At 43.1% G+C, this 461,373-nt stretch carries 368 protein-coding genes, 9 tRNA genes, 12 pseudogenes and 1 riboswitch (2 of these 390 cut by a window edge); of the genes and pseudogenes, 228 read left to right on the top strand and 161 right to left on the bottom strand.

The features are described 5' to 3' along the window. From QWZ07_RS04060 to QWZ07_RS04035, 6 genes are all read right to left on the bottom strand, one after another. A protein-coding gene (locus tag QWZ07_RS04060) for a vWA domain-containing protein (RefSeq protein ID WP_290253862.1) crosses the window boundary here: on the bottom strand, window positions 1–501 show its 5' portion. 492 nt of this gene lie to the left of the window's left edge; the window shows 501 of its 993 coding nt (coding positions 1–501); it begins with the start codon at window positions 499–501; the stop codon falls past the left edge of the window. After that, window positions 494–979: a DUF4381 domain-containing protein gene (locus tag QWZ07_RS04055; protein ID WP_192853484.1), complete on the bottom strand. Its 486-nt coding sequence runs from the start codon at window positions 977–979 to the stop codon at window positions 494–496. The genes QWZ07_RS04060 and QWZ07_RS04055 overlap by 8 nt, the downstream gene beginning before the upstream one ends. After that, window positions 976–1,902 carry a DUF58 domain-containing protein gene (locus tag QWZ07_RS04050; RefSeq protein ID WP_192853485.1) on the bottom strand — a complete coding sequence of 309 codons (927 nt, stop codon included), beginning with the start codon at window positions 1,900–1,902 and terminating at the stop codon, window positions 976–978. Before QWZ07_RS04050 ends, QWZ07_RS04055 begins: the two co-directional genes overlap by 4 nt. A 10-nt stretch (window positions 1,903–1,912) precedes the next feature. Continuing rightward, on the bottom strand, window positions 1,913–2,869 hold the full coding sequence (locus QWZ07_RS04045) for an AAA family ATPase (RefSeq protein WP_192853486.1): 957 nt from the start codon (window positions 2,867–2,869) through the stop codon (window positions 1,913–1,915). A gap of 164 nt (window positions 2,870–3,033) precedes the next feature. Then, on the bottom strand, window positions 3,034–3,738 hold the full coding sequence (locus QWZ07_RS04040; RefSeq protein ID WP_225998487.1) for a hypothetical protein: 705 nt from the start codon (window positions 3,736–3,738) through the stop codon (window positions 3,034–3,036). 96 nt (window positions 3,739–3,834) lie between these two features. Next, window positions 3,835–5,208, bottom strand: coding sequence for a hypothetical protein (locus QWZ07_RS04035; RefSeq protein ID WP_102362982.1), 1,374 nt, complete (start codon window positions 5,206–5,208; stop codon window positions 3,835–3,837). A 112-nt stretch (window positions 5,209–5,320) separates the two neighbouring features. On the opposite strand from QWZ07_RS04035, the gene QWZ07_RS04030 reads away from it, so the two are divergent. From QWZ07_RS04030 to QWZ07_RS04020, 3 genes are all read left to right on the top strand, one after another. Further along, a complete protein-coding gene (locus QWZ07_RS04030) occupies window positions 5,321–6,064 on the top strand; it encodes a Crp/Fnr family transcriptional regulator (RefSeq protein ID WP_192853488.1) in 744 nt (247 codons plus the stop codon). 240 nt (window positions 6,065–6,304) lie between these two features. Then, window positions 6,305–8,221 carry a methyl-accepting chemotaxis protein gene (locus QWZ07_RS04025; RefSeq protein ID WP_102313786.1) on the top strand — a complete coding sequence of 639 codons (1,917 nt, stop codon included), beginning with the start codon at window positions 6,305–6,307 and terminating at the stop codon, window positions 8,219–8,221. Between the two features lie 224 nt (window positions 8,222–8,445). Beyond that, entirely contained in the window at window positions 8,446–8,646 is a 201-nt protein-coding gene (locus QWZ07_RS04020; RefSeq protein ID WP_017091765.1) for a restriction endonuclease subunit S domain-containing protein, read from the top strand. A gap of 229 nt (window positions 8,647–8,875) precedes the next feature. Here QWZ07_RS04020 and malK read toward each other — a convergent pair whose 3' ends face one another. Then, window positions 8,876–9,988 carry a maltose/maltodextrin ABC transporter ATP-binding protein MalK gene (malK, locus tag QWZ07_RS04015; protein WP_017104895.1) on the bottom strand — a complete coding sequence of 371 codons (1,113 nt, stop codon included), beginning with the start codon at window positions 9,986–9,988 and terminating at the stop codon, window positions 8,876–8,878. A 664-nt stretch (window positions 9,989–10,652) separates the two neighbouring features. On the opposite strand from malK, the gene malE reads away from it, so the two are divergent. The 3 genes from malE (at window position 10,653) to malG (ending at window position 14,392) form a co-directional block, all read left to right on the top strand. Continuing rightward, a complete protein-coding gene (gene malE, locus QWZ07_RS04010) occupies window positions 10,653–11,837 on the top strand; it encodes a maltose/maltodextrin ABC transporter substrate-binding protein MalE (RefSeq protein WP_017104896.1) in 1,185 nt (394 codons plus the stop codon). An 81-nt stretch (window positions 11,838–11,918) separates the two neighbouring features. Then, window positions 11,919–13,490, top strand: a complete 1,572-nt coding sequence (gene malF / locus QWZ07_RS04005) for a maltose ABC transporter permease MalF (RefSeq protein WP_017108968.1) — start codon at window positions 11,919–11,921, stop codon at window positions 13,488–13,490. A gap of 11 nt (window positions 13,491–13,501) precedes the next feature. After that, a complete protein-coding gene (gene malG, locus QWZ07_RS04000) occupies window positions 13,502–14,392 on the top strand; it encodes a maltose ABC transporter permease MalG (RefSeq protein WP_010431447.1) in 891 nt (296 codons plus the stop codon). Window positions 14,393–15,080: 688 nt separating this feature from the next. Here the strand turns inward: malG and QWZ07_RS03995 are convergent. The 4 genes from QWZ07_RS03995 to QWZ07_RS03980 form a co-directional block, all read right to left on the bottom strand. Beyond that, the gene (locus tag QWZ07_RS03995) at window positions 15,081–15,326 is read right to left on the bottom strand and encodes a hypothetical protein (RefSeq protein ID WP_029223283.1); all 246 of its coding nucleotides are present in this window, start codon (window positions 15,324–15,326) and stop codon (window positions 15,081–15,083) included. A 300-nt stretch (window positions 15,327–15,626) separates the two neighbouring features. Then, complete coding sequence (locus tag QWZ07_RS03990; RefSeq protein ID WP_017104899.1) at window positions 15,627–16,130, bottom strand: acyl-CoA thioesterase; 504 nt, start codon at window positions 16,128–16,130, stop codon at window positions 15,627–15,629. Window positions 16,131–16,556: 426 nt separating this feature from the next. Further along, complete coding sequence (locus tag QWZ07_RS03985) at window positions 16,557–18,179, bottom strand: peptide ABC transporter substrate-binding protein (protein WP_192853489.1); 1,623 nt, start codon at window positions 18,177–18,179, stop codon at window positions 16,557–16,559. Window positions 18,180–18,390: 211 nt separating this feature from the next. Further along, entirely contained in the window at window positions 18,391–19,284 is an 894-nt protein-coding gene (locus QWZ07_RS03980; RefSeq protein ID WP_192853490.1) for a DMT family transporter, read from the bottom strand. Between the two features lie 98 nt (window positions 19,285–19,382). Between QWZ07_RS03980 and QWZ07_RS03975 the strand changes: the two genes are divergently transcribed. After that, window positions 19,383–20,171 (top strand): AraC family transcriptional regulator, encoded by a 789-nt coding sequence (locus QWZ07_RS03975; protein ID WP_017104902.1) that lies wholly within the window; start codon window positions 19,383–19,385, stop codon window positions 20,169–20,171. A gap of 252 nt (window positions 20,172–20,423) precedes the next feature. Then, the gene (locus QWZ07_RS03970; RefSeq protein ID WP_102280484.1) at window positions 20,424–21,218 is read left to right on the top strand and encodes an endonuclease I family protein; all 795 of its coding nucleotides are present in this window, start codon (window positions 20,424–20,426) and stop codon (window positions 21,216–21,218) included. A 178-nt stretch (window positions 21,219–21,396) separates the two neighbouring features. Here QWZ07_RS03970 and cyaB read toward each other — a convergent pair whose 3' ends face one another. From cyaB to QWZ07_RS03940, 6 genes are all read right to left on the bottom strand, one after another. After that, window positions 21,397–21,948, bottom strand: coding sequence for a class IV adenylate cyclase (cyaB, locus tag QWZ07_RS03965; RefSeq protein ID WP_102280486.1), 552 nt, complete (start codon window positions 21,946–21,948; stop codon window positions 21,397–21,399). 101 nt (window positions 21,949–22,049) lie between these two features. Then, window positions 22,050–23,183 (bottom strand): lipocalin-like domain-containing protein, encoded by a 1,134-nt coding sequence (locus tag QWZ07_RS03960; protein ID WP_192853491.1) that lies wholly within the window; start codon window positions 23,181–23,183, stop codon window positions 22,050–22,052. Beyond that, entirely contained in the window at window positions 23,183–25,723 is a 2,541-nt protein-coding gene (locus QWZ07_RS03955; protein WP_192853492.1) for an ABC transporter permease, read from the bottom strand. The genes QWZ07_RS03960 and QWZ07_RS03955 overlap by 1 nt, the downstream gene beginning before the upstream one ends. Continuing rightward, the gene (locus tag QWZ07_RS03950) at window positions 25,710–26,447 is read right to left on the bottom strand and encodes an ABC transporter ATP-binding protein (RefSeq protein WP_192853493.1); all 738 of its coding nucleotides are present in this window, start codon (window positions 26,445–26,447) and stop codon (window positions 25,710–25,712) included. The genes QWZ07_RS03955 and QWZ07_RS03950 overlap by 14 nt, the downstream gene beginning before the upstream one ends. 461 nt (window positions 26,448–26,908) lie before the next feature. Further along, complete coding sequence (locus QWZ07_RS03945) at window positions 26,909–28,528, bottom strand: MFS transporter (RefSeq protein WP_192853494.1); 1,620 nt, start codon at window positions 28,526–28,528, stop codon at window positions 26,909–26,911. A gap of 131 nt (window positions 28,529–28,659) precedes the next feature. Further along, on the bottom strand, window positions 28,660–29,472 hold the full coding sequence (locus QWZ07_RS03940) for a hypothetical protein (RefSeq protein WP_102280492.1): 813 nt from the start codon (window positions 29,470–29,472) through the stop codon (window positions 28,660–28,662). A gap of 236 nt (window positions 29,473–29,708) precedes the next feature. Between QWZ07_RS03940 and QWZ07_RS03935 the strand changes: the two genes are divergently transcribed. Next, entirely contained in the window at window positions 29,709–30,743 is a 1,035-nt protein-coding gene (locus tag QWZ07_RS03935; protein ID WP_102280494.1) for a linear amide C-N hydrolase, read from the top strand. Between the two features lie 82 nt (window positions 30,744–30,825). On the opposite strand, the gene QWZ07_RS03930 is transcribed toward QWZ07_RS03935, so the two are convergent. After that, window positions 30,826–31,731 (bottom strand): LysR family transcriptional regulator, encoded by a 906-nt coding sequence (locus QWZ07_RS03930; protein WP_065111458.1) that lies wholly within the window; start codon window positions 31,729–31,731, stop codon window positions 30,826–30,828. 148 nt (window positions 31,732–31,879) lie between these two features. Here QWZ07_RS03930 and QWZ07_RS03925 point away from each other — a divergent pair, with 148 nt between their 5' ends. Together QWZ07_RS03925 and QWZ07_RS03920 are read left to right on the top strand one after the other, a co-directional pair. After that, the gene (locus QWZ07_RS03925) at window positions 31,880–32,935 is read left to right on the top strand and encodes an MFS transporter (protein WP_225998488.1); all 1,056 of its coding nucleotides are present in this window, start codon (window positions 31,880–31,882) and stop codon (window positions 32,933–32,935) included. After that, window positions 32,878–33,552: an MFS transporter gene (locus QWZ07_RS03920; RefSeq protein ID WP_290254590.1), complete on the top strand. Its 675-nt coding sequence runs from the start codon at window positions 32,878–32,880 to the stop codon at window positions 33,550–33,552. Before QWZ07_RS03925 ends, QWZ07_RS03920 begins: the two co-directional genes overlap by 58 nt. Before the next feature lie 334 nt (window positions 33,553–33,886). Here QWZ07_RS03920 and QWZ07_RS03915 read toward each other — a convergent pair whose 3' ends face one another. From QWZ07_RS03915 to QWZ07_RS03880, 8 genes are all read right to left on the bottom strand, one after another. Next, window positions 33,887–34,876, bottom strand: coding sequence for a zinc-dependent alcohol dehydrogenase family protein (locus tag QWZ07_RS03915; protein WP_192853495.1), 990 nt, complete (start codon window positions 34,874–34,876; stop codon window positions 33,887–33,889). A gap of 20 nt (window positions 34,877–34,896) precedes the next feature. Continuing rightward, window positions 34,897–35,685, bottom strand: a complete 789-nt coding sequence (locus QWZ07_RS03910) for a phytanoyl-CoA dioxygenase family protein (RefSeq protein ID WP_192853496.1) — start codon at window positions 35,683–35,685, stop codon at window positions 34,897–34,899. A gap of 256 nt (window positions 35,686–35,941) precedes the next feature. Then, window positions 35,942–37,060, bottom strand: coding sequence for an HlyD family secretion protein (locus tag QWZ07_RS03905; protein WP_192853497.1), 1,119 nt, complete (start codon window positions 37,058–37,060; stop codon window positions 35,942–35,944). Then, window positions 37,060–37,368, bottom strand: a complete 309-nt coding sequence (locus QWZ07_RS03900) for a DUF3302 domain-containing protein (protein ID WP_102291407.1) — start codon at window positions 37,366–37,368, stop codon at window positions 37,060–37,062. The genes QWZ07_RS03905 and QWZ07_RS03900 overlap by 1 nt, the downstream gene beginning before the upstream one ends. Window positions 37,369–37,543: 175 nt before the next feature. Beyond that, entirely contained in the window at window positions 37,544–38,443 is a 900-nt protein-coding gene (locus tag QWZ07_RS03895) for a LysR family transcriptional regulator (RefSeq protein WP_017108982.1), read from the bottom strand. Between the two features lie 295 nt (window positions 38,444–38,738). After that, on the bottom strand, window positions 38,739–38,984 hold the full coding sequence (locus tag QWZ07_RS03890) for a hypothetical protein (RefSeq protein ID WP_192853498.1): 246 nt from the start codon (window positions 38,982–38,984) through the stop codon (window positions 38,739–38,741). 237 nt (window positions 38,985–39,221) lie between these two features. After that, window positions 39,222–40,103: a DMT family transporter gene (locus tag QWZ07_RS03885; RefSeq protein WP_192853499.1), complete on the bottom strand. Its 882-nt coding sequence runs from the start codon at window positions 40,101–40,103 to the stop codon at window positions 39,222–39,224. Window positions 40,104–40,245: 142 nt separating this feature from the next. Beyond that, window positions 40,246–41,577: an MFS transporter gene (locus QWZ07_RS03880; RefSeq protein ID WP_192853500.1), complete on the bottom strand. Its 1,332-nt coding sequence runs from the start codon at window positions 41,575–41,577 to the stop codon at window positions 40,246–40,248. Window positions 41,578–41,895: 318 nt separating this feature from the next. On the opposite strand from QWZ07_RS03880, the gene kduD reads away from it, so the two are divergent. Then, a complete protein-coding gene (kduD, locus tag QWZ07_RS03875) occupies window positions 41,896–42,657 on the top strand; it encodes a 2-dehydro-3-deoxy-D-gluconate 5-dehydrogenase KduD (RefSeq protein ID WP_192853501.1) in 762 nt (253 codons plus the stop codon). Between the two features lie 53 nt (window positions 42,658–42,710). Next, window positions 42,711–43,349, top strand: coding sequence for an RpiB/LacA/LacB family sugar-phosphate isomerase (locus QWZ07_RS03870; protein ID WP_192853502.1), 639 nt, complete (start codon window positions 42,711–42,713; stop codon window positions 43,347–43,349). A gap of 133 nt (window positions 43,350–43,482) precedes the next feature. Here the strand turns inward: QWZ07_RS03870 and QWZ07_RS03865 are convergent, their stop codons facing one another. Continuing rightward, window positions 43,483–44,994, bottom strand: coding sequence for a DUF1214 domain-containing protein (locus tag QWZ07_RS03865; RefSeq protein WP_192853503.1), 1,512 nt, complete (start codon window positions 44,992–44,994; stop codon window positions 43,483–43,485). A 106-nt stretch (window positions 44,995–45,100) separates the two neighbouring features. Beyond that, window positions 45,101–45,889 carry a hypothetical protein gene (locus QWZ07_RS03860; RefSeq protein ID WP_192853504.1) on the bottom strand — a complete coding sequence of 263 codons (789 nt, stop codon included), beginning with the start codon at window positions 45,887–45,889 and terminating at the stop codon, window positions 45,101–45,103. Between the two features lie 129 nt (window positions 45,890–46,018). Here QWZ07_RS03860 and QWZ07_RS03855 point away from each other — a divergent pair, with 129 nt between their 5' ends. Beyond that, window positions 46,019–46,945, top strand: a complete 927-nt coding sequence (locus tag QWZ07_RS03855; RefSeq protein WP_076666993.1) for a LysR family transcriptional regulator — start codon at window positions 46,019–46,021, stop codon at window positions 46,943–46,945. A gap of 42 nt (window positions 46,946–46,987) precedes the next feature. Here the strand turns inward: QWZ07_RS03855 and QWZ07_RS03850 are convergent, their stop codons facing one another. Further along, a complete protein-coding gene (locus QWZ07_RS03850; protein WP_192853505.1) occupies window positions 46,988–47,905 on the bottom strand; it encodes a LysR family transcriptional regulator in 918 nt (305 codons plus the stop codon). Between the two features lie 128 nt (window positions 47,906–48,033). Here QWZ07_RS03850 and QWZ07_RS03845 point away from each other — a divergent pair. Together QWZ07_RS03845 and QWZ07_RS03840 are read left to right on the top strand one after the other, a co-directional pair. After that, a pseudogene (locus QWZ07_RS03845) lies at window positions 48,034–48,372 on the top strand (DUF1254 domain-containing protein); the annotation flags it as partial. 438 nt (window positions 48,373–48,810) lie between these two features. Beyond that, the gene (locus QWZ07_RS03840) at window positions 48,811–49,086 is read left to right on the top strand and encodes a hypothetical protein (RefSeq protein WP_029223290.1); all 276 of its coding nucleotides are present in this window, start codon (window positions 48,811–48,813) and stop codon (window positions 49,084–49,086) included. Between the two features lie 93 nt (window positions 49,087–49,179). Here the strand turns inward: QWZ07_RS03840 and luxN are convergent, their stop codons facing one another. After that, complete coding sequence (gene luxN, locus QWZ07_RS03835) at window positions 49,180–51,816, bottom strand: quorum-sensing autoinducer 1 sensor kinase/phosphatase LuxN (RefSeq protein ID WP_192853507.1); 2,637 nt, start codon at window positions 51,814–51,816, stop codon at window positions 49,180–49,182. Continuing rightward, a complete protein-coding gene (locus QWZ07_RS03830; RefSeq protein WP_192853508.1) occupies window positions 51,809–53,062 on the bottom strand; it encodes an acyl-homoserine-lactone synthase in 1,254 nt (417 codons plus the stop codon). The genes luxN and QWZ07_RS03830 overlap by 8 nt, the downstream gene beginning before the upstream one ends. 439 nt (window positions 53,063–53,501) lie before the next feature. Between QWZ07_RS03830 and QWZ07_RS03825 the strand changes: the two genes are divergently transcribed. Both QWZ07_RS03825 and QWZ07_RS03820 read left to right on the top strand, forming a co-directional pair. After that, entirely contained in the window at window positions 53,502–55,961 is a 2,460-nt protein-coding gene (locus QWZ07_RS03825; protein WP_192853509.1) for a M9 family metallopeptidase, read from the top strand. Window positions 55,962–56,219: 258 nt separating this feature from the next. Beyond that, window positions 56,220–56,621, top strand: a complete 402-nt coding sequence (locus QWZ07_RS03820; protein ID WP_192853510.1) for a cystatin domain-containing protein — start codon at window positions 56,220–56,222, stop codon at window positions 56,619–56,621. Between the two features lie 131 nt (window positions 56,622–56,752). Here QWZ07_RS03820 and QWZ07_RS03815 read toward each other — a convergent pair whose 3' ends face one another. After that, entirely contained in the window at window positions 56,753–57,346 is a 594-nt protein-coding gene (locus QWZ07_RS03815; RefSeq protein WP_102328237.1) for a hypothetical protein, read from the bottom strand. A 221-nt stretch (window positions 57,347–57,567) separates the two neighbouring features. Beyond that, window positions 57,568–59,166, bottom strand: coding sequence for an isocitrate lyase (locus QWZ07_RS03810; RefSeq protein ID WP_192853511.1), 1,599 nt, complete (start codon window positions 59,164–59,166; stop codon window positions 57,568–57,570). 141 nt (window positions 59,167–59,307) lie between these two features. Here QWZ07_RS03810 and QWZ07_RS03805 point away from each other — a divergent pair, with 141 nt between their 5' ends. Together QWZ07_RS03805 and QWZ07_RS03800 are read left to right on the top strand one after the other, a co-directional pair. Then, on the top strand, window positions 59,308–60,261 hold the full coding sequence (locus QWZ07_RS03805; protein WP_009845781.1) for a LysR family transcriptional regulator: 954 nt from the start codon (window positions 59,308–59,310) through the stop codon (window positions 60,259–60,261). A 155-nt stretch (window positions 60,262–60,416) separates the two neighbouring features. Beyond that, a complete protein-coding gene (locus QWZ07_RS03800; RefSeq protein ID WP_192853512.1) occupies window positions 60,417–62,603 on the top strand; it encodes a malate synthase G in 2,187 nt (728 codons plus the stop codon). 160 nt (window positions 62,604–62,763) lie between these two features. Here the strand turns inward: QWZ07_RS03800 and QWZ07_RS03795 are convergent, their stop codons facing one another. Together QWZ07_RS03795 and QWZ07_RS03790 are read right to left on the bottom strand one after the other, a co-directional pair. After that, window positions 62,764–64,191, bottom strand: coding sequence for an NAD-dependent succinate-semialdehyde dehydrogenase (locus tag QWZ07_RS03795; RefSeq protein WP_192853513.1), 1,428 nt, complete (start codon window positions 64,189–64,191; stop codon window positions 62,764–62,766). A gap of 147 nt (window positions 64,192–64,338) precedes the next feature. Beyond that, window positions 64,339–65,121, bottom strand: coding sequence for an IclR family transcriptional regulator (locus tag QWZ07_RS03790; protein ID WP_016790487.1), 783 nt, complete (start codon window positions 65,119–65,121; stop codon window positions 64,339–64,341). 153 nt (window positions 65,122–65,274) lie between these two features. On the opposite strand from QWZ07_RS03790, the gene pta reads away from it, so the two are divergent. Both pta and QWZ07_RS03780 read left to right on the top strand, forming a co-directional pair. Continuing rightward, the gene (pta, locus tag QWZ07_RS03785) at window positions 65,275–66,348 is read left to right on the top strand and encodes a phosphate acetyltransferase (RefSeq protein WP_192853514.1); all 1,074 of its coding nucleotides are present in this window, start codon (window positions 65,275–65,277) and stop codon (window positions 66,346–66,348) included. Window positions 66,349–66,413: 65 nt separating this feature from the next. Then, on the top strand, window positions 66,414–67,181 hold the full coding sequence (locus QWZ07_RS03780) for a sulfite exporter TauE/SafE family protein (protein ID WP_065678121.1): 768 nt from the start codon (window positions 66,414–66,416) through the stop codon (window positions 67,179–67,181). 166 nt (window positions 67,182–67,347) lie between these two features. On the opposite strand, the gene QWZ07_RS03775 is transcribed toward QWZ07_RS03780, so the two are convergent. Further along, a complete protein-coding gene (locus QWZ07_RS03775; RefSeq protein ID WP_192853515.1) occupies window positions 67,348–69,066 on the bottom strand; it encodes a cobaltochelatase CobT-related protein in 1,719 nt (572 codons plus the stop codon). A 3-nt stretch (window positions 69,067–69,069) separates the two neighbouring features. Beyond that, window positions 69,070–70,053, bottom strand: a complete 984-nt coding sequence (locus QWZ07_RS03770) for an AAA family ATPase (protein ID WP_192853516.1) — start codon at window positions 70,051–70,053, stop codon at window positions 69,070–69,072. A gap of 262 nt (window positions 70,054–70,315) precedes the next feature. Here QWZ07_RS03770 and xsc point away from each other — a divergent pair, with 262 nt between their 5' ends. From xsc to QWZ07_RS03720, 10 genes are all read left to right on the top strand, one after another. Then, window positions 70,316–72,127, top strand: coding sequence for a sulfoacetaldehyde acetyltransferase (gene xsc / locus QWZ07_RS03765; RefSeq protein WP_004731917.1), 1,812 nt, complete (start codon window positions 70,316–70,318; stop codon window positions 72,125–72,127). A 354-nt stretch (window positions 72,128–72,481) separates the two neighbouring features. Further along, window positions 72,482–73,297, top strand: coding sequence for an FRG domain-containing protein (locus QWZ07_RS03760; RefSeq protein WP_016795930.1), 816 nt, complete (start codon window positions 72,482–72,484; stop codon window positions 73,295–73,297). A 263-nt stretch (window positions 73,298–73,560) separates the two neighbouring features. Further along, window positions 73,561–73,998, top strand: coding sequence for a nuclear transport factor 2 family protein (locus tag QWZ07_RS03755; protein WP_017064287.1), 438 nt, complete (start codon window positions 73,561–73,563; stop codon window positions 73,996–73,998). Between the two features lie 48 nt (window positions 73,999–74,046). After that, the gene (locus QWZ07_RS03750) at window positions 74,047–75,531 is read left to right on the top strand and encodes an NAD(P)/FAD-dependent oxidoreductase (RefSeq protein ID WP_192853517.1); all 1,485 of its coding nucleotides are present in this window, start codon (window positions 74,047–74,049) and stop codon (window positions 75,529–75,531) included. A gap of 117 nt (window positions 75,532–75,648) precedes the next feature. Beyond that, complete coding sequence (locus tag QWZ07_RS03745; protein ID WP_010431300.1) at window positions 75,649–76,650, top strand: TRAP transporter substrate-binding protein; 1,002 nt, start codon at window positions 75,649–75,651, stop codon at window positions 76,648–76,650. Window positions 76,651–76,813: 163 nt separating this feature from the next. Further along, complete coding sequence (locus QWZ07_RS03740; protein WP_009845769.1) at window positions 76,814–77,356, top strand: TRAP transporter small permease; 543 nt, start codon at window positions 76,814–76,816, stop codon at window positions 77,354–77,356. A gap of 37 nt (window positions 77,357–77,393) precedes the next feature. Beyond that, window positions 77,394–78,734, top strand: a complete 1,341-nt coding sequence (locus QWZ07_RS03735; protein ID WP_017109008.1) for a TRAP transporter large permease — start codon at window positions 77,394–77,396, stop codon at window positions 78,732–78,734. Window positions 78,735–78,745: 11 nt separating this feature from the next. Continuing rightward, window positions 78,746–79,666 carry a cache domain-containing protein gene (locus QWZ07_RS03730; protein ID WP_102371077.1) on the top strand — a complete coding sequence of 307 codons (921 nt, stop codon included), beginning with the start codon at window positions 78,746–78,748 and terminating at the stop codon, window positions 79,664–79,666. Window positions 79,667–79,901: 235 nt separating this feature from the next. Next, window positions 79,902–80,474 carry an aldolase/citrate lyase/malate synthase family protein gene (locus tag QWZ07_RS03725; protein ID WP_009845766.1) on the top strand — a complete coding sequence of 191 codons (573 nt, stop codon included), beginning with the start codon at window positions 79,902–79,904 and terminating at the stop codon, window positions 80,472–80,474. A gap of 495 nt (window positions 80,475–80,969) precedes the next feature. Then, window positions 80,970–82,577 carry a BCCT family transporter gene (locus QWZ07_RS03720; RefSeq protein WP_192853518.1) on the top strand — a complete coding sequence of 536 codons (1,608 nt, stop codon included), beginning with the start codon at window positions 80,970–80,972 and terminating at the stop codon, window positions 82,575–82,577. Between the two features lie 210 nt (window positions 82,578–82,787). Here QWZ07_RS03720 and QWZ07_RS03715 read toward each other — a convergent pair whose 3' ends face one another. Continuing rightward, the gene (locus tag QWZ07_RS03715) at window positions 82,788–83,714 is read right to left on the bottom strand and encodes a M14 family metallopeptidase (RefSeq protein ID WP_192853519.1); all 927 of its coding nucleotides are present in this window, start codon (window positions 83,712–83,714) and stop codon (window positions 82,788–82,790) included. 175 nt (window positions 83,715–83,889) lie between these two features. On the opposite strand from QWZ07_RS03715, the gene QWZ07_RS03710 reads away from it, so the two are divergent. Continuing rightward, the gene (locus QWZ07_RS03710) at window positions 83,890–84,795 is read left to right on the top strand and encodes a DUF808 domain-containing protein (protein WP_192853520.1); all 906 of its coding nucleotides are present in this window, start codon (window positions 83,890–83,892) and stop codon (window positions 84,793–84,795) included. Window positions 84,796–84,910: 115 nt separating this feature from the next. On the opposite strand, the gene pyrC is transcribed toward QWZ07_RS03710, so the two are convergent. The 4 genes from pyrC to QWZ07_RS03690 all read right to left on the bottom strand — a co-directional run bounded on the left by pyrC (window position 84,911) and on the right by QWZ07_RS03690 (window position 91,282). Next, window positions 84,911–85,939: a dihydroorotase gene (gene pyrC / locus QWZ07_RS03705; RefSeq protein ID WP_009845762.1), complete on the bottom strand. Its 1,029-nt coding sequence runs from the start codon at window positions 85,937–85,939 to the stop codon at window positions 84,911–84,913. A 192-nt stretch (window positions 85,940–86,131) separates the two neighbouring features. Next, window positions 86,132–86,290 carry a YqaE/Pmp3 family membrane protein gene (locus QWZ07_RS03700; protein WP_017059962.1) on the bottom strand — a complete coding sequence of 53 codons (159 nt, stop codon included), beginning with the start codon at window positions 86,288–86,290 and terminating at the stop codon, window positions 86,132–86,134. Window positions 86,291–86,648: 358 nt separating this feature from the next. Then, window positions 86,649–88,595: an adhesion domain-containing protein gene (locus tag QWZ07_RS03695; RefSeq protein WP_225998490.1), complete on the bottom strand. Its 1,947-nt coding sequence runs from the start codon at window positions 88,593–88,595 to the stop codon at window positions 86,649–86,651. Between the two features lie 710 nt (window positions 88,596–89,305). Further along, window positions 89,306–91,282: an adhesion domain-containing protein gene (locus QWZ07_RS03690; RefSeq protein WP_261891540.1), complete on the bottom strand. Its 1,977-nt coding sequence runs from the start codon at window positions 91,280–91,282 to the stop codon at window positions 89,306–89,308. An 823-nt stretch (window positions 91,283–92,105) separates the two neighbouring features. Here QWZ07_RS03690 and QWZ07_RS03685 point away from each other — a divergent pair. The 7 genes from QWZ07_RS03685 to QWZ07_RS03655 all read left to right on the top strand — a co-directional run bounded on the left by QWZ07_RS03685 (window position 92,106) and on the right by QWZ07_RS03655 (window position 99,388). After that, window positions 92,106–92,636, top strand: a complete 531-nt coding sequence (locus QWZ07_RS03685) for a hypothetical protein (RefSeq protein WP_192852751.1) — start codon at window positions 92,106–92,108, stop codon at window positions 92,634–92,636. 64 nt (window positions 92,637–92,700) lie between these two features. Continuing rightward, the gene (locus QWZ07_RS03680; RefSeq protein WP_225998404.1) at window positions 92,701–93,228 is read left to right on the top strand and encodes a hypothetical protein; all 528 of its coding nucleotides are present in this window, start codon (window positions 92,701–92,703) and stop codon (window positions 93,226–93,228) included. After that, complete coding sequence (locus QWZ07_RS03675) at window positions 93,228–96,029, top strand: CS1-pili formation C-terminal domain-containing protein (protein ID WP_192852753.1); 2,802 nt, start codon at window positions 93,228–93,230, stop codon at window positions 96,027–96,029. The genes QWZ07_RS03680 and QWZ07_RS03675 overlap by 1 nt, the downstream gene beginning before the upstream one ends. A 13-nt stretch (window positions 96,030–96,042) precedes the next feature. After that, the gene (locus QWZ07_RS03670; protein ID WP_225998405.1) at window positions 96,043–96,747 is read left to right on the top strand and encodes a hypothetical protein; all 705 of its coding nucleotides are present in this window, start codon (window positions 96,043–96,045) and stop codon (window positions 96,745–96,747) included. Continuing rightward, entirely contained in the window at window positions 96,704–97,831 is a 1,128-nt protein-coding gene (locus QWZ07_RS03665) for a hypothetical protein (RefSeq protein WP_192852755.1), read from the top strand. The genes QWZ07_RS03670 and QWZ07_RS03665 overlap by 44 nt, the downstream gene beginning before the upstream one ends. Continuing rightward, the gene (locus tag QWZ07_RS03660) at window positions 97,828–98,580 is read left to right on the top strand and encodes a LysM peptidoglycan-binding domain-containing protein (protein ID WP_192852756.1); all 753 of its coding nucleotides are present in this window, start codon (window positions 97,828–97,830) and stop codon (window positions 98,578–98,580) included. The genes QWZ07_RS03665 and QWZ07_RS03660 overlap by 4 nt, the downstream gene beginning before the upstream one ends. 544 nt (window positions 98,581–99,124) lie before the next feature. Then, the gene (locus QWZ07_RS03655) at window positions 99,125–99,388 is read left to right on the top strand and encodes a hypothetical protein (protein WP_192852757.1); all 264 of its coding nucleotides are present in this window, start codon (window positions 99,125–99,127) and stop codon (window positions 99,386–99,388) included. A gap of 262 nt (window positions 99,389–99,650) precedes the next feature. Here QWZ07_RS03655 and QWZ07_RS03650 read toward each other — a convergent pair whose 3' ends face one another. Further along, complete coding sequence (locus tag QWZ07_RS03650) at window positions 99,651–100,661, bottom strand: helix-turn-helix domain-containing protein (protein ID WP_192852758.1); 1,011 nt, start codon at window positions 100,659–100,661, stop codon at window positions 99,651–99,653. 96 nt (window positions 100,662–100,757) lie between these two features. After that, complete coding sequence (locus QWZ07_RS03645) at window positions 100,758–101,714, bottom strand: helix-turn-helix domain-containing protein (RefSeq protein ID WP_192852759.1); 957 nt, start codon at window positions 101,712–101,714, stop codon at window positions 100,758–100,760. Between the two features lie 304 nt (window positions 101,715–102,018). Here QWZ07_RS03645 and QWZ07_RS03640 point away from each other — a divergent pair, with 304 nt between their 5' ends. Then, complete coding sequence (locus tag QWZ07_RS03640; protein ID WP_192852760.1) at window positions 102,019–102,792, top strand: EAL domain-containing protein; 774 nt, start codon at window positions 102,019–102,021, stop codon at window positions 102,790–102,792. Between the two features lie 205 nt (window positions 102,793–102,997). Beyond that, window positions 102,998–104,869 (top strand): hybrid-cluster NAD(P)-dependent oxidoreductase, encoded by a 1,872-nt coding sequence (locus QWZ07_RS03635; protein ID WP_192852761.1) that lies wholly within the window; start codon window positions 102,998–103,000, stop codon window positions 104,867–104,869. Between the two features lie 108 nt (window positions 104,870–104,977). On the opposite strand, the gene nadE is transcribed toward QWZ07_RS03635, so the two are convergent. Further along, a complete protein-coding gene (gene nadE, locus QWZ07_RS03630) occupies window positions 104,978–105,808 on the bottom strand; it encodes an NAD(+) synthase (RefSeq protein WP_017105612.1) in 831 nt (276 codons plus the stop codon). Window positions 105,809–105,917: 109 nt separating this feature from the next. On the opposite strand from nadE, the gene QWZ07_RS03625 reads away from it, so the two are divergent. Next, window positions 105,918–106,439, top strand: a complete 522-nt coding sequence (locus QWZ07_RS03625) for a nicotinate-nicotinamide nucleotide adenylyltransferase (protein ID WP_192852762.1) — start codon at window positions 105,918–105,920, stop codon at window positions 106,437–106,439. 22 nt (window positions 106,440–106,461) lie between these two features. Then, window positions 106,462–106,950, top strand: coding sequence for a hypothetical protein (locus QWZ07_RS03620; protein ID WP_017109016.1), 489 nt, complete (start codon window positions 106,462–106,464; stop codon window positions 106,948–106,950). A 114-nt stretch (window positions 106,951–107,064) separates the two neighbouring features. On the opposite strand, the gene QWZ07_RS03615 is transcribed toward QWZ07_RS03620, so the two are convergent. Beyond that, the gene (locus QWZ07_RS03615) at window positions 107,065–107,691 is read right to left on the bottom strand and encodes an AraC family transcriptional regulator (protein ID WP_192852763.1); all 627 of its coding nucleotides are present in this window, start codon (window positions 107,689–107,691) and stop codon (window positions 107,065–107,067) included. Between the two features lie 175 nt (window positions 107,692–107,866). On the opposite strand from QWZ07_RS03615, the gene QWZ07_RS03610 reads away from it, so the two are divergent. Next, on the top strand, window positions 107,867–108,973 hold the full coding sequence (locus QWZ07_RS03610; RefSeq protein WP_065111429.1) for a 1-acyl-sn-glycerol-3-phosphate acyltransferase: 1,107 nt from the start codon (window positions 107,867–107,869) through the stop codon (window positions 108,971–108,973). Window positions 108,974–109,150: 177 nt separating this feature from the next. Here the strand turns inward: QWZ07_RS03610 and QWZ07_RS03605 are convergent, their stop codons facing one another. Next, window positions 109,151–109,750, bottom strand: coding sequence for a hypothetical protein (locus QWZ07_RS03605; RefSeq protein WP_102336580.1), 600 nt, complete (start codon window positions 109,748–109,750; stop codon window positions 109,151–109,153). Between the two features lie 101 nt (window positions 109,751–109,851). Between QWZ07_RS03605 and QWZ07_RS03600 the strand changes: the two genes are divergently transcribed. Beyond that, window positions 109,852–110,151, top strand: a complete 300-nt coding sequence (locus QWZ07_RS03600; protein ID WP_192852764.1) for a YnjH family protein — start codon at window positions 109,852–109,854, stop codon at window positions 110,149–110,151. Between the two features lie 39 nt (window positions 110,152–110,190). Here the strand turns inward: QWZ07_RS03600 and QWZ07_RS03595 are convergent, their stop codons facing one another. Then, window positions 110,191–110,490, bottom strand: a complete 300-nt coding sequence (locus tag QWZ07_RS03595) for a YfcZ/YiiS family protein (protein ID WP_192852765.1) — start codon at window positions 110,488–110,490, stop codon at window positions 110,191–110,193. Window positions 110,491–111,021: 531 nt separating this feature from the next. On the opposite strand from QWZ07_RS03595, the gene QWZ07_RS03590 reads away from it, so the two are divergent. Further along, window positions 111,022–111,483 carry a TetR/AcrR family transcriptional regulator gene (locus tag QWZ07_RS03590; RefSeq protein ID WP_017105619.1) on the top strand — a complete coding sequence of 154 codons (462 nt, stop codon included), beginning with the start codon at window positions 111,022–111,024 and terminating at the stop codon, window positions 111,481–111,483. Window positions 111,484–111,889: 406 nt separating this feature from the next. On the opposite strand, the gene QWZ07_RS03585 is transcribed toward QWZ07_RS03590, so the two are convergent. The 6 genes from QWZ07_RS03585 to QWZ07_RS03560 all read right to left on the bottom strand — a co-directional run bounded on the left by QWZ07_RS03585 (window position 111,890) and on the right by QWZ07_RS03560 (window position 116,797). Then, on the bottom strand, window positions 111,890–112,672 hold the full coding sequence (locus QWZ07_RS03585; RefSeq protein ID WP_065104524.1) for a heme ABC transporter ATP-binding protein: 783 nt from the start codon (window positions 112,670–112,672) through the stop codon (window positions 111,890–111,892). Then, window positions 112,672–113,709, bottom strand: a complete 1,038-nt coding sequence (locus QWZ07_RS03580; protein ID WP_192852766.1) for a FecCD family ABC transporter permease — start codon at window positions 113,707–113,709, stop codon at window positions 112,672–112,674. Before QWZ07_RS03580 ends, QWZ07_RS03585 begins: the two co-directional genes overlap by 1 nt. Before the next feature lie 125 nt (window positions 113,710–113,834). Further along, a complete protein-coding gene (locus QWZ07_RS03575) occupies window positions 113,835–114,725 on the bottom strand; it encodes a heme/hemin ABC transporter substrate-binding protein (protein WP_065111424.1) in 891 nt (296 codons plus the stop codon). Between the two features lie 148 nt (window positions 114,726–114,873). Beyond that, a complete protein-coding gene (locus tag QWZ07_RS03570; RefSeq protein WP_065104527.1) occupies window positions 114,874–115,287 on the bottom strand; it encodes an ExbD/TolR family protein in 414 nt (137 codons plus the stop codon). Beyond that, window positions 115,284–115,979 (bottom strand): MotA/TolQ/ExbB proton channel family protein, encoded by a 696-nt coding sequence (locus tag QWZ07_RS03565; protein ID WP_192852767.1) that lies wholly within the window; start codon window positions 115,977–115,979, stop codon window positions 115,284–115,286. The genes QWZ07_RS03570 and QWZ07_RS03565 overlap by 4 nt, the downstream gene beginning before the upstream one ends. A 2-nt stretch (window positions 115,980–115,981) precedes the next feature. Further along, window positions 115,982–116,797, bottom strand: coding sequence for an energy transducer TonB (locus QWZ07_RS03560; RefSeq protein ID WP_192852768.1), 816 nt, complete (start codon window positions 116,795–116,797; stop codon window positions 115,982–115,984). Between the two features lie 161 nt (window positions 116,798–116,958). Between QWZ07_RS03560 and hutW the strand changes: the two are divergent. From hutW to QWZ07_RS03540, 4 genes and pseudogenes are all read left to right on the top strand, one after another. Continuing rightward, a pseudogene (gene hutW / locus QWZ07_RS03555) lies at window positions 116,959–118,369 on the top strand (heme anaerobic degradation radical SAM methyltransferase ChuW/HutW). A 58-nt stretch (window positions 118,370–118,427) separates the two neighbouring features. Then, entirely contained in the window at window positions 118,428–118,949 is a 522-nt protein-coding gene (gene hutX, locus QWZ07_RS03550; RefSeq protein WP_029405101.1) for a heme utilization cystosolic carrier protein HutX, read from the top strand. Window positions 118,950–119,090: 141 nt separating this feature from the next. Then, complete coding sequence (gene hutZ, locus QWZ07_RS03545) at window positions 119,091–119,621, top strand: heme utilization protein HutZ (protein WP_192852769.1); 531 nt, start codon at window positions 119,091–119,093, stop codon at window positions 119,619–119,621. Window positions 119,622–119,734: 113 nt separating this feature from the next. Next, window positions 119,735–120,277: a cobalamin adenosyltransferase family protein gene (locus QWZ07_RS03540; protein ID WP_192852770.1), complete on the top strand. Its 543-nt coding sequence runs from the start codon at window positions 119,735–119,737 to the stop codon at window positions 120,275–120,277. A 156-nt stretch (window positions 120,278–120,433) separates the two neighbouring features. On the opposite strand, the gene QWZ07_RS03535 is transcribed toward QWZ07_RS03540, so the two are convergent. After that, window positions 120,434–121,348, bottom strand: a complete 915-nt coding sequence (locus QWZ07_RS03535) for a chemotaxis protein (RefSeq protein WP_132787748.1) — start codon at window positions 121,346–121,348, stop codon at window positions 120,434–120,436. A 170-nt stretch (window positions 121,349–121,518) separates the two neighbouring features. On the opposite strand from QWZ07_RS03535, the gene ppiC reads away from it, so the two are divergent. Both ppiC and QWZ07_RS03525 read left to right on the top strand, forming a co-directional pair. Next, window positions 121,519–121,842, top strand: coding sequence for a peptidylprolyl isomerase PpiC (gene ppiC, locus QWZ07_RS03530; protein WP_080585203.1), 324 nt, complete (start codon window positions 121,519–121,521; stop codon window positions 121,840–121,842). 283 nt (window positions 121,843–122,125) lie between these two features. Next, entirely contained in the window at window positions 122,126–123,511 is a 1,386-nt protein-coding gene (locus QWZ07_RS03525; protein WP_192852771.1) for an alpha-amylase family glycosyl hydrolase, read from the top strand. 138 nt (window positions 123,512–123,649) lie between these two features. On the opposite strand, the gene QWZ07_RS03520 is transcribed toward QWZ07_RS03525, so the two are convergent. From QWZ07_RS03520 to QWZ07_RS03505, 4 genes are all read right to left on the bottom strand, one after another. Continuing rightward, window positions 123,650–125,521 carry a methyl-accepting chemotaxis protein gene (locus QWZ07_RS03520; protein WP_099165764.1) on the bottom strand — a complete coding sequence of 624 codons (1,872 nt, stop codon included), beginning with the start codon at window positions 125,519–125,521 and terminating at the stop codon, window positions 123,650–123,652. Window positions 125,522–125,947: 426 nt separating this feature from the next. Next, window positions 125,948–127,318 (bottom strand): YjiH family protein, encoded by a 1,371-nt coding sequence (locus QWZ07_RS03515; protein WP_017105635.1) that lies wholly within the window; start codon window positions 127,316–127,318, stop codon window positions 125,948–125,950. Window positions 127,319–127,547: 229 nt separating this feature from the next. Further along, entirely contained in the window at window positions 127,548–128,222 is a 675-nt protein-coding gene (locus tag QWZ07_RS03510; RefSeq protein ID WP_029223295.1) for a YoaK family protein, read from the bottom strand. A gap of 150 nt (window positions 128,223–128,372) precedes the next feature. Beyond that, entirely contained in the window at window positions 128,373–128,855 is a 483-nt protein-coding gene (locus QWZ07_RS03505) for a GFA family protein (protein ID WP_017105637.1), read from the bottom strand. Between the two features lie 32 nt (window positions 128,856–128,887). On the opposite strand from QWZ07_RS03505, the gene QWZ07_RS03500 reads away from it, so the two are divergent. The 3 genes from QWZ07_RS03500 (at window position 128,888) to shyA (ending at window position 131,606) form a co-directional block, all read left to right on the top strand. Further along, window positions 128,888–129,541 carry a hypothetical protein gene (locus QWZ07_RS03500; RefSeq protein ID WP_192852772.1) on the top strand — a complete coding sequence of 218 codons (654 nt, stop codon included), beginning with the start codon at window positions 128,888–128,890 and terminating at the stop codon, window positions 129,539–129,541. A 127-nt stretch (window positions 129,542–129,668) separates the two neighbouring features. After that, window positions 129,669–129,968, top strand: coding sequence for an isoamylase early set domain-containing protein (locus QWZ07_RS03495; RefSeq protein ID WP_017105639.1), 300 nt, complete (start codon window positions 129,669–129,671; stop codon window positions 129,966–129,968). Window positions 129,969–130,313: 345 nt separating this feature from the next. Next, window positions 130,314–131,606, top strand: coding sequence for a peptidoglycan DD-endopeptidase ShyA (shyA, locus tag QWZ07_RS03490; protein WP_192852773.1), 1,293 nt, complete (start codon window positions 130,314–130,316; stop codon window positions 131,604–131,606). A gap of 233 nt (window positions 131,607–131,839) precedes the next feature. On the opposite strand, the gene QWZ07_RS03485 is transcribed toward shyA, so the two are convergent. Both QWZ07_RS03485 and QWZ07_RS03480 read right to left on the bottom strand, forming a co-directional pair. Further along, a complete protein-coding gene (locus QWZ07_RS03485) occupies window positions 131,840–133,708 on the bottom strand; it encodes a putative bifunctional diguanylate cyclase/phosphodiesterase (protein WP_102313844.1) in 1,869 nt (622 codons plus the stop codon). A gap of 175 nt (window positions 133,709–133,883) precedes the next feature. After that, window positions 133,884–134,780 (bottom strand): LysR family transcriptional regulator, encoded by an 897-nt coding sequence (locus QWZ07_RS03480; RefSeq protein ID WP_192852774.1) that lies wholly within the window; start codon window positions 134,778–134,780, stop codon window positions 133,884–133,886. A 108-nt stretch (window positions 134,781–134,888) separates the two neighbouring features. On the opposite strand from QWZ07_RS03480, the gene QWZ07_RS03475 reads away from it, so the two are divergent. The 3 genes from QWZ07_RS03475 to QWZ07_RS03465 all read left to right on the top strand — a co-directional run bounded on the left by QWZ07_RS03475 (window position 134,889) and on the right by QWZ07_RS03465 (window position 136,897). After that, complete coding sequence (locus QWZ07_RS03475) at window positions 134,889–136,094, top strand: multidrug effflux MFS transporter (protein ID WP_192852775.1); 1,206 nt, start codon at window positions 134,889–134,891, stop codon at window positions 136,092–136,094. A gap of 91 nt (window positions 136,095–136,185) precedes the next feature. Next, window positions 136,186–136,536 (top strand): hypothetical protein, encoded by a 351-nt coding sequence (locus tag QWZ07_RS03470; RefSeq protein ID WP_017105643.1) that lies wholly within the window; start codon window positions 136,186–136,188, stop codon window positions 136,534–136,536. Window positions 136,537–136,762: 226 nt separating this feature from the next. Further along, window positions 136,763–136,897, top strand: coding sequence for a hypothetical protein (locus tag QWZ07_RS03465; RefSeq protein ID WP_017109040.1), 135 nt, complete (start codon window positions 136,763–136,765; stop codon window positions 136,895–136,897). A gap of 170 nt (window positions 136,898–137,067) precedes the next feature. Here QWZ07_RS03465 and QWZ07_RS03460 read toward each other — a convergent pair whose 3' ends face one another. The 3 genes from QWZ07_RS03460 to QWZ07_RS03450 form a co-directional block, all read right to left on the bottom strand. Then, window positions 137,068–137,685, bottom strand: a complete 618-nt coding sequence (locus tag QWZ07_RS03460) for a glutaredoxin domain-containing protein (RefSeq protein ID WP_017109041.1) — start codon at window positions 137,683–137,685, stop codon at window positions 137,068–137,070. A gap of 69 nt (window positions 137,686–137,754) precedes the next feature. Next, window positions 137,755–138,645: a DMT family transporter gene (locus tag QWZ07_RS03455; protein ID WP_076666903.1), complete on the bottom strand. Its 891-nt coding sequence runs from the start codon at window positions 138,643–138,645 to the stop codon at window positions 137,755–137,757. 155 nt (window positions 138,646–138,800) lie between these two features. Further along, window positions 138,801–139,793, bottom strand: a complete 993-nt coding sequence (locus QWZ07_RS03450) for a porin (protein ID WP_065104546.1) — start codon at window positions 139,791–139,793, stop codon at window positions 138,801–138,803. A 376-nt stretch (window positions 139,794–140,169) separates the two neighbouring features. Between QWZ07_RS03450 and QWZ07_RS03445 the strand changes: the two genes are divergently transcribed. Then, complete coding sequence (locus tag QWZ07_RS03445) at window positions 140,170–141,189, top strand: succinylglutamate desuccinylase/aspartoacylase family protein (RefSeq protein ID WP_192852776.1); 1,020 nt, start codon at window positions 140,170–140,172, stop codon at window positions 141,187–141,189. 313 nt (window positions 141,190–141,502) lie between these two features. On the opposite strand, the gene QWZ07_RS03440 is transcribed toward QWZ07_RS03445, so the two are convergent. The 5 genes from QWZ07_RS03440 to QWZ07_RS03420 all read right to left on the bottom strand — a co-directional run bounded on the left by QWZ07_RS03440 (window position 141,503) and on the right by QWZ07_RS03420 (window position 146,316). Then, complete coding sequence (locus QWZ07_RS03440) at window positions 141,503–142,222, bottom strand: DsbA family protein (protein ID WP_192852777.1); 720 nt, start codon at window positions 142,220–142,222, stop codon at window positions 141,503–141,505. Between the two features lie 123 nt (window positions 142,223–142,345). Continuing rightward, complete coding sequence (locus tag QWZ07_RS03435; RefSeq protein ID WP_192852778.1) at window positions 142,346–142,915, bottom strand: protein disulfide oxidoreductase; 570 nt, start codon at window positions 142,913–142,915, stop codon at window positions 142,346–142,348. Window positions 142,916–142,918: 3 nt separating this feature from the next. Next, window positions 142,919–144,982, bottom strand: coding sequence for a protein-disulfide reductase DsbD family protein (locus tag QWZ07_RS03430; RefSeq protein ID WP_192852864.1), 2,064 nt, complete (start codon window positions 144,980–144,982; stop codon window positions 142,919–142,921). 95 nt (window positions 144,983–145,077) lie between these two features. Then, a complete protein-coding gene (locus QWZ07_RS03425) occupies window positions 145,078–145,554 on the bottom strand; it encodes a hypothetical protein (protein WP_133149071.1) in 477 nt (158 codons plus the stop codon). A gap of 513 nt (window positions 145,555–146,067) precedes the next feature. Continuing rightward, a complete protein-coding gene (locus QWZ07_RS03420; protein ID WP_017105653.1) occupies window positions 146,068–146,316 on the bottom strand; it encodes a hypothetical protein in 249 nt (82 codons plus the stop codon). 251 nt (window positions 146,317–146,567) lie between these two features. Here QWZ07_RS03420 and QWZ07_RS03415 point away from each other — a divergent pair, with 251 nt between their 5' ends. Together QWZ07_RS03415 and QWZ07_RS03410 are read left to right on the top strand one after the other, a co-directional pair. Continuing rightward, the gene (locus tag QWZ07_RS03415; protein ID WP_192852779.1) at window positions 146,568–148,172 is read left to right on the top strand and encodes a mechanosensitive ion channel family protein; all 1,605 of its coding nucleotides are present in this window, start codon (window positions 146,568–146,570) and stop codon (window positions 148,170–148,172) included. A 183-nt stretch (window positions 148,173–148,355) separates the two neighbouring features. After that, a complete protein-coding gene (locus tag QWZ07_RS03410) occupies window positions 148,356–149,189 on the top strand; it encodes a RecX family transcriptional regulator (protein WP_017109048.1) in 834 nt (277 codons plus the stop codon). A 129-nt stretch (window positions 149,190–149,318) separates the two neighbouring features. Here the strand turns inward: QWZ07_RS03410 and QWZ07_RS03405 are convergent, their stop codons facing one another. After that, window positions 149,319–150,113, bottom strand: a complete 795-nt coding sequence (locus QWZ07_RS03405; protein WP_192852780.1) for a response regulator transcription factor — start codon at window positions 150,111–150,113, stop codon at window positions 149,319–149,321. Window positions 150,114–150,372: 259 nt separating this feature from the next. Here QWZ07_RS03405 and QWZ07_RS03400 point away from each other — a divergent pair, with 259 nt between their 5' ends. The 3 genes from QWZ07_RS03400 (at window position 150,373) to QWZ07_RS03390 (ending at window position 152,946) form a co-directional block, all read left to right on the top strand. Then, on the top strand, window positions 150,373–151,290 hold the full coding sequence (locus QWZ07_RS03400) for a DUF3187 family protein (RefSeq protein ID WP_261891637.1): 918 nt from the start codon (window positions 150,373–150,375) through the stop codon (window positions 151,288–151,290). Between the two features lie 158 nt (window positions 151,291–151,448). After that, on the top strand, window positions 151,449–152,489 hold the full coding sequence (locus tag QWZ07_RS03395; RefSeq protein WP_029223301.1) for a porin family protein: 1,041 nt from the start codon (window positions 151,449–151,451) through the stop codon (window positions 152,487–152,489). Between the two features lie 145 nt (window positions 152,490–152,634). Next, the gene (locus tag QWZ07_RS03390) at window positions 152,635–152,946 is read left to right on the top strand and encodes a hypothetical protein (RefSeq protein ID WP_102299897.1); all 312 of its coding nucleotides are present in this window, start codon (window positions 152,635–152,637) and stop codon (window positions 152,944–152,946) included. Window positions 152,947–153,101: 155 nt separating this feature from the next. On the opposite strand, the gene QWZ07_RS03385 is transcribed toward QWZ07_RS03390, so the two are convergent. Beyond that, window positions 153,102–154,949 (bottom strand): M3 family metallopeptidase, encoded by a 1,848-nt coding sequence (locus QWZ07_RS03385; protein WP_192852781.1) that lies wholly within the window; start codon window positions 154,947–154,949, stop codon window positions 153,102–153,104. 254 nt (window positions 154,950–155,203) lie between these two features. On the opposite strand from QWZ07_RS03385, the gene QWZ07_RS03380 reads away from it, so the two are divergent. The 8 genes from QWZ07_RS03380 to QWZ07_RS03345 all read left to right on the top strand — a co-directional run bounded on the left by QWZ07_RS03380 (window position 155,204) and on the right by QWZ07_RS03345 (window position 172,745). Further along, window positions 155,204–164,374: a T1SS-143 repeat domain-containing protein gene (locus tag QWZ07_RS03380; protein ID WP_192852782.1), complete on the top strand. Its 9,171-nt coding sequence runs from the start codon at window positions 155,204–155,206 to the stop codon at window positions 164,372–164,374. A gap of 33 nt (window positions 164,375–164,407) precedes the next feature. Next, window positions 164,408–166,567, top strand: coding sequence for a type I secretion system permease/ATPase (locus QWZ07_RS03375; RefSeq protein ID WP_192852783.1), 2,160 nt, complete (start codon window positions 164,408–164,410; stop codon window positions 166,565–166,567). After that, window positions 166,560–167,885, top strand: coding sequence for an HlyD family type I secretion periplasmic adaptor subunit (locus tag QWZ07_RS03370; protein WP_065104558.1), 1,326 nt, complete (start codon window positions 166,560–166,562; stop codon window positions 167,883–167,885). Before QWZ07_RS03375 ends, QWZ07_RS03370 begins: the two co-directional genes overlap by 8 nt. A gap of 33 nt (window positions 167,886–167,918) precedes the next feature. Beyond that, the gene (locus QWZ07_RS03365; RefSeq protein WP_065678872.1) at window positions 167,919–169,232 is read left to right on the top strand and encodes a TolC family outer membrane protein; all 1,314 of its coding nucleotides are present in this window, start codon (window positions 167,919–167,921) and stop codon (window positions 169,230–169,232) included. Then, window positions 169,232–169,870, top strand: a complete 639-nt coding sequence (locus QWZ07_RS03360; RefSeq protein WP_065111395.1) for an OmpA family protein — start codon at window positions 169,232–169,234, stop codon at window positions 169,868–169,870. Before QWZ07_RS03365 ends, QWZ07_RS03360 begins: the two co-directional genes overlap by 1 nt. Continuing rightward, window positions 169,870–170,814 (top strand): PstS family phosphate ABC transporter substrate-binding protein, encoded by a 945-nt coding sequence (locus QWZ07_RS03355; protein WP_102351493.1) that lies wholly within the window; start codon window positions 169,870–169,872, stop codon window positions 170,812–170,814. Before QWZ07_RS03360 ends, QWZ07_RS03355 begins: the two co-directional genes overlap by 1 nt. Before the next feature lie 211 nt (window positions 170,815–171,025). Then, window positions 171,026–171,619 (top strand): hypothetical protein, encoded by a 594-nt coding sequence (locus QWZ07_RS03350; protein ID WP_192852784.1) that lies wholly within the window; start codon window positions 171,026–171,028, stop codon window positions 171,617–171,619. 217 nt (window positions 171,620–171,836) lie between these two features. Beyond that, window positions 171,837–172,745 (top strand): aldo/keto reductase, encoded by a 909-nt coding sequence (locus tag QWZ07_RS03345; RefSeq protein ID WP_192852785.1) that lies wholly within the window; start codon window positions 171,837–171,839, stop codon window positions 172,743–172,745. 113 nt (window positions 172,746–172,858) lie between these two features. Here QWZ07_RS03345 and QWZ07_RS03340 read toward each other — a convergent pair whose 3' ends face one another. Then, window positions 172,859–173,533: a prepilin-type N-terminal cleavage/methylation domain-containing protein gene (locus tag QWZ07_RS03340; RefSeq protein WP_102560530.1), complete on the bottom strand. Its 675-nt coding sequence runs from the start codon at window positions 173,531–173,533 to the stop codon at window positions 172,859–172,861. 190 nt (window positions 173,534–173,723) lie between these two features. On the opposite strand from QWZ07_RS03340, the gene dbpA reads away from it, so the two are divergent. Beyond that, window positions 173,724–175,103: an ATP-dependent RNA helicase DbpA gene (dbpA, locus tag QWZ07_RS03335; RefSeq protein ID WP_017109063.1), complete on the top strand. Its 1,380-nt coding sequence runs from the start codon at window positions 173,724–173,726 to the stop codon at window positions 175,101–175,103. 83 nt (window positions 175,104–175,186) lie between these two features. On the opposite strand, the gene QWZ07_RS03330 is transcribed toward dbpA, so the two are convergent. Further along, window positions 175,187–175,360 (bottom strand): hypothetical protein, encoded by a 174-nt coding sequence (locus tag QWZ07_RS03330; RefSeq protein WP_017107867.1) that lies wholly within the window; start codon window positions 175,358–175,360, stop codon window positions 175,187–175,189. Window positions 175,361–175,664: 304 nt separating this feature from the next. Here QWZ07_RS03330 and QWZ07_RS03325 point away from each other — a divergent pair, with 304 nt between their 5' ends. Continuing rightward, window positions 175,665–176,501: a DUF6279 family lipoprotein gene (locus QWZ07_RS03325; RefSeq protein WP_192852786.1), complete on the top strand. Its 837-nt coding sequence runs from the start codon at window positions 175,665–175,667 to the stop codon at window positions 176,499–176,501. A gap of 90 nt (window positions 176,502–176,591) precedes the next feature. On the opposite strand, the gene QWZ07_RS03320 is transcribed toward QWZ07_RS03325, so the two are convergent. The 3 genes from QWZ07_RS03320 to QWZ07_RS03310 form a co-directional block, all read right to left on the bottom strand. Then, complete coding sequence (locus QWZ07_RS03320) at window positions 176,592–177,215, bottom strand: 3'-5' exonuclease (RefSeq protein ID WP_192852787.1); 624 nt, start codon at window positions 177,213–177,215, stop codon at window positions 176,592–176,594. A 69-nt stretch (window positions 177,216–177,284) separates the two neighbouring features. Beyond that, window positions 177,285–177,689 (bottom strand): PPC domain-containing DNA-binding protein, encoded by a 405-nt coding sequence (locus QWZ07_RS03315; RefSeq protein WP_192852788.1) that lies wholly within the window; start codon window positions 177,687–177,689, stop codon window positions 177,285–177,287. A gap of 112 nt (window positions 177,690–177,801) precedes the next feature. Next, window positions 177,802–178,998 (bottom strand): DEAD/DEAH box helicase, encoded by a 1,197-nt coding sequence (locus QWZ07_RS03310; protein ID WP_017109066.1) that lies wholly within the window; start codon window positions 178,996–178,998, stop codon window positions 177,802–177,804. A 167-nt stretch (window positions 178,999–179,165) separates the two neighbouring features. Between QWZ07_RS03310 and bluB the strand changes: the two genes are divergently transcribed. Beyond that, window positions 179,166–179,834, top strand: coding sequence for a 5,6-dimethylbenzimidazole synthase (gene bluB / locus QWZ07_RS03305; RefSeq protein ID WP_192852789.1), 669 nt, complete (start codon window positions 179,166–179,168; stop codon window positions 179,832–179,834). A gap of 132 nt (window positions 179,835–179,966) precedes the next feature. Here bluB and QWZ07_RS03300 read toward each other — a convergent pair. Beyond that, window positions 179,967–181,599: pseudogene (locus QWZ07_RS03300) on the bottom strand (NAD(P)/FAD-dependent oxidoreductase). Window positions 181,600–181,857: 258 nt separating this feature from the next. Between QWZ07_RS03300 and fdxA the strand changes: the two are divergent. Next, window positions 181,858–182,181, top strand: a complete 324-nt coding sequence (fdxA, locus tag QWZ07_RS03295) for a ferredoxin FdxA (protein WP_050650887.1) — start codon at window positions 181,858–181,860, stop codon at window positions 182,179–182,181. Between the two features lie 271 nt (window positions 182,182–182,452). Here fdxA and QWZ07_RS03290 read toward each other — a convergent pair whose 3' ends face one another. The 3 genes from QWZ07_RS03290 to QWZ07_RS03280 form a co-directional block, all read right to left on the bottom strand. After that, on the bottom strand, window positions 182,453–183,187 hold the full coding sequence (locus tag QWZ07_RS03290) for an RNA methyltransferase (RefSeq protein WP_009844781.1): 735 nt from the start codon (window positions 183,185–183,187) through the stop codon (window positions 182,453–182,455). Between the two features lie 194 nt (window positions 183,188–183,381). Next, window positions 183,382–184,434, bottom strand: coding sequence for an aldo/keto reductase (locus tag QWZ07_RS03285; RefSeq protein ID WP_017099787.1), 1,053 nt, complete (start codon window positions 184,432–184,434; stop codon window positions 183,382–183,384). A gap of 348 nt (window positions 184,435–184,782) precedes the next feature. Beyond that, window positions 184,783–184,929, bottom strand: coding sequence for a hypothetical protein (locus QWZ07_RS03280; protein WP_004731758.1), 147 nt, complete (start codon window positions 184,927–184,929; stop codon window positions 184,783–184,785). 350 nt (window positions 184,930–185,279) lie between these two features. On the opposite strand from QWZ07_RS03280, the gene pepT reads away from it, so the two are divergent. From pepT to QWZ07_RS03265, 3 genes are all read left to right on the top strand, one after another. Then, window positions 185,280–186,512, top strand: coding sequence for a peptidase T (gene pepT, locus QWZ07_RS03275; protein ID WP_076674166.1), 1,233 nt, complete (start codon window positions 185,280–185,282; stop codon window positions 186,510–186,512). A 76-nt stretch (window positions 186,513–186,588) separates the two neighbouring features. Further along, entirely contained in the window at window positions 186,589–187,056 is a 468-nt protein-coding gene (locus tag QWZ07_RS03270; protein WP_076666855.1) for a DM13 domain-containing protein, read from the top strand. A 172-nt stretch (window positions 187,057–187,228) separates the two neighbouring features. Next, the gene (locus QWZ07_RS03265; protein WP_192852790.1) at window positions 187,229–188,071 is read left to right on the top strand and encodes a mechanosensitive ion channel family protein; all 843 of its coding nucleotides are present in this window, start codon (window positions 187,229–187,231) and stop codon (window positions 188,069–188,071) included. 155 nt (window positions 188,072–188,226) lie between these two features. Here the strand turns inward: QWZ07_RS03265 and QWZ07_RS03260 are convergent, their stop codons facing one another. Further along, window positions 188,227–188,670 (bottom strand): dCMP deaminase family protein, encoded by a 444-nt coding sequence (locus tag QWZ07_RS03260; RefSeq protein WP_004731749.1) that lies wholly within the window; start codon window positions 188,668–188,670, stop codon window positions 188,227–188,229. Between the two features lie 259 nt (window positions 188,671–188,929). Between QWZ07_RS03260 and QWZ07_RS03255 the strand changes: the two genes are divergently transcribed. The 3 genes from QWZ07_RS03255 to QWZ07_RS03245 all read left to right on the top strand — a co-directional run bounded on the left by QWZ07_RS03255 (window position 188,930) and on the right by QWZ07_RS03245 (window position 194,255). After that, window positions 188,930–190,066: an efflux RND transporter periplasmic adaptor subunit gene (locus tag QWZ07_RS03255; RefSeq protein WP_065111385.1), complete on the top strand. Its 1,137-nt coding sequence runs from the start codon at window positions 188,930–188,932 to the stop codon at window positions 190,064–190,066. A gap of 11 nt (window positions 190,067–190,077) precedes the next feature. Further along, a complete protein-coding gene (locus tag QWZ07_RS03250) occupies window positions 190,078–193,230 on the top strand; it encodes an efflux RND transporter permease subunit (protein WP_076666847.1) in 3,153 nt (1,050 codons plus the stop codon). A gap of 338 nt (window positions 193,231–193,568) precedes the next feature. Then, complete coding sequence (locus tag QWZ07_RS03245; RefSeq protein ID WP_029225994.1) at window positions 193,569–194,255, top strand: MaoC family dehydratase; 687 nt, start codon at window positions 193,569–193,571, stop codon at window positions 194,253–194,255. Window positions 194,256–194,410: 155 nt separating this feature from the next. Here the strand turns inward: QWZ07_RS03245 and QWZ07_RS03240 are convergent, their stop codons facing one another. After that, entirely contained in the window at window positions 194,411–195,226 is an 816-nt protein-coding gene (locus tag QWZ07_RS03240; protein ID WP_017109075.1) for a phosphate ABC transporter substrate-binding protein, read from the bottom strand. Between the two features lie 266 nt (window positions 195,227–195,492). Here QWZ07_RS03240 and QWZ07_RS03235 point away from each other — a divergent pair, with 266 nt between their 5' ends. After that, on the top strand, window positions 195,493–195,855 hold the full coding sequence (locus QWZ07_RS03235; protein ID WP_192852791.1) for a DUF3024 domain-containing protein: 363 nt from the start codon (window positions 195,493–195,495) through the stop codon (window positions 195,853–195,855). 97 nt (window positions 195,856–195,952) lie between these two features. On the opposite strand, the gene QWZ07_RS03230 is transcribed toward QWZ07_RS03235, so the two are convergent. Both QWZ07_RS03230 and rnb read right to left on the bottom strand, forming a co-directional pair. Then, window positions 195,953–196,783, bottom strand: a complete 831-nt coding sequence (locus QWZ07_RS03230; protein WP_065104577.1) for a helix-turn-helix domain-containing protein — start codon at window positions 196,781–196,783, stop codon at window positions 195,953–195,955. A gap of 118 nt (window positions 196,784–196,901) precedes the next feature. After that, window positions 196,902–198,908: an exoribonuclease II gene (rnb, locus tag QWZ07_RS03225; RefSeq protein WP_192852792.1), complete on the bottom strand. Its 2,007-nt coding sequence runs from the start codon at window positions 198,906–198,908 to the stop codon at window positions 196,902–196,904. Between the two features lie 392 nt (window positions 198,909–199,300). Here rnb and QWZ07_RS03220 point away from each other — a divergent pair, with 392 nt between their 5' ends. The 8 genes from QWZ07_RS03220 (at window position 199,301) to QWZ07_RS03185 (ending at window position 208,848) form a co-directional block, all read left to right on the top strand. Next, entirely contained in the window at window positions 199,301–201,295 is a 1,995-nt protein-coding gene (locus tag QWZ07_RS03220) for a DEAD/DEAH box helicase (RefSeq protein ID WP_032501012.1), read from the top strand. A gap of 764 nt (window positions 201,296–202,059) precedes the next feature. Continuing rightward, complete coding sequence (locus QWZ07_RS03215) at window positions 202,060–203,265, top strand: acetate/propionate family kinase (protein ID WP_122055303.1); 1,206 nt, start codon at window positions 202,060–202,062, stop codon at window positions 203,263–203,265. A 308-nt stretch (window positions 203,266–203,573) separates the two neighbouring features. Continuing rightward, a complete protein-coding gene (locus tag QWZ07_RS03210) occupies window positions 203,574–205,445 on the top strand; it encodes a recombinase family protein (RefSeq protein ID WP_192852793.1) in 1,872 nt (623 codons plus the stop codon). 205 nt (window positions 205,446–205,650) lie between these two features. Continuing rightward, window positions 205,651–205,854, top strand: a complete 204-nt coding sequence (locus tag QWZ07_RS03205; RefSeq protein WP_122055301.1) for an MbcA/ParS/Xre antitoxin family protein — start codon at window positions 205,651–205,653, stop codon at window positions 205,852–205,854. A 28-nt stretch (window positions 205,855–205,882) separates the two neighbouring features. Then, window positions 205,883–206,365: a hypothetical protein gene (locus QWZ07_RS03200; protein ID WP_122055300.1), complete on the top strand. Its 483-nt coding sequence runs from the start codon at window positions 205,883–205,885 to the stop codon at window positions 206,363–206,365. Window positions 206,366–206,569: 204 nt separating this feature from the next. Further along, on the top strand, window positions 206,570–207,232 hold the full coding sequence (locus QWZ07_RS03195) for a hypothetical protein (RefSeq protein WP_016784237.1): 663 nt from the start codon (window positions 206,570–206,572) through the stop codon (window positions 207,230–207,232). Next, a complete protein-coding gene (locus QWZ07_RS03190) occupies window positions 207,233–207,775 on the top strand; it encodes an ImmA/IrrE family metallo-endopeptidase (RefSeq protein ID WP_016784236.1) in 543 nt (180 codons plus the stop codon). It abuts the gene before it with no gap. Then, window positions 207,772–208,848 (top strand): beta family protein, encoded by a 1,077-nt coding sequence (locus QWZ07_RS03185; RefSeq protein WP_122055299.1) that lies wholly within the window; start codon window positions 207,772–207,774, stop codon window positions 208,846–208,848. The genes QWZ07_RS03190 and QWZ07_RS03185 overlap by 4 nt, the downstream gene beginning before the upstream one ends. Here QWZ07_RS03185 and QWZ07_RS03180 read toward each other — a convergent pair. After that, window positions 208,825–209,448, bottom strand: coding sequence for a sce7726 family protein (locus QWZ07_RS03180; RefSeq protein WP_122055298.1), 624 nt, complete (start codon window positions 209,446–209,448; stop codon window positions 208,825–208,827). The two genes, QWZ07_RS03185 and QWZ07_RS03180, sit on opposite strands and share 24 nt — an antisense overlap. Window positions 209,449–210,084: 636 nt before the next feature. On the opposite strand from QWZ07_RS03180, the gene QWZ07_RS03175 reads away from it, so the two are divergent. The 4 genes from QWZ07_RS03175 (at window position 210,085) to QWZ07_RS03160 (ending at window position 214,285) form a co-directional block, all read left to right on the top strand. Next, window positions 210,085–210,858: a site-specific integrase gene (locus QWZ07_RS03175; RefSeq protein ID WP_225998408.1), complete on the top strand. Its 774-nt coding sequence runs from the start codon at window positions 210,085–210,087 to the stop codon at window positions 210,856–210,858. Window positions 210,859–210,919: 61 nt separating this feature from the next. Then, window positions 210,920–211,759 (top strand): hypothetical protein, encoded by an 840-nt coding sequence (locus QWZ07_RS03170; protein ID WP_122055297.1) that lies wholly within the window; start codon window positions 210,920–210,922, stop codon window positions 211,757–211,759. Window positions 211,760–211,904: 145 nt separating this feature from the next. Then, window positions 211,905–212,492, top strand: a complete 588-nt coding sequence (locus tag QWZ07_RS03165) for a hypothetical protein (RefSeq protein WP_122055296.1) — start codon at window positions 211,905–211,907, stop codon at window positions 212,490–212,492. Next, window positions 212,483–214,285: a hypothetical protein gene (locus tag QWZ07_RS03160; RefSeq protein WP_192852794.1), complete on the top strand. Its 1,803-nt coding sequence runs from the start codon at window positions 212,483–212,485 to the stop codon at window positions 214,283–214,285. The genes QWZ07_RS03165 and QWZ07_RS03160 overlap by 10 nt, the downstream gene beginning before the upstream one ends. 219 nt (window positions 214,286–214,504) lie before the next feature. Here the strand turns inward: QWZ07_RS03160 and QWZ07_RS03155 are convergent, their stop codons facing one another. The 4 genes and pseudogenes from QWZ07_RS03155 to QWZ07_RS03140 form a co-directional block, all read right to left on the bottom strand. Next, window positions 214,505–215,371, bottom strand: coding sequence for an HNH endonuclease (locus QWZ07_RS03155; protein WP_122055294.1), 867 nt, complete (start codon window positions 215,369–215,371; stop codon window positions 214,505–214,507). Then, entirely contained in the window at window positions 215,368–216,975 is a 1,608-nt protein-coding gene (locus QWZ07_RS03150) for an AAA family ATPase (RefSeq protein ID WP_122055293.1), read from the bottom strand. The genes QWZ07_RS03155 and QWZ07_RS03150 overlap by 4 nt, the downstream gene beginning before the upstream one ends. 277 nt (window positions 216,976–217,252) lie before the next feature. Further along, window positions 217,253–217,918: a hypothetical protein gene (locus QWZ07_RS03145; RefSeq protein ID WP_122055292.1), complete on the bottom strand. Its 666-nt coding sequence runs from the start codon at window positions 217,916–217,918 to the stop codon at window positions 217,253–217,255. A gap of 239 nt (window positions 217,919–218,157) precedes the next feature. After that, window positions 218,158–219,031: pseudogene (locus QWZ07_RS03140) on the bottom strand (IS3 family transposase). A 424-nt stretch (window positions 219,032–219,455) separates the two neighbouring features. Here QWZ07_RS03140 and QWZ07_RS03135 point away from each other — a divergent pair. Beyond that, on the top strand, window positions 219,456–220,424 hold the full coding sequence (locus QWZ07_RS03135; RefSeq protein WP_122055291.1) for a P63C domain-containing protein: 969 nt from the start codon (window positions 219,456–219,458) through the stop codon (window positions 220,422–220,424). A 656-nt stretch (window positions 220,425–221,080) separates the two neighbouring features. On the opposite strand, the gene QWZ07_RS03130 is transcribed toward QWZ07_RS03135, so the two are convergent. Beyond that, window positions 221,081–221,296, bottom strand: coding sequence for an acetyltransferase (locus QWZ07_RS03130; protein ID WP_192852795.1), 216 nt, complete (start codon window positions 221,294–221,296; stop codon window positions 221,081–221,083). Between the two features lie 170 nt (window positions 221,297–221,466). Between QWZ07_RS03130 and QWZ07_RS03125 the strand changes: the two genes are divergently transcribed. Further along, window positions 221,467–222,516, top strand: a complete 1,050-nt coding sequence (locus tag QWZ07_RS03125) for a cysteine synthase A (RefSeq protein WP_192852796.1) — start codon at window positions 221,467–221,469, stop codon at window positions 222,514–222,516. A gap of 95 nt (window positions 222,517–222,611) precedes the next feature. Here QWZ07_RS03125 and QWZ07_RS03120 read toward each other — a convergent pair whose 3' ends face one another. After that, window positions 222,612–223,178: a helix-turn-helix domain-containing protein gene (locus tag QWZ07_RS03120; RefSeq protein WP_192852797.1), complete on the bottom strand. Its 567-nt coding sequence runs from the start codon at window positions 223,176–223,178 to the stop codon at window positions 222,612–222,614. 101 nt (window positions 223,179–223,279) lie between these two features. Between QWZ07_RS03120 and QWZ07_RS03115 the strand changes: the two genes are divergently transcribed. Together QWZ07_RS03115 and QWZ07_RS03110 are read left to right on the top strand one after the other, a co-directional pair. Further along, window positions 223,280–224,473, top strand: a complete 1,194-nt coding sequence (locus QWZ07_RS03115) for a benzoate/H(+) symporter BenE family transporter (RefSeq protein ID WP_192852798.1) — start codon at window positions 223,280–223,282, stop codon at window positions 224,471–224,473. 170 nt (window positions 224,474–224,643) lie between these two features. Continuing rightward, complete coding sequence (locus QWZ07_RS03110) at window positions 224,644–225,033, top strand: hypothetical protein (RefSeq protein WP_192852799.1); 390 nt, start codon at window positions 224,644–224,646, stop codon at window positions 225,031–225,033. Between the two features lie 156 nt (window positions 225,034–225,189). On the opposite strand, the gene QWZ07_RS03105 is transcribed toward QWZ07_RS03110, so the two are convergent. Further along, complete coding sequence (locus QWZ07_RS03105) at window positions 225,190–226,122, bottom strand: LysR family transcriptional regulator (protein WP_192852800.1); 933 nt, start codon at window positions 226,120–226,122, stop codon at window positions 225,190–225,192. 269 nt (window positions 226,123–226,391) lie between these two features. Between QWZ07_RS03105 and QWZ07_RS03100 the strand changes: the two genes are divergently transcribed. Then, window positions 226,392–227,159, top strand: a complete 768-nt coding sequence (locus QWZ07_RS03100; RefSeq protein ID WP_192852866.1) for a glycine betaine ABC transporter substrate-binding protein — start codon at window positions 226,392–226,394, stop codon at window positions 227,157–227,159. 156 nt (window positions 227,160–227,315) lie between these two features. Then, on the top strand, window positions 227,316–228,341 hold the full coding sequence (locus QWZ07_RS03095) for a zinc-binding alcohol dehydrogenase family protein (RefSeq protein WP_192852801.1): 1,026 nt from the start codon (window positions 227,316–227,318) through the stop codon (window positions 228,339–228,341). A 120-nt stretch (window positions 228,342–228,461) separates the two neighbouring features. On the opposite strand, the gene QWZ07_RS03090 is transcribed toward QWZ07_RS03095, so the two are convergent. Both QWZ07_RS03090 and QWZ07_RS03085 read right to left on the bottom strand, forming a co-directional pair. Next, window positions 228,462–229,040, bottom strand: coding sequence for a CIA30 family protein (locus QWZ07_RS03090; protein WP_390226520.1), 579 nt, complete (start codon window positions 229,038–229,040; stop codon window positions 228,462–228,464). Window positions 229,041–229,107: 67 nt separating this feature from the next. Further along, complete coding sequence (locus tag QWZ07_RS03085) at window positions 229,108–229,374, bottom strand: DUF3081 domain-containing protein (protein ID WP_192852803.1); 267 nt, start codon at window positions 229,372–229,374, stop codon at window positions 229,108–229,110. A gap of 378 nt (window positions 229,375–229,752) precedes the next feature. Here QWZ07_RS03085 and QWZ07_RS03080 point away from each other — a divergent pair, with 378 nt between their 5' ends. Continuing rightward, entirely contained in the window at window positions 229,753–230,169 is a 417-nt protein-coding gene (locus QWZ07_RS03080; protein WP_102363069.1) for a VOC family protein, read from the top strand. A 168-nt stretch (window positions 230,170–230,337) separates the two neighbouring features. On the opposite strand, the gene QWZ07_RS03075 is transcribed toward QWZ07_RS03080, so the two are convergent. Beyond that, entirely contained in the window at window positions 230,338–231,237 is a 900-nt protein-coding gene (locus tag QWZ07_RS03075; protein WP_192852804.1) for a DMT family transporter, read from the bottom strand. A gap of 267 nt (window positions 231,238–231,504) precedes the next feature. Between QWZ07_RS03075 and QWZ07_RS03070 the strand changes: the two genes are divergently transcribed. Next, window positions 231,505–232,905 (top strand): alpha-amylase family protein, encoded by a 1,401-nt coding sequence (locus tag QWZ07_RS03070; RefSeq protein WP_192852805.1) that lies wholly within the window; start codon window positions 231,505–231,507, stop codon window positions 232,903–232,905. 116 nt (window positions 232,906–233,021) lie between these two features. On the opposite strand, the gene QWZ07_RS03065 is transcribed toward QWZ07_RS03070, so the two are convergent. Further along, window positions 233,022–234,143, bottom strand: coding sequence for an FAD-dependent oxidoreductase (locus tag QWZ07_RS03065; protein ID WP_192852806.1), 1,122 nt, complete (start codon window positions 234,141–234,143; stop codon window positions 233,022–233,024). 133 nt (window positions 234,144–234,276) lie between these two features. Further along, the gene (locus QWZ07_RS03060; RefSeq protein ID WP_192852807.1) at window positions 234,277–235,248 is read right to left on the bottom strand and encodes a LysR family transcriptional regulator; all 972 of its coding nucleotides are present in this window, start codon (window positions 235,246–235,248) and stop codon (window positions 234,277–234,279) included. A gap of 100 nt (window positions 235,249–235,348) precedes the next feature. Here QWZ07_RS03060 and QWZ07_RS03055 point away from each other — a divergent pair, with 100 nt between their 5' ends. Then, complete coding sequence (locus QWZ07_RS03055) at window positions 235,349–236,707, top strand: MATE family efflux transporter (protein WP_192852808.1); 1,359 nt, start codon at window positions 235,349–235,351, stop codon at window positions 236,705–236,707. 186 nt (window positions 236,708–236,893) lie between these two features. Here QWZ07_RS03055 and QWZ07_RS03050 read toward each other — a convergent pair whose 3' ends face one another. After that, window positions 236,894–237,331: a Spy/CpxP family protein refolding chaperone gene (locus tag QWZ07_RS03050; protein WP_192852809.1), complete on the bottom strand. Its 438-nt coding sequence runs from the start codon at window positions 237,329–237,331 to the stop codon at window positions 236,894–236,896. A gap of 225 nt (window positions 237,332–237,556) precedes the next feature. On the opposite strand from QWZ07_RS03050, the gene QWZ07_RS03045 reads away from it, so the two are divergent. Next, window positions 237,557–237,802 (top strand): hypothetical protein, encoded by a 246-nt coding sequence (locus tag QWZ07_RS03045; protein ID WP_029223306.1) that lies wholly within the window; start codon window positions 237,557–237,559, stop codon window positions 237,800–237,802. Between the two features lie 18 nt (window positions 237,803–237,820). Here the strand turns inward: QWZ07_RS03045 and QWZ07_RS03040 are convergent, their stop codons facing one another. Beyond that, on the bottom strand, window positions 237,821–238,027 hold the full coding sequence (locus QWZ07_RS03040) for a hypothetical protein (RefSeq protein WP_290253677.1): 207 nt from the start codon (window positions 238,025–238,027) through the stop codon (window positions 237,821–237,823). A 102-nt stretch (window positions 238,028–238,129) separates the two neighbouring features. On the opposite strand from QWZ07_RS03040, the gene QWZ07_RS03035 reads away from it, so the two are divergent. The 4 genes from QWZ07_RS03035 (at window position 238,130) to QWZ07_RS03020 (ending at window position 243,658) form a co-directional block, all read left to right on the top strand. After that, a complete protein-coding gene (locus QWZ07_RS03035; protein WP_102536568.1) occupies window positions 238,130–239,134 on the top strand; it encodes a response regulator in 1,005 nt (334 codons plus the stop codon). 1 nt (window position 239,135) lies between these two features. Then, complete coding sequence (locus QWZ07_RS03030; RefSeq protein WP_004731659.1) at window positions 239,136–239,573, top strand: PAS domain-containing protein; 438 nt, start codon at window positions 239,136–239,138, stop codon at window positions 239,571–239,573. An 867-nt stretch (window positions 239,574–240,440) separates the two neighbouring features. Beyond that, the gene (locus QWZ07_RS03025; RefSeq protein WP_009844818.1) at window positions 240,441–241,484 is read left to right on the top strand and encodes a GMP reductase; all 1,044 of its coding nucleotides are present in this window, start codon (window positions 240,441–240,443) and stop codon (window positions 241,482–241,484) included. A gap of 494 nt (window positions 241,485–241,978) precedes the next feature. Continuing rightward, complete coding sequence (locus tag QWZ07_RS03020) at window positions 241,979–243,658, top strand: N-6 DNA methylase (RefSeq protein ID WP_192852810.1); 1,680 nt, start codon at window positions 241,979–241,981, stop codon at window positions 243,656–243,658. A gap of 32 nt (window positions 243,659–243,690) precedes the next feature. Here QWZ07_RS03020 and QWZ07_RS03015 read toward each other — a convergent pair whose 3' ends face one another. The 7 genes from QWZ07_RS03015 to QWZ07_RS02985 form a co-directional block, all read right to left on the bottom strand. Continuing rightward, on the bottom strand, window positions 243,691–244,449 hold the full coding sequence (locus QWZ07_RS03015) for a hypothetical protein (protein WP_192852811.1): 759 nt from the start codon (window positions 244,447–244,449) through the stop codon (window positions 243,691–243,693). Window position 244,450: 1 nt separating this feature from the next. Beyond that, complete coding sequence (locus QWZ07_RS03010) at window positions 244,451–245,464, bottom strand: response regulator transcription factor (RefSeq protein ID WP_192852812.1); 1,014 nt, start codon at window positions 245,462–245,464, stop codon at window positions 244,451–244,453. A gap of 1 nt (window position 245,465) precedes the next feature. Beyond that, complete coding sequence (locus QWZ07_RS03005) at window positions 245,466–247,916, bottom strand: sensor histidine kinase (protein WP_192852813.1); 2,451 nt, start codon at window positions 247,914–247,916, stop codon at window positions 245,466–245,468. A 3-nt stretch (window positions 247,917–247,919) separates the two neighbouring features. Further along, window positions 247,920–248,351 carry a hypothetical protein gene (locus QWZ07_RS03000; protein WP_192852814.1) on the bottom strand — a complete coding sequence of 144 codons (432 nt, stop codon included), beginning with the start codon at window positions 248,349–248,351 and terminating at the stop codon, window positions 247,920–247,922. Next, entirely contained in the window at window positions 248,345–248,719 is a 375-nt protein-coding gene (locus QWZ07_RS02995; RefSeq protein WP_192852815.1) for a hypothetical protein, read from the bottom strand. Before QWZ07_RS02995 ends, QWZ07_RS03000 begins: the two co-directional genes overlap by 7 nt. Then, a complete protein-coding gene (locus tag QWZ07_RS02990) occupies window positions 248,719–248,946 on the bottom strand; it encodes a S24/S26 family peptidase (RefSeq protein WP_192852816.1) in 228 nt (75 codons plus the stop codon). The genes QWZ07_RS02995 and QWZ07_RS02990 overlap by 1 nt, the downstream gene beginning before the upstream one ends. Window positions 248,947–249,210: 264 nt before the next feature. Continuing rightward, window positions 249,211–249,885: a glutathione S-transferase family protein gene (locus QWZ07_RS02985; protein ID WP_192852817.1), complete on the bottom strand. Its 675-nt coding sequence runs from the start codon at window positions 249,883–249,885 to the stop codon at window positions 249,211–249,213. A gap of 498 nt (window positions 249,886–250,383) precedes the next feature. Between QWZ07_RS02985 and QWZ07_RS02980 the strand changes: the two genes are divergently transcribed. The 10 genes from QWZ07_RS02980 to thiM all read left to right on the top strand — a co-directional run bounded on the left by QWZ07_RS02980 (window position 250,384) and on the right by thiM (window position 259,192). Beyond that, entirely contained in the window at window positions 250,384–251,481 is a 1,098-nt protein-coding gene (locus QWZ07_RS02980; RefSeq protein ID WP_192852818.1) for a YdcF family protein, read from the top strand. 130 nt (window positions 251,482–251,611) lie between these two features. Further along, on the top strand, window positions 251,612–251,863 hold the full coding sequence (locus tag QWZ07_RS02975) for a DUF2999 family protein (RefSeq protein WP_009844829.1): 252 nt from the start codon (window positions 251,612–251,614) through the stop codon (window positions 251,861–251,863). 246 nt (window positions 251,864–252,109) lie between these two features. Beyond that, entirely contained in the window at window positions 252,110–252,838 is a 729-nt protein-coding gene (locus tag QWZ07_RS02970) for a helix-turn-helix domain-containing protein (RefSeq protein ID WP_192852819.1), read from the top strand. 85 nt (window positions 252,839–252,923) lie between these two features. Beyond that, window positions 252,924–253,841: a DMT family transporter gene (locus QWZ07_RS02965; protein WP_192852820.1), complete on the top strand. Its 918-nt coding sequence runs from the start codon at window positions 252,924–252,926 to the stop codon at window positions 253,839–253,841. A 99-nt stretch (window positions 253,842–253,940) separates the two neighbouring features. Further along, a riboswitch (TPP riboswitch) is annotated at window positions 253,941–254,052 on the top strand. A gap of 96 nt (window positions 254,053–254,148) precedes the next feature. Beyond that, entirely contained in the window at window positions 254,149–255,057 is a 909-nt protein-coding gene (gene thiD / locus QWZ07_RS02960; RefSeq protein WP_192852821.1) for a bifunctional hydroxymethylpyrimidine kinase/phosphomethylpyrimidine kinase, read from the top strand. Beyond that, window positions 255,047–255,805: an ABC transporter ATP-binding protein gene (locus QWZ07_RS02955; protein WP_192852822.1), complete on the top strand. Its 759-nt coding sequence runs from the start codon at window positions 255,047–255,049 to the stop codon at window positions 255,803–255,805. Before thiD ends, QWZ07_RS02955 begins: the two co-directional genes overlap by 11 nt. Next, window positions 255,798–256,613, top strand: a complete 816-nt coding sequence (locus tag QWZ07_RS02950) for an ABC transporter permease (RefSeq protein WP_192852823.1) — start codon at window positions 255,798–255,800, stop codon at window positions 256,611–256,613. Before QWZ07_RS02955 ends, QWZ07_RS02950 begins: the two co-directional genes overlap by 8 nt. A gap of 118 nt (window positions 256,614–256,731) precedes the next feature. Further along, window positions 256,732–257,688 (top strand): ABC transporter substrate-binding protein, encoded by a 957-nt coding sequence (locus QWZ07_RS02945; RefSeq protein WP_017067315.1) that lies wholly within the window; start codon window positions 256,732–256,734, stop codon window positions 257,686–257,688. Window positions 257,689–257,696: 8 nt separating this feature from the next. After that, window positions 257,697–258,377 (top strand): thiaminase II, encoded by a 681-nt coding sequence (gene tenA / locus QWZ07_RS02940; protein WP_192852824.1) that lies wholly within the window; start codon window positions 257,697–257,699, stop codon window positions 258,375–258,377. A gap of 29 nt (window positions 258,378–258,406) precedes the next feature. After that, complete coding sequence (gene thiM / locus QWZ07_RS02935) at window positions 258,407–259,192, top strand: hydroxyethylthiazole kinase (RefSeq protein WP_192852825.1); 786 nt, start codon at window positions 258,407–258,409, stop codon at window positions 259,190–259,192. A 137-nt stretch (window positions 259,193–259,329) separates the two neighbouring features. Here thiM and QWZ07_RS02930 read toward each other — a convergent pair whose 3' ends face one another. After that, a complete protein-coding gene (locus QWZ07_RS02930) occupies window positions 259,330–261,273 on the bottom strand; it encodes a methyl-accepting chemotaxis protein (protein WP_192852826.1) in 1,944 nt (647 codons plus the stop codon). 260 nt (window positions 261,274–261,533) lie between these two features. Here QWZ07_RS02930 and thiE point away from each other — a divergent pair, with 260 nt between their 5' ends. Beyond that, a complete protein-coding gene (gene thiE, locus QWZ07_RS02925) occupies window positions 261,534–262,151 on the top strand; it encodes a thiamine phosphate synthase (RefSeq protein WP_192852827.1) in 618 nt (205 codons plus the stop codon). Window positions 262,152–262,279: 128 nt separating this feature from the next. Here thiE and QWZ07_RS02920 read toward each other — a convergent pair whose 3' ends face one another. Further along, window positions 262,280–262,624 (bottom strand): hypothetical protein, encoded by a 345-nt coding sequence (locus QWZ07_RS02920; RefSeq protein ID WP_009844840.1) that lies wholly within the window; start codon window positions 262,622–262,624, stop codon window positions 262,280–262,282. A 417-nt stretch (window positions 262,625–263,041) separates the two neighbouring features. Beyond that, complete coding sequence (locus QWZ07_RS02915; protein WP_099165706.1) at window positions 263,042–263,944, bottom strand: LysR family transcriptional regulator; 903 nt, start codon at window positions 263,942–263,944, stop codon at window positions 263,042–263,044. A gap of 138 nt (window positions 263,945–264,082) precedes the next feature. Here QWZ07_RS02915 and QWZ07_RS02910 point away from each other — a divergent pair, with 138 nt between their 5' ends. The 5 genes from QWZ07_RS02910 to QWZ07_RS02890 all read left to right on the top strand — a co-directional run bounded on the left by QWZ07_RS02910 (window position 264,083) and on the right by QWZ07_RS02890 (window position 269,379). Further along, the gene (locus tag QWZ07_RS02910; protein ID WP_017105132.1) at window positions 264,083–264,511 is read left to right on the top strand and encodes a PACE efflux transporter; all 429 of its coding nucleotides are present in this window, start codon (window positions 264,083–264,085) and stop codon (window positions 264,509–264,511) included. A 193-nt stretch (window positions 264,512–264,704) separates the two neighbouring features. Further along, window positions 264,705–265,727 (top strand): helix-turn-helix domain-containing protein, encoded by a 1,023-nt coding sequence (locus QWZ07_RS02905; protein ID WP_192852828.1) that lies wholly within the window; start codon window positions 264,705–264,707, stop codon window positions 265,725–265,727. Window positions 265,728–265,960: 233 nt separating this feature from the next. Beyond that, on the top strand, window positions 265,961–267,340 hold the full coding sequence (locus QWZ07_RS02900) for a metal-dependent hydrolase family protein (RefSeq protein ID WP_065104617.1): 1,380 nt from the start codon (window positions 265,961–265,963) through the stop codon (window positions 267,338–267,340). Window positions 267,341–267,394: 54 nt separating this feature from the next. Beyond that, entirely contained in the window at window positions 267,395–268,054 is a 660-nt protein-coding gene (locus QWZ07_RS02895; RefSeq protein ID WP_076666702.1) for a DUF3299 domain-containing protein, read from the top strand. A gap of 77 nt (window positions 268,055–268,131) precedes the next feature. Beyond that, a complete protein-coding gene (locus QWZ07_RS02890; protein WP_390226481.1) occupies window positions 268,132–269,379 on the top strand; it encodes a carbohydrate porin in 1,248 nt (415 codons plus the stop codon). Between the two features lie 108 nt (window positions 269,380–269,487). Here the strand turns inward: QWZ07_RS02890 and QWZ07_RS02885 are convergent, their stop codons facing one another. Next, on the bottom strand, window positions 269,488–269,955 hold the full coding sequence (locus tag QWZ07_RS02885) for a hypothetical protein (protein ID WP_192852829.1): 468 nt from the start codon (window positions 269,953–269,955) through the stop codon (window positions 269,488–269,490). 343 nt (window positions 269,956–270,298) lie between these two features. On the opposite strand from QWZ07_RS02885, the gene QWZ07_RS02880 reads away from it, so the two are divergent. Next, window positions 270,299–271,303: a Solitary outer membrane autotransporter beta-barrel domain gene (locus tag QWZ07_RS02880; RefSeq protein WP_102343964.1), complete on the top strand. Its 1,005-nt coding sequence runs from the start codon at window positions 270,299–270,301 to the stop codon at window positions 271,301–271,303. Window positions 271,304–271,421: 118 nt separating this feature from the next. Then, the gene (locus QWZ07_RS02875) at window positions 271,422–272,489 is read left to right on the top strand and encodes a sensor domain-containing diguanylate cyclase (RefSeq protein WP_192852830.1); all 1,068 of its coding nucleotides are present in this window, start codon (window positions 271,422–271,424) and stop codon (window positions 272,487–272,489) included. 36 nt (window positions 272,490–272,525) lie between these two features. Here the strand turns inward: QWZ07_RS02875 and QWZ07_RS02870 are convergent, their stop codons facing one another. Beyond that, window positions 272,526–273,521 carry a helix-turn-helix domain-containing protein gene (locus tag QWZ07_RS02870; protein WP_192852831.1) on the bottom strand — a complete coding sequence of 332 codons (996 nt, stop codon included), beginning with the start codon at window positions 273,519–273,521 and terminating at the stop codon, window positions 272,526–272,528. A gap of 159 nt (window positions 273,522–273,680) precedes the next feature. Here QWZ07_RS02870 and QWZ07_RS02865 point away from each other — a divergent pair, with 159 nt between their 5' ends. The 4 genes from QWZ07_RS02865 to QWZ07_RS02850 are packed head-to-tail and all read left to right on the top strand — an operon-like array spanning window position 273,681 to window position 277,595. Further along, window positions 273,681–274,802: an HlyD family secretion protein gene (locus QWZ07_RS02865; protein ID WP_017109123.1), complete on the top strand. Its 1,122-nt coding sequence runs from the start codon at window positions 273,681–273,683 to the stop codon at window positions 274,800–274,802. Continuing rightward, window positions 274,792–275,811, top strand: a complete 1,020-nt coding sequence (locus QWZ07_RS02860; protein WP_017109124.1) for a DUF2955 domain-containing protein — start codon at window positions 274,792–274,794, stop codon at window positions 275,809–275,811. Before QWZ07_RS02865 ends, QWZ07_RS02860 begins: the two co-directional genes overlap by 11 nt. A 23-nt stretch (window positions 275,812–275,834) precedes the next feature. After that, complete coding sequence (locus tag QWZ07_RS02855) at window positions 275,835–276,935, top strand: AI-2E family transporter (protein ID WP_076666694.1); 1,101 nt, start codon at window positions 275,835–275,837, stop codon at window positions 276,933–276,935. Further along, window positions 276,936–277,595 (top strand): potassium channel family protein, encoded by a 660-nt coding sequence (locus tag QWZ07_RS02850; RefSeq protein ID WP_017109126.1) that lies wholly within the window; start codon window positions 276,936–276,938, stop codon window positions 277,593–277,595. Between the two features lie 102 nt (window positions 277,596–277,697). Here QWZ07_RS02850 and QWZ07_RS02845 read toward each other — a convergent pair whose 3' ends face one another. Together QWZ07_RS02845 and QWZ07_RS02840 are read right to left on the bottom strand one after the other, a co-directional pair. Further along, the gene (locus tag QWZ07_RS02845; RefSeq protein ID WP_017109127.1) at window positions 277,698–278,237 is read right to left on the bottom strand and encodes a DUF3332 domain-containing protein; all 540 of its coding nucleotides are present in this window, start codon (window positions 278,235–278,237) and stop codon (window positions 277,698–277,700) included. Window positions 278,238–278,454: 217 nt separating this feature from the next. Further along, complete coding sequence (locus QWZ07_RS02840) at window positions 278,455–278,616, bottom strand: hypothetical protein (RefSeq protein ID WP_017109128.1); 162 nt, start codon at window positions 278,614–278,616, stop codon at window positions 278,455–278,457. A gap of 259 nt (window positions 278,617–278,875) precedes the next feature. On the opposite strand from QWZ07_RS02840, the gene QWZ07_RS02835 reads away from it, so the two are divergent. Continuing rightward, on the top strand, window positions 278,876–279,469 hold the full coding sequence (locus tag QWZ07_RS02835) for a hypothetical protein (protein ID WP_102300160.1): 594 nt from the start codon (window positions 278,876–278,878) through the stop codon (window positions 279,467–279,469). A gap of 240 nt (window positions 279,470–279,709) precedes the next feature. On the opposite strand, the gene QWZ07_RS02830 is transcribed toward QWZ07_RS02835, so the two are convergent. After that, on the bottom strand, window positions 279,710–279,919 hold the full coding sequence (locus QWZ07_RS02830) for a hypothetical protein (protein ID WP_004731601.1): 210 nt from the start codon (window positions 279,917–279,919) through the stop codon (window positions 279,710–279,712). Window positions 279,920–280,916: 997 nt separating this feature from the next. Here QWZ07_RS02830 and QWZ07_RS02825 point away from each other — a divergent pair. The 6 genes from QWZ07_RS02825 (at window position 280,917) to QWZ07_RS02800 (ending at window position 290,930) form a co-directional block, all read left to right on the top strand. Next, window positions 280,917–281,849 carry a siderophore ABC transporter substrate-binding protein gene (locus QWZ07_RS02825; protein ID WP_192852832.1) on the top strand — a complete coding sequence of 311 codons (933 nt, stop codon included), beginning with the start codon at window positions 280,917–280,919 and terminating at the stop codon, window positions 281,847–281,849. A 99-nt stretch (window positions 281,850–281,948) separates the two neighbouring features. Beyond that, on the top strand, window positions 281,949–282,902 hold the full coding sequence (locus QWZ07_RS02820) for an ABC transporter permease (protein ID WP_192852833.1): 954 nt from the start codon (window positions 281,949–281,951) through the stop codon (window positions 282,900–282,902). Beyond that, on the top strand, window positions 282,895–283,845 hold the full coding sequence (locus QWZ07_RS02815) for an iron chelate uptake ABC transporter family permease subunit (protein WP_065678809.1): 951 nt from the start codon (window positions 282,895–282,897) through the stop codon (window positions 283,843–283,845). The genes QWZ07_RS02820 and QWZ07_RS02815 overlap by 8 nt, the downstream gene beginning before the upstream one ends. Window positions 283,846–283,857: 12 nt before the next feature. Next, on the top strand, window positions 283,858–284,622 hold the full coding sequence (locus QWZ07_RS02810) for an iron ABC transporter ATP-binding protein (RefSeq protein ID WP_017105113.1): 765 nt from the start codon (window positions 283,858–283,860) through the stop codon (window positions 284,620–284,622). A gap of 319 nt (window positions 284,623–284,941) precedes the next feature. Then, window positions 284,942–285,967 carry a response regulator gene (locus QWZ07_RS02805; protein ID WP_192852834.1) on the top strand — a complete coding sequence of 342 codons (1,026 nt, stop codon included), beginning with the start codon at window positions 284,942–284,944 and terminating at the stop codon, window positions 285,965–285,967. Then, a complete protein-coding gene (locus QWZ07_RS02800) occupies window positions 285,960–290,930 on the top strand; it encodes a transporter substrate-binding domain-containing protein (RefSeq protein WP_192852835.1) in 4,971 nt (1,656 codons plus the stop codon). The genes QWZ07_RS02805 and QWZ07_RS02800 overlap by 8 nt, the downstream gene beginning before the upstream one ends. Window positions 290,931–291,024: 94 nt before the next feature. Here QWZ07_RS02800 and QWZ07_RS02795 read toward each other — a convergent pair whose 3' ends face one another. Continuing rightward, complete coding sequence (locus tag QWZ07_RS02795; RefSeq protein ID WP_192852836.1) at window positions 291,025–291,915, bottom strand: LysR family transcriptional regulator; 891 nt, start codon at window positions 291,913–291,915, stop codon at window positions 291,025–291,027. Window positions 291,916–292,212: 297 nt separating this feature from the next. On the opposite strand from QWZ07_RS02795, the gene QWZ07_RS02790 reads away from it, so the two are divergent. After that, window positions 292,213–293,388, top strand: a complete 1,176-nt coding sequence (locus tag QWZ07_RS02790) for an MFS transporter (protein ID WP_261891581.1) — start codon at window positions 292,213–292,215, stop codon at window positions 293,386–293,388. Between the two features lie 240 nt (window positions 293,389–293,628). Here the strand turns inward: QWZ07_RS02790 and QWZ07_RS02785 are convergent, their stop codons facing one another. Together QWZ07_RS02785 and QWZ07_RS02780 are read right to left on the bottom strand one after the other, a co-directional pair. Further along, window positions 293,629–296,385: an immune inhibitor A domain-containing protein gene (locus QWZ07_RS02785; protein ID WP_192852838.1), complete on the bottom strand. Its 2,757-nt coding sequence runs from the start codon at window positions 296,383–296,385 to the stop codon at window positions 293,629–293,631. 47 nt (window positions 296,386–296,432) lie between these two features. Beyond that, on the bottom strand, window positions 296,433–296,723 hold the full coding sequence (locus tag QWZ07_RS02780) for a hypothetical protein (protein ID WP_102382950.1): 291 nt from the start codon (window positions 296,721–296,723) through the stop codon (window positions 296,433–296,435). 514 nt (window positions 296,724–297,237) lie between these two features. On the opposite strand from QWZ07_RS02780, the pseudogene QWZ07_RS02775 reads away from it, so the two are divergent. Together QWZ07_RS02775 and QWZ07_RS02770 are read left to right on the top strand one after the other, a co-directional pair. Further along, window positions 297,238–297,363, top strand: a pseudogene (locus QWZ07_RS02775) (ArsR family transcriptional regulator); the annotation flags it as partial. Window positions 297,364–297,543: 180 nt separating this feature from the next. Further along, window positions 297,544–299,106: a methyl-accepting chemotaxis protein gene (locus QWZ07_RS02770; RefSeq protein ID WP_192852839.1), complete on the top strand. Its 1,563-nt coding sequence runs from the start codon at window positions 297,544–297,546 to the stop codon at window positions 299,104–299,106. 186 nt (window positions 299,107–299,292) lie between these two features. On the opposite strand, the gene tkt is transcribed toward QWZ07_RS02770, so the two are convergent. Next, window positions 299,293–301,284: a transketolase gene (tkt, locus tag QWZ07_RS02765; protein ID WP_065111331.1), complete on the bottom strand. Its 1,992-nt coding sequence runs from the start codon at window positions 301,282–301,284 to the stop codon at window positions 299,293–299,295. A gap of 86 nt (window positions 301,285–301,370) precedes the next feature. Then, window positions 301,371–302,321 carry a transaldolase gene (tal, locus tag QWZ07_RS02760; RefSeq protein ID WP_029223051.1) on the bottom strand — a complete coding sequence of 317 codons (951 nt, stop codon included), beginning with the start codon at window positions 302,319–302,321 and terminating at the stop codon, window positions 301,371–301,373. A 459-nt stretch (window positions 302,322–302,780) separates the two neighbouring features. Between tal and QWZ07_RS02755 the strand changes: the two genes are divergently transcribed. The 3 genes from QWZ07_RS02755 (at window position 302,781) to QWZ07_RS02745 (ending at window position 308,491) form a co-directional block, all read left to right on the top strand. Then, a complete protein-coding gene (locus QWZ07_RS02755) occupies window positions 302,781–303,773 on the top strand; it encodes a sugar-binding transcriptional regulator (RefSeq protein ID WP_017111821.1) in 993 nt (330 codons plus the stop codon). 271 nt (window positions 303,774–304,044) lie between these two features. Further along, window positions 304,045–307,062 carry a M6 family metalloprotease domain-containing protein gene (locus tag QWZ07_RS02750; RefSeq protein WP_192852840.1) on the top strand — a complete coding sequence of 1,006 codons (3,018 nt, stop codon included), beginning with the start codon at window positions 304,045–304,047 and terminating at the stop codon, window positions 307,060–307,062. A 544-nt stretch (window positions 307,063–307,606) separates the two neighbouring features. Next, a complete protein-coding gene (locus QWZ07_RS02745; RefSeq protein WP_102328320.1) occupies window positions 307,607–308,491 on the top strand; it encodes a LysR family transcriptional regulator in 885 nt (294 codons plus the stop codon). On the opposite strand, the gene QWZ07_RS02740 is transcribed toward QWZ07_RS02745, so the two are convergent. Further along, window positions 308,492–308,950: an A24 family peptidase gene (locus tag QWZ07_RS02740; protein WP_192852841.1), complete on the bottom strand. Its 459-nt coding sequence runs from the start codon at window positions 308,948–308,950 to the stop codon at window positions 308,492–308,494. A 208-nt stretch (window positions 308,951–309,158) separates the two neighbouring features. Here QWZ07_RS02740 and QWZ07_RS02735 point away from each other — a divergent pair, with 208 nt between their 5' ends. Genes QWZ07_RS02735 through QWZ07_RS02675 form a run of 13 tightly spaced genes read left to right on the top strand, consistent with a single transcriptional unit; the run spans window position 309,159 to window position 320,348 of the window. Beyond that, window positions 309,159–309,371 (top strand): Flp family type IVb pilin, encoded by a 213-nt coding sequence (locus tag QWZ07_RS02735; protein ID WP_065104638.1) that lies wholly within the window; start codon window positions 309,159–309,161, stop codon window positions 309,369–309,371. Window positions 309,372–309,425: 54 nt separating this feature from the next. Then, window positions 309,426–310,205 carry a pilus assembly protein CpaB gene (locus QWZ07_RS02730; RefSeq protein WP_102308504.1) on the top strand — a complete coding sequence of 260 codons (780 nt, stop codon included), beginning with the start codon at window positions 309,426–309,428 and terminating at the stop codon, window positions 310,203–310,205. 1 nt (window position 310,206) lies between these two features. After that, window positions 310,207–311,532 (top strand): type II and III secretion system protein family protein, encoded by a 1,326-nt coding sequence (locus tag QWZ07_RS02725; protein ID WP_192852842.1) that lies wholly within the window; start codon window positions 310,207–310,209, stop codon window positions 311,530–311,532. Then, complete coding sequence (locus QWZ07_RS02720) at window positions 311,532–311,993, top strand: ATPase (RefSeq protein ID WP_192852843.1); 462 nt, start codon at window positions 311,532–311,534, stop codon at window positions 311,991–311,993. Before QWZ07_RS02725 ends, QWZ07_RS02720 begins: the two co-directional genes overlap by 1 nt. Window positions 311,994–311,995: 2 nt before the next feature. Beyond that, window positions 311,996–313,189, top strand: coding sequence for a CpaE/TadZ family protein (locus QWZ07_RS02715; protein ID WP_192852844.1), 1,194 nt, complete (start codon window positions 311,996–311,998; stop codon window positions 313,187–313,189). Further along, complete coding sequence (locus QWZ07_RS02710) at window positions 313,186–314,451, top strand: TadA family conjugal transfer-associated ATPase (protein ID WP_009845561.1); 1,266 nt, start codon at window positions 313,186–313,188, stop codon at window positions 314,449–314,451. The genes QWZ07_RS02715 and QWZ07_RS02710 overlap by 4 nt, the downstream gene beginning before the upstream one ends. After that, window positions 314,448–315,362 (top strand): type II secretion system F family protein, encoded by a 915-nt coding sequence (locus QWZ07_RS02705; protein ID WP_065104643.1) that lies wholly within the window; start codon window positions 314,448–314,450, stop codon window positions 315,360–315,362. Before QWZ07_RS02710 ends, QWZ07_RS02705 begins: the two co-directional genes overlap by 4 nt. Continuing rightward, window positions 315,362–316,228, top strand: a complete 867-nt coding sequence (locus tag QWZ07_RS02700; protein ID WP_192852845.1) for a type II secretion system F family protein — start codon at window positions 315,362–315,364, stop codon at window positions 316,226–316,228. Before QWZ07_RS02705 ends, QWZ07_RS02700 begins: the two co-directional genes overlap by 1 nt. Then, a complete protein-coding gene (locus QWZ07_RS02695; RefSeq protein ID WP_081276277.1) occupies window positions 316,225–317,355 on the top strand; it encodes a tetratricopeptide repeat protein in 1,131 nt (376 codons plus the stop codon). The genes QWZ07_RS02700 and QWZ07_RS02695 overlap by 4 nt, the downstream gene beginning before the upstream one ends. Then, window positions 317,352–317,888: a TadE/TadG family type IV pilus assembly protein gene (locus tag QWZ07_RS02690; protein WP_017077520.1), complete on the top strand. Its 537-nt coding sequence runs from the start codon at window positions 317,352–317,354 to the stop codon at window positions 317,886–317,888. Before QWZ07_RS02695 ends, QWZ07_RS02690 begins: the two co-directional genes overlap by 4 nt. Further along, on the top strand, window positions 317,878–318,462 hold the full coding sequence (gene tadF / locus QWZ07_RS02685; RefSeq protein ID WP_192852846.1) for a tight adherence pilus pseudopilin TadF: 585 nt from the start codon (window positions 317,878–317,880) through the stop codon (window positions 318,460–318,462). The genes QWZ07_RS02690 and tadF overlap by 11 nt, the downstream gene beginning before the upstream one ends. Window position 318,463: 1 nt before the next feature. Next, window positions 318,464–319,780: a TadE/TadG family type IV pilus assembly protein gene (locus QWZ07_RS02680; protein WP_017111666.1), complete on the top strand. Its 1,317-nt coding sequence runs from the start codon at window positions 318,464–318,466 to the stop codon at window positions 319,778–319,780. Between the two features lies 1 nt (window position 319,781). Then, window positions 319,782–320,348: an OmpA family protein gene (locus tag QWZ07_RS02675; protein ID WP_102313871.1), complete on the top strand. Its 567-nt coding sequence runs from the start codon at window positions 319,782–319,784 to the stop codon at window positions 320,346–320,348. Between the two features lie 136 nt (window positions 320,349–320,484). Here QWZ07_RS02675 and QWZ07_RS02670 read toward each other — a convergent pair whose 3' ends face one another. The 7 genes from QWZ07_RS02670 to moeA all read right to left on the bottom strand — a co-directional run bounded on the left by QWZ07_RS02670 (window position 320,485) and on the right by moeA (window position 329,565). Continuing rightward, window positions 320,485–322,788: a putative bifunctional diguanylate cyclase/phosphodiesterase gene (locus QWZ07_RS02670; RefSeq protein ID WP_192852847.1), complete on the bottom strand. Its 2,304-nt coding sequence runs from the start codon at window positions 322,786–322,788 to the stop codon at window positions 320,485–320,487. Between the two features lie 384 nt (window positions 322,789–323,172). Next, window positions 323,173–324,021: a sulfurtransferase gene (locus tag QWZ07_RS02665; RefSeq protein ID WP_192852848.1), complete on the bottom strand. Its 849-nt coding sequence runs from the start codon at window positions 324,019–324,021 to the stop codon at window positions 323,173–323,175. A 35-nt stretch (window positions 324,022–324,056) separates the two neighbouring features. Continuing rightward, the gene (locus QWZ07_RS02660; protein ID WP_192852849.1) at window positions 324,057–324,371 is read right to left on the bottom strand and encodes a hypothetical protein; all 315 of its coding nucleotides are present in this window, start codon (window positions 324,369–324,371) and stop codon (window positions 324,057–324,059) included. Between the two features lie 184 nt (window positions 324,372–324,555). After that, window positions 324,556–325,164, bottom strand: coding sequence for a hypothetical protein (locus tag QWZ07_RS02655; protein ID WP_192852850.1), 609 nt, complete (start codon window positions 325,162–325,164; stop codon window positions 324,556–324,558). Between the two features lie 11 nt (window positions 325,165–325,175). After that, window positions 325,176–327,311, bottom strand: coding sequence for an LruC domain-containing protein (locus QWZ07_RS02650; protein ID WP_192852851.1), 2,136 nt, complete (start codon window positions 327,309–327,311; stop codon window positions 325,176–325,178). A gap of 256 nt (window positions 327,312–327,567) precedes the next feature. Beyond that, window positions 327,568–328,317, bottom strand: a complete 750-nt coding sequence (moeB, locus tag QWZ07_RS02645) for a molybdopterin-synthase adenylyltransferase MoeB (protein ID WP_192852852.1) — start codon at window positions 328,315–328,317, stop codon at window positions 327,568–327,570. A 12-nt stretch (window positions 328,318–328,329) separates the two neighbouring features. Next, a complete protein-coding gene (gene moeA / locus QWZ07_RS02640) occupies window positions 328,330–329,565 on the bottom strand; it encodes a molybdopterin molybdotransferase MoeA (protein WP_065111320.1) in 1,236 nt (411 codons plus the stop codon). A gap of 216 nt (window positions 329,566–329,781) precedes the next feature. On the opposite strand from moeA, the gene folE reads away from it, so the two are divergent. Then, entirely contained in the window at window positions 329,782–330,435 is a 654-nt protein-coding gene (gene folE / locus QWZ07_RS02635) for a GTP cyclohydrolase I FolE (protein ID WP_004731548.1), read from the top strand. Between the two features lie 65 nt (window positions 330,436–330,500). On the opposite strand, the gene QWZ07_RS02630 is transcribed toward folE, so the two are convergent. The 5 genes from QWZ07_RS02630 to QWZ07_RS02610 all read right to left on the bottom strand — a co-directional run bounded on the left by QWZ07_RS02630 (window position 330,501) and on the right by QWZ07_RS02610 (window position 335,508). After that, window positions 330,501–331,973, bottom strand: coding sequence for a C69 family dipeptidase (locus QWZ07_RS02630; protein ID WP_102313878.1), 1,473 nt, complete (start codon window positions 331,971–331,973; stop codon window positions 330,501–330,503). 508 nt (window positions 331,974–332,481) lie between these two features. Next, window positions 332,482–333,063 carry a hypothetical protein gene (locus QWZ07_RS02625; protein ID WP_192852853.1) on the bottom strand — a complete coding sequence of 194 codons (582 nt, stop codon included), beginning with the start codon at window positions 333,061–333,063 and terminating at the stop codon, window positions 332,482–332,484. Beyond that, window positions 333,056–333,595 carry a YaeQ family protein gene (locus QWZ07_RS02620; RefSeq protein WP_065104654.1) on the bottom strand — a complete coding sequence of 180 codons (540 nt, stop codon included), beginning with the start codon at window positions 333,593–333,595 and terminating at the stop codon, window positions 333,056–333,058. The genes QWZ07_RS02625 and QWZ07_RS02620 overlap by 8 nt, the downstream gene beginning before the upstream one ends. 117 nt (window positions 333,596–333,712) lie before the next feature. Then, window positions 333,713–333,922 carry a cold-shock protein gene (locus QWZ07_RS02615; RefSeq protein ID WP_010430417.1) on the bottom strand — a complete coding sequence of 70 codons (210 nt, stop codon included), beginning with the start codon at window positions 333,920–333,922 and terminating at the stop codon, window positions 333,713–333,715. Window positions 333,923–334,416: 494 nt separating this feature from the next. Beyond that, complete coding sequence (locus QWZ07_RS02610) at window positions 334,417–335,508, bottom strand: PQQ-dependent sugar dehydrogenase (RefSeq protein WP_192852854.1); 1,092 nt, start codon at window positions 335,506–335,508, stop codon at window positions 334,417–334,419. Window positions 335,509–335,822: 314 nt separating this feature from the next. Between QWZ07_RS02610 and QWZ07_RS02605 the strand changes: the two genes are divergently transcribed. Then, a complete protein-coding gene (locus tag QWZ07_RS02605) occupies window positions 335,823–337,016 on the top strand; it encodes a multidrug effflux MFS transporter (RefSeq protein WP_192852855.1) in 1,194 nt (397 codons plus the stop codon). 131 nt (window positions 337,017–337,147) lie between these two features. On the opposite strand, the gene QWZ07_RS02600 is transcribed toward QWZ07_RS02605, so the two are convergent. Both QWZ07_RS02600 and QWZ07_RS02595 read right to left on the bottom strand, forming a co-directional pair. Then, the gene (locus QWZ07_RS02600; protein ID WP_192852856.1) at window positions 337,148–337,933 is read right to left on the bottom strand and encodes an ABC transporter ATP-binding protein; all 786 of its coding nucleotides are present in this window, start codon (window positions 337,931–337,933) and stop codon (window positions 337,148–337,150) included. Window positions 337,934–338,009: 76 nt separating this feature from the next. After that, window positions 338,010–338,771 (bottom strand): siderophore ferric iron reductase, encoded by a 762-nt coding sequence (locus QWZ07_RS02595; protein WP_192852857.1) that lies wholly within the window; start codon window positions 338,769–338,771, stop codon window positions 338,010–338,012. A 219-nt stretch (window positions 338,772–338,990) separates the two neighbouring features. Between QWZ07_RS02595 and QWZ07_RS02590 the strand changes: the two genes are divergently transcribed. The 7 genes from QWZ07_RS02590 to QWZ07_RS02560 all read left to right on the top strand — a co-directional run bounded on the left by QWZ07_RS02590 (window position 338,991) and on the right by QWZ07_RS02560 (window position 348,264). Next, on the top strand, window positions 338,991–339,899 hold the full coding sequence (locus tag QWZ07_RS02590) for an AraC family transcriptional regulator (RefSeq protein WP_192852858.1): 909 nt from the start codon (window positions 338,991–338,993) through the stop codon (window positions 339,897–339,899). Window positions 339,900–340,105: 206 nt separating this feature from the next. Continuing rightward, complete coding sequence (locus QWZ07_RS02585; protein WP_099165627.1) at window positions 340,106–342,235, top strand: TonB-dependent siderophore receptor; 2,130 nt, start codon at window positions 340,106–340,108, stop codon at window positions 342,233–342,235. Window positions 342,236–342,325: 90 nt separating this feature from the next. Next, window positions 342,326–343,276: an iron-siderophore ABC transporter substrate-binding protein gene (locus QWZ07_RS02580; RefSeq protein ID WP_102297320.1), complete on the top strand. Its 951-nt coding sequence runs from the start codon at window positions 342,326–342,328 to the stop codon at window positions 343,274–343,276. A 2-nt stretch (window positions 343,277–343,278) separates the two neighbouring features. Next, window positions 343,279–345,273, top strand: coding sequence for a Fe(3+)-hydroxamate ABC transporter permease FhuB (gene fhuB / locus QWZ07_RS02575; RefSeq protein WP_192852859.1), 1,995 nt, complete (start codon window positions 343,279–343,281; stop codon window positions 345,271–345,273). Window positions 345,274–345,496: 223 nt separating this feature from the next. Continuing rightward, window positions 345,497–346,309 carry a crotonase/enoyl-CoA hydratase family protein gene (locus QWZ07_RS02570; RefSeq protein WP_192852860.1) on the top strand — a complete coding sequence of 271 codons (813 nt, stop codon included), beginning with the start codon at window positions 345,497–345,499 and terminating at the stop codon, window positions 346,307–346,309. Window positions 346,310–346,402: 93 nt separating this feature from the next. After that, window positions 346,403–347,575, top strand: a complete 1,173-nt coding sequence (locus tag QWZ07_RS02565; protein WP_192852861.1) for an OmpP1/FadL family transporter — start codon at window positions 346,403–346,405, stop codon at window positions 347,573–347,575. After that, entirely contained in the window at window positions 347,575–348,264 is a 690-nt protein-coding gene (locus tag QWZ07_RS02560; protein WP_102278773.1) for a hypothetical protein, read from the top strand. The genes QWZ07_RS02565 and QWZ07_RS02560 overlap by 1 nt, the downstream gene beginning before the upstream one ends. An 88-nt stretch (window positions 348,265–348,352) precedes the next feature. On the opposite strand, the gene QWZ07_RS02555 is transcribed toward QWZ07_RS02560, so the two are convergent. The 4 genes from QWZ07_RS02555 to QWZ07_RS02540 all read right to left on the bottom strand — a co-directional run bounded on the left by QWZ07_RS02555 (window position 348,353) and on the right by QWZ07_RS02540 (window position 353,716). Continuing rightward, window positions 348,353–349,966: a bifunctional aspartate transaminase/aspartate 4-decarboxylase gene (locus QWZ07_RS02555; protein ID WP_192852862.1), complete on the bottom strand. Its 1,614-nt coding sequence runs from the start codon at window positions 349,964–349,966 to the stop codon at window positions 348,353–348,355. Between the two features lie 172 nt (window positions 349,967–350,138). Continuing rightward, on the bottom strand, window positions 350,139–351,857 hold the full coding sequence (gene aspT, locus QWZ07_RS02550) for an aspartate-alanine antiporter (protein ID WP_192852863.1): 1,719 nt from the start codon (window positions 351,855–351,857) through the stop codon (window positions 350,139–350,141). 109 nt (window positions 351,858–351,966) lie between these two features. Further along, window positions 351,967–352,239, bottom strand: a complete 273-nt coding sequence (locus QWZ07_RS02545; RefSeq protein ID WP_065104678.1) for a hypothetical protein — start codon at window positions 352,237–352,239, stop codon at window positions 351,967–351,969. Between the two features lie 277 nt (window positions 352,240–352,516). Beyond that, window positions 352,517–353,716, bottom strand: a complete 1,200-nt coding sequence (locus QWZ07_RS02540) for an IS4 family transposase (protein WP_132982278.1) — start codon at window positions 353,714–353,716, stop codon at window positions 352,517–352,519. A 110-nt stretch (window positions 353,717–353,826) separates the two neighbouring features. On the opposite strand from QWZ07_RS02540, the pseudogene narQ reads away from it, so the two are divergent. Further along, window positions 353,827–355,293 (top strand): annotated as a pseudogene (gene narQ / locus QWZ07_RS02535) (nitrate/nitrite two-component system sensor histidine kinase NarQ); the annotation flags it as partial. Continuing rightward, window positions 355,280–355,912, top strand: a complete 633-nt coding sequence (locus QWZ07_RS02530; RefSeq protein WP_017105883.1) for a response regulator — start codon at window positions 355,280–355,282, stop codon at window positions 355,910–355,912. The pseudogene narQ and the gene QWZ07_RS02530, both read left to right, overlap by 14 nt. Window positions 355,913–356,095: 183 nt before the next feature. Here the strand turns inward: QWZ07_RS02530 and dcuC are convergent, their stop codons facing one another. The 3 genes from dcuC to QWZ07_RS02515 all read right to left on the bottom strand — a co-directional run bounded on the left by dcuC (window position 356,096) and on the right by QWZ07_RS02515 (window position 359,086). Beyond that, entirely contained in the window at window positions 356,096–357,463 is a 1,368-nt protein-coding gene (gene dcuC / locus QWZ07_RS02525; protein WP_192854574.1) for an anaerobic C4-dicarboxylate transporter DcuC, read from the bottom strand. Window positions 357,464–357,879: 416 nt separating this feature from the next. Continuing rightward, the gene (locus tag QWZ07_RS02520) at window positions 357,880–358,386 is read right to left on the bottom strand and encodes a hypothetical protein (protein ID WP_076666535.1); all 507 of its coding nucleotides are present in this window, start codon (window positions 358,384–358,386) and stop codon (window positions 357,880–357,882) included. After that, a complete protein-coding gene (locus QWZ07_RS02515; protein ID WP_192854576.1) occupies window positions 358,379–359,086 on the bottom strand; it encodes a winged helix-turn-helix domain-containing protein in 708 nt (235 codons plus the stop codon). The genes QWZ07_RS02520 and QWZ07_RS02515 overlap by 8 nt, the downstream gene beginning before the upstream one ends. Window positions 359,087–359,443: 357 nt before the next feature. On the opposite strand from QWZ07_RS02515, the gene QWZ07_RS02510 reads away from it, so the two are divergent. The 4 genes and pseudogenes from QWZ07_RS02510 (at window position 359,444) to QWZ07_RS02495 (ending at window position 367,464) form a co-directional block, all read left to right on the top strand. Further along, complete coding sequence (locus tag QWZ07_RS02510; protein WP_192854578.1) at window positions 359,444–361,696, top strand: Ig-like domain-containing protein; 2,253 nt, start codon at window positions 359,444–359,446, stop codon at window positions 361,694–361,696. After that, on the top strand, window positions 361,686–362,882 hold the full coding sequence (locus QWZ07_RS02505) for an outer membrane protein transport protein (RefSeq protein ID WP_192854579.1): 1,197 nt from the start codon (window positions 361,686–361,688) through the stop codon (window positions 362,880–362,882). Before QWZ07_RS02510 ends, QWZ07_RS02505 begins: the two co-directional genes overlap by 11 nt. Window positions 362,883–363,076: 194 nt before the next feature. Then, a pseudogene (locus QWZ07_RS02500) lies at window positions 363,077–364,400 on the top strand (efflux RND transporter periplasmic adaptor subunit). Next, the gene (locus QWZ07_RS02495; RefSeq protein WP_192854583.1) at window positions 364,387–367,464 is read left to right on the top strand and encodes an efflux RND transporter permease subunit; all 3,078 of its coding nucleotides are present in this window, start codon (window positions 364,387–364,389) and stop codon (window positions 367,462–367,464) included. Before QWZ07_RS02500 ends, QWZ07_RS02495 begins: the two are co-directional and overlap by 14 nt. Window positions 367,465–367,549: 85 nt before the next feature. On the opposite strand, the gene QWZ07_RS02490 is transcribed toward QWZ07_RS02495, so the two are convergent. Then, window positions 367,550–368,350 (bottom strand): DUF481 domain-containing protein, encoded by an 801-nt coding sequence (locus tag QWZ07_RS02490; RefSeq protein ID WP_029223360.1) that lies wholly within the window; start codon window positions 368,348–368,350, stop codon window positions 367,550–367,552. Between the two features lie 180 nt (window positions 368,351–368,530). Continuing rightward, window positions 368,531–369,427 carry a hypothetical protein gene (locus QWZ07_RS02485; RefSeq protein WP_192854585.1) on the bottom strand — a complete coding sequence of 299 codons (897 nt, stop codon included), beginning with the start codon at window positions 369,425–369,427 and terminating at the stop codon, window positions 368,531–368,533. A 417-nt stretch (window positions 369,428–369,844) separates the two neighbouring features. On the opposite strand from QWZ07_RS02485, the gene tnpA (QWZ07_RS02480) reads away from it, so the two are divergent. Beyond that, window positions 369,845–370,282 (top strand): IS200/IS605 family transposase, encoded by a 438-nt coding sequence (gene tnpA, locus QWZ07_RS02480; protein WP_192854767.1) that lies wholly within the window; start codon window positions 369,845–369,847, stop codon window positions 370,280–370,282. Window positions 370,283–370,308: 26 nt separating this feature from the next. Here tnpA (QWZ07_RS02480) and QWZ07_RS02475 read toward each other — a convergent pair whose 3' ends face one another. Further along, on the bottom strand, window positions 370,309–370,617 hold the full coding sequence (locus tag QWZ07_RS02475) for a putative quinol monooxygenase (protein WP_192854616.1): 309 nt from the start codon (window positions 370,615–370,617) through the stop codon (window positions 370,309–370,311). A gap of 218 nt (window positions 370,618–370,835) precedes the next feature. Next, window positions 370,836–371,978, bottom strand: coding sequence for an acyl-CoA desaturase (locus QWZ07_RS02470; protein WP_065104753.1), 1,143 nt, complete (start codon window positions 371,976–371,978; stop codon window positions 370,836–370,838). 167 nt (window positions 371,979–372,145) lie between these two features. Here QWZ07_RS02470 and QWZ07_RS02465 point away from each other — a divergent pair, with 167 nt between their 5' ends. Further along, window positions 372,146–372,691 carry a GNAT family N-acetyltransferase gene (locus tag QWZ07_RS02465; protein ID WP_017082115.1) on the top strand — a complete coding sequence of 182 codons (546 nt, stop codon included), beginning with the start codon at window positions 372,146–372,148 and terminating at the stop codon, window positions 372,689–372,691. Between the two features lie 120 nt (window positions 372,692–372,811). Here the strand turns inward: QWZ07_RS02465 and QWZ07_RS02460 are convergent, their stop codons facing one another. From QWZ07_RS02460 to QWZ07_RS02450, 3 genes are all read right to left on the bottom strand, one after another. Next, window positions 372,812–373,900, bottom strand: a complete 1,089-nt coding sequence (locus QWZ07_RS02460; protein ID WP_192854618.1) for a GGDEF domain-containing protein — start codon at window positions 373,898–373,900, stop codon at window positions 372,812–372,814. Window positions 373,901–374,085: 185 nt separating this feature from the next. Further along, window positions 374,086–375,021 (bottom strand): ribosome biogenesis GTPase YlqF, encoded by a 936-nt coding sequence (gene ylqF, locus QWZ07_RS02455; protein ID WP_192854620.1) that lies wholly within the window; start codon window positions 375,019–375,021, stop codon window positions 374,086–374,088. A gap of 309 nt (window positions 375,022–375,330) precedes the next feature. Next, window positions 375,331–376,290: a peptidoglycan DD-metalloendopeptidase family protein gene (locus tag QWZ07_RS02450; RefSeq protein WP_192854621.1), complete on the bottom strand. Its 960-nt coding sequence runs from the start codon at window positions 376,288–376,290 to the stop codon at window positions 375,331–375,333. Window positions 376,291–376,548: 258 nt separating this feature from the next. On the opposite strand from QWZ07_RS02450, the gene QWZ07_RS02445 reads away from it, so the two are divergent. The 4 genes from QWZ07_RS02445 (at window position 376,549) to QWZ07_RS02430 (ending at window position 398,958) form a co-directional block, all read left to right on the top strand. Beyond that, the gene (locus QWZ07_RS02445; RefSeq protein WP_290253556.1) at window positions 376,549–390,054 is read left to right on the top strand and encodes a tandem large repeat; all 13,506 of its coding nucleotides are present in this window, start codon (window positions 376,549–376,551) and stop codon (window positions 390,052–390,054) included. A gap of 1,080 nt (window positions 390,055–391,134) precedes the next feature. After that, window positions 391,135–392,832 (top strand): hypothetical protein, encoded by a 1,698-nt coding sequence (locus QWZ07_RS02440; protein WP_192853935.1) that lies wholly within the window; start codon window positions 391,135–391,137, stop codon window positions 392,830–392,832. A 64-nt stretch (window positions 392,833–392,896) separates the two neighbouring features. Continuing rightward, window positions 392,897–394,204 carry a TolB family protein gene (locus tag QWZ07_RS02435; protein WP_192853936.1) on the top strand — a complete coding sequence of 436 codons (1,308 nt, stop codon included), beginning with the start codon at window positions 392,897–392,899 and terminating at the stop codon, window positions 394,202–394,204. Next, entirely contained in the window at window positions 394,198–398,958 is a 4,761-nt protein-coding gene (locus QWZ07_RS02430) for an OmpA family protein (protein ID WP_225998535.1), read from the top strand. Before QWZ07_RS02435 ends, QWZ07_RS02430 begins: the two co-directional genes overlap by 7 nt. An 84-nt stretch (window positions 398,959–399,042) precedes the next feature. Here QWZ07_RS02430 and QWZ07_RS26460 read toward each other — a convergent pair. The 3 genes and pseudogenes from QWZ07_RS26460 to tssH form a co-directional block, all read right to left on the bottom strand. Further along, a pseudogene (locus tag QWZ07_RS26460) lies at window positions 399,043–399,207 on the bottom strand (helix-turn-helix domain-containing protein); the annotation flags it as partial. Window positions 399,208–399,287: 80 nt separating this feature from the next. Then, window positions 399,288–400,671 (bottom strand): annotated as a pseudogene (locus QWZ07_RS02425) (sigma-54-dependent Fis family transcriptional regulator); the annotation flags it as partial. After that, window positions 400,658–403,351 (bottom strand): type VI secretion system ATPase TssH, encoded by a 2,694-nt coding sequence (gene tssH, locus QWZ07_RS02420; protein ID WP_192853938.1) that lies wholly within the window; start codon window positions 403,349–403,351, stop codon window positions 400,658–400,660. The pseudogene QWZ07_RS02425 and the gene tssH, both read right to left, overlap by 14 nt. A 454-nt stretch (window positions 403,352–403,805) precedes the next feature. On the opposite strand from tssH, the gene QWZ07_RS02415 reads away from it, so the two are divergent. The 13 genes from QWZ07_RS02415 (at window position 403,806) to tssG (ending at window position 419,693) form a co-directional block, all read left to right on the top strand. Continuing rightward, entirely contained in the window at window positions 403,806–404,324 is a 519-nt protein-coding gene (locus QWZ07_RS02415) for an Hcp family type VI secretion system effector (protein ID WP_012600867.1), read from the top strand. Between the two features lie 75 nt (window positions 404,325–404,399). Beyond that, a complete protein-coding gene (locus QWZ07_RS02410; RefSeq protein ID WP_192853939.1) occupies window positions 404,400–406,478 on the top strand; it encodes a type VI secretion system Vgr family protein in 2,079 nt (692 codons plus the stop codon). Next, window positions 406,478–406,963, top strand: coding sequence for a hypothetical protein (locus tag QWZ07_RS02405; protein ID WP_065113073.1), 486 nt, complete (start codon window positions 406,478–406,480; stop codon window positions 406,961–406,963). Before QWZ07_RS02410 ends, QWZ07_RS02405 begins: the two co-directional genes overlap by 1 nt. Before the next feature lie 25 nt (window positions 406,964–406,988). Further along, window positions 406,989–408,308: a hypothetical protein gene (locus QWZ07_RS02400; protein WP_192853940.1), complete on the top strand. Its 1,320-nt coding sequence runs from the start codon at window positions 406,989–406,991 to the stop codon at window positions 408,306–408,308. Beyond that, window positions 408,289–409,281 (top strand): DUF2169 family type VI secretion system accessory protein, encoded by a 993-nt coding sequence (locus tag QWZ07_RS02395; protein ID WP_192853941.1) that lies wholly within the window; start codon window positions 408,289–408,291, stop codon window positions 409,279–409,281. Before QWZ07_RS02400 ends, QWZ07_RS02395 begins: the two co-directional genes overlap by 20 nt. After that, window positions 409,274–410,227, top strand: a complete 954-nt coding sequence (locus QWZ07_RS02390) for a hypothetical protein (protein ID WP_192853942.1) — start codon at window positions 409,274–409,276, stop codon at window positions 410,225–410,227. The genes QWZ07_RS02395 and QWZ07_RS02390 overlap by 8 nt, the downstream gene beginning before the upstream one ends. A 668-nt stretch (window positions 410,228–410,895) precedes the next feature. Beyond that, entirely contained in the window at window positions 410,896–412,887 is a 1,992-nt protein-coding gene (locus QWZ07_RS02385; RefSeq protein WP_192853943.1) for a serine/threonine protein kinase, read from the top strand. A 1-nt stretch (window position 412,888) separates the two neighbouring features. Continuing rightward, complete coding sequence (gene tssA, locus QWZ07_RS02380) at window positions 412,889–414,463, top strand: type VI secretion system protein TssA (RefSeq protein WP_192853944.1); 1,575 nt, start codon at window positions 412,889–412,891, stop codon at window positions 414,461–414,463. Between the two features lie 17 nt (window positions 414,464–414,480). Beyond that, window positions 414,481–414,987, top strand: coding sequence for a type VI secretion system contractile sheath small subunit (gene tssB, locus QWZ07_RS02375; protein WP_017064520.1), 507 nt, complete (start codon window positions 414,481–414,483; stop codon window positions 414,985–414,987). 8 nt (window positions 414,988–414,995) lie between these two features. Next, window positions 414,996–416,471, top strand: a complete 1,476-nt coding sequence (gene tssC / locus QWZ07_RS02370) for a type VI secretion system contractile sheath large subunit (protein WP_017062582.1) — start codon at window positions 414,996–414,998, stop codon at window positions 416,469–416,471. 60 nt (window positions 416,472–416,531) lie between these two features. Then, a complete protein-coding gene (gene tssE / locus QWZ07_RS02365) occupies window positions 416,532–416,942 on the top strand; it encodes a type VI secretion system baseplate subunit TssE (protein ID WP_017067543.1) in 411 nt (136 codons plus the stop codon). Between the two features lie 10 nt (window positions 416,943–416,952). Further along, window positions 416,953–418,701, top strand: coding sequence for a type VI secretion system baseplate subunit TssF (gene tssF, locus QWZ07_RS02360; RefSeq protein WP_192853945.1), 1,749 nt, complete (start codon window positions 416,953–416,955; stop codon window positions 418,699–418,701). Further along, complete coding sequence (gene tssG / locus QWZ07_RS02355; protein WP_192853946.1) at window positions 418,698–419,693, top strand: type VI secretion system baseplate subunit TssG; 996 nt, start codon at window positions 418,698–418,700, stop codon at window positions 419,691–419,693. Before tssF ends, tssG begins: the two co-directional genes overlap by 4 nt. Before the next feature lie 29 nt (window positions 419,694–419,722). On the opposite strand, the gene QWZ07_RS02350 is transcribed toward tssG, so the two are convergent. From QWZ07_RS02350 to QWZ07_RS02340, 3 genes are all read right to left on the bottom strand, one after another. After that, complete coding sequence (locus QWZ07_RS02350) at window positions 419,723–420,175, bottom strand: Lrp/AsnC family transcriptional regulator (protein ID WP_017062578.1); 453 nt, start codon at window positions 420,173–420,175, stop codon at window positions 419,723–419,725. A gap of 66 nt (window positions 420,176–420,241) precedes the next feature. After that, window positions 420,242–423,634, bottom strand: coding sequence for a type VI secretion system membrane subunit TssM (tssM, locus tag QWZ07_RS02345; protein ID WP_192853947.1), 3,393 nt, complete (start codon window positions 423,632–423,634; stop codon window positions 420,242–420,244). A 60-nt stretch (window positions 423,635–423,694) separates the two neighbouring features. Further along, the gene (locus tag QWZ07_RS02340; RefSeq protein ID WP_192853963.1) at window positions 423,695–425,005 is read right to left on the bottom strand and encodes a type VI secretion system ImpA family N-terminal domain-containing protein; all 1,311 of its coding nucleotides are present in this window, start codon (window positions 425,003–425,005) and stop codon (window positions 423,695–423,697) included. Window positions 425,006–425,682: 677 nt separating this feature from the next. Here QWZ07_RS02340 and QWZ07_RS02335 point away from each other — a divergent pair. The 10 genes and pseudogenes from QWZ07_RS02335 to QWZ07_RS02290 all read left to right on the top strand — a co-directional run. Then, entirely contained in the window at window positions 425,683–426,288 is a 606-nt protein-coding gene (locus QWZ07_RS02335) for a hypothetical protein (RefSeq protein ID WP_065104331.1), read from the top strand. A 9-nt stretch (window positions 426,289–426,297) separates the two neighbouring features. Next, a complete protein-coding gene (gene tagH / locus QWZ07_RS02330) occupies window positions 426,298–427,794 on the top strand; it encodes a type VI secretion system-associated FHA domain protein TagH (RefSeq protein WP_192853948.1) in 1,497 nt (498 codons plus the stop codon). Continuing rightward, on the top strand, window positions 427,787–428,287 hold the full coding sequence (gene tssJ, locus QWZ07_RS02325; RefSeq protein ID WP_192853949.1) for a type VI secretion system lipoprotein TssJ: 501 nt from the start codon (window positions 427,787–427,789) through the stop codon (window positions 428,285–428,287). Before tagH ends, tssJ begins: the two co-directional genes overlap by 8 nt. An 11-nt stretch (window positions 428,288–428,298) precedes the next feature. Next, entirely contained in the window at window positions 428,299–429,624 is a 1,326-nt protein-coding gene (gene tssK, locus QWZ07_RS02320; RefSeq protein WP_192853950.1) for a type VI secretion system baseplate subunit TssK, read from the top strand. Next, entirely contained in the window at window positions 429,621–430,412 is a 792-nt protein-coding gene (gene icmH, locus QWZ07_RS02315; protein WP_192853951.1) for a type IVB secretion system protein IcmH/DotU, read from the top strand. Before tssK ends, icmH begins: the two co-directional genes overlap by 4 nt. A gap of 148 nt (window positions 430,413–430,560) precedes the next feature. Beyond that, a complete protein-coding gene (locus QWZ07_RS02310) occupies window positions 430,561–432,048 on the top strand; it encodes a PAAR-like domain-containing protein (RefSeq protein ID WP_192853952.1) in 1,488 nt (495 codons plus the stop codon). A 14-nt stretch (window positions 432,049–432,062) separates the two neighbouring features. Next, window positions 432,063–432,869, top strand: coding sequence for an AHH domain-containing protein (locus QWZ07_RS02305; RefSeq protein ID WP_017066219.1), 807 nt, complete (start codon window positions 432,063–432,065; stop codon window positions 432,867–432,869). Next, window positions 432,866–433,435, top strand: a complete 570-nt coding sequence (locus QWZ07_RS02300) for a hypothetical protein (protein WP_192853953.1) — start codon at window positions 432,866–432,868, stop codon at window positions 433,433–433,435. Before QWZ07_RS02305 ends, QWZ07_RS02300 begins: the two co-directional genes overlap by 4 nt. Window positions 433,436–433,492: 57 nt before the next feature. Next, complete coding sequence (locus QWZ07_RS02295) at window positions 433,493–433,909, top strand: hypothetical protein (RefSeq protein WP_192853954.1); 417 nt, start codon at window positions 433,493–433,495, stop codon at window positions 433,907–433,909. A 61-nt stretch (window positions 433,910–433,970) separates the two neighbouring features. Then, window positions 433,971–434,453 (top strand): annotated as a pseudogene (locus QWZ07_RS02290) (DUF4150 domain-containing protein); the annotation flags it as partial. Between the two features lie 529 nt (window positions 434,454–434,982). On the opposite strand, the gene ltaE reads toward QWZ07_RS02290, so the two are convergent. Together ltaE and QWZ07_RS02280 are read right to left on the bottom strand one after the other, a co-directional pair. Continuing rightward, window positions 434,983–435,987, bottom strand: a complete 1,005-nt coding sequence (ltaE, locus tag QWZ07_RS02285; RefSeq protein WP_192853955.1) for a low-specificity L-threonine aldolase — start codon at window positions 435,985–435,987, stop codon at window positions 434,983–434,985. Between the two features lie 39 nt (window positions 435,988–436,026). After that, entirely contained in the window at window positions 436,027–436,542 is a 516-nt protein-coding gene (locus tag QWZ07_RS02280) for an NUDIX hydrolase (protein ID WP_192853956.1), read from the bottom strand. Between the two features lie 287 nt (window positions 436,543–436,829). Here QWZ07_RS02280 and QWZ07_RS02275 point away from each other — a divergent pair, with 287 nt between their 5' ends. The 7 genes from QWZ07_RS02275 to QWZ07_RS02245 all read left to right on the top strand — a co-directional run bounded on the left by QWZ07_RS02275 (window position 436,830) and on the right by QWZ07_RS02245 (window position 442,828). Beyond that, complete coding sequence (locus tag QWZ07_RS02275; protein ID WP_102278909.1) at window positions 436,830–438,485, top strand: ATPase RavA domain-containing protein; 1,656 nt, start codon at window positions 436,830–436,832, stop codon at window positions 438,483–438,485. An 11-nt stretch (window positions 438,486–438,496) separates the two neighbouring features. Next, complete coding sequence (gene viaA / locus QWZ07_RS02270; RefSeq protein WP_192853957.1) at window positions 438,497–439,942, top strand: ATPase RavA stimulator ViaA; 1,446 nt, start codon at window positions 438,497–438,499, stop codon at window positions 439,940–439,942. Window positions 439,943–440,139: 197 nt separating this feature from the next. Beyond that, window positions 440,140–440,213: transfer RNA gene (locus QWZ07_RS02265), tRNA-Cys, on the top strand. Between the two features lie 48 nt (window positions 440,214–440,261). Continuing rightward, window positions 440,262–440,337: transfer RNA gene (locus QWZ07_RS02260), tRNA-Gly, on the top strand. A gap of 80 nt (window positions 440,338–440,417) precedes the next feature. After that, window positions 440,418–440,504 (top strand) — tRNA-Leu (locus tag QWZ07_RS02255). 64 nt (window positions 440,505–440,568) lie between these two features. Next, window positions 440,569–440,642: transfer RNA gene (locus QWZ07_RS02250), tRNA-Cys, on the top strand. A gap of 296 nt (window positions 440,643–440,938) precedes the next feature. Further along, on the top strand, window positions 440,939–442,828 hold the full coding sequence (locus tag QWZ07_RS02245; protein ID WP_435433679.1) for a methyl-accepting chemotaxis protein: 1,890 nt from the start codon (window positions 440,939–440,941) through the stop codon (window positions 442,826–442,828). An 84-nt stretch (window positions 442,829–442,912) separates the two neighbouring features. Here the strand turns inward: QWZ07_RS02245 and QWZ07_RS02240 are convergent, their stop codons facing one another. Then, window positions 442,913–443,701 carry a lipase family protein gene (locus QWZ07_RS02240; RefSeq protein ID WP_192853959.1) on the bottom strand — a complete coding sequence of 263 codons (789 nt, stop codon included), beginning with the start codon at window positions 443,699–443,701 and terminating at the stop codon, window positions 442,913–442,915. A 349-nt stretch (window positions 443,702–444,050) separates the two neighbouring features. On the opposite strand from QWZ07_RS02240, the gene QWZ07_RS02235 reads away from it, so the two are divergent. The 9 genes and pseudogenes from QWZ07_RS02235 (at window position 444,051) to cobA (ending at window position 450,285) form a co-directional block, all read left to right on the top strand. Then, window positions 444,051–444,137, top strand: a tRNA-Leu gene (locus tag QWZ07_RS02235). 83 nt (window positions 444,138–444,220) lie between these two features. Then, window positions 444,221–444,294 (top strand) — tRNA-Cys (locus QWZ07_RS02230). A 48-nt stretch (window positions 444,295–444,342) separates the two neighbouring features. After that, window positions 444,343–444,418, top strand: a tRNA-Gly gene (locus QWZ07_RS02225). An 80-nt stretch (window positions 444,419–444,498) separates the two neighbouring features. Next, window positions 444,499–444,585: transfer RNA gene (locus tag QWZ07_RS02220), tRNA-Leu, on the top strand. Between the two features lie 64 nt (window positions 444,586–444,649). Next, window positions 444,650–444,723: transfer RNA gene (locus QWZ07_RS02215), tRNA-Cys, on the top strand. A gap of 670 nt (window positions 444,724–445,393) precedes the next feature. Beyond that, a complete protein-coding gene (nirB, locus tag QWZ07_RS02210) occupies window positions 445,394–447,952 on the top strand; it encodes a nitrite reductase large subunit NirB (RefSeq protein ID WP_076670776.1) in 2,559 nt (852 codons plus the stop codon). A 15-nt stretch (window positions 447,953–447,967) separates the two neighbouring features. Then, window positions 447,968–448,292, top strand: a pseudogene (gene nirD / locus QWZ07_RS02205) (nitrite reductase small subunit NirD). Window positions 448,293–448,415: 123 nt separating this feature from the next. Then, entirely contained in the window at window positions 448,416–449,231 is an 816-nt protein-coding gene (locus QWZ07_RS02200; protein ID WP_004731124.1) for a formate/nitrite transporter family protein, read from the top strand. Window positions 449,232–449,508: 277 nt separating this feature from the next. Continuing rightward, window positions 449,509–450,285: a uroporphyrinogen-III C-methyltransferase gene (gene cobA, locus QWZ07_RS02195; RefSeq protein WP_004731126.1), complete on the top strand. Its 777-nt coding sequence runs from the start codon at window positions 449,509–449,511 to the stop codon at window positions 450,283–450,285. 60 nt (window positions 450,286–450,345) lie between these two features. Here cobA and QWZ07_RS02190 read toward each other — a convergent pair whose 3' ends face one another. After that, a complete protein-coding gene (locus tag QWZ07_RS02190) occupies window positions 450,346–450,831 on the bottom strand; it encodes a DUF4174 domain-containing protein (RefSeq protein ID WP_261891621.1) in 486 nt (161 codons plus the stop codon). Next, complete coding sequence (locus QWZ07_RS02185; RefSeq protein ID WP_225998538.1) at window positions 450,804–450,965, bottom strand: hypothetical protein; 162 nt, start codon at window positions 450,963–450,965, stop codon at window positions 450,804–450,806. Before QWZ07_RS02185 ends, QWZ07_RS02190 begins: the two co-directional genes overlap by 28 nt. 123 nt (window positions 450,966–451,088) lie before the next feature. Between QWZ07_RS02185 and tnpA (QWZ07_RS02180) the strand changes: the two genes are divergently transcribed. The 4 genes from tnpA (QWZ07_RS02180) (at window position 451,089) to QWZ07_RS02165 (ending at window position 454,264) form a co-directional block, all read left to right on the top strand. Further along, entirely contained in the window at window positions 451,089–451,526 is a 438-nt protein-coding gene (gene tnpA / locus QWZ07_RS02180; protein WP_192854770.1) for an IS200/IS605 family transposase, read from the top strand. Window positions 451,527–451,662: 136 nt separating this feature from the next. Continuing rightward, on the top strand, window positions 451,663–452,136 hold the full coding sequence (locus QWZ07_RS02175) for a LabA-like NYN domain-containing protein (RefSeq protein ID WP_192854706.1): 474 nt from the start codon (window positions 451,663–451,665) through the stop codon (window positions 452,134–452,136). Window positions 452,137–452,216: 80 nt separating this feature from the next. Beyond that, window positions 452,217–452,882 (top strand): response regulator transcription factor, encoded by a 666-nt coding sequence (locus QWZ07_RS02170; RefSeq protein ID WP_017104767.1) that lies wholly within the window; start codon window positions 452,217–452,219, stop codon window positions 452,880–452,882. Beyond that, on the top strand, window positions 452,879–454,264 hold the full coding sequence (locus tag QWZ07_RS02165) for a sensor histidine kinase (RefSeq protein ID WP_192854704.1): 1,386 nt from the start codon (window positions 452,879–452,881) through the stop codon (window positions 454,262–454,264). The genes QWZ07_RS02170 and QWZ07_RS02165 overlap by 4 nt, the downstream gene beginning before the upstream one ends. Before the next feature lie 193 nt (window positions 454,265–454,457). On the opposite strand, the gene QWZ07_RS02160 is transcribed toward QWZ07_RS02165, so the two are convergent. Then, a complete protein-coding gene (locus QWZ07_RS02160; RefSeq protein WP_009845411.1) occupies window positions 454,458–455,762 on the bottom strand; it encodes a dicarboxylate/amino acid:cation symporter in 1,305 nt (434 codons plus the stop codon). A gap of 440 nt (window positions 455,763–456,202) precedes the next feature. Here QWZ07_RS02160 and tnpA (QWZ07_RS02155) point away from each other — a divergent pair, with 440 nt between their 5' ends. The 4 genes and pseudogenes from tnpA (QWZ07_RS02155) (at window position 456,203) to modC (ending at window position 459,036) form a co-directional block, all read left to right on the top strand. Further along, window positions 456,203–456,640: an IS200/IS605 family transposase gene (tnpA, locus tag QWZ07_RS02155; RefSeq protein ID WP_192854770.1), complete on the top strand. Its 438-nt coding sequence runs from the start codon at window positions 456,203–456,205 to the stop codon at window positions 456,638–456,640. Between the two features lie 54 nt (window positions 456,641–456,694). Then, window positions 456,695–457,234 (top strand): annotated as a pseudogene (gene modA / locus QWZ07_RS02150) (molybdate ABC transporter substrate-binding protein); the annotation flags it as partial. Further along, a complete protein-coding gene (modB, locus tag QWZ07_RS02145) occupies window positions 457,235–457,933 on the top strand; it encodes a molybdate ABC transporter permease subunit (RefSeq protein ID WP_192854521.1) in 699 nt (232 codons plus the stop codon). After that, entirely contained in the window at window positions 457,930–459,036 is a 1,107-nt protein-coding gene (modC, locus tag QWZ07_RS02140; protein WP_192854519.1) for a molybdenum ABC transporter ATP-binding protein ModC, read from the top strand. Before modB ends, modC begins: the two co-directional genes overlap by 4 nt. A gap of 399 nt (window positions 459,037–459,435) precedes the next feature. Here modC and QWZ07_RS02135 read toward each other — a convergent pair whose 3' ends face one another. Then, entirely contained in the window at window positions 459,436–459,873 is a 438-nt protein-coding gene (locus QWZ07_RS02135) for a DUF3069 domain-containing protein (protein ID WP_004731036.1), read from the bottom strand. 152 nt (window positions 459,874–460,025) lie between these two features. Here QWZ07_RS02135 and QWZ07_RS02130 point away from each other — a divergent pair, with 152 nt between their 5' ends. Both QWZ07_RS02130 and QWZ07_RS02125 read left to right on the top strand, forming a co-directional pair. Beyond that, window positions 460,026–460,976 (top strand): GGDEF domain-containing response regulator, encoded by a 951-nt coding sequence (locus tag QWZ07_RS02130; RefSeq protein WP_261891584.1) that lies wholly within the window; start codon window positions 460,026–460,028, stop codon window positions 460,974–460,976. A gap of 78 nt (window positions 460,977–461,054) precedes the next feature. Next, window positions 461,055–461,373: the start of a Solitary outer membrane autotransporter beta-barrel domain gene (locus tag QWZ07_RS02125; protein WP_029223372.1), read on the top strand. The gene runs 692 nt beyond the window's last position; the window shows 319 of its 1,011 coding nt (coding positions 1–319); it begins with the start codon at window positions 461,055–461,057; its stop codon lies beyond the right edge, outside the window.

The raw sequence follows: 461,373 nt of genomic DNA, 5'->3' as shown, positions 1-461,373 counted from the left end.
CTGATTGAGCTGTTGTGAAAGCGTGTCTCTATCTAACGTCAATGGCGTCTGCAAGTAGGCGTGATCAGCAAATAGTACGAGTCCGACTCGATCGCCTTTACGGCGCTCAATAAAGTCACTCAATACATGTTTCACCGCAGATAAGCGATCGATGTATTCGCCATTGAACTGCATGTCTTCTTGGCTCATTGAGTAGGAGAGGTCGACAACCAACATCAAATCACGGTGTTTCGGTTGAAACTCAACCGGTTCACCGTACCAAACTGGGCGTGCCATGGCAGTTACCAATAAAAGCCAGATGATGACCGACAACGCCTTGGGTAAGCGACTGCTCGGCGTTTTGGTATTGCTGTCCTCGGGCAGAAATGGAAGCCTTAGGGCATTGTTCGATTCCGCCTTAGGAGAGAACAAGTAAACGAGAACCGGCAGTGGCGCGAGGAAAAACATCCACCACCAAACGAATTCAATATTTAGTAAGCTCGTGTTTAAAAGATCAGTCATAACGACCTCGCTTTGGAGGAAGGGCTTTACGAAGCCAGGTTTCGCAGTCATTAACCAATTGCTGTTGAGCCTTTTTCTGTTCGTCGTTCATTAAGGCTGTATCTTGGTAGAGCGCTTGTTGCCATTGCGATTGCTTTGCGAAGAACAACGGCTTTGCCAATTGTGCATCTAAGAACGCCAACCAATCATCACCAGATAAGCCTGCCACTTTGTCGCGTGGGAAATAGCTTAGTGCTGCCTGACGAACGATGTCTTGAGCTGCACTCGGAGACAAAGCATTTGAAGATTGACTATTACGAAAGCAAGCAAGTGCTTCGTTCTTCGCGTATTGGTTCTTTTGTCTGCGTTTTACAATGAAAAACACTAAGGCGATCAGAACGATGGCCGTGATAATGACTGACCACCAACCCCATGCCAAAGGCCACCATGACGGTGCGCTTGGCGTAATAATCGGGCTCAGGTCGAGAGGTTGATTCATGACTGAACTCCTGATACTTGGCTCATTAACGATTGCGCACAAGACAATGAACTGTATGGGATCGCCAGAGAAAGGCTCATTTGCATCAGTTGTTGTTGCTTCTGATCAAATGCGTGACTGAGCTTTTCCTTTTCTTTGCTTGATGAAAAGTTAAACCATTGCGTTTTATTGCCGTCGGTGATCTGTTTTGAACCTTTGAAAGCAGTGACACCTTGCTCTAATGGATCGTAAAAATGAACTAAGCGAACTCGATTATGTCGACGTATTTGATTGATAAGTGAGTAATTACTTTCGTTATAACGAACAAAATCACTGAGCATAATGATATCGCTGCCTTTCGGGCAAAGCTGGTGAAGAGACTTCAGCCCATGCTCTAAGGTTGTGTCGCTGTGATTGTCTGGGTTGGTCAGCGCTGCGTTATTGATTTCTATGACTTTTTGCAAAATACGCAGTGGAGCATGGTTGCTAGCACTGGGTTTAATCTCAATGATCTCTTGGCCAGTATCTATCACTGCGCCAATACGGTCTTTTTGAGCGATGGTTAACCAGCAAAGTTGGCTGGCAAAGTGCGCGAGTTGAACTGATTTAAGCAACAAGGTTGAGCCGAAAATCATACTGCTTGACAGATCTAAGAACAAAATCACAGGCTGTTCTCTTTCTTCAGAAAACAGTTTGGTATGCGCCTTTCCGGTTCTAGCCGTGACGCGCCAATCAATGCTGCGGATATCGTCACCCGCCTGATATTGACGAACCTCAGAGAAATTCATCCCGCGACCTTTACGATTGCTCTCGTGTTGCCCGTTTAGTTGCGACCACAGGCTCTTGGCTGGAGGCAACCAGCGAACAGACTGCGCTTTGTATTGCAGCAGTTCGTCCAGATTTAACGTGACACCGTCACTATGGTTGGGTAATTGATTCTTCATGCGCTTATCCCTATGCGCTACCAACCAACGAGATAAGGTGTGCGATCACTTGGTTTGCAGTGACCCCTTCAGCTTGTGCGTGATAGCTGCGAAGTAGGCGGTGGCGCAATACAGGGAATGCCATCGCTTGAACATCTTGTGGAGTAACATAATCACGGCCAGCAAGCCAAGCGTGAGCGCGGGCACATCTGTCTAGGGCAATGGTTGCACGCGGGCTAACACCCATGTCTAACCATTGATCAAGCTGGTCGCTATATTGCTTAGGTTGGCGCGTCGCCATTACCAGTCTAATTATGTACTGCTCAATGGTGTCTGCCATGTGAATGTTGAGTACTTCTTGGCGAGCTTCGAAGATAGTTTGTTGAGAAATAGGCTCTGGTTGAACAGGTTGATTGCCTTGAGCTTCACCTCTGTTTAGGCGCAAAATCTCCAGCTCACTTTCCATGTCTGGATAAGCCACTTCTAAATGCAGCAAGAAACGGTCTAATTGAGCTTCTGGCAGCGGGTAAGTGCCTTCTTGCTCAATTGGGTTTTGCGTTGCCATTACCAAAAACAAATCGGGTAAGGCATAGGTTTTTCGTCCCGCCGTCACCTGCTTCTCAGCCATAGCTTCTAGCATTGCGGCTTGCACTTTCGCCGGAGCACGGTTGATCTCATCCGCCAGAATAAGCGAGTTAAAAATCGGACCAGATTGGAAGGTGAACTGTCCCGTTTCTGGACGGAAAATATCGGTACCAGTTAGGTCGGCAGGCAATAGGTCAGGGGTAAATTGAATACGGTGAAAATCTCCCTCGACACAGTCAGCCAGCGACTTTACTGCGCGGGTTTTTGCCAACCCCGGAGGCCCTTCAACAAGGATATGACCATCTGCCAGTAAGGCGATCATCAATTGTTTTACGAGCTCTTGCTGACCAATGATTTGAGACTCTAGGTAGTTTTGAAGGATTTCGAAGTTATTTTTATGCATTTTGGACTCTCTGGGGGCCATTTGATTCTTATTTTGAGTATTGGTCACTTATTAATAGGAAAAAGTTCCAGTACATCTACGTAATTTATTTTTCCAAAAATGGAATGATTTACAAGTGTTTAGCCAAAGTACAGTTAAGCCCAATGGTTTTACCATAGTCAGACTTAAAAGGCGTGCTTTAGTGTTAACCAAAAGTTGTCGTCTTCATCGGTATTTATCGCCATGCTCGTTTCCTTAGTAATGTTGTGGCCAACTTGAGTGACGAGCTCAAATAAACGAATTTTTCGTCCATTAACGCTGTAGGTATATTGAGGTACCAAGTTGACGAACCAGTCGTCGGCGACTTGCCAGCGAATAAAGGTATACAAAGTCACAATTGATGTATCTGGAAACAGCGTCTTTCGAACTTGCTTGTCGTCTGTCCACGTTTCGCCATATAGAAGGGCAGGGTTGATCCTAAGTTTGTCTGAGAGAGGGATTATTTGGATGGCACCAACAGAAGCTCGGTTAACTGGAATCGCATTGGCATTGTTGCGCTGCATATCGACAAACAACCCCGTCCCACTCTGTTTATAGATCGAAAAGTGGCGTAGATGTAGAGTTTCAAAATCGTCTTTAAATTGAATGAAGCTGTTGTGACCCAATGCACTGTCGGGGCTATTGAATCCAAATTGCGCGATGGCACCATATCCATTGGTTCCTGTTCGTATTCCCAGAAATGAGCTCAGCGCTGTTGGATCGTCTAGGTCTTCTATTTGTGCTTGCTCTTGCTCTGGTTTTCGTTCGGGTTCGAGTTCTTCTGTATGTGCTGCTTGTGATGTAAAAAGAAAAGAGATGATCGACAACAGGGGTAGTAGTTTGAGTAGCATGGCAACCTCAGAAAATTGATGGTATTTGGTCATAGATGGCAGGCGGGGAACCTGCCATTTCGTAGGTTTATTAATGGGTTATTCAGATGGAGAGTATTACCCCGAGCAAGGGATCATGAGCTCGAAGTTGTTGGTCGTGGTGTAGAAGGTTCTTGGGTAGTATTCCCCCATCACCGGGGCGATATCTTTATCTTGCTGGATGTTTTGTATGGCGTGGCTAAACTCTGGCGCTGCGAGCATGTGACGGATTTGAACAATCGATGCGTCTTCATCAATAATGCCATCACCATCGTCTGCCATTGGTAACCAACCGACACCACATTGGGCAAAAGCGTTACGTGGTCTGTCGGCAGCGCGGCTCACGGCGACAGTGTAATAGCCGTCCTTGTCCACCGGAATCGCTTCATCGTAAAGGCAGTCGTTGACTTTGGTTACAGCGAAGCCTTTGTTCGAGCAGACCGACCAGTAACGGAGGTCACCTTTGGTCATTTTTTTAACGCCATGGAAAGTTTTCGGCGTCACAGGAGCTTTCGCTCTAAGGACAAATACAGGGCCATGTTTGCGATTGACGACGGTTCTAATGTAGTTGTTATCAAGATTTGGGTAGAAGCCACCCGTGCTTCGTCTCGCTTCAGGATTGATTTTTCCTGTGTAAATACCTAACAAGCTTTCTCGGTCGAGCTGAATGTGCCAAGTCGATGGATTGGTTGCGGGGAAGCCTGCGGGCTTGTTGGGTTGTGTAACCAATTCACGATACTTCTCGACTGGGATTCCCAGGGCATTTAATTGAGCTTTTAACGGTTGCGCACTTTGCAGCGAATCACACGCTTGTTGTCCGCGAAGTTCCTCTCCTGAAGCAAGCGTGACGACTGGCTGCGGTAATGCTGTATTCCCAGTGCCATCACTGTTTTCGTCTTTTGCGTAGATGCGGTAGATGATCACCTGCTGATTAGCTGAAGATTTTGGCGCATGCAGTTCATCCATTTCAGCGCCATCACGTATTTGGCCTGCGGTGTAATCAGTTTTAGGTTGAGCGTTGAGAATATTGACTTGGTAGCTTCTAAGAACGCTGTCGCGCTGACTGCCTTCTCTGAAAGGGTTTACGCTGCTTTGGCTGGGTTTGATCATGTAGTCGGGTAAAGATTGTACCGGTCTTCCACGGTCATCATAGCTAATGAACGACATGTAGCGAGAATGTGGGAATTGTCCTTCTAATTTTAGCTTGGCACCATCAGGTACAGTAAAAGCTGCTCCCCAATATTTTACCGCAGCATCGGGATAGGCAACGTTGATGTATGGGTCTGCAGATACGGGACCATAACGGAAGAAACAGGTTCTTTCGCCGGGGATCCCCTCAAATTTATCGTTGGCTACTGAGACTGTACTCCAGCTAGCGCAGGTAATTAAAACTGTTGCTATCGAGCCTTTAAAGAGCCAACGGCTCAATGTGTTTACGCATGGCATTTGCATTCTTGAATCCTCATTTCACGACCTTGTGGTTTTTCCTAGCTTTTTTATTCGATTAATTGTTAGTCTGTATTTAACAATTAATTAACAAGCTATCAGGGGTTGGATGAGAACAATGTGTAAAATCTTACATTCTAGTTTCGTTCCTACGATGAGTAGTGAAGAACAACATTTGATGCTTGAGCTGGTGTTAAGACATGATCCCACGCTAAATCAGCTAGATCCGAAAGCCGTTGAAGAGATAGTCGGTGCTGCAAGAATTGAAGCCTATAAGGTTCCGACTTTGCTCAATTCCGCCTATACCGCTGTCGATACCATGCGCCTTGTGGTTAAGGGACATATCGAACTGATGAGTTACAGTGAAAGTGGTGATGAGGCGTGCATTGCCATGCTAGGTCCAAACAGCTGGTTGACGTGGATAGGCTGTTTTGATGAACAACCGACCAACCATAATTTTTACTCATCTTCTGATGCGATTGTCGTGGCTATTCCCGTCAAAAAAATGAGAGATATCGCTGACCGTTATCCAGAACTCTATAAAATTGCAATTCGTGAAATCAGCTTTCGATTCCGGCTCTTGATGGAGTGGACGACAGAATCTGTACTGCTTAAAAATGAATTTCGCGTTGCTAAGTTACTTTTATTAGTCAGTCGTTTAAATGGGATGCCGAACGAGTTAAACCCTATTTTGTATACACAAGATAAACTGGCACACCTGTCTCGTTGTACCCGTCAAACACTCAGCCGATCTCTCCAACAATTGGCGAAAGAAGGCATGATTGAAATAGGTTATCGCCGCATTGATATCATTAATGAGGAGAAACTTAATGCCTTTATATCTGAAGGGTTAGCGTGTTAAACATCATTAAATAACCCAAGCAAATGCCTGCGAGGCAGTAATATTGACCTCGATAATCTTTATCCCAAGAGAAAATGATTGAGTCGTTACATCATATTTGCAGTTTTTTGAGAGAAAAGTCTCTAGTTATATTGGTTTTGGCCGATACATAACTCAGATTGTGCATTGCTGATTGGAGTGCACTAAAAAGTCCTGTTCAGGGTACATAAATAAAGAGCGATTCTTTTTAAAGGTCCAAATATGTTGAAAACTAACTCTCTGAGTATTAAGCAAAAGGTTGTACTTGGAATTACTTTTGCGGTTCTGGCTTCTACGGTCATCGTAGGTGCGATGGCGCAACAACAAGCAAGAGATGTATTGAGCCATCGATTGGTTGATATCGAGCTTCCTGGAATGCTTGAGCGAATCAACGGTGAAATTGATCGTGAAGTCTCTCAGCTGTTGTTGGCAGCGGAGCAAATTGCTTCGAATGAATTCATTTCTGACGCTATCGATTCGACTGAACGTGATGCGGATATTGAGAATAAGCTAGTTAAACAACTGAATAACGTGCGTAACCAATACCAGTTAAACGATGCGTCGGTTGCCAACCGTGAAACAGCTTACTACTGGAACCAAGATGGTTTCTTACGTCAGCTTAACCAACAACAAGACGGTTGGTTTTTCGGTTTTACTCAGTCAGGCCAGCCAACTATGGTGAGCATGTTCCAAGAAGCCAACGGTGAAGTGAAGATGTTTGCCAACTACCAACAGCCTTCTGGTTTGGCGATGTCAGGTCTATCAAAATCGATGGATGACATGGTTAACCTGCTGAACGGTTTCAAGATTGAAAATACAGGCTTTGTATTTTTGACCGATAGCCAAGGTGATGTACAAATTCACCGTGAGCGCTCACGCAGTGATTCGTCACTTCAACAACTTTACGGCCCTCAAGCAAGCCAGCTGTTGAACAAGTCGGGTTTCAACCTAATTACCACCGAAAGCCAAGGACAAGAGCTATTCGTCGCGAGTCTTTATGTGTCGTCAATGGACTGGTTCGTTATTGGTGTGGTACCAACTGATGAAGTGTTTGCTGAGCTCGATGCGACGGCACAAAAGATGCTGATCATGACGGCTATCGTGGCTTTAGTCTTTATCTTAATGGGCGTAGTGCTAGCAAACAGTATCACTCAACCGATTAAACTTCTGGCTAAGCGATTTGGTGACCTTGGCGAAGGCGATGGCGACCTGGCGCAGCGTATTGAAGTCAAAGGCAACGATGAAATCGCACAGCTTTCAAAGGGCTTTAACGGATTCATTGAAAAGATTCACGAGTCGATGAAAGAAGTATGCTCAACAAGCCAAGCGCTTCAAGTGGCGGCAGAGAGTGTTTCTAACAAAGCACACATCACCCACGACAATAGCCAAGAGCAACGAGATCAAACCCTTCAAGTGGTGGCTGCGATTAATCAAATGGGTATGACCATCAGTGAGATTGCATCAAACGCGGCAACAGCAGCAGAAACAGCCACTCAAGCTTCGGGCAATACTGAAGTGGGCCGTTCTGTGGTAAACAAAGCAAAAGACGCGATCAGCCGTTTAGCGCAAGATATTGAAAGCACGGGTCAAGTGGTGGAGCAGCTTGCTTCAACAACGCAAGACATCGGCTCTATTCTGGGTGTTATCCGTGATATCTCTGAGCAAACTAACTTACTCGCACTGAACGCAGCGATTGAAGCAGCACGTGCCGGTGAACAAGGCCGAGGCTTTGCTGTGGTAGCCGATGAAGTTCGTAACCTTGCAAGCCGCACAGCAGATTCAACGGAAGAGATTCAGAAGATGATCAACCAACTGCAAAGCGATGCGAAAGATGCGGTAACGGCAATGAGTGCAGGTAAAGTGATTACACTTGAGGGCGTATCAGCATCGGATGAAGCGGTAGACGTACTGGGTGGTATTTCAGACCGTATCGTTGACATCACTGACCGTAACACACAAGTGGCAACCGCAACGGAAGAGCAATCAACCGTAGTTCACACCATTAACCAGAACATTGAAGAGATCAACGCTATCAACGAAGTGACGACAGGTACGGCCGAGCAACTTGCTGAAGCAAGCCAAGAGCTTCGCGACCTGTCTTCTCGCCTAGATAAGATGGTTGGCTCGTTTAAGCTGTAATCTCTTTAAGCTTTAAATCCTTTAAGCTGTAGCATGGCTTAGAAAGGGGCATTGATGAAGAGCTGGATTCATTTAATCGTGAATCCAGCTCTTTTTATTTACGGGCCTGTTTTCTTCTAACTGGCTTTAGCTTGATCTGGTTTCGGGCTTTGCACTTAATCGCTCTAGCATCACAGAGCGTAAATGAGTAAAATCTGATTAGGTTTAATATTTAGGTAAGTATCATGAGCGATTTTGAAAAAGAACTAGAGCAGATGACTCAAGAGATGGGCGATGAGCCAGAAGTACAACTGCCATCAATTGAAGAGCAAAAAGCGATCGTTGCTGAATTTAAGCGACTAGAAGCGGAAGGCAAACTAACACCAGAAGTGTTAGAAAAGCATTTTGGTCAGTTCAACAAAACTAGTGATACGCCAATCCACTAAGTTTCAGTAGAGCTAATCTATATCGTTAGATAGGGTGGCTTTTAGTACAAACAGATAAAGGTCTAGCATCCGCTAGGCCTTTTTTATTGCTGCGCGAAAAGCTAACTGAGCTGTGCGCAAAGTTAAACAATCAAAGTGAAAGTAGTTGGCGCCTTTAAACAAAAAAATCCCCCTTACTTGGTAAGAGGGATTCGATATGGGCAAGTTATATCTTAAAAAGGCGAACCGATTAGTCGGTGCCGTACTCTTTGTACAAGCGACGACATGCTCGACCATCGCTATGGAACAAGTGACAACGGTGCGCAGGAATACCAATCGCTAGCTTGTCACCAGACTCAATCGTCAACGTGTCTGGTTGACGGTAGATAACATCAGCATCAGCACTTTCGAGGTTTAGGTAAACCTGTGTTTCGTTACCTAGTTTCTCGACCATCATCACTTCAGCTTCAATCGTCGCGTCACCCGTGTCAGCAGACAACAAGTGCTCAGGACGAACACCCAGAGACATACGGTCACCAGCATTGACAGTGGTACCATCTACCGGGATCCAGAAAGTCATGCCATTTGAAAGTTGTACCAATACGCGCTCTGCTTCAGCTTGCTCGATGTGAACCGACATAAAGTTCATCTTCGGCGAGCCAATAAAGCCAGCAACGAAACGGTTCTGAGGGTAGTGGTAAAGATCAAGCGGCTTACCGACTTGAGATACGTAACCGCCATCAAGAACAACAATTTTATCGGCCATTGTCATCGCTTCCACTTGGTCGTGGGTAACGTAGATCATGGTGCAACCAAGTTGACGCTGTAGCTTAGTGATTTGCGAACGCATTTGAACACGCAAAGCAGCGTCAAGGTTAGATAGAGGCTCATCAAGTAGGAATACGTTTGGTTGAGAAACCAGAGTACGACCGATAGCAACACGTTGACGTTGACCACCAGATAGGGCTTTAGGCTGACGCTCAAGAAGGTGACCAAGCTGAAGGATTTCTGCAGCATGTTCAACACGCTTATCAATTTCAGCTTTGTTAGCGTTCGCTAGCTTCAGGCCGAAAGACATGTTGTCGTAAAGGTTAAGGTGAGGGTAAAGCGCGTAAGATTGGAATACCATACCTACGCCACGCTTTGAAGGCTCAACGTCATTCATGCGTTGGTCGCCAATGTACAAATCACCAGACGTAATGTCTTCTAGACCTGCGATACAGCGTAATAGCGTCGATTTACCACAACCTGATGGTCCAACGAATACTACGAACTCACCTTCGTTGATGTCTAAGGTTACGTCCTTAGAAATCTGTACATCACCATATGATTTATAAACGTTTTTTAACGTGACACTCGCCATCTAGCTAGTCCTCGATCGATCAAATTTTAAGTTTTACTGCTTATCATTATAAGAAATTTTTGGGTCAGCAGTAACTGTAGGAATTGGTAAGTATTGAATGAGTAAGAAAAAAGTGGGTGAGACTTGGATTCTTTAACCAAGCCCACCCGTCATAGCCAAACTGGTGCCTATTTCCCCCACATCCAGCTAAATCTCCCCCGTGATTCAATCACAGATTTAGCTCGATGCTTAATAAAGACAACAGCGGGCAGTGAAGCCAACTAAATGAACAATGCTTCAACGCATAACATTCGCTGGTAAAGGGTTCTTACTATCCACTCTTGGATGAATGCAGTTTCGGTGAATTGGCGCAATGGTACATCCTCCCAATGAAAATTTAACGAGGGGGAGTAGTAGGGGAGGAGTAGATAAATGGGGTTATTAATAATTGGCGATCCAGTTCAAATAAATCCACCCCATAACGGTGATGTTGATCACGATGAGTATGCATTTTGTGATTTTAGTCTCTAATCTGACCGGATGGCGATCACGAAATTAAGCCATAATAGCTAGGGCGTAGTGGCTAGGATGATGAGTTAGAGCCTATTTTCTCAGATCATAAGCCCTGAAAACTGGCTCGTCTTGGTAGATGTGCCCTACGTATAAATATAAAAAGGATATTCACATGAAAAACGCTCTAAGCGCTGTAGCTCTAGGAACATTAGTTGCTCTGGGTTCTTTTGGTGCAAATGCTGCTATCGAAGAAGGACAACTAACAATCTGGGTTGGTGGTGACAAAGCTTATGAAGGCATGGCTGAAGTAGGTAAACGCTTCGAAGAAGACACTGGTGTTAAAGTAACAGTCGCTTTCCCTGACAAACTAGAAGAGAAGTTCTCTCAAGTTGCAGCAGCTGGCGATGGCCCAGATATGATTTTCTACGCACACGACCGTTTTGGTGGTTTTGCGGAAGCCGGTCTTCTTGTTGATATCAAACCTTCTAAAGAAACTAAAGAAGGTATCGTAGACTTCGCATGGGACGCTGTTTCTTACGAAGGTAAAACAATCGCTTACCCAGTAGCGGTTGAGTCAGTTTCTCTTATCTACAACAAAGCACTTGTTCCTAACCCACCTAAGTCTTGGGAAGAAATCCCAGCACTTAACGCTGAGCTTCAAAAAGACGGCAAGAAAGCGATCATGTGGCCTCTACGTGGCGGCGCTTACTTCACATGGCCTCTACTTGCAGCTGACGGCGGTTACGCATTCAAACAAACTGCTGAAGGTTACGACATTAAAGATGCGGGCGTAGCGTCTGAAGGTGTTCAGAAGTCTCTAGGTTTCATCGAGAAAATGGTACAAGACAAAGTTATCTCTGCAGACATGGATTACTCAGTTGCTGAGTCTGAATTCGTTGCGGGTAACGTTGCAATGACAATCAACGGTCCTTGGGGCTGGGCAAACATCGAGAAAGCGGGCGTTGACTACGGCGTAACAACGCTACCTAAGTTCAACGGTAAAGCGTCTAAGCCTTTCGTTGGTGTATGGGCTGGTGGTATCAGCACTGCTTCTCCAAACCGCGACCTAGCTGTTGAGTTCATGGAAAACTACCTACTAACAGACGAAGGCATGAAGAGCCTGAATGACGACAAGCCACTAGGCGCTGTTGCTCTTAACTCTTTCCAACGTCAACTAGACAGCGACACTCGTATTGCAGCAACAATGGACAACGCGATGAACGGCGAAATCATGCCTAACATCCCTCAGTTCACAACGTTCTGGTACAGCATGGAAGAAGCGATCGGCAACGTAGTTGACGGCCGTCAAACAGTAGACCAAGCACTAAAAGCTGCTGAAGGTCGCATGACTAAGTAACAACCAAGCACTACCTTTTAAGGAGAGGGTAACCTCTCCTTACTTTTCTATTTTTTATCTATATCGCTAGCAGGTTCCTCTATGCAGTCAGTTCAAGGTACAGATGCTATCCCAGCACCATCAAGCCTTCCAGGCAGTAAAAGCGTCTTCATCAAATGGGGGTTGCTTGGTAGCGTTGGCTTAATTAACGGCTACGCTACAATTCTAATGTATTCACGCGGTGAGCTCGCTTTTGCGCTGCTTACTGTGATTTTAACGGCTTTGGCACTTTACATTTTTGGTAGTAAGAAAACTTACGCCCACCGTTATATTTACCCTGGTATTGCCGGAATGATCTTGTTCATTCTTTTCCCATTGGCTTATACCGTAGGGCTTGCGTTCACTAACTACAGCGCAAAAAACCAACTGTCTCTTGAGCGTACTCAAACGGTTCTTTTAGACCGTTCTTTTCAAAGCGGTGAGAGCTACCCATTTACTTTGTACAAGACTGATGACGGTCACCAGATCGTTGTTAAAGATGGCGACCAGCTTTTAGCAACAGACGTATTTTCTTTTGAAGATATGAGTGCAACAGAGATGGACCTATCTGCAATTGAGTCTGCACAAGGTGAGAAAGAGAAGATCAAAGCGATCATCCAAAACCGTGCAGCGATCAATGCGGTTGATTTCCATCTGCCTAACGGTGACGACATCCGCATGAGTGGCTTACGTAAGTTTGCTTCTGTTGCTCCGCTTTACACGCTTCAAGATGATGACGAAACGTTAATCAACAATGAAACGGGTGAAGTTCTCAAGCCAAACATGGAAGAGGGTTTCTATCAACCTGTCGATGCCAATGGTGAGTTTACTGGTAACACCATCTCTCCGGGCTTTGTGGTTAACATTGGCACACATAACTTTGAACGTGTTTGGAAAGATGATGGTATTAAAGAACCATTCATCAGCATCTTTATTTGGACGGTGATCTTCTCGGTATGTACCGTAGCGTTCACACTTGTTATCGGGCTTGTACTGGCAAATATCGTGCAATGGGAAGAGCTAAAAGGTCGTTCAATCTACCGTGTACTACTGATTCTGCCTTACGCAGTACCCGCGTTCATCTCGATTCTTATCTTTAAAGGTCTATTCAACCAGAGCTTTGGTGAGATCAACATGGTGCTTGAGAATATCTTCGGCTTAAGCCCGAACTGGTTCTCTGACCCAATTCTTGCGAAAACCATGGTGTTGATGGTTAACACGTGGCTAGGTTTCCCTTACATGATGATTCTATGTATGGGTCTGCTTAAAGCGATTCCTGATGATTTGTACGAAGCGTCAGCGATTGATGGTGCGAACTTCCTTGATAACTTCAAGCGTATTACATTCCCATTGATGATTAAGCCGCTTACACCGCTATTGATTGCAGCGTTTGCCTTTAACTTCAATAACTTTGTAATGATTCAACTATTGACGAACGGTGGCCCGAACATGATTGGCACCTCAGAGCCTGCGGGTTACACAGATTTGCTTGTAAGCTACACCTACCGAATCGCATTCGAAGGCGGCGGCGGTCAAGACTTTGGTCTAGCAAGTGCAATCGCAACGCTTATTTTCCTATTGGTTGGTGGACTTGCGTTACTAAACCTTCGTTTCACTAAACTGTCTCAAGATTAAGGAGCACGACAATGGCTATGGTACAAGGTAAAGGCCTTAAATACCGAGTATGGGCAACGCATGCAGTGTTGTGGTGCTTCTTGGCAATGATTATCTTCCCACTACTAATGATCATCGCGATCTCGTTCCGTGAAGGTAACTTCGCAACAGGTAGTTTGATTCCTGATAATCCATCACTGGAGCACTGGAAACTGGCTCTTGGTATGTCGGTAACGAATGCTGACGGCTCGGTGACACCACCTCCGTTTCCAGTACTGACTTGGTTATGGAACTCGATCAAAGTGGCGGGTGTTACATCGATTTTAATCGTGGCATTGTCAACGACATCGGCTTACGCATTTGCTCGTATGCGCTTCAAAGGTAAAGAAACTATTCTGAAAGCGATGATGATTTTCCAAATGTTCCCAGCGGTACTTGCTCTTGTGGCTATCTACGCGCTGTTCGACAAACTTGGTCAATACATTCCGTTCTTAGGCTTGAACACGCATGGCGGTCTGATCTTCTCGTACTTGGGCGGTATCGCACTGCACGTATGGACGATTAAAGGCTACTTTGAAACGATTGATAACTCATTGGAAGAAGCGGCTGCACTTGATGGTGCAACGCCTTGGCAAGCATTCAGACTGGTTCTACTGCCATTGTCTGTGCCAATTCTAGCGGTTGTGTTTATTCTTTCGTTCATCGCAACAGTGGGTGAAGTGCCTGTAGCGTCTATCCTGCTAACCGATGTGAACTCTTACACGCTAGCGGTAGGTATGCAGCAATACCTATACCCTCAGAACTACCTATGGGGTGACTTTGCGGCAGCGGCTGTACTTTCAGCACTTCCGATTACTATCGTGTTCTTACTTGCTCAACGTTGGTTAGTTGGCGGTTTGACGGCAGGTGGTGTAAAAGGATAAGCTGTACCCTATAAGAAAGACAAAGAGCGACCTTATAGGTCGCTCTGTATTGGCATTTTTATTACATCATTTGGTTTGGCCGCCGATCAGTAATAAAAATAACCCTCAGGTTACGCATAGCTGGCTATTAATCAGGTTCCTTACGCTATTAATGATTAGTGGTTTTTGTAACTCTAACCCAGGTATTTACTTGGGTTTTTTTATGCCTGCTACTTTTTGCTTTCTATTTGGTCTTTGTTTTATCTGTCAATTTTTGTGCTTATAGCTGCTTTAGCCATTAAAGCTTCGAATCATTTCTCTCCCGAATCTCACCTGTCTCATTTTTCTTACTTGAAGACATGAACGAGTCTCACAAATCAGACACTCAGTATAAAGGGCTGTTGGTCTATTGATATATTGCTAATAATCCAATGCGTGATACTTCAATGATTTGCGTGCAACAAATACAGAAGTTACAGAGAAAATGTATATAGAGGCAGTAGGTGGCTGTGAATTGCAGGGAGCTATATCCCTGACTTATGGAATGGGGTGGAGAAGTATTGAATGACTAACGGTTGATATCGGCCGCTGATTCAAGCTAGATGCAGATAGCTGTGATTAGTTAGGAAAATGATTCGCTAGGACTAATGATCAGTTAGGAACTATGATCAGTTAGGACCTATGAACGACTAGCGATGAACTATAAAAGCTAGAACTCTTTGCTTGAGGGAGCACAGCCCAAGTGTTGCAACAACACATAGATGCTTTCTTGATCGAGTGCGACACGGCGAAAGAGATCCGCAAACGTGTTGTCCCCGCCAAAACAAGTCTGGATATAGTGGTTAATTTCATTGCTATCGTAACCTTCTACGTACAATGTTCTGACCCATTGGTACTCAACTGCCTTGAGGTTGTTCAGTGTAGATTCGCTAAGTGTGGTGCGTGTGACGCTCAAGAGTAGCTCCGGGAAATTCAAATACATCCATTATGATTGGCGGTATTTAATCAGAGCTAAATGACGACTTTATTACAGTTCGAGCAAATCGCTCAACAACAGCAGGTTCATTTCAACCCTTGGCTGAGTATCACGCTATATAAGCCTTGTTGACATAAGTAGTATTGAGATAAGCAGTATTGGTTAAGACGCGGGTTTGTCTGTGAGAGTTTGTATAGGGGATCTGAGTTAGATAAACAAATGCCAAGCATGTGCTTGGCATCGTAATTAGGTTTTGTAGGTTAGGGCTAGCGATTGACCTTATTTAAGGTACTTCACGTGCGCTTCCATCTCTTCACCAATCTGCTTTCGCATGTTCATCAGGCGAATAGCCGAATCTCTTAATTCAATGTCTTCTGGCGTTTCTGGTACCCATTCTGGCACCTTAGTCGGGTTACCATTCTCATCAACAGCGACCATAATAACGATACAGTGAGTCGTTAGGCGGTTGTTGAGTTCTTTAGGGTCGCTAGCTTGAACGTCGATAGCGATGTGCATGGAAGATGAACCGGTATAGATGACCTTCGCGCTTACTTCAACAAGGTTGCCTACATGGATTGGCGCAACGAATCGAATACCACCTGCGTAAGCGGTAATACAATATTTACCACTCCATCCAGCAGAACAAGCATAAGCCGCTAAATCGACCCATTTCATTACTGCACCACCATGAACTTTACCACCAAAGTTCACATCCCCGGGTTCAGCTAAAAAACGCAGAGTAACGTCTCGTTTACCATCTTGTCGGCTATTGTTACTGCTCATCTATCTTCCTTCATTATTATTGTGCTGCATAACATGCTTGTTACTTGCTAATAACAATATACTTAAGATGACATAAATTAAAGTGGATAATCTCACGATCGAGACTATTTTTTCAAACGAGTGACAAACGGGTGAATATTGATGTTTAAAGGCGGTTGAGGCAAGTGGCAAACACGGATGAAGCAATCTTGTACACGTGGTTAGAAATTATTGATCAAGCAATTAGAAATATTGATCAGCGAGCTAGAAAGGTTGATAGCAAAAAAAACACCTAGCGCAGTGCTAGGTGTTTTCAAGCCGTTAGGTACTCATATCGGTACCTTTTTATGTTTGCCAACTAACCGCTGTTAATCTGGTTTAGTTAAAATGATTCTAGTGTTTTTACCACTAAAGTGGTAGTAAAATCTTTTGTTATTTAGCTCATTTTTACTCTTGAACAAAGTATAGATCCTTTGCGTAGATATTTCCTTTCGGATTATTGTTCGGGAAGCCTTTAAGTGTATTTCGCACTAATCGAGTGTGATTGTAGTGGTATAAAGGCATAACTGCTGCTGATTCGTTAAGAAGCGATTCAGCATGCTGATATAGAGCAAAACGTTTAGACTGATCTTCCGTTTTGCTCGCTTGCTGCAAGAGCTCATCGTAATCAGGGTTACAGTAACCACTCTCATTGGCCGTGTGCCCACAAGTGAAGGCTTCTAACAGAGCTGAAGGCTCTGGATAGTCCCCAAAGGCCCAAGAACGAGCAAGCTGATAATCTCCCGCTCCTTTAGCTGCGACATACGCTTTCCACTCCATGTTCTCTAGCTCTACCTTCACGCCAAGTGGTTTCCACATTGATGCAATTGCGATGGCGATCTTTTTGTGGTTTTCACTGGTGTTGTACGTGAGTGTAAATTTAAGAGGATTCTCTTGGTTGTATCCAGCTTCTTCTAATAGCTGCTTGGCCTTGGCTTGACGTTTTGAGCTATCTAGCGCTTCGAATAAAGACTTAGGAGCCGTGTAGTTCGGGATGTTATTAGGCGTCACGCTGTAGGCTTCAGGCTCTCCTTGTCCTGTCACTTTATCGACTAAAATCTCTCGGTTTACTGTCATGCTTAATGCTTGTCGAACTCTGACATCATCAAACGGAGCTTGACGCGTATTGAACGAATAAACATATGACCCTAACAAAGCCTGTGCCTTAATCTGTTCAGGGCTTTCTTTGACAAGCTTTTGGTAATACTCAAGTTGAACGCGATTCGTCATGTCAATCTCACCGGATTGATAACGAATCAGTTCAGCATTTTGAGATGATAAACCAAGGTAAGTGACCTTATTGATGACGGTTGAAGGGTTATCCCAGTAATTTGGGTTTCTGGTCACTTCTACGTATTCGTTAGGTACCCATTTACTCAGAGTATAAGCGCCGTTGGTTGCAATGTTCTCTGCGCGAGTCCACTGGTCGCCTTTCTCTTCAACCAACTTAGCGGGTAGAGGGAAGAAGGTTTTAATACTCATTAAACTCATGAAGTAGGGCGTAGGCTTTGAAAGCGCAATTTCAACCGTGTGTTCATCCAATGCTTTAATGCCCAGTTCCGACGGGTCTTTATCTCCTCCAAGAATCTCACTGGCGTTAACGATATTCGCCGTCGAGAAAACAAACCCTGTATTGTTACCCGTTTTAGGTGACACGGCACGTTGCCAGCCAAAGACAAAGTCTGATGCTGTCACTGGCTCGCCGTTTGACCATTGAAGACCTTCTTTCAACATAAACGTGACGGTTTTGCCGTCTTTGCTGAACGACCATTCTTTAGCTTGTCCTGGGATGATCTGCCCATCGCTGTTCTCGATCACAAAGCCTTCAAACATATCATTGACGATAATGTCACCGGGCATACCAGAATTAACAAAGTTTGGATCGAGAGTATTGGGCTCTGCACCATTGCCACGTACAAAATGTTGTTCTTTAGCTAATGGTGTATCAGTAGGAACTGTGGCAGCAAAGCTTGAGGCTGAGGATAGAGCAAGCAGTGACGATATGATCACTGGGATCCTTGGTTGAGTCATTGTAATTCCTTTTACAACTTAAACAGTACTCAATGCATTAAACATGAGTCAGCTCAAGGTTGCAACAACAGTAAGTGCGCATTAAAGGAATTTGAAAACGGTGTGAACAGAACAATTGAACAAAACAGGAAAACAACAATGCCTGCTGAGGGAGCAGGCATTGTAAGGAGAGGGTGATTCGCGAATTTTCGTTCGTCTAATCTAAGAAAAGCTAGCTTTGCTGAGGTAGAGCAGCCTCAAGCCTTGGTTTTCTTTTGATTTGAGCAAGAATGACACCCGAAATAACCATCACACCACCAATGATATGGAACTGATTAATCTCTTCGCCTAGCCAAGTGGAGGCTAATACAATCGCGATAACGGGCATCAAGTTCATAAACATCGCACTTGAATCTGCACCAATGGTGTCAATCGCTTTCACCCACATCCAAGGCGCCAAAATAGAAGCAGCAACCGCGGCATAAGCGATCAAAGGAAGAGCTTGCTGTGATGGCAGTAGTTGCTCGCTAGTTAACCAAAGAGGAGTCAACATCGCGACAGCAAATAACCCTTGAATATAAATCACGACCCAACTACTAATTGGCATTTTCCAGCGTTTGAGTAACACGCAGTAAGAAGCGTAAACACAGGCCGCGATTAACATATAACCATCGCCTTGGGTGAGGTTTTGATGGATGAAGAACAGAGGGTCGCCTTTACCGAGCATTAACGCCAACCCAGCCAGAGACAATACACCGCCCACAATACTCAGGCTAGAAATAGACTTGTTTAACAAAGGCACACTGAGGAACACACTGATGAGTGGAACCAAAGAAGTAATCAATGCCATGTTAGAAGCGGAGGTGGTTAAACCTGCGTAGTAACCCAATGATTGGTTTAGCACCATGCCCAAAAAACCAAGGAAAGCTAATTTGGACAAGTTCGGCTTAATGATTGGCCACTGTTTAATCACAGACCGAATGCAGAAAGGCGTCAAAATTAACATCGCAATAAACCAACGGTAAAAACTCATCGCACTTGGTTCTATCGTGCTCGCTGCTAGCTTGTTGACGATCGCATTTGCACCCCAGATACAGACTGTGAAAAATGGTAATAGATAATACATGTGAATTCCGTCGCAAATGACTTGATGCGGCTAGTTTGACAGGTCGTTATACTTACAGATATCTTTAAAAAGACATCAGACGCGATAGGAAGACAAGTTTGAAAAAACACTCAAGAAACCTTCACCCGTCCTTATCAATTGATAAGGCACCATCCAACGTATTTATGAATTTCGAAGCTTTCTTATCGAACACCGAAACTCGTATACACAGCCACCCTTGGGGGCAGGTTCAGTTGATCAGCGGTGGGATTCTTGAAATGGAAGCAGAAGGTATACGCTTTCTCGCGCCGCCACATCTCGCTATTTGGGTGCCAGCTGGGGTCATGCACTGCAGCTACAACCGTAAGCCATTGGATTATTGCTCACTGAACATTGCTCATGAGTTAACTCAGCATCTGCCTGAAAAAACCAGCCTCATTAAGATCACCCCAATCGTGTCTTCGATTATTGATGACTTTCGCCAACGCGATATTAACGTTGCACAAAGCGAACAAGATCAAAGGCTTGTTCGGGTGTTACTCGATCAACTTGCAGAGCGTCAAGTCGAGCATCACTTCTTACCTTCAACTGATAACAAGTATCTTGCCCCAATTCTTGCGGCGATAGAAGAGAACCCAACCGACGATATCTCGCTAAAGGATTGGGCAGAGAAAGTGCACGCAACCGAGCGTACTTTGTCGCGTCATTGCCAAAGTGAGTTAGGTATGAGCTTCACGGAATGGCGACTACGAGTTCGCTACTTGTACTCAATGGACCTATTAAGAAATGGGCAGTCGGTGAAAGAAGTGGCACTCACATTAGGTTACAACCAAGCCAGCCCCTTCATTAGTATGTTCAAGAAATATTCAGGCCAAACGCCAGAGCAATATAAGAATCGTTTGTTGTAATTAGTATATGGAGAGGCATCGGATTAGAAACGGGTGTCTGTCACGGCAAAACGTTAAGTCTTGCCAAACTAAAGTACCTAGAATCCATTGCGAGTTATTACCTATTAAGAGCTGGATATTGATCCCTTCAAGAATAAGGCGTTAGACCTCCCTTTTTATAAATAAAACGATTGCATATAAATTGTGTTTTGTAGAGCCTTAGGACACTCATCAATGATGAGTGATTAAAACAATAATAAGGATACTAAAACAATGAAAATGCGTTTAAATCTAAGCCTTTTCCTAATTTCTACCGCTCTTAGTCCAGTTGCGCTTGCAGATATTACATACCCTGACGGCTACTACCTTGAAGCTGAAGGACTCAACGGAAATGCGTTAAAAGACATGCTCGGTGTCATTGCTGCTCGTGGGCAAAAGCAATTATCGTATACCCAGGTATGGTCGGCATTAAAAGATACCAACGAAGACCCGAATAACTCGAATAACGTGATTCTGTATTACAGCGGCCGTTCACAATCTAAAGATTTTACGTCGTCGGGAAATAACGACAAAAATGCATGGAACCGTGAGCACCTTTGGCCTAAATCTTTTGGTTTTAAGCGTAAAGATCAGTGGGGCTATACAGACATTCATCACCTGCAACCCACCGACGCAGAGATTAACTCTATCCGCTCAAACAAAGACTTTGACTTTGGTGGTTCGCCATTGAGAAAGTCGCCGTTGAACAAAACCGATTATGACAGCTTTGAACCTAGAGATGCTGTAAAGGGTGATACTGCTCGTTCGATTTTCTACATGGCCGTACGTTATGAAGGTAACAACGCAAACATGCCTGATTTGTATCTGGTTGATGATGTTTCGAGTACGTCAGGCAAGCCTAAGGTTGGAAAGCTATGCACATTACTTCAATGGCATAACGCCGATCCAGTAGACAATTGGGAGCGTAACCGCCATGAAAAAGCCGTGCAGTGGCAAGGTAACCGTAACCCATTCGTTGATAACCCAAGCTGGGTAAATGATATTTATGGCAGCCGATGTAACGGTTGATTGGTCGCTTTGTCGTCTGAACAACGCTAAGCAGTAGGTATGCCTCTGTAATTCGTATTAAAAAGCCATCTTCGTGATGGCTTTTTTGATGTGAATCGGTCTTGGTTTTTAAGGCTATTTATGTACATTGTCTGCGGTATGAAGCTGAAAAATTAGCTATCGATGCTATAGCTTCTTGTTATGCACCTTTTTCGACGAACATTTGCTTGTACGATTTCGTTTGCAAGGCTGTGGATGTTAAGCCAAATTTATTAGCCAAAACTTCCAACTCAACTTTGTAGGCTGATAACGTAGATTCATCATCAGTCATTATTGCGAATTCGGCAAAATCACCGATACCCGGCAAGGAATCAACGGTAATATGAAAATCTCCAACAAAGTAGATACTCCGCGTTTTCTCCGCTTTTAGTACCACTTCAAATCCCATAGTTTCCAACATGCTCCGAGCTTTCGAGGCGTCAGTAATATTTGTCGCTTCACATCGGTCTGATTCGGGTCCTTTGACTATCCACAGCTTGATACCTGAAGGTTCCATCGTTCGAATACACACGCTTTTGTTCTCGGCATGCAAGGCTTTATCTGATAAATCAAAATACCAGTCACATTCAACATTATCTTCGAGCATAACTTCGTGAGGAATTAACCGTAAGACTTCGAGGAAGTCCGATCTCGAGTCAATCCGATACTTTAGCTCAACTTCGTATTTACCTTGGAAGTGATTGTGGTCCATAAGCTACTTCAACGTAAAAATGGAATTCTAACATAGGAGTAAATGGTAAAACTTGAATAGGCGCATAGTGCCGTATTAAGAAGGTGTTCGTGCCGGTATGCTTAATATCCCGTTAACTCCATATAGCCCGTACCAAAGTGTGTTCCTTCAATAACGACTGGCCCCTCCCAATAGGGTACCGACAGCGGCATTTTAGCATTTGGATTGAGTGCTGAGACAGTCAGTTCTATTTTTTGAGTTGGAATCGAAACTTGCCACTCTGTTGGATAGTCACGTCCATCGATTTCAGTTTGCCTAATAGCAGTTAAGCTGATGTCTTGCTGTGAAATCGCAACGCCAGAGCCATCCTGCTTCATTAACCTTGCGTGAGCATAACTGGCTTTGCCTGATGTTGAGTTGCGAAGCTGAAATACCACCAAACTGGTTTCATCACTCAGCCTTAGCGCAAACCAATCCCAGCCTTGTTGCGAGTCGAGTAAAAACTGCGAGCTCCATTCTCTGTCTATCCAACCTTTACCAGACACCTGATGTGTGATGCCATCAATAGTTACTTCGCCTGATACATCGATGAATGGTTGGCTGTAGTAATAGGAAGCCACTTTGCCATCGCCACTTTTGGTGCTGTAGCCTAGCTCGCCTTGCTTTTGATAAGGCGCGTTGCTGGTTAACTTAAGCGAGTAGCCAAACTGATCGGAATTAGCGTTCAAGGTTGCGGGGAATAGATCATCGCTTGAAGAGTTCCATTGCCAGTCATCAAGATAGACACGAAATGGGGAAGCGCTTACACCTGCCAGTTCTGCTTGGTCGCGTGACCACTTCTCATCAGCGTAGTGTTTGTCTTTAGTGGTGACAGCACTGTGCGCCATGTAAATCTGCTGGCTTTGCCACGTGGTTTTCTTAGTACCATTGCCACTGTCCTGTGGTGCAGCCGCGAAGCGGAATTGTGTCCACTGCACGCCTAACGCATTGCCGTCTTCATCAATTAAGTTTGCGGTTAAATACCACCACTCATGACGAAAATCAGGGTGTGCTTGATGGTCGGCAGGGAAAGTGATGTCGATACCTTTTACTACCGGAGAAAATTGCGTTTGATCGACTACCGTTTCATTCTCGGTTTGTGTTTCAGTACCGAGTATCGAACCCATATTTTGAGCGGTTTGTTGTGTGGATTCATCGCACCCTAAAAGGAGCAAGATGCCAAGTGTGAGAACGAAAGCTCTTGTTGGTTGAGTCATCACAACACCTCACTCTGTAAACTGGATACCACGGGTTTACTGACCAAACGCCACAGTGGAATTAAGGTCGCAATCACCGCCACTAGAATGGTGATGGCTGCGATGCTGAGTGCATCACTCCAATTCCATACATAATTTAAACTCCAACCAAAGGCGCGTAGGGTGACGATATCCGTCAACACATAACCGACCATAGCGCCGAGCGGTAAGGCGATAACCAGAGTGAAGGCGACCAGAACAACGATTTGCCCGACCACCATCGCCATCAATTTTCGCTGACTAACACCGAGCGCATACAACCTTGCAATAGCGGCTTTACGTGCATCGAGCAACATGAAACAGGCGCAGAACAACCCTATTACCGCGACCATTAAAGTAACGCCATTAAGCGCTCGAGTGATGGCAAAAGTTTGTGAGAAGATATCTAAAGCGATCGATTTGATCTGCGCTTGATCGTAAAGCTGACTTGGGTGCAGGTTCAGTTGCTGGCGCAGTTGTTCGTACACCACTTGTGGGTCGCCAGATACTTTGATTCCCAAGCTGGAGGGTAAGTCAGTAAATCCGCTTTCGAGCCATAGACTAGGCGCAAGTAACACTTCACCATTCGGTGAGCCGTAATCGTGGAAAATAGCCCCGACGATGAGTGTTTTGTCTTGGATCGCGTCGAGCTTGAGTTGGCTTCCAAGGGACAAGCCGAGCTTCACCGCAGTGGGTTCGCTGATCGCCACCAATTCACCTTGGTAAAAGCGTGACCAGAAGTCATCAACGTGAGATTGGAACACCATGGTTTGCTCAAGTGTGTCTTTGTCTTTGGTGCCGAGCAAAGTCGGTAAACCCTGCAAGTTATCATCGACGTAGTATTGCTTGTAGACGGTTTCAACATTATCAAACTGTTCTAACGCGCGCTCTACATTGGCGATTTCACCTTGGGCAGGGCTAACGTAAATATCGGCATGTAAGCGTTGTTCAAGCCATTGTTTCAAGGTGGATTCAAAGCTGCCGACTAAGGTATTCATTCCCATGTTAGCGGTAACCGCTAGAAGCAGCGCCATCATGGCAAGGGATAGGGGAGATATTAGCTCTCTCAGTTCTGCAAAAAGATATTGTATTAACCCTGACTTGGTGCGCTGTTCGCTCCAACTTGCTAACACGCTGAGCGTTTTGGGTAGATATAAAGGAATCGACACCACTAACACTCCAAGCCAAGCCATAGTGAAGCGATGATGTTCGCTGAGCCATAACCCTGCTAACGCGATAACCGTCAGAACTAACCCGATAGTAAACAACTGGTTTTCGTTTGAAGCCTCTGGCGCTTGGTAAAAACCACCATGAGAAGAGAGCGGTTGTCGAATACGCTGCTTAAAGTGTTGCCAACATGCGACTAACGTAGCCGCTAGCGTGAGTAATAAAGCCTGCACTAGCCATTGCCACTGCCATGTGCCGGGAAGCAGTGTTGTACCATAAAGTTGCTCAAGCGTTATCGCGACGGTTGGATGTAGCCAGTGGCTGAGTTGAATGCCGAGAATGAAACCAAGTGATGCGCCTAGTGTGACTAAAACCGTGAGCTCTATTAGCAGAGCTGAAAACACGATGATCGGCGCAACCCCAGCTTGCTGAATTTGTACTAACAGCCGATTTCGCTTGAGCAAACTGTACTTCACACCGTTGTAAGCGATGAACAGGCCAACCAAAAACGCCAACAAACTCATGGCGGTGAGATTGAGGTGAAAGCTATCGGTAATTGCACCGAGATCCGTACTTTGGTTGTTGGAAATCCATTGCCCCTGTTTGCCGATAAGGTTTTGCCACTTATCCTGAGTATTGCTGTTAGTGTCGCTCTTAGTGTCAAAAATAGCGATATAGCTCAGTTGTCCTTGCTTGTTAAGCAGCTGCTGAGCGAATCCAATGTCCATCAACATTCGGCTACCCAGTTGCCATTCATCAGGCAGTACCACAACTTGGGTGACTATTTCATCGAGAGTAAGTGTATCTACTTCGCCTAAACTTTGATGTTGCGATTCGCTCATCATCACTATGGGTTCACCCGCCAAGAGTTGCGGCAAAGGTAAGGCATTGTCGAACAGGGATATGTTTTGACTGTCTTCTGGCGTTCTATCGTTTTCGGCTAGCTTGTCGCTAGAATAGCGAGATCTTGAGGTGAGAGCTGCGATCAACTCACTGCCTTGTACCGACCAACGACGACCTTGTTCGTCTCTCACTCGCCCTTCAATCACGGGCAGCGCTGCGCTTAATCCATTTTTTCTTAGCTTAAAATAGAGCGATTCCGGCAAATAGTTTTGCCCTGCTGGTGGAATGATAAGGTTCTGCGCTTGAGCGCTAAGTTGCTCGGTCGATTCTGCATAACTGCGCTTGGCATTGAGGTTGATGGCTTGCACTGCGACAAACAAGGTGACCGCTAGCACAATGCCGATCAGAATCGCTGCGGCTTGCAAGGGCGATTGGCGATAGTGCGCCGTGAATAGGTTCAGGGTGAGCTTGGTGTGTGGAAGCCAAGTTTGAGCGAACTTAACTTGCTTCATTGGATTGCTCACAAGATTGGTGTTGATTCAGTTTTAGATCTACGTTCTTTAAACAACCATCATCTAACACCAATTTTGTCTGCATAAAGCTGGCGCATTCTGGGCTGTGCGTAACCAACAGCACGGCAGTGTTACCTTGTGTAGTGATTTCACTCAGCAGCTTCATAACCTCTATACCTGCTTTGTGGTCGAGGTTGCCTGTGGGTTCATCGGCAAGCAGTAGCTTAGGTTTATGGGCTAGCGCACGTGCGATTGCCACTCGTTGTTGTTGCCCGCCAGAGAGCGCTGATACATGCCTATCGAGCAATTCACTGATGCCTAACGCTTCCACTAAGTAATCACACCACTCGTCCCATTTTTGTTGATTTAAATGGAGAGGGAAGGCGATGTTCTGTTTTACGTTGAGTGGCGTTAGCAAGTTGAACTGTTGAAAGATAACGCCTAATTTTTGATGGCGGAATCGGCTCCATTGTGGATCTTTCCAATTTGATGTGTTCTCGCCATCGAGCCACAACTCTCCACCAGATAGTTCGCCACCGGATAGAGGTTCAAACCCCGCAATGATATTCAGCAGAGTACTCTTTCCACTGCCACTCGCCCCTGTCAAAGCCACGCTTGCCCCTGTAGCCAAAGCGAAGTCGACATTTTCCAGCACGTGATGGGTATCTTTGCCATCAACAAAGCTTTTGCTGGCATGTGTGAGTGTGACAATAGGGTTTTCCATTTCCTTTCCTTACAACCAAAACTAACCATCAAAAGGTGTCGTTACTTGTGGCAATTACCGAAGCGATAAGTTCTATGAAACTGTAGACAATAATTTAAAACATTAGAGCGATTTATATCGAATTATTAATAACTTGTACTTCGAAAAGAGGGAAATAGATCAGTGTGAGGAATAAGTCAGGTATTAATTAGAGATTTGAATCTATACAGAGGCCTTTGGGCTCCCGATATTCTACTTTTCCACAGCTAGGAAGGTGATTCTTTTGTTCTGATTAATCCTATTGTCATGTGGTAATTTGTAGCGTTGAACTTTTCATCGTCGGCTTCTCGGAATCTTAAGAAGTAGTTTGGCTATGGTTAATCTAAAGAGATCATCAGTGATCTTGAAATAAAAAGCGCCTGATGGAGTATATCAGGCGCTTGACGTTATGAGTTTCAACCTATGACTGGAACAACTGTTATTTATTCGGAGGGTTCAACGGTTTCTGGGCTCTTTCCCGGAACCATCAAAGCCATTCCTTGACTAAGCAAAATCAAAAAGACAAATGCACCTAAAGTTGAACGCATCGCATCTAAGCGACCAAATATAGCGATGGATGCAATGATTTTCTGTTCATCTTCATCGATTTGACGCTCTTCCAAGACATTGAGTACCGTTTGTTGATGGGTGAATGGAATGCTTTGCTCTTCAACAATCATTTGTTGTGTTACTACAGACAGTGAAGCATCTTCAAGGGTATTCATTTTAAATGAAGAAGAATGAGCAAACGTTAGAATCGTACCCATAACAGCGAGGCCCATTGCTTTGCCAAAGTTACGTGATGTAGCTTGAATACCACTTGATTGCTCTGCATCAGATTGAGCCACCGATGTGGTGATAATTAATGGGCTATGAGCTGCAAATATGCCGCACCCTAAGCCAAAGATGACGTTAGCATAGTAGATAAAGTAGCTGACGCCTCCAACTTGGTATGCCATTAGCATCATCACAACTCCAATGATGCATAACATATTGGCACACGTCATAATAAGTTTCGTTGATCGTCCGTATAACAGAATTGGAGTAAGGATTGACCCTGTGACCATGCCAAACGCATTAAGTCCGACAATAGTTCCAGATTGAAGGGCTGAAAACTCGTTACTGAATTGCAGGTAAGTGACAGTTATAAAAGCCATTGTTGGATACAAAGCATAGGTCATTGCACAGAAGAACATCCCAAACCAGACTCTTTTATTGCTACGTAAGCTGGCAGGAAAAAGCGTCCGTTCACCTCGCATATCTAGTGTAGATTCCCAATGGAAAAACCACTTAAAGGCTATGAGCCCTAACAGGAAAAGAAATGGAACTGGGGAATAGCCGAAGATATTTATATCTCCTTTTGCTTCAATAAACCCAAACCTTTCAATATTCAGCAATGCAATGATGGTAGAAAGCAGAGCAAGCGAGGCGATGACCATTCCTTTTGCATCAAATTTGAGGTTTCTGTCTCTTGTCCCTTTCTTTAATATAAATGAAGAACCAATAGCAATTAGTGAGAACAAAGCGATCAATGCGTAAACCGCTCTAAAGCTGTAAGTATCTAAGACCCCTCCTAAAATTATCGGAGATAGCATCCCCGTCAAGCCAATACTTCCAGAAATCACGCCAAAAGCAATCGCCTGCTGTTTTCCTTTGTAAAAAGCCGTGCAGTAGCCAAAAACCGCAGGTATCAATAAACTTCCCCCAATACCTGCCAGTATACGAGCACCATAAGTAAACTCATACGTAGTGGTAGCAAACGTAGCCCATAGTGAACTTAACACAAGGATGGACATACCAATCTGAATTTGACGCCGCCAGCCTATAATCAAGCCAAGCATTCCACCAGCAATCATAAATGTTGCGCCAATCATGGGATAAATAGTATTGGTAACTTGCAGTTGAGAAAGGGTGAAAGAGAGTTCGGTGACGAGGGAATCTGCGGACAGCATTAAGGTAACATTGTCTAAAACAATGATGGTTTGAGCAAGAATAAGAGTAATGAGCCCGAACCAATTCTTACGGGATTCAGTTAATGATGGTCTCACGATGTCTGCGTTCATAGAATACAATCTCAAATAGAAACACTTAACATCCAACTTGTTTCAGTATTTCTAACGGTACACCTACACGGTCTGTTCCTTACGTGTATGTAGAGCTATTGCGATAGCTACCTAATTACATGCATTAGCGATCAAAAGAAGTAATTGTACGTAAGTAGTAGTTCCGCTTGGTCGCTTTGATGCTCAAATGATTCCGTTGCGTCGTCAAAGTACTGGTTATACGTTATTTGAAGCCAGTGCTTTCTGTTTTGTGTAATAGGAGACTGAAGTGAATACTCAATCATTAAGCTATTTACTGTGCCCAAGTCTCCACCGAAATCTAGGCTCGTAAAGTAAGGATTGAATTGAAAGTTCGCACCGTTCTCGTTTAAATAGAAAGTATTCAAAACATTGGCTTGGACACCCCAACCGTTCTTATCTGCAAAACCTGGATAAGCATAACTATCATCATTTTGGGCGTAAACGGCCATAACGTATGGGAAGACTAACCAGTTATTAAGTGGTGTCACTGCTCTTGTTACTGCGCCAAGTGCAAACATACGTTCGGTAAGGTCATCTTGCATACCGCGTTCAATGTAATCGAAACTGACGCCCGCAACAGGGAATCTATCTGAATCAATGTGAGCAAGTTGAAAGTACCTCGTTCTAAATTCAGTGATTTCAAAATCTGTGTCACCATGGCCGTTAGAAATTACTTCGTCAGCTTTTAGCTCAGCTTTACCAAGGAAGTAGTGCCCATTGTTGTATTGACCTGATTGTTGTATCGCGACTTGAACGTGGTTTAAGTTCTCATGATTAACACCTTTCACCCCGTATGTGGCCTCGAACATATTTGAAACTTTAGAGTGGTCACCCGGGTCTGGTGATTCTGGGCTTAAGCTCTCGTCACTGTAAGCAGAGAAAGAAATTAATAAGGATCCTAAAGAAATGATTGTTTTTTTCATCATTAAACCTTGTATATTTTGATTGGAATTATGTTGGTGAAAATAATAACCCAAACAGTTATACAAAGAGGGTAATAGTGGCTATTAGAATTTACTAATAGTCAGTATGCGATATTAAAAATACATAATAATAGTTATTACCGCTTATCCATATCTAAGAAGTAAATGGAAATATATATTAAAACCACAGACAAAAGAGGCATCTACTTAGATTAATAAATAATATAGAGGTATTTATGTGCACTACATTTCAAGTAAGAACTGAAGATCAGAAATATTTTCACGTTATGAATATGGAACTATTTACAGCGGCAGGCTCTAGAATGCTTGTCGCCCCAAGAGGTCATCAATATAACTCGGAAGGACCTGAAGGCTTAAAGCCAATGAGTTGGGTTGGCAAATATGGCGTTGTAGGTAACTCACTCGGTCCAACCGAGCGCTTTCATGGCGCAATGAATGAAAAAGGCTTATCTGTTACTGGTTTGTACCTACCGGACTTTACTGAGTACATGACCGTGTCTGAACAAGATAATGGAAACTTTATTACCTACGTTCATCTTATTGATTTTGTTTCTTCGCAATTTGAATATGTTGAAGAAGTCAAAGCTGCACTTGCCAAAATTAAAGTCTGTGACCAAAAAATCCCGGAATTTGGTAATGTTTCCCAACCTATTCACTTCGCAGTTTATGACAAACTGGGATATTGCCTCGTGATTGAGTTTGTCGGTGGCGAAATGAAGCTATATGACAACCCATACGGTACTTTAGCCAATGCTCCAACGTTCGACTGGCATCTGGCCAATCTTCGTAACTATACCAATATCAGCAATACTGGGTATTTAACCACTGAGTTTAGAAAGGGTGAAACAATTCTACCTCTAGGGGCTGGAAGCGGTACATTAGGTCTACCTGGAGATGACACCGCGGCAGGTCGTTTTGTTCGCGCTGCATTTTACTCAAACCAAGTAACACCAAAAAATTGGAATGAAGGCATGGTTGAAGCCATCCAGTTATCCAATAAAGCAACCGTAACGAGTGGCTCTATCAAATACAACGGTAAAGGGTTTGGTATTGATGCTGACGTTTCCAATGTCTGTGCTTGGCGCCATATCGCTTCTAACTCAACGGGTGTCTTTTTCCAAAGCCATTATGGAACAAACTCTTGGCTGAAGTTCGATACAAAAGAGATCGATTTTGATACTCCTGGTATCCGTTCTATGACTTATTTAGATACCACTCTCGAGTTTAAAGACTTGAGTAACGAAATCTAACTCTGCGAGCTTTGAATAAAAACACCGCGGTCAAGATATTGAACGCGGTGTTTTCTATTATGTGTAGGGGCAGACTCTTCAACTAATCAAGCTTAGCTATCTTATATATCTCTTCTCTCATCCAGCTATGTTCGGGATCATTTTGCATTCTTGGGTGCCAATATAAGCAAATATCAACCATGAATGATAAGCTATCATCCACACTGTATATGCCATCATGCGTATCATAGATTTCAGGTAAAAAACCAAGTAAATCATGATCAATAATACCGTCTTTAACTTGATCTAAAGTTAGAGCTCTAAACGCGACATTTCGTTTAAGGTCTAAAGACGTAAAGAGGCTTTCCGCTAACTTTTCTGCTTGGCCTATTCCCGACAACGCAATGAAGTTTTTTTGTGCCAACACTGTCATATCGTTATCGTGTTTTTTTATGATAGGGTTTGCCGTGCTATCGTACAGCTTATAACGAATCCCACGAAGTTTACGTACGTGAAAATCTTGAGGGACGCTTGAAAGGTTCCCGAGCACAAAGTCAACTTGCCCACTAGAAAGCTCTTCAAACACATGATGAGTTCTTGGTACCAGTTCAACTTCGTATTGATTGATATGCGAGCTTGTCCACGTGACAAAACGTTTCCCTAGGTAACCATTCATCTCACTGGCTGCGACAATAAACTTTCGTTTTATCTCTCCCGGAGTGAAATCTTTAATATGATAAATGTTGTTCATTGCTGAAAACATGATTTCTAACTCAGGTAAGATTTTCTCGGCTGCTGGTGTTAATACCATTTCATTGCCACTTCTAACTAATATCTTATCTTGAAAAGATTTACGTATCTTTGCTAGATATTGACTCATACTAGATTGGCTAATATTGAGACGATTTGCTGCATTCGTAACATGGCATTCTTGTAATAAAATATACAATGGAATTAACAATCCAATATCATTAGACATACAAGAACGTATTAATTTGTCATTCATCATGAGCCTATCTTTCAAACATTATATTTATATTCTAGACACATTATAAAATGACTATACCTACTATAAGCAATACATTATTTCTCAAACCATGACCTGAGAATACAATTCCCTTGTAAGTTTCATAATTAACTACCTCTGGGAAATAATCATGACAAAATTAAACACCTCTACAGGTGACCAAACTTCTGGCAAAGCCAAGTGGCTGGTATTGCTTGTTCTTTGTGCTGCGCAGGTAGGCACCAGCGGAGACAATGCTGTTGTTGGTATCGCAGCAAGCGAGCTCATAAATGGTCTTGGCGCCAGCATGAGTGATGTTCAGCTTAGTAACGCTATGTTCAGTCTAATGACTGGTGCCTTTATGATTGCGGGTGGCTTACTTGGCTTAGTCTTTGGCTGGGTAAGATCTTTCCGTATCGGTATCTGTCTTCTTATTGGCGCTGAAATTTGTGGCGCTTTTGCTCCGAACATTGAAACATTCATATTTGGTGCTAGGGTCATGGCTGGTCTCGGTGCCAGTCTCGCTATTCCGGCGGTACTCGGTATTATCGCTGGTACTTATAACGGGAAAGATCAAGCTATAGCCTTTGGTGGCGTAGCCGCTGCAAGTGGTATCGCTTCAGCTGCAATGCCTTTAATGGCTGGCCTTTTAATTGATTCGTTTGGCTTAAGTGCTGCAATGCTTGCTATGGCAGTCTATTTTTCTGGTGTCCTAGCGGCTTCGTTTAAACTCAAAGAGCTTGAAATTACTCATAAACCGAAAATCGACATCTTCGGTATCGTTCTATGTGGTATCGGCTTAGTTCTCTTTATCATTGGGGCACTTAAGATTCCTGAGCTAGGGCTTTGGGCTCCAATTACTGACGTCAATGTCTTTGGTATCAGCCCTGCACCGTTGATGATTGCCCTTGGTTTAGTTGTTCTATCTGGTCTATACGTCTGGGAAGGTAAGTTTGAAGCTACCTACGGTAATTGTTTGTTGCCTAAAGCTATCGTAAATAATAAGCAAGTGATTGTTGGCCTGATTCTAGGTGGCGCTTTCTGGATCGGTTTTGCAACTCCGGCTGTAGTGTTAGTCCCTCATATGCAAATCATTGGTGGCTCAGGTGCAATGGCTGGTGCCATCATTGGGGTATCATTGGGGTATCATTGGCGATTGGTACGGTTATCACATCTATTATTGTTCCACAGCGTCTTAATCACCTGACAACACGATTTGTATGTACGTTGGGTTTAACTCTGGGTGCAGTTGCAGCAATCATATTATCACTAGGTCTATATAGTGATGGATATTCATTAGCATTCCTTATTCCAGGCGCAGTTTTGATGGGTGTAGCTTGTGGTTTAATGGCGACGCAATGTTCAATTATTGTTACTGATGCCTTGAATGAAAAAGACGCACAACAGTCTGGAGGTATTCAAGCGGCAGCACGAAATGTAGGTTACTCTATTGGTATCGCTATCATGGGTGTAACTATGCTTCTAACAATGTCTAACGGCTTCAAATCGGAAGTAAGTGATTCAAGTGTTATCACCAATGAAACGAAGCAAGTTATCGAGCAAATGCCGAGCATTAATTTCTTAGGTGATGATGCCTTTGAGGTTTTGATGAGTGATAAGGTGTCTGCGGAAGATATGGTTGAGTTACATGAAATCAACGCGACTTCTCGTATGGAATCTAATCGTGCGGCGCTCTATTCTGTCGCGGTATCATTCCTATTAATGTTATTTGCAACCCGTTTTCTTCCTAATCGCTCGCTTATGATTAATAAAGAAGAGACTGAAAGTAGTGAAGATCCGGTTACGGAAAAAGTTTCTGCTTAGTCTAAGCTTCATATTTTTTGCGTGTTGTAATGACATTTAGTTCTGGTAAATAGCCACTCTACTAAAGGCTACTTATCGTTTAAGTCGTGATAATCTGCAGATAGGCCTCACATTGTTGAGGCCTATTTTTATGTCTGAACGGTCGAAAATATTACACGTTACTGAAAGGAGAGCTGCACCATTATGAGTGAGTATTCTGTTAGTGATGTTGTTATAGGAATCGCTTTGTGCGATTGAGTCTCAGGGTCAAGGCCACAGTGTTTGGTATTGTCGTGAATATGCTGACTGACTATGGTGAGATTGATTTTGTTAGCGGTAATATTTTTTGCTTTTTCTAAATCGGAAGCAATATGATCTTGCCATCTAATCGCGTGGTTTTCGATTCAATGATATCAATCGCGGTTTGCACTTCATCGAATAGCAGATAGCGGTCAACGTCGAGCTGTATGTCGTTTGTGATGAAGTGATCTAGCATGCTTGTGAACTTTTCACGGCGAACATCTTTGCCTTCAGCCTCTTCCCAATAACGTAAAAAGAAGGTACTGAAATCGATGCCTTGGCTTTTTGCTTGCTCAAAAAAACGTGGCTCGTAAAAATCCAGAGAAAGCGTGCCATAGTTGATAAAGCGCCCTTTGTTACTAAGAGTATGGATAAGCTCAGTTCCGGGCGAACCGCCAATCGCATCGAAGGCAACGGTCGGCATAGGCAAGTCTAACGCCTTAATTTGAGAAACTAAATTATCATTTGCATCTAACACCCAACTTGAAATTGTCGGGTATCGTTTCGGCTGTGATGTAACGACAATGATTTTGAAGCCGAGTGATTCTGATAATTGAGAGAATATCTTACCGATGGCTGAGCTGCCCGCATTGATGATCAACACATCTTCTTGGCTTAGCTTAGCCACGTCTGTCGTCAGAACCCACGCGGTTAGCGCATTAATGTACAACTGGCAGGCGTAGCCACTTTCTAGATGCTGAGGAATTTGGAACAGATCATCTGGTGATACATCGACATAGTTCTGCCATGTTCCACTGGTTGCCACGAGCACGCGCTGATTTACTGAAAACTCAGCAATACTGGACTCTACAACCCTTCCGACCGCTTCAAATCCCGGAACTCTCGGTGGCTGGTGGCTGTGCTTGTACTGCCCAACACCATAAATCGACAACAGATCACTAGGATTGATGTTGGTCGCCTCAACTCTTACTCGAACCTTATCCTTATCTAGTGTCCCTAAAGTGACATGTTCTAGCTTGAGAGACTCCTTCGGCTGACCGAAGCGGAACTGGCTAATTCGGGTATTTTGCTTAGTGTCAGTCATAGTTCGGGCACCTTCGTGGTTTATGAGCACTGCATCGACTTTAAGTATAGCGTGTTCATAAACAGTCTAGGATCGGTAATCTTGTTCAACATTGGTGGAGTTGGTAAGCAATCGTCATCGACGTAGTCGACATAATCGGCCGCAGAATCAAAGATCAAAATATCCAAGGCCAAACGATCCAATCCGTATCTACCTCGATGGATCATATCCGCTGAAAACACCAATAAGTCGCCCGCTTCTAACGGTATCTGCTTGCCACCAGAGATATCATCGCTGCTCACTTTACCATTTTCTTCTTGGCGAACGTTGTATTCTTCTTCATTGTCCCAGCGTTTGTGTGTTCCGGGGATAAGCTCCATCCCGGGTTCATCAAATAGTGGTACACGGAGGTGCAATACTTGAGTTTCCATGATGACTTTCATCTGGTCATCAATGTCGTAGTCGTATTGACAGTCGCGATGCCAGAAGTCTTTTTGTTGCGGGTTCACAGGGTTGAAAAACAGCTGCGTGTTCATGAAGGCAGGTTTGTTCGGTATTACCGCATCGACCACTTCCATTACTTTTTTTGAGCTGATGAAGTCAAACAGTACGGTTCTATCGTCGGCGGATAGATACTCGCTTCCGGTAATCAAAGATGAGTTAAATGCCTCTTCTTGATAGAACTCTTCGTTGTCTGCTTTCCATGATTCATGGAATTTCAGCACGACTTTTCTAAGCGATGCAATTTGAGCTTCATCGAAATAATTTCTGATAACAAAGTAACCATGTTCGTCGTAACGGTCACTTAATTGTTGGCTGTTTTCTACCACTTACTACCTTCGTTCATTCTTTACCGTGTAATAACCACAGATTTCTTGGGCGCATAATGCCAGACAGTCGTCATTCAACCAAGTAACTTAGGCTTTCCTTCTTACACTTACCTCTATGTTTACATCAAACAATACGAGCGCGACAAGCACGCTCTTTACAGTTGTATTTGTGATGTGCGTTGAGTTCATTCTAGTTATCTTTACTGGTTTGAATTCAATAGCATTAAATTCGCAGTTATTGCTTTGACGCTAATTGCTAACCTTCAAAAACCCAGTTTTGCCAGCTTTGCATACGTAGAATCACTTTACGCACGATAGAGAACATTTCCCATTTCGGTGAATACACGGCGACATGCGCATCTGTTCCTGCAGGGATAGGTTGACCATTCAATAGCTCTGGTTGAATAAGCTCAACTTTCACTAAGACGCGACCACCGACTCTCTGAAGAGGATCATTTAGATTACCCGAAGGTGTGACGGCACCTTGTTTGAAGATGTCTAATACATCCACGACTTTTGCTCGGTAAGCGTGGCCGGGAATCGTTTTGAAGGTCACTTCTGCTTCGTAGCCGGGTTTGATATAACGCGCTGGGTTTTGTTTGAATGCTGCGACAATGGTTTTAGATTCGTCATGCACAAACGTTAGGTTCCCTTGGAAAGGAACGACACGGCTTTTCATGCCTGGGCGCAACGCTACCTGTGTGACATAGCCATCTGTCGGCGCAACAACCAATGTTTTATTGAGGTCGAACTGAGCTTTATCGAGCTCGGCAAGGTGAACTTTTTTTGCGGCCAATTGTTGTGCAATCTTCGAATCCGCCACGTTAAGTTGAATATGGTTTTGTGCCTGAACTGCTTTGAGTTCTGCAATGGAGTCGGTAAATTTGTCTACTTTTGTTTGAGAGGCAAAATCACTTTTTGCCAGCTCGATAAAACGGCTCAATTCTTTTTCATTGAAGACAAGTTGAGCTTGTGTTTTTTTGATTGATTCGCGGATGTTTTGCTTTGATAGAAGCAGTTCATCAATGGCGGCTTTCGTCGCGGTTACTTCCGCTGTGGCTCTGTCTACACTTGCTTGGAATGGTGTCGGATCTATTTGGTACAAAGGGGTACCTTTCTTCAAAGCAACATTACCTTGCACAAAAACATCGGTGACTTCACCCGAAACTTCGGATGTGATTGGGGTAGTAACACTATATACGCCAGCGACTCTTGCTACTGGCTGATACATCGCCATGTATAAGAATATCCAACCTACCAAGAAGGCTCCGATGACAGTCGCGGTTGTAATTGTCCATTTGTTTTTAGGCAGCTTTAATACACGGAATACAATCACACACAGTGCGATATAGCTTAAAATTATCAAGGTTTCCATTACTGCTCTCCCTCGGTTTTTGCTTGCAGCGCATCGATACGTTTTTCCAGCTCATCGAGCTTTGATTGTTCGGTATTCGTTGCTCTCAAAGGCTCACTCAACATGGCCCACACCCAAAGTAGTGGCCACATTACATGTAAGAAAAAGAGGCTGACCCAGCCCGCTACGTGGATGGCATCTTGATGGGGGTGATTGCGTTTTACAGCAATTTCATAAGGAATATCGTGAATAACAACGAGTCCGTACACTAAGATCAGTAGTACGAGGATCAAAATACCCAAAGATAAGTAATCTAAAGTAAGGTTCATAATGTTCTCTCTATTACAGATGAAATCGACCATTAATTTCAGCAGAATTAGAGAGCATAAAAGTTAACCCTTACCCAATCGATAGGGTAAAGGTTAAATGACATTTAAGTATTACTTAATCCAGAGTGCGTTTTGGCTTAATTAGATATATAAGGGGCTTAATTGGAGAGGGAGTTTAAGTGAGGGATTGAGTGGCGGAAATCAACGCGTCGCGAAACCACTTATGTCCGTTGTCATTACGTTGAGAGTGATGCCAAGTCATATAAATGGGCACTGGCTCAGTTGAAAATGGCAACTCAACAATTCGATATTGATCGTTTTTGGACACTTTCTCTGCAATGGAACTCGCTGTTACACACAGCCACTCTGTCTGGCTAGCCAATACCAATCCAGTGAGTGCGGAACTTGTTTTGTAGGCGACCCTTCGTACGGGCAACGGTACGTTACTGACCGAATCAAGGGTGTAGTTATTCATTCTTTGTGTTTGCCAAATGATGTGTTCTTCGGCAAAAAATTGCTCCATCGTTATGCTGCCTTGAATGCGAGGGTGACTTGCATTCAGTACTACTACAAGGCGTTGTTCAAACAGCTTCACGTTGTCGTAACCATGTTCTTCTAGGGGAACGGTAGACAAAATAACATCGACTTTGCGTTGTCTTAAATCGGCTTGTCGTGATTGTTCATCAAGGTGTTCAATGTCAGCTTCCATGTTGGTATTGGGAGCATGCTCGGTTCGATACTTGGTTAGTTCGGGAACGACCAATATATCGATGTCTTTGTGGCTGGATATTCGGAAGGTACGGCGACTATTTTGGGCATCAAAGTGTTGGCGTGACTTAGACCCATTTAAGAGTAAATTCAAAGGCTCTTGCACTTCTGCATGCAACTCAATGGCAAAGTTTGTTGGTGCAATTCCGCGTCCTTCTCGTATGAACAAAGGGTCGTTGTATTGTTCTCTTAATCGGTTGAGGGATTGGCTTACCGCCGGGGCTGAAATGCCTAATGCTTCCGCTGCAACGTTCACACTGCGTGCTTTCATTACCGCATCTAGGGTTTTGAGAAGATTGAGATCCATTAAACAAACCATTTAAGCTAACGTTAACAATAATTAGATTATGGTTGAATCTAAGCTTAATACTAGTCATCGATGCCGTGCTTATCGATTTCCTGACAGTAAATTAACCCTTATGTTGTGTTACTGAATTGGTGGCAGTTTCTTTGTTTACCTGTTCACCTATCTACTTTCAGCTTTATGTTTTTCAGGATCAAAGAGAGTAGTACGCCTCTTTGAATAATGCCGTCCACACCTAAGCTGATGTGAACGTTTTTGATGACGAGTAAACCAATGGTTTGTCTTACTGGTGCTATCACTATATCGCAGGTTGTGGCGCTGAGTTTGTTTTGTGATTTTGCGTTAGCGTCTGAGGGTTAGCAGTTTCAGCTTCGTCTGGAGACGTAAAATGCTTATCTGTTAGCGTCACGGTCATTGATTCATGTTTCACTGTCATGGTCGAAGCTTCGGGTTGGGCTTCATTTCTCGTCGCAGGTTCAGCGAATGCCATTAGTGAGGTTGTAAATACGATTGTTGCGAGTGCGATTTGAGTGAGTGTTTTCATTTGGCTGTATCCTATTGAGTAAAGGTAATTACGAATAGCTGATACGTGCACTATAGAAATTATGTGGAAGTGGTTCTTATCATTTTACGCCACCGTAAAACTTATACGGCGGCACAACATATTTACTGAGGTTATGGCTTTTGATGTATAACTTCGAACATATAGCTTTGGATATGTAGGTAAGGTGATTTGCTAATTCCTTCACGCTCTTCATTCATTGTTGGTGGTATCACCCATTTACTGCCACATTACTAAGACCGCGGCGATAGAAAGCAAAATCAGTGCAAGAATGTCTTTGCGAGCAATGCTTTGCCCCAACCAGAAGTAAGAAATCAATACCATAAAGACCACTTCGATTTGCCCTAATGTTTTTACATAGGGCACGGCTTGAAGTGACATTGCGCTAAACCAACCGAGAGAACCGATAACACTCGCTAGGCTTGTCATGACGACCAGTTTCGACTTCTTGAATATCAGGCGCAGCGTGTCGCGTTCTCTGAAAAAGAGATACGTACAGATGATCACTGTCTGAAGGGAAATGACTAGGAACAGCACCCATGCGGCGCTATGAGGGAAGGGGAGGCCGATGCTCAAGCTGGCTTCTCGAACCCAAAGAGACGTTAAAGCAAAGGCTGTACTGCAAGCCATACCTAACAAAAACACTTTGGGAGAAAGGCTTCGCCAGCCAGAAGAACTGCTCATTATGAGTACGCCCAAAGTACCAATAAGTACACCAACCCAACCTGTAATAGTCAGAGCGGTGCCAAAAAACAGCACGGACAATACCGCTGAAACTGGAGCTTCACATTTGGCGAGTCCGGCACCTATCGCATAGTTCTCTAGCTTAAATAGCATCACCATCAAGCCTGTCGCAAGGATCTGCATAATCGCAGCAGCAACAATGTAGAACACAAACTCACCGGAAAAACTAGGCGTGGAGACTGGCTGCCATTGGTACAGCGAATAGAGATAAATAAGCGCGATTGGGCCAGCCCAAATAAAGCGAGCTAACGTCACGCCAGCCACACTCATTGTGCCCGCTAGTTTACTTTGAAATGCATTGCGCCAAGATTGGCTGAAGGCTGCGAGAAGAGTAAAAGCTATCCAACTAAAAGACATGACGCTTCCATGTGTTATGTAATTTTATGATTATCTTAACAAAAAATCACATGATAAGAAGCGACATGGTCTATTTATAGCCAGAGGCTCACTTTTACTCTCTATTCGGTATTCGAGCGTTCTTGAAAAGATCGACGTTTTTTTAAAAGATAGGCTCCTTCTTGTTTTTGAAATAGAACAGCGCGCTGATCGAAACGAACAATAAGGTGAAGTAGTAGAAGAACGAAGACAGTGAAGCCAAGAAGTCGAGGTTCTGTTCTATCTCTTGTGCGGTGTAGCCTTGAGACACTAACTTATAGTAGTAGGCATATAAAATACCGATCAAACCATACCCAAGGTTAAACATCAGGCCTTTGAAACTGAGAACGGTGGCTCTGTTGTGTGATTCCGTCTTTTTGTTCAGATGGTAGCTGATGAATATGTTCATCGTCATGATGATAAAGATCAGTACCAGTGCCGGGAGCACACCATAGATCGACCAACCTAAGCTGATCCAATAGTAGGTCACCATGCTCGCTAAACCCATGACCACAATGAAGGTTTTAGGCTCGATGCTTTCTGCCAACCTACGGCTTTGTCCTGCCAATATGATTTTGAGTAAACTGATCCCCGCGCCAATAAAACCGAAGTAGATGATAGGGATATCGATGGCAAGATAGTATTGGCTGTTCATGGTTAGGAACATTCTCGAGGTGTGTTCGAACAAGCTGTAGTACAGCAAGATGAACAGCACGTAAGGCGTAGCAAGTACCCACTTACCTGTGTCAGCCGTTAATTTAAGGCTGGCAATGGTGGTTGCTAATTTGGTTTGATCGCTTGGCATCACCTTTTTCTCTTCGCGCATGTTAACCGCGGCATAAATGGCGATCATCGCGACAAATAGGGTTGCGAAAACAGGAATGCGCATCAGGTCTTTGGTGCTTTCTGGCTCTGCTAATCCGAGAGCATGAAAGATGTTCGCCATAAAGTTTACATCGTACATTGCAGCACCAATCAAGGTGACAAAAATCCCCACACTAGAGGCGACACGAAGCTGGATTTGTAACACTCGCGGCCATAATTCTTCGTTACCTTGGTCTTTCAAGGTGTCGTAAGCCAATGCCTCGTCGGCTCCACTGGCTAACGCCATCGCTAAGCCACTTAATATCCGGTTAACCAGAAACACAATGAAGACTAGATTGGCATCTCCAGTCGGTCCAAGAGCGATCATGGCGATCTCAATGAACATCACAATTGAAGAGAGCACCACAAGCTTTTTGCGCCCTAAGGTATCCGCGAACGCTCCTGATGGTACTTCCGCAAGCACAATGGTAGCCGCCCAAACCACATTAAGCATGGCAAACTGAGAAAGGGTTAATCCGTAATCTAAATAGAGTAAGGTGAAAATAGGGTAATAAAAACGCGCAAAGTAGCTGCTTCTAAACATCAAGAAGTAGCGGACATTGGGAATTTTCAGGATTTCTTTGAGCGTCATGATAATTTCAGTACTTTAAATAACACATTATTATGTATAAACCGTTTTACCTTATAAATCATGGAATTGTTGCCATAATCCAGAATTAAGTGATTTCGATAATCTTCTGGCTCTCTATTCCTCGTCGGTTACAGATTCACTCCTCTTCAAATCACCATCCTATCCATTTATTTTGTTGTGATCGTTTCAACGTGTAAGACTGATTTTGGTTCAAGATCGAACTTCTACAACGTCGCTCTCGTATTTACATCTTATTGTATGATTTAATTGTTGGTAATAACGATACGCAATGAATCCAATGTAATTGAGGAAGCGAGCATGATCTTAGAGTCATTCAGTCTGGAAGGGAAAGTGGCGATAGTGACGGGCTGTAACACAGGGCTTGGGCAAGGTATTGCATTAGGCCTAGCAGAAGCAGGTTGCAAAGTTGTCGGTGTTAACCGTACAGAGCCTGAAGAGACTATTGAGAAAATGAGTGCAGCAGGTCATACGTTCCTAAACGTTCGTGCTGACCTTCTCGATCAAGCGTGCATTCCCGGGATTATTGAGCGTACTTTGGCTGAGTTTGGCCAAGTCGACATCCTCGTGAACAATGCAGGAATTATTCGTCGCCAAGATGCTATTGAGTTCTCAGAGCAAGATTGGGATGACGTAATGAACGTGAACACCAAGACCGTGTTCTTTATGTCTCAGGCCGTTGCAAAGCAGTTTAAGGCTCAAGGTTCTGGTGGGAAAATCATTAACATTGCATCGATGCTCTCATTCCAAGGTGGCATTCGAGTTCCTTCCTATACGGCTTCAAAAAGTGCGGTGATGGGAGTGACACGTGCGATGGCGAACGAATGGGCGCGCGACAACATCAACGTCAATGCGATAGCACCCGGTTATATGGAAACGAACAATACCCAAGCTCTGCGCGAAGATGCTGTGCGTAATCAAGCGATCCTTGAGCGCATCCCTGCTGAACGCTGGGGTAAACCGCAAGATATCGCAGGTCCTTGTGTGTTTTTAGCCTCATCAGCATCGGACTACATTAACGGCTATACCATCGCTGTTGACGGTGGTTGGTTAGCACGCTAATTGGTTTTTTATTCTAAATTTTGAGTTTGCAGCAATCTTGCAGGAGAAGATAAATGAAAATCGCTTTAATGATGGAAAACAGTCAGGCAGGTAAAAATGCCATGGTTGCAGCTGAGCTAGAGTCAGTGGCGGGTGGCATTGGCCATGATGTTTTCAACTTAGGTATGACAGACGAGAACGATCACCACTTAACGTATATCCACCTCGGTATCATGGCGAGCATTCTGATCAACTCAAAGGCTGTGGACTTTGTTGTGACTGGTTGCGGTACAGGACAAGGGGCTTTGATGTCACTGAACCTGCATCCGGGTGTGGTCTGTGGTTACTGCCTAGAGCCATCAGATGCTTTTTTGTTTAACCAAATCAACAACGGCAATGCTATCGCTCTTGCTTTTGCTAAAGGCTTTGGCTGGGCTGGTGAGCTGAATATTCGTTACATCTTCGAAAAGGCTTTCACTGGTGAGCGTGGCCAAGGTTACCCGTTAGAACGAGCAGAACCACAACAGCGTAATGCAGCCATTTTGAATGAAGTGAAAGCGGCGGTGGTAAAAGACAACTTTATTGATTCGCTAAGAGCAATCGACCAAGATCTCGTGAAAACAGCGGTTGGCAGCGAGCGTTTCCAACAATGCTTCTTTGAACATTGCCAAAACTCAGACATTGCGGATTACGTTCGTTCACTTTTAGATTAACTTTATCAAGAGCTTACTTAGCTGCTAGATGAAGATAGAAAAGAGGAGCCCTGAGGCTTCTCTTTTGTTTTGCTCTTTGAACCTGATAGCTATTTTTGGCGTGAACAGGTTATATGTGATTCACTCTAGATAATCAGTTCACACGTTTGAAGTTAGGCAATAAGGTTTCTGGCTGTTGCTCTACAAACGCTTTGCTTGGAGAATAGGCACGGAAGTAAACAAACCAGTTTTCGTCTTCTCGTGTTTGCACCCAGTTAGCTTCATTCACACCTGCTGGCTTAGTTGGTGAGAAGTGGAAGGTGTAATTGCCTTGTGCGTCTTTGACCGTACCTTCGATGTTTGAACCAACATCGGCACGCTCAATGTCATTGTCGATGATGGCGCGGTTTTCAACGTTATAAACAGTGATTGTCCAGAACAGATCGGCGAAGTTAACATCACCATCCAGAGTCAGAGTGTAGTGGTTGCTGCCATTAAGTCCCTTACCACTGTCATCACGGTAGTTGTCTAGGTAAATCTGACCCCAACCACCATTCTCAAAACCGTGCATTGCAACGTCATTAGTCACAGCTTCATAGAACCACGCTGCGCGCCCGTCGAGATCCATACCATAGTAACGATCTTGGTTTGGTGTTGAAGCGGTTGCGACTTCCCAAAAATTACCTTCCTTACCATAAGCCGCGTGTGGCAAGCGCTCTGTTTTGTTGAAGTCGATGTTCTTCACCATCGCTTCACCCATGACAACGGCTTGCTCTAAGATCTCACGCTGCTGAGCTGATGGTTCAAATGCCTTGCCTTTTTCGATACCTAGTGGGCGTAACATGTCGTGCATCATGCGATCTCGCTCTGCTACTGTCTCAGTTTGAATGGCTTCATTCAACGTATTCCAAAATGCCATGCCTCTTGGGTGTTTGGCATCTTCACCACGCTCAGGGAAGTTTACGCCGTTATCACTCAGTGGCTTGCCGTTGAGGTCTGTAATCTTGAGAGCCTCTAAGTCTTTCATACGTTGCTGGTCTGAATCTGCCATTAAGCGAACGCCGAAGAATACATAGTTGGTGTCCGACTCAAAAACCTTAGCGCCCTTTGGTAGGTTGGCTGGTGTTTCAGCCCCTTTGGCTTTGACCACGTAAACACCCGGTTCGGTCATCTGTGAAATACCGATTTGCCACATGGTGTGTACCGCGCCACGCAGTTCATTTGTGGGGATTTCTATGATTACAGGTTCTTTTTCGACGTTAAACCAAGTAATCGCGTAAGGCGTAGAGGTGTTGTAAGTTAAACCTCCGAGCTTAGATTCATGAGACTCAACATAAGTAATTTGACCATCCTCTGCGCCCATGTCGGCGTAGGCTTGTTTCCATGCGTAGTTTGACACCAAAGGCACCGACCAAATGTAAGCTTGTGATGCGCGTTGATAGTCCATCAGTTCAAACAGTTTCGCTGAGCTTTCTTGTGTTGGAATGCCATGAAGAAAGTCGGTTTCGAAGGTGAAATCTCCCGCACGTGTTTGAAGGGTTTCTGTTGGGCTATCGTTTCCAGCAATCGCCGCTACTGAAAATAAAGCCGTTACAGAAACGAGCATGGCAGCAGATCGTAATGGGCAAGTGAAACTTCCGACAAAGGCTTTAGATATCATATTCATAATGTGTCCTCAAAAACTCAAAATTGTTCGTTAAAACTGAAATAGCTCGTCAAACAGAAATCATGGGTTAAGACTGCAAGAGCTTATCCGCACAGAAAATTACTGCTTAAAACTGATAGTTAAATTCGATGCGGTGATCACCGTCTTCGATACTTGTGTTTTCTGTCCAGTTTGCGAAATAACGAACGTTCGCTCTTGGGTTTATTTGGTAACTCGCTGCAAATTCATGCGCGAGTACAGAATCGCTGCCCTCAAAACCATGATCCTTGAACGTTGAAGACCCTGACATTGTGCCTAAATACATTGGGTTATAGTTCAGCCAAATCTTGTCTGTGAGCTGCATTTTGGCGTACATACCTGCCACGTAGAAAGTACCGTGCATGTTATATCGGTCACTAAGCTGATCTGCATCGAGATCGCCTCCCGTACCTTCAACCAGTTCTTCGCCCGCAGCGATACCGACACCTGCAAGTGGGTAGAAGTTAAACATGCCCATTTGTGGCAATGCTTGAATAAAGCTGTAAGACGCACTGCCTTGGTTGCTATCAAAATCCCAAGACATATCAACTTGAGTACCTCGGCCATTGGTTAGGTCTACACCGAAGTTTCTAAAGCGGATGGAATCAATACTGTCGTCAGCACCTCGATCGTTCCAACCAATAGCTTCACCAGCGATACCTTTGATTTCAAAAACATTCATGCCCATGGTTGTTTCGCTGCCAGTGTCGTAGGTTTGTCCGATTTTAAGGTTTAAGCCTTTGTCGGTGTAGCCGAAGCCACCTTGTGTATAAACGGCTAACGGGTCTGACATGTCTTGAATTTCGGCCTCTTCCGCGAGAACGTTACTTGCTAAAAAGAGAGGGGTTAGAGTAAGGATGGAACGTCGTAATAACATAGTTGCCTCATAGAATTATCTCACCACATCCTTGTACTTCGTGACGGTGGGATAACTATACAAAGTGGACTTTATTAAGTTAATTCATATAAACTTAACTATTCGTTAAGCAATGATTTATGGTGTCTCATGAAACTGAACAATGTCGATTTGAACTTATTGAAAGTGTTTGTGGTGGTGTATCAGGAGAAGAGCTTGCGAAAAGCTGCTGAGAAGTTATTTGTCTCGACACCCGCGGTTAGCCAGAGCATCAAGAAGCTAAAGGAGTCGCTAGGTGAAGAGTTGTTTGTCTTATCTCACCAGAAGTTTCTACCAACGCCTTATTCAGACGACCTGTATCGACGAGTTTTTCCGCTATTGGACGGGTTAGTCATGGCGATAGAGGAAGGAAAGCAGTTTAAACCTGCGGATCTCAATGAAGATTTTAAGCTAGAGGTGAATCCTCATGTCCTCCCTTGGTTGACCCCCGCTCTTTTTCATCAACTGTCAGTAGAAAGCCCACTTTCAAGGTTGATTAGTCATACGAGTTCCCACAATTCATTAGAAAGGCTTAAGAGTGGCGAGATTGATTTTGTCATTCATTTTGAAGCTGAGAATTTGCCTGCCGAGATCATAGCTGTGCCTCTCGTGACCTTAAAGTTTGTATTGGCAGTGAGAGCTGATCACCCTTTCAAGGCGTCTATCGCTACAATTGATGATTTGTTGTCCTTTCCTTTTGCTCATGTTGACCTCGCTTATTTTGATCAAAACAAGCACTCGCGATTGGAAGAGGAAGTATTAAGCCAAGGTAAATCGATTAACATGGCGCTTCGAACGACTTCCATCGTTGGGTTAATTGAAACGATCAAGAACTCTAATATTATCGCCCCTTGTATGCCTCCTGTGATTGAGCAACATAAAGGTGTATTGCGCTCAATCGTGATTGAAGGACTAAAAGAGGGGAGTGAAGATATGGCGGTATTTGCTTATCTTAACAAGAAAAATCAACACTCAGCCAAATACAAATGGTTATTGGATTTGATCGAAACGGCGATGGCAGACGCTAATCACAAGTAAGATACATGCTTGTTTGTCTCTACTTTTCAGAACTACATATAACTACTCTTTGAACACCTCTTCGATACACGATTCTAACCATCGCATTTTCGGTTGGTTGCGCTGCTTACGACCGATGGTCATGCCAATATCGCCATTAGGCATATTGGGCATGTGAGGAAACAGCACAAAGGAAAATTCATCTGAGAGCGAATGGGCCAGTAGCTTCGAGCAAGGGAACAACACATCGCTTTGCTTTACGATAGACAATAAGCTGTGTAAGTAAGTCGAACGTATTTTGACCTCAGTCTTGATGCCGACATCGGCTAAGACGTTCGGTGCTAACGCAATATTGTCGTTCCAATCACTGACGACCAAGCTCGCTAATTGCAAAGGCTCTTGCTGGTCACTTATCAATAATGTGTTGGCAAGTGGGTGTCCTGTGCGGCATACCAATACAAAATCATCTCTTGAGATACGTTTTTGGTAAACCTGTTTAGATAGTTCTAGTGGGTAATAATTGACCCCTAAATCAACCTCGCCAGAGGTGAGTAGATCCAACGTATGAGCTCCCCAATCCACAATATTTACTTTCACCTTCGGTGCCTGTGCTAACAGTATTTGAGTTAGCTTTGCTGAGATGCTGTTGGCTATAAATCCGTTAATCGCGATGTTCACGGTGCCATCAAACTGAGCAACGTCAAATTCAGATTCTGGTTCAAGCACTTGTTCTAACTGCGATAACACTGGTAACAAAGTCTGCTTAATTTCAAGTAACTTAGCGGTCGGTTCTAGGCCATGTTGGGAGCGTATGAACAGCTCATCGTCAAAGTAATCACGTAGTTTTTGTAGTGAGCGACTGATTGAAGGTTGGCTGGTAAACAGTAGTTCTGAAGCCTTGCGGGTATTTTTCACCTCAATCAACACCTTCAATACTTTAAGTAAATTGAGGTCTAGTCGTTTAAACCGGTTACTCATCATTGCGAGACTCCATCATCGAAATGGTTTAGATATACTCATATTGTATATCTTGATTCCACATAATCAATTGGAGTATATCATGGTGCGTCTACATACTGAGCTCATCGAAACAAACATGAGAAACCATTATGAAGAAAACGACGTTAGTGACGTTCTTGGCGTTAACCGCATTCGGCGCAACGGCTGCAGACAATAGCAGTTCAGAGGTTTATGACCACACGGCTATCGGTGGTGTTAATTGGGATAACTACCCTGAAGCGGAGTCTGACTGGAACTTCCTTGGTCTGCAAAACAAAGTAGGTGTAAACCATTGGCTGCACGCTGACCCAGTATCCAAAGACGCACAAACGGTGATTCGTTCTAATCGTGATGTCGTTTACTCAACCATGGTTGTGGATGTATCAGAAGGTGCGACATTCCATGTGCCGGACGAGGACAATGACTACTTCCAGATTATTCATATCATGGACGAAAATCACCTTGTTCATAAAGTGGTTCGTCGCGGTGAAACGCTTAATCTGACTGCCAATGATCTAACGATTGGTACTCATGTTCATGTACTAGCAAGAACACGTATCGCTGAATCAATCGAAGATACCAAGCGTCGTCAGAGTCTACTTTCTATCAAAGCCAATTCTAACAAGCCTTATCAAGGCAAAGGCTACAACCCAAGTGACGTTGAAAACTATCGATTGAAACTGATCAATAACGTGATGAAACATGGCGCGCCTATTGAAGGACTAAAAGGGTTTGGTGCGACTTTGAATGACGTAGAAGATCACCACTTCAAATACGTAACGGCATTTGGTTATGCCGGACTACCAGCAGACACTGCGCAGTATCTAGAGCGTGTTCCGGGACAAGGCAAAACGACCTGCCAAGAATGGACGATTCCAACACCAAACTTGGACTTTGAAGGTCGTGGAGGTTACTACTCTTTGACAACTTATGGTGCGGACGGCTGGATTGATTCTGAGCATTTCTATGCGTCGGGAGAGTCCATGCGTGATAACGGTGATGGCACGGTGTCAGTGACATTTAATTGTGGATCCGGTGAAGCTTATGATTTTGAAGTGTCAGAAGGCTGGGCGGGAGTGTTACGCTTATACGAGCCAGTCGATGTGAAAGAAACTTTGGAGTACATGGAAACGCTGCGTCAGATCGAGATTAAAGAGCTTTAGTATTTCTTCGAATACCTGAAATATCCAAAAAAATCCCCTCAAGAACCTTTCTTGAGGGGATTTTAATCAGTCGTTGATTAACTTGTTAGCCGTTTACTCTTCACCTTCGGCTTCCTTAGAAGCATTAGACGTTGTGCCTTTTTTCAACCAATTATCAAGCACGTCTTGCAGCGCATTTAATGAGGTTGGCTTCTCTAAGCGGCCATCCATCAACTTACTGATCATGTCGAGTTCACGTTGTCCTGATTCACCAGACAAAGCAATGATCGGCGTGTTGGGCGATCGCGCCTTGATGATCTGGCTTGCGTCAAAGCCGTTCATGACAGGCATTTGTACATCCATCAAGATCAAGTCGACTTGATGCGTTTTAAACAGATCAACCGCATTCTCACCATTGTTTGCTTGAAGGCTATTCACACCGAGTCGGTTCAAGTACATCTGAACAAGGGTGCGTTGTACCTCTTTGTCATCAACGATCAGCACGGTGGGTGCGAGATGACTTGATACTGGTGGGTTTGCTGTTTGCGTCTTTTCTATTTCAGTTTCAGGATCGTTATCAGCACTTGGTGCTTGCTTCTCTGGTTTTGCTTCAGCTTCAGTTTCGGCTTTATTTTCAGCTGGTTGGTTGTGTTTCCAATCTTTGAAATAAGGCGTGCGCAGAGCATCTGCTTTCGGTGCATTCGGTACGACAGGGAAGTAGAGATGGAATTCCGTAAACTCACCAAGCTTAGATTTACATTCAACTCGACCACCAAATGAACGCATTACGCGTTGGCAATAACCTAAACCTAAACCACTACCACCGCTTTTTTGGTAAGAGAAGAAGTCATCGAAGATTTTATGAGCAATCGTTTCATCGATGCCCGGTCCGGTATCTCGGAAAACGAGGATGTTCTCGTAAGAACCCGTCGTGGTACTGATCTCTATTTGGCTATCTGGATAGGAATCAAAGTAGTAGATCGCGTTACGGATTAGGTTGAAAATAACGAAGTTGAATAAGGTCTCATTCAGTTTTGCCACAAAATCAGCGTGTTGTGGTAAACGAATTCGCTCAATAATCTTCTCATTCTCGAAACCATAGTGGCTGACAGCTTGATCCACGGCCTTGTGGATTGAGGTCATGGTAATTGGCCCGTGCTCGGGTGAGCTATCACTGACTTCTCGCAAGATGATATCAATCAGCTGTCGACCGCGTTGAATCGCAGCTTGGCCGTTTTCAATATCCAGTAGGATCTGTTTTGCTGGGGCTTGATTATCAATATGCTGCTTCAGGATTTCAAAGTGCAATTGTACTTGAGCAAGCGGGTTACGCATTTCATGGGCGATTGAGTTAGCCAATGCACGGCTTTGACGTATGCGTCTATCTGCTTCAATCGTGCTTTGTACACGCGTTAGTAAGGTCTGTAATGCAGAGATCTCTTCGTTAGAGAACATCTGATCATTGCTCTTGTGCGATGACACCAATAAGTGCGTAACGGACTTACCTTGACCAAACAAAGGCATCACCAAGGCAGTGTTGTTCGAACTCATCTTTTCATACAGCGCTTTGATCGAGCTTTTCGCTGGCGCGGTGTAATCTAACTCTTCAGACAGTTCGTCGAACACCAAAACAGACTTGTTTGTCGAAAGATAGTCTTCGTAGAAGGTCTCGTTGTAGTTGCTGTTAACAAGGCGCAACTTGTCTTCTGGGATTTGCAGTAGGCTACCTAAACGACGCATTGCATCATCAATTGATAGCTTGAAGTCTTCCTCTAATGCAAGGATTTGTTGGACGGGTGTTTCCTTGTTTCCGTAGACAAAGAAAGAGGCGTAGCGACCCAAACGTTTATAGAGTACATGCCAAGTCACCCCAATAAGTGCACAGATGGGGATTGCGATTAACCATTGGTTGTCGTCAGTTAACGGGATAAAGATCGCGCCGAAAGGTATCACTAAAATGGCGCACACTAACAAAGCATTCAGGCTCATATACGCAAGGTATTTCACGCTGTAGAAGCGAGAAGTCAGCAGGGCATAGCCAACGAATAACATCTCACTGATCGACAAGGCGGGTGGTAGCCAAGTGAGTGAGAAATCGCGCAAAAAGAAGGTCATACCAAGGTGAATCGTTGCCGTCGACAGCATGAACACCAAGATACCCGCAATCATGTAGCTGGTCTTGGTGAGTGTAAGCTTGCTGCTGTTAGCACGCATTGCGACTAGGTTGACGAGAGTCAGGACGACAAAGCTAATCATGCCAATGAAGAAATACGATGTGTGTGGTCCAAACTCAATCACGAATTGGCTTGGTCCTACAATAGTAACGTCTTCAACGGTTAACCCTGGGCTTAAATTAATAAAGAAGGAGTAGACGGTTAGGGTGACGAAAATCGCTTGTTGCCATACATGCACCTTGCCATTGCGTTGCTCTGCGGCGAGCTGACACGAGAAGTAATACGCAAAGGCAAACGCAAAGAAAGAGGCGAGGTTGGCAAATTTTGCAGCCAACACAGCTGTTGAAGCGCCGAGCTGTGGTAGTAAGTCGGTATGGAAGTAAGCATTACTGCTGATCCACGCAACAATACAGACAGAGTAGGCGATATACGCGACATGGTGTGTGCCCGCGATCGCTTCATTCTTGAGTTTAAGGCGGTAGCAATAGTAGAGTAACCACATCACGACGACGGCCACCGTTGCCAGCAGTGTTATTGCTTTGGCGTAGACGATTGCCTCTAAGCCGAAATCAAACATGTTCATCCTTTTTTACCGAACTTGGTTTATCTACCGAGCTTGTTTTATTTACTAAGTTCGCTTGTTCTGCTGAGCCTAGCTTTCTGATCTCACGCACTGCACGTTTGTAGTGGCGAAAATCGGTATCGTTGAATACGTTGACCATTAATTCGAAATTCCAAAATCCACGATAAATGGTGGTGCCATCATCGTTTAGCTCGCAATATCCTGAGTGGAAATACGCTTTTGGGTCAATGGCTTGATAAAACTGAAGCATGAAAGGTTGCTCGATAATGGTGAAGCCGATCTTATACCCAACTTGATGTAATACACTCATCAGCTCTTTTTGAGCAAGATAGAGGAAGTAGAGCTTTTGTTGGGTGTTACCGCTGACGGTTAAACGCAGTACTTCACAAATAGACTGCGTATCAGACAATTGTAACTGGAATTGATTATCGAATTCTGGGAGAGAATAACATTTTGACAGTGTCGATGGCGTGAAAAGCTGCAACCTAGCGAGTTCATCGTAACCATGCTTTGGCAAACAGTATTGCCATTGCTCATTACTGAATGGCGACGCATAGCTTAACCATGTGTCATTCTTTGACCAGCCTTGAATCAACGCTGAAGAAACCAGAGTAGGAAAGACTTCATCAGTTGGGTGTTTAAGTAGAATATAGTGCTTACCAGTTTGCGAAAGGTGCAGTAAAGGCAGCATTTCAAACCATTTCTCACCTTTGATGAATACCTCAAGGTTACTTAAAGCGATGGCATCACTGATTGGCATTCCTTGAGGATGACAGGGCGTTTGCACCACAAGCGGATCATCTTCTATTCGTTCAATGATTGCAGCATAGTAAGCGCTGTCTTTGATAGGCAGATCGATATAAGGGAGCGAGCTAACATCCAACGGAGATTTTGCTTTGATGGCTGCAATTTCACATTCACACCAAAAGTCTAACCAATGCATGTAACACTGGCCTGCGGCTGCTTCTAACAGTGCCATCTCTTTCGATAAGGAACTTGGATAGCGTTGAATAAGATCGCGATAGTCCATCAGTTCAAATAAAACGGAGAGGCTTTTGTTTTGGTGTTCTGGGAAGAACGATTCCAATAGTCGTCTACGATAGTCTGTGACGGTTTGAAAAAGAGCGGTACGTTCTTGTGGCTGATAAGCGTTGATCATGAGCTCGATCAGCGCTTGTTGTTTCTTTTCAATAGACAGACTGCTAGCCAACAGTGAGTCTAAAGACGACGTTAATTTCATGGTGTGAACCTAGCCTAGGTTTATATAATTATTTTTATTTGATTTGCACCAGTCAACTCGACACGGATTTATAGTAAGTATTTGAAATAAAGTTACTTTGATGAACAAACGTAACTCTAATTGTGTCTATTGTTTTTAAAAACAAGTTGCATAATCGAGCGCAAGTCTACTACTTGTGCTGACCCTTAACAATATGGGTTAGTCATGTACGAATTAATTAATGATTCCCTAAATTAGAGTGCTCTCAATCACTTATATGGTTTAATCATATGTGGAAGTTAATTTATTTAATCTGAGAATGTCTTTTTGAATTTATAAATTGGTTCTGAGTGTTTATTTTTTGAACCAAGCTCATAAATCATACGCAACTCAATTAACCTTGTGGATTTTAAGGAATATAACAGCGCGCTCAAATATATAATTAACTAATGAGTGTAGTATGTCTCATCTCCGTCTATTTCCACGTCATCGCTTGGCGATCGCTTGTATGCTTGCCAGTGTGTCCAGTTTCTCTTTTGCTCAAAATCAGTGTGAGGTGCTTGATCTTCAACAGGCGTCCAATCTTGCACTCGCTGTCTCTTCGGCAGACAACAGTTGCTACAGTTCTTGGTTCTCTGCATCGAATAATTCACTAGATAATATCTATAGCGAAGCGAACCTAAGCCGCATTCAAGCTGCGCTGAACTTAGAAATAACTCGTTACCGAGGTGAAGCTGAACAAGCCCGTAAACTTGAAAACCTTGGTGAGTTTGTTCGTGCCGCTTATTACGTTCGCTATAACGCACAAGCAAAAGACTTCAGCGAAGCGTTGAGCCAGCGGTTTGCTCAGTCGACCATTGCTTTCTTAGCTAACCCTAATGCGTTAGATCAAGGTCGTGAGCAAGTGGGTGCATTGAAAAGCCTGACGCTAATGGTCGATAACGTTAAACAATTGCCACTGACAATGGATGCGCAACTTGCGGCATTACGTCACTTCAACCAAGAAACGGCGCAAGACTCACAATGGGTCGACGGGTTAAACAATCTGTTTCGAGCAATGGCAGGGCACGCAGCTAGAGATGACTTCTATGATTACATGGCGAGCCATACCCAGCATATCGACACGCTTGCAGCATTCGCCCGTGATAACACGTGGGCTTTAGATACTGATGCAGGCTTTCTTGTTTATAACGCAGTCCGTGAAACTGGTCGTTTGCTGGCAAGCCCGGATAAATTAACGAAAGACAAAGCGCTGCGTTTTATGCAGCAAGTGATGGTACAAAACCCACTTGGCAGTGAGCATGACAAGCTTTGGTTAGCGGCGGTTGAGATGATGGGGTATTACGCGCCAGACGGCTTGAATGGATTGGATCTAGAGCAAGCAAAGCGTGATTTAGCAATGCGTGTACTTCCCAATCGTCACGAGTGCCAAGGGCCTGCGATTATTCGCTCTCAAGATTTAACGCAAGCACAATCAATTGAAGCATGTGATGTACTCGCGGCGAAAGAGGCGGACTTCCATCAAGTTGCGAACACAGGCCAACAACCTGTCGCCGATGATAATAACGAGCGAGTTGAAGTCGCGGTGTTTGGCAGTAAAGGTAGCTACACCGATTACTCTGCGTTCTTGTTTGGAAACACCACCGACAACGGCGGTCAGTATTTAGAAGGTAACCCTGCAGAAGTGGGTAACGTGGCGCGTTTCGTCGCTTACCGTTACGCTAACGGCGATGACCTTTCAATTCTCAATTTAGAGCATGAGTATACTCACTATCTCGATGCCCGCTTTAACCAATACGGCTCCTTTAGCGACAACTTGGCACATGGTTACGTTGTATGGTGGCTAGAAGGTTTTGCTGAGTTCATGCATTACAAGCAAGGTTACGATGCCGCTGTTGGTTTGATTAGCAGCGGGAAGATGAGTTTATCGGATGTGCTTGCGACCACCTACTCCCATGATTCCAACCGTATCTATCGATGGGGCTACTTGGCGGTGCGCTTTATGATGGAAGAACATCCTCAAGAAGTGCAGAGCTTGTTGGCACTGTCTCGTGCTGGCAAATTTTCAGAATGGGCGCAACAAGTGAAAGTGCTTGGCCAGCAATACAATGGTGAGTTTGAGCGTTGGCTAGACACCGTTTCAAGTGAACCAACAGAGCCTACTGATCCCACAGAACCGACTGACCCTACAAATCCAACAGACCAAGCCATAGTGCTTGCAGCAAACCAAGGTGTAGTGTTGAACGGCGAGGCGTACAGCGAGCTGTTGTTCTACGTCGATGTACCAGAGAACACCACGCATTTTGAGGTTTCGATTGAAGGTAATGCCATAGACCAAAGCCAAGGTGACGCTGATCTTTACATGAGCTACAACAAAGAAGCGCATTACTATGATTTTGAATTCAGCCAATACGGAAATGGAAGTAATGAGATGGTGACGTTTGAACCAGAGTCATCGGGTTTCATCAAACCGGGTCGTTACTACATGAGTATTGCAGGACGCACCGATTTCAATGACGTAACACTGTTGGCATCACTAGAGACAGAAACGCCAACGCCGCCATCACAAGAACAGGATGATTTAACGCCAATAATACTTGAATCAGGTCAGCCTCAAATACTCACCGTGCACCAACGACGTTATGCGGCGGTTTATGTTCCACAGGGCGTGCAAGAGGTAAGAGTATGGTTGAATGATAAGAGTGATAATGCGGAGAGTGGACAGTCGAATGCTGGCAACGTAGATCTATTTGCAAGTCGTTCATACTGGCCTACTTCAGGGCAACACGATTATGCCTCTAATTACCGTGGGAGCAATGAGTACCTGCAAATCCCTGTAACAGAAGAAGGCTATGTGCACTTCTTACTCAGTGCTGAACAGCAAGGGGGTGATGTCGAGATGTTGGTGTTCTTTCACTAGCAAAACAGGCAGCAATTAAAAAGCACTAACGAAAACGCCACCTAATCTAAATGATCTAAATATCAATTGAATAGACGGGTAAAAAGCCGGGCAGCAGTGTCCGGCTTTGTTTTTCTGACAGTGCTCTGTATTTATAGAGTAGTTACACCATAATCTCTGATGAAGTAATGACATTTAAGGTCTAAGCTTGCCTGCATATGAAACATCATTACGAGTAATCTCTCGTAAATGACTGAATGAACGATGTAGAGAGGATTCATGAAAAAAGTACGATTAACATCATTACTTGGATTAGCAACTGTGTTTAGTGTCGCTGCGTTAGCTGGATGCAGTCAGGAATCTGATGTTCCCGCTCAACCGCAAGAGAAAGCGAATCCGATCTGTAACACAAAAAACCTGACAGGTGGTTGGTCACAAAGTGATATCACGCCAGAAGCAAAACAAGCTTTAGATGTGGTTCTGGGACAAATGAATACCGCTGCGAAGCTTGATAAAATCTTGAGCGTTCGAACTCAGGTTGTCAGTGGTTTGAATTATGCTATCGATTTTGAGATGGATAATGGCGAAGTTTGGAACACCATTGTGTATCGTTCGTTGCAGGGTGAGATGACAATGACGCAAGCTGCACAACAAGGTCGTCTGTGTCCGTTGATTAACTAGTCCATTGATTTACTTGTCTATTGATCAACTAACCCATTGATTAACGAGCATGTAAATAACGTCACACTTAAAAATGGCTCCTACTTAGGAGCCCTTTTTTATTCTGAATAGTGCTGACGTAATGAACCTGATTAACTGGTCAGTTCCGGCTCTGACAGCTCTGGTTCATAAAGCTCTTGCACACAAGCACGGCTGATGTCTTCATCAATGTAGGCCATTCCAAGCTTATTGAGATAGTCCATACGATCCGCAGTGCGCAGTTCGATGTCTGGGCCTGCGATGTTGTTCTCTTGATAGATCTCAGTTAAGTGAGCCATGAATTGCTCACCAACACTCATCATTAATAGGCTCATTGCGCCAACGTCCGGTCTTACTTTGGCTTGTTGTTTTTCAGATAGATTGACTGCTAACACGATAGGGCGCTCTTCACCTTCAAAACGAGTGCTGCGTTCGCGAATGGTTTGCTGAGCCCAGTAGTAGGCCAGTTCTTTGCTCTGAGTTAAGAAAACGGGCTCAACGGATTCTGTGTAGTTATTGCCAATGGTTGCCATGGTTTTTGAAGCGGCTTCATTGAGTGCTTTGTCTCCTGAGCGTTTCAGCCCTTGGCCTTGGATTGAAGCTAGCAAGGCTGAAGATGTGCCGTGATACCAAGTATCACCAGTAGCGAAACCATTTTCTGATAGCAGTGTTTTAGCATCTTGTAGGTGTGTCGGTATTGAAGTCATAGGCACTCTCAATAAATAGGCATATCAATAAATAGGAAAATCAACAAACGCGAATGTGATCAGTTTAAACAGAATTTTTCGGGGTCACAGTGGTGTGGAACACAAATCTGAGGCTTTGAGATGAAGCCGGCAGTACAAGCTTCATCCCAAAACCTCCTCCCTCCCGACACCTAACAGGGAAAAGGGAGGGGGAGATTCTAGAGGGGAAACGCTGTTAACGATTAATCAAATTGATTAGACGTATTCGCTTCACCCGCTGCTTTTAGTGCATTTTCACCAGCAAAGTATTCTTTGTGGTCATCACCCATGTCTGAACCAGACATGTTTTGGTGTTTAACACATGCGATACCTTGGCGAATCTCTTTACGTTGAACATTCGCAACGTAGCCCAACATGCCTTGGTCACCGAAGTATTCTTTTGCAAGGTTGTCAGTAGACAGTGCTGCAGTGTGGTAAGTCGGCAGAGTAATCAAGTGGTGGAAGATACCCGCTTCGCGAGATGCGTCCGCTTGGAATGTACGAATCTTCTCGTCAGCGCTTGCAGACAGTTCAGTTTCATCGTATTCCGCACTCATTAGGCTTGCACGGTCGTAAGCTGATACATCTTTACCTGCTGCTGCCATTGCATCGTATGCTTGTTGGCGGAAGTTTAATGTCCAGTTGAATGATGGAGAGTTGTTGTAAACCAGTTTCGCATTAGGGTGTACTTCACGTACGCCGTCCATCATCTCTTTGATTTGACCGATGTGTGGTTTCTCAGTCTCAATCCAAAGAAGGTCAGCACCTGCGTTGATTGCTTCAATACAGTCGAATACACAGCGGTCTTCACCAGTACCTTCGCGGAATTGGTATAAGCCTGAAGGCAGACGCTTAGGACGAACTAGCTTGCCGTCACGGTTGAAGCAAACATCACCTTCAGCCATATCTGCAACATCAATCTCTTCAACGTCTAGGTATGAGTTGTAGATGTCACCTTGGTCGCCAGGTTCTTTCACTACCGCAATTTCTTTTGTTAGGCCAGCACCTTGTGAATCGGTACGAGCAACAATGATGCCGTTGTCGATGCCTAGTTCAAGGAAAGCGTAACGAAGTGCGCGAAGTTTTGCGTGGAAATCAGCATGAGGAACCGTTACTTTGCCGTCTTGGTGACCACATTGCTTCTCATCGGCTACTTGGTTTTCGATTTGTAGACAACATGCACCCGCTTCAATCATCTGCTTAGCCATTAGGTAAGTCGCTTCTGCGTTACCGAAACCTGCATCGATATCGGCAATGATTGGCACTACGTGTGTTACGTGGTTGTCGATTTTGTCTTGGATAAGGTCTTGTTGATTCACATCACCCGCTTCACGTGCTGCGTCTAGCTGACGGAACAAGCCACCTAGTTCACGAGCATCCGCTTGGCGTAGGAAGGTGTATAGCTCTTCTACTAGGCCAGCAACTGACGTTTTTTCATGCATAGATTGGTCTGGAAGTGGACCGAAGTCAGAGCGAAGTGCTGCTACCATCCAACCTGAAAGGTATAGGTAACGACGGTCTGTCTTGCCATCAAAGTGCTTCTTAATAGAAATCAGCTTTTGTTGGCCGATGAAACCGTGCCAGCAACCCAGAGACTGAGTGTATTGAGAGCTGTCTTCGTCGTAAGCCGCCATGTCTGCACGCATAATATCTGCCGTGTATTGCGCAATATCCAGACCTGTTTTGAATTTGTTTTGAGCTCGCATACGAGCTGCAGATTCAGGGTTGATTGCATCCCATGGAGCACCAGCAGCGCTTTTTGCAACTTCAATCTTTTCGATATCTTGTGTAATTTGCGACATAACTATTCCTTAGTTTCACGTGGACATGTTGGCCAATTTGGCGAGGTCATTCGATTTGGATTAAATCTAACCATGGACAAAGAATAACCATGTATGTGATAATTTTGTTAATTTATAGTTATTATATTCGGTATTTTTCTTATGAATATTGCTCGTATAGACCTTAATTTACTTGTGTATTTAGACATGTTGCTACGTGAAAGAAACGTAACACGAGCAGCAAATCAGTTAGGAATAACTCAGCCAGCGATGAGTAATGGCCTGCGTCGATTGCGCGATCTGTTTGAAGACCCGCTGTTGGTGAGAACCAGTGAAGGGATGATACCGACCGAGCGAGCACATAAACTGCAGCCATTGATTAGAAACATCTTGGCGAATGTAGAAAAGACATTGCAACCGACCACGGAGTTTAATGCAGAAGACAGTGAGCGTGTGTTTCGTATCATGGCGAGTGACTATGCCGAGTCGACCATTATTCAGCCGCTATTGAAAAAGTTGAGCGAGATAGCACCGAAAATACGCTTGGATATCATGACGCCAAGTGACGTGAGTTATCAGGATGTGGAACAAGGCACTGTTGATATCATTATCAACCGTTTTGACGACATTCCACAGTCGTTCCATCAGATGAGCCTTTGGCACGACGGGTTCTCTTGCCTATTTAGTTGTGATAACCCGATAGCGGACAACTTCGATATTTTGTCTTATCTAAAGGCGCAACATATCTGGGTAAGTAAGACGGGTATGGGCACCGGCGTTGGGATTAACCCAAGCGAAGCGCAAAAACTTGGTTGGATAGATGAAGCACTAATGCGCATTGGCAAAACGCGTAATATCACGGTGTTCACACGACACTACCTGTCGGCGATTCTCTTCGCTCAACAGAAGAACCTGATCCTGACCATTCCAACCAAAGCGGCACAATTGCAGCGCAACAACCCTCGGTTGTTGATCAAACCTGCGCCATTTGCTATTGAACCCTTTGAGGTGAAAATGGCTTGGAGTCCATTATTACAAACCAATCCTGACCACCAATGGATGCGCCGATTGATTAAAAGTGTCGCCAATGAAATAGAGAGTGGTGTGACGGAATAACACAGTTTGTAGGGTATTTTTTATATGAATATCCAGTATAACTGGCATAAATTAGCTAAATTTATGTCCGTTGCGTAAGTTTAAATGAGTTATTGAAATTTAAGTCAGTTAAGTAAATATATTGAGTAGCCATCAGTTAGCTTGAGAGAGATTTTATGAGCAGTCGTATTCAACAGGGAAGCTTGAACATTGATAGCACCCTCTACCAATTAATTAATGATCAGGTCATTCCTGGAACAGGCATTGTCGCTGAAGACTTTTGGCAATCTTTTGCAACCATCCTTGAAGATTTGGCTCCAAAGAACCGCGCATTGCTTATTAAGCGCGACGATCTTCAACATCAAATTGACGTCTGGCACCAAGAGCGTGTAGGCCAAACCCTAGATGCGGCAGAGTACAAACAGTTCTTGCAACAGATAGGCTACTTAGTCCCTGAGGGCGAAGATTTTCAAGTAACCACCGCAAGCGTTGAGCCGGAAATTGCAACACAAGCGGGCCCCCAGCTCGTTGTGCCTATTATGAATGCACGTTTTGCACTTAACGCGGCGAATGCGCGTTGGGGCAGTTTATACGATGCGCTCTACGGAACCGATGTTATCAGTGAAAGTGATGGTGCCGAAAAGGGTGGAAGCTTTAACCCGGTTCGTGGCGCTAAAGTAGTGAGCTACGCTCGAGGTTTCCTTGATGATGCTGCACCGTTAAACGGTGTTTCCCATAAAGACGTGACTAAATACAGCATCAGCAACGTTAGCATTGGTAATACACTGACAGCGACCTTAGACAACGGCGAAGAAGTCACTCTAATCGATCGCAACCAGTTCATTGGTTACCAAGGTGATGCAAGTGCGCCTTCAAGCATTCTGCTTAAGCACAACAACCTACATATCGAAATTCAAATCGACCCTAGCGCGCCAATTGGCAGCGTTGATGTGGCTGGTATTAAAGATGTGCTGGTGGAATCGGCTCTCACTACCATTATGGATTGCGAAGATTCGGTAGCGGCGGTTGATGGTGAAGACAAAGCACTGGCTTACCGTAACTGGTTAGGCTTGATGAAAGGTGACTTACAAGAGTCGCTAGAGAAAAATGGCAAGACCATCGTTCGTAACCTCAATCCAGATCGCCAATACACCAGCGTGACGGGAGGCGAGATCTCGCTGAAAGGCCGCAGCATGTTGTTTATCCGCAATGTGGGCCATCTAATGACCAACCCTGCCATTATTGATGCTCAAGGCAATGAAGTGCCTGAAGGTATTATGGATGGCATGATCACTTCACTAATCGCGATGCATGATTTAAAAGGCAACAGCGCGTACCAAAACTCGACCGCGAACAGCATCAATATTGTTAAACCTAAGATGCATGGTCCTGAAGAAGTGGCGTTTACCAATGAACTGTTTGGCCGTATTGAAGATGCATTAGGCCTTGATCGATTCACGATCAAAGTCGGCATCATGGACGAAGAGCGTCGTACTTCAGTCAATCTTAAAGAATGTATCCGCGCGGCTAAAGATCGTGTTGTATTCATCAACACAGGCTTCCTAGATCGAACCGGTGATGAAATTCACACCAGTATGGAAGCGGGTCCGTTTGCTCCTAAAACACAGCTGAAAACCATGACTTGGATTGGCGCTTACGAAGATCAAAACGTTGATCTTGGCTTAGCTTGTGGCCTGCAAGGTAAAGCCCAGATCGGTAAAGGCATGTGGCCAGAGCCGGACAACATGGCCAAGATGATGGATGCGAAAATCGGTCACCCACAAGCAGGTGCAAATACCGCTTGGGTTCCTTCTCCAACTGCCGCGACTCTGCATGCTTTGCACTATCACAAGGTGAGTGTACCAAGTCGTCAGAAAGAGCTTCGGGAGCGAGTGAGAGCGAACGTCGACGATATCCTGACTATCCCGCTATTAGGCAATCAAAAGCTGACTGCTCAAGATATCCAAAATGAATTGGATAACAATACACAAGGTATTCTTGGCTACGTAGTGCGTTGGATTGACCAAGGAGTCGGTTGTTCAAAAGTGCCAGATATTAACGATGTAGGGCTAATGGAAGACCGCGCAACGCTACGTATTTCAAGCCAACACATCGCTAACTGGCTACGTCATGGTATTTGCGAGGAAGCCCAAGTAATGAAAACCATGAAGCGCATGGCAGCTGTGGTTGATGAGCAAAACTCTGGGGATCCAAGCTACCAAAACATGGCGCCAGATTTTGAAAATAGCATTGCTTTCTCAGCGGCTTGTCAGCTGGTATTCGAAGGCTGTGCTCAACCTAGTGGTTATACCGAGCCAGTGTTGCATGCGATGCGACTGAAGCTGAAAGGAACCGCACAATAAATAATAAAAAAAGAAGTACCCTTATTTGAACCGAGCCCAAGGTGCCGCGCTAATTTAGCGCGGCTTTTTTTTGGTTTTTTTGAGAGAGGGAAGGGGAGAGAATGGGGCAGGTTAGTGCTCACTAAGACTTAATTATTTCCAAACCTAGTTACTACCAACCTTATTTTCCGCCAAAGCAAAGATACTTAATGTCCATGTACTCATCGATGCCTTCTTTCGCACCTTCACGGCCAATACCTGATTGTTTCACGCCACCGAAAGGCGCGACTTCGGTTGAGATCATACCGTCATTAATGCCAACCATGCCGTATTCAAGCGCTTCTGCTACCTGCCATACGCGGTGAATGTTCTGGCTGTAGAAGTAAGACGCCAAACCATAAATGGTATCGTTGGCCATCTCGATAAGTTCTTCATCAGTTTCGAATTTCATCACAGGTGCGACTGGGCCGAAGATCTCTTGTTGAACGATGTCCATGCTGTGTTTTACATCTTTAAGAACCACAGGTTGAATGAACAAGCCGTCAAGCGCTTGAGTTGGGGTTACAGGCTGCGCACCTTGTTCAATCGCTCGGTCAATCAAACCTTGAATGTTTTGTTTCGCCCTTTCACTGATAACCGGGCCAATAGTGACGCCTTCATCTAATCCGTTACCGATTTTAAGCTGCTGAACGGCTTGGTCGAATTTTGCTACAAACTCGTCATGCACCTTGCTATGAACGTAGAAACGGTTCGCACAAACACAGGTTTGGCCTGCATTACGGAATTTTGAAGCCATTGCGCCTTGAACGGCAGCGTCGATATCCGCATCGTCAAACACGATAAACGGTGCATTGCCACCCAGTTCCATTGAGGTGCGCTTAATGCCTTTCGCAGCTTGAGCCATCAAGATACTGCCGACTCGAGTCGAACCAGTAAAAGAGATCTTTTTGATCAGTGGGTGTGATGTGAAAAGCTCGCCAATCTGTTCAGGGCTATCGCCAAGTACGACTTGAAGTAGATCTTTAGGAATGCCCGCTTGGTAAGCCAATTCAACCACAGCAAATGCAGAAAGCGGCGTTTCATCTGAGGGCTTCACAATAAAACTACAGCCGGCAGCAAGGGCAGGAGCGGCCTTACGAGTGATCATCGCAATCGGAAAGTTCCATGGCGTAATGGCACATGCGACTCCGATAGGTTGCTTGATGGTCACCAAGCGTTTGCCAGCGGCGGTGCTAGGAATAGAATCACCATAGGTGCGCTTGGCTTCTTCGGCAAACCATTCAATAAAGCTCGCGCCATACACCACTTCGCCCGTTGCTTCTGCTAACGGCTTACCTTGTTCAATGGTCATTAGGCGAGCAAGATCTTCTTTGTTTTCAAGGATCAGTTGATGCCAACCACTTAGCAATGCAGCACGGGATTTAGCGGGAATTTTTGCCCACTCTTTCTGCGCAACATGAGCACGTTCGATAGCGCTCTCTAACTCTGCCTCAGATGAGATTGGTGCGTGGCCAATAAGCTCACCCGTTGCTGGGTTTGTGACTGCAACTGCGTTGTTCGCTTCTGTCACCATAAAAGAGAGTAAGTGCTGGTTCTTAATGTTTAGCATCGTGATTCCTTTGTTGTGATTACTTTAGACGTGTTGCTTATGTGCGGGGTGGCATGTGTTGAAATGACTTCGACCAAATGTTGATTGGTCGAAGTTCATTGATGTTGATTCGCTAATCTTGGTCATTTTCTGAGATAGTTCTGCTCACTAGCCCCAGTTATCAGACTCGATTTTAGCGAGCGCTTTTGCTGCTTTTTGAAGAGCTGGCAGAAACTTGATCGCTTCGTCTGGTTTTACGCGAATCACTGGCGCTTGTATTGCTAAGCCAAGATTGGATTGACCAGTAGAAGACGGTATCAATACAGCGATACAGACTAAACCGGGTAAGAATTCTTCATCATCAATAGCAAAACCTTGGATCTTCGCTTCTTCGATGTCTTTCTCTAGCGTCGAATAGTCGGTGATGGTTTTTACTGTGTATTGAGTGAGGGGCACACTTTCGATCAGTCTTCTGCGTTGTGATTTCGACATGTGCGCCAAAAACAATTTGCCTGTGGCTGAGCAATGTACGGGCACGCGAGAGCCGGGTTGTAGATGGAAGCGAAGCGGGGCTTCGGTTTCTGCGCGATCAAGATAGATGATTTCACCGCTCGACAGTGCCGTTAGGTTGCAGCTCTCGCCGACTTCTGCTCGAAGGTTTTCAAGAATAGTACGTCGTGCGCTGTGCATGGTGCTATTGAACAGCAGGTTTTCAGCAAGCTTTCTGAGTCGAATACCAGAGCTGTAATGCTTTTCGTCACCATCTCTTTGAATAATGCCCGCAGCTTCTAATTGTTGCAGCATGCGGTGCAGAGTTGGTTTCGGTAGTCCGGTTTCTTCGACGAGCCCTTGAAGAGAAATAAACTCATCTTTTTGCGCTATCACCTCTAATAGTGCAAAAAGTCGGAGAGTGGGCGTATCTCCTTGAACTTGTGGTGTTTCTGTTTGCATACAGTGATTCATCCTTGCGATATGTCTATGTATAAGAGTGTACATACCAAATTAAAAATCTTCAATTATCTGAATAAAATTTGACCTTTTTTATTATTTCAATAATATAAATATAAATTATGGAACAATTAATCTCAATAAATGGAATTTAAGATGAAGGCGATTGAACGGATTATTGATAAGGCTCACTTAGATCGTAAGCGAGTGGTTTTAAGCGAAGCAGAAGACCCTCGTGTACTCAAAGCGGCGCGATTGGCGATAGATAAACAGCTCGCTTACATCACTCTAATCGGCGATGAAAAGGCGATTATCGAAGCGGCGCAGTTGAACCACATTAATCTCGTCGGCATTCATATTGTGTCACCACAAACATCAGCACTCAAAGCTGTGTTGGCTGAACGGCTCTATGAACTAAGAAAAGCCAAAGGCATGACTTATGAAGATGCATTGGAGAAGGTCAAGGACCCACTGGTTTTTGCCAACTTGATGGTACGAGAAGGGCTGGTTGACGGCACAGTCAATGGCGCGGTTTACACCACGTCTGATGTAGTAAGAGCGGCGCTGCAGATTATTGGGCCAGCACCAGACAGTGAATTGGTGTCTAGCTTCTTTCTGATGATGTTGTGCGAGCCTTTCCATAATCTTAAAGGTGGCATGATTTTCAGTGATTGTGGTTTGGTGATTAACCCCAATGAAACCGAGCTGGCTTCGATTGCCGTAGCGGCATCAAACAGTGCTCAAACGCTACTGATGGAAGAACCTAAAGTGGCAATGCTGTCGTTCTCTACTAACGGCAGTGCGAAACACGAATCAGTCGATAAGGTTCGTAATGCCGCTCAGTTAGTGAAACAACGTTGTCCCGGAATAGCTGTCGATCAGGACGTTCAACTCGATGCCGCGATTGTTACTGAAATAGCCGCGAAAAAGCTGCCCGATTCAGAAGTGAAAGGCCAATCTAACGTATTGATCTTCCCTAATTTAGAAGCGGGGAACATAGGCTATAAGCTCGCAGAAAGGTTAGGTGGCGCAGTCGCGATTGGCCCGTTACTGCAAGGATTGAATCAGCCTGCCAATGACTTATCCAGAGGGTGTAGCGCGGAAGATATCTTCAATGTAATTGCGGTGACTGCCGTACAAGCGCAGCAAGGGAAAATACCAAATTCAACGACTGACGCGGCGGCTGATTCTGAAAGAAGAGAAGAATCGACCTTTGATTTTAGATACTAAAATCTAGTGCCTGAAGCTGATATTCACATTCAAATCAACCCCAAACAACCTAGTTAGGATTGCTAATGGAGTTACCTGTTTTACTCGCCATTCTTGCCACTATCGCGGTGGGTACCTACTTCCAAACCGTCACGGGTTTTGGCCTCGGTATCATCGTGATTGGTTTAACGGTCAGCCTTAATTTGGTTTCTTTACCCGTGATTGCCGCTGTGGTCAGTATCGTGACCTTGTTCAATTGCTTGGTCGCGTTGATGGGTAAGCCACTGCTTGGTGAACTCAAGATTCTGGTGGTGTTGGTCATCGGTATTATCCCCGGCGTATCGATGGGGGTGTTCTTGCTAGACGAGTTGAGCGATTCAGCCACGAATATTCTCCGAGGACTATTGGGGGCGATGGTGCTATTCGCAGGTTTGAGCTTTATGTTCAAACCTAAAACCAGAAAGGACCGTTCGGCAACGGTATCGTTCTTGTTATCTGGTTTTAGTTCTGGGCTCGCGGGTGGGTTATTCGGTATGGCAGGCCCACCGATTGTTTACCATCTCTATCGGCAGCCTTTTACGCTCGATCTGGTGCGAAGCACACTGCTGATGGTGTTCGCTTGTACGTCAATGTCCCGTACCGTCAATGTCTACGCTGCAGGCGACATGGAAGCGAGCATATTGTGGTTATCCGCTATTGCTGTTCCTCTGGTGGCGCTTGTCACAATGTTTGCTCGGCGTTTCCCACCGCCGTTGTCCAATGACCAACTCAGAAAGTTGGTGTTCATTGTGTTGATGTTGATTGGTGGGTATTTGATGGCTGTCTCTGCATGGTCGTTACTTGCTGTCTTTTAATTGCTCGTTATTTCTTAGTTACTCGCTGCCTTTTAGTTGCTGCTACCTCTTAAGAACATTCTGATAAAAGGCTAGCGGCTTGCTAGCCGATACTTCACAACTCCCCGAAACGTTATTGGTCACTGCGTACATCTCCAAACAAAAAGCTTAACGTTAAACAAAAACCTTAACGCTTTAGCATCTCAAATACGCTCTTAGATAATCCAAATAAGCAACTCTCCTGCACATCTAAGGTGATGTTACTGCGGTAGTACGGGCTTAAATCGACGCCCATTCCCACACCATGAATCTCAATTCCGTTTTTGGTCGACTCACGTTCAATCACTTGTTTGAGGTGGTTATCTAAATAGAACTGATCGTTGGCGGTGCTGGTGGCGGTATCCATCGGACAGCCGTCTGAGAACACGATCAAAACCTTTCTTTGCGCACTGTTCTGCTGCAACCGCTGACTAGCGAACTGCACCGCTTCGCCATCAATCCCTTCTTTAAAGATGTCTGCTTTACGAAGGCTGGCAATGCCAAGGCGAGAGCGTCTCCAATGGGTATCAAAATCTTTAAACACAATATGTCGAACTTCGTTTAAGCGGCCTGGGTGTTTCGGTTGGCCTTGTTTAAGCCACTGTCGATAGACTTTGCCACCGTTCCAGTTATTGGTAGTGAAGCCAATAATCTCAAATGGAATGTTGGCCAGTCCAACGGATTTGAGAATTGTATCCATCAGTAGACTTAGCTTGTGACTGTGTTTCTGCATTGAACCTGAGCAGTCCATCAAAAACGTGATGGCACATTGATGAGATGCGCCGATATCAGGTTGATAAAAGACAGTGCGATCCAATGGCGAGGTGATGAGCTTGGTGATGGTAGTGGCGTTAACAATACCTTCTTCTAAATGATCCTGACGTCGGTTCGTTTGTGGCGTGGCAACAAAGCGAGTGAGCATAGCGGCTAAACGGCGAGTGTTGACTTGTCTCGCCATGATGTCATCGGTGAGTTTCTGCCTCAGTTCGAGTAATAGAGCGCGCCTGACGAGTTTGTCTGCCGCGATAACTTGATCAAATTCTGAATTAAAGACCTGATAATTGGCACCCGAGAGTTCGAATACCTTGCTACTCCCTGTGATGTCGGTATCGACGTCTTCATCTTGAATGTCACCATCAACAATCAAGGCAAGCTGCGCAAGGATCTTAATGTCTTCTTCGACCGTAGGCGTGGGCGAGTTATCACTTTCTTGTTCTTGGATAATTAATTCTTGTGCAAGGGCTGTCAGCTCCTTAGCGCAGTGAGCAAACTGTTGTTGGTCGGTTCTATGTTGCTTTAAGCGCTTCAGGCTGTACCCGAAAGTAGGCACGATGCTGGCGCGAGTCGATTCGATGGTTTCAGCAATGGGTTCAGACACCGGAACGCCAGTTAAGCGGGTGTGGATGACTTGCATCAGAGTAAACAGCAACATGCCGATTCGTGATTCGGTGAAGCCATTCTGATGATATTGGTCGCTCCAATAAGCAAAGTTGAACTGAATACTGGTGGTCACGCCTTTTAGATAAGACGGGATTTGCGATTCAATTCGTACTTGCTCGCAGAAATCATATAACAGACGTTCGACTTCGTTTTTCGGTCGTAATGAATAGTGAAGATCAGCGTCTGAAAGTAATAATCGCAGTGCCGATGAATCGATCTTGCCTTGCATTGAAAGCTTGCTGTTTTTCAACTCGTGGCGAGAAACAAAGGTGAGATCGTTAGTATGTGCGGACTGGTAATAACAGGGGCTATTGCCTTTATAGAGACGTTCTCCCCGATAATTCAGACTCAATTCACCGCTGATCGCTCTGGCGACAGACACCCCAAGATCGAGGATCTTTTTCTGCTGGGAAGAAACATTGGCCATGGTTTACGACTCCGAGTGCGAATAGTTTTGAGTAGGCGTTTCTAAATCTTCACCAAAGCAACGGAAATAATATTCGCTAACCAGTTCTTTTTCTTCGTCTTCACAGCGATTCAAGAATGACAGCCTAAATGCGGTGGCTACATCGTCGAATATTTGGATGTTTTCGGCCCAAGTGAGCACCGTTCGCGGAGACATCACCGTTGAAAGGTCACCAGCTCGAAACCCGTTACGCGTTAACCCTGCGGTGGCGATCATTTTCTCAACCAGTTGTCGGCCACTTTCATTATTCAGCTCTGGAAGCTTGGATAGCACGATCTTAGTTTCATGCTGTGGATCTAAATAGTTAAGCGTGGCGATGATGTTCCATCTATCTAATTGACTGTGGTTAAGCACTTGAGTGCCCGAATACAAACCTGAGAAGTTACCCAAGCCAAGTGTGTTGCAGGTAGCAAACAGGCGGAAAGAAGGGTGAGGCGTGATCACTCGGTTTTGTTCTAAAGAGGTGTATTTACCGTCTTGCTCTAATAGTTGTTGAATCACAAACATCACGTCAGGGCGACCAGCGTCGTACTCATCTAACACCAGTGCAATGGGTTGTTGAATGCTCTGCGGAAGAATGCCTTCTTTAAACTCTGTTATTTGCATTCCGTCTTTAATTACGATGCTGTCTTTACCTATGAAATCCAAGCGACTTAAGTGTCCGTCTAGGTTGATCCTCAAGCATGGCCAGTTCAATCTCGCGGCGATTTGCTCAATGTGAGACGACTTGCCCGTCCCATGTGTGCCTTGAATCAGTGTGCGACGATTGGAGGTGAACCCCGCTAATATAGCTAGCGTCACTTCGGGGTCAAAACAGTAATTAGGATCGACTTTCGGCACATATTCGCCCGCATGTTCAAATGCCATCACGGTTAGATTACTGTCGATCTCAAAGCGTTCTCTCACACTTACTGGTTGCGTTGGTATCAATTCCGCCTCTTTCATCATATTTCCCTCTATATAGCTCATCACTTGTCGCTGCTATCGCGATATGACATCGATTATTAACAGCTCCTCTTAAGTTAATGGCACTTTTTGTACGAAAAACTACCAATAATGTGATCCAGTTTTATTAATTAGAATGAATTGTTCCAATTTAATATAAAAAGTTGACGCGCAAAAATTCTACTACTAAGGTGAAAATGAATTCGAAAAAGAGACAATTCATTCCGAAAAATGAAATTTTGGTTAACTCAAGGAGAATGGAAGAATGAGTGAGCAAGAAAAACGTACGGTTGTTTCCGGCACAGTAACAATGACACCATCAGAAGCGTTCGTTGAAACTATGGTTGCTAATGATGTTACCGACATGTTCGGCATCATGGGGTCAGCATTTATGGACGCAATGGATATCTTTGCTCCTGCTGGCATTCGATTGGTCCCAGTGGTACACGAGCAAGGTGCTGCTCACATGGCAGATGGTTACTCTCGTGTATCTGGTCGCCATGGCGTGGTTATCGGGCAGAATGGCCCAGGTATTAGTAACTGTGTAACTGCGATTGCAGCTGCATTCTGGGCACACAGCCCAGTCGTGATTGTGACGCCAGAGACTGGTACTAAAACAATGGGCTTAGGTGGTTTCCAAGAGTGTAACCAACTTCCAATGTTCCAAGAGTTTACTAAGTATCAAGGACACGTAACACACCCAGACCGTATGGCGGAATACACGGGTCGATGTTTTGACCGCGCGATGAGTGAAATGGGTCCAACTCAACTGAATATTCCACGTGACTACTTCTACGGCGAAACTCAAACCGAGATCCCTAAACCCGCGCGTTTAGACCGTGGTCCAGGTGGCGAGAAATCTCTGAATGAAGCAGCAGACCTGATAGCTGAAGCGAAATTCCCAGTCATCATTTCTGGTGGCGGTGTGGTAATGGCTGATGCAGTTCAAGAGTGTGCGGCACTGGCAGAAAGATTGGGCGCACCCGTAGTGAACAGCTATCTACACAATGACTCTTTCCCTGCGAGTCACCCATTATGGTGTGGTCCTTTAGGCTACCAAGGTTCGAAAGCGGCAATGAAGTTGATGGCTCAAGCGGATGTGGTTATCGCTTTGGGTACACGTCTCGGTCCATTTGGTACCTTGCCTCAACATGGCATGGACTACTGGCCGAAGAACGCGAAAATCATTCAGATTGATGCCGACAACAAGATGCTTGGCCTAGTTAAGAAGATTTCGGTTGGTATCTGTGGAGATGCGAAAGCAGCTGCGGTTGCTCTATCTGAAAGATTGGAAGGCCGCGCACTGTTGTGTGATGACAACAAAGGCGCTCGTCAAGATACAGTGGCAACAGAGAAAGCACTGTGGGAAAAAGAGCTTGATGAGTGGACACACGAACGTGACTCGTTCAGCTTAGATATGATTGAAGAAAACTCACACGAGACTCCGTTCTCTGGTGGCGAATATCTACACCCACGCCAAGTATTGCGTGAGCTAGAAAAAGCGATGCCTGAAGACGTAATGGTCTCGACGGACATCGGTAACATCAACTCAGTGGCAAACAGCTACTTACGCTTTGAAAAACCACGTAGCTTCTTTGCTGCAATGAGTTTCGGTAACTGTGGTTATGCGTTCCCGACCATCATTGGTGCGAAAGCGGCGGCACCTCATCGTCCCGCTATTTCTTATGCAGGCGATGGTGCGTGGGGCATGAGCCTAATGGAAACCATGACATGTGTTCGCCATAACATTCCAGTGACAGCCGTGGTATTCCACAACCGTCAATGGGGTGCTGAGAAGAAGAACCAAGTCGACTTCTACAACCGACGCTTTGTTGCTGGTGAACTTGAAAACCAAAGCTTTGCAGAAATCGCAAGAGCTATGGGCGCTGAAGGTATCACGGTTGATAAGCTAGAAGATGTAGGTCCAACCCTGCAAAAAGCCATCGACATGCAGATGAACGAAGGCAAAACAACCATCATTGAAATCATGTGTACTCAGGAATTGGGCGACCCGTTCCGCCGAGATGCACTATCAACACCGGTTCGTTTCCTAGATAAATACAAAGATTACGTATAAGTCATAGGAAGTTTGTCCGGCCACCGCATTATAAAGAGCGTGGTCGGACAATATTAACGGGTATTGGCAAAGTGCTTAAGTGAAGAACGTAAACGCTTAGTTCAATAATTTCTACTTAAACATTAGAACACTAATTAAATGTTCCATCGGTACATAAGTGGTTCTAGCTATATAAATTTTGTCACTCATTATTATTGTTCGATCCTTAACTAATGGATCCATAAATGGTCATTTTTGACGAAGATATATACCTATTATCATTTTTCAATAATTACAACGAAACTAATTTAACCATTGATTAACGTGATTATTAATGCTTTAACTTTACCGAATATAAATTAAGTGACTTATTGTATGAATGTTGTGAAAAATAAACGTTATATAAGCTCACTTGAAGAGCTGTATGAAATAATCGATTCACTCATTGCTGAGTGTAGTGGGCATCGTGGTTTGATTTATAACGTGTGTGATTATGAAAATAATAACCTGATGCCAAGCTTAGGTCGCTCAAATCGAAAGAATATTCGCCGTGTCGAACAAGAGCTTCTCTCGACCGTGAGAGTTTATGGCGGGCATTCGTTGAGTGCACATGAAATAAACGATTGGTTATTGATGTGTTTAGCCAAGAAACAGGGGTTTCCAACCCGTTTACTTGAGTGGACAGATAACCTGATTAATGCGCTGTGGTCTGTATGTCATAGCCAAAGTAAAGACTGTATCAATATTATTAAAGCCATTGATTATCATAAGGTTAGTGTTTTTAACTCACCCTGTGACTTCAATAAGACTCAGATATTCAATGTGGCTGATTGTGATCAGCAAGAGCAACGAAAAGATAAGTGGTATTCCATTCACCCATTTAAGGAAGGTGGCAATGATGCCATTCAGCCTTTGTACGATGAGAAAGAATATTCAAACGGTCTAGTGTCCGTTCATATTCTTCCATCAGCGAAAGTAAATCTGATAAAGGAATTAATATCCATGAATGTTTTAAATGAACCGACAGAATATATTGAAGAGACACTGGCTGATTTAAAAAATGAAGCCCATGTAGATAGTAATCAAGCAATGAATAAAGGTGAGGGTAATATCGAATTACAAGTTAATACTCATGATCGCCAGCTTGAGCAGTATGGCCGAAAGTACCATCAAGATTTTGATTTCGACTAAAGTCTAATATTTCTACTGATTTTATTTAGAGCTCATATAAATCTAGTGATTACGAGATAAATAAAATTAGAACACCAATTAATTTATAAAAAGATGAAATCTGTGAGCTTAAAGATTGTTTATAAAGTAACTCGAAGTTAGAGTGGCGAATCTTGTTATCAAGTTGTTAAATTCTCACAGATCTAGTTTAAACACTCTAATAAAAAGTGGCGCAAAGCTACTGAAATTTAAACCAATAACGAAAACATAAAGGATTCTGGAATATGAATATGCAAACCAATGCAGCGACATTCGTGCTGGAAAACCAAGTCGACACCGCCTTTTTACAGTCTTTTAGTGATGCATGGAATAACCATGATATTGAAGCGCTAATGTCGTTTATGACCGAAGACTGTGTCTTCCACACCGTGGCAGGAGAAGGCGAACTTGGCAACACTATCGAAGGGTACGAAGCCGTTCGCAATAGCTTTGAATTGGTTTGGCAGAACTTTCCAGATGCAGCCTGGAGCGACCCTGTCCACTTTGTGTGTGGCGACCGCGCGGTAAGCGAATCAACGTTCTCTGCGACTAACCCTGATGGCACTGTCATCGAAGCTCGTATGGTTGATGTGTTTACCCTGAAAGATGGAAAAATCAGCGTAAAAAATGCCTTCCGTAAAACAAGACCTCTTTTGACTCCTAACAACACTCCCAAGAGCTAGACACGAAACCACAACCCGTTCACGTGTTATGACTAGGAGAGTCGAATTATGAGTTTAGTAATGGAACAACCGGCAGCCGATGTGCCGCCAAAGGTGACAAGCACCCAAGCACAAGAAAGCACCCAAGCACAAGAAAGTACCCAAGCAAAAGAAAGATACGATCCAAAATACGATCCACTTAAAGACAAGAGCCCAGGTCACGGTAAGGAATACGCCCCGACTTATTGGGTAGATACCGCAGGCGCACCACCTGAAGATGATGGCCCAATTACGTCGGATATGGATGTCGATGTGGCGATAATCGGTTCAGGCTACACAGGCCTAAGTACCGCGATACACCTTGCTGAAATGTACGGCATTAAAGCGACTGTGATTGAAGCTAACCGCATGAGTTGGGGCTGCAGTACCCGAAATGGTGGTCAGGCTCAGTGTGCGTCAGGACGTTTGAAGCGTTCTCAGTGGATTGAACGTTGGGGACTGGAAACCGCGCTAAAAATGCACCGCGAATGCATCGATGGTATGAACACCTTTAAGTCTCTGATTAAAGACATTGATTGTGACCCGCAGCCGGGTGGCCACTTATACGTTGCTCACCGTCCAAAAGTGATGGCAACACTCGAGAAAGAAGCCAAGTTGCTGCGTGACACCTTCGATTACGATGCGCAGATCTTAGATGCGGAAACCGTAAAGCGTGATTACGTTGGTGACCAAGAAGCGGCAGGCGCAATGCATGAGCCAGAAGGTATTGGCATCCATGCAGGGAAACTGGCGTTTGGTTATCTAAGAAAGGCGAGAGCACTCGGCGTAAAAGTTCACCCAGCAAGCCCTGTGATGGGTTGGGAAACACGTAACGGTGTGCACTACCTAAAAACACCAGGTGGTGTGGTGAAGGCCCGTTCTGTCGGTGTTTGTACCGGTGGGTACACCAGCCAAGGTTTGCATTCAGAGCTTAAGAATCGCCTATTACCTGTACTTTCTAACTCGATGGTGACACGTCCGTTAACTCAAGACGAAATTGCCGCGTGTAACTTCAAAACCAATCAGGTGATTACTGATACCAGAATCCTGCGTCATTACTACCGTTTGTTACCCGATAACCGAGTGCAGATCGGTACACGCAGTGCCATCAGTGGCAAGAATGCACCTGAAAAGAAATACGAAGACATGTTGAGAGCGGATTTAACCCGAAAATTCCCTTCTCTTGATCAGATCAAAATCGATTATTCATGGTGGGGGTGGGTGGATGTTAGCCACGACATGATGCCAAGAATCTATCAGCCGAATCCAAAGCAATCCATATTCTACGCACTAGGGTATGGCGGCAATGGTGTGATGTACTCCGCTCAAGCAGGCAAGCGCCTCGCTCAGTGGATCGCAGGTGAAGGTCATAAGCTTGACTTGCCAATATTTGAATCAAAACTTCCGTTCCCCAACGTGAGGGAAGTGGTGGAATCTGAGATGTTTGCACCATTTCGAAGAGTAGGGCAACAGTTCCTTTATCAGTGGTATTCGTTAAAGGATGAAGTGCTTTAGCTACTCGAACATTGTTTCCAAAATAGGGAAATAGAACTACGACCAGGAAAGTTGTACCAGGTCACCTTGTGAGCAAAGTACAGGCAGGAAGTCTGTATGATATGAAAGGTTAAGACTATGAAATTGATTAAAAATAAAATTATTGCTGGCGTCACAATTGTAGCAACAGCGATGCTATCTCATACCGCGGCAGCAGCAAATTTTAAAATGGCTATCGGCGATGCTGCTGGTGGTACTCAGTGGGAATTAGCGACATCATTTTCTGAATTGATGGAGCAAAAAACAGACGGTAAAGTCAAAATCGACCTGTTCCCGAATGGTCAATTGGGCAACGAGCAAGACACCGTCAACGACGCGGCAATCGGCCTTCTCGACTTCTCAGTATTGGCGATCAACAACGTGACGCCTTTCTCTCCAACGGTTGGTCTATTGACCATGCCTTATGTCATTCAAAGTGCAGAAGAAGCGGTGCTATTAACTCAAGGCCAAGTGGGTCAAGACCTTGTCGATAACACCATTCGTGATGCTGGCGTTCGTATTGTTGGCTGGGCTTATTCTGGTTTTAGGGTTCTGACTAACTCTAAAAAATCAGTGGCTTCACCAGCGGATCTAAAAGGACTAGTGATTCGTGTTCCTCGTAACGAAATCATGATTGCTTCTTACCAAGCATGGGGCGTAAACCCAACACCAATGGCATGGTCAGAAACATTTACTGGCCTACAGCAAGGCGTGGTTGATGGACAAGACAACCCATACATCACTGTGCATGCGATGAAGTTCAATGAAGTACAAAAGTACGTCACAAACCTTCGTTATATCTTCTCACTTGAGCCGCTTATCGTCAGTGAAACAGTCTTCCAACAACAGACGCCTGAAATGCAAAAGATCATTCTTGAAGCGGGTCAGGAAGCGACAGAGCACAGCTTTGCATACTTAGAAAATACTGAAAACAAGATCCGTGAAGAACTGCAAGCAAAAGGCATGGTCTTCACTGACCCAGCAGACAACGAGCAAGAGTGGATCAGCAAAGTCACTAAGTCAGTTTGGCCTAAGTTCTATTCAAGCATTGGAGGCAAAGACAAGCTAGACGACGTTCTTGAGTTACTAGGTAGAAAGTAACGATTAGATTCGCCCTATCTGCTGCTCTTCGCTACTTAATCACCTCGCGATAGAACGGTTAGATAGGGCATTTACATGGCTTTACTCGTTGATCTGTCCAGTACCTGATCTTTTAGTACCGCGAGCGACTGGTTGTCATGTGGAAATCAACATTGGAGGTTATATGTCAGTCGCTAAAACAATAAAAAAGCACCTTAACAACATTGAGGAATATACATGTTGTTTGTTGCTAGCAAGCTTTGTCCTATTGCTGTTCACACAAATCCTTACTCGTCAGCTTTTCGATTACTCCATACCTTGGGGTGATGAAGTCGCTACTTACATGTTTGTTTGGTTTGCCTATCTAGGGGCTGTTGTTGCGGCCAAGATGTCGGCGCATAACCGAGTCAGTTTTCACTTCAAGTTCTTCCCCCCGATTGTTCAGACCGTCTGTGAAACCATTGCTGACTTCTTATGGCTGCTGTTTAACGGCTACTTTGTTTATCTCAGCTACGATTTCGTGTTCAACAAAATGAATTTGTTCTGGAAGTCTCAGACGACAGGCATCCCAATGAAATACTTCTATATGATTTTGCCAATCGCATTTTCTCTAATGATGCTGCGCATTATCTGGAACAACTACGAGCGCTTATTTAAGGGCGCTAAGAACGAAGATCCTGAAGTCAAAGAACTGCGCAAAATGACGGCACAAAAGTCATCACAGTAGTCGTCACAGAGAATAGCCGTAATAGAGAGATGTAATAATGGAATCCTATTTAACTCTAATTTTATTTGGTGGCTTCTTAACCCTGTTAATTCTGGGTGCACCAATCACAGTATCACTGGCCGGCGCTTCAATGGCGGCCTATATGTTGCTCGACAAAAATCCCATCGCTTTAGTACAAATCGCGTTTACTTCGGTGGGTAACTTCCCGTTAATGGCGCTGCCAGCCTTTGTTCTTGCTGGCGCATTAATGGAGGCGGCGGGTATCTCCAAACGTCTGGTGGATATTGCAGAGAGCTTAGCCGGACCCGTGACGGGTGGCCTTGGCGCTGCAACCGTGATGGCGTGTTTGTTTTTTGGTGCTATCTCAGGTTCAGGCCCTGCAACCACAGCAGCGGTAGGCATGCTAATGGTGCCTGCAATGGTTAAGCGAGATTACGATAAGAGTTACGCATCGGCAGTAACGGCTGCATCAGGGGGCTTGGGGATCATCATTCCGCCATCCATACCGTTAGTTATTTTCGGCATCTCAGCAATGGGATTAATGGCACCGCCTGAAGCCATCGCTCAACACGGGCAATTTGCTTCTTTATCTATTCCTAAATTGTTTGTTGCAGGCGTTGTTCCTGGCTTCATCATGGCATCTACACTCGTTGTCACTAACTACTTCATTGCCAAGCGAGAAGGCTATAAAGGGCTGTCTGAGAATTGGTCATTTGGCGAAGTAAGACATGCTTTACGCCGTGGCATATGGTCGATATTGGCTCCATTTTTGATTCTCGGAGGTATTTATAGCGGTATGTTTACACCAACAGAGTCAGCGGTTGTGGCAATTTTCTATTCGCTGTTTGTGGGTGTGTTTATTCACCGAGAGTTATCGTTCAAAAGCACCATCAAGTCATTATCGACAACTACATGGATTACTGGGCGTGTGTTGCTGATTCTATTCGCGGCAACGGTATTTGGTCGTTTGTTAATCGAACAAAAAATTCCGGTCGTGGTGGCTGAGTCATTGCTAGGTTTCACTGACAACATGTACATGGTGTGGGCACTGACTATTGTGCTATTGCTTTTCGTCGGTATGTTCATGGAAACGCTAGCCGCGATCATGATTATCGTGCCAGTGCTGTTGCCAATCATGTACATGTTAGGCGCAGATCCAACCCACGTAGGCATTGTGGTGGTGTGTACGTTATCGATAGGTTTTGCTACACCGCCGCTCGGTGAAAATATCTTTGTCGCCTCGGGGATAGGTGGAGCCACGGTCGAGCAGATCACCGCGAAGATCCATCCCTTTGTGCTTGCATCCGTCATTGGCGTGTTCGTTATCGCTTTCTTCCCGCAAATTACGCTTTGGCTACCGTCCTTAGTGGGCTATTAGGAGAAGTCACTATGAATATATCAAGAGTTATCCTTATTGGTTGTGCCGTATTTGCAGTGATCAGTGGCATTGGATTGCGTGCTGAACATTCAGAAACAGCCAAAGAAAACGAGCCAGTGAATGTGCTCGATATTTCAGAGCCACATGTGGTCAGTGACGCGGAAAGAAGAGCCAAAACCCTGCTTGCGAAAGCTGTAGTGCACGTTCAAAAAGAAGGCGATGAAAGCGTTCAAGACTTCATGAGCGATGCTGAATACATAGATGGTGAGTTGTATGTATTCGCTTTGGGGATTGATGGCCAATTCCTCGCCAGTGGCGGATCTTCAATGGTGTTGGTGGGCGACAGTGTTTTAGACACTCAGGACGTTTACGGTAATCCATTTTTCCGTGAAATGATCACTAAAGCAGTACACAACGGTTTTGGTGAAGTTAAGTATCACTGGACCAATCCGACTGATCGTATGGGGGAGCCGAAAACCACCTTCTTTGAACGAGTGGGCGATGTGATCGTCGCTGTGGGTTATTACCCAGAACGTTCAAGTGCTGCTGAGGCAAAGAATTTATTGGCGAGAGCCATGACAGCGATAGTGGAGTCAGAACAAGAGAGCTTGACTGAATTCAATGACGCTGAGGGTAGCTTTGTTGAAGGAGACTTGTATGTATTTGTGATGGATATGAGCTCCGGAAAGCTACTTGCACATGGTGTATCCCCTGAGCTTGTTGGACGTTCACATAACGAAATTCTAAGCCCTGACGATAAGCCAATTCTCACTGAGATGTTAAATCTCGCCAAAGAAAATGGCCGTGGTGTTTACACCTATCGATGGCTAAATCCCCTGTCGAGCAAAGTCGAAACCAAGCACACCTATTATCGAGTGATTGACAATAAGTTGGTTGGGGTCGGTTATTACACAAAATCAAACAACACGTAAAAGTGTGTCTAATGAGCTCTCAGCCCAATTAGATAAAGGGCTGGGGGCGGAAATTCCGGTTTGTGTAAAAAATCAATTTAGTAAAATTCACACTGTGAAATTTTTGTTGTGAAATTGTTTAAAAAATACAAGTAGTATGAAATACATGGAAGCGACACAGTAAAGAACACATTTGAAAAGGGTCAATCAGGATTTTTGACCTACATGAAATTCAAAGCCGTAAGAGGGAAAGATTATGAATATGCTGACACTAGACAAAACAGAACTTCACAGAAACCATTCAACATTTATTGCTGAAGCTGTCTTTGCCGTAGAAATGGTGAAAGCAGACAAGCAACTCGAAAAACAAAAAATGGCGAAACAGTTGCTTGATACTCTATTCCCTCTAGAGGCGGGTTCACACGAAGATGCAGTGAGCTACGAGATTGATTATCGACATGTTCAGGTTTACTTCAAAAACGGTGAGCACACCGGCCTGAAAAGAGCGAAGCACTTTGTCGCTTATGCGGGTGATAAATCTAAACCATCGTCAATTCTATTTCGAGACGAGAGTGGAACTCATGTTGAAGTGACAATAGGTGCTCGTAAAGGCACTGGCAACTTAGAGTTGGTGAACATCGAAGACATTCAATTAGAGACATGCACCACGTTTGGTCAAACTGAAGCGAACCTCTCTTCTGGTATTCGCCACTGGGTTAGCTTAGTGAAGGGTGATGAAAGCGGCCGACCAAGCGCATCGAGTGAAGATAAAGAGTTCACTGAAAAGAATGGCGAAGATTACAACCTAGGCTTTTGCTTCGCGATCTAATGTACTGCCTTTGAAATGTGTAGTCTCTGTGGCAAGAAGCGCAGCAAGACATAGCACTGACATTTGAATACTGATTTCTCTTTTACCTTTGGTAATTTCCCCGCCCCTATAGCGGGGCTTTTTTATTAGAGCTATAAATAAATCAGGCTGTTGTTAATATTATCTGTAGAAAGTTTGCATGAGATTTTACGGTGCGTCATTTTAATTTAACGTATTGTATTTTAAGGTTTTTGTCTGTTTATTTTATTCTGTTTTTATTGGGTTAACTATCACTATCAACGGTGTCTTGGGTAACTATTGAGCTAAAACTCAGTCAAAATGCTTCGACCTGTGCTATAATACGCGCCTTGGGATTGAGCCAGTAAGTCCATTTATCACCAACCATTGTGATTTTTATCGCCTTTATTTAGGTGGTGCGGCGAGCCAATCAAGTAGTAATTGGATATGGAGAGCGTCCTTATATTCGTTGATTCGGATATGTGAACATCATAATTTATGAGTTTTAAATCAAAAAAATACAGTATCGATTCTACTGACTATCAAGTTGGTCAAGATAACGTCAGTAAATGGGGCATGGATGTCCACAACACCGTCTTCATAGCTTCAGTAGGCTTATCTCTTCTCTTCATCATCACTCTTCTTGCTCTTCCTCCAGCAGACGCTAAAGCTGCTATTGATTCTATTAAGGGTGCTGTTTTATCAAAGTTTGACTTCCTGTTTATGTGGGGAGCTAACATCATGCTAGCGTTTGCTGTTGTTCTAGCATTTTCACCGTTAGGTAAGATTCGCCTGGGTGGCGAAGACGCGACGGCGGACTATTCGATGTCATCTTGGATTGCGATGTTATTCGCAGCCGGTATGGGTATCGGGCTTATTTTCTGGGGTGTTGCTGAGCCAACGGCATTCTTCACTAACTGGTTCGGCACACCATTAGATGCAGAACCTTTTACAGAAGCAGGCCGTGAACTGGCACTAGGTGCAACCGTATTCCACTGGGGCTTTCATGCATGGGCTATTTATGGCATGACGGCTCTTTGTCTAGCGTACTTTGTTTACAACAAAGGCTTACCGCTATCAATGCGTTCTGTGTTTTACCCAATACTGGGTGAACGAGTTTGGGGTAAAACAGGTGATGTGATCGACGTACTAACGGTACTGGTTACTCTGTTTGGCCTTGCGACGTCATTGGGCCTAGGTGGTGCGCAAGCAGCAAGTGGTATTAGCCACGTGTTTGGCTTGGAAAACAACATCTACCTTCAGCAATCTATTATCGTTTTGATTATGGGCTTGGCGATCATCTCTGTTATGCGTGGCATGGACGGTGGTGTTAAGTTCCTAAGTAACCTGAACATGGTTATTGCGTTCGTATTCCTTGGTCTTATCGCTGTATTGAACTTTACGACAGTGCTTGATTCTGTGGCGACTGCGGCAACGGGCTATGTGAAAAACATCGTAGCTTTGAGCCAAAGTGCGGGTCGTGAAGACACAACATGGCTGCATGGCTGGACTGTGTTCTACTGGGCATGGTGGGTTGCGTATGCACCATTCTTCGGTATGTTCGTAGCGCGCATTTCTAAGGGCCGTACGGTTCGTGAGTTCCTACTTTGCGTACTGATTATCCCAACATTGGTAACGTCGGCTTGGATGTCGATCTTCGGTGGCGTGGCTATCGAGCAAGTAATTAACCATGTGGGACAACTTGGCCTCGACCAAGGCATTACAGACGTATCTCTAAGCTTGTTCTACATGCTAGATGCTTACTCGTTCGGTAGCATTCTGTCAGTTCTCGCAGTCGCACTGATCATTGTGTTCTTCGTTACAACGCTAGACTCAGGCTCCATCGTTATCGATGGCATGACAGCGGGTGGTAAACTAGAAGTGCCAGTGAAACAGAAAGTGGTTTGGGCGGTTATCTCAGGTGCTATCGCGATGGTGATGTTGTGGATTGGTGGTACTCAATCTATCCAAGCTCTGCAATCGATCACGATCATTGCTGCACTGCCGTTTACGATCATTCTTCTGATTGGCTGTTTTAGCTTGTTGAAAGGTCTACTGACTGAAGTAGATAAAGGACAAGAAAACGTTAGTGAAACCGCTAAATAAAGTAATCGAGTATGGGGAGTATATAGTTCGCTAATTACTCCTTATTCAGTGTTATTTCAAAGCTCTCTTGTACTGTGTGCAAGGGAGCTTTTTTATGCCCAAGAAGAAATCAAAGACAAGTAGAAAAGACAAAAAAAAGAGCCACAAGTGAATCGTCACTTGTGGCTCTTTTTAGTTTTAGGGAGCAGCTATTAGCTATTAGCTAATAGCTTACGCGTTCAATTCATGTTGAATTACGTAATCCAAAGCACCGACTACAGCAGCAACTTGAGCGTCATTACACTCTTCGTCAGTCACTTTGTCGCTGTCTGGGTAAACCTCTGTGGTTGTTCCGTACTTACAGTCGGTCACGCCGCCACATAAGCCAAGCTTCTTCATTGGGTAGTTGATCACACCGTGTTGAGTGACGTCTGAACCAATGATCTTGCCTTCGTCATCCGCAGGCGCAATGTGCGTTACTTTTTCTACTGAAGCAATTATTGCCGCTTGGAATTCTGGTTGCGGATTTTCTGTATCGCCAACCGTGTAGAACCCATCTGGAATCATACCTTCGATGTACTCAATACCATCACGAGCAGCGAGTGCTGGTCGGAATTCAGTTTCATCAGAGTCTGTCGTCTCATGTAGGTCAACGTGAACCAATACTTCTGGCAAAGAGGCCACTAAAGCTAGTAGGTTTGCTGATTCTTCTGCTGGCGTACCGTCATAGAAAGAGCGGTTTGGATCAACAGCATTTGGATTCCAGCGGTTGATCACCTCGTAACCCCAAGGGCTTACACAAGGTGCTACTACAATGTTGAAGTGCACTGTGTATTTCTCTGCTTGGGTCGCTGCAAATTTGATAGCGCCATGCACACCACTGGTTTCGTAACCGTGAACGCCACCTGTAACGAGAATGGTCGGCTTTGACTCATCCCAGTTTTTGCTCTTAATTGCGAAAAGTGGGAAGCGAGCTTGGTCGTAGCTCAGTGCACCGTATTGTTCGATATCAAAACGGTCTGCAAGTGCTTTAATCTTTGGCACAACTTCTTGTTGGTATTCACGCTTAACTGTTCTTTGAGCAAACCATGCTTCACGTTCTGCTTGTTGCCACTTTTGTCCTGGCTTACCAATTGGGTAGGTAGATTCACTTTTCATCTATACTTTTTCTTTTATGTTCGTGAAAGATTAAGACAGATTATTCCTGTCTAACAGAGACAGCAATAGAAAACACAACTTGTGACTTTATTTTTTACAGACTCATAACTTTGATGAGTGAATTGATGATGTTACATTTCATCGATGGTTCAATCCTTTATAAAGAGACAATAAAATGGCTGGAGCAAGTTTATTAACACTGCTAGATGACATTGCAACCGTGTTGGATGATGTCGCACTGATGTCTAAGGTGGCAGCTAAAAAAACCGCAGGCGTATTGGGTGACGATTTAGCCCTTAATGCTCAGCAGGTATCCGGTGTTTCTGCTGAAAGAGAAATCCCAGTGGTATGGGCGGTCGCAAAAGGCTCATTTAAAAATAAGCTGATTTTGGTTCCGGCGGCATTATTGATCAGTGCGTTCATCCCTTGGTTGATCATGCCACTTCTCGTGATTGGTGGTCTGTTTCTTTGTTTTGAAGGGGCGGAGAAAATCTTAGAGAAGCTCTTTCCTCATGCTCATCAAGATGGCGAGAAGGAAGAGGATACGAGTACTGGCGAATCCATAGAGGAATATGAGAAGAGAAAGGTCTCAGGCGCGATTCGTACCGACTTCATATTATCTGCGGAAATCATTGTGATTGCGTTAGGTACCGTAACGGGTACAAGTATCCTTACTCAGATTCTTGTCGTGAGTTTGATAGCCGTTGTGATGACGATTGGTGTTTATGGCTTAGTGGCAGGGATCGTAAAGTTGGATGATTTAGGTTTCTATCTCCAGCGCACATCGAATGGGAGTACCATTAAAACTAGATTGGGTAATGGGTTAGTCGCCTTTACACCAAAGCTGATGAAGATGCTTGCTGTGGTCGGTACAGCTGCGATGTTCTTGGTTGGTGGCGGTATTGTGGTGCACAACGTTCCCGCGATTCATCATTTAATTGAACCTATTATTATGGATTTTAGTGGACATACGATCGCGACAGCGGTGGTACCGACGCTATTAAATGGTGTGATTGGGGTTTTAGCTGGATTGATTGTCGTTGCTGTTTGGACTGCGATTGGAAAAATACGCGGTAAGTAATCGTTAATTATTTTTTATAATAAGACAGTCTTTCATCGAAAAAAAAAGGGTCACCATAATTATTATGGTGACCCTTTTCGTTAAATGGAAGGCGTTTACTTAACAGCCCAAGCGCTTATTTTACAGACCAAGCAATCGTCTCGCCGCCACGGATTGGCACAACAATGTCTGAACCGAAAGGCATCGTTTCAGCAACATTCCACTCTTCTTTAACAAGAGTGATGGTGTCTGCATTACGTGGCATGCCGTAAAAGTCTGGGCCATTGTGGCTCGCGAACGCTTCTAGGTTCTCAATCTTGCCTTCTAAATCGAATACTTCAGCGTACAGTTCAACCGCAGCGTGCGCTGTGTAAGAACCTGCACAACCACATGCTGACTCTTTAGCACCTTTTGCGTGTGGCGCAGAGTCTGTACCCAAGAAGAACTTCTTGCTACCGCTTGTTGCCGCTTCGATAAGTGCTAACTGGTGTGTGTTGCGCTTAAGGATAGGTAGGCAGTAGAAATGTGGCTTAATGCCGCCAACCAACATGTGGTTGCGGTTATAAAGCAAGTGGTGAGCTGTGATGGTTGCCGCTACGTTCTCGTTAGCGTTCTTAACGAAAGTCGCTGCATCTGCCGTCGTGATGTGTTCTAGAACGATCTTCAGGTTAGGGAAATCGTTAACAATCGGTGCTAGAACTGTGTCTAGGAACTCTTTTTCACGGTCAAAGATATCAACATCGTGAGCCGTTACTTCACCGTGTACAAGCAGCAACATACCCACTTCTTGCATCGCTTCTAACACGTGGTAAATCTTTTGAGCTGAAGTTACGCCTGAATCCGAGTTTGTCGTCGCGCCAGCAGGGTATAGCTTCGCCGCTACAACAGCGCCAGATTCTTTCGCTTTGCGAATTTCGTCAGGTGTTGTGTTGTCTGTTAGGTAAAGTGCCATTAGAGGCTGGAACTGTTCACTTGGCTGCTCTGCCATGATGCGTTCACGGTAAGCAAGAGCCATTTCGGTATCGGTTACCGGTGGGATGGTGTTTGGCATGATTAACGCTCGACCATTGTAGCGGCTGATATCGCGGACTGTATCTTTTAATACTTCGCCATCGCGTAGATGAACGTGCCAGTCGTCAGGACGAGTAATCGTAAGTTGTGTCATTGAAGGCTCCCACCATTTGAAGTGTTATGTAGTTGGAGCCTAAACTCAGCGAAATCTGTGAAAGCAATCGCTTACGTTTAGGCGACAGGATGATAGTGGAAAAGCACTTTCATTTCATCCTATTTTTAACTCTTCAGGGCTAGGAGCTTGTTTTTATGGATATTTTATTCGGTATCTATTTGTAAATAAGGGTTAGCGGGTGGCTACCCACAGACCATGGATCATTCCTGGAACCCAGAAGAAGAAAGTAAGAATGATATTAATCACCAAATCTTTCCCGGCGCCGCGAGCGAAGAACACACCAACAGGTGGAAGCAGTACACATAAGATGATAATGACGAGTTTGTTCATGATAAATCCTTTTTATTCAATGAAAGTTCAATGCGGTAACCGTGCTCATATTATAGAACGTCTGGAGAGTGTTAATGCATTGCTGTCTTTATGTATAGAAGACAGTCGCTTAAACATCTCAAGATATTAGCTTAGTATCAAGTGTTTAATGCCTGCCAGTTTATCTATTTATAACCATTTGTTAGTTCTGGGGGAAATGGCTATAGATAAAGGGGACGTTAAGCCGAAATGTGGTCAACGGGAAAGGGCGACTAGCAAGTAGATGGCGCCCTAGAGTATATTCTAATTCTTTGCGTCAAATCAGCTACAAAACTGCAGATTGACGTCAAAAGAACAATAGATTAACGTTGAGGGAACTTTAAAGATGATCGATCCAGAGTTCAATCCCATTAACGTATGAGCCTCCCAAAGCTCTAAATCCAGTCAATGTTTCAGCAGAATTTAGTGTATATGAGTCGCTAGAGTACCCTGAGATATCACCGTTGCCACATTGCATTAATTTTGTATTACCTTCATCCCACATCTCAATTCTAGCTATAGTGTTACCAAAATTTGTGTTTCCCCAGGTGGTTTTTATTGTTCTGACGTCGATCATACTTATGACGAATGTAGTATGTCCTCCACTCCCTCCAATATGCTCTCCTCCAACTTGAGATATTGAATCGACGATACCACCGCACTTAAACACAACCTCTGAGTTAATACGAGTGTCAAATAAATAATCACTACCAGTATTATAGCCCCAAAACTGTACAGGGTATCCCGGAGGTGTTTCATCGATACAAGCAGTATAACGAATACTCGATTTGGCATCATTCGTATTAATAGCTTTATTAGACATATTTACGGAGCGGTGATAATTAGATCCACCAGTTCCTTGGTCAGAAGCCCAATAATTAATATCAACTGGCCAATTATGGTTAATAAACAAATCGCCATTAGTATTGCCATCATCATATAGATTTTGAAGCTCGCTAGTACTTGGTAATCGAGCTCCTTTGGCAAGGCACAAGTAATTGGCGGTGTCCCAGTCATGAGATGCCGTTTTGACCCCATTTAAAGCGGTAGTACCGTTACCTACTTGAGGTGTAGATGAAATCGAAGCATCTTGAGTATCTGCGTACAGTAGCGGTGGTAGGTAGATATCTACTGAAACTATTGGTTCATACGGGTTACCGACGTAACCTTGGATAACCCCAGTTGCATACCCCCCTTTACCGTCAGATACAACATAGGATATAGAGGTTTCACCTGGTTGGGTGCTAGTGAAATCAAACTCTGTATCATTGAGCGAGTTACCATCATTGTTCGCATCGTTCGGAATCACAATTGTCGAACCGAAGCTATGCACGTCAACGAGATGAAGAGTGTCGCCATCAGGATCACTTATAAGATCGCCTATATCGAATCTTAACTCCTTGCCATAAGGGGCTTTAGGCACCTCATCGCCAGAGTCTGGGTCTATAAAACTGGTTTTCCTGATAGAATCGGCTACTGGTGCTCTGTTTGTGTCTGTAGAGACTGCGATATCAATACTGCCAGCCAGCACATTGGACCCATCACTGTATGTGTAGAGGATCCGTTCTACGCCGCTTGGAATACCATTCCCGGGGGTGTAATCAATCGTATTAGTTGATGTGTTTGCAATCGCAGTTGAATTTGTCGTATCACCATTGGGCAATGTAACCGATGTTGCTAACGTATATGTGCTTGTGTCTAGAGAGTACCCTGCGTCGCCTAGTTCTTTAGCAATATCTATTGGTACTGATGTGAAAGAAGAGGTCACTCCAGAAATCGGTACAAGCTGCTCCGTTGATTCGCCGACAGCTGCACGAACCGTTGCTTCAGCAAAACCATCCCCCGATGTTGCTGAAGTAGCGCTAATAGGTGTTTTTCCGTAGTTACTATGAGAGCTCGCCATGATGTTAGCAGATGCTACAGCGCCAACTCGATAGCGGTAGTCACACACTTTTGCATTTTGAGCGCTAATAGTAAAGCCATTGGCATTTTGGGATATGACATCACAATTATAGTTATCATTTAAAGGCGTCACTGTCGTTAATGTAACCGATGAATCATCAGATGATTCCATGCCATTCGACAAGTTAACAAAAAAGGTATCTGTTGGAGTGCTTTGACGGATGATATCCTGAGCATAATACAGAGTCCCTCCTGACGTTGAAGATTCAGGTTTGGAGTTAGTTGTTGCTTCGTCGTTAGATGCACCACACCCAAACAGAGCTAATGATATTGCTACTGATAGGGATAACTTATGAAAAGGTGCATATGTGTTTATTCTCATCATGTATTAAATACTCATTAGTGAATGTTATGGGCATAAAACCTAGACATTACCGTCTCTATATCTAGGTTGCGTATAGTAACAAGGCAAAATGGCTTGAAATTAGCACGCACTCATATGGAGGTTGTTAATATGCCTAGCGCTCAGTTTTGGGTAGGGAGCATATGGCATAGTCTAAATCAAAAATAATAATATGAGGTTGAATGAATATCGTGTTCGATAGTCAAAACTTAAGGCGACTGGTGTTACTGATAAATTCCAGTAAAAATTATCTATGTCGAATAAATAGATTCACTAAAGTCAGGTTTTTATACGTCCTCGTTTATTAAGGGCAGTCTATTCATATTAATGTAAGTTCAACCTGGTCGTGACCATGTTTTAATTATATACGATGAGGGTTAAATGCAATAACCATGTTTAAATTATGAACGTATGAGAGTGCTACTTTATTACTATTTTAATGTATATAAAGCAGCCGTATAACTATCTCAATATACTATCTTAATATCAGGTGTTTGATGCTTGCCAGTTTATCGATTTATATCCATTCTATAAATACCACCCTCAGTGTTGCTTAGATAAGGGGGGGGCTATATATGTTAGATTGTGCTAATCGACGTTGTTATGTGTTCTTTCATACCTTCCGCTAAGATATTAGCCGCTTGCTTAGCGTGAAATATCCATGCTTCCTTAGTGAAGGGTATTGATACAAATTAAAGTACATGTATCCAAAGTTCGAACCCATTGAGGAAAGAGTCTCCTCTAGCCTCAAAGCCAGTTAATATTTCGTTTGGGGCTAAGGTATAGCTGGAAGAATATTGAGTATTTCCGTCGTTATATGAGCCAGTACCACAATCGAGTATTTTTTTGCCACTTCGATCCCACATTCTTACATTAGTCATGTCGTAACCATTACCATGTCTCCAATATCCATACTTAGTTGCTATTTGACCTACGTCTCTCACAACCACAGAGGCTGCAGACCCTCCAGTACCCCCGATACGGGCTCCTCCCGGTTGGTACATCGCATCGACAACGGCACCGCAACGGAAATAAATAGATGTGTCGATACGCACATCAAAAAGGTATTTAGTCCCAGAGTTGTAACCTAGGTATTTAACTGGATACCCCGGAGGAGTTTCATCGATACAAGCAGTATAACGAATACTCGAATTGGCATCATTCGTATTAATAGCTTTATTAGACATATTTACGGAGCGGTGATAATTAGAACCACCAGTTCCTTGGTCAGAAGCCCAATAATTAATATCAACTGGCCAATTATGGTTAATAAACAAATCGCCATTAGTATTGCCATCATCATATAGTCTTTGAAGCTCGCTAGTACTTGGTAATCGAGCTTTTTTTGCTAGACATAAGTAATTGGCGGTGTCCCAGTCATGAGATGCCGTTTTGATCCCATTTAAAGCGGTAGTACCGTTACCTACTTGAGGTGTAGATGAAATCGAAGCATCTTGAGCATCTGCGTACAGTAGCGGTGGTAGATAGATACTTGTTGAGACTATTGGCTCATACGGGTTACCGACGTAACCTTGGATAACCCCTGTCGCATAATCTCCTTTACCGTCAGATACAACATAGGATATAGAGGTCTCACCTGGTTGGGTGCTAGTGAAATCAAACTCTGTATCATTGAACAAATTACCATCATTGTTCGCATCGCTCGGAATCACAATTGTCGAACCGAAGCTATGCACGTCAACGAGATGAAGAGTGTCGCCATCAGGATCACTTATAAGATCGCCTATATCGAATCTTAACTCCTTGCCATAAGGGGCTTTAGACACCTCATCGCCAGAGTCTGGGTCTATAAAACTGGTTTTCCTGATAGATTCGGCTACTGGTGCACTGTTTGTGTCTGTAGAGACTGCGATATCAATACTGCCAGCCAGCACATTGGACCCATCACTGTATGTGTAGAGGATCCGTTCTACGCCGCTTGGAATACCATTCCCGGGGGTGTAATCAATCGTATTAGTTGATGTGTTTGCAATCGCAGTTGAATTTGTCGTATCACCATTGGGCAATGTAACCGATGTTGCTAACGTATATGTGCTTGTGTCTAGAGAGTAGCCTGCGTCGCCTAGTTCTTTAGTAATATCTATTGGTACTGATGTGAAAGAAGAGGTCATTCCAGAAATCGGTACAAGCTGCTCCGTTGATTCGCCGACAGCAGCACGAACCGTTGCTTCAGCAAAACCATCCCCTGATGTTGCTGATGTTGCTGATGTTGCTGAAGTAGCGCTAATAGGTGTTTCTCCGTAGTTACTATGAGAGCTCGCCATGATGTCAGCAGATGCTACAGCGCCAACTCGATAGCGGTAGTCACACACTTTTGCATTTTGAGCGCTAATAGTGAAGCCATTGGCATTTTGGGATATGACATCACAATTATAGTTATCATTTAAAGGCGTCACTGTCGTTAATGTAACCGATGAATCATCAGATGATTCCATGCCATTCGACAAGTCAACAAAAAAGGTATCTGTTGGAGTGCTTTGACGGATGATATCCTGAGCATAATACAGAGTCCCTCCTGACGTTGAAGATTCAGGTTTGGAGTTAGTTGTTGCTTCGTCGTTAGATGCACCACACCCAAACAGAGCTAATGATATTGCTACTGACAGGGATAACTTATGAAAAGGTGCATATGTGTTTATTCTCATCATGTATTAAATACTCATTAGTGAATGTTATGGGCATAAAACCTAGACATTACCGTCTCTATATCTAGGTTGCGTATAGTAACAAGGCAAAACGGCTTGAAATTAGCACGCACTCATAAGGAGGTTGTTAATATGCCTAGCGCTCAGTTTTGGGTAGGGAGCATATGGCATAGTCCAAATCAAAAATAATAATATGAGGTTGAATGAATATTGTGTTCGATAGTCAAAACTTAAGGCGATTGGCGTTACTGGTAAATTCCAGTGAAAATTATCTATGTCGAATAAAAAGCTTAACTAAAATCGGATTTTTATACGTCCTCGTGTATTAAGGACAGTCTATTCATATCAATGTAAGATCAACAGGGGGGGACCAAGTCCGTTACTTTCTTGAATACACTTATCGGAGCTATCAGTGTTAACTTAAAAATACGTCGATCATTATATTCCATGATGATTCAATGCTTGAATCGTACATAACAACGTTCCTAATTACGATCTACAGTTCTCGCTTTTTGTTAATTATTAAATAGTCATTTTCCTTACTATTTCTAATCATACTTCGATTTATATCTAGGCATGACAGAAAATTCGATAGATATAAACAACTGATGCTAGTCACAAGGTTAAGCATAGGGCTAATCTTGTGTTTAGATTATATCGTTCATTTGCTAAATAAATGAATTTATAAAAAATGCATCGACTAGGCATATAAGTTGTTCGGTTATTTCAACTTGCTAACCTCAAACTTAGTTCGTTGGATAATATGTGTTGGCTGGTTAGCGAGAGGCTAACGCAATACATATAAATATATCGAAGGAAAAAAAAAGTGAAAAAACTAACACTCATTACTTTACTGTCTGCTATTACTGCTGTCCCTGCTTTTGCCGCAACTGGCGATACTTCAACGGGTGCTGCAACATTCAGCGGTTTCGTTCCAGGCTTTGTAGCAAACGGTGAGATCTTAGTGACTGGTGCGGGCGGTAATACAGATTCTGCATCTTACATCGGTACATTGCAGGTTAACGCTGACGGTACGTTCGAAACGACTAAACCAGTAGTTTTAGAAGCTCATGCCTACGATGGTTCGACGGTTGGTGCTTTAACCTCAGCAAACTGGACTGTATCACAAGTGAATGTGCTTCCTGCAGCTATGGCTGAAATTCTACCAAGTATCAAAGTAGGCGACCAAGTATCTACCATGGAACTTGATCAAGCACAGGTACAATCTGCTACTCAACTTGCCTCAGGCGAAACTATTCAACTGTATGTTGCTAACGATATTGCACACTCAACTCCAGATGATATTGCTGGTACAGAAATTATTGTTAACGTTGATATGATTGCAACTTTGCCATAAGAAAAAATATTATTGTTCTTTAGGCACTTAAGTTAAGTGCCTTATTTTTTTGAGGTTATTGAAAATGAATATATATATAAATTATCTCTTTTTATTAACACTTCTTATTTTTAGCTTCAATAGCTTTGGCTATGAAAGTTATTTATTTCCAGTAAGCACACAAATAAATAGAGCGAATTTATATGACTATTCGATCAATCTAGAACTATCTAATGAGTTTATTGTATTGAAGTATGATCGTGAGAACGAAACGTTTCAAAATGGACGGTTTTTTTCTTATGTTAGAACGAATATACCAACAAGCTCTGGGGATTCTTTTGAATACAGTTATAACATATCAGAGTTCACTTCTAAATGTGTTTTCAATGATAGCGGTGAGACTCTGTATGATGACTTTGTCGATCTCTATATCGATAAAAAGCATTACTCTGATATTTTAGATATACCAAATTTTGAATTTAATAATATTAAAAATACTGGGTATGAAAACTCTACCAATGAATTTGAATTAGTAACAAATAAAAACATACCGAGTGATGAGCCATTAGATTGTAATGGTCGTATTACGTTTAATGTGGAGCTGCAGCTATAATGTTTATTAGACTTTGGTTTGGTTTAAATTTACTAATCATATTCTCTTCAGTTATTGTATATAGTTCAAAATCCTTCGCAAATGTTCCCGAAGGCTTTGAAGACATGTTTGAAGAGAAGCTGATAAGAATGCAGCTAATTCTTTCCGCGGATAACAATAAATCATTTTATTCTGAAGCTTTTGCCTCAGGTGATGAAGTAAGAATCCCTATTTTACAAAAACAACTTGTAGCACAAGGATTGGCGGATCAACTTGGCATTGAGAAAGATGTTAGCGATGCGATGGCAACAACTTTGGTAAATGGGGTTGAGTCGAGCCTTGATTGTAAAGGCTATCGAAGTGAATGTGGTCTACTACCTGATTTATATGACTTTGTTTATGTGCCAGATAGCCAATCATTGATTCTTCATGTCAATTCACAATTCTTAACAGAGATAATTGAAGAGCCTGAGTTAGAATTTGTAAAAGAAGAGATCGATCAAAATGCGGTCATTATGTCACATGGTCTAAATTTATCTGGTTCTTACAGTGACAACGCTGATTATACATCTACTTATGCTTATCAACATGAAAACTACGCAGGTTTTGGTAAGTATGGCTATTTGCATAATGATCTAAACTTTAGTGATGTCAATGGGTTCAGTTCAGATGACTCATCATATAACTATGTTGCTGGTAACGCTCGTTTTTCTGTCGGGTATAAATACCAGGAACGTCCTTGGAATAGTACACAGTTTTTAGAAAATAGTAGTAAGACTTCTGGTTATATGTTGTCGATAGGATCGACGAGAGAGCTAGTAAAAAAATCATCTTCTACTTCTAGACGAGTATATTTAAACATTTCAAGGGCAGGTCGACTAGAAATCAATGATGATAGAGGCCGTGTTCTATTAAGTCGTAATGTGGATGCAGGGCAAGAATACTTTGACTATAACGAGCTACCATTAGGGACTTATACTGCGACAATTCGAATATTTGATGGCAGTGAAGAGTTTTATACAGAAGATAGGTTGATAGTCAATACAGACTCTTCGTCGATTAAAACCGGAGAACTAGATTATCATGTTACAGCCGGTTATTTATCAAGAGACCTGACGAATACGGGACTAGAGGACGATTTTGACCAGAACTCCATCAACTTTGCTTATGATAATTATGAAAGTCCAATGTTCACGAATGGGAAATTGAGCTATCAAGTTACGGATTTTTTCGCACTGGGTGCCGGTTCGTTTATTACAGGGGAAGACAATTATAATTATGTTGGTGGTCATTTATCTTTAGGAGAAGTGTCCAGGATATCTGCAGTAACAGGGTTATTTGACGATGGCTCTAGTTTTTATAACTTTGATGTTGGTATTTATAACCTAAGTGTATCTTACACAAAGTTCGATAGTGAAAATGATAATATTACTGGTGATATCAGTTTGTCTCGCCTTTTATTCAGTAACTCGAACTATATGTCATTATCTGTAAACTACAACAAGTACTTAACGAGGAATGTATCATCATATATATCGGGTATATTAACAAAAAACCAATATCAAGATTTTAGTAATGGCTATAACAACGAATCAGAAAGCTGGTCTGCAAGAAGTGGTGTTCAGATATCATCATTACCACTGGACTCAAAGGTGAACTTAGAGTTATCAGCAAGTGAATCGAGCGATATAAATTATGGTGTTATGGCCTCCATAATCATTCCAATAGGTCAGAAAAATACATATACACATAGTACACAAGCACAAAAAGATGATAGTGGTGATGTTACGCTATCGCATAGAGATACAGTCACCAGTAGTCTAATCAACAGAAATAATTTAAATGTATCAAGTTCTGCGGGTCTTTATTATCAAGATTCTACTGAAGACGAAAGCAGTGCCGATTTATCATTATCTGCGAATTATAAGAATAAGTATATTGACTCAAATTCCTATGCTTATGTCAATTCAAGTAGCAGTACAAGTATTTCTGCATATATTGGTACAAGTAATATCGTAACATCTCAGGGAATAGAGTTTACGAGTGAAAAATCATCTACGTATTTTATTTCAAATAATGACACAGGGGAGTTATCTTCGGACGGAAAGTTCTTGGCGGTAGTTAACTCCGAGCAGAATGGAAAACAAAGCAACGCTTATGTTAGTGGAGACGCTTTGACAGTATATCCGTTAAAAGAATTCCATGAATATGAATTCAAGCTTGATACGGAAGCTTCTGATTTTTATAACAATGGTGAGTCTTATACGTCGGCTACTAGTTATCCTGGGACCGTTATTCGTTTGGACACGTCGTTGTCAGAGTTAAAATCATTTATATCGACGTTTAGTGATATAAATGGAAACCCGGTCGACGGGGTTGAATGTATCGGTGGAGGTTGTGTTTCTACTGATAAACTGGTTGAAGGTGTGTATCAATTTAAAGTGAAAGATAAACAACCTTACAAAATTATATCTAAGGAAAATCAATGTGTAATACCGGAGCTATCATCGGTTAATAATTTGAACTTAGGTAATAACTTCTGTATGCCATCATTCGAAGAAAATAGTGAAGGTTATCAGATAGCTCTAGTGGATGGCGTTTATTACTACTACTTGGGACAATACAAGGATAGTAGTATTGTATTGAACTATCAGAACAAGCTTAACGACTCAGGTGTTGACATTATAAATAAAAAACTTGGAGACTATTTATATATTTTTGCTAAGTCTCCAGAGCAACTAACTACGGCAAACAAACTGTATGTCGATGAACTAATTAATTATGCAGTTCATATGGAGATGACACCATATGCTTATAACTAACATAGAGAAAATTATGCAACGTGTAATATTAACTTCGATACTATTAATGATGAGCTCTTTTAGTCATGCATTCAGCATAGATAAAATGCTTCTGATAGCTGGAGAAGATGGTAATGGAGTTTTTACTCTGACTAGTTCAAAAACTGAACCTGAATATATAAAGGGTAGCGTTAGCCAAGTAAAGGTGGAAAACGGAGAGTTAGAAAAGGTAGAGCTAACAAAAGATAATTTACCTTTATGGGATCTTGCGCTATTACCAAATAAACTGATATTAAATCCGGGGGAAAGACGTCGTGTATCAGTAAAGAATTTATGTCAGGTTAATTGTGATGATTTAGAGAAGGACAAAGTTTATCAAGTGACTTTCATGCCTAGCGTTATCGATGGAGATAAAAAAGAAAGTAGAATTGGTATTAATTATGGTTATGCTCCTTATTATATTGTACCTGCAAAAAATGCTGATGTTGACTACAAAGTTAAATATAACGGTTCAGAAGTTTATGTGGAAAATAATGGTAACACATTTTTCTACATACAGTTTGATAACTGTAAACCGAATTCTGTTAGTAACAAATGTAAACAAACTAATACAATATTATCTGGTCGAAAGAAAACCATAAAATTATCAGAAGGCCTGCAAAATGTCGATTCGTTATCCGTTAAGGTAGCCAACCATGATTACAGTTATAACAAAAATATCACTATTAAAAAGAAATAGCCTAATTAGTATAGCGCTATTATTCACGGCTTTAGATAGTAGCCATGCTGCAGATGTATACGGAACGATTACAGCAAACAACTCTGTGGTTTGGAACAATGCAGCGCCAAATAGTTATTTCGGTAGTGAAGCTATATCTCCATCTGCATGGACGATAGCGCAAGAGCAACCAACGGCAGAGTGGTATCCCGCAACGATGGATAACCAACCCGTTAATAACGTTAGCTTTGTTAATCATTCTACAGGTGAAAGTTTTACCACCAGCCTGGAGTTGTTAGGCGTTGAGTACAATTTGGGTAGCTCGGCTAGTTATTTCACATCAAAAGACTACGGGTCAAATGTGGGAATGGGAGTTGCCAATGAGTGTGCAGCTACAAATATAAGTGGGTCGAGTGCAAAGGTGGGACAAGAATCGACTTTGTGCGTGTCACGAATGGGTTATGTAGCATCAAGCCGAGTCGAACCGTTTAAGTTCTATCGACCTGTTTTCGCTTTGCCTAATATCAGTAATGATGTATTCGCAGCCCCTGTTGGTTCTGGAACTTATACGGCATCAATTAACCTTTCACCCACTTACTTTTTTACAAGCCAAACCGGTACGATGACTTATACCAGAGTACCGGAGACGTTAATTATCACGATTGATTATCAAGCTGCGATCCTTGAATCATTAACGGTACTTGGAGATGGGAATATTGAACCCCAGTATGATACTGCAACAAAAAGGATCTCTGGTACAACGAGGTATGATGTTAGCTTGTTGGGGACATTACCTACAGGCGTCATTATGACGTTTAGCCCTACGTCAGATGACTATGAGCTTACAAATATTGATAACTCGCTAGAAAAGATACCCTACACAATTACTTGTGCTGTCGGTTGTGAGAGCCCTAACAAGGTGATAGTTCAAGACGGCATACTTAATACGACATCTTTCCCTGATTCAGAAGTGATTACAGTGAATGGGGAAGGAAGTAACAAAGTTGATGTAGCATACGACGTTAGTTTTGATGTCGATGGAAATGCACTCAGTTCAGGTAATTACCAAGGATCGTTTAATGTTGTTTATGAGGTGAACCTGTGAACCGACTAATTAATAATATTTGTTTTATGTTTCTACTCCTAACCAGCGGTGCAGCGGTTGCAGAGAAGCCAACTGCTCATATTTTTGGGGTAGGGGCAAACTATGGGTATAATTTTGATGGAGATATGTTTGAGAACTCTCAATCTATTTATTTTCTCTACCAATATAAACGACTTCAATTGGAATTAGGTATCAAGCATTACAAGTTATTGGATAATTCGGAGTACATACCTGATTTAGGTTTACTTTATAGTATACATGATGGAGAAAAACTTGATTTAAAGGTAGGATTCGGAGTAGAAGATAAATATCCAACAATAGAATATCTTGCCGAGTACGCTATTAATAGTAACATTGGAATGAATGTTGCTTTAAACCAAGTTTTGAATGACGATTTCGGACAGAATCAAAGAGAAGTGGTTGTCGGTTTTTCATACTTCTTCTTTGATAGCAGTGAAAGGAACTCGTCAGGTGACATTGAAACCAGACCTTACTCTTTAAATACTAACTCAAGTAGGGCATGTCAAATACAACCTGACACAAATGAATGTCGGGTAGATACAGATGTTGACAAAAAAACAAAACTAAAAGAAAAGGTAGAAGACAAAGTAAGCTTACCTTATGTTGTAAAAGAGGGGGATTGGTTATACCAATTACGTAGAGACTATGGCTTTGACTTAGAAGATATTATTCAAAACAATGACATTGAAAACCCTGATTTGATCATCCCTGGTCAAGTATTAGAATAAACTTCTTACCGATAACTTGATAAATATTAAAAGTATTACTAGACCTATTTTTTATAAGGTATGGTGATGCTTTTTTTTGCACTCGATTAAATCTGTCTAACTCTTCATCTATGATCTTGCATAGCTTACGTTGATGTGAATAATCAAGTGTTGCCAAGAATCATTGTTTACATACCAGATCTTAGGTTAGGGTATTAAAGATTACGAAGATAGATAGACTTAAATTTTCTTAATATGAAAATCATTGAACTATTATGAAGTTCTGCAAGATATGTATTAGCTCTTTACTCTCCGGTCTCTCCCTAAGGTTTAACTACCATCAAATGGCTAACGTCACACATGTGTATAATTTTTATGAATGTATTTGGTCATATTTATGTTGCTATTATGATGGTTATGGATGGAACCATGCTGAAAAAATCATTGTAAATTAACGTTTATAAATCTAACTCACGGACGAAGGGGTGGGTGGTAGGCATTTGACTTCTTTTTTTCTGCGAATAAGCTAAACTATCATATGTAACCAATTACATTTGAGGTGTTTATGAAGTCGTTTGTTAATATATCGGTCGTTTTATGTTCATTTTTATTTATTGCAAACTTAGCTAATGCTTCTTTGAGTACCGATGATGTTACCTTTTCAGGTAGAGTCGGCGGAGATATACGAGCAATATATTCTGAAAAGAGTCTAACGAATGTGGATGACATGAAAAATTCGCAAGCTTTAGGAGGCATGACTCATAGCAGTCATGTGACATTATTAAACAATGAAATAGATGATGTAATTGTTCGTGAAGTTGATATGTAATCAGCGAACATAGCATATTAGCTTCTAATTTTTGACCATCTGCTTTAATACTCAATCGCTTAGTCAATTAATATATAACTTGTATTGATAACTTAAGAGAGTAAGAGAGTAAGAGATGAGGTATATTGGTTCAATAATATCGAACACGAATGTTAAAACGGTAGAGTTGTGTTTTGAAAGGTTAAAACAAGCAGGAGTTCATCCATCAGAGCTATCTTTTGATGGGCTGATACTCCTGTTGGTTTGTGCTGAAAGGGACCGCCTAGCAGCATTGAGAGCTAACTGAGCATCGATTTGGGCAGTTTTGACAGCTAGTAAGTAAACTCAAGAATTCAGGTTGAGCAAACAACTGACTTGTTTTTATGTGCATTAAGGCTTTTGAGTAATAGTGTTTACCAACTTTTATTGCACCGTTTGTTGATTTTTTCTCGTACGAAACAACAGAGAATCCCATTTTTTCAAGAACTTCCGCTGAGCTACTTACTGCAACTGTTGCGTAGTAGTCGGTAATGTTAGCGTGGTTTGCTAGAAATCTGAATTCGCGATTTAGTTGTAGGCGAAAAGGTCGCTCGTACAATGAATGCTGACTGGCTGCAAAATAGATTAACTTACGGTTTTGATTATAAGGCACGGTTTTTCTTAAATCGATTTCATCTATTGATTTTTGGTCTAGTGTTTCAATCTCAGAGCTTATCCCTTCGGGTGTGAAAATAGTACCTATATTATGTCCTAGTAACTTTCCAGTTATGCTATCAACATATTTATAAGCGATGAAACGTTTTTGACTACAATAACTTAATAAATCAATTCTACTGAGCCCATGTTTCATATAATCAGCAGATGTTTGCTCATGAAAATGAAGAACAGAGTTTACAGTGTCGTTATCATTGGGGTTTACTATCGGACATTCACAAATAGCGTTATGTTCGGACATCGATGACGACTGATAGTTTGCCTTGGCGATCAAATTATTTAAGCTATGATACTTTTCTTCCATCAAAATGTCGAAATGATCGACCCTATTTTTAGAAGCGATTTCTTGTTGGTGCAAATGACTAATTTCAGATAGGTAAGGCTCAAGGTCGTTCGTAAATTCTCGTAAAACACGAATACTACGACTAAGAGTTGGTTTTGTTGTACCTCTTTCCCATCGACTGAGTGTCACTGTATCAATATTTGATAAATCCTCTCCGATTAAGTTGAGTTTTGTCGCGGCTTGACTTTGTGTCATTTCATTCGCAATTCGATATTTTTTTAAGTACTCGCCAAACACAGTTACTTTCTCCAATATTTTGCATAAGGCGCAGTATTATTATGTCTGGATTTCTAATCTGGTAGGCATTGCAGTGTGTACGTTTTCTGGGTATGCCTAATTGCTTTGATTTAAGTTCTGATTATTCCACTTTGTTGTTTTTATAAGGGTTATTATTTCAGGGTGAGAGAGAAGTGTCGCAGTGTCAATTTCATATAAACAATGTTCGAATGCCCGGTTGCCCAATTTAAAACCTCCTATCTCTGACTCAGTATCAAATGCTACCTTAACGAATCCAAGTTGTTCTAAAATTTGTCCACTTTCAGGTAATGCGTTAAAGAAATAATAACGTTGCACATTTGAATAGCGAATCAGATTTATATACTGAGAAACTAACATGCACCGAAACACTTCGAAACTAGAAGAGTAACGATTATAATTACAAACCGCTAGCTTAGTTGTACTTTTATAGCTGACAGTCTTTGTTAAGTTGATGTCGAAGTTTTTGGAATGGATAGCCTTGTCAAAATATTCACTTTCAAAGATAAAACTAAGTGAATGGCCTATAAGTTGCCCACTTTTTGTCGTAAACCTTTTGAAAATAGCTCGTTTGTTTTGCTGATAGTCGTATAAATTGATGTCGAATAGCCCTTTGGGAATATAGCTTGCCGTTTCGTAAAACGCTTTAAGGTTATATAGTATTTTATCATCGTCTTTCAGAAGAAGTGGCAACTCAGTAATCAAACATACTTGTGGCTTTTGCGCCGTTTCGTAATTTGACGATGAAAGCCTGCTCAGCTGGTTATTAAAACGTAGTCTAGAAAATTCATTTAATAGCTTTGATTCGTTTGGATTTGGTATTAATTCATAAAAATCGCTTAAGTCAAGTTGCAAGCAACGTAAAACCCTCAGGCACTTTGCGAGTGTTGGTTTAGTTTTTCCTCTCTCCCAGCGACTAAGGGTTACCACGTCGAGTGATCTAAACTCTTCGTCAGCAAGGTTTAACTTAGCAGCAAGTTCACTCTGTGTAAGGCCAAGCGAGAGTCTTAATTCCTTTAAATAGTCACCAAACATTCATTATCCCTATGTGTAATTTGATTTTATTGAAGTATAGCTATTCAAGATGGATTGTGGTGTCTTTTTAGTAACATATCTAAAAGTATCTGACTCAAAGGAGCCAATAGATCTTAGTTCTGAAAAGTAGCTCCACCTGTTTTAAACGGTATTATGTATCTGCACAGGAGTTCGTTTAACTACTAATGCAGTTTGTTCTACGCGGTTAAGAAGTAGGCATGTAAAGCCACATATGATTTGTTCATGCTAAACCTTGCTAAATATTGATCTGTAGTATCGATCAATCACAAGAAGAGGTTTGTTTATGAATACGAGTATGTTGTCTGAAAATTTGCAAGCCGAAGCACTTATTGACGATGTTAATCAGGGATTGTTTTATCCTGTTTTTCAACCGATAACTAATGGCAATGGAACTGTCGGTGCTGAGGTTTTATTACGTTGGGAAAAAGGGCATGACGTTGAATCGTCAATCCGCTGTCTATTAGACTCTAAGAAAATTGCATGGTTTACTCAAAAATTCTTGTTAAGAGTGTCTGAAGAACTATTGTCTCAGAAGAAAATGATTGATTTTCTGACTATTAATATATCGCCTGGTCACGTTTTAAGTTTCACTTTTCTACGTGATATTTACCCAATTTGGCAAGCATGCAACAAGTTAGGTATAACCTTATGGATTGAGCTTACTGAGAATGAGCAATACCCCGTTGGGATCGACGAAAAAAGGATGATATCCCAGTTCGGAGTATGTCGTGGCCTTGGGATTAAAATTGCGATAGACGATTATGGCAGTGGTTATAACATTGGCGAAGCTTTGATTAAGGTAGTTAAACCGAACATCGTGAAAGTAGACCGGTCGTTGATGAGAAATCGGAGCGATAATTCTACCTTTTGGGAGCGTCTGAGATTTTTAGCTCGAAAGTATCAGATTGAATTGTTATCAGAAGGTATAGAAAACCATGAAGATCTACGTTTCGCAAAGTCTCAGGGCATAGCTTACTTCCAAGGATATCACTTAGGTAAGCCGGGCTCATTAAATCAACTGTCGAAACAAGATACAGCATATTGCTCATCTCCTTAAATATAGCGTTGGGTTCATTATGTTTATTGAGCAAGAAGGGGACTTGGCGCTGAAGTTAAATTTTGTTGGTTTTCAAAATCAGAAAACATAGATGCTGTTGGGTAGCTGAACAGGCGCATTAGTGTGTCCGGCATCATCGTCATTAGTTTATCTATTTATAACCATTTGTTAGCATTGGGACAAACAACAAAACATTGGAATCGTTATGTCGCAGTCACCTTTGGATCAAAAGGCTTTGGAGCAAGAGCCTTCAGGTCAACAGCCCTCCTTATCTCAAATTAATGTGTTTCCGGTTAAATCAGTGGGCGGGATCGCACTCTCTTCTGCTTGGGTCGAAAAACAGGGTCTTACTTTCGACAGACGTTTTATGTTGGCACTGGCTGACGGTTCAATGATCACGGCGCGTAAGTATCCGAAAATGGTCAAGGTATCTTCAAGCTTGCAGCCTGACGGTTTGATCTTCACTTATGAAGGCAAAGAGCCTTTGCGTCTAAAGTATGCAAATTTCAAGATGCAAGAAGCACCAGCAACGGTTTGGAAAGACAGTTTTACTGCTTACACCACCAATGATGAAGCCGATGATTGGTTCAGTGATGTGCTCGGAGTTCGTGTTGAGCTATTGTTCTCTGGTGAGCAATCGAATCGTGTTCGTGAAAAACTCGGTCAGAATGTCAGTTTCGCTGATGGTTACCCAATGTTAGTGATCAGCCAAGCCTCTCTAGATGAGCTTAATCGCCGCAGCCCTGAAGTTCACTCGATGGATCAGTTCCGCACTAACTTTGTTGTTTCAAATACCGAAGCCTTTGCTGAAGATGGCTGGAAGCGTATCCGAATTGGTGAGGTTGAGTTCGAAGCGGTGAAGCCTTGTGAGCGTTGTATCCTAACGACAGTTGATGTTGAGCGTGGCGAATTTAGAGCAACAAAAGAGCCTCTTAATACCTTCTCTACATTCAGAGCTAACGAGCGTGGTGGCGTTTTCTTTGGTCAGAATCTTGTGGCTAAAAATGAAGGTTTGGTTAAAGCGGGTGATGTGGTTGAAGTACTCGAAACCAAAGAGAAAGAACACTATGAAGACACTTGGGTTGAGTCGTTACATTTAACGTGTGTTGAGCGTGAAGAGATCGCTCGTGACTTCACGACCTTTTGGTTAGAACCTGCGAAAGAAAACCATTCATTGCCAAGTTATCAGCCTGGGCAACATCTGCCGATTGAGATGGAGATCGATGGTGAGAAGGTTTCTCGTCGTTACACGTTATCTTCTAGCCCTTCACGAGCGGGTCGTTTAGCGATTTCAGTGAAGCGAGTGGACGATGGTCAAATCTCTAACTGGTTAAATGATCACTTCCAAGTGGGTGATACTTTGGTTGCTCAAAATCCAGATGGTGCGTTCTACTTAGAAGCAAATCCAACTCACCCGTTACTGCTTTTGTCTGCAGGCAGCGGCATTACTCCAATGCTATCGATGCTTCGCTACCTAGCCGACCATGGTCAAATTGATGATGTGGTTTTCTACCATCAATGCAGCAGTGAAGAAGACATCCCTTATCAAGTTGAGATTGATAAGATCGCCAGTGAGCACGCGGGTCTTCGTGTGATTTATTCATTAAGCCAACCAACCAAAGATTGGGATGGTTTATCTGGGCGTCTAAGCGTGTCGCATGTCGCTAAAATTGAAGCGCTACACAAGCGTCAAGCGTTCGTGTGTGGCCCTGACGGCTTTATGGATAATGCAAAGAAACTGCTGATTCAAATGGGACTCAACCCTCAGCATTACCATCAAGAAGCGTTTGGTGTAGCTCAGTCGACCGAGGAAGCTGTGAAGCAACTGCAGTTAAGTGTGAACGGCTACCTGTTCGAAGGTAATAATCAATCAACCTTGCTAGAGCAAGCGGAATCGGCGGGGGTATCTATTGCTTCAAGTTGTCGCGCGGGTTTCTGTGGTGCTTGTAAAGTGACCCTTGAGTCTGGGCAAGTTCACCAACCGGATGTGCCAGCGCTGCAAGAGCATGAACGTAATATGGGTCAGATATTGGCGTGTTGCAGTGTTCCGCAAACTGATATCGAAGTTGTTGATTAACGTCTCGTTAGATCATTAAGAAAAACGCATTAAAAAACACTAAATAGAAAAGGCCGGAAGTTCGCAAATGAGCTTCCGGCCTTTTTGATTCTGAGACTAATTTAAAAGTTAATCGTAGATCGTTGGGATTGGTTGACGCTTATGTTGTGTTGCTTTGTAGATGCCAACTAAGCGATCGGATACGTCTTGAGGTACTTCTTTGCCTTCAAGGAAATCATCAATCTGATCGTAAGAAAGGTTTAAGGCTGCTTCATCGGCTTTCTGTGGATCAAGCTCTTCTAGATCAGCAGTGGGTACTTTCTTAACAAGTTGCTCTGGAGCGCCCAGCATTGCTGCAAGCTCACGAACTTGGCGTTTGTTCAAACCAAACAGTGGTGCTAAATCACATGCGCCGTCACCGTGCTTAGTGTAGAAGCCAGTGATGTTTTCCGCTGAGTGGTCAGTACCAATCACAAGACCGCCAACGTAACCAGCAATTTCGTATTGTGCGATCATGCGAGCACGAGCTTTCACATTGCCTTTCACAAAGTCGATTTTTGCAGAATCTGTTGGTAGTAAGCCTGTGCCTTCTAAAGCCACGTGAGAGGCTGCGTGAAGCCCGTCAACACCCGCTTTAATGTTTACTGAAACTGATTGAGAAGGCTCGATGAAAGACAAAGCGAGCTGTGCTTCGTCTTCATCTTTTTGCTCGCCATAAGGTAGACGAACTGCGATGAATTGATAATCGTTGCTGCCAGACGTCTCATTTAGGCTGTTAACGGCCATTTGCGCTAGGCGACCACATGTCGTTGAGTCGACACCGCCGCTGATACCTAGGATAAGAGACTTACATCCAGATTGTTGAAGTTTAGTTTTGATAAAATCCACGCGACGAGTCACTTCAAAGTGAGGGTCGATAGAAGGTAGTACGCGCATTTCGTCACGAATTAACTGTTCCATTCGTATTCCTTTCCTGCAAGCAAATTAAAAATCTAGTGTTATCATACCTAAATCATCTGATTTAAAAACCTCTTTGCACAAGCTTAGAAAGAGAAGGCAGCAATAAACCATGGAAAAAATAGCCATTTTCGGTAGTGCGTTTAATCCACCGAGCTTAGGTCATAAAAGTGTGATTGATTCACTGGCTCACTTCGACAAAATTCTACTCGTTCCAAGCATTGCTCATGCTTGGGGAAAAGAGATGCTAGACTTTGATACGAGATGTCAGTTAGTTAACGCATTTATTAGCGATCTTTCACTGGATCAAGTTGAGCTTTCTTTGATCGAAAAGAGTTTGCTTACCCCAGGTGAAAGCGTGACCACTTATGCAGTGCTCAGTGAGCTTCAAAATTTATATCGTGACGCGGAACTCACGTTCGTTATTGGACCTGACAACTTCTTTAAGTTTTCTTCTTTCTATAAATCAGATGAGATTACCGAGCGATGGTCTGTGATGGCTTGCCCTGAAAAAATCAAAATTCGAAGCACCGATATTCGCAATGCTTTGCAAAATGGGAGCAATGTGGCAAAACTGAGTACAAAGTCAGTTACAAAGATATTGCAAGACAGTGGACTGTATACAATAATGTAAATTCACTAATTCAAGAGGTCTGATGACTATGCTAAAGCGCGCGATACCAGCGACGATGATCATTGCAGCATGCAGTATGCCTGCTCAAGCTGATTGTGATTTCTTTAGTTTAGATTCGATCATGTTGACTTCTGATGATGAAAACAGCTGCTTAGACTTCTCTTCGAGTATTGAGTCTTTTGGCCAACGCATGATGGAAATCAGCGGGCTAAGTGATGAAGAGCCTGAAGCTCCAGACTATTGGTCTGATTGGGTTCTTCAAAGCAAAGACACGCCACTGTTAACTCAGAGCCTTGAATCCAACTATGTTGGTTTGGGTATGTGGTTCCCAGAAGATCTTGAAGATGAGCAGTATGATATGTCGACTGAAGAGTGGTTGATGAATCATGGTCTTCAGTTGAGCATAGGTTTTGGCGAGAAAGTTGAAGGGCAACCTCGTATGCGCTTTGATTACCGTTGGCATGATTCTCGAGACGCAGACCTTATGATGCAGGTTGAATTGCCATTCTAGGTTACTAATCATTAATCTACGTCTAAATGCTAAGAATTAAAAAAGCCGCAAAAACTCAGTTTTTGCGGCTTTTTAGTATCTGGTTTGTTGCTTTAAATATCAGCTATCGCCAAGCTATAAATCTTCACCAAAAACAAGCATGCACAGCTGTTCGAACTCTTCTTCTTTACCAGAGAACAAATCATCAATCACAAGTGCACGTTTTTGACCTGATTGCATGCGTTTCTTCGCTTCGCGCATCACCATCACCAAGGTGTGTTCTTGTGGCAGATTCGAATCATCAATGTTCCACTGATTGAATCGCTGAGACAGAGCACTTTCACAAAGCAGTGGTTTAAACGAGAACACTTCTTGCTTCAATACAGAAAGCATATCTTTAAACGCTTGTTCCGTATTATTGGCATTGGAGGTACGAGCTTTGGTTTGCTCTAGTTTTTCTAATAGCGCCGAAGAGAGGTTGGTTTGCGTGATGTAACCCGCTTGTCTTGGGAACGAATCCGTCAAGCGAACCGAAAAATCGACACGATTAACCTGTGTATTCGGGAAATAGGTCAGTGAAGTTAAGCAGTCATATGGAACCCAAATACTTTGACCGGGTTCAACTGCGTACTCTTGTTTACCGAGCTTTATTAAAACCAAACCACTCTGAACCGATACAAGGCTATGTTTTAGTACTTTCTTGCGAGGTGTGATCACCAAGTGTGAAAAGTAAGCCGATGTATATTCAATAGCGAAGTTCATAGATAGTACCTTAGTTTTGGGACGTCAAGATTACCGCTAATCTTAAAGAATGCCAACAATAACAGGGGATTTTCAATCTTTCTGGTCTGACCTTGTCAAAAGTATGGGTTCTGTAGCTGCGAGAAGTCAAAACAACGCGTAGAATGAGCCAGCTATTTATTATATGAATTAAAAAATGACCTCTCCGACCGATCCATATGTTGATATTCGTCCTTACGGCGATGATGAAATCCCAGCGGCACTAAACCGTCTTATTAATGATGAAGAATTTATCAGTGCGATCCTGCACTATCGTTTTTCAAACCATGCGTCTTGGTTTAAAGCATTAATGAGCCCGATCTTACGCGTTTACTTGAAAATGAAATGGAGCAAGCTGACTAGCGTTGAATCCATTCAGATTGAAGTTAAAAAGTACTTACGCGACACGCTAGCTAAGACTACTAATGGTGTTACATACACTGGCGTAGAGTCACTGGATGCGAATCAAGCTTATTTGTTTGTTTCTAACCATCGTGATATCGCTATGGATCCTGCACTTGTTAACTACGCTCTGCATCAAAATAACCACCAGACTTGTCGCATTGCTATTGGTGACAATCTGCTGAAGAAGCCATGTGCGACTGAATTGATGCGTCTGAACAAAAGCTTCATCGTAAAACGTTCTCTAAAAGGGCCACGTGAAATGATGAAAGCGCTAGGGCAGTTGTCTTCGTACATTAAGCACTCTCTAGAAACAGGTAACTCTATTTGGATCGCTCAGAAAGAAGGTCGTGCAAAAGACGGCAATGATTTCACAGAGCCAGCAATTCTGAAGATGTTCCATGTTGAAGGGCGTAAGCAAAAAATCGCATTTCCAGAGTACGTGAAATCATTGAAGATCGTTCCTGTGGCTATTTCATACGAAAACGATCCGTGTGATACAGCGAAAGCAATAGAGCTTTTTGAAAAAGATGTAAACGGCAGTTACGAAAAAGGTGAGTTTGAAGATATCGAAAGTATCATTCAAGGTATCATCGGTAACAAAGGACGTGTTCATGTCGGTTTCGGTCAAGTTATCGATCAAGATTTTGAAACGCCAGAAGCGCTTGCTGAAGAAATCGACCGCCAGATCCATGACAACTACAAACTTTTTCCTGTGAACCTGCTGGCTGCAGAAAAAGATGATGAGTCTATTACAGAAGTCGTTAAGAAAGAGTTTGAAGAAAAATTATCAGGCCTGCCTAAAGGTGCTCGTCAGTACTTAATTGATAGCTATGCGAATCCAGTGAAGAACATTGGCTAGGTCGCTATTGGTTAGTGCGCATAGCTGCTAACCAACAAGAGATTGAATTGAAAAAGGAGCCTTAGGCTCCTTTTTTGTATCTGCGTGTCTGTGTTTTTCTCTAAAAGCCAAAGCCAAAGCCAAAGCCATAAAGCCAAAAAAACAATCAACCAAATAATCAATTAATCGAAATGAAGATTAGCGAGCAACCGCGCCACCAAGATCTAAATTGGTTGGCCACGTGGTAATCGTGTTACCACCGAGGTAGATGTTTCCTTTCACTGTCATCGTATCGGGGAATGCAGTAATCGCAGAACCGCCTATATATAAGTCTCCATCAATGACTATCCCATTCGGGAGCTCTGTCAAAGGAGTGCGAATTACACTGAGGTCGCCTTTCACTCGAAAACCGTTAGGCAATCTTTGAAGCGGAGTATCGGTCAGGTTAATAAACCCTCCAACTCTGACGCCTCTCGGCCAACTGGTGATTTGGCTGCCAATCAAGTCGGCATAACCTTTTATTTTTATTCCCGACGGAACTCGGGCGAGTTGACTGTTACCGCCTTTAAGGCTGCCGTTTACTTCTAACCCTTTGGGTAGGCGTGTTATCGCAGTATTTTCTATATTGAGGTTGCCATCGACCACTAAACCCGTAGGAAGCGACGTGTAAGGTTTATTTCGTAAATATAAGTTTCCGTAATTATCGAGATGGTTCAATATTTGATACTGATCGAGTGGTTCTGCGGCTACATTTGTTATGGTTAAAGAACCAATAATAAGTGCAATTATTCGGAGCATAACAAGCTTCTTATTACGAAAGACGTTAACACTATAATGAAAAAACTATTCTCGCATAGTGTTTTACTCATTTGTTGGTAGGTAAAAAGGTATAGAGCACAATGAAAGGTGAATCTGTGATTAAAATAAAGCGTCAAATTCTAAAAGGTTTTGTGATTTTAACCTCTGTGTTTTGTTCAGTATCAGCGAATGCTAATAAAATAATATCCACGCCGGCTAAGGCTGCTGTCGTCGTCACTCAGAGCGGTTCACAGCAACGAGTTTGTTATTATGATGATAAGGCTTATAGTCTCGGTGCTGTCGTTGAAGTTTCAGGTGTTTTGATTCGGTGTGCGGCTGAAAATGATTTTGAGACCAATAGTGCACTAGGGTGGATTGAAATTATAAAAAAAGACGAGTAATAAACTCGTCTTTTAGTGATATGAATATTAGTGCTTAAATTAACGCGCTAGAGAGCGAGTCTTAAGTTCGAAAATAATCTTCTCAGCACTTACTTCAAATTTAAAGCGTGCATGTAATTCCGTGCTCTCTTCTGTCATCTCTGACGCTTCAAACTCGACATTGCTAGACACTTGCTTAGCTAACTCAACGTACTTAGCAAACTCAGCTTCAATAAGGGCTTTAGAGCAACCGTAAACAGTTACCTCAGCAACCTCATCGCCTTCTTTAATGATGAAACCGATCTCACCTGCGCAGCCGCAAGCCTCACATACATCATTGTTACCAACATCTTGGCTCATAAATAATCCTCTTACAAAATCTGAGGTTATTCTAACGAGCAATTTGATCTGTATCTACAAAAATTAAAATCTTTGAACTAATTTACACTGGTATGCTATGTTGTTTGAACAGAGGTGAAATTAATATGAACATTCGCGGCGCAAAATATCTATGTGATCTTGATCATGTTTTGCTGAAGATTAATGTTATTAATTTGTCAGAATATCATTCACTTAGTTGCGTCAGGAATGATTTTATAAGACTATCTATCGCTTGATAGGTATTTATACAATGAATTTTTCGTTGGGTATTTCATATTCTAAGTCGTTATTTAAAATTACCGGCTTAGGATCGTAAGGTGGTTATTCGAAGAATAATTAGACTAAGCGTCCAAAGAGGCGTCACTGTCGAATTGTTCGTACATAGTATTTGTGTGAATGTAGTTATAAATACTTGCGATAAAACACCTTGCTCACATAATGCTGATAACGATTTGCATTCTGACTTCAATTGACTGAGTTAGATGGATTTACAAAGAGAAGAGCCTGAATATGCCAAAGCGTAGTAAAGAAGATACAGAAATCACTATCCAGAAAATCATGGATGCCGTTGTAGACCAGCTATTAAGATTGGGTTACGACAAGATGTCATACACGACGTTGAGTCAGCAAACGGGCGTTTCTCGTACAGGTATAAGCCACCACTTTCCAAAGAAAACAGACTTTACAGCAGCGCTAGACGGTCGAATCTTCAAGATGTTCATGGAACACATTGATTTCGAAAATGGTCTTGATGCATTCTCTGCTAGCTGGGTTACAGCACTTGAAGACGCTGAATTCCTAGCAATCTTACGTTTACTTTTCCATCATATCGTTACTGCTGAAAGTGCACATGAGTTTGCGGCAAACGGTATTGATCGTCTTTACAAGCTAACTGAAACTCAATTTGGTGATACTAGCGGTAAAGAACTAGAGTGGTTGATTGGTAAATCATTGATTCGTATGAGCCAATAATCAACACACAATGAAAGAAGCTCCTGAGGGAGCTTTTTTTGTGCCTGTCATTTCACTTCTCCTATCACTTCTTTTCGTTTTTCTGCCGTACGTATACCGTTGTACCAATCTTTGCATTTGTGTTGAATGGAGTTATTTCTTTTCTTTTTATATGCTTACGTTCACGCCTTATACTTTCACTCCAAGGCGAAAAGCTAAGTAACACCAATTGATAATGTTGATTTCTAGAGCCTCAAACGTTCAGGGTGAGACGTTTTAGGAGTTATTGCTGTGGTAACTAACAAAATTGAGTTTAAGACGAGAGAGGGGCTATGAGCCAATAAAAAGCCTCGAACAGATCGAGGCTTAGAATGACGTCATTGTTACTAGGAACGAATACTCAAAATGAGAAGATCCTAAACCGAACTTATTGGGCGGGGTGAATTTGAGGGAAGCTCATGGTTGGGTGCTTTTCTACAATACTTTTGTAGCCGTACACATCTTCAATCATCGAAGGTTTAAGCGCATCCCAAGGGTTGCCATCACACACTAAATTGCCATCTTTCAATACCACTAATCGATCGGAATACTGCGCGGCTAAGTTGAGATCATGCAAAACTACGATAACCGCGGCATTGTGGTTATCGGCTAACTCTCTCGCGATCTTTAAGGTGTTGTGCTGGTGGGCAAGATCCAGTGCTGATGTAGGTTCATCAAGCATTAAGATGCATTGGTCACCAGAATAGTGAAGCTGGGTTAGCACTCGAGCCAAGTGAACACGCTGTTTTTCACCGCCAGATAGCGAAGGGTAGAGCCTTTCACTTAAGTGAGTCACATCAGCAATATCCATTTTTTGGCTAGCGATGTTGGTGAGGTTCTTGTTGGACTCTTGCAGAGGGATACCACCAAGTTCGACAACTTCATGTGCCAAAAATGGGAAGGTCAACGTACTATGCTGAGGAAGCATAGCCAAGTGCTTTGCCAACTTTTGAGAAGGCCACTTGTCTTTGGTGTGTCCAAAATATTGAATATCACCGGTGCTCGAAATCTCTTGGCATAACGCCTTAAGCAGCGTGCTTTTTCCTGCGCCATTTGGCCCAAGCAGTGTGGTTACCTTTCCGGCTTCAATCTCAATAGAAACACCATCTAATATCACTTTACTACCGAACTTCACTTCGATGTCGGTCGCTTTTAACGCTGAAGGAAACATTAAAGGATTCTCCCTTTCTGTTGGAATAGGAGGTACAAGAAGAATGGAGCACCGATAATCGCAGTGACAATTCCCACTGGTAGCTCTGCTGGTGCAAGTACCACGCGTGAGAACATGTCTGCAGCTGTTAATAGTAATGCACCTAGTACCGCTGAAAGGGGCAACAGAATTCGGTGATCTGGGCCTGCTAACATGCGACCTAAATGAGGGATAACAAGGCCGATGAAGCCAATCATGCCAGATAGGCTAACCGTAACGCCAACGCCTGCGGCCGTCAGTAGAATCAATCTTCGCTTAAGCTTCTGTACCGGGATACCAAGATGCTGCGCTTCTGATTCCCCAAGTAGCAGCGCGTTCAGTGACATAGCTTGACGATAGAAAATAACAAACAATCCAACGAGCGTGACAGCAGCAAGCAAAATGCCAGACCACTTAGCACCCGCTAATGAACCCATTGACCACAATGAAAGATCACGCAGCATTTGGTCATCAGCAATGAAGTTCAAGAAGCCAATACCTGCTCCTGATAGTGCACTGATCGCGACACCCGCTAACAGCATGATGGTGACTGAAGTACCGAATTTGCCTGTACCCAGCTTATAAACGAGCAGCGTGGTTAAGGCTCCGCCTAGAAAGGCAAATATAGGCACAGCTGCAAAGTTCATGAAAGCGGGGTATTGCAGTGAAAGCTCAGAGAAAAGCACGATGGCTAATGCAGCACCCAATGAGGCTCCGGCTGATACGCCGATGATTCCTGGTTCGGCAAGTGGGTTTCGAAATAAGCCCTGCATTACCGCGCCACACAAAGCGAGAATTGCGCCAATTAGCATGCACAATATCGTTCTGGGTAAGCGAATTTCTTGAATCACCAAATTGATGTGAGGTGCTAAGTCATTATTTGGTTGGAGCAGGCTGGCTGTGCTGTCAGCCAAGCTAATGTTCATTGGCCCAACAGTGATCGAGTACAGCGCGACGAAGACTAAGGCAGCTCCTAGGCCTAACATCGATGTTTTTAGTGGGACGGATCGTAGCAACATAAAGAGCCTCAATGTCTATCACTCGCTTCAATATTTATCACCGACTTCGCAAAAAACGAGACGGTGATGAGCATTAAGCAAGCAACAGTAGAAATAGGGTAGTCGAGCTATAGCGGGTAGATAAGTTATAACGGATAGATAAGTGCGTTTAATCGCTTCGCTTCAGAAAGGCTTTCAAGACCAAGTCCTCCAACTAAAGCGCTGCCCTTCACAGTAATGATTTGCTTGTTCATGCCTGCTGGCGTCGCCGCTAGCATAGGTAACGATTTAAGAATGGCATCAGCGCCGCCCATTTTCTGGTAGCTACGGCCACTGACTAAAATCACATCTGGTTGCATTTCTACCAGTGACTCCATCGATAATGGTTTGTAAGAGGTTAGGCTTTGAGCTGCAGGGTTAACACCGCCAGCCAATTCAATGATCGCGTTGGGTGAAGTCTCACCACCGGCAACGTTCGCAGGACGACCTTCATGCAACAATAGGAACAGCACTTTCTTTGCTTCGTTGTTGGGTACTTGGTTTGCTTTTAGTGCCGCAATCTTCTGATTTACTTCAGCTTTGACTTGTTCGGAGTGAGCTTCGGTGTGTGTGATTTTTGCGATTTGATCGATACGCTTTAATAACCCCTCAACGTTCGCTTCGGTGTTTACAATCTCGACATCGATACCCACAGACTTCAATTGAGAAATGGCGTTGTCTGGCCCCATCTCATCTGAGCCGATGAGTGTCGTTGGTTCTAAGGCAATCAAGCCTTCAGCAGACAAGTTTCTGTGGTAACCAATCTTCGGCAGATTCTCTGATTGAGGGAAGTGACTGGTCACATCAATTGCCACTAGCTGCTCTTCAGCACCCAGAGCTAAAACCAATTCGGTAACAGCGCTACCCGCACTTATAATTCGAGGTTGTTCTACGTCGTTGGCCATTGCCGTTGGCGCAGTCAGTACCAAGCTCATTGCTGCTACTGAAAGGAGATGTCTCTTGGTCTTTAATTTATTGAGCACGTTTAAGTTGTTCATAATCATTTCTTTATATTATCTATTTGTTTCGCGAAGATTCTCAGTGAGCAGTCCGTTCGCATTGTGAGTTCGTATCGATAGAGAAGTTTAGCTCTGGTTATTTGGTCTTAGTAACTAGAGCTTAACCTCATGAAAGTAGAGCGTTGTTCTAGCCATCTTCGGTGAGTAATTGAGTCGCTGGTATTCCATTCTCTTGAAGGAATGACAGCAACTTCACTAGGTTCTCAACGTTGGCTGCTTTATCCGCGCCAATGATGATCGGCTTTTTATCCGCCGAACCTGTTTCTTCGAGTAATGCAATTTTGAAGTTTTCCCAGTCGATGTACTCTCTGCCGTTAATCGCCCAGTAAGGTTCGCGATCTAAGATATTGACGCTTATCGAATCTTTATGAACTTCAGAAACGTTCTTAATATCAGAGCTTGGTAGTTCGACTTCTAATGACTCCAACTTCACCGATGCTGTCAGAAGCAGGAAAACCATCACGATAAAAATGATGTCGAGAAGCGGTGTTAAATCTGGCGCTAAACTTTGTGTTTGAGATGAGTGGGGCGTTTTAATCATGCTTGGCTCACATCACCGACTTTGTTTACTGATGAGCCTTTAGTCTCGTCAGAGTGATTGGTTTGAATCGACATACCCTCTAGCCACACATTCACATAGTTCAGAGTATGTTCTAACTGAGCCAGTACTCGGTCGGCCCACAGCCCAAGCAGTTGAGCACCAGAGATCGCAGGAAGCGCAATCATCAAGCCTGCCGCTGTGGTTCTCATTGCTAAGCCAAGGCCGTCAGCTAGATCGTTCGGTGTAATACTGCCGGTTGTAGCAGCAACCCCTTTGAACATCTCAATAAGCCCAAGAACGGTACCAAGTAGGCCAATGAGCGGGCTGATCACGCCGATCAAACCAAGTAGCCTCAATCCTGCATGAAGCTGGTGGCGTTTTTCTTGTAGCCAGATCCCAGCAGCATCTTCACGCAGTCCTTTTGAGAAAGAGTGGTGAGCAAGCAACATCGACACGCCCTTATACAGTAGCGGTCGTTTTCCTGAGATAGATTGCGCTAATGCTTCAATCTCTTTGCTGTTGGTTGGTGATATGTGATTGAGCTCGCGACGAATGGCGCGTTTGCCAACACCAATGCTTAACATCACTTGGAAGACACGTTCAGCGATGATCATTGCTGTTAATGCAGAACAGATGAGAAGAGGCCAAGTCATTAAGCCAAGTTGATCTTGTAAGTAACTGATTTGTTGCATGATTAATCCAACCTAAAACGAACAGGTATTTGTACACGGTGAGCAATAGCTCGACCATTGACAGTGTGAGGTGAGAATTTCCATTGTTTAATGGCGTCTAAAGCGGCGTTGTCGAGCATTAGTGCGCCTGATGAATTTACTAATGCTTGTTTAATTTGTTTGCCTTCAGCGTCTAACCAGACCTCATAAGTTGCGACACCTTCAACGCCACGACGTCTAGCTTGGCGGGGGTAATTCGGTGGTGTCGGGCGTGAAGAAAAAGAGGGCTTAGTCACTAATACGGGCTCTTGGTTTGATACGCCTTGGTTTACTTCCTGAGGTTGGTTGGCAGACTCGGCCACATTTCTATCGACTTTCTTGTCGGCCAGTTTTTCTGGTTGAGGCGTTGGTTTGGACTTTGGATCTGGTTTTTGTTCTGGGCGTTTTTTCTCAACGACCTTTTTCTCAGTCTTTGGTTTCTTTTGAATCGGCTTCTTTTCAACAACCTTTTTCTCTACTTTCTTAGGTTGAGGCTTATTGGTGATCGCTTTTTTCTTTGGCGTCGGTTTGGCTTGTTTTGGCTCAACGGCCTTGGGTTCGACAGGTTTAGGTTCAGCTTGTGAGACCGTTTCTTTGATTGGTTCTGGTTCAACCGTCTCTGTGATGGTTTTTTGTTGAGCAGGGGAAGGCGTGTTCTTAGGCGTGAAGTTGATCGATACCGTGTTCGATTGGCTACCTGCAGGCATCGCAAATACTTTGGATTCTTGAGCGACAAACAATAGCGCCGCATGAATCACTAACGATGCACCGCCTGCAATAACATATCTAGGAACGTTCACATTCAATCCTTTACCAAATCTAAAATCTGTACCGGATTATTGCTTAGAATCTAAATAAGATCAATTATCAATTGCATTATCATTTGCGTCTATTTATGATTCTCTCAGTTTTTAGCGAATAGTCTTCCAGACTTTGCTATGTAAGTGTTTAGAGGGATTATATGAGTCTTGATATCTATAAATTTGACGAATCAATTCTGGGTGTTTCTAGCCCTGATCCGCTTCGTTTTGCGTTTGCGAAAAAGCATTCTGCACATGCCGGAGGAAGTTCAATTCCGGTCGATCCGAGCAAGAAGTTGGAGCTCTTTGACGAACTGATGCTAAGTGAAGGGAAAAAAACAGGATAAGCGTTGTCTGTATATCCACATTCCTTTTTGTCGTGTGCGTTGTACGTTTTGTAACTTTTTCCAAAATGCTGCAAGTCGCAAATTAGTGGATGAGTATTTCGATGCGCTGATGGTTGAGTTGAAGCAAAAAGCTAAAACCCCTTGGGCTCAGTCTGGATTATTTCACGCCGTCTACATTGGTGGTGGAACACCTACCGATTTGTCTCCTCAACAAGTAGAGCAGTTAGGCAAGGCTATTCGCCAATATTTCCCACTAGCAAATGATGTGGAAATGACCTTGGAAGGACGCATCAATCGCTTTGGCGATGAGATGTTTGATCGTGCGCTTGAAGGTGGTTTCAATCGCTTCTCATTCGGTATTCAAAGTTTCAACACTCAAGTTAGACGCAGCGCCAAGCGCCTAGATGACCGAGAAGTGGTGTTAGAACGTATCAGTGCTTTGAGCCGCACCGAGCAAGCCCCCATCGTTCTGGATTTGCTGTACGGATTACCATACCAGTCTATGGAAGTGTTCCAGCAAGACTTAGAAGATTACATGTCTACTGGTGCTCACGGTATTGACCTCTACCAACTGATTGTTGGGGGTAATGCTCCTATGCTTAATCTCGTTGAGAAAGGAAAAATTCCACCACCGGCGAATACGCCAGATAAAGCGAGCATGTACTTGGCGGGTGTCGAGTTCATGGCAAAAAATAAGGTCAAGCAACTGAGCGTGAATCACTGGACTCGTGATAACCGAGAACGCAGCATTTACAACAGCTTAGCGAAAACTTATGCCGAAGTTCTGCCGATTGGTTGTGGTGCTGGTGGCAACATCGGTGGTCATGGAGTGATGCAACATCGAACTTTAGACAGCTACATGGAGTCTATAAAGCAAGGTCAATTACCGATTGCCATGATGACGAAGCAAAGCTCACTAGAGCCAATCTTCTCGACATTAAAGGCTGGTTTTGATTCTGGTGTTGTTAGAAGAAGTACGTTGCCGACCTTTATGGGACAAGACACGTTCGATTACTTGAAGCCTTTGTTCTCACATTGGGAGAAGAATGGTTTGGTTGAGCTTTCAGAGAATTACCTGAGCCTGACTATTGCTGGTAGCTTCTGGGCAGTAAGCCTCGCTCAGAGTGTGATTCAAGTGCTTAACGCTGAATATCAAGCGATGCACCCAGCACCGAAAGCATCAGGTTCAGGCGTTCACCCGCATGCAAGCTTGAAGCACGCTTAATATCGAATTTTTAGTTTAAAACTTACGCAAATTACTCGTTTATACGGACACATATTCAATGACAGATACAACATTAGAAATGACAGAAACTCTAGAACAAAGCGTAGCTCGAATTCTAGAAGAAGAGCCAAAACTATTGCCGACAGCAATTGCTGAGAAGCTAGGTGTTTCAGAAGTTGAAGTGGTTGCTGCTTTTCCAAACGACATGGCAGTGATGCTAGATGGCAGCCGTGCTCAAGAGATTCTAGAAGGTTTGGTTGGTTGGGGTCCAGTGACCACAATTATGCATTCATTCGGCTCAATCTTCGAAGTAAAAGCGCCGTTCCCTAAAGGTAAAGTCGCGCGTGGTTACTACAACTTAATGGGCAAAGAGGGCGAGCTTCATGGTCACCTGAAACTCGACAACATCAAACATGTTGGTTTGGTGAGCAAGGCGTTCATGGGCCGTGAAAGTCATTACTTCGGTTTCTTCAGTGAAACGGGCGAGAACATTTTTAAGATCTACCTAGGTCGCAATGAAAAGCGTGAACTTATTGCCGACCAAGTTGAACGCTTTAAAGCACTAAAAGAACAAGCTTAAGCAGACTTAACGGCAAGCTTAAATAAGGTTGTCTACTCGCTTAAACAGTACATCAATGCTCGAGGATCGTTTAGTTCGCTAATGATCGCTCAACCTCGAGCAAACATAATAAATCAGAGAAAGTGAAGAAAGGAATTACCCATGGAACAGCAAGTAAAACAAGAACGTCTACAAGGTCGCCTTGGTCCAGAAATTAAAGAATTTCGCCAAGAGCGCTGTACCCTTCAACTCGCAACGGTTGATGAAGAAGGTCGCCCGAACGTAAGTTACGCACCTTTCGTTCAGAACCAAGAAGGTTACTTTGTTCTAATTTCTGATATTGCTCGTCATGCTCGTAACTTGAAAGCAAACCCTCAAGTGTCTTTGATGATGATTGAAGATGAAGAGAGCTCGAAGCAGCTTTACGCACGTAAGCGTTTAACGTTTGATGCTCAGGCAAGTGTTGTAGAGCGTGAAACGGAGCTTTGGACTCAAGTGATCGGCCAGATGCAAGAGCGTTTCGGCGAGATCATCGATGGTCTGAGCCAGCTTCAAGATTTCTCTCTATTCAACCTTAAAGCTGAGAATGGCCTGTTCGTAAAAGGCTTTGGTCAGGCTTACCAAGTGTCTGGTGATGATCTGGTGGATTTCGTTCACCTACAAGAAGGCCATAAAAAAGTGTCTAACGAGTAATCTCGTTTAACCGATTTCTTCAGGAGCCCTCCAATGCGAGGGCTTTTTTATGTCTAAATCAAAGAGTTTGGTATATTGGCGTCTGATTAATATTTATGTGTAAGGATCGGTACGTGAAACCAGTAAGTCGAGATTGGGACGAGTTCTGCTACCCGTTTATTTATGAAGACAGTCCTATCTGTGATTTTGAGATTCTGTCGGACGAACTTTGTTGTCGAGTTGGGTTGGTGCTGTCTTTGGAGTTGGAACCTCAAGTCCGTGGGATCCTGCAACGCCTACAGCCGAACATCTATCACTTGAATGGTTCTGTACGTGGGAAATTAGCCATCACCGAGTCTGAATTGGTCGAGCTCAAGCAAGATTATCATCACATTCGCGATCAGCTAGAAGGTGGTTTCAAAGGGTTTGTTTTGCCCGGTGGGCACCGAGTGTCCAGCGAGCTTCACCTATGTCGCTGTCAGGCTAAAAAAGTCGTGCGAGCATTGGTGAGTATTGAACATCATGAAAGCAAAAAGTCGCCAGACTCGATTCTTTTTAAATACGCTAACTTAGTGGCAAACACACTCTATGCATTGGCGTCTTTTACCAATCATGTTAATGAAGTCGAGGAAGTGGAATTTGTGAGTAAGAGCTATGCTATGCCAAAGAAATCTTAAGATAGAGCTCTACACTGATTCATTTCTAATATCTAATCCTTAAGAAGCTAAGAAGCTAAGAAGCTAAGAAGCTAAGAAGCTAAGAAGCTAAGAAGCTAAGAAGCTAAGAAGCTAAACCATTAAGCATGATGCTAGGTTTAGCTTCCAAAATATCATTTAAGCAGCCGTAGAGGCTTCGTTTAAAACTTTTGCACCGCGTAGCATGGCTTCGATTAGCTCGCCCGCATTGAACTTCTCAAGTGCTTCATGAGCACCGACCTGATTGGCACGGTCGACACAGATCTCACTCGATAGTGAAGTATGCAGAATACAGTAGGCATGACTCAGTGCGCTGTCGTTTTGCACTTCAAACGCAAGTTCGTAACCATCCAGTCCTGGCATCTCAATATCACTTACAAGAAGATCAATCGCATTGCCTACGCTGGCTTGGCGTCGCATCAGGTCAATTGCATCTAAGCCGTTATTACAAATGCTGTAAGGGATATTGATGCTGTCTAAGGCATCTGATAGCTGTTTACGCGCAATCAAAGAATCATCCACCAATAAGATATTCAGCGCCTTTAGGCGTTCCCTTTCGACATCAGTCAGCATTGGAATATGCGCGTTTTCATATGCAGGGTAGATCTTAGAAAGCAGAAGCTCCACGTCGAGCATTTGCACGATACGATCTTCAAAGCGAGTAATTCCTGTCACAAACACATTGCGACCCACACTCGCGGGTGGCGATTCAATGCTCTTCCAGTCACACTCAATGATCTTGTCAATCGAACGAACCAAGAATGCGACGACGGTTCTTAAACAATCGGTGACGATGAGCACGCAATCTTGGTACTCCGAGGGTGTGATAGGGCGAAAACCAATCGCAGCAGACATATCAATGACAGGAACCGTAAGGTCGCGGATGGTCACCGTACCAATCACATGGTGATGAGAGTAGGGGATCTGGGTCATTGGCTGGAAAGGGACGATTTCTCTGACTTTAAGCGTGCCTATCGCAAAACTTTGAGTAAGGGATAATTTGAACATCAACATTCCCTGAGACTGACTCGCTTTACTGATCGGTTTGGCCATAAGAGGCTCCTACTTAATACGCGCTTAATTTATAAGGATTAATTTAAAGGGAAACGGAAGCCGCAGCAAGTCACTATGCGGTTTTTAAAGGGCTTTAAGGCAGTTGTTTTCGGTTATAGAGTGAAGAATGGCGGTTCTTGGGTTAAAATCACGCTAAATACTCGCTGTCGATGAATGTAAGTCGGCAAGCAGACAGCAACAAACTGAGAATTATCATGGCAAGAACAGCAGCAGCGCTTCATATTTTGGTGAAGCATAAAGAACTAGCAGAAGACATCATCTCGCAGCTTAAAAAGGGCGCTAAATTTCAAACGCTAGCGAAGAAGCATTCAACGTGTCCATCGGGCAAAAAAGGCGGCGACCTTGGCGAGTTCAAAAAAGGCCAAATGGTGCCTCAGTTTGATAAGGTTTGTTTTTCTGGCGAGACGCTTGTACCACATCTTGTAAAAACAAAATTCGGTTGGCACGTGGTTAAGGTTCTTTACAGAACTTAGTAATAAATATGTGTTAGATTGAATAAAAGGAGCGTATATACGCTCCTTTTTTGTGACTTTTTGGCGCATTTAAAAGCACAATGGCTGAGTGTTCATCCCAGACGTTATGCGATAATTTCTGCTACGCCCTCAACTATCCGCCGTGACTAATCGGTGGGAGGAGGAGGGTTTTTAATGAGTAACTCATATAATAAATACCATTCTTAAGGAAATTTATGCAGCTTTGCCTTTTAGCCTTTGTCTTTATCTAGAAAGCTGTAAACGAGTTTGGTAGGAGAACAACATGGAGAGTTCAGCTATGTTAAGCAACCCAGCGACAGATGTCATATTGCATGCTTTTGACTGGTGCTACGCTGACGTAATGAAGAACGCCCCACTGATCCAAGAGTTGGGTTATAAATCTGTTTTAGTATCACCGGCGATGAAGTCGTTACGCGGACCTAAAGGCTGCGACCGTGATTCTGGCACCCAATGGTGGCAGCGCTATCAACCACAAGATTATCGTGTGATCGATAATCAGTTGGGTGACACGCAAGATTTCACTGCGATGGTGAACACGTTGAAGGAGCATGGGCTCCGAACTTATGTAGACGTTGTGTTTAATCACATGGCTAACGAATCGGGTATCCGTGGTGATTTAACATATCCCAACCAACAGGACATGGCGTCTTACCAACAAGATTCTGAGTATTACGAATCGATACGCCTGTTTGGTGATCTTTCTAAACCTTTATTCGATGAAAACGACTTTGTAGAAGCGTTTGGTATCAAGAACTGGAAAGACACCTGGGAAGTGCAAAACGGGCGTATTACTGGTGGAGCCAGCGATCCTGGCTTGCCAACGCTGTTAGACAACGACAATGTGGTTGCACAGCAGCGAGCGTACCTAAAAGCTCTGAAAGCAATTGGTGTGAAAGGTTTCCGCATTGATGCTGCGAAACACATGACATTGTCACATTTGCGTAAGGTGTGGACTGATGATATCTGCGAAGAAATGCACATCTTCGGTGAGATCATTACCGATGGCGGCGCGACGAAAGAAGAGTACGAGCTGTTCCTTGAGCCTTACCTCAAACACACTCGCTTAGGCGCTTACGATTTCCCGCTGTTCAATACCATCTTCAAATCCTTTGAAGAGCAGGGCAGCTTTAAATCTCTGATCAACCCTTACTGTTTTGGTCAGGCGCTATCCAACATGCGAGCGATCACGTTTGCCGTCACTCATGATATTCCAAACAACGAGGTGTTTTTGGAGCATGTGATGGATGAAGTCGACGAACGATTGGCTCACGCCTTCATTTTGGGCCGAGATGGCGGTGTGCCACTGGTTTACAGTGAACTCAGCACCAGCGGTATTCTGGATCAGAACGGTCAGCCTCGTTGGCTTAACGACTGGCAAGCGCCTTACATGAAAAGCATGATTCAATTCCACAACCATGTTCATGGCGAAGCGATGCGTGTGGTTGAAGCGAATGATGATTTGCTGGTGTTTGTCCGTGGTGACAAAGGCATTGTGGTAATCAACAAGTCTAAACGAAGCAAAACAGCCTCATTAAATTGGACTGGCGCAGTAACGGATCTGTTGTCTGGTGATGTATTCGAATGTGTTGGTAAGGACTTAACCATTAAGGTTGAATCTAATCAGTGCATGATGCTGACGACGAACTAGTTCGAGCCTGTTTCAAGCTAACTTGCATTGCTCAAAAAAACGAAAAGCCCCGCTTACTAGCAATCAGTAAGCGGGGCTTTTTATTTGAAGCTGTTTATTGGTTACTAAGCGGAGCGTTAGTTAAACAGACAGGTTATATTAAACCGTGAACTTGTTCAGTAGTTCATCCTGTGCACGAACATTGTCAGTTTGTACCTGCATTGCCGTGTTTGCTTCTTGAGCTGCGTTGGATACTTGTGTTGAAAGGTCTTTGATCTTAACTGTGTTGTTATTGATCTCTTCCGCGACCAAGCTCTGCTCTTCTGCTGCTGAAGCAATCTGAATGTTCATATCTGAGATACGTTGAATCGCGTCACGGATACGGTCAAGTGAAGAGTTCGCTTGCTGAGCCCGTTCAACGGCGTCAGTGGCTGTGTCTTTACTTTGATTCATCGCATTAGATACCGAGCTTGCACCAGCTTGGAGTTGCTCGATCATGTTACGGATTTCGGTTGTCGATTCTTGAGTACGTTGCGCCAGAGTACGAACTTCGTCGGCTACGACTGCGAAACCACGACCTGATTCACCCGCACGCGCCGCTTCAATCGCTGCGTTCAATGCCAGTAGGTTCGTTTGGTCTGCAATATCGTTGATTACCTTAAGAATCGTTTCGATGTTCGCAGTCGCTGATTCCAGTACTTGTACTTCAGCTACAGCTTGGTCGATACGCGCTGAAAGGTTATCAATGGCTTGTGTGGTGTCACTGACGACAGATGTGCCGTCTAGCGTTGCTTCGTCAGCTTCACGAGCTGCTGCAGCGGCGCCTTGAGCATTGTTTGCTACTTCTGTTGCAGTCACTGCCATTTCGTTCATTGCGGTTGCTAGTTGTTCTAGCTCTTGCAGTTGCGTGTTCATCGCATTTGCTGATTCGCCTGCTCCTTTCACCGTGATTTCTGTACCACGTTTAATTTCAACACCAATCGCCTTCGATTGAATGATCTGATTTTGCAGGTTTTCGGTAAAGGTGTTGAAACCTTTCGCAAGGTCAGAGAACTCTTGGTCGGTGTTGGTATCTAGGCGCTTAGTTAAGTCACCTTGACCGCTCGCCACATCTTGAATTGCTTGGTTAAGCACATCCAGTGGACGCATTAACACACGAATCAGAATAGTCAGTGCAATGATGCTGAGAATAACCGCAATCAACGAGTAGATCATTGAGCTGTTTTTCAAATCTTCAACGGTTTGGTAAGCAATTTCTTCATCAAGGATTGCGCCTATGTACCAATCTTCACTTGGGATGTGAGTGAAGTTCACTAGGAACATCTTGCCGTCGACCTCAATTTCTTGAGAGCCTTCACGAATACTTGCTTGTGGCATGTAGCTTGAGAGCATTTCCCCATTGTTTTTCGCATTCGGGTGAGCAATTGTTGTGCCGTCAGCAGTGACTAGGAATAGGTAGCCTGCATCAAACAAGTTCACTTGGTTTACCAATGTCGCAAGGTTGGTCAATTCTAGATCGTAGAACATACCAGCAGTGAAGCGGCCGTTGTCTTTAACTGGCGTACCCACTGAGATGATGACTTTCTTACTTGATGCATCCACATAAGGAGCGGTAACAACTAAACTGTTTTTGGATTTAGCATCAATGTACCAAGGGCGGATTCGTGGGTCGTAATCTGGACCTGCTTCCCAACCGTCATCATTTTCAATGACGAAACCGTTTGCTTCGTAACCAAAGCCAACCGCAAGAAAGCTGTTTTTAAGCTTTGGTTTCTCTAAGATTTCTTTTACGTATGTACGATCTTCTGGGTTGATCTCGATGACTTCAGTCGTCGATTGAGCCAACGCTTTCTTAGCGTTCATCTCTGATTCGACGGTATTCTTAACGCCAGAAACCATTTCTTTCAGGCTCGCATTGACGTGGTTTTCTACAGCACTTCTTACAGTGTAAAGTTGTTGTATTGAAAGCAATGATACTGTCACTAGCAGCAAGGCTGATGATGCAGCAACCACCTTATGGCTAAATTTCATTGAGTGTTCCCCTTCTCACAGGCTTTGCGAAGTCTAAAGTTAATCGTGTTTTTCTAATTATATATATCGACGAGATTGAAATTTACTTGAATGTAATTTCACAAAATAGACTACAAAAATACAACAACCTAAACAATACAAAATTCACTAAATCACATATTTGTTACTTTTAGTATTTGGTTCAATGAGTTGAAGATACACGCGAGCCCAGAGCCAGCGGGTATTGATAATTTATTAATTAGACGTTTATGTGTGTGGTTTTCTATTAAAAAACGATGGAGAGGATAAATAGATATGAAATCAAGCGAACTGCAGGTTTTATATATTGATGGAGTTTTGGGTGAGAAGGTGAATATCTTCAACGAAAATAAAAAGCCCCACAAAAGTGAGGCTTTAATAGAGGATGTTATATAAGTAGCGTCTAATTTAGAATATTAGATGCGCTACACCAGCGATAACTGGAAGCGTAATTAAAGTACGCAGAATAAAGATAATAAACAGCTCTAGAATGTTCACTGGAATCTTACTGCCTAGAAGCAGAGCGCCTACTTCAGACATGTAGATCAGCTGAGTTACCGACATTGCTGCAATAACAAAGCGAGTCATCTCGTTGTCGATAGAAGCAGCAAGGATTGCTGGGATAAACATATCCGCAAAACCAACAACAATCGTTTCAGATGCTGCAACCGCTTCAGGAACACCAAGTAGCTCTAGGAATGGAATGAAAGGTTGACCTAGGAATGAGAACACTGAGGTGTATTCCGCAATAACCAAAGCCATAGTACCAAGACCCATAACTACAGGCAGTACGCCGAATACCATATCCACGGCGTTACGAACGCCTTCGCCAAATACAGACTTAGCTGATTTAACTTGTGACGCTTTGTTTACTGCTAGCTCAAGACCCCAAGAGAACGTTGAGTGACCCGCAGGGATCGCGTCAGCGTCTTTGTGTGGCTTGCTGCCATCAATGAAGGTGTCTTTCTTCATGCTTAGTGGAGGAAGGCGAGGGATGATTACCGCAGCCACAATACCCGCTAGACAGATTGCTGCGTAGAAAGGCAGGAATAGGTGCTCCAGTTCTACTTGAGCAATAACCACAAGACTGAACGTAATAGATACTGCTGAGAAAGTGGTACCAACAACCGCAGCTTCACGCTGAGTGTAGAACTTCTTCTCGTACTGTTTGCTTGTAAGAAGGATACCAACACTGCCGTCACCTAACCAAGAAGCCATACAGTCGATAGCACTACGACCTGGCAGGTTGAAGATTGGACGCATTACTTTGCTTAGCAGCGTACCGAACAGTTCTAACAAACCGAAGTTAAGTAGAAGTGGTAATAGTAAACCTGCAAAGATAAATACTGAGAACAGTGTTGGAAGTAGGCCTTCTAGTACAAGACCACCAGTGTTTTCTTCCCAGATAAACTCAGGGCCTACTTGGAAGAAAGCCATGAATGCAGCAGCACCACCGATAAGACGAACCAACAACCATAGTGGAGATGGGTTGAAAAGACCGTTTAAGAAAGAGCTTGATGTAATGAATGTAGGTTTGAAAATGGTGCTTAAAACGGAAGCTACAGACATGAAAGCAACGATTGCAGTGATAATAGAAACTAAGTATTCACCAAAAACCGCTTGAATTGATTTCGCTAGAATAGCGACAGGGATCGTTAGATCACCTTGGTAGCTGATTGGAGCCATGAAAAGGAACAAACCAATCAGAGATGGGATTAAGAAAACCCAGAAACTGCCTTTAGATTTCTCTGGTTGAGCAGTATTCGTGTTGTTAGACATGTTAATTGTTCTCGTATTTCTACATGTAAAAAAGCCACATCCTTGGCGTTTTTATTCTCTAAACATCCGTATTTTCTCACTGGCTGCAAGATTACCCAGTATTGATAGTGCTTGCAATACTATTCATCAAATATCGCTAACTATTCACACTGGTTATTCTGCAACTCATTAAGAGTTTAGAATAAAGTGTTGCGGATGTTACGTATATTGAGGATATATTGCCAGATATTTATAAATTGATTGGAGTTTCAGTCCGATAGGTTAGATATAGCCAGTAGCTAAACGCAATAATGAATGCAAATGAAGCCGGAAAAGCCAGTGCGTTAATCTCAAAGCGTTGAAACAGGCAAGCTCCGGTTAAGCCCCCAAACAAAAAGCCAACCACAATGAACATGAGTAGCTTTGCTTTTCGACGGTCAAACGGTGTGCCTTTGAGGCGAGCGCCAATCATGATCCCAAGATCGGTAATGATGCCACTCATGTGTGTGGTACGAATAATCGCACCGCTGTAAGTGGTAATCATCGCATTTTGCAAGCCACATGCAGCTGAAGCGAAGTATTGCCCTGAAGTAAAACCTTCCAGTAGTGCCCAAAGCGCCAAAAACAGCAATCCACCCTCAATACACAGAGCAACACCGTATCGACGACCCAATTTCAGAGCTTGGTTTTCAATAAAGAATCCACTGAAAGCAGCGCCCAACATAAAACTCATGATGACCAATAATAGGTGTATTGAAGCACTAGTGGGGGTTAGTAAGCTACTGCCCAACAGAGACATAGTGCCGGATATGTGGGAGATGGCTTGGTGTTGGAAGCCGAGTAAGCCGATAGCATTAACACTGCCAGCTAGGCCTGCTAACAGTAAGGCGCCGTATTCAACCCAGCGAGGTAGCTTAGAAATCATGTGGTTCACCCTGGGTTAAAAAGAGGAGCAGATTATAACGCTAGCGAAAAGATACGCTAGCGTTGTGGAGCGTTGATATTTGATCTTAGGCAACAGTATTGCAGTTTGTTTTAATACGGGTGCTTTATAAAGATAACGGTCATTAGCAAGCTAGTTGTAGTGATTCATTTGATGGTCGAATTTGACCCAACCGTGTTTCCGTTCTTCGTAGACTGAAAAGCTTGGTAACGGAAAGTCTTGCTCTTTAAATAACCCGAGCGGGACAATATAAAAATCAGCCGCGGCTACGGACTGTAAAAGCATGGTGGTGCCACACTTAGGACAAAACTGATAGGTGACTTCATTGCCAGTATCGCTGATACGTGAAAAAGAGGTGACTTCTCCGCTTAGCGTTACTTGCTCTATTGGGTATCGAGCTTGAACGCCGAACACACTTCCGGTGCGTTTCTGACATTCATAACAATGGCAGACAGAGGTTCGTTGAGGCTCGCCTCTACATACTAGGTTGACTGCTCCACAGCGGCATTCGCAACTTCTGATATTTCTATCTTTAATATGATTGATATCCATCCATGCTCCACTTCCAGTTAACCCTGTATTGATAATTATACTAAAGCCCTTTATGGTCTGCACAACTGGATGAAAATAAAAGAATATAATCGCTCATGAAAAAGAAAATCTTACCTATACCTCTGATTTTACTGATTCCGATTGTCATGCTAGTCGTGGTGATACTGGCGGGTATCTATCGCTTTAGCTTAAGTGACGAAGAGATCTTGGCGAAGTTCCCTTCTTCACAAGTCAGTTATGACCCAGTCGTTGAAACTGTTTTTGATTTGAAGACGACCAACCCATGGACAATTAAAGTCCCTGAGACCAACGCTTACGCTTTTATCAATGAAGTCGATGAGACAAAAGCAATCGCGTTTGGGCGCTATGATTCTGGTGTTGAACGCGGTATGGCGATAGTAGACACCAAAAGTATTTCTGCCGTGACATTGGGCAAAGCGAGTTTCTTTGTTGCGCCAATGTGGATATCGAACCAAGGCAGCGGCGTATTTTATTACCTTGGACTGTTTAAACACGATCAGCAGCGAAGCCGTGTTGTGCTCGTAGACCAGCTTTTACTCGGCGATCGCGTGAAAATCCAAACCTTAGATGTGACTCAGCCCCCTGAAGATACGACAAATAGTAAACTTACAGGGAAAGGTTTTATCGGCTTTACACAGCATTCTGCGGAACAATCATTCGCAGAAGCACCGTCTGAAAAGGTGTTAATGAGTTTTTCTTTTGATACGCAATCAATTGGTAAGCAATAACGTTTTTGTTCGTATAAGGATCTGTTGTTTATGTGAGCCAAATTACATATTATCGTAGTTAGATGAATGAAATTTAGACACTCCTCAAGGCTGTGTCTGCTTATATTTTTACAAATGGAGCTTGCGAATGATTAATAAACGTTTTTTTAAAACCAAAGATGAAGTGGAAGTGACCTTCGAGCTGGAAGCTCAAGAAGCAAATTCAGTTTCGATTGTGGCTGATTTCCTTGATTGGAAAGCAACCCCAATGAAAAAGTTGGCGAAAGGGAAAGTCTACAAATTCAAAACTCGTCTGCCTAAAGATGGCGAGTTTCAATTTCGTTACCTTGTTGATGATCAAGAGTGGGTGAACGATGCGAATGCGGATCGTTATATCCCCAATGATTTTGGTGGCGATAACTGTTTGGTATCGACGGTTACTGCTTAACCTTAACGTAGTTACGTAGTTATTTAATTGCTTAACTGCTGACTCGTGAGACACACTGTTCTACGGGCGTATTCAGTCAAGATTTCACGATCAATACAGCTTGTTTATTAATTAAGCAAAGCGGGATAACCTAAATCAATAGAAAGCAGAAACCAGGTGTTTCTGCTTTTTTATTTTTAAATTTAGCGGTTAATTTTATTTGCGATAAAGTGTTTTACAAGGACGGTAACTCAATGACTTAGGTGCGATGAGTAAGATTCGCATCATATTATGACAATGCATTGATGATTTATGCGTTTGAAAAGCATATCCTATGCCTTTATATCGTAGAAAGACCTGTTTACCGTGTATTCAAAAATATTCTCCTCTCCGTTTTCTGAGCTTTCACCTGTAAAAAAAGCAGCTATTTTAGGGCTGCCACTTATTGCAGTTATCGGTGTTGCTTTACAAACTTCTCAATCAGATCTGACCAAAACGATCGATCTTGATTTACCGGACTCAACCGTGATTGAGTCAATTCTGTCACCTTCTTCTGTTGTTATTATCGAGCCGCCGACATTTGAGTATCAAATTCAAACGGGCGATAACTTAAGCAGCATTTTCACTCAGCTTGGATTTTCTTATAAATCGATGATGAGCGTGATGGAAACGGATTTAAACTTCCTTGCGCTAGACACGCTTCGACCTGGTAACACATTACGCTTTTGGCGTGACGAGGCGACGGGCGATCTGTCTAAGATGGAAATTCAATTTAGTGTTGCTGATAAAGCGGTTTACCGACTGCTTGATGACGGTAGCTACGAATTTGAAGACATCTCTATTCCTGGTGAATGGAAGCAAAGACCTCTAGTGGGCGATATTCAAGGCAGCTTCTCTATGTCGGCGAATAAAGTCGGCCTGAACAGTCTTGAGATTGACCATATTGTGACTCTTCTTAAAGACAAGTTGAACTTTAGCCGTGACCTACGTGCTGGCGATCAGTTTGAGGTGCTTCAGAAAGCTCAATTTGTTGACGGTGTTGCAACCGGAAAACGTGAAATTGAAGCGATTAAGATCATCAACAGAAATCGCGTTGTTTCTGCTTATCTTCATACCGATGGCCAATACTACGATGCGGACGGTGATAGCCTACAACGTGCTTTCCAACGTTACCCTGTGAGCAGTAGCTGGCGTCAGAGTTCTCAATTCAACCCTAAGCGCTTACATCCTGTGACAGGTCGAATCTCACCACATAACGGTACAGACTTCGCGACGCCAATTGGTACGCCAGTTCAAGCTACCGGTGATGGTAAAGTGATAATGACCCGTAAACACCCTTACGCGGGTAACTACGTGGTGATTCAGCACGGCAGCACTTACAAAACACGCTACCTGCATTTAAGTAAGATCCTTGTTCGTAAAGGGCAAACGGTGTCTCGTGGTCAACGTATTGGCTTATCGGGTAAAACTGGCCGAGTGACAGGTGCGCATTTACACTACGAACTGATCGAACGTGGTCGTCCTGTTAACGCGATGACAGCGAACATTCCGATGGCCGATTCTGTGCCGAAAAAGGAAAAAGCGACATTCGTAGCATCGAGAGATGAAGCCGACAAGCTGCTTAAGAAAGCGTTGGAAGAGCAATCTAACAACAGCTAGTGATAGCGAGTCGATATCGCGATGAGTCTAATCGGTGAATAAGCGAATAGCTTGGTCACTTATATATCTAAACATAGAAAAGCCGCGAGTGCTGATTTGAATACCTAAGTGTTCAATTCTGCCTTCGCGGCTTTTTTGTTGTTTAAGCTACACTCTCTCAAAAGCCAAAAGCCAAAAGCCAAAAGCCAAAAACCAAAAACTGAGAGATCTTATAGACCTGAAGACTTTTGCTGTCATACGCTCAGCGCATTTATATTGCTGACGATGGTTTCTGGGCGGAGTGGGCAAGAATAGAGGTAGCCTTGGATACTGTCGCATCCCATTGAGTGGAGTTTATCTAACTGCTCACGTTCTTCGACACCTTCCGCGACGAGTGAGACACCCAGTCTTTGCGCCAATTGAATGATCAACCAAACGACGCTTTCTGATGTGGAGTTGGTTAACAGGTTCTGGATAAAGACAGCATCGATTTTAATGCAATCGATAGGGTAGCTGTGGATGTAGTTCAGGCTTGAATAGCCAGTACCAAAGTCGTCTAAAGCAATGGTGAAGCCTTGTTCTCGAAGATAGTTGAGGGCGTTTTTGACTTCAGGTGTTGGTGAAAGCAATACGGTTTCGGTTAATTCAATAACAAACTCATTCGCTTCGAAGTTGTACTGTTTGATCGTTTTAGTCAGGTATGCAAGGTAGCGCTTGGAGTCACTAAGTTCGTGAGCTGAACAGTTGATACCCAGTTTGATCTTATAGCCTAAGCCTTGCTCAAGTGTGATTTTTGCTAGGCAAACGAGTTCGATAATACGTTCACCTAACTCGACAATAAGGCCAGATTCTTCCGCGACTTGTATAAACTCTACTGGAGATATGTCTCCGTGTTGAGTTGTTTTCCAACGAGTGAGCACCTCAAAATATTCCCAGCGCGTATCGTCTTTGCCTACGATCGGTTGGACGACCACATACATTCCATTGCCTTCAGATGAAGGGGCATTGGCTTGATTGCCATTAGATACCGTTTTACTTGATATTGAGCCTTCAAGCTCACTGCGTAAAGCCGCAATCAGCTCGGTTTTTCTTTGGTAGCGAGCTCTTAAATGGGTGTCGTAACATTGGATGTGCGTTTCAGTGTGCTGCTTACATTCTTTTAAAGCCAAACTGGTATTAAAGATGATCTGTTCTACATCTTTATTGTTTCCGTCTGAGCGAGCGATACCAATACTGACATCAAAATCAATCTTCAAATCAACGCTGCAGTAGCCTTGTTTTATTTTGGTTACTATCTGTTCGCAGATACCGATTGGGTCGTTGTGATAAGTAATGAAAGCGAACTCGTTACCTGCTGTTCGAAAGGTTAAGTTGTTCTCTGGTAATGTTCTGCGTAGGGTTTCAGCGACATGCTGCAATACCTTGTCACCAATGTAATTACCGTGCATGTCGTTAATGGCTTTGAAGCTGTTTATATCTAACAGAGCCACAGTAAAAGGGGTCGCATTCTGTTGAGTAATGGACTCTAACGTATCCGACAAACAACTGCGGTTGAGCAACCCAGTAAGACTATCGTGTGAAACTTCATAACTGAGTTGATTGACCAACTGCTCAGATCGGTCGTTGAACCACATCTCACGTAAGGTGTGGATGACGATGTCTGCGAAAAGTTGATGGTGTTTGATCACTTCTTGTTGTTGGTCTGGGCTAAGAGGTGATGTGAAGGTCGAAAATAGCACACCCATGACTTCGCCACTCTGAGTTCGAGTGGGAATCGCGATCGAGTTTTGAGAGGTGATTTCTTGCCTGAACGCTGACGTTGGCAAAGATTTAACAATGTATTGAGCGAAAGAACAATCAGGGTGACTTTGATTAACGGCTTGTTGGTAGATGTGACCATGACGTGGATTGATTTTGTCATGCAGTACGTGGTCAGATTGCGCAATCACCAAAGGTACCATTTGGTCTGGAAAGTATTTTTTCTCAATGATGCTGGTGTATTGAGTACCAAATGTTTGATGCAAAGTAAGCACGGCCGACTCTAAAAGGTCGATACCTTCCAATTTCAGTAAACGGCCAATGCGCTCTGTATCTATCATGCTGCTGTGCGTATGTTGAGTCATAGTCACCATCCGTAGCTAACCAGAATCAGTGTGTAAGCTGTATGTGTATGATTTTTATGAGCATAGTTTTTAAGTGTATCGTCTTGTATGCATAAAAACGGCACACATAATTAATATGCGTCTAGTTTATTATTGGTCGTGTTGTGCATTTTTTCAAACTCAGTTGTGACTTATTTCACAAAACCTGAGTGCTACGTTCTCTGTCTAGCCTGTCTTTCAGGTGATCCAAAAATAGCTTTGTTCGTGTATGTGAGTAGTCAAGCTTAGGGTAGTACGCGTAAACCATCACTTCGTCGGCCGTTATATTTGGCAAGACTGGAACTAATGTCCCTTGTTTTAGATCTTCTTTGATCATTGCTTTGATGGTTAAAAGCACGCCCATTCCTCGCTTTGCCGCATGAAACAAAGCCTCTGGGTTGGTAGTCGCGAAGTTTCCATTCAACGTGATTCGCTGACCTTTAGTGAGTGTCACTTCTCGAGTCGGGCGCTCTCCCCAGATTAAGGAATTATGCTGCTCTAAATCTTGTTCGCAGGTGGGGTAACCGTGTTTGGCGAGGTAACTCGGTGCTGCATAGAACCCTGCTTTGTGCTCAAACAAGGGCGTTTTCTTGAAGCTTAAAGAGTTAAGCTGTTCCAATTCTCGACTGATCACAAGATCCAATCCAAGCTCAGGTAATTGCCCAGAAGTGGTGGTGATGAGCTGTACCTTGATATCTGGGTATTTCTCTAAGAAGTCGTCCATGTATTGCACGAGAAACTTAGAGCCAACGGCAATGGTCGCCCCTATTTTTAGCAGGCCTGCTGGTGTTTGGTTTACTGAGCGAGTCTCGTCAATAATCGACTGCCAATTATCGAGCTGATCTTTGGCTCGCAGGTAAAAGAGTGCGCCTGCTTCGGTTTGGCTAATTGAGCGAGTCGTGCGCTTTAATAGTTGAGTGCCAATGCGTTCTTCTAGCCAGTTCACTCTTTTGCTGATCGCAGAACTGGTGGTATTCAGTTTACGTGCGGCTCCATTGAAGCTGCCTTCTTCAACTACTCTTACGTAGCTTTTTACATTAAGAATCCAATCCATATTATTTCCTGCTGGGACTTAATCAAATTCCAATTTGGTTAATTATCAATTACTGGTTTTGAATATAGACTTATATCATGAACAAATAACAAACGAATAGGGAATTTTTTGAGCCAATCGACCTTTAAAAAAACGCCGTTACTCTTAGCGATGATGATCATTGCTACGGGGCAAGTGGGTGTGAGTATCTACCTCCCATCATTGCCATTAATCGCTTCTGACTTAAGTGTTACCCAAGTGGATGTGCAACTGCTCGTTACACTGTTTCTTGTGGGTTTTGGCTTGTCGCAGCTATTTTATGGCCCTATGTCTGATGCAGTGGGAAGACGACCTATCTTCTTGTTGGGTCAGGGTGTTTATCTGATTGGTACTATCGTTTGTTTTGCATTTTCCGACAATATGACCGCTTTAGAAGTTGGCCGCTTGTTGCAAGGTTTAGGTGCGGGCAGTGCTTCGGTGCTCGGGCGTAGTGTTCTTAGGGACAGTTATGATGGCTCTCAACTCACTAAGGCGCTGTCTTATATTTCAATAACAGCTTCTATCATGCCGATTATTGCGCCAGTGTTTGGTGGTTGGATCTCGTTTCATCTAGGCTGGCAGGCGGTGTTCCTGTTTGTTCTATTGTATCTATTGGCCATATATATTCTCGGTTACTTTGTGTTGCCCGAGACACTGCCTTACGGAAAGAGTCGTTTTGAAGACAGCCAAGTAGTGAAGAACTACGGGCGCTTGTTGACCAATCGCCAAGTGATCAGCAGCGCGAGTTATAATTGGATGAGTTACATGGCGAGCTTGGTGTCGTTATCGCTGTTCCCGTTCTTGATGCAAGAGCAACTGGGATTGACCGCGGCTGAATATGGCTCTTTGATGATTGTCCCTTCGGCAGGATTGTTGATCGGCAGTGTAGCGTTAAACTTACTTAACCGTCGATTCAGTACGCCGCAGTTAATGAGCTTAGCGATTTTGATCGTGTTGGCGTCTGGCACTTGGTTATTAACACATGAATTATCCATCTTTAACCTAGTATGGGCATTCACTTGGTTGGCGATAGCGCAGGGCATCTCTTTTCCTCTATCGATCAGCATGCTGTTGGAACCGCATAAGAAACAAGCGGGTGCGGTGTCTGCGCTGTCGGGCTCTATTCAAATGTGTTTGGCGGGCTTGTTAGGTGGGTACTTAGTTGAAAGCTGGGTCACGACTCACCTACAGCTTGGCGTGTTCTACCTGATTATTGGTGCCGGTATGGGTTCTGTACTGTGGTCCTCAAGTCGAGCCAACAAAAAAATCGCCTCTGCAGCAATAGAGTATAGCTAGATAAGTTTTATACTTGCACGCTCTAGTTAAAGCGTTGTATTTGTGTTGATGGTTTCCTACAATACTTCGGTCCATTTAATAGGTGTAAAACATGCAGCAAAATGAATTTGAAGTACTGGTAAAAGCGATCTGCGTACTGGATGGCTTGCCTCAAGCGCTCGAGCTATTGAAATCCAACGAGGATACTGAAGTCGCTGAGGCTGCAGAATCACTGACTGGTCAATTTGCGTTAGCTGAAGTTGACGGCGAAAAGCGTATTTACCACGTGACGCTTCAAGAGAATGAACAAGGCGAAGAGCAAGAGTACATCGAACACGTTATGAACGAAGGCGATGACTTAATCAAATTTGCAGCTTGGTTCTTCGAGACAATGTTCGAATTAAAGCAAAAAGATACGTACCAGATTGCTGGTAAAACTTACAGACAGCCAAAGCGTAGCTAGTGTTATAACAGCTTCGTTTGAAAGGTATCTTTAGAACTAACGGTTTTTTAGAACTCAGCCTTTTTCTAAAAGCAGCTTATTAGGCTGCTTTTTTGTTGCGTTCTATTTATAAACTCATATGTAAGTTTGGAATTTAATTACATAAAAGTGTGATGTGAGTCTTGTTTTTGGGTGCTTTAAGTGTAGAATCCGCGCATAAGAAAATTGATTATGTGCGGAGATAAGCATGAATTACGAACTAGGCCACGCATACCTTGGCCAAATGGTAGCAAAAAACATGATGCACGAAGCATTGTATGGCAAGTCAAAGCCAAAGAAACCATCGTTCTTTAAACGAATGATGAAGAAAATGTCTAAGTAAGCATTTTTAAACGGAATTTTAAAAGGCCTTAAACTCAATGAAGTTTAAGGCCTTTTTCGTTTAAGCAATTGATGACATTCAACGCTCTTTTTTATTGTGGATGGACACAAAAAATCTTTTAACTCAGCAGCTTACTCAGCTTACTCAGCTTATTCAGCGAGCTTTGGAGATCAACTGGCCGATTGGTTAGATAAATCGACAACGTTGTTTGGAATGGAATCTAGACCATTTTCTTTCATCCAAGCTTCTAAGTTGTCTGCTCCGCCAATGTATTTACCATCAAGCCAGATCTGAGGGACGGTGACTGGTGTTTTTTCACCAATGTGCGCTTTTACTTCTGGAATCATGCGATATAGAGCGGCGCTGTCTTTCACGACATCGTGGTATTGGTACTCCACACCCGCTTCATCAAGCATTTTCTTTGCTTTGACGCAGAATGGGCATGTCGCTTTCCCGTAAACAATGTTGCCTTTCAGGCTGTCTCGTTTCGTCCACTCTTTGATTACTGATTGAACTAACACTCCACGATTGAGTGCTTCGCCTTGGCTAACAACCTTGCCTTCAACGACAAGAATCGGCGCATGCCAAGAACCCAGCTTGAGTGGTTCCCACCAATGAGATAACCAATCTTTCACTTCCAGTTCGACATCGACATCGGCTAATTCATTCTCAAAAGTGTCCTTAAGAATGTCTTTAGTAAGGGTACATTCTCCACATGGGATATTGACTTTAAATGGACCCCAGCTGCCTGCCCAACGGTATAGTGTAATCTTGACTGGTTTCTTCATGGTTACGACCTCGTTTAAAATTCTCTTATCAATATAGAACGGACAGTAGCGTTATTTATTTCACTCGCTTTAAACTTTCTTCGATTTCGATGGTCTTTTTGTTTCCCAGTGGGTAATAAAAGCAACTGACGCAATAATAATAGCGGCTCCTAGCCATAAACGACCAGGTGGAACCCAACTAAATACGATCCAGCCTGCTAATACATTGAGTGGAAGCTTCGCGTGGTCAAATGGTTGAACAAAAGAAGCATCGGCTACGGAGTACGCTTTTACAATTGCCCATTGTGCAAGGGCAGTCATTACGCCAATGACCACTAATATTCCCCAGATAGTGCCACCGCTCGGGGTCTGCCAATCGGGCACAGCAAGAAGAAGATTAAAGGGTGTGATTAAAAGAAGAAGATAAACCACCATGGTCGATGGGCTGTCTTGCGATGACAGTTTTTTCACCATTAGAGAGTAGCACGCCCAAAAGAATGCAGCGCCAACAGGCAGTAGCGTTGCCCAGCTAAAATCTTCTGCCCATGGTTCCAAAATGACCATAGCACCGATGAAGCCCGCTAAGGTAGCACCCCAACGAGCTGCGCCTACTTTTTCTTTTAAGAAAAGCCCAGATCCGATAGTCGCAAAAAGTGGCGAAGTCATAAGAAGAGCAATACCTTGCCAAATCGGCACAGGGTAAGCCAGCGCCCAAATCCACAGCTGAATACCAATAACCGATAAGAAGACTCGGAACACGTGCAATTTTAGATTATCGGTTTTTAGCGCGCGGCGAATCCCTAACGTTTTAAGGTAAGGCAGAATAGCAAGTAACGCGATAGCGTATTGAATGACGGCGACGGTGGTAGAAGTAAGTCCGAAATGAATGCTAGCGATTTGAGTAAGGCTGTTAATGACAGCAAAGGCTAAACCAGCGGTTAGCATCCAGCTAGCGCCTTGAATCGGATGGTGTTGTGACATGATGCTTCTAATTCTTTGATGTGGTTTGTGTATGATACGGATTTACCACGATGAAACCAGAAAAAGCATTGATGAAGTTCGTCAGAATATTCGAATATGAAAAAAGGTTGAGCTATTGCCCAACCTTTTTAATCTTTATCTAAAGTAAATTTAGATTAGAAGTCGTAACGTACACCTAGACGAAGAGTGTCTTCGCCAGCAGTAACTAGACCATTTGCATCTTTAGCTTCATCTAAGCCATTAAGGTAATATGCAACGTATGTACGGAAGTTGCTGTTTAACTTGTAGTAACCAGCTAGCTCGATGCCGTCAACAGAGTCTGCTGTAGAGCCGTTTGCTGCTTCGTCTTCTTGATACGTGTAAACAACTGCAGCAGAAATTTGCTTCGTGAACTTGTACTGCGCTGCAAATTCCATTGCGGTGAATGATTCTGTATCAGTACCAACTGCTTTATCGTCGATATCACCGGTTGAGTAAGTCGCTGCTAGGTAAAGGCTATCAAGAGAATATGCTAGACCTGCAAGGATTTGGTTTGCGCTACCATTCCCTTCACCTTTATCTTCACCAGAGTATGCAAGACCAAGGTCTAGACCGAATGGCAATGAGTAAACACCAGAAAGACCGTAGCCGTCAGAGTCCTTGTCGCTGTTGGTTTGGTAAGTTGCTTCTAGTTGTAGCGCATCAAAACCGCCACGGTATGCAAATACGCCATCTTCTTTGTCAGAAGCTGCGCCGAATACTTGTTGAACACCAGAGAACTCAGTGATATCCGTAAAGTCAGAAACGATTACTGAAGCCATGTCTTGACGACCTACCGAAACAGCCTGGCCATCGAAATCAACACCAGCGTACATGTAACGGTTATTAAACGTGTTATCGCCAGTACCTTGTTCTGCTTCATAGAAGCCGAATGCAGTTGCAGAGTCAGTTAGTTGAGTTTCACCGCCAATGTTCAGACGAAAACGAGTTTCATCGCTCATCGAACCTTCAATTTCAGCGCCTTTTGACGTTCCAATGAAATCACCACGGAATTCAGCACGACCGCCAATCTTAAGCTCAGTACCGTCAGAGCTGTAAACTGTTGCTGCTAGAGATGAACCTGAAACTAGTGCTGCTACCACTGCAGAAGCTAGAACTGCCTTTTTCATAATCACTTACCTTGTATTTTAAAATCCGTGAGCAATGCGCTCTCCGTTTCGATATGAAGCTAATTTAGAGCAGATAAATTAAGCTTTCATTTCTATAAAATTACATTTTCGTGAATAGGGAACTTTTTTACATGTTGATTTTATTGCACTTTTATTTCAAGGGGCTGAGTAATTAGTGAATAGATATACAAGCTCTGGCGCTTTTCTATTTGTCTGTTTACGTTTTGATTGGCGGTTTGTTCGTGGTCGCTAAATAGCAACGAAGGGAGATCGTGAACTCTCGTCGCCGAATAACAGTTTGTGCTGGTGGTTATATCCTCTATGATGCAAAAACTTCAAAGCGAATAGATTCTGCTCAACAGGACGGAGAGGTTTCATGAAAACAGAGTACTTAGGTGACGTTTTACAAGGTAGACAAGTTATTGGAGTCTTGAATGTGGACGACTTACCTACTGGGGAACATCAGTTTTGGTTCCAAGTGACCAGCGATGGACTAGGGCAACCGAAAAATATGCCAGTGTCTGTTTTTAAAGGAAGCCAAGATGGCCCAAAGTTGATGATCACCGCCGGTATTCATGGTGATGAGTTGAATGGTGTGTTGGCTGCTCAACAAATTATCAGAGATCTCGTTGGCAAGAACTTAACTGGCACCGTGACTATTGTGCCTACGGTCAACTTGTCTGGTTTGTTAAATCATAGTCGCGATTTTATTTCTTCTGATCCGGGTTCATGTCCGGCTAATCTCAATCGACTTTTCCCTGGTGATGCCCATGGTTTAGCTGCCGAGCGTTTTGTGGCTTCATTATGGGAGCGCTTACTCAAGCACAATGCAACGTTCGCGGTTGATCTTCATACCCAAACGCGTGGTGCGGTTTATCCTCTCTATGTTTTTGCTGATTACCGGATTGATCAATGCTTGGAGATGGCGAGATTAATGCAACCCGATTGCGTGCTCAATGACCCCGGTGACCCAGGTATCTTAGAAACAGTATGGAATCGAAGTGGTATCCCAAGTATCACGGTCGAAGTAGGGATGGGTAAATTTACTCAGCCTGACATGATTCAAAGGGCAGTCGATGGCGTGCTTAATATGCTGTCTTACTATGAGATGTCTGAGGCTGTCGGTGAGCAAATAACAGAGCCTAAGCAACTTCCCTATCTTGATTGGATCGAAGGCAACAATGTTGTGTCTATTCGTGCCGATATCGGTGGTTTTGTTCTACCTCAGGTTGAACTCCTACAAAGCGTAGAACAAGGTGAATTGTTAGCGATTCAATATGATGCATTTGGTAACGAATGCCGTCGCTATCACGCGCCGTCTGCAGGGCGTGTACTTAGCTATAATGTGGATGCATTAAGGGAGCCGGGGGCGCTTGTTTGCCGCTTATTGAGCTAGGCCTAAGTTAGAAAGTCGCAGGATCAGTTAAATTTTCCGTTATTTGAAGTGGAAAAAAAAGACCGAGCAGAGCTCGGTCAAAGGACAGTTGTCTAGAGTTAACACGTCTTTGGACTCTTCGACATAACTGCTCTTAGAGTAACGAGATTAAATTAAGAACCCATTGCGAGATGGTGACACTTCGACTGCTTTTTTGTTTCAAAAATAATATCGGAAAACATCATCTTAAGCTCATGAAAAAGCCGACTGCGAGTTACGCTAGTCGGCTTTTTATTCTCTTTTCTTTCGAATCTTTATCTCTATCTAAACTTGATTAAAAAGCATCATCCACAATATCTTTTAGTCGATCGTAAGGTACATAGCCCGGTAGCACCTGATCATTCATCATCATCGTTGGCGTTCCTGTTAAACCCAGAGCGCTAAAGGTTTGATGGTTGGTCATTAGCGTGTTCTTTTGTTCATCTGTAGTGTCCAACTGGGCTTCTGTTCCCGTTTTCTTCGCCACAGCTTGTAGTGAAGATTTTGTATGGCTACCACTTTTTGCCATCAGCAGTCTGTTGACTTCAGGGAAGGCTGCTGGGTTATCCTTCCATACTTTCATCGCGTATAGAGCTGCATTGGTATCAAGGCCATCTACTTGTTGCTGCTTAAATGACAAGTACACATTGATGATTTTGATATCACTATTTTCAGAAGCTAATTTCACTAAGCCTTTCTCTAAGCGTTTACAGAAAGGGCAGTTGTAGTCAGTGAAGTTAACGATGACTGATTTTCCGTCAGGGTTGCTCGTGATTGGGTGAGCGTCATTGTTATACAACCAGTCGTGACTCTCTGCTTGAGCTTTCTTTGCTTGCGCTTGACCAGCGACATACTGCTCTAAACTTGTATGCAGCCCTGAAATCGTAGAAGGATTCTCCTTCAGGAACTGGTTAATTTCTTCGAGTTGCTGGGTTTGTTCTGTGCTTAACTCAGCGAAGGCACTTGTGCTCATTAGTGAGCCTAAAATCAGTGTGCTAATCAGATGTTTTTTCATGTTGTTTATTCTCTAATTCTTGATAATCGTGAGCGCGTTTTGGGTCGCGCTCACGGTATTATTGTTTGTTAAATTGGCTTTAATCGGTTCATTTGCTCTGCTCTGTTTTTCTTAGTGAGCGAGTTATGCAAAGTAGGTTCTTAACCACAGGCCAATAGGGGAAGTAACGCCGGTTGCGATACTGCTAATCTTTCCATCTTTGATGATGACAATACTTGGCGTGACATTGACTCCCCAACTTCTGCTGATCGATCCAGAGAGATCATTGATAACAGGGAAGTCATACTCTTTGGCGCCTAAGAAGCGCTGAACACGTTCGTCAGGGCCAGATGAAAGTGCGACAGAAACTACTTGATGGGAGTCGCTGAAGCTATTAACCGTCGGGCTCACCAATTTGCACGCGCTACACCAAGTCGCCCAAAAATAGACAATAACGGGCTTACCGCTTTTGCTTAGCTCGATAACATCAATATCCTCACCTTGGATCGACTGACCCACGATTGGAATCGCGTCTCCTTGAGGCATGCTTCTGCTGTGGTAAAAATCCATGGCAAACGAAACCACGCCAACGATCAGTATCATTGAAACGAGTTCCTTTCCCCACTTCTTAAGACGGCTTGGCTTTTTGGTTTCAGCCTTTACAGCGTTATCTTCAGCAGAGCTAGGCTTTTGTTCGTTGTTGGGCGTCTTCATCAATTATCTCGCAGCGTCGATGGCTTGAATAACAGTGTCACTGTCTAGAATCACGGGCAATGGAATACCATTTTTATAGCTCGGGCCATAAACGATATTAAATGGCACACCAAATCGCCCATTACTTTGTAAGTATTGAGTGACACTTTCACTTGGTGTTGTCCAATCGCCTTTCATCAAAACAATGTCTTCTTGTTGCAGGTGGCTGTAGACAGGATCTTGAAGAATGACGCCAATTTTGTTGGCTTTACAGGTGATACACCATTCAGCAGTCACGTCGACAAAGACGGTTTTTCCTTCTTCGACCAACTGAGGGATTTGTTTCGCATCCAGCTTCTGCCAATCAAGGTTATCGACAATTGGCGTTGCCCAGTTATCAGCAGTAACACTACCGACGATCAATGCAGCACCAAATACCAAGGTTGTGGTTGCCATGATAGGAATCAGTACCTTGCGCCCTAATTTCATGCCAATCCAAATTAACACTGAAACGACGATAAACAGTGACAACAAGATGGTTGGGAACTTGCCAATGAATGGGCTCAGTAGGCTTGTTAACCACAGACTGGTGATGAACATCATTAAGCCGAATACCAACTTAACTTTGAACATCCACGCGCCCGGTTTTGGCAGCAATTTAGTTAGGCTTGGGAATAACGCGAAGATCAACCAAGGTGCGCTCATACCAATGCCGAGTGCGATAAAGATAGCCCACAACTCTTGGTAACTTGCGCCCAGAGCATAAGCCACTGCGGTTCCTAGGAATGGAGCGCTGCAAGGCGTCGCCAATAGTGTCGCAAACATGCCTTGGATGAAGTGACCGGAATGTGAGTCGTCGCCTTTGGTTGCCATCCAAGTGTTTAAGCCTGACGGAAGCCTGAATTCGAATAGACCGAGTAGGTTAACTGAGAACAGTAGGGTAATGATCAGCATGAACCCGATGAACCAAACATTTTGGAACTGGATTCCCCAACCAATCGCATTGCCACCCATTTTTAGAACGGTCATGCCTAGAGCTAGCAGCGCAAACGAAGTGATAACACCGGCAGCAGACGCTAGGAATGAGAGTCGGATGTGGCGGTTTGAAGCACCTTGGTTCTGAATGATGCTGTTTAGCTTCATCCCTAATACGGGTAGAACACACGGCATGATGTTGAGGATCAAACCGCCCACTAACGCAAAGCCAAGCATGACTAGAAAGCTGTTGTTGCTTGTTTGGTAAGCTATCGGCTCTGACCCAACTTGCGCGGTCATCTCTTCGGCAAAGTTAGTATCTGAAACGGTAACACTCACTGTGCGATCCGTTAAGTCGACCTCGCCGATCCAGTTACTCACATCGAATACTGCGGTCATTGTATTGTCTGTGATGTGGACGGTTGGTGGAGAGAAGAAATCATCAAGCACTTCTTGTCCATCAATCAATACCATCGGTTTATCCCAGCCTTCCTTACTTGTTAGCTGAGTAACCAGTTGTTGTTTGCTTTTATCCCAGAACAGGCCGTTCACTGAAGTGCGGTTAGCTTCTCGTGGAGATTGGCTCATGCCTTGATTGAACAAGAACATCGCTTCTTCATCGAGCTCTAATGTTTGCGGATCAATTGGCAGTTCGATGTCGTAATCGGTTAACACACAGATATTGGTACACGACGGAAAGGTGAACGACGCCTTGAACAGTGCTGGTTTCGTGTTGTCTTTCAGTGTCAACGTAACGGGAAAGCTGACGTGTTTTTTGTAGCCTAACGTCATCACGTCCAGTTGTTCGTAGTACTTAGGGATCGGCCAATGCCACTCTACCGACTCTATGTTTGTTGAACCAGACCAGTCCCAACTTGGCGGGATACCACCTTCGCCGGGGCTACGCCAATAGGTTTTCCAATCGCCGTCGAGAACGACATCCAGCACGGTTTGAATCTTAGAACCGTCGTCCGATTGTTCACCCGTCGACATCATTCGCATCTTGACTGGTGGATGTTCAGGTACGCTGAGCCAGCCCGTAGTCTGTGCCAAAGCAGTAAATGACGTCATAACCAAAAGGGCAGTGACTAGCGTTTTCGCGCATGTACGCATGCAGAATGCCAACGAATCGACAAACTTAGTTAGTAGTGTGTTGTACACAAATGTATCTCCAAAAAATAAATAAAAGGGTGTAGTAGCCCGGTTATTTACTCTCTAAATATACAGTGCTTTAGATGTAAGCGGTGTTTTGTAGGTCGAGAAGAGCGATGGTTATCTCTAGACAATCTCGAGATGTGCGGTGATAGGCTGTACGCAACAGCAATAAACAGGATAAAAGGAATCAGCCAACCTGTTTTAGGTGTCGCGAAGGTGAGCATTTTTGAGCTTAGGCTGCACGCGCTAGAGTTTGGCGCTGACAGAGTTTTAGAAGCTTCTGAACCAAAAACGCTGGCATAGAGCTCAGACATTTTATCGAAAGATGCGACGATTGCTTGTGGGTGGCTGGTTTCTGCGCCGACAAGTATTGATTGTCCAATTAAGGAAGCTGAAGAGGTTACTTTGTTTGCAGACAGCGTACTCGCCAGACAGGTTACGATAACCAGTCCGGTAAGGAACAGCGCCCAAAGCGAATGCTTTTGTCGGCGGTTCTGTTTAGATAAGAAAAGTAATGGTGTATTCAGCAAATCAGTCAGTATTCGAATCAGTTAGTCGTTAGTCGCTAAAGCGATCTCGTTGAATTGTGGCTAGCTTAGATAACTTTGCTCTGAGCTACAAGTCATATAATTGTCAAAGCAAAAGGGATGCATAAATGCCAAACCTAGCGAGTGAGGCATCAAGCATCAGCTTAAGTTCATAATAATTTGTTCTTTTTCTCTGACCGCTGTTTTTCTCATCAACGTGACTCGATTTATCACCAAAGTAGTCGTTTTCTAATCAAGATAATCGTTTTTTAACTAAGGGACTTGTTTCTAACAAAGGTGACTGTTTCTAGCTAAAGTGAATTTTTTTAGCCAGATAACTTTTTCCAAGTAACGGTTTTAAGCGCCTGTTGCGCATATATGAGGGGCAGCTTGGTTTTGTTTGAAAAAAATTAAGTAAATCGCAGACACAAAAAAGCCCAATTGCTCGTTAGAAACTGAATTGGGCTTTTTCAATCAGAGCTTAGTGCTCGAAATTCAGAGGCTTTCTCGGTTCACTTAGTGAGTACGACGAGGGCCGTTGCGAACTAAGTCTTTACCATTTTCGAATACTTCTTTAGTGATCCAGCGAGCAAGCAAAACCTTGTGACTGCTGTTGAATACTGCAACGAAATGACGACCATCAGAGTTATTGGTTGCCATACCTACGCCTTCAACGCCTTCAAGACCTAAGCCACCCGCTTCCACTGAAATTAGGAATTGTTCTAGCTCTTCTAGCGTCTCAATAATATCAAGTTCGTTGTTCATTTTATGCTCTCTTGCTGTGTGCCAACATTGGATTTTAGGCGTTTTAGTACATGCGCCTGAGAAGAAGTATTGGCCGTTGTTCTTTGTTGGTTGCGTACTTTACAGGTCATAAGAGGGGATTGGAACTCTCAAATATTAGATACGAGCTGATATTTTGCGACTTTTTAACATAACATACGTTTAAATGCTTGTTATCCATATTCTTTTTACTACTATTTAGAGGGTCAATTTAGACATTAATAGGAATTAATATGATGAAGGTTTGGCGTTGTCTATTTTTAATGTTGGCGTTTGTCGCATTCGGAAGTTTTGCGCAAAGCGTGGAAAAAATAGCAGTAGCACAAGATCAGTTAATGCTCGATCTGGCAACACTAGAAACGGCGCACGATGCTGAAAAACCCTTTCTTGAAGATATATTAAGGCGTAAGAACCAAGCCTTACGCGAAGAGATCTTTTCACAGTTATCGTCAGATAAAAAAGAGGGGCTTGATGTCACTCTTACTCAGCAGGTTGAACTCTTACAAAAATTGCTGTCATTGAATGAAGTTAAAATCATCTCAATGAGCAAAGAAAACCGTTCGGCTGAAGGTGATGTTAAAAAACGTCTAGAGTTACGCATTCAAAAACGAATCGGGATGATGGATGTCTATTATCAGCAGCTTGCTAAGACACTAGATTGGTCAAAAGAGCGCGGTGTGGATGTAGCTGTACCGGAAGGTGAACTTAAAACGGCACTTGTTGGTCGTTCTAAATATCTGACTAATGCCATTCTTTACACCGACACACAGCGACAAGATCTAGAAGCGCGCCTGTCTTTCGTCAGTGAAGAAGAGAAAGCGGTCATTAAAAAGGAACTTGAACGATTCAGCGAGCGAACCAGTGTTATGGTGGCGAGCTTAGAAGAGACCATCACGTTAATGGAACCGTATGGCGTGGATGTGACCTCTTACAAGCGTGTGCTTTTGGCAACGACGGGTGATATCAACGCTGACGTGTTGGATGTTGATGTCGCACTTGAACTGCTAGATGGTTGGCTACGTTCGTTCAGTTCATGGGCTTTCGAAAATACCCCTTCTTTTATCGTTAAACTCGCTCTGTTTCTCGGTATTTTGTATATAACTCGCCTTATTGCTAACGTCGCCCGCAAGACCGTTCGTAAGAGTGTTTCGCACTCTAAAATGGACTTCAGCGTACTGATGCAGGATTTCTTTGTATCCATCGCATCTAAAGCGGTCGTGTTTATAGGTTTGCTGATTGCCCTTTCTCAAATAGGGATTGAGTTAGCACCACTATTAACGGGTTTCGGTGTTGCGGGTGTCATCATTGGTTTTGCATTGCAAGATACGCTGTCTAACTTTGCGTCAGGTTTGATGATCTTGATCTACCGTCCTTATGATGTGGGTGACATGGTTAAAGTTGCTGGCGTGCAAGGCACAGTAAAAGACATGAGCTTAGTATCGACAACCGTCCAAACCATTGACAACCAACGTTTGGTTATTCCGAACAACAAGATCTGGGGTGACGTTATTAACAACATCACAGCAGAGCGTGTGAGACGTGTGGACATGGTGTTTGGTATCGGTTATTCCGATGATATCGATAAAGCAAAAGCGGTATTGAATGACATCATCATTGCGCACCCTCTAGTACTTAAAAAGCCAGAGCATATGATCAAACTTCATACGTTGAATACATCTTCTGTTGATTTCGTAGTAAGACCTTGGGTTAAAACCGACGATTACTGGGATGTGTATTGGGATGTGACGGAAACCGTGAAGAAACGCTTCGATGAAGAAGGCATCACGATTCCATTCCCTCAACGCGATGTACATGTTTACAATCACGAAGAGAGCTAATCCGAAAAGAATTAAGTACGGCTTAAGGTCGATTTTTTCTTAATGTGAAATTAAATGGACGCTGAGTAAGCGTCCATTTTTATTGGCTGTCAGTTTAAATTGAGCTTCATTCTTTTATGTCACTTCACCGACCTTAGAATTACGTTATGATGGGGTAGGCTTAGTTTGGACAGTTGAAATCGAATGGATGATTCACAGCAAAAAACAAATACTAGAAATACAACGGTTAGAAAAGCGACCCGAATCGAAAGCGTCATGAACTCTGCGATGTGGCATTTAACTCAGCGAGATATGACGGAAAGCGAGCTGATTGCAAAGCTGAAAGTGAAAACCGACAATCAAGAATGGATCGATGAAACTTTGGGTACCCTGAAAGGCTTTGGGTATCTTAAGTCTGACCAAGTGTTTGCAGAACAATTTGTGGAACAAGCGTTCTCGGGTGAATTTGGTTCTCGATATATTGTCGAAAAACTGAAGAAGAAGGGCCTGACGGACTCAGTGATTTCTGATGCGATTCATAAGGTGTCATTCGAAAAGTCTATTGATGAACAAACTATCTTGATAGACCGAATCAACCATTACTACACAAGCTTTACCATGAGTCGTGAAAAGCTGGTTGCGACGCTGCAAAAGCGTGGTTTTAGCTATCAGCAAGTAAAAGTTGCGATTGACCAGCACTCACAAGCGCATGAACTAAAAAGTAATATCCAAATCAAGGCTGAGAAAGCCGATTTAGAGAAAGAAGTACTCAAGTACGCTCGCAAGGGCAAAGGCTTGACCGCGATTCAGCAAGAGCTCAGACAGCGAAAAATCGACACGACTGAATTGCCACAATTGGTCGACCGATTAATTAACGAAGAGCAGCTAGATTTTTACTCTTCTTGTTTAGAACAATTGCAGAAGAAATCTTATGATCTTAAAGATCACAAAGAGCGTTCAAAGGCTTACGCGATGTTGAGCCGTAAAGGCTTCTCTTCTGACGAGATCAAGTTCGCTTTGAGTGAAGGTAACGAGTAGCGGGTACTATTGAGTTCAGACATACGTAACGGGATAAGTATCTAGCCTCAAAACACCGAAGCTTCAGACATATCCGTTCAAATATGTAGTAGCTTCAGATAGATAGTTAAAGGCATCTAACACTTTGTTTTAGCGTGTCGCGTGCATGCTTTCTGCAATACCTAGTCCATTACGCAACGCGAACTGAAGAAGGTCATTGTGGTTGTTCAAATCGAGTAATCCAAGCATTCTGTACTTATGTGACTCTATAGTTCGAGGGCTTAGGTGGAGCTGTTCCGCACATTCTTTCGCACTTAGGCCTTGGGCAATGAGTGCCAAAACCTTGGTCTGTTTTTTCGTCAGCAATAACAGTTTGTCACTGTCGTCTTCTAAACGGTTCTCAGTTTGTTTCAGTGTTCTTGCTAAGGTCGAATGTTGCCAGTAACAAAGCCAAATTTCACAGACCAACTTCAGGCGTTTAATATCTTCTAGATCGAAGTTGGTATCAGTGTCATGGAAGTTGGTGAAAGATAGTGCTCCCCAACGTTGATTAAAGAGCTGTAGAGGTATGATGCAGTGCCATCGGCCGCCTTCTTTATACAGTTGCTTTAATACGTAATTTTGAGTGTTCTTGAGCTCGTCTTTCGAGAATGCGAGATAAGTTTCGTTGGTCTTTAGCAACTTCAAATAATCAAGATAGTTGCCACCAATGAGGCTCTGTTTATTGACTGGTGGGATGTGTTTTTTGGATACGGAGAATGTTTTGCCATCTTCGACCAAAACCATTGAATTTGGGTAAAGTGTCAAACGATCAATGCCAAACCAATCAAGCACGTCAAAGCTCGCTTCTGACCAAGTGGCTTGAAAACACTTAGGATCACTATTGATGAGGGTCGAGGATTGCTTCATCAATAACTGTTCAAAACTTAGGTTAGTAGCAGACACATCTTTCCTTTAGCAATATATTCATCAGATTAATATCCCGAAGACTATGCGTTCGTAAAGCACAGTGCAAGATAAGATGTTTACATTTTCGAGTGGTTCTAGTTTTCGTTTTTTTATAACTCTTTAATCTAAATGTTAGGATGATAAGCGGTAGATCTACTGCATTAATTAAACGGTGTTTTTTAATAAAATCGGGCATTTATACAACCGAGTAAACACTGTGATAAGTTTAAGGGCGTTACTGAGTATTTCAGTCTCGATACTGACTTTTTTTCATCCTACTGCAAGCGCGAACCCATCCCCAATGTTTGTGTATGCGCAGTCACCTATTCATTCAAATGTGCTTTCAACACAACTTCGTTCTGCTCAGCCCAAAAGGGTGGGGACTATTGAGTTCAAGTCCTCTTATACCCAAGCCAGTATATGGGCACACACTAGCGCGTATTCGCTCGACTATTATCAAAACCAGTCAAATATTGCGATTGAGTGGCAAGCATCTCCAATTTGGAAAACCGAGCTGGATTACCGAGTTGTGACTGCAAAAGATAATGGTTTAGACCGCTTTGTGATGGGTTTTCACGATCTGTTTGGTATTGGACAAAATGGCCGTGATGAAGTGGCTGAAGATCAGTTCACCATGGATTTTAATCATGCAGGGGTTCATGTGTCTGATTTTGAGGGTGATGATTTAACCAATGCGCTGACTTTTTACAATGAGCTTCTGTTGCATTCTAGAGGGTCGATGTCGCTCTCTGCTGGTGGCTCTTTATTTTACAACAACGTAAAAAGTGGCCAGTTTGCCAGAACTAGCTTCGAACAAGGCGTCCAACTTAACTACAGCTTTATCACTTTAAGGCATAACTTTTTTTCAACGGTAGGTTTGGTTCACCGTAACGGTGATGACTACTTAGTTAGTTTAGAGGGTTTCAGCGCAAGTTGGGCATTAGGGTATGAGTATATGTTTAATGCTCGGCACAGTTTGTTAGTTGAGTCTTTAAATTATCAAGGGTGGGCAACGGATGAACCAGATTTCTCAGAACCTTCCAATGAAGTGGTTGTGGGTTATCGATATCGTTTTAATCAACTCGCCATTGAAGCTTTAATGATCGAAAACATCCGTAATATGGACAACAGCACCGACATTGGTTTTACGCTCGGCTTGCGCTTCTCTATATAAAAGCCATATCAACATATCATTATGTAATTTAATTCACCAAACCTATAAAATTTTCAGTAATTTTACGGTATATCAATATACGAAATTTTTGAACAATAGCACCACTCCAAAAGGCCGGATTAACAAGGCCAAATCAATATAGACAGGTAGTGGTTATCATGAAAAAGACATTAGTAGCACTTGCGATTGCGAGCATCTCAAGTTCAGCTTTTGCTGTAAACACAAGCAGCCAGAACAGCCAAAACGAAGACATGTTTGCATTCGATTCAATGCACAAAGATCAATTCTCAGTATCAGGCTCTTTCGGTGTTGGTGGTTACTACGACACGGGTTCTAAAGCGTTCTACGATGACTGGGCAACGGGTCTTACTCTTGCCGTAAACTACCGTAACAACCGTATTGTTGGTTACTTCGAAACTGACATGATGGTGAACTACACGACAGACAATAATGTTCCAGCGAATGACGCAGCAACTTCTGGTTGGACAAACGGTATCGATACTGGCCCTGCAACAGATGTAGATAAAGCGTGGCTTGGTTTTGACACTGGTTTCGGTATCGCTTCATTCGGTTGGGAAAACGATACAGCACTAGATAAAGTTGATGGCGCAGGTGACAACACTTACGAGTTTGGCGCTTCTGCTGGTGATGCTTCTGACGGCTTTAACGTTGTTAAATTCCAAGGTGCAACAAGCGGCATTGCTTACGGTATCTCTTACTTCGAAACGAAAGACTCTCGCAACGATGAAGGCTTCGACAAAGGTGTGAACGGTTACATCGGTCTAGAGCAAGAAGTGTTCAACCTATACGCTGGTTACGAAAACCGTGATTACGAAGCTGATTATGAAGTTTACACGGTAACAGGTAACTTGAAAGTCGGCGCTCTTAAGTTAGGTGTGAACTCTTGGATTGAAGAGAGTGACTCTGTTAAGAACACAGGTTACTACGTTTCAGGTGGCTACACAGTTTCTGAAGACCTAACAATCGCAGCGGGTTACGCATCAAGCAACAACGAACTTGACGGCCAAGCGGATGTAGACGCGTCTTACATCAACATCGCTGCAATGTACCGTATCTCTGATAACGCTGACATGGGTATCGATATCAAGCAAGATCTAGACGGTTACCGTATAGGCGAAACTAGCGCGCAATACGACGAAGAAACACACGTATTCGCAGCAGCTTATTACTACTTCTAAGAGCTTTGAATTTGATTGCTATGGTGTAATCGCTTGCCCGGTCGTTACGCCATATTCTCTTCTTTATGCAGTTTAAGCATCCACAGATCGACATGTGGTATGCCACTCAAGTGTTATGAGTGGAATTATTATTTGGAGAAATGTAATGGTTAAGAACATTACTGCCAAGGGTGTTATTTACGGAAATGATACCCTGTTTACATGTAAACCGAATCGAAACGGACTATTTGAATTGGCACGTAAACATGGAAGAGTTGCAGGTACTCGCCCACAAGATCTCAAGAACAAGGTTTATGCTGAATCTCTTGATGAGGCTTGGAAATTACTCAAAACAGAGAAGTTTTATATTGTTTTGACGGGGCAGGTATTTGGCATTCATCGAAAATCACTAAGAAGCGCTGATTCTGTTGATGTTGAGTTTAATACTGAAACTCGCTCGGCATGTGTCACGATATAGATCCAAAGCTGAATAAAAAGGACGATAGTTTATCGTCCTTTTTTCGTTTAAGTTTTTGTTCAACCTTGCTTACAGAGGCTCAAACACAATCTATCGACTGTTATTGTCGACTGTTATTGTCGACTATTATTATCGACTATTATTATCGACTATTGTTATCGGCCGTATTGTCCAACGATAAATTGCTCAAACTCATCACACATCTTGCTGTTTGATTCATCATTATTCGCCAACTCTGTCGCCCCATCCACGATCGATATCTTTGCATTCAAATCGGCGACTGGCGCCCGTTCTCTTGTCGACAGCTGTTTAATCTTTTGCTCTTCAATAGCCCAAGCTTTTTGCGGTGATAAGTTACACTCGTCAGCGAGATATTTGGCATTAAAACCTTCCCCAGTCAGGCTTTCGATTGTACCGTTATGGTTCACGCTATTGCCTTTATGCCAATAGTGTTTCGCCAACAAAGGCCCGATCTCTGGGTTATCTGTTAAGTAACCAAACTTGTCGGTGAAATAAGCACGTGTTTGATACACCGCCATGTGAGCCAATAGATAACCTTGGTATGAGCAAGATGCTTCATCAGACAATAAGTGAGGGATCGCCATCAGTGGACGAGGGCTGCAAGCCAATTCAAGAATTGCCTTTTCACTGCTACGAGCAAGTGTCGTGATTTTTTCCGGCGTGAGGTCTTCATCAGCTAATTCGTACAGCGCTCGCTCGAAATATGGAACCACAAGAATACTGCGTTCTTGATAAGCTCGGAAGGGCTGTTTGTTGTCGATGATGGCTTTAATTAGATCATCTGGCACAGGTTGCCCGTCCGCATTTAGAGCGTACTGTTTTAGCCAATCAGCGTCATTTAACAAGCTGTCGCAGAACATGGATTGTGTTTCAGCATAAGCCATCGAAGTCGGTGCGAATTCTTGAGAGAAACAAGGTGCATTCATTTTTACGTTAGCAAAATGCGCGGCGTGACCACCTTCGTGAAATAGCGTGTTAATCCCATCATAGCCACTGCCTATTTGATCAGGCTTAGCGTTGCTCGTGAAATTAACTTGAGCCGCAACCCAAGCATCTTGGTCATAGAAAGAAGGGATAGGGCCATGACAGAAACCGTTAGGGTATTTTCCTTTGCGATCAAGTAAATCCAATTTCAACGTCGCTTGAGAGTATTCAATGTTTAGGCGACCAAAAGACTCTATCCAGCGTCTTAATGATTTTGAGAAGGGAACATATGGGTCAAGGTCATTCATAACATCACCAGCGAAAGAGTAGGTGAAGTTATGGGCTTCGAGTGCACTTTTGCCTTTCCGCGCAGCTAAGTTCGCTAGGCTTTGTTGATGGCTGTCACGCGTACGTGCGTCGAAGTCGTCCAGGATCGTAAACAGTTGCTCTGTTGTCATCTGTTCAGTTTTAACTACTGAGTAATCAAAAAAGGTGTTGAAACCCAGTGACTGAGCAAATTGGTTACGTTTTTTGATCAGTTCAATGAAACCATTCACCAATAGCCACTGTTCTAAATCGAGTAATGTTTGGTGTGCAGAAAGTCTTACTTTTTCATTACTATTGCTTCTAACTGTAGAGCCCAGAACGGGCAACGAGCCTTCTGTGTCTTCACCTGCCTCATTGACGTAAGTCATTACGTGATTTTGTTTTTTCTCAAACAGCTCTGCTTCGAATTTGATGAGGTCGGCTTTCAGTTTTTGAGATTGTTGAGATTCGATCGCGTGAGGTTTAAAGGTTGCTAACCAGCCATTTAGTCCAGTCAATGTGCTCTCTTTTTCTTCCGCGTCTTGAATTTCGTCAATGACAGAAATGTGCTTTTCGATAGTGGTTATCTGTTCAGCCGCGCTAAGAAATTCGGTCCACTGAGTTTGCGCTTGTGTTGACCCATTATGGTCGTCACTTATCCCCATGTAAGTATCCCAAAAGAAGTCTTCTTTGGCTTTATGAGTTGCAAGATACTTTTGATTTAATTCGTTGAGATAGTTCGTAGCAGTCATGATATTCCTTGAAAATAACGCTTGAATTTCAAGATTATGACACATTCATAAGGTGTATTGTGTGACAAAACATATAACTGAATGCAAGTCACAGCATATCGGTTTACTTTACAGCGTATCAGTGATAATTAATTAACTGTTAAAGATTTGTTTTTTGCTAGTATTAATAAGAGATTGTTTGCTGATTTTTCTCCCCTTTTATTGAGTAAATTGATGTTCTCAATGTCAGCGTTTTTGTAAGGAAGAGGTTTAGGATGGATCCTATTTTATATATCGAAGTTGGTGGCGTTGTTTGGCAGGTGCTTGCAGATGGTACTTGGCTTCAAGTGCCCGCATCACAACCCAAAGTTGAAGGTGTGCAAGTTGTGAGTATTGAGCCTCAGAACTTGGATCAGACTCAACCTCTCACTGAGCCGCAAATAGCCGCTGTTGAACAACAGTTGGAAGAGGTGGTGACTCAACTCGTCAACAACATCGAAAGTGCTCCTCAGCAACAGAACTCTGCCAACGATCAGCCTAGCTCTAGCGCTTCTTTTATTGCTTATGTCCGCTCCACATTAGACGAAACACTCGCAGACGCGGGCTTTGATACTCGTCCCACAGAATATGAAGAAGAAGACACCAATTCAAACGATGGCAACCTAGATGCGCTGCTACCTAGCGCAATATTAACCGTCGATATTTTGGATGGTGGTGACGGTTACGAAAACCAGTTCGAAGTGCCAGGTGTCACGATTACGGGCACGGCTGTGGATGTTCGAGACGGGCGTACTGTTGTTCTGACCATCACCGATGTTAATGGCAACACAGTCACCACTTCCGCAATCACAAATGACGAAGCTTATGTCGTCGACGGCGTCGATCTTTCTTCTCTCGCGGAAGGTGACCTTAAGGTTGACGCGATCATTGCAGATGACTTTGGAAATAGCATTACCGCTAACGATTCCACAATCAAAGACACCCTAGCCACAATCGATGTCGATTTTGATGGCTTTGGTGACGAATTTTACAACCAATTTGAAATTTCCAACGGAGTGCTAGTCGGTACTGTTGCCAATGTCGAAGATGGCCAGACGATAAGCATTTCTATTACCGACAGCCAAGGTCTCACACAAGAATACACAACCACCGTTTCAGGCGGCACGTGGACACTAGTTTCTCAAGATTATTCTAGCTTTGCCGAAGGTGATCTCACTGTCGTTGCTAGTACCGTCGATATTGCAGGAAACCCTACAACAGCGACCGATACCATCGTTAAGGACACGCTTGCGAGTATTACAGCAAGTGTTGATGATGGCGGGGATGGTGTTCTCAACAGTTTCGAAATCCAATCTGCCAAATTCTTTGGTACCGTGCAAAATGTTGAGGATGGTCAAACGGTCAATATCCGTATTTCAGACAGCACCACCAATGTTATCGTTCTGACGGCAACGGTAGTCAATGGTACTTGGTCTGTGGAAGGCGTCGATTTAACGAGCTTTGCTGATGGCAGTATTACCATCGAGGCTGAAACTATTGATATCGCAGGTAACCCAGCGACCGCAGTCAATAGTTCAGGGGTAATTGTTATTGATACCGTTTCGCCTGTTATTGATATTGATACGTTAGATGGCTTTAGTATTTTGGCGTTTCGTAGTGGCCAACTTACAACCATGCAGGGTACAACCAATGTTGCAGAAGGACTGCCAGTTTACATTGAAGTAAGCGACGGGGCTCAGACTCTAGTCTTTGAAGGTGTTGTTGATTCTGCGGGTAACTGGCTGGTGGAGAATATTGATATTTCTGCCCTAGATTCGTCTGCTGAATGGACGATTGACGCAAAAGTTTTCAATACCGTCGGCAACGAAGCCATCGATGACATGCCGACGATTATTCTTCCTGAGTCTGTGGTGTTTTCGGAAAACGTCATCGGTATTTTTGGCGATGAAACACAAACATCAGATATTCGCATCGATTTTGCAGACTTCTCGTTTGGTGATGATCAAAGTCTAGCTGAGTCATTAACCTCTCAAGGCCTATCCATCACCATAGCGGTATCGGCTGACAAACAAAGCCTTGTTGGAACACGAAGCGATGGCGAAACTGTATTCGATGCTGCTATATCTGGCAGCAACGTAAATATCAACTTCTATAAGGCGATTGACCAAGAAGCAGGATTAGATTCAATTCAGACTGCACTGGTTATTGAAGGTTTACAAACTGACGCGGACAACACCACAGAGTTAGTAATTGGCCATCTACCTATTGTAATCAAAGATTCGGAGCCGTTAATTTTCGATGAGTCTTATGATGTGATAGAAGGTGAGGTCACGTCAGGAAATGTATTGAATAATGATATCGACCTTGATACACAGCTGACAATAAAAAGTGTTGAAGTTGATGGAACGACACAAACAATATCCGGTAGTGCGCCAGTTTCTTTTACTCTTGATGAAGGTGTTTTAACCGTTTTTGCAAATGGTCACTGGACGTTTGTCGCCAACAGAAACTTAGATCACACCGTAGCTCAAAACATTAGTTTCAACTATGTCGCCGGCGATAGCAGTAACGACTTCGGAAATGGCACTGCGGTTATCGATATTTTCGATGGTGATGCCGGGCAGATACTTGATGGAAATGCGACGACGACAGAAACGGATGTTGCGGACGGCGTACAAACCGTAATTGGCCAATTTACCGTTTTAGGTGAATCTGACAACCCAGACCCAGACTCATTGGTTTTCAATAGCGGCACCTTAAATCAACTTGATGCCTTGAACCTCACAACCAGTGAAATCCTGTTTCCGTTGTCCTACACCTTATCTGCTGACGGAAAGGTTATTACCGCTCAAGTCGGTGGTGAAACGATCTTTACGTTGACGTTAGCTGGATCTTCAAGCGGTGATGATGTATTGGCTAATGTGACGCTTGTGTTGAACAAGCCACTTAATCACGAATTGTTTAAAGACTCTTTTACTTTGCCAATGATCATTGAAGGTAATGATCTTGATGGTACGCCATTAGGTGAGGGTCGGTTTGAATGGATCGTAAAAGATGGTGCTGACCCGGAATTGGTGAGTGTTAGTGATGCCGCCGTCGATGAATCTAACCTTACAAGTGGAATTACATCGAGCACGGGTGTTTTCAGTGTCAATCTTGGTAGTGACTATGAGGGAGCACTGTACTTTTCCGCAGCTGATCAACCGTTATTGTTTAGTGGCGGCGTCCAAATCGTTTATACAGTTTCGCCGGGTGGTGAACTGCTGACAGGTTACGTCGGCTCTGTTAGTGCTGAAAACATTGCTTTTACGCTTAGTTTCCCACCGACAGATAATCAAGTTGATTCTGATGTGACGTATACCTTTACTCTCAATAAAGGTTTAGATCAAAGCTCATCCACCGATCAAATCCCTTTCGTCGTTACTGCAAGAGATGATGACAACGATGAAACCAAATTAAGCTTGAATGTGTCAGTGACAGATGGCGGTGAGCCGACGATTGGTTCAGGAACAGTTGAGCTCAGTGAAATTCCTGTCGCTGATAGCACTCCTTCGGGAATAGGTTCAACAGCGAATGTGACTTTGGCTGTTACTGCGGGTAATGACCCTCTAGTTTTCTTGGGGTTGGATGTGGCGACTGGCCAAGCTGTTCTCGACAGCGATGGTATAGCGGTAACCAGCAATAGTGAAGCGTTGACTTGGCGTGATAACGGTAATGGAACTTTTGATGCTGTCCTTAGTAATGGCGATGCTGTCTTCAAAATCAAGTTACCAGATGATTTTAGCCTTGAAGCGAATGGCTCAACAAACGTAAATGTTGTTATTGAGTTATATCAGTCCATTGATCATGGGTCTGGTTTAAAAGACACCGAACTGACAATACCAGCTTCTATCGTCACGATTGACTCAGATGGCTCTCGAGATACGCAAGAATCCGACATCAAAATATACGACGGTAAGGACCCTGCATTCTCAATTGTAGGTAGTATATCTGTCGATGAGGACGGCCTCATTGGTGACAATGAACAAGCTGGTACTGAAGAACCGAGTCCATCGATATCAATTATCCAAGGCTCAGATGATATAGCATCAGTGTCAATTAATACCGCTGCTTTTGATGCGCTTGGCTATAGCAGTGGTGGGCGAGCCATATCTTTGCAAGAAGTGAATGCCGATGGTTGGTATTACGCTCAAGATTCGTCGGGTAACGATATCTTCCGAATTCGTTTTAACAACGATGGCACTACAGAGTTCAATCTTTATGCGCCGCTCGATCATGCAACGGGTGATGGTGAAAACAACCTAGCTGTGAATTTTGAATTGGTTGTCACTGATGTCGATGGAGATAGCTCTGATCCTGCTATCTATTCAGTCAACGTTACGGATGCGGTTCCTACTTCTCGAAGCGGTTCTATTGAAATGGTTGAGGGCGATGATCTCAATGGACAGTTCTTAACGGAAGAGTTTGCAGGGGCAGATGGTGCCGAAATCATTAGCTTCACCTATCGAAATGTCACGTATACCTTTGATGATGTCGGTACTCCTATCGCGATCAATCTTATCAACGACTATGATAGTGGATCTACTTATGGTCAGTTTACTCTTTCACCAGATGGTAGTTACCAACTAACCACGAATCCAAACGTATCGACAGATCCTACTAACCCTAAAATAATCGATGATATTGACTATTTGGTACGAGATGCAGATGGTGATGAAGTAATAAGTAACGCTGAGCTTGTGTTAGATGATAACGAAGGTTTTATTCGTTATGAAGATTCAGAAACTACAGAAGACAACGATGCGATTATCGTCGTGAGTGTGGCAACCGGAGATGTAGACCAAAGCGAAACCGTTACTGCTATTGAGTTCTCTGAAGCTTCTTTGCAAGGCGGTAGCTTGTATTTAGATGGCGTATTGCTTCAAGTGGTTGATGGCAAGGTGATGCTTTCAGGTAATCAGTTAAAGGCGATTGACAGTCAGTTTACCGGCCCGAATGGTCAGTTAACTTATCGACCTGCACTCCATGAATCGAATACGACCTCAACGGTTATTTTAGCGATCAACGCCATCATTAGTACTGACACGGTTCCAAAAGAGCTGACCGCTGATGTCTCGGTCTCCGTTTTACCCGTGGCAGATGCCCCAGATTGGTCAGATTCTGTGTTTACCTACCAATCCGTAGAAGATGACGCAGACCCAATTAAATTAGATATCACCGCTCAGTTGGTTGACCAAGACACATCTGAAGAATTGTCTTACACCATTAGTGGCATTCCAGATGGGCTGAATATCACCTTGAACGGTAACGTGGTTAAAGAGGGCAAAGAGTACACCCAAGCTCAAATCGATAAGATGGAAATTAGAGCCGATGAAAACCTTGCGGGTCGATTCGAGTTTGAGATCACTGCGATTGCAACTGAAGCGGGGAATAGCTTTGCTGATCCTAACGATAAAACTGCCGAGATTATTCATACTGTTACGGTAGATATTTCACCTGATGCGGACACTCCCATTTTATCTGTCAAAGATTATAAAGGTCTTGAAGATGAAAGTATTACCCTAGAGAAAGTAATCAGTGGCTCGCTGACTGATGAGTCTGAATCCTTAAATTATCAAATTGAAGTACAAGACGGTTGGTCAATTCAAGGCGGGTTATTTGACCTACTTGGCCCCAACACATATCTGGTGTCCGCTGAAGCGATTGAGAACGGTACTGCTTATCTAATACCAAAAGAAGACATCAGTTCATTTACGGAAGACCTATATATTAAGGTAACTGCCGTTTCTTATGAATCGACAATTGACTCGTTAGACCCTGTTAATGTGACCGCACTTAGCGACACTAAAACCATCAATATTTTCCTTAAAGGTGTGGTGGATGAGCCTAACGTCGTGGACGGAGGTAATGCACACTGGGAATATGATAGCGACACTAAAGTCATCAGCAACCAATCTGTTCTCAATGAAGATGGTCTGATTCGACTTGATTTTGTGGTTCAAACTTCTGATGACGACGTTTCAGAAGAGATCAATATACTTCTGACCAATATTCCTGACGGCACCTTGCTAGTGGATTCGTTGGGTGAGCCAGTGTCGCTGACGATCGCGTATGTTGATGATGTGACAGGGCCTGTATTCCAAGTCTCTAACGCTCAACTGAATGACCTATACCTCAAGCCTGTTACTGATTTCAGTGGCGAGTTAGAGCTAACTGTTATTGCTATTTCAACAGAGCCTGATGGTGATTCGGGTGAGTTCCCGATGACGTTGAAAGTAGAGTTAGCGCCCGTTGTTGATCAAGAAGATGGTCAAACAGTCAGCACTCAAGGTATTGAAGACAGCCAAATTGGATTGAACCTAGAGCCATCAGTGAATCAAGATGTTGATGGAAGTGAGTCTTTAACGGGTTATGTGATTGACAGTCTTCCTGCTGATCTGACTCTTTATTTTGATGGTAGTGTTATTGATGTGCCGGTTTCCGGGTTAGATTTAGAAAGTTTATTAGACTCTACGACGCCAACACTGTCCGAGCTTTTAAGTAGCGGAAGACTGTCCGTCACCGCTACTGAAGATTTGAGCGGTACATTTTCGATCCCAATTACCTATGAAGTTACCGACACTTCACCGACAGGCGCGACTGATGTAAAGGATATTTCAGGATCAATCAGTGTCACTGTAGATGCAAGGGTCGAGTCAGATACTCGTTTGGAGAGTTCTGGTCAGCTATACATTAGTGATGACGGTTCTCCAGTCAACGTGTCGGATGCGGTTACTTTTGTTGACGCAGATATGGATGGCTCAGAGTACTTAGATTATATCTTGATCGATGTGCCTGATGGCTATTCGCTGATTATCGATCACCCCAACGGAGCCGCTCAAGATGTTTCAGGAAACTGGATTATCTCCGCCAATGGCCTGACGAGTGACTCTATTCAAGAGTTGGCGCAAGAAATTTTGAGCGGTATGACGATCGCCAGCCCAAGCGATACACCTGTTTTAGATATTGTGGTGCGTGCTCGTGTTATCGATGGAGAAGATTCAAAGTATATAGATACTTCATTCCAAATTCAGATCACTGGCCATGACGGCGGTGGCGGTACTTGTGATCCTGTAGGTCCACCAAGCCCGATTCAACCGGATGGTGAGATTAAGACACCAGAAGGGGAAGATATCGATCTTACGGGCTTGCTCAATACCAATGTAGCCAGTGACCCAGACAATACGATCTCTTTCTATATTCCTGCCGATTCTCTTCCTGAGGGCGTCGAGATTTCTGGTGATGGCGTTATTGCTGAATATGACGCATCTGGCGAAGTAGTCGGTTACTCGATTACTGCCGATGGTCTCTCGAAACTGACGTTAACTGGATTGGATGAGGATTTCGCTGGATGTATTGATTTCACGATAGAGACGATTGAAACCTCACCGTGTAACGGCGACACCGTAACAACACAACAGACGATTAGCATTCAGGTGTTACCAGTCGTGGATGACATTACCGTGGCTACAGATTCGACAACAATCCAAGAAGATATCGCGACAGACCTTAATCTCGAACTCGTTCTTGGCGATAGCGTTGAAGATGGTCAGTTAATCACGGGCGAAGGCAATAGCGCTACTGGTAAAGAAACCGTTAACTCTCTGACGATTACGGTATCAAATGGTGGCATGCTATCGGAGAGCCCTGCTGATACTGGCTTGTTGGTTGATAACGGCAATGGTACTTGGACTGTAACCGATCCTAGCCGCTTGAGTGATGTGTTGGTAACACCACCTGAGCATTACAGTGGCGAAATCACCTTAACAGTAACCGCCAATATTACCGATGAAGCGGATTGTGTGACTGAAACGGATACGCAAGATAAAACGACCGTGGTGACGATCACCGTTGAACCTGTTGCTGATGCGGCAAACTTGGTGACAGAGGATATAGTAGGTGACGAAGATAACTACATTTCATTGTCATCGCTGAGCGCGGAGCTGATTGACCAAGATGGCTCTGAAAATATGTCCTTGGCATTGAAAGGCGTACCTGAAGGTGCGGTTGTTGCGATAAAGGTGGGCGACAGCTACCAATTAGTTCCTAACAATGGCGTCGATGGCGGGACCTTTGATGGTAACCCTACTTATGAGTGGCAACTGGATCCAAGCCAGCTTGCTAACTTAGTTATTTTGCCTCCGCGAGACTTTAGTGGTGATATTAATCTGTCTCTAGAAGCCATTACTCAAGAAATTGGCACTACTGATATTCGTTATACTGCATCCGAATTTACCGTGGGTGTGAATCCTATTGGTGATAAAGTTGAGTTCTTCGATTTACCTGAACAGCTCACTGGAAGTGAAGATGATGGAATTGCTATCCCACTTGATGCCAATAGTTTTGAAACCAACAGCGATGAATTCTTATCAATTACCGTAACGGTTAATGCAACTTCGGATCCGTCAGGGTTAGTCGGATTAGACCGAATTCGAATTGGCTCTGAAACCAGCTCGTTTATCCGTGTTGGCGATATCGCGCAGGCGACGATTCTCGTTAAAGCAAGCTCAGTTGATGAGCTAGAATTCTTTGCTGGTGATGCGTTTGGTAATCTCGACATTACGATTACCGGCCGAACGGTTGATCAAAATACCGTACTTGGCGAGTTAGTGGTCGACACGGGTGACCCAAGCTCACAAGACATGACGCTTATCATTACACCAGAACCGGATGCGCCTTTACTAAGCGTTGAATACTCTTCGATTGTGGCTGAAGCAAGTGGCACGATTCCTCTTGGTTTAGACCTTTCCCTTGTAAACCCTGCCGATTCAGAAGTGGGCTTCATTACTATTTATGATATTCCCGCAGGTTTGACGTTCTCACACGGCTCTATGGTTGATGGTCAATATGTGGTGGATTTAGCAGATGTACCTAATTTAGCAATTACTGGCGGTTATGATGGCGTTGACCCATTTGAACTCACCATCGAGCCTTCTGCTGAGATAGGCAACAACCAAGCGGTAGGGTTGCCTCAAACGGTATCGGTTGAATTTGTTGCTGACGGCGACTCTACCATTACCGCGACAGACGATAACGATTTGCTGATTGGTGGTACAGGATCTGACAATTTTGTGTTTGAATCATCAGGTTTGGGCAGCGCTGAGGTACCAAGCTACGATGTGATTCAAGATTTTGATACGTCTCCAGACACTGATGCGATTGACCTGACGAGTATTCTAGGTAGCTTGGATCTTAGTACTGGAGTACAAGCTCGCAATTACTTAGACCTTGAGGAGTCGGGCGAAGGCGTAACCATTTCTATCAAGCCTAATGGTGACGAAGATGTTCAACAAAACATCTTGTTGGCTGATGTCACGTACGACGATTTGTATCAAGGTGATAGCAGCAGTGCATTAGAAGCACAAATTTTACAAAAAATGATAGATGACAACAACTTAACGCTGTAAGTTAGATGTACGGTCTATAAAAGGAAGTTTAGATTGGTAGAACAAAAAGACAGCTGGCTAGGTTGTGTTGAGTGGTTATGTGAGCATTTTAATGTTCGAAGCCATCCTTCCAAAATAGTGTCTGGCCTACCTTTAGTCGAAGGAAGGCTCAATGAGTCCCTTTTCCCAAGAGCGATTGAGAAATCGGGTTTAACTCTGAGCCACGTAAAAAAAGAATTACTGACTCAATGTCAGTTCCCCGTTGTTGCTGTTAATTCCGCGACAGGGAGCCCCCTTGTTGTCACTCAAGGTTCCGGTGACGACTTTCAAGTATTGGATTGCGAAACCAACTCAAACCAACAAACTTCATTAAAAGAATTGGTTGCTCAAGTCGAATCGTATGTTTGGCAAGTGGGTGCTCAAGCTCTCGATGATGCTCGTGTTCAATCCCATGAACGCAGCGAGAATAAGTCCAACACTCGTTGGTTGTGGCGTGTCGTCAAAGAAGTAAAACCTTGGTACAGAGACCTGTTTATCGCTTCATTCTTGATCAACTTGCTCGCGCTAGTCGTGCCTCTTTTTACTATGAACGTGTATGACCGCGTGGTTCCGAACCAAGCGTTTAACACGCTTTGGGTTCTGGCGGCAGGTGTTGGTATTGTTGTTATTTTTGATTGGGTATTGAGAAGCTCACGAAGCTCTGTGACTGACATGGCTGGGCGCTATATTGATAACAAGTTGTCTTCTCAATTGTTCTCTAAAGTCCTTGGTATGAAGCTCGAAAATCGACCTCAATCAGTAGGCGCATTTGCCAGACAGCTTCAAGATTTCGATAGCGTTAAAGATTTCTTCACTTCTATTTCTCTGGTTACTTTAGTCGACCTGCCATTCACCTTGTTGTTCCTATTCCTTATTGGCTGGCTCGGTGGTGCGATGATGTTTATCCCTGTCGCGATCATGTTGGTCTTGATTGTGCTGAGCATTGCGATGAAAGGCAAAGTCGAGAAAACATTCGATGAAACCGCACGTTTATCGACACAAAGACAAGCACAGCTGTTTGACTGCTTAACAACCCTTCCGGATATCAAGCAAAACAACGCTGAGGGAATCGCTCAGAAACGTTGGGAACAGACGATTTCATCGCTCTCTCAATGGCAGACTCAATCTCGTCATTACTCTAACATTGTGACTCATTCTATTCAGTCGAGTCAGCAGATCGTCACCATCACTCTGATCATATTCGGTGTGTATCAGATCTCTGAAGGCTTGCTGAGCATGGGTGGTTTGATAGCGGTGGTGATGTTGAGTGGGCGTGCTGCGAGCTCAGTGAATCAACTTTCTTTTTTAATGCTGAGGTTCCAACAAACACGCTCAGCCGTTGAAGGCCTCAACCAGATCATGGACTTACCGCAAGAAGAATCTAAGCACCAAGTGATCGACAAGGGTGATTTTGCTGGTGGAGTCAGATTAGATGAGGTCACGTTTACCTATCCTGATACTCAAAGCCCTGCGTTGAAAGAGATTTCTCTTGATATTAAGCCGGGCGAGCGAGTTGGTCTTGTCGGTGCGGCAGGTTCTGGAAAAACCACACTTTTATCGATTGTGGCTCGTCAGTATTTACCAACAACAGGGCAAGCTTTTTACCAAGAGATTGACGGGCAATTATGGCCTACCAGTGTCTTGCGTAGCGGTATGGGATGGGTTGGACAAACCACTAATCTTATCTTTGGTAGTGTTTACGACAACGTCACATTAGGTGCGACTAACGTTGATGAAGAAAAGCTAAGACAAGCGCTGCAACAGTCAGGGCTCAACGGTTATATGGGGCGCTTGAGCAACGGCTTAGAAACGCCAGTCGGCGAGGGTGGGCGATTGCTTTCAGGAGGCCAACGACAAGCTGTGGCAATAGCGAGAGCATTGTATCGCTGTCCAAAACTATTGATTATGGATGAACCTACTAGTGCGCTAGATAATCAAGCTGAGATACAGTTCTTCAATGCACTTCAAAGTATGCCAAGAGAAACTTCAATGCTGATCAGCTCACACAAATCTTCATTCTTGATGATGTGTGACCGAGTGGTTGTGTTGGATAAAGGTCAAATCGTAGCTGAGGGTGAGCCAAAAGATATCCTCTCTCTACAGAAGAAAAGTGTACCCAAAGGGGCGAGTCGATTTAAGACGGTTTCAGTGGTGAAGGGAGGTCGTCATGAGTAATGATATTCAATGGACCAACAACCACTTGGCATTCCGTTCTCGTAAGCTGATTTGGCTAAGTGCTCTACTCATTGTCTCTATTATCGGTTGGGCGACGTGGGCAACATTGGAAGAAGTGGTTATCGGCGAGGGCAAAGTCGTTCCTAGCCTTTCTGTACAAACCATTCAGAGTTTAGAGGGCGGTCTTGTCCAAGAAATCATGGTGCGACAAGGCCAATCAGTGGTGAAAGGACAGCCTCTGGCTAAGCTCGAAGATACACGTTTTAAAGCCGCGTTTTTAGAGTCGGCTCAACAAGCAGATACCTTGCTGGCCCAACAATTAAGGTTGAAAGCGGAGCTGGCGACAGTCGTTTTAAATAATGATGCAAAAGAGTGGTTTGAACGAGTGGTCTTAGTACCGCAAGATATTGTTGTCGATGTATCAAGCCATCCCGCGTTAATGAATGCTAAGGCGAACTATCGAGAGCGTTTAGGACAGTTGAAGTCTGAACTGGAAGAGGCGGCACTTCGCATCGAGCAGCAAGATCAAGCACGTGTCGATACGCTCAATAATATTCAGACTTTAGAGAGCAGCCTAGATATCGTGATTCGAGAACGCAACATGTTGAAAGATGTGGTTGCCAGCGGTGCTGTAGCAGAAGTCGAGTTGCTGAAACTGAACCGTGATGTGGTTAAACTGAAAGGTGATATTGCCAGCTCGAAAGTGGCGGCTCAGAAACAGATAGCGGCTTATTCAGAATCGATAGCTGACCACCGCAGCATCGCGTTAGATTTTCGTGCCAAAGTACAAGGCCAACTGAACGAAGTTGCCAGCAAAATAGCGCAATTGAATGAAAGCCAACAAGCGATCGCCGACCAACTGAAGCGAACACAAATATTAGCGCCTGTTGATGGCACAGTAAAAGAGGTCTTTGTGCGTACCATTGGCGGTGTTGTTCGTCCCGGCGAGCCGATCATTGAGATCATTCCATCAAACAGCGATTTGATTGTTGAAGCGAGAATCTCTCCGCAAGATATCGCGTTTGTTCATACGGGACTGGGGGCAACAGTCAAATTCACGGCCTATGATTTTGTCATTTATGGCGGACTTAAAGGCGAGGTGATTTATGTCAGTGCCGACGCCTTACAAACGGAAGACGGTAATGCCTATTATCGCGCCCATATTCAGTTAAACGAAGACCAACAACAAAACTCTGCTTTTAGCATTATCCCAGGGATGCAAGTCGCGGTTGATATATTGACCGGAGAAAAAACAGTATTGAGTTATTGGTTAAAACCTATTTTACGAGCTAAGGAAAACTCACTTCGCGAACGATGAAGTGCGTTGAGCATAAATATAAAAGGAAGTGTAATGCATTCAAAATTCTTACTCTCTTCTTGCTTACTAATGAGTGGACTGTCTCAAGCAGCTTCATTAGAAGAGTCTGTGGCCTTTGCCATCGACTATAGCCCAGAGATATTGGCGCAGTACTCCCGATATCAATCGGTGGTAAGAGACGGAGACGCGGCGAGTGGTTTGTATATGCCACAAGTGAACTTGTACGCGGCAGCAGGTTATGAAGAGACACGCTACAACAGTGGCAGCAAACTCGATACCGATGATAGAGGCCTAACGAGAACGGAAATTGGCGTTAAAGTATCTCAGTTACTGTTCGATGGATTTAAAACGACCTCGAATGTAGACCGATTAACCTTCGAAGCGGAAGCTGAGCGTCTAACCCTGATTTCGCGAGCTGAAAACGTCTCGTTAGATGTGGTGAGAAACTACCTCGATATTCTCAAGGCAGAGACGTTACTTGAACTGTCTAAGCGTAACGTAAAAGAACACCAAGAGATCTACCAAGATATCCAAGATAAAAAGAGCAAAGGTTTGAGTAGTAACTCGGATCTGGCTCAGATCTCTGCCCGTGTTGCAACGGCGCAATCTTCATTAATCGCTGCTCAAAACAACCTGTTTGATTTACAAACTCAGTACCTACGCTTAGTAGGCAAGCCTGCTGTGAACTTGGTTTATCCACGTTTTGATTATGCTTTGTTACCAAGCTCAGCACAGGTCGCGCTTGAACAGGCTGTCGAGAACCATCCTGAAATCCAAGCCTCTTTGCTTGATATTGATGCCGCTCGTAAAGAAATGCGCCGCGAGAAAGGAGATTACTACCCAGAGCTTAAACTCGAGCTTCATGCCAACAAAAATGACAACGTATCTAACCCACCGGGTGGTGTCGATGAAGATGCGCGTATCATGTTAACGATGGATTACGATTTGTTTAATGGCTTCTCTACCGACTCTCGCGTGGAATCATCTGCGTGGCGAGTTGAAGAAGCAAGAGCGATCAGATTAAGAACGGAGCGTGAGGTTAAAGAGGGCACACAGCTCGCTTGGAACGCCTACAAGATGCTTGAACAACAAAAGTCCCTTCTTCAACAGAACGTGGATGCAGCCAAAATCGCAGAGCTTGGTTATATCCAACAGTTCAATGTTGGCAGACGAAGCTTGCTGGATGTGCTCGATGCAAAAGTGGAAGTGTTCTTGGCTCGAAGAAACTTCATCAGCACTGAATACGATCAAACATTAGCGGCATACCGCGTATTGAACGCGATGGGCATGTTGACTTACGCATTAAGGGTTGAACACCCAGAAGAGTGGCAAGGGGAGAACAAGTAATGAGATATTTTAAACTAGCGCTACTGAGTTCTATCTTGCTAATGGGTTGTGCAGAAACGCCCGATACGACAATGACTCGCCATCAAATTGATGATCTCGCGGATGATGACCGTGATGGGGTGATTAACCAACGCGATCTGTGTGCTGATACACCAGAAGGTGTGACGGTAGACATTAAAGGCTGTGCCAATTGGAAAATCGTCGAAGATGTTGAAGTGTTAAGCGTGGCATTTGATTTCGATAAATACGTTCTAAAACCTGAACACACGGCCGTTCTCAACGAGTTAGTGCGTTTACTGGGTGAACAGCCAGATGCATCAGTGACCTTAGTTGGTGATACGAGTTCAGAAGGTACTAACGTTTATAACAAAGCACTTGCCAAGAAAAGGACTGGCGTGATTCGAGATGCTCTGATTGACAGAGGTATCGATGGAGAGCGAATTTTCGAACAAGAATTTACTCAGATAACCAGCTTAACTCAGCACCTTCACAAGCGTAAGCGTAGAACCATTGCGGTGTTAAAAACAGAGAGCATGGAAGTGAATCCATCTTGGAATATCTTTACCTCAGAGATGCAGCTCGACAGCAATAGTGATGTTGAATCTAAGACATCGATTGATCCAGTAGGAGGCCAGTAATGAAACGTCTATCTAATAAATCGGGCTTACTGCTTGCTGCTGTACCTGCGTTTTTTTCCGTATCAACGTTAGCGAATGACGTGAGTGATATTGGTTTGGTCGCGATTGAACCGAACATGGAAGGGCTTGTTAAAGATTTGCTTGAGAGCCAAGAGATCGATCTAGAAATTTTGTTGAGTGACAGTGTTCCTGAGCAGATGATCATGCAACGCTCACGTGTTGGTATTACTTCCAAAAAGTGGACTGACAAAGAGATGGCTAGGTTCGACATGCGCTACGGCTACAGACCGACTGAGCTAATGTTTACAGCAGACGTAATAGCTATTCTGGCGAATGAGAATAACCCCGCCACATCCATTAGTGTTGCTGAGCTTATCGATGTGTTTGGCTGTTCTAACGATCCCAAGCACCCTAAATGGTTACCAAGCAGTGATATTCGTAACGGTGAAAGCCTAGATACTCATATGTTGCCTTTTGCTATCGATCACAACCTAAAAGGGCACACTACCTTTTCAAGCTGGGTCGAATGTGGAACGGAAGGAGATTATGCTCATACTCAATTCTTAGCGGACTTGCCTGACCTCATTAATAAGATTGAAGATGAAGAAGCTGCGATTGGTTACACGGTTTACTCAGACCAAATCTCGGATGTGAAATGGCTGAGCGTGGTTGATAATCTAGGCGTGAACTACGACTTGAACAAAGAAACGATTCTCTCAGGTCGTTATCCATTGGCAACGGTTTACTATATGTACCTGAATATTCCTGCGCATCGCAAAGGCTTTACGGAACAAGAGAAGTTCTTTGTGGGGCTTACTCTGTCGGAAGAGCATCAAGGCGTGTTGAACCAATACGGTTTCATCAGTTTGCCGCCAGAAGCTATTCAGCGTAACAAAGTCAGATTATCGCTTGAAGAGCCTGCAATAGAAGGTGGTTATAAATAATTGGTACGGTGTATTGTATGTAAGTCGTCGGAATGGTATTGTTAGTTCCGTAATGGTTCTCAACGTGACGGATTACGTTATTCGGCGATAGAATTTATCTAGCGGGCATGTATGCCCGTTTTTTTTCGCCTAAAATTTGTGGCTTGAGCGGTTGTTTGTTGATTGGTCACGTATAATGGACGCTCCGTACCGCGTGAAATAAGCACAAATAATGAGAACTCTTCCTGTCTTAATCCTACCTTTGTTATTGGCTCTGAGTACCTTTTCATTTTCTGCGCAAGCGAGTGAAAGCTGGTGGTTGCGAACAGTATTCAATAGCGACCCAACTCAACCGAGTTCTCAAAACTATATTAACGATATCGATCTTATGGATTGTGGCGAAGTTGAAGGCACTCTGTTGTGCAGTGACTTAACCCAATATTACGATTTGGATGTTTATGTTGAACTGGAGTTGGGTGACTCAAGCGTCGAAGTGGTTCGCCTTAATCTGCCATATTCGAACCTAAGTTACACAAAGCTTCAGGCATATCTTCGTCAAGATGGCTTTGCTCTCAGTTCAATTCGCATTGGAGAGGATGATTTTGATGTCGTCGCTCAACTCGAACAAGCGAAACGTGAGGGAGTTGGTTACGACAAGGTAGATAAACAACTCGTCGAATTCATCAACTCACCGCATCAATCCTCTGAACAAGTGAGTGTATGGAATGTGCCTAATTCTTCCTCATCTTCTTCTCGTTCTTCAGCTCCTTGGATTCAGTTACATAGTGATGGTGACAACTTAACGGTTGAACTAAATCGCTTTTAATTGTTCAAATTTATAGATGATTTCGTCATTCATCAGAGTAAACAAGCCTTTCAGGAGAACGGTTGACGGGCAGACAGCAAGCTATTATTCATTTAAGTGTTCGTTTTTCTGTGGCTCTCACATTTTTAGTAAGCGTTTACCTTTGCCATTTGTTATACGTTGAGCCTTCGGTAAAACGAGCTTAGGATACGTGCAGTATTGATAAAGGAGACAACCCATGGTTGCAAGAGTAACGACAGCGCCACAAGGCCCAGAACTTTCTGAGTTGGTGCAAGGATACTGGCGTACAGCAGAGTGGGGCATGACCCCGCAACAACGCCTGACTTTCCTGAAGCAGCACATTGATCTTGGCATCACAACTGTTGATCACGCGGATATTTACGGTAACTACCAATGTGAAAAGTTGTTTGGTGAAGCATTAGCGCTTGAGCCAAGCCTCCGTGATGATATTCAAATCGTCACCAAGTGCGACATCAACTTGTGTGGTGACCACACTCCAGATCGTAAGATCAATCACTATGACACCAGCGCGCAGCATATTTACCAATCAGTAAATAATTCTCTAGAGCGTTTGGGTGTAACCGAACTTGATGTATTACTGATTCACCGCCCAGATGTACTGATGGATGCAGATGAAGTAGCAGAAGCGTTCGCTGAATTACATAAGGTCGGTAAAGTTAAGCACTTCGGTGTCTCTAACTTTTCACCGCGTCAGTTCGACTTACTGCAATCTCGACTAGGTAAACCACTGGTGACTAACCAAGTTGAAATCAATCCATTGAACTTCGAAGTCGCCCATGATGGCACGCTGGATCAACTGCAGATGAACCGTATTCGTCCAATGGCGTGGTCTTGTCTCGGTGGTGGTAGCATCTTCAGTGGCGATTCAGCGCAAGCGATTCGTGTTCGTGATGAGCTAGAGGCGATTCGTCAAGAAGTGGGTGCAGATAGCATTGACCAAGTAATTTACGCTTGGGTTCGTCGTTTACCGTCTAATCCGATTGCGATTATTGGCTCAGGTAAGATTGAACGTGTGAAGACGGCCGTTGATGCACTGAAAATCGAGCTGACTCGCGAGCAATGGTATCGCGTATGGGTTGCCTCTAAAGGTCACGGTGTGCCATAGGAAACGATTCTAAATAGAAGTAAAAGCCAGCTAACAAAGCTGGCTTTTTTTGTTTTGAGACGTGTTTATTAATTTCTAAAATGGGTATTTTTGAAACGGCTCATTGTGAATAGCTATTTGTCGTATGGCGGGGGAGTAGCAACTGGGTACTCTAATAGTTCATCTGTCCAAGTAAATCCGTTCGACAGGTTTTTTGTCCCCGAGACCATAGTGCCATCAACCGCATTGTAAAGCAGGTAAGGTGCATTACTTAAATCACCTTCGATGTTGTAGTAGTGACAGTATGAAAAGTATTTCGATCTTTGATGTATATACACTTGATAACCAGCATCACGAGCCGCTATCAACTCACTTTCCTTAACCGTTTCTCCATTTTTCCAACCACCGCTACCAAAGTTGATATCTTCGAAATGATCACTGTTGACGATGTCTTGGAACAGTTCGTAACAGCCTCTCGCGTTGTTGATATCTCTACGCACCCCTGTATTGCTGTTGCGAACAGGGTAACAGCTTCCTGAAAAGTTAGAATAGATACCATCAATATTGAAATCTGAAGTGTTTTGTCCTTGTAGCTCAGTGACATCTCCACCTCTCGCTAAACAAGCTCCTTGGTAGATCTCAGCTCCAGCACGGAAGTTATCAAACAGTGCGCGGCTTGTTGCTTCCCTTGCATCATCAGCGATAGATAAAAAACGTGGAGCCGCGATGACAGCGATAACGGCGAGTATGACAATGACAACGACCAGCTCCAATAGTGTGAAGCCTTTTCGCAACGAAGTTTTTTCCATGCTGATGAATCCTAAGGGGTTAACGAGTTTTCACTTGATTTTATAGTATCCCGTATTTTATGGTTAATTAACACAGTTAACCGATAAATATTTGTTATGGTTGTTTGTTTCTTCAAAACTGTGATTAAGGTGGAATAATTTTCAAAAACACTCATAATGCACTCTGTTTTTCACCAGTTGGATATTTCCATTGAGCACTTCAAAATTCTCTTCAATCGCCCTTAAACCAGAGCTTCTAAATACGTTAGATTCTCTTGGTTATACTGAAATGACGCCTATTCAAGCGTTAAGTCTTCCTACTATTCTGGATGGCAAGGATGTTATCGGTCAGGGTAAAACGGGTTCAGGTAAAACAGCTGCTTTTGGTTTAGGCGTGCTGCAGAACCTACGCGTTAAGCGTTTCCGTGTTCAGTCTTTAGTGTTATGTCCGACTCGTGAGCTTGCAGACCAAGTAGCAAAAGAGATCCGTACTCTTGCTCGTGGTATTCACAATATTAAAGTGCTGACACTTTGTGGCGGTATGCCAATGGGACCACAAATTGGTTCATTAGAGCATGGCGCACACATTCTTGTGGGCACTCCTGGTCGTATCCTTGACCACCTAGAGAAAGATCGTATTGACCTGTCTGAGTTGAACACACTTGTGTTGGATGAAGCCGATCGCATGCTAGAAATGGGTTTCCAAGATGCACTAGATGCTGTTATTGAAGCAGCACCAAAAGATCGTCAAACGTTATTGTTCAGTGCGACTTTCCCTAAACAGATTAAATCTGTTGCAGACCGCATCATGCGTAACCCAGAAATGGTGAAGGTTGAATCAACGCACGATCACTCAAGCATCCAGCAACATTTCTACAAAGTTGAAGGTACTGAAGCTCGTGATGATGCATTAGAGCTACTGCTTCTTCATCATCAACCAGAATCAGCGGTTGTGTTCTGTAACACTAAGAAAGAAGTCCAGAACGTAAACGACGAGCTAAGCCACCGTGGCTTCAGTGTTATCGAGCTTCATGGCGACATGGAACAACGTGAACGTGACCAAGCTTTGGTTCAGTTCTCAAACAAAACCATCTCTATCTTGGTTGCAACAGATGTTGCTGCTCGTGGTCTTGATGTTGATAACCTAGATGCTGTATTCAACTTTGAGTTGTCTCGCGATCCTGAAGTTCACGTACACCGCATTGGTCGTACTGGACGTGCAGGAAGCAAAGGTGTCGCTATCAGCTTCTTTAGCGAAAAAGAGATGCACCGTGTTGCTCAAATTGATGAGTACATGGATATGCCAATCGAACCGTCTCAGATGCCAGCAAAACCAATTGCTAAACCATACTACTCAAACATGGTTACTATCCAGATTGATGGTGGCAAGAAGGCTAAACTTCGCGCAGGTGATATTCTTGGTGCGTTGACAGGTCAAGGCGGTATTGATGGTAAATCAGTAGGTAAGATCAACTTGTTCGCGATGCGTGCTTACGTTGCTGTAGAAAGATCAATGGCTAAGAAAGCATTAGGTAAAATCGAATCAGGTAAAATGAAGGGCCGTCAGTTCCGCGCCCGAATTCTGAAGTAATTCGAGATTGTCTCCCTTTACTGCTAGTCATGCTAGTGATAACGCAGTAAAGGGTGTTCCACAGTGAGTAACGTATCAAACGTTTATTCGTCAGGTCTGATCGAATAGAAATCGTTGATATGTCCTCCTTCGCTAAGATACCAAGTCATCGCTTCCTGTCGATTATTAGCGGATATCGTAATTGTGGTTAGTTTCCCATCGTCAAAATAACAAAGCTCGTACTCTAACTCGCTTGTATAATGAGGAGTAGCGGCCATAGCTTACCTCCCAAATATTAATCATTTGAAAATAAGCAAACCATTCGTTTATAGGGTTCGTATTACGTCAAATGAGCAATAAAAATCAAGTTACATCACTGCCATTAATTATTTTTAGTTTAATCATTTGCCGAAATAGTTAGATTAGCAAGTCTGAGTCTCAATTTATCTCAAAGTTTTTACGGCCACCTCCTATTAAGGCTACTTTTATAAGAGCTAAAACTAGCGTTATAAGAACCAGAGCTAGCCTTAAAAGGGTGAGTTAATGGAATTGTGGCTTTACTGAATATCGTGAGAGGGTTAAATGAGAAAGTGTCGATGGTTAGTATTATTGGTCTGTTTTGTATTCGCTGGCTGCGGGACTAAATTTGCCTATAACAATATAAGCTGGTTTGCGATTAGCTATATTGAAGACTTTGTTTCTCTATCGAATAGTCAAGAAGTCGAGCTCGAAGAGCGCCTCGACTTATTACAGCAATGGCATAAAGAAACTCAACTACCGCTGTATATCTCGCAACTAGAAGCGATTCAAAATCTAGATCGTTCTGATATGAACTCAGCTTTTATCATTGACCAGAGTGAACAAACTAAAAATCGTATTCGCTCTATCGTTAATAAGTTTTCTCCTGATATTTATGCATTAAGTATGCAGCTTACTCCTGAGCAAGATACAGAGTTCTTAAAGAACTTTAGAGAAAAACAGCAAGAGTATTACGAAGAAAGATTATCATTGAATGATGAAGGTTCGAGAAAGCGATATCGGAGTCGAATAGAAGATAGGGTAGAGCGGTGGTTAGGGACGGTATCGAAAGAGCAAAAACAGATTATTTCGACTTGGTCTAAAGAGTGGGTAAATACCAACGATAACTGGCGCCAATATCAAAATAATACATACCAAGATCTCACAACACTCATGCAAAAGAAGACTGACCTACATATTGCGCAGCCAATTATTATGAACCTGCTTTTGAACAATGAAGCTTATTATCCGCAAGAACTGGAGTCTAAGCTTGAAAAGAATATGCAGACATCAGCGAAGTTTTTGGTGGATATCGCGGCAGTGACTAGTGATAAGCAATGGTCTTATTTTATGAATGAGTTAGAAAGCCTTAAATCAACGTTGGTAGCACTGCAGGAGTAGTGCGGCTCTAAATAACATCGGTACATGGTAAGGCTGACCTCGTGAAACGAATCAGCCTTTGTTTCTTTCTATGTGTTGAGCTTTAGGGTTTTAATTGCGATTACTCATCAGCAGCTTTGGAATCGAGCCTTTAGCGGTCTTAGATATTTTCTGCATCAGTTGAAAGCTCGGCTGTTGAATACCGTGGTCACTTTGAAGCTCATCAATCATCAATAACCACAACCGTGCTGTCATTTCTGAATCGGCTAACGCTCTGTGGAAAGTACCGTCGTTGTCAATATTCTTAAAACGCACAAGGTCGCCTAGCTTATGAGTCGGCGCGTCTTGGATTAGGCGGCGAGCAATCAACATTGAGCAAGCGAACTTACCCGTATAGTCTCGACCAATAAAGTCTAATTCCGCGTCTAGAAAGCGTTTATCAAACGACGCATTGTGAGCAACCAGTTGGCTGTCTTGGATAAAGTCTGCAAACTCATCCATCACTTCGCTGCAACTAGCCGCTGTGCTTAACATACGGTTACTGATTCCGGTATAGCTTTCAATGAACCCGCTAACACGAAACCCTGGGTTCATGAGTTGCTGAAAGGTGTCGACGACTTCGCCGTTAACGAGTTTAACCGCACCGATTTCAATCGCTCGGTCACCCATGTTTGGTGATAAGCCTGTGGTTTCGAAATCGAGAACGATAACGGAGTCTGCGGAGTTTGGAGCCATCGTGTTTCCTAATACTATTTATTTAGTTGTATCGCTTTATATGGGGCACTGGTGTTGCTATTGGTCAATCTATTGTGTGTTGCTGCTGATAGTGAGCTCAGTGTAACCCGTCGAATCATCATGCTCTCTGTTGAAGGTCAAAGTATCGTAGCGGTGAACAATCAATTCAGCGGTGGTTGCGATAATCGTCCCTTCAAGCAAATGCCCACCAATCACATTTCCATTTTCATCAGCAACGGATATATGAATATGCTGGTGGTTCGGGGTTAGCGTTGCCATTACAGACACGATTTCGAACGGAGCTGTTATTAGCTTGGTGTTGTTCGCATTAGCTAAACGAATATTGAGTTGAGAGACACATCCGACACAAGACGCGACAGAGCCCGCTGAGATGTTGTGTGTGGTCACTAACCTTTGGATCTCAAGCTTTAGGTCTTGGCCGCGGGTTAATCTCGTTGCGATAGGAGTGATCATCTTATTGCCTCAACTTTATATGTATTTCTAAGAGCAAAACGAAGCCACATGGGCTTCGTTTTATTTTCATTTTGGCTAACGCGACTTTTTCATTTTCTATAGCTGAAATTACTTAGTCTTGTTGCTGTTCTCTTTTCTTTTTAGGAACGAAGTTCAATACAGAGATTGGCACTTCTTTGCGTGGTTCGAAACCTTCAACAACACGACGTTCAATCAAGTGACCAAGACGTTTTTCGATAATGCACAGGTTCTTGAAGTTATCTTTCGATAGGAAAGAGATCGCTTCACCAGACGCATCAGCACGGCCTGTACGACCAATACGGTGAACATAGTCATCCGCTGGGAATGGGATGTCGTAGTTCACTACGCGGCTTAGATTATCGATATCGATACCACGAGCAGCAACACCTGTCGCAACTAGATACTTTAGACGACCTTTTTTGAAATCAGCCAGAATCTTTTCACGAATCGCTTGACTACGTCCACTGTGGAAAGCTTCCGCTTCGATACCACGCTTTTCAAGTTGAGCTACCAACTTAGCCGCGCCGTGCTTAGTCTCGATAAAGATAAGCGCTTGATCCCACTCACCATCAGTGATCATGTGGCTTAATAGTGCAGACTTACGGTCTTTATCGACTGTAACTAGCCATTGTTCGATGTTTGCTTTAGAAGCGTCAGTTTTGGCGATAGAAATTTCTTCCGCTTCACTGATTGCGCTTTTCGCTAGTGCGCGCACTGGCGTTGATAGCGTTGCTGAGAACAACAGGTTTTGAATGTTTTGTGGCAAACGCGCGATGATCTTGTTGATGTCTTCGATGAAACCCATGTCTAGCATGCGGTCGGCTTCATCAAGAACCAGTACTTCAACTTCATCAAAATGAACGGCACGTTGTCCGTACATATCGATCAAACGACCTGGTGTTGCCACAAGAATATCGACACCTTCGATCAAGCGGTCTTTTTGGTGTTGGTACGAAACACCACCGTACATCGCTAATGATGTTAGGTTTAGGAACTTCGCGTACTTAGTAATGTTCTGCTCAACCTGAATCGCAAGCTCACGAGTTGGTGTCAGAATAACAGCACGAATACGTTTTTTACGTTGTGTTTCACCTTTACTTAGCATTTCTAAGATAGGGAGAACAAAGCTCGCAGTTTTACCTGTACCTGTTTGTGCAGCAGCAATTAGGTTCTTACCAGAAAGCACAATCGGAATTGCTTTTTCTTGAATAGAGGTTGGCTTTTCATAGCCTTGTTTTGCAACGGCTTTAACAATAGGTGAGCTTAATCCAAGCTTGGAAAATGGCATAAGTTTCTCGGTATGATTTGGCTAAATAGCGATGGAAAGGTTCAACAATCTTATACAAGGATAAGATTAATGGCGGCATTCTACCATGTTGCTTGTGTACCGCTAGTAACATAGACACTTTAGTTGGATAATACTGGCTCAATAAGACGACGATAAGACAGGGATGTATGGAAATTACGCCGAATGAACGCGACGCAGTATATAAAACGATTTTTTCTCGCCGAGATGTTCGTGGTCAGTTTCTTCCTGATGAGATCCCAGAAGACGTTTTGATGCGTGTGCTAACCGCAGCGCACCATGCGCCCAGTGTTGGTTTTATGCAACCTTGGGACTTTGTCGTTGTCCGTGATATCGAAACCAAACAACAAATCAAAGCCGGTTTTAATCAGGCACATGCTGAATCTGCTGAAATGTTTACCGATGAAAAGCAGGCGATGTACAAGCGCCTAAAGCTTGAAGGCATTGTTGAATCACCTATAGGTATATGCGTGACTTGCGACCGCAACCGAACCGGAAAGGTCGTGTTAGGTAGAACCATCAAACAAGAGATGGATCTGTACAGCACCGTGTGTGCGGTTCAAAACTTATGGCTGGCAGCTAGAGCCGAAAACCTAGGATTAGGTTGGGTGAGTATTCTTCACGACTCAACACTGCGAGACGCATTAGATATCCCAGAAAACATCGATATCGTGGCGTACTTATGTATCGGCTACGTTGACCACTTCAAAGATAAGCCAGAACTTGAAACCATGGGCTGGTTACCAAGAAGAGACGTCAATTCCGCGATTCATGAAGGGAAGTGGAACTCAGGCCAAATCAAGTCAGACGAAGAGTAATTGCATCTGCCGGCATTAATCTCGATGGCTAGTATCAAGATCTAAAAAAGGGCTCATTGAGCCCTTTTTGATATTTGCTAGCTGTTATCTGATTTAGATATACAAACCCATTTAGATAAATAAATTGAGAGCCTAAGCAATCTCAATCTTCTCAGCTTGGTTCTGTTCAACCATAGACAGTGCTAGCGCTTCCGCCGCTTTAATACCGTCGATACCAGCAGATAGGATACCACCCGCGTAGCCTGCACCTTCACCTGCAGGGAAGAAGCCCTTAAGGTTGATGCTTTGGTAGTCTTTGCCACGTTTGATGCAGACAGGAGAAGACGTACGCGTCTCAACACCTGTTAGTAGACCGTCTGGCGTAGAGAAACCTTTGATCTTCTTCTCGAAGGCTGGGATTGCTTCACGAATCGCTTCGATAGCAAAATCAGGTAGCGCTTTTGAAATGTCAGTTAGGTGGATACCTGGTGTGAATGATGGTTTTACTTCACCGATTTCACTTGGATCACGACCTTTTAGGAAGTCACCGATTTTTTGTGCAGGGGCGTCGTAGTTCTCGCCACCTAGAACATAAGCGGCACTTTCTAATTCACGTTGTAAACGGATACCTGCTAGTGCGTCACCTGGGTAATCACGTTCTGGGTCGATACCCACAACGATGGCACTGTTTGCGTTGCGCTCTGCACGTGAGTATTGGCTCATGCCGTTAGTTACCACGCGACCTTCTTCTGAAGTCGCAGCAACCACAGTACCCCCCGGGCACATACAGAAGCTGTATACAGTGCGGCCATTCTTACAGTGGTGTACTAGTTTGTAGTCCGCTGCACCTAAGATAGGATTACCTGCGTTTTTTACCGAAGCGAGCTTCATCGATCATCGCTTGCTTATGTTCGATACGGAAACCAACAGAAAAAGGCTTAGCTTCCATGTAAACACCACGTTCGTGCAGCATTTCAAACGTATCACGAGCACTGTGGCCAACAGCCAGTACTACGTGACGAGATTTGATCTCTTCACCGTTAGAAAGTGTTAGGCCAGTGATTTGACCATCTTCCATATGAACGTCGTCTACACGAGTGCTGAAACGGATTTCGCCACCTAGCTCAATGATAGAAGCACGCATCTTCTCGATCATGGTAACCAGTTTAAAGGTACCGATGTGCGGCTTACTTACGTATAGAATTTCTTCTGGTGCACCCGCAGCAACGAATTCTTCGATTACTTTACGGCCGTAGTGTTTTGGATCTTTTACTTGGCTGTATAGCTTACCGTCAGAGAATGTACCTGCGCCACCTTCACCAAACTGTACGTTTGATTCAGTGTTCAGAGTACGTTTACGCCAGAAACCAAAGGTATCTTTAGTACGTTCACGAACTTCTTTGCCACGCTCAACGATGATTGGATTGAAGCCCATTTGAGCAAGCACTAGGCCAGCGAACAAACCACAAGGGCCAAAACCGATAACGACAGGGCGCTCAGTTTGGTTCTCAACCGCTTTAGCAACAAACTTGTACTCCATATCAGGAGTCACTTTTACGTGCGGGTCGCTAATGAATTGCTCTAACAACTCAGCTTCGTTTTCAACGAGAACATCAAGCGTGTAGATAAGTAAGATTTTTGATTTCTTACGAGCATCGTAGCCACGTTTAAAGATATTAAAAGAAAGTACCTGATCAGAATTAATGCCAAGCTTCGCTTCAATAGCGTCTTGAATGGCTGATTCTTCGTGGTCTAGAGGGAGTTTAATTTCGGTTAAACGTATCATTTCGATGTCTCGTCTTTATAGGTGTCTTAGCTAGACCGCTTATTGAACCTGTAAAGCTGAGTGTAAAAGCCGAGGTTTCAAAGAAGCAGTAAGCTCACAATGGCGCGCATTTTACGAGAAATTGATTTATCTGTCATACTAATTTGGAAACATGGAGCAAATAGACACGATATTAGAGCCGTATGATGTTGAATTTTGCTTTGGGATGAGTATTATCCTCCATTCTTCAATTTTGACTAACTTATAGAGCAGAGCATCATGGCATTTGTCGTAGGCGATAACTGTATTCAATGTAAATACACAGACTGTGTGGCGGTATGCCCCGCAGATGCGTTCCATGAAGGCCCGAATTTCATGGTAATCAACCCAATCGAATGCATTGATTGTGGTTTATGTGTACCTGAATGCGACGCTCAAGCGATCTTCCAAGAAGATGAACTGCCAGAAGATCAAAAGATCTTTATTGAAGTGAATGCCGAGCTTGCCGAAATCTGGCCGGTACAAACTGAAGTCAAAGCACCGATGGATGAAGCTGAAAAGTGGAATGGTGTCGCTGATAAGTTGGCAATGCTAGAAAAGTAATTCTGTTACTTGAAATAAGCCTTCCCAAAAAAGATCCCCAACTCAGTCGTCCCTCCTTCTTGAGGATGACGGCTGATGATCCAGTTAATTATTGACCTACCTACTAACGTTACATTTCAAAATCTATTTGAGGCTTTGTGCGGTGAGAGCTGGTGGTTGGTTTTGTCTCTATCTCTAAGTTACGTCATTCCCTACAGCGAGGGACGAGCAAGATAGGGAATCTTGCTCTTCATATCCGCGAGTTCTATTTAGTAGTTTACTCTTGAATCGATTAGCTATGCTGACGACGCATGTTGTCGAGAATAATACCCGTCGCCATTGCTACGTTCAGAGACTCTGCGCCACCGAATGCTGGAATCGTAATCTTATCAGTCACGAATTTAGCGGCGTGTTCACGAATTCCGTGAGACTCACTGCCCATCAGCAAAATACCGTTGGCAGTAAACTCCGTCTTATGAACACTTTCTCCTTCTAAGAACGCCCCGTAAACAGGCAGATTCGCTTGCTCTAAGTATTCAGGTAAGTCTGTTTGGCTTACGTGTACTCGGCCAAAGCTGCCCATGGTCGCGCTGATCGTTTTCGGGTTGTATGGGTCTGCACAATCGCTGCTCGCCACGATATGCTTAATGCCATACCAGTCTGCTACGCGAATAATCGTACCTAGGTTGCCCGGATCAGATACACCATCCAGTGCAATCATTAACCCAGTAGCTTTTGGTAATTCAAACGTTGGGATCTCAACAACAGCAATCGCCGCATTGTTACTCACCAAAGTACTCGCTTTGGTTAGGTCATCCAGCGAGGCTTCAACACAATCAAACTCAAATAGTGATGCGTGATTTTCAGATAAGAAATCAGCCGTAGCAAAGACGTTCTTAACGACTAAGTCACTATTGAACAGCTCAAGTACGTTTTTTTCACCTTGAACTAGAAACAGGCCGTGGGCTTTACGTTGTTTCTTTTGGCCCAAAGCACGAAGGAGTTTTAATTGGTTTTTTGAAATCATGTTTTTATCCTAGATATAAGCCCGCGCATTATAGAGCAAAGGTTGGAGAACCAAAAGCGTGATGGCTCAATGCGATCCACATAAAAAGCAAAAGCAACCCACTTAAAAAAGAAAAGCGCACTAAATAGCGCGCTCTTATGTGATTTACTTGCCTAAGTTTCGCTGAGCCGAGAAGGCTAGGCTAAACCTATTATTTAATATGGGGCAGGGTAGCGCTTAAACACGGTGTTGATATCGGTAAGGATCTCTTCTGACAACGGTTTGCTGAACGCTGCTACGTTCTCTTTCAGTTGTTCCATGGTGGTTGCGCCAATAATAGTGGAGGTGACACCATCAACTTGATTACACCACGCTAATGCTAGTTGGCTCGGTGTAAACCCGTGAGCGTTCGCAACTTCGACATATCCTTTTACGGCTTCGTTGGCAGACTCAGTGTCGCGGAAAATGCCTTTACGCTGCATGTAAGTCCAACGGCTTCCTTCTGGTCTCGCACCATCAATGTATTTGCCACTCAGCATGCCCGCTGCTAACGGTGACCATGGTAGGTAGGCGACGTCTTCATGCACGCAGTTTTCAATCAAATAAGGCCAGTCTTTCGCGTGCAGCAGGCTAAATTCATTCTGAATAGAGACCATTCGCGGTAAATCATGCTTCTCACTGAGTTTAAGGTAAGTGTTAATACCCCAAGTGGTGTCATCAGACAAACCAACATGACGGATTTTTCCTGCTTTAATGCAGCTCGCCAGTGCTTGGAGGATCTCTAGCATCTCCGCTTCATGCTGCTTTCGGTCGATATCACTGAATCGAATATGATTCGGGAAATGCTTGCCAAAGTGAGGCGTCGTTCGATTTGGCCAATGCAGTTGGTAAAGGTCGATATAGTCCGTTTGTAAACGCGCTAATGAAGCATCAACCGCTGCAATTACAGCTTCACCCGTGATTGGCCCACCATCTCGAACCCAAGGCAATCCCGGGCCTGCGATTTTGCTGGCGATGATGACTTCTTGGCGGCGCTGCGGGTTGCGAGCCAACCAGTTGCCGATGATTGCTTCCGTTTTACCGTAGGTGTCTGGAGACGGCGGTACTGCGTACATCTCTGCGGTATCGATAAAGTTAATACCTTGGCTTAGCGAGTATTCGATTTGTTGGTCAGCTTGTTGTTGCGTATTTTGCAGCCCCCAAGTCATGCTACCAAGGCAGATTCGGGAAACGGGAATTTGACTACTTCCTAGTTTTGAGTATTCCATTAAATTCGGGGTTCCTGTAGTGAGGCTCGTCAGTGCTCGCATTGTGGATATTGAAAAAGGGCGAGTGAGGAATGAAAACGAATATAAATTATTAGCACAAAATGACAGCACAGGGTATGGCTTGGGCAAGTTTAATGAGTCATTTCTCACTGCAACAAATGAGTCTGCTTGATGATTGAGAAGCAACATACAAAAGACGCGATAGATAACAAGGTGTTAATAGATCAGGCGCCTGAATGAAGCTGCATTGGGATAGAAGAAAGGTCCAGAGACAAAAGAGCTCTACATCAAAGTGAAGTAGAGCTCTTTTTTAGGGGTTCTATAAACAAGTTCTGAGTATTGATTAAGTTACGAGGTCGCGTTGGTGTCAAAACCACCTTGAGATTGCGCCTGTCTTAGAGCTTCCTGCCTTTGAACTTCTTTCTCAGTTAATGCTGGTTGAAGTGTTTCCTCAGAGGCTTGAGGAGATAAAATGAAATATTTATTAATCGTCATAACTGTGTCTCCGTGTAACGTATGACAGATTCTGCATCAAGGATAAAAGGTGATCATCATCCACTTTGTACTTTTTTTAGGCTGAGAGCTGAGGGCGTAGAATGCGTACAAAGCGATCGCTTATCATCCGTATGCAATGTTGAACTGACGAAACCCTCTTGCTTTCAAGTATAGGAAGCTCGTCTAATTTCGCACAATAATGATTTAGAGCAATTACATACATGGTCAAGGGCGTAAGATGAAAAGCCTCGCGACTGACTCTGCGTAAGTATTTACTTAACAATGCCTCGCTTATTTACATGAAGAATAAAGTCAGTAAATCAATTACTTAATCCATGGTGAGATGAATTATGGAAAAGCTTGTCGAACGTTTTCTGAATTACGTTACTTTTGATACCAAATCCGATCCTTCTAATCAGCAATGCCCAAGTTCACCGGGTCAAATCACGTTTGCTGAAGCCTTAAAGTCAGAATTGATCGCATTAGAGTTAGTTGATGTTTCTTTAGATGAAAATGGCTATTTGATGGCGAAATTGCCGTCGAACGTCGATTACGATGTGCCTGCCATTGGCTTTGTCGCACATATGGATACCGCCCCTGATGCATCAGGCGCGAACGTGAAACCTCAGGTGATTAAAGATTACCAAGGTGGAACGATTGAATTAGGCACAAGTGGCGAATGTTTAAATCCAAGCCAGTACAAAGACCTTGATACCCTGCATGGCCATGACCTAATCACGACGGATGGCACGACTTTACTTGGTGCCGACAACAAGGCGGGTATCGCTGAGATCATCAGCGCGATTGCTTACCTTAAATCAAACCCAGACATCAAACATGGCGATATTTGTATTGGTTTCACGCCAGACGAAGAAATTGGTCGTGGTGCGAACTTGTTTGATGTTGAAAAGTTTGGCGCCGAGTGGGCGTACACCATCGACGGTGGCCCGGTAGGGGAGTTGGAATTTGAGAACTTCAATGCTACGAGCGCTGATGTGATCTGTCATGGCGTGAACGTTCACCCGGGTACCGCAAAAGGCAAAATGGTGAACGCGATGAATATTGCGGCTCAATTCCAATTGATGATGCCAACACAAGAAACACCCGAGTGCACAGAAGGTTATGAAGGTTTCTACCACCTGAAATCCGCTGAAATGGGCGTAGCGCGTTCTGAATTAGGTTACATCATCCGTGATTTTGAGCGTGAAGGTGTAGAAGCACGTAAGGTATTCATGCAACAGAAAGTGGATGAGCTGAACGAGCGCCTAGAGAAAGGTCGTGTTGAGTTGGTGCTCACCGATAGCTACTTCAATATGAAAGAGATGGTTGAACCGCATCAGCACATTATCGAGTTAGCCAAGCAAGCAATGATCGAGTGCGATGTTGAGCCTATGATCAAGCCTATCCGAGGCGGCACAGATGGCGCTCGCTTATCTTTCATGGGGCTACCGTGTCCGAATATCTTTACTGGTGGCTACAACTTCCATGGTATTCATGAGTTCATTACCATTCAAGGCATGGAACAAGCGGTAAAAGTGATCGTGGAACTGTCTCAGCGTACCGCTATTCACTATCAAAAATAGCCGCCTAAAACGCGATATCTCTTTGTATTTTTGAGAGTATTCATTAATACTCTCTTTAAGTATAAGGGAGTACGCGATGAAAAAGTTAGTTTTACTTTGCACCCACTTAGCCGTGGGTGCTTTTGGTTTTGGGCTTGGTGTCTACGCACTACCTATCTTGATTGAGCCTGATTCTCCTTCCTCAAGTTCTGTTGAAGCGATCAGTCAGCAGGCGATCTATACAGGTGAGTTCACCAAAGACCGACAAGACAGTGACTTTTTGCATTGGGGAGAGGGCATCGTCTCTGTCTCTGAAAGTGCGATAGCTTTTGAAGGTGAATTGGCGCCGGGGCCTGATTATAAGGTTTACCTATCACCTAAGTTTATTGAAACCGAACAAGCTTTCAATGACAGCAAGAACGAGTTACTGAGAGTCGGAGATGTGAAAACATTCGACCGGTTTATGGTTGAGCTTCCCGAAGGTACTGATCTTAATCGATTTAATACCGTTGTGATTTGGTGTGAAACTTTTGGCCAATTTATTACTTCTGCCAAGATAAAATGATAGCCTTACCTAAGCTGAATTAAGCATGAAAAGGAGCGCTCTATTTTTGAGCGCTTTTTTATAATGCGTTTATTGGGTTGAGTCAGTCGCTGTAAAGCTCATTGTTATAGAGCTAATCGTTTTAATGCTCGTCGTTATAAAGCTTAATGGTTGTAATACAAAGGAATAAATAATGGAAAAGATGTGGCAAGTAATAGATTTCCTACTCGCGCATAAGTTTATTTTTAGTGCACTGATTATCTGCATTATTTTAATAATACGACGAATCACTTTGTCTCGAATCCGTGGTGATGTCGCTTTTCTAAGTGAAGACCAACGTAATTGGATGTCACGCACCAAGAACGGTACGTTTGCCATTATTATGGTCACTTTATTTGTGCTGTGGAAATCTGAAATCAGCGAATTTGCACTGTCGGTCACCGCCATTGCTGTTGCAATCGTGGTCGCTTCAAAAGAGATCATCTTGTGTTTTACGGGGTCGATTCAACGCGCAAGCTCTCGTTCATTTAGAATTGGTGACTGGATTGAAGTGGGTAAAATTAGCGGTGAGGTGATTGAGCACAACTTGATGGCGACGGTGATTCAAGAAATCGATTTGTATCACGGGCAATACCACTTCACTGGCAAGACCGCCACGCTGCCTAATAGCATGTTCTTCACTTATCCGGTAAAGAACCTCAACTTCATGAAGCGTTATGTCTACCACAACTTTTTTGTGACGGTAAAAGACTTTGTAAACCTATACCCAATGATCCCGGATCTGATCGTGAGAATTGAAGAGCATTGTGAAGAGTTTATCGATGTTGCCCGTCGTTACAATGGTGTGATTGAGAAGCACGCTGGAGTTGACCTTCCTGGCTCTGAACCGCACATTCATATCACGAGCAGCTCAACGGGTGAGCAAGAAGTTCACTTTATGATCTTCTGCCCGACAGAGAAAGCGATTCATTTAGAACAGGATATCCGTAAGGATTTCATGGAAGCTTACGCTCTGGCGTTCCCACCCAACGCTTAATTTACTTATCTGTCTATTGCCGACCAAGCTACAGCGTCCAACTATAGTGTCCAAACTATAGCGCCCGAAAAAACAAAGCCGAGAGCGATATTATCGACTCTCGGCTTTGTTGTATTTGAGATCTAGACTTAGACCTTGAGACCTAGCGTTAGAGATTAATCCAAGTCAGCGAGTGGCAACCAGTCTACTTCTACACCAGCTTGCTCGAACATATCTTGGCTTATCTTGATCTTATCTCCCCAACGAGAAAGGAAATCTTCACTTTGCTCTGGGCAATGTACCGCTGAAATCCCCGTTTGGATGATTTTTGCTGCACAGTTCGGACAAGGGAAGTGAGTTACCCAAACTTCACAACTGTCTAAATCACGTTTAGCAAACAAGATTGCATTTTCTTCAGCGTGAAGTGTCTTGAGGTATTTCATCTCGCGATCGTCAGTATCAGCACTATCAGACACGCCATGTGGGTAGCCATTAAAACCAACCGAGACAATACGGTTGTGCTTTGTGATTACGGCACCGACTTGAGTTGAAGGATCTTTACTCCAAGAACCGACCAATTCCGCCATTTGATAGAAACGCTTAGCCCATTTTGAAATCATGAGAATTCCTTAACAATTAAATGTGAATGCTTATCTGCCCGACAATACATTATGTTAGACAATATCCATAGAGAACAAAAGCTGAGAGGTTGATTTACCTAGAGATTGTAACGTGTTTGTAACCACTTTATAAGCACTTGGTTTCAATTAACATATTGATACACTTTGGCTAGTTATAATTGATATTCCTCGGACAATGGTAACGGGTGTGTTACGTAAATTTTATACTGTTCAAATACTAATAAGTGACGGTATAACCATGCGTAAAAAGTTGATCCTTACGGCTCTTGCAAGCTCTCTTATTCTTGCTGGATGTGGGCAAGATGCTCAAAATGCCAAGCAAGCGCCTCTACCTCTCGTAGCTGTACAGGATGTTAGCGTTGTTTCTCACCAGCAAAGTAAGTCGTACATCGGTCGTATTGAAGCCGTTGAAGACACGGCTATCACAGCGCAGGTTTCTGGCTATCTACAAAGCCGTCATTTCAATGAAGGTCAAATGGTCGAAAAGGGGCAATTACTTTACTCGATCGAGCCATCTTCTTTTGAAGCTGAAGTCGCAAGCGCAAAAGCGTCTGTTGCTCAAGCGAATGCAAACCTTAAAAAAGCCGAACTTGATTTCAACCGTGGTAAGAACCTACTTCCTAAAGGCAGTATTTCTCAATCGGAATTCGATGCATTGACGGCAAACTTGTTAGGCTCTCAAGCCCAGCTTGAAGCAAGCCAAGCTCAGTTAAATGCCGCGAATGTCCAGCTTTCACATACTCAGATCGTAGCGCCTTTCTCTGGAAGAATCAGCGACACCAAAGTGAGCACGGGTGACCTGGTTTCGCCGTCTTCAGGTGTACTGACTACGTTGGTTAGCCTTGACCCAATTCATGCTTCATTCAGCATCAGTGAGCGTGAACGCATTGAGTTAGGTATGGATCGCATTGAAGGCGATGGCAGCAGCGATTCTGCGGGTGTTGAAGTTCAGATCATGCTTGAGAATGGCGAAGCGTTCGAACACCTAGGTCAGCTTGATTTCTTGGGCAACCGAATCAACCTAAATACTGGCACGATAGCGATGCGTGCGATTGCCGATAACCCAGAACAGCAACTTCTTCCTGGCCAGCACGTTCGTGTTGATCTGCGTGAGAAGCAATCTATTGATGTCGTCACCATTCCTCGCCGCGCGGTTCAAACCGATCTAGAAGGTGATTTTGTGATGGTGCTGGTGGAAGGTGAGGCTGCCCCAGTAGCTGAACGTAGAAACATCGAGATGGGACGACAAGTTGAAGGTGGTGTGATTGTTCACTCTGGATTAGAGCAGGACGACGCGGTGATCACTCAAGGCTTACAGCGTGTGCGTAATGGTATGTCTGTTCGCATTCAACCTACTGCTGAACAAGCTGAGTAAGGGGCTTATTTATGTTGAGTCGTTTCTTTATTCAAAGGCCTAAGTTTGCCCTTGTAATATCCATAATCTTAACACTGGCGGGTGCGATCTCTCTCGCTATCTTGCCAGTGGCGGAATATCCAAAAATTAGTCCGCCTTCTGTTAGTGTTACAGCGTTCTATACAGGTGCAAGTGCAGAAGTAGTAGAACAGGCGATAGCCGACCCCATAGAAACGTCGGTTAACGGCGTTGAAGATATGATCTACATGTCTTCTAAGAGTGCTAATGATGGTTCATACAACCTTAACGTGACCTTTGATGTTGGTACTGATGCTGATATGGCTCAGGTCAACGTTCAGAACCGAGTTGCTCAAATCGAATCAAAGCTTCCTCAAGAAGTTAGAATGGTGGGTGTCACCGTTAAAAAGCGTTCACCTGACCTTTTGATGGTATTGAACTTCTATTCGCCAAACGGTGAGTACGACGATCAATTCCTGATCAACTACGTGAACTTAAACATTAAAGACCAATTGGCTCGTGTAAAGGGCATTAGTGAAGTTAACGTGTTGGGTGGTGGTGAATACGCGATGCGTGTTTGGTTAGATCCTGAGAAAATGGCTAACCTGAATATAACCACCTCTGACGTGAATCGCGCTTTGGCGGAGCAGAACGTTCAAGTCGCTGCAGGCCGTATTGGAGCCGCGCCTTATAACGACGCGCAAGAAGTGCAGTTCAACTTGGTAACAAAAGGCCGACTAGAAACGGCTGATGAGTTTGAAAATGTTGTGCTTCGTGCAAATCAAGACGGTTCAACGGTTTACCTAAAAGACATTGCACGCGTTGAGCTGGGTAAAAAGTTCTACGATGGTAATGGTAAATACCGTGGTCAAGATGCTTCAATCGTAACGCTGTCACTTCAGTCAGACGCTAACGCGCTGGAAAGTGGTAAAGCAGTAATGGCGATGCTAGACAATCTAAGCAAAAACTTCCCTGAAGGCGTTGCTTATGAGGCGAGTTATGACACCACACTCTTCGTTGCTGAGTCGATTAAAGGCGTAGTCAAAACACTTATCGAAGCAATTTTGCTGGTTATCGCGGTAACGTACCTGTTCTTAGGTAGTGCGCGTGCGACCTTGATTCCGGTGGTTGCGATTCCGGTATCTTTGATTGGTACTTTTGCGATCATGCAGATGACAGGCTTTACCATCAACACGGTAACCCTGTTTGGTTTGATATTGGCGATTGGTATCGTAGTAGATGATGCGATCTTGGTTATCGAGAACGTAGATACCACGATGGCCAAAGACCCTACGATCTCACCGCGTAAAGCAACACTGATCGCGATGAAAGAAGTAACGGGTCCAATTGTGACATCTACGTTGGTACTACTCGCCGTGTTTATCCCTGTAGCGATGCTTCCGGGTATTACAGGCATCATGTATCGCCAGTTTGCTCTGACTATCTGTATCGCGGTTGTTATCTCGTCAATTAACGCACTGACCTTGTCTCCGGCATTGTGTTCATTGGTTCTTAAACAGGGTGGTGGTAACACAGCACGTTGGTATCAAGCGTTTAACCGTGGTCTTGAATCTGTCACCAACAAATACGGTCAAATTGCAGGCTTCCTTGTGAAAAAGGGCGTTTTGCTATTTACCTTCTTTGTAGTCGCGCTAGCAGCAGTAACTTACTTTGCGAAAACCACGTCTACGGCGTTTGTACCTCAAGAAGATAAAGGTATCTTGCTGGTTAACGTTCAACTTCCTGACGCAGCATCACTGTCTCGTACAGAAGATGTGACAAAGCAATTGTTAGAGATGGTTGAGCAAGAGCCGGGCGTTGATGGTGTGACACTGGTTAACGGCTACGCATTCATGACGGGCGCTTCTGCTTCGAATGGCGCGTCGCTGTTTATAAAGCTGCATGATTGGGATATGCGTAACGCACTGGATGGTCAACATTCCGCACAAGCTATCTCGCAACGTATTAACGGTCGAGCAGCCACTGAACTGCCTCAGGCGATTGTATTTGCGATGGGACCTCCTGCGGTACCGGGCATGGGCGCAGCGTCTGGATTTGAGTTTGTTCTAGAAGATACATTAGGCCGTAGCCGAACTGATCTGGCGATGGTAATGAATGACGTGATTGCTGAGGCGAACAAACAGCCTGAGATTTCACACACGTTCAGTACCTTCCGTGCCAACGTTCCTCACTACTATGTCGATATCGACCGTGAGAAAGCGCAGCAATTAGGCATTCCGTTGTCGGAAATATTCCAAACGCTACAAGGTAATCTTGGTTCACTGTACGTGAATGATTTCACCATGTTTGGTAAGAACTTCCGCGTGACCATGCAAGCTGACAGTGAACACCGTAGCAGCATGGACGATCTACAGCGATTCCACGTACGTTCGTCTAATGGCGAGATGATCCCGTTAAGCACATTGGTGACTTACGATCAGATATTTGAACCAGATGTAGCATGGCGTTACAACATGTACCGCAGTGCAGTAATCCAAGGCCAACCAGCGCCGGGTTACTCAAGTGGTGATGCAATTGCAGCGATGGAACGTGTTGCTGCTGATGTACTACCGCAGGGTTATCAGTACGAATGGACAGGCATGGCTTACCAAGAAGTACTAGCAGGTAACCAAGCGATCTTTGCTTTTGCACTGGCTCTGATCTTCATCTATCTGTTCATGGTGGCGCAGTACGAGAGTTGGACAATACCGATAGCGATTATATTAGTGGTACCGGTTGCAACCTTAGGTTCTTTCTTGGCGCTGAACCTGACAGGCACACCGCTGAATCTCTATGCGCAAATTGGTTTGGTTCTCTTGATAGCCTTGGCCGCGAAGAATGCAATTTTGATTGTGGAGTTCGCGAAAGTTGAGCGTGAAGAGAAAGACGCATCAATCGAAGATGCAGCTGTGAAGGGCGGTACGCTGCGTTTCCGTGCTGTGAACATGACCTCTTGGTCATTCATCTTAGGTATCTTCCCGCTTATCTTCGCAGCGGGTGCTGGTCACGTGAGCCAGAACTCGTTGGGTATTTCCCTGATCGGCGGTCTGCTATGTGTGTTGTTAGCGGGTACGTTCCTAATCCCAGGCTTCTATGCATTCGTGCAACGTAAGCGTGAGAAGGCACATGGTGGTAATACTAAGTTGATTCCACTCGACGATGAGTAAAGGAACTTTTATTTATAGGAACGGTTTTCTGTTAAAAACCGCTTCCTTATAAAAATCATCCCCTTATGAAAAATAAGGCTTAGTGTGATGCTAAGCCTTATTTTTATTCCAATCATGAATGAAAAAAGTCGTTTATATAATCAAATGTTCATTGTGTGATGGAGTTAACACTCTAAAAGTAGGTGTCTAATAAAATGATGTTTTATTTTTAAATTGTTGATATTTAATAATAAGTAATGGTTCAGCTAACGATTGTACGCTCGAAAGCATTTGCACAATAGTGTGAAGTGTTTCAAAATTAACACGTTATATTGAAATTTTTGTGCACTGAGGTTCTTATGAAGGTCATTGATTTATTTAAACACCGAGGCGATAGCGTTTCTTCGCAACACTCTGAGTTTATGCAATGGATGTCTCCAGCTCTTAGAGAGTATTGGGGCGACTTCCTGAACCGCACGCAAAATAGTCACTTTTTCGCTTGGGTTCGTGATCACCACCAACCAGCAGTGAACGAAGATGCGCCTGTTATGCCGGTAGAGAAGCCGATCGAAATTAAGCCTGAAGCACAACTTGTGTTGAATGAGCTGAATCAGCAGATCGGTGAAGTTATTCATACTGGCGATTGGATTAATGTAAGTCAAGAGCGCATTAACCAGTTTGGTTTAGTGACTGAAGACATGCAGTGGATCCATACTGAGCCTTCTAAGGCAGAAACGGATTCACCTTTCAAAACGACTATCGCACATGGTTTTTTGACCTTGTCTCTTCTTCCAAGATTGACTGACAGTGTTGATCCAGATAAATCTCAATTCCCAACAGCTAAAATGGTTGTGAACATTGGGCTTAACCAAGTTCGTTTCCCTTACCCTGTTAAGTCTGGCAGTAACGTTCGCGCTAAGAGTACGTTGACAAAAGTAACGCCAATCAAAAAGGGTTTAGAGATTGAGCGCGAAATCCGCGTAGAAATCGAAGGGGTTCGTCGCCCTGGTGCTGTGATTGTGTCGGTGATTCAACTTCACTTCTAGTACTTTGCTTTAAGAGAAATGATTCTTAAACAAAGATTATAGATTCCAAAAAAAGAGAGAGCTAAATGCTCTCTCTTTTTTGTTTGTGTCATATCAAATAGACATCACAGCATTACTAACATAGCTCAATAGCTCAATAGCTCAATAGCTCTTTGCTATTTAATACGTGTATAGCCGTATTCTTCGATAAGGTCTTGCCCTTGCTTTGACTTCACGAACTTAATGAAATCTTTGCTTTCATCCGAAACTGCGTCTGTTTTGTGTAGCAACAAAAACGGACGAGCCAGCTCATAGCTGTGGTTAGCAATATTCTTTGATGTCGGTTCAACGCCTTCAAATGTGATTGCCTTAATCGAACGATCGACAGAGCCAACAGAGATAAAGCCAATCGCGTGTGGGTTATGGTTAACGATTGTTTTTACCATGCTGTTGCTGTTTACAACCAAGTTATTTGGATTGATGTCAGACACTAGACGGTCATTAATGATTTTCGTTAAACCAAGTAAGCTTTCGAAGCTGTAGCGTGAACCAGAAGAAGCTTCACGAGTTACGACCGCGATAGGTTGGTCGGCACCACCCACTTCCTTCCAATTCGTTACCTTACCTTTGTAGATATCGAATAGCTGTTCACGAGTGATGTTATTCACGGCGTTCGAACGATTGGTTACGACTGCTAGGCCGTCAAAGGCAATTGGGAATACCTGTAACTCTTCGCTCTGTTCACGGTTGGTTAAGTAACGTGAGCTCATACCCACGTCAGCGACACCTTTATTCACCATGGTAATGCCAGCTGTAGAGCCTATGCCCTGGACTGCAATGTAATTATCAGGATGAGTCTTGTTGTACTCCTCTGCTAATACATCCATCACTCGAGCAACAGAAGTGGAGCCCGAAATATTGGTTTCTTGTGCATAAGCAGCATGAGAAGAAAGGGCTAAGGATAAAAGAGAGGCAAGCGCGACTCGTAACATAAACAACTCCTAGTTAATAACATTTGTCGCATATGATAGGTCGGTTATATGACACTTTTGTGAAAATTCATATTCGTGATTTAGTGTCCGGAATCTTTAAACCAACACCGCTAACGTTGGTTCATGAGCGCGAGACGGCTTTACGAAAGAAGATCGGATATGAGAGCGCGGTTGGTATTTTGTTTGCCCTTGTTCGCTAAAGTGTTTGTTGAGTCCTAAGCTAATTAGAGACTGATTGAAATTTCTATTAAGTTAGAAGGGGTGTTATGTCCGTCATTCATATAGAACTTAACCGGCTTTTAATTGGGGCTGAAAGGCTCTGTACTTCTCGAAATCGCAGTTTACCTGTCGAGCTAGGTAAATCCTTATATGAAGAGTGTGAGGGTGGTGTATTGTTCTCTCAGGCCCACTATTTGCTCGACTCATCCCATAGTGATTATACAAACGAAATCGCCTGCGTTACTTTTGATGAGTCGTTGACTTGTTGGCAGGTTATGGTGCCGCTTGAAACCGAAGTCAGCACCGATTCCATTCATTGGGGACCTTATCCCTACCTTCCCAAATCTAAGGCTCTTGATGCTATTTTGTCTGAAATAGAAAAAGATCCTAAGTCTTATTTTTGGTCTTAGTTAAGGCAGTGGTCTTAGGTCATCCACTTATCTAGTTGGTTTCAACCTCGACCACTTCTTTGTTAAATCAAGGCTGTTAAACTTTTAACCATACTACTTAAGTTTTGAAACGAGTTTGGGGTTGCTGAGCCTGAGCAATCAGTGATCTAAAGTCTTTTGGTGTCTTGCCATGATACGTCTTAAAGGCGGTGCTGAAGTGCGCTGCACTCTTAAAGCCAGACTCATAAGCGATCTGTGTGATCGATTTAGCGGATGTTCTGAGTTGGGTGGCGGCATGAGCAATACGTTTGATTTTCAAAAGGTTTGAAAAAGAAAGGTCTTCAGCAGATAGGCGTCGCTTCAGTGTCGCAGGAGACATGCCCATGTAACTGGCTAACGTGTCTAACGAAATATTGTTTTCGATGTTTTGTTCTATGTAGTGGATAACTTTCTGCGTGACGGTAAGCCTTGCAGCTCGAGCAATGATCACGAGTAGAGCAGGGTGCTTCTCAACCATCAAAGAAAGCAGAGCTAAGCCCAGTTGGGTGAGTGCGTAGTCATTTTTAGGAGAAGAATCAGCGAGAGACATAGTTAGCTCTTTCAGCTCACGTATTTGGATGTCAGCTCGGTCGAACTTGATGTATTCCTGAGGGACGCGTAACGACTCAAGATCTCCAGACTGGTTGATGAATTTTTGGAATATCGATAAATCGAAGTCTAAACACGTTGCGCTGAATTCACCGTTTTCAGTATCAACGTCGATGTCTTTAATTTGGCCGGAGTTGTATAGCGTGAAATCGCCGGCTTGAAGTGAAGCTTCAGTACCATCAGGTAGGGTGAAAGAAATACTGCCTTTCGAAACGATGAAAATACCGTTTTTAGAGGCGGGGTAACGTTCCCGTTTCCTAGGAATAAAGTTTCTAAATTGAGTAACAGTTATCGATGACATAGTGCGCTTCTTTGACGTTGTAAACGAGTTGCTTATTGGTTTTAGTATTGTTTAAGCATGAGACATTTACAAAAAAGGCGCTAATAATTAGCGCCTTTAGAAGTAAACCTATCAGAAATTAGGCTTCGGTTTCGTTTGTTGTTTCAGGCTCGCTAGGCAAGTCCGCAAATACTTGTGTAGGTTTTGCTACCAAGTTCCGGTTTTCCTGATTAACTTCTGAGAGAACTACTTCTAAAACGTCTCCCAGTTTGTATACCATTTCTTTATCGATAGATACAGTACCCATATCACCGTTGCACTCTATTCTTTCTTTATTATTAAGAATGAGAGAGCCAGGGATAAATGCAGCCGCACCATTTTCAAGTAGACGTACACGCATACCTGCACGGTTAATGTCGAAGATCTCTGCTTGGAAACGAGTTTCTTCAACTGGAGCGTTCGCTAGAGTACGAGCATACAACCAATCGCCAACGTTACGTTCAGCCATGCCGTGGTGACGGCGGTGCAGGGCAAGTTCATCACCAATGGTTTCGTCTGGTGTTTGAATTGGCGCTTTACCTAAGATGTGTGCTTTAAGCATACGGTGGTTAATCATGTCCCCGTATTTACGAATTGGAGATGTCCACGTCGCGTAAATGTCTAATCCCATTGCGTAGTGCGGCGCAGGTTCATTGCTGATCTCGCTGTACGCTTGGAATTTACGAATACGGTTGTCGTAGTAGCTGTTGTCTAAAGAACCTAACCAACGACGCAGAGTAGCAAAACCTTCCAGAGAAACGATTTGCTCTTCTGTAAACGGTGTTTCTGCTTCTGGGTTAACCAGTTCTAGAACGTCTGTTAATTTCTCAGCTTTAAAACCAGAGTGACAGTTAAAGACGCCTTGGTTAAAGCTTTCTTTTAATACTCGGCCTGCACAGATGTTCGCGCTGATCATAGACTCTTCAACCAACTTGTTCGCACTACGACGCATGTCAGCATGGATAGCAACAACATCGTTATCTTCGCTAAGCTCAAAGCGGTAGTCAGGGCGGTCTGGGAACACAACCGCATTTGCTGAACGCCACGCTGAACGTGCTTGAGCAAATTGGTGAAGGTCAGAAACAATCGCAGCGATTTCTTCTGATGGTTGCCACTTCTCTGATGCACCAGTTTCTAGCCAGTCAGATACATTGTCGTAAGCAAGACGAGCGTGAGATTTGATATTGGCAGCGAAGAAGTTAATGTCATCACCGATAACGCCATCTTTAGATACCGTTACTGTGCAGCAAAGTGCAGGGCGAACTTCGTTCTCGATTAGCGAACATAAGTTGTCAGCCAGATCACGAGGCAACATTGGAATATTACGACCTGGAAGGTAAATTGTGAAACCACGCTCACGAGCCACTTTATCCATCGCATCATCTGGAGAGATGTAAGCCGTAGGATCTGCAATCGCGATAGTCAGTTCAAAATCACCGTTCTCTTTCTTCTTCGCGTAAAGCGCATCATCCATATCTTTTGTGCTTTCACCATCAATGGTCACAAAAGGGACGTGTGTCATGTCGATACGTTCAATATCGGCGTCGTCATTGATCTTCCAATCATCGATACCTTCAGGTTCGCTGTTAGGTAGGTCGTTTTGTGCCAGCGTTACCCACCAAGGTGCGATCTTGTCGTCAGCGTCTGTGATTTTCTCAGAGATTTGAGCCAAGAATCCGTTGTCACCTTTTAACGGGTGTTGAACGATATGAGCAACAACCCAGTCGCCTTCTTTTAGCGTTTCAGGGTTTAGACCCTTCTTTGCTTTCGCTTTAAGTTGCAGCTTTTTCAGTTGCGGGTGATCAGGAACTACGTTCAAACGACCTTTAAACAACTTCACTCGAGCAATAAAACGAGTAAGACCCTGTTCAATCAATTCCTCAGGCTCTGCTACTTCGCGATCTTTCTCGGTGCGAATGATGGCAATAACTTTGTCACCGTGCACACATTTCTTCATGTATGGCGGTGGGATAAAGAAACTGGTCTTGTTATCGACTTCGAGAAAACCAAACCCTTTTTCAGTGGCTTTGATTGTACCTTCCTTTTTAGGGAGGGTTTCTTGGATTTGCTGTTTGAGTTGAGCGAGTAGAGGATTATCTTGAAACATTTGACTTTTATCTATCGAGGACAATTGAGCACACTATAATCATTGCGAGGCTTGATTACTACTGAAAGGCGAAGTGAGCGTAAATTAATTGCCCTCTTATTTAACTAGGTCAATTTGCTCGAAGTTTGGTGCTGTGACGAGATATTCATCAAGTTTTGACGATATGATAGCCAGTATTGATGTAAAACCGAAAAATATGTGATGTATTTCAATTTTTTCTGGCTTTTTTTATGCATTTAGGGAATAATCCGCCTCCCTTAGACGTCCCTAATGGCTTGAAGTGTTTTATTACTGCTTCGTAACTCTGAATGGAATCAGTATCTGATTGGATCAGTATTGGAATTGATAGAGCTCCCGGGACCTTTTGTTTACTTATATATAGTGGGATCCCAATGTCCGAATCTGTAATTCAATTTAATGAATTAGCCCTTAACGATAACATTCTTTCAGCTCTTGATAGCATGGGTTTCGTTTCTCCGACTCCAATCCAAGCAGCAGCTATTCCTCTTCTTCTTGAAGGCCGTGACGCACTAGGTAAAGCACAGACTGGTACTGGTAAAACAGCAGCATTCTCTCTGCCTTTACTTAACAAAATCAACCTGAACCAACACAAACCACAAGCAATCATCATGGCTCCTACTCGTGAGCTAGCTATTCAAGTTGCTGCGGAAATCAAAAACTTAGGTCGTGACATCAACGGTCTTAAAGTTCTTGAAATCTACGGTGGTGCTTCAATTGTTGACCAAATGCGTGCTCTAAGCCGCGGTGCTCACATTGTTGTTGGTACTCCAGGTCGTGTTAAAGACTTACTAACTCGTGACCGTCTACACCTAGATGAAGCGCATACATTTGTTCTTGATGAAGCAGATGAAATGCTAAAAATGGGCTTCGTAGATGACGTTACTTGGATCCTAGAGCAAGCGCCAGAATCTGCACAACGTGTACTTTTCTCTGCGACTATGCCTCCAATGGTTAAGACTATTGTTGACCGTTACCTACGTAACCCGGCTAAAGTTGACGTTGCTGGTACTAACCACACAGTTGACAAAGTAGCGCAGAACTACTGGGTTGTTAAAGGCGTAGAAAAAGACGAAGCAATGTCTCGTCTTCTTGAAACTGAAGAAACTGACGCGTCAATCGTATTCGTACGTACTCGTCAAGACACTGAGCGTCTAGCTGATTGGCTATCTGCACGTGGCTTTAAAGCTGCTGCACTGCACGGTGATATTCCTCAGTCTCTACGTGAGCGCACTGTTGATCACATCAAACAAGGTGTTATCGATATCCTAGTTGCAACTGACGTTGTAGCACGTGGTCTTGATGTTCCACGTATCACTCACGTATTTAACTACGACATCCCATTCGATGTTGAATCTTACATCCACCGTATTGGCCGTACTGGCCGTGCTGGACGTAAAGGTAAAGCGATCCTACTAGTTCGCACTAACCAAATCCGTATGCTTCGCACAATCGAGCGTGTAACTAAGTCTCAAATGGAAGAAATCCAACTTCCACAACGTGACGAAGTTGCTGCTGCACGTGTTGCTAAGCTTGGTGCTGAGCTTGAAACTGAGAAAGAGAGCAAAGCTCTAGAAAACTTCGCAGGTTTAATCTCTACACTACAAGAATCTCTAGAAGTTGATGCTGCTACTCTAGCTGCAATGCTTCTTAAGCGTCAGCAAGGTAAGAGCCCACTATTCTACGTTGGCGAAGACCCAATGATCGCTGCTATTGAGCGTGATAAGAACCGTCGCAAAGAGCGTCGTGAAGACCGTGACAATGGTCGTGGCGATCGTAACTTCAATACGCAAGATTGGGATACGTACCAACTACAAGTTGGCCGTGAGCAAGGCGTTCAGGTTAAAGACATCGTTGGCGCACTAGCAAACGAACTTGGCCTAACTAAAGGTTCTATCGGTGCTATCAAGCTAGACCAAGGTTCTACTTACGTTCAACTGCCAAAAGCAATGAACTCTGAAACTGCTGGTAAGCTAAGCAAACTTCGCATTCGTCAAAAAGAAGCTGGCGCTGTAGTTGTTGATTTCAACGACTTCCGTGAGCCTCGTCGTGGCGGCGGCGGTCGTGATGGCAACCGTGGCGGTCGTGATGGCGGTCGTGGCGGTCGTGATGGCGGCGGCTACCGTGGTAACCGTGAAGGCGGTAATCGCGAAGGTGGTAACCGTGAAGGTGGCAATGGCGGTCGTGGTGGCTACCGTGGCAACCGTGACGGCGCTCGTGATGGTAACTCAGCTGGCGGCCGTGATGGCGAACGTCGTTTCGACCGTAACCGTGGTGGCGATCACCGTGGTAACCACCGTGGCGAACGTGGCCATGGCAACGCAGCAGGCGGCAACCGTGGTCGTCGTCCAGAGCGCAGCGAAGGTTAATCAACCTTTAGTTTTAAGCTGAAGCTTACAAGCCAAGTGCTTATAGACGAATAGCTTAAACAGTGAATTTAAAAGCCGAGCATAATGCTCGGCTTTTTTGTGCCTGTTATTTTATTTTTCGCGCCTGTAGCACGTTCTAAGCCCAGGTTTAGCTAATGCCTCGTATCACATGGCAATCACACTCACATGCGCTTAAGGCGTTGTTTAGGGTATTTAATCAGGGAGTATGGGAGTCGTTCGCTGTCTAGCAAAAGAAATGCACAGCTATAATGAAAAATGAAAATGAATTTTGAAGTAAGAGCTGCTCAACCTTTCGAGCTGAATAAGTGATCTCTTTAAATTATGAGGCAAAGAGAAACGCCTTAAAGTCTATTCGCGGTTATTGGTAACCAACCGCTCTATATTTAAGTGTCGTGCTGTATTTTTTAAGTCGTAGCGTAGAACGCTAGCTTGTTTTGGGCTTTATGGGCTTAGTTTATGAATTGGACTTATGGATAAGATTTCAATACAAGATGACTTTGCTCTCAATGTGGTTTGTATGAACCTATCAGTTTCATAAGTGCATTTACTTCATCTAATTCAACTATTTTTTAATTTTCGTTCTCGAAAGAAATGAATTGATGACTAAGATCAACTTAATTGTGTTCATTTGGTGGTTTTTGCAAAACAAAAGTTGAAAGATTCAAAAATTATTGAATAATAGACTTAACTAAAATTGAAGCGCAAACTTCACTAAATTCGTACTGAAACAGGATCCATATCCAATGTCTAATTCGTTTGTTCTGGTTATTAACTCGGGTAGTTCTTCCCTTAAATTTGCTGTCATCGATTCTGTTTCTGGTGACGCAGTATTAAGTGGCTTAGGGGAGTGTTTTGGTCTTGAAGATGCTCGCATGAGCTGGAAGTATCAAGGTCAGAAAACAGAAATTGCTATTCAAGGTGAGGGTAACCACCACAAAATTGCCATTGGCAAGTTGGTAGGCTTGATGGAAGACCTAGGCTTCACGGCAGATATCGTAGCTATCGGTCACCGTATCGTTCATGGTGGCGAAAAGTTCACTCAGACTGTTCGTATTACTGAAGAAGTAACGAATGAGATTGAAAGCCTGTCTGATCTCGCTCCACTTCATAACCCAGCAGGTGCTATTGGTATCCGTGCTGCGATTGAAGCTTTCCCTTCTCTACCTCAGTTCGCTGTGTTTGATACTGCTTTCCACCAAACAATGCCACAACGTGCATTTACGGGTGCCATCGCAAAAGAGCTATACACAGACTTTGGCGTTCGTCGTTACGGTTTCCACGGTACTAGCCACTACTTCGTTAGCCGTGAAGCAGCGAAAATGGTCAACAAGCCAGTTGAAGAATCTAGTTTCATCTCTGTTCACCTAGGTAATGGCGCTTCAGTATGTGCTATCAAAGATGGTAACAGTGTTGATACCTCAATGGGCTTCACACCGCTTTCAGGCCTTATGATGGGCACACGTTGTGGTGACTTAGACCCAGGTATCATCGAGTACCTACTTAAGAAAGGTTGGTCACAAGAGCAAGTATTCAACTCTCTAAACAAGGAGTCTGGCTTCCTAGGCGTGTCTGGTCTTACGAGCGATGCTCGTGGCATTTTAGAAGCAATGGAAGAGGGCCACGAAGGCGCGAAACTGGCTTTTGAGGTGTTTACTTACCGCGTAGCTAAATACGTTGCTTCTTACCTTGCAACGCTAGATTCTTTAGATGGCATCATCTTCACCGGTGGTATTGGTGAGAACTCACTACCAATTCGCCGTGAGATCCTAAGCAACCTTAAGATTCTTGGTTTTGTTGAAGATGTAGCTGGTAACGAAGCAGCTCGCTTTGGCGCTGAAGGCATCATCGCTAAATCTGAAATGCTTGGCGCAGTAGCAATGGTTATTCCAACTAATGAAGAATTCGTTATCGTACAGCAATCAGTAGCTTTGCTAAACAGTACTAAATAGTTCTTATTAAATTGTAGATTAAGCCGCTGATTTTCAGCGGCTTTTTTTTATCTAAAAGAAAGTGAGGTAAGTGATATTTATAGAGTTAAAGGGTAGTTATCTCTTCTTAGTAGGTTTTCGTTTGCATGAATATTCACTTTTAAAATATTCAAAGATTCATGCCTTATAATATTCTATTTTATTATATATATGATTTTATTGGACTTTTTCTTAATTTTTTTACGATTTTCACTTGTTTGTTTATTGACGGTGCATGTGTTAATTGTTGAAATGTATTCAAATTGACGCAGAGCAATGTGAGGAATGAAATGGATAATATAAATCAACGTATACATAAATCAGCCAGACTAGCTTATATCTACTCACGAGTAAGTAAGTTAACCCAAGCTCAGCAGGGTGGTGGGATTGGTCGACAGATAGATCGAGGCATGAAGTTTGTTGAAGACTTGAACACAAAAGCTGGCCAACAAGAAAAATTTCATAGGTATGAAATTGCTAACGAAATGATAGTAGACAAAGGCTTGTCTGCATATTTGGGTCGAAACACATGTGAAAATGCAGGGTTAGGAGCATTTTTACAAGCTGCACGTGAGGGAAAAATCCCACCTCATTCGCTTTTAGTTGTTGAAGCTGTGGACAGAATTAGCCGTCTAGATCCTAGTCAGGCTCGTATGATTTTCCTCGAGTTAGCACGGTATAAAATCGATATTGCGATACAAAAATTCAATCTTGTTGTTTATCATGATGAAAAAACAGACATGGGAAGTGACTTACTGCTTACTGCTGCATTCCATCTAGCTCACATGGAAAGTCAGCAAAAATCAGATCGAATATGTGCGACTTTTGACAAAAAGAGAGAGCTGGAACGTCAAGGTGGTGTAAAACGAACTACTATTTGTCCCGCCTGGATGAAGATTTCTCCATGTAAAACAAAGTTTGAACTAATTCCTGAGAGTGTAGGTGTATTGAAACGTATTTTTAAGATGCGAATAGATCACGGCATGGGAGCAATATCTGTTGCTAAGAAACTCAATAGTGAGGGTGTTTCGAACTTCAATGGTCGGCCGTGGAGCACTAAACTAATTGAAAAGTACTGGAAAATGCCGCAATGCATTGGTGCTTTTCAGCCAAAGACTGATGATTATAAATCAGGAAAACGCAGAAAAGTCCCACTTGGCGATTTGATTACAGATTACTATCCAGCGGCTATAAGCAAGACAGATTTTGCTATTGTCCAGGATAGTTTCTCAAAATATGAGAAAGGAGCTAAATCTCATAACTGTAAAAACTTGTATGCAGGACTACTAAAGTGTGCCACGTGCGGCGGAACATTGAGTTTTGCAAAGCCAAATAGAGGTCAGCCAAAACTACGTTGTAGAAACTATTTGGACAATAGAGGGTGTACTCAAGGTCGCAATGGTTCACTAAACTACCTTCCAGTCGAAAAACTGCTTGTTGATAGCCTTTCATCTATAGAGTACTCGCAGTTGCATCGGCGTACTAACTTAACAACTGACACGAATCAGCTATCAGATATAGAGCTTGAGCTGAATAATGAGCATATGAAAGTAGCTGAGTTAAAAAACGAGCTAGAAAATGTAAGTAGCTCTAGTGCGATATCGACTCTAGCTAGAGAGCTAGATAGGGCGTGTATTAGAGTAGAAAAGCTTAAGCAGCAGCAAGCTATGTTATTAAGAACACAATCAACCCCAGATCTAAGCATCTTTGAAGAAGCAGACTTTACTAAAATGGAAGAAAGGTGTCGGTATAATAATTTTATCAGCAGCTTTGTTGACTATGTTGTCGTGTCAGGTAGCGATTGTATTGTGTGCTTCAAAGGTGACCTAGGTTTCGTGCAGTTGTTATTAGGTAACCGCTCAGAGAGGCTTAGAGAGCGTGGTTATATGCTTGGTAAAGATGTAATCGAAGGTAAATTTAAAAATGATAAAATTCTTGATGACGACAAGGTGATTCAAATTGATCTTGGTAAGTATGTGGAGAAGCAAAATCAATTTTTCGCAAAGCTCACAGATTTACCGATCCCTAGCTCTAGTGATTACTTAATGAGCATCAAATTTGCTTTTAATATTCAGATCAAGCTAGGTTTGTGTCCAAGCTTGAAGAGCGTGACGACAAACATATTAAACAGCAATGATATTCAAAATAATCTATTGAAATAGGTCTCTCCTATTGTGATGAATAACGAAAAGCTTAGAGGATCATCTGTGAGTTTTTTTTACGTTAGTTGGGTATGTGTTATCGACGATATAACATCCAAATAGGAATACTTAAATTACGCGATTTCGATCTTCTGCAAGATTTATCAGTTAATTAAGGATTATTGAATTGGCGAGGCTAGCCTCGCCTAAACCAAAGGAGCAACACATGAAAATTGAACATATTGATGAGAACATAAGAGTAAGGTTGCTCAAGCTATTTGATGGTAACAGACAAATGGTAGAAGAATGGCTCACAACATCGAAAGTTGTCTTCAATAATGAAACACCGCTATATGTTCTAGACACACCGCAGGGATACCACAAAGTACTGGAAGTCATTAATAGAATTGAGCTTGGTGATTTATCTTAACTAATGTTATAGAAATTAGGGCAATTCAATGCAAGCACCAACCTTAGATAGCATAGAGTTCAACTTCAATGATTACGATCTAGGCTTAGAGCGTTACGTCAGAGGTATCTGGGAGCTACAGATACTAAGGCTTCATGTTCTTGATGAACAACTCGATTCTTCCGTAGTCGATGAAATCAATCGAATTAACGAGTCACTTGGTATTACGGTTATCAGTATTGATTTAGTTGAACTTACCGACTTATATGCTGAGTCTGAAGATCTTAAAGAAGCGATAGAGCAAAGTGAACACCCTAAATGGCTTTGGCTTCATGGCGTCGATGCTTTGAAAGATACTCATTTTGCAGGATGGTTACGGTCATTGTTGACCGTTCGCTCGGTAGAGAATGTGCGAGTTGTCTTTGTTGCACGGTCTCAAGAGGAGCTGAGGGTAGTGTTTAGAGACATAAAGACTCCATTATATCAATCGACAATTGCACTTGATGCTAGCTTTGAACAGTCTAAGCAATAAAATGCCCAGAGAGACACTCAGTTGGGGCGGTTATTAACCGAGTTCTATTTAATGATATCTTTAGCAATATAACTATTTGTGATGCAAGGCATATTTCTTTCATAAAAAGCATACTGGATTCTATAATGCCAAACCACGGCTAATTATTCCTTATTAAACAGTTATATAGTATGATAAACCTACTTTAACTAATGAATTTGAAGCATGCCAGACGCGCCTTCCTCAAGCCCTAACATCTATAAAACAATATTTTTTGTAAGCCTGATCACGTGCTTACTTTTTTGCATTGTGCTTTTAGCGCTGCTTGTATGTTTGCCGTCACCATCATTGCTCTCTTATCTTGGGTATGCAGACTCTGTTGCACTTGCTAATGCCAACAATATCAACGACCCGTTCACATCTCACATTGTTGGTGAGCTAGTAAAAAACGGAACATTGATAAGCCTCAAGGATGTGTGGTCATTTCAAACGGGCTTTTATCAAACGATTATCACTTTCCTTATAGCCATTAACGGTTTGATTGCTGCAATATCAGTAATTTACATCAAAAGTACATCTGAAGAAAAAGCCGAAGAAATCACAAAAAAATATATGCATAGTGATACATTTAATCACGTACTTAACACAAAGGTTGAGAATGAAGCGGAATCACGCCTTCGAGTCGTGCAAAGCGATCTGAATGCTACTGCTGGTGATTTTGAGAGGTCATTAGGAACTGTGGATGAAGCTCTAGAACGATTACAACTTTTAGAAACAGAAAACCAAACCCTACGCCAACAAATAAAGGTCATTTCGGAACGTGTTGCTAAATTAGACACAGCCGAATCAGAAGGCAAAGAAACTCTACTTGTCAAAAAGGAACAATAGATGGCATTCGTTAGAAAATCTGGTAGAAAAACTCAGGCGACTACAGAATTTGAAGATTTGTCTACACCTGAACATCTAATAGCACTTGCTGAAGATAAAGGGTTGGAGACTGATCCTGTCAATGTATCTGAATTGGCCAGACATCTAGGGATTGCCGTTAGATATGAACCAATGCAAGATGAAGAATCAGGTTCACTTAAGAAAGAGAAAAAGTCAGGTAGTTGGGTAATGACCGTTAATTCACTACACCATCCGCATAGACAAAGATTTACGATAGCTCACGAAATTGCACACCGCATACGGCATGCCGCTAACAGTGACTGTTTCGAAGATACAACTTTTTTTAGAAATGGGGAAACAAACTGGATGGAAGCCGAGGCAAATGATTTTGCAGCGTCACTATTGATGCCTAAAGATGCTTTCAATAAATTCATAGCCAACGTATCGTCAAAGGTTGAAGATGTTGCTATGCACTTCCAAGTGTCTTCTCATGCTGTTCGAATTAGAGCCAAAGTTCTTGGTTATGATGGACATAATCTATGAGTGAATTTGTCTATTTCCCTATCATAAAGACTAGAGATGGCGAACTTCGCTGTTTTGAGCACATCAATGATGATGACTTTTCGAAGATTTTGCCAATTTACGAACTAACTAAATCGAGAAAAACGAAAAAAGCACCTGATGGCGATATCTATCGTCGTATGAAGCAAATTGCAGAAATTCAAAACAAGCGGCCATTTATACTTGACTTGAGTACAAATGAAAAATATATCAATCCTCAAATTGAGCAATTGTTATCAGAACACAATGGTTTTAAAGAGTGGCAGTATTTTCTTTTTGACCTTCATTGTGACTTGAACATCGTCCCTATGGTTCACTTGTATGAAGATGATGATGGCAGGTTCGAAGACGTTGAAGAGTTCGTAAGAAGTGCTTCTGCTAGGACTGACTTCCTTGCAGTTAGATTGCCATATGATTTAAGTGACGAAGAAGTTGAATATTACCTAACTCCTATAGCAAGTAACCTAAACGAAAGCTGTAAACTCTATGTAATCCTAGATGCTGAATTCGTACGAAAGAAAGACATTAATGATGTTGTTGATACTTTCATTGAAGCGTGCTCAGGTACGGAGTTATTTGCAGACAAAATAGAGGCCGTTGTGATGCTCTGCACTAGTTTCCCATCGAATGTTGCACAAACTGGTGGCGAAGATATTGCTGGTGAATTTAGGGTCTGGGAAGAAGATATCTATCAGGGTATCAGTGAAGAGTTCCCAATCAAATATGGGGACTACGTTTCAATTAACACCGAGCAAATTGAAATGAAAGGCGGCACTTTTGTACCTAGAGTTGATATTGCTTCTCTAGACGGAAAATCATTCACTTATAAAAGATACCGTCGAAACAATGGTGGATATGTAAGAGCCGCAAAGCATACCGTTAGAGACTCTGCATCATATAAGCCACTTGGTGTTTGGGCTGATGAAGAGATCCAAGCAGCAGCAAGCGATAATCCATCAGGTATCAGCCCTGCATTTTGGATATCGGTTCGCATGAACTATTATATTAAAAGTCGAATTTTACTTAGAGAATTAGATGATTCTCCGCTTCAGTAAAGATGGGGCTTTCTTCGTAATCGTATATATATCATCCGAAGTCAAATGCAAAGTGGTTTCTTGTTTCAACAATCTTGAGACCACTCCATATCTTTCATTAAACTCGTTTCTTGATAACAGTCTTAATGACTTCAATGAATTGTTTTTCGATACGTACTCACATAATTCATGCTTCGATCTTAAATTGCTTCCTTTCGATAGAGTACTCAACTTTTGAACACTTAGCGCACTGGATAACACCATTTTATCGTGTCTTTTGAAATGTTTTGATTGACGAATATGTGTAATACCATCACTTACGGCCAGTAGGATACCTACATCTCTTGAAATTGTTGCTCGTACTTCAGCCAAATTACTTGGTTCACACACGACAAAACAAAAATCAAAAAATTTTTTATAACTTTCAATTTGATAACTTAATCTAGATACAGTGTCACGAGCCCCTTTTATTTCAAAGGCAGTTAAATAGCCAGCATTCAACAATGCTAAATCCGCTCGTCTTTCGCCAAATTGAAATGAAAATTCAGAACCAGCTACAAAATTTTCATACTTTTCTAGAAAGTACCGTACTAACAATTTTTTAATTTCTAGTTCTGTCATTCGCTCAACTTTGGGCTGTATGTATATACAGCATTATCATGTATTAATTGCTTATCAGCAAGAAGATTAATGCTTCCTTAACTTGTATATCTTCCAAAGGCAACAAGGTACTTGTCTAAAGTCGTTTATGCAAATAATATCAATTGATACAGTTTCCAAATGGGCTTTGCTACATTTCTAATGGGTAAAGTCATTAAGTACGGTTTTCATGAAGAGCTCCTGGGATAAAAATTTGATTAATGCGAAATAGGGCTTAGTCTGCTCACCAAAACTTCCTCTCTTACCGTAATCATCTCATAAGTCCCATCCCGCCTACGATTAGCATTTCTTACAGCCAAAATATTCACAAGTTGAATATTTAAATCGTTATATTTCAGTTGCTTAAAGTCATGTTTAGGTGAAATTATTTTCAATTTTTTTTTGCCTCTTTTAGAAAGTCGATTATGAGAAAAAAGCCTGTGAAAACATCAAGATAGCCATTTGAATTATATTCCACTTTCGAATATTTATCCTTATTATACAATAACTTAAGTTAAGTCAATTTTGACAGGTCGTAAAAGGCGTGGTTAGATATATGAACATTCATTATCCATTGAAAAAACACAGAGAAATTGCTCCACAAGAAGAGCACCATTTTTGAAATGGCCAAAAACACTGGTCAGAAAAATGACAATAAAAACTAAAGTGCGCGGCACTAAAAAACTGCTAAAAATAAAAATACAAAAGAAACGCGTTCTCAAACGTAACCCTTCAATATCACTAGTTAAGCGTGACTACCCACTGAATTCTGTAGCTCAAAGTGTCTGCCACTTCATCCGTACACGCACTGTGGCGGAAACCACTCTTCTTGCAAAGAAATCTCATGCCCGACACGTCATCAGGCATATAGGGGATATCGACATTTCTAAACTCACAAAACAACGGATTGAGGAGTTTAAAATGGAATTGTTAGAACCTGGCGTCAAAGGCAAAGATGAGACTGGTCAGGTCTGGCTACACCCTAAGCAGTTTTTCGATGATTTTTTAGGCTCAGATGGAGTCGAGCATCGAGGGCCGAGTCATACCTGTGCAAGCCTCCACTATAACAACGGTGTTGCGGTTGCATGGATTGCAAAACTTCTAGGGCATAGAAATGTCAGCATTGTTGAAAAGCACTATGCAAAGTTCAACACGAAGAGTTTAAAACGAGAGCAAATCAAAGCTGATAACAACATTAAGCAGCTTTTTACTCAGACTGATGAAAACAGCATCGTCGTAGAAAGAGAAAAACTAAAGCCCAAGCCAAAGTCTACCTCTACCCCGTCATTAGAAAGCTTGATGTCGCTGCTTAAGATGGCCAAAACAGACGAACAACGTGAAACCATCTTCGCTGTTATAGATATTGCTATCGCCGAAGGAGGGTATCAATAATGGTTCACTTATTACTGGCTTCCTTCCTGCCTTTCTTTTCCAGTAAGAAAGGAAGGTAAGTATGGATATGAACAAACTTGAAATCGAATTTTCTGCGCGGTTAACCGAGCGCGGTCTTTCTGTCGACAAAGGCACTCCTCTTCACAAATATGCGGCATATTTTCCACCGCATTCTGAGGGGGTTCCATCAAGTGCTAAGAATTTGCAAAATCTGGCTAAAGGCTCGTTTCCACGGTCAAGAGTCGCTTTTGAGCTGTTGATTGAGGCGCTCAAACCAGCGCCTGCCATTAGACAAAAAGCAACTTGGTTTAGTGATATCGAGCAGATGTTTGTAAAGCAGCTTCATGACCGTTTTGACTCCGTTTGGGATAGGTTTGATTTAGAAGTTCAGCAACTAGCTCAATCAAGAGCTAGCATTGCAGAAGCCAAAACAGACAAGCTGATGACTGAGTTATTTGAAATAGATAGCTACGTTGATGAGTTGCATTCAACCAATGCACAGCAGTTGGAAACGATATCAAATCTAAGCGCAGAAGTTGAGTTAGTACGACAGCATGAAGGAACGATTACTCAGTTAAATGAGCGTCTAGATGAAAAGGTAGCTCAACTCAAAGAGCTTACTAGCCAACTCGATAAGAACCATCTTCTTGCTCGTGACCTAGCAGCTAAAACAGCAGATACCAACCGTCTTGAGGCGCAAATACAAGCCCTAAAAGATTCAAACCAATCGATTCAAAATGCTTACGAAGTTGAGCTTAAAAAGAACGGCATGCTTGAAGGTCAGATCCAAGAGCTAAAGCCCCCTCTTCCCACAGAGAGCCAAGCCGCCATTGATATGGTTGATGGCATGAATCAACAGAGTAAACCCAGTAACGGCATTAAGCCTTTGCAGCCAAAATAAAAAGAGCAAGGTTACTCCAACCCCGTATGCCCATTTCTTCGAAATGACGGGGTGGAACTTGCCAAAGCGGCTGCTTTGGAATCGCTTGGGCTGCGCCCAAACCCCTAACTAACTTATGAGACCTATCTGAAATAGGCGAAATATCATGACTAAAAAAAACATAAAACAGCAAATACAGAATGCGTATTTGCAAGACCAAGACGTCAAAAATCTGTTTGAATTCGAAATAGATAAGCTAATTAAAAATAATAAAACGGTATCTAAGTCAGCGCTAAAACAACATCCTGATTTGACGCATTCCATGGTGGAATCTGTCTACCCTTACTATGCCACTTCAAAGAATGCTCGTATCGAATTGAACTGTAGCATCGTTGATAAAAAGACATGGCAACACAAAGCGAAACAAGCTGATAAGACAGTATCTCAGCTAGCGATTGAATCGCTTAATAAAGTACAGATTAGAATCCCGTTTACGCAAAAACTACAATCTGAATTGAATGCTGTGGCGCTTGAGCGAGTTAGGTTCAACTCTTTGCTTAACCAGCTTGCAAGATGGTGCAACACGCACAAGAGCGGCATCGAAACCGTTCAAGTACTCGCTGAGCTTAACTACCTTCAAAAGCAGTTTGATGACCATGATTTGCGGATGATGCAAATATTTGCTCAACCTTATGACCACTATCTTTATCAGTATCCGACTGAAGATGGTTGGAGGGTCTACAAATGTCACTAATCGCCGTATTCTCACAAAGTGGTGTCGGTCAGTCTGATCCTAAAGCTGCCAGCAATTATCTGTATGGAGCGTACTGCTCATTGTCCGATGAACAAAAAGCAGAGTACTCTGATGGAACAAAGCTGATAAAGCTGGCACATGAAAGTGGAGATATTCAACTAGCATACGAGGCTAACCACACACGCTCACAAGTCCGAGGGATAAAACGAAACCCTCCACCAGAGTCAATCAACGGTAATCGAGTTGCGGTTGACTATGCGATTGCTAACAACCCTCACAAGCACAAGTATGTGAGCGGTGTCATCTCACATGCTTCAAATGATACTGCCAAGCTCATTGCCAATCCAAACATTGAAGCTGAGTGGAGAGAGCTGTTTGAAAACCTGTGTTTTGCTGGGCTTCCTAAAGATGAGCGGTTGATAGACTGGGTGCGACACACTCACCAGCCAATTATCGAAAACCACTATCTAATCCCTCGCATACACTTGCGTACAGGCAAGTCATTTAATCCTGCATATCCAGGTCATGAGCGTGATTTCAACTTGCTTAGGGATTATCTCAATTTGAAACACGACCTAGCCGACCCGAATGATCCACTGCGTAAACGCTTAACGCAGCCATCTAATAGGAATGATAAAACGTCACAAATCGTCAGGCAGCTAAACGCTATCGTTAATACATTTATTCAGCGAGAAAAAATCCGAAACCGAGGAGGTGTAGTCGCCCTACTTAATCGTGATGAAATCAAAAAATCATTTGGTATTAATAACGTTGAAACCTCACTCAACTTCGTTCGCATTCACATTGATGGTAGAGAGAAAGCGATACGTCTTAAGGGTTTTGCGTTCACAGAACAATTCACGTCATTAGCGACTATCAAACAAGGCGAACCGACGCTGTTAACCAAGCAAGAACGTTTAGATGAACTTGAAACAAAACTGACAGCAGCCATAGAAAAGCGTGCGGCGTTTAACTTAAAACGCTATGGCGAATCCCCGTCTCAGAAAAATGATGACAATACGATAGGAAAAGAAGCGAATAAAGCGTTTACACAACGAATGAATGATTCTTTCCCCATTCCATCAAGCAGCAACGACTTTCTTCCTCTACCAGCTATTGATGACAACCTGACAGGCTGGGACAAGCTCGTAGCTATAGAAAGTAGAAAGACTGCCGCTCATATCAATGCGATAGCGGCAATGTTGCAGCGAGCAAAAATACAGTCAGAACAATTAACAAAAATATTAGACGAAATGAGAAGGAAGCCACGTTATGAATCACTTAGAAAGCCAGTTGAGCAATTGTTTACTCACAACGAACAAGCAGCAAGAAACATCATTGATGATGCTAAGAGCAGAGCTACAAGAACAATCCGCGCTATTCAAAGCGACTATCGAGCAACTCATGACGGAGTATCAGAACGAACGTCGAACACTTTTGAACAAGGTCGAGACAACCCACGACAAGATTATGGTCGAGTACAAAGCCTCAGTGAAAGAGTTGGTGAAGCTATCGAAACAATCAGAGAGTCAATCGACTTCAGCGAAAGCTGCAATGAAGCGGCTAGAGACTCGTCTCAGCGCATTGGAGAGCTTACAGCAGCAACAGAGCGCGACATTGGCCAATTTCAAAGAGGTTTTGCGGATATCGTGACCCAGCCTGCGCTTCTTGACCGACTCAAAGCGCGAGTAAAACGAAATGAGTTAGAGAAAAGCAAGCCGTCACCTCAAGGTAAATCAAACAAGAAGACCAAGCGTAGAACTCAGAACTACAACAAAACGAATGAAATATAATTAAAGTAAGGAAGAAATGATGAAGAACCGTCGTTCAGACCATTGATTTCCAATTGATTTGTATTACTGGGGCGTAAACGAGACTTTGTATCTCGGTTATGCCCTTTTCCTTTTTAGTTAGACTTATTAGTCATGTAATGCAGGTTAGTGGATGGGATACATTTCATCATAAGGCTGTCGTTCAAGTTAAGTCTAAAACAGACCACTACCAGTGGATGTTTATTCTAATCTAAATCCACTATTGCAATACCAATTACTATCTCTCAAGGCTTGATACATTGCAGTTTTCCACGAATTTTTATGTTGTCGCTCTGCCGCAAAAACTCTCTTGCTGAGTTCGTGTTGAACCCCAGTGATACCACTGAAGTCAAAATCATATTGCAGTTCATATTTCAGTGTACTTAGCTCGTTTGCAGCCTGAACAGAAAACCTTTTAGCTAAATCAAAGTCAGAAAAATGAGCTAGTACTCTTTGTTTATCTATAGGGTTCCAAGCGCTTGGAGGGGCTACAAAAAAGACAATTGTAACTGGTTCTGTTTCAATAACATTCGCATAAAGCCATTGTTCGTTAATGAAATGCCCGTGATCAAAGTACGGGTGCATGCATAGCTTCCCCGCATTGGATGCAGTATTAGCGCTCTTCCCTTTATTACAATCACTACACGATGGGACTAAATTAATAGGTAATATAGATATGAGTGGATATTTTGCCTTGGGTAAATAGTGATCCAATGTGTATACATGACCGAAGCCACAAAAAGGACAGATACCGAGAGGGGCTGCAAGCTTAAGTTCATCGTAGTATTTACGACTGGGCTTTGAACTGGGGACCATTTGAGCACTGTATAGATCTTTGAGTTCTTTCTTTGTAACATTAGCAACAACGTAATCTTCATTTCCGCCTACAAACGTTGGTATCGTGAACAGGGCTGTTGTTGGAGCTAAGCTCAAGTACTGGTGGCCAGCATTTAGTAAATCTGCGCTGACAGGTTCTAGTCGATCGCGTATTTCTTGTGATGATATGCTATTAATACAGGTGTTTACAACATCCGTATAGCGCATTAAAGGGAGGTTTAAAGCTCTCAAATCGCCCCCCCGTTCTCAGTATTCGCACAAATAGCCCTTAAAATAGCTTTCCCTTCAAATCCTAATTGATGTTGATATTCAGACAGAATTTGGGCGTAGCTTTTCCCTTCACGGACACTATCTGCGAGCAAACTATAAAACCCAGATTTGTTTACTTCTAATCCAAAGATTTCTCTAGTTAAGACTCCAACATTCTCACCAAAAGTCTCGATTGTCGGCCTTTCTACACACCCAACTAAACGAGTCCTGCGAAGAATTGAAACACAAGTCTGAGGGACCTCTTGTAAGACTACGGGGGAGTGTGTTGCGATAATGGCTACTCCATTTCGATTTAGCAATAAATCTGATAATGCTCGTGTGAATGCAGAAAGAAGTGGCGGGTGTAAATGGCTTTCAGGTTCATCTATTAGAACTAGAGTTTTATCATCAACTGTTTCAACTAATTTAGTTAGAGTTAATAATACGATAGCATGCCCTGAGCTTAGTCTTGAAAAAACAGACTGTGCTATAGAGCCTAGGTGACTTCTATCTTCTGTGTTGTCTTGGTCGGCAATAGCAACTAAAGAACACAGATTCATGTCGGCAAAATTCGTGTCAGACTCTAGTTTACGGACTGCATTAATCCATCTTTCACGTTTGCCGCTCAAAGCTAAGCATACTTTTAGACTGGCAATCAATTCATTACAAAGCTCTGGTGTGGACTTTAATCTGTCCTCATTATTGTATATAGGCTGGTTGATAGTCTTTAGCCCTATATAGTAATAGCAAGTACCTTGATTTGGATTGGTCTGTGGCGCAGGTGGAGTGAAAGGATCAAAAGCACTGAACGATACAGATACAACGCTACTGAAGTAGTTATCGTCAAGAGCTTGCTTGCCCATAAGTCCATTCTTTAAAAACAAGCCTGTTTCGGCAGGTTCTCCCCTATTAGGCAGAAGTGCATCGACCATATTGTTTAATAAAGTAGTTTTACCTACACCGTTACGCCCAATTAAAACGTGAATGTTCGTAGACGGTTTGACATTAGGGTCGACACTAAAATCAGCTTTAATACCTGAGTATTTAGCATTGGCTTTTTTCTCGTATGAAAATTCAAAATCTGTAAGAGGGCGTCCACCTGCAAGAATTCGAGGGAACTGATCTTTTATTACTGAAGACGATATTGATCTTAAGATAGATTTGTTGAATACGGAGTCATTACCCACTGATGTTTGTGAAATTACGTCTTGCTCCGCAATAGATAGGCAAGTAGGGTTTTCAACCACATCCTTTATGGCTAAGAGGAATTGATTTGCAAAGTCTTTCGAAAAGTCTTCGGCAACTTTTAGGTAGTAATCTGGTTCTTGGCCAAGCGAGAAGAAGCCTTCACTTAGGCTGCTAAATTGGTTTGGTAGTTGTGCAGAAGTCCAACCTTCATTTTGCCCCCGATATCCAATTTTTACTGTACCTAGGTCATGAAAAGTACCATTCTCATCGAAGACCTTGATAAAGAAAATGGTTTTAAATCCGAAATCGTCCCAATTGTCTTCTATTAGAAATACAGTATTTTGACCTTGTGAAGGTACAACTAAACTTCGTGGTAATTTTTGGAAAAGAAGAGCCATTCGATACCTTGGATAGTAAGTTGGAATGTTATCCATGTATCATATGTGGTTTTGAGGCTCTTAACTAGAAATAATGAAACAAGGTCAGAGGATACCAGGACTCGATAATACCATCTTCAAAGGCGAGGCTATACACCACATTAGAAACAAGTGATGTCTTGATATTCTGATATAAACGAGCTTAATAGAAAAGACTTGCTATGCGATCTAGTGATCCAATCGAGTTGATTGGATCTATTAGAATGATTTCTTTCAGGCTGCGATCAAAGAGCTAAAATTATTGATTCTCTAAGCTTTTAAACTTGTGGAATTTAATTTTTTCATTAGACAGAGTGATCGCTTTGGAACTTGCAGCAATCAATACAAAGACTAAACTCCAGATAAACGCGTAAGTTGACTGGTTGAGACCAACTGAACTGCAGACAAATTCAAATTGTTTTATAAATTTGAACATGTAAACACCTGCAATAACTTGCAAGAAACCAACAAAAGTATGGTTTATAGTTAAGATGGCATACCTCAATAGCTCTAACGTTGATTTCTCGACACACTTTTGCGCCATAGCCCCGCGTATTACAAGAGCATTCTGGAAGGTGTCATGAGTTAGCCTTCTTCGTATTTTTCGTTTAATCCATCGCTTACTTTGCATTAGGAATGAGATGGGATACAAAAGAAGAGGTGTGATGCCGAAGACTAAGCAAAATAGCACTGCTAACCTAAAGTCGACCACTTGAGATAGAAACACTTCAGATAGATTTGGTATAGGTGCTACCTGATGTTCCACTGATGTGAACCATGACTTCACACTTAACGTCCATCTCTCAATGGAACGGTTAGACAAAAAAAGAAATGGAAGAGCTGCAATCAAAAAACCATCAAGACTACACTTGGGTATATGAATGATGGCTTCTTTTAAGTGTGAGCAAATTCTTTTTACAAACATGAATGATTTACTTTAGCTTATTGGTTTATAGAGGGCGATACTAGGTGGTTTAACTCAAAAGCAAAGTGATTAACATGTAAAATTTTGTAAATTTACTTATTAGATTGAGTAAGTTATCAAACCTAGTGGAATAGTTATCGAACAAAAGCTCTATGGTTGCTAACGACTGTACTGATTTTGAGGTCAGTGTGTAGTGGTCAACTGATATTGGCCACGCTCTTAGAGTTTAACCAGAACAACTATTCTGATTCATTGGGAGTCAAACCACCATTGTATTGGTGCGGGCGGAGTTGGCAATAATGTATCGAGTAATTTCTTGTTGTGCCTCTGCAAAGATCCGATAACCTACTGTAGGTATCCATTCCGTCTTCTAGCTTCTATAGAAGCGCTCCATTGATCAATTTCCTCGTCGAGATAAGCTTTGCTTGATCTGAAAGCGCCACAGTAATTGCCGATAACTTCGGCTTGTATAATGACTGCCTTGAACGCTGTGGAACATGACGCCTTGTGGTTTACCACGAGACTCATAAGTCATGGCTAGAGCCTTACTCGTTAATTGACCATCGAGCGAAAATGACATCGCCCAACCAATCGTTTTTCTAGCAAACAGATCTATAACAACGGCTAAGTACATCCAACGATTACCTGTCCAAACATATGTAACATCACCAACCCAAACTTTGTTTGGCTCCGTAACAGCAAACTGGCGACCTAAGTGGTTTAGGATCTCAATATGTTCTTGTGATGCTCTACGATATCTGTGTTTTGGTACTTGGCAGCTCACTAGGCCAAGAGCTTTCATGAACTTCGTTGCTCTGTAACGACTCTGGTTAGTTCCCTGAGTCGTTATTATGTCAGCAATGGTTATAGCTCCCGCAGAGCCGTTGCTTTTATTAATATTTCATTATGCTCTTCAAGGCGAGCTAGCTTCTTCTTTAATTCTCGTATTTCAATTTGCTCAGGGGTCATTGGTGATGCTTTAGGTGTTTTCCCTTGACGTTCATCTTTGAGTTGGCAAACCCACTTATCCATCGTGGACTTCCCAACATTCATGGCTTGATCAGCCTTTGTCACTGAGTAGTTTTGATCTAGGACTAGTTGTGCAGCTTCTATTTTGAATTCAGCGAACCACTACAGTTTATACCGACATAAGTGCTTAGGTTCATATTCTGAGAAGAGATTTATTTATTTAAAATAAAAATAGAAAAAAAAGACAAACTTTTTCTTTAACAAAAGAAAATAGAATAAACAGCAAGTTACACAAGCTTGAAATAAAAACGTAACTTGGTCTTTGAGTAGGCAGCCTTTATGGTTCCATAAAGGCTGGTAAATGTCAAATGTTGCATTTTTGTGTAACTTCATAACATTGCAAGTATTTGTTTATGCGTGTAATTTTCAGGCCTTCGGCGCTATTGACAGATTTATTTGTTAATTTCATGTCGGTGTTTTTTATTAAGATTTTTTCTTTCAAAACGTCTTAATTAAAAAATAAAAAAACCAGTAAGTTTAGCAATTAACAGATTTGTAGAGTTTAAAAATGCAGCGATTACAGTTATGCACCCCTTTCATCATTGACAATCATCACCCTCAAACATTGAGTTCGAATATAGACGGTATTCGCCATATTCACTCAAGAAAGAAAGGCCAAAATCGTATGATCTTAGGAGATACCCGTATTGACAGTTACCTGATCGAATATTGGTCAGGCCAAACGGAACGCTTTATGACGTTGAGAGGAGTTCAATCATTATTGGGGTTAACAAAAAAAGATTCGGGGCAAACACTTCAGCGCTTGGTCAGAGGCAGTCTTAATCCTTATTTATCAGAGAAAACACTAGAGTTTTTTGCTAAGCCAATAAAACTCAATGTTGGGCCCAAAAACAAAGCATGGGTAATAACTACAACTCATATGAATGATGTTTTTAAGGCTCTGGTTCTTGCAAGTATGGATAATGCTCTTGATGCTTCATTATCTCAGCTAGCAAAAGCTGCATATAAATTCCAAAGCGCATTTGCACTATCTCGCTTAAATTTGTTGATCGATCGATATCATGGTGTAGAAACCGATATGGAACAAAATGAGTTAGAACTATGGCAAGAATTAGTGTTAGAAGAACCTAGACCATTGAGTCAAACGGTATCAAAGTTTCCCGAAAGTTTTTACCTACAACAACGTCGAATTTATGAAAAAGAGGAGCTTTCATTAAGCGTTTTCCGCCAGTTAAGTTTTTTAGGACATAACACGAATTCACTAGTGTGGAGGCAAATAGACCCTGAGCTATTAGCTCACATTGAACGCAAAAATCCTATTGGTGAAAGTGGCTACCGAAAACAAAAGTTCCGTCAGTTTATTAGTGTTTACGGAGAGTATCTGGTTCAAAAATTTATTGATAATGCAGTAATCGCATTGGAAGAGTCTTCCACAATGGAGGAGGCGAAAAAACTAGTTACGATCCTTAATAAACAACTAAAACTTACTTTTTCTAGAAATCGGATTGCGCATTAATGTTTGTATACAATCAATATTTTTGAATGGATAAAAACTTATTACCACTGATTGATTTCGGACTGAGCCATGGCATCGATATCTGAGATCTATTTACGGCGCTAATATTGGTGTTCACTGTGATCACTCTCTACCAGCTAGCTCGAAAATGGCCAAAACTATGTTAGGCATTTCAGGATACTGAAAAGTTTCAGGTAAACTCTGCTACTTCATAGATTTCGATTAACTACAAAGTAGTGTCTAGCTGAAGTCATTTACCATAGTCTAGTCTTGGTGGTGGAGATCAGTTTGATAGTCCTTCGTTACCGATTACTAATACTTCTTCACTGAGATGTTGCTCACAATTACTACAGTTAGCCTGTGTTTTCTAGGTTACGTAGTCAGCGAACTAATTATGCATGTCATACGAATGCCAATCCAACCAACGAAGAATTCGTTATTGCTCAACAGTCGGTAGAACTTCTGTAATCGAAGCTAAAGCCTAAGCAAGACAAATATTGAAAAGCGAGCCCAAGTGGCTCGCTTTTTTGTGTCTAGTAAAGATGCGTCTGAACGTTTTAACCGGGGGCTAAATTAACTATGCCATTACATAGTCCACATGGCTATCGTCAAACGCTGTTAGAACAGAGTGTTATGGTGCTCCGGAATCGGTAAAGTTATTTAGCCTCTGAGCGGTAGTTTGGATCTGTCCAGCATCGAGGTAACTCTTCACCTGATATAAATACCAGTTCGGACTTTTTAAACATCTCAGGGTCTTGCTGTTCCTCGCCAGCTTGAAACCGACCTTCGATGCTGTCCTGAAACAAGTTGGTCAATTTGGTCATTTCAGTAACATCTACGAGGTCACCGCTCTTTTTCTGTTTTAGAAACATTTTGCTACCCTCAATTTAATCGATCACCCCTAATTATAATTGCTATTTAGAAAATGAGAGTCTTTTCAAATCCGGCACTCCTTGACTAAGTAGGGCTCAGAGCTACGCTTATGATCATCGATAAACCAATCGATGAACAAACTCACCCTTAACAAATAAATGGAGTCGCGATGTCATCTGCCCATATTGCAAACAATCTCAGTGAACTGATTGGCGATACCGATCTTGTTAGAATTAACAGTCTTTCAGAGATATCAGGTTGTGAGATTCTTATTAAGTGCGAACACCAGAACCCAGGTGGTTCGATTAAAGATAGAGCGGCACTTCAGCTTGTGATGGATGCAGTAGAAGCCGGTAAGCTTAAGCCGGGAATGACAATCGTTGAAGGTACCGCAGGAAATACGGGGATTGGCCTTGCTCTAGTGGCTAAATCTCTCGGTTATAAAATGTTGGTGGTGATGCCAAAAGGGCAGGCACAAGAGAAAGAGCGTATGGTCTCGCTTTATAACGCAGAGCTGTTATTGGTCGACCCTTGTCCTTTTGCAAATCCTGAACACTTTTACCACACGGCAAAGCGGATCGGTGTCGAAAATGAAAATTATTGGTGGGCAGATCAGTTCGAAAATCTCAGTAATTATCGAGCGCACTATTTAAATACTGGACCGGAAATATGGCAGCAAACTCAAGGGAATATTGATGCTCTAGTTTCAGTGGTGGGGACTGGTGGAACCATTGCCGGAAACTCACACTACCTATCTGAGCAGCAACCGAATCTCGAAACTTGGTTGGTTGACCCAAATGGGTCGGGCATTTATTCGTTTCTCCGTAATGGACAGTATCAATCCACAGGAAGCTCGTTCACGGAAGGCATAGGGATCATGCGAACGGTTGAAAATTTCAGGCAGGCAAAAATCAATCGTGCAATCACGCTGCCCGATCAGGATTTGGTTACGATATCCCGCCTTGTTGCGGAACATGACGGTATTCTTCTAGGAAGCAGCTCGTCGTTGAACGTAGCAGGAGCGCTATACGCTGCGGCTAGAATGGGGAAGGGGAAAACCATCGTTACATTTAGCTGTGACCTTGCTGAGCGCTCGTATTCGAAGCTGCACAACGAAACGTTTCTGAAAGAAAAAGAGATACAGCTTAATAAAGAAAACCTTTCTCAACTATGGTCTCGTTATCAAGAAGAAGATGGCAGCATGGTCGTCAACGTATAGTCGTTCTAAGTTAATACTAGCAAGTGGTTTGCCACTAATCCGTTAGAGCTAAGCATCCGGTTAGCTCTAAACATCCGTTATCGACAAATTCGGCACTATTGCTTGCTGTAAGGGTAGTGAATTACATTGTGGAATACAGCATTTCCTTCCCCAACATTTTTGTAGCCATGATTCTGGTTGGCATTGAAGCGAACGGCTTGCCCTGCTCGTAACGTTTGCCACTCACCATCAAACAGCACAGCCATCTCTCCCGAAATACATAAAATGTGCTCAGTGACGCCTGCGTTATGTGGTTCGGATTCATGGTGGTAATCGGGTGCTAGAGTGAGTTCGAATATTTCAAACCCTAGAACTTCCTCAAAGGGAAACAACAAACTGACGAAGAAACCAATGTTGTATTCCTCATGCCTTAGTTCGTTTGCATCTCTGAATAAGCTCGTCAGTTCACTGTTTGAGCTAGCAGCGATAAAACTCGAAAGTGACACCTCGAACCCAGAAGCTATCTGCCAGAGCTTAGCGACTGTTGGGCTTGATTCTCCACGTTCAATTTGTCCTAGCATTGCTTTACTCACGCCTGTTGCTTTTGCCGTTTTGTCTAAGCTCCAGCCTTTCTCTTGTCGAAGGCGTTTCAAGTTAACGCCGACTTTAATTTCTGTTTGCATCTTTTCTCTACAAATTTTTTAAAAAAATCAGTTGTGCGTTATAGCGCACAGGTGCTAAGTTCAATCTATGGACGTTATAACGCACACAGGAACAAATTAACATGACTAAGCTAAAGTTTTCTCACGTCAGTACCGGCTTTATTGCTGTTTTCATCGGTTATGCGAGTGCTGCTGCGATCATTTTCCAAGCGGCAATGAGTGCAGGAGCAACTGAAGAGCAAGTCGCGTCATGGTTTTGGGCGTTGGGAATTGGCATGGGCGCCACTACGATATTGCTCTCGCTCTATTACAAGAGACCTGTGGTTACAGCTTGGTCGACCCCCGGAGCAGCGTTGTTAATTACTTCTTTGGAAGGGTTAACAATGAATCAGGCGGTTGCGGTGTTCTTTTTTAGCTCTTTGTTGATCACGCTGGTTGGCTTAGCGGGAATCTTTGAGAAGGTACTTAAACAGATCCCAACATCAATCGCATCTGCCATGCTGGCGGGGATTTTGTTGCAGTTTGGTTTGGGTTTATTTACGTCGTTAATGGAAGAAGTTCAGATAGTTGCGGTCATGCTTGCTGTTTTTATTTTGGCCAAAGCAAGGCTAGGAAACTTACTGATCCCAAGCATTTTCGTTATTGCTTTGGTGATGTGTGTCGGTTTTGGCAAACTTGATGTCAGTCAGGTCACAGTCGGTTTAACTGTACCGTTTTTCATTATGCCTGATTTTGAGTTCTTCTCGTTGGTTAGCGTCGGTATCCCACTGTTTATTGTGACTATGGCTTCGCAGAACTTGCCAGGTTTTGCTGTGCTTAAAGCGAACGGATACCAAGTTGATTCATCTAAGATCATCACCACCACTGGTGTGACCGGGCTATTATTCGCCCCGCTTGGAGGCTTTGCGTATAACCTTGCAGCAATTACAGGGGCGATCTGCATGGGTCCCAATGCAGATGATAATCCAAAAACACGTTATATGGCAGGGGTCTCGATGGGGGTATTTTACCTGTTAGCTGGTGTGATGGGGATGTCATTCGTGTCGTTGTTTAGCGCGGTTCCTTCAGCGGTTGTGATAGCTGTCGCGGGGTTAGCCGTGATGCCTACATTGATGAATTGTTTAGCCGTTTCGATGGCAGACAACCACTATCGAGAGCCCGCACTTTTTACTTTCCTATTCACGGCTTCTGGCACCAATTTACTAGGGATCGGCAGTGCATTTTGGGGTCTGTGCATCGGGTTATTTTGTTGCTGGTTACACAATTACAAGGCTAAGTCGCGTGGAGTAGACAAGACTTCGCAAACTTCGTCGTAATGAGATGATCTCCCAAGTGAGCGAAGCCTTTAATTTATCAGTCGTCATTATGGCGCTCTGTACTTGGTAAAAATATTCTGATCGAAACAGCCTTAGGTTGTGATTGAGATAGTATTTTGCTACAAAACGCGCATAATCTCGCTATATAACATTTAAAGAAGAAATTACTTATGACTAGCTTTCAATACTACTTTCACCAACTGCCTTGCTTCGACTGTAAAAAAACAACGGTAAGTACTGATCTTGGTTGGTTAACGCCTGCGATGAAAGAGGATGCTATCGCTCAACTGACAGCGACTCTTGCGCAAGGTGAGATTACACCTGATCTTTCAGCAAACGTGGTTTGTACTAAAGATGAAGCTCGTGAGTACCTACTACTAAACTTCTTCGGTTATTCAGAAGAAGAGCTAGCAAGCGACATCGAAGCGGATGATGAGAAAGAAGTCGCGGATGAAATCGCAGAGCTACTGGAAGAAGGCAAAGACACCATCACTTTCGAGCATGAAATCGCTCTTCAGTGTTGTGCCGATTGTGACGTTGTTGAAGAAGAGTCAAACTAAGCTCTTGTATTAAGGGTATTAAACCAAGTACTTGTAATACAGTCAGTATGTTCATCATACCCATATGATGTTCAAATGATTAAAGGCGTTAGCGAATTGAAGTTCGCTAACGCCTTTTTTGTATCTCTACGTCTTATCTCTAAGCTGCATTAGATCCTATGATGTTTTATTTTCTATAATACCTTGGTCACCCAATTGAGAAAGGATCGTTGCGGTTTTCTCTCTGAATAAGTCTCTTAATAAGCGAACGGTCGGTGTAATGGATTGACGGCTTGGACACACTAACCACAGCTCGGTAGGGGTCGGTTTAAATTCAGGCATAACTTTAATAACTTCACCTGAAAGCAGATGAGGTGACATGTCTAAACAAGACTTTATTGCGATACCTTTCCCTGCAATACACCAACGTCTCACAAGGTCAGCATCGTTCGATGCACGATTCCCTTTAAGCTTCACTTTATGATCTTGATTGCCATCGTGAAACACCCATTCGTCTTGCAACATGTCATGGAGTTGGTAAAGCAAACCGTTGTGCTGAGCTAAGTCACTAGGCTGTTTTGGTGTTCCCATTTCAGCCAAATATTCAGGAGCAGCACACAATACCCTCGGCACATCGCATATCTTAAAACCATACATGTTGGCGTCAGTCGGGGAACCGTAACGCAGCGCCATATCGACGGAATCTCGGTAGAAGTCGATATTGCTATCGCTGATGCTAGTGCGAAGCGTCGCCTTTGGGTATTCAAGCAAGAACTCATCTAACCAAGGTATGATTAGGTTACGGCCTAGATCTGATGAAAGCGCAATACGAATTTCACCGTCGACAACCCCAAGCTCTTCTCGCATGTTGAGCTTTGCTTGATCCAACATTTTCAATGCTTGTTCACATTCAGGCAGATAACGCTCACCCGCGGTAGACAACCTAAGGTGGCGCGTGGTCCTGACAAACAATTCAGCACCTAACGCGGCTTCAACACGTTTAACGGCAGCACTGGCAGTGGCCGTTCGCATGTCTAGGTTGGTGGCTGCTGCAGTGATACTGCGAAACTCCGCTACTTTCAAAATGACCTGTAAGTCTTCAAGAAGCATGTTATCTCCCTGTATTGAATTATGTTCTAAAGATGGCGTTGGGATATTTCCCCATCACACTCTGCAAATGGGTTATCCCTACTTATCGCTTCTAAGTTAGCTTCAAACACTTAATTGTCAAAATTAATTTGATAATAATTCAAATGTGAGGCTGTTTTTCATTAGTAATTTTCTCACTATCATTTTCCCATATCGACAACGTAGCGCAGTACGCGCTGTATGGACGAAGCCTACGATCTAGGGGAAGTAAGATGACTAAGAAAATCACAATGGGTGTAACGGATTTGTCGTTCCACCGTACGACCGCATCACTGGTTACCAATGTATTAAAAGCCATGGGGTTTGAGGTAGAACGTATTTTCTCTCCACATCAGGAGAACTTTGAAAAGCTGAAAGCAGGCAAAGTGGATATGCTTTCTTCTGCGTGGTTGCCATCAAGTCACGGTATTTACAAAGCGGGCGTTGAGGAAGTTGAGCCGCTTATTGAGCTTGGGCTTCATTATGAACCTTATGCGTTGTGGGGCGTACCAGATTATGTGCCTGAAGATGCGGTTTCTGAAGTCTCTGATTTATTAAAGGCCGAAGTGATCGAGAAAATGAACTCGACTATCCAAGGTATCAACCCCGGAGCTGGTATCACACGTTTCTCTATCCAGATGATGAAAGACTATGGCCTGAGCGATGTCGGCTACGAATTCTTCTCTGGAAGTGAAGCGGATTGTTTTGATGCATTTGAAAGTGCGGTCGCAAACAAAGAGTGGGCCATCGTGCCCCTATGGAAACCGCAGTTTCTGCATTATCGCTACGATATTCGCGAACTCAAAGAGCCTAAAGGCTTGCTCGGAATTGTTGATAGAGCGGTACTTCTTTTAAGAGATGACAAGAAGCACTTGTTCAGTGAAAAACAGATTCAGAAGCTGGATTCACTACGTTTCTCGAACGATATTATTGCCGAACTGGATTACAAAGTTTGCCGTGAAGGTAAATCACAAGATCAAGTCACACATGATTGGTTGATTGAGAAACGTCTGATTTAACCTCTAAGCCGTTGGCAATGCAGTTAGATGTCTGCATTACCCAGATAGCGGCAATACTATTATCAAAAATTATTTGAGAATCATTCAAATATTAGGCGGTTTATCTCGGGTGGGAATTAACTAAGATTAACTCGTCTAATTCAAGGAGAAAGCACAATGTCACTACCATCAAAAATGAAAGCTATTGGATTTACTCAGTCACTTGCGATTACCGAGCAAGAGAGTTTGTTTGAGTTTGAAACGAGTCTGCCAGAACTAAAAAATAATGACTTGTTGGTAAAGGTGAGCGCGACTTCTATCAACCCTGCAGACGCTAAAATTCGTATTCGTAATGCTAAGGATAAAACACTCGAACAACCTAAAGTGTTGGGCTATGACGCAGTCGGTGAAGTTGTTGGCAAAGGTGCTGACGTTGAAGGCTTCGAACTCGGTGACCGTGTGTACTATGCGGGTGACGTAACACGTATGGGTGCTAACGCAGAATTCCAAGCTGTGGACTACCGTATTACGGCTAAAGCACCTAAGAGCCTTTCTGATGAAGCTGCTGCTGTTATGCCACTAGCAACACTTACCGCTTGGGAAGCGTTGTTTGACCGCCTGCGTGTTCGTCCTGAAGAGAAAAAGTCTATCCTGATCATTGGTGGAGCAGGCGGTGTAGGTTCAATTACGATTCAATTGGCGAAGCAACTGACTAATCTGAAAGTTATCGCTACAGCTTCAAGACCTGAAACTGAACAGTGGGTTAGGGATATGGGTGCAGACCATGTGGTGAATCACCGTAACTTGGTTGAGTCTGTACGAGATCAAGGTATCCAACATGTGGATTACATCTTCAATGTTGCTGATACAAAAGGGCATTGGGATTCGATGGTAGAGCTAATAGCTCCTCAAGGCATGATCAGTTCGATTGTTGAGTTTGATGGCGGAGTTGATTTGTCTGCGTTACAAGGTAAATCAGCAGGTTTTATTTGGGAACTGATGTTTACACGTTCACTGTTCAATACCGATGATATCCAGAAGCAACAAGACATCTTATTCCAAGCCGCGAATCTGATTGATGCGGGTCGTATTAAATCTACGCTCACCACGACCCTAAATGGCTTTAGTGTGGACACAATTAAAGATGCACACCAACGTATTGAAAGCAGCGCTTCGATTGGTAAAACAGCCATTAAATATTAATAGTTAATGATTTAGATCTTTGACGGTTTGAAGTGTTGATCTTTTGAACAGTTTGAAAAGCAAGCCCCTTATATCACTCGCAAATCGGTAAGATATCAGGGGCTTTTGTTTATCTGTGATTTACTCAGATTTTTGGGATGCTTTGAATTGAATCTGAATTAGGTTTAGCTCGAAGGGCAGGGGCTGTTTGTCTGCAATCAAAAAGCCGATCTGTTTGATGTCTTGAGCTTCAAGTCTTGGCGCACCACTGAGTAATTGACCTCTGAACACGGCTTTAAACTCGTTTAGTTGGAAGACTTTCTTGAGTTGTTCACCCTTGATGGTTTCAAAGCTGTGCTTGTAGTTAGTTCTATTTCCATCTATCCAAGTTGTGAACCGTAATTGATAAGTTCGGCCGTCACCAACAAACTTTAGCTCTATACTGTCCACATCAGAGTTTACGGATTCAACGGAGCGGTTGATTGAACTGAAACCACCGTTATTCTCTAACGATAGCTCACCCCTGAATTGACTTATCCCATCATCATAAATGAACCCGCCTGTTGAGATGCCGCCCATGACATTGTCGTTGGTCGCTGTCCAATTCTTATGTTCGTTCGCTTGTGTGAAATCAATCATCTCTGTTCCTGCTGTTGACGCTTTAGACCATAAAAAAGAAAGGCAGAACATTAACCATAAAGGCGCTGTTCGCTTACGCATTGAATGCGTTCTAAAGTCGGATTCGTTCATGATTTTCTCCATTATTTACTCGTTAGCTATAGATAGTTTACGGAGAAGGTTCAGTTTCAAGCATAGCTAAACAACGCTTGATGAAGTCTTCATAGTTCGATGTTTTGTCGTATTCGATCTTCAATGAACCATGGAACATCAGTGTCACCGTAACGTCTCGGTAGCTTAACCAACAGGTGTAACCGTCGTAATCGTGCCATGCTACCATCTCGCCCAATTGATATTTTCTGTCCAATTGCTCGCCAGATGATCGAATGCAATCGAACACTCTGAGAAATTCAATAATGGTGATTCTGTTGTCCATGTACCACTCCCGTTGCGCAGTCGATGAAATATGCTAAGTGCTTGTATTTGAATTAACTACGGTTTGGTTCTGCATGGCGATCACTGTGGGGAGGCCTGTATACAACATCCATTTCATCGGCTCACTTAGTGGGAGGTGTGGTTTGGAGAGAGCACCTCCCATAAAGTGACTGGTATTAAGCACAAAGAACAGAATACAGGCAAGGAAGCCACATTAGGTTAGGTCGTCTAAACTTAGATTTGTATGGCATTAAAAACCGAACAATTTGGGCTCTAAAAACGTTCTCGAAAATAAACGTAAATTAATCCTTTACCTCAACTTAACTTGAAGTATTAGCATGAACTTCGTTGCTTACGAGAATACTTTAAGGAGAGAAGAATGATCCAACTTGAACATGTGAATTTAGTCGTTAAGGACATCCCTGAAATGCTGACTTTCTACAAAGCGGCGTTCCCTCATTGGTACGTCCGTGATGAAGGAAAAGGCGAATGGTCAGGCAAGCCACGTAACTGGCTGCATTTTGGCGACGAATACCAATATATCGCGATGAGTGATCATGGTGAGGGTGAAAATAGAGACTTAGCAGGGCATTCGGTTGGCCTCGCGCACTTCGCTTATGTGACCAATAACATTGAGAGCGTCATTCAACGCCTTATCGACGCGGGCTTCCCAATAGCCAAACCCGGTGCCGAAGAACCTTATCGAAAAAACGTCTACTTTGTGGACCCGGCTGGTTTTGAAGTTGAGTTCGTTGAATACCTGAGCGATGACCCCAAGCTACGCAACGCCACGTAATAAAACTCGTTAATCGAGTTGGTGTGCTAGAGCGAGTTTGTTCGAAATAAAACGTCTAAGAAAGGGGGCTAGGAAGACTTACAGAAAAGGGCATTGTGGAATATTCCGCAATGCCCTTTTTAGATCTATTGATTAGCTGATTGGCTAACTGATCTTTAGTTTGGTAATCTACTTAGCTTTGAACGGCACCAATAGTTGTTTGCCAAACACATTGATTAGCGCGCCAGTCACGATCAGGCCACCACCTAGATAAGTCCAAACTGATGGAATCTCATTAAAGATCCACACGCCTAACAGTGCCGAGAATACGATCTGAACGTATGAGTAAGCCGAAGCTTTGCCCGCGGCTTGGGTCTGCATCGCTTTGGTTAACCCGTATTGGCCGATTTGAGTGAAAATCCCGACTAGAACCAGCATCACGGTTAGGAATAAGTTCGGCCATACAAAGTCGTTCCAGATAAGGGCTGTGGAGATCGGTAGGGCAACCAGTGGGAAGTAGAAGATGATGACAGAGCTGTCTTCCGTCTGGCTCAGCTTTCTCACAATCACATAAGCGATTGAGCTACCAAACGCACCACATAACGCCACCATAATGCTGAATAGTGGTAATTCGCTGCTCGCACCGCTGTTCATGCTTGGTTGTACCATCACCAATAATCCCGCTAGGCAGAATGCAATGCAGATCATGGTCGATTTTTGGACGCGCTCTTTGAGGAATAACACACCCAGCAACGCAGTAAATACAGGATGTACGTATTGCAGGATAGTTGCTTCTGCTAACGGAAGAGTGGTTACAGCGTAGTAAACACACATCAGTGCTGCGGTACCTACCGCGCCACGAACAAACAACAAAGGTTTGTTATTACCCCAGATTGAAATGCCTTTTCGTTTTACGTCGATGTAGCTGATGATCAAAGACACCAAAGCCCTTGCTGCAACAATTTCAAATACAGGTATGCCATAATTGCTGATGTATTTCACACAAGCTGACATCAGTGCGAATCCAAAAGCGGAGAGGATCATGAATCGAACCCCAACAGGGATTTGTGAAAAAGAGAAAGAAGACATAAAAAGATCAATAGGCTGAGGGAAAAGGAATCATAGCCTAGTTTAGGATCTTCGACCAAAGTCTTTGTCTGTTTATTGTTCTGAAAATACTAATCAAAAGTCAGGATTGCTATCATTCAATCGGCCTCTACGTAATATCTACCATGACTCAGTTTTATAAAATCAACCCCAACAGAGAGTGACCTTAATTCAACTCTGACTTATTTTGGTTTCAATTGGATTTAGTCTTCTTATTATTTCGATGAATAGATAATAAGAGACATTTTTATGAAACCAATAAATACCCTACTCATATCCGCCCTTGCTGTTTGTTCTTTCAGTTCCGCGACTTACGCCGATACTATTTTGCACGCTTTCAACTGGAAGTATTCAGATGTGACGGCCAACGCGAATCAAATTGCTCAAGCTGGCTATAAGAAAGTGTTGGTTGCTCCGGCAATGAAATCTAGTGGGACCCAATGGTGGGCGCGTTATCAACCACAAGATCTCCGCACCATTGATTCTCCGTTGGGGAACAAACAAGATTTAGCCGCAATGATCACTGCGCTGAAAAGTGTCGGTGTTGATGTTTACGCGGATGTTGTACTTAACCACATGGCGAATGAAAGCTGGAAGCGAAGTGACTTGGATTACCCAGGCACAGAAGTGCTAAACGACTATGCCAGCCATTCAAGCTACTATGCCGACCAGACTTTATTTGGCAACTTAGCGCAGGGTTTTGTCTCAGCTAACGATTTCCATGCTGCAGGTTGCATTACTGACTGGAACGACCCGGGTCATGTTCAATACTGGCGCTTGTGTGGTGCCGACGGCGATGTGGGTCTTCCGGATCTAGATCCAAATAACTGGGTAGTGTCACAGCAACGTTTATATTTGAAAGCGTTGAAAGACATGGGCATCAAAGGTTTCCGTATCGATGCGGTGAAACACATGAGCCAGTACCAAATCGACCAAATATTTACGCCTGAGATCACCACGAATATGCATGTGTTTGGCGAGGTGATTACCAGTGGCGGGGCAGGGAACAGTGGTTATGAGTCGTTCTTAGCGCCTTACTTGAACAACACCAATCATTCTGCGTACGATTTCCCGCTGTTTGCTTCAATTCGATCAGCCTTCTCTATGAGTGGCGGTTTAAACCAACTGCATGATCCACAAGCGTACGGACAAGCTTTGGATGATAGTCGCTCAATCACTTTCGCTATCACACATGATATTCCAACTAATGACGGCTTCCGTTACCAAATCATGGACCCACAAGACGAGCAGCTTGCTTACGCTTATATCCTTGGTAAAGATGGTGGCACGCCGTTGATCTACAGTGATGATCTTCCTGATTCTGAAGACAAGGATAACGGTCGTTGGGGCAATGTTTGGAACAGTTCGACAATGAAAAACATGTTGAGCTTCCATAACGCGATGCAAGGCAAAACAATGACGATGATTTCTAGCGACCAGTGCACTTTGTTATTCAAGCGAGGTAAAGAGGGAGTTGTTGGTATTAACAAGTGTGGCGAAACGCGTGGCGTGACGGTTGATACCTACCAACATGAGTTCAATTGGCATGTTCAATACAAAGACGTATTAAGCAGCGCGACAGAAACTGTGACTTCTCGCTATCATACCTTTAACTTACCACCACGCAGCGCACGTATGTTTAAGCTGTAGTGCCTGTTTAAGCTACAGTATCTGGTGCAGCTAGAGAGCAGACCTAATAATCTAAAAAGCCGCAGTGAATACTGCGGCTTTTCTAGTAGAGAAAGTACTGCTAGCGAATCAAGCCATTAAAAAGGCGAGCGACTATTGGCAATCGCGAACTGTTGATAAAGCTCTGCCACTTCAACTGGGTTGAACTCATCTTTATAAGTCAGTTCACTGAGTCGGTGCGTGATGTTTTGTAGCTCGTGAGATCGTTGCTGAGCTCGTTGTTGGTAGCGTTTGAATGCTTGCTCTGTGCCTTCAAAGTTCGAAGCAATGCTCTGTGCTAGCACATAAGCGTTCTCGATGCCCAAGCTGAAACCGATACCCATGGTTGGCAACACAGCACAACATGAATCACCGAGTAAAACGGCATTATCACGATACCAAGTATCGAATGGTGCAACATCAGCAAGGGGAGAAGGTAAGATCTTCGATTCTGGCGTATCTCTAATCATATCCAGTAAATAGCTAGGGTAGTGCGAGAACTGCTCTAACACGGTTTGTTTAGAAAGCGTTTCACCTTCTTCAACGGCGCATGCAGCGAACCAGTACTTGCCTTGGGTTTCTCGGTCGTAGGTGTAAGTGACAATACGAGATTTATCACCCGCAAAAACATAACACTCATCATCGCTGATTTCTGATGCTTTGAAATCAATCTCACCGCGGCAGCAATAAACGTTCGGTTGTCTTAAAGACACATCAGGCGCGACAAACTTTCTCACTTGAGAGAACACACCATCGGCACCGACAATAATATCCGCATCAAGTGGTTCGCCATTGATCAGAATCTGCGGCTCATCGTCGTTTTGAACAACAGTGCAGGTTTGATTGGTAACGATGCAGTCGTCTCCTAGCTCATTTAATAGCAGTTGGTATAAACGGCTGCGATGAAACAAACCAATTGGCGCGTTGGCTTTGCTTGGGGAGTCACTCATATTGAGCGTGTTGATTGGTAATCCTGTCGCCGTTAATGTTGAGATGGTATCGACTTGGTTACACGCGGCTTTTACTTTATCTACCCCTACTAATGCCGCAAGTACCTGCATGCCTTCTGGCCACATGATGATACCCGTACCGTCAGCTCGTGGTTGTGCTGCCTTCTCGTATATTCGAGCTTTAATACCAAATTTACGTAGTGATAACGCGAGTGCTAAACCATTCAGTCCCGCGCCGATAATCGCGACTTTTAGACGTTGTTGTTCCATGACTTTCTCCTAAGAATAAGATGCCAATATCTGTGTACTGGTTCATAGGGCGTAAGATAGGTCATTCGAATCAATAAATAAACGTTATGGATTATAAGGTTAATGCGATTTTGAAATCTTAGGTGCAGATCCCTTAATGATCTTGGATGACTCCAGACCAATGGTTTTGATGGGATAGCGCTTTCAGTAATTCAATCTCTTTCGCTGTTTCGCCTTTAAGCCATTCAATAAGGTCACTTATTACCGGTGAATGAGTACGCTGGTGGCCAAAGTAAGTCCAAGCACTGTGTTGGATCTTGGCGTTTTTAGGGCAGTATAAAAAGCCTCGTTGAAGTTCTTGTAATACCAAAAGCAAATCAGTCACCGTGACACCTTCCCCCGATAAACATGCACTGAGCGCTAAATCTAACGACAAGAAGCTGGTGTTTCTGACGGGCTTTTTCGGCGGGAACTCGACATCGGCTAGCCATACTTTCCAGTCATGATGATCTAAGGTGGGATGGAGCCTTGGCATGGTTAAGATCGAATCGAGGTCGGTGTCTTGCGTCGTTAAACTGGCAGAATTCGTTAAGCTAGTAGAACAAACCGGCGCCATGAACTCCTCGCGCAAGAAAGTGATATCAGGTGTATTGTCATAGCGTTTTTTGAAGCGAGTGTGGAAGATCAACAAGTCATACTCGCTGCTGTTGATCGCTTCATCTTCTTCAATCACAGGAACAATCACGATCTCGTAGTCGGGGTAACGTTCGTTTAATTCACGAACCTTAGAGATCAATACTCGCGTTGCAAAACTGAGGGTCGCTTTGATCACAATCCGCTTCTGTTTTGGCTCACTCCAAGAGGCGATCACCGATTCGATATTGCCGTAGCTATCACGCAAAGCCACATACAAATCATGACCTTGTTCTGTTAATTCAATCGCTCGATGCTTACGAATAACCAACGATGCGTTTAAGTCATCTTCAAGCTGTTTGATCTGACGGCTGATCGCACTCTGTGTCACGTTGAGTTCATCAGCGGCTAAGGTAAAGCTCATCAGCCTTGCCGCCGCTTCGAAGGCTTTTAAGCCATTATGTGAGGATGGCAAGCTAGGATATGGGGTCATAATTCGTTCGCATGAGTTTATGGAATGTTAGAGTCGCAAATTTATCAATTGAACGCCAGCCTCATCGATCGTATTTTGGGCGGAATTAACTGAGGCGCTCATGAAAAAAATACTCACTCTTGCATTCCCTTTGATCATTTCACAGCTGATATCCATGGCTTTAGTCCTTACTGATGTTTGGATGATGTCGCGAATCAGTGTGTCAGCCCTTGCGGCTGGTGGCTTAGGTGCCTCTATCTACTTCTTCATCTTCATTATTGCGAGCAGCACCGTAGGCTGTGTCGTGAACCTGATCGCTATTGCTTATGGTCAACGAGTAGCTCGCCCAGAGTTTGGTAATACACAAATTAGGTTGGCAGTGAAAGGCGCAACTATGCTGGCATTTGTGTTGAGTGTGACCTTAATGGCGAGCTTCTGGTTTGCTCCGTTGGTATTGGAAGCAGCAAAACAGCCGCCAGAAGTGATCACCTTAGCGATGGAATACGTGCACGCCTTGAAATGGGTAATGCTGCCTTCGCTTATCTTATTGGTGCTGCGTGGCTTAACCAGTGCGTTCGGTAATGTGCGATCCATTCTTGTGATGTCTGTTATTACCGTAATTCTGAATGTGCCAGTGAGTTATTTACTGACGTTCCAGCTCGATATGGGCTTAACGGGTCTAGGTTTAGGAACCGCTATTGCTGCGTTTATCGTGATGCTTGGATATACGGTGTGGGTGTTTAAGCGCGACGAGTTCAAGCAATTCGCCCCATGGCTTCATACTGAAGAATATTCGATTAAGTTGATGAGTCCTTTATTGATGATGGGCTTGCCGATTGCAATGGCGGCTTTACTTGAGCATGGCTTAATTTACGGCGGCACCTTAATGGCGGGCACGATCAGTATTGCTTCGTTAGCTCTGCACCAAATCCTTTTGCAATGCTTAAGTTTCACTTGGAACTTCAATTTCGGCTTCTCACAGGCTGCCGCTATTTTGGTTGGGCGTGATTACGGTGCGGGCAACTACGAAGGAATCAAAAGAACATCCGTTCTAAGCTTTATCTTGGTGTCGGTGTCGGTGTTGAGCGTGGCGTTGTCTGCCGTGTTTATCATATGGCCTGAAATGATCGCTTCTCTCTTTAAGCTAGACGACGGCACTGGTGCGATGACTTCGTTATTAGCTTCTGTTATCTGGGTGGTAGCGTTGTGCTTCATCGTTGATGCTTGGCAGTTACTGGCAATTAACCTATTGAGAGGGATGAAGATTGTTTCAATGCCAACCGTGATGACAGCCATTGGTTACTGGATATTTGGCCTACCTGCTGCTTGGTATTTGATGCATAAGTTCCAGCTTGCAGGGATTTGGGGCGGAATCGGCGTTGGTTTAGGTGTGACGGGTATTCTGCTACTTATCCAATTGATGCGTGTCATTCAAAAGAACAACCAATCTCCAGATTTGTCGAATCATGCTTATACGTGATTTGCTAATTGCGCACTGAATACTAAAAAGCCGCAGTCATTAAGGTGACTGCGGCTTTTTTGTTGTCTATTCCGATTCTTCTTTTTTGGGGGAGATGGGAAGAATCCTTATCAGGATTAGGGGCAGCTATTTTCTGCCTGACGATTTATTGCCAGACTACTTTCTACCAAACTATTTTCTACCAAGCTACTTTCCACCAGAGATCGCAGACTTCATCATGGTTTTAAATTGCTCTTTCTGCTGTTCAGTCAACACGTTATAGATGTTGTTTTTAAGACGCATCTCCTGCATCACCATCGACTTCTCAGTGGCTTGAACCGTGTCGATGACCTTTTCCATTTCGGCTTCATCAAAATCCGGTTGAGTCACAAGGCTGATCTGTTTCTTCTTAAGCTCTATGGCTTTATCCATATCAATCTCTGTTCTATCGGATTGATACTCTTGGACAAGAGAGAATACTTCCGCTTGTTGCTCTTCGGTTAGATTCAAAGAAGCAATAACCATTTGCAGTGGGCTAAGCGCTGGCTGTGGCGGTTGTTGTGGTGTTGAAGCACTCACAAACGGAGCGGTAACGAGTAAAGCTGAAGCAGTTAATACACAAAGCGACTTTTTCAGTGATTTCATTGAGTTTCTCCTGTTAGTGGAAACAAGAGTATAGATGGTGGAGCTGAACTCGATATGAACACGCTGTTCAGTTAAGTGTGCTCAGCGATTTACGTTCACTTAAGTACGTCCAGATAAGTACCTCAAGTAAGTAGAGAGTGGGTTAGACCTTGGTCTTACAGAAACCTACGGCAAAGGTGACTAGAATGATTTGAGTTGCTCACTGTTTTATCAAGGAATACACAAATGGAAGTTGGATTGTTCTGGGCTGAAAAAGGGATGTTAGTGCTTGGCGCGCTGTTTGTTTTGACGAGCATGATGCAGTACGGAAGACGCAGTAGCGATTGGAAAGGCGTGATTACGATGTTCTACAAACGTATCCCAATGAATATTGCAGAATACAAATGGTATCGTTTGGGCATTGCTTTGTTGGTGTTTGCTGTGGTTATACGTTTCGCATTACTGATCCTATGGCCTTCATACCAGTTTTAGTCCCTTGTATTCGCTCTTTTATATAGAGCATATAAAACCGATACATTCATGACGAGATTGAGCCTTAATAAACTCACTTATTAAGGCTGTCATTTCATAAATTAGCGCTGCTGTTCCATGAAAAAGTGCTATTACTCTATAATGACGAACGGTTATTACCTTTGTAGCATATTGTTTTTCATGAAGAATAATGCCAGATAATAGCTTACCTGCTTGTTTCATCATTCTTACTAATAATCTACACATAAATCCATTCACCCCGTACCTGATACCATAATGTTCTGTTACACTCGACCGAATTAGCTTTAATTTGTCGGTGGTGCATTTATGTCGTTCCCAGTTCTTATATGTGATGATTCTGCGTTAGCAAGGAAGCAGATGGCTCGATCACTGCCTAGTTCTCTAAATGCAGATATAACTTTTGCTGTTCATGGGCTTAATGCACTTGAAGAGTTAGCTCAAAACCAATTTAAATTGATGTTCCTCGACCTCACCATGCCGGAATTAGACGGCTATGGCACATTGGAAGAGATGCAACGTTTGGGTGATACCACGCCTGTTGTCGTTGTTTCTGGTGACATACAACCAAAAGCACAACAGAAGGTGATGGATCTCGGCGCTAAAGCGTTTTTGCAAAAGCCGATCGATAAAGAAGCGTTAAAAGCGATTTTACGTGAGCACGTCGATCCACCAAAACAACCTCAACTGTATACGCCTACTGCTCTCGAACTTCCAATATTGCGCCGACGCGATATCTATATGGAAGTCGCGAACGTAGCGATAGGCCGTGCCGCTGATGCACTGGCTCGTCACTTTAATGTATTTGTGCACTTACCACTGCCGAACGTCAACATCTTCGAAGTAAGTGAATTGCATATGGCGCTTCGTGACCTAGCAGACAACGACCAAGTGTCGGGTGTTTGCCAAGGCTTCAGCGGAGAAGGCATTGCAGGCGAAGCATTAGTCTTGTTGAGTGATTCCAGCGTGAGCGATCTTAAGAAGCTCATGAAAGTGCCAACCGAAAGTGAACAGCTTGAAGAACTAGAACTGCTGATGGATGTGTCGAACATCTTAGTTGGCTCATTCTTGAATGGGTTAGGGGAACAATCAGAAGTTCGTTTCTTCCAAAGCTCACCTGTGCTGCTCGGGCAACACATCTCGATTGATTCCGTGATTGAGAATACCAGTGGCTCGTTTAAGAAGACCATGACCTTTGAAGTCAGCTACAACATTGATGGCACTTCAATCCGTTGTGATCTTCTGTTCATGTTCGTTGACGAATCTCTGCCTCTTCTAGACAACAAATTGGCCTACCTAATGGAGGAGTTTTAATATGCTGAATCTTCCTGCTGAATTTGAACAGTTCCACTGGATGGTGGACATGGTTCAAAACGTCGATATGGGGCTGGTGGTCATTAACCGTGACTTTCAGGTACAAGTTTGGAATGGCTTCATGACGCACCATAGCGGTAAGCAATCGCACGATGCGATCGGTAAGTCTATCTTTGAACTGTTCCCTGAAATCCCTGAAGAGTGGTTTAGGCTCAAAACCAAGCCAGTCTACGATTTAGGCTGCCGTAGCTTCATTACATGGCAACAAAGGCCTTATCTGTTTAAGTGCCGTAATGTTAGGCCTGTAACCCAACAAGCCGACTTTATGTATCAGAACGTGACGCTAAACCCAATGCGCTCACCAACAGGGCAAGTCAGCTCATTGTTCTTGTCGATTCAAGATGCGACCGCTGAAGCGTTAGTCTCTCAAAAGAACTAGATTGTTCTATTCGCCAAACAACGCATTCCTATACGCGCATTAGCATCAGTCTAATCAACGAATAAAAATGGCTACGGTTAATTAGCTGAGCCATTTTTTTTTGCTTTTTATTCTTCAAATCTAATTTTCCCCCTCGCTTTTCACGTCAACCAATCTTCTTTTTCTATGCGCTTTACTCAATATTCCAGGTTACATGAACGAACGGGAAGCCACTGAACGTGCTTTCGACGCGGCAATGCTACGGGTTAATAGAAATTGGATTTATAAAGTTTGAGCTCGAAAGCATTATTTAATGGAGTGCGAGGGCTGAATTCTCAAACCCAAGTGAATCTTGGTCTCTAGATTGAGTCGTTATCCCCCTACTTTTCCAAGTGACCACAAAATAAAAACGTCACGAGATTGGCCAATTTGGTCAAAAACAGATAAAAATTAGAAAAAAATCGAATTTATTTAAGAAAAAAGGTATTTTTTTGTTGGAGAAAAGTGGGTTTTTTATGTGATTTCGAGGCACTTTCTTCACATTATTGCTTTATGAGGGGGATATTACGCGAAAAAGGGAGGAAAACGATTGCGCAATAAACCAACAGCGTTTGCGTGAGTGGTTCGCTAAGTTATTAATTAGTAAGAATTTAGTTGGAAAGTGTAGCTAGGGGAGTTTTAGCGGATATGGAATCTTTGAGAGGATAGCATAAAAAAAAATGAAATATCAGACTTGCTGTTACTAAATCACGACCTATAATGCTGAAAACCGGAGCGTCTGCCAACGCTCCGGTTTTTTTGTGTCCGAAGAAAAGTAAACTCGTCTGCCAACGGTTTTACTACGCATTTCGCGAGAGACACATAATTTTATGAATCAAGGAAAACACCATGCGTATCGAACAAGAACTTAAGTTAGGTTTCAAAGATGTACTCTTCCGTCCGAAGCGTTCTACCCTTAAAAGCCGTTCTCAAGTTGAATTAACCCGCGATTTTACATTCAAGCATAGCGGTCGTCAATGGTCTGGTACTCCAGTAATTGCAGCTAACATGGATTCGGTAGCAAGCTTTGAAATGGCAGCTGCTCTAGCAGAGCACGGTGTTATGACTGCAGTACACAAGCACTACACAGTAGAGCAGTGGGCTGAGTTTGCTAAAACAGCAGACAAGAAAACACTGAACAACGTTTTTGTATCAACAGGTACGTCTGAAGCTGAGTTCGAGAAAGTTAAGAAGATCATGGCGCTTAGCGAAGAGTTCGTATTTATCTGTATTGATATCGCTAACGGCTACTCAGAGCACCTTGTTGAGTTCGTACAGAAAGTACGTGCTGAATTCCCGACTAAAGTTATCTCTGCGGGTAACGTTGTAACGGGTGACATGGTTGAAGAGCTAATCCTAGCTGGCGCAGACATTGTTAAGGTTGGTATCGGCCCTGGTTCTGTTTGTACTACACGTGTTAAAACAGGCGTAGGTTACCCTCAACTTTCTGCAATCATCGAGTGTGGCGACGCGGCACACGGCCTTGGCGGTATGATCATCGGTGACGGTGGCTGTTCATGTGCGGGTGACGTATCTAAAGCGTTCGGCGGCGGTGCTGACTTCGTAATGCTAGGCGGCATGCTAGCAGGTCACTCTGAGTCAGGCGGTGAAGTTGTAGAGCAAGACGGTAAGCAATACATGAAGTTCTACGGCATGTCTTCACAGTCGGCTATGGACAAGCACTCAGGTGGTGTTGCTAAGTACCGTGCTGCGGAAGGTAAAACTGTTTTACTTCCATACCGTGGTTCAGTTCACAACACAATTTCTGACATCCTTGGTGGTGTACGTTCAACTTGTACCTACGTAGGCGCAGCAAAGCTTAAAGAGCTAACTAAGCGTACTACTTTCATCCGTGTACAAGAGCAAGAGAACAACGTATTCGGTAAAGAGTAATCTGAACGAATTCGAATAGTTTGAAAATCAAGAGCCGCTTTTTAGCGGCTCTTTTTTTTGGGATTTACGTCTGAACAATTTGGATTTTACATGGATGTTATTAAGTACTGGCTTCCCGATGGGAAGCCGAAATTATCGAGTCGTGATACAAAAAGACCACTATGTAGTGGGGACGTATCAAGACCGGAAGTTATATATTTTATTGTTTGGTGGAGAGCCCAAGCACCATCAGATTAAAGGCCTTGAACAAGATGGGAAAAACAATGTGTTTGGGTTGTTTTGATGTGGTAAATGGGGCTGTGTATCGAGTAATGATTTATTGTTTTTAAATTTTATTCAAATGCAGATGCTTTAAGTTGTTGTTTTTTATTGTTTTGTTTTAATTTTGTTCTCGAGTTATTAATGGGGAATATGTTCAAGTTGTTGAAGATATAAGGTAAAATGAGCGTAACATTAGAATTTGGGATAGCCCAGTTCGTAAAGGAAAAACAAAAATGAATCCGCACTCATTGCCTAAGAAAAGAGAGCTTGGAGCTTACTATACACCACCCGAGCTAAGCCAAATTCTTGTAGATTGGGCGATAACAAGACCAGAAGAAACAATTTTAGAGCCTAGTTTTGGAGGGTGTGGTTTTTTCGATAGCTGTATCAAACGATTGCAGGCCATAAACTGTGGCTCTCCAGATCAACAGCTTTATGGTGTTGATATAGATAAACACGCTTTTGATATTTTGAGTCAGAAATTTGGGCGCGTTGTTGATACAAAAAAGCGCTTTATTAAAAGTGACTTTATTTCAGTTCAACCTGAAGATTTTTTGACGAACAAATTTGATGTTGTGCTTGGCAATCCTCCTTATGTTTCAATGCACAATATGACAAAAGAGCAGCGTGAGTCTTGTGACAAAATTTTGCAAGCATCTCCTTTTTCTGACGTAACTATGGGGCGTAATGCAAGCTTATGGGCATTTTTCCTGTTGCATAGCCTGTCATTTATTAAAGAAGGTGGTCGAGTTGCTTGGGTTTTACCAAGTAGCTTGCTACATGCTGATTATGCTAAGAACCTCATTGATATCCATCAGAAGCACTTCAAGAGCGTAAAGCTTATTAAATTAGCAGAGCGCTTTTTTAGAAGCGAAGGGGCTAAAGAAACATCAATTATTCTTATTGCTGATGGTTTTAGCTCAGCTAAAATCAACAATGGCGGTGTTTCTGTCGATTACGTTGATACATTAGAAGAGTTAACGTTGAGTCTGACTGAAGATGTTACAAATACTGCTTTTAACTTCGGAAAGTATAAGCTTGACCTACTGCCCCAATGTGTAAAGGAAGTGTATGAATCTTTATCTTTTAAAAGATACGCACATCCACTTAGCCAGTACTTAGACATAAAAATAGGTATGGTTACCGGTGCCAATAAGTACTTTGTCATAGACAAAAAAACAATAGATAAATACAACCTTCCAGAAGAATGCTTGAGGCCGGTAGTAGGGCGTTTCCCTTCATTTATTGGAGTGAAACATTCTGTTCCAAGGCAAAGAGCTATCCAAAGAAACAATAAGCGGGCTTACTTGGTGCATGCAACGCCGGAACAAATGCAGGACACATCTAGTCCTGTAAGTCAGTACTTGTCACAGGTTCCAGTTAAAGAAATAGAGGACAATCGCACATTTAAAAAGCGACCTCATTGGTTTGCTCCTGATGACAATATAATCTCCGACGCGTTTATGTCTTATATGATCCATCTTGGCCCAAGAATGGTGATCAACCAAGGAAGAATTAATTGTACCAACTCAATACATAAAATCTTCTTTCGTGATAAGAATATGAGTGCAGATAAAAAGCTAGCTATTGCTATGTCACTACTTTCTAGTTATTCGCAACTTTCCGCTGAACTAGAAGGGAGAGCATACAGTTCTGGTGTGCTGAAAATCGAGCCAAGTGCAGGTAGAAAAATAGAAATCCTGTTAACAGATGAATGTGTAAGTGACCTTAAACGTGCTGTACCTGAAATAGAAAAGCATATTAAAAACAATTTAATGGACGAGGTTACAACTATCGTTGATAATATTCTTATAAGTAACAACCTCGTAACAAAAGAACAGTGTATTCAGTTGGTAAAGGGGGCTTATTTTTTGCGAAGAGAGCGCTATAAAGGTGTAAAAAGTCATTTATAATAAAAAAGGCTAACGAAAGTTAGCCTTTTTTATTATTCCAAGCGATGAAGAGTGTTTGATCTAGATGTGTTGGTTAGTCTTGTTAAAATGGCGTCATAATATGGTTTGAGCCATATGTTTTCAGAATCAATAATATGCTTTTTCCAGCCACTATCATTGATAACACTTAAGCCTCCTAGTTCGAACTCCCTTAGAACATAATCTAATAACATGATAATGTCATATGGTTGCTGAGGCAGGCGAGGGTGATCAATTGGAGAGAATAACTTATAGTGAACATCGTCATCAATATTTAAGTATTCAGGCTCAAAATTACCACCATATTGAAGGTGAAACTTCGGCCGAGTTCTATCATCATTGTTTGTGTCAAAATCGAAATGAAAACGGCGTAGAACATGATAGCCATTTTCAAGAGGGTAGCTGTTCCATTCCTCAGGAATATCATCACATGACTCTGTGTGTTTAATCATTAGATTTACACACAAGCATTGTTCTATAATAGTCCTATTTTCAATTTTTATTACACCACCGATTGATATGAAATATTTCCTATTTCCACCCTTAGGGTTTTTGTATTGGAATATAATATTGGGTGAGATAGGAATATTGCCGATCCATGCCTTTTTATTACGAATAGCACTACTAAGGGTGCTTTGTAGTTTACTAAAAAATTGATGTAAATTATCTTCTTCTGAGCGTGGCAATTCGGATGATTGCGCAAGTATATGTTTCGAAAACTGGTTTAACACTTTGAGATAGTTATTTGTAAAGTCACGATCAATGATATACATACTAACTTATCTCAATAATTCGTGGATTTCTGAAAAAAGGTTCTTTTGGCAGAGTGTCATCAAACAATGAGCATGTAACATGTACTGGGTGAAGTTCATGTTGTGCTTCTCCTGCAACAATGCCTAAGCTATCAGGGTAGTGTTGATCACATACAGCGCAACTTGATAAGTCATCTTCTTTTGCATGCAGTAATTTAGCCGCAGCTTCTTTAAAAGGTCGGTTTTCTAGATATTTTTCAGGGTCATTTCTTGTATAAATATTGTCCTCTAGTGATATGCTCCACCAACGCTTATCAAATGATTGATTGAAAATGCCTTTATATAAAGCATCGTTAAACTCACCAGAAATTCTTTCGAAGTATTCTAGGCTTACTCCTAATAGTGCAGCAGCGCCTGAACTACTGACTAAAGGGCCTTCTTTTCTCAATAGGGAGCGTGCCAACCATGAGAATAACCTAAGGTTAAGGCTATTATTAAGCTCTCGCGGAGGAATGTGATCGCCGTTTACAACCTCACCAAGATCTGACTTTGATAGTGTTGGTTTAATCAATATTTCAATATCTTCCTTGATGTCTTCTGGGCATTGAATCAGTCTCAAAAAACCTTCAACAGATCTGCACATTTTTAGCGCAGTATGGCTTTCGATATCGGCTTTACACGCGGTGTGGTTCTCAAGGAACTTGTTACCGATAAATAACTCGAAATCGCCAATTTGATTGGTCGGTGATCTCTTGACTGAAATTAAGTAAATAGGAGTATTCTCTGTATACGAGCGAATAACAGAATACAGTGATGTTCCTGTTTTAAATAGCGACGTAGGTTTATCGAACATGTAGTCAACAATTATTAGATCGTATTCACCAGTTTCACTTTTTGCCAGCTTTCTTTTTAGTTGTGTTGCATCGGGCATAATAAGATCATAAGTAATGCCCTCTCTTTCTTCCAATACCTTCAAAAGGTTTGATCGTGGATGATCAGTCTCTTTAGCCTTATCATCAATAACTAGAATTTTCATGTTAGTTTCCAATTGTTATCTGCACTTCGGCATTCCAATGAGCCGATGGTTCGACAAATTTTGCATTTCCTTTGTACTTCCTAAGAATATTCTGAACAATGTTGAGGCCGAGTCCAGAACCCTTACCAAGGTTGCTAATTTTGTCATCACTTATTTTGGATGAAACTGAACTATATAATTTTCCTTCCGGGTCATAAGTTTTTGCTTCAAATACTCTATCCCAATGCTCTTTTTTAAGCCCAATACCGTTATCTTTTACAGTAATGTAGTGAAGCCCTTCATCCTCTCTTATTACTGAAACATGAATAAAACGTTCTTCTGAGTCGCTTGCAATAAGTGATTTTATGCTATTAGAGATGAGGTTGATGAGCACGGAATAGGCTTCTGCCTGATTAAGTTTTGGGACACCTAAAAAGGGCTTGACCTTTTCAAATTCCAATTTGATATCGTATTGTTTCAAGAAGAAACTAAATCCTGTTTCGATGCGCTTGAACAAATTATGATAAGTGATTTTTTTATTAGATTTACCAGTTGAATCAGAAAATATTTCAAATAGTTCAAATAAATCATCAAAAGATTTTTGATAATCACTGGCACTTTGTGCCATCGATAATAGCTCTAATTTTATGTCTTGATTATCAATCTTATCTGCGATCAATTTGAGTTGAGCCGATTGGCTAGTTAATGTCTGTGCAATACCTTTAACTTCATGGGCAAATACAAAAAGTAACGGTGCAGTGGCAGAAACAGCTCGCAGCAGCTCAGACTCAGCTTCGAGTTCTTTATATTGAGAAAGTAGAAATGCTTGGGCGGTATTTTTTTGCTCAACGTTTTCCTTTGATATGATATTTTCTATAGAAGGAGCTTCAGGCTCAACTGGGTTTGGTGGAACCGGAACTTTAGCTTCAGGTGTTGATTGAAACTCTGAAACTGGATTTTTATTGTTTTTATTAGGGTCGCTTGATTCCCATTCCGTAATTGCATCTATTTCGCTATCAACGGCCGCTTCTGAAGACCATAGAGTATTAATCGCTTTGGTTATTCTACTCTCAGTACTTTCGTACTTGTTCCCTACAGACTCTTCGAAAGCTTGGACAACAGATTCGTGACGTTTTTTACGTGAACGAATTAGCCACGCTTCGTAGTTGATAGTTGCCCAATCTAGTGATATTCGTATTGCTTTTCTTAAGCTTTTAAAGTTATCGTTTTCAACAAGACCTTCACGGTCCATTTTTACTTGCAATGCTTCAACTGCCTTCCCTTGGATAGTTACTTCACCGATGAGTGATCGTGTACCTGGGTGATTAAGCATAGCGCGATTAGGACTCTCAATGCCCAACTTCCCAGCTAGATCCTGTAGATCGAGGAAGTCACTAGGACCACGGCGACGCGAAATATCGTGAGCAATGCGTAGCCAGTCATCACCTTCGTTTACATCACCATATGGATAAACTCTAAATCCATTTAGGTAAAGTTTGATACCGGCATGAATTTCAGTGACATCCTTTAATACTGAACGAGTTAAAAGAGTAGAATCCCTTCGGTATTCGATGCCGTCCCTGCTTTTTAATGGGACTATGTGAATTGTAAAAGAAACCCCACTAAGTGGAATAAACTGTTCACCATCGTATGAATAAGTTTGTTTTTCTGAGTCTTTGCTCTCGAGTTCGAATGAAATAGAACCATTTTCATTGATTATACCGTTAACAGTTCCCCAACCAGAGGTCAAAAGCTTTTCATCAGCTTTAAATGATGCGCTGCCAATGAGCTCTTTAAATTCAGGAGCACGAATACTAGCTTCAAAACCAGGATCTTCTTCAAAACGTTCTCGTTTAACAGGAATGGTGATTGAAATAAGTGTGATGCTCTTTAGGATCATTTTGAAGTCACGCTCAGTAACTCGTTCACGCAGCCGTTTGAGTTTTAAAGTTGTGCCTACAGTTCCTTCACTTGATTGGTAGCTTTGGTATTTACAATGGACATTTGACAGGCGTTTTCCTGCCTTGAAATCCTCCCAGTCAAATTGAACCGTTGTATGTTCATAACCGTCAGATACCTTAGCGCATGTTGTTAGTTCTAGGTGCTCTGCCAAACGCTGGCAGGCAAAGCGGCCAATGCCTTTATTACCTGTGACAGGGCGTCCGTAGAGCTTGCTAACGGGGTTCAATCGTTTGTTACTTGTGCCAATGGTCATCCAATGGTTTTTCACGGTATCGAAACTCATACCTAAACCATGGTCTGAAATAATTAACTCCGATTGACCTAGATCATCGTCATTGATGTTGGCTAGAGATACGTCGACACTCGGGCTATCCGCATCGTAAGCATTCTTTATTATTTCTGAAATACCAATATGGTTTCTACTAACTAGTCTTTCACCTAGTTCTCGAATGAGCTGAGCATCTACGTCGAAGGTGAGTGATTTGGTTTTTAAGTCTCTTTTCTCTATCACGATTTAAGCTCCGAGTTCTTCAGACAAAAAGTGCTTGTTTGCTAAGGTGAGGATGATGCCTGCAGGGCTAGTTCCATTGAAAAGTGAATAAGTGTAGAGCATACCGTTGTTCATATTTCCAAAGTTGAGTTTACCCGTTTCGTTAGAGTGACGTTCGTCTTTCAGATGTAAGTTAATACGACCATTTAAGACCATTTTGTCCTTGTCTCTTGCCCACATAGGTTTTAATAATGATTTTTCTGTGTCATTGAGGACAAAGTACATGCGTAAGTTGGTGAAAACTAACCAACACTGTTGAGTGTCACTTTTGAAAAGAAGCAGTGTATCTGCATCTTCAATATTTTCGTTATTATTGAACTTTTCGAAGCTACGGATTGATTCGATAACTTGCTCTTTCTTGCTAAAGCTTGAGCGACCTAATAGAAAATTTAACATGACTTACTCCGTAGGGACTTTTTCTGAAGATAGTTCTTGACAAGTAATCGTGGCAGTACTACAGGCCAACCAGCACCAACAAATACGCTAGCAGTGCGACTGATTTCAAAAATATCTGCAGCAGCACCAACCATACCCGCAATTCCTGCGCCAATACCCCACATCAAGAATACGCCGATGCCTTTAAAACCAGTATATGAAAGTTTTAGGTAACTATTCTTCTCAGTAGATTTAGACGTGCAAAAATCAAGGATTACAATAAGTAGACCGAAAAGTGCAGATGCGAGTCCAAAAGTTATAACAGTATAACTTTGGTTCGTAGCGTCACCAAGAAGCGCTAGGTCTAATACTAATTTGAATGAATCCATCACTTCTTCTCCATCACAAACGCAACTCTACCAATAACTTTCACCTCACCTTTTTCGACTGTTGGAGTTGAGCGACTAAATTTGATCGCAAGTTTTTTACCAGGTAAATGCTGGATATTATTTTGAGAAAGTAGGCCGTCCATATCTACTAGGTGCTGGCCGCTTAATGCTTGGTGAACTTCTTTATCGACAATGAATCTAGTTTCATTGTGCTTGGTGCACATCATATACAAACCACGCTCAGATGGACTTAAAGGCTCGTTTAAAAGCCTATGAAATGTTTTATGACATATAGAATATCATTATGATCTCATATCAAGTAGCTCTAAATCTGTATTTTATGACTTGCAACAGTTACTTACGAATTTGAGGTTACTTATTCAATACGCAGGTTAGTGTGATGGAGTCAGGATGGGTGGGTCGGTTATCTTGGAGTAATCAAGGTGAAGTAAACGGCCCAGGAAATTGCTATTGGGCCTCATTGTCAGACTCTACTTCGCATAATTCGAAGGAAACAGTGCTCGTTTCGCTTCTTCATCACGTTCGGTTTTAAATTCAACGCCTTTACCAATCTCGCGAGCGCGAATTGCAGCTGGGCGAGTGTTGATTGCGTTAAACCAACGCTTCAAATTCGGGTAAGGTTCTAAGCCTTCTTCACCAAGCACGACAGGCGCTTTATCAATCCAACCCCATGCAGCGACATCGACAATGGTGTACTCATTTCCGACGATAAATTCACGACCTTCCATGTGCTTTTCTAACACTTCGTAATGACGTTGTGCTTCACGTAGGTAACGGTTCACAGCGTAATCTAGGCCTGCTGGCGCTGCATGGCGAAAGTGTACCGATTGACCTGAATAAGGACCAAGACCGCTCGCGATAAACATCATCCAAGAGAGCAGTTCAGCTCTGTCTTCTGGTTGTCCCCCAAGCTCGCCAGTCTTCTCTGATAGGTACAAAAGGATAGCGTTAGAATCGAACACGCGCTGTCCATCGTCTTCAATGGCTGGTGTTTTACCGTTTGGGTTAATCAAACGATATTCCGGCGTGTGTTGCTCGCCCTTTAAGGTATCAACAGGAACAAGTTCAAAATCTAGGCCTGTCTCTTCTAGAAACAGAGCGATCTTCATTGGGTTGGGTGTTTGGTGAAAATAGAACTTAAGCATGGGGTAACTCCTTGTATTGATAATCCATTAAAGCACCACTTGAACGATCGTTCAATAGTTGATTTTGAATTATTTTAAAATACGTCGATTCGCATTTAGCGGCCATATGTTTAGAGCTTCGTTATCTGTGGGGAGGATCAACATCTAACAATTCGGTGTGTTGGATTTTAAGTTGTTGAAAAAATGAGCTTAAAGTTGCTGTTTGGGCGTGTTGTTTTCTGCGGAGTTTGGATTTGTGATGGATGGTTTTCGGTGGAATAGGGCGTATGTAATCCTCAGTCAGATATTCCAAAATGATCGGTGAATTCCCCTTTAAACCAAAATTATCTCGATGCGCAGGCTTATTGGTAAGTTCAAAATCGTGATCTGTTGCCACACCTTATGCAACAAATGAATATTAACCTCGGATATTCTGGTGTGGTTCACAGTTTTTTAATCTTAGGGACTTACATTGGGGAGCAAATCTGATGTGAACACTTAACGACACAGGATCTTTCCATGAAAAAGAACATTATCGCCCTCGCTCTTGGTGGCATGCTCGCTTTTGGCGCAACACCTTATTCTTTTGCTGCTAACGATGGCGCAGTACAAGCTTCTGCCGATTACGCGCAGTTGGTGACTAAGCGACAAGTTGTCGACCAATTACTTCTTGATGCGTTGCAGGCGTTTAAGTCTCCGGCAAGAATTTCTCACGCGGGCTTCACGGCTAAAATGCCAAGCAACATGGAAATAGTGACTAACCGATTGTTAGAAGCTTACCAGCTAGAACCTTACCGTACTGACTTGTTGATCTCGGCAGCGAACGCTCAGATCTACAACAAGAACGCAGAACGCGCTATTGAGTTGTTTGAACAAGCACTGACGGTTGCGCCAGACGATGTCGACCTTCATGCGTATCTAGCGGTTTGGCAGCGATTTGAAGGTAATGACAGTGAATCGAATAAGCACATGGAGAAGCTGGAAAGCCTGAATAAAGGCAAAGCAGAAGACATCAAACGTATTTTTGCAACGGTCGACCGCGTGTTAGAAACATCTCTTAAAGAGTCTGCGGATAAGGGACTGTTGAGCGACCACGGTGCCATCGTCACTTTGGGTTACGCGCTTAACCCTGATGGTTCTATGCATGAAATCTTGATTGAACGTCTTGAAACGACATTAGCAATGTCGAAAGCTAACCCAGACGCGATGATCGTGTTAACCGGCGGCGTGCCTAAGAACCATAAGACTGAAGGCAAGTTAATGGCGGATTGGCTTATCTCAAAAGGGGTAAGCAAAGACCGCATCATTGAAGAGAACTACGCGACCAGCACGGTAGGCAATGCCTTATTCAGTAGCTATGCGCTTGCTCGTCATGATATTAAGCACGCGACCATTATTAGCTCGGCAAGCCATGTTCGTCGTGGTCAAACTCTGTTTGAAATTGCTAGCTGGCAAACGGGCCCTCAGGGCATTACCTTCGATACGGTTTCTTACCCAGATAAGCCGCTAGAAGATCTTAAGAAAGCGAGCAGTGGTGAGCTTCTAGGCATCTACCGTGATGCACTGAGAACGTATGGTATGTGGAGCTACCGCTCTTACCCATTAGAGTCTCGCTAAGCCCAAGCATTATTTGCGTTTGGGAAAAGCACAGTTCGTGTTAAACCAAAGCTTCACTTGCTAGTACAATCGAGCACAGCTAGATGGTATGCTGTGCTCCTACTTAATTTAGTGTTTCAAAGGCAAAAAAATGAACCCGATTTTAGCGATGTTGAAAGAGAACAATATTAGCGACGAGCAGATCAGCGAGATATTCAAGACGTTGACTGAGAACCCTCTTGCAGCAATGGCGACAATCAGCCAACTTGGTTTACCACAAGATAAGCTTCAAATGCTGATGGGTCAGGTAATGCAAAACCCTGCGCTAATCAAAGAAGCAGTTGAAGAGCTTGGCCTAGATTTTTCTAAGGTTGAAGCCGCTAAAGAGCAACTTCAAAAATAGTAGAGTGTGAATGAGTGATTTTTTAGGGAGTGATAGCCGATTCGGTTAACTGTTCTTGAGATCGCGAATTTGACTCCAATAAAAAGCCGTTTGAGTATCAATACTTAAACGGCTTTTTTGATCCGACTTAGAACAGGCTCGACAGGGGAGACGACAAAAACACTAGCCCGATGTGACTCCCTCGCTTAAATCATGTAATTTCGTTTTAACACTCATGTTTCAATAAACTGAATTCCGGCGTTGCTCATGAAATCTAGCTTAAGCATTCGATCTTACACCAAGCAATTTAATACCCATGCTCATGATGACCATCATCAATTGGTATTGCCGATCCAAGGCAGTATTAACATCGAGATGGTGGGGTATGTCGGCAAAGTGGCCGTGGGCGAATGTGTGGTAATTCCGGTAACCACAGCGCATGCGTTTAAGGCGGATGAAGCCGCGCGGTTTATTGTCGCAGATATGGCAGAGTTGCCGCAGCACTTGTTAGAGCATGAGCTCTCGGTTTTCACGATCACACCGCCTTTAATGAGCTTCTTGCTGTTCGTTGAGAAGCAGCTGGAATATCAGGTCGATAGTGGCATTGAGTCATCAGTTTTGGATGTGTTTTCACTGCTGTTAGAGCAACAACAAGTCAGCAAGAGCATCGACCCAAGAATCCGTGCGGTACAAAGATTGATAGCGGATAATTACGCCCAACCTCTCTCTATATCTCAACTTGCAGAAACGGCCTGTTTGAGTCCCACTCAATTCAAAAAACGCTTCAAAGAGTGCTTGGGTATCAGTGCGCTTAAATACATCACTCGATATCGTATGGAGAAAGCTCAAGCCTTGTTAACTCATACCGATCTACCCGTTCAATTGATCGCTGAAAATGTGGGCTATAGTGATGTGTCTGCTTTCAGTCGTCGCTTCTCTCAGCATTTTGGAATGTCTCCAAGGGCGTTTTTGGGTTCGATGAAAGAGAGTCTTTAGAAACAACAATAGCGTCCTTTCGGCAAACTAACTTATATCAATCTTCACTATTATCTATTTCAGAAATGAAAATTGGGTAATAGAAATGAATCTTGCCATCAATCGCGTTAACGAATTCCAAATGGGCACTTTGGCCATCTTGTTTGCTTCTATTTTATGGGGCACGACGGGCACCGCCGCAAGTTTTGCGCCTGATCTAAGCCCATTAGCGATTGGTGCTTTCTCTATGGGCGTCGGTGGTCTAATGCAAGCGGGCTTGGCGTATCGACAAATCCTATTCGCTTTCGACAAACTTATGCAGAACAAGAAGCTGTTGACAGTGAGTGCTTTGGCTTTAGCGGTCTATCCTTTAGCTTTCTATTCTTCAATGAAATTATCAGGCGTGGCGATCGGTACCGTGGTTTCGATTGCTACCGCACCTTTCTTTTCTGCACTGTTAGAGTGTCTTATTAGCAAAAAGAATAATATCAACCGACGTTGGCTTACTAGCTTTGCGATTGGTGTGGTAGGTATTGGGCTGTTGGTGTTTTCAGAATCTTCATCGGCGAATGAATCCGGTGATGCTCTCAAGCTGTTAGGTATTGGCTTAGGTCTGGTCGCTGGGTTGTGTTACGCCATTTATTCTTGGGCGACCAAAGCACTGATCGATAAAGGGATTAAGTCACAAGCGGCGATGGGCAGTATTTTTGGCCTCGGTGCGATGCTGTTGCTGCCAACGCTCTGGTTTACTGGTGATAACCTGTTTTCCTCACAGACCAACGTATTAGTCATCAGTTATCTTACGCTGATTCCACAATGTTTGGGTTATATCGCGTTCAGTTTTGGTTTACGTCACGTCACCGCGAGCAGTGCCAATCTGCTGACCTTGTTTGAACCAGTAGTCGCAGCGGTGCTTGCCGTTTGTGTTGTCGGTGAGCTTATTCCTTTTACAGGCTGGCTAGGTATGTCTCTGATTGTTTTGTGCTTGTTTATACAGTCGAAGCCATCTAAAGGAACGTTATAAGTATTTGTTTTTTTTGAGCCTAATTGAAATTTTTTCATGTGTAATTCTTATAATTGAATAAAATCAGTATCTCAGTTGTGAGAGTGCTGTTACTATCGCTATCAATAGTCGGGGGGCACATACCTTATTTGGTGTTTGCTGAGATCGTTAATCGAGACCCGTTGAACCTGATTCAGTTAACACTGGCGTAGGGAACTATAAGCACTCGATCTACGTCTGCACCCATGAAAACTTTCATGAGCCTAATGCGACTTCTCCTTCGATCAGTGTTCGTTCTCCTACGTCTTGTAAGATAGTAGGAGCGACAATGACACACAGTTCTATTTCAAAAGATTTAACGCCAAAAGCCTCAACTCCAAAACCCTCAACACAGCAGCACTCTGCTGAAGACACGATTCGCACGAATACTCCGATTGTTTTAACCATCGCGGGTTCTGACAGTGGCGGCGGTGCCGGTATCCAAGCTGATATTAAAGCCATGTCTGCTACCGGTAGTTTTGCTTGTTCTGTGATTACCGCTATCACTTCCCAGAACACTCAAGGCGTGTCAGCCATTTTTCCTATTCCACTCGACCATGTCGCTAGCCAGTTAGATGCGGTTTTTACTGATCTCAATATCGTGGCAGTGAAAGTCGGCATGTTGGCCGATTCGCAAATCATCAAAGTTGTCGCGGACAAAATCAAACAATACCAACCTAAACACCTAGTGATCGACCCTGTAATGGTCGCGACAAGTGGTGATCTGCTGTTAGAAAACTCGGCTACCACCACGCTAAAACAAGAGCTGATTCCGCTCGCAGACATCATTACTCCTAACTTGCCAGAAGGCGCAGCACTGACAGGCAAAGCTGTCCCTGAAAGCGAAGCCGAAATGCAGGGCATGATTGAAGACCTACGTGCACTGGGTGCCAAAGCCGTTCTTCTCAAAGGCGGCCACTTAGAGAAGGATGAGAACAGTAACGATTTACTGATTCTGCCAACCACATCTGCTCTGATTAGCGCGAAGCGTTTTCCTACCAAAAACACGCATGGCACGGGCTGTACGCTTTCTTCTGCTATTGCTTCTTTCTTGGCTCAAGGCAACACGCTTTCAGAGGCTGTCGACCTAGGCAAACAATACATTTCGCGCGCGATTGCTCATGCTGATGAGTTGCAAGTTGGCCAAGGTCATGGCCCGGTAAATCACTTCTTCGCTGGGCACGGTAATGTCCGTTAATACGGTGGGTGTTCAACTCAGCAATGCCTCCTTACGTTATAACGACAGTGAGCACGCTACCTTGTCTGGGTTGTCGCTTAGCTTAAACGCAGGTAAGTGGACGGTGTTGCTGGGTCGAAGTGGCTGCGGAAAAACCACGGTATTACGTTATCTGGCAGGCTTGTTGGACGACAAGGTGGAGTGGCAGGGCACATTGGCAACGTCCGATGAACTGCCTTTAACGGATCGCATCGCTTACATGGCGCAGCAGGATTTATTACTGCCGTGGCTGTCGGTTATCGACAATGTATGCCTGAGTCATCGCTTTCAAAATCCAGCTTCTGATAAAGCACTTCAAACCAATCAAGCACTAGAGTTGCTCGCTGCGGTTGGTTTGGTCGATTACGCGAATGCGATGCCAGATCAATTGTCTGGCGGTATGCGTCAGCGTGTTGCTTTGGCTCGCACCTTAATGCAAGACAAGCCAGTGGTGCTGATGGATGAGCCTTTCTCTGCGCTGGATGCGGTAACAAGACACAAGTTACAGAGCTTAGCGTGTGAACTGTTAAGAGATAAAACTGTTGTGTTGATCACTCATGATCCACAAGAGGCGGTGCGTTTGGCGGATAACTTGTATGTGTTGCAAGGCACACCTGCGAGTGCACAGTCATTGTCGGTGCCTAATACAGCTACGCCACGAGTGTTAGACGGTGAATGTGCTGAGTTACAACAAGCGATCTTAGATCAGTTGGAGCGTGATTATGAATGATCTAACGCGAAGCGAAGCTGTGGCTCGTTCAACTAACACACAGATCACGACTAAGCGCCCGCGTCAGATGAATCCCGTTATGCGTTTGCTGATCAGTAGTGCTGTGATTCTCGGTTTATGGCAACTGGTGGTGGTTATCTTCGAGATGCCAAGCTTCATTCTGCCAGCTCCCGAAGAAGTCTTCATCAAGCTAATTGAACGTTACGACGTGCTACTCAAACACACTTGGGTGACTGCGCAGGAGATCTTACTTGGTCTATTGCTCGGTTTATCCATGGGGCTGTTTTTCGCCCTACAGATGTTGATGTTCGAACCGCTGAAACGTTGGTTGTTGCCTATCTTAATTGCTAGCCAAGCGATCCCTGTGTTTGCGATTGCGCCAGTGTTGATGCTGTGGCTTGGTTATGGCATCGCGTCAAAAGTGGTGATGGCGGCGATCATTATCTTCTTCCCTGTGACTACCTGTTGCTACGACGGCCTGCGAAATACACCGACTGGTTATCTTGATCTTGCTAAGACCATGGGTGCATCGAAATGGCAATTGTTGCGTTATATCCAACTGCCTGCTGCGCTGCCAACTTTGGCGTCTGGCATTCGTGTCGCTGTGGTGATTGCTCCAATTGGTGCAGTCGTCGGCGAGTGGGTGGGTTCGAGTGAAGGGCTGGGTTACCTAATGCTGCAAGCCAACGCACGCATGATCATTGATGAGATGTTTGCGGCCTTATTCATCTTGGCGGTGCTGTCTATCTCGCTCTACTTCATCACAGACAAATTACTCAAAAAAGCTATCCCTTGGGAGAACCAGTGATGGTTCGCTCAATAACTCTTTGTTTAATAAAGCTTCGCTCACGCTATTTATCTAAACAAACCTCGTTAAAAATTAGCTCTAGAAACACAATAATAATATTCAAAAGGAAAGGTTAACTATGAAAAATACCAAATTGGTAGGTGCAGTGGCACTGCTTGCTTCGCTAGTTTCAGGTCATGCATTGGCGGATTCTGAACAAAAGAAACTGACACTGATGTTGGATTGGTTTGTGAACCCGAACCACGGCCCGATTGTGATTGCTCAAGAGCGTGGCTACTTTGCTGACCAAGGCTTAGAGGTGGAAATCCAAGAGCCAGCTGACCCAAGCACGCCAGCAAAATTGGTCGCAGCAGGTAAAGTCGATCTAGCGGTAACTTACCAACCAAGTTTAACCATGGATGTAGCAGCGGGTTTGCCTCTCGTTCGTGCATCTACTCTTATCGCAACGCCACTGAATACGTTGATGGTTTTAGATAATGGCAAGAACGATTCACTAGCGGATCTGAAAGGCAAAAAGATCGGTATTGCGATTGCGGGTAACGAAGAAGCGACCATCGGTACCATGCTAGCTCAAGAAAATGTTGCATTTACCGACGTGCAAACCATCAATGTCGGTTGGGCACTTTCATCTTCATTGGCATCAGGCAAGGTAGATGCAATCTGGGGTGGCTTACGTAACTTCGAAACTAACCAGTTAGCACTTGAAGGTTTTAAAGCTAAGGCATTCTTCCCTGAAGAGCACGGTGTGCCCGCTTACGACGAGCTTATCTTTGTTGCGAACGCAAAGCAGCACGACGACGAAGCAATCAAAGCGTTCAACAAAGCACTTGAACAAGCAACCACTTACATTGTGAACCACCCACAAGAGTCATGGAGTGAGTTTGTGGCGTATTCACCAGATACGTTGAACAACGAACTTAACCAACGTGCATGGAACGACACACTGACTCGCTTTGCACTTCGCCCTTCTGCTGTAGATATGAAGCGTTACGACGATTACGCACAGTTCATGTTCGACAAAGGCATCATCAAATCACTACCAAAAGCCGCTGATTACGTACCGACTTTTGACTAAGGAATCTCATGAAATACCAAGACTTAATCCAAGCCTGTCAGCAAGATTGGCAAGACTACACCGAGCATGATTTTGTTAAAACGCTGGCGAAAGGCACTCTTGCTCAGCCGTGTTTTCTGCATTACTTGAAGCAAGATTTCCTGTTCTTAAAACAGTATGCCCGCGCTTATGCATTGGCGATTTACAAGGCAAAAACGTTGGCTGATATGCGCCGTGCACTGCCAAGTGTTCATGCGCTGCTAGATTCTGAGATCTCTCACCACGTGACTTACTGTGGTCAGTGGGGTTTAACCGAATCGGATTTAGAAAACGAGCCCGAGGATTTCGGTACAGTTGCTTACACGCGCTACGTTCTGGATGCGGGGATGACAGGTGATCTTGTCGACTTATATGCGGCGTTGGCTCCGTGTTCAATTGGTTACGCTGTTATCGGTAAAGCGCTGTTAGAAAGCAGTGATACTGTATTAGAAGGCAACCCATATGCGAGCTGGTTGCAACTGTATGGCGGTGAAGAGTTCCAGTCTGGTGTAGTAACGGGTGCGGAATACTTCAATCAACTGCTTGCTGAAATTGATATCAACAGCGAGCGCGGTCAAAACATCGTTCATATTTTCAAAACCGCAACGCGTATGGAAGTGGCTTTTTGGCAGCAAGGGCTGAACGCTCTTAATGACTCAATAGCGGCTTAAAAGCGACTTTCACGAATAAGGATTTACCCATGCTAACTGAACAAATCATTCAATCGCTACGCGCAGTACGAGAGCAAAAGCCACTGGTTGTGAACATCACAAACTACGTCGTGATGAACAATACGGCCAATGCGTTATTAGCGATTGGCGCTTCGCCTATTATGGCGCACTCGCAGCAAGAACTGGCTGAGATGATGTCTTTCTCTGGCGCGCTTGTGATTAACATCGGCACGCTCGACAGCGTTTGGACGCCAAGAATGTACCTTGCTGTTGAACAAGCGAATGCGAACAACAAGGTTGTGGTTCTTGACCCTGTGGGTTGCGGTGCTAGTACGCTGCGTACCGAGACTTCTCGTGAAATTGCACGCTTAGCTGACAAGTTGATCATTCGTGGTAACGCGTCAGAGATAATCGCGTTAGCGGGCGAGCAAGCGCAGAGCAAAGGCGTTGATGCGCTAGATAGCAGTGATGCCGCATTAGGCGCAGCGCAATGCTTAGTCGCTGAATATGGTGCGAATGTGGTGATTTCTGGTGAGACAGATTACGTTGTCACCAAAGACAGCGTGGTGACGTTAAACAACGGGCACCCAATGATGCCGTATGTGACCGGTATGGGTTGTACCTTAACGGCATTGACGGGCGCATTTGCTGCTGTTGGAGATGAAAGTGGTTTAGCGGCAGCGGCGGTATTAGGTGTGGTTGGTGAAATCGCAGCTGAGAACTCGCGCGGCCCAGGTAGCTTGCAAATGAACTTACTTGATGAGCTGTATCAATTGGACGAAGAGACTCTGACCCAACGTTTGAAGGTTCAGTAGATTCAATCTAGATCTGTATTCGTAGCTTATTAAAAAGCCCTCAGCACATATGTGTTGAGGGCTTTTCTATTATTGCTTCAAAACCGTATTAACTCGTCGTCGTGTTAGTTATCTCGTTATATGAGCAATTGGCTTCGTTAGGTTCTAAATCGATTCACTTGGCTTTCTAAGTGATGAGCAACTTCGGTTAAGTCGCTCGCGGCACCTGAAATGCTGCTGACAGATTCTTGGTTGCTCTGCGCGATGGTATTTGCACCTTGCGCGTTTTCACCCAACGACTTGGTTAAGCAATCTTGTTCGTCAACAGATACTGCGATCTGGCTGTTGGCCTGATTCAGATCTTGGATGTGTTGGTTAATCACATGCAAATTCTGAGAAGCTTGTTGTGCCTGAGTTGAAGCATCTGAAACCGTGCTGTGGCTCTCTTTGATCGACTCTAACGCATCTTTAGCGCCACGTTGTAACGAGGTGATGAGCTCATCAATTTGGCTAGCTGAATCTTGGGTACGCTTAGCGAGCGTTCTCACTTCATCGGCTACGACTGCAAATCCACGACCTTGTTCACCCGCACGAGCAGCTTCGATAGCAGCGTTCAATGCCAACAGGTTAGTTTGCTCAGAAACGCCTTTGATGACTTCAAGAATGGCACCAATGTTCATCGACTCTTTATGTAGGTCAGTCACTTTCTGGCTGCTGACCTGCATGCTTTCATCGGCGCTGCCAATTTCATGCAGTGTTTTATCTACTTCTTTCAGTCCCATCGCCACATTCTCGGTCGCTTGGTTCGCAACTTGAGAGGCGTGGTTAGCACTTGCAGCAATTTCTGATGTGCTCGAAGCCAATTGATCAACGGCAGAAGAGATATTGATCATTTCATTGTTCAACTGTGTCGCGTTGGTGGAGCTGTTATTGGTCACTTGATTGAGTGACTCCGACATCTCACCAATACGCACACTAGAACGGTTCACTTGACCAACAATATCACGCAGCGACTCGATGGTGATCTCCATGTTGGTCAGCAGTTCGCCAATCTCGTTCTTGCTCTCGATGTTCACTTCAACATTTAAGTTGCCTTGAGAAAGCTCATTGGTGATCTGTTTAACCTGTGCGATGCCTTTGGTAATAGAACGAGTCACCAACACAGCGCTCGTCATACCAATCACCAAAGCCACACCCGTTAGCAAGAAGATGATTTGAACTGAACGTTTTTCACTGGCTTGCAGTTCTGGCGTTAATGCTTGTTTCTGTTGCTCTAGAATACTTTGAGCATCCGCTACCGCGATAGCCAAGCTGTCACCAATCGAGGCAAGAGTCGCAGTTCTTTGCGTGTTCTCGATCATTTGTTGATGAACTTGCTCAAAGCCTTTTGCATACGCTTCACGCTGGTTAGAGAAGTCTTCAATAAGCTCGCTTTGGTAAGGGGATGATTTGAGAGACTCAATGTCGCCTTCAATACCCGGCAACGCGTATTCAAAGATATCTTTACCCGCTTCATAGGTTTTTAGGTCGTTGTTGTTTGAGTAAGTCAATACAGTGATCTTGGCTGCGAGGAAGTTTTCCATCAACATACCCGCGTATAAACTCGCGTTTGGATCGTTGTTGTTGTACGACTCATACAACAAGCTCTGAGCGGCTTTGAGGGCGTTGGTTTCTCGTTTGACCATCTCGACATTCACCAATTGGTCGATGAGCAGCTGGCTCTGTTTCATTGAGCCATAAGCCGTGTCAAATGCCGCCACGCTGTCTTGCACTAATTGCAGGCTAGCTAGGCTATCGGTTTTGGTGGTGGTTTGGATTAAGTTGTTCAGCAGTTCATCAATCGCGAGTTTGCTTGATTGATAATTCGTTTCGTATTGCTCATCCAATGACTCTAAGTAACGTTCAGAGGCTAAACGCATCTGAAGAAAGTGCACTTGAATGTTGCTTGATAATGTCGCCTTGTGGCTGAGCTCACTGTACTGGCTAAAGCCGTTCGACAAGGTTTGGATACCTTTGTAACTCACAAGGCCTGAAATGACGAAAAAGAGTAAGCAGATGGCATAACCCAGCTTGATCTTAAACGCTATAGAAAGGTGGCGCATAACTATCCCTATATTTACCTGATTCCTTCATAGCGAAGTATTCCATAAAACAGCGTTCCGGGCAGGCTTAAGTGAATAGTTTGTGTAATAAGTAACGCTTTCGTTAAAAGTTTCAGGATTTTCGGTATGCTTTCAACGAGTTGTATATTCAATGGTGCGCGCTTAATTGAGCTAATTTAGTATTAACTTCCATGCACATGATGCGAATTGTCGGTAAAATGGTAGCAACTCAATTTAGACTCCGACTCCAAAGGCACAATATGAACCCTTATAAGCTCTACTTAGTAACGGATGACCAACAAGATTTAGAAACGCTTAAGTTTGTGGTTGAACAAGCAATCGCTGGTGGTGTCACTATGGTTCAAGTAAGAGAGAAGCATGGAGATGTGAGAGCTTTCATTGAACGAGCGCAGGCCGTTAAGTCGATTTTGGCAGGTTCTAATGTGCCGTTGATTATTAATGACCGAGTGGACGTTGCGTTGGCTGTGGATGCTGACGGCTTGCATTTAGGACAGTCAGATATGCCGGCTGAGTTAGCGCGTCAGTTGATTGGTCCAGATAAGATTCTTGGTCTGTCGATTGAAACTGAACAACAGCTTCAAGAAGCCGATAGTCTGCCGATCGATTACATTGGCCTCAGTGCGCTTTTTGTCACACCGACTAAGACAAATCTTAAGAAACATTGGGGTTATGACGGTATTAAAATGGCGTTGGAGACAACGAAGTTACCGATTGTCGGTATTGGTGGAATTAACGAATCGAATATCCCGCAGTTAGTTGAGAGCGGTATTCATGGATTAGCACTGGTATCTGCGATATGTCACGCTGAAGATCCAAAACAAGCGACGCGGGATCTGTTGTCTCTAATGGGGGAGTGAAGGGGTTATAGACTAGAAAACAAATGAGGTTAACCATTTGTTTTCTAGTTAAAGAACAGGCTCATAGAAAGGCTAAATTGGCCTATCGCTTGAGCTTTTAAGACAATTTATTGAATACACAGTTTTGTTTACTGAGCGCATAAAGCAACAGTACCGATGATCATAAGAACGATCGCGGCATACCAGCCGTATTGTGCGGTCTTATCAGCAACAAACACCTTAATGTAGTTAAGTTCTTCATGGGCCATTGCAATGAAGTCCGTGTAGTTAATCGATAACTCGCGGCTCGCTTCTTTCAAGTCTTGCTGAAGTTTGTTGAAAGCCTCATCGATGAAGCCTTTTGTTTCTGAAACAGACGGAGTAGCAACCAAAGTTAAGCTATTCCAAACTGCCATACGCGATTCATATTCGCTTTCACTGACACAATTAAGTACGCGTAAATCATACTCTCGTTTGTTACGCTCTTTGCCCATTTTCTCAGGGCAAATATTTCTTAAAACGTTCACGACAAATTTTCCAAAAGGTTCATTTAGATATAAAAAAGCACTCGAAGAGGGCTCATAAACTGGGTGCGAATCAATATTCAAAAGTGATCTATTTGAAGCTTTCACAAGTGGTTGCAGGGCAGGGGCACTTATGTGGGAGATTTGAAGTTGGGTCAGTGGTGTTAAAGAGCGATTTGGTTTTGTCGATATCAGTTTGATAAGACAAACCCTTTGGGATCGCATACTAGTTATGTCACTTTGGGATATCAACTAGGGTGTTTTATCCACACGACAAAGAAAATTATCGGCACGAAAAGCGGAAATGAGGTAGTGCTGGAGAAAACACCACCGTCATTGATTTAGGATTCCGTTGCTGAAATAGGTGAACTCAAGGATTGGGGGAGATTAGTTGGCTTGCCATTGATTGTTCTCTAATGAGTGGCCTTTTAGTTTTTCAAGTAAACTTGTTAACACTGGGCCATTGATATGGCTGCGAGACACTAAGCAACCCACAGGAGTAATCCAACCACCATGTTCGTGTGCCACTGGCAGTGCAACGAGATCGCCTTTCTGAATTCCTTCCATCACCATCATTTCAGGCACATTTGCCCACCCTACGTTCTGTTCAACGAGATCTATGATTGTTTTGTGGTTGTTGGCATACCAAAGCATCGAGCTAATGCCATAGGTGAACCACAATTCGCGCTGCTTCGAGCTACGATGCACACATTGGCGGTAGCGCTTTAGGTCTGAGTCTTGAACGACGGACATTTGGCTCAGCTCGTGTGTGGCAGAGCTGACAGTGAGAAAGCGTGCTTGGCCTAGCAAGAAGAAGTCCATATCTACCTTAAGTTCACCGTCCGCATAGATGATGCCAATCTGCGCTTTTCCGCGTCTGACTAAGTCTTCAACATCGAAGGTTGAGGTGGTAATAATATCGAAGTGTGTGATTGGAAACTGATCGGCTAGTGAGCTGATTATCTTAATGAAATTCTTATCTATGATGCTCTCATCAATGGCAATGATCAGTTCGTGTTCATCTTCTTGGGTCAGCGATTCTACTTTTTGGTCGAAGTACTTTTGTTGGTCGAGAATCGACTTAGCGACAGGCAATAACGCTTTACCTGTGTTGGTCAAAACGGGGATGTTTTTCTCGCGGTTAAACAACTCTTGGTCGATAGCTATTTCGAGATTGGCGATCGATTGGCTGACACCAGACTGAGCGCGTTTCAGCTTGCGTGCTGCAGCAGAAAAAGAGCCACTTTCACACACGGTGACGAAGACTTTTAGTTGCTCAAAACTGTACATGTTACCTCTCGCTCAATACCAAATGGGATGATAATGCTCAGGCTATCACTAATCGTGATGGCTGTTAACTTTCTCTTATTATTTTCGATGACATAATCCGAGCTAATCCAACACAGACTAGATTATTTAGAGGAATGTATGAGTACGTTAGAAAGAGTGTTCCACTCAGTGTTATTCGAAGTTTTGGCCGTAACACTTTCAATTATGGGCTTGGCGATATTTACCGATCATGATGTGAATGCCTTATCAGGAACCATGATAGTTGTCGCGACAATCGCTATGATTTGGAATTACTGCTTTAACCGCATTTTTGATCGCTACTTTACGGGTGAAAAATCTCAGCGTTCACTTAAGCTGAGAATATTCCATGTGGTTTTGTTTGAAGCAGGCTTGTTGATAGCGACGATCCCAGTGATGGCTTTCTTGCTTAATGTGGGGATTTGGCAGGCATTCTTAATGGATATCGGCGTGACCATTTTTATTACCATTTACGCGTTTGTGTTTAATCTGATTTACGATCATGTGAGAGCCTTCTTGGTGAGAAGACGCGAGTTAGTTTTACTTTAGTGATTAGTGATTAGTGATTAGTGATTAGTGATTAGTGATTGGTGATTAACGTTGAGTGTTAGCTAGCGGCTCGCGAGAAAATACGGGGTGTATCAAGGTTCCGGTCGAAATTATGCCTCCGTTAGTCGTGATAAAGTCTGCTATCTTGTAACGTAAGCTGAATTACTTTTCATGGATTGCTTTAGAGGAACGGATGCCAATGAGTCACCAATCACTTGCGATAGTGAGCAAAGAAGAAGTTGAACTCTTTCTTGGGTTATTCCAACACCTAGATGGTGATATCTATTCTTTGCTCCGCGATGCGAAAATCCCTAACGATATATTAACCAATCGTCAGCACTATCAATATCTTCCAGAAACCACGATCAAGAACGTGCTGGATCTTATGGGTCGCGCTTCGTCCAAAGAAGAATTTGCCCTGTATATTTGGAATTTTTGTAAACAGGTTTATGTTCCAAGGTTTGTCGCTCAACTCTCCCAAGAAAGTTCATTGAAATCGGCTTTAGAGCAGTTTTGTGAGCAGATAAAGCTGCAATCCAGTGACGCCAATATGTATGTGACTCAATCGGGCGGAAAGTGGTGGTTTGTTCGTGAGAAGCAACACAACGACAGTGTTTGGGCTCATTTTTCAGAACTGTTTGCCGTGGTGTTCATGAATGAATTGCTACTGAAATTGACACAAGGGCAGTGGGCTCCAACCGAAGTGGGCATTCAAGGGGATGATATAGAAAGCTTTCAATGTTTACCGCAAATGGGGCCGGCTCAGCTTTTCAGTGGAAGGCCTGTGACGGCCTTTTGTATTCCTGAAGCAATGATGTTGTCGCCGATAGTTTTGGCGAGGCAAGCCCAGGCTCGTCCCAAAGCAGAGGATGACGCTAAAAGTAACTCGGCTTTTCCCAACACGTTTGTCCCATCATTTTGTTTGGCGATAAAACCTTACCTATCAATGGGTAAACTTCCAATAAGTTTAGCCTCTGACATTCTCAATATTCATGTTCGTACTATTCAAAGACGACTTGATAGGGAAGGTGTCACCTATAAAAAGCTCATTGAAGATATGGTGCTAGAGCAGACCTTAGAGTTGCTAAAGTACTCTGACCTTTCCATTACCAGTATCGGTTCTAAGATGGGGTATTCTGACTCATCTCACTTCACACGCGCTTTCAAACGCCAAATGAACATGACACCTAGACAATACCGGAAATCATACTGCTGAGCATCACACAATCTTCTTAGAATTCCCCTGTGTCATCAAATGGCCGTTTTTCAACCTTGAAGAGTGTCAATATCACTACTAAGTTATTGAATGTTGATGAGATGTTTTAGTGCTGTCGTTTACGCTTGTCGTAATTCCTAAAAACACCTTTGAAACCTCATGACACTCAATCGTAGTTATGGACTCGTTATGGGAAATGGATTCCACTCATTTACGGATAACAAGGTGTGAAAATGAAAAATGCAGGCTTAAAGCTTTCTATGGTAGCGCTTTCTTGCTCATTTGCTCTCTCGGCAAACGCGGCATCAACGCTTTTTACGAATGTTGATATCTTCAACGGCACAGAAAACAAGCTTTATGAAAACCATCATGTTCTCGTTGAAGACAATCTGATCAAACAGATCTCAGCAAGCCCTATTGAAGCAGGCGAGGCTGTCGTGATTGATGGTGAAGGGAAAACCTTGATGCCAGGCTTGATTGAAGGCCACGGGCACTTATTGCTGAACGGCGGAAACCTGAGCGATCATGAAAACAACCGTACTATCGAAGAGCTAGCGGCGCGTTCAACGGTTAACGCAAACGCAGCATTCCAATCGGGCTTTACTACTTGGCGTGATGCTGGTGGTTTGAATACAGGCCTGCGTAAAACGATCGATTCTGGGATGATAACGGGGCCACGTCTTTACACGTCGGGTGCCTTTATTGGCCCAACAGGATCTCACGCCGATTTTAGTAACCTAACCACGGCTAACCAACATTTCTTTGGTTCAACAACCAGTATGGCTCGCAATAGCGTGAGCTTTAATGCGGATGGTATTACTGAAATTAAAGCGGCGGCACGTCAGAACTTTAAGCAAGGTAACAGTCAGATAAAGATCATGTCATCGGGCGGTGTTGCATCATCTTTTGACCCGTGGCAGCTAAATGCGATGTCAGCGGAAGAAATTGAAGCTGCAGTTGAAGTCGCAGATGCTTATGGCTCTTATGTTATGTCGCATGCCTACAGTAAAAAAGCGATTATGCGTAACCTCGATGCAGGGGTTAAAACCATTGAGCATGGCTTTATGTTTGATGGCGATATTGCCGACAAAATGGAAGACAAAGGCGCGTATATCACCACCAATATGACCGCGTTCTCACCATATTTAACTCAGATAGAAGCGATCAACTCTAACCCAGCCTCTAAGCGTAAAGCAGAGTCTGCAACTAAAGCATTCAAAGACTACATCTCGAACGTAAACAAGTATCAGCCTAAATGGGGTTTCCACACGGACTGTGTTGGTGACATGGTTTCTTGTATTAAACAAACCGACCACACGATTTACCTTGCGGGTAAAGAGCTGGGTAACTTCTTCACCTTGAAAGGCATGACATCAGTAAATGGTGAAATCATGAAGTTATCTGGCGTGATGGACCCGTATCCAGACGGTAAATTGGGTGTGGTGGAAGAAGGTGCGTACGCCGATCTACTTATCGTAGAAGGTAACCCACTTGAAGACTTATCCGTGATTGGGGCAAACGAGAAATGGTTTGATGCAGAGCCACGCAACCCTGAAATCGATACCATCAAAGTCATCATGAAAGATGGCAAAGTCTACAAGAATACACTTTAACTTCGTTTAATTGATGGCCTGCTCCGGTAGGCCTCTTTCTTCAAGGTGCACATCATGCAAAAAACACTTTCTCTTGTCTTGTCAGTGTTATCACTTACTACCGTCTCTCTACCCACTTATGCCAATACGGCCGTTGCTCTTGAGTGGCAAGACCTTAATTCTGCTGCACAGGAAGTGACACTCGAAATGCCTGATCTGACCGATCAACAAATGCGCCTATTACAAGGTGTGATAGCGATGAGTGCATCAAAGGAAGAACAAGTGCAACAACAGGCTGTGGAATTCAAAGAAACGTTAAAAGAGCAAGGCATCAACGCAGATGAAGTGATCGCACTTCGTGATGAGTATATGCAAACCATGAAAGCGAGCGCTGAAGCGATCACCACTGAGTTTGATGGCAAGAAGGTTCGAGTACCCGGTTTTATTGTTCCTTTAGAGTTCTCTGAAGGAATGACAGCAACAGAATTCTTATTAGTTCCCGTGGCAGGAGCGTGTATCCACATGCCACCACCACCTGCAAACCAGATTGTGCGTGTGTCTTTCCCTGAAGGCTTTCAGGTACAGAACGTTCAGTATCCAGTATGGGTAGAAGGTGACTTTAGCTCGAACAAAGTGACCGAAGAGGTTTATCTCGTTGATGGGAAAAGCAACCTCACTATGGGCTATGAAATGAATGCTTCAATGATTGAAGACTATTACGAGAAAGAAAATTAATGGTTGTCATCAAATGACAATTTTCGATGTGAGCAATGAATAAAATAGAACGAACTTAAAAAGCATTGGTGACAAAGATGAATTCAAGATTATCTAAAGTAAGTATGGCAGTGATGGTGGCGGTAACCTCATTGAGTCCTGCGGTTTATAGCGCGAACTTTGAAGGTCCAGACTCTGTTGAAAATACCATTGCACAACAAAAAGATCAGCAGCTGAATTGGCGCGAAAAGCTTGCCGCAGATGGCTTTACATTTGGTGCGGATTACTTTGCTTTAGGCCTTACCTCTGGAGATGGGGTTGGTGGCGATAGTGTAGATGCCTCATCGGGTGTGGCGCGACTGTACGGTTCATGGCACCTACTAGGGAACGGCACGCAGAACTCAGGTAGCTTGGTATGGAAGGTCGAACATAGGCATGCCTATGGCAATACTTCACCAAAAGAGTTTGGCTTTATAGGTTCAGACCAAATTGGATATGTAGGCTTGATCGCTCCAGCTTTCAGTGACCAAGGTTTTCGAGTTACTGACTTAAATTGGAAGAAAAAAATCAACGATGGTAAAGGCACCATTATTGTTGGCTGGCAAGATGTGACGAACTATGCCGATGTTTACGCTTTAGCAAGCCCGTGGTCTGGTTTTACGAATTTAGCATTCTCGACAGGTTCAGGTGCCATGGGCTTGCCGGATGATGGTGTGCTTGCGCTTTCTGCGGGTCATATGCTCGGCGAGAATTTTTATGTGGTCGGTGGTATCGCCGATGCAAATGGTCAGTCAGATGATATCTTTGATGGCTTTGACACCGCTTTTGGTAGCGATGCATCTTACTTTACAACATTGGAGTTAGGTTGGACGGCTTCGCAAGAGCAGATCTATACCGATAACTTCCACGTGACCTTCTGGGATTTTGGCGACGATACTCGTCATAGTAATAGCCTTGCAACGGAAGGTGGTTCAGGGGTTAATTTTTCATGGAGTCAGTTTATGACTCCTCAAGTGATGCCGTTTGTTCGTGGTGGTTTCTCTGAAGGGGATGTTGCCCTTTACGATAAATCAATTTCCGTTGGTATGGGCTATTTCGGGTTAGGAAAACCAACCAATAACCTAGGTGTCGCGCTGAACTGGGCTGAAGTGAACGGTGATTCTTTTGAAGCTGATGCGAAAGCGATAAGTGGTGGTACAGAGCAGTGGACAGCTGAAATCTACTACAACATGCAGTTTGGTGAGCACCTTCAAGTTACGCCAGATATTCAGTACATCAAAGATCCTGCGTTCTCTAGTGAAAGCAGCGCTTGGGTATTCGGTATTAGAGCGAGAGTGTTTATCTAATTTCGCTAAACGTTATCTTGTTTAGACTTAAAGCTAAACGTAAAAAGTGAGCCCTTAGTGGCTCACTTTTTTGTTTCTCGTTCGATTAAACCTAATCTATTCGAGCGCTTAGGCTTTTTCGGTTTTCTGCGTGTCATCCAGTGCAAAGTAGATTTTAGAAACAATCACTTCGGCAACCAGAATGGTAAAGACCACAGCAAAGAAGGCGATGACACCGTTCCAAGGGCCTGTGAAATCGACTTTGTCACCAAATAGAATGTTGATCGCTTCAAGCGTAACGAACTTTGAACCGACGAGAATCACGTAGCTCGACAGGCCTCTGTAGATCTTAGGGGCAGTGCCGGGTTTCGACTTGAAGTAATCCGCGAGCTTATGTTCTAAGCCGATGGATAACTTGAGCAACAGCTGTAGCAAAATCGCGGCAGCAAATGAAATGGTGAAAGACTCGATATTGACGAAGTCCCAGTATTCATCAAAAAAATTGAGAACGGTTAAATCAACGAGTACGGCGAGTGTGTAACCGACAAAGAGCCGTTGGGGCGTATTAAATCCATATACTTTTTCTATATTGCTCATCTACATCTTCCTGAGTAAAGGGTTATAAAAAACTTAGGAGATAAACTTATAATTTTCAAACGCTTATTCTTTTATATGCGAAACAGCTCTTAAACCGGGTGTGGCGTATTATGGTAAGTATCCCTGTCGAGATTGATCCAAGATGGTACTTCGACTTAAAGAGGAGTACGTATGATTATTTATTTTAGGATACAAGACGTAGAAGAGCTTTGGGGCGCGATAGATTTAGCGACACTCTTACAACTGGAACTTAGAGGGATATCAACGCCTGCATTAACTATCTGATTGAAATAGTGATATTACCAATTACACTTGAAGCATAAGTTTGAATGGAGTCAACTTAATGCTTTCACCCCGCACGTTATGTCACACCTTAATTCCCCTTATTCTTGGTAGCTTCATGTCTTCGACTGCGTATGCTTCAAATGAAGCGATAAAGGATCGTTTAGAGAAGATATTCGCCGCATCGATTGCCCTTACAGACAGTGACGCTGTTTCGATTGGCTTTGTTGATTTTGATCCGAACTCGTTTATTAATCTCAATGACAACGGTTTTGGTTCTGACAAAACCATTGATACCCGTAGCCAGGTGAGCGTTGGTTCCATTCCTTATTCGTCGACCATCAAAACCGACAATCCTGATCTCGATGTGATTTGGTCTGTGCGCGCATCTTATGTGTTGTCAGAACAAGACATTGAGTTCTCAACCGACGTGACTTCTGATCGTCGTCTGAATCCAAATAAAGACACCGTGTTGGGCCTGTATGGCTTTATGGGGCTTCAAAACCAGTTAGATCGACATTGGTCTATCGGTTATGGCTTAGGTGTCCACACACTCTATTACCGCAATAAATACGAATACAAAAACAGTTACACCAGAACCTTTCAATCGCAACTCGATGGTTATGCGTTGAACACGTCAGCATGGGCATTAATCGGCGAGCCTTCCGTTAAGTTGCAGTATTTAAAGCCGACTAACTGGGGAAGCTGGAACGTATCTTCTAGAGCTCGTTATTTTTATGGGACAGGGTGGGGAGAAGCCAACGACGGTGATATCGGTAACCCTGAAGGTTTCCGGTTTATTAATGAGATTGAATTCAGACAAAACGTAAAGTGGGAGTCACTTTCCCTAAATAACCCACAGGTTCACTATAACTTCAGACGAATCGATATCGCGGGTGATCTCGAAGATCCTTTTGACACCCATTATTACTACGAATTTGGGGCTGGTTTGGTATTTGATGTCCCTTACGATTCTTATTTCTTTGATAACTTTGGTGTCGGAATCAACTTCAATTACGGAAGTTCATTGAGTGGCGGTAGCTTACTCTTTTTACTCAATAATTAGCATAAGCCTTTGATCTTAAAAGTACGCATATAATTTGAATTTGTATGTGTCGTAAAATGGTAAATATCTTAGTGGAAACTTAGCCATCATAGCGATTCGCCCATCACCAGAGCAAACTATGAACAAGTTAAGTTTTGACCGAAAAATTCCGCTATACGTGGTGTCTACACTTGCCCTCAATATGGCCGTTAGCCTGTGGTTACTGAGTGTGGTTTCTTCGGCAGTCATGGCTTTTTCTGTGTGCGCTTTATTTGTGCTCAGCAGCCTCATTACTGCACGCCTATATCGACATGAAATGGCTCAAAGCAAGAATAGCTTGTCTGAAGCGATTATTGATGGCGTCGCTGGTTTTATCATCCTCGACAGTCAATTGAGGGTAATACAAGTCAATCAACAGTTCTCTCGAGTTTCAGGCTATGCCTTTGACCAAGTCGAGTCTCGCCCGATTTCTGCTCTCTGCTTCATGAATAACAGCAGTTTGATATCGACTATCACTCGTTCACTTAAGGAAAATCATAGGTGGAAAGGTGAGTTGAGTGGGGTCAGTCGACTCGGCGAGCAGTTTACTGTCAATGTAGTGGTGGAAAAGTTAACTGAAATACTGCCGCACAATAATAAATACGTTGTGACCTTTACGGATATTAGCCGACGCAAAGTATTAGAGCGTCGATTAAGAATGCTGGTGGACACCGATTCCCTAACAGGGTGTTGGAACCGTCGCCGTTTTGATAAAGATCTCAACCATTATTCAAACTTAGCTGAACGTTATGGTTATACGCACTCTTGTTTGGCGCTAATCGACTTGGATCACTTTAAATCCATTAACGATAACCACGGCCATGACCAAGGTGACGCGGCACTTAAAGAGGTCGCTGAACTGTTGAGAAATAACAGCCGAGACACTGACATCGTAGCGCGAGTTGGCGGTGAGGAGTTCGCTATCTTAATGCCAGAAACTAACTTGGCAGAAGCGTTTGAGGCGATGTATCGATTGAAAGAAGTGATAGCCAAAGGCACAAGTTTGAATTTAACCGTGAGCAGTGGTGTGTCTGAAATACAGGCACAAGCCGAAGCGACTTATCGCAGTGCGGACAAGGCGCTTTATTGCGCCAAAGATAACGGGCGAAATAGGGTGTGTAGCTCTAGTTTTAGCTCAGGTTACGCGACACCAATCGTCCTTAGTTAGGCGTGTGTCGCTCTGGCTAATTGGTTAGATCTGCATCTAAGCCGAGATCGAGCGTTGGTAAATCTTGGGCGTGAGGCCTGAAACACGTTTGAAGGCTCGCGAAAAATGAGAAATGTTGGTGTATCCCAACTGGCTCGAAATGTAGGTCAGCGTGTGTCCTTCTTCCATAAGCTCACATGCGACTGAAAACATTAGGTTTTCTTTGATCTTTCGATAGGTCGTATTTTCATTTTTGAGTTTGCGTTGAAACGTTCGCACAGAGAAGTTGAGCAGTTCAGCCGCTTCTTCAAGTGAAAGGTCTTGTTCTTTCATGTAAGGCTTGAGTAGCTCATAAACGCTGTCAGTAAAGCTCGTGTGCCACTCAACAATCGCAGGCTTGTTACTCAAATCTTTGGCCGTGAGACGAATAGGGATTTGTAAGATCTCGTCAGGGATCATAATGGCTGTAGAGCTATGGTCGATAAACAGTTGGCAGTGACTTGAAAGCAGTGTTTTAACGATGTCTGTGTTATGTCCTTGTAAGCGGACTTTGGTTGGTAGCCAACGTGATTTAGATAAAATGGTTATTAGTTCAATGATATAGGTGATAGCGAAAACTTCACCCCATTGGAACATCGGAGAACTATCTTCAGGGGCGGTTCGACAAAACCAACTTTGCCCATGCTCTTGGATAAAATCGACTCTGCTGCCGGGAGAATCGTAGGTGAAAATCGTGTTGATGTGTTTTAACGAATCTTCAATCGTTTCGAACTCGGTAAATTGATGCAATACGTATGGGATGATTCTTTGTTTAAAGGCGAGGGCGAGTAGGTCTGTAAAGCGAGATACGCCAAGTTGTGACGACGTTAGATAAATCAGTCGTTTAATCGATTCTGATGGCACAAAGTCGCTTTCAGACTCGATAAGATCAGGCGGCAAACCCGAATCCTTTAGCAATTTATGTAGATCAAGTCCGTAGTCAGTAAAAACTTGAACGAGTATTTTTGCGTAATTGGTTTGAATTACAGGCACTTGGTAAGTGGCGTCAACCATATTTCAACAGTCCTTGTATGCAATTGCATTATTTAGACACGCGTATCATTTAGCGTGTTTAGTTTAATAAATCTAACCCTATTTACTTGAGTTTTCCATGGTCGGGTTTATTTTTAAGGTATTAATTTTGTTGATGTTAGTTATTTAGAAGGGAGTCCCATGTCTGAAGTCACAGGGAACAAGCAAGACGATAGTGAAGAAGTTACTCAACCAAAAAACGGAAAAGACAGGGTAAGAAAGGTCACGAACTACCTCCTATTTTTTGTGGCATTTACACTGCTATTCAGTGTAATCGCTGATCGTATTATTCCAATCACTGATAATGCACGCGTGAAGGGTTATATCGTCCCGATTAAACCAGAGGTGTCGGGCAAAGTTTTGGATATTTTAGTCCAACCGAATCAATTGGTTAATCAAGGTGATACGCTCGCCATTCTTGATGAATCGGATTACCGAATTGCCGTTGCACAAGCTGAACAAAACCTTGAAATTGCTGGGCAAAATGTTGGCGCACAAACAGCGAGTATTGCTTCTGCACAGGCAAAGCTAACGTCAGCGATTGTTGAAAGACAGAACACCAAGTTGCAAGCTAAACGTGTATTGGAGATGGCCGACAAAGGTGTGGTCTCTAAATCTGATGCAGACAAAGCTAGGGCCGCTCTAGCAACTTCTCGAGCGGCTGTTGTCAATGCAGAGGCGGATCTTGAAGGCGCGAAACAACAAATGGGTAAAGAAGGTGAAGAAAACAGCCAAGTGAAAGCCGCATTATTGGCGTTGGAGCAAGCTCAATTAAACCTAGAACGTACGGTTATTAAAGCGCCGACTCAAGGTGGTGTGTCTAATTTCAGTTTGTCAGAAGGTTTCTATGCATCTGCAGGGCAAGCCATTATGACGTTTGTTTCTACTGAAGATATTTGGATTGAAGCCTACTTCCGTGAAAACAGCCTGGGTAATGTCACCGTTGGTGATGAAGTGGAAGTCGCTCTCGATTTTGCTCCGGGGCAAATCGTTAAAGGCCGAGTGAGCAGCATCGATTGGGGTGTGGACTGGGGGCAAAATGATCAAGCGGGGAAACTTGCTCAAGCGAGTCAGCAAACAGGCTGGTTACGTCAAACTCAGATGCTTCCTATCATGATTGAATTTGAACGCGATGATATGCAAGGAATGTTGAGAGTTGGTGGGCAAGCGGACGTGATTGTTTACAGCGGTGATAACTTTGTTTTCAATGCGATAGGTAAACTGTGGATTCGATTTATAAGCGTATTGTCTTATGTCCGATAAGCCCATTCTCGACCAACAAACACAGCAACGGATCCTGCGTTACACCGTCGGGGTCACGTTGGCTGTATTTTTGGCGGCGTGGATCAATTGGCCATTGGCATTTGTGGCTCCTGTATTCACAGCCAAGTTCTTAATCGATAAGCCAGATCTCCATAAAGAAACCGTCTACGAGCTGTTATTGGCCGTGGTGGTGACCATGGGGTTGGGCTTGTTGTTATCTCGTGGTATCACACACTACCCAGTTCCTCTTTTGATTTTAGTGGGCTTGATGATGCTTTGGGGTTACTACTTATTCGTTGACCCTAAATGGAACTTGTTCGCGACGATTCTGTTGATCGCAGTGCTCATGTTGCCGTTCATGGCCATTTCTAATCCGGGTGTTTCCGTATTATTAGCATCGGGCTTGGCAACCTCAGGTGTGGTTTCGGTGACGATTTTTGCACTCGTACATTTCTTTTTTCCGGAGCCTAAATCTGAATTCTCAGGGTTCGCCGCTGCTCCCCTAGAAAAGAAACAGCGTTGGTATGCGGCCTTTAGGGCGATGATTATCTCCTATCCAGTCGTTTGTTTTTTCTTTATTTTTCAAATATCTGAAGCTTTACTGACAATGATGTTCATTGCCTTGCTATCGTTGATGATTACGTCAGAGAAGTCGATAAAGTTGAGCGCTTTTCTGGTGATAAGTAACGGTATCGGGGGATTGCTGGCGATTGCTGCTTTTTCAATTCTTTCTATAGTACCCAACATTGTCTTCTATTCTTTGTTTATAGGACTTATTGCCATTCTTATGGCTACCAAGATCTACACGGTTCCTGAAAAAGCACCTATTTTCGCCACTGCATTTAGTACCTTACTGGTACTGGTTGGTAGCACATTGATGAGCTCCGGTGACATCGATAGCAACACATTCATACGCATATTCCAATTAGTGTTAATTGGTATATACATGATTTTGGCTTCACTCTTCCTTGAAACCAGGAATTGGAAGTTTCTACAAAATCAGCCTTAATTTTGCCCTTACAAGGACGTCTCATGAAGTTAACCGATGATTTTTCTAAACAGGCGATTGATGCCGCAATTAAGATTGCTGCCATTGCTATGCTCGTCTATTGGTGTTTTTCGATTTTGCGCCCATTCATTCTTTTGGTGATATGGGGCGCGATCATTGCGACTGCGTTGTATCCAGTGGCGGTCGCAATTTCAAATAAAACCGGGATGTCGAAAGGCAAAGCCAGTGCATTACTGAGTTTCATCGGCGTGTTATTGCTGTTGATTCCATTGGTTGCGCTTTCTTCAGGTATCTACACCAGCGCATCCGATTTGATGGCGGGGCTACAAGATGGAACTTTGTCACTGCCTAAACCGAAAGAATCTTTGCAAGACATCCCTTTGATTGGTGAAAAGGTCTATGCAACTTTGGTTCATGCCTCGAACAATATCGAGGGGGTGTTCATTAAGTATGCTGAAGAACTCAAGATATTCGCTTCAAAAGTGGCCTCAGTTTTAGGCTCACTAGGTGGTGGTTTCATTCAATTTATTATCTCGACCATTATTGCTGGCGCGTTCATGAGTAATGCCGATAAATGCCAAACAGGAGTCACTCATTTAGTTGCGCGTTTAACGGACGGCAAAGGTGAAGAATTGGTTCAGCTGTCTAAGTCGACCGTGCGCAGTGTTGTGCAAGGCGTTATCGGTGTTGCTGTGATTCAATCCATGATGTCGGCAATCGGTTTGGTGATTGCAGGCGTTCCTGCCGCTGCATTTTGGGCGCTAGCTGTGCTGCTCATTGCAATCATCCAACTTCCACCGATTCTTGCTCTATTACCTGCGATCATTTACATGTTCAGCGTTGAATCGACGTTAGCGGCGAGCTTGTTCTTAGTGTGGTGTATTTTGGTCAGTGGTAGTGATGCTATTTTGAAGCCGGTATTGCTAAGCCGTGGCTCTCATATTCCAATGTTGGTGATTCTGTTGGGCGCATTAGGTGGCATGGCGATGTCGGGCATTGTCGGTTTGTTTGTCGGTGCTGTGATACTGAGTTTAAGCTATGAGCTGATGATGGCGTGGCTTGGACTTGAAGAGAAAAACCAAGAAGAAACTGAGAAAAAAACTGCAGAGGTTGAGGAAAAATAGATGAAGCCAGTCTCTAAAGACGACAACTTCTACTTCTTATTTTATGCATTGTTAGTGCTGTTTTTTGGCTGTGCAGTGATGCAACAGTTTTATCCGCAAGGTCAAAAGACCATTCTGTTTTTGATCATTATTACTTTGGCTGTTTCGATTGTGGGCATCCATAAAGAGCGAGCCTTGTATCGCTCTTGGTATGGTCTGCTATTGATAACCGCTACGGTGTCGGGGGTATTCTCGTTTTTGGAGGACTATAACCTTTCGATAGTGACGTTAACGGCATTGGCGGTGTTTCTGTTCTCACATATATATTCTGCTCTTAAACAGGTGATGCAAGCCACGAAGGTCACGCCCAATCACATTATTGGTTCTATCTGTATTTACTTACTGATAGGGCTGGCTTGGGCGACCATCTACTTGTTGATTCTGGAAATTTTGCCTAATGCATTTAATGGTTTGGAAGAAAAAATTTGGCTGACGAATCTGTTTAATGCGCTGTACTTTAGTTTTATCACGCTAACTACTGTTGGATATGGTGACATTTCACCGGCTTTGCCCGTCGCACAGTTCTTTGTGTTTATGGAATCCATTATTGGCAGTTTTTATTTAGCCATCATGGTGGCGAGCTTGGTGAGTATCCGGCTTGCACAGTCTCAATCTCAATAGAACACATACAAAAAAGCCCAGCAGTAGCCGGGCTTTTTTTTGTTTTACGTTTTTCAAAGTCAAACGTAGCTTTCAGGTTGAACTCCCTATGAGCTACGAATCTTAAGCTTCAGTGCCTTGAATCTTCTCTAATTCAGCGATAGTCGTTTGTGACACAAGCTGACCATCCATGTAATAGCTCACGTTCTGACCATCTTTGATTCCAGTTAGCGTCGCGGTTTCGCCACTTGTGTAGACAATGTCCATTTGAATGGTGTTTTCGTCGATTTTGATCATCTCACCAGTCTCAATGGCACGATTGTTTGAAATCGGCCCTACAGGCGCTTCTTTGAGGCTTGGATCAAGCTCATCATTCACTTTGAAGTGGGTATCTGTTTTGGTATCAAAGATGTGTGGCGAACCACTGATTGGGTTTTTACCCGTCCAGAACTCCAATGAGTTGAATACCACATAATCGGCCGCGGTAGTAATACCGTATACAGGCGCTAATAAGAAGTTCACACCAGCACGAGCATAACGGTTGTCGACAACTTCGACGTTAAATTTCATCACTTTCCCTGTTACGGCGTTACTACCGATACAACCAGTTAGCGCAGAAGCCAAAACCGTTAGTCCTACAATTTTAAGTGCAATCTTTTTCATTTAAGTACCTGTATAAGTTAGAAGTCTGTTTTGTTGGAACAGGTGTAGTATGGATTTTAATCGATGATCAGTTTTACCATTTAACGCCATCGGCGATATAAAATGGATTCGACTTTAGACACCAAAAGCCAGGTATAAAACGTTGGGTATAAAAAAAGCGCGACCTAAAAGGGCGCGCTTCATGTTTTTTAAAGGAGTGTCGTGCTAATAACAACGGCTACTTCATGACATAGGTATAAGTCTTCACCGCAAGCCAGCGGAAAAATCGGAATAAAAGGGTTGTGGCTTTAACAGTAAACTTGGTGATGGCAACCATTGCTTCTGCAGCAATGCTCATGCATTTATGTAAGTCAGAATCTTTGTATTCAGAATAGGTCATGGTTATTTCTCATTGTTATCTTTCATAAGTAAGTAATGACTCCTGTCTGGCTCTATACCCTGTGCGACTAATGTACGAATATTCGCCGGTTGAGACTTACCATTTAATGCCATATAGATTGAAAGTTAGCCGAAAGAGAAGACGTTGAGATAATTTAAGAACATACCTAGGTGTAACTCATGAAGTTACCGAGAAATCGTGGATAATAGTGGTATGATCGCGGGCTCAGCACCGTGAGTTATCAAGAATAGGAAAGAGAATGACTAACCTTACAGAGCAGCAAGAAGCTGCAATGGCGACGTTTAAGGAAAACTTACACCTTCCAAATGGTGGTTTTCATAAACTGATTATCGAGCTAAGTAAGGAATATCAGCTGCCTTTCCAAAAGGTTCGTGGCGTTTTAAAGAAAGCTCAAAAAGACGTTGAACGTCAAATCCGCGAAGATTTTTCGAGTGTTGATGGAGCGGTTCTTAGCCAAGAAAACTGGTTGAGTATTATTAAATCGAAGCTGGTCGAACTGGCGGAAGATAACCAAACGGTGATGGATAAGCTGCAACTCAATCTGAAATATCAAAAAGTATTGTCGGCAACCAATGGTTCAATCGCAAGTGAAGACGAGCGTGACGAATTGATTGAAGAGCTGATTCAAGCTTATGAGAAAGAGGTGTTCAAACCTTTACTGGCGATGCTGCATACAACAAAGCTGTATTGGAAGTTAATGCTGGTGGATGAGACATGTAAGATGAATGAGGAGAATCGTGAGAAGTTCAGTGATTACCCTCAACACATGCAAGCTGCAGAACACTTATATACTCTTGATCAAAAGCTAAGGTCGATGCCGTTAACTTATTAGTCTATGAACGCAATGATAATGACTCATTGGTGATTCAGAGTTTGATATAAGTTGGTTTCAATAGAAGTACGATAACCTAGCTAGCGTTAGCCGCGTGTGAAATGCAAAAAGGGCTAGGTTTCTAATCTGTTTTACTTCTACTCTATTTTGTTCTGCTAGAGCGAATTGAGGGTGACATCTTTGACTTTTTTTATATCTGTCGAACTAGACGGTGTTTCTTTCTGTAGCCTATGGGAAATGCTATAGGAGTGTGAAATGTCCTAGGGTGTTTCCGTTGCCTGAAACGATAGTTCCGATGCTTTCTCGTTCATTAAATTCAAAGTCGATGAGATAACTGTGATGTTGTAGCTTGGGCAATATGTGGCGGTGGAGTATATCGCTATTGAGCTGTCGAATCTCTGTGACCCATGAAATCTCTTCTTTGTGTAAGTCTATTTTAATCTTGAGCATTTATTACCTTTTAGTTTATTGACTGTTTTTTCGCGTGATAGTTGGTACCAATGGGTTTGTCGTGTTGTTCTGCGTGACATAACTGTGCCTTGTGTTTATTACATTTATATTTAAGTAGTCGATCTATTTTGAATTCGCTAAAAAGAAAGCAAATGATGAATAGAACGGTAGTGGGATCTGATTTAAAAGCTATTGAATGACTATCTAGGTGAAAGCTGACGCAGAGATGGTGTAACGAGGAATCGAGAACTGTCTTTGTGGAACTTGGACTTACTTTAGCATTAACAGCTCTATAGATTAGAGCCAGGAGGCGAACTATACGCCTAGTTTTTTAAATTACAACCCTATTTTCAATTAATTTTAAAAATATTTTTGATTGATTTATCATCATCTGTTGAGGATGAGTGAACGAAGGGGGTGTGATGAGTCATGTGTTTTTAACCCATCTGTGATTTTGCATCTAGTCGTATTCTTTACAATGAGTAATGTCAATTTAACGGCAAATTTGTAGATTCTTAAGTGGCTGTTATATAGCATCTTTACATTGTAAATTGTAATTCGAAATTTTGGCTGAAGTCTAGTGACTTCAGGGGCTATGGTGTGTGTTTACACTTAATGCTTATACACATATTAGTCGTGTTTGCTTTTTACCTGCTCTACGGTTTAGTTTGTTTTTACCATCTTTTTTCCTCTCTAACTTGTGATCATTTTTCCCTTCGCTGCCTTTGTCATTTTTGAGTCACTCTCAATTCTCTCCCGACTACGCAAAACATGAATACCCACTTTTACGTTTCTGAATAACAAAATAGTTGTGCCTCAATTTTATCGCAAATATAATTGATAATAATTATCACTTGCGTTACAAGTTTGTTGTCAATTCCATGGCAAACTTTAAATTATCGTTATTTAGCAGTTGTGTACTCCCCATGCTCATCTATGAGTAGTGTGACTTTTATTGTCATGAGTGGTGGTTTATCTCAATGGCAAAGGAAGAAACATGAAGAAAACTATTAATTCAGTTCGCCAGTTATTGAGCGGACTTGCCATCGTACTTGCATCGTCTTTGATGATGACCGCTCAAGCGGAAACCGTGACTATTGAGCACGTAAAGGGCACTGCACAGTTTGATGAAGTGCCACAACGAGTTGTGGTTCTGGGTTTTGGTAGCTTGGATGTGCTGGATAAAATTGGTGTGAAACCAGTAGGCGCGCCTCACAGCTTAATGCCTGATTACCTTACGTCATACAAAGAAACGACAGCAAACACTGGCTCGTTGAGCGAACCTGATTTTGAAGCTATCTACATGTTGAAGCCTGATGTGATCATCGCAGAAAACCGTATGCTTAAGGTTTACGACAAGTTGGCGCAAATTGCTCCAACCATCATGTTCTCTATTGAGGGTGACAAGTACTGGGCTGATGCTCAACAAAACTGGCGCGCACTCGGTCAGCTGTTTGATAAACAAGCAGAAGTTGAAGCGATCATCGCAGAGACTCAAGATTCTATTGCAGCGGTAAACGACAAAGTAACGTCTGGCGAAACCACTGCGATGATGCTGATGAACAACGGTAATAACATTGCGATGTTCAACAAAGGTAGCCGCTTCTCAATCATCTTTGATGACTTCGGATACGTTGAATCAAAGAGTGCGACAGTAGCGCCAATTAAAGGGACACACGGTAACCTAATCTCGTTCGAATACATTGCCGATGCAAAACCTGAAGTACTTTATGTTCTCGACCGTGAAAAAGCGATTGGTAAGTCAGAAGGTCGCGCACAACAGCTGTTTGATAACCCATTAGTTGCGGCGACACCTGCAGCGCAGCAAGGCAACATCGTTTACCTTGATTCAAGTGCTTGGTATTTAGCGGGTGGTGGCGTGACAGCGATTCACAGAATGTTGGGTGATATTGAACGCACGGTTCAATAGTCACCAATCATCAGATTTTCGGGCTTATAAGAATGTTCTTATAAGCCCTTTTTCACTTTTCATACGGACTCAAAGAGACCTACCTTTAGTATTATTTCTATGTTGAAACCCATTGCCGCTGCTGTATTTCTTGTTGTGTTATGCGTTATGTCGTTGATGATTGGGGTCGCTGAAATCAGTTTTAGTGACTTCTTCAATGGCAACCAACACGCCAATTCCATTTATGTTGTTAGTCGGATACCTCGACTGTTCGCGATCGTGCTAGCTGGGGCGGGTTTAAGTGTTTCTGGCCTTATCATGCAACAGATTGTTCAGAACAAGTTCGCTGCACCTTCTACGATGGGCACGATTGATTGTGCCATGTTGGGTTACATCGTCGGTATTCTGGTGCTGGGTAATGCCGCTCAATGGAGTTACTTAGGCTTTATCTTTGCGTTTGCGGTGTTAGGCACCATGTTGTTGGTTCGCTTCTTACAACATCTCAAGTTCAAGAATGCGGTGCTGGTGCCTTTAATTGGCATCATGTATGGCAACGTTGTCTCATCTCTAACAACCTTTATTGCTTACAAATACGATTTAGTACAAACCATGTCGGCATGGACGATGGCGAACTTTGCGAGTGTATTGCAAGGTAGCTATGAAATCCTTTACCTCGCGGTTCCTGCATGTGTGTTGGCTTATTACTTTGCGAGTCAGTTCAGTGCGGCAAGTATTGGTGAAAGCTTCGCAAAAAACATCGGTCTCAATTATCAGAAGATCGTTTTCATTGGTGTTGCTCTTGTCGCGATCTGTGCTTCTTCGGTGGTGATGATTGTTGGTGTTATCCCATTCCTTGGCCTTATCGTGCCGAATATCGTGTCGTTGATGATGGGCGATAACATGAAGAAAATTCTGCCTTGGACAGCCTACTGGGGCGTGATCTTGGTATTGGCCTGCGACTTATTAGCGAGAGTCATTATCTTCCCTTATGAGATTCCAATCTCGATGGTAATCAGTGTCTTTGGCGGCTTGATTTTTATCTACCTAATCATGAGAGACAAGTCGAATGCGTGATTCAGTAAAAATTGCGATTCTGGCTATCGCGTCTTTGGGGATGGCGGCAGTATTTGTGGGGCAGGGACTTACGTGGGATAACTACGAGTTCTTCTTGTCTCTGCGACTACCAAAACTGCTGTCGATTGTGTTGGCGGCGGTGGCGATTTCTGCATCGTCATTGGTTTTTCAAACCATCACCAATAATCGAATTCTAACCCCTTCAATTTTGGGTTTTGACAGTTTGTACATGCTGGTGCAGACAGTGCTTCTGTTTGTGTTTGGTGGTACTAGCTTTTGGGTAATTGATGCAATCGCGAACTTTTCATTGTCTGTGACTGTGATGATCTTGTTCTCGTTTGCGCTGTTCCATTTTTACTTCAAGAGTAAGCGAAACAACGTATTTACACTGTTGTTGATTGGTATTGTGTGCGGCAGCGTATTCTCAAGCTTAGCGAACTTCTTAGCGATGTTGATTGATCCGAACGAGTTCGCGGTACTGCAGAATGTGATGTTCGCAAGCTTCAATAACGTGAAAGGTGAACTGGTTTATCTCAGCCTTATTCCATTGGGTTTGAGCTTACTTGGCTTGTGGTTGTTGGCTCCCAAGCTTGATGTGCTTTGGCTTGGTGTCGATAACGCAACAAGCTTGGGCGTGAACACCAAGCGACTGACTCAAATTACCTTGGTGATTGTGTCAGTGATGGTCGCGGTATCGACGGCTTTGGTTGGCCCTGTGCTGTTCTTTGGTTTGATCACCGTGAGCTTAGCGCGTCAGATATTCAAATCTTATCAACATCGCGTGCTTATCATCGCGAGCAGTTTGTTAGCGGTCGTTCTATTAGTTTCAGGCCAATGGTTTATCGAAAAAGTAATGGCGTTTGAAACCACTGTGAGCGTGATCATTAACTTGGTCGGCGGTTTGTATTTTATGTTCTTGTTGTTACGCACCAGAATTCAGTAAAGGTAGTAAGTAGTGATTAAATTAACAGGTTTGAGTAAGAAGTATGGCAAGACACTTGTGGTGGATGATGCCAGTGCCATGTTCCCGAAAGGGGAAGTGACTTCTATCATTGGCCCAAATGGTGCGGGTAAAAGTACGCTGCTTTCTATGGCGAGTCGCTTAACCGAAAGTGATGCGGGCGAGGTCGTTATTGGCGATAAATTACTGGCTGAATGGGATACCAAAGAGCTGGCGAAGCACCTTGCCGTCTTAAGACAATCAAACAACATCAATATGCGATTTACGATCCGTGAGCTGGTCTGTTTTGGGCGTTTTCCGCATTCCCAAGGCCGCTTGAAAGACGAAGATCATAAGATCGTCGATACAGCGTTAGAACACCTTGGTATTACCGATATCCAAAACAAATACCTTGATGAGTTGAGTGGTGGTCAGCGTCAGATGGCGTTTATTGCAATGGTTGTGGCACAAGATACCGACTATGTGTTCTTGGATGAGCCACTAAACAACCTAGATATTAAACACTCTGTAGAAATCATGCAGACGCTCCGCCGTCTGGCGCATGAGTTTAATAAGGCGGTCGTTATCGTAATTCACGACATCAACTTCGCTTCTTGCTATTCAGATAACATTGTTGCGATGAAAAAAGGCCAAGTGGTTAAGTCGGGTAAGGTTTCGGAAGTGGTTGAAAAATCAGTGATGGAATCGATCTACGAGATCCCATTTGAGATTCGTGAGTTCGATGGTGTTCGAATCTGTATGTATTATTCTGGTCGTTAGGGTGCTGGTTCGCTAGGCGATTTGATTCTCTAATGACTTAAGTGAAAAGAGCACCCAAGTGAGGAGCTCTTTTTGTTTTTGCCAGTTTGTATTTTGTTAATAAAAGGTCTGGCTTCAAAAGTAATCTGTATAATTTCCTTTGTATTATAATGACTTAATCGACGTAATATTGACTGGTCATACTTCGATAAGTGTTGGTTTGATGTCACTCGAAGATCTACTCTTCACTTTCAAAAAACAATTGCTATTTTTTCTGATTAACCTCTAAAAATCGTTCTACACTATGGTTATAACTGTTTGATTTTTATACGAGGTATCAATGAGTCGTAAACCCATAGTGTTAGTCGTAGATGACACTCCAAGCAATTTGGATGTGTTGACTGCAATACTTAAAGATACCTATCAAGTCAAAGTCGCAATTAACGGTACCATTGGCATCAAGATAGCCAAGATGGTGCCTCAGCCAGACCTCATTCTCCTCGATATCATGATGCCAGATATTGATGGTTATGAAGTTTGCAGACAGCTCAAAGAACAGCCCAATACCGCGCATATTCCCATTATCTTCGTGACTGCCAAAATTGGACCTGAAGCCGAAGTAAAAGGGCTCTCCTTGGGGGCTGTCGATTACCTAACCAAGCCGATAACCCCTGCAATTGCACTCCAGCGTGTGAAAACGCATATCGCACTTTATGACCAACAACGCGCGTTGTTTAGTCAGGTAAAAGAGAAAACCCAAGAGATCAATCTCGGCAAATTAGAGACGTTAAACATATTGGGTAGGGCGGCTGAATTCAAAGATAATGAAACGGGTATGCACGTGATGCGTATGAGCCATTATTGCGAAATTTTAGCCAAGGCGTTAGGCATGACAGACGAAGACGCTGAAACTCTGCGTGACGCGGCTCCGATGCATGATATTGGCAAGATTGGTATTCCCGATAGCGTGTTACTCAAGCCGGGTAAATTGGACGCCGACGAGTGGGCAATTATGCAAAAGCATGTCGAGTATGGTGTTGAAATCCTCGGTAGGCAGAGTGACTCCAAATTGATGCGTATGGCGATTCAGGTAGCGCAGTATCATCATGAAAAATGGGATGGCAGTGGTTACCCAAACCAGATCGCGGGAGAAGACATTCCTTTGGTAGGGCGTATTGCCGCGGTTGCTGATGTGTTTGATGCTCTCACAGCAGAGAGACCGTACAAAAAAGCGTGGAGTGTTGATGAGGCACTGAGCTTGTTTGAAGAACAAAAAGGCAAACACTTTGACCCCAAAATTGTAGAGTTACTGTTTGAAAACCTATCTCAAATCTTAAGTATTAAAGAGCAATTTAAAGATGAGTGATCGCTTCATGTCGTCGCTAAATCGTTTGGTTGTTTTTCTGGTCATTACACTTGTGGTGTGGCCGCTGTTAATGCGACCTACGAATGCTGCTGAGGTAACAGATATTGAGTTAAATCAGTGGTTGGGAAATCAACCAACGGTAACTTTTGTTGTCTTGGCCAACCATTATCCTTACTCATTCATCGATGATGATGGGCAGGTTTCTGGGATCATCAAAGATTGGACATTGGATCTTGAACAGCGTTTTGGTGTTCATGTTCGGTTTGTCACAGTTAACTCGCGTGTCGAAGCTAAAGCCGCGTTAGTCGACGGGCGAGGCGATGTATTCCCATTCCAACAGTTTGACCCAAGTGAAGGTGGCCGTTTTCTTGCGAGTGATCCCTATATTCCTTATCAGGTCGCAGTGATTGTTCCCATCGACAACAAAATAGATACCAACATCGACCAAACTCAAAAGCGCCGCATCGCGATGGTTAATGAAAATATCGACTTGGAGCGAGCCGGTGTCCAATTGAGCGCTATTGAGCGAGTGGATTTTGATAACGTTATTGATGCAGTACGTGCGTTAGGGGCTGGCGATGTCGAAGGCATAGTCGGTGAGCCGATCACTACCATGGATCTTGCGAAAAAAATTGGCGTGCATGATCTCGCGGTCAATTATGTTTTGGAGCATTGGAAAAGGTTAGAAGCATCAATGGTGATTCGTACCGATGAACCAGAGCTGTTGACGCTAATCAACAAACAGGTTGAAACCTTCGACGTTAACAACAAGAACCAAATTCTATCAAAGTGGCTAGATAGCTCTCCTTATCGAGTGCCATTAAAAGGCGTGTTCGGTTTTGGTAACCCTCCGTATATGTACCCAGACAGCACTGCGGTCGGGCTAGAACACGACATTCTTCAGCGTGCTCTTAATGATATGGGATACAAGTTGGGTGACGTTGTCACTCTTCCTCCTAGCGCAGCTCGCAAAGCCATAGATAATAACAATTCTATTGCCTTTGTTTCTGGCGTTCAGTTTGATGACCCCAATACGCACTTTTTAAGTGATAACGTTCTTAATGCTGAGTTTGTTCCGGTTTCGCTGACTCGCCGCAAACTTAACCTCAAGTCCCAGAAAGACTTGTCACTAGGGGCGTTACTCTTTGACGAGACCTCTCCAATCAAAAATTCTGTTGAAATACTGAAGGGTAAGTTAGACATCGAGCGTGTCGAAGATTATGAAGGTCTCGAATCGGCATTCTCACAATTGAGGGCTCAAAACATTGACCTGTTAATGGTTGAACGCAGAGTGCTGGAGTGGTTTATCACCAATACTCGTTTTATCGAAATGGCAGAGCTAACGTTACATGACGAGTATAAGGCTGAGTATCCGATCTATGTTGACTTTAAGAATGAAGAAATCAGAGACAGCTTCAATGCCGCGATTAAAAAGCTTAAACAGGCCGATGATGGTTTAAATCAAATTATCGAGATACAGGTTCAGAGTGATTTAAGCCAAGTCCTTAAAAAAGCGAATATAATCGCGCAAATATCTGCGTATTTTATCGTCAGTGATCGCCTTGAAGATTTGACGGGAGTTTTTGAAATTTTCGATACGGACAGGTCGTTTCAGGTGATCACTGCACAAGCAGATAACAATAATCGCCCGATCAAATCTTGGTATATCGGTAACCTAGTTGATGAATATGGAGAGAAGAAGAACACCTCTCACTTTTCGTCGGTGACCAAGGTAGCGAACTACCGGACCAAAGGCGGAAGTACGAACTCTGGTTCTATGACTTTCTACTTTGATATTAAGTCGTTAGACCGAAATCATGTTTACTTTCCATCCGTCGAACAATTTAGTTCATTCGGTGATGCGGCGAAACGCTATATCGCTGATGTTTACCAAATGAATAATCTGACTGGAGAGATCTTAAACCTAAGCCAAAAAGAGAGGCTGTGGATTAAAGACAACCCGGATGTGCGGATAGGTATCGACCCTAACTCGCTGCCTTATGAAGCGGTATCTAATACCGGTGAATACATCGGGATGATTGACGATTACCTAACGCTCATTGAGCAGAAAACAGGGCTAAGTATTAATCATGTAGATGTCGCAAGTTGGTCTGAAACCCGAAGCTTAGTTGATCATCAAGAGGTTGACCTGGTTTCTGCAGCTCAAGAAAACCACTCATTCGGAGAAAGCGTTAGAGCAGCACAAAGCTTGTTTTCGAGCCGCTTGGCGATCGCATCAAGGCGAGATGTCACTAGCTTAGTATTAGAAGAAGCGGTTGGATGGAAAATTGGTATTTTGAAAAATGCCGCAAACACTGATGCGATAGTAGAGAAATACCCAAACGTTGAGTGGGTGCTGGTTGATTCAACGGCTGATGGGCTGAACAGGCTAGATGATGGGGTCTTAGACGGCATGATCGACACTGTTGATGTCCTCAATTACCTCATTGATTCATTTGGTCATCGAGAGATTGGAATTGTCGGACGACTCGATTTTTTCCTTTCACCCACCTTACATGTCATCAAGTCTGAACCTTTGCTTTATTCCATTGTGAATAAGGCGATAGAGAGTATTTCTGCTGAAGAACATCAAAAGATATCGGCGAAGTGGGCGGCGCCAAAAGCGATAGAAAGAGTCGATTATGAATTGGTTTATACCATTTCAGGCTTTGCTTTGGTGATCGTTCTACTTATCGTTTTCTGGAATCGAAAACTCGCCAAGCAGATAAGTATTGCCAATGATGCGACAGAAGCACTTAAGAAGGCTCAGGATCAGCTCTACAACATGCTCAATAGCTCCCCGATTGCCGCAGCTGTGGTGTTTGAGGAACAGGTTCGTTATGCCAACGACACCGCGAAACGCCTGTTTGGGGTGGAAGACAAGGAACTTTCTTCCATTGACGTGGCTGCCATTCATGATTCTTTATCTGCTCGTGATGAATTACATAGAGAGCTTAAACTCAATGGAAAGGTCGTTAACAAAGAGCTGGTGCTGAGAAGGTCTGATGGAACACGGTTTGTCGCTCTAGTCAGTTACTATTTGTTTGAGCTAGATGGCGAGATAGCCACGCTGTTCTGGGCATTCGATATTTCTGAAATGAAGCGTCTTAACGAGCAACTTGAAGAAGAGAAACAGAGAGCCGATCTCGCAAGCCAAGCGAAGTCTGAATTCTTGGCTAACATGAGCCACGAAATTAGAACGCCGATGAATGCGATTATTGGCCTGTCTTATCTCGCTATCGGAGAAATAGCGAACCCGGTTGCGAAAAACTATGTCGAAAAAGTGCATCGCTCTGGGCATTCACTATTAAGCATCATCAACGACATCCTCGATTTTTCTAAGATTGAAGCAGGGCAGTTGTTTATCGATAGTATTCCATTCAATTCGTTAGCGACCTTCCAAGATGTGATTGATCTTATGGAGTCCAAAGCAGTTGAAAAGCAACTCAACTTGTCGATGTCGGTTGACCCCGCGTTAGACACTCCTCTGCGCGGCGATCCATTAAGGCTGTTCCAAGTAATACTTAACCTTGTTGGTAATGCGATTAAGTTTACGGAAACTGGTAGTGTCTCGCTAACTGTAGCCCTTGTTGAATCAGATAATAACAGCCTGACTATGAAGGTGATGGTGGCCGATACTGGCATAGGAGTTTCTGATGAGAATCTACACAAGCTCTTTGAAGCATTTAGCCAAGCCGATAGTACAACTACGCGTCGATTCGGTGGCACAGGGTTAGGACTCAATATTAGCCAGAAATTGGTTCGTGCAATGGGTGGCCAAATTAGTGTTGAGAGTGTTTTCGGGCAAGGCAGCGAGTTTTCGTTTGTTCTAACATTGCCAAGATCAAGTGTTGAAGAATTGGCAGAGTTTAAAGCCCAAGAGCTGCAACTGGATTACCAGATAGAGTTCAAAGGTCAAAGGGTATTGCTCGTCGAAGATAATGAGTTAAATCAAGATTTAGCTTTGGCATTCTTCACCCGCTCTAATCTGAATGCCGACTTGGCAGAGAATGGAAAGGAGGCACTGGAGTTAGCTCAAAGTAACAAATACGAGATGATCTTTATGGATCTGCAAATGCCGATCATGGATGGTTTCGAAGCTACACGTTTGATTCGTGAGTTTGATAAAGATGTACCAATTATTGCGATGTCGGCCAATGTGTTTGCTGATGCGAAACAGCGAGCGCGAGAGGCTGGAGTCACGGACTTCTTGGATAAGCCAATTATCATCGATAAAGCCACTTCTTTGATTACTAAATACATCGTGCCAGAGGTTTTGGTTGAAGGTAAAGCGTCGTCAGAGTCGCCTTCAGGTAGGATGCAAGATAGCAGCTCTAATAGTTCGACATTAAGCTCTGATGCTCTGATGATTCTCCCTGTTTTCTCATTGCCAAGGTTCGGTCAGCTGACTCATCATGATGTGAAACTGCAAGAGAAGATGCTTGGTAGATTCTACCAAGGGGCGCCTGACATTATGTCGGAAACCTTCGACAACCTAGTGAAAGATGAATGGGCGACATTAGAGCGGAATCTACATACGTTAAAAAGCATGGCGGCTTCTATTGGCGGGTTGCAACTAGCTGAACAACTCGGTGGTCTAGAAAACAAAGCTCACAACAAGGCGTGTGATGAGCAGGATCTTAAACAAGCTGAGCTTGGGTTAATCGAATTGATTAAAGCGGTAGAGAGCAGCTTTGATGAGTCTGGTGCTGAAAGCGTTGAAACGCCATGTACTCAAGAAACTGAGGTGAGAAGCGCTGATGCATCGAATTCGCCTAATATCACTCAAGAGCAGCGTACTCAGTTGTATTCGCTGTTGGATGCTTATGACAACGATGCAACCCAATGCGTGACTGAATTACTGGCACAGTATCCACATTCAGCAGTTCTTAAAGATGTTCGAAGTGCATTAGATAATTACGACTTTGAACGAGCCAAAGAGGTTCTGAGCACTTCTGAGTAGTTGTCTTTTGAACATCACTCCAACATTAAAGCCTTTAGCTCTTGCTGCGAAATAACGAGCTAGCTAAAGGCTTTAATTCTTTCTGTGTCTAGGATTAATTACTGACGTGTTGTTTGATTAGATCGATAAGGGTGTTGTATCTGTGCGGCAGTTTTCGATTTCTTTTCTGAACCAAATACAGTGTTTCTTCAACCTTCACTTTAGGTGTCACAACGTGCAGCTTATCTCTGTCTGGAAAGTTTTCGACAGCCCCTGCAGGTAACACGGTGAACCCAAGCCCTTTTGATACGGGTAATAGAATTTGGTGAAGTTGATTAATGTAGCCAGACTTCGGGATCTCATTGATGTTGATGTTCGCTAAGTCTTTATCTCCGCATAGGTCAAAATACAAAGACAGGTAGTGAGCAGAGTCTGGATGGGCTATGAGGCCGATATTGTGCAGCGCTTCATCGGTAATCTCTAAGTCAGCAAGACTATGATGGACGATTAAGCACAGCGCCTCATTACCAATAACTTGGCTCTGATAATAGCTGTCATTGGGTGAATGTCTGACGATCCCAATATCGGTGGTGCCTTGGATTAGGTCGTTCAATATCTTTTTGTTCGGTGCCGCTTCTAGGTTGATGCTCAGGTCTTGATGTTGCTGCTGCAGTTCAAGAAGCTTGGGATACAGACGCAAAGAGAGTGAACCCGAACAGGATAGATGACATTGCCCAGAATAAGGGTTGTCGAAACTCAGCGATTCGAATAAATCTTCTTGGTCTTTTTCTAGCTTCAGTGCATAGCTATACATAATCCGACCTTGTTCGGTCAGTTCGAAGCTCTTATTTTCCCGAGAGAGTAGGTCACAATTACAAGCTTGCTCAAGCTTTTTGATGTGTTGGCTGACGCCAGGCTGCGTCATATACAGCTTTTCTGCGGTTTGGGTGAAATGACCAACTTCAACCAGAGTCTTAAATGTATTGAGCCAAAGTGGATTAATCATACTCACCTTTAAATGCTAACGCCTATGGATAAAAAGGCTTATAAGTAACAGAGCCTCTAAATAACAAAGCCTATAAACAACAAAGCTTATGAATAACAAAAAATTATTATTATCTCAAGTAATGATAATTTCAACTCTAGAGCGTAAAGCGACTGAGATCAAAGCACCTTTGGTGGAATATTGTTCGAGGTATTAAGATAATGGTCATTTACGTGAGTTCATCACACGTAACAAAGTGTTGCGACTTTGTTGGATTTTTGGTCTAGTGACCAACTGTGCTCATATTTAGGAACGAAGATGAATAGAAATGTTTGGCTGCTCTCACTGTGTCAGGCCTTGTTGATGACGGGCAACATATTACTGATTTCGGTGATTGGCTTGATAGGCAAACAGATTGCACCCAGTGTCAGCATGATTACTTTACCGGTTGCGTTGCAGTTTTTAGGCTTAATGGCGGCCACTATTCCTGCGTCTTTAATTTCAGGAAAATTAGGACGAAAACGAGGGTTTAGTATCGGTAATGTGGTTGGCATTACCGGAGCAAGTCTTGCAACTTACGCTTTATCTCAGCAACATTTCTATCTGTTTTGTTTCGCCACGTTTTTGCTTGGGATAGGTATTGGTTTTGGTACGCTTTATCGTTTCGCGGCTATCGAAGTGTGTGACGAAAATGCCCGCCACCGTGCGATTTCAATATCAATGGCTGGTGGAGTCTTGGCGGCGGTACTCGGGCCTAACTTAGCGATCATGTCTCAGCAATGGTCAGCAGATGGCTTGTACATCGGTGCTTTTGCTTCGCTGATCGGCCTAAACATCTTAGCTTTAGCCTTGTTACAAACAATTCAGTTTCCTAAGGTCTCTTTTAATAGTCAGGCTCCCAAAGCCGATCCTTTAAGTGTGATCGTTAAAGCACCGAACTTTATTGGTGCTGTGTTTGCGGCCATGGTTGCTTACGCCGTAATGAACATTTTGATGACGGCAACACCTTTGGCGATGATTGGTTGCGGATTCGATTTTACTAAAGCTGCTGGTGTGATTGAGTGGCACGTGTTGGGTATGTTTGTTCCTGCATTCTTTACGGGCTCCCTCATCGAGAAGTTCGGCTCAAGGATGATGATCCTTGCGGGTGGTGTGTTATTTGTGGTGAGTATTGCCATCAATATCCATGGTGTATCAATTTGGCACTTCAGGGCGGCTTTGGTCGTGCTTGGTGTGGGCTGGAACTTTATGTTCATCGCTGCAACAGGTTTATTCAGCCAGTCGTATCAAGCTCAAAACAAAGCCAAGGCACAAGCGTTCAATGAATTTGTTGTGTTTGGTTGTGTGACTGTCACGGCGCTACTGTCTGGTTGGTTGGAGTCAACAGTAGGCTGGCAAAACCTTAATGTTTACGTTTTACCGTTCGTTTTGGCCGTAATTTTATTGTTTGCATTCAGTGCGCGTAAATCACGAATTCACAAGCAGCCTGTGTAATGGTTCATAGGATGGTGGTTCAGCAAATCCGTTACCGGAATTAAAGCGCTATTATCTCGAACTGCTAAAAATAAAAAGCCCTACCAAATTGGTAGGGCTTTTGCTTATGGCTTAAATAATAACGTTTTCTTAAAACTGCTGTCTTGGCTTATATCCTGTGACAACAGTACTTAAGCTGGGTTTATCAGTACGCACCTTATTGGCTACGAACTTATTTCAATGACTTGAGGTTGGAGCGACTTACAGGTCGACAGTAATAGTCTTCGTCGTAATCCCGCCTTGGTCATCGATTATTTTCAGTGTCACCTCGTGTTTTCCGTATGAAGGGAAGATCGAAGTGAATGTACGACCTCGTTTCACCTTTCCGTTTGGAAGTGTCCACTCGGTATCAACAATACGACCATCACTGTCTGAACTTGTTGACCACATGGTCACCCAACGGCCCAAGTGAATGTACTTCGCACTTGCCTCTGGTATAGCGTTTGGAGATTCAACACTCACTACGGAGCTGAATGAATCGGTAGCACCTTTGTCGTCAACAACAGTCAAGCTCACCGTGTATTCACCGGCTTGCTCGTAAGACCAAGTTGGTGCCACTTCGTTGCTTGTTGTGCCGTTGCCAAAGTTCCATAGATAACTGGTGATCTCGCCATCTTGGTCAGAACTGAAGTTACGTGCAGACACGTTCAGGCCAGTAACATTGAGTTCGAAGTTCGCAGTAGGAGCGACGTTGTGTTGGCTTACTTTAGATAAGCGCACCACACCGTATTCGTTGTCATTACTCTGATTTAAAATATCAACGGCTAAGCCAAACTCCGTCAGGATACGTCCTGAATCAGGCGCTTGTGGAGATGTGTAATCTTGGTCGTCAGAGAAGCTAGCGTTGCCAAGCAAACTGGTGTCTTCAAGTACATCATTGTCGCTGTTCACAAGACGCATTGGGGTATGATCTTTGAGTGAAAACGCCGCATCACGAACTTGGTAACGAGTTTGAGCGACTTCACCGGATTTCTCCCAAGTCATGGCATTTTGGTCTGCATCGACCACACCTAACCAACCTTCACCTGGGTGTTTGCCTACCCAATTATCAGTCAACGACTCGTCTACGTACCAAATGATTAAACCCGGATCGAATGAGATCAGTTGACCCATGCGTTTGATGTTGGCTAGACCTTCATCAACGTCCATGTGGCTGCGCCATTGCAGCAGGTAGTAGTGCTGCGCTTGGTGGAATCCATTACTCAGCTTGTAGCCATTTAGGGCGAAGGTGGAGTTGCTCTCACCATCGTCTATTGAGGTGATTTCACCATCAACGACCATGCTTAGATTATCCAAATAAAAGCCTTCCATCGCCAAGCCACCATCGGTGATGTATTCAAACGAAAGCTCTACTTCTTGGCCTGCCCATTGTGAAACGTCGAACTCAGCGTCAATCCAACCGCCAGATTCGCCGCCAATAGCAGGAACGAGGCCAGTATTATACGGGTCATCCATTGAGGTGATGTTGCCGGCAATGGCTTGTCCATTCACCAGTACCCGCGCAAAGTCGTAGTCTTTCTCAATTTCATACCAAGTTTTGAACGAAAGCAGTGCAGAATCGCCGGCTGGAATCACCAACTTGCGTGTCATGCTGTTTTTCAGGTCATCGCCTTTTTGAGAGTGGAACGAATACTCACCAGCAAACGGTTTTAAACCTTCGATCTGTTTTTTTGGAAGATCCACTTTAATCATGTTCGGACGGTTGTTATCCGTTGTTTGGAACAGCGTATAAACCTGTGGGTTGTCTTCTAGGTCATCAATTGAGATCTGGTCATCGTTAATCCATCGACCGCCAATCGAGTTTTGTAGAAAATGTTTTGCCCAAGAGCTGAATGCTGTGGGTTGTGTACCACCAATCTTACCTGCCCAGCTACCTGAAGACATGATTGACCAGTAAGATACTGGTTCACCCTTGCCTGTGTATTGCGTGTCGTACTCGTCTGGCAGACCTAAATCATGGCCATACTCGTGAGCACATACACCAGCTGCGGCATCAATAGGCTGAATGGTGTAATCAAATGCAGCGTATTGGCCACCAAAGCGGTCAGGAAGAGAGCTAGAGGTACCTTCAAGCACATGTGTGCGACCAAGGTTGAATCGGTGAGACCAAATCGCATCAGGGCCTAATACGCCACCACCGGCTTCTTCGCCAACAGATGCGTGGAACACCATTAGATGATCAATCACACCATCCGGTTCACGGAAGTTTCCGTCACCGTCGTAATCGTAACGATCTTCAATATCGTAATCGGCTAGGTTGATACTCGGATCTTGAGCCAATTGATTCAGAGCTTCACGAACCAGTTCTTGCGCGTTGAGATCGTTGTCGGTCGTCGGGGAGTTGCCACCGTAGAATGACGCAGGCTTCGAGGCGCGATACCAACCTGCAGCTTGACCTGCAACGCTGTAACTGTCACCTGATTCACTTTGGTAATACTGGCGCATCGAGATTAGGTTTTCGCCATTTGGTCCTGTGTAGCCAGAATTTGAAAACAGTAATTCTTGATAATGTTCTGGGTTGTAGCTCTCGTAGAGCATCTGAGTGTGCTCTTCGGTCAGCTTGTTGTCGTCCCAGTTTAAATCAGGGAAATCGACCAGTAGAGCGAGTACTTTGTCGGTACGCTTGGTGCCGACTTCCAAAGCAAAGACGCTGGCCTTTTTAACGCCAGATCCTTTTTCGATGGCTTTGAGTATTTTCGCTCGTTGCTCAAGTGCTTTTTTACCGAATTGAGCGTCGCCTTTAAAACCGGAATTGATCTTATTTTTTAAATAACGGTCAAGTGCATCCTGCTTTGTTATATCTGTAGCATCTTGATCGACTAAGCCTTGTCTTACTAGCATTTCAATTAGCTTGTCTTCATTAACGACACCTAAATCAATAGGTGTTTTAGCATAACTGCTGACGCTAAATAGAGTAACCATTGCTGAAGCCAACAATGTTTTTCTCATCATTTTCATTTTATTTCCTTTTATATTTCCATGTCGATGTCAATATCAACTAAGCCTTATTCGGAACTACCGTCCGTATTTGGTCTAATACACTCTTTTGGTGTCTTGGTTTCCTGATGGTTATTCTCTATCTCTTGTTTCTTTTCCATATCAAACGAGAGACTTTTGATTTTTTTAGCGTTGAGATAGATACGTAAAGCTTCTTGGTTGTCTGAGTAGTTCAAGTCAGGACAGATAATGCCTCTTTCAATCAATGACTTTAGCAACGGTTCGTCATTCTCAAGGGTGGAAGCCTGTGACAGTGAGGAAAAAAATAGAACCATTAAAGCCATTGTTTTATGTGACATTTTCATATCAAGCCATCAGTTTTTATTATGTAACAAAATATATTTATAAAATCACCCAATCAAACGAATAATTATTACAAGTCATTATTCGTTCCGGTTTCAACATTAAGAGTTAATATCAAATAGTGGGTGTTATTTATTTAATTGTCAGCTATTTAGTTTGGTTGTATGCATTAATAGTTGATAGTTTGAATATTTAGTGACAGTGATTAGGAAGTGGTTATTATTCTCAAGAGCACTTTGTATAAGGTGTGGGGTTATAAAAAGGAAAATAAATCTTTCGCGCTTGGCGTTAAAAAAATGCATGTAATAATTGAGTGTTTAGTAAATATCCAGTCTCAAATTATTTTTACTCGAAATATCAATAATTAGGCAATTAAGCGCGATTTAGATGGCTTTAAGAGAAGGGATTTCGCAATAACTTAATGAGTAGAGATTATCAGACGCCAAAAGAGCCCGTATTTAGGCTCTTTTAGTATGTGTACTCGTGAGCGATTTGCTTATGGTTGAGTAGATTATTACCACGGTTAAGACATTCAAGCATACTAAAGACTTTGTTGAGTGAGTGCTGTGCAAAGATTTAAGCATTCGTACATTCCATACCTCTGTTTCAATGAGAACCGTGAGATTTAAACTGTAGGTAATCTAGATGGTTTATAAATGTTGATTTGAGAAGATGCGTGAAGCTTTGTGAGGTGTCGAGCGTATTTTTGTATAAATAGCAGGCATTTACACAAAATGTGACGTTCACATTTTGTCATAACTTTAATAATTGTATATATTCCTCGCCTAAAACAATAATTAACAAAAGTTAATATAAATGACTGTCAGCTCATCTTCTCAATCTCGTGAAACGCTTCTAAGCGAAAACGAACAACTCGTGTCCACTACAGACCTTAAAGGCGTGATTACTTACAGTAATGATGCTTTTTGTCGCATCGCAGAATACAGCCAACAAGAATTGCTAGGGCAACACCACAATATCGTCAGGCATAACGATATGCCGAAAGCGGCTTTTGCCGATATGTGGGTTAACTTAAAGCAAGGTAAAGCTTGGCGCGGTATCGTAAAAAATAAAACCCAATCCGGTGGTTACTACTGGGTTGATGCTTACGTTACCCCTATTTACGATGGCGGAAAGGTGAGTGGCTATCAGTCTGTTCGTGTTAAGCCGAAAAACGAATGGGTACAAGTCGCGGATAAGGCTTACCAAAGCTTATTGAAAGCAGAGAAGTCGGGTCGTCAATGGTCATTACAGATCAGTGACAGTGTTCGTTATGCAGTGTTGTTAGGCTCTTTGGCTGCGCCTCTGATTCCAAACCTCGTTGAAGTAGGGCAAATGTCGCGATGGTTACTAAGCTTACTTCCTGTTTCTGCGTTGGCACTCTTATTCAGACAAGAGCTTGTTGATACACCTTTACAGCTTAAAAAGTTGCAGTCGAAATTCGATAGTGTGAGTCGTCTCGTCTACTCTGGTAATAGTAAGTTCTCTATCGCCGATTTCCATTTGAAGTTGCTGTCTGCTCGAATCAGAACAGTGTTAGGCCGTATGACGGATTCAGCTAAGCCGTTACAAGATTTAGCCGACAATCTTAACGCGACTTCTTACCAAGTTTCAGATGCTTTAGATCAACAGACTAAAGACATACTTCAAGTTCGTGAAGCAACTGAAGAAGTGGAGGTGACAGCGAATGAAGTGTCATCTCGTACCGAAGAAGCGCATCAAATTGTCGACGTTACTCTGCAAACCTGTGCGGGTGCGAAAGAGAGTATTAATCAAACACACCGTAACCTCGAAAGCTTGGCTTCACAGGCCGAGAAAGCAACGCACACGACGTATCAACTGAGTGACCAAGCGCAAAGTGTCAGCAAGATAATGGAAGAGATCGGTGGCATTGCCGAGCAAACCAATCTATTGGCATTGAACGCAGCGATTGAAGCGGCGAGAGCCGGTGAGCAAGGACGCGGCTTTGCCGTGGTTGCGGATGAAGTACGTGCGTTGTCAGGTCGCACATCTAAGGCGACGATTCAAATCAAAGAGAGCATTGGTACCATGCTGGCAACGATTGAAGGTTGGCAGAAAGATATTTTGGCTAACAGAGAACAAACGGATGCGTGTGGTGATGTGGCGAAGGTGAGCTCAGAGCGCTTGTCTGAAGTCGAAACTTTAATGCAATCGATGAACGAGTTAATGCAGTCGGTTGAAAGTTCTGCACACAAACAGCGTCAGCTATCGAGTGACGTAAACCTTCATATGCAGTCTATCGCGTCAACCGCTGAGCAAAATCTAGTGGCGACTCATTCAGTCAAAGATCATTCGAAAGAGCTCAAAGAGCAAGTGAATGAATTCTATCAATTGGCAAAGCGTTTCGAAGAGAAATAGCGGTTACATTTTAGCTGAATGAGCAATAAGAGAAAGCCTTGCGAAATTAGCAGGGCTTTTTTGTGAGCTAAAAGAGCCGTTAAAAATCAATAGATTAACAGTCAATAGATACAAAAAAGCCCCGCATTTTCATGCGGGGCTTTCAGTATGCATCACCCATTTAAGGGCGGGACAATTTAATCAAGATTAAGCTAGAAGCTCTTTTGCTGTGTTTACTACGTTTTCAGTAGTGAAACCGAACATCTTGAATAGCTCGCCTGCTGGTGCAGATTCGCCGAACGTTGTCATGCCGATGATCTTGCCACCGAAACCAACGTACTTGTACCAGAAGTCAGCGATGCCAGCTTCTACTGCGATACGTGCTGTAACGTCAGATGGAAGTACAGACTCACGGTATTCAGCATCTTGCTTGTCGAATGCGTCAGTTGCAGGCATAGATACTACGCGTACTTTCTTGCCTTCAGCTGTTAGTTCAGCAGCAGCGCTAACCGCTAGCTCAACTTCAGAGCCTGTAGCGATAAGGATAAGCTCTGGTTTGCCTTCACAATCTTTCAGGATGTAACCACCCTTAGCGATGTTTGCCACTTGCTCAGCGTCACGATCTTGTTGTGCAAGATTTTGACGAGAGAAGATAAGCGCAGAAGGACCATCTTTACGTTCGATTGCCAGTTTCCAAGCAACAGCAGACTCAACTTGGTCACATGGGCGCCATGTGCTCATGTTTGGAGTTAGACGTAGAGAAGCGATCTGCTCAACCGGTTGGTGAGTAGGACCATCTTCGCCTAGGCCGATAGAATCGTGCGTGTAAACTTGGATGTTCTGAGTTTTCATCAGAGCAGCCATACGCATTGCGTTACGCGCGTATTCCATGAACATTAGGAATGTTGCGCCGTATGGTACGAAACCACCGTGCAGAGCGATACCGTTCATGATAGCCGTCATACCGAATTCACGTACACCGTAGTGGATGTAGTTACCAGAGAAGTCATTTGCTTCAAGAGACTTAGAGCCAGACCACATAGTCAGGTTAGAAGGCGCAAGGTCAGCAGAGCCGCCCATGAATTCAGGTAGCATAGCACCGAACGCTTCTAGAGCATTTTGAGATGCTTTACGTGATGCGATGTTTGCTGGGTTAGCTTGAAGATCAGCGATGATTGCCGATGCTTTCTCTTCCCATTCAGCAGGAAGATCACCGTTTACGCGGCGTTTGAATTCAGCTGCCAGCTCAGGGTATGCTGCTTCATAAGCTGCAAGTTTCTCGTTCCACGCTGCTTCCTTAGCTGCGCCTGCTTCTTTCGCATCCCACTCTGAGTAAACTTCCGACGGAATTTCAAAAGGACCGTGCTCCCAACCTAGTTGCTTACGAGTTGCTGCGATTTCGTCAGCGCCTAATGGAGCACCGTGACAGTCGTGCGTACCTGCTTTGTTTGGAGAACCAAAGCCGATTACTGTTTTAGTACAGATTAGAGTCGGACGAGGATCCGCTTTAGCTGCTTCGATAGCCGCGTTGATAGCGTCAGCATCGTGACCATCAACTGCTGGGATTACGTGCCAGCCGTAAGCTTCAAAACGCTTAGGTGTATCGTCAGAGAACCAACCTTCAACTTCGCCATCGATAGAGATGCCGTTGTCATCCCAGAAAGCAACCAGCTTACCAAGACCTAGCGTACCCGCTAGAGAACATGCTTCGTGAGAGATACCTTCCATCAGACAGCCATCACCCATGAATGCATAAGTGTAGTGGTCTACGATGTCGTGGCCTTCTTTGTTGAACTGTGCCGCAAGTGCTTTCTCAGCCATCGCCATACCAACAGCGTTGGTGATGCCTTGACCTAGAGGACCTGTAGTCGTCTCGATACCTGGTGCGTAGCCGTACTCTGGGTGACCTGGAGTCTTAGAGTGCAGTTGACGGAAGTTCTTAAGATCTTCAATTGAAAGCTCGTAACCTGCTAGGTGAAGCAGAGAGTAGATCAGCATTGAGCCGTGGCCGTTAGACAGGATAAAACGGTCGCGGTCAGCCCACTCTGGGTTTGATGGGTTATGGTTCAGGTGAGAACGCCAAAGTACTTCAGCGATGTCAGCCATACCCATAGGTGCGCCTGGGTGACCAGAGTTTGCTTGTTGTACGCCGTCCATGCTTAGAGCACGAATTGCGTTAGCTAGATGTTTGCGGTTCATAGAAACTTCCGAATAAAAATTAAGATAAACAAATTGATAAAAGTAGGGGAACTGAACGTTCCCCTATTTGAAATTGGTAAGAGTGATTACAGCTTAGCTGCGATCATGTCTTCTAGTTTGCCTTGGTCAACTGCGAAGTTGCGGATGCCTTCAGCTAGCTTCTCTACAGCCATTGGGTCTTGGTTGTGATCCCATAGGAACTCAGCGTGAGTCATTGCAGCAGGACGCTCTTTAGTACCGTTAGAGTCAATTAGCTTCTCTACTACTTCGCCTTCAGCTGCTTCTAGGTCTGCTAGAAGTTGAGGAGCGATAGTTAGACGGTCACAGCCAGCAAGTTCAAGGATCTCGCCGATGTTACGGAAGCTTGCGCCCATAACAACAGTCTTGTAGCCGTGCTCTTTGTAGTAGTTGTAGATGTCTGAAACAGAGATTACGCCTGGATCTTCTGAAGCTTCGAAATCGCGACCTTCTTTCGCTTTGTACCAGTCCATGATGCGACCAACGAAAGGAGAGATTAGGAATACGCCAGCTTCAGCACAAGCACGAGCTTGAGCGAAAGAGAATAGAAGCGTTAGGTTACAGTTGATGCCTTCTTTCTCTAGGATTTCAGCAGCACGGATGCCTTCCCAAGTAGAAGCCAGTTTGATAAGGATGCGGTCGTTAGTGATGCCAGCGTCGTTGTACATTTTGATAAGTTGACGAGCTTTAGCAACGCTGCCTTCCATGTCGTAAGAAAGACGAGCATCTACTTCAGTAGAGATGCGGCCAGGTACAACATTAAGGATTTCTTTACCGATGTTCACGTTAAGCATGTCACAAGTGTCTTGAACTTGTTGTGCTTTGTCGCCACTTTGAGCTTTAGCGTATTCGATAGAAGCATCGATTAGAGGTGCGTACTCAGCAATTTGAGCGGCTTTAAGAATTAGAGATGGGTTAGTTGTTGCATCTTCAGGAGTGTACTTGCTGATAGCTTCGATATCGCCAGTGTCAGCTACAACAGTTGTTAGTTTACGAAGTTGCTCTAATTTATTGCTCATTTTGATCATCCTATGTATCGCAGAACACCCCTTTAATGGGAGAGGTGTGGGCATTTGCAAGCGAACTAATGAAGTTCCTCATGGTTGTACCAGTGAGTCAAACTTACATTAATTTAAATTTTTCTCCGAACGAACATTTGCACAGAACATTTGATCGCTCGATGAGTAAATGATGTAGCCATATTTATCCGATCTAGCCCCAAAGTCAACGGTAAATAGTGCTGTATGGTGACTTCAGTCAAATATATTTCGCTCTAGTAATCATGGGCTATGCAAGCAAACGTTTAACGAACAAAGTGAGGTGAATTTATCAACAGCAAAACTATGGTTATGATGCTGAGCAAATGTTCCTTGTTCTTACATATGCTCAGGGTGTAAGCTTGTGTATCACTTACTGAGCTCTCCTATATTAGGAAGTACAGCAGGTAAAATAATTGTTAAATATTGGTTGAGTGGTATATGAGTAACAATATCCAAGATGTTTCCGAAGAAAACACTGATCTCCTAACCGAAGTCGCCGTTGCCTACTATCAAGATGGTGCGACTCAAGAAGAGATCTCCAAAAAGTTCTCTATCTCTCGTGCAAAGGTTGGTCGAATGCTCAAACAAGCCCGCGATGAAGGGATTGTTGAGATTACCGTGAAATACCACCCTGTCTTCAGTGCCAAAATTGAACAGCGTCTCATCGAAAGGTTTGGTGTGAAGCGTGCATTAGTCGCTCTTGATCAGCCAAATGAAGATAAGCAGCGTTTACAGGTTGCGGGCTTGGTGTCGAACTATCTAACGAGTACCTTAAAAAACGGCATGGTAGTGACGGTCGGCCAAGGTCGAAACGTATCGTCGGTTGCTCACCATACTGGAGTGATCACTCCACGTGACTGTAAATTCGTATGTGGTATTGGCGGCATTCACCCAAGAGGCGGTATGTTTAACGCCGACCATATATGTAGACAGTTAGCTAAGAAGTACGGCGGTTCATCAGAAACCTTATACGCGCCCGCTTATGCTGAGAACAAAGCACAAAAAACCGCATTCATGGAAAACAGTACTGTTAAGCAGACACTCGATCTTGCCCGCAAGGCCGATGTTGCATTAGTGGGTATTGGTGACATGAGTGAAAACAGCTATATGGTCGACCTAGGTTGGTTTACGGCGGGAGAGGTCGTTCAATCTCGTTTACTACAAGGCGTAGTGGGTGACTTTGCTGGCTATGACTTTTTCGACGTGCACGGTAAAGCGGCAAACACAGTAATGAGTGACCGAGTCATCGGCTTAGGCCTGGAAGAGTTCCGCCCCATCGCTGAGGTAATTGCTATCGCCGCCGAGAACAGTAAGCCATTAGCTCTATTAGGCGCGCTAAGAACTGGCGTGGTAGACGTGATTGCGACTAGTGTAAGTAATGCTTTGACGGTACTTAACTTGGATGAGCAGATGAAACAAGCATCTCAATAGTTTTTTGGGGAAAGATCTATTATTTAAATAGGTACACGGATTAATTAAAAATTAATCGAATAAAAGATATAGTTATCTATTACCTATCTTTTATTTTTATAATAAATTTATGCGACTATAAGTAATGTTTATATTTTTAATATTATAAATATTACTTATAGGTTTAGTTAGAAATTTAATTGGTTAATATAATGCCTCATTGATAAGGTCTCGTTTCATTTAATAAATGAATTATCTCTTTCTGAGAAATTCGACTAACGAGATTACCCTAATGAGGACAACATTAATTTGTACATTTATTACAGCGCTCATTGCTGTTTACTCTGTACAAGCGACTACTTTACCTGCGCCGACCTGGCACACGATGACCTTTATTGATGGCAGTACAAAAGAACTGCGATTAATGGGCTCCCAGCATATGTTTTGGTATCAAGACCATGATGGTTACATATACGTTCAGAACACTGATAACCAATGGTATTTTGCCAAATACGAAACAAATGATGATGGTACAGGCAAAGTTGTTTCTACTGGAGTGCTAGCTTCGAGTGAAGCTGAAGTGCCAATAGAATCAAACATAAAAAATCTGAAAATCGATCCAATACATATCAATGAATCTTTTGACTCACCGGCTGCAAACCTTAAAAGATTTACCCCAATAGAAAATCAACGCTCACTTCTAAAAAGTCCTTCGAAAAAAAGAATCACTGAGCAAGCTTTGTTGGTAGTACAAGTTAGTTTTTCAAACGAACAGGTAGAAAATGACTTTCAATCGACGATATTTGGTGAAAACCAACAAAGTGTTCAAGATTATTTTCTTAAAAATAGTTATGGGAATTATAAAGTTGTTCCGGCCAAAGAAAGCGAAGGAACAAAAAATGATGGCGTTATTAATGTTACGTTGGATTTAGAACATCCAAATTGTCACTCTAAGTCTGAAAGTAATTGCCAAAGTAAACTTAATAATGTGTTCACCAAGGCGTATGAAGCGTTAGATGTTGACTTTAATCTCTCTCAATACGACTACAACAATGACGATAGTATCTCTCCACAAGAACTGTCCGTTATGTTTGTGTTTGCGGGCAATGACAAATCTAGTGGTACTCGTAAAACCCCCACTATTTGGCCGCACAAGTTTGCTCACCGGAATGTTGAGATAGACGGGAAGCGTATTAGCGCGTACTGCCTATTCGCAGATTATCAAGATGACCACCAATCAACCATGGGTGTTATTGCTCACGAGCTTGGACACCTGATGTTAGGGCTGCCGGATCTATATTCTTACAAGCATGACGGTTCCATTGGGCATTGGGGACTAATGGGAGGTGGTAGCTGGGGGAGCAAACCCAGTGATCAGTACGCTGGCGAAACTCCCGTTAACATGTTGGCGTGGAGCAAAGAGGCATCAGGTTTTTTAAAGCCGAAAGTACTCTCTAATAACGGCAGTGTTGACATAAACACAATCAAGGGCGAAAGCGTTATTCACCTCGATCCTTACCTCAAGCAATTTGGCCCTCGCGCTTACGTTGAAAATAGGCGCAAAAACAATTACGACCAAGCGCTTCGTGGAGAGGGCTTGTTAATAACAGCAGTGAATATAGATAACCAATTCAACAGTTTGGGTCCCATGCAAGTACAAGTTTTCCAAGCCGATGGAGAGGGCTTACTTGAGAGCGGCTTTTCATCTGGAGACAATGGTGATGTTTTCCCTGGTAGAGAATCGGTTACTAATCTTTCTGATGAGTCCGAACCTTCCTTAACGACGATTACGGCAGGAAGAAAGACGGATATCTCAATAACCAATATTGTCAGTGACTATACCAAAGCGAGTTTCTCTTTATTAGTGCCTAACTCAAACAATAAATCGTCTTGGGTAACCTCTTTTGGAAGGACTTATCCGCGCTACAATTCAAATACCAACGTTTTAGGCTTCTCCATTGATGTGGTTAAAGGCAAACAAGACATTGCGGGGATTCATTTTTATGCGAAAGCAACGAGCGTCGCGATGCCTATGTTCTATCGTTTGGTGGAATATCCATATCAATCAAGATTCGGCAATGCTGTTATTGATGAAAAGGCTGCTCGATTGTTACAGCGAGGTATCGCTCAGCAAGGTGGTGGACAAATCATTTTTGATGAGAAAATTAAACTTGGCTTGGGCTCTAAGTTAATTGTCCTAGAGATCGAAAATGGTACTCCTGAATACTCAACACAGTTTTTAGATGCGTACTTAGGAGACGGACAAAGAAAAAGACAGTTTTCGGGAACCATCTCTGATTACAAAACTCGAGGTTTGAGCCGTGGGTTTGGCCAGAATTTCCCTTTTGCAGTACTTTTTGAACTGCCGACACAAAACAAACCTATTGTTGTCGACGATAGGATATCGACCGATGAAGACATCCCTTTTATGCTCGATCTGTTGGCGAATGATATCAATTTACCGAAGCCCAATAATTATGTTGTAGAACTAGGGCAGAAGCCGACTAAAGGGGCGATAAAAGATGGCACTTACTTTCCATTTTCTGAACAGTTTGGCCGTGACAATTTTACATACCGTTTGGTAGGTCGACTTGGGGATAAGACGGACTTTGCTTATGTGGACGTTGAAATAAATCCAGTGAATGATGCTCCGAAGTTCACTCTAGATCGGCTAGACGCAAAGTCTGAGCCTGGTGAAACCGTAATATTCACAGTAACTAATATTATCGATGTCGATTCTTCGGAGCATCAAATCACGTGGTCTCAAGTACAAGGACCAAGACTGTCGTTAGGTGGCGCACAATCTAAAACTCTTAAAGTGACGATACCTAGTGATGCTTTGGAAGGTGAGCAATACAAACTTTCTATTCTGGTGAAGGACTCGTCAGGAGGGTATACAAAGCAGTCTGTAGTGGTTGATGTTCGAAGAAAGCAAGCATCACTCTTGGGTACTAAATCTCTGCAAGTAAAATATGGAGATGAAATCGATTTGGTTCCTAATATTAAAGGAGATGTTCACACATTATATATATTGGAATCTCCACATAATGGTATTGCAAAAATTGTCGATAGTAAGATCATTTATAACGCACCGACCCAACGTAAGTTGGCTCTATATGACACTATTAAATATAGGGCTCTATCGGCCAGTGGTGATGAATGGATTGGTTCATTCGATATAGAAGTTCTACCGAATGTTTCAAATGAATCCTCGGTTCCTATAACTCAAAACGATTCGTCAGGGGGAGGTTCCTCATTGCCTATTCTTTTAATTCTGTGTTTACTCTTCCGATTGAGAGCACAGCGATAGAATAAAATGACAAAAAAGAGCTATATTGGTTAGCTCTTTTTTTGTCCGGTTCTAAATTCTGCTCCAGAAAATGAAACAATTTGTCGCATTTATGAATCAAGATATACATTTATAGGCGTGTAGTTTCACTTGCGTGCAATCTAGATCACAAAAATGAATAATGCTTAGTTTGGGCAACTTTTGAACTTTAGCCTTATAAATGTCGATTATTTACATAAATTTCAAAGATTTTACCTATCATTAAGGTGGTGAGTGCATAGGTTTTGGTTATAATTGTGTTGATTGTCATTTGCTCTAGGAGTGTGTTGTGTCAGGACTCTGGTACACAAAGGACAAGTGGAATATGTTGTTTGTAAAAGCACATAAGGATTTGTGAATCAGTTGTTGGTGCAGAAAAATTATTTTTTATTTAGATGGATATAAACATTATTTATGACTATATAAATAATGTTTTTTTGTATCTGAATGACACTATTGTTACTTTTACGCTGATTTTTAATAAGAATAATTAATAAAATAACGCAACATCGGGGTAGTTTGCACCATGAAAAACGTCAACAGGTCTATAGACGTCAAATATTTAAGAACATTTTCACACGTTGCTAAACACAAAAGTTTTACAGTTGCAGCTGAGTCTTTATTTATGACACAGCCTGCGGTTTCTCAACATATTAAAAAAATCGAGAATACGATCGGGGCGAGTATTTTTGATCGAAAGGAAGGGTTTTTACTCACTAAACACGGAAAAGTATTACTCGATTACGCAGATCAAACAATGTCTATGTACGAAAGGCTGTTTGAAGATCTAGAAAAAGTTGAGTTACGAGATCAATTCAATATAGCGATTGCTGAATCTTTTTGCTTCGAGATGGTTGAACGTGTAATCAATGAGTTTCGAATGTTGAATAATATAGACTTGTCCATAAACAGTTTTACTAAGTCTTCTCTATTGGATTCGTCTCGCTACGACTTAATATTCACGATGGATAGAATTTCACAGGATAATGGAAAATCCTATCAGTTAAAAACTGTGAATTATGTTATCGCACATTCTAATTCACTTGACCCGCACGAGTGTTACCCTCAGAGAGTTGTTTATTGTAGTTCTTTACCTAAATCTTATGTTCAAGAGTTGCTTAATGACTATAATATTGATTCTTCACATGTATCAAGCTGGGTAAAAACAAGCTCATGTCAGTTCTTAAAAAATGAACTGGAAACCAACGGTACTATTCTAATTTTTCCTGAGTGGTCAATATGTAATAATAATTGTAAAACAATACCATTACGTCAAAAAGTGAACATGTATGTTTGGTGTAGCGATGAGATTTCACAAGAATTAGAGACATTAGGAATTAAAGATAAGATTCAACAGCTATTTCAAATAAGTGATATTTCGACACCTGTATTGAATCATAATGTTATGTGATTAGTTTGATAATATTGATACTGTGCTAAAAATAAAACAACTTAAAGCAATAGGTATTCCGTAAGGAATGCCTTTTGCAAAGCTAGGTAACCCTTTTATCTTTCCTACTATGTACATAGCGGAAACCAAAAATCCTCCTAGAAAACCTATAAAAATCAATGTTGCTGTAACTAGTTCGGGTTGTATACCAATGATTAAGGCGCAAAGTAACTTTACATCTCCAGCACCAATCACTCTCAGATACCAAAGTATCAAAAACACCACGAAGCAGAGAACTGCAATGGGTAAAGATGACATCAAGTGACCATTATGCAACGCGACGAAAATACTAAATATTAAAGCAGTCTTACTGAGATTGTTTGGTATCTTTCTCTGCTTCCCATCGAAAAAACACACGCATACTAATATTAAAAAGTTTACAAAAATTAAAGTGGTATAAAATAATAAATCTATATTCATAAATATAGGGTATAGGTAATAGTTATCTATATCAATACAAACCATATTGTTAATTATTATAAGCTCATAAAAAACATTTATGAGAGTGAAATAAGTTTATGTTATGCGATCATAATAACTATTAATTGGATGTATGTTTTTGTATCGGGTAAATTTTACTCGCAATTTCAATTAGACCAATGGTCAATATACTTTTTATAGGATTATTATGTATTACAAAACTCTAGCAAAACTAGCTGAACTAAAAATGAAGTTCGAAGATGATGTACGCGGTGTTACCGCTGTGGAATATGCAATTATTGCTGTTGTAATGTCGGCTCTAGTATTAGCGGCATTTCAAACTGATGCGCTTAAAAATGCTATCACTGGTGCATTAACTAAAGTAACCACCAATTTGACTACAGCTACTACAGGCAAATAATCAGCCACTAAGAATAATATATAAAGGGGCTTTTGCCCCTGTTTTAGGCTTAATATGAACAGAATTATCATTCTCCTTCTTGTCGCTTTTTCTATTTTCTCTACATTGATTTATATCAATATGAACTATATGTCATCTGATGAAGCTCCACAGGAAGTTCAGCAGAAAGAAGAACCTAAGGTCAGCATTTTAGTCACTCAGAAAGCGATTAAACGTTCTCAACCGTTGGCTCCTAAATTTTATGACAAGAAATTTGTTCATATATCTGACTTAGATGGTTACTACTATACGTTAGAAGATGACCTTATTGTTGAACCTGGTGCTCTATTTAAAGAAGACATCTCTGAAGGAACTTACTTAACACAAGATATGATCTCTAACCCTGGAGATCGAGATTATATGTACCTGTCACTAAATGACGGTGAATTACCTTATTTTTATGAAGTAACCGGTATTGGAGTAGTACAGACCGCAACCCTTACCCCTGGTGATAAAGTGAGCTTCGTTTCTACAACTTCTTCAAAATCAAACCTCGTTGAGAATGGCTATGGAGATATCGGGGACCTCGTTAGTCGAGTGATTATCAGTGGAGCGCGAGTTTTACAGGTAATAAAAGGGAGCAGTGAAGATACTGATTCAGAAGATGCCGAAGACAAAAAATACAGTTTAGTTATTGCATTAAATATGCGGAGCGTTTTGAAACTCGAAATGGCTCAAAAAATCGGTGATGTGAATATTATTCCATCTGAAATCGAGAATCGCTATTTATCTATCCGCAGTAGTGACCTTTTAGAAACTCAGTTCGGTGTCAGAGAATTACGTGGTAAGGAATAACATGACTTTAAAGAAGAAAAATATAGCCTTGCTATTGTGCGGGATTCTTTCTTGTCCATTACTCGCATCAGAATTAATGAACTTGGATCAAGGTGCCGCGAAAACCATTAATTTGAAGCGACAGATATCAACGGTATTTGTGGCGAATCAAGAAATAGCGGACTACAAAATTATCGATGAAAACAAGGTTGTGGTTTACGGCGTTGGCCAGGGTACTACCTCAGTGATTGTTTATGATCGTGGCGGAAATGAAATTTACAATGCGGAATTGGTTGTCAATCAAAGCTTAAGACTTCTTAAGCAAACGCTCATTGCTCGATTTCCTGATGAAAGCGTTGTGGTTTCCAATGTCGGTGACCAAGTGGTATTAGACGGTATTGTCGGTAGCGAAGAGATTAAGAAAAAGATTCATCGACTGGTTGGTGAAATGCTGAAGAAAGAACGCCGACGTAAGACATACGAATTGAAAGATGCTGGTGGAGAGGTTTTAGACGAACTGGAGTTCACCACTCAATATTACTACGACCAAGTCATTAATAATCTCAAAGTTCTCACTACTGAACAGATAAATGTAAAGCTGACGGTTGCAGAAGTTTCGAGTTCTTTTCTGACCGAGTTGGGTGTGACATACAGCGACAGTGGAGAGCCGGGTACTTTTGTTAATAAGCTCCTTGATTTTACGGCTCAAGATATTGTTTCTGTTATCTCCGCAAGTGGTGATGACAAAATCGGGCGTGTATTGGCCGAACCCAACCTTTCTGTTATTTCGGGTGAGCAGGCTAGCTTCCTAGCTGGGGGCGAGATACCAATCGCTGTTAGAGATGAAGACGGGATTACCATTTCTTATAAAGAATACGGCGTTAAGTTGGCCATGGTTGCAAAGGTTACTGATACGGAAAATATCCGTTTAACCTTGATCCCTGAAGTCAGTTCTATTGATGAATCGAACAAAACTACGACAGGTCTAATTTCTGTGCCTTCTTTAAGAACTCGACGAGCTCAAACTACGGTTCATTTAAAAGACGGGCAAAGCTTTGTTCTGGCGGGGCTACTTACGTCTGAAGAGCGTGAATCGTTAACCAAGATTCCAATTCTGGGGGACATCCCAATCCTAGGGGCTCTATTTAGCCACACTTCCACGAACCGCTCTAAAACAGAGCTGATCATTGTTGCGACTGTCAATCTCGTTGATCCCGTCGAGCAAGAACAAGTTAAGTTGCCAAGTTTTAGACGTACCAGTGATCTCGAACGATTGCTAAGAATAGACCTCTCAGATCTCGATGAACCTGAGTTGGAAGACACGATTAATCAAGGAGGGTTCAACTAATGAGATGGATCGTTATTACTTTAATAGCTTTTTTCACTTCTGCTTGCACTCATCTTGATACCAGTAACTCTAGTGTTATTGAACAATTAGAGGAACGCTTTGAATTTGACATGACGACTGATGAAGATTCGATGCCTCTTTCTGTGGCTTTTATTCGAGATCTCAACGTAAGAGAACCAAAGGCGACGTTTTTAGTTAGATATAAGCCTAATGCGAGTGAGTTTGTCGCGAAGTTAAGCGATCGATTTAAGTCAGAGTCCATCTCGAAAGACAGATATAAAGTTGAGCTTGCCGATCATGACCAAGAAAAAAACATCCTAATCATAGGTCGATATGTCCGAATTAAAAGCAGTGACTGTGGCGTGATGGTGTTCTCTAAAAGGGAAGATTATCAATTTGGCTGTAGTGTCGAACACAATCGTAATATTAGCTTGGTCAATCCAATTAAGAAGGCGAAATAGCTATGGACTTGGATATCTTGTTTCGTAATTCGTCTTCGAAAATGAAGTCGACAGTTGAGGCTACCGATCTCATTGTTTCAGACGATAGCGCCTTAACTGAATCGATTAATGATCTATACGCGATTGAAGGCTTTCCTAAACCACTTGAAGTGACTGATATTGATTTAGATGGTGTTTGGAATCAGTCAAACATCAAGCTGAATCATGTTGTACTTGATCTTCGCAGCGCATCCAACGTTATTGAGCAAGTGTCTGAGATTTCGATTCGCTTAGATGTGAACATCTCTTTGCTTGTTCTCTGCGATGTCGACTCTATAAAACTGCGTAACCAAGTGCACTCTCTAGGTGCTACTTATGTCTTGTGGGACTTTGAACTTGATGCGTTACTCGCGGCATTGAAAGCGACGCAAGAAGGAGAAAGCACCGTTAAAAAAACGCGAGTAGCTAAACGTATATTAGTGTTGGGAACCAAAGGCGGCATTGGAGTATCTTGCGTAAGTTCTGTTTTAGCACATTCCTTAGCAGAGCAAGCAAACCTAAAGACACTCTTGGTGGATCATGATTCAGGAGCGCTAAACAGCGACATTTATATTGGTGTAAAAGGCTTGAAAGCCAAACACAATAGTATCGATTTAAATCAGATCGACATTGACAGTGCGATAGCGAAAACCTATGTGCATGGCGTTAAAGAGAAACTTGATTATTTGGTTCTAGAGAAGAATGTTGCCTGCCTCTCTGATCATGCATCGACGCTGTACAACCTTTCGAGTCAACTTATTGATCAATATAACTTTATTATCGACTCAGCGCCGCTGTCTTGTTACGAAGAGATGCATGATCAGGAGTTATCGGATAAGTATCACCGTATCTTCATTGTTTGCGAACCTTCGGTCTCTTCATTGCGTTCATATAACTCGTTGAAGAAGAAGATCGGTAAATCTGAACACCAGATTATTTTTAACCTGAATAGACCAGCGAAAGACTTCATGGTGACACTCGCGAGTGCGAAAGAGAGGATCAAAGCCAAAGATAGCATTGATTTTATGTATGAGCCGTCACTTGAAAAAATAGTGGTGCAGCAGGGTATCAATGAGCTGCTTAAATCTAAGTCCTCGACTGCCGTTCTGAGTATGGTTGCCACGTTAACAGGCAAGAAAATTAAAACCAAATCACGTTTCAGTTTGTTTAGAAAATGAATCAATTAAAAGAAATTTACATCCAGCTTCGAGATGAAATCTTCGATGCTTTGGACGCCGCGACGCTTGTTGAAATCAGTAATCAAGAGCTAGAAGAACAGCTTAAAGATTCAGTCAATATATTGATCGACAAAAAGCAATTGCAAGTCAGTTCTCTTAAGCGCGTTGACCTAGTTAAAGCATTGCTCGATGAGTTAAAAGGCCTTGGGCCGTTGCAGGCTTTAGTCGATAACGATGACATATCGGATATCATGATCAATGGACCTTCCGATATTTTCATTGAAATCAATGGCAAAGTTGAACAGTCACCCATTCAATTTGTTAATGAGAAGCAACTGAACACCATCGCTAAACGAATCGCTTCGAATGTAGGTCGTCGCATTGATGAATCGAAACCTCTTTGTGATGCTCGTTTGATGGATGGTAGTCGTGTCAATATTGTAATTCCACCGCTTGCAATAGATGGTACATCTATCTCTATTCGTAAGTTCAAAGAACAAAAAATTAGGCTTGAGAATCTAGCTGAGTTTGGTGCCATGTCTGTGGAAATGGCAAAGCTGTTGTCTATAGCCAGTCACTGCAAGTGCAACATATTGATCTCTGGTGGTACGGGTTCAGGTAAGACGACATTGTTGAATGCGTTATCTGGGTTCATTGGTGAAACTGAACGTATTGTTACCATTGAAGATGCTGCTGAGCTACAGCTTCAAAAACCTCACATCGTAAGGCTTGAAACTCGACAAGCCAGCGTTGAAGGGACGGGAGAGATCACCGCGCGTGACCTTGTGATTAATGCCCTTCGTATGCGTCCCGACAGAATCATTGTGGGTGAGTGTCGTGGTGGTGAAGCCTTTGAGATGCTTCAAGCCATGAATACTGGCCATGACGGATCTATGTCAACATTGCACGCTAACACACCTCGTGATGCCATTGCTCGTACTGAGAGCATGGTGATGATGGCAACAGCCAGTCTGCCAATATCAGCAATACGAAGAACCATCGTTAGTGCAGTAGACCTTATCGTTCAAGTAAAGCGCCTCCACGATGGCAGTCGTAAGGTGATGTACATTTCTGAAATTATCGGGATGGAAGGGGATAGCGTGGTGATGGAAGACATTTTTCGTTATGAAGCAACTTCAAATTTCAAAGATGGAAAGATGGAAGGTGAGTTTAGAACACCCGGTTTATCGACTCGTTCTGTGATTTATGAACGTGCAAAATTCTTTGGTTTAGAACAAGCAGTAAAGGAGATATTTACATGACCTTAATACTGATTGTTTCATGGAGCGCTTTGCTACTTTACTTCCTTATCCATCGTTCTCGTCAAAACAAAAAATTGAGCAGCTTAATTGAGATGGAAGCTGAATTTGAAGGGGTTAAAGGTGTTCGCTCTGTTATTGATTCACAACAGTTTGAAGAGAGTTACAAAGCCCGGTTGAGGAAAAGTTACAAGAAGACTATCAAAGTCTTTCAACCTAATATGTCTTTGAAGTTAATCCTATTTGTGTCTGTGACAGCATCGGCAGTTTATGCGATCAATGAGTTTTTCTTGCGTCAGGATTATTTCGTTTGCTTACTGCTTGCTGAGCCGATCTTGTTCTTTGTTTTTTACACAAAGTTAAAGCAAAGACAGATGGATCGTTTCAAAACTAACTTCCCAGACGCTTTGAACATTTTGAGCGGCGCTATTTCTTCTGGTCAAAGCATCATTCATGCGTTCGAGTACGTGGGTAAGCAGCTTGATAATGATGTGGGCAAAGAGTTCAAGCTTATGGCTGAGCGATTACTTATTGGTGAAGACCCTGATGATGTTCTTGAGCGTAGCAGCAATACTTTTCCTTATTTAGAGTATTTCTTTTTCGCTTCAACGATAAGAATCAACCTAGCTCGGGGTGGTCAGCTTAAAGATGTGATCAATAAAATTAATCGACTAATGTTTGATTCTCGAGCTGTTGAGAAAAAGAAAAATGCATTGACCTCAGAAGCGCGAGCTTCTGCCAAAATTATCGCCTGTTTGCCCGTAATTTTTCTTATCATCTTGAAGTTTACAAGCCCTGAGAACTACAGCTTTGTTATGTTTGAGGAAGCGGGACAACCTATTTTTTATTACGTTCTAGTGAGCGAATTATTAGGTTTCTTTTGTATCTGGCTGATTTTGCGAGGTGTCAATTGATGGACTTTGAAACCGCCATTGTTTGGAGTGTCATATTTATTATCTCTATGGTTCTAGCAACGTATTGCTTGCGTTTTTGGGATAACACGAGAGCAAATATAGAAACTCGAAAAATAATTGGTTCAACACGCGAAGAAAAGAAACGAACGGATTTATTTAAGGCTATTTTGTCTCGACTTAGTTTCAATAAGCATGAAACTAAACGGAAGTTAGTCGCAGCTGGTTTTTACAATGACTTCCTTGCTGATGCTTACTATTTATTGAAAATAATACCTTTTAGTATCTGCCTAGTATTAATTGGTCTTGACTTCTTTAACGGTAAAACCGAAGTAATATTTTCTTTGCTGTATTTATTGGGGGCCTTATTAGCGTTTGTCATCGCGCCGGATTCCTATGTGTCTGCTCGAGGCAAAGCCAATATAAAGCACATCAGTTCAAGGTTACCTTTTTTACTCGATCTTATGAATGTTTGTGTCCATACCGGCATGACTATTGAGTCTAGCCTAGAGTACTTGGCGAAAGAACTTTACTCAGTAGACAGTAACCTTGCTCATGTTGTGAGAGTGACAGTCGAACGTTCGCGCCTGGTGGGTCTTGAAAAGGCATTGGAAGAATTTTACGAACTCGTACCAACCAGTGAGTCACAAAGTTTCGTGATGACCATGGTGCAGAGCCTCCAATTTGGTTCATCTGTTGGTCCCGTATTATCGACCTTAGCTACTGATATTCGAGAGCTAAACATGATGGATTTAGAAGAACGGATTGGAAAAATGGGGGCAAAAATGTCAATCCCGCTTATCGCTTTTATCATGGTTCCTATTGTTGTGCTAATTGCTGCCCCTGGTATTTTGAGGATGTTGATGTGATAAGAAAATATATATTAACCGTAATCATGTTGGTTTTAATCTCTGGCTGTACAACGGTTAATAATCAACTTGATACCAAAGAACAATTGCTTATTGGATCGGGTGATTCACAAAAGCTTATAGAGTTTTATAAGGCGAATATCCAATCTGACTCGGTATATAAAGTAAAGCTTGTTAATTTGTATCTAGATCTTAAAGATATCAAATCGGCTGAATTATATCGAAGCACCTATAGTGAAAGTGACCTTGATGATCCGGAATTCATTCTAACTAATGCTCGAATTTACTATCAGAAAAAAAACTTTGAGTACGCACTAGAAGAGCTAAAAAATTATCGGGATGAAGGTGGAGCAGAATATGAATATCAACTTTTAACCGGAAAAATATTAGCGCAACAAAAGCGATTTACCGAAGCTATTGAGCATTTTGAGGAAAGTCGAAAGCAAGGAGCCTCAGACAGAGAAGCCGGAAACAATATCGCCGTTGTAAAAATAATGCAGTCTGATTATTTAGGTGCGACGGATATTTTATATGACCTTTACCTGTCAAATCCAAACGACCAGAGAGTGAGTTCTAACTTGATTCTATCTTCGGTTAAATCTCAGCGACCGGATATCGCATTGGAAGTTCTAAAACATTCGAATAGTGATGAGCAGGCTCACAAGCAGCTATCTGCATTAATGAGGTCAATATCTAAAAGCAAAGGGAAGAAGGCCGTGACACAGTCAACGATAGAAATGGAACAACAGCTTATTGGTTCTCAAGTTAATTCAGGTGGCTTTGTAGCACCGACATCGCGAGTCAGTAAATTGGATACGACCGGGGAGTTTCAAGCTTCTAGACACAGTGTCGATGGCTCGGTGCTTGACCCAAGAAAACTTAAACCCGGTGCAAAACCTATTTATCGAGTACAAGTGTTAGCGACGTATACGGCGATTCCTTCGGATTTCTTGAATTACTTAAAAACAAATTATGGCTCTGTTTATTCGTATACACATGGATTGTGGAAGCGTTATTGCATTGGTGATTTTAATGACTTAGATGAAGCGAAAGCGTTCTTAAACAGTATCGATATTAAGGGAGCATTCGTTGTTGATTACACCAAGAAAAGGTATGTCCGACTATGAAATCGTTTAAACGAAAGCAAAAGGGGTCGTTAACGGTTGAAGTTGCCATGGGTATTCCGATCTTTCTGGCTATTGTCTTTGGGTGGGTTGAAATCTGTATTTTGACCTTCTCAATGAGCATGACTGATCACGCATTAACGACAGCGGTGATGCGAACAAAAAAAGCGGGCGACTCGAGCAGTAGTAACTCTATTAACTACGGCCAAATGATCAAAGACGAGTTGGACAAAGCGGGCGGATCTTTGTGGAGCAACGTAGTCAAAGAGGGGAGTGTAGTTATTCATGTTAACTATTTTCGAGACTACGAGGGATTTTTGAAATGCACGGATACTTACGCTTCCGCTGATAAATGCCCAGATAAGAAAGATGAACCGGAAGACATGGCATTGGCTGTTTACGCTTTGGAATACACTTATGATCCGATTGTATCGATATGGTTCCCAGATATGCCTATCAAGCGTGAAATTATCACTATTCAAGAATATGAAAGATGTTCATTCAAAATTGGTCAGGGAGCGGGTTGTGCAAGTTAAACAAAAAGGCGCATTTGCTGTTGAGTTGGCGATGGTTTTGGTCTTTGCGTCAGGGATCTTTGTTGTTGTCGTGAACCATATGCTAGCCATCAATAAAAAGGGTCAACTCGACAGAGCTTCTTATTCATTGACCACCATCTTTGCTGAACGAAAACAATTGTTTAATGCCAATATGGATATTTGTGTGGGTGACTGTCGAAAAACAGAACACAACGCGTTTGTGATTGCTTCTGCTTCGATGAAACGAATGATTCCAAACTTTGATAAAACCAAATTTGGGATGCGTATCGACGAGATAAGACTTGAAGAAACGGCTTTATCTGGAGGGAAAGTGAATTACAGAAGGGTTCAAAAGACTCTGACCAAAGGGAGCATACACGGATGTGACTTTCCAGACATGAGCGATATCACCAAAGAAAAAGCGATAGAAATACTTCCTATCACATCACGAGGCCGCAGATTACCTATGTATCAGGTGTCTCTTTGTTATGAAATCCCAACTAATTTGATTGGGATCGCCAACGGAGAGGTTTTTCGGCTTGTAAGTACATCTTATTCATTTGCGAGGGTTTAAGGTGAAATCGATAAAGAAAAACCGAGGTGTCGCCGGTATTTTGTTCGTTGGTCTATTGCCTATGATGGTTATTTTCATGGCCTTTTCGATGCAGATGTCTCAACAAATGCTAGCACACACGAGGTTATTGGAAGCTGCGGAAGTCGCTAGCTTGGCTCTCATCGCGAGTCCTAAAGAGGACGAAGAAAAGAACGTAAAGTATGCACGCTATTTAGTCGATAGATACGTTGTTGATAACACAGATGATGTTGATGTTGCGGTGTATACAAGTAAGTGTGAGTACAAAGATGGCTGTGTTCAAGCTAGTGGTGAACTCGCTCCGTTTAGTGACTTTGTGGTCAGTGCGACTGCTAAATATACGTCTTGGATCGCGTACGAAGAGATGAACTTAAAGCCAGAGTTTTCGGTGAGTGGGCGAGCAGTTACGCGCAAGTATCTCCCTCAGCCTGTTGATGTCTACTTTATCGGTGACTTTAGTGGTTCTATGGGTAACCCATGGAAGAACGGAAAAATGAAGCTCGATGTCGTGAAAGAGACCATTAAACGAGTCGTCGATGACATTGAAGAGTTCAACACGGAAGAAAAAAGCAGAGTAGCTTTACTCGGGTACAACCCGCTTCATGTTAAAAAAACAGACAAGATTGTACGAGTTAACGCCTATGGTTATTACGGTTCATGGCGAAAGAAATACGCTTATGATTACGCTCGAAACTCTCCTGCGACAACGGTTAGGCGAATGTTTGACAAGCCCGTTGTGTATAACGAAATTCTCGAACCAAAGTGGGGGATGAGTCGATACGAGATTGAGCGAATCTATACTCAGAACGTTAATTTTTCTAAGTATTACAAGTTTTATGATATCCCATTGACTGAAGACTATGACGATTTTCGGTCTCAATTAATGAGTACTCAATTACAAGCGGCAGGGGGAACGTCTTCTTGGAATGGAATCATTGCTGCAGCGCAAGAGGCGAACAAAGCAACCAATCTAAACCCTGAGCAAGTGTTTATTGTTTTATCGGATGGTCAAGATGGTGATGATAGTTATTTACAAAAATTGGTGGATCAGGGGCTATGTAAAAAGCTGCGCTCAACCATTTCAGCGAAACGAAATCGTTTCCAAAGTAATGCGCCAACTGAAGCTGAGAAAACGAAAGTCACGATGGGCGTCATTGGTATTAATTATAAAGTGGCAGAAACCGATGGCTTTGGAGATTGCTTTGGTAAGAAGAACATCTATCACGCTAAAGATGGCGAAGATGTATACAAGTACATTTTGAATTTGATTAATGAAGAAACCGGAAAACTAAAGGATTAACATGAGATACCTAGTGATTTTATCTACGATGCTAATGTCTCCATTGGGCTATGCAAACTGCTTGGGTGATGTTGGCGAATACGTCACTTCGAAAATGTTGGTGTCTTCTCATATTGTTACGACACAAGTGACTGGGAAGCTGGTAGAGCTAAATGAGAAACCTCAAAATGAGGTGATCAATAGAGAGAGTGAAGTGATTCAAATCGGAGCTCAAGATGATGTGTGTTTCTATGATAAAGCGACGCAATCCTTGGTGCTTAATTACCCAACGAATGTGTATCAATTGGATGAAAGCCATAAGCAAGTATTAGGTCAGTACCTTAGCTTAGTGAGTGATAAGTCCAAGATTTATATAGAGGGTCACGCAGATAGTGTAGGCAGTAAAGGCTACAACAAAGCCCTGTCATCTCGCCGTGCCGGACAAGTGGCGAGCTACTTGAAGAAAGATCTTCACCAAGGAAGTCGCATCGTTGAATATGCGTATGGCGAAAGCGCACCTATTTGTAAGGTTGTGGACAACAAGGCAACAGGTTGCAATCGACGAGTTGTGATAACAGTTAAGTCGTAATGGGTTTTGTTTTCATTGTCTGTGTTTTTATTTTTTGGGCCGCGATGTTAAGCGGTGTATAAAGGAAAGGGAGCCTGTTTAGGCTCCCTTTTTTGATTCATCGCGTTATTTGATGACTAGATAGATAACTCAACATCTATGCCGTTGGTTCTGGTAGTTCTACTGTCTCAACCTGAATTGGTGCTAGGTACTCACACAGCTCATCATAAGGTATAGGGCGAGAGAAGTAGTAGCCTTGCATTAAGTCACATCCACATGCCTTTAGAATCGCGAAGTGCTCGTTCGATTCTACGCCTTCTGCCAATACCACCATGCCGAAGTTTTTGCCGATTGCGATGATGTTTTGCACCATAGTGAGTGACTGCTGGTCTACAGCGATGTTTTCAATGAAACTCTTATCAATCTTAAGTTCATCAATAGGAAGTGCTTTCAACATGCTTAATGATGAATAGCCGGTGCCGAAGTCATCTAAAGATATTTTGATATTCTTTGCGTGTAAGGCTTCGAAAATAGGCTTCACTATGTCTACGTCTTCAATGAACAAGCTTTCGGTAATCTCAAGCGTTAAGCAACTTGGAGAGAATTGATACTTCTCAAGCGTTGCGAATAAGTGTTCTGAGAACGACTTATGTGAAAACTGACGTACGGATATATTGATCGAAAGACCGATTTTTTGTTCTGTCGTTCGGTGTAAATGGGCGATTTGCATAATGCTGGACTCGATAATAAAGGTACCGAGTTTTTGCATCAAACCAGTGCTCTCCGCGACCGGTATAAACACATCGGGTGGAACAAACCCTAGCTCGTCATCAATCCAACGAACCAGTGCTTCGACGCCATGAGTACTCTCGTCAGTGCGCACCAGAGGCTGGAAAGCCATGAATAGTGTTTGTTTCTCAATAGCAATACGTAGCCGTTGTTCTACTTTCATTTTGTAGAGGTGAGCGTCTTGCATGGCTGTGGTGAAAATGCTGTACGAGTTTTGCTGCTGCTTCGCTTTATACATAGAAATATCGGCGGAGCGGAGCAGACTATCGAGATCTTTTCCGTGTTCAGGGAAACGCGCAATACCGATGCTACAACCCAACAAGAACTGAGAATCTTCGACTTCATAAGGTTGGGAAAGAACTTCGATAAGGCGTTCCGCCAGTCGTTTAATCTCGGTCTCACTCGTCATCGGCGTTAAAAACAAAAACTCATCACTAGACTCGCGCACTAATAAGCTGAGTCGAGAGCGGAATCGCATCAAACGCAATGCGATCTGCTTGAGCACCTTGTCACCGAAGTCGTGTCCGTGGGTATCATTGACACATTTAAAGTTATCGATATCAATAAACAACAGCGAGAACTGCTCTGATTCATCTTCAATCCATTTACCAATATTTTTACGCATGTACAAGCGGTTTGGTAGAGAGGTTAATGGATCATGGTTAGCCTGATAAATGAGTTGGCTACGAGTGCGCTGTTCATTCTTGGCAATCGACTTAACCAAAAAGTAGAAACCAAATTGAAGAAAAATAAAGGCAACGAAAAGAATGCTGAACTCTTGTATAAATATGCTATCGACGTGAGTTAGATCCGTACGTCCAATCACCCATAATTTGTAGTTTGGGATGTATTTTGCGCTCATTAAAGAGTGGTATTGTTCATCGTCGACGACAAAAGAGTAGGTTTCTTGTCTATTCATCGCCTCTTGCACGCTGATTCCGAAGTGGTCGGTAAAGATCCGTGCAATACGTTGTAGGGCATCTTTGCCTACTGGAGAGGAATACGCACTCTCAGATTCGATATCACTAGAATAAAACTGGCGATAACTGTCTGTTCTGATCAGGCTTAGTGTATTGAAACTTCCGGCGTGAGCATTATTTTCAAATACGATCGTGGCGTCTAACCGTAGCCCTGCGGTCATTACTGCATCGATTTTCTTACCATCGATCGAAATGGATTTTCTCAGCGGTATAACCAAGCTATTCAACGATTCTTGAAAATAGGTACGGCCAAGCACCATGCTACTGCTTGATAGGGCGTCTAAAAAGGAGTCTTTCGTTGGTGCGTATTGCAGCAAGTTCCTTTGATTCGCAAGTTGGAGATTTGAGCTGATCGAGAGGTAGTCACCGTCGGTGTTCAACAAGCCAAACGCTGCTATCGCAGGGTGAGTATCTAGCAGTTTATCCAGTATTGGTCGAATTTGAATGGAGGCAGTACGAGTGAAGTCAGACTGCTGGGCGAGTTGGTGCCCAACCACTTCAAGCAGTGCTTCTTGACTGGTCAAGAGTGAGCTTACAGAGCTAGAAAAAAGCTCGACTTGGATATGTTGTTGTTGGATGAAGTCATCTCTGTTGGCTTGCCATTTAGTTACGCCCAACGCGGCGAAAAGTATCAGGGTCAGTAGTACGATCAACGCGTACAGCGACCAGATATTTTTCTTAAATAGAGCCATGAGATGCCTTTTGTTGGTTACTACTTTTAACAGAGTGCAAGTGACAAACTATTGGGTCGTCAGCGTGATTCATGCAACGAAAGATACAAACATCAATGATGACAGTATCAATGATTAAATAGTGTAACGACTACGAGCAGAGATTCTTGAGTGAAATATTATTATTCACCGCATTGATAACGATTTACCCAAGATTAATCACGGTTTATGACCAATAAATCGCTATAGATTAAAAAGCAACCGAGTAAATCCAGATTTGTTTTCAAACGACGTAGCATTACCGCAAAGCAAAGAGCTTACTGTGTGAGACGTTAAGTCATCACTACGAGTAAGCTCTTTATGCATGCGCAGTATATTCTAACAGTGGCAGTAAGCGAAGTTGAATTACTTTTTAGTCACAGCGATGGGTAATTTCTCGTTAGCGCCCCATTCAGTCCATGAGCCATCATAAACGCCCATTTCACCTGAATACCCGGCCAGTTTAGCGGCCAATAAAATGATGCAAGCCGTCACACCAGAGCCACAGCTAAAGAACATAGGTTGAGAGGGAGTTAAGTTTAGGAGCGAGAAAATGTCAATTAGCTCTTCTTGAGGTTTCAATTTACCTGCATTTAAGACTTGTGCGAATGGTAGGCAAATGGAGTTCGGAATATGTCCGCTGCGCAAGCCTTCACGTGGTTCAGGAACTTCTGAATCGAAACGAGCTTGTGAACGTGCATCCAGTATGTTTGCACTTTTGTCATCGGAGTAGTTTTGGATTTGCTGAGCATTTACAAAGTGGTTGTCTTGAATTTGGCCTTCAAAATTGCCCGCTTTTACTTCGGTGCGATAGTCAGTCTCTGTCGCGTAACCGGCTTTTATCCAAGCAGGTAAACCGCCATCTAAGATGTATACGTTGTTGTGTCCCATCGCCATAAACATCCACCAAGCTCGAGGCGAAGCAAAGGTTCCAGAGTTATCGTAAACCACGACCGTACTGTCTTGATTGATGCCAATTTCGCGAGCACGAGTGTTGAAGTGTTTTTCGGAAGGAAACATGTGAGGAAGCAAGGTGTGCTCGTTGCAAAAATCCTTGTCGTAATCAAAACGAATCGCATTAGGAATCATTTGTCCTTTGATCTTTTCTGACTCACTTGGGATCTGAAATTCGATACTGGCATCTAGGATTACAATGTTGTTTTCTTCTAGCAAACGTTGTTGAAGTTGTTCTGGTGAAATAAGTGGCTGATTCATTCTTCTTATATCCATTCTTGTTGTTATATCGGCGACTAAGGCGCTGTTCTACAGTGGATGAACTGATAGCTGCTTTGTCCGGTAATTTGATTGTTTAATGTATCAAGCGCGACCACAGAATCAATAGGGCAGTCTGTTGTTGGTGGAATGGAAACGCGAAATATTTCGTTGTATTGAGTTTCAACCGTGAGGTAGCGCCTATGTCCGTCTAGTGATTGAGTGAGGGTATTGGAAATCACTTTGGCTTGAATGCGTTGTCCTGTCTCTGAGGTTAAAGGGAAGTAGGTGAGAGCCAACAGTACCCCGACACCACACATTAAGATAAATAGACCTATTTTTAACTGTTTCATGAGAGTAAGTCTTTGAAGGTTATATTGAAAAGATAAGTCAGATTGGTAGTAAAGTGAATGTAATCAATCAGAAAATTTGAGTGACTCCCTATCCCAGCGAGATCAAAAAGTGAGCATTGCTGCTCACTTTGTATTGATACCGAACCAGTTTTTCATCTGTTGACGACCAAACTGTCTCCGCCGATTACCAAACTATCTGAGAATCACTACTCGATACTACTTGTTGTAATGGCGGCTGACCGTCATAAAACCAAATTTCGACCAACAGTGATTCGTGATTGACTGGAGCCGTAAAGTTAGACGCGAATACCCCGTTATTTAACGAGCCTGCAATCACTTTACTCGAATAGTCCGGTTTAAAGGTCGAGTCATCCCTTGTGCTGAAACGGCTATAAACCGTGACAAAGGAGCGAGCTGTTGAAATGCTGCTGATGTCAATGTCGAGATCAAACTGCTCAATAGAGCTGTAATCAAAGCCGTCGGGTACGACTACATCGGCCATCGTATAGATTGGTGTCGCTGCTGCACTTGTCGCTGGAGATGTCGTTCCTGTTACTGGAGTTGAAGGCGCTGCTGGCGTCGACGGTTTTGCTGGAGATGGTGTCGATGCACTACCGCCGCCACCACCTCCTCCTCCACACCCAACTAATATCAGTGGAGTGACAGCGAGAATAACAGTCAACGATTTCTTCATGTTCCAAGTTCTGTGTGCAGACATACCATCTTCCTTAGCTAGGTTGCGACTCGAATCAACGCAATAAGTTTCTTGATAGTGTTTATTGTGAATAGTCATGACGTTTCTCCTTAAGGTTCGTAGCGTTGATTGTCTGCTGGTGATTGGTGCCATGTCTGGTTCGTGTCACCACCGGACTCTGCGTATTGTTTGAACTCAGGGTAAGCGGTAACAATATCCACATACTCTAGCGGCCATTCCCATTCATCGGTTGACGTAATGATCAGTGCCCAAGGGTGGTTCTCTGCGGTTTTGAAATATTTACCTGTTGATGGATTACTGTCATCGACACCTAATCCAGCCTCAAAGAGATTAGTCGTATCAAAGGCTTCTGTTGGTGCTTGGTCTGGCAAGTGAACTTCCCAACTGCGCCCTGGGTGCAGAGGTAGATTTTCACCGTGATAGTAACCCGGTGTTGCAAAGATGAACGGGTCGTAAGGCATGTCTGTCCATGTGTCGGTACTGATACCTGAGTCAGACAAGCTGATACCTATTTGGAAAGAGAACTGCTCACTTTCTTTGCATGAGTTACTGGTTCGGTAGAAATTACATGACGTGTCTATTTTCGAAGTTAAGTCCTCGGCGGCAACAAATATCGCCTCACTACGTCCTTCCTCCATGTCTAAGTCAGTAAAGACACCATTGTGTTTCATGTAAGAGTTACCGCTGTCTACTGATGATGGTGCTAAGTTTGGTAGGCGCACAGCAAAGCCGTTTCTGTAACTTGCTCCAACCGCGGCCAAGCGACCGTCGATAGTGGATTTTACGACTTTTCCGTCTTTTAAGATCTCTGTGATGCGATACATAATCACAGCATCATTCATGTCGTAGTCGGCTTTATAAGGCCAGTTATCTTCATACGCCAAGGTTGCGTAACCAGAAGCGCTTGGGAAGTAACGGGCTGTGGCGCCGTCGTTAAGAACATCAACTTGAATATCAACTACCTCACCAGAGGTTGAACCTCCAAAGTAGCTCAGGTTGGTTTGTTGGCTGAATCTAAATCGGGCCCACGTAGTACCGGTCAGTGCGTTGATATCGACATTTAGGAACAGATCGTTTTCACCAGCATCCAATTGGTAGTCGGTAAATACTTGTTCGTTAGCACCATCGAAGCTGCCATCTTGGTTCCAGTCGATCCAAGCTGAAAGGTAACCGGTTGTTGATGCTTCAATCACCACTTTTGAATCAAGTCCGGCTTCAAGTGCGGTAACAAAACCGATACCACCGTTTGCCCATTCATCATCCACCCCGACAGTTTCATCTGATTGAGGTGTGACATAACCATCTAAATCCGCATCTGGAGGCGTTGTACCTAACCATGTGATGCCATCGAGTTCATGTCGAGGGCCATTGCTCGCCAGTAACGTTAGGTAGCTGTCTGGAGCATCACCGAAGTCGATGTTTGAGTCTTCATCAACAACAGGTGCATTAGCACAACGAGCACCATCGTTTTGACCAGAAGCTGGGCCATTCGAAACAAATTCAACGGCTGGAACAATACCTGCCGCGATATTGGCAGCGTTGCCTGGAGACAGATTGATACGGTAAATTTTACCGTCTTGGTTTCGAGATACGTAGTAGTACCCGTTGACATCAAAATAGCCAGCACCGAACGTACCTAACTCGCCGGTGTCTCCGATGTAGGTTTCGGCACCAGTTGTAGGGTTGAAACTGTATAAGCCACCAGAGTTATTATCGATACCATATAAAGAGCCATCACTTGGATGAAAGGCGAAATCAGTCAATTTTACGGTTGCTGGGCTGCCTACAATTTTGTTAACGGTAACAGTCGCATTTGGATCGGCATCTAAAGGCGATAGGTCAACGGTGAACAGTCCCTTACCTGTGCGGTATAGGTAGTAAACATGGTCGTAGACATCGCCTACATAAAAGGTGTGATCGGTTGGTAAGCCACTTGTGTTGATGACCTCTGCTTGGAAGTCTTGGCCAAGACGCACTAAGCGTTTGTTGGAGGTGTCATAGCCATAAATATATCTGTCTTGAAAGTCGAAACCTACACCATTGATGTTGGCATTCATGCCTGTATCGTCTTCTAACAGGGTGGTTGAGCCTGTCACTAGGTTAACGCCCCAAACTTGCACTGGGGTGGATTGAAAGAGGTATGCCTTACTCGGGCAGGTATCGAAGGGCGCTGCGTTGGCGACCAATGGCGCACTTAATAGCAAACTGAACGTTGTAATTCTCATATCTACATCCTTGTGATGGAAGGTATAGATACTTTTACAAGTTACGTGCCATTTTTAACTCGTTGATTTTTAACTTTTATATTTTAAAGTTTTGGGTTTTTTATTGTATTCTCAAAATGAGAACTCAAATGAAACTAATCTCTCATAGAGTCTTTCAAATTGATAAAACGATTTGAGGAACTGACGTTGAGCTCTAAAAAAGCCCTGACTTTCCGTCAAGGCTTAGGTTGTCGATTTGAGGGGGATAGGATTTAGTCTATCCACACACCGAGCAATTAGGCATCTTCATTAAATTCATCTCACGCCAGCTGTGCGACATGGCATCGAGAATCAGAAGCTTGCCTTGCTTTGGTTGCCCAAACTTGGCAATCACCTTAATCGCTTCTAAAGCCTGAGCCGCGCCTACCATGCCAACAACTGGCGCCATCACACCCGCTTCAACACAGCTTAGTGCAGCGTTGCCGAATAGAGCACTCAAGCACTGATAACACGGTGCGTCGGCGTCTTGATAAGTGAATACGCTAATCTGACCTTCCATTCGAATCGCAGCACCAGAGACTAATGGTGTTTTCGATGTGTAACATAAGCGGTTCAATTGATTGCGCGTTTCAACATTGTCACTGGCATCAAGAACTAACGAGTGCGCTTCAATTAACTTTGCAAGCGCTTGATCATCAAGCCTGTGGTCGACGGTTTCAATCGTCAGATGAGGGTTCAATATCTGAAGCGACTCAGCTGCCGAATCGACTTTCTTCTTACCAATATCAGCATCAGTGTGAAGGACTTGTCGTTGTAAGTTTGAAAACTCGACAATATCATCATCGATCAGTGTTAGCTTACCAATGCCCGCAGTCGCAAGGTATTGGGCAGAGGCACAACCTAAACCTCCAGCTCCTAAGACTAAGATTGAGCTCTGCTTTAGCGCTTCTTGGCCTTCAAAATCAAACTGCTTAAGAATGATTTGACGGTTGTAGCGAAGCATCTCTGCGTCAGACAGTATTTCCATCAGTAAGCCTCGTTAGTAAAGCGTCGAGTTAAACAGTTGGATCTGAACCGTTTCACCGACTTCAACACGGCCGCGTTCGCGCTCTAGTACCACAAAGCAGTTTGCTAAACTCATTGAGCGGAAAGCGCCAGAGCTTTGGTTACCTGTTGTTTCTACTACAAATTGACCGTTTTCAATCGAGTAGATGCCACGCTGGTAATCAGTACGTCCTGGGCCTTTTTTGAATGCAGACTTGGTGATAGCAGGAATAGATTCTGGCGCTGTCCACGCGGTATGACCCGCAAGCTTAGCCAGCATAGGTTGAACCAACACGTACATCGTCATCATCGCTGATACTGGGTTACCCGGTAGGCCACAGAACCACGCGTTATCCAACTCACCAAATGCGAACGGCTTACCGGGTTTGATTGCCAGTTTCCAAAAACCGATTTGCCCCAGTTCTTCAAGAATGTCTTTAGTGTAATCCGCTTCGCCAACACTTACGCCGCCAGAAGTCACAACCACGTCTGCTATTTGCTGTGCTTTCTCGAACGTCTCTTTAAGCGTTGCAGGGCAATCTGGGATGATGCCTAGGTCTATAGCTTCACAACCAAACGCTTCAATCAGCGGTTTAATGCCGTAGCGGTTGCTGTCGTAGATCTGACCGTCTTCAAGAGGCTGGCCTAATGGTTTTAGTTCATCGCCGGTAGAGAAGAACGCGACTTTAGGCTTGTGGAGTACTGTAACGTGGCTCACACCCAGCGAAGCAATCATTGGAATGTCACGAGGTGTTAAACGTTCACCGCGGCTAAGAACGATATCGCCTTGTTTGATGTCGTCACCAGTAGGGCGAATATTGTTGTTCAGTTTGATGTCGTCTTGTTGAATCTCAATGCCAGCGCCGGTCTCAGTCGTGTTTTCTTGCATGATAACGGCGTCACACCCTTCAGGGATCTTTGCGCCAGTCATAATGCGAATACAGGTATTGCTTGGCCATTCACCTTCGAACGGTTGGCCTGCAAAAGATTTGCCTGCTAATGGTAGTACTTTACCGTTCTCTAGGTCTGCTAAGCGCAGTGCATAGCCGTCCATTGCTGAGTTATCAAAAGGAGGTACGAAAATAGGGGAAAGAATATCTTCAGCAAGGACATAACCTAATGCTTCAGCAAGAGGCAGAGATAAAGTCGTTTGGATTGGTTTGATTGGTGATAGTAGCTTATCTAGTGCTTCTTCAATTGGCATTAAGCCGGGAGCGTCGCAACAGCCCATAATTGAAATCCTTTGGTCGTTATTATTTTGATTTGGTGGTTGGCAGCAGTGCTTCAATAATGATCAAATGAACACTATTTGCCAACGAAATTGCAGCCACTTTAGCATAGTTTAACCCCCGTAAATAATGACCTCCCTTAAAATATGGGTGTATTTATTCAAAATTACGAGTATCCTTGTTTGCCATCCAGAAGGGGCAATAAAAGAGGAAGTTCAATGTCAGGTCTTAGCGAATCAGCGAAGTTGGTTAAAGATGCGCTAGCAAGCCGCGGATTAGAGACACCAATGCGTCCTAATCAGGTTAGCCGAGAAGAGAAAAAGGAACGAATCGAACACCATATGCGTGAGATTCTAACTCTCCTTGAACTTGATCTTGCAGATGACAGTCTGGAAGAAACACCACAACGCATTGCGAAAATGTATGTGGATGAGATTTTCTCTGGTTTGGATTACGCCAATTTCCCTAAAATCACCGTGATCGAAAACAAGATGGGTGTTCGTGAGATGGTACGAGTAAAAGACATTACCGTAACCAGCACATGCGAACATCACTTAGTAACCATTGATGGTAAAACCGCAGTGGCTTACATTCCGCAAGGTAAAATAATTGGTCTTTCGAAGATCAACCGAATCGTTCGTTTCTTTGCTCAACGTCCTCAAGTTCAAGAACGCATGACGCAGCAAATTCTTGTTGCATTACAAACGTTACTAGAAACGGATGATGTTGCTGTAACTATGGATGCTGTCCACTACTGCGTGAAATCGCGTGGTGTAATGGATGCTACTAGTGAAACGACAACAACAGCACTGGGTGGTATTTTTAGATCAAACCCAGCAACGCGCCACGAATTCTTACACGGCCTGCGTTAGAACTAAACTTATTAAGATCAAAAAACGGAGCATTATGCTCCGTTTTTATTGGTTGCTTCATAAGCCTACAGATTTACTATTTTCTTAAACTCTTCCTCTGAGTATTTCTTCTCTGTGCTTTTAGTCAAATCTGTAATCATTTTGTATCTAAGCTCAGTCGCCATATCTAAGGTACGCTTAAGCTGTCCGTATGAGTAGTCGGCAGCCATGTTCAGAGCCGCTTGTTTATCTACTTTATACATGTCTGTTAACGTTTTATCTAAGTGTGCGACCTGCTTGTACAGTTGAGTTTCTTCTTTGTCCCAAGTTGCTTTTAGTATTGGTAAATACTTGTCTGGGTTTGTAGAAGCGAGGGCGGTTAAGCTACGGAACTGCCAATAAGCTGAATCATCACTGTAGTTATCATCACCTACTTGGTACGCTTTTGGGTAATCTTGTAGGGTTGAGTATAACGGCACTAAAACAGATTCTGGTAACACGCCGAAGCTTTGCCAAATAATACCTTGAAGCTCTTCTGGCATCTCAGGGCGAAGCTGAATAATATGCGACTCTAATTGACGCTCAACTCTAATTGGTCGTTTCGATTTTCCTTCCAAAACTGTGTCTTTATAAGTCGCGCTAAGTACCTCTGCCACATTTTCAACTGAGATTTTTGTATCAGGTTTCATAAACAAAGGGTATTGCGCCATTCGACTTTGTTGATGCAGCGAAGGTGTCAGTATTTTTTGGCCTAACCATTCACGATCGATATTATACTCATCACCAATAACTCCGAATGCTTTTGCAAAATTGAAAGATTTTTTATCTGCGTTATCAAGCAGTTTATGTTGTTCTACGAACTCGAATATGTCTTTTGAATGCAGTACCTCTTTGTTTGCCAAGTTCACATCATGTACACGCAAGCCATTTGCAATCATGGCGTAACTGTCATCTGGCACTTTTACAGCAATCCAATGATGACCTGAACCAATTTCAAATAACCATGCCTCATTGGTGTCTGCAATATAGAGACTGTTACCTTCACCAGCACCATAGGTTTCGATGTAATGACCGAGTAACTCTACGGCTTGTTTTGCGTTTTCTGCCTGAGGAAGGATTAACGTAGGTATAATGGCTTCGATTACGCCATTGTCGATTAAAGGATCTACCTTGGCGACTTTGTCGTTTATTTCTGCGCTGGTTGTTGCTGAAATGGCAACGTTGTGTTCATTAATCCCACGTTCTTCATAGAACTTTCCGTCGCGATTAACGGTATCCGCATCCCAGTCTGGTATCGCAGAGTAAGCAAAGAAGTGCTTTGGCATCGGAACAATTAACCCGTTACCTAACTGCCAGTCACCTTCTTGGTTATCTTGCGCAGGTCGATACTTTAGGTATTTGTTCCAGTTGTTAATGCTAAAATCTTCATTACGAGCAATCATAATGCTACCGTCGCTCGACGCTTCTTTACCAACAATAAGCCCAGTACAAGCTATCGCATTACTGCTTAGAGCGACAGCTACTGCGGTTGCAAGAAAGGATACAGACCATATTTTCATTTTAATTCTCCGCTTATAAAACAAGATAATTTAAAGTTAACGTTAGTTGTATTTGCAGGTTTTTTATTATCATTTTATAAAAATCAGTGTACTTATCATCATAAGAAAAAATGCTTCTGCTCGTCACATAACTGATATTTCCATTTGAGAATAATTATCTGAAAAATATGCACTTTTTGAATAAATTGATAAGTTATAGTTGTAAAGTAACCTTGCCATATATGTAGCTTTAATTCGTCGTTTTATGAGAAGTATCATTATCACAACAAGACTTTGTTCGTTTCTAACGTATGGCTTTTGGATTGCAATCGGATAAACAACGATGCTGAAGCGCGGTATCTTGTGTGGGGGGGGGGTGTACTTGTAATGAAGTAAACTGCAATGACTGCGAATGTCGTCATTCCCTAGAGTGAAGAATGAGCGAGTAGGGAATCTCTGGCGGCTAAGCAGAATAAGTACGCTCTATAAAAATATAGAGCGTATCTAGAGTCAGCAGCTGGTGGAGTGCTTAAGAAAGGTTAAACAAACGCTTAAAACGATGAACAAAGCCTGATGGTTTGTTCTCGACTTGATAGAGGTTCAAGCCATCATAAAAGCTGCCCATGAACTCGACTCGAATCTCGTCATCGGTACTTCTCGAAAGGCGAGACAGTATTGTTGCGGTTGCTGCAGCATGATCATTGGCTAGGCTGTAATCCATTCCTAGTCGTCCTTGAATGAACAACCATAAATGCGTCACTAACTTCAATTGCTGAGCATTGGAGTTCTGAAATTTGTCGCCGTGTTCACTGCCTACCGTACTATCGAAAACGCTTTGCATCGCCTCGCTGGCTTCTTTACTACTTTCAAAGCGGTAGCTCACATCGATATGCACTTTTGTTAACAGCCCAAGTAAGGTTTGTCGCTCTGAATTGTCAGGCTTATTCTCACTCGCATGTTTGAAAAGCGCGTGGTTTTCGTCAGTAAATGACTTTAACTCTTTTTCATAGCCAGTCGTCAGCGCTTTCACTGAATCGAGACCAGCGAGCTGCAAACAAGCTTCGAGCTTAGTTTGGCGCTGAGATTCAGTCTGAGTTTGGATCTCAGTCATTACTCTGTAGCTCTTCCCAAGTGACTTCTGCAGATTGCGTGTCGCTGTTAACGAAAGCAGAGTTACCCGATAGCATTACAGAAAGATCCATCGTGCGCTGTGTCATTTCAGAGAGCTGTTCGATACCAGCATTATCCAGACGGACAATTTGAGCTTTCAGATAACCGAACTTGCCTTTGTTTTGTTCCCACCACACGTTCGACTTGGTGTTGAAACTGAATACGCGCACAGATTTAGATAAGCGAGTCGCTTTTTTCACGCGCTCTGGATCAGGTTCGCCCACATCAATCCAGTCTAGGATCTGGTCATCTAACGACTTCTGCCATAAATCAGGTTCTTCAATGCTAGACAACCCTTTAGTGAACTCAAGTTCAGGTGATGCATTGATACAGAAAGCCATGATTCGAGCCATCATACGCTGTTCTGTTTCAGAAGGGTGTTGTGCAACCGTTAGATTAAAAGAGTCGTAATAGTCGCGATTCATATCGGTTAGAGAGATACGAAACTTGTAGATTGTCGGTTTAAGAGCCATTGAGAGGGTGTCTTAGGTAGAAATAGTGAGGGGGAATATTACCTTAAATCTCTGAATAGCGGGTAAAAAAATAGCCAGCAGAGGCTGGCTATTTTTAGAAAGCTTTAAAATACTAAATTAAAGTACTTTGATGCTGTCAGCTTGTGGGCCTTTTTGACCTTGAGATACTACGAACTCAACTTTTTGGCCTTCAGCAAGAGTTTTGAAACCGTCGCCTGTGATTGCAGAGAAGTGTGCGAATACGTCTGGACCGTTTTCTTGTTGAATGAAGCCGAAGCCTTTAGTTTCGTTGAACCATTTTACTGTACCAGTAACTGTGTTAGACATGATGATATCCTAAAATTTAATTTTTATAGTGAGCCAATTGTGGCACTGATAGCGTGGAAAAGTTTATTGCTATTGCGTACAACACAACGGGGTTACTAGTAATCCAACGAAATGTTTATATACAAAGAACTTTCTTTCTAGCCGAGATGAAGTCTAAATCAAATCAGGGGATAGTCAATCGAATCCATAACGAAAGGTTGCAGAAACTTGGGGGCAGTCAAACTTTGCATTCCTTAAATATCATGGAGTTACAGTAGTATGGTGATTTGTTGTCGTTTTTGTGAAAAACGTGGGTGAAATTGATGACAAATTTGGAGTAACTACACTGGTTTTATACGTGTAACCACTAAGTCGAGGCCTTTGAAATAACCACCACCAACGTCAGGTTTTCAAACCGCGAGTTCGGCAGACGTTTCGCTAGATTGGAGTCCTACTAAATGGTAAATAAACGGACGCAACCATACCTTATAATGACGGTGTGATTGCGTACCGTGTTACTTCTTCAGGCGATATAGATTGCCATTGTCAGTACTGAAGAAAATGTCGCCGTCGGGTGAGGTTTCGATGTCTCTTATTCTTTCACCTAAGTCCTCTAGAATACGCTCTTCTTTGATTGCCTCACCTTGTTCGTTGACCGTCACAATATTGATGTGGGTAAGTTTAAGTGCGCCTGCCAACAGCTTGCCTTGCAATTCAGGGTATTTGTCACCTTGGTAGACGATTAAACTGCCCGGAGCGATTGAAGGAACATAGACTTTCTTAGGCGCTTCAATACCATATTTGGTTTCCGATTCGCCAACGCTGATAGGGCCCCAATACTCTTTACCGTGTGATGTTACTGGCCAGCCGTAGTTGGCACCTGCTTTTATTAGGTTGATTTCGTCACCTCCGCGCGGCCCGTGTTCAATAGACCAAAGCTTTTTACTGGGGAAGTCGTAAAAGAGCCCTTGTGGATTGCGATGACCAAAGCTCCAAATCTCGTCGAGAACCTTGTCGTTATCGGTGAATGGGTTGTCGCTAGGTGTGCTTCCATCTGCATTCAATCTCAATATCGAGCCTGCATGAGTCAGCGTGTTTTGGCCGTTGTCTCTGTCACCACGATCGCCGATTGAAAAATACAGATGGCTATCATCAAAGGTTATGCGGCTACCGAAGTGACGGCCTGTATCTGTTCTAGATTTAGACACAAACACATCTTGCCAATTAGACACTTCTCCGTTTGTGTAACTGGCAGAAGCGAGTGTTGTTACACCGTCACTATCGACGTCTTTACTGTAAGTGACATAGAACCTTCCAAGTTCAAAAGGGGAGAGCGCGATATCAAACAGACCGCCTTGGCCTTTCGCCCAAACATTGGGAAGCCTGAACAGTGTGCTTTGCTCACCTGTCTTTAAATCAACGTGTTTAATGACGCCTGCTTTTTCTGTGAGAAGCATAGTACCGTCATCGACATAAGCGAGACCCCATGGAATCTCGAGGCCGTCAGTGATCTTCTCTGCCTGCCATGCAAATACTGGAGTTGAAGCCATTGGACCTGAAACGATGAGTGCCAAAGCACAGGAAAGAATACGATGATGATTGTTCATTGAAGTCCCTTGATTGTCATGACGTTGTATTAGTTTAGCCTGTGGCCGGCAAGTAGGTAGCTATGGCAAATAAATAGTTAAGATAAATGAAAAGTGACTATTCACATATTTAGTTGAGCGAGTATTGTATGATTATACAAGCTCACGTATGTTTATCCTGCCACCCTCTATTCGATTTTTCGGAGCACAATGAATACTAACCCTGCAACCTTTTCGTTATTTTCTCTGTCTTTACGTTGTCAGGTAGATATTCAAGCTATCTATTCTCAAACCACCCGATCTCAAAACAGCGGTTCTATTGGATACTCTACATCATGAGTCGTCGATTTGACTTTAAATCGATCCTACTTGCGTGTTTGGTCATCAGTATCGGCCAACTCAGTATGGGGTTGGTGTTTCCTTCTTTACCTTGGATCGCGAAAGACTTCGATGTCTCGCTAGAGCAAGCTCAGCTCTTAGTGAGTGTCTATTTGTTAGGTTTTGGTCCATCTCAGTTTATTTATGGTCCAGTTTCAGACGCGCTAGGACGTAAAAAAGTACTGCTAACCGGTTTGTTGATTGCCATGCTTGGGTTGTTGATGATCATCTTCTTTAGCCATTCATTTACTAGCATGGTAATGGGACGTTTTCTTCAAGGTTTAGGGACTGGCTGTTGCGCTGTACTTGCTCGAGCTTCAACACGAGATCGATTCAGTGGAGCAGATTTGCCTTTGGCGATGTCCTACATTGCGATGGTCGCGTCTATTACACCTTTGATTGCGCCTGTAATCGGCGGCTTTATTAACTTCCATTTTGGCTGGAGCATGGTGTTCATATCGCTACTTGGCTATGTCTCATTAGCTTGGGTGGTATTGGCGTTCAAATTCAAAGAAACCGTTACTCAGTTCTCTGCGATTCCTTCACCGAAGAAAATGGCATTGCAATATAAAGAACTGCTCACCTCTCGCTACTTTATGAGCTTTGCGAGCATTGGTTGGCTTAACTTTAGTTTGATGATCACCACTGTGTCGGTGATGCCATTTATCATGCAGAATCAGATCGGCATGACGTCCGACGAATACGCGATGTGGGCGGTGATTCCCGCATTAGGGATGCTTGGTGGTACAAGTCTGTGTAACCGTATTCGCCCTATGTTGGGAAACAAGAAAACTCTCTTATGCACACCTGTATTGCACGTTGCTGCAGCATTGTGGCTTTTCTTCTGTCCACTTGAACCTTTGTACCTAATGATAGGACAGTTCTTGATGATCCTTGGTAATGGTATTGCGCTACCTTGTGCTCAGGCGTTAGTGATGTTGCCTTACAAAAAGAACGCAGGCGCGGCAGCTGCGATGTCTGGAGGAGGTCAAATGGTTGTGTCTTCTATGGTGAGTATGGGGCTGGTTCAGTTAGGGCTAGGGGAAGCATGGCACCTATCGATCGTGATCATGGTGTTCACACTGATTACACTGTTTAATATTTTACGAGGTTTTAGTAGCCAAGAAGCGAGAGAATCTCAGCTTAATTAGCGAGTAGATATTCTAATAAGGCCATTGAAGTTCTACGATTTCAATGGCCTTTTTTTGTTGGGTGTTGGGTGTTGGGTGTTGGGTGTTGGGTGTTGGGTGCTGGGTATGGGACTTGGCTTGAAAGCCTGAGCTTATTCGCAGACCACCGCAACCTTCTCACTCGCTGCAGTATTGGCTGGAACCGGATGATCGATCAGTCGGATAGGGGATTCATACAGTGCAGACAAAGCTTCTTCATCGAGCAACTTATCGGCACTGCCTTCAAATGCGATCTGTCCTTTTTTCAGGGCGACAATGTGTGTCGCGTAACGCAGCGCTAGGTTCAAATCGTGCAAGATGACGATCACCCCAACATTTTCCTTTTTGTTGAGCTCAGATAGTAAACCCATAAGTTGAAACTGGTGATGCACATCCAGTGCCGATGTTGGTTCGTCGAGGATCAATACTGGTGACTGCTGAGCCAACAACATAGAAACCCACGCGCGTTGACGTTCACCACCTGACAAATCATCCGCCAATGCCTGTGAAAACTCGGCGACACCGGTTCTTTCCATTGCCTGTTGAATGATCGACTTATCTTCAGAGTTCCAACGGCCTAATGCGCCTCTCCAAGGGAAACGCCCTAAACGAACTAACTCTTCTACAGTTAAACCTGCAGAAGCGGGAAGTTTTTGCGGTAAATAAGCAATTTTCTTTGCTAAGTCTTTGTTTTTTAATGAAGAAAGAGGCAATTTCTCGAACTCAACGGTGCCGTGATCCGGTGACATTTGTCCTGATAGCAAGTTTACTAGTGTGGATTTACCAGAACCGTTATGACCAAGAACTACGGTCAGTTCATCGGTCGGAATAGTGAGATCGTCAACTGAGAGAATGGTTCGGTTGTCTCGAACGATGTTGATGTTTGAAAGCTGGAACATGTCGGTCCTGTATCGAGACCAATAGCGATGCTTAATGAAAGCAAATTTGTCGCACTGGTCTTTAAAATAGTGGTTGTTATTTAGCGGTTTTCTTGTTGTCAGGGTGCCTAGGACAATCGTCGCAGTACTTTCTTGAATCGCACTTATAAACGAGGCAGCAACTGACTCTGATCAGTTTTAGCATTCCTGAATGGGCATCAACCTTAAGGCTGTCTAAATGACTTTTAGGCAATTGGCATGCTTCTAACCAAAGCTTAGCTTGCTCAGTGATATAATCATTAGTCAGGCTTGGTTCGTGCTGCTGAAGTTTTATCAAACTGCCTAACAATAGATCGGCTAATAAATGATTGGTAAATCCTGGGCGAATACGTGTCCATTCACTGATCTGGCTGCGATAAAATTCAGTCAATGTAAGAATGGCTTCACCAGCCGGTGGGATAAGTTCTTCAGGTGAACCATGCTGATGATCACCATTAAAAAAGCGATAGCCAGTAATGAATTCTTTGTATCTAAACTGACCGATGTTCTTGATATCGGGCAGCGAATGAAGCCCATAGATAGAAATGAAAGTCACATAGATAGGCTGCCAGCACACGAGATCCCACGTACGCGTTAACCAATACGCTTTGCCTGCTTCAGGGTGGCTTTGCGCAAGCCCATCGTAAACTCGTTTGAGTTCTTTATGGCTATTCTCATTTGTTACCGCAATGCTTTTGCTATTAAGTGCCCCAAAGCTTCCGCTTAAATACGGGGTAACTTCTTTTGAGTAAGCGAAGATTTTCTGATGTAGAGGCGGGGCTTTCCTACGAGTGATAATATTGTGCAGTTGGGGAAGCATCTTAAATCAATAAATGAGAATCAGTTGCGTTATCATAACGGACATAATCGAGGATAACCATACAAAATGGAGCATCTACTCGGTGCTTTTGACGTTTTTGAGATTTATAAAGTGTGGGCAGGCTGTATATTTTTAAGTGAAAAAAGCCTTTTTAAATGATAAAACTATTGGTGAACCTAATCTTTTGCTACTTACTATAGAGAATATGAAAGCTTGAATATGAACACACCAGCATTTGATCGTATTAGCCGCGTTCTGGCTTATATCCATGCGAACTTAAGCTCGACACTATCGCTAGAAGATATTGCGAAACAAAGCTGTTGGTCTCGCTGGCAACTGCAAAGAGTGTTCCAAGCTGAAACCGGGCTTACTGTGGCTAACTATGTGAGAGAGCTAAAGCTGAGTCAGGCTGCCGAAGAGCTACTTGATGGAAGAGAGCGTGTCATTGATGTTGCACTTGGGCTTGGGTTCAACTCAGAAATTAGTTTTAGTCGTTCCTTTAAGCAGATGTTTGGGGCAAGCCCAAGTCAATACAGAAAAGCGGGCAAAAGAGTTGGGCTAAGAAAGCCGATACAAGTATCTGAAACCATGAGTACAGAAGAGAAAGGCGCTCTGAGTTTTGTTGAGGTTCGCATTGATGAAAAAGAGTCGTTTCTTGTTAAAGGCATGACATCAGAAATCAGCGGCTTGTTTTCACTAACACAAGATTTTGCAGAGAAAGTCCCTCAACTTTGGTCTCGCTTGGAACAGGAAGTTACGATTCCAAACGGTAATATACTTCAGTTTATTGGCGTCGTTGATCTTACTCAGTCTTGTTTTGATGGCACCAACATCCACTATTGGGCTGGTGTTGAGCTTCACGACGGAATTTCCATCCCGCAATTACCAAGCATCATATCGGATAAATTGAAGGTGTTGACCATCCCTAAGCAAACTTATGCGGTGGTTAAACATTGTGGGCCGATTGAAAACTTGCGACATACTTTGAGTTGGTTTGTGCTTAACTGGCTGCCGAGTTCTGGTTATCGTGGTGTCGATGGCTATGAACTCGAAGTGTACCCATTTGGCTATCAAGTCCATGCATCAGATGCTGAAATGGAGTACTGGGTTCCTATTATTAAATCGTAATCATATCCCCACGAAACCACTTTCTGTAAAACCTCCCACTGAATAAGGTCAATTGTGTTTTTAATCAGCAATTGGCCGGTTTTCATTAAAATTAGGCCAAGTTCTTTTTTAATTTGCACCAAATTGTTAATTATCCCATCTCTAGATACATACAATGCAAATGAGATTTATTATTATTTATATTAAGCATTGGTACCGAGGGAATCATGACCACTCACACTCGTTTTAAGTATTCATCATTGGCAGTCGCGTTGCTCACTGCGTTTTCAGCGCAAGCGTTGGCGGAAGAAACCGTTACAGCGGCAGACTCGAATATCGAGACTGTTACTATTATGGGTAAAGCCTATCGTAATACAGCAACGAAAACTGTCTTAGCTCCAGAAGAAACTCCGCAGACTCTCAACGTTATCGAAAGTGAACAGATGGAACAACGTGGTGTTAAGTCTGTTATGCAAGCTCTTCGTTATGCTCCAGGTGTTTCAACTGAGAACAAAGGTGGTGCAGTGGTTCTTAGTGATTGGGTTAAAATTCGCGGCTTTGAGTCTTCAAATAACTATTATGATGGGATGATGTTGCCAATCCTTCCTGGATGGAATGTAAAACCTCAAATTGATCCAATTGCGATGGAGCGCTTAGAAATTTTTAAAGGTCCAACGTCTGTTCTTTATGGAAGTATGCCACCAGGTGGCATGGTTAACATCATTGCGAAAGCTCCTAAGTTCGAAGAATCTACGAAAGTTGGTTTAGCAACGGGTTTAGATAACCTAGTTGAAGCATCAATTGATACAACGGGTGCTTTGAGTGACAACGTTGCTTATCGTTTAGTCGCTCTTGGTCGTAAAAAAGATACGCAAGTTGACGGTGTAGAGGAAGAGCGTTACGTGATTGCGCCTTCAATTGATTGGTATGTGTCTGATAAAACCTTTATTAACTTTAACCTTTATTATCAGAATGATCCTGCACTTGGTCAGAACGTGACTCTACCGTTAGCTGCGATTGAATCAGGTAAAATCTCACCGTCGACATTTGCTGGTGACGTTAACTACAACACCATCGAAAGAGATTTCTTGATTACTGGTTACAAATTTAATCATGACTTCAACTCTAACTGGGCTTTCTTACAAAACTTCCGCTATATGCAGGCTGATTTTTATCAAGAAAGTACCGCCAGTGGCAATTTTGATGCTGCAACGGGAGAGTTGGAGCGCTCAGCATATAGCACTGATGAAAGCTCTAAGGGTATAAGTGTTGATAACCAACTATCGGGCTTAGTGTCCACTGGCTCATTGGATCATTATTTACTTTTTGGTTTAGATTACAGAAACATTGAAGGTGATGTAGCTTACGACGCTTTCGCAGGTGTTGATGGAATCAACCTTTATAACCCAAATAACGATAAGTTGAATCCAAACGATTTTACTAAAGTGTATTATCAGAATGACGACATTGAAATGAGTCAGCTTGGTCTTTACTTCCAAGACCAAATGTTAATTGATAATTGGGTATTCATTGCTGGTGGTCGTTTTGACAAAGTTGAAACAACAACCAAAGTATCTGTGGGGGGTGGAACTCCAAGCAAAGCTGAAACCGACGATACTAACTTCTCATACCGTTTAGGTGCTTTGTACAAATTTGATAATGGTTTATCTCCATTTGCTAATTTTGCAACTAGCTTCGAGCCTAATGTAAAACTAGATGCTAGTGGTAATAACCTAGACCCTGAAACTGGTGAGCAAGTAGAGTTTGGCCTTAAGTATGACTCATACGAAAATATGGTATCAGGGTCGTTGGCTCTCTTCCAAGTTAATAAGAAAAATGTAGGTGTTCGCCCTGACGGAGCTTCACCATGGACAGCCGTTGGTGAGATCCGCTCACAAGGTGTTGAGCTAGAAGGTCGTGCGCAAGTAACTGATAACCTTGATCTGTTGGCTAACTATACGTATACCGACATGGAAATCACCGAAGATAAAGATGCTTCGAACATTGGACAAACACCTGTTTTCGTACCAGACCATACTGCAAATGTTTGGGCTAACTATTTTGTACGTGATGGTGTCATGAATGGTCTTAGAGTTGGTGGTGGCGTACGTTATGTAGGTGAAACCGTACTAAACGATGCATCAGATAAAAACAAAGGCACTGTTCCATCATACACGTTAGTTGATTTGTCACTTGGTTATGACTTAGGTGAGATGAACAGTTCTTTAAAGAATGCGACAGCTAATATCGTTGCCAATAATATCTTCAATGAGGAATATTATACTTGTTGGAATGAGAGCTATTGTTGGTATGGCCAAGAGCAAACCGTTGAATTCAATGTCAACTATGAGTTCTAACTAAGTTAGTGTATCCAATTTAAAGCAGCCTAGTTAAGGCTGCTTTTGTCGTTTGAAGAAATATAGAATTTAGATTGAGTAGGCAAAGATATGAGCTTAAAACCAATAGCTTCCCATTTTTCTAAAGCAAAGAACTTGAATACAAAACTCGCGTTATCCATCCTAGTGAGTGGGTTATCGTTTAATGCGATGGCTAATTTTCAAGTTGAAGATAGCGAGGGTGTTAAAACTCTTGAAGCTCAACCGGTTAGAGTCGCGGCTCTGAACTGGGATATCGCAGAGCAAGTTATCGAACTCGGCGTTACGCCAGTGGCGGTACCTGATATTGCAGGTTATACCGATTGGGTTGTTCAGCCTGCGATTCCAGAAGGCGTGGCGGACATTGGCACTCGAACTGAGCCTAATTTTTCTGCTTTGAAGAAGCTAAACCCCGATGTGATTCTTATTGCTTCGCCTCAGAAAGATCTTCAGGAGCGTCTGTCTGAAATTGCGCCCGTGCTTTACTACCAAACGTACAGTGAACAACACAGTAATGCTGCGGCTGCTATCGAGAACTTCAAGAAGATAGGTCAATTGCTTGGCAAAGAAGAGCAAGCGAACAATAAACTGGCTGCGATGGATGAACGTATCGCGGTTCTAAAAGCTGAACTAGATAAAGCGTATCCGGGCGACAAGCCGAAAGTCACCTCTTTCCGTTTTGCGAGTACTACATCGGTGTTTATCTACGGTGATAACTCGATTCCGCAATATGCACTTGAAAAGCTTGGTTTTGAAAACGCGATGGATCTTCCTGCGAGTCAGTGGGGCATCAGTCAAAAGCGTATTACCGAGCTTAAGAACGTCAAGGGTGGCATTGCGCTTTACTTTGAACCTTTCCCGTATCAAGACAAGTTAGACCGTTCTCCGGTTTGGAAGAGCATGCCTTTTGTTCGTAATGGTCAATTTAGCCCAGTAGCGGCAAGTTGGAGTTACGGCGGTGCCATGTCGATTTTGTATAACGCTGAAGCCATGGCGCAATCGCTGCTGACGCTAGCGGAGTAGTAATGAAATCCAGTAGTTTTATGATGGGGGTTGCGTTGTTTTGTGCTGCCCTTGTTCATTTATGGTTAGGGCAGTCTGAATTTGGCCCTATTGGTGAGTTGCTTCAGCAAGTCTCACAGATCAGTGATATCGCTACATTCAACTCAATGGTCGATGAATCATTCGAGCTGATGGCGTTAGCCTATGTCAACTTACCTCGCTTGGTGATGGCGATTTTGGTTGGCGGAACACTTGGCACCATCGGTAGCTTGTTTCAACAACTGACGCAGAATCGCATGATGTCTCCACTGACACTCGGTACATCATCAGGTGCATGGCTTGGCCTGGTTATTCTGAATGTGGTTGCGCCGATGTTGGTCGCTCAGTATTCAGTTTGGTTTGCTTTGGTCGGTGCGCTGCTTGCGATGGGGCTGATTGTTTCGATTGTTGGAATCAAAAACATGAGCGGCTTGCCAATTGTATTGGCGGGTATGGCGGTCAACTTGTTGCTAGGGGCATTTGCGACGGCGATTATTCTGCTCAACGATCAGTACGCACAAAATCTGTTTGTGTGGGGAGCGGGTGACCTAGGACAAAATGGCTGGGAACAAGTGCTGTGGTTAATGCCTAAGCTACTGCCGATCTTCGCCATCTTCTTATTGGCGCCAAGAGTCCTGACTTTGCTTTCGATCGGGACTGAAGGGGCAGCAGCGCGCGGGCTCAATATTGGCGCAACATTCTTTGTATTGATGGCGGTTGGCGTTTGGTTGGCTTCAGTATCTATTACCTCGGTGGGCGTGATCAGCTTTATCGGCTTGATAGCTCCGAACATCGCTAGGCATCTAGGTTTTCTAAAGGCCAAATCTGAACTCATCGCAAGCTGTGTATTAGGTGCGCTATTGCTTTGTGTCACTGACAGCTTGGCGATCTTCTTGGCGCAATGGTCTTTGGATATGATTCCAACAGGGACGGCAACCGCGGTGATTGGCGCTCCAGCGTTGATCATTATTGCTCGCAAGCAAATGTCTGCTCAAGATCAGTTGTTTTTCTCAATGCCTAAAGGTCCGAAGTCTATTTCATCTTTGGCTTACTTCTTGTTGGGCTCGATGATCTTCGGGTTGTTGGCGTTGAGTACATTGTCACAGCCTTCTTCTGATATGGGCTACTTTGTTATCCCAGACGCATTTGAATGGTCTATTCGTTGGCCGAGAATGTTAACGGCGATATTTGCTGGTGGCGGTTTGGCGGTGGCTGGTGTGATTTTACAAAGATTGGTCTACAACCCGCTCGCAAGCCCAGACATTCTTGGTGTGTCGGCAGGTGCGGTTCTAGCTTTGATTTTCAGCAGCTTGTTTATGGGATATTCGATTCACTCATTGAGCCCTTGGATTGCTTTTTTAGGCAGTGCGATTGCACTGTGTTTATTGCTATTCCTTGGCAAGAAGCATCAGTTTGCACCTTCGATCTTGATTCTCACAGGTATTTCATTAACCGCCGTTTTGGAAGCTTTGGTGCAATTCTCTTTAACACGAGTGGGTGAGGGGAAATACACATTATTGGCTTGGTTAGCCGGCTCTACTTACCGTGTGGAGCCCGAGTCAGCCACTATAATGGCTGTCGTGATAACGGCTTGTATTGGTGTTGCAATGTTACTGAGCCGTTGGGTGACCTTAATTGCGACTGGCCGACAGTTCGCGAGTGCCAGAGGGCTGAATATCAATATCGCCTACGTGGCACTGTTGTGTATTGTTGCGGTCTTATGTTCGGTCGTGACAACCACCATGGGGCCTGTCGCGTTTGTCGGCTTGTTAGCTCCGCATATCGCTGCAATGGTGGGAGCTCGTTTGGTTCGAGAGCAGATCATTTTGTCGTTTTTGATTGGTGCAGCATTGATGCTATTTGCAGATTGGCTAGGGCAAGTGGTGGTGTTCCCAGCGCAGCTTGCGGCGGGCACCTTAGTTTCAATTATTGGTGGCAGTTACTTCATATTCTTGCTGTTAAAGTCTCGAAGGTTGTAGAGACAGTGTTACCTATTTAATGAAATGTTAAGCAGAATATTAAGGCAGTGGTAGAACGATCTATCACTGCTTTTTTGCTTTCGGCTGTTGGAAGAAAGTGAAGTGCCGAGATCGTGTAGACGATCAAATGAACAACACAGCTCTCGCTTCTTAATGTGCAAGTTTGGCATATGTTAATAAAATGTATAACCTAAAGGTCTGACCACTTAATTGAGTAGCCCACATGACCGATCTCTCTCGCATTACTTGCTCCATTGATGATAACCAAATCGCGACCGTGGCATTAAATCGCCCTGACAAACTGAACGCCATTGATATGGCGATGTTTCAGGGCGTCAATGACATGATTAGGAACCTAAAAAAGAACACTGAAATTCGCGCGGTGATAGTGAAAGGTAATGGGGCTGATTTTTGTTCAGGGCTCGATATTAAGTCTCTGTTGACCAGTAAATCTGGCGCGATGAAGCTTTTGTTTAAATGGTTACCGACATTGCCAAACGCTGCTCAACATTTCTCTCTTGGTTGGCGAGATATTCCGTGTCCCGTTATTTTTGCGATTCACGGACGTTGTTGGGGAGGTGGGCTTCAACTCGTCAGCGGTGGTGATTTTAGAATGGCTAGCCCAGACGCAAATTTCTCTATCTTAGAAGCGAAGTGGGGGTTGATTCCAGACATGGGAGGGGCCATCGCATTTCGTGAGTTGATGCGCAAGGATCACACGTTAGAAATGGCGATGACGGCCAAGGTGATCGATAGTGAAACCGCGAAAGAATATGGGTTGGTAACCAAGATTGCCGAAGACCCTTACGCTGAAGCTTATGCGTTGGCACTTGAATGTGCGAATCGGTCGCCAGATGTTGTCGCTGCTAATAAGAAACTCTACAACAAGACTTGGTGGTCAAGCCCTGGCATGGCCGTGTTTTACGAGACCTGGTATCAGATAAAAGTAGGGTTAGGCAAGAATAGAGCAATCGCTGCTCAACGTGAAATCAACCGCGACAAACCACGTCCATACGTCGCGAGAAAGTTCAAATAGCGTTTGTACAGGAATAACGGATATTCCATTTGCTTATGGGGCTTTGCGGTAACCTTAGAGCAATTTAATGTCTAAGGCTAAATGAGCAATCTGATGAACAAAACTTTTACTTACTCGCTAGCTGCCACCGCAATTTTTACAAGTTTAAATGCTTTCGCAAGTGGTCTATTTTTACAAGAAGCTGTCGTCGCCAATGCTGGTACTACCGGCGCCGGGGACGGTGTTTATACTCGCTCTGCTGCTGCAATGTGGACGAACCCTGCCACGATGTCTCATATGGGCGAAAGCAAAACGACCATCAATACCATGGCGTTTGATCTTGAGATGCAATATCAAGACAACCAAGATTCTAGCGGTGATGGTAAAGGGCACTCAGTGCTTCCTTCATTTGGTGCGTTTCATGCACATCAAGTAACAGACAAACTGCACCTTGGCATTGCGCTTGGCGCTGTCGGTGGCTCAAGCCTTGATTACGGTAGCGATTGGGCAGGTGCTGTACTTCTAGAAGATATTACTCTAACTGCAATGCAAGTGAACCCATCACTCAGTTATAAGCTGAATGACCAATGGTCTGTTGGCGCAGGTATTCAATTGAGTTGGGCTGCATTACAACAGTCATCTTCTCTTTTTATAGCCAAGCAAGACACTGACTGGGCTTATGGTTATAACCTTGGTGTAATGTATACACCAACAGAGAAGTTAAAGCTGGGTGCGAGTTACCGCTCGAAACTAGAGCACGAATTCAACAATGATGTGAATGTCTTTACTGGCGGTAAACGTTCATTGAATACTGGTATTGATGTACCCGAACTCGTTGATGTCAGTGCAAGCTACGCATTGAATTCTCAATTAGATTTATTGGCAAGCATCCAGTTTCACCGTTGGAGCCAATGGGATAGTACGGTTTTAGATCTAGGTACAAACCAAAACGGTAATCTGCCGATTAGTCAGACTTTAGAGCGCGACTGGGATGATGTGTGGAAGTTTGCGGTTGGTGCTGATTATCAGCTTAACTCAGACTGGCGTCTAAAAGCCGGCTTCTCTTACGAAACCTCTCCGCAAGACGACCCAACAATGCAGTATGTTGACCTTCCAGTAGGCGAGCAATATCGCTACTCGGTAGGCGCGTCTACTTACTGGGATGATATTTTAATCGACGTGTTCTACGAATACGCGGACTTAGGGTCGGTTGATATGGACAGATTTATGGTAGATGGTTCGTTCGATGGCCGTATCCACTTCGTTGGCGTTAGCGCGACTTTCTAATGACAAAACATAATCTATTCATTGTTGCTGCGGTAACATTAGGTTCAACGGGTGCTTTTGCTGAAGAGAAGCACCCAGATGACCCGACTAAAATCGTGACCAAAGCCGGCGTTGCTTATAACGAAGAGCTTAAGTTCTCAGGCTCTATCGGGCTTGATGAAGCTCGAATGATCAATGCTCGTGTCAACGCGGACGGCGAAGAGTGGCGAGTGGGTGGTTCATGGTTATTACCGTTGGGTATCGTCAATTTCAACTTTAGTCGTTCTGAATATGACAACGATGCTTATAAGAATAACTACAGTATTGGTACGTTTATACCACTGAGTTATTTCGACATTGAGCCGTTCGGTTGGCAAATCTTCCCTATGGCTGGCTACAGCTATAACGATGGTGAAGTGGCGGTATTCGATGATGAGAATGTAGGTTCTGATTATGTGTTGATGCCGAGTTCAACACATGGTGGTTATATTGGTGCCTTTGGCTTGAAAACTATCACTGATGAGTGGTCTATCATGGGCTTCGGTGGTGGTTCAATGGGTTCTGACGATTACTCCGGCTATTGGGCTGGCGTCGGCGCAAGCTACAAATTGAGTGATGCTCAATCATTCAACTTCTTCACTATTTTTGCTGAGGACGATTTCGGTGAAAATAATAGTGTTGGCGCTTCTTATACCTACGAATTTAACTAGCTAAATTTAAGGCCTCATGTTCGTAATATTTGAACATGAGGCCTTTATTAATTTTTGTGTTAGTTGCTTTTCAGCGACTGTTCTTTTATTACTTAGCTGCTTGAGAACACAGAGCTTCGTAACGTGCAACGTAGCTTTGCATTACCGTATTCATCGCATCTGTGATGTTTGAATATTGCGCTTCTTCGAGGTTTGCAAGAGATACTCGTAGCGACCAAGTTGGTGCATCAAAGCCCGCCCCTGGCATTACAATCACACCATGCTCTTCTGCAAGACGAACCAAGAAGTCTAGCGGTTCGTAGGTTTCTTCTAACCAAGAGAAGAAACCCTCGCTGTGAATTGTTTGAGCGATTTCTTTCAGGTCAATCTCTACATAATAAAACGCACCTGTTTTATCGCCTTCAGCAATGGTTGGCGTTGCTAGGTTTTTCTGCATCAAAGTATTGTATCGACGACGTACAATCTGCTTAGCCAAGCGCTTGTATTCTTCACCACCTTGCATCAATGACAACAACGAGAACATCGTCATTTGGATTTGCTGAGGTGTTGAAAGGCCAGCTGTATGGTTCAGTGCAACAGCACGGCTGTCAGCCACCAAACGGTCAATAAATTTAATCTTACTCGGTTCAAGGGAAATGCCTTGGTATCGTGCTGTTAATGTGTCTCTGGTTTGCTCCGGGAGGTCTGCAATCATACGGTCGAAGTTACTGTCTTCGTGAACGCCAATTACGCCTAAACGCCAACCTGTTGCACCAAAATACTTAGAGTACGAGTACACAAGAATCGTGTTCTTCGGAGCAAGCATCGCTAATGAAGTGAAGTTATCTGCAAAGGTGCCATAAACATCGTCAGTCAGTAAGATGAGTTCAGGACGACGGTTAGCAATTTCTGCGATCTTGAAGAGCGTCTCGTCACTTAATCTTACTGATGCTGGGTTACTAGGGTTTACCAAGAAGAACGCTTTCACGCTTGGATCGTTTAATTTCTCTAATTCAGAATCAGGGATCTGCCACGCTGATTCTTCTGTTGCCATGATTTCCACTTTGTTTAGTGAGTAATCTTCAAGCTCTGGCATCTCGATGTAAGGCGTGAAAATTGGCGCGCCAATCGCAATCGTGTCGCCTTTGTTTAATAAGCGGTTGCTCTTCAATGTATTGAAGATGTAGACCATTGCTGCGGTACCACCTTCAACTGCAAATAAGTCAAATTTGCCAGCAGGTAGCGGCTGAGAGCCTGCCATTTCTTGCTCGATGTATTTACGAGCAATAAGTTCTGAATACTTGAGCATACGATCAGGTACTGGGTAATTGTTACCTAGAATACCTTCAACCCATTCATCAATAAGTGCATCACCGTCTACTTGGTACTGTTCGGTGATGAATTGGAAAGCTTCGATCAAGAACTGAACACCTTCTTGATCTTCATGTTTTTCACAAAACTGAAGAAAGCGCAGGCTAATATCTTGTTGAACTCCCATACCACCAAAGCCTTCATACCCGGAGAAGTTCGATTTTGACTCTTCAAGTGCAAACATACCTAATTGGAAGAAGGCTTCACGTGGTGCAGTTGCGACCCAGTTTGGATTACCACGACCAGCATTGATCATCGATTTTTCATGTGTGTTTTGCGCAAGGTCGATCAGTGTGTTTTTGATTTCAAATGGGCTTAGTGTTTCTAGGCGTTTTTCATCTGTGCGTTTCATAGTAATTTCTCTTCTCGTTAATTTAAAAATTAAATTTGTTAATATCCAATTATTTTGAATATATAAGTTAGGTAACTTCTCTGAGTCGTTAGCCTGATAGGCTAGCGACTGTATTAAGTCATTGATTAATAATCTGAATGTTCAATTGCCTGATTCAGCGTTCAGGTTTTGATTACGATATTTTGGTAATTAGGTTGATAATGATCGGACCCCATAAGGTGAGGAAGATATTGGCAACCGCATAAGTCATCGTGAAACTTGGCACTGGTGTGCTGTTTTGTGTTTTTTCTAGTAGCGATGCGAATGCAGGGTTTGCACTGCGGCTACCGGCTACAACCGCTAGGGCTTCAACTGGGTTTTTGATTTTCAACACGTAGTAGTTGAATAGGAACGTTAGGATCTGAGGAATCAGGGTCACTAACACGCCAAGTAACAGCAGCGTTACGCCATTTTGTTTGATGGCTGTTAACGCAGGAGCACCTGCATTGATACCAACTACCGCAACAAATACCGCTAGGCCAAATGTCTGCATGAAATTAGCAGCGCCGTGGTTAATACTGCCTAAGCGTGGAGTGCGCATTCTTAGATAACCCACAAGCAGACCGGAAACCAGACAACCTAAACCTGAACCCAGAGCGATATGAGAGCCACCAATGGTGAAGCCGATTTCGCCGATGAGGTAACCCAGTACCATACCGAACGACATGGTTACGAAGTCAGTTACACTCGCGAGCGGGCTGTTGTAACCGATTTTTTTCACTACTTTAGCCAGGTCTTCTTTTTGACCGACAAGGGTAATCTCGTCACCTAAGTGCAACTCTGTTTCAGGCAGTGTTGAGATGTCGTGTCCCATACGTGACAGTTGAGCGATATAAACGCCGCGGCGAATACGTGCATTGGTTTCGTCGTGAAGCCTGCGCAGAGTAATACCGGCCAATATCTTATTGGTGAGTACGACTTTTTGTTGTGTATGAACGACGTTGTTTTCTTCGCTGAATTCACCCAGTTCAACACCAAGTGACGTCACTTTGGGAAAGGCTTGAGTTAACCCCGTTAGATAAACTTTGTCGCCTGCCGCTAAGATAGGGTTGCTTGCAATATCTAAATTAGAATCGGTATTTTCGTTGATGCGATAGATCGCTTCGATGGTGAGATCAGCATTGAAGGCTTCTTCTAGTTCAACAACACTTTTGCCAATAAACATTGAGTTCGCAGTTACTTGGTAAGCGCGTGAAGATACTCGGTTTAAAGCAACAAACTCACCTTCGTTTAATTGCTTGCTGCCAGAGCCCATCTGCTCAGCGAGCTTTTTCGCTTCTTTGGTGATGTTCCAGCCCATAACCATAGGGATAAGAGACATCATCAAAATTGGGCCCAGTGAGCCGAAGATGTATGTGATCGAGTAACCAACAGCCACGTTTGTTTTAAGCGTTGAGGTTACATCTGGAGCCAGGTTTAGTTGGTCAATCGCGTTACCCGCAGTACCAATGATCGCCGATTGTGTTAAGCCACCAGCCGCCAAACCAGCTGCTAAGCCTTTGTCTAGCCCTGCCCATTTAGCGAGAAGAACGACCGTGATTAATCCGATAAACGTCATCACAAAGGATGCGAATAAACGGGTTAACGATGAAAGGCGAAATGATGAGAAAAACTGCGGACCGCCGTTGTAACCCACCATAAAAATAAATAAAGCAAAGAAGATACTTTTCACTTCATTAGAAATTGCGATTCCACCAATTTGTCCAAGTGCAACGGCTACCAGAAGTGAACCAGCAATACCGCCAAGTTCAAATTTACCTATTTTTATTTTGCCAATTAGGTAACCAAGACCTAATGAGAGAAAAAGAGCTATGAATGGATAGTCTCTTAATTGTTCAATTATAAATGACATAGTAAATCCTTGATGGAACATCATGTTAATAACTCGACGTTCCAATTTTTAGATATGTTTTATTTAAAGTGGCGTTTCATTATTGACGCCACTTAGACAATCATAGTGCTTAAGAACTTTGCTTTTTATGGTGTAAGCGTGATGATTGTTTATGTGCGTGCGTTTTATCTTTATGGTGCTTATTGTGGTGACCATCTGGATGATGATTAACTAAATGTTTGTGACCTTCAGGTTCTCCGCCATGAGGGTGACCAGAATGAGATGGTTGATGCTCTCTATATTCTAAATGGTCTTTATTATGTTTATGGTCGACATCTTCTCCATATACACGTTTCATTTTTTCTTTAATTGCTACTTTTGTATGGTGTGCTTGATTAGACATATTTATCTCGGTTGGTTGTTTAAGGAACGAGGAGAATTATATCTGTTTGTGGCTAAGATAAATCACGTGTTAATAAAATCGACATAAAGAATGAAAATGATTTTTACTTGATTATTTTACATTAAGTTGTTGTATTTGTTTGTTTTATTTTTATTTTATATAGACTGAATACGATGTTATTGGAGTTTTATTTATTGGAGGTGGTGAACGTTAGAATGGCCGGACTTTAAACACGAGGTGAACACATGAGTAAATATAAAGGCGCTGACGGATCCCCTCATAATTTCCCTAGTCCTGCGTTGTGTGTGAGCCTTTGATATTCGAACATTCCCCATTGATATTGGGATTCATTAATTTGATATCGCCGATGATTTCGTACCTCTCTCCCTAGACGAGGTATGGATAGAACTCGGCGGTGTTTAATGCTGTTGGCTTGGAAGTCAAAATGCCATTTGGCTTGTACTGCAATTAGGCCATTCCACCACATCAAGATTTCAGCGAGCAACGCAATAAGAAGCAGGATATCTAATCGCTTAGTACAGCGAGTTCTGTTGTGACGAAGTGCGATCCCATAGGCGGTACTCTTTAGATCGCGGAAGGCTTCTTCTATCTGCATACGCTTGGCGTACAGATTGGTAATTTGTACTTCATTTAAGATATGTCGAGGGACATTAGTCGCGAGTAGCCACGGCTCCTTTGCACTGCGTTGATAGAGATGTGTAGCGGAGTGTTTTTGGCTGGTTCTACTATGGCGCTGGGCTTTTCGGCCTTTTTCTAATCCCTTATAAACATAGGCTTCACAAGATATCGGTGATCTCTTTGCTAATAAGCAGTTGCCAAGATATTTGGGTTTATGGACAGCGTTTGGATAAAAGGTTTTATTTGAGACCCAAGGTTTTTGAGGTTGTTTGATTGATACTTCACCTCGGACACGACCTAACCAAAACCAACCTTTCTCCTGAACTTGGCGGAACCAAGTATTTCTAAAACCCGCATCAGAAACGATGATCGGACTGATTTTATTCGGCAAAATACTCTGCAATTTATCGAGGAATGTTTGGTGACTTTTCGGTGAATTGTATTGGCCATACTCAAAAACTTGTTCAAAGATTGTGACGGCTCGACCATCAAGTGCAACGGATGCTCTTAACGTCATATAACGAAGTTGTTCACGAACATCAGACCAATCCACAAGGATCACAGGGCATGGGTTAGCGCCCGTTATTAAGTAGGCATGCCATTTATAAATAAGGTCTTTTTCACGATGTAGTTGGCGATTTCCAAGCAGTCTATCAACGCGTTTGATCGCATGTTTTACCGTGGTATTAGTTTCTAGTTTGCGACCTAGTTTAGTCAGCGTTAAGTCTGAGCCGTCAAGTACACTTTTTGTAGCAAGTATCAGAGAACTAACGCGTTTTTTGTGAATGGAGGGGCATTGGTTTTGTATGGTTTGTTGTAGAATCTGAATGTCGCGCATTATTAACCCACTTGTTCGAAATGTGTGTTCAGCGATATTCATTAGATCAAAGACGGCGATGCACGTCTACCTCATTGTTTTTAAGCCTGATTATGAGGGGATTCGCAAGGGTCAGTTGGGAAGTGCCAACCGATATCACAGAAGATTACTATCTAATCATTGGTCGCTGGCATGAACTGAAGCGGGTATTGAATAGCGATGATCGTCAACATTATCTGGTGCTGGTGGAAAACTTTGTAAATGAGATAGACCACTTCGTTTTCAAGCTTCAGGAGTTTTCAGAGAATAAGCTGATTAAATTAGCGTGGGCTGGTGGTATTGGCTTAGGTGGCATTCTCGTCATATCTCTTTTTGTTGTTCACTTTGTACGTAAACAAGTTGTTAAACCTCTCCATGCGCTAGTCGGCGCAAGTCAGAGGATAAAAAATAGCGACTTCAAGGTGGAATTGCAGGTTACCAGCAACAACGAATTGGGTATTTTGACGAAAACGTTCAACTCAATGGCCAAAGATTTGGGTGTACTTTATCGAAACCTCGAAGATGTCGTTGATGCCAAAACGGTTGAACTGCAAAACGCGAACCAATCATTACAAGCACTTTATTATTCATCTCAAGAACTCACGGTAACGCGGATTGCCCCTGAAAACTTTCGGGCCATCTTGCAGCACTTAGTCAGCTTAGAAGGAATCGAGTCGTTAAGATTAGAGATTGTAGATAACTCAGGTCGTTCATTGATAATGGATGAGGGCTACGACGCGAATCGTGAGTATGAAAAATTTGAGATGAAGCTGGATGATAACGAGCTCATTTTAGGTTACCTGTATTGCTCATATCATCATGGGCACTCAACAAAGACGTTAATAGAGAGCTTTATTCAACTGTTATCTCGTGCAATCTATTATAATCGCGCGCAAAAGAAAGCCGAGCAGCTTATTATTATGGAAGAGCGTGCGACAATAGCACGTGAGCTGCATGATTCACTTGCTCAGTCGCTTTCATACCTGAAGATTCAAGTGACTTTATTGAAGCGTGTGATTGGTAAATTACCTGAGCAAAAACACCGCGAGCAATCAGAGCAAATTGCTTCAGAGATAGGTAACGGCTTAGCCGATGCTTATACTCAGTTAAGAGAGTTGCTCACGACATTTAGGTTGTCCATTAAAGAGGGCAACTTCGGAGATGCTTTGAGCACCATGCTCGAGCAACTCAGTGAAAGAACAGATGCCAAGATTAACTTAACCAATAATCTGTCATCGATTGAGCTTGATGCACACAGTCAGGTTCACTTGCTTCAATTGATTCGAGAAGCAACAATAAACGCAATAAAACACGCCAATGCCGACTTGATAGATGTATGCTGTATCGATGAAGATGGTGAAGTATTAGTCGTGATCAAAGATAATGGAGATGGCTTTGACCTAGGTAGTTCGAGAATGAACCACTATGGAATGAGCATTATGCAGGAGCGTGCGGCAAGACTGAATGGCGACTTAACGATTGAAGCAGCTCAAGGTGAAGGCTGTACAGTCATATTGAAATATAAAAGTTTGAAGGAAGTTAAAGTTGACGATTTGTAAAGTAATGCTGGTCGATGATCATCCATTGATGCGCCGAGGTATAAGCCAATTACTAAGCTTTGAAGACGAATTTGAAGTGATTGCAGAAGCGAGCAATGGCACCGAAGCCGTTGCACTTGCTCACGAAGAAGAACCTGATTTGATCCTTTTGGATCTGAATATGAAAGGGATGTCTGGATTAGATACCCTAAAAGCACTTCGTACCGATGGTTCAAGCGCTAACATTGTCATCTTAACCGTATCGGATAGCCCTGCAGATATAGAAGCTATTGTAAAAGCGGGCGCTGATGGTTACTTGTTGAAAGACACTGAACCCGATGAGCTCATTGAACTGCTTAAGCAAGCACACAGCGGCGATAAAGCCTATAGCAGTGTCGTTTCTCGTTACCTAAATGATGCTGACAGTCGTAATGATATCTTTGACCAACTGACTGAGCGTGAAACTCAGATCCTTCAAGAAGTTGCGAAAGGTTACCGTAACAAGCAAATTGCTGATCATCTGTTCATTTCTGAATCGACAGTTAAGGTACATATGAAGAGCTTGCTGAAGAAGCTGCAGGTACCTTCACGTACGGCTGCAACGGTTCTTTATCTAGAACGTTACGGTGAAATGAAGTAGGGCTTGTTCCTTTGAAATAAACTATTTCAAGCCATACTATTAGTTACAAGTGTTCGGATCAAATAGCGTTAGCTTCAAACGACATTGAACATGTGACATTAAAAAAGGCGCTGAACTATTAAGTTCAGCGCCTTTTTGTTTAAGCATTTTATATCTAAATTAGCATGTCTCTTTTACTGAGAATTAAGCTGCCATTGGTACTAGAACAAGCGTACCGAAGATAACTGTGATAAGACCACAGATTACTGGGACAGATGTACGTTTTACGACTTCAAATGGGCTGATTTTACCCATACCAGAAGTCGCTACAATTACACCAGATACTGGCGAGATGGTACGACCTAGGTTCGATGCTTGAAGCATTGGGATGATTAGGAACGCTGGGTTCAAGCCCATTTTCGCTGCCAGTGATGGAGCAAGCTCTACGAATGCATAGAATGGCGCGTTACCAGAGCCTGTCGCGATAGCAGCCGCAACCGTTAGACCTGTCAGGATTAGCATCAGTGCGATACCACCTGCGCCTGCCGATTCAGCAAGACCGATTAGGTTATCAATCGCACCGATAGACATTAGACCTTGAGCAAATACGCCCGCCGCAACCAACAGCATTACCACGCCTTTGAATGCTTCTGCCATGCCTTGGTAGCAAGAATCTAGATCTTCTAGCGTTTTTTCGCCGTCGAACTTCTTCACAACGTAATCGATGATTGCGCCCACGAAGATAGAGCCCACTACGATGGTGTAGATATCAAGTGACAGGCCTGGAATTGTACGGCCGTTAAATAGGAATACACCGATGATAGGCAGGAATGGCAACGCAGCGTAGAAAGCGGGTGCTGTCGTTTCAATGTCAGAAACATCTACTTTTTCCATTGGTGTGTTTTCTTTCTTATCCAGATACTTGTTCCAGAAGAAAGCGGCTGCAGCCATTACGATGATTGCACAAATAGAAACTGGAAGTACCGTTTGAACGGCAAACACATCAAGAGACATTCCTGATTTTTCAGCTGCAATAACCACATCACCAGACGTTGGTGAAAGGATAATTGCCGCAGGCGAAGCACAAACCGCGACAGCAGCAGGGCGAGAAATACCCATTGCTGTCATCATTGGGAATAGGGTCGCCATCAATAGAACACCAAGGCCTGTTGCAGAACTTACTGCTAGCGACATTAGACACGCTACGATGTAAGCCGCAACAAGAAGTACATAGGGAGACTTGATAGCTGCAAGTGGTTTAGAAAATTGCTTTACTACCACGTTGTTCGCGCCGATATGAGTCATGTATGAAGCGAAACCACACAGAAGCATGATTTGCATGCCTAGGCCGCCCCCGCGGTATTGAAGCATGTACTTAACGAATTCTAGTGCGTCGGTAACCATGTTACCTGTTGAAGCTACCTTAGCTGGTAAAACTGTGTGACCAACAAGGCCAGTAATAAGAAGTAGGGCAAGGCCAGCAGTTAATAATACACCCGCTGCTTTATAGCCTTTCACAATAAAGTAACCAACAGCGATGGTAATCACTAATCCGATCAAGAGCTCTAGCATAGAAATCTCCACAAAGTTTAAAAAATATAAGAAAGTGTTTCAGAATATGACAATGAATGTACAGAAAACTGCACTGTGGCACGAGGCATAGTTGAGGTTGATATGATCTAAGACAAACATTTTTTTCGATGTTAATTATGGTTATAAATCATGATTAACTACTGTTGTTTAGATGTTAATAAACAAATTATGTGGCTTGATAGAATATAACTTGGATCACTTTTGATTAATTCAGTTGCATATGATTGGCTGGTTTATAAAATTATCGTGTTTTGTCTATTTGTCGAGGTAACTGACAGGAAAGGGGGCTTTATGACAAGAAAGTGGGTTGTTTTATGATTTGGCGCCTACTGAATTAGGTTGATAAACGCCAAATCATTGGAGGATGAAAAGTACTTATTATTGCAATGTACTCATCAATTTATATTTAACTCAGGTTCGGTGTTTGAATAAGTCGGTAAATCAGGACAGGCCATCTTTTTACAAAAGTGGATCATGCCATTTTGAGTGACGAGCAACAGCTCATCATCGTTTAGAGGTATGTAAGGCATTGCGTCTGACGACAATACAGAACCTTCACTGATCATGACTTTCTCATAGAACTCTAACTCTCTATTCGGCAAAATTTGCTCATGTGCACTTTCATCTAATGAAATATTGTGTTGAGTGGCCGTATAAGATCCAGATGAAGTAAAGCCGGCTTGTTTGGTAGACACATATAATAAATCGTAGCTATTATTTTTCTTAAATTCGATATTGATTGACGACTGATTATAGATAACTTTATTCGTTGGGGTGATCACAGACGCAGCGTTAGCTAAATAATGACCTTGCAAATGAACTTTAGGAAAAATAGTCGTCAGCCAACCGACTAAAACACCAATTAGTGTCACTCCAATCAATGTACGTATTTCTTTATTCACAAGTTACTCCTGTAAAATCACTAGGGAAGCTTAAAGATTTTCCTGAATTATCGATGATGATTTTTCGTCCTTTATGCTCATAAAGAGTAACGTTATTCAGCTCATTAAAAGTAAACTCGTCTGATGCTATTTTACAAGAAAGAAAATGCTGACCAGTGAGCTCTTCCACTAAGCTATTTCTATCTAAATATGTGAATAGGTAGTGAGAACAAACAGCGGCAATTATAAACAAGGCTATCAGTGTCAATAGATTGTTTTTCTTATCTACAGGGGCGGCTGATTCAGCTTTGGTGTTTTCTTCATTAGAGTTAACTGTTTGTTGTTCAGCTTCTTCTGATTGCTGTCGTCGTTTTATTTTTTGTAATGCGCGTTCTTTGTCTTGCGTTACTTGCCCTGCAAATCGGTAACCTTTACCGCGTTCAGTGACAATGATCATTCCGGTCTTATCTTCTAAAGCTTTGCGACAAATGGAGATAGTCTGCATTAAGCTGCCATCTTCTACATATATACCTTTGGACACCCACACTTGCTCGATTAGAACTTGGCGAGTGATCACTTCATTCGGTCTAGAGATAAAATATTTGAGTAACTCTGACTCATTAGAACCTATTGGGTAGGTACGGCCCGTCTTGAAGTGATGGATTTCACTCTCTTCTAAATTGACCTGTATATCATCATTGATAATGAATTCAGCAGACATCTGGGTTCTCGTTGTTATAAGCGTTCTAACGTAAATATAACAAATGTCAGCATAAATATAAACTCACTATTTTTCGTGCTAGTACATTGTAAGTTATTAAATATAAACAATTAATCTTTATCATTTAGACTTTCTTATAAACCTTTTTTAGGTTGTTTAATGCGTTTTAAGGTGCTTGGTGTTCACTGCTATTGGATCATTGTTCGGTGACGCTGATTTAGTGGGTGTGGGTTAACGGCTCAAATTTCTTACGTAGTTCTATCAACGTGTCATTCCAACTCTGTGTTGCCTTGCTCTCTGCGAATAAAAGTCAAGCTTACCTCTGACTCAATTGGCAACTCAAATAACAATAAACGCATGACCACACCAGTTAAATGCGAAAGCTACGAGGTAGAAATTTTGAAAGAATTCAATAAGCCATATTTATGTGGACTAATAACGCTAGCCTTATTCGGCTGTCAGTCGGAAGACCCGACTCAAGAGCCCGTTTCAGTATTAGTGCCCTACAACATAAATGAGTTACCAAAACCGAACGACGGTTACGGGTATGACGACGACGGAACTATCACTGGAGTCGGTGAAGACGTTGCAGCAATGTCATCGACTAACGACGCGTATTATCAAGATTACAATAACTCATACGCAGCTTTAGACGGCTGGGGGCTTTGTGCAGAACCGATTTTAATTCCTCTACAAAGTGTTAATTCTGATAAGCGTTATCCACTAAATAACGAATCCTTAGCCGGGAATGTTGTATTAATTGATAACGTAACCGGTGAGGAAGTTGATACTAAAATATCAGCTGACGGTTCCAATATTACTATTCAATGCGAATCAGGATTAAAAGAAGGAACGACGTATTCGATCGTTGTAACTGATGGGGTAAAAACTGAATTTGAAGAACCTCTAAAAGCAGACTCTAGTTTTGATGAATTGATTTATTCAGGTGTTCCGCTAGAAAGCGATAAAGAACTAGGTCTTCAAGAGCAAGTCTTGAGTGCAATTGATTCATATTATGCATTATATCCAGATAAGGGTATTCCTGTATATGCAGCGCAATTTAAAACTCAGAGTTCATATTCGTCACTGGATGCGATGAGAGACAATCATGTCAAGTTCAACACCAAATTTTTAGATGGTTATGAGAAAGTTCGAGAGTTTAATGGAGATTACAATCAATATTCTAAGAAGTTAAGAATACCGTCGTATTTACCTTTTACTCAGGCTCGAGAATCCGAGTGCCTTATTGATGAGTTTGATCCGAAAGAAAACTGCCCACCACTCTATGAATGGATCACTAATGCCGACGGTGGTTTTCCTACTGCTGAGATGTCAGCCCCTAAAGTAATAGAATTCCTCAACATAACGGCTGATATTTATTTGCCAAATTACGAAGATACTCCAAGGCCAAAAGAGACATCGACTGGATTTCCAACAGTAGTATTCATCCATGGTGTGACGGCGGAGCGCGGCACCGCTTCTTTGATGGCTGCGGAATATACAAAAAAAGGTTATGCCGTTGTTGCGATTGACATGCCATATCACGGAGAACGTATGCGTTACGACAATACTGACTCTGATGGTGAAGGTACAGGAGTTGAAATAAGCGCTCGAGCAAATAAAGCGTTTTTCATCAATATAGATTCGCCTTTAGCACTGCGTTCTAATCTTCAACAGTCTGTATCTGATTTCTTGGGGCTTCGCTATGCGTTAAGCCAAGAAGGCTGGGTTGATAACAATAACGTTCACTTAATTGGGCAGTCGTTGGGTGGGATCATGTCGGTGATGGTAAGTGAGTTCAGCCAAGTCAGTCCTGATTTTCACTCTAAGTCCGATTTCGGATTCAACACGGTGAACTTTGTTGTTCCGGGGCAAGGGCTAACGAACTTGGTTCTGTCTTCTCAAACCTTAGGCCCTGAAATGTCTGAAGGTGTTAAGAAGTCTCCAGATGTTCAGCGTGGCATTGCTGAAACGGTGATACCCGATACCTGTACAGTGGAGGCAACAAATCAACAATGTATTGAAGCACTTAGAGAGTTTGTCGAACTGTCATCTGATAACGCTCTGCTTGTTAGTCAGTTAGAGAATGACATTTTTGATTTGGTTGTGACAGACCTTAAACAAGGGGTTCAAGCCACAATTGATAGTGCTGACCCTGCTAGCTTCATCTCTCGTCAAGTTGCAGCTCAACAACCCACTCTTTTGTTAGCGGCCGTCGGAGATTGTGGTGAAACCTGTGATGTAGGTGTTGATTATGTTCCAGATAGCGTTATTCCAAATACCGCCCCAGACAATATTCGCACTGGTACCGAGCCACTAATTACTGCCCTTGGCTTAGACCCCATAACAGGTACGACTCGGAATACGGATGAACCACGTGGAGTCGTAAGAACAACGACGGGTGGACATGGTACGTACTTATTCCCGTATGAAGGCCCTGTAGATGAAAATGGCTTGCCGGGAATGCCAGGTGAAAACATGGCAGACGTTCGTGAAGCTGTAGATACTCAGCAAGTTGCTGTTGCTTCGATGGTAATGACTGACGGTTCGCTAGTTGTCATCAATAACGAAGATCATATCGAAACAGAGGTGTCTCAAGATGAAGAATAAACTTATATTGGGCACCGCAGCTGCTCTCATTCCTTGCTTAACAAACGCCGCAGGATTCCAACTTAACGCACAATCAGCAACAGGGTTGGGCCGTGCATTTGCGGGCGATGCAGTGATGGCAGATAGCGCGGCGATTGTTGCTAAGAACAGCGCTGCGATGGCTTATATCGAGCAACCAACACTCTCTGTTGGTGCTATTTATATCGATAGTGGTATTGATGTGTCTAATGTTAGCTACACGCCGATGAGAGGCTATACAGACACACTCGATGATCAATCTCTAGATGCGGGAACTTTGGTTCCGAACATTCATTATGTTCATCCTATTGAGGGTTCGAAGTTCACTCTGGGTGCAACTGTGCACTCTAACTTCGGTACCGATGTTGAGTTTGACGAGTCGTTCGAAGCGGACGAGTTCGGAGGTAAAACGGCGCTTTCCAGTATCAACGTTGGTTTTGCTGTCGCTTATGAGTTGTCTGAAAAAATCAACTTAGGTGCAGGTCTTGATGTTATCTACGGTGAAGGCGAGATTCACCGTAAAGATCTACTTGATGTCGATGCAGACGGGTTTGGTCTGGGTGCAAATGTTGGTGCGACTTACCAAGTCAACGAACACAACAAATTTGGTATTAGTTACCGTTATAGCCCCGATATCGAAGTTGAAGGGGATATCTGGATGCTGGGTTCTGGTACGGCAGAAAAAATGAATGTTCCGTTACCAGACACTTTAGAGTTTTCTGGATGGCACCAAATCAACGAGCAATGGGCATTCCATTACAGCCTGCAATGGGTGAATTGGTCTGAATTTGATTCATTAACGTCTGATTCTTACGACGATTCTATCAAGGAGTATCAATGGAAAGATGCGGGGCATGTTTCGGTCGGTGGTACATACACCATGTCAAAAGACATCGTGCTAAGAGCTGGCTACATGTACGACATTTCTCCAACAGACGAACTCACATCGTTATCTATTCCTGATGTTAATCGTCACTGGTTCACCGTCGGAGGGACATATAACTTCACAGCTGCCAGTTCTGTTGACATTGGTGTCGGATTTATCATCGGAGAATCACAAGATATTGACGAAAGCCTGACGACTATTCCGGGAACGAGTTCCAATATAACTGCTGATGTGACTGCCAATGCTCTTTTGCTTGGCGTTCAATATCAGCATCGTTTTTAACTTTTACTTTGGAGTTCTAAACGTAAAAATTTAGGAATCATATAAAAATTGCAGGGCTCGACAGTGAGTTGAGCCCTTTTCTCATTATTAGCTGTTTTAGCATTATTTAAATAGCTGGAAGCTCATTAAGTAAGAAATAGCTGCTTAGAAAAACGTTTTAATTCAGACGAATTCAACGGTTATGGTTATTAAAAATGAAATTTACAAAGCTTAGCAAAACAATCTGTTTGGCGCTGTTTGCCTTACATATCACCCCGACGTTTGCCCAAGACTCAAACCTGATTCCTGTGACTATCGAAAAAGCTCACAAACAAGCATTCACTTCTTCAATTAACGAGGTAGGCAAAATTAGGGCTACGGATTCTGCTGCATTGACATTTAGTGCTTCCGATAAAATTCTTAACATCCATTTCAAAGATGGAGATTCGGTTAAAAAAGGCGAACTGATCGCTCAATTAGATAACACCAAAGCGAAAGCCGATTTAGACAAAGCTAGAAGCTCTTTAGCACTAGCCAAGTCGAAATTGAAGCGAGTACAAGAATTACTAAAGAAACAGCCTGACTCTATGTCTCAACAAGATGTTGAAGAGCTAGGAGAACAGGCAAATCTAGCAGCCGCTGATTTCCGTCAGAAAGAAGCGCTGATGAATGACTATTTGTTGGTTGCGCCATTTGATGGGCAGTTAACCAATTTTACCCACTCAGTAGGCAGTAAGATCGATGGCGCCACTGCGTTAGTGAGCTTGATTAAGCTTGATCCTGTCGAAGTTCAATACTCCATTGGACAGTCAGATTTAGGCAACGCTCAGCTCGGCCAAAATGTCTCTATCCAAGTTGATGCTTTTGTCGATGAAGCCTTCTCTGGTGTGGTGGATTACATAGCACCAGCCGTTGATGAAAGCTCTGGCCGCGTAGAAGTGCACGCGCATGTGACCAACCCTGATCATCGTTTAGTCCCAGGTATGTTTGCCAAAGTAAGTCAAATGACGAGCGAGGATTCAACGAAGATGGTGGTTTCTCAAAACTCAGTTCAAGCAAAAGATGCACAGCGCTTTGTTTGGGTTGTGAATGGTGAAAAGATTGAGCAACGCGTTGTTGAATTGGGTGTGAATACGAACGACGGATATGTTGTTGTCGAGAAGGGATTAAAACTGGGCGATAACGTCGTTGTGACGGGGCAACAGAACCTAAAGAAAGCGTCGTTAGTTAAGGTCATGAACCCAAATGCCGAGCAGAAAACGGTTGAGTTGATAACCGAGCAAGCCGCTAAAGAGAGCTCGAAAAAAGCCGTTAAGCCTGAAATAGAAATGACCGAAATTCAGGATGATGAGTCACACCCGATTGAACCTTCTGTTGATTGGACTGAATCATCAAAAGCGGTTGACGACGTAATTAACGAAAGCAGTAAAGGTGCAGAAAAAAAACGTTACTGTTGAGCATTCATCGAATGAAACCCAAAGCAAGGAAACATTAAGCAAGGAAGCCGTAACGAAGGAGAGTGTGAATGAAGCTTCCTGAGATCTGTATTAAGCACCCCGTTTTTGCGTCTGTTCTGAGTATCACGATTGTTTTACTTGGCTTGTTGTCATTTCAAAAACTATCAATTCAGTATTTTCCTGAACATAAAACACCCTCAGCAACGGTAACCGCTGCAATCAACGGCGCGAGTGCGGAGTTCATGTCGCGTAATGTGGCAGACAAGCTGATTACCGCAGCGACTGGTCTTGATAGTGTAAAAACCATGACGACCGACTGCCAAGAAGGGACGTGTAACCTCAAAATAATCTTCGAAGACGACGTTGATGACGTCGAATACACGAGCCTGATGAACAATTTGCGCAGTAGCGTAGAGGCCATTGGTGATTTCCCGCCTAGTATGACGGATAAGCCGACAGTAACAGACGACTCATCTGACACCAGCATGCCGAGTAACATCATCACTTTCGTGAATACCGGCAATATGTCTAAGCAAGATATGTTTGACTACATTAGCCAACAAGTTGTGCCTCAATTCAAACACATTCAAGGTGTTGGAGGTATCTGGGGCCCATATGGTGGTAGTGATAAAGCGGTGAGAGTTTGGTTGCAACCCGATCGTATGATGGCTCTGAATATGAGTGCGTCTGATGTGGTGGGGACACTGAGTTCTTACAACGCGACGTTCACTGCAGGTACTATCAAAGGCGAAGTTCGCGATTTCTCAATTAACCCTGTCAACCAAGTCACTAGTGTTGATGATGTGCGTGATCTGGTCGTTCGTGTCGACAATGGAAAAATCATTCGAATTGGTGATATCGCTGAAGTCAAAATGGGAGAGGAGAGTCTAACGCCGAGTATTTTGCGTGTAGATGATAATCTCGCTATGTCTATTCAGGTGCTGCCACTGAAAAGTGAAAATCCGGTAACAGTTGCTGATAAAGTTAAAAAACAAATTGATGTGATTCAACCTCAGTTGCCTGAAGGCATTGAGATGAAAATGGTTTACAACCAAGCGGATTTCATTAAAACCGCAATCGATGAAGGTTTCATAACTTTGGTTGAGGCCATTGTTCTCGTTTCTGCCGTCGTTGTACTGTTCTTAGGCTCTGTTCGCGTCGCTTCGATTCCGATCATCACCATTCCAGTGTGTGTGATTGGCGTGTTTGCTGTGATGCATTTACTTGGTTTTAGCATCAATGTGCTGACTATTCTGGCGATCATTCTCGCGATTGGTCTAGTGGTCGATGATGCGATCGTTGTAGCTGAAAACTGTTACCGTCATATCGAAGAGGGTGAAACTCCATTTAACGCTGCAATTAAGGGGTGTCGAGAGATCGTCTTTCCTGTGATTGCGATGACGCTGACTTTAGCGGTTGTTTACTTGCCAATTGGCCTGATGGCTGGTTTGACCGCCGATCTGTTCAGGCAGTTCGCGTTCACGCTTGCAGCAGCGGTGATCATCTCTGGATTTGTGGCATTAACGCTTTCGCCAATGATGAGTGCTTATTTAATGAAGCCTGTATCAACGCCTCCAAAATGGTTCCAAAAGGTCGATGCCAAGCTTAACCGACTGTCTGATGTGTATACCAGAGAACTGGGTAAGTGGTTCGAGCGTAAAGCACTGATGAGTGGTATCGCTTTGATGCTGATTGCTCTGTCTGCTTTGGCTGTTTGGACAATGCCTCAAGTGCTGCTTCCAACTGAAGATACTGGTTTTGTTGAAGTCACATCGACACCGCCAACAGGCGTAGGGCGACAATACCATTTAGACAATAACGCACAGCTAAATAGCGTATTTGCCGATGATAATTCAGTAGAAGCGAACCTATCTTACATAGAAGGGACACCCACAAACCATGTGCTACTGAAGCCGTGGGGAGAGCGTGAGAAATCCGCTGATGAGCTGGTGAACGAGTTTATTGCTAAAGCGCAAAGTTCAGTCTCTGCCTACGGCATGTCTTTCAAGGTTCGTTCTGCAGATAACTTGAATATCGCGACCAACATGATATTAGAGCTCACGACGGTGAACCGTGACACATCAGCTTTGTCAGAAACCGCGCATCAGGTTGTTGAGGCACTAGAAGACTACGAGGGCGTAACTAACGTTAAGAACTCGATGTTACGTGATCAATTACGTTATGACTTGTCAATTGACCGCAATGCCATTGTGTTGTCTGGCGTTGATTATGGAAATGTAACCAACGCACTGTCGACATTCTTAGGCTCTGTTAAAGCGGCTGATTTACAAGCAGATGACGGTTATACCTACCCAATACAAGTACAAGTAAACCGTAAAGATCTTGGTGATTTCAAAGTGTTGGACAAGTTGTACGTTGACTCTCAATCAGGTCAAAGACTTCCGTTGTCCCAGTTCGTTTCTATTAAACAAGTAACGTCGGAATCGAACTTTAAGACGTTCATGGGGCAAGACAGCGCGGAAATTACAGCCGATTTAATGCCTGGATATACGGCCAGCGATGTAAAAGCTTATGTTGATGATAACGTACCGAGTTTATTGCAGCCTGCTCAAAGCTATGAATTCAACGGTATTGTAAAAGACCTCGTTGATTCGAGTGCTGGTGCTCAAGTGTTGTTCGTATTGGCATTGATATTTATCTTTTTGATTTTAGCAGCGCAGTTCGAAAGCTTTGTCGATCCGATGATCATCTTGCTTACCGTACCATTGTGTATTGTGGGCGCGATTCTGACGCTATCGGTATTTGGCCAAAGCTTAAATATCTACTCAAAGATCGGGTTACTGACTCTGGTTGGCTTAGTGACCAAACACGGTATTTTGCTGGTGGAGTTTGCTAACGAGAAACGTAAATCTGGTGCGAGCGCTCAAGAAGCAGCAATCAGCAGTGCGCGTTCAAGGCTGCGTCCTATCTTGATGACATCATTAACGATGATCCTTGGTTCATTGCCGTTGGCACTGGCAGATGGTCCGGGCTCATTAGGTCGTATCAATATTGGTTTGGTGTTGGTCGGTGGTTTATCTGCTGGTACGTTCTTCTCATTGTTTTTAGTACCTGTCGCGTATGTCGGTATGGCGAACTTAAAGCAAATGGATGTGCTAGCTCGACTGAGAACGAAATCAGTATAGAGAGATCGTTCAAATTTAAGCTAGATACTTCAAGGCTCTCATACGAGGGCCTTATTTGTATACGGGGTAGGAATCGAAGGGATCTTTAAAAGTCGTAGTTTAGATTCATTGAGCTGTAGATTTCAGCGTTACTCTGGTCTGACGCAACAGTGGTGTTGTAAATATACTCGGTATCAAACGTGAGTGCCAAATTGCCCATCAGAATGTTCTTCAAATAGCCCTTTAGGTTGTAGTTGGTGTTCTCTTCACCGTAGGCTATGTTTGCGGTTGCACCCATAGAAAAGGTTTCAGTGAGCGTTAGTGAGCCATCAACACTCGCATTGACGATCAGTTCATAGTTCTCTTTATTCGGAAACTCTTCATCGGAGGATTGTCGTTTACTGATTCGATAACCCGGGCCTGCAGAGCCCTGCAGTTTAATTCGTTCAGTATCGTAAAAATGACGACCTAAACCTGTTGCGGTAATAAACTGCTTTCGATAAGTACCAAAGTGGTCGTGCTCAAAACGAGTTGTTGCGACCAAATAGGTGACTTCGTTTAAGTCATAGCTGATGCCATAGTTGGTGGTATAGCGATTGGTACCATCTTCATCATTTTCGGCATCGGTATAATACGTATCGAACTGTACTCGTTGTCCCCAGTGTTCTTTTTTGTAGCCTACAGATATTCCAGAGTTAATCGACAACGATGAACTGGTGTTTTGAGAGTAGATAAACCCCAATTTGGTCAACGTAGTGAAAGGCGATTCGTCTTCTTGTTCTGACTCTTGATTCAAAATTGCTTCATTTTCGAAGGATTGTTCTTCAGTAAGCTCAGCTTGTGCTGTAAGAACCGGTTCTTCCACCGATAGCGTTTCTTCAGCGAATACTTGAAAAGACAGAACCATCGCTGTTAAAGGTAGCGGGTTGAAATATTGTTTGTGTAGAACAGTGTTTCTTAATGTGAATGTAGTTTGTGATATAGCGTTTATCGACATAATGGTTAGGTATATAAAGTGATTTAACACGACCAACCAAGGGTTAATCGTGATGAGTAGACAGTGATCGAATCGAAAGTTTTTAGTGAGCTACGACGCGATAGGCAACGGGGAAAAGAGGGTTTTAATCGCAGAGAACCCGTTGCCTCTATGAGGGTTGAAATCTTCAATATGTACAAAGAATTCAAGGATCTCAGAGGGTTTGTCATCTTCAATCAATAAGAATTCCAACAACCCTTTTTCGATATGACACGAAAGAATGGTTTCGTTTGAATGGTCTGTTGAAATCTGTTCAACATTGATCACAACGCTTGTCTCGGGTAAGACATTGAAAGAGTCCTGCGCACATTTAAGAATACAGCTGCACACGTACTCTCGATATAAGGCGTTACTTTCTGAAAGGGACAAGGTTTCTAACTTTACTTCGCCTTGGCATAAGACCTTTTTATCTTTAGGGATCACGTTGTGCTTATTAACCTGAATGTTGATTTCTAACAGGTGACCATTCTTGTAGGTATTAAAGTTGTGGTTTATTAGTTTGGTGTCGACCACTGAGGCGTTCATCGGGTTCTGCTGAGCTTCAGAAAGGGCAGACAGCTTTGCTTGGCTATCGTTATTCAAAACGCCTTGCGACAATTGATTGCCTTTTGTCCAGTAACTGTAGTTCTGTACCCAATCTACAAATTCCGCTTTGTATTGTTCGATGTCTTTCTCTGCTGCTAGCTCGACATTGTTTGTGAGGGTGTGAAACTTAGATTTGTTACCCAACAGTATATCTAGCCAGTATGGTTTGTATTCATCAAGCGCTTCCATGGCTTTGACTTTATGGTCGAAGTGGACTGTTGGCATTGCAGGCGCAGGTTCCATGGCAATCGACTCCCAATTCACTTTTGGTGTTGGAATGGTATGTACGGATTGGATTAACTGCAGGTGCTGGTTGAACAAGGTCACTTCACTAACCGCGTTCTCAAGTTGTTTCGTATTCATCTACATTCCTGTCGACTGTTGTTCATATCGTTTAGCGTTCATTTTATGGCCAAATGACACTCGGAATATTTCAATGAATGTGAATGATCTTTCGTGAGGTTGTTTGATAATGGTTTAGGAATATTTGTAGTGGTAGGCAGTTTAGTTGCTGCTTATTAAGGGGGACAAATAATACAGAGGTAAGGAACTTAATGAATTCGAAAAAGTATAACTGGTAAGAAAAGATAAACCCTGCGGTCAGAGCAGGGTTTTTATTGAATCAGTTCTGAGTGACTGGTTAGGCGATGTGCGTCATTTTATTGGCTCCTCAAAACCACCGCCTAGGGCGGTGGTGATTGTTCCTTGAGGCTATAGCCTGAAGAAGTGCCCATGTTAGAAGTAACCTCTTATTCACCACAAGTAAGAGGAAACAACCACATGGGCGATTACAGAAGTTCATCACATGTCTATTGGCGTTGCAAATACCATATAGTTTGGACTCCAAAGTACAGATATAAGATTTTGAAAGATAAGGTAGGAAAGGAGCTTTATCGTTCAATCTATATTTTGTGCAATATGAAAGACTGCGAAGTTTTAGAATTAAATGTTCAACCAGATCATGTTCATCTTGTTGTCATTATTCCTCCCAAGTTATCAGTATCGAGTTTGTTAGGAGTTTTAAAAGGCCGAACAGCAATTCGACTTTTCAATAGATTCCCACATATACGTAAGAAATTATGGGGAAATCACTTTTGGGCTAGAGGGTATTTTGTAGATACGGTCGGTGTGAATGAAGAAGTCATTCGGCGATATGTACGACACCAAGATAAGCAGGACATAGAGTATGAACAACAATTACAGTTATTGAAGAACTGATAGCGCGGACGCCCCCTTTTAGGGGGTTATAAAGCAAAACCGCCTTCTAAGAAGGCGGATATTTTTTTAAGCACAAAGGTTTCAATACAATCTTCAGTCGCAGCCATGTAGTCGGCGATGTGTTGGCTCGCTAAGTGTTTGTCTAGATGGGCTTCAGACTCCCAGTTCTCATGAAAAACGAAGTGAGCAGGGTTGATGTTATCTTGGTGCAGGTCGTAGTTAATACAGCCGTCTTCAACACGGGTTTTGTCGATCAATTTAATCATCTCAGCTTTTACAAACTCAGTTTTGTCTTCTTTAGAGACGATCGTTGCAATAATAGTCAGCTTGCTCATTTTCAATTCCTCGGCTTTAAACTCGATAAGTTCACGTAATATAAGTATAAATTCAGATTGAAGAAAGAGTTCTGAAATCCAATAACTATGGTTCTTGGCATCCACAATTCAAGCTCAAGAGCTGAAAGCTAGTGGTAATCCATTACGCTGATTAAAAAAGCCCTCATAGCAATATGAGGGCTTCAGAACAAGAATCAAACTGTGTTGTTACTTGGGTGTTAAGCGTATTGTTCTACTGTCATCGCCCAATTTTTCTTCTGTTGTTCAAAATTCATTTTGATTTGTTGGTAGCGAACTTTAAGAACAGAGTGTTCGTACTTTTTCACAACGTCTTCACGTTTACTTTCAAGTAGCTGTTTTTTGACTTCGTAGTATTCGTTCATGTTTGATACTAGAGCATCGAACTCTTGTTGAAGCTTGTCTGCGATTTGCTGTTTGTCGGCACGGTGCATGATTTTCTGCTGAGTGCGTTTCAGTAACATTGTCGCTTCGGCCTTTTCAATACGAGCTTGTGGTGTTTTCTTAAGCTTACTTGCTAGGCCCATCAAAGAAGCACTCTTAATCAACCATTTCGTTGGATCGTATTGCCACCAGTAAATGCCATTACGGTAGTCGTTCTCAAAGATGTGGTGGAAGTTGTGGTAGCCTTCGCCAAAAGTGAGTACTGCTAACACACCGTTATCACGAGCTGTGTTTTTGTCAGTAAAAGGTTGGCTACCCCAGATATGAGCAAGAGAGTTTATGAAGAAGGTTGTATGGTGGTTAAGTACCAAACGAACCGCACCTACGATTAACAACATGCCAATCACATCGCCGTAAATCACACCTAATGCGATAGGAACACCAATGTTCATGAGTAACGCGAGCAAAACGTAGTGCTTATGCTGCCACATCACGATCTTGTCTTTCTTCAGGTCGCGACAATTCTCGTAATCAGTATACATTGCTGTGTTGTAATTACGGATCATCCAACCAATGTGTGAATACCAGAAGCCACGTTTGGCTGAGTATGGGTCTTTGTCGTTGTTGTCGACATGCTTGTGGTGCACTCGGTGGTCAGAAGACCAGTGTAGTGCACTGTTCTGGAGAGCAAATGCACCGCCCAAAGCAAACAGGAATCTTAGGCTTGAATGCGCTTCAAACGCTTTATGAGACCATAAACGGTGATAGCCTGTTGTGATAGACAGATTACAAAAAGTAAAACAGACCGCTAGCCATATCCAGTGCTCCATTCCATAGCCAAAAAAGTAGCCATAAACGGGAGCCGCAACAACAGCAAGCAGCATACTAGAAGAGAATACAAAAATATTGAGCCAGATTAATGGTGGCTTCTTTGTTGATGGTTTGTCAGCACTATTCATTAGCAAAATTTCCATTGGGCTTACATCTGTGCGCTAGAATATCAGCGTACACGTGTAAGTCAATATTGAAAGTGTAAACGTGTATTAGTATGTTTTGCTTAAATATTGTATAAAGGTAGTGTGAAATGTAGTAGCAAGTCATAAATGGAAGTACTAAGGGCTAATAAATGGAAATTAAGGTAGCTGAATATAAAGATTATGAGCGGATTGCCCAATTACACGCGGATAGCTGGAAGCTATATTACCGTGGCATTCTTGCTGATGATTACTTAGAAAATGATGTTTTGGAGGACAGATCTGTTATTTGGCAGACTCGTTTGATTAATCCTCCTTTTAACCAACATGTTTTATTGCTTGAAGAGGGCGGTTTACTGGTTGGTTTTGTCTGCGCGTTTGGTAATCACAACTTTGAACGTGGTACGTTCATTGATGCGTTACATGTAGACAATAATTACCGCGGTCGTGGTGTAGGCAAACGTCTTTTGTCTGAGTTATCGAAGTGGTTACAGCAATATTATTCGGATTCAGGACTGTACCTAGAGGTGATGTCTGAGAATCACCAAGCCATTGCGTTTTATCAAGCGATTGGTGGCAAAGAAGAACTAGAGCAAGTTTGGAACGCACCATGTGGGAGCCAAGTGAACGAGAAGGTGATTTCTTGGGGTTCTCCAGAGGAGCTGGAACAAAAAACGGCGAGTGTTGTGTATTCTTAACCCGTAATTAAATATGCCTATTTTTAACGAACTAACGTTAATTTAAGTGCGGTTAGAACGAATAAAGCCCCAGACTGAATAGGTCTGGGGCTTTCTCATTTTTAGGGCGCTATTGGGCTTCTAGTCCGACCAAGAAATGCAGTTTCTTCCCTTCTTCTTCGATGAATAGAGAGCTTGATCGGCATCGTTGATGAGTTGTTCAACCGATCCTAAGGCTTGAGTCACATGCTTGACGCCAATAGATACCGTGACTTCAAATCGAAGCTGAGCTGGGCAAGCCAATAAGTCGTCTGCTAGCTGCTTAATGCTTGCTTCACTCTCGTTTTGGATGATGACCAAAAATTCTTCACCTCCGTAACGAAAGCAGGTGCTATGTTGTGGCAAGGTGTCTTGAATAGCTTCAGCCAAATCTTTGATGACTGCATCCCCGGTCTGATGGCCATAGGTATCATTGATTGACTTAAAGTGATCAACATCGATCATGATAGTGGTCATTGAAAGCTGGCGGTCAATGTTCGGTTCAATAACTTGATGCAGATACAGTCGGTTATAGCATCCGGTGAGTGCATCTTGATACGAGAGAGCTTCAAACAAGTTAGATTGCTTACGTAGCTGGATGGCTTGTTTACGAAGCTGTTCTGATTGAGTAAAACGTTTATGTACTTCGAAATCTCGTCTTAAACAAGAGGCTGCAATAAGAATGTAAGCTGAAGCGTATACGGAAATAGTTTCCATTTCGTGACTAGGTTCTGCTGCGTAAAGTGGTGGTGCTAAGCCAACGAGATAGCATAAGAAGATAATGGTCAGCGCGCTTAAACTATATCGAGCGGACATTCTGGAAAATGTCCCAACGTAGATCATCACGAGGATGGTGCCACCTTGATAATCTAAGTTCCCGAAATCAATGGCGATGCGACCAACATAGACGAGAAATAGGGCGCTGATGACCAGAAGACAAGCTTCGAGCTGCTGCAAGTGGTTAGGTTTATGTTTGATGCAGTAAGCCGCAACGAACATCATGATGACGAAAAGTACCGTTCTCAACACCACAGGGAAAATGCATTGTGCCCCAAAATTGATGTAATCGGAGATAATGAAAGTAAAGAATATGGTAATAGGTACGTAGATGAATTTTACGTACGGTAGATAGATTTCATTGTCGAAATAAGTCTTAAATCGTTGGTTTTGAAATCCGGGGTATGAACGCATTGGAGGTAAATCGCTACTGTGTCACAATAATTTGGTGCAAGTATGTCTACGTCAATGCTGGTTGTAAATGCGAGTTTTTATTTATGTGACAATATGTTAGTTCTATCATCATAGGTGTGCAGTTTTTATGCTCACGCTCTAACTTTTCGCGGTCAGAGCGTGAATATCTTATAATTTCAAAGACGTTAGCGCTTGTTTTTCAAGTAACGCTTACGGCGCTCTTCTTTCTTCTTAATCTGTTGTTCAGCTTTCAGTGCAGCCGCTTCTTCAACTTCAACCAGTTCTTTAGTAATCATCTCTGGTAGCTCTAGCGTAACTTTACCTAAAGTACCGCTGCGAAGTTCGTGAAGAAGGATTTCAGAACATTTGTGAATGTCTATATGACCACCTGCACGAAGTGCACCGCGCTTACGACCAATGGCTTCCATCAATTCGATATCTGACTCTGGCAGTTCTTCAATTTGGTAGCGTTCTTTCAAAAGGTGAGGGTACTGCTTAGCTAGATACTCGACGGTGTAGAATGCGACTTCATCGTATTCCATTGCCGTGTCTTTTACCGCACCTGTAGCGGCTAGGCGGAAGCCACTGTGTGGGTTTTCTACTTTAGGCCAAAGGATTCCTGGAGTATCTGAAAGGATCACGCCATTTTGAAGGTTGATACGTTGTTGGCGACGAGTTACTGCAGGTTGGTTACCCGTTACCGCAATCGTACGTCCAGCCAAACAGTTGATGATGGTCGATTTACCCACGTTCGGGATGCCCATGATCATTGTACGAATATTCTTACCCATCTGTTCACGATGCGGTGCTAATTTACGTACTAGCTCCATAACGTGGTTAACTTCTTCTTTAGCGCTGGTGGTAATCGCAATCGCCTTAACGCCTTGCTCTTTCTCGAGGTGCTCAATCCAACGCTCAGTAAGCTCAGGATCAGCAAGGTCGCGCTTGTTCAGTACTTTTACACAAGGCTTATCGCCGCGCAGTGAAGAGATCATTGGGTTTTCACTACTGAACGGGATACGAGCGTCCAGTACTTCGATGATCACATCAACCTGTGGGATAACTTCTTCGATTTCTTTGCGGGCTTTATGCATGTGACCCGGAAACCATTGAATAGACATAGAGATAAACCTTGATAAATATATTTGCTGCACATTGTAAGGGTTCGCTAGGGCGTGTAAAGCGCTATATCGCCTAGAAGAACTACAGAAAAAGACATTTGCGCAAAGATTCTTGGGAGTTCAATTGAAATTGACTACTAAGTTACAATTTAGAGCACAGTTATCATATGGCTAACTCTTTGATTAAGTGTTAAAAATTTCAGGTTAGCTAGTGAGGGACGCATTATTTGAATCGATTATTTCGGGGGTAAATAATGCGTGTATCTGCTTGGTTTGCCTCAAAGGTAAATCGAATATTACTAGGGGAACCTATGTTGGAGGTTGGTTTGATTGTACAGATTGAGCTAGGCTTTTTATTAGCTGCTTACGTTCAGCTTGAGCAATGTATATAAATTGGTCGTTGTAGCTTTTTTCTGCGTTGATATATTGTTCGAAGTTAACCGGTACTCCAGCAACCGAAAGCTCTAAATGCAAGTGAGGTCCAGTTGTCCGGCCTGAATTCCCAGTAAGACCGATTATCTGACCTTTAGTGATGTATTCCCCAGCTAAGACATGTCTTTCTGAAAGATGAAGGTAGCGCGCATAGTTTCCATCAGTGTGTTTTATGGTTAAGTAGTTACCTGCGAAACGGTTATATCGAGACTTCAAAACGACACCGTCGGACAACGAATGAATCTCTGTGCCAATAGGTGTCGCGTAGTCCGTTCCAAAATGAGGTGCAATTCGATTCGTTATAGGGTGTTTCCTGTTTAAATCGAATGATGAACTTACTCGATAATGCTTAGGAAGAGGGAATACATAGCCTTTATTTATTTTATATCCATTTTCGTTATAGATATTATCATCCGCCCCTCTCATAGCAAAAAATTCTATATCACTGCCTAAATAGTAAAAAGCACTGACATATTCTGTGTTTGTACCATCATGTTGGGTTTTTATTGAAAACTTATCACCGTTGTTAACTGATTTAATAATGTCAAAATTATCACCTAACAGACTCAATAGTGATTTTAATTCATTGTTCGTCAAACCAGAGGATAGTATAGAACTGACAAAAGAGTATTTCACAACCCCTGAAACCATTTCAGATGTCGGAGCTGGGGTTGGAATATGAATGCTTTTGGGCTTGGCTATTTTAGGTGCCTGTTTTTTATCAGTATTTGAATGATTGTAGCTTAGCGATATGGCTGTTGAAACGATCAAAAAAACCATCAAAAGGCCAAAGGAAAGGGTGCGGCGACTTAAATGGCTATTTATTTTCAAATACATAAATTATCAATAAAATTCGGTTAATGGATAAAAATAAGAATTAGATCATAATATTTATTTGTTTTTTTTGCATGTTATTTTAGTTCATTCCTTCTTAATGACTGGCTAAAGGCATAGGGTGTGTTTCTAGAGTGATAAAAAACAAACCTTTCACCTTTTGATTTAGCTAAACTGTACTTTGCAAGTAGTTATTATGTCATGTTGAGAAAATTTTAGACGATAATATAATCGCGGCAAAATATACTCTGCCAGAATACTATGTTCACTAAAAATACGCTGAAATCAACATTAGGTCTTATTGTTACGTCGCTTATCTTAAGCGCATGTGGCGGTGGGGAAGGTGGAGGTGATAACACCCCGCCAGCAAGGAATACCGGAAGCATCTCAGGTAACGTTTTTGACGCTCCTGTGAGCGGTGCGAAAATTGAGGTGTTTGAATACAAGGATGGAAACCTAGGTAGGAAGTTAGCAAGTACGACTTCCGATGCTTTTGGTGACTACAAGGTTGAATTTGAATCTTCATCGATGCCACTTTTCATCGTAGCTAAAGAAGGCAGTTATACTGATCCCTTAACGAAAAATACAGTGTCTGTCAGTAACGGCAAAACGCTGCGTTTAGAAGCTATGCTCAATTACAAAGAAGGGCGTGATCAAAACTTAATGCTGACCCCTTTGACGAACATCGTTTCAGGCTTAACTCAATACAAAGTAGGCAGGGGAGTGTCAGACTCTACTGCTATATCGGAATCACTAAATAGCATTAACGATATGTATGGTTTCGATGTCAATGAAACTACTCCGATAGACATTACTAAAGGTGGTCAAAGTAGTTTTGCTACATCCGGTCACCAATATGGTGCTTTGTTAACCGCTTATTCTTCTTATTCGTACGACCTAATTCAAAAATACGGTGATACTCAGAGTAATATTTACACATCGATGCATTTGGCTGATATCCAATATCGAGATGTCATTGCCGATGGTCTTCTTGATGGGCTGGAAATAAGTACTGTGTCGGGAGGGGTAACCCCTTTAACCTTCGGTCAACAAAAAGTCTCTAGTGATATTTACACTAACGATTTGGCACAGCATGTTCTAATTGTCGTCAATGATCCTAACTTAAATATTTCAGGAACAGACGCAGACGACTATGTTGAGTTTAGCCGTAAGATTAATGACCAAGGCACCAATAGCGGTACTGGCGGTGTGATCCCTCCTCGCGATGAAACCGAAATTGATACCGAAGCGCCTACAGTGTCTAGAACAGACAGTGATGTATTGGCAGGTCTCGATAAAGTGGATATTAAGCTCAATGATGAAATTGGTGTTCAAGGTGTTTCAGCGTACCTTGAATACCAACTGGACGGTGTCTGGTCTCTCGAGAGTCAATGTGACGATGAACAAACTTCGGATAGTGAGTTTTGTTTCTTGGAGTTCGACGGCTTTGAATCTGGTCTTAGAGAAACAAGTATTAAAGTAGGTGTAGACACAAAAGCCATTGACGCGGTAGAAGTGGGACTCTCAAATGTCACTGCGGCACGTTTGGTTTTTTATACGACTGATGTCTTAGGCAACGAATTAGTTCAAGGGCGAGATGTTGGCCAGTATATAAACTTTGAATGGGACAACAATGCACCAGTAATTGAGGTAACTTCAGAAGAGACTTTCAATGGTAAAGATGATAACTATTTTCTTAGAGGAATTATAAAAGAAGATTATCAAAATATCGAATCAACGACGGTAAGAATCAATGGAGAACTACCTAAAAATTTAGAATGTAAGCCGATGAACGCTGAGTTTGGTAGCGCTTGTAGCTTCGAAGAGAGCTATCCTGCAGCGGACTTTTCATCATCAACAACTTCATTTGAAATTACGGCGACAGATACGCAAGGGAATGTAGGAATAGAGCCACATACAGTAACTAAGGATGATCAAGCTCCGGAGCAAGTAATTAGCTATCCAAAGAATGCTCCAATGAATTATATCAACGTTAGTGTTGATGGGGAGCGAGTATCTAAAGAAGATGTTTATACGCAAGATACCTACACATCAGAAACGGTTCAATCCACTCGTGATTATTTGAAGATTGATTACATTTACGCGAGTAAGGGGATTTTAAGCTCAATTCCAGGTGTTGATTTCAGTGACTTTAATGTCAACCACCTCAAAGATAACAAAATTCCATATGTTCGTGTCAGAGTTTCAGATGGCAATGGAGATACGGGGTTAGGATCTAGTGCCGACAAACTTAAGCTAGTTGTTAAGTATTTAGTAAGCCCAAATAATGATAACAACTACGCGCTTCAGAAGGTGACCGATACCGTAGCCTCTGCCGCTAAAATACCCCACGAAACTATCTCTGATACTGAAGGGCACGTAAATGAGGTCATCTATTATGTTCCTTTTGTAAAAGAGATACTTGGTGACAACTTCGATTCTACATCCGAGAACAGCAGTCAAAAACTAGTGATTCAAACTATTGACGAGTCTGAAAATGAAAGTGCTGAGCAAGAGGTATATTTTCGTAGTAGTTTCGACTTACCGACAATGACGATTGTTACTCCATTTATCGGGGCTAGTGTGCAATTGGAGGGGTTAAACTCGAAGGGGGAGTTTACCTCGTTAGGAAGATGTACCACTATTCAACACTTAGAAAGTGATGGAACAAATAAAGCACTAGATGTTGCTGGGTGTGAAACAACAACCGATGTAGTTAACTACGACTTTATGCGAGTGCGGCTAATCGGTATTGATGGTAATACACAACCGCATTACTACAAGTGGGAAAGTGATCCGGGTACACAATCAGAACAAGTGAACTTAAATAGCGCGAATATAGGAGCTTACTTCAAACTAAATGGTTCTAAAACTTTTTATATTACCGAGCTAGCAACATACCAGACCGGACTGTTTGACTCTCAATGGAATCAAGTTGAAGCTGGAAACAAGACCCCTGAGAATGCCGCACGAATTTTAGACGACGTAGAATATGCTCTCGCTGGTGGAAGTGACTCATTCTTTGGTTTCGACCCAACGATCGTTTCGTATGCGACGAATGAAATGTTGAAAGGTGCTATTCCGGAAAAACTGCCAAATAATTACATTCATAGGTTTTTAGTAGAAGCGATTTACGACATTACCCAAGTAAACAATATGCTACTAAGTAACTCTGTTGATTTTGCTTCCGCTATTTATGATGACTTGCAGTACGATGGCCAAGCTAACGGTATTGGTAGTGGGGGTAAAAAAATAGTTCTAGATTCATATGAATTTAGCTCAAAGTCTTACCGTAATGACTTAGCGCAATCGTACTATAACATTATGACTGAAAAGTATGGTGTTACAGCTAACCTAGCTCAGCGATACGCCGATCAGATATCAATGGCTAACCCAAGCCTAGATGGCGAACAGATCATAGACGGTGATGTCGAAAGTATTGATCAATCACCGCCTCAACCTTCGCTAAGTATCGAAAATGGCCGAGAAACATGGGTTGGAAATAAACGTTACGTTGCTGGTGTTTTAAATTCGCAGATTCTTTTGGAAGATCCATCTGGCATTGTAGTAGAAGAAGGCAGTCAGCCATCATTTGTTACTATGTGGTATGAAAAAACTGAACCGAATACGGGAACTCCAATTGACCTGAATATTCGAGAGTCAGGTGGTGATAGTTATAAAAAAGAGTATCTATTTACCCTTGATACTGAGTCGTCAAATCTCACAGGTATTGACAAGTTTGAGCTTATAACGAGTGCAATGGACGAGCATGGAAATAGCTATGGTTACAATGGGGAAGATCCCCATATAGAAACCTTATATATCGATAATGATTATCCTTTGGTCACTTACACTCCCCCGATCGGTGGTGACGATAACCCGGTCGAAGAGGGCGTCTACCTGAACACCAATTATAACCAAGAACTCACTTTTACAATTGATGATCCTGTAGGGGATAAGTTGGATAAGCGCGGCCTAACTTTCTATAACGCGGCCACAGGAGAAAGCAATAGTTATGCTCCGAACCGTTTTTCAAGTAATGAAGAAAAATATTTTAAGGTGAAACTATGCTCTGGAGAAAAATGTAGCGCAGAAGATAATATTCTTAGTCCAAAAGATGGTAATTGGACTGTATATGTGAGTGCTGAAGACAATTTGTCTAATATAGTTAACCGTCAGACGACCAATGCTCCTCAATTTAGTGTATTACTTGATTCAAAAGGTCCGGTAGTAAACGGATCTAAAATTGCCAACCATCTGGGTGGTAACTCAAGTTGGGTTCCTGATATTACTTGGAGTTTAAGCCCTGGAAGCTTGGTTAAAGTCGAAATGAAGCCAGAGTCTGGAAGGCGTTTCACTTTACAACAGTACGAAACCGAACCTGAAGAGAGTACTGAACCGTATCTCTTTGGTATTCAGCCTAATGTAGAGGTGAGACTAGTTGCAGATGCATTTAAATATAATGAGAAAAACTTTTTCTACGTAACAGCAACAGACAGCTCTTTTCCATTGGGTACACACAGTGGTGAATTTGAATTCTTAGTCGATAATAAGGGGCCAGTAATTGAACTTGCTGACCCGTGGGTAATAGATACAAACTCCGGTGAAAGCTATGTTCTTGGTACCAATTTTACAGTGAAGATTACGTCAGTATCTGACGATTCTGACGTATCTAAAGTTGAACTTTGGCAACAAGGTCAAGCAACTGCAATACGTTCAATTGACCCCAAAGATCCAACGCAGCCTTTTGATATCGTAATTACAGAAACACAAAGTGACGCTATCGTAATTGGGGAAGACAAAAAGGCTAATCTGTACCTTAAAGCTGTAGACGAATATGGATTTGAATCTGAAACGGAAATAAGAACTATTCTGTTAGATCGTGAAGGTCCATCATTAAAGTTAAATGGGTTTGATCCGGAAAGTTTCTATCTTGGTAATTATGTATTCAACCTTTCTGCTCAAGATTTAAATGACAGGGGAACACCTTCGTCAGAGGGTGTTAACAAAGAAACATTAGAGTATTGGACTTTTAAAGAAAACCCCTCTGATGCAAGCACCTTAGTTGGTGATGAAATGAAGATCCCTTTAGGAGGCGAAAACTATGTCGATAGTGCGACTCGCACAATCAGATTAGGTGGTTCCGACATTAGAGGGAATACGACAAGCGTAGATTATGTGGTTAAAGTTCAAAACTCAAAGCCCACGATTAAATCGGTTACTTTCACATATGAAGGTGGCACACCAGTTTCTTCTGCTGGTGGCCAGATACAAATTACTCGTAGTGAACCTGTAATTATCAGTATTGCTGCCGAAGACGAAAGCGGGATCCCGCTAGTTGAAGGTACTTATAAATATGGTGAACAAACCAACAACATCTCATTTTCTCAGAAAGACGGCTTATGGGAAGCTAGGTTGACAGAGGCCGATCTAACGGAAGACGGAGCCTATCAGCTGGAATTCAAAGTTTATAATAATGTTCGCTATAACTCAGAACAAGAAAGGCCGTCTGCAACAAGGTCAGCAAGTATCAATGTGCAACGTCAAGGCGTAGCTCTGTCAATCGCAAAACCGACTGACTTCCAAAGTCATATATCGGGAAGTACCCTTAATGTTGAATTTGACCCTGTGGGTGAGGTAAAAGCGAGAACATTAGAATGTTGGGTAAGAGAAAATTACACATCAGAAGGTGTACCGGAAGATGGTCCAAACTATGCTTATTCAGGTGTTATAACTAATCCTCAAGAGAATTATAAGTGTAGCGTTACAACTGATGTGAATATGTCTGTTTCACCTGTGGTTTTGATAACTAAAACAGTCGGAACGAATGGCACTGAAACTGTTAATAAGTTCAGCTTTAATATGATGGATATCGATGTCCCAACGGTTGAACAGGACACATATCAATTTACTGGTAATGACGTTGGTTTGAACGACAAAGGTGAGAAAATTTTGAGCTTAACATTGAGCTTCAAAGACAATCTTTCTGGTGTGGATATTAGTGATGGTAATGAGCCATTATTAATAAGAAACCGATTCAACAAGTCTTTTAAACCAAATAGCTGTAGCACGAAATTGGGTATAACGACCTGTTCGTATACAGGTTTGTATGCCGATATCCTCTATCCAGGGGCGTTGCAGCATTTATACACGATTAAGAACTTGTCTGATATCGCCGGAAACTTGGGTTCGGATCATGCGTTAGAATTATTGCTTCCAGCCCGGGGCGATTTAGAAATCGCCATTACCAGCCCTGCTGAAAATACTTTTATTCGAGGTGAGACTCTTGAAATGAATTTCAAGGTAAAGGTCGGACAAAATGATGATCTGGAAAATATCGTCGTGACTCTAGATGATGCTTCATACAATCTAAATGATAACCCAGAGAACTTTAGCCCTTCTTTCATTAAGTGCGAGGATGACTATTCTTGCTCTACGTTTACCGCGCCATTAGGTGACAAACTTGATGGCAAAAAAATTGAGCCGCGAATACAAATTATTGATGTATGGGGTGAATCAAAGAGCGATGAAGTCCGTGTAACGGTCGATAATAGCGTTCCAAATATTGACGATACAGTTACCCTCAATGAATCTCCGGACGATGCTAACTTGGTTAGATTCCAGTTTTCGGTTTGGGATGAAGGGAGTGGAATTGCAAGCGTTAAATACACGTTAAGCAATCCTAAGCATGTCTTCGATAAAGATAACATTCCCGACAATTCGCATCTCTATTTTGATCTTCCGAAAACTGAGTTACAGGGATTGAATTCGATACGAGTCAATGTCGAAGCAACTGACAATGTAGGTTGGACTCAAAACAAAACGATTGATATTGACATTAGGGTACCAACTATTGATTTGGCTTTTGATGGAATAACAAGTTTACAAGGGGATAAGCTTGCTTTTACCAATGAAAGCCAAGCGTTCACCATTACTTCTGATGAGGGAGAGGATGTAAAAGCTGCTTCCTATTCTATAGATTTGGTTCCAGCTTCAGGTAGCACAATTAAGTTTTCTGGAAAAATAGCCTCTTCAACAGCTTCAGATACGATGACATTTGATATCGATGCTCAAGCTGAGTATAGGCAAAAAGTAACCGTAACCGATTCTATCGGGCGAGTCATAACCGACGTTAATGTGCTCAATAAGACTTACGATTCTAAAGGCATTGCGTCCATTGTTGATTACCAAGCTCCGGTCATTTCAAGTATCACCAGTACTCAGGATTCGATGATTCCGGAGGAAGGGCAATATTATTTGGATGTAAGAGCATACGTCTTCGATAAAAATCTAAGCAGTGTTAATTCTACTGCAAACAACGGTACCGATGCCCCGGTAAACCCACAGTTAATTGAAGAACCAATCAAAGACGGTGACCCTTACTTGATACGTTATCTTTTATCTCCTGGCGATTATCTAATAACGGTAACAGCAGACGACTTAGTTAAACACAAGACCGAAAAGTCACTAAATACAAAAGTTGAAGCAGCAAGTATTCCAGAGCTAACAATATCAACGGCAGCATCAATGCCTTTGGCTGGTGGAGTCGAAATTCCACTTTTGTTTACCTTCACTGAAGAGGTTAATCAATTTGAATTTTCAGATGTAGAGATTCAAGCAAGTGATGGTAATGATACAGGCGAGCTGAAGCAAGCATCATGGAGTACAACAGACAACATAACTTGGACGGTCAATTACATAGCTCCTGAAAAACAAGATAAAAACATAACCATACGGGTCGGTGATAATAGTTACGAAAGCGTAAATACTATCCCCGGAACAGGGGATAGTTTGGTTATGGGGGTCGAGGGTGTACTGCCAACGCTGACCAAAGTGACGTTTGATCCTACTTATCAAGAAATCGGTAAGGATGTTCAAGTTGAGCTTAAGTTTGACAAAGAGTTGCAAGAGGCCAAGGCTACATTAGGCGCGAACAATATTACTATGATTTCTGATACTGAAAATAAGAAAGTTTGGACCGGAACCGTGAATGTCCCAGACGTACCAGAACTCGGTGTTGACCTAGTGGTGAGTCAATATAAAGACCTAGTAGGCAATGTGGGCGAGGATAACACGTCATATGAATTGCCAATCACGCCAACGTTAACTGTTGAAGCTATCAGTGATGTTAACGGAGAGGGTGTTGCTAACGTTACAGTCAGTGGCGGCAGTAAACGCTTTGAAATCGGTGATAGTTTTACGATTAAGGCAAGGGACTCGGAAGGGAGCGAAGTAACCGTAAACCCAAATCCAAATCCAAACGCTGACGGTGATTGGAGTTCAAAGCTCGACGTGTCTGGTCTTAAAGATGGCACCATTAGAGTGACGGTTAACGGAACAAACAAGTTGAATGCGCCAGCAGCAGAAGCGGAGACGACATTTACGCTGACACAAACTAAGCCAACGGTGGACGACAGCCAAACGTCGATTAACCCGACGCACGCAGCGGCGGGTGAGAGCGTGACAATTACCGCTACATTCGACAAAGGCGTCACAACGCCAACGGGTTCGACGCTGGGTACAGCGGCGATCAACTGGACAGCACAATCGGGTACTCAAACCCAATGGGTGGGTACAGCAGAAGTAGCGTCGGTTGCGGATTCGGTGAAGAGTGTGGCGTTAACGCTGCAAGGCTTTAGTGATGCAACGGGCAATACCGGTGAGGCATTCACTTCTAGCAAAGCGCTAGCGATGACCCCAACCTTAACCGTTGAAGCTATCAGTGATGTTAACGAAGCGGGCGCTGCAAGCGTTGCAGTCAGTGGTAATAGCACACACTTCGAAACCACCGACACATTGACCATCAAAGCGGTCGATACGGACAATAAAGAAGTCACGCAAACCACGACAGTGGCTGCATTGGGTAAATGGAACGCGACGTTAGACGTCTCTGGTCTTAAAGACGGCACCATTGCGGTGACGGTGAACGGGACTAACGACTTGGAGGCGCCGGCAAAAGAAGCGGGGACGACATTTACGTTGACGCAAACTAAGCCAACGGTGGACGACAGCCAAACGTCGGTTAACCCGACGCACGCAGCGGCGGGTGAGAGCGTGACAATTACCGCTACATTCGACAAAGGCGTCACAACGCCAACGGGTTCGACGCTGGGTACAGCGGCGATCAACTGGGTAGCACAATCGGGTACTCAAACCCAATGGGTGGGTACAGCAGAAGTAGCGTCGGTTGCGGATTCGGTGAAGAGTGTGGCGTTAACGCTGCAAGGCTTTAGTGATGCAACGGGCAATACCGGTGAGGCATTCACTTCTAGCAAAGCGCTAGCGATGACCCCAACCTTAACCGTTGAAGCTATCAGTGATGTTAACGAAGCGGGCGCTGCAAGCGTTGCAGTCAGTGGTAATAGCACACGCTTCGAAACCACCGACACATTGACCATCAAAGCGGTCGATACGGACAATAAAGAAGTCACGCAAACCACGACAGTGGCTGCATTGGGTAAATGGAACGCGACGTTAGACGTCTCTGGTCTTAAAGACGGCACCATTGCGGTGACGGTGAACGGGACTAACGACTTGGAGGCGCCGGCAAAAGAAGCGGGGACGACATTTACGTTGACGCAAACTAAGCCAACGGTGGACGACAGCCAAACGTCGGTTAACCCGACGCACGCAGCGGCGGGTGAGAGCGTGACAATTACCGCTACATTCGACAAAGGCGTCACAACGCCAACGGGTTCGACGCTGGGTACAGCGGCGATCAACTGGACAGCACAATCGGGTACTCAAACCCAATGGGTGGGTACAGCAGAAGTAGCGTCGGTTGCGGATTCGGTGAAGAGTGTGGCGTTAACGCTGCAAGGCTTTAGTGATGCAACAGGTAATACCGGTGAGGCATTCACTTCTAGCAAAGCGCTAGCGATGACCCCAACCTTAACCGTTGAAGCTATCAGTGATGTTAACGAAGCGGGCGCTGCAAGCGTTGCAGTCAGTGGTAATAGCACACGCTTCGAAACCACCGACACATTGACCATCAAAGCGGTCGATACGGACAATAAAGAAGTCACGCAAACCACGACAGTGGCTGCATTGGGTAAATGGAACGCGACGTTAGACGTCTCTGGTCTTAAAGACGGCACCATTGCGGTGACGGTGAACGGGATTAACGACTTGGAGGCGCCGGCAAAAGAAGCGGGGACGACATTTACGTTGACGCAAACTAAGCCAACGGTGGACGACAGCCAAACGTCGATTAACCCGACGCACGCAGCGGCGGGTGAGAGCGTGACAATTACCGCTACATTCGACAAAGGCGTCACAACGCCAATCGGTTCGACGCTGGGTACAGCGGCGATCAACTGGACAGCACAATCGGATACTCAAACCCAATGGGTGGGTACAGCAGAAGTAGCGTCGGTTGCGGATTCGGTGAAGAGTGTGGCGTTAACGCTGCAAGGCTTTAGTGATGCAACGGGCAATACCGGTGAGGCATTCACTTCTAGCAAAGCGCTAGCGATGACCCCAACCTTAACCGTTGAAGCTATCAGTGATGTTAACGAAGCGGGCGCTGCAAGCGTTGCAGTCAGTGGTAATAGCACACGCTTCGAAACCACCGACACATTGACCATCAAAGCGGTCGATACGGACAATAAAGAAGTCACGCAAACCACGACAGTGGCTGCATTGGGTAAATGGAACGCGACGTTAGACGTCTCTGGTCTTAAAGACGGCACCATTGCGGTGACGGTGAACGGGACTAACGACTTGGAGGCGCCGGCAAAAGAAGCGGGGACGACATTTACGTTGACGCAAACTAAGCCAACGGTGGACGACAGCCAAACGTCGATTAACCCGACGCACGCAGCGGCGGGTGAGAGCGTGACAATTACCGCTACGTTCGACAAAGGTGTCACAACGCCAATCGGTTCGACGCTGGGTACAGCGGTGATCAACTGGACAGCACAATCGGATACTCAAACCCAATGGGTGGGTACAGCAGAAGTAGCGTCGGTTGCGGATTCGGTGAAGAGTGTGGCGTTAACGCTGCAAGGCTTTAGTGATGCAACGGGTAATACCGGTGAGGCATTCACTTCTAGCAAAGCGCTAGCGATGACCCCAACCTTAACCGTTGAAGCTATCAGTGATGTTAACGAAGCGGGCGCTGCAAGCGTTGCAGTCAGTGGTAATAGCACACGCTTCGAAACCACCGACACATTGACCATCAAAGCGGTCGATACGGACAATAAAGAAGTCACGCAAACCACGACAGTGGCTGCATTGGGTAAATGGAACGCGACGTTAGACGTCTCTGGTCTTAAAGACGGCACCATTGCGGTGACGGTGAACGGGATTAACGACTTGGAGGCGCCGGCAAAAGAAGCGGGGACGACATTTACGTTGACGCAAACTAAGCCAACGGTGGACGACAGCCAAACGTCGATTAACCCGACGCACGCAGCGGCGGGTGAGAGCGTGACAATTACCGCTACATTCGACAAAGGCGTCACAACGCCAATCGGTTCGACGCTGGGTACAGCGGCGATCAACTGGACAGCACAATCGGATACTCAAACCCAATGGGTGGGTACAGCAGAAGTAGCGTCGGTTGCGGATTCGGTGAAGAGTGTGGCGTTAACGCTGCAAGGCTTTAGTGATGCAACGGGCAATACCGGTGAGGCATTCACTTCTAGCAAAGCGCTAGCGATGACCCCAACCTTAACCGTTGAAGCTATCAGTGATGTTAACGAAGCGGGCGCTGCAAGCGTTGCAGTCAGTGGTAATAGCACACGCTTCGAAACCACCGACACATTGACCATCAAAGCGGTCGATACGGACAATAAAGAAGTCACGCAAACCACGACAGTGGCTGCATTGGGTAAATGGAACGCGACGTTAGACGTCTCTGGTCTTAAAGACGGCACCATTGCGGTGACGGTGAACGGGACTAACGACTTGGAGGCGCCGGCAAAAGAAGCGGGGACGACATTTACGTTGACGCAAACTAAGCCAACGGTGGACGACAGCCAAACGTCGATTAACCCGACGCACGCAGCGGCGGGTGAGAGCGTGACAATTACCGCTACGTTCGACAAAGGTGTCACAACGCCAATCGGTTCGACGCTGGGTACAGCGGTGATCAACTGGACAGCACAATCGGGTACTCAAACCCAATGGGTGGGTACAGCAGAAGTAGCGTCGGTTGCGGATTCGGTGAAGAGTGTGGCGTTAACGCTGCAAGGCTTTAGTGATGCAACGGGTAATACCGGTGAGGCATTCACTTCTAGCAAAGCGCTAGCGATGACCCCAACCTTAACCGTTGAAGCTATCAGTGATGTTAACGAAGCGGGCGCTGCAAGCGTTGCAGTCAGTGGTAATAGCACACGCTTCGAAACCACCGACACATTGACCATCAAAGCGGTCGATACGGACAATAAAGAAGTCACGCAAACCACGACAGTGGCTGCATTGGGTAAATGGAACGCGACGTTAGACGTCTCTGGTCTTAAAGACGGCACCATTGCGGTGACGGTGAACGGGACTAACGACTTGGAGGCGCTGGTAAAAGAAGCGGGGACGACATTTACGTTGACGCAAACTAAGCCAACGGTGGACGACAGCCAAACGTCGATTAACCCGACGCACGCAGCGGCGGGTGAGAGCGTGACAATTACCGCTACATTCGACAAAGGCGTCACAACGCCAACGGGTTCGACGCTGGGTACAGCGGCGATCAACTGGGTAGCACAATCGGGTACTCAAACCCAATGGGTGGGTACAGCAGAAGTAGCGTCGGTTGCGGATTCGGTGAAGAGTGTGGCGTTAACGCTGCAAGGCTTTAGTGATGCAACGGGCAATACCGGTGAGGCATTCACTTCTAGCAAAGCGCTAGCGATGACCCCAACCTTAACCGTTGAAGCTATCAGTGATGTTAACGAAGCGGGCGCTGCAAGCGTTGCAGTCAGTGGTAATAGCACACGCTTCGAAACCACCGACACATTGACCATCAAAGCGGTCGATACGGACAATAAAGAAGTCACGCAAACCACGACAGTGGCTGCATTGGGTAAATGGAACGCGACGTTAGACGTCTCTGGTCTTAAAGACGGCACCATTGCGGTGACGGTGAACGGGACTAACGACTTGGAGGCGCCGGCAAAAGAAGCGGGGACGACATTTACGTTGACGCAAACTAAGCCAACGGTGGACGACAGCCAAACGTCGATTAACCCGACGCACGCAGCGGCGGGTGAGAGCGTGACAATTACCGCTACATTCGACAAAGGCGTCACAACGCCAACGGGTTCGACGCTGGGTACAGCGGCGATCAACTGGGTAGCACAATCGGGTACTCAAACCCAATGGGTGGGTACAGCAGAAGTAGCGTCGGTTGCGGATTCGGTGAAGAGTGTGGCGTTAACGCTGCAAGGCTTTGAGGATGCGGCGGGTAATACAGGTGTTGAATACACGTTGGACAACGCGCTAGCGATAACCCCTACTATCGCTTTTGAAACGATAAACGATGTCACAGGCCCAACAAAAGTAACTATCAATGGAGCAACTACTCGTTTTGAGGAGTGGGACTCAATAGCACTCAAAGCTATTGATACCGATAGCTTGAAGGTTTTAGGCAGTGCAACAGTGCTAGCCGATGGTACATGGACCGTTGATCTTGATTTGTTTACTTTGAAAGACGGAGATATAACCGTTTATGCAAGTGGCACCAACTCATTATCTGCGCCCGCTGATGAGGTGAGTACAACATTCAATTACTCTAGTACTACAGCGCTTGTTGTTCCAAACTATTGGTAAAGTAATTCCGCGGAGTTACCCTCCCAGAAAGCAGCCTAAAAGAAAGCTCGCTTTCTTTTTACTCGAATTAAAGTGCTCTATGTTAAAGCCCGCATCTAATCTGAATAAGAGAGATAATGTGGTGAATTCGCCATAAAGGTAAATATTTATAACACCTAGGCTGATTCTGCTTTAGTTTTTTATTGATTAAATTTTCCTAATGAATAATAGACTGGAATAGTCTATGTTTCCTTGCATGGTATAAATCGAGCATAGAACTGAGCATGTTGAGGTATGCTTCCTATCAATCTGTTAAACGTACTACAGGTTGTAGAAATTTGAATATGCACAGTGGACTTAATCATTTCTATTCTCCTCAAGTCGATTTTGTTGTACAGCAGTGACTAATATTGATTAGTTTAGTGATGCTGAGCCATTGAAATGAAAATTATTTTGTTTTTCCTATCTCATTATTTAGTCATATTTTCAGTCAGATAACTAATATAACTGGTGATGCAATCAGAATGGCAATTGCATAGATATTTTGCATAGTAGTTTTTGGTGTTATCTCTAGAAAAGTGCCATCTTGATATTAAATGCATAATATATATAGTGTTTATATCACATCGTTATTTGATGTGGTGTTCTGCATTTTGGTACTTTAGTACCACCCTTTTAGGCCAATTTAGTGTTCCAAAATAAATCCTATTTATATTGGCTAAGTTTATGTGGGAATTTATTCCCACTTTTTTTCTCTTTTGCAGGTGATAAAATGCTCAATATAACCTTCTAAATCGATGAAATGCTTCCACCAGATATGTGTGTTTGGTCTAGTTAGTATTTACTTAAGTACGCAATGAAATGATTATTATGTGACATCCGTTCAAATTGATTTGCCTTTTTAGTTGGTCAGACGAAATGACTATTTATCCTGTTTAATTAGCTTTATTGCTAGTGTTGTGGTTTTTTACGATACTCCTTGTAATCTATTGAAATTTATAACCATTACGCGTAGAATTTATTTAACCAAATCGTTTTTTAAGCCTTATCAGCTTAGTTATCACCGCAACTATATATACCTGTAGGTTGTGGAGAATCCAAATGCACTTAGTTTGCAAATTTATATCTAGTTCGTCTCTCAGTACGAACGATCTTCAATATGTCCTAACTCCGGATGAGTGTATTGGGCTATTTTCGCGTGTGCGTACCCCTAAAGACATCTTGGCTCAGTTACCAAGCACTCTGGTTCAGCAGATTATTGCGTCGGCTAAAAAAAATGTCCACAGCCTGCTTAATGCTATTCGAGTAGAACTTGTAAAAGCGAACTGGGTTTGTCTTTCACCCAATGTGAGACGCAGTCCATTAACGAGTAAGCAGCTAGCAAACTTCCCCCAGCTGAAGTTATATGTCGATCGGGTGAGTAATAGTACTGCAGAGCGCGTTCACAAAGCCAACTACCAGCAAGTTGTCGATGATGTACCTTTGGCACGTCACTACAGCTTTTCACCGGTTGAACCTTCCCCAGAACATAAAATCGTTGTCGAGTTTGCAGGGCAGTGGTCTAGCAATGCAGCATGTTTGATGTTAGGTAAAACGGACGGTCAAAAAGAAAAAGTGACGGTAGGTAAGCCAGATCGAGAAAATAAACATCGAAGCCTCGCGACGTTTAAAGATCTCGAGACTGAGGGTAAAACGCTTTATATCAAAATCCCTTGTTCTGGCCAGCCTCAGCCAATCTTGCTTAAACTCGCCGAAGACCTGCAGCCCGTTGATAAAGAAGCTCAGATGGATGAGTGGGATAACGTGTTGGTGCCGGTGAGACCTTTGGCTTACTTAGATGGCAGCAACGACAAATCAAAAGCTTCTGACCTGCGTGGTGGTTTCCTTTATGTGTTTTGGAAAGGGAAGCTTTGGCGAGAGATGGCGATAAACGAGAAAGGTTACTACCAAGATGTTGACGTCGAGTATTACCGTACCCTAGAGCAAGAAGAAAAGAAAAAGGACACACATCAGGTAATACAAAGAAGCGCAAGCGGTTTTGCCATGCCACATTTCTGGGCACCTTACAAAATATCGGGTGAAGTCCAACAGGGAGAAAATGGACTCAAGATCATTTTCTCACCAAAGCAAAAGCGCTTTGCTCAAATTGAAGCTTTAGAATCGGATGCTGCTTTACTAGAGAAATCCAGCACACCGTTAGATGAATTAAGTAGTTACAGTGACGGGCAGTCATTCAGTGCACAACAATTCACCTCCGATGTAGACAGCGCAGCCATCCACAAAGTTACCGAAGACGACATGCCATGGCTGAGTGACCAACAAGCCATAGTACGTAGTTACGACCAGAGTAACACCGTGATTGCTTATGTGGATGGAAAAAATAGTGGTTTTCTTGTCCGCTTGGAAGTTGGTTTGGCAGACGGCCCATTGGCAGAACAGCTAGACCCTTACTCGTTGGCTTCGTATGACGGCTTAGTTGCCATTATGGAAGATTCTGAAAGTGACTGGCGAGTTACCGAGCCCTTTGAGTTAACCAGTAAAGATAGATATATCAGTGCCTTAGTGACAGGTATGCCTCCCAAAGGAAAGTTTACACTTGTTCTTTCGCACCTTGGGGGGCAAGACAGCGCGGTGATGATGTTTGAAGGGCTGACATACCAAGAGATCATCGCAGAACCAGCAGAATTACCGATGGCTTCTAAGCACGAAGAACTGCGAGTGCCTGATGAAGTTAATGAAGAAAGAGAGCGTCAAAAGAAAACTTTAGACATGATGCTAGAGCTTATCAACGCTAATTAAAGTGATAACACGGGAACGTGCGTTAGACCTCGGTTTATCAAATCATGAAGAGAACAAGCAAAATATGAAAAGAATTATAATAGGCAGCACCATTATTGCTGCCGTATTGGCTGGGGCCGGTGTTGTGCATTGGCAAAGCAAACCTTCAATGGATAAAGATTACATCTCAAACCTTCGAGGGATAGTACAATCTACATCGTATAGCAATCAAAGGGACACGATTTCAAAAATTCGAGGATGGCAAATCGACATAGGAAACCTTGAAGGTGCTCCCAGAGAAGAGTGGAATGCAACGCACATCCAACCCCAAGTGATGTTTCACCATGGACCGGATTCTACTATTTATACTATGAACTTTGATGGCACGGATGTCCGGTTGTTACTTCATCGTGATGAATTTGGTGAACTACCATCAGATGGTAGAACTCAACGATCACCTGATGGGCGCTACTTATCTTTTCTGTATTACTATGCTGGTAATAGCTGTGCAGTTTATGACTTAAAAAAGAGGGAGACTGTTGCGAAGATGGGTGCATGCTCTTCGGCGACTTTTACTGCTGATAGTAAAGCTTTCTACTTCACCAACTTGCGCGATGGCAATCCAAAAAGACTTGAACTGGATAGCCGGATTACGAGCGATGTTTTTACAGCAGGCCCGATCATTATTGATGGAGAAATCTATGAGCCACGACGTGACGGGAATGGTTTTTTTATAGATGAAGCTCATGATCGATTTATTTATAAAATAAAAAAAATGGATAAATCAGGGAGTCGAGGTCCAAAACAACAGTTAGTGTTCCGCTTTTCAGATATGTCTTTACTTGGTAAAAAAGACTATTTGGCCACTGAATGCTTAGCCAATTTTACCAAGGGAGCGCAGCAAAGGTATCTTTCATGTAACCAATACAAACCCTACGACTTATTTTCGCTTGAGGATCCTCAGAAAAAAATTGAACAAGTGCCAGAAAGGTATGTTTTGCAGCGAGGTAAGTGGTATGCAGAGGTATTTGGTAATCGAGTTGTTCGCATGAAGCAACCAGGAGAGGGCGGTATGTTTGATGGCTTGGGCTATTACTATGCATTAAAAACGGGTGATGGTGAGTTCGACTATGACCCACTCTACTGGCTGTATTTTTATATTCCTTCGGATATGTATAAAAACTTTGAGAATATGGATCTGCGTCCTTTTATGCCCGCTATCCCTACCAAAGCGCAATTTGATGAACTCTTACCAGACGTTACAGAAAAGTTACGTCGACACTGTGCCCGCAGTCGGGCTGGTTTCAAGAGCTGTGCTCAGTTTTACGATATGAAAGCGCTGTTTAAAGACATGGATCAAGTGAGGGAATATATGGGGATTAAGAAATGGTAAAACGTTACGATATTCCGGGCCTTTATCTAATGGGAAGATTGCATGACAGGGATGGCAAGCCCGTTGGACGCTTTTTCCCATTAGCCCATGAAACATTGGTCATTCCTAGCTTGGAAGTCAAACAGGAGTTTGTTGCAAACCACACCACTACAAACAAACAGATATCTACCAGCAGCCAAAACCCGATCGCGGTTAGTGATGAGTTGGGTAAGCTTAATATTTTAGCGACTCGCGAATTCAACGCTGATCAGATAGGCGCTGAGTTACTTAGGGCTCCTTTGGCAAAGGGTTGTGTGGACGCCGCGATTAACAAGGGCGCCGTGCAAGACGTGCTGTTTTTCCCAAGCTATTTGGTGCCGTTAAGTCAGATGGCGAATGCGGCCCAACGTAGTAAAGACCAAGAGCCTTGGTTAACTAAACTGTACAACTTGTTGTCTTATAAAGATCTTAAGGAGATAAAAGATGATAAAGGGCGACCTGCCTGTGTGACCGATTTAAGCGTTAAGCGCGTTAGTGTCGAGCAAGATTGCCTAGCTCCTCCCTTGGACCAAGTTGACCAAGGTAGTGATTTCTTTAACAACTATGCAAAGTGGTACAATAAGAGCCACTCTAAACAGATACACGTTGTTGAAGTTCCGCAGTTTTATACAATTCAGGTTGTTTTTTCTTCAGAGGATTATATTGGCGCTGACGTGACATTAGCCGATTTACAAAAAGGTATTGATATACAAGGCTCTGAAAAAGAGGGTAGTGGTTTTTTACCTACATCGGCGGTTAAAGAAGTTCGTTATGATTATTCTACAGACGGTAAAGTTACCCAAAAAGAGTCCATGTACGTCGCGACGTTTTGGCTAAACTCGGATAGAGTTTTATTGCTGAGTAGTCAAAATACGTCACTTCGAATCAATATAGATTTCTCGAAGAAAATCGATGAAGACAAGACAAAACAGTTCGCAACTATTCTTGATGCTAAAGGTATACCAAAAAGTTACAGTCTAAAAGAAAATGCCCTCGCCCTGGACATTCACACAACCGCTGGTCGCACTGCAGTGGTGAATGGCGATCCTGTCTCCGTTGAAGAAGCTTTAATTAATCACGCCCCGCAATTTTTCCCTCACTTGAATGCCGATTTAGAAGCATTCCCTTACGACAGCCCGGAAAAACTGATTGAACGAAAGGAGACCAAAACCAGTTTACCAAACTCAACGTGGGCGACGTTTCAAACGGTAAAAGGCAGTTTGGAGTCAACTTCCGGTGTGTTAAAAGATGGCATCAGTTGGGGGACGTTAAGTAAATTTGCGGCGTCTGCATCTTCTAGTTTAAGCGGAGGTGATGAAGGTTTTGATTATATCGCAGATACACTCAAAAAAAGTATGGGTGTAACACAAGCGTCTACAGCTTTCATCAAAGCGATAAAGGACCTAAACGATCACTATCCGAACGAAGTGACCCAATCTGCTCACTTTATAAATGGCCGCATTAATGCGCAAATAGTGTGGTTTAGTCAGAAGTTTCACGCGCAGATGGATAGAGCCTCTCCATTATGGAGCACTTCCATTTTGCCATACCTTACTGGTGCAGGGCGGATCGGAACGAAAGCGTTAGACATGTTAGATAAACCGCTAACTATTGCGGAGCTGGGTTACGATGCCGTCAATACCTATGCCAATTGGAACGGAAGCCAAGCCGCTCAAGGCTCAGCGCACGGAGATCTGCTGTCTAAAATACAGGAATACATGGCAACAACCGCTTCTATACAAGCAGATAAAGCACAAGCTTTTCAGCGCACGGAAGAGAAGTACCGAAATGCTGTCGATATCCTTAGAAATGAAATGCCAGATTTGTTTGTAGAAGAAGGCAGCATTTCACTAGACCAGCGTGTAGAAGACGTGTTACTTCGGTTGAACATGACGTTTTTTGAGTTCGATTCTTACCAAGTCACTGAAAAAGGTAGTGTGCACAAAAGAATCGCTGAGCAGTTACAGGGGTTAATCAGTAACCCTTTCGAAATTGTCATAACAGGCCATACCTGTAATATGGGATCAGAAGCCTACAACTTGGCTTTATCGGAAAAGCGTGCTGTTTCTGTCAAAGAGGCCATCCTTGATGCGATGTCTCCGGACGCTCGAAGCGTTTGGTCTCCTATGTTCAAAATTGTAGCAAAAGGGTATGCAGTTTCATTACCTGGTAACTCCAATCGCACGATTGAAGAGCGAGTAAAAAACCGTCGAGTTGAAATCTATCTCGCGTTTAGTCGTTCTGTGGAATATCCGCCGTGTCGCGCAGGCCTTATGAATGTTGAAAAGGCGGCAAAGATAAAAATTGCGAAAGACATGAACGAAGATCAGGCGATGCTGGAGTTCATCCAATCTGGTTTGAATGCACTAATTGGTGGGGCGGCCATGGCCTTCCCGCCAGCAAAAGTGATTGCCGCAGGGGTAGAAGGTGTAAAGCTTGCTACTGCCATTATGGACCTCTTAAAGCCAAACACTGAATATCAAAAATGCGTTAAGCAGGTTGATTCCATCCGCCATCAAGATCTTATGGCGTTTAACCAGTTTTTAGCACAGCCAGATATCCCCAATGCGACCCGAGTGTACTTAAAATCGTATATGAAGCGAATGATTGCGTTGAATGGTTTGATTCGCTTGATTAAGAGCTTTCACGCTGTCAATGCGAATCCTGCTTTTAGCGGTGGTGGGGTATTAAGTGATGCTGATGTGCTGAGTGGTCCTAACATCAATCAGTTCAGTGACCTCGATGTGCTGGGCTATATTGATGAGTTCATCCTCAATGATGATTGGAGTGTTGATATCTCACTGCTGGGTGCTGAACACTTAGATGAAGTTTGGATGGAGAAAAATGGTTACCGTCAAACATATAACCAAATTGGTAGCGCTTCGGTTACCAAAATATACGCTCAAGGTGTTAATGTTTACCGCCATTATGCATCCGATGATTTAACCGACTTGGTGACTGAGAGAGCTCGGCGATATAACCATTACTTCCCAATTCATTACCGAGCAAGTCAAGACGACAGCCATTTCGAAGCATTACTAGGGGATAAACCACCAACAGGATTAGATGATAGTATCTTTGAGAGAGTTGAGGTCTTTGTTCGTCGTCCTTATAAAAGTAATGGTTCAGTACCAAAATATGATGATTGGGTGCCGTTTGAGCAATATTTTCGAGATAACGGTGCAATGCTGACACCTTATGACAATATTAAGGTCGTAGCGTTGGTAAAAGATGGGGTTGGGAGCGAAGATAACAGCAACGTTATTGGTCAGCTGCCGATTTGTCTTGATGTCATCTCACATAGTTCAAATGAAGGTAACTGGAAGTGGAGTGATAGTGTTGCCTCTACTCATATAGAATATGTATCAGAGTTATCACCTGTGAACTTTTCTGAACCAGAGAGAAAAGTCATTTTTGGTGATGACAATAATGTGAAGAAACTTGGCGTCATTATTCAGCCAAGTTATTTCTTTGGTACTACACGTGTATTTGGTATTCGACCAGTTGCTAATTACGACGACGTTGCATTGAAGAGCCTCTTTGATACAGGCGCTAGCTCAACCGTCTCGGGTGGTTTCAAATTCCTGAGCTACTTTTTTGAGTTAAAAGTGCCAGGTCAAAGTAAGACAGAAAAGCGTGTCAATTTGCTACGCTCGTTTGGTTCGACAGATAGCAAAGAGAGAACCATCGACCGATTTAGCGTGACGTTGTCGCCATCTCGTCAATATGAGTTAACAAAAGACTTTATCAATTTTAGCGGCGCTATTTTTGGCGATGGCCTCTTCTACGAGAAGACATTCTTAACGCCTCCTGAGGGTAAGAAAGTACGATATCCACAGGTTTTTGATGGGGCAAAAGTGAGCCTTTATTTAGGGCAAAGTGGCTTAAAATATGCCTCTGCTCAGAAAGGGGGGGATGATCCTCTTCTAAAAGCTGATAAGCGCATGAGTGGTAAAGTTACTGCCTTTGACTGGAATAAAGAAACGACGGCAACTCTACTGATTCGTTCAAAACCGTGTGATCCTGATAATTTGGAAGAGCAAGGTTTTGATAAAAATCTAATCCCAATTCACGTTCAATTCTCTTATGATCCAAACTTATGGCCAGGCTCAAACTTATGTCCAGTGACAGATTTTAAAGTAGTCGCACGACTCGGAACAGTGAAAAAAGTTGGTGGCTCTTTTATCTTTGAAAAATCTGAAATGGAAAAAATTCCTAAGTCGCTATCTGAGCTTCAAGAAGATCTAGCTAAGATGAATTCAGAAAGTCTAGAGTGTATCGCATTATCGACTTGGAGCGGTGCAAGGGAGGAAGAAACCACTTTGTTTGCCAGTGTGGAAGAGCTCTCTTATATCAATCTATTTGGTCACAAAGTAAATGGCTTAAGGCCGATGATTGCACCAAGTAGTTCAAGGAAAGGGGTTAACTTTGGTATACAAGTCAATGCACCATTTGGATCTGGGTTAGATTTAGAGAAAGGTGAGGGAATGCACTTGACCGATAGTGGCGTGACTAGAATCCCGTCTAATTGGATCAAACTCAAGTACAAAGAAGACGAAGTTGAGGCTGCTAAACAGCTTAATAAGCTCAACACAGACCTTGCGTTTGCTGAGCAATCTAAGGAAATTAAATTTAAACCCCATATCAACCTTCAGAAGTGGATGAGTTACAAAGACCATTTTGATAGCTTGCTCGAAGCGAGGATCGATATGATTGATAGCTGGGTAGAGAATTAGTACACGGATACAAAAAAACCGCCTTCGGGCGGTTTTTCTTTTCTTATCAATTTAAACAGTAATTACCATGCTCCCGTTATCCCATCAGCCCGCCGCAGAAATATCGTATTTCTTCATCTTGTGATTGAGCGTACTTAACGGGAGCGACAGTTGCTCTGCCGCTCGTTTCGTGTGCCAATTACAAGAGTTTAAGCAGTCGATAATCACAGTTCGTTCGTATTGGCTGACCACCTCTTTTAGGCCAACAGCTACATCGTCAGCTCCCAGAAGTTCAGGTTCCAACGTGGGCTGAATTGTTGATGTAACTGGAGCAACAACTTGACGGTGTTCTACGTCTTCAGGGATCTGTTCACCAAACTCAATCTGAGTAATGGTTTCGAAATCTGATAATAAAACCGATCGCTCAATGATGTTTTTAAGCTCACGCACGTTACCGGGGTAGGTATAAGTAAGTAGTTGGTTTCTTACATTAGCACTCAATCCCGGTGATTGAGGCAAGCCTAACATCGTCGTGGTGTGCTGAACAAAGTGCTCGGCGAGTGGGATAATGTCCGCTTGTCTGGATCTCAGAGGTGGTAAGGCGATAGGAAATACGTTCAAGCGGTAGAACAAATCGGCCCTAAAACCTCCGTCTTTAATCTGCTGCATTAAGTTACAGTGTGTCGCCGCAATGACTCTGACATCTACTTCAATCTCTCTGCTAGCGCCTACAGGGCGAACTTTACGTTCTTGCAGCACACGCAGCAGTTTAGCTTGAAGTAACATTGGCATATCGCCAATTTCATCTAGGAACAGGGTACCCCCGTTTGCCGCTTCAAATAAGCCAACTTTGTCCTTGTCTGCACCGGTAAATGAGCCCTTTCTGTGCCCGAAAAGTTCGGATTCCAGAAGTTGTTCAGGAATTGCGGCACAGTTCTGAACGATTAATGCTTGGTCAGAACGATTCGAGTTTTCGTGAATGTATTTTGCAATGACTTCTTTACCCGCACCCGTCTCGCCTCTCAGTAAGACGTCGACAGGCAAAGAGAGCACCTTATCAAGTCGGCTCAATACATTGACCATCTCTTCACTTTCAGCGATCGGACCTTGATAGGTTTTCTTTGTCCGTTTCTTTAGCTGAGTATTTTCACGAACCAACGCTTGGTTATCGGCGCTTAAACTCTTTATCACTTGACCATATTGCTCTAACCAAATGGCATGGCGAATATTACTTGCCGCCATTCGGCAAAACTCGGTAAGTGCGGTTTCGTTATCGATAACGCTTAAATCAAGCAAAACCAATAATCCAATGGTTTTGCTTTCATCATCAATCAATGGCCAAGCAAGTAAGTTATTGCTTTTTAGACCTAACGTTTGCTCGGTTTGATAGATGCCTTCACAGTCATAACCATTGTAAGTGTATAGCTCATTGATCAAGACAACTTCGCCGTTACGTACGGCGAAGTTGAATGGGTCGGCTTCACTTACTGTGTCTAACTGCAGAGGCTCCCAAGGATGTGAGGCAATGACTTTTTCATGGTGGTGTGCGGTGCTCGGAATCAAGGCTTGACCGGTTTGGTCAAGCACGTAAATGATGCCATGTTTCGCGAAAGTCATTTGCCTTGCTGCTGTGAGAACGGCATCCAAAGTTTGAGCTAACTGGCTGCGATCAGCCAGAGATTGGCTGATCGCAAGTAGGGCGTTACTAAGCTCACTATGGTTAGCTGAACGCATAGGTTAGAGTTCCTTGCTCGTCCACAGAAACTTCAATTTGAGTATGTGAATCATCCTTGTCATTCACCAGTAGTTGAGTCGAAAGCTGCGGCAATAGTTGACGGTTAATAACGGCATCAATATTTCGAGCTCCCGTCTCTGCAAGGCGGCAGTTGCCTAATACGAATTCCACTAAGTTATCACCATAGCAAAGTGCCAGTTTGTGGTGGCTTTGCAGGCGCTCAGACACTTTCTTCAGTTTATGATGGATGATATCAGTCATTGCTGTGTCTGAAAGTGGAAGGAATGGCAACACGGACATACGAGCCAACAAGGCTGGCTTAAAGTGTTGATTCAACGTTGGGCGAATGGCTTCAGCGACGATATTGGCATCAATGTCTTTCGCTTGGTGAACCAAAGACTCAATCTCATGTGTCGCGAGGTTACTCGTCATGATGATGAGCGTATTTTTGAAGTCGATGGTACGACCTTCGCCATCGTTCAGTGTGCCTTTGTCGAACACTTGGTAGAACAGGTTGAGTACTTCTGGATCTGCTTTTTCAACTTCATCTAAAAGAACAACAGAGTAAGGGCGCTGACGTACTGCTTCGGTTAGCATACCGCCTTCGCCAAAACCTACATAGCCAGGAGGTGAACCAATAAGGCGAGACACAGTGTGTTTCTCTTGGAACTCAGACATGTTGATGGTGGTCATGAAGCGCTCACCGCCAAACATTTGGTCGGCGATAGCGCGAGCGGTTTCTGTTTTACCTACACCACTTGGGCCAACTAATAAGAAAACGCCCGTTGGTGCATCTGGGTTACCTAATCCCGCTTTTGCGGTTTGAATACCTTCAGCAAGCGCATCAATGGCAAATTCTTGGCCTTTAATGTTTTGAATTAGGTTTTGCTTCAAGTTTAAGGTCGCTTGCGACTCATCTTGAAGCATCTTACCCATAGGGATGCCTGTCCAATCAGAAATTACATGACTAATTTCGTCGGGACCCACTTCGTAGTGAACGAGTGGATTGGTACCACGCACGTTATCTAAACGTTCGTTACAAGATTGAATAGCTTCGCGAGTCTGCTCTTCTGAATATTCATGACAATTTGGTTTGTCACTTGTTAGTGCTTCATCGTCTTGAACCGTATTGTCAGCTTTAGGAGCACTGTCTTCTTCAGTCGAAGGAGTAGTAAGGCTATAAAGATGACTACGCAGTTCTATGATCTCTTGAATAAGAGATTGTTCTTTTTTCCATTGAACCTGAAGGGTAGCTTGTTCTTCTGTGGCCTTTTCAATCTTCTCTTTTAGCTCAGGAATTAAAGCGGCACTGTGTTTGTCACCCGTTTGCTGAAGTTGGTCACGTTCTAGAGCTTCGAGCTCGCGATTCGCAGCGGCAATTTCTTGATGTAATGTTTCAACAGGTGCCGGTGTTGCATTAAGGCTAATATTGACGCGAGCACAAGCCGTATCTAACACGTCGATTGCTTTATCTGGCAGTTGGCGTCCAGTGATGTAACGATCAGCTAAGTTTGCTGCGGCAGTGATTGCGTCGTCACGTACGTATACGTTATGTGACTTTTCATAGGCTGGTCTTAAGCCTCGGATGATCAATGCTGCTTGAGTAGCCGACGGCTCATCAAGTTTTACCAGTTGGAAACGGCGCGCCAGAGCTGGATCCTTTTCGAAATATTTTTTGTATTCAGACCATGTGGTGGCAGCAATTGTTTTTACTTCACCACGTGCTAGAGCGGGTTTAAGTAGGTTGGCAGCATCGCTGCCTCCAGCTTGATTGCCTCCCCCAACAAGCGTGTGAGCTTCATCTATAAATAAAATGATTGGAGTCGGTGAATTCTTCACTTCATCTAGTACTGCGTTAAGGCGTTTTTCAAACTCTCCCTTAACACTTGCCCCCGCTTGAAGTAAGCCCATGTCTAGGCCGTATAGTTCTACACCTTTGAGGCAGTCTGGCACATCTCCTTCGGTAATTTTTAATGCAAGACCCTCTACCACCGCTGTTTTACCAACTCCCGGCTCACCTACGGCGATTGGGTTATTTTTTCTGCGTCGCGCCAATATGTCGATTATTTGTCTGATTTCTTGATCACGGCAGAATACTGGGTCGATCTCGCCCTTTCTTGCTTTGCCGGTAAAGTCGGTGGTGAATTTACTTAATGCCGAACCATCTTCACGTGCGTCGGTTTTTTCTGATGTTGTTGCTAAAGATTCTAGAGAGTTTGTTGTGAGTTCAGAAAAGTTACGCTTTAAGGTATCTGGGTTTACACCGTCTAAGATTGAAGCGTAGCCGTGCTGACCATAGCGTAGTGGGTTACTCACGAGTGTAAGAAGTAGGGCGCCAGAGCGAATCTGAGTTTCGGATAGATCTAAAGATGAGACCAACCAACTTTCTTGAAGCCATTCGATTAAAAGCGAAGAAAAAACGGGCTTGCTGCCGTTGCCTGTTGTGTTGGTATCTAAAGTCGAACGAATGGATTGCCTTAAAATGGTCTCTGAGCAATCGAAATGACTTAATAAGATATCAAAATCACTATTTGGCCTTTCTAATAAGCTTAATAGATAGTGTTCAATTTGCACTTCATTGGCTTTTTCCGATACGGCTAATGCAGCGGCATCCTCTAAAGCGACTTTTACAATAGGGTGCAGACGTTGTATTAAAGAGGAAAGATTTATATTTATCATTTTAGTTCTATTAGTTATGTACATGGGATGCAGCAATTATACTAAAATTGATAACTGGTTTTTTATTCGGTGATGAATTTACTATTGTTTATTGGTTACTTTTATTGTTTGTTTTGGCTTTTTATCTGACTAATATTTAAAATCCCGTTCAAAATAATAAATAGTCTAGGTGTTATGATTTAATTACTAGTTTTTTTGACTTTATTTCTAATCTTCGAGATAGTTATTTTGCCTTTGTGTTTTAAATTCAATTTATTAGTATCCACGTTCAATAAATCGTTTTTCTAAACAACAAATTGTTGTTAAATATAATATTTATAACGGCTCATTTTTTGTAACTAACTGTATTTATTGGCTTTATAAAGTTGGCATGATGTTTGTATTAGCTTAATCAGTCGCGGTGATAAGCGATTTGGTGAATTAATGAATTATAAATTTTAAAAAGGAAATATCGATGCCAACTCCAGCATATATGTCTATCAATGGTGAAACTCAAGGTCACATTACTAAAGATACTTACTCTGCAGATTCTGTAGGTAACACTTGGCAAGAAGCTCACGTTGATGAGTTCCTAGTTCAAGAACTTGATCACGTACTAACAGTTCCACGTGACCCACAAAGTGGCCAACCAACAGGTCAACGTGTTCACCGCCCTGTAGTAGTAACTAAAGTACAAGACCGTTGTTCACCTCTGTTATTCAACGCATTAGTGTCTGGCGAAAAGCTTCCTGAGTGTGTAATCCGTTTTTACCGTACTTCTGTACAAGGTAAGCAAGAGCACTACTACTCAATCAAGTTAATTGATGCACTACTTGTAGATATTCAAACTCGTATGAATCACTGTCAAGACGCTGCAACTTCAGATCGTGTAACTGAAGAAGTACTTAAGCTGACTTACCGTGCAATCGAAGTAACTCACGAAAACTGTGGTACTGCTGGTAACGATGACTGGCGTGCTCCACGCGAAGCTTAATCGCTTTTCGTGAAAAAACAAAGGGTCAACAACTGCTGTTGGCCCTATTTCTATTATTAGTATCAGGTAAAAGATATGGTGAATGACGTAGAATTTAAGTTTGAACTGCAAGGCTCTGAGCATGATTTTCGTGTGGAGAGCTTTCAGGTAATCGAAGAGCTTTCAAAGCCTTTTCAAATCAGCCTATCATTACTTTCACTTGATCCTGATATCTCATTTGATGCACTCATCCGTAAACCAGGTAGTTTGACTCTATATGGCCAAGGTGTCAGTGCGGCGAGATGCTTTCACGGCGTAGTTAATGAAGTTCGTTACCTTGGATCGGGTAGGAGATTCTCCCGTTACCAACTGACTCTTGTTCCGCAAGCTTGGTTTTTGAGCCAAAGACAAGACTGCCGAATTTTTCAACAAAAATCAGCGTCGGCGATCATCTCTGAAGTTTTAGATGATGCGTCAGTAACTGATTATCGATTAGAGTTGTCAGGCGTATATCCTTCAAAAGAATACGTGCTCCAATATCGAGAGACAGACCTAGAGTTTGTTCAACGAATTTTGGCAGAGCATGGTATGTGGTACTACTTTGAGCATACAGAAGCTAACCACACAATGGTTATTGTCGACAGTAATGATGCAATAGCTGAGTTATTGAGCTCACCACTAAACGGGTCTTATTTGGGTCCTATTGTTTATCATGCTGATGGTGGTGGTGTTGCAGATCGCGAGCATATCTCTGATCTTGAACTTGTGAATCGAGTGAAAACCGGCCACGTTACTTACACTGACTATAACTACGAGTTTCCGAAAATCCCTCAGGAAATGAGCAGTTCCGGCGAACTCGATTTAGACCTGAAATTGTTCGATTTCCCAGGGCGTTACGTTGATCCAATGATGGGTCAAGTAAGATCAAATGAATGGATGTCTGAATATGTTGTTGATAATCAGCAAGTGGAGGCGACCAGTAATGTCATGAGGCTGGCGTCTGGATACAGTTTTAGTATCAGTGAGCATCCACGTTCAGCAATCAACCGTGATTATCTCATGTTATCGGTAATGCATAGTGGCCATGACCCTCAGGTTCATGAAGATGAAACTAATGGTCTGCCAACTACATATCACAATCAGTTTGCGTGCATTCCTAGGAATGTTGAGTTTAGAGCTCCAAAACTTGAGGCTCCTTTGGTTGAAGGTACACAAACAGCGGTCGTTGTGGGGCCTGCAGGCGAAGAAATCTATACTGATAAGCTTGGGCGAATCAAAGTTCAGTTCCATTGGGACCGTTATGGCGAGAGCGATGAGCATTCCAGTTGTTGGATTCGAGTTAGCCAATCAATGGCAGCACCGACTTGGGGGGCGGTATACCTACCTCGCATCGGTCATGAGGTGGTTGTTACCTTCCTAGAGGGAGACCCTGATAGGCCTTTAGTTACTGGTGCAGTTTATAACGGACTTCATTATCCTCCTTATTCGTTACCAGAGAACAAAACGCGTACAACTTTCAGAACTCAAACGCATAAAGGGACAGGCTATAACGAGTTGAGCTTTGAAGACGAAGCTAACCAAGAAGAAGTCTACATTCATGCGCAAAAGGACATGTCGACCAAGGTCTTGAATAACCGTTACCGCGACATAGGCCAGGATGAGTTTTTAAAGGTTGCACGCCATCAGACAAATGATGTTCACGGTGATCACAAAGAGACCATTGACGGACACAAGACCACCCAAGTTAACAGCACGTTTACTGAAACTGTCGAACAAGATGTATCCGTTACTTACAACGCTAATGAAACTCAATATGTTAAGAACAACTCTGACTTAGAAATTGGAGACAATCAAATTACCAAGATTGGTAAGAATGATGATTTGGATGTTGGTGAAAACAGCAATTTAACGGTAGGTGCATCAAAAAGTTCTGATATAGGAGCCGATGATAACCAGACGGTTGGTGGCAACTTAACGGTCTCTGTTAAAGGAAACACTTCATACAAAGCCGATGGTGCGACGCAGGTCATAAGCGGCGACAAGATAGTACTCAAAACAGGTGGTTCGTCATTAGTGATGAATAGTGACGGGTCTATCAAGTTGTCAGGTTCCTCAATAACCATCGAAGGAAGCGATAAAGTTGTAATCAAAGGTGGAAACGTGGCGATCAATTAATGATGGAAAAACAAACCCCAATTATACAAACCATCACCGAACAGCAAGCCGAATCAACGGCTTGCTTTTCGCGTTTTGGAACGATTGTATCGATTAACGAAACTAAGAGTGGTGTTCGCGTCGATTTCGAAGGAAACCCGTTGCTGCAGCCAATTAATGCGAGGTTGGGGAGAGGGTTTAAATTAGCCGAGTTGCAACTTGCTATTGATAACAACCTTTCATGTCGTATCGAGTTTCTTAATAACGACTTTAACCTTCCTTTAGTCACAGATATCTTTTTCTCCATTGTTGATGACTCGGATGAGTTTGTACTGAGAGCAAAGAAAATGGTTATTGAAACGGAACAAGAGTTAATTGTGAGAAGTGGCGAAACAGAGACTCGTTACAGCGGCCGTGATGGCCGAATTACCACCAAAGCCAAATATGTGACTTCTCAAGCAGAGAAGGCTCAAAAAATTCAAGGCGGCACCATCGCGATCAATTGATCGTGTTACTAGATTGGATTCACGGATGCGTCAAAAAATAGGTATTGATCAACTAAACAAGCCGATTACTAATGAAGGTTTGGAACTCGCCATCACTAATGCGGAAAGTACGCTCACTTTATTGGACGAGCTTCCTACCAAATGGCTGGATATGTGTAATGAAAAGCTGTCACTGGCTTCGGAGACACTCGGTTTCTTGTTAAAGCAACGCTTACAAGTACATAAAAGGGGATACCCAAGCGCTAAACTGGAGTATTTGGCGCTGGCTGAGCGTCAGATTGAAGACCTAAAAAATGTTTATTTGTCTTTCTATCGATTGGCTCCGGGATTGATTCATCAATTAAAGCAGAGCGAACCAACCATTTATGCTTGGCTCATGTTGAATTCTGAGATTGGACAAGAGCACGAAAACCTACTTTGTGGTTTATCGATACTTGATGTTTTGGATTACCAAACCGCAAAATTGCTAGTTGTTCAGTCACCATTATCAGGTATCGACTCTGTGGTAATCGAAATGGTTGAAGGTGGTTGTAAACTGCCCCTGCTTTACTTGGAGTGCTTACAGTTACGCCAAACTGTCACAGTTGGTCTGCTAAAACGTTGGCTTAAAGATAAGCGGTTTTCTGAGCATAAAACACATTTATTTTTATCGTTACAAAATGATGCAGAAAGCGTTGCCTGGTTAGCTGAAAACTCAAATAGCAGTCAGAACCTGTTTGAGCGATTACTTACGAAAGAGGATAGAGGGACATGGTTTCGTCAGGAATTTGGTACCTCAATCGATAGTGTATCTGATCCTGAAGTGGTCACTTTTGCCAAACTTTTGGAGCTCAAAGAGTTTGAGAGCTTTAATCTGAGTAGTGTACAGGCTCCGTTCGATTTTGTATTACACGGTCTGAATGAACATGTTCCGAAAATAGTTGAATTAGTATCAAGCCTTGACGAGTTCGAAGGTGAGGATTGGATCCAAGCGCTTTACATTGTCTATGGGAAACGTTTACCAGTGACACCAAAAAATTTGGGGATAGACTTTGAGTGGCACGAAATACTCGAAAAGCTAAAAGAATGGGTCGAAATTGGCGCCTACAGACAAGCGTCACCGGGTCGATTGGGACAACCTTTGACTCTAGAAACCAGTATCCAAGCCATGTTCGATACTCAAGTCAGTGCTGCTTTTAGGGTTTGGATTTGGCGTCAGGTTTGCCTCCATACTCGCTCATACATCCCTTGGGATATGGCTATGCCAGTTCATCAACAAGAGTGGAATATCACGCGACTAACCCAGAATTCAACAGCCTCAGAAAGGTTTAATCTAAGGAATAATAATGCAGTTGTGGGATATTGAGAACCATCCAGAACTTTCAATCAAGGGCCGTTTTCAACGGGACCATAATGGCAATGAGGTGTGGATTGTCGTTGGAAAACGTTCATGGCAACTCGTAGGTTCTGTTTGGAAGGAGCAAGAAGAGGCAGAGATCTATGACGATCCTGTCTATCTGGGTGAAGCAGGGCTTTCCGCGATGAAAGCTGACCAAGAGTTCTCAGTTGTTAAAACCAACACAGATGTACTGATTTTCGGTAAGGCCCGAAGCTACGCGAAAAAGGCAGTTACGTACCATGAGTGTCGGCTTTTGATTGATGGCCATATCGACAAAACCATATCGGTACTTGGTGATAGGCAATGGATTGAACACGGAGGTAGCGTAACGCTAAGTAAACCACTCCCATTTGTGGAAAAAGAGATCGATTTCTCCTGTGCTATCGGAGGCGATTTAAGAAACCGGCTCGGCGGAGGTATTGCTGATACTAAAGGGGAACTATTGAAACAGAAGGTTCCTTCGGTTTTTTATCCTACGGAAGATTGGAGTGCGACACCCAAGAATACACGGGTTGCTGGATTTGGCCCGTTAGCCCCATTTTTTGGGGCTCGTCAGCAATATGCTGGCACTTTTGATGACGATTGGCTAGAGAATAGGAAACCTCTTTATCCCGTAGACTTTGACCAACGTTTTTATCAGAGTGCGCCACTAGACCAACAATGCAAAGGCTTCATATCTGGCGGTGAACGATTGATGATGAGTGGCTTTTGCCATAATGATGCACTCTCTTTCCGTTTCCCCCAAGAGATGTATGTAGCAGAAGCTCAATTTAAAAATGCAAACTATCAAGTAGATATGCCTATTTCTACGGTTTTCATTGATACAGAGGCTCGCATACTTTCAATCAGTTACAGCGCTGCCTTTCCATGTCAAGGCGAGGAGCATCTTTTAGTGTCAACGAAGATCCATAAAAAACAGGAGTTGTCCGATAATGAATAACAATTCAGCACGATTCGTTATTGGTATGGAAGCCATGACACCAACGGGCATGAATCTTGATATTGCCACAACAGTTGCCAAAGCGGATTTGGGAAGGTTCGATCAGCAAGTGGCCGGTGATGGGATTGAAAGGTTCACGTACGCTAGCATTGAATACATTTCCAGTACATCATTGTTTGACAAGTGTTCGGCGCTTATTGAGAGCTTGATCGACTCTCTTTTAAAGCAGTTACCTACATCATTAAAGCCTATTCCGTTACTCGTCAATGTACCGGGCTCTATTTCTGCAGTGGAGATGAGTCAGTGGTTAAGTGAATGTAAGCATTGTGATTCAATATCACGTTATGAAGTGGTTCAACAAAGTGGACCATCATACTTGACCACATCATTGGTTAAGTTGAACCAATTCGATGCAATAATGAGTATCTCAGTAGATTCACTTGTTGATGATCTCAGTGACTTAATCGAAGCTGGAGATGTCATGAGTTCGACTAATCCATGGGGCATAATACCGAGTGAGGGCGGGGCGGGTTTACTGTTATGTCGGAATAACTTGGTGCAAACGTTAAAGCTTAAACCCAAAGCAAAGTTAGGTTATTTCGAAGTAGAACCTGCAAATACAACGCGAAGGTCAGTAATGAAGCTCGTCAGGAATGCGAGTCGCAATATCAAGAGTTTTGGGCCTGTATTCTCTGATATGACTAATCTGAGGTCTCATACTGAAGATTATGGATTCGCGTTAGGTGCACGCGCCGAATGTTTTGATAACCCACAGCAGCCCACGTTAATTAATGATTTATGGGGCACATTGGGTAGTTGTTCTGCATTGGCATTAATGGCCTGCACTATCCAAGAGGTAACGCACAATAGCCCTGTAACCCTGTTAATGTTTGATGTTAAAGGAGAAAGGGCGTTGCTCCAACTCACTTGTATGAAACAGACCTGATTACATAGCCGTGATACGAAACGTTAATATTATAATCATTATCACATGAAAATTATCTGAAAGGCGATTCAGTAGACAAAGTTAGTCTTAGCGTTTATTTAGATCCAATTTATTCATCAAGCCGCTTTAGTTGCTGCACCGCTCTATCTCTAAATTTTTAACACCTTAATGAAACTGATGTGTATTTTTTATCATCGTAATTAAATATAGCGTTGTACATTCCAATGACGAACTCAAGCTTAGGAGCGGGGCTTGATGGTTTTATGATAAGTGAGCAGTATTTCAGTGCTTTACCATACTCACTTGATATCGAACTATTCCTAATTCCTATTTGGTGAATCCACTTCCCAAACACCTATTCCAATTATAGAGATAATCAATATTATTTCTGAACATTACTCAGATAAACGAACAATTCGTTTTTATTAGAATGAACTAAAAATGTGACTCAGTTAACAATGTATTTTTAGTTCGTTATCTACGTGGATAAGTACCCTAATTTTTAACCAAAATTAGTTAGTTAAAGCGTTTGTCGTAATGTTCGGTTGTTTAGTAATAATAACTGAATTAATAGTCTTACTGATGGTTTTAAATACTGCTATTGAAAAGGGTATTGGACAGTAATTATTATCCAGCATTAATTTATTTCGTTTGATAAAGAGTTTAGCGTGTCAGAAAAGCAAGGGACAGCCAAAGGTTATCTAGATAAGTTGGTTGTGAAAGCGATCGAAAAGAAAAATCAGCAAGCTCAGAATATGGCTAATAAAAATAAGCCCAAGCTAGAGTATGTGATTTTCTCCCAATTTGACGTGTTAGATACATTACCTTCAAAAAATGGCAAAACGACTGTTTATCACCTGGCAAAGAAAGGGAACCCTGAAAAACAGGTTTGCTGTAAGGTTCTAAATGAAGGTTCATCTGAACTTGCGAATGAATTAATCATTAATGAAGCCAGTCGTCTTGAGATGTCTCAACATCCTAGTGTTGCTGATTTCATTAAAATAGGCAAAGAGTTCGATAGACCATACTTTATGTATCAGTGGATTCAGGGTGAATCTTTGGCTGAAAAAATGGCTCGTCATACTCCTAAAGGTTTTAGGCATGATCATATTGCGTGGCTGATATATCAATTGTCTGGTGCGCTTGAGTTTATGCACACGAGAGGTGTCTGCCATTTAGATATTAAACCTTCAAACATTATTGTTACAGAGTCCGATTATGTAAAGCTGATCGATTTTGGTGCTGCTCGTTATGTTGGTGAATCTAATACTTACGCAGAAGCAAGCATGAGCTATGCGTCTCCTGCGTTTATAAAGTCTGGCGTGGCTCAACCTCAAGATGACGTCTATTCATTGGCGTTATTAACTGGGCATCTATTTCTTGGTGCTGCATTTGGCGATGCTTGGACAACTCAATTACAAGCAAAAAAACGACCAGGTTTAATCCCTAACCATGTATGGAAGTTAATTAAAGAGGTTGTCAACAACCCTCGACAGCACAGATATACAGCAACTTCGTTTGCGCAGCAACTAGCCAAGATCGATACCCAAAAATTTGGTGCTGATGTAAGTGCTCCTTTATTTAGTAGTTTACGGAATGCTGATCTCGTTCTAACCAAACATCGAACTATTGACAGAATTCAAAGTGGTCGACTTCGATACTTAGAAGCGAGTTTGGTTCTGTGTGTCGTAATTATCACTGGCACATATTTATATAACCAAGGTCAGCCTGAATGGAAATCGATTGTTAAATCGACCAGCAGTTCAAGTAGCCTTGTGAGCACTATTAAACCTGCACAAACCGCGTCTTTTTTAGCGCAGTCTCCATGGGATATTGAATTCGCGTTACAAGATATGGAAAAAGATGTCGTCTCGACAGCTCCTTACCGAGAAGCTTATGAAGTCCAACAGAGCAAATTAGCTAAGTTGTATAAAAACTATGAATCGGACTTGAATGAATATGAAGGGGCGGTCGATCTACTTCCTAAAACTCTGATGTCGATCCGGCATGATCTCGTTGTTTTGCGAGAAAAACTGAACAGTGACGGCTCTCTATTTCCTTATGCAGATAAAGCGCTGACGGAAACGATGGCAAGTCTGAATAAGGCGACCATCAATTCGCAAAATATTGCCGCCTTTGGTGGGAATCAAGAACAGCGTTTAGTCGAACTCATCTTAGATGGGAAATCAGATGTTGCAGACAGTGATATTGAAACTGCTTGGAAAGTAAACCAGTCAAGAGCCTATTTTTATAGTCATGTATTACCGCGAAAAGTGCTCAGCGGAATAGATGCCTCGATAGAGAAAAATGCAAAGCAGCATTATTACACCAAAGCAATTCTTGAGGCAGAAGCTGCGCAATCATTTTTTGGTAACACGCCAAAATTGAAAGCTAAAGTAAGAGCTCTAAAAGTAGCAAGAAGCGAATTTATCTTGTTCAGTACTGTAACTGAACAGTCAGTATTTGGTCGACAGAAACTTCACGACTCGTTAGCTGATCTAGAGACTAATGCCCCTAAGAAATTCAGCGAAATAACGGAAATTCTTAATAGTATGGCAAGTGATTCTATAGACAAAAGTCATCAACTATCTAAACCAGCGCGAGGTGCTATAGCAATCGAGCGAGCAATTAGAAATTACAATTCTGAAAGCAGAGGTTAACTTGAGTCTGATCGATACTGAAACGCTATTAGCACCAATATCTGAACACTCACCAACTGGTGAGGATGCTAGGTACGAGTTTTGCTATGAAATGATGGAAGCCGAAGTGAAAAAATTTGGTTCATTATTTGGTGAGACTGTTGACTGGCATATAGTAAAAGTTCATTCGATTGAAGTGCTAAGTCAGCATAGTAAGGATCTTAAAGCGCTTTGTTATCTAATCCGTTCTTTGGTAGAGGATAAAGGCGTGATAGGGCTTGAGGAAGGGTTATCTTTGCTCAATGACTCAATCAGTCGTTTTGGTCATGAGTTATACCCTAAACGAAAAAGAGGTAGAGATGGGGCTGTTGAGTGGCTCAATCATCAATTCAAACTCGTGGCGACTAAATTGTCTGCAGAATCCCTTGACTGGGAAGTTCTATCTCGATGTACCACACTAACTGAAGGTATCCAGCGTCAGTTTGACGAGATATTTCAAGACTCTGATGTAGACTTTTTCGAATTAAAAAGTCATTTGAATCAACTAATGCAGAACGCATCTCTAAATGAAGAAACGTTGGTTGAACACAGCGAGGCTGATTCAGAACCGCTCATTGATGTTGTTGCACTGTCCGAGAAAGCGATCGTTCCACAAGGCCAAGAAGCTGACAGTCCGAAGACGCACACCACGCCTAATCAGAAACGAAATAAACCTCGAGAACACAGCACTGTAGACGTTGATACAGATTTTTCGTCTCCGACTGCATCAAAGCGTACGTTAAAAAAAGTGTCTGAGATCATGGTGCATTCAAATCCGACTGAACCTTTAGGATATCGGATTTACCGTCACCTGACATGGGCCGACGTTGATGGTTTACCTGATCACAAAGACAATCTAACGCCTCTTAGCCTCGCTGTTTCATCAGACCAGCAGGCGGAATATCGAGATAAAGCAAATCAAGAAAGTGATATCGATACGATCAAGCGTCTAGAACGAACACTTACTGATGCGCCATTTTGGCTGACTGGGCATTATTTCGTTTATTCAATGTTAGACAACCTTGGGTATGACGAAGCTGCGTTGGCTGTAAAGCAAGAAACAAAGAGATTTGTCGATTCTTTTGAGGGAATTGAGAACCTCTCTTTCAAAAATTCTATTCCATTTGCGGATGAAGCAACGATTACTTGGTTGTCTACAGGTAACGCTTGTCCTTCGGGTAAGTCGTCAATAATTCAAACTATTGTTGTAGCTGAAGATGATCTATCTGAGATGGAGGATATTGCCCTAGGTGACTTGGGTAAATATGTGGCTGAACTGTCAAACAAACTCGAGTTGGATAACTCCGGTCGTGGACAATTCATGTTGCACTTAAAGTTAGTGAAAGCCTACCAAAGTGTTGGTTTATACCCTTTGTGCTTGCCTTACTTGGAACAAAGTTGGGCGGTGGCTAAGGAACTAAATCTATCAATTTGGGAACCCCATTTGTTTTTTTCTTTAGAAAATCTAATTCAAAAAACTCTAAAGGAACTATATCGAACTAAGGATTTTTTACCTGTGAGATATAGCGAATGGGAAACAATTTATGACCAGCAATAAACTAGAAAGGACTAATTATGTCACGTGATGGCTCGGTGGCTCCGAAAGAGCGAATTAATATACGTTATGTTCCAGCAACAGGCGATGCGTCTGATGATGTTGAACTGCCCCTAAGTATGATGGTTGTCGGTGACTTCACTGCTCGTGCAGATGAAACTCCGATCGAAGAGCGTAATCCGATTAATATCGATAAAGATAACTTTAACGAAGTATTAGAAGGTTACGCTCCGAATATCAAAGCAAATGTTGAAAACCGTCTTTCTGATGAAGAAGGTGCGCAAATTGGCGTTGATATTACATTCAAAAATATGAAGGACTTTACTCCAGAGTCGATTGCGAAGAGCGTTCCTGAGCTGAATGGTTTACTAGAACTTCGTGAAGCCTTGGTTGCATTGAAAGGCCCTCTAGGGAATGTACCTGCTTTCCGTAAGAAGATTGCAGCAGTTCTTCAAGATGAAGAAGCAAGAAAGAAACTTTTGGATGAACTAAGCATTGGTGCAGACCAAGGCGAAAAAGCAGAGTAAGGAAGATCATGTCGGCAGAAGCACAAGCACCAGAACAAGAAGCAGCTCTAGTTGAGTCAGGCTCTCTTCTGGATAGCATTCTAAATGAGACTCGCCTTAAACCTAGTGATGAAGGTTTTGACGTTGCAAAGCGTGGCGTTGAAGCATTCATTGGTGAGTTATTAAGCAGCTCAACAGTAGAAAAAGTAGACCAGTCTTTAGTTGATTTGATGATCTCTGAGATTGATCAAAAGTTGTCTAAACAGGTTGACGCAATTCTTCACAACGAAGAAGTTCAAGCGATTGAATCAACATGGCGTGGTCTTAAATATCTTGTTGATCACACGGACTTCCGTGAAAACATTCAAATCGAACTTATTTCGGCTAAGAAAGACGAAGTTCTAGATGATTTTGAAGATGCTCCTGAAGTAGTGAAATCAGGTTTGTATAAGCAGATTTATACTCGTGAATACGGTCAATTTGGTGGTAAGCCGGTAGGTGCCGTTATTTGTGACTACCAACTATCTGCGTCTTCGCCTGATATCAAATTAATGGAATATATGGGTAATGTAGGTGCTATGTCTCATGCACCATTTATTACTTCTGCATCTTCTCAATTCTTTGGTTTAGATTCTTATGAAGAATTACCAAACTTAAAAGACTTAAAGTCGGTATTTGAAGGTCCTCAGTATACTAAGTGGCGCGGATTCCGTGAGCACGAAGACGCACGTTATGTGGGGCTTTGTACATCACGTTTTATGCTGCGTACGCCATACTCAGTTGAAGACAACCCAATTAAGGCGTTTGACTACGATGAAATGGTTACAGACAGCCATGACAATTACCTTTGGGGTAACTCAGCTTATGCTATGGCTTCAAAGATCAGTGAGTCGTTTGCAAAATATCGCTGGTGTCCAAACATTATTGGCCCGCAAAGTGGTGGTGCGGTAACCGATTTACCGGTTTATAACTTTGAAGCGATGGGTCAGATCGAAACTAAGATCCCAACCGAAATTCTGGTTTCTGACCGCCGTGAGTATGAACTTGCAGAAGAAGGCTTTATGGCTTTAACAATGCGTAAAGGTTCTGATAACGCAGCGTTCTTCTCGGCAAACTCAGTTCAAAAACCAAAGGTGTTTGCGAATACACCTGAAGGCAAGCAAGCTGAGATGAACTACAAATTGGGTACTCAGCTACCTTACATGTTCATTATTAACCGCTTAGCTCATTACATTAAAGTACTTCAACGTGAGCAAATTGGTTCTTGGAAAGAGCGTACCGATTTGGAAGTTGAGCTTAATAAATGGATCCGTCAATACGTATCTGACCAAGAGAACCCGCCAGCAGAAGTTCGTGGTCGTCGACCGTTACGAGCGGCTAAAGTCGAAGTGTCTGACGTTGAGGGTGATCCAGGTTGGTATAAAGTATCAATGTCTGTTCGTCCTCACTTCAAGTACATGGGCGCGAGCTTTGACTTATCTTTGGTTGGTAAGCTAGACCAATAATAAGTTTGGAAATAAATAAGCGGCCAGGTTCACTGGCTGCTTTTTTACTTAGAGTGTTATATGGAAAAAGGTTACCGATTATTAGAAAGAATTGAACTTGGTGAGCCGAAAAACTGTTATGAAAAAGTGGTTTCACATAGGCATTTAATTGAATCCATTCATCTGCACCTTGCTGATTTGCTTAATACTCATGCGGGTAATGCAATGATCGATGGGGAATATGGCTTACCTGATTTCAATGATGTTCTATCGAACAACACCAATTTAGTTCGTCACATCCAAAAGAACATCACTTCCACAATAGAAAGCTTCGAACCTCGGCTACGAAGCGTTGAAGTGCATTACCGAGAAAATCACAACAACCCTCTTCAATTAGGCTTTGGCATATGCGGAGAAGTCTTACACAACGGTGGAAAAGTTCCGATGTCTATCGATGTCTATATGGGAACTGACGGCCAATTTAACGTTTAGTAGGTGCCCATTGAGTAACAGTAAATACTTTCAAGATGAACTCACATATCTACGAGAGTCCGGCAGCGAATTTGCCAAGTACAATCCAAAACTGACCAACTTTTTATCTGAAGGAACATTCGATCCTGATGTAGAACGTCTTCTTGAAGGTTTTGCGTTTCTTACTGGCCGTATTAGAGAAAAGATTGATGATGAACTCCCAGAGCTCACTCAGTCGTTAATGACGCTGTTGTGGCCACATTACATGCGCTCGATTCCTTCGTTATGCATTAGCGAACTAACGCCACACTCCGGAAGTGTCACTGAAAAAACAGTGGTGAAGCGTGGGGCTGAGATGGCTAGTGAACAAGTGGAAGGTACGCAATGTTTATTCAGAACCTGCTATGACGTAGAGCTTTTCCCCTTAAAAATCACAAGCATTGACCAAAGCAACAGTCGAACAAGCTCATCTGTTGATGTGACACTTGCGACTGAACATGGGCTAGAGTTATCTCGTATCGGGTTAGACAAATTAAGGTTTCATTTACATGGTGAGATCCATATAACTAGAATTCTTTTCTTATGGATATTTAGATATTTAGACTACGTCGAGTTAGACGTGGGCGGTGGGTATAAACGTAAACTTGGACCTGAATTTGTTAAACCGGTTGGGTACCAAGACAACGAAGCAATACTGCCATATAGCGACAATTCATTTGCAGGTTATCGTTTGTTGCAAGAATATTTTTCTTTGCCAGACAAATTTATGTTTTTTGATATTACGGGTCTCGATTGGCTAAAAGGGATACCACAAAGAAGTACTGTGAACCTTAAATTCCATTTTAAGAGAGCATTACCTGCCGAAGTTGTTCTGAAAGATAAGCACTTAAGGCTACATTGTACGCCAGCTGTAAATCTATTCGAAAAAGATGGTGATCCAATTCGGCTTGAACATCGTCGCAATGAGTATAAAGTTCGGCCACAGAGTGACAACCAGGATCACTACGAAGTTTATTCAATAAACCAAGTAGAAAGTTGGAGCAAAAATGAAAGGCGACGAAAACCTCTTATTGAATTTGAGTCCTTTGAACACCAAATAAATCAAAGAGATAAACGTGATTTCTACAAGTCAAAAGTTTCAGAGCGAGTGAGTGGAAGAGGGCTTGAGCGTTATATATCTTTTCATACCCACAATGGGGATATTGCAGACCTAGGAACCGAAACGGTTTTGATGAAGTTATTGTGCAGTAATGCAGATTTGTCTGAAAGATTGTCTGTAGGAGACATCATATATACCACACATAAATCTCCAACTTACGCCACGTTTAGTAATATTACTAAACCTACGCAATCTGTTAGCCCGCAAGTGAATGGCGAACTCCAATGGCAACTGATTGCTAATATGTCATTGAATTATCTATCGCTCTCTAATATTGATGTACTCAAGGTTTTACTGTCTACATATGACTTCCATTCTAGAGTAGATAGGCAGGCTCATAGGGCTTCGTTGCACAGGCTTGACGGCATTATCTCATCAGAAATGAAACCTATCGATAGAGTGTTTAGAGGGGTATCCGTTCGTGGTAATCAATTTAAGCTTAAGATGAACTCTAGTTTTTTTGTCAATGAAGGGGACATGTTTTTGATGGCAAATGTATTGAATGAGTTCATACGCTTATATTCAAGTGTTAACTCATTTACAGAGTTAGAAGTCTACGATGAACGCAGTGGCGAAAGCTACCAATGGGCAAGTTTAACCGGACAGCAAACAATCTTATGATTGATGAATTATCAGAAAAAATAAACGAATTTAGCTTTTTTCAAGCAGTTTTGTTGTTAGAGAAGCACTACCAACTATTACCGGGCAGTGATTTTGTAGCGGTTGGTGAAAACAAATATTTTTATCAAGAGAGAATTGCGTTTAGTGTCTCACCAAACCTCTGTTTCCCCAAAAGTGATATGGAATTCATCAGTCATATGGAAAGGTCTGGTGAGCACTATTCGAGAATTGAAACTAACTTCTTAGGATTACACGGTTCAAGTTCACCTTTGCCCGCGAACTATACAGAAAAATTAGTAGGTAGAGATGATGATAATCCAGTTAGAGACTTCTTTGATTTCTTTCATAACAGATATACCAGTTTAATCTATCGTGTTTGGAAAAAGTACCGTTATCATGTTCAGTATCAAAGCGATGCAACAGATGACTTTTCTGGGCGTATGCTGCACCTAGCAGGGTTGTCTAATGTTATTCAAGAGTCCGATACGATCGGGCTTGATCGTGCAAAGATTTTGTCTTACGTCAATCAGCTATCTACCAGGACACGCTCTCCGAAACTTATTTCTGGCATTGTTGCGCACTATTTTTCATTACCAAGTGTTCGAATCGAAGAGTGGGTCTTTCGAAGAGTAAAAATTGCCGAATGCCAAAGGAATCAATTAAATAGAACGAATTGTATTTTGGGTTCAAATTTACATTTAGGTAAGAGCATCCCAGATCTAAACGGTAAGTTTAATCTTTGTATTGATAACATTGATTTCGAGACGTTCCGAAAGTTCTCCTATGGAGGAGATTTCCATAAAACTTTAGTGGGGTTGATGCGTTTTATTCTTCGTGACCCCATGTCTTGGGATTTAAAGCTAACCGTTGATTTAGACTCAGTTCCAAAGAACCAACTCGGTCAAGGTGATGGGACGAGTTTAGGGCAAACTTTTTGGTTGGGTCAAGCAGGTACGAAAGATGCGAAGATTAGAGTAATTGGAGGCATTTAAAAAAGCCGCTCATAAGAGCGGCTTTATTTTTAACGACTGATTGGCTGGTGTAGCACTACTGTTGTATTGAGAGAGCGAATGCCATTGAAAGACTCTATCTCATTACATAAATGGTGTATTGATTGCAGATCAGGAGCTTCAATCAAAGAAATAATGTCGTAGGTACCACCAACAATGCTTGTAAGTCTGACTTCAGGTAGTTCTTTTAATGCATTACTTACATCATTTTTCTTACCTTTTTCACAAGAAATTAGCAAATAACTTGCCGCTTTTCTCCCGTCATTTTCTACTCTTATTTGTGCCGTATACCCTTTGATAATACCGGTTTTTTCAAGTCTGTTGATGCGTTCAGCGACTGCTGTTCGCGACAAGCCGATGTTGCGAGAAAGATTAGCAATCGATTCTCGCCCATTGGAGAGTAGATTCGAAAGAATTTTACGATCTAGTTTGTCTAAGCCTTGTAAACTAATGTTGGACATCATGTGTTCTGCCTTTTCTGAATTATTATTGTATTTGTATTTGTATTTGTATTTGTATTTGTATTTTTACTATATGGCTTCGGGTAGAGTGAAGTTATACAGCTCCGCTAACGTAAACGGGTTTTTCTGAGTCAAAGGAGTGATTCGCAAGCTCAGATCTCTGCCTGATACTTTTATATCACTCACGAAGCTACCGTTATGGGTATTTGTTAATGTTGAGTCACCAAATAACCGATAGATAGCCCATTGACCATTCTTGCTCAGTACATGTTGTTTACCTTCGTCTGTTACATCTTGAATTGTTATACTGATATTGAAATCTCCATTTTGAGGAGGCCACTCAAGTTCACGAATTCTGCTAGGACCATGGTAATAGTTGATATTCGAGTCCGCTATTTTTAAGCTTGCTCTGATCGCACTAGAATCAAGATCAAGTACCTTCGCACTAAATGGAAGGTACAAACGGTTTGTACTCTTGTTGATTAGTGTATCTCTGATGACATTGTAATTTCTTAACTGAACAAGCAGTTCTGGTGAGAGAGGCATAATTTCACCTTCTACTTGTTTTGGCGTCCATAGGTTTGTGTCATAAAAAGGAGCGAAATTTTTATCGATAAAAGCATCAAGCAAACCTCCCGATGCGAAAAGCAGCTCAAAGTCTTCGATCGAAATTTCTTCTGTTGCACTTAGATCAAAAGGGTACCGTCCTAAACCTAACTCTTTGAACTTAGAATAGATCTCACTATACCAAAGAGTCTGTATTCCTTTTGATGATTCAGAAATCATCACGGACCAGCTCTGGTTAACTACGTCTAAAAGCCAACTTCTTACGGGCTCAGGAGATTTTTGTGCAATTTGTTTTAAACGAATCAGAGGATCGGCATCCGTACTACTCATCCGGTGTTGTGCTGCAGACAACGCTGCCATTTGAGGGTCCGGTGCGTCTGCTATATCTTTCATATACGTACGAACTCTGCTCAGTGCAGTTATCGTTTCATCCCATGGTGTAGGGGAGTTTGGGGTTTCGTTAATTTGCAATTGATTCAAGATGTGGAAAGCTTGTTCAACTCTTTTCATTAATAAGTAGTCAGGCTTTACAACTTCTTCAACGAGTTCTGGTGCTGCTTTTACGGCACCCGCAAGTTTAGGGTTAACTTGAGCCATTAATGCTCCTTGTTGACCGATCGGTGAAAACTGCGTGTTTGTATAAACTTGTTTTAGAACCGTTGTCATCGGAGAAGATGGGCCAGAGATCAGATCAATGGCGTTAGTAATCTCCCCTATATTGTTATAACGCTTTACTTTTAGTTCGCTTAAAGCATTTCGCCAATAACTGATGTAGTCATCCGTATATTTTTTTCTTACTTGCTTCTTGAATGTCTCTTGTTCTTTGTCTGTTGGGATTACGTGGTTTGACAAACCCAATACCCAGTTGTCGGTGATGACTTGTTGCGACATTAAATCGACGCGAGGGCGGTAAAACGTACTGAAGCCTGTAGATGTGTAAACTTTATCGATTTCTAATCGTTGAGGATCCAAGTTGTCGTTGAAGACATTATTAAAGTCGAAACCGACTGCTCGCTGTAAATTCAAAGTGCCTAAATCAATATCACCTGCTTGTTGTAACAAGCTGGCGTACACAAGATCTACATTTGAACTAGAGAGTAGAGAACGCCTTGTCGCACGCACCATATTCATGTTGATCGATACAGGTTCAAAATCAGTGCGGAAATATGCGTCCAAATATTTCATCACTGTCGTGATCGTGTCTGGTTGATCACTGAGTTTTTGTAGCGTTGACATCGTTTGCTGACGTAGAAATTTTATCTCGCGTTTTGTAGGATCATTCAACATTAAGTAACCTTTTAGTAAAGGCAGTGCATTGTTAACGTTGTCTTGATTTTGTGTTAGTTGCAAACGATAACCTTGCTCAATTACTGGCATTAAGTGGTTTCTAATTTGCATTATGAGGGCGTTATAAGCGATTTTCGTACTTTCATCGAGACGACTTACATTCATATTCACAAGTTCATTATCTAGCGCTTGTGAACCACTAAGCCATGCTTGATAAGATGGCTGTACAGTTTGGATCGCACTTGAAAGAGAACTTTCAAAAGAATTGCCTTTTGGGGAAGACGATTGTGAATCATCTATGCCAATAAGCTGACTAATCACTCTCAGGTTGTCATCTAAAGTCGTTGAAAACAGGTAAGCACCACTACCTAGTAAAATAATGGAAGCTGCAACGGCTAGACGGCTCTGCCTCTGGATCATCCTAAGGTAAGTCTTGTTTTCACCTGCGAAATCAGATTCAGGCAGGATCTGAGAGTCCATTAAGAAACGCGTAAAATAGGGCGTTTCTGTTAACTGAGTATGTTCCGACGCAATGATCGGCAAGTTAAAGTAGTTGCTGCAACTCTTAGCTAATAGGTTGTATTTTCTACCACCTTGGATATTCGATATAAAAAACACTTCACGGATATCAAGAGAATAAGACCCAGTATTGAGTTCTGAAAGTCGTTCTATCACAGAAGCAATTTCAGACTGGCACAATTCGAATTGTTTAGGGAATGCTAATATGGCTTGCTTCTCGTTAACGTCATTAGAGTGAGACGACGAATCTAACGCATTGCTCTCCATTACTTTTACTAAATTACGGAAGCTATCATGGTAGTACTCAACAAATACACCTTTAGCTTCCTTTAATGGAATTGATAGAAATTCAACCGAGGTCTTTAAAGAACTAAAGTGTATGTATTCCTTAAATCCTTCTAGCTTGTCGAGCTTAGACATCATTAAATATAAAGGGATCGCTGAAGATGTTTTTTCACTTACTGATTCTAATCGATGGTTAAGCGCGGTTAACGTGTAATCGATCTGTTCGGCTTCAGAGACAATTAGAAATTCAAAATCGATAAAAAACAAGCAACCAGAAAATGGCTTTCTTGGCTTATGTCTAATGACCTCATCTACAAATGCATCCCATAAAGCGCTGTCGTTACTAGACACTTCTTGAAACAATAGCCGCTGATCCGGTTTGATATAAACTGCTGAGTCAGACTCATACCATTCGAAAAAATCATTCTTCGCAGTTCGAGTTTGATCCATTGGCTTGATAGCACTGGAATTAAGTAAGAACTGAGTTCGACCCGCATACTTATTTCCAATCATCAAGTAAATAGGCTTTTTGTTTGATTTCGCCAAAAGAGGGCGAATGACCATAGCTAGCGCTTCTTCTTCAGTTTCGAGCTTAAGCGCTTTGCTGTTGTTTTTTTTCTTTAGCCATAAAGTGATCTGAAACAACGAATAAAAAAGTGTTACCGCACCTAATGCGATCCACAGGTAAAACTTATCTGTTATATCTAGCCAGAGGATATAAATAGCAGCGATTGTAGCCGCAAGAAAGAGGAAAATGGCTGTCGATATAACAACAGGGTTCCTCATTAGTTTGTGTTTTAACATAAGCCTATTTCGTTGTTTTAAGTGTGTTTTATGATCTGATTTGAATGCTATTTTTTAGTGCTACGGTTGCATTGTTTTAAGCTCAGATTCCAAGGTTTTTATTTTGTGCAAATAAACGTTGAGTATCCGAAGAGATTTCTGAAGTTCTTTTTGTTGTTTTTCTTTCTCTGCATACTCAATGCGACCAATCAAAGGGAAAAGGGAGTTACTGTATTCGTAAGCTCGCGCTGTTTTTTGACTTTCGCTTCCTCTTATTACATTTGCAAATACAGTTCTTGCATCTGAGAAGCGTCGATGAAGTTGCATGTAATCCGAATCTAATTTTTCTTTCTGACTAGTGAATTCTTGACGTAAACGTAAAACTGACGATGAATCTGGGTAGAGTTTTGTTAGGTCAGTAGTCAATTGATCGAGAGCATCAATTTCATACACTTTTACAGGGTTAGTCGACCAATCTTTCATCAGATTGTCTAATTGGTTTACGACATTAGGTCTTACATCGTTTGAAATTGAAGCATATTCATATTTTAACGAGTGTGTTATTTCGCTTAACTGAGGGATGTTTGATGCGACTACTTTTCTAGTAAGCACTTTCAATTGGTACTGTTCATAAAGGAAATGAGAGGACAATGCCAGTACAAGAAACCCGGCTAATAAATAGATCACTAAATAGTTCGACGTTGATTTCTCGTCTATCTTGGGAGCAATAGCTGGCTTACTGTTAGATACATCAATTTTAATTGCGGTTGATTGAGTAACAGGGGGTATCTGTCTATTCTCTTGTGCCGCTAGCCTTGTTTGACTCGCTGCTTCACGGAGTTTCGCTTCATTTTCTTTATGTTCATCTGCCCATTGCTTTAAGACTCTGCGAACTCCACCTAGTGAAGGTGCTTTTATTCCATAATGGAGCCTAAGTTCCTCTTCTATTCTTAAACATAAACGGTGGCAAGTTTCGATCAACAAAATGTCGTCAGAGCTAGTCTTAATGTTCTTAATCCGTTTTTCAGTGTGCTCGACCATCCAATCAATCGCACCGATCCTTGCGTTTGATTTGCTTACTTCAGGATATGCCGTGAACCAATAAACGACACACAAATCTAAGATTGAGCTGAGCCCCTCGGCTAAACCTTTTAAACCATCATTATGCGTTGCTGCGACGGTAAAGTAGCAGCTACATCGAAAGTCTTTGCTATTTTTGGAGAGTATTTCCTTAGACAAAGACTGAACTTTTCTCCAAGAAACTCGACCTGTAACCTTATTTAGGTTATTAATTTGACGTTTTATCTCAGTGAAATCATCTAACGCATTTGGGTTAGTTCCGCTAGGTTTTTCTTCATCAATAGGTCGCCTTGTGAAATCCGAGGAAAACATAATTTTGATATCCAACTGTATATATAATGAAATCGAAAAGTAGGATTGACTAATAAAGTCACTCATACCTTATTTATATTTTTATATTTTTATATTTTTTAGCGATTCTATATTCAAAAAGGATAATTTGAATGTTAAAAGATTTGAAAAGCTCTTAATTTAAACATTATGTGATGTTATTCACAAAAAAGTCGAAATCAAGTCCATTTTAATGTTGGCTTTTATAAAAAATCAGTGATTGAGGTCACATTTACAACGTTGTCGTTACAAAATGTTATGCATATAACTATTGATGTGTGTGGTTATTTGCTGGTCAATAATCGATATGGTCAATCATTCCTGGAAATATTAAGTAATACTAAATTAGCAAAAATATTTCCAGGTCATTATTATGATGTGAACAAAGGTAAATGCGTAGGCATGCTTAAATTTTTAATTAAGAAAATGCTAATTTTATGAGCGTTCAACATTGAGCAGGGCTTTAATTATTGATAATTTTGATTTTATAATTGGATTTAACCGGTGAATGTGCGTAATGCATTTTCTTATAGATATATCGTTTTTTTTACTAGTTATAATGTCGTAATTAGTGGGTGCGACCGACTCCTTATTGTAAAAGACATAATACTTGCTATCTTGCGCATCTAGTTAATATATGGATGAACTCAGAGGGAAGCATGCGAAACCTAAGTCAAATCGGTCTAATATCCACAATGTGCCTTTTTTCGTCCATCGCAATCGCGAAGGGTGAGAGATATGGTGGTTCAGTAAATATGCTGAGCATAGACACTATAGAATACGAAGAAGGATCGAGTGGACAAGTAGATGCTCTGCGTTACGGGTTCGTCCATACACGTCCAATTGACGAGAGCAATAACCGATGGCGTTGGTGGTTAGGGTTTAATTATTTAGCAGAAGATGATATCGAAGCACCTAAAAATGGTGTGTATAACGAGGTGACAAATTACGAATTTCGTATTGTCCCACAGTACGCTTTAGGTAGCTGGTCGGTGTTTACTCCTTACATTGGTGCAGGTTTGTCTTTAGGTTACTCACAATACTCTAACCGTTGGAAAGTTGATGACCAAGGTTTTAGATATGGCGAACAACTTGAAGATATTGATCAATTTGAAGCCGGCGCTGTAGTTACTTTAGGGAGCGTGATCAAATTAGGCAGCAATCCCGACGCTCACTTACAAATTATTCCCCAAGCTTCATACATCTTACCTTTTTATAACGAGGGGTTAGGTGGTGTTGAGTTTAGTGTTTCTCTTCTGTTTTAAAGGCTATTCATGCGAATTAATCAATTGGTTTTGGTGATCTCAAAGTGCCCAGAAGAATATGTTGGAGCTAAGAGTATAGAAATGCCCGAAGAAGGCGGTTCTATTGGTCGTGAAGCTGGGTGTACTGTTTCGTTGACTGATCATAACCGTTTTATATCGGGTACACATTGCTTGTTAAATGTATATGGAGATACGTATTACATCAGCGATATCAGTACTAATGGGACATTGGTTAATGGGAATAAGATCCTCAAGAATCAACCGGTCTCATTATGTGACGGCGATAGAGTGTCTTTGGGACAATATGAAGTGAGTATTTCTCTTGAGTTGGTAACGACTTCATACGACATAGCTTCTGAAATAGCACCAGAAAGAGATTCAACAGACCCTTTAATGAACTTGGAAGAGTCCGTTGTTGAAGAAGAGGCTGAGGCAGGCACGCTAGAAGATCTCTTTATGGAAACGAAACCTGATGGTGTTGAGACCCATGATCCCGTCGAACACTTAAAATTCTCAATGCAAAGAGATGATGACTACCTTGTTAGAGACGAAAGCAACGATAAAAGCCTTACGAAGTCATCGACAGAACATCAAAGGCAAGTCGTTGATGACAGTCTGAGTATCCATTCTGAGTTTGACCTTCCTAGTTTGATTCCTGAAGATTGGATGGGGATGGAAGAAGAACAGCAGGCGAGCCTGAAAGCTAAAGATGTCGCCGATGATCAAGCTAAGATATCGAACCGTTTAAAACCAGCAAGCGTTGAAGGTTCAGATCTTAAGTCAGATAAACCTAACGGCAGTTCAGGGACTCTCAAAAATAAACTACCAGAAGTGCCACCTGTCACTATTATATCTCATGCTACAAACATACAGAGCCATAAGTGGGAAGAGGTGACACAAGAATTTGTCTCTCATACCGAACCACAAGAGCAGCCTGTTGAAAGTGAGAGTAGAACTCAGAATAATATCGCATTGAGTGAAACTTCTTACGAACATGAAAATGTGACACATGCATTCTTTGAAGGACTGGGTGTTGATTTAGAATCTGACACGAAACATGACGCTCTATTTTTTAAACAAATGGGCGCTTGTTTACGATTGTGTATCGATAATTTGTACAAAGATTTACAGAGTGTTGAAGAGCTTACTGACGAAAGTTCATTTGCCCACAATGATCTTAGCCTAACTACATTGATGTTAACGCTAAATAGTCAAAATCTATTGGCTCCAAATGAGCTAATTGAACAGATACTGGATGAACTTAGCGAGCACGATACCTTATATGCGAAGGCAATTAACGATTTGGTATTGGAGCAACTAAAAGCGAATGATCCTCAGCAGTTTGCAAACACTTTAAGCCAAGAGACACGCTTCCTTAGTAAGTCAAAGTTGTGGAAAAAGTACAGTGAACATTATGAGCAAAGTACTAGACAATTCAATGAGTCAACTTTTAAAGCGTTGATGAAAGACAGATACAATAAGGTTGCAAAAGCTGATCATGCGTAAACTTATAATCCCCATTACCTTGTTTCTATTATCAGGTTGCTCAATGTGGGAGCAATTTAAAGAATCATCTGGAATTACGCCAGAAACATCTTCAATTGAACTCGTAATAGAAGCTTCAGAACTTCTTAATGTTCGAGAGCAGGGACAATCTTCGCCGGTCATTCTGAGAGTTCATGAGCTCACTTCACCTGTTTTATTTCGTAGTTTGGATTTTTTTGCTCTATTCGAAAATGATAAAGCGTCCTTAGGTGATGAGTATATTAAACGATATGAATACCAACTGCAGCCGGGCGATGAGATACATGAGATTTTAGAGTTAGATCCAACGACGCGAGCATTAGGTTTTTCTGTGGCATTCAGAGATATTGATGGCTCGTCTTGGCGGAAGGTTGAAGTGATCGAAGAAAAAAGTGAGTACTTTCTGAGATTAAAAGTAGAGGGTAGTGAATTATCTTCGAACAATACTCGCGGTATTGAACAGACGTATTTTTAAGGAACTGACGAATGTCTTTATATAACCCAGTTGTTTGGCAAGATGGTATGTTCATGAAGCCTCAACACTTTCAGCAACTCGATAGGTCTCAAGGCAAGTTATCTAACATGCTTAGCTCTAATAGCTCTCCTTTACACTGGGGAGTGAAAAAAATTGAGATTAACACTGAGCTACTGGCTCTTGGTAAAATCGGGATCACACGAGCAGAAGGTATCTTACAAGACCGTACTCCATTTGATTTACCGCTTCTTGCTGAGCTTCCAGAAGTAAGAGATGTTGACCCTTCGATTGCGGATAAAGTGGTGTACTTATGCTGCCCACTGCCATCAGAGCGTTCGGGACTCTTTGGAGGTAATGGTGACGGTGCTCGTTATAACATGGAGACCCAAGAAGCCGTCGATGCATGTTATGAATCAGAAGATATGGCAAGTATTGTGGTGGGCAAGCTTAACTTTTTCTTAATGTACGATCATGAAGATAAGAGCGCATATACATCAATTCCCATTTTGAAAATTTCGGAAGTGAAGCCAGACGGGAGCATCATTCTGGATGAAAACTATATTCCGACGTGCATTGATATTCACGCATCTATAGTTTTGAGCAAGTTCGCGACTGAATTCGCGTCAATGCTTAAACACAGGGCCGAATCGATTGTTCAGCGCTTAGGCGTGGTTGACCAACAGGGCGTGTCATCTGTTGCTGATTTTATGTTGTTACAAGCTTTGAATCGTTATGAGCCGTTGTTCTGGCATTTTGCAAGTGTTGAAGGCGTTCACCCAGAGTCATTTTATCGGATCCTGTTACAAGCGGAAGGTGAATTATCTACACTGTGTTCCGCATCTCGTAGACCACAAGAGTTTACAAAATACAACCATAGCCAACTGACCGATTGTTTATCTCGTACGCTTGATAGCGCGAAAATGACATTAAGTGTTATGTCAGAACAACGTGCAATACCTTTAACATTGAGAGAGCAAAGCTACGGAATTCGAACTGCAGCAATTCCAGACAGTAAAATTGTCGAATCTACGACGTTTATTCTTGCTGTTAAAGCAGACGTACCACTTGATATTTTGCATACGCAGTTCGTAAGCCAAACTAAGATTGGTTCGATCGACAATATTCGCGATCTAATCAATTTACAATTGCCGGGCATTGAAATGAAACCAATGCCAGTGGTACCTAGAGCGTTACCTTATCATGCTGGCTATACCTATTTTGAGCTCGATAAAGCGAGTGACGAATGGAATGCATTGAATAACACCGCAGCAATCGCTGTCCATATTGCTGGCGACTTCGCGAACTTATCACTACAGCTTTGGGCTGTACGTTTATGATTTACGCCGAAAACGATGTCACCGTAGTACTATTTCAACCAGAACCAGGCAAACCAATGGAGGTTATGCCTGCACCTGATTTATCTAGAAATATTGCGGTAAGAGACCTAAACGTGGAGAGCATGGGTGTTAACCCATTGGTCGATCAGTTTACTTGGTTAATCGCCAGTCTCTCATGCATGTCTTCGATTCCTTGGTTGGACGATCCTGGCCCTTTTAGAGAACAAGTTGCACGAGAAATTCGCAAAGGTGAACGAAAGCTCAATGAAATGGAGTTGGATCGGGCATCAATATTGGTCATACGCTATTGCTTATGTGCTGCAATAGATGAATCTGTGTGTAGGCAAGAGTGGGGGGCAAACAGCCATTGGAGTACCAATAGCTTATTGTCGGAGTTCCATAACGAAACATCGGGTGGCGATAAGTTTTTTACTATTTTAGAGCGCTTGAAAGCTGATCCACGAAAATACAGACACGTTATCGAATTCCTTTATTTATTGCTTCAACTTGGGTTCAAAGGCAAGTACGGCCGAGAAGAGCGTGGTAACGAAAAGCTTTCAGAGATAGGAAACACAATTTATCGCTTAGTCCGAGACGAACGTTTAGCCGAACAGGAAAAAGTAACGTTAGTTAACTTAAAGGCGAAGTATTTAAAGAAACCACTCAAACGCGTTATTTCCCCTAAGTTGATTATTGGCGTCAGTACTGTGATCTTTGGTGTTATGTATGCCGCGACTTACTTGGTCATTGACCTAAAATTTCAGCAGTTACTGGATGTTTATCAATAGCATTAGATTTAATTGTGAGATCTTCTGTCCGTTTTTAAAAATAGACACGAAGTAACAGTCTCATCCTTCATTTTCACTACGTACTTAGAGAGATTGCAGCCTGCGATCTCTTTTATCATACATCTATTGGAATTTAATTGGATTTACTATGGGCGTAACAGTTTGTGCGAATGGACTCAGCGTAGTTCATCAAGGCTCAGGAGGAGAAGCGAACGCAACACTCCCTGATGTTTGTTTAACAACAGTCGGCAAACCTGTTGTTCCTATCCCTTATGGTAACAATGCAAAGTCCGCCGATTTAGCGGGCGGCACCACGACCGTCTCTATGGATGGCGGTAACAGCATTGCTATAAAAGGCAGTAAATTCAGCGCCAGTACTGGTGATGCCGGTGGTGATAAAAAGGGCGTAGCCTCAGGTACTATTGAAGCCGAGGCCGAATTCATATCAGCTTCTCCTACCGTTAAGTTCGAAGGTGTAGGTGTATGCCGCCTTTCTGACCAGATGACTATGAACAAAGCCAACACCATGTGTTTAGGCGGCGCGCAAAACCCTTCGGTTTCTGTAACTGAAGATCAAGAAGGGACGTATACGGTTGATCTGTTTCTTTCATATTCTGATGGGGAACCTGTCCAAGGGGCTACATATAAACTGGTTGATCAAACCGGCGCTTCCTTTGAAGGTGCATTAGATAATGCAGGCAAAGCTTCCGTGAGTGGGGTTGCACCGGGTGAATTTAACATTGACTATGGTGAAGATAGTCGCGAATTCACACCAAACATCCCAACTAAAACCAACCCTAATTTTAACCTCAATGCGAATACTCAATTAATTATTGAAGAAGCAAAGCGAGGCGAGGTTGGTTTCTGGGAAAACTCTTGGAAGAGAATGTCTGGCGCTGCCAGCTGGATCTGGGGGGTAATTTTAGGTGACTTCAATGATGACGCATCGGTAGAGCAAATCATTGCCAACACAGCGCTGACAATGATTCCCGTCGTAGACCAAGCTGCAGATGTACGAGACCTTTCAGCAAATATCATGACACTATTAAGTGAAGAAGAACGAGATAAGCCAGAAAATTGGTTGGCACTCTCTTTGACTTTGATTGGTTGTGTCCCAACGTTTGGCAGTGCAGTTAAAGGTACATGTAAAGTTGCTTTGAAAGGTGGTAAGGGTACATCGAAAGACACTTTACTCGCGGTACTTCGTGGTATGGGTAAAGGTGATCCAGAAAAGTTCTTACGAACATTAGATTGGGTTGATTACGCTAAGCAGGCGAGCAACATTGTATCGGATGTTTTAAAACCTTGTATCGAAGTGGCGAGTGAGCTTGCTTCTTACGCCAATCGCATGGGAGCTGATGAACTAGCAGAATACTTCTTAAAGCTAGCCGATGAAGTGAAAATCATAGATAAAATGGTTCCGGATAAATTAAAAGAAGCGATGGGTGAGTTTGACCAGTTATTCGCTCGAATTTTGGGTAAAAGTGAGAGAGCATACCCTGCGAAAGTGAAGCATGACACTGGTAAATCTACTCAGTCAGGAAAGAGTAACGATAACACCAATGAGAAAAAGGATAAAAAAGAGTTTGTTTGTCCTGTTTGCAAGAAGAAACCAGAGAAATGTGACGCTTATTAGAGGTTAATACGATCATGGCTAAAAACTCAACTGTAAAAACACATAGTCTTGTAAAAGGGTCAGGGCCTGCTTTAGCAAAAGCAATTAAATCTAAGCACTACAAATCAGGCTTCGATGAACATTTATGGGCAGATGGACGTTTGAAGGCGGATGACGGGCAGTTCGGACTTCAAGCTCACCATATAATAACAACTAAAAATTTAGATACTCCGGATTGGAAAAAATACAGAGAAGCATATGAGTATAATATCAACACTTGGAAAAATGGGGTAATGTTCCCCTCCAAAACGGATATCGCTTGTCAAGTCAATACACATGTACATAAGTCTGGTCATGGTGGAGGTTTGGACTTCAAGACTGAGCAAGAGCAGTTTTGGGAAACAAGTTCAGATCTAGAAAGTGGTGAAGTAACATCAATTCCGGTAACAAAGGTTCCTGATCCTGTAGTAACTAAGTTACGGCTGGAAGATATAAAGTATATAAAATCGGTTAACCGAGATATTAAAGGTGTAAAAGAAAATGCCCAAAGAAATTATTATTGCAAGACAGGGAATGCAAGACATTTTCAGTCTGATTTAGACGGGGTCTCTGAAGATATTTTAGTGTGTTTAGATAGCTTTTTATATACAATTTCTACTTTCGGTCATGATTACTCCCCGGTAAGCAACATAGGCTGTGGAGGCGGAAATAATATAGAGAGTAAGAAAAAATCAAGAAACGCATGCCCGAGTAGAGTCTCTAAAGTACAGCAAGAAAAACACAATATAAAGAATGTAAAAGGTATGATTATGGAATCTAGAAAACTTGAGGTCGGAAAATGAGTGAATATTTTTTTGCAAAAGAGTGTGTCAATTCCCCCATTTATTGTTTTCCAGATAAATACATAGATGCAGTACCGCTTACGAAATTTACTTATCCTAAAGAACCTGTTCCTTTAATAGTTGAATTTCTTCCACAAGAAGATTACGAAATTCCAGATATACTTGAAATGCCAAATTTTTCGATAAACAAGAATGAATTTTCGAAATTACATGTAAATAGCATATTTGGGGTGAATTGGGTTGATATTAAACTGCATGATAAAGGCGAACATGATTTCCTAATGCTACAGGTAGCTAACGAGATTAAATTAATTGATAGATCTGAGAGCCAGTTTAAAAGGTACCGAAAGGATTCTAATGGTGATGAGATGATTAGTGGTATTATCAATCTTAGGCTAGATGAAAAAATAATTGATACTATACCAATAAACAAAAGACTTATATTGATAGATCCTGGTTGGTTGAAATGTGTTTTTTTTCATAAAAGTGTAGTTGAAAAAATAAAAAATTCTAACCTAGTCGGTGTGGAATTTATTCCAGCAGATGGCTATTCTGACTTTATATAGAGAGGCTTAGCTCTCACGCTGAAATATTTTAAGGGAAATCACTGTAGTTGAAATAATATGTATATTAAGTTTGTTAAAGAAAGTTTAAGTGAATTGTTACCAGAAAACAGACCAGGTATCGTGTTTTCTAATCCTGATTTGTTTATTATTTTTGAAAGTAGCGTCCGGTTTGTTATTTGGGAAGAAGTTCTAGAAAAGTTGAATGAGTTTTGGCTTGAAGGGAAGGATGCTTGGGATAGTGATTTTGACTTTGGTAGTCACCCTGATGATTACGATAGACAGTTTGATGATTATAAAACAATTGAGCTATTGCAATTTCCCACAACCAGTAATTTAGACACAGAAGAAAAATATGCTTTTGTTTTTAACGAAAACAATGAGTTGTATATCAATAGAGAGTTCGTCAAAGACCTAAAATCAGCAGGTTGTGTTGATGTCTGGTATGATACAACAGCTCCATATGGTCGTTATTAGACTGTCAGTAATAAAAGCGCCGTAAGGCGCTTTTTGCGTTTAGTCACGGTGTTTTTCGACTAAAGCGAACGCAACACTTCCTGATGTTTGTTTAACAACAGCCGGCAAGCCTGTTGTTCCTATCCCTTATGGTAACAATGGAAAGTCCGCTGATTTAGCGGGAGGCACCACGACCGTCTCTATGGATGGCGGTAACAGCATCGCTATTAAAGGCAGTAAATTCAGCGCCAGTATTGGCGATGCTGGTAGTGATAAAAAGGGCGTAGCCTCAGGCACCATTGAAGCCGAGGCGGAATTCATATTAGCTTCTCCTACTGTTAAGTTCGAAGGTATAGGTGTGTACCGCCTTGTTGACCAAATGACTATGAATAAAGTCAACACCATGTGTTAAGGCGGCGCTCAAAACCTTTCGGTTTCTGTAACAGAAGACCAAGAAGGGAGATATACGCTTGACCTATTTCTTTGTCACTCTGATGGCGAATCTGTGCAAGGTGCGACATATAAACTGGTCGACCAAATCGGCGCTAGCTTTGAAGGAACCATCCTCTCGGGGCTTGGTCATCCTCGATATTTAAAGGCGTTTTCCAAGGAAGTCGCTAGGTGCTATATGACTCAAATAAGTACTGGAAACCGCGCAATGGTTACCATAAACGTACAATTTAGGATGCGGTGATATAACCTATAAAGGATATTAATTGTTTCGAGGTGAATAAGAAGTTGCTATATCGTTCAAATCTCGCTCATCGAGCTTATTCAGTGTACTCGCATCATTCTGCGTAATTGCCTTGTTTGTATCCGTTTTGATACGCATTCATGTATTTGAGAGGTAAAGGGGATCTTGAGCTGAAATTTTGGATAGGTGTCATTGACTGATAGGGTTATGACGAAAGGTGAAGTTTAATGACTTCATTTTCCTCAATTTAGGGTCATCGAAGCCAAAGGTGTAAAGGGCACGGGGAAATTAGAATGAATGATGGGTAGATCATGTTTTTGTTCGTGAGTAAACGTAACAATAGAGCTTCCCCTTAGGGGAAGCTCAAGTCGTATTTGCTCTGGATGATAACCTTTAAAGCTTAAAGTACATTTGCCAACTTTGTTAGGAATCGAGCTATGTCTTCTGAACTAATATCACGGTGAGTAACAAAGCGAACAGGATTACCTGGTGACATAGTAATGCCTTGTTCACCTAACTCTCGTGCGATGCGGTTGATATCTACTGTTTCATCTAATTTAGCAAACACAATGTTAGTTTGGATGAAATCAGGGTTAACAGAAAAGCCTTCTAGCTTGTTTAAACCAATCGCCAGATTTTTTGCATTGTCGTGGTCAGATTTAAGTTGAGCCACGTTCTCCGTGAGGGCCATTTTACCCGCTGCGGCAAGAATACCTGCCTGACGCATACCGCCACCCACCATTTTACGTAGGCGGCGTGCTTTGGCGATGTACTCTTTACTACCAAGAAGTAGAGAGCCAATCGGCGCGCCTAAGCCTTTTGATAAACAGATCGTCATTGAATCGAAGTATTGTGCAATCTCTTTTATATGAACATCCAGTGCTACTGCCGCGTTGTAAACGCGCGCGCCATCTAGGTGCATTTGCAGGCCGTGTTGGTTTACGAACTCACGAGCTTCCGCTAGGTAAGACATTGGAAGTACTTTGCCATTAATCGTATTTTCTAAACTAAGCAGCTTAGTACGTGCAAAGTGGCTGTCGTCTGGCTTAATCGCAGCAGCAAGTTTTTTAAAATCTAACGTGCCGTCTGGGTTGTTCTCGATTGGCTGAGGTTGAATCGAGCCAAGTACTGCAGCGCCGCCGGCTTCGTACTTATAGTTGTGTGCTTGTTGGCCACAAAGGTATTCGTCACCACGCTCACAGTGTGCCATTAAACCCAGTAGGTTGGCTTGTGTACCAGAAGAAGTGAACATCGCCGCTTCAAAGCCGGTCTCATTCGCTGCCCATTGCTCTAGTTCGTTTACGGTTGGGTCATCGCCATAAACATCATCACCCACTTCTGCATTTGCCATTGCATCACGCATAGCTTGTGAGGGTTTAGTTACGGTATCAGAACGAAAGTCCATGTTTCTCTCCTAGAGTACTTTAGGTAGTCATATAATTGGCTATAGATAGCCGCATAGTTGGGCTTTGCTTAAACAAGCGATAGTTTTGGTATCGGTAATTTGATCGTGTCGTATTTTGTCGTGCAGTTCTTCTAGGCTTAGTTCGATCACCTCTATGACTTCATCTTCGTCGCATTTAAAGCGGGTAGTGAGGCTTAAGTCTTTGGCGACGAACAAATGCTGAATCTCATCACAGAATCCAGCTAAAGGGGTAACTTGTCCTAAGCTTTGAAAAGAAGTTGCACTGTAACCTGTTTCTTCTTCCAACTCTCGCTGGGCACATTCAAGAGGTGTCTCACCAATTTCCATGGTGCCAGCCGGTAATTCTAAAAGCCATTTTTTAAGAGAAGGGCGAAACTGGGTAATGAGGATGATTTTTCCAGACGAAGTGATAGGAAGAATAACTGCCGCGCCGGGGTGGTTTATTGTTGTATGTTTTACCACGACGTTCGTAGGGAGCGTCACGTTCTCTTCTATGAGAGAAATACTTTTCCATTGATAGATAACTTTACTCATGCAGTCTGGCCACATTCCTTGCCAATTTTTCGAATAACTGAAGACGTGCACCACCATAACGTCTATGGTGTCGAAAATAAAAGAAAAATTAGGCTTAACAATAGATTTAATTTCACGCCGTTCGTGATGCTACTCTCATAATTGGAATCTATGATTACGCAAAAATTGCAGCGTAACCATCTGATATAAAGGCAACTCAATAATAAAAGATGCTTGTAACAAAGTGCTAACAAATGTATAAAAACGTATCTACACTCTCAACTGTTCAAAGATTTTCGGAGTAACGCATGAACCCTTCTATTTCCTCACATGCTGACAAGGCGCTACTCTCTGAAAGAATCAATAAATTAGCGCATGCTCTCTCTGATGGCGTTTATGAAAGAGAAGACACCATCAAGCTTTGTTTACTGGCGGCTCTTGCCGGTGAAAGTGTGTTTCTATTAGGCCCTCCGGGCATCGCAAAAAGCCTTATCGCTAAACGCCTCATCCAGGCTTTTGACAACAGTAGCTATTTCGAATATTTGATGACACGTTTCTCAACACCAGAGGAAGTGTTTGGCCCGCTAAGTATCCAAGAATTAAAAGACAACGGTCGTTACGTAAGACTGACCGAGGGTTACCTACCAACCGCACAAGTCGTATTTCTTGATGAGATTTGGAAAGCAGGTCCTGCAATCCTAAATACGCTTCTTACTGTAGTGAATGAAAAGACATTTAAAAATGGCGCAGACATTGAGCGCGTGCCTATGCGCTTGTTGGTGTCAGCCTCTAACGAACTTCCAGACGAAGACAGCGGCCTAGAAGCTCTTTACGACCGAATGTTGGTTCGTGTGTTCGTAAACCGTATTCAAAACAAACAAAACTTCAAATCGATGCTGACGACTGGCACATCTCAAGAAGCTGTGATTCCAAAGGGATTGGCAATTACGGATATTGAATACCATCAATGGCAGAAAGAACTCGACAAGCTTGAACTGACGGACAACTCGTTTAACAAGTTGTTTGAACTGAAAACCATGTTGGAAGAGACCGTTAAGAATCAGGGCTCATCATCAGAGTCTGAGTTGTATGTATCAGACAGACGTTGGAAGAAAGCGGTCAAACTATTGAAAGCGAGTGCATTCTTCAGTGGCCGTGATAGCGTGAATCCGCTGGACATTATGCTCCTACAGGATTGCTTGTGGCATAGCCCAGAATCACGCGATGTGGTTCGTAGCGTGGTAAAAGACTTTGCATTAAATCGAGCGTTTGATCAGCAGGAGTCGAAATCTCAAATCGAAATGTCACGTGAAGAGCTTGAAGAAATTCAAGATGATGTTGAATCAACCTTATCGGTGTCGCTCTCTATGGAGTCAACTAGCGGCTTACTGCGTAAAGACGTTTACCAAAATGATATCAAGAACGCGAAAATGTACAGCGTCGGCAGCGCTTACAACCTAGTTAAACTGGTTATGCTGCAAAGCAACATGTCGGTTTCTGAATCTGAGAAAGGCGATAGCCGTTGGGTATATGTAGCCAAGGATGATTTTGACCGTGCGCTTAAAGAAGGCCACGGCGATATTTACGGTTACGTAAATGAAAATAAAAACCTATGCCGTTTAAAACTCGACTTGGATGCATCGAACCAATTAGTAATTAAAGATATTGCCAATCGCTCTGTATTGGTGAGTGTGGTTACTACCGACGGTTTAGACCAAGAATTGTATAACAAGTGGTTGAGTGGCGCTGAGAAAGCCTTAGAACAGTTAACTGAGGCTGAATTTAAGTTAAAGAGAGTTCGAACTGAATTCCATGATGCGTTGCCTCACAACTATATTGATCCTGATTTACCGAAGGCAATGGAAGCAAGCTTGCAAGCTGTAACGCAAGATCTTGAAACCACGAAAGTGAAGAGCAGTAAGATCGCACAGCGCATTAAGTTCATGAGTCAGTACTTCGAGTAAGGGGAGAGCATATGTTAGGAGCAGACGGCTTAAACCTCGCTTTGATGGTAGCTGACTCAGGAATCATTGATACAGCGATGAATGATCTCATCGCTCGTTCTCAAGTCATGATGGCTGCTGAGAACAAGGGCGTGAAAACGTCGGTCAAAAACCATTTGGTTAAGTGGCGCGGTAAAGTAAAAAAACGCGTCACTAAAGTGTGTGAAACCGATCGTTTCCAAGAAGAAATTGCATTGTACCAAGAGGTTATCTACTGGGATGAACCCCAGTTTTTTGATGAGATTGACAGTGTCATCAAAAAATTGGAGTGGCACTCAGCGTTCTACCTGCAAGCAAGACGTTTAATGGAAAACAACAAAGGCGTTTATAACGCAATGTTTCCACACTACTTTTGCGACCAATGGTATCAATCGCTTTCAGACGCGATTAAGCAAGCTCAAGTAACCGAACTTGAAACAAGCAAAGAAAAAGTCTTAGCTGACCTTTATCAACGCATGGAAACCATGAAAAACATGGATAAAGTGACGGAGTCGGGTGATGAAGGCAGTGTAGGGCGCTTGTGGGACATGGCTTCGGCTAAGTTGAGTAAAACCGACCTAACGGTAATGAAGCGTCATGCGGAGTTTCTAAATAAGCACAAAGGCCTTCAAGAAATTGCTGAAAAACTCGGTCGCATGGCTGGCTTAGAAGATGATCCTTCTCTGCACAAAGCCCCTGTAGAAGAACTACAGATGGTTGAAGAGAAGAGTGATGAGGCGGTCGATGATATTGTTGGGATTCATGAAAGTGATGACCTCAACAAGATGCTGCCGAACGAGACCATGTTCTTAGCGTACCCAGAGTTAGAAGTCATTTTCTACAAACACTTGGCCGACAAGCGTTTGCTTAGCTATCGTTCGCAAGGTAAATCTCGAACGCTACGTAAAGTCAAAGCTCAAAAGCCAGACAGTAAATCTGTGGACATTGAAAAAGGTCCATTTATTGTTTGTGTGGATGCGTCCGGTTCAATGAGCGGTTTCCCTGAACAGTCGGCAAAAGCGATGGCTTATGCTTTGATGCAAATTGCCTTGGCTGAAGAGCGCGATTGTTATGTGATTTTGTTCTCTTCAGAACACATTACTTATGAATTGACTCGACAAGACGGTTTACGTGAAGCCAGTGACTTCCTAAGTTACGCATTCCACGGCGGGACAGACCTTGAGCCGGTGCTAATTAAGTCGATAGATTTGATGATGGGCGACAAGTACAAGAATGCTGATTTGATCGTGCTTTCTGACTTTATCGCGCCAAAGCAGTCTGATGAAATGATTGCTCAAGTCGAGAAACTTAAAACGCACAAAAACCGTTTCCATGCAGTTAGTCTTTCTAAGTATGGTAACCCTCAACTTATGACCATGTTTGATCACTGTTGGTCGTATCATCCAAGCCTCGTTGGCCGCTTCATGAAAAAGTGGTAGTGCGCAAACACCTTAATTGAATCCAGTTTGCTGTATGCTTTTTGAATGAAAAGATCGAACATGCAGCAATTTGATTTAAATGTCAGCAAACAGAATTTAAATTCACATTTTTGTTTGACTATCTTCACTCAATCCGTAAAGTAGGCACCCGAACACAGCGGGGCTAACGTTTAGTCGGTTCTAACGTGTCGAAAAATGGCGCCTTGGCAGAGTGGCTATGCAGCGGATTGCAAATCCGTGGACCTCGGTTCGACTCCGGGAGGCGCCTCCATTCTCTTTCTCTCTTATTTAGTTAATGAGGAATTAGACGAATGAAATTGCGATACTAGCTCAGTTGGTAGAGCGCAACCTTGCCAAGGTTGAGGTCATCGGTTCGAACCCGATGTATCGCTCCAAATTTTGTAATGTTGATTCATTTTGACATTAAGATGGTGTTTTACTTTTCAGTAATCGGCATCGCAATAAAGAATTGCGTGCCCTGGTGGTGGAATTGGTAGACACAAGGGATTTAAAATCCCTCGGCGTTCGCGCTGTGCCGGTTCAAGTCCGGCCCGGGGCACCATCTAATTGATTGTTACCTTGTTTGGTAGTAATCAAAAGAGTTGTTCTCTTTAAACACTATTGAAGGCGCCTTGGCAGAGTGGCTATGCAGCGGATTGCAAATCCGTGGACCTCGGTTCGACTCCGGGAGGCGCCTCCATCATTTAGAAGAAACCAGTCCTTGTGGCTGGTTTTTTCGTTTCTGGCTTCTTTGTTTCTTGTTTCTTCATCCTTGCCTCTTATTTTCTCCCCTTTACCTTTCATAGACCCACTCTATTTTGATGAGATCCTAAGTTGAACCTTTGTTGATAGACAGGTAAATAAATCAAAGTCACAATTAACCATAATGCTCAATTTGTTTCATTGTTTTATGGGATAACCCTAATTAAAACATGCGTATGAGTGATAGTGTCCCTCTTTATATTTCTTTAATTGTTCTATAAGAGGTTCTTAAATATGCAATTTAGTCTAAAGAGGAAAATGGTTTTCTCTGTAGTTTTGGCGATTGCTGTTACATCTGCCATTCTTCTTTTCATGGGTTATAAGACGTTTCAAACAAACAGCTGGCAAGCAATAGAAAGTGAAAGTCGTAATACACTTCAAGCTCATGCTAAGGGCATCAGTGACTGGTTTTATGATAAGAAACAGGCAGTACACGGGCTTAAGCAACAAGTGCAGCTGAACCCTTCAATAGATATCGTCCCTCATTTACGTCAAACCTTGGTATCTGGTGGATTTGGATTGAGTTATTACGGTAATAAAGAAGGTGAGATGTTCCGTCATGACCCTTCATTGAATAAAGCGGGCTATGACCCAAGAGTCCGAGGTTGGTATAAACAAACCTTAGCTGAGAACAGAGCGGTGACAACAAAGCCGTATGTGAGTGTGACGATGCAAACCTTGGTGGTGACACTGACAGACCCAGTGACAGAGAATGGATCGATCATCGGTGTTGTCGCATCAAACTTGGCATTGGACAAATTGATTGAAGACGTATTAGCTATTCAGGTTCCGGGGAATGGGCGTGCGATTCTGATTGATAAGCAAGGAGCGGTCGTTGCTCATCAAAATAAAGATTTCATTCTAAAACAAGTCAATGATATTGCGCCAGAGCTTAGTGTGTCTGGCTTGAACAGTGCTGCGCAAAACTTGACGACGATCTTTACTCAAGTGGACGGTGCTGAGCGAGTCATCATGGCTGAGCCAATTAAAGGCACTGACTGGTTACTTGTGATTGAAATGGATAAAGACGTACTAGAGCAGCCTCTGTTCGATATGTTGATTAGCCAAATCACTACAGGTTTGGTTGTATTGATCGTTATGGCTGTAGCAACCTCATGGTTTGTGGCTCGTCAATTAGTTGAACTTGGGCGAGTGAGTGAAGCATTAGCTGATATTGCGGAAGGGGAAGGCGACCTCACAAAAAGACTACAAGTGTCGAGCCAAGATGAGGTGGGTCAACTTGCCGATAAGTTTAATGTCTTCGTTGATCGGCTTCATCAAATGATGCAAAACGTCACTCAAGTTTCTACCGCGATGAACAGCGGTGCCGAGCATGCGAATACCAGTGCGATGAAGCGCAGTGATAGTGTAAGCAGACAACAAGATGAGATCACGATGGTGGCAACGGCTGTGACAGAAATGGCGACAGCAACAGCCGAAATTGCCACGAATGCTGAGAGTACGGCGAAAAGTGCGACTCACTCGGTGGAGTTGAGCGAGCAAGGCTTCCAACAGATGGCTAAAAGCCAATCATCGATTAATGACCTCGCTACTGAGCTAACAAGTGCTGTGTCTATCATCAGTGAGCTTGAAGAGCATGGTCAGCAAATCGCGTCTATCTTGGCGACGATTCGTGAAATAGCGGAGCAAACGAACTTACTTGCGCTTAATGCGGCTATTGAAGCTGCGAGGGCAGGTGAACAAGGGAGAGGTTTTGCTGTGGTTGCTGATGAGGTTCGTGTGCTTTCTCAACGTACTCATGCTTCAACAGAAGAGATCGAAGACAAGATCAAACGCCTACAGCAAGCGACGAATGGTGCGGTTAAAGTGATGACACAAAGTCACGATATGGCGAAAACAAGCGTGCACGACGTGGATATGGCCGGAGAGAGTTTGGCTCAAATCCGTGAAGCGATTCAGATGATCAGTGATATGGCGACTCAGATTGCCTCAGCTGCTGAAGAACAGTCTTTGGTCACCGCGGAAATCAATGCAAATACGGAATCTGTCCGTGAAGTCAGTGATGTGATGGCACTTGATGCAACAGATGCCGTTTCGCAAGCCGATCAACTCAGCCATTTAGCTAACGATCTCAAACAGGAACTCTCAAGGTTTAAACTCTAATTTCAGTAAAAATCATACAGAGCACAAGTCACTCACAGGCTTGTGCTCTTTTTTATGCAGCCAGCGTCAACTTGATTCACTGTCTCAGTGCTTATCAAAGAAATCTTTGTTACGGATATATTTGCTCATTAAGTGGTAAGAGAAAGGTCTTATCAACCAGCTAAAGATAGAGCGACCAAGGCGGATTAATGTCGGTGTGTTTTCGTAGATCCTACCATTATAGAGCCAAAGCACTTTCCCTACATGCCAATACAATAGGGGCACGGGCGGCATGAAGGTGACAATATCGATGTCACAACAGATACGGTAGGTTTTCTTACTCAAACGGTAGTTCTTTTTAAAACTCCAATCACCAATTGCAGGTTGTCCAAAAGTCACAATTCGTTTGATACAGCCTGGGTACTTTTGGTCTAGGTAGTCAGCAAATACACAACCAATAGCGCCGCCAGAAGAATGCCCGGTGATAGAAATCCGTTTTCCTTGCTCTAACAAAGGTGTGAGCGTAGCTTCTAAGCGTTCGATAACGGTTTGCCCAAGCTTGTCTTCGTTACGACTCGGTTGGCTTTCTTGGAACATGAGGTGATAGAAACCAGCATGAACACGATAGTTCAGCCCAATTCTTTTACAGCTTCTGGTCCATAGTGCAAAAGTGAGTAGCCAGTCAGAAACACTGTGTGATCCCTTGATAACCACGACGACTTCATCTTTGTCGCTGCTCCATAAGACTCGAATCATGGTTTTACCAAATTGATTCTTTATGATGCGCTGTCCATTAGGATCAAAACCGTATCGAGTTTGCTTAAAGACTCTTGGGTAGGCGAGGTTACAGAGCACGGCGTAGCGTTCATATTGGTATCGTTTAAGTGGTTTCACGTTTTTATTTCGTAATAGTCGTTACTTAAAACTTTAGTCTTTGAATGTGAAAAGCACATGAAAACGAGGGAGTGTTTTGTTCATTCAATGGAATCAACAGTATTTAGTGAATCTCCAAACTGGATTTCGGCTTATGAGTTCCTGTTAAAACTCAAAATCTACGTATAAGAACCGTACAATCTGCACTAAATTCATTCGTTTGAGTTCGATAATTAATCACTTGAATTGAAAGATAAAATTTACTGTTGACGAATTTTTTCTATCCGTTAAAGTACACCTCGTTCTCACGGCTTAGGTCGCAGAGAGATGGTGTTTTACTCTTCAGTAATCAGCATCGCATGATTGCGTTGCCCTGGTGGTGGAATTGGTAGACACAAGGGATTTAAAATCCCTCGGCGTTCGCGCTGTGCCGGTTCAAGTCCGGCCCGGGGCACCATCTATCTAGTTTCTACTTTAAGTAGAGTGTTGAACAAAGAGTGGTCCTCTTTAAACACTTCAATATATTTTTATGTTGATTAAGGCGCCTTGGCAGAGTGGCTATGCAGCGGATTGCAAATCCGTGGACCTCGGTTCGACTCCGGGAGGCGCCTCCATTCTCTTTCTCTCTTATTTAGTTAATGAGAAATTAGGCGAATGACATTGCGATACTAGCTCAGTTGGTAGAGCGCAACCTTGCCAAGGTTGAGGTCATCGGTTCGAACCCGATGTATCGCTCCAAATTTTGTAATGTTGATTCATTTTGACATTAAGATGGTGTTTTACTTTTCAGTAATCGGCATCGCAATAAAGAATTGCGTGCCCTGGTGGTGGAATTGGTAGACACAAGGGATTTAAAATCCCTCGACGTTCGCGTTGTGCCGGTTCAAGTCCGGCCCGGGGCACCATCTATTTGATTGTTATCTTGTTTGGTAGTAATCAACAGAGTTGTTCTCTTTAAACACTATTGAAGGCGCCTTGGCAGAGTGGCTATGCAGCGGATTGCAAATCCGTGGACCTCGGTTCGACTCCGGGAGGCGCCTCCACTATTAAAAGTTGAAAGGCCAGCAGAAATGCTGGCCTTTTTGCTATGTGAAATTTCATATCCTCACGATTCCTCGAAACTGCTGACGTTTACTATCTGTTATTGCATTTTAAGTTCCTTAATTCTGAATTGGTCTAGTGGCTTCGTTACTCTCTTAGCCGTTTAAATACTCTAGATGTGTGGCCAGAGTAGGGCTGGTTTTGAGATAAAACTTGAATCAAACTTTTCCATTTACGTGTCTGCCAAACTAACTGTTAATCGGGTGTGTTGTTTGTGAATAAAATACACGGTTCGACGAGTATACCGTCTGAGGTTTTAGGCATTAAGTTCTTCACCTTCACATTTATACATAGTTACTCATGATCCTGTAACGCTTTCATGAGTTCTTACACTTCTCACGCCTTTAAATGAAAATGATTGTCATTTACTTACGTTGTTGCTAACCTATTGTGAAAGTTTACAACCTACTTCCTAATGCGTTGAAGTGTATATAAAACCCCGCTAAACCTACGGTTATTCGTGTGCTTTGACAGATAATTAAGCAGATCTACCTCTTTTGTTCTACCCCTTTTGGGTAGTTCGATTTCGTAATTGATTTACATCATATTTTCATTTTCTTTCATAATTCATTATTCGTGTAGTTAAGAAATATATAACCTTCAGGAATTCTTATGAGCAAGATGAAGCTAGTCGTAATCGGTAACGGGATGGTAGGCCATCGCTATATCGAAGATTTAGTCGAGAAGACAGATGTCGCTAACATGGACATCACGGTGTTCTGTGAAGAGCCTCGCGTAGCCTATGATCGTGTACACCTTTCTTCTTATTTTTCACACCATACTGCGGACGAACTTTCTTTAGTTAAAGAAGGCTTCTACGAGAAACACGGCATCAACATGCTGATCGGCGAACGTGCAATTAACGTTAACCGTGAGAAAAAGACTGTTTACTCAAGCACAGGTCGTGAAATTCAATACGACAAGCTTGTTCTTGCAACCGGTTCTTTCCCATTCGTTCCGCCAATCAAAGGTCACGAAGGTAAAGACTGTTTCGTTTACCGCACAATCGAAGATTTGAAAGCGATTGAAGCAACCGCTAAGAACTCAAAATCTGGTGTTGTTGTTGGTGGTGGTCTACTTGGCCTTGAAGCAGCGGGTGCACTGAAAGCACTTGGCGTAACCACACACGTTGTTGAGTTCGCTCCTAAGCTAATGGCTGAGCAACTTGACCAAGCGGGCGGTAACCAACTTCGTCAAAAAATCGAACGTATGGGCGTAAACGTTCATACAAGCAAAAACACGCTAGAAATTGCTCCTGAAGGCACTGAAGCTCGTAACGTGATGCGTTTTGCAGACGGAACTGAGCTAGAAACTGATTTCATCGTATTCTCTGCTGGTATTCGCCCACAAGACAAACTTGCTCGTCAAATGGGCCTAGGTATTGCACCTCGTGGCGGCATCGAGATTAACGATCACTGTCAAACGACAGACAAAGATGTTTACGCAATCGGTGAGTGTGCGTCTTGGAACCAAACGTTCTACGGCCTTGTTGCTCCTGGTTACAAAATGGCGACCGTTGCTGTTGACCACGTTGTTGGTAACGAAAGCACATTTGAAGGTGCTGACATGTCAGCGAAGCTGAAGCTTCTTGGCGTGAAAGTAGGTTCTATCGGTGATGCAAATGGTCGTACTCCGGGTTGTAAGAGTTACGTTTACCAAAACGAAGAGTCTGAAGTTTACAAGCGCATCATCGTTTCTGAAGATAACAAGAAACTGCTTGGTGCCGTAATGGTCGGTGACACATCTGATTATGGCGATCTTCTACAGCTAATGCTGAATGAAATCGAGCTACCAGAACACCCAGATGCATTGATTCTTCCTGCTCACGCGGGTGCAGAGAAGCCAACACTTGGCGCGGATTCTTTACCGGAAACTGCCGTTATCTGTTCTTGTTTCGATGTAACGAAAGGCAAGATCGCTCAAGCGGTTGCTGAAGGTCACCACACCATTGGTGATATCAAAGCAGTCACTGGCGCAGGCACAGGTTGTGGTGGTTGTATCCCTCTTGTGACTTCAGTGCTAAACGCTGAACTTGCTAAAGCAGGTGTGGAAGTGAAGAACGACGTTTGTGAGCACTTTGCTTACTCTCGCCAAGAGCTTTTCCACCTGATTCGCATCGAAGAAATCAAAACATTCGATGAGCTATTAGAGAAATACGGTAAAGGCTACGGCTGTGAAGTATGTAAACCTCTAGCGGGTTCTATTCTTGCTTCTTGCTGGGGTGAACACATCCTTAAGCCTGAACTAGTGAAACTGCATGATACCAACGATAACTTCCTAGGTAACATTCAAAAAGACGGCACTTACTCGGTTATCCCTCGTATGGCTGGTGGTGAAGTAACACCTCAAGCACTTAGTGTTCTTGCGGATGTGGCGGCTGAATACAATCTGTACACCAAGATCACGGGTGCGCAACGTATCGGTCTGTTCGGTGCTCAGAAAGATGACTTACCAGCAATCTGGAAGAAGTTAATCGCTGCAGGTTACGAAACAGGTCAAGCTTACGCAAAAGCACTTCGCATGGCTAAGACATGTGTCGGTTCAACTTGGTGTCGTTACGGCGTTCAAGATTCAGTTGGCCTAGGCGTGATGATCGAGAACCGTTACAAAGGCATCCGTACTCCTCATAAGATGAAGTTTGGTGTGTCGGGCTGTACTCGTGAGTGTGCTGAAGCTCAAGGTAAAGATTTAGGTATTATCGCGACTGACGCGGGTTGGAACATGTACGTGTGTGGTAACGGTGGTATGAAGCCTCGTCACGCAGACCTACTGGCAAGCGACCTAGACCAAGAAACACTGCTGAAATACATCGACCGTTTCATGATGTTCTACATCCGCACGGCTGCGCCACTGCAACGTACTTCGGTATGGATGGACAACCTAGAAGGTGGCGTTGACTACCTACGTGAAGTGATTGTTGATAACAAACTTGGCATCAACGACCAGCTTGAAGCTGACGTGGCTGGTCTAGTGGGTAACTTCGCTTGTGAGTGGACTGACACTATCAACGACGAAGCTCAACTTAAGCGCTTCTCACACTTCATCAATGCTGATGACCGTGATGAAAACGTTGTGTTTGTTGACGATGGCCGAGAACAACACCGCCCAGCAACATTCACAGAGAAACACCCAGAAGCGAAGGGCGACATCCTTCACGTTGAACTGGTTTAATTGGGAGACGACATCATGGCATTTACCAAAGTTTGTAAGATCGAAGATATTATTCCAGGTACCGGTGTTTGTGCATTGGTTGGTGGTGAGCAAGTTGCTATTTTCCGCCCAACTAAAGCCGAAGAAGTGTTCGCTATTAGTAATACTGACCCGTTTTTTCCAATCAAACGTTTTATCTCGTGGTTTAACGGTTGAGCACAAAGGTGAGCTTTGGGTGGCGAGCCCACTTAAGAAGCAACGCTTTAACTTAGCAACAGGTGTGTGCATGGAAGACGAGAACTTCAGCGTGAAAGCGTATAAAGCTCGTATTACCAAAGGTGCTGTTGAAATCTCAGCATAATCGAATACGTAACAAGATTTGATAGTTCAAGGGTTCTAGTTCCCGACATTGCCTTAGTTCGGCAGCTAGAGCCTTTTCCTATCCAATTTTAACTTTTAATTTTAACTTTTTAAGGACAACCTTATGTCTCCTGATTTTAAACCAGCTGAATTCGTTCAAACGATGATCGATGTGGGTGAAGCGAAAACGAAAACAAGTACTCGCGATCTTCTTATTCGAAGCACAATGGCAGGCATCATTCTTTCTCTTGCCGTTGTTGTTGCAATCACGGCTATCGTGCAAACAGGCATTGGTATTGTTGGCGCTCTTGTGTTCCCAGTAGGCTTCGTGATTCTAAGTGTAATGGGCTACGATCTAGTAACGGGTGTATTTGGCCTTGCTCCTTTAGCGAAATTCGATAACCGCCCAGGTGTGACTTGGGGTCGTGTTCTACGTTGTTGGGGTATTGTTGGCCTTGGTAACCTCATCGGTTCTCTAATCGTTGCGGTATTGGTTGCTATCTCATTAACGGGTAACTTCTCTTTAGATCCAAACGCAGTAGCACAAAAGTTCATTGCGGTTTCTACAGCTCGTAGCCTAGGTTTTGAAAACATGGGTATGGACGGATGGATCACGTGTTTCGTACGCGGTATCTTCTGTAACCTAATGGTATGTCTAGGCGTGATTGGTAACATGACAGCACGTACTGTGTCTGGTCGTGTAGCAATGATGTGGTTCCCAATCTTCATCTTCTTCGCACTCGTATTCGAGCATACAGTAGTAAACATGTTCCTATTCCCACTGGGTATGATTCTAGGCGCTGATTTCGGTATCGCGACATGGTTGAACTTCAACCTTATCCCTACAATCCTTGGTAACATCGTTGGTGGTTTGTTCTTAACATGTGTTCCTTTGTTCCTAACACACGCAAGAACCGCTCCTTCTCTAGGTGCTAAGTAATTCTGAATACGGTGAAACGTAATTTAGTATGAGATTAAGAGTCCCAACAACATGTTTGGGGCTTTTTTAGTTCGAAAGCCCTTATATCATTGCGCAAATTACTCGCAATAGACTGTTTTGTTATAATTACTTCTATCTTCGTTAGTATTTAGACTGAATATTTAACTCAACACCTGATAGTCTAAGGGTTAAGGATTTGGATAAGTCATCATGAATACAGTGACTTATCACATAGATTGAAGCTTGAGATAAAACAAGCAAACCTTCGGAGCAAAGCATGTCAGAAGTATCGTCATCGAATGTTAAAGAAGTAACCAAAGGATTGGTTTCATTAGTAGGCGCGGGCCCTGGTGACCCAGATTTACTTACCCTAAAAGCGGCACGTGTTATTCAACAGGCTGATGTGGTCGTTTATGACCGCTTGGTATCTAAAGATATTTTGGCAATGGCTAACGCCGATGCAGAAATGCTGTATGTAGGGAAAAAGCTCGACCATCACTGTGTACCACAAGATCAGATCAACCAACTGCTCGTGACTAAAGCGCAAGAAAATAAGCATGTCGTTCGCCTTAAAGGCGGTGACTCGTTTATCTTTGGTCGTGGTGGCGAAGAGTGTGAAACTCTGGCTGAAAATGGTGTGAAGTTTGAAGTGGTACCCGGAATCACGGCAGCGGCAGGAGCGACGGCTTACGCGGGGATTCCGCTAACACATAGAGATCACGCACAAAGCGTTCAATTCATTACTGGCCATCTTAAGAAAGATGGTGAAGATATTGATTGGCGTTCGCTTGCTCAGCACAACCACACGATTGTGTTCTACATGGGTCTGAAAGAGAGCCCGAACATTCAGAAAAACTTACTTGATAACGGTATGCGAGCAGACATGCCCGTTGCGATTATTGAAAATGGTACGCGCCAAGAACAGAAAGTGTTCCGTGGTGGTTTGAGTGACTTAGCCAACCTTGCGAGCGTCGCAAAAAGCCCAGCACTTATCGTTGTTGGAAGTGTTGCTCAGCTTCATGAAAAACTGGCTTGGTTTAACAAGCAAGCTTAAGTGATTGATGATCAAGCTTAGCTTGGTTGATGGTTAACCAAAGGCTTCGCGGACTAAGAATCAAATACTGCAGCGGCTACCTTGTCGCTGCATCTCTTGTTTACGCATCGGCATCTCATCGATCAGGTCAGTGATCAGGTTCCAATCTGTTTTTCCGCTCCATCTGTGCTTCTCTTGTCCGTCTTTACCTATTAAAACAGCGGTATGCGACCCTTTTTGTATCTCATAGATGCTCGTTACTGCCTCTAGATTAAACTCTTCATCAAGCCATGTCGGCACGGTATAGCCACTTTCTGCTATGACCATCACGACCACATCACGTTCGTCCAATTGACAGTTGTTTATCAGTACTTCATTGAGAAACGCTTTGACGACAGAGTCTTCCGTTGGGGCGAAATAGATCACGCTACGATGAGGGAGTAATTTGGAATGGGAGTAGGCTGGGTAGGCGTGTAGCGAGTTGACTGACAGAATCATAAACATAAACGCGCTTGTTACTAGAGTTTTCAGCGATTTGGTTAACGCTGCACAGCAACGTGGCAACACTGAGCCGTTGGTGTCGCTGCGAAGACATGATCTAATTGTTTGTCGGTACTGCATGTTCCACCTTCCTTGATAAACTCAAACCAGCTCTGAGTTAAACTAATATCAACTACGTTAAGCATAGCTAATGAGTTCATTTTTATTGGCTCCTCAAAACCACCGCCTAGGGCGGTGGTGATTGTTCCTCTAGGCTATAGCCTGAAGAAGTGCCCATGTTAGAAGTAACCTCTTATTCACCACAAGTAAGAGGAAACAACCACATGGGCGATTACAGAAGTTCATCACATGTCTATTGGCGTTGCAAATACCATATAGTTTGGACTCCAAAGTATAGATATAAGATTTTGAAAGATAAGGTTGGAAAGGAGCTTTATCGTTCAATTTATATTTTGTGCAATATGAAAGACTGCGAGGTTTTAGAGTTAAATGTTCAACCAGATCATGTTCATCTTGTTGTCATTATTCCTCCCAAGTTGTCGATCTCGAGTTTGTTAGGAGTTTTAAAGGGCCGGACAGCAATTAGACTTTTCAATAAATTTCCACATATACGTAAGAAACTATGGGGAAATCACTTTTGGGCTAGAGGGTATTTTGTAGATACGGTCGGTGTGAATGAAGAAGTCATTCGACGATATGTCCGACACCAAGATAAACAGGACATAGAGTATGAACAACAACTGCAGTTATTGAAGAACTGATAGCGTGGACGCCCCCTTCTAGGGGGTTATAAAGCAAAACCGCCTTCTAAGAAGGCGGATATTTTTTTAAAGAAAGCGGCTCGCATTTTAGAGTTGAATAGAATAGGGTATACGGAAAATCTAAAGGTATGAATTTATGGAAAACATAGCAATTTTGGTCGACGTTCAGAACGTTTACTACACAACGCGCGACAAATACCGTTCTAACTTCGACTATAACCAGTTTTGGTATGTTGTCACGGAAGGGCGTAACGTGGTTGAAGCCAATGCTTACGCAATCTCAAGCCAAGATCCAAAGCAGCGTCAATTTCACCATATCCTTCGTGGTGTTGGCTTTAACGTGAAGTTAAAACCGTTTATTCAGCGTCGTGATGGGAGCGCAAAGGGGGATTGGGATGTCGGTATCGCGTTAGATGCGATAGAACTTGCTGAGACAGTTGATACCATTGTTTTAGTCTCTGGTGACGGTGATTTCGAAATCCTTGTTGAGCGAATCAAAGAACGATTTGGTAAGCCAGTTGAAGTGTATGGTGTACCGGGATTAACTGCTCAAAATCTTATCGATTCTGCCTCAAAATTTGTACCGATTGAAAAAGATTTCTTACTATAGGGTAAATCTCGCATTTTATAATTGAAATCAATAATAACGATAATTAAAATGCAAACTATTATTATTTATCGGTTTGTATGATGTCGCGCGTTTTAGTTGTTGATGATGATATTCAGTTATGTGAATTGTTGGGCGAAGTCTTAGAAAATGAAGGGTATCACGTTGATACCGTTCATTGTGGTGAGTCTGCGCTTGAGTTCATTCAGTCTCACCCTGTTGATTTAGTGTTACTTGATGTAATGCTACCTAACCTCAGCGGTATTCAAGTTGCTAGGCGAATTTGTCAGCGCTTTGCTACCCCCATTCTTATGCTAACTGCTCTTAACGACGATGCCTCGATGCTCGACGGATATCAAGCGGGAGCCGACCAATACATCGCCAAACCTTTTAACGTTCCAGAACTATTGACTCGCATCAAGGTGATCTTGCGCCGAGTTGGTTTTGAGCGTCAAAGACAGTCTTTAGCTTCATCTAACCATGGTTTGTGCGAACAACTTTCTCGTTTACCGCTAACCGGCACTGAAAAAGACCTGCTTGATTACTTGGTCAAAAACGACGGGATCGTTGTATCGAAATCTGACCTTCAAATCCATGTTCTTAAGAAAGAGCTTTGCCCTTTCGATCGTAATTTAGATATGCATATCAGTAATATACGTCGAAAGTTGGTTCAGGCTGGTTTGTCCAAGCAACATATCAAAACCGTTCGAGGTAAAGGCTACAGTTACTTAGAGTCGGTAGGGGTATGAGTAAAAAATTGCTGCGTTGCCCTGATTTTATTGCCAAGCGTAAGGATGGCTTAACGTTTCAATTATTCAGTTACTTGACGGTGATCCTAGTAAGCATCCTGATCCTTCAAGGTGTGGCGGAACGAGCGCTGATGAAAGCCTTATTGAAGGTACCTGAATCGGTAAAGTCTGAAATGCTCGACCTTGCTTATCAAGCCAACGTGCTGATTGAGGAAGGGGATATGGATGAGTTAGCCGACTGGGGTAATGCTCAAGGCTACTATCTGTTTGTTATCGATGAGAATAATCGACCCATTACTCATCGACACATGCACCCGCACTTTGAATTCAAACTCAAGTACTTGCGTACCTTAGATCATCAGTTGAGCGATCGCGTCAGTAAGCCTATCTTCGGTTTGCCACTGAATAATGGCAACACGTTAGTCATTCAACTACCGCACCAGTTTCATCCGGCTAAATCCTTTGCTCCATATTCCTACATGCTGAAAGCCTTGATTGCATTGGTCGTATTGTCGCTGTTCTCCATTATTATGGCAAAAAGCCTGCAGCAACCTCTGGATCGTTTAAGGGAGGCGAGTCGAAGATTAGCGCAAGGGGATTTCTCGGTGAGTGTTGTGTCTGAGCTTGATTCAACCACGCGTGAATTCAACGAACTTGCCCATGATTTTGATCATATGACTCGTGAGATTAAGTCACTGGCAGAAAAGCAGCGTCGTTTGATTCGTGATGTGTCCCATGAGCTACGAACGCCATTGGCAAGGCAAAATCTCGCCTTACATCTTTTGCGCAGTAAGGTCGATGATAAGAGCATTAGCTTGCTTGAGCGAATGGAAAGCGAAACTGAAGAGATGAATAAGCTGGTGGGGGAAATCCTTGAATTCAGCCGCCTTGAAACGTCTCGTTATGACTCCAAGTTAAGCTTGATGCATCTTGAGCATTACTGTTCGATGCTCATCGCGCAGATGCAAAACGACTTGAAGCCGAATCAAACCTTAGTGGGCGATTTAGAGACGCCGACATCAATGGTTCATGTTGATGAGAGGTTGCTTCTCAGAGTGATTGGTAATTTGGTCGGTAACGCAATTAAATACGCCGGTGAGAATGCTCATGTTGTCGTGACTACTTACGAATTGTTAACCGACAAACGTTACAGTGTCATATCTGTAGAGGATGACGGTGATGGTATTCCTGACAACAAGATTGCAGGGATATTCGACCCGTTTACTCGCATAGAGTCAGCGCGTGATAAACAGTCTGGTGGCTACGGTCTTGGGCTAGCGATCGTGAAGGAAGCCATGGGTGTGATGAATGGGCATGTGACCGCTGAGAACAGAGAGGGTGGGGGATTGAGAGTAAACTTGATGTTCCCAATCAGTGAGTAACTTTCCCTAATGCAATGCGAAATACGTTAAATAGCTAATTATCTCAACTCAGTTGTACTGACTTAAGCGATACCCAATAAAAAACGCCACTGCAGATGCAGTGGCGTTTTTGTTTATACGCTTTTCATTATCAGCTAAGGCATAGCCATTAATAACGCCTTAGCTTGGAGAAAAGAGCGACAGAGAAGCTAGATTATGCCTGTTGGCGTGCTAGCTTAACTTCTTCTTCTTTCTCACCAGCTGCCGGGTCATTGAAGCGAGACTCATCAAGAGAACCTTCAGACTTAGCGACGATGATAGTTACGGCACTATCACCTGTGATGTTTACAGCGGTACGAATCATATCAAGAAGGCGGTCAACACCCATGATTAGAGCAATACCTTCAAGCGGTAGACCAACTTGGTTCAATACCATCGCTAGCATAACAAGACCAACACCAGGAACACCTGCAGTACCAACAGACGCCAATGTCGCTGTTAGGATAACCATTAGGTAATCACCCATAGTCAGGTCGATGTTGTAAGCTTGTGCAATAAACGCAGTTGCAACACCTTGCATGATAGCTGTGCCATCCATGTTCACTGTTGCACCTAGTGGTACTGTGAATGAAGCGACTTTGTTGTCTACGCCCATGCGGTTTTTAGCCGTTTCCATTGTCACTGGAATCGTTGCGTTCGAAGAGGCAGTTGAAAACGCAAACATGATTGCATCTTCCATCTTACGTAAGAACGTAATCGGGCTTAGGCCTGTGAATCCTTTAAGCATCGCGCTGTAGGTAACCAAACCGTGCAGAAGTAGGGTACCTGCAAGCACTAAGAAGTATTCTGCTAGGTTCCAAATTGCGCTTAAACCAAGGCCAGAGAACAGCTTCGCCATCAAGAAGAACACACCGTAAGGTGCAAGGTTCATCAGAAGAGCGACAAGCTTCATGATCACTTCGTTCAAGTCAGAGAAAACCGCGGCGATACGCTCACCAGGTTTACCCGCTGCACTGATTGCAATACCAAACAACACAGCAAATACGATAACTTGCAGCGTTTTACCCTCAGCCATCGCCTGAATAGGGTTGGTTGGGAACATGTCGATGATTACTTGGCCCAAAGAAGGGGCATCAGCTGATTTGAAAGAGCTCGCAGCAGTAAGATCCGCACCAGCTCCAGGTTGGAACAGGTTACCGATAGTAAGTGCTAGAGTGATAGCAACGGCTGTAGTACCGATATAAAGTGCAAGCGTTTTGCCCCCCATACGGCCAAGAGTTGATAAATCTTTAAGAGAGCTTGTACCGCACACTAGTGAAACGAAGACTAGAGGCACAACAAGCATTTTTAAACTGGCGACAAAAATCTGTCCGCCTACTTCAAAGAGTCCGTTAACGATGTAGTTGTTAACAAATCCGCTGTCTGCAAAAAGGGATTGAATGGCAAATCCCGTTAATATGCCCACGACCATACCGAGGATAACTCGACCAGTTAGAGACATAGGTTTCTTGGTATTCATTTAGAACACTCCTTATTATTTATAACTTTGATACCTTTTCAAAGTGAGCAGGAGATTAGCAGTCGGTTGTTCAAATCGAAAAACAAAAAATGAGTTTGAAATTATAGATGTGATCACAATCACTGATAATTGTGTAAATTAAACAAATCAAAACAAAATAATTCACTATTCATTTACATCTATCGAGGGTTTTATACATAAAACCGTCGTTTCAAAGGTAGTAAATAAGACAAGACAATTTTCTTATCGATCGTCATATCTTAAATAGACCAAGCAAATAACGGTGTTTCAGAAGATTCGAAGATAACAGCGAGGTTTTTTATTGGCTCCTCAAAACCACCGCCTAGGGCGGTGGTGATTGTTCCTCTAGGCTATAGCCTGAAGAAGTGCCCATGTTAGAAGTAACCTCTTATTCACCACAAGTAAGAGGAAACAACCACATGGGCGATTACAGAAGTTCATCACATGTCTATTGGCGTTGCAAATACCATATAGTTTGGACTCCAAAGTATAGATATAAGATTTTGAAAGATAAGGTTGGAAAGGAGCTTTATCGTTCAATTTATATTTTGTGCAATATGAAAGACTGCGAGGTTTTAGAGTTAAATGTTCAACCAGATCATGTTCATCTTGTTGTCATTATTCCTCCCAAGTTGTCGATCTCGAGTTTGTTAGGAGTTTTAAAGGGCCGGACAGCAATTAGACTTTTCAATAAATTTCCACATATACGTAAGAAACTATGGGGAAATCACTTTTGGGCTAGAGGGTATTTTGTAGATACGGTCGGTGTGAATGAAGAAGTCATTCGACGATATGTCCGACACCAAGATAAACAGGACATAGAGTATGAACAACAACTGCAGTTATTGAAGAACTGATAGCGTGGACGCCCCCTTCTAGGGGGTTATAAAGCAAAACCGCCTTCTAAGAAGGCGGATATTTTTTTTTCAGCAAATGAAAAGTGGATGACGCATTTAGTCGACCGAAAATATGTTTCTAGTGACAATGTCACAAATTTTTGTGAAAACGAACTTGTGTTGATCTCTCCGAAAGAGACGTCGGTATCATTGGAACTCTCAAAGGGAGACCAGTGGTCTAAACTGCTGACTAATGAACGACTTGCTGTCGGTAATACTATGTCTGTACCAGCAGGTATCTACGCTAAGGAAGCGTTAGAAGCTCTGGGTGTTTGGGATAATGTGAGCACTCGATTGGCACCAAGTAACAATGTTCGTATGGCATTGGCCTTGGTGGAACGCAGTGAAGCGAAGCTCGGCATTGTCTACAAAACTGATGCATTATTATCGAAAGAAGTCGATGTCGTTGCGACGTTTCCTTCAAATCTCCACACACCAATACGTTACCCTGTAGCTAAATTGAATGACAAATTAACCACGAATGACTTCTATACTTTTCTAAACGATGAAAAGGCAAAAGACATTCTTAACAGTTTTGGTTTTGAAGCGCATTAAATGATGTTTTTATCTGAGTACGAATACCAAGCCTTAATGCTGAGTTTAAAAGTCGCTGGGTTTGCTATCTTATGGCTTATTCCTATCGGCATTGGTTTAGCGTGGCTGCTTGCTAAGAAACAGTTTGTTGGCAAAAGCATAGTCGAGAGCATTGTGCACCTGCCATTGGTACTGCCGCCTGTGGTCATCGGTTATTTGTTGCTGGTGATGATGGGTAGACAAGGCGTCATTGGCTCATGGCTTAATGACATGTTTGGTATCGTATTCAGCTTTAGCTGGAAGGGCGCGGCACTTGCGTGTGTTGTTGTCGCGTTACCATTGATGGTTCGTTCTATTCGCCTGAGCTTAGAAACTGTTGATAGTAAGCTTGAAGAGGCTGCTGCCACATTGGGCGCTTCACCGATTCGTGTGTTCTTCACTATTACATTACCTCTGATGATCCCTGGGATCATTACCGGCACTATGCTTTCATTCGCACGAAGCTTGGGTGAGTTTGGCGCGACAATCAGCTTCGTTTCCAATATTCCCGGTGAAACTCAAACCATCCCACTGGCCATGTATACCTTTATTGAAACCCCCGGCGCTGAAATGGAAGCGGCACGTTTGTGTTTCATTTCAATTGTTATAGCGCTTGGTTCATTGATGCTATCTGAATGGCTTAATAAGAAGTCAGCACAGCGACTAGGAGGCAATGCATGAGTGCTTTGATCCTCCAATACCAACAACAGTTGGGTGAAACCTTCTTTGATATTGACCTAGAACTCCCAAGTAGCGGCATTACTGCGATCTTTGGTCGCTCTGGCGCGGGAAAAACATCACTTATCAATGCGATTAGTGGCCTTAAACAGCCAGATAAGGGCTTGATCAGCGTATCGGGAACCACCTTGTTCGACAGTGATAAGGGCATTAACTTGCCGACTCATAAACGCAATGTCGGCTATGTGTTTCAAGAGTCGCGATTGTTTCCGCACATGAAGGTGTCAGGCAATCTTAAATATGGCATCAAAGACTTCGATAAAACGCATTTCGATCAGATTGTCTCCTTGTTATCTCTCGGTTTATTGCTAGACCGTTACCCAGCGCGTTTGTCGGGTGGTGAGAAGCAACGTGTGGCGATTGGACGTGCTTTGTTGTCTAAGCCGAGTATTTTGTTGATGGATGAGCCATTAGCGTCTCTCGACTTGCCTCGTAAGCGTGAAGTGATGCCGTTTTTGGAGAACCTCTCTGAAACCGTTCAGATTCCGATCATTTACGTGACGCACAGCCTTAACGAGATTCTACGCTTGGCCAATCATCTTGTGATCATCGAGCAAGGAAAAGTCATTTCGTCGGGTGTAACTGAAGAAGTGTGGGCTTCGAGAGCTATGCAGCCGTGGCAATCATTCTCAGAACAAAGTTCATTGTTTGAGGGGACGTTAGCTGAGCACAATGACGATTATGCGTTATCTCGTTTGAAGCTTGGCAAATCGACATCGTTGTGGGTTCAGAAGGTGTCTAGCGACATTGGGGCTGCGGTAAGGTTACAAGTTAGGGCAAATGATGTCTCTATCACGCTAGAACAGCCGCAAGGCACTTCGATACGTAATATCCTTCCTGTGACCATTAAAAGCGTAGAGACGCACCAGCAAGGCTCAAATAAGCAGAGTGTTGCGGTAGAGTTGGAGCTAGAGCCTGGTTGTTACTTGTGGGCGACTATAACTTTATGGGCGTTGGATGAGTTGAGTTTAGAAACCGGTCAGCAAGTTTACGCTCAAATTAAAGGTGTGAGTGTCGCTCAGCGAGATATTGCCGTTACGCACTGATTTAGAGGCAATGAGTGAGATAGGCTCGCCCATTGTCTTTTCTATGTTTAAAGCTTTTTAGCGATGTTTACTGTTAGTCTGCAATATGACTACTTGTCAGCGATATGAATGTTGATCTTGATTCCATGAATGGATACATGCGTCATTTTTATACGGTATAACTACCAGTTTTGCGTCACACTGTATGAGTACTAAGGCATATTGTTTGCTCTAACTGTAAGAGTGACAAGAGCTGCAGTGACAAATTCTGCATCAGCACAAGAACACGACGAACGACGAAATTAAGCAACTAGCAGACAAAGCAACAGGCACAAAAAAGCCGCATGTTTGAAGTAACATACGGCTTAATCATTAAGTTTTCGTTAAGCACTCAACCTAAATTTAGGTGAGATGAATGGCTTATCGGATGAAAACTTCTTTAAAATCACGCTTCAAGATCGCATCACGGCGTGCTTTCTTGATTTGCTTAGCCATGTCTTTTACACAGTTGTGTAAAATTTGGTCAAGCAGTTGAGCTCGGTACTCTTCTTTTTCTTCATCAGACATGCCTTCTGGAAGTTTAAGAGTAGGGAACTCTTCCATCATGTTTACGCCAGCAAAAGCTTGGCTAACAGAGATTAGAGCGTGGAATTGCTCAAAGTTGTCCAAAACATTTTGTGCGCTTGCTGGAAGGCTGCTCCAAGTTTCACGCACTGCTTCTTCAGACACCTCGTGAATAGAAGTAACCATGTTGTGCATCTCTTTAGGCACTTCATCAAATTCGATAACTTGGCGAAGCTCTGGTGAGATAGTGGTTAAATCGATTTCTTGTACTTCGTTGTTTGTAGCGTCTGACATAGTATTTCTCTTTAAAAAGAAACAATGCTAAAAAGATCTGTAAAAAAGTCAATATAATATAGAGATTAGGGCATGAATTAAGCCCAAAATTGAGCTACTTTCAATATTCAACGCTAGATAAAGGTGATGTGATGATAGAAAAGGGATCTTCGATGCGCATATTGCTGGTTGATGATGTTCAACTAGACAGGATGCAACTTGCTATTCGACTTAAGCAATTGGGACATATTGTGGAAGCGGTAGGTAGCGGTAAAGAAGCTCTAAACATCTATTCTGATTTTGATCCTGAACTCGTATTACTTGATATCAGCATGCCAGACATGGATGGTTTTGAGGTCGCTAACGAGGTTCGTAGACAATTCCCCGAATGGGTGCCCATCATATTTCTGAGTGGTCATGAAGAACCCGAAATGATCGCGAAAGCGATTGACGCTGGTGGTGATGATTACCTAATCAAACCGGTTAACAAAGTGGTGCTGAATTCAAAACTGATCGCGATGCAGCGCATTGCGCATATGAGGCGAGAGTTAAAACAAAGCACCGCCAAACTTGAAGAATTGAACATACTTTTGCAACAGCAAGCCAATGAAGATGGCTTAACAAAATTGTATAACCGTCGATATATGGATACTAAGCTTGAAGAGAGCATCGCGTGGCATGGAAGACGTAATATACCCATGACCGTGATACTTCTAGATGTAGACTTTTTTAAGCCTTACAACGATAATTACGGACATATTCAAGGGGATAAGTGCTTACAAGGGCTTGCCGGCACCTTGAAACAGCTGTTTGTTCGAGCTGGAGAGTTTGTTGGTCGTTATGGCGGTGAAGAGTTTGTTTTGGTTTTAAGTGACACGGACGGCGCTGCTGCTAAATTACATGCGACTCGAATAAAAGAAGCATTGCATGAAATGAACTATGCCCATGACCACTCAAGCGTCTCAGATAGAGTGACAGCGTCACAAGGCGTACTCTCATTCGTGCCTGCAGGCGGAGAATCGATCGCTTCAATTTATGAAAAAGTCGACCAAGCGCTTTATCAAGCAAAACAAAGTGGTAGAAATACCTTTATACAGCGCAGTATTTTGGAGCTTGCAGGCTAGTTGGCGAGCTCTTCTGGATATTTGAATTTATACTTCTATTAGCGTTTGAGCTTGGAAGTGCTTTAAGTGATAAAAGAAATGCCACATTCAAAGTCATTTTCTATGGCTAATACATCATGGACGCTTGCGGTTCCTCTACTTTTAACCGCTTTACCGACCACTGTGAATGCCAATTCGCTATCTCATCTTTTCCGAAAGGATCTAGAGCAGAGCTTTGCCACCAGTGTATTGCTAAATGACACCGACGTTTTTACTTTTGGTATCAACAATTTTGACCCTAATAAAGTATTTAGTTTGGATAATGAAGACATCGGGTCGAACGATTCGGTGAGCCGTCGACAAAATATTACCTCCCTGAGCTTGCCTTACACATTTGAATTGCCTAGTTATATTGAAG

The sequence above is a fragment of the Vibrio lentus genome (assembly GCF_030409755.1).
Lineage (GTDB): Bacteria > Pseudomonadota > Gammaproteobacteria > Enterobacterales > Vibrionaceae > Vibrio > Vibrio lentus.
The sequence above is the reverse complement of the archived record's forward strand: the minus strand, read 5'-3'. Positions and strand labels throughout refer to the sequence as shown.

Excerpts from the sequence above, each read along its gene's own strand:
- QWZ07_RS04055 (WP_192853484.1), bottom strand. The coding sequence starts at position 979 with ATGAATCAACCTCTCGACCTGAGCCCGATTATTACGCCAAGCGCACCG.
- QWZ07_RS04050 (WP_192853485.1), bottom strand. The coding sequence starts at position 1,902 with ATGAAGAATCAATTACCCAACCATAGTGACGGTGTCACGTTAAATCTG.
- QWZ07_RS04045 (WP_192853486.1), bottom strand. The coding sequence starts at position 2,869 with ATGCATAAAAATAACTTCGAAATCCTTCAAAACTACCTAGAGTCTCAA.
- QWZ07_RS04040 (WP_225998487.1), bottom strand. The coding sequence starts at position 3,738 with ATGCTACTCAAACTACTACCCCTGTTGTCGATCATCTCTTTTCTTTTT.
- QWZ07_RS04035 (WP_102362982.1), bottom strand. The coding sequence starts at position 5,208 with ATGCAAATGCCATGCGTAAACACATTGAGCCGTTGGCTCTTTAAAGGC.
- QWZ07_RS04030 (WP_192853488.1), top strand. The coding sequence starts at position 5,321 with ATGTGTAAAATCTTACATTCTAGTTTCGTTCCTACGATGAGTAGTGAA.
- QWZ07_RS04025 (WP_102313786.1), top strand. The coding sequence starts at position 6,305 with ATGTTGAAAACTAACTCTCTGAGTATTAAGCAAAAGGTTGTACTTGGA.
- QWZ07_RS04020 (WP_017091765.1), top strand. The coding sequence starts at position 8,446 with ATGAGCGATTTTGAAAAAGAACTAGAGCAGATGACTCAAGAGATGGGC.
- malK (WP_017104895.1), bottom strand. The coding sequence starts at position 9,988 with ATGGCGAGTGTCACGTTAAAAAACGTTTATAAATCATATGGTGATGTA.
- malE (WP_017104896.1), top strand. The coding sequence starts at position 10,653 with ATGAAAAACGCTCTAAGCGCTGTAGCTCTAGGAACATTAGTTGCTCTG.
- malF (WP_017108968.1), top strand. The coding sequence starts at position 11,919 with ATGCAGTCAGTTCAAGGTACAGATGCTATCCCAGCACCATCAAGCCTT.
- malG (WP_010431447.1), top strand. The coding sequence starts at position 13,502 with ATGGCTATGGTACAAGGTAAAGGCCTTAAATACCGAGTATGGGCAACG.
- QWZ07_RS03990 (WP_017104899.1), bottom strand. The coding sequence starts at position 16,130 with ATGAGCAGTAACAATAGCCGACAAGATGGTAAACGAGACGTTACTCTG.
- QWZ07_RS03985 (WP_192853489.1), bottom strand. The coding sequence starts at position 18,179 with ATGACTCAACCAAGGATCCCAGTGATCATATCGTCACTGCTTGCTCTA.
- QWZ07_RS03980 (WP_192853490.1), bottom strand. The coding sequence starts at position 19,284 with ATGTATTATCTATTACCATTTTTCACAGTCTGTATCTGGGGTGCAAAT.
- QWZ07_RS03970 (WP_102280484.1), top strand. The coding sequence starts at position 20,424 with ATGAAAATGCGTTTAAATCTAAGCCTTTTCCTAATTTCTACCGCTCTT.
- cyaB (WP_102280486.1), bottom strand. The coding sequence starts at position 21,948 with ATGGACCACAATCACTTCCAAGGTAAATACGAAGTTGAGCTAAAGTAT.
- QWZ07_RS03960 (WP_192853491.1), bottom strand. The coding sequence starts at position 23,183 with ATGACTCAACCAACAAGAGCTTTCGTTCTCACACTTGGCATCTTGCTC.
- QWZ07_RS03955 (WP_192853492.1), bottom strand. The coding sequence starts at position 25,723 with ATGAAGCAAGTTAAGTTCGCTCAAACTTGGCTTCCACACACCAAGCTC.
- QWZ07_RS03950 (WP_192853493.1), bottom strand. The coding sequence starts at position 26,447 with ATGGAAAACCCTATTGTCACACTCACACATGCCAGCAAAAGCTTTGTT.
- QWZ07_RS03945 (WP_192853494.1), bottom strand. The coding sequence starts at position 28,528 with ATGAACGCAGACATCGTGAGACCATCATTAACTGAATCCCGTAAGAAT.
- QWZ07_RS03940 (WP_102280492.1), bottom strand. The coding sequence starts at position 29,472 with ATGAAAAAAACAATCATTTCTTTAGGATCCTTATTAATTTCTTTCTCT.
- QWZ07_RS03935 (WP_102280494.1), top strand. The coding sequence starts at position 29,709 with ATGTGCACTACATTTCAAGTAAGAACTGAAGATCAGAAATATTTTCAC.
- QWZ07_RS03930 (WP_065111458.1), bottom strand. The coding sequence starts at position 31,731 with ATGATGAATGACAAATTAATACGTTCTTGTATGTCTAATGATATTGGA.
- QWZ07_RS03925 (WP_225998488.1), top strand. The coding sequence starts at position 31,880 with ATGACAAAATTAAACACCTCTACAGGTGACCAAACTTCTGGCAAAGCC.
- QWZ07_RS03915 (WP_192853495.1), bottom strand. The coding sequence starts at position 34,876 with ATGACTGACACTAAGCAAAATACCCGAATTAGCCAGTTCCGCTTCGGT.
- QWZ07_RS03905 (WP_192853497.1), bottom strand. The coding sequence starts at position 37,060 with ATGGAAACCTTGATAATTTTAAGCTATATCGCACTGTGTGTGATTGTA.
- QWZ07_RS03900 (WP_102291407.1), bottom strand. The coding sequence starts at position 37,368 with ATGAACCTTACTTTAGATTACTTATCTTTGGGTATTTTGATCCTCGTA.
- QWZ07_RS03895 (WP_017108982.1), bottom strand. The coding sequence starts at position 38,443 with ATGGATCTCAATCTTCTCAAAACCCTAGATGCGGTAATGAAAGCACGC.
- QWZ07_RS03890 (WP_192853498.1), bottom strand. The coding sequence starts at position 38,984 with ATGAAAACACTCACTCAAATCGCACTCGCAACAATCGTATTTACAACC.
- QWZ07_RS03885 (WP_192853499.1), bottom strand. The coding sequence starts at position 40,103 with ATGTCTTTTAGTTGGATAGCTTTTACTCTTCTCGCAGCCTTCAGCCAA.
- QWZ07_RS03880 (WP_192853500.1), bottom strand. The coding sequence starts at position 41,577 with ATGACGCTCAAAGAAATCCTGAAAATTCCCAATGTCCGCTACTTCTTG.
- kduD (WP_192853501.1), top strand. The coding sequence starts at position 41,896 with ATGATCTTAGAGTCATTCAGTCTGGAAGGGAAAGTGGCGATAGTGACG.
- QWZ07_RS03870 (WP_192853502.1), top strand. The coding sequence starts at position 42,711 with ATGAAAATCGCTTTAATGATGGAAAACAGTCAGGCAGGTAAAAATGCC.
- QWZ07_RS03865 (WP_192853503.1), bottom strand. The coding sequence starts at position 44,994 with ATGAATATGATATCTAAAGCCTTTGTCGGAAGTTTCACTTGCCCATTA.
- QWZ07_RS03860 (WP_192853504.1), bottom strand. The coding sequence starts at position 45,889 with ATGTTATTACGACGTTCCATCCTTACTCTAACCCCTCTCTTTTTAGCA.
- QWZ07_RS03855 (WP_076666993.1), top strand. The coding sequence starts at position 46,019 with ATGAAACTGAACAATGTCGATTTGAACTTATTGAAAGTGTTTGTGGTG.
- QWZ07_RS03850 (WP_192853505.1), bottom strand. The coding sequence starts at position 47,905 with ATGATGAGTAACCGGTTTAAACGACTAGACCTCAATTTACTTAAAGTA.
- luxN (WP_192853507.1), bottom strand. The coding sequence starts at position 51,816 with ATGTTTGATTTCGGCTTAGAGGCAATCGTCTACGCCAAAGCAATAACA.
- QWZ07_RS03830 (WP_192853508.1), bottom strand. The coding sequence starts at position 53,062 with ATGAAATTAACGTCGTCTTTAGACTCACTGTTGGCTAGCAGTCTGTCT.
- QWZ07_RS03825 (WP_192853509.1), top strand. The coding sequence starts at position 53,502 with ATGTCTCATCTCCGTCTATTTCCACGTCATCGCTTGGCGATCGCTTGT.
- QWZ07_RS03820 (WP_192853510.1), top strand. The coding sequence starts at position 56,220 with ATGAAAAAAGTACGATTAACATCATTACTTGGATTAGCAACTGTGTTT.
- QWZ07_RS03815 (WP_102328237.1), bottom strand. The coding sequence starts at position 57,346 with ATGACTTCAATACCGACACACCTACAAGATGCTAAAACACTGCTATCA.
- QWZ07_RS03810 (WP_192853511.1), bottom strand. The coding sequence starts at position 59,166 with ATGTCGCAAATTACACAAGATATCGAAAAGATTGAAGTTGCAAAAAGC.
- QWZ07_RS03805 (WP_009845781.1), top strand. The coding sequence starts at position 59,308 with ATGAATATTGCTCGTATAGACCTTAATTTACTTGTGTATTTAGACATG.
- QWZ07_RS03800 (WP_192853512.1), top strand. The coding sequence starts at position 60,417 with ATGAGCAGTCGTATTCAACAGGGAAGCTTGAACATTGATAGCACCCTC.
- QWZ07_RS03795 (WP_192853513.1), bottom strand. The coding sequence starts at position 64,191 with ATGCTAAACATTAAGAACCAGCACTTACTCTCTTTTATGGTGACAGAA.
- QWZ07_RS03790 (WP_016790487.1), bottom strand. The coding sequence starts at position 65,121 with ATGCAAACAGAAACACCACAAGTTCAAGGAGATACGCCCACTCTCCGA.
- pta (WP_192853514.1), top strand. The coding sequence starts at position 65,275 with ATGAAGGCGATTGAACGGATTATTGATAAGGCTCACTTAGATCGTAAG.
- QWZ07_RS03780 (WP_065678121.1), top strand. The coding sequence starts at position 66,414 with ATGGAGTTACCTGTTTTACTCGCCATTCTTGCCACTATCGCGGTGGGT.
- QWZ07_RS03775 (WP_192853515.1), bottom strand. The coding sequence starts at position 69,066 with ATGGCCAATGTTTCTTCCCAGCAGAAAAAGATCCTCGATCTTGGGGTG.
- QWZ07_RS03770 (WP_192853516.1), bottom strand. The coding sequence starts at position 70,053 with ATGATGAAAGAGGCGGAATTGATACCAACGCAACCAGTAAGTGTGAGA.
- xsc (WP_004731917.1), top strand. The coding sequence starts at position 70,316 with ATGAGTGAGCAAGAAAAACGTACGGTTGTTTCCGGCACAGTAACAATG.
- QWZ07_RS03760 (WP_016795930.1), top strand. The coding sequence starts at position 72,482 with ATGAATGTTGTGAAAAATAAACGTTATATAAGCTCACTTGAAGAGCTG.
- QWZ07_RS03755 (WP_017064287.1), top strand. The coding sequence starts at position 73,561 with ATGAATATGCAAACCAATGCAGCGACATTCGTGCTGGAAAACCAAGTC.
- QWZ07_RS03750 (WP_192853517.1), top strand. The coding sequence starts at position 74,047 with ATGAGTTTAGTAATGGAACAACCGGCAGCCGATGTGCCGCCAAAGGTG.
- QWZ07_RS03745 (WP_010431300.1), top strand. The coding sequence starts at position 75,649 with ATGAAATTGATTAAAAATAAAATTATTGCTGGCGTCACAATTGTAGCA.
- QWZ07_RS03740 (WP_009845769.1), top strand. The coding sequence starts at position 76,814 with ATGTCAGTCGCTAAAACAATAAAAAAGCACCTTAACAACATTGAGGAA.
- QWZ07_RS03735 (WP_017109008.1), top strand. The coding sequence starts at position 77,394 with ATGGAATCCTATTTAACTCTAATTTTATTTGGTGGCTTCTTAACCCTG.
- QWZ07_RS03730 (WP_102371077.1), top strand. The coding sequence starts at position 78,746 with ATGAATATATCAAGAGTTATCCTTATTGGTTGTGCCGTATTTGCAGTG.
- QWZ07_RS03725 (WP_009845766.1), top strand. The coding sequence starts at position 79,902 with ATGAATATGCTGACACTAGACAAAACAGAACTTCACAGAAACCATTCA.
- QWZ07_RS03720 (WP_192853518.1), top strand. The coding sequence starts at position 80,970 with ATGAGTTTTAAATCAAAAAAATACAGTATCGATTCTACTGACTATCAA.
- QWZ07_RS03715 (WP_192853519.1), bottom strand. The coding sequence starts at position 83,714 with ATGAAAAGTGAATCTACCTACCCAATTGGTAAGCCAGGACAAAAGTGG.
- QWZ07_RS03710 (WP_192853520.1), top strand. The coding sequence starts at position 83,890 with ATGGCTGGAGCAAGTTTATTAACACTGCTAGATGACATTGCAACCGTG.
- pyrC (WP_009845762.1), bottom strand. The coding sequence starts at position 85,939 with ATGACACAACTTACGATTACTCGTCCTGACGACTGGCACGTTCATCTA.
- QWZ07_RS03700 (WP_017059962.1), bottom strand. The coding sequence starts at position 86,290 with ATGAACAAACTCGTCATTATCATCTTATGTGTACTGCTTCCACCTGTT.
- QWZ07_RS03695 (WP_225998490.1), bottom strand. The coding sequence starts at position 88,595 with ATGATGAGAATAAACACATATGCACCTTTTCATAAGTTATCCCTATCA.
- QWZ07_RS03690 (WP_261891540.1), bottom strand. The coding sequence starts at position 91,282 with ATGATGAGAATAAACACATATGCACCTTTTCATAAGTTATCCCTGTCA.
- QWZ07_RS03680 (WP_225998404.1), top strand. The coding sequence starts at position 92,701 with ATGAATATATATATAAATTATCTCTTTTTATTAACACTTCTTATTTTT.
- QWZ07_RS03675 (WP_192852753.1), top strand. The coding sequence starts at position 93,228 with ATGTTTATTAGACTTTGGTTTGGTTTAAATTTACTAATCATATTCTCT.
- QWZ07_RS03670 (WP_225998405.1), top strand. The coding sequence starts at position 96,043 with ATGCAACGTGTAATATTAACTTCGATACTATTAATGATGAGCTCTTTT.
- QWZ07_RS03665 (WP_192852755.1), top strand. The coding sequence starts at position 96,704 with ATGATTACAGTTATAACAAAAATATCACTATTAAAAAGAAATAGCCTA.
- QWZ07_RS03655 (WP_192852757.1), top strand. The coding sequence starts at position 99,125 with ATGAAGTCGTTTGTTAATATATCGGTCGTTTTATGTTCATTTTTATTT.
- QWZ07_RS03645 (WP_192852759.1), bottom strand. The coding sequence starts at position 101,714 with ATGTTTGGTGACTATTTAAAGGAATTAAGACTCTCGCTTGGCCTTACA.
- QWZ07_RS03640 (WP_192852760.1), top strand. The coding sequence starts at position 102,019 with ATGAATACGAGTATGTTGTCTGAAAATTTGCAAGCCGAAGCACTTATT.
- QWZ07_RS03635 (WP_192852761.1), top strand. The coding sequence starts at position 102,998 with ATGTCGCAGTCACCTTTGGATCAAAAGGCTTTGGAGCAAGAGCCTTCA.
- nadE (WP_017105612.1), bottom strand. The coding sequence starts at position 105,808 with ATGGAACAGTTAATTCGTGACGAAATGCGCGTACTACCTTCTATCGAC.
- QWZ07_RS03625 (WP_192852762.1), top strand. The coding sequence starts at position 105,918 with ATGGAAAAAATAGCCATTTTCGGTAGTGCGTTTAATCCACCGAGCTTA.
- QWZ07_RS03620 (WP_017109016.1), top strand. The coding sequence starts at position 106,462 with ATGACTATGCTAAAGCGCGCGATACCAGCGACGATGATCATTGCAGCA.
- QWZ07_RS03615 (WP_192852763.1), bottom strand. The coding sequence starts at position 107,691 with ATGAACTTCGCTATTGAATATACATCGGCTTACTTTTCACACTTGGTG.
- QWZ07_RS03610 (WP_065111429.1), top strand. The coding sequence starts at position 107,867 with ATGACCTCTCCGACCGATCCATATGTTGATATTCGTCCTTACGGCGAT.
- QWZ07_RS03605 (WP_102336580.1), bottom strand. The coding sequence starts at position 109,750 with ATGCTCCGAATAATTGCACTTATTATTGGTTCTTTAACCATAACAAAT.
- QWZ07_RS03600 (WP_192852764.1), top strand. The coding sequence starts at position 109,852 with ATGAAAGGTGAATCTGTGATTAAAATAAAGCGTCAAATTCTAAAAGGT.
- QWZ07_RS03595 (WP_192852765.1), bottom strand. The coding sequence starts at position 110,490 with ATGAGCCAAGATGTTGGTAACAATGATGTATGTGAGGCTTGCGGCTGC.
- QWZ07_RS03590 (WP_017105619.1), top strand. The coding sequence starts at position 111,022 with ATGCCAAAGCGTAGTAAAGAAGATACAGAAATCACTATCCAGAAAATC.
- QWZ07_RS03585 (WP_065104524.1), bottom strand. The coding sequence starts at position 112,672 with ATGTTTCCTTCAGCGTTAAAAGCGACCGACATCGAAGTGAAGTTCGGT.
- QWZ07_RS03580 (WP_192852766.1), bottom strand. The coding sequence starts at position 113,709 with ATGTTGCTACGATCCGTCCCACTAAAAACATCGATGTTAGGCCTAGGA.
- QWZ07_RS03575 (WP_065111424.1), bottom strand. The coding sequence starts at position 114,725 with ATGAACAACTTAAACGTGCTCAATAAATTAAAGACCAAGAGACATCTC.
- QWZ07_RS03570 (WP_065104527.1), bottom strand. The coding sequence starts at position 115,287 with ATGATTAAAACGCCCCACTCATCTCAAACACAAAGTTTAGCGCCAGAT.
- QWZ07_RS03565 (WP_192852767.1), bottom strand. The coding sequence starts at position 115,979 with ATGCAACAAATCAGTTACTTACAAGATCAACTTGGCTTAATGACTTGG.
- hutX (WP_029405101.1), top strand. The coding sequence starts at position 118,428 with ATGACAGATACAACATTAGAAATGACAGAAACTCTAGAACAAAGCGTA.
- hutZ (WP_192852769.1), top strand. The coding sequence starts at position 119,091 with ATGGAACAGCAAGTAAAACAAGAACGTCTACAAGGTCGCCTTGGTCCA.
- QWZ07_RS03535 (WP_132787748.1), bottom strand. The coding sequence starts at position 121,348 with ATGGCCAAACCGATCAGTAAAGCGAGTCAGTCTCAGGGAATGTTGATG.
- ppiC (WP_080585203.1), top strand. The coding sequence starts at position 121,519 with ATGAATGTAAGTCGGCAAGCAGACAGCAACAAACTGAGAATTATCATG.
- QWZ07_RS03525 (WP_192852771.1), top strand. The coding sequence starts at position 122,126 with ATGGAGAGTTCAGCTATGTTAAGCAACCCAGCGACAGATGTCATATTG.
- QWZ07_RS03520 (WP_099165764.1), bottom strand. The coding sequence starts at position 125,521 with ATGAAATTTAGCCATAAGGTGGTTGCTGCATCATCAGCCTTGCTGCTA.
- QWZ07_RS03515 (WP_017105635.1), bottom strand. The coding sequence starts at position 127,318 with ATGTCTAACAACACGAATACTGCTCAACCAGAGAAATCTAAAGGCAGT.
- QWZ07_RS03510 (WP_029223295.1), bottom strand. The coding sequence starts at position 128,222 with ATGATTTCTAAGCTACCTCGCTGGGTTGAATACGGCGCCTTACTGTTA.
- QWZ07_RS03500 (WP_192852772.1), top strand. The coding sequence starts at position 128,888 with ATGAAAAAGAAAATCTTACCTATACCTCTGATTTTACTGATTCCGATT.
- QWZ07_RS03495 (WP_017105639.1), top strand. The coding sequence starts at position 129,669 with ATGATTAATAAACGTTTTTTTAAAACCAAAGATGAAGTGGAAGTGACC.
- QWZ07_RS03485 (WP_102313844.1), bottom strand. The coding sequence starts at position 133,708 with ATGACTCAACATACGCACAGCAGCATGATAGATACAGAGCGCATTGGC.
- QWZ07_RS03480 (WP_192852774.1), bottom strand. The coding sequence starts at position 134,780 with ATGGATTGGATTCTTAATGTAAAAAGCTACGTAAGAGTAGTTGAAGAA.
- QWZ07_RS03470 (WP_017105643.1), top strand. The coding sequence starts at position 136,186 with ATGCAGCAAAATGAATTTGAAGTACTGGTAAAAGCGATCTGCGTACTG.
- QWZ07_RS03465 (WP_017109040.1), top strand. The coding sequence starts at position 136,763 with ATGAATTACGAACTAGGCCACGCATACCTTGGCCAAATGGTAGCAAAA.
- QWZ07_RS03460 (WP_017109041.1), bottom strand. The coding sequence starts at position 137,685 with ATGAAGAAACCAGTCAAGATTACACTATACCGTTGGGCAGGCAGCTGG.
- QWZ07_RS03455 (WP_076666903.1), bottom strand. The coding sequence starts at position 138,645 with ATGTCACAACACCATCCGATTCAAGGCGCTAGCTGGATGCTAACCGCT.
- QWZ07_RS03450 (WP_065104546.1), bottom strand. The coding sequence starts at position 139,793 with ATGAAAAAGGCAGTTCTAGCTTCTGCAGTGGTAGCAGCACTAGTTTCA.
- QWZ07_RS03445 (WP_192852776.1), top strand. The coding sequence starts at position 140,170 with ATGAAAACAGAGTACTTAGGTGACGTTTTACAAGGTAGACAAGTTATT.
- QWZ07_RS03440 (WP_192852777.1), bottom strand. The coding sequence starts at position 142,222 with ATGAAAAAACATCTGATTAGCACACTGATTTTAGGCTCACTAATGAGC.
- QWZ07_RS03435 (WP_192852778.1), bottom strand. The coding sequence starts at position 142,915 with ATGAAGACGCCCAACAACGAACAAAAGCCTAGCTCTGCTGAAGATAAC.
- QWZ07_RS03430 (WP_192852864.1), bottom strand. The coding sequence starts at position 144,982 with ATGCGTACATGCGCGAAAACGCTAGTCACTGCCCTTTTGGTTATGACG.
- QWZ07_RS03420 (WP_017105653.1), bottom strand. The coding sequence starts at position 146,316 with ATGAACAACGAACTTGATATTATTGAGACGCTAGAAGAGCTAGAACAA.
- QWZ07_RS03415 (WP_192852779.1), top strand. The coding sequence starts at position 146,568 with ATGATGAAGGTTTGGCGTTGTCTATTTTTAATGTTGGCGTTTGTCGCA.
- QWZ07_RS03410 (WP_017109048.1), top strand. The coding sequence starts at position 148,356 with ATGGATGATTCACAGCAAAAAACAAATACTAGAAATACAACGGTTAGA.
- QWZ07_RS03395 (WP_029223301.1), top strand. The coding sequence starts at position 151,449 with ATGAAAAAGACATTAGTAGCACTTGCGATTGCGAGCATCTCAAGTTCA.
- QWZ07_RS03390 (WP_102299897.1), top strand. The coding sequence starts at position 152,635 with ATGGTTAAGAACATTACTGCCAAGGGTGTTATTTACGGAAATGATACC.
- QWZ07_RS03385 (WP_192852781.1), bottom strand. The coding sequence starts at position 154,949 with ATGACTGCTACGAACTATCTCAACGAATTAAATCAAAAGTATCTTGCA.
- QWZ07_RS03380 (WP_192852782.1), top strand. The coding sequence starts at position 155,204 with ATGGATCCTATTTTATATATCGAAGTTGGTGGCGTTGTTTGGCAGGTG.
- QWZ07_RS03370 (WP_065104558.1), top strand. The coding sequence starts at position 166,560 with ATGAGTAATGATATTCAATGGACCAACAACCACTTGGCATTCCGTTCT.
- QWZ07_RS03365 (WP_065678872.1), top strand. The coding sequence starts at position 167,919 with ATGCATTCAAAATTCTTACTCTCTTCTTGCTTACTAATGAGTGGACTG.
- QWZ07_RS03360 (WP_065111395.1), top strand. The coding sequence starts at position 169,232 with ATGAGATATTTTAAACTAGCGCTACTGAGTTCTATCTTGCTAATGGGT.
- QWZ07_RS03355 (WP_102351493.1), top strand. The coding sequence starts at position 169,870 with ATGAAACGTCTATCTAATAAATCGGGCTTACTGCTTGCTGCTGTACCT.
- QWZ07_RS03350 (WP_192852784.1), top strand. The coding sequence starts at position 171,026 with ATGAGAACTCTTCCTGTCTTAATCCTACCTTTGTTATTGGCTCTGAGT.
- QWZ07_RS03345 (WP_192852785.1), top strand. The coding sequence starts at position 171,837 with ATGGTTGCAAGAGTAACGACAGCGCCACAAGGCCCAGAACTTTCTGAG.
- QWZ07_RS03340 (WP_102560530.1), bottom strand. The coding sequence starts at position 173,533 with ATGGAAAAAACTTCGTTGCGAAAAGGCTTCACACTATTGGAGCTGGTC.
- QWZ07_RS03330 (WP_017107867.1), bottom strand. The coding sequence starts at position 175,360 with ATGGCCGCTACTCCTCATTATACAAGCGAGTTAGAGTACGAGCTTTGT.
- QWZ07_RS03325 (WP_192852786.1), top strand. The coding sequence starts at position 175,665 with ATGAGAAAGTGTCGATGGTTAGTATTATTGGTCTGTTTTGTATTCGCT.
- QWZ07_RS03320 (WP_192852787.1), bottom strand. The coding sequence starts at position 177,215 with ATGGCTCCAAACTCCGCAGACTCCGTTATCGTTCTCGATTTCGAAACC.
- QWZ07_RS03315 (WP_192852788.1), bottom strand. The coding sequence starts at position 177,689 with ATGATCACTCCTATCGCAACGAGATTAACCCGCGGCCAAGACCTAAAG.
- QWZ07_RS03310 (WP_017109066.1), bottom strand. The coding sequence starts at position 178,998 with ATGCCATTTTCCAAGCTTGGATTAAGCTCACCTATTGTTAAAGCCGTT.
- bluB (WP_192852789.1), top strand. The coding sequence starts at position 179,166 with ATGGAAATTACGCCGAATGAACGCGACGCAGTATATAAAACGATTTTT.
- fdxA (WP_050650887.1), top strand. The coding sequence starts at position 181,858 with ATGGCATTTGTCGTAGGCGATAACTGTATTCAATGTAAATACACAGAC.
- QWZ07_RS03290 (WP_009844781.1), bottom strand. The coding sequence starts at position 183,187 with ATGATTTCAAAAAACCAATTAAAACTCCTTCGTGCTTTGGGCCAAAAG.
- QWZ07_RS03285 (WP_017099787.1), bottom strand. The coding sequence starts at position 184,434 with ATGGAATACTCAAAACTAGGAAGTAGTCAAATTCCCGTTTCCCGAATC.
- QWZ07_RS03280 (WP_004731758.1), bottom strand. The coding sequence starts at position 184,929 with ATGACGATTAATAAATATTTCATTTTATCTCCTCAAGCCTCTGAGGAA.
- pepT (WP_076674166.1), top strand. The coding sequence starts at position 185,280 with ATGGAAAAGCTTGTCGAACGTTTTCTGAATTACGTTACTTTTGATACC.
- QWZ07_RS03270 (WP_076666855.1), top strand. The coding sequence starts at position 186,589 with ATGAAAAAGTTAGTTTTACTTTGCACCCACTTAGCCGTGGGTGCTTTT.
- QWZ07_RS03265 (WP_192852790.1), top strand. The coding sequence starts at position 187,229 with ATGGAAAAGATGTGGCAAGTAATAGATTTCCTACTCGCGCATAAGTTT.
- QWZ07_RS03260 (WP_004731749.1), bottom strand. The coding sequence starts at position 188,670 with ATGATTTCAAAATGGGCTAAGCGTTTCTATCAAATGGCGGAATTGGTC.
- QWZ07_RS03255 (WP_065111385.1), top strand. The coding sequence starts at position 188,930 with ATGCGTAAAAAGTTGATCCTTACGGCTCTTGCAAGCTCTCTTATTCTT.
- QWZ07_RS03250 (WP_076666847.1), top strand. The coding sequence starts at position 190,078 with ATGTTGAGTCGTTTCTTTATTCAAAGGCCTAAGTTTGCCCTTGTAATA.
- QWZ07_RS03245 (WP_029225994.1), top strand. The coding sequence starts at position 193,569 with ATGAAGGTCATTGATTTATTTAAACACCGAGGCGATAGCGTTTCTTCG.
- QWZ07_RS03240 (WP_017109075.1), bottom strand. The coding sequence starts at position 195,226 with ATGTTACGAGTCGCGCTTGCCTCTCTTTTATCCTTAGCCCTTTCTTCT.
- QWZ07_RS03235 (WP_192852791.1), top strand. The coding sequence starts at position 195,493 with ATGTCCGTCATTCATATAGAACTTAACCGGCTTTTAATTGGGGCTGAA.
- QWZ07_RS03230 (WP_065104577.1), bottom strand. The coding sequence starts at position 196,783 with ATGTCATCGATAACTGTTACTCAATTTAGAAACTTTATTCCTAGGAAA.
- rnb (WP_192852792.1), bottom strand. The coding sequence starts at position 198,908 with ATGTTTCAAGATAATCCTCTACTCGCTCAACTCAAACAGCAAATCCAA.
- QWZ07_RS03220 (WP_032501012.1), top strand. The coding sequence starts at position 199,301 with ATGTCCGAATCTGTAATTCAATTTAATGAATTAGCCCTTAACGATAAC.
- QWZ07_RS03215 (WP_122055303.1), top strand. The coding sequence starts at position 202,060 with ATGTCTAATTCGTTTGTTCTGGTTATTAACTCGGGTAGTTCTTCCCTT.
- QWZ07_RS03210 (WP_192852793.1), top strand. The coding sequence starts at position 203,574 with ATGGATAATATAAATCAACGTATACATAAATCAGCCAGACTAGCTTAT.
- QWZ07_RS03205 (WP_122055301.1), top strand. The coding sequence starts at position 205,651 with ATGAAAATTGAACATATTGATGAGAACATAAGAGTAAGGTTGCTCAAG.
- QWZ07_RS03200 (WP_122055300.1), top strand. The coding sequence starts at position 205,883 with ATGCAAGCACCAACCTTAGATAGCATAGAGTTCAACTTCAATGATTAC.
- QWZ07_RS03195 (WP_016784237.1), top strand. The coding sequence starts at position 206,570 with ATGCCAGACGCGCCTTCCTCAAGCCCTAACATCTATAAAACAATATTT.
- QWZ07_RS03190 (WP_016784236.1), top strand. The coding sequence starts at position 207,233 with ATGGCATTCGTTAGAAAATCTGGTAGAAAAACTCAGGCGACTACAGAA.
- QWZ07_RS03185 (WP_122055299.1), top strand. The coding sequence starts at position 207,772 with ATGAGTGAATTTGTCTATTTCCCTATCATAAAGACTAGAGATGGCGAA.
- QWZ07_RS03180 (WP_122055298.1), bottom strand. The coding sequence starts at position 209,448 with ATGACAGAACTAGAAATTAAAAAATTGTTAGTACGGTACTTTCTAGAA.
- QWZ07_RS03170 (WP_122055297.1), top strand. The coding sequence starts at position 210,920 with ATGGATATGAACAAACTTGAAATCGAATTTTCTGCGCGGTTAACCGAG.
- QWZ07_RS03165 (WP_122055296.1), top strand. The coding sequence starts at position 211,905 with ATGACTAAAAAAAACATAAAACAGCAAATACAGAATGCGTATTTGCAA.
- QWZ07_RS03160 (WP_192852794.1), top strand. The coding sequence starts at position 212,483 with ATGTCACTAATCGCCGTATTCTCACAAAGTGGTGTCGGTCAGTCTGAT.
- QWZ07_RS03150 (WP_122055293.1), bottom strand. The coding sequence starts at position 216,975 with ATGGCTCTTCTTTTCCAAAAATTACCACGAAGTTTAGTTGTACCTTCA.
- QWZ07_RS03145 (WP_122055292.1), bottom strand. The coding sequence starts at position 217,918 with ATGTTTGTAAAAAGAATTTGCTCACACTTAAAAGAAGCCATCATTCAT.
- QWZ07_RS03135 (WP_122055291.1), top strand. The coding sequence starts at position 219,456 with ATGCAGCGATTACAGTTATGCACCCCTTTCATCATTGACAATCATCAC.
- QWZ07_RS03130 (WP_192852795.1), bottom strand. The coding sequence starts at position 221,296 with ATGTTTCTAAAACAGAAAAAGAGCGGTGACCTCGTAGATGTTACTGAA.
- QWZ07_RS03125 (WP_192852796.1), top strand. The coding sequence starts at position 221,467 with ATGTCATCTGCCCATATTGCAAACAATCTCAGTGAACTGATTGGCGAT.
- QWZ07_RS03120 (WP_192852797.1), bottom strand. The coding sequence starts at position 223,178 with ATGCAAACAGAAATTAAAGTCGGCGTTAACTTGAAACGCCTTCGACAA.
- QWZ07_RS03115 (WP_192852798.1), top strand. The coding sequence starts at position 223,280 with ATGACTAAGCTAAAGTTTTCTCACGTCAGTACCGGCTTTATTGCTGTT.
- QWZ07_RS03110 (WP_192852799.1), top strand. The coding sequence starts at position 224,644 with ATGACTAGCTTTCAATACTACTTTCACCAACTGCCTTGCTTCGACTGT.
- QWZ07_RS03105 (WP_192852800.1), bottom strand. The coding sequence starts at position 226,122 with ATGCTTCTTGAAGACTTACAGGTCATTTTGAAAGTAGCGGAGTTTCGC.
- QWZ07_RS03100 (WP_192852866.1), top strand. The coding sequence starts at position 226,392 with ATGGGTGTAACGGATTTGTCGTTCCACCGTACGACCGCATCACTGGTT.
- QWZ07_RS03095 (WP_192852801.1), top strand. The coding sequence starts at position 227,316 with ATGTCACTACCATCAAAAATGAAAGCTATTGGATTTACTCAGTCACTT.
- QWZ07_RS03090 (WP_390226520.1), bottom strand. The coding sequence starts at position 229,040 with ATGCGTAAGCGAACAGCGCCTTTATGGTTAATGTTCTGCCTTTCTTTT.
- QWZ07_RS03085 (WP_192852803.1), bottom strand. The coding sequence starts at position 229,374 with ATGGACAACAGAATCACCATTATTGAATTTCTCAGAGTGTTCGATTGC.
- QWZ07_RS03080 (WP_102363069.1), top strand. The coding sequence starts at position 229,753 with ATGATCCAACTTGAACATGTGAATTTAGTCGTTAAGGACATCCCTGAA.
- QWZ07_RS03075 (WP_192852804.1), bottom strand. The coding sequence starts at position 231,237 with ATGTCTTCTTTCTCTTTTTCACAAATCCCTGTTGGGGTTCGATTCATG.
- QWZ07_RS03070 (WP_192852805.1), top strand. The coding sequence starts at position 231,505 with ATGAAACCAATAAATACCCTACTCATATCCGCCCTTGCTGTTTGTTCT.
- QWZ07_RS03065 (WP_192852806.1), bottom strand. The coding sequence starts at position 234,143 with ATGGAACAACAACGTCTAAAAGTCGCGATTATCGGCGCGGGACTGAAT.
- QWZ07_RS03060 (WP_192852807.1), bottom strand. The coding sequence starts at position 235,248 with ATGACCCCATATCCTAGCTTGCCATCCTCACATAATGGCTTAAAAGCC.
- QWZ07_RS03055 (WP_192852808.1), top strand. The coding sequence starts at position 235,349 with ATGAAAAAAATACTCACTCTTGCATTCCCTTTGATCATTTCACAGCTG.
- QWZ07_RS03050 (WP_192852809.1), bottom strand. The coding sequence starts at position 237,331 with ATGAAATCACTGAAAAAGTCGCTTTGTGTATTAACTGCTTCAGCTTTA.
- QWZ07_RS03045 (WP_029223306.1), top strand. The coding sequence starts at position 237,557 with ATGGAAGTTGGATTGTTCTGGGCTGAAAAAGGGATGTTAGTGCTTGGC.
- QWZ07_RS03040 (WP_290253677.1), bottom strand. The coding sequence starts at position 238,027 with ATGATGAAACAAGCAGGTAAGCTATTATCTGGCATTATTCTTCATGAA.
- QWZ07_RS03035 (WP_102536568.1), top strand. The coding sequence starts at position 238,130 with ATGTCGTTCCCAGTTCTTATATGTGATGATTCTGCGTTAGCAAGGAAG.
- QWZ07_RS03030 (WP_004731659.1), top strand. The coding sequence starts at position 239,136 with ATGCTGAATCTTCCTGCTGAATTTGAACAGTTCCACTGGATGGTGGAC.
- QWZ07_RS03025 (WP_009844818.1), top strand. The coding sequence starts at position 240,441 with ATGCGTATCGAACAAGAACTTAAGTTAGGTTTCAAAGATGTACTCTTC.
- QWZ07_RS03020 (WP_192852810.1), top strand. The coding sequence starts at position 241,979 with ATGAATCCGCACTCATTGCCTAAGAAAAGAGAGCTTGGAGCTTACTAT.
- QWZ07_RS03015 (WP_192852811.1), bottom strand. The coding sequence starts at position 244,449 with ATGTATATCATTGATCGTGACTTTACAAATAACTATCTCAAAGTGTTA.
- QWZ07_RS03010 (WP_192852812.1), bottom strand. The coding sequence starts at position 245,464 with ATGAAAATTCTAGTTATTGATGATAAGGCTAAAGAGACTGATCATCCA.
- QWZ07_RS03000 (WP_192852814.1), bottom strand. The coding sequence starts at position 248,351 with ATGTTAAATTTTCTATTAGGTCGCTCAAGCTTTAGCAAGAAAGAGCAA.
- QWZ07_RS02995 (WP_192852815.1), bottom strand. The coding sequence starts at position 248,719 with ATGGATTCATTCAAATTAGTATTAGACCTAGCGCTTCTTGGTGACGCT.
- QWZ07_RS02990 (WP_192852816.1), bottom strand. The coding sequence starts at position 248,946 with ATGATGTGCACCAAGCACAATGAAACTAGATTCATTGTCGATAAAGAA.
- QWZ07_RS02985 (WP_192852817.1), bottom strand. The coding sequence starts at position 249,885 with ATGCTTAAGTTCTATTTTCACCAAACACCCAACCCAATGAAGATCGCT.
- QWZ07_RS02980 (WP_192852818.1), top strand. The coding sequence starts at position 250,384 with ATGAAAAAGAACATTATCGCCCTCGCTCTTGGTGGCATGCTCGCTTTT.
- QWZ07_RS02975 (WP_009844829.1), top strand. The coding sequence starts at position 251,612 with ATGAACCCGATTTTAGCGATGTTGAAAGAGAACAATATTAGCGACGAG.
- QWZ07_RS02970 (WP_192852819.1), top strand. The coding sequence starts at position 252,110 with ATGAAATCTAGCTTAAGCATTCGATCTTACACCAAGCAATTTAATACC.
- QWZ07_RS02965 (WP_192852820.1), top strand. The coding sequence starts at position 252,924 with ATGAATCTTGCCATCAATCGCGTTAACGAATTCCAAATGGGCACTTTG.
- thiD (WP_192852821.1), top strand. The coding sequence starts at position 254,149 with ATGACACACAGTTCTATTTCAAAAGATTTAACGCCAAAAGCCTCAACT.
- QWZ07_RS02955 (WP_192852822.1), top strand. The coding sequence starts at position 255,047 with ATGTCCGTTAATACGGTGGGTGTTCAACTCAGCAATGCCTCCTTACGT.
- QWZ07_RS02950 (WP_192852823.1), top strand. The coding sequence starts at position 255,798 with ATGAATGATCTAACGCGAAGCGAAGCTGTGGCTCGTTCAACTAACACA.
- QWZ07_RS02945 (WP_017067315.1), top strand. The coding sequence starts at position 256,732 with ATGAAAAATACCAAATTGGTAGGTGCAGTGGCACTGCTTGCTTCGCTA.
- tenA (WP_192852824.1), top strand. The coding sequence starts at position 257,697 with ATGAAATACCAAGACTTAATCCAAGCCTGTCAGCAAGATTGGCAAGAC.
- thiM (WP_192852825.1), top strand. The coding sequence starts at position 258,407 with ATGCTAACTGAACAAATCATTCAATCGCTACGCGCAGTACGAGAGCAA.
- QWZ07_RS02930 (WP_192852826.1), bottom strand. The coding sequence starts at position 261,273 with ATGCGCCACCTTTCTATAGCGTTTAAGATCAAGCTGGGTTATGCCATC.
- thiE (WP_192852827.1), top strand. The coding sequence starts at position 261,534 with ATGAACCCTTATAAGCTCTACTTAGTAACGGATGACCAACAAGATTTA.
- QWZ07_RS02920 (WP_009844840.1), bottom strand. The coding sequence starts at position 262,624 with ATGGGCAAAGAGCGTAACAAACGAGAGTATGATTTACGCGTACTTAAT.
- QWZ07_RS02915 (WP_099165706.1), bottom strand. The coding sequence starts at position 263,944 with ATGTACAGTTTTGAGCAACTAAAAGTCTTCGTCACCGTGTGTGAAAGT.
- QWZ07_RS02910 (WP_017105132.1), top strand. The coding sequence starts at position 264,083 with ATGAGTACGTTAGAAAGAGTGTTCCACTCAGTGTTATTCGAAGTTTTG.
- QWZ07_RS02905 (WP_192852828.1), top strand. The coding sequence starts at position 264,705 with ATGCCAATGAGTCACCAATCACTTGCGATAGTGAGCAAAGAAGAAGTT.
- QWZ07_RS02900 (WP_065104617.1), top strand. The coding sequence starts at position 265,961 with ATGAAAAATGCAGGCTTAAAGCTTTCTATGGTAGCGCTTTCTTGCTCA.
- QWZ07_RS02895 (WP_076666702.1), top strand. The coding sequence starts at position 267,395 with ATGCAAAAAACACTTTCTCTTGTCTTGTCAGTGTTATCACTTACTACC.
- QWZ07_RS02890 (WP_390226481.1), top strand. The coding sequence starts at position 268,132 with ATGAATTCAAGATTATCTAAAGTAAGTATGGCAGTGATGGTGGCGGTA.
- QWZ07_RS02885 (WP_192852829.1), bottom strand. The coding sequence starts at position 269,955 with ATGAGCAATATAGAAAAAGTATATGGATTTAATACGCCCCAACGGCTC.
- QWZ07_RS02880 (WP_102343964.1), top strand. The coding sequence starts at position 270,299 with ATGCTTTCACCCCGCACGTTATGTCACACCTTAATTCCCCTTATTCTT.
- QWZ07_RS02875 (WP_192852830.1), top strand. The coding sequence starts at position 271,422 with ATGAACAAGTTAAGTTTTGACCGAAAAATTCCGCTATACGTGGTGTCT.
- QWZ07_RS02870 (WP_192852831.1), bottom strand. The coding sequence starts at position 273,521 with ATGGTTGACGCCACTTACCAAGTGCCTGTAATTCAAACCAATTACGCA.
- QWZ07_RS02865 (WP_017109123.1), top strand. The coding sequence starts at position 273,681 with ATGTCTGAAGTCACAGGGAACAAGCAAGACGATAGTGAAGAAGTTACT.
- QWZ07_RS02860 (WP_017109124.1), top strand. The coding sequence starts at position 274,792 with ATGTCCGATAAGCCCATTCTCGACCAACAAACACAGCAACGGATCCTG.
- QWZ07_RS02855 (WP_076666694.1), top strand. The coding sequence starts at position 275,835 with ATGAAGTTAACCGATGATTTTTCTAAACAGGCGATTGATGCCGCAATT.
- QWZ07_RS02850 (WP_017109126.1), top strand. The coding sequence starts at position 276,936 with ATGAAGCCAGTCTCTAAAGACGACAACTTCTACTTCTTATTTTATGCA.
- QWZ07_RS02845 (WP_017109127.1), bottom strand. The coding sequence starts at position 278,237 with ATGAAAAAGATTGCACTTAAAATTGTAGGACTAACGGTTTTGGCTTCT.
- QWZ07_RS02840 (WP_017109128.1), bottom strand. The coding sequence starts at position 278,616 with ATGACCTATTCTGAATACAAAGATTCTGACTTACATAAATGCATGAGC.
- QWZ07_RS02835 (WP_102300160.1), top strand. The coding sequence starts at position 278,876 with ATGACTAACCTTACAGAGCAGCAAGAAGCTGCAATGGCGACGTTTAAG.
- QWZ07_RS02830 (WP_004731601.1), bottom strand. The coding sequence starts at position 279,919 with ATGCTCAAGATTAAAATAGACTTACACAAAGAAGAGATTTCATGGGTC.
- QWZ07_RS02825 (WP_192852832.1), top strand. The coding sequence starts at position 280,917 with ATGAAGAAAACTATTAATTCAGTTCGCCAGTTATTGAGCGGACTTGCC.
- QWZ07_RS02820 (WP_192852833.1), top strand. The coding sequence starts at position 281,949 with ATGTTGAAACCCATTGCCGCTGCTGTATTTCTTGTTGTGTTATGCGTT.
- QWZ07_RS02815 (WP_065678809.1), top strand. The coding sequence starts at position 282,895 with ATGCGTGATTCAGTAAAAATTGCGATTCTGGCTATCGCGTCTTTGGGG.
- QWZ07_RS02805 (WP_192852834.1), top strand. The coding sequence starts at position 284,942 with ATGAGTCGTAAACCCATAGTGTTAGTCGTAGATGACACTCCAAGCAAT.
- QWZ07_RS02800 (WP_192852835.1), top strand. The coding sequence starts at position 285,960 with ATGAGTGATCGCTTCATGTCGTCGCTAAATCGTTTGGTTGTTTTTCTG.
- QWZ07_RS02795 (WP_192852836.1), bottom strand. The coding sequence starts at position 291,915 with ATGATTAATCCACTTTGGCTCAATACATTTAAGACTCTGGTTGAAGTT.
- QWZ07_RS02790 (WP_261891581.1), top strand. The coding sequence starts at position 292,213 with ATGAATAGAAATGTTTGGCTGCTCTCACTGTGTCAGGCCTTGTTGATG.
- QWZ07_RS02785 (WP_192852838.1), bottom strand. The coding sequence starts at position 296,385 with ATGAAAATGATGAGAAAAACATTGTTGGCTTCAGCAATGGTTACTCTA.
- QWZ07_RS02780 (WP_102382950.1), bottom strand. The coding sequence starts at position 296,723 with ATGTCACATAAAACAATGGCTTTAATGGTTCTATTTTTTTCCTCACTG.
- QWZ07_RS02770 (WP_192852839.1), top strand. The coding sequence starts at position 297,544 with ATGACTGTCAGCTCATCTTCTCAATCTCGTGAAACGCTTCTAAGCGAA.
- tkt (WP_065111331.1), bottom strand. The coding sequence starts at position 301,284 with ATGAACCGCAAACATCTAGCTAACGCAATTCGTGCTCTAAGCATGGAC.
- tal (WP_029223051.1), bottom strand. The coding sequence starts at position 302,321 with ATGAGCAATAAATTAGAGCAACTTCGTAAACTAACAACTGTTGTAGCT.
- QWZ07_RS02755 (WP_017111821.1), top strand. The coding sequence starts at position 302,781 with ATGAGTAACAATATCCAAGATGTTTCCGAAGAAAACACTGATCTCCTA.
- QWZ07_RS02750 (WP_192852840.1), top strand. The coding sequence starts at position 304,045 with ATGAGGACAACATTAATTTGTACATTTATTACAGCGCTCATTGCTGTT.
- QWZ07_RS02745 (WP_102328320.1), top strand. The coding sequence starts at position 307,607 with ATGAAAAACGTCAACAGGTCTATAGACGTCAAATATTTAAGAACATTT.
- QWZ07_RS02740 (WP_192852841.1), bottom strand. The coding sequence starts at position 308,950 with ATGAATATAGATTTATTATTTTATACCACTTTAATTTTTGTAAACTTT.
- QWZ07_RS02735 (WP_065104638.1), top strand. The coding sequence starts at position 309,159 with ATGTATTACAAAACTCTAGCAAAACTAGCTGAACTAAAAATGAAGTTC.
- QWZ07_RS02730 (WP_102308504.1), top strand. The coding sequence starts at position 309,426 with ATGAACAGAATTATCATTCTCCTTCTTGTCGCTTTTTCTATTTTCTCT.
- QWZ07_RS02725 (WP_192852842.1), top strand. The coding sequence starts at position 310,207 with ATGACTTTAAAGAAGAAAAATATAGCCTTGCTATTGTGCGGGATTCTT.
- QWZ07_RS02720 (WP_192852843.1), top strand. The coding sequence starts at position 311,532 with ATGAGATGGATCGTTATTACTTTAATAGCTTTTTTCACTTCTGCTTGC.
- QWZ07_RS02715 (WP_192852844.1), top strand. The coding sequence starts at position 311,996 with ATGGACTTGGATATCTTGTTTCGTAATTCGTCTTCGAAAATGAAGTCG.
- QWZ07_RS02710 (WP_009845561.1), top strand. The coding sequence starts at position 313,186 with ATGAATCAATTAAAAGAAATTTACATCCAGCTTCGAGATGAAATCTTC.
- QWZ07_RS02705 (WP_065104643.1), top strand. The coding sequence starts at position 314,448 with ATGACCTTAATACTGATTGTTTCATGGAGCGCTTTGCTACTTTACTTC.
- QWZ07_RS02700 (WP_192852845.1), top strand. The coding sequence starts at position 315,362 with ATGGACTTTGAAACCGCCATTGTTTGGAGTGTCATATTTATTATCTCT.
- QWZ07_RS02690 (WP_017077520.1), top strand. The coding sequence starts at position 317,352 with ATGAAATCGTTTAAACGAAAGCAAAAGGGGTCGTTAACGGTTGAAGTT.
- QWZ07_RS02675 (WP_102313871.1), top strand. The coding sequence starts at position 319,782 with ATGAGATACCTAGTGATTTTATCTACGATGCTAATGTCTCCATTGGGC.
- QWZ07_RS02670 (WP_192852847.1), bottom strand. The coding sequence starts at position 322,788 with ATGGCTCTATTTAAGAAAAATATCTGGTCGCTGTACGCGTTGATCGTA.
- QWZ07_RS02665 (WP_192852848.1), bottom strand. The coding sequence starts at position 324,021 with ATGAATCAGCCACTTATTTCACCAGAACAACTTCAACAACGTTTGCTA.
- QWZ07_RS02660 (WP_192852849.1), bottom strand. The coding sequence starts at position 324,371 with ATGAAACAGTTAAAAATAGGTCTATTTATCTTAATGTGTGGTGTCGGG.
- QWZ07_RS02655 (WP_192852850.1), bottom strand. The coding sequence starts at position 325,164 with ATGACTATTCACAATAAACACTATCAAGAAACTTATTGCGTTGATTCG.
- QWZ07_RS02650 (WP_192852851.1), bottom strand. The coding sequence starts at position 327,311 with ATGAGAATTACAACGTTCAGTTTGCTATTAAGTGCGCCATTGGTCGCC.
- moeB (WP_192852852.1), bottom strand. The coding sequence starts at position 328,317 with ATGGAAATACTGTCTGACGCAGAGATGCTTCGCTACAACCGTCAAATC.
- moeA (WP_065111320.1), bottom strand. The coding sequence starts at position 329,565 with ATGGGCTGTTGCGACGCTCCCGGCTTAATGCCAATTGAAGAAGCACTA.
- folE (WP_004731548.1), top strand. The coding sequence starts at position 329,782 with ATGTCAGGTCTTAGCGAATCAGCGAAGTTGGTTAAAGATGCGCTAGCA.
- QWZ07_RS02630 (WP_102313878.1), bottom strand. The coding sequence starts at position 331,973 with ATGAAAATATGGTCTGTATCCTTTCTTGCAACCGCAGTAGCTGTCGCT.
- QWZ07_RS02625 (WP_192852853.1), bottom strand. The coding sequence starts at position 333,063 with ATGACTGAGATCCAAACTCAGACTGAATCTCAGCGCCAAACTAAGCTC.
- QWZ07_RS02620 (WP_065104654.1), bottom strand. The coding sequence starts at position 333,595 with ATGGCTCTTAAACCGACAATCTACAAGTTTCGTATCTCTCTAACCGAT.
- QWZ07_RS02615 (WP_010430417.1), bottom strand. The coding sequence starts at position 333,922 with ATGTCTAACACAGTTACTGGTACAGTAAAATGGTTCAACGAAACTAAA.
- QWZ07_RS02610 (WP_192852854.1), bottom strand. The coding sequence starts at position 335,508 with ATGAACAATCATCATCGTATTCTTTCCTGTGCTTTGGCACTCATCGTT.
- QWZ07_RS02605 (WP_192852855.1), top strand. The coding sequence starts at position 335,823 with ATGAGTCGTCGATTTGACTTTAAATCGATCCTACTTGCGTGTTTGGTC.
- QWZ07_RS02600 (WP_192852856.1), bottom strand. The coding sequence starts at position 337,933 with ATGTTCCAGCTTTCAAACATCAACATCGTTCGAGACAACCGAACCATT.
- QWZ07_RS02595 (WP_192852857.1), bottom strand. The coding sequence starts at position 338,771 with ATGCTTCCCCAACTGCACAATATTATCACTCGTAGGAAAGCCCCGCCT.
- QWZ07_RS02590 (WP_192852858.1), top strand. The coding sequence starts at position 338,991 with ATGAACACACCAGCATTTGATCGTATTAGCCGCGTTCTGGCTTATATC.
- QWZ07_RS02585 (WP_099165627.1), top strand. The coding sequence starts at position 340,106 with ATGACCACTCACACTCGTTTTAAGTATTCATCATTGGCAGTCGCGTTG.
- QWZ07_RS02580 (WP_102297320.1), top strand. The coding sequence starts at position 342,326 with ATGAGCTTAAAACCAATAGCTTCCCATTTTTCTAAAGCAAAGAACTTG.
- fhuB (WP_192852859.1), top strand. The coding sequence starts at position 343,279 with ATGAAATCCAGTAGTTTTATGATGGGGGTTGCGTTGTTTTGTGCTGCC.
- QWZ07_RS02570 (WP_192852860.1), top strand. The coding sequence starts at position 345,497 with ATGACCGATCTCTCTCGCATTACTTGCTCCATTGATGATAACCAAATC.
- QWZ07_RS02565 (WP_192852861.1), top strand. The coding sequence starts at position 346,403 with ATGAACAAAACTTTTACTTACTCGCTAGCTGCCACCGCAATTTTTACA.
- QWZ07_RS02560 (WP_102278773.1), top strand. The coding sequence starts at position 347,575 with ATGACAAAACATAATCTATTCATTGTTGCTGCGGTAACATTAGGTTCA.
- QWZ07_RS02555 (WP_192852862.1), bottom strand. The coding sequence starts at position 349,966 with ATGAAACGCACAGATGAAAAACGCCTAGAAACACTAAGCCCATTTGAA.
- aspT (WP_192852863.1), bottom strand. The coding sequence starts at position 351,857 with ATGTCATTTATAATTGAACAATTAAGAGACTATCCATTCATAGCTCTT.
- QWZ07_RS02545 (WP_065104678.1), bottom strand. The coding sequence starts at position 352,239 with ATGTCTAATCAAGCACACCATACAAAAGTAGCAATTAAAGAAAAAATG.
- QWZ07_RS02540 (WP_132982278.1), bottom strand. The coding sequence starts at position 353,716 with ATGCGCGACATTCAGATTCTACAACAAACCATACAAAACCAATGCCCC.
- dcuC (WP_192854574.1), bottom strand. The coding sequence starts at position 357,463 with ATGCTAGAGCTCTTGATCGGATTAGTGATTACCATCGCTGTTGGTTAC.
- QWZ07_RS02515 (WP_192854576.1), bottom strand. The coding sequence starts at position 359,086 with ATGTCTGCTGAATTCATTATCAATGATGATATACAGGTCAATTTAGAA.
- QWZ07_RS02510 (WP_192854578.1), top strand. The coding sequence starts at position 359,444 with ATGACCACACCAGTTAAATGCGAAAGCTACGAGGTAGAAATTTTGAAA.
- QWZ07_RS02505 (WP_192854579.1), top strand. The coding sequence starts at position 361,686 with ATGAAGAATAAACTTATATTGGGCACCGCAGCTGCTCTCATTCCTTGC.
- QWZ07_RS02495 (WP_192854583.1), top strand. The coding sequence starts at position 364,387 with ATGAAGCTTCCTGAGATCTGTATTAAGCACCCCGTTTTTGCGTCTGTT.
- QWZ07_RS02490 (WP_029223360.1), bottom strand. The coding sequence starts at position 368,350 with ATGGTTCTGTCTTTTCAAGTATTCGCTGAAGAAACGCTATCGGTGGAA.
- QWZ07_RS02485 (WP_192854585.1), bottom strand. The coding sequence starts at position 369,427 with ATGAATACGAAACAACTTGAGAACGCGGTTAGTGAAGTGACCTTGTTC.
- tnpA (WP_192854767.1), top strand. The coding sequence starts at position 369,845 with ATGGGCGATTACAGAAGTTCATCACATGTCTATTGGCGTTGCAAATAC.
- QWZ07_RS02475 (WP_192854616.1), bottom strand. The coding sequence starts at position 370,617 with ATGAGCAAGCTGACTATTATTGCAACGATCGTCTCTAAAGAAGACAAA.
- QWZ07_RS02470 (WP_065104753.1), bottom strand. The coding sequence starts at position 371,978 with ATGAATAGTGCTGACAAACCATCAACAAAGAAGCCACCATTAATCTGG.
- QWZ07_RS02465 (WP_017082115.1), top strand. The coding sequence starts at position 372,146 with ATGGAAATTAAGGTAGCTGAATATAAAGATTATGAGCGGATTGCCCAA.
- QWZ07_RS02460 (WP_192854618.1), bottom strand. The coding sequence starts at position 373,900 with ATGCGTTCATACCCCGGATTTCAAAACCAACGATTTAAGACTTATTTC.
- ylqF (WP_192854620.1), bottom strand. The coding sequence starts at position 375,021 with ATGTCTATTCAATGGTTTCCGGGTCACATGCATAAAGCCCGCAAAGAA.
- QWZ07_RS02450 (WP_192854621.1), bottom strand. The coding sequence starts at position 376,290 with ATGTATTTGAAAATAAATAGCCATTTAAGTCGCCGCACCCTTTCCTTT.
- QWZ07_RS02445 (WP_290253556.1), top strand. The coding sequence starts at position 376,549 with ATGTTCACTAAAAATACGCTGAAATCAACATTAGGTCTTATTGTTACG.
- QWZ07_RS02440 (WP_192853935.1), top strand. The coding sequence starts at position 391,135 with ATGCACTTAGTTTGCAAATTTATATCTAGTTCGTCTCTCAGTACGAAC.
- QWZ07_RS02435 (WP_192853936.1), top strand. The coding sequence starts at position 392,897 with ATGAAAAGAATTATAATAGGCAGCACCATTATTGCTGCCGTATTGGCT.
- QWZ07_RS02430 (WP_225998535.1), top strand. The coding sequence starts at position 394,198 with ATGGTAAAACGTTACGATATTCCGGGCCTTTATCTAATGGGAAGATTG.
- tssH (WP_192853938.1), bottom strand. The coding sequence starts at position 403,351 with ATGATAAATATAAATCTTTCCTCTTTAATACAACGTCTGCACCCTATT.
- QWZ07_RS02415 (WP_012600867.1), top strand. The coding sequence starts at position 403,806 with ATGCCAACTCCAGCATATATGTCTATCAATGGTGAAACTCAAGGTCAC.
- QWZ07_RS02410 (WP_192853939.1), top strand. The coding sequence starts at position 404,400 with ATGGTGAATGACGTAGAATTTAAGTTTGAACTGCAAGGCTCTGAGCAT.
- QWZ07_RS02405 (WP_065113073.1), top strand. The coding sequence starts at position 406,478 with ATGATGGAAAAACAAACCCCAATTATACAAACCATCACCGAACAGCAA.
- QWZ07_RS02400 (WP_192853940.1), top strand. The coding sequence starts at position 406,989 with ATGCGTCAAAAAATAGGTATTGATCAACTAAACAAGCCGATTACTAAT.
- QWZ07_RS02395 (WP_192853941.1), top strand. The coding sequence starts at position 408,289 with ATGCAGTTGTGGGATATTGAGAACCATCCAGAACTTTCAATCAAGGGC.
- QWZ07_RS02390 (WP_192853942.1), top strand. The coding sequence starts at position 409,274 with ATGAATAACAATTCAGCACGATTCGTTATTGGTATGGAAGCCATGACA.
- tssB (WP_017064520.1), top strand. The coding sequence starts at position 414,481 with ATGTCACGTGATGGCTCGGTGGCTCCGAAAGAGCGAATTAATATACGT.
- tssC (WP_017062582.1), top strand. The coding sequence starts at position 414,996 with ATGTCGGCAGAAGCACAAGCACCAGAACAAGAAGCAGCTCTAGTTGAG.
- tssE (WP_017067543.1), top strand. The coding sequence starts at position 416,532 with ATGGAAAAAGGTTACCGATTATTAGAAAGAATTGAACTTGGTGAGCCG.
- tssG (WP_192853946.1), top strand. The coding sequence starts at position 418,698 with ATGATTGATGAATTATCAGAAAAAATAAACGAATTTAGCTTTTTTCAA.
- QWZ07_RS02350 (WP_017062578.1), bottom strand. The coding sequence starts at position 420,175 with ATGATGTCCAACATTAGTTTACAAGGCTTAGACAAACTAGATCGTAAA.
- tssM (WP_192853947.1), bottom strand. The coding sequence starts at position 423,634 with ATGTTAAAACACAAACTAATGAGGAACCCTGTTGTTATATCGACAGCC.
- QWZ07_RS02340 (WP_192853963.1), bottom strand. The coding sequence starts at position 425,005 with ATGTTTTCCTCGGATTTCACAAGGCGACCTATTGATGAAGAAAAACCT.
- QWZ07_RS02335 (WP_065104331.1), top strand. The coding sequence starts at position 425,683 with ATGCGAAACCTAAGTCAAATCGGTCTAATATCCACAATGTGCCTTTTT.
- tagH (WP_192853948.1), top strand. The coding sequence starts at position 426,298 with ATGCGAATTAATCAATTGGTTTTGGTGATCTCAAAGTGCCCAGAAGAA.
- tssJ (WP_192853949.1), top strand. The coding sequence starts at position 427,787 with ATGCGTAAACTTATAATCCCCATTACCTTGTTTCTATTATCAGGTTGC.
- tssK (WP_192853950.1), top strand. The coding sequence starts at position 428,299 with ATGTCTTTATATAACCCAGTTGTTTGGCAAGATGGTATGTTCATGAAG.
- icmH (WP_192853951.1), top strand. The coding sequence starts at position 429,621 with ATGATTTACGCCGAAAACGATGTCACCGTAGTACTATTTCAACCAGAA.
- QWZ07_RS02310 (WP_192853952.1), top strand. The coding sequence starts at position 430,561 with ATGGGCGTAACAGTTTGTGCGAATGGACTCAGCGTAGTTCATCAAGGC.
- QWZ07_RS02305 (WP_017066219.1), top strand. The coding sequence starts at position 432,063 with ATGGCTAAAAACTCAACTGTAAAAACACATAGTCTTGTAAAAGGGTCA.
- QWZ07_RS02300 (WP_192853953.1), top strand. The coding sequence starts at position 432,866 with ATGAGTGAATATTTTTTTGCAAAAGAGTGTGTCAATTCCCCCATTTAT.
- QWZ07_RS02295 (WP_192853954.1), top strand. The coding sequence starts at position 433,493 with ATGTATATTAAGTTTGTTAAAGAAAGTTTAAGTGAATTGTTACCAGAA.
- ltaE (WP_192853955.1), bottom strand. The coding sequence starts at position 435,987 with ATGGACTTTCGTTCTGATACCGTAACTAAACCCTCACAAGCTATGCGT.
- QWZ07_RS02280 (WP_192853956.1), bottom strand. The coding sequence starts at position 436,542 with ATGAGTAAAGTTATCTATCAATGGAAAAGTATTTCTCTCATAGAAGAG.
- QWZ07_RS02275 (WP_102278909.1), top strand. The coding sequence starts at position 436,830 with ATGAACCCTTCTATTTCCTCACATGCTGACAAGGCGCTACTCTCTGAA.
- viaA (WP_192853957.1), top strand. The coding sequence starts at position 438,497 with ATGTTAGGAGCAGACGGCTTAAACCTCGCTTTGATGGTAGCTGACTCA.
- QWZ07_RS02245 (WP_435433679.1), top strand. The coding sequence starts at position 440,939 with ATGCAATTTAGTCTAAAGAGGAAAATGGTTTTCTCTGTAGTTTTGGCG.
- nirB (WP_076670776.1), top strand. The coding sequence starts at position 445,394 with ATGAGCAAGATGAAGCTAGTCGTAATCGGTAACGGGATGGTAGGCCAT.
- QWZ07_RS02200 (WP_004731124.1), top strand. The coding sequence starts at position 448,416 with ATGTCTCCTGATTTTAAACCAGCTGAATTCGTTCAAACGATGATCGAT.
- cobA (WP_004731126.1), top strand. The coding sequence starts at position 449,509 with ATGTCAGAAGTATCGTCATCGAATGTTAAAGAAGTAACCAAAGGATTG.
- QWZ07_RS02185 (WP_225998538.1), bottom strand. The coding sequence starts at position 450,965 with ATGAACTCATTAGCTATGCTTAACGTAGTTGATATTAGTTTAACTCAG.
- tnpA (WP_192854770.1), top strand. The coding sequence starts at position 451,089 with ATGGGCGATTACAGAAGTTCATCACATGTCTATTGGCGTTGCAAATAC.
- QWZ07_RS02175 (WP_192854706.1), top strand. The coding sequence starts at position 451,663 with ATGGAAAACATAGCAATTTTGGTCGACGTTCAGAACGTTTACTACACA.
- QWZ07_RS02170 (WP_017104767.1), top strand. The coding sequence starts at position 452,217 with ATGTCGCGCGTTTTAGTTGTTGATGATGATATTCAGTTATGTGAATTG.
- QWZ07_RS02165 (WP_192854704.1), top strand. The coding sequence starts at position 452,879 with ATGAGTAAAAAATTGCTGCGTTGCCCTGATTTTATTGCCAAGCGTAAG.
- QWZ07_RS02160 (WP_009845411.1), bottom strand. The coding sequence starts at position 455,762 with ATGAATACCAAGAAACCTATGTCTCTAACTGGTCGAGTTATCCTCGGT.
- tnpA (WP_192854770.1), top strand. The coding sequence starts at position 456,203 with ATGGGCGATTACAGAAGTTCATCACATGTCTATTGGCGTTGCAAATAC.
- modB (WP_192854521.1), top strand. The coding sequence starts at position 457,235 with ATGATGTTTTTATCTGAGTACGAATACCAAGCCTTAATGCTGAGTTTA.
- modC (WP_192854519.1), top strand. The coding sequence starts at position 457,930 with ATGAGTGCTTTGATCCTCCAATACCAACAACAGTTGGGTGAAACCTTC.
- QWZ07_RS02135 (WP_004731036.1), bottom strand. The coding sequence starts at position 459,873 with ATGTCAGACGCTACAAACAACGAAGTACAAGAAATCGATTTAACCACT.
- QWZ07_RS02130 (WP_261891584.1), top strand. The coding sequence starts at position 460,026 with ATGCGCATATTGCTGGTTGATGATGTTCAACTAGACAGGATGCAACTT.